At 71.8% G+C, this 447824-nt stretch carries 444 protein-coding genes, 4 pseudogenes, 1 riboswitch and 1 other annotated feature (2 of these 450 running past the window's edge); of the genes and pseudogenes, 254 read left to right on the forward strand and 194 right to left on the reverse strand.

Annotated features, from left to right (window positions below):
* The 3 genes in view from wecB to SGUI_RS09660 are tightly spaced (each overlapping or abutting the next) and all read right to left on the reverse strand, a layout consistent with a single transcriptional unit that may run on beyond the window.
* Nucleotides 1-168 carry the beginning of a non-hydrolyzing UDP-N-acetylglucosamine 2-epimerase gene (gene wecB / locus SGUI_RS09650; protein ID WP_066639336.1) on the reverse strand. The gene continues 939 nt to the left of window position 1, outside the view, so only the first 168 of its 1107 coding nucleotides appear in the window; the start codon lies at nt 166-168; its stop codon lies off the left edge, out of view.
* On the reverse strand, nt 165-782 hold the full coding sequence (locus SGUI_RS09655) for a hypothetical protein (protein WP_066639338.1): 618 nt from the start codon (nt 780-782) through the stop codon (nt 165-167). Before SGUI_RS09655 ends, wecB begins: the two co-directional genes overlap by 4 nt.
* Nucleotides 779-1843, reverse strand: a complete 1065-nt coding sequence (locus SGUI_RS09660; RefSeq protein WP_066639340.1) for a glycosyltransferase — start codon at nt 1841-1843, stop codon at nt 779-781. Before SGUI_RS09660 ends, SGUI_RS09655 begins: the two co-directional genes overlap by 4 nt.
* A 78-nt stretch (nt 1844-1921) precedes the next feature.
* On the opposite strand from SGUI_RS09660, the gene SGUI_RS09665 reads away from it, so the two are divergent.
* From SGUI_RS09665 to SGUI_RS09680, 4 genes are read left to right on the forward strand one after another with little or no spacing between them, the layout of a single operon-like run.
* Nucleotides 1922-3187 carry a nucleotide sugar dehydrogenase gene (locus tag SGUI_RS09665; RefSeq protein ID WP_066639342.1) on the forward strand — a complete coding sequence of 422 codons (1266 nt, stop codon included), beginning with the start codon at nt 1922-1924 and terminating at the stop codon, nt 3185-3187.
* Nucleotides 3184-4098: an ABC transporter permease gene (locus tag SGUI_RS09670; RefSeq protein WP_066639345.1), complete on the forward strand. Its 915-nt coding sequence runs from the start codon at nt 3184-3186 to the stop codon at nt 4096-4098. The genes SGUI_RS09665 and SGUI_RS09670 overlap by 4 nt, the downstream gene beginning before the upstream one ends.
* Nucleotides 4085-5020 carry an ABC transporter ATP-binding protein gene (locus tag SGUI_RS09675; RefSeq protein WP_066639348.1) on the forward strand — a complete coding sequence of 312 codons (936 nt, stop codon included), beginning with the start codon at nt 4085-4087 and terminating at the stop codon, nt 5018-5020. The genes SGUI_RS09670 and SGUI_RS09675 overlap by 14 nt, the downstream gene beginning before the upstream one ends.
* Nucleotides 5017-6156 carry a glycosyltransferase gene (locus SGUI_RS09680; protein WP_066639350.1) on the forward strand — a complete coding sequence of 380 codons (1140 nt, stop codon included), beginning with the start codon at nt 5017-5019 and terminating at the stop codon, nt 6154-6156. The genes SGUI_RS09675 and SGUI_RS09680 overlap by 4 nt, the downstream gene beginning before the upstream one ends.
* Here SGUI_RS09680 and SGUI_RS09685 read toward each other — a convergent pair.
* Entirely contained in the window at nt 6106-9204 is a 3099-nt protein-coding gene (locus tag SGUI_RS09685) for a glycosyltransferase family 4 protein (RefSeq protein WP_066639352.1), read from the reverse strand. The genes SGUI_RS09680 and SGUI_RS09685 overlap by 51 nt on opposite strands.
* Nucleotides 9194-11188: a glycosyltransferase family 2 protein gene (locus SGUI_RS09690; protein WP_066639354.1), complete on the reverse strand. Its 1995-nt coding sequence runs from the start codon at nt 11186-11188 to the stop codon at nt 9194-9196. The genes SGUI_RS09685 and SGUI_RS09690 overlap by 11 nt, the downstream gene beginning before the upstream one ends.
* A 131-nt stretch (nt 11189-11319) precedes the next feature.
* On the opposite strand from SGUI_RS09690, the gene SGUI_RS09695 reads away from it, so the two are divergent.
* Genes SGUI_RS09695 through SGUI_RS09705 form a run of 3 tightly spaced genes read left to right on the forward strand, consistent with a single transcriptional unit; the run spans nt 11320 to nt 15823 of the window.
* Entirely contained in the window at nt 11320-11712 is a 393-nt protein-coding gene (locus SGUI_RS09695) for a hypothetical protein (RefSeq protein ID WP_066639355.1), read from the forward strand.
* Complete coding sequence (locus SGUI_RS09700) at nt 11709-14675, forward strand: glycosyltransferase (RefSeq protein WP_066639363.1); 2967 nt, start codon at nt 11709-11711, stop codon at nt 14673-14675. The genes SGUI_RS09695 and SGUI_RS09700 overlap by 4 nt, the downstream gene beginning before the upstream one ends.
* Nucleotides 14672-15823: an ATP-grasp fold amidoligase family protein gene (locus SGUI_RS09705; RefSeq protein ID WP_066639365.1), complete on the forward strand. Its 1152-nt coding sequence runs from the start codon at nt 14672-14674 to the stop codon at nt 15821-15823. The genes SGUI_RS09700 and SGUI_RS09705 overlap by 4 nt, the downstream gene beginning before the upstream one ends.
* Nucleotides 15824-15830: 7 nt before the next feature.
* Here SGUI_RS09705 and SGUI_RS17825 read toward each other — a convergent pair whose 3' ends face one another.
* Genes SGUI_RS17825 through SGUI_RS09720 form a run of 3 tightly spaced genes read right to left on the reverse strand, consistent with a single transcriptional unit; the run spans nt 15831 to nt 21278 of the window.
* Nucleotides 15831-18005 (reverse strand): acyltransferase family protein, encoded by a 2175-nt coding sequence (locus SGUI_RS17825; RefSeq protein WP_202816571.1) that lies wholly within the window; start codon nt 18003-18005, stop codon nt 15831-15833.
* Complete coding sequence (locus tag SGUI_RS17830; RefSeq protein ID WP_066639374.1) at nt 18002-20071, reverse strand: acyltransferase family protein; 2070 nt, start codon at nt 20069-20071, stop codon at nt 18002-18004. Before SGUI_RS17830 ends, SGUI_RS17825 begins: the two co-directional genes overlap by 4 nt.
* 40 nt (nt 20072-20111) lie before the next feature.
* The gene (locus SGUI_RS09720; RefSeq protein WP_066639377.1) at nt 20112-21278 is read right to left on the reverse strand and encodes a nucleotide sugar dehydrogenase; all 1167 of its coding nucleotides are present in this window, start codon (nt 21276-21278) and stop codon (nt 20112-20114) included.
* Nucleotides 21279-21576: 298 nt separating this feature from the next.
* Here SGUI_RS09720 and rpsF point away from each other — a divergent pair, with 298 nt between their 5' ends.
* The 4 genes from rpsF (at nt 21577) to rplI (ending at nt 23343) form a co-directional block, all read left to right on the forward strand.
* The gene (rpsF, locus tag SGUI_RS09725) at nt 21577-21864 is read left to right on the forward strand and encodes a 30S ribosomal protein S6 (RefSeq protein ID WP_066639380.1); all 288 of its coding nucleotides are present in this window, start codon (nt 21577-21579) and stop codon (nt 21862-21864) included.
* A 61-nt stretch (nt 21865-21925) separates the two neighbouring features.
* Nucleotides 21926-22543 (forward strand): single-stranded DNA-binding protein, encoded by a 618-nt coding sequence (locus SGUI_RS09730; protein WP_066639382.1) that lies wholly within the window; start codon nt 21926-21928, stop codon nt 22541-22543.
* Between the two features lie 87 nt (nt 22544-22630).
* Nucleotides 22631-22867, forward strand: a complete 237-nt coding sequence (gene rpsR, locus SGUI_RS09735; RefSeq protein ID WP_066639385.1) for a 30S ribosomal protein S18 — start codon at nt 22631-22633, stop codon at nt 22865-22867.
* 26 nt (nt 22868-22893) lie between these two features.
* A complete protein-coding gene (gene rplI, locus SGUI_RS09740; protein WP_066639388.1) occupies nt 22894-23343 on the forward strand; it encodes a 50S ribosomal protein L9 in 450 nt (149 codons plus the stop codon).
* Nucleotides 23344-23493: 150 nt separating this feature from the next.
* Here rplI and SGUI_RS09745 read toward each other — a convergent pair whose 3' ends face one another.
* From SGUI_RS09745 to SGUI_RS09760, 4 genes are read right to left on the reverse strand one after another with little or no spacing between them, the layout of a single operon-like run.
* Nucleotides 23494-24528 (reverse strand): glycine betaine ABC transporter substrate-binding protein, encoded by a 1035-nt coding sequence (locus SGUI_RS09745; RefSeq protein ID WP_066639398.1) that lies wholly within the window; start codon nt 24526-24528, stop codon nt 23494-23496.
* Nucleotides 24528-25304 carry an ABC transporter permease gene (locus tag SGUI_RS09750; protein WP_066639400.1) on the reverse strand — a complete coding sequence of 259 codons (777 nt, stop codon included), beginning with the start codon at nt 25302-25304 and terminating at the stop codon, nt 24528-24530. Before SGUI_RS09750 ends, SGUI_RS09745 begins: the two co-directional genes overlap by 1 nt.
* Before the next feature lie 5 nt (nt 25305-25309).
* On the reverse strand, nt 25310-26587 hold the full coding sequence (locus tag SGUI_RS09755) for an ABC transporter ATP-binding protein (RefSeq protein WP_066639402.1): 1278 nt from the start codon (nt 26585-26587) through the stop codon (nt 25310-25312).
* Nucleotides 26584-27228 (reverse strand): ABC transporter permease, encoded by a 645-nt coding sequence (locus tag SGUI_RS09760; protein WP_066639404.1) that lies wholly within the window; start codon nt 27226-27228, stop codon nt 26584-26586. The genes SGUI_RS09755 and SGUI_RS09760 overlap by 4 nt, the downstream gene beginning before the upstream one ends.
* Nucleotides 27229-27421: 193 nt before the next feature.
* Here SGUI_RS09760 and SGUI_RS09765 point away from each other — a divergent pair, with 193 nt between their 5' ends.
* From SGUI_RS09765 to mnhG, 6 genes are read left to right on the forward strand one after another with little or no spacing between them, the layout of a single operon-like run.
* On the forward strand, nt 27422-30328 hold the full coding sequence (locus SGUI_RS09765; RefSeq protein ID WP_066639406.1) for a Na+/H+ antiporter subunit A: 2907 nt from the start codon (nt 27422-27424) through the stop codon (nt 30326-30328).
* Nucleotides 30325-30747, forward strand: coding sequence for a Na(+)/H(+) antiporter subunit C (locus SGUI_RS09770; protein WP_066639407.1), 423 nt, complete (start codon nt 30325-30327; stop codon nt 30745-30747). Before SGUI_RS09765 ends, SGUI_RS09770 begins: the two co-directional genes overlap by 4 nt.
* A gap of 29 nt (nt 30748-30776) precedes the next feature.
* Entirely contained in the window at nt 30777-32297 is a 1521-nt protein-coding gene (locus SGUI_RS09775; protein WP_066643177.1) for a Na+/H+ antiporter subunit D, read from the forward strand.
* Nucleotides 32294-32899 carry a Na+/H+ antiporter subunit E gene (locus SGUI_RS09780; protein WP_083190606.1) on the forward strand — a complete coding sequence of 202 codons (606 nt, stop codon included), beginning with the start codon at nt 32294-32296 and terminating at the stop codon, nt 32897-32899. The genes SGUI_RS09775 and SGUI_RS09780 overlap by 4 nt, the downstream gene beginning before the upstream one ends.
* Nucleotides 32896-33219: a monovalent cation/H+ antiporter complex subunit F gene (locus tag SGUI_RS09785; RefSeq protein ID WP_066639409.1), complete on the forward strand. Its 324-nt coding sequence runs from the start codon at nt 32896-32898 to the stop codon at nt 33217-33219. The genes SGUI_RS09780 and SGUI_RS09785 overlap by 4 nt, the downstream gene beginning before the upstream one ends.
* Nucleotides 33216-33554 carry a monovalent cation/H(+) antiporter subunit G gene (gene mnhG / locus SGUI_RS09790; RefSeq protein ID WP_066639412.1) on the forward strand — a complete coding sequence of 113 codons (339 nt, stop codon included), beginning with the start codon at nt 33216-33218 and terminating at the stop codon, nt 33552-33554. The genes SGUI_RS09785 and mnhG overlap by 4 nt, the downstream gene beginning before the upstream one ends.
* Nucleotides 33555-33813: 259 nt before the next feature.
* Here the strand turns inward: mnhG and SGUI_RS09795 are convergent, their stop codons facing one another.
* Nucleotides 33814-34788, reverse strand: coding sequence for a hypothetical protein (locus tag SGUI_RS09795; protein ID WP_066639414.1), 975 nt, complete (start codon nt 34786-34788; stop codon nt 33814-33816).
* 192 nt (nt 34789-34980) lie between these two features.
* Nucleotides 34981-36327, reverse strand: a complete 1347-nt coding sequence (locus tag SGUI_RS09800; protein ID WP_083190607.1) for an MATE family efflux transporter — start codon at nt 36325-36327, stop codon at nt 34981-34983.
* 294 nt (nt 36328-36621) lie between these two features.
* Between SGUI_RS09800 and SGUI_RS09805 the strand changes: the two genes are divergently transcribed.
* Nucleotides 36622-39279: a replicative DNA helicase gene (locus SGUI_RS09805; protein WP_066639416.1), complete on the forward strand. Its 2658-nt coding sequence runs from the start codon at nt 36622-36624 to the stop codon at nt 39277-39279.
* Nucleotides 39280-39500: 221 nt separating this feature from the next.
* Nucleotides 39501-40364 (forward strand): class I SAM-dependent methyltransferase, encoded by an 864-nt coding sequence (locus tag SGUI_RS09810; protein ID WP_083190608.1) that lies wholly within the window; start codon nt 39501-39503, stop codon nt 40362-40364.
* A 68-nt stretch (nt 40365-40432) separates the two neighbouring features.
* On the opposite strand, the gene SGUI_RS17445 is transcribed toward SGUI_RS09810, so the two are convergent.
* Genes SGUI_RS17445 through SGUI_RS09825 form a run of 3 tightly spaced genes read right to left on the reverse strand, consistent with a single transcriptional unit; the run spans nt 40433 to nt 42620 of the window.
* The gene (locus tag SGUI_RS17445; RefSeq protein ID WP_157621797.1) at nt 40433-41131 is read right to left on the reverse strand and encodes a hypothetical protein; all 699 of its coding nucleotides are present in this window, start codon (nt 41129-41131) and stop codon (nt 40433-40435) included.
* Nucleotides 41132-41171: 40 nt separating this feature from the next.
* Nucleotides 41172-42017: an exonuclease domain-containing protein gene (locus tag SGUI_RS09820; protein ID WP_066639419.1), complete on the reverse strand. Its 846-nt coding sequence runs from the start codon at nt 42015-42017 to the stop codon at nt 41172-41174.
* 6 nt (nt 42018-42023) lie between these two features.
* On the reverse strand, nt 42024-42620 hold the full coding sequence (locus SGUI_RS09825; protein WP_066639439.1) for a hypothetical protein: 597 nt from the start codon (nt 42618-42620) through the stop codon (nt 42024-42026).
* Between the two features lie 846 nt (nt 42621-43466).
* On the opposite strand from SGUI_RS09825, the gene SGUI_RS09835 reads away from it, so the two are divergent.
* The 10 genes from SGUI_RS09835 to SGUI_RS09880 all read left to right on the forward strand — a co-directional run bounded on the left by SGUI_RS09835 (nt 43467) and on the right by SGUI_RS09880 (nt 55532).
* Nucleotides 43467-44216: a TnsA-like heteromeric transposase endonuclease subunit gene (locus SGUI_RS09835; protein WP_066639447.1), complete on the forward strand. Its 750-nt coding sequence runs from the start codon at nt 43467-43469 to the stop codon at nt 44214-44216.
* A complete protein-coding gene (locus tag SGUI_RS17690; RefSeq protein ID WP_066639449.1) occupies nt 44213-46414 on the forward strand; it encodes a hypothetical protein in 2202 nt (733 codons plus the stop codon). Before SGUI_RS09835 ends, SGUI_RS17690 begins: the two co-directional genes overlap by 4 nt.
* A 1-nt stretch (nt 46415) precedes the next feature.
* The gene (locus tag SGUI_RS17085) at nt 46416-47465 is read left to right on the forward strand and encodes a TniB family NTP-binding protein (protein WP_191090890.1); all 1050 of its coding nucleotides are present in this window, start codon (nt 46416-46418) and stop codon (nt 47463-47465) included.
* Nucleotides 47462-48874: a TniQ family protein gene (locus SGUI_RS09850; RefSeq protein WP_066639453.1), complete on the forward strand. Its 1413-nt coding sequence runs from the start codon at nt 47462-47464 to the stop codon at nt 48872-48874. The genes SGUI_RS17085 and SGUI_RS09850 overlap by 4 nt, the downstream gene beginning before the upstream one ends.
* A complete protein-coding gene (locus SGUI_RS09855; protein ID WP_066639456.1) occupies nt 48871-49251 on the forward strand; it encodes a hypothetical protein in 381 nt (126 codons plus the stop codon). Before SGUI_RS09850 ends, SGUI_RS09855 begins: the two co-directional genes overlap by 4 nt.
* Nucleotides 49248-49562 (forward strand): hypothetical protein, encoded by a 315-nt coding sequence (locus SGUI_RS09860; RefSeq protein ID WP_066639459.1) that lies wholly within the window; start codon nt 49248-49250, stop codon nt 49560-49562. Before SGUI_RS09855 ends, SGUI_RS09860 begins: the two co-directional genes overlap by 4 nt.
* Nucleotides 49559-51220, forward strand: a complete 1662-nt coding sequence (locus SGUI_RS09865) for a TniQ family protein (protein WP_066639462.1) — start codon at nt 49559-49561, stop codon at nt 51218-51220. Before SGUI_RS09860 ends, SGUI_RS09865 begins: the two co-directional genes overlap by 4 nt.
* A 260-nt stretch (nt 51221-51480) precedes the next feature.
* Nucleotides 51481-52464: an AAA family ATPase gene (locus tag SGUI_RS09870; protein WP_066643186.1), complete on the forward strand. Its 984-nt coding sequence runs from the start codon at nt 51481-51483 to the stop codon at nt 52462-52464.
* The gene (locus SGUI_RS09875; protein ID WP_083190611.1) at nt 52457-54961 is read left to right on the forward strand and encodes a S8 family peptidase; all 2505 of its coding nucleotides are present in this window, start codon (nt 52457-52459) and stop codon (nt 54959-54961) included. Before SGUI_RS09870 ends, SGUI_RS09875 begins: the two co-directional genes overlap by 8 nt.
* A gap of 154 nt (nt 54962-55115) precedes the next feature.
* On the forward strand, nt 55116-55532 hold the full coding sequence (locus SGUI_RS09880; protein WP_066639468.1) for a VOC family protein: 417 nt from the start codon (nt 55116-55118) through the stop codon (nt 55530-55532).
* A gap of 568 nt (nt 55533-56100) precedes the next feature.
* Here the strand turns inward: SGUI_RS09880 and SGUI_RS09885 are convergent.
* On the reverse strand, nt 56101-56502 hold the full coding sequence (locus SGUI_RS09885; RefSeq protein WP_066639471.1) for a heavy metal-responsive transcriptional regulator: 402 nt from the start codon (nt 56500-56502) through the stop codon (nt 56101-56103).
* A gap of 59 nt (nt 56503-56561) precedes the next feature.
* On the opposite strand from SGUI_RS09885, the gene SGUI_RS09890 reads away from it, so the two are divergent.
* Both SGUI_RS09890 and SGUI_RS09895 read left to right on the forward strand, forming a co-directional pair.
* The gene (locus tag SGUI_RS09890; protein ID WP_066639472.1) at nt 56562-56876 is read left to right on the forward strand and encodes an alkylmercury lyase; all 315 of its coding nucleotides are present in this window, start codon (nt 56562-56564) and stop codon (nt 56874-56876) included.
* Nucleotides 56873-58225 carry a dihydrolipoyl dehydrogenase family protein gene (locus SGUI_RS09895; protein ID WP_066639474.1) on the forward strand — a complete coding sequence of 451 codons (1353 nt, stop codon included), beginning with the start codon at nt 56873-56875 and terminating at the stop codon, nt 58223-58225. Before SGUI_RS09890 ends, SGUI_RS09895 begins: the two co-directional genes overlap by 4 nt.
* Nucleotides 58226-58789: 564 nt before the next feature.
* On the opposite strand, the pseudogene SGUI_RS09900 reads toward SGUI_RS09895, so the two are convergent.
* Nucleotides 58790-59407, reverse strand: a pseudogene (locus SGUI_RS09900) (ISL3 family transposase); the annotation flags it as partial.
* Nucleotides 59408-59531: 124 nt separating this feature from the next.
* Here SGUI_RS09900 and istA (SGUI_RS09905) point away from each other — a divergent pair.
* Together istA (SGUI_RS09905) and istB (SGUI_RS09910) are read left to right on the forward strand one after the other, a co-directional pair.
* A complete protein-coding gene (istA, locus tag SGUI_RS09905) occupies nt 59532-61085 on the forward strand; it encodes an IS21 family transposase (protein WP_066636904.1) in 1554 nt (517 codons plus the stop codon).
* Nucleotides 61082-61882, forward strand: a complete 801-nt coding sequence (istB, locus tag SGUI_RS09910; RefSeq protein ID WP_066636906.1) for an IS21-like element helper ATPase IstB — start codon at nt 61082-61084, stop codon at nt 61880-61882. Before istA (SGUI_RS09905) ends, istB (SGUI_RS09910) begins: the two co-directional genes overlap by 4 nt.
* A 70-nt stretch (nt 61883-61952) precedes the next feature.
* On the opposite strand, the gene SGUI_RS09915 is transcribed toward istB (SGUI_RS09910), so the two are convergent.
* The 3 genes from SGUI_RS09915 to SGUI_RS09925 form a co-directional block, all read right to left on the reverse strand.
* On the reverse strand, nt 61953-62669 hold the full coding sequence (locus SGUI_RS09915; RefSeq protein ID WP_237141321.1) for a helix-turn-helix domain-containing protein: 717 nt from the start codon (nt 62667-62669) through the stop codon (nt 61953-61955).
* Nucleotides 62670-62837: 168 nt separating this feature from the next.
* Nucleotides 62838-63785, reverse strand: a complete 948-nt coding sequence (locus SGUI_RS09920) for a cation diffusion facilitator family transporter (protein WP_066639476.1) — start codon at nt 63783-63785, stop codon at nt 62838-62840.
* Complete coding sequence (locus SGUI_RS09925) at nt 63769-64746, reverse strand: cation diffusion facilitator family transporter (protein ID WP_237141322.1); 978 nt, start codon at nt 64744-64746, stop codon at nt 63769-63771. The genes SGUI_RS09920 and SGUI_RS09925 overlap by 17 nt, the downstream gene beginning before the upstream one ends.
* 234 nt (nt 64747-64980) lie before the next feature.
* Here SGUI_RS09925 and SGUI_RS09930 point away from each other — a divergent pair, with 234 nt between their 5' ends.
* From SGUI_RS09930 to cydD, 7 genes and pseudogenes are all read left to right on the forward strand, one after another.
* Nucleotides 64981-65358 carry an ArsR/SmtB family transcription factor gene (locus SGUI_RS09930; RefSeq protein ID WP_237141323.1) on the forward strand — a complete coding sequence of 126 codons (378 nt, stop codon included), beginning with the start codon at nt 64981-64983 and terminating at the stop codon, nt 65356-65358.
* Nucleotides 65359-66050: 692 nt separating this feature from the next.
* Nucleotides 66051-66641 (forward strand): annotated as a pseudogene (locus SGUI_RS18050) (IS110 family transposase); the annotation flags it as partial.
* Between the two features lie 404 nt (nt 66642-67045).
* Nucleotides 67046-68260, forward strand: a complete 1215-nt coding sequence (gene istA / locus SGUI_RS09940) for an IS21 family transposase (RefSeq protein WP_066639483.1) — start codon at nt 67046-67048, stop codon at nt 68258-68260.
* Nucleotides 68257-69057, forward strand: coding sequence for an IS21-like element helper ATPase IstB (gene istB, locus SGUI_RS09945; RefSeq protein ID WP_066639485.1), 801 nt, complete (start codon nt 68257-68259; stop codon nt 69055-69057). Before istA (SGUI_RS09940) ends, istB (SGUI_RS09945) begins: the two co-directional genes overlap by 4 nt.
* Before the next feature lie 364 nt (nt 69058-69421).
* Entirely contained in the window at nt 69422-70864 is a 1443-nt protein-coding gene (locus tag SGUI_RS09950) for a cytochrome ubiquinol oxidase subunit I (RefSeq protein WP_066639488.1), read from the forward strand.
* Between the two features lie 32 nt (nt 70865-70896).
* Nucleotides 70897-71955, forward strand: a complete 1059-nt coding sequence (cydB, locus tag SGUI_RS09955) for a cytochrome d ubiquinol oxidase subunit II (protein WP_066639496.1) — start codon at nt 70897-70899, stop codon at nt 71953-71955.
* Entirely contained in the window at nt 71952-75371 is a 3420-nt protein-coding gene (gene cydD / locus SGUI_RS09960) for a thiol reductant ABC exporter subunit CydD (RefSeq protein WP_066639498.1), read from the forward strand. Before cydB ends, cydD begins: the two co-directional genes overlap by 4 nt.
* Before the next feature lie 563 nt (nt 75372-75934).
* Here cydD and SGUI_RS09965 read toward each other — a convergent pair.
* The 3 genes from SGUI_RS09965 to SGUI_RS09975 form a co-directional block, all read right to left on the reverse strand.
* A complete protein-coding gene (locus SGUI_RS09965) occupies nt 75935-78574 on the reverse strand; it encodes a multicopper oxidase domain-containing protein (protein ID WP_066639500.1) in 2640 nt (879 codons plus the stop codon).
* Entirely contained in the window at nt 78571-79749 is a 1179-nt protein-coding gene (locus SGUI_RS09970; protein WP_202816575.1) for a hypothetical protein, read from the reverse strand. Before SGUI_RS09970 ends, SGUI_RS09965 begins: the two co-directional genes overlap by 4 nt.
* A gap of 212 nt (nt 79750-79961) precedes the next feature.
* Nucleotides 79962-81812 (reverse strand): bifunctional copper resistance protein CopD/cytochrome c oxidase assembly protein, encoded by a 1851-nt coding sequence (locus SGUI_RS09975; protein WP_066639502.1) that lies wholly within the window; start codon nt 81810-81812, stop codon nt 79962-79964.
* Nucleotides 81813-82069: 257 nt separating this feature from the next.
* Between SGUI_RS09975 and SGUI_RS09980 the strand changes: the two genes are divergently transcribed.
* Complete coding sequence (locus SGUI_RS09980; RefSeq protein ID WP_083190616.1) at nt 82070-82690, forward strand: copper resistance CopC family protein; 621 nt, start codon at nt 82070-82072, stop codon at nt 82688-82690.
* A gap of 442 nt (nt 82691-83132) precedes the next feature.
* Entirely contained in the window at nt 83133-83261 is a 129-nt protein-coding gene (locus tag SGUI_RS18230) for a hypothetical protein (protein WP_257784395.1), read from the forward strand.
* Between the two features lie 286 nt (nt 83262-83547).
* Here SGUI_RS18230 and ccsB read toward each other — a convergent pair whose 3' ends face one another.
* From ccsB to SGUI_RS10020, 8 genes are all read right to left on the reverse strand, one after another.
* On the reverse strand, nt 83548-84570 hold the full coding sequence (gene ccsB / locus SGUI_RS09985; RefSeq protein WP_066639506.1) for a c-type cytochrome biogenesis protein CcsB: 1023 nt from the start codon (nt 84568-84570) through the stop codon (nt 83548-83550).
* A complete protein-coding gene (gene resB, locus SGUI_RS09990; protein WP_066639512.1) occupies nt 84563-86236 on the reverse strand; it encodes a cytochrome c biogenesis protein ResB in 1674 nt (557 codons plus the stop codon). The genes ccsB and resB overlap by 8 nt, the downstream gene beginning before the upstream one ends.
* Nucleotides 86236-86985, reverse strand: a complete 750-nt coding sequence (locus SGUI_RS09995; protein ID WP_066639514.1) for a cytochrome c biogenesis CcdA family protein — start codon at nt 86983-86985, stop codon at nt 86236-86238. Before SGUI_RS09995 ends, resB begins: the two co-directional genes overlap by 1 nt.
* The gene (locus SGUI_RS10000; RefSeq protein WP_237141324.1) at nt 86982-87605 is read right to left on the reverse strand and encodes a TlpA family protein disulfide reductase; all 624 of its coding nucleotides are present in this window, start codon (nt 87603-87605) and stop codon (nt 86982-86984) included. The genes SGUI_RS09995 and SGUI_RS10000 overlap by 4 nt, the downstream gene beginning before the upstream one ends.
* 366 nt (nt 87606-87971) lie before the next feature.
* The gene (gene lnt / locus SGUI_RS10005; protein ID WP_237141325.1) at nt 87972-89459 is read right to left on the reverse strand and encodes an apolipoprotein N-acyltransferase; all 1488 of its coding nucleotides are present in this window, start codon (nt 89457-89459) and stop codon (nt 87972-87974) included.
* Nucleotides 89460-89593: 134 nt separating this feature from the next.
* Nucleotides 89594-90154, reverse strand: a complete 561-nt coding sequence (locus tag SGUI_RS10010; protein ID WP_202816576.1) for a hypothetical protein — start codon at nt 90152-90154, stop codon at nt 89594-89596.
* 32 nt (nt 90155-90186) lie between these two features.
* Nucleotides 90187-90726: a vitamin K epoxide reductase family protein gene (locus SGUI_RS10015; RefSeq protein WP_335675095.1), complete on the reverse strand. Its 540-nt coding sequence runs from the start codon at nt 90724-90726 to the stop codon at nt 90187-90189.
* A 37-nt stretch (nt 90727-90763) separates the two neighbouring features.
* A complete protein-coding gene (locus SGUI_RS10020) occupies nt 90764-91426 on the reverse strand; it encodes a DsbA family protein (RefSeq protein ID WP_066639526.1) in 663 nt (220 codons plus the stop codon).
* Between the two features lie 75 nt (nt 91427-91501).
* Here SGUI_RS10020 and SGUI_RS10025 point away from each other — a divergent pair, with 75 nt between their 5' ends.
* From SGUI_RS10025 to SGUI_RS17695, 5 genes are all read left to right on the forward strand, one after another.
* The gene (locus tag SGUI_RS10025) at nt 91502-91921 is read left to right on the forward strand and encodes an ArsR/SmtB family transcription factor (RefSeq protein WP_066639529.1); all 420 of its coding nucleotides are present in this window, start codon (nt 91502-91504) and stop codon (nt 91919-91921) included.
* Nucleotides 91918-92814: a cation diffusion facilitator family transporter gene (locus tag SGUI_RS10030; protein ID WP_066639532.1), complete on the forward strand. Its 897-nt coding sequence runs from the start codon at nt 91918-91920 to the stop codon at nt 92812-92814. The genes SGUI_RS10025 and SGUI_RS10030 overlap by 4 nt, the downstream gene beginning before the upstream one ends.
* Nucleotides 92815-92898: 84 nt before the next feature.
* A complete protein-coding gene (gene cmtR, locus SGUI_RS10035) occupies nt 92899-93261 on the forward strand; it encodes a Cd(II)/Pb(II)-sensing metalloregulatory transcriptional regulator CmtR (protein WP_066639534.1) in 363 nt (120 codons plus the stop codon).
* On the forward strand, nt 93261-95237 hold the full coding sequence (locus SGUI_RS10040; RefSeq protein ID WP_083190618.1) for a heavy metal translocating P-type ATPase: 1977 nt from the start codon (nt 93261-93263) through the stop codon (nt 95235-95237). Before cmtR (SGUI_RS10035) ends, SGUI_RS10040 begins: the two co-directional genes overlap by 1 nt.
* Nucleotides 95238-95567: 330 nt before the next feature.
* Nucleotides 95568-95981 carry a hypothetical protein gene (locus SGUI_RS17695; protein ID WP_191090892.1) on the forward strand — a complete coding sequence of 138 codons (414 nt, stop codon included), beginning with the start codon at nt 95568-95570 and terminating at the stop codon, nt 95979-95981.
* A 445-nt stretch (nt 95982-96426) separates the two neighbouring features.
* On the opposite strand, the gene merA is transcribed toward SGUI_RS17695, so the two are convergent.
* Nucleotides 96427-97794 (reverse strand): mercury(II) reductase, encoded by a 1368-nt coding sequence (merA, locus tag SGUI_RS10050; protein WP_066639538.1) that lies wholly within the window; start codon nt 97792-97794, stop codon nt 96427-96429.
* An 85-nt stretch (nt 97795-97879) separates the two neighbouring features.
* On the opposite strand from merA, the gene SGUI_RS10055 reads away from it, so the two are divergent.
* Nucleotides 97880-98305 carry a heavy metal-responsive transcriptional regulator gene (locus SGUI_RS10055; RefSeq protein WP_066639540.1) on the forward strand — a complete coding sequence of 142 codons (426 nt, stop codon included), beginning with the start codon at nt 97880-97882 and terminating at the stop codon, nt 98303-98305.
* A gap of 262 nt (nt 98306-98567) precedes the next feature.
* Here SGUI_RS10055 and SGUI_RS10060 read toward each other — a convergent pair whose 3' ends face one another.
* Together SGUI_RS10060 and cmtR (SGUI_RS10065) are read right to left on the reverse strand one after the other, a co-directional pair.
* Nucleotides 98568-99167 (reverse strand): cadmium resistance transporter, encoded by a 600-nt coding sequence (locus SGUI_RS10060; RefSeq protein ID WP_066639545.1) that lies wholly within the window; start codon nt 99165-99167, stop codon nt 98568-98570.
* On the reverse strand, nt 99164-99523 hold the full coding sequence (cmtR, locus tag SGUI_RS10065) for a Cd(II)/Pb(II)-sensing metalloregulatory transcriptional regulator CmtR (protein ID WP_066639548.1): 360 nt from the start codon (nt 99521-99523) through the stop codon (nt 99164-99166). The genes SGUI_RS10060 and cmtR (SGUI_RS10065) overlap by 4 nt, the downstream gene beginning before the upstream one ends.
* Before the next feature lie 321 nt (nt 99524-99844).
* Here cmtR (SGUI_RS10065) and SGUI_RS10070 point away from each other — a divergent pair, with 321 nt between their 5' ends.
* Complete coding sequence (locus tag SGUI_RS10070; protein WP_157621799.1) at nt 99845-100786, forward strand: hypothetical protein; 942 nt, start codon at nt 99845-99847, stop codon at nt 100784-100786.
* 280 nt (nt 100787-101066) lie between these two features.
* Here SGUI_RS10070 and SGUI_RS10075 read toward each other — a convergent pair whose 3' ends face one another.
* From SGUI_RS10075 to SGUI_RS10085, 3 genes are all read right to left on the reverse strand, one after another.
* On the reverse strand, nt 101067-101969 hold the full coding sequence (locus SGUI_RS10075) for a phosphotransferase (protein WP_083190619.1): 903 nt from the start codon (nt 101967-101969) through the stop codon (nt 101067-101069).
* 142 nt (nt 101970-102111) lie between these two features.
* Nucleotides 102112-102507, reverse strand: coding sequence for a type II toxin-antitoxin system VapC family toxin (locus SGUI_RS10080; RefSeq protein ID WP_066639559.1), 396 nt, complete (start codon nt 102505-102507; stop codon nt 102112-102114).
* Complete coding sequence (locus SGUI_RS10085; protein ID WP_066639561.1) at nt 102495-102752, reverse strand: type II toxin-antitoxin system Phd/YefM family antitoxin; 258 nt, start codon at nt 102750-102752, stop codon at nt 102495-102497. The genes SGUI_RS10080 and SGUI_RS10085 overlap by 13 nt, the downstream gene beginning before the upstream one ends.
* A 347-nt stretch (nt 102753-103099) precedes the next feature.
* Between SGUI_RS10085 and SGUI_RS10090 the strand changes: the two genes are divergently transcribed.
* Nucleotides 103100-103660: a dihydrofolate reductase family protein gene (locus SGUI_RS10090; protein ID WP_066639564.1), complete on the forward strand. Its 561-nt coding sequence runs from the start codon at nt 103100-103102 to the stop codon at nt 103658-103660.
* 25 nt (nt 103661-103685) lie between these two features.
* On the opposite strand, the gene SGUI_RS10095 is transcribed toward SGUI_RS10090, so the two are convergent.
* Complete coding sequence (locus SGUI_RS10095; protein WP_066639566.1) at nt 103686-104450, reverse strand: metallophosphoesterase family protein; 765 nt, start codon at nt 104448-104450, stop codon at nt 103686-103688.
* 82 nt (nt 104451-104532) lie between these two features.
* On the opposite strand from SGUI_RS10095, the gene SGUI_RS10100 reads away from it, so the two are divergent.
* On the forward strand, nt 104533-104808 hold the full coding sequence (locus SGUI_RS10100) for an ArsR/SmtB family transcription factor (RefSeq protein WP_066639568.1): 276 nt from the start codon (nt 104533-104535) through the stop codon (nt 104806-104808).
* 8 nt (nt 104809-104816) lie between these two features.
* Nucleotides 104817-105230 (forward strand): VOC family protein, encoded by a 414-nt coding sequence (locus SGUI_RS10105; RefSeq protein ID WP_066639571.1) that lies wholly within the window; start codon nt 104817-104819, stop codon nt 105228-105230.
* A 5-nt stretch (nt 105231-105235) separates the two neighbouring features.
* Here SGUI_RS10105 and SGUI_RS10110 read toward each other — a convergent pair whose 3' ends face one another.
* Nucleotides 105236-106549, reverse strand: a complete 1314-nt coding sequence (locus SGUI_RS10110; RefSeq protein ID WP_066639575.1) for an aspartate aminotransferase family protein — start codon at nt 106547-106549, stop codon at nt 105236-105238.
* A 111-nt stretch (nt 106550-106660) separates the two neighbouring features.
* On the opposite strand from SGUI_RS10110, the gene SGUI_RS10115 reads away from it, so the two are divergent.
* From SGUI_RS10115 to SGUI_RS10125, 3 genes are read left to right on the forward strand one after another with little or no spacing between them, the layout of a single operon-like run.
* A complete protein-coding gene (locus SGUI_RS10115) occupies nt 106661-106888 on the forward strand; it encodes a FitA-like ribbon-helix-helix domain-containing protein (RefSeq protein WP_066639579.1) in 228 nt (75 codons plus the stop codon).
* Nucleotides 106885-107280, forward strand: a complete 396-nt coding sequence (locus SGUI_RS10120) for a type II toxin-antitoxin system VapC family toxin (RefSeq protein ID WP_083190621.1) — start codon at nt 106885-106887, stop codon at nt 107278-107280. The genes SGUI_RS10115 and SGUI_RS10120 overlap by 4 nt, the downstream gene beginning before the upstream one ends.
* A complete protein-coding gene (locus SGUI_RS10125; protein ID WP_066639582.1) occupies nt 107277-108149 on the forward strand; it encodes an aminoglycoside phosphotransferase/kinase family protein in 873 nt (290 codons plus the stop codon). The genes SGUI_RS10120 and SGUI_RS10125 overlap by 4 nt, the downstream gene beginning before the upstream one ends.
* A 69-nt stretch (nt 108150-108218) precedes the next feature.
* Here SGUI_RS10125 and SGUI_RS10130 read toward each other — a convergent pair whose 3' ends face one another.
* From SGUI_RS10130 to SGUI_RS17105, 4 genes are all read right to left on the reverse strand, one after another.
* Entirely contained in the window at nt 108219-108809 is a 591-nt protein-coding gene (locus SGUI_RS10130; protein ID WP_066639585.1) for a GNAT family protein, read from the reverse strand.
* A 10-nt stretch (nt 108810-108819) separates the two neighbouring features.
* On the reverse strand, nt 108820-109542 hold the full coding sequence (locus tag SGUI_RS10135; RefSeq protein WP_066639588.1) for a VOC family protein: 723 nt from the start codon (nt 109540-109542) through the stop codon (nt 108820-108822).
* A gap of 106 nt (nt 109543-109648) precedes the next feature.
* Nucleotides 109649-110038 carry a type II toxin-antitoxin system VapC family toxin gene (locus SGUI_RS10140; protein WP_066639590.1) on the reverse strand — a complete coding sequence of 130 codons (390 nt, stop codon included), beginning with the start codon at nt 110036-110038 and terminating at the stop codon, nt 109649-109651.
* An 11-nt stretch (nt 110039-110049) separates the two neighbouring features.
* Nucleotides 110050-110292: a hypothetical protein gene (locus SGUI_RS17105; protein ID WP_083190622.1), complete on the reverse strand. Its 243-nt coding sequence runs from the start codon at nt 110290-110292 to the stop codon at nt 110050-110052.
* A 69-nt stretch (nt 110293-110361) separates the two neighbouring features.
* Here SGUI_RS17105 and SGUI_RS17460 point away from each other — a divergent pair, with 69 nt between their 5' ends.
* A complete protein-coding gene (locus SGUI_RS17460; RefSeq protein WP_157621800.1) occupies nt 110362-111483 on the forward strand; it encodes a hypothetical protein in 1122 nt (373 codons plus the stop codon).
* A gap of 63 nt (nt 111484-111546) precedes the next feature.
* On the opposite strand, the gene SGUI_RS10150 is transcribed toward SGUI_RS17460, so the two are convergent.
* Complete coding sequence (locus SGUI_RS10150) at nt 111547-112104, reverse strand: helix-turn-helix domain-containing protein (RefSeq protein WP_066639594.1); 558 nt, start codon at nt 112102-112104, stop codon at nt 111547-111549.
* Between the two features lie 76 nt (nt 112105-112180).
* Here SGUI_RS10150 and SGUI_RS10155 point away from each other — a divergent pair, with 76 nt between their 5' ends.
* Nucleotides 112181-113800 (forward strand): bifunctional NAD(P)/FAD-dependent oxidoreductase/class I SAM-dependent methyltransferase, encoded by a 1620-nt coding sequence (locus SGUI_RS10155; RefSeq protein WP_066639597.1) that lies wholly within the window; start codon nt 112181-112183, stop codon nt 113798-113800.
* 89 nt (nt 113801-113889) lie between these two features.
* Here the strand turns inward: SGUI_RS10155 and mraY are convergent, their stop codons facing one another.
* Entirely contained in the window at nt 113890-115002 is a 1113-nt protein-coding gene (gene mraY / locus SGUI_RS10160) for a phospho-N-acetylmuramoyl-pentapeptide-transferase (RefSeq protein ID WP_066639599.1), read from the reverse strand.
* A gap of 115 nt (nt 115003-115117) precedes the next feature.
* Between mraY and SGUI_RS10165 the strand changes: the two genes are divergently transcribed.
* Complete coding sequence (locus SGUI_RS10165) at nt 115118-115882, forward strand: alpha/beta hydrolase family protein (protein WP_066639601.1); 765 nt, start codon at nt 115118-115120, stop codon at nt 115880-115882.
* A 42-nt stretch (nt 115883-115924) separates the two neighbouring features.
* Nucleotides 115925-116374 (forward strand): hypothetical protein, encoded by a 450-nt coding sequence (locus tag SGUI_RS10170; RefSeq protein ID WP_066639603.1) that lies wholly within the window; start codon nt 115925-115927, stop codon nt 116372-116374.
* Here the strand turns inward: SGUI_RS10170 and SGUI_RS10175 are convergent.
* On the reverse strand, nt 116361-117509 hold the full coding sequence (locus SGUI_RS10175; RefSeq protein WP_066639605.1) for an RNA polymerase sigma factor: 1149 nt from the start codon (nt 117507-117509) through the stop codon (nt 116361-116363). The genes SGUI_RS10170 and SGUI_RS10175 overlap by 14 nt on opposite strands.
* A 1-nt stretch (nt 117510) precedes the next feature.
* On the reverse strand, nt 117511-117930 hold the full coding sequence (locus SGUI_RS10180; RefSeq protein ID WP_066639607.1) for a YciI family protein: 420 nt from the start codon (nt 117928-117930) through the stop codon (nt 117511-117513).
* 148 nt (nt 117931-118078) lie between these two features.
* Here SGUI_RS10180 and SGUI_RS17700 point away from each other — a divergent pair, with 148 nt between their 5' ends.
* Together SGUI_RS17700 and SGUI_RS10190 are read left to right on the forward strand one after the other, a co-directional pair.
* Complete coding sequence (locus SGUI_RS17700; protein ID WP_066643200.1) at nt 118079-118333, forward strand: type II toxin-antitoxin system VapB family antitoxin; 255 nt, start codon at nt 118079-118081, stop codon at nt 118331-118333.
* Nucleotides 118330-118722 (forward strand): type II toxin-antitoxin system VapC family toxin, encoded by a 393-nt coding sequence (locus tag SGUI_RS10190; RefSeq protein WP_066639610.1) that lies wholly within the window; start codon nt 118330-118332, stop codon nt 118720-118722. The genes SGUI_RS17700 and SGUI_RS10190 overlap by 4 nt, the downstream gene beginning before the upstream one ends.
* Nucleotides 118723-118744: 22 nt before the next feature.
* Here SGUI_RS10190 and SGUI_RS10195 read toward each other — a convergent pair whose 3' ends face one another.
* Complete coding sequence (locus tag SGUI_RS10195) at nt 118745-119299, reverse strand: dihydrofolate reductase family protein (protein ID WP_066639613.1); 555 nt, start codon at nt 119297-119299, stop codon at nt 118745-118747.
* 56 nt (nt 119300-119355) lie between these two features.
* On the opposite strand from SGUI_RS10195, the gene SGUI_RS10200 reads away from it, so the two are divergent.
* On the forward strand, nt 119356-120534 hold the full coding sequence (locus SGUI_RS10200) for an MFS transporter (RefSeq protein ID WP_066639616.1): 1179 nt from the start codon (nt 119356-119358) through the stop codon (nt 120532-120534).
* A gap of 13 nt (nt 120535-120547) precedes the next feature.
* Here the strand turns inward: SGUI_RS10200 and SGUI_RS10205 are convergent, their stop codons facing one another.
* Together SGUI_RS10205 and SGUI_RS10210 are read right to left on the reverse strand one after the other, a co-directional pair.
* Nucleotides 120548-120949, reverse strand: coding sequence for a PIN domain-containing protein (locus SGUI_RS10205; protein WP_191090893.1), 402 nt, complete (start codon nt 120947-120949; stop codon nt 120548-120550).
* 1 nt (nt 120950) lies between these two features.
* Nucleotides 120951-121211 (reverse strand): type II toxin-antitoxin system Phd/YefM family antitoxin, encoded by a 261-nt coding sequence (locus tag SGUI_RS10210; protein WP_066639622.1) that lies wholly within the window; start codon nt 121209-121211, stop codon nt 120951-120953.
* Nucleotides 121212-121311: 100 nt separating this feature from the next.
* Here SGUI_RS10210 and SGUI_RS10215 point away from each other — a divergent pair, with 100 nt between their 5' ends.
* The 4 genes from SGUI_RS10215 (at nt 121312) to SGUI_RS10230 (ending at nt 124978) form a co-directional block, all read left to right on the forward strand.
* Entirely contained in the window at nt 121312-122307 is a 996-nt protein-coding gene (locus tag SGUI_RS10215; protein WP_066643205.1) for a GTP pyrophosphokinase, read from the forward strand.
* 25 nt (nt 122308-122332) lie between these two features.
* On the forward strand, nt 122333-123370 hold the full coding sequence (locus SGUI_RS10220) for a zinc-dependent alcohol dehydrogenase family protein (protein ID WP_066639624.1): 1038 nt from the start codon (nt 122333-122335) through the stop codon (nt 123368-123370).
* Between the two features lie 51 nt (nt 123371-123421).
* Nucleotides 123422-123820, forward strand: coding sequence for a VOC family protein (locus tag SGUI_RS10225; protein WP_066639633.1), 399 nt, complete (start codon nt 123422-123424; stop codon nt 123818-123820).
* A 135-nt stretch (nt 123821-123955) separates the two neighbouring features.
* On the forward strand, nt 123956-124978 hold the full coding sequence (locus SGUI_RS10230; RefSeq protein WP_083190625.1) for a serine hydrolase domain-containing protein: 1023 nt from the start codon (nt 123956-123958) through the stop codon (nt 124976-124978).
* Here SGUI_RS10230 and SGUI_RS10235 read toward each other — a convergent pair.
* From SGUI_RS10235 to SGUI_RS10255, 5 genes are all read right to left on the reverse strand, one after another.
* Nucleotides 124975-125493, reverse strand: a complete 519-nt coding sequence (locus SGUI_RS10235; RefSeq protein WP_066639635.1) for a hypothetical protein — start codon at nt 125491-125493, stop codon at nt 124975-124977. The two genes, SGUI_RS10230 and SGUI_RS10235, sit on opposite strands and share 4 nt — an antisense overlap.
* 105 nt (nt 125494-125598) lie before the next feature.
* Complete coding sequence (locus SGUI_RS10240; RefSeq protein WP_066639636.1) at nt 125599-126459, reverse strand: SDR family oxidoreductase; 861 nt, start codon at nt 126457-126459, stop codon at nt 125599-125601.
* Between the two features lie 33 nt (nt 126460-126492).
* A complete protein-coding gene (locus SGUI_RS10245; RefSeq protein WP_083190626.1) occupies nt 126493-128694 on the reverse strand; it encodes a catalase in 2202 nt (733 codons plus the stop codon).
* 123 nt (nt 128695-128817) lie between these two features.
* Entirely contained in the window at nt 128818-129306 is a 489-nt protein-coding gene (locus SGUI_RS10250; RefSeq protein WP_066639638.1) for a glutathione peroxidase, read from the reverse strand.
* A complete protein-coding gene (locus tag SGUI_RS10255; protein WP_066639640.1) occupies nt 129303-129512 on the reverse strand; it encodes an antitoxin in 210 nt (69 codons plus the stop codon). The genes SGUI_RS10250 and SGUI_RS10255 overlap by 4 nt, the downstream gene beginning before the upstream one ends.
* A gap of 135 nt (nt 129513-129647) precedes the next feature.
* On the opposite strand from SGUI_RS10255, the gene SGUI_RS10260 reads away from it, so the two are divergent.
* Nucleotides 129648-130610 carry a TIGR03557 family F420-dependent LLM class oxidoreductase gene (locus tag SGUI_RS10260; protein ID WP_066639642.1) on the forward strand — a complete coding sequence of 321 codons (963 nt, stop codon included), beginning with the start codon at nt 129648-129650 and terminating at the stop codon, nt 130608-130610.
* A gap of 280 nt (nt 130611-130890) precedes the next feature.
* On the opposite strand, the gene SGUI_RS10265 is transcribed toward SGUI_RS10260, so the two are convergent.
* Genes SGUI_RS10265 through SGUI_RS10275 form a run of 3 tightly spaced genes read right to left on the reverse strand, consistent with a single transcriptional unit; the run spans nt 130891 to nt 135386 of the window.
* Nucleotides 130891-131982, reverse strand: coding sequence for an FAD-binding oxidoreductase (locus tag SGUI_RS10265; protein ID WP_066639644.1), 1092 nt, complete (start codon nt 131980-131982; stop codon nt 130891-130893).
* Nucleotides 131979-133271 (reverse strand): aromatic ring-hydroxylating oxygenase subunit alpha, encoded by a 1293-nt coding sequence (locus SGUI_RS10270; protein WP_066639650.1) that lies wholly within the window; start codon nt 133269-133271, stop codon nt 131979-131981. The genes SGUI_RS10265 and SGUI_RS10270 overlap by 4 nt, the downstream gene beginning before the upstream one ends.
* Nucleotides 133272-133295: 24 nt before the next feature.
* Nucleotides 133296-135386, reverse strand: a complete 2091-nt coding sequence (locus SGUI_RS10275) for an oxidoreductase (protein WP_066639652.1) — start codon at nt 135384-135386, stop codon at nt 133296-133298.
* A 72-nt stretch (nt 135387-135458) separates the two neighbouring features.
* Between SGUI_RS10275 and SGUI_RS10280 the strand changes: the two genes are divergently transcribed.
* Nucleotides 135459-136358 carry a LysR family transcriptional regulator gene (locus tag SGUI_RS10280; protein WP_066639660.1) on the forward strand — a complete coding sequence of 300 codons (900 nt, stop codon included), beginning with the start codon at nt 135459-135461 and terminating at the stop codon, nt 136356-136358.
* Nucleotides 136359-136527: 169 nt separating this feature from the next.
* Here the strand turns inward: SGUI_RS10280 and SGUI_RS10285 are convergent, their stop codons facing one another.
* The 3 genes from SGUI_RS10285 to SGUI_RS10295 all read right to left on the reverse strand — a co-directional run bounded on the left by SGUI_RS10285 (nt 136528) and on the right by SGUI_RS10295 (nt 138235).
* Nucleotides 136528-136764 (reverse strand): antitoxin, encoded by a 237-nt coding sequence (locus tag SGUI_RS10285; protein ID WP_066639661.1) that lies wholly within the window; start codon nt 136762-136764, stop codon nt 136528-136530.
* 75 nt (nt 136765-136839) lie between these two features.
* Complete coding sequence (locus tag SGUI_RS10290) at nt 136840-137328, reverse strand: glutathione peroxidase (protein WP_066643214.1); 489 nt, start codon at nt 137326-137328, stop codon at nt 136840-136842.
* Between the two features lie 13 nt (nt 137329-137341).
* Nucleotides 137342-138235 (reverse strand): LysR family transcriptional regulator, encoded by an 894-nt coding sequence (locus tag SGUI_RS10295; protein ID WP_066639662.1) that lies wholly within the window; start codon nt 138233-138235, stop codon nt 137342-137344.
* A gap of 68 nt (nt 138236-138303) precedes the next feature.
* Here SGUI_RS10295 and SGUI_RS18055 point away from each other — a divergent pair, with 68 nt between their 5' ends.
* Nucleotides 138304-139746, forward strand: coding sequence for an EamA family transporter (locus SGUI_RS18055; protein WP_191090894.1), 1443 nt, complete (start codon nt 138304-138306; stop codon nt 139744-139746).
* Between the two features lie 81 nt (nt 139747-139827).
* Here the strand turns inward: SGUI_RS18055 and SGUI_RS10305 are convergent, their stop codons facing one another.
* Nucleotides 139828-140706, reverse strand: a complete 879-nt coding sequence (locus SGUI_RS10305; protein ID WP_066639663.1) for an alpha/beta fold hydrolase — start codon at nt 140704-140706, stop codon at nt 139828-139830.
* A gap of 109 nt (nt 140707-140815) precedes the next feature.
* Here SGUI_RS10305 and SGUI_RS10310 point away from each other — a divergent pair, with 109 nt between their 5' ends.
* Both SGUI_RS10310 and SGUI_RS10315 read left to right on the forward strand, forming a co-directional pair.
* Complete coding sequence (locus tag SGUI_RS10310; RefSeq protein WP_066639665.1) at nt 140816-141277, forward strand: SRPBCC family protein; 462 nt, start codon at nt 140816-140818, stop codon at nt 141275-141277.
* Nucleotides 141278-141409: 132 nt separating this feature from the next.
* On the forward strand, nt 141410-142915 hold the full coding sequence (locus tag SGUI_RS10315) for a SulP family inorganic anion transporter (protein ID WP_066639668.1): 1506 nt from the start codon (nt 141410-141412) through the stop codon (nt 142913-142915).
* A gap of 3 nt (nt 142916-142918) precedes the next feature.
* Here the strand turns inward: SGUI_RS10315 and SGUI_RS10320 are convergent, their stop codons facing one another.
* Nucleotides 142919-144061 (reverse strand): serpin family protein, encoded by a 1143-nt coding sequence (locus SGUI_RS10320; RefSeq protein WP_066639671.1) that lies wholly within the window; start codon nt 144059-144061, stop codon nt 142919-142921.
* A gap of 55 nt (nt 144062-144116) precedes the next feature.
* On the opposite strand from SGUI_RS10320, the gene glsA reads away from it, so the two are divergent.
* Complete coding sequence (glsA, locus tag SGUI_RS10325) at nt 144117-145910, forward strand: glutaminase A (RefSeq protein ID WP_066639674.1); 1794 nt, start codon at nt 144117-144119, stop codon at nt 145908-145910.
* Between the two features lie 219 nt (nt 145911-146129).
* Nucleotides 146130-147236 (forward strand): serine hydrolase domain-containing protein, encoded by a 1107-nt coding sequence (locus SGUI_RS10330; RefSeq protein ID WP_066639677.1) that lies wholly within the window; start codon nt 146130-146132, stop codon nt 147234-147236.
* A gap of 7 nt (nt 147237-147243) precedes the next feature.
* Here SGUI_RS10330 and SGUI_RS10335 read toward each other — a convergent pair whose 3' ends face one another.
* On the reverse strand, nt 147244-147666 hold the full coding sequence (locus SGUI_RS10335; protein ID WP_066639679.1) for a PPOX class F420-dependent oxidoreductase: 423 nt from the start codon (nt 147664-147666) through the stop codon (nt 147244-147246).
* 212 nt (nt 147667-147878) lie between these two features.
* Here SGUI_RS10335 and SGUI_RS10340 point away from each other — a divergent pair, with 212 nt between their 5' ends.
* The 7 genes from SGUI_RS10340 to SGUI_RS10370 all read left to right on the forward strand — a co-directional run bounded on the left by SGUI_RS10340 (nt 147879) and on the right by SGUI_RS10370 (nt 154855).
* Nucleotides 147879-148811, forward strand: coding sequence for a PDDEXK family nuclease (locus SGUI_RS10340; protein WP_157621802.1), 933 nt, complete (start codon nt 147879-147881; stop codon nt 148809-148811).
* A 240-nt stretch (nt 148812-149051) separates the two neighbouring features.
* Nucleotides 149052-149723, forward strand: a complete 672-nt coding sequence (gene trhA, locus SGUI_RS10345; RefSeq protein WP_066639688.1) for a PAQR family membrane homeostasis protein TrhA — start codon at nt 149052-149054, stop codon at nt 149721-149723.
* On the forward strand, nt 149720-150364 hold the full coding sequence (locus SGUI_RS10350) for a dienelactone hydrolase family protein (protein ID WP_191090895.1): 645 nt from the start codon (nt 149720-149722) through the stop codon (nt 150362-150364). Before trhA ends, SGUI_RS10350 begins: the two co-directional genes overlap by 4 nt.
* Nucleotides 150365-150368: 4 nt before the next feature.
* Nucleotides 150369-150950, forward strand: coding sequence for a 2Fe-2S iron-sulfur cluster-binding protein (locus SGUI_RS10355; protein WP_066643217.1), 582 nt, complete (start codon nt 150369-150371; stop codon nt 150948-150950).
* Nucleotides 150947-151945: an FAD binding domain-containing protein gene (locus SGUI_RS10360; protein WP_066639696.1), complete on the forward strand. Its 999-nt coding sequence runs from the start codon at nt 150947-150949 to the stop codon at nt 151943-151945. The genes SGUI_RS10355 and SGUI_RS10360 overlap by 4 nt, the downstream gene beginning before the upstream one ends.
* Nucleotides 151942-154080, forward strand: coding sequence for a xanthine dehydrogenase family protein molybdopterin-binding subunit (locus SGUI_RS10365; RefSeq protein WP_066639699.1), 2139 nt, complete (start codon nt 151942-151944; stop codon nt 154078-154080). Before SGUI_RS10360 ends, SGUI_RS10365 begins: the two co-directional genes overlap by 4 nt.
* Before the next feature lie 262 nt (nt 154081-154342).
* Nucleotides 154343-154855: a YqeB family protein gene (locus SGUI_RS10370; protein WP_066639700.1), complete on the forward strand. Its 513-nt coding sequence runs from the start codon at nt 154343-154345 to the stop codon at nt 154853-154855.
* A gap of 27 nt (nt 154856-154882) precedes the next feature.
* Here SGUI_RS10370 and SGUI_RS10375 read toward each other — a convergent pair whose 3' ends face one another.
* On the reverse strand, nt 154883-155239 hold the full coding sequence (locus SGUI_RS10375) for a putative quinol monooxygenase (RefSeq protein WP_066639701.1): 357 nt from the start codon (nt 155237-155239) through the stop codon (nt 154883-154885).
* A gap of 46 nt (nt 155240-155285) precedes the next feature.
* The gene (locus SGUI_RS10380; RefSeq protein ID WP_066639702.1) at nt 155286-155756 is read right to left on the reverse strand and encodes a MarR family winged helix-turn-helix transcriptional regulator; all 471 of its coding nucleotides are present in this window, start codon (nt 155754-155756) and stop codon (nt 155286-155288) included.
* 166 nt (nt 155757-155922) lie between these two features.
* Between SGUI_RS10380 and SGUI_RS10385 the strand changes: the two genes are divergently transcribed.
* A complete protein-coding gene (locus SGUI_RS10385; RefSeq protein ID WP_066639709.1) occupies nt 155923-156405 on the forward strand; it encodes a lamin tail domain-containing protein in 483 nt (160 codons plus the stop codon).
* Nucleotides 156406-156647: 242 nt separating this feature from the next.
* On the opposite strand, the gene SGUI_RS10390 is transcribed toward SGUI_RS10385, so the two are convergent.
* Genes SGUI_RS10390 through SGUI_RS10400 form a run of 3 tightly spaced genes read right to left on the reverse strand, consistent with a single transcriptional unit; the run spans nt 156648 to nt 158459 of the window.
* Nucleotides 156648-156950, reverse strand: coding sequence for a YrhK family protein (locus tag SGUI_RS10390; protein WP_066639711.1), 303 nt, complete (start codon nt 156948-156950; stop codon nt 156648-156650).
* A 10-nt stretch (nt 156951-156960) separates the two neighbouring features.
* A complete protein-coding gene (locus SGUI_RS17115; RefSeq protein ID WP_237141326.1) occupies nt 156961-157806 on the reverse strand; it encodes a hypothetical protein in 846 nt (281 codons plus the stop codon).
* Nucleotides 157803-158459, reverse strand: a complete 657-nt coding sequence (locus SGUI_RS10400; protein WP_066643223.1) for a DUF2461 domain-containing protein — start codon at nt 158457-158459, stop codon at nt 157803-157805. Before SGUI_RS10400 ends, SGUI_RS17115 begins: the two co-directional genes overlap by 4 nt.
* Before the next feature lie 166 nt (nt 158460-158625).
* Here SGUI_RS10400 and SGUI_RS10405 point away from each other — a divergent pair, with 166 nt between their 5' ends.
* Complete coding sequence (locus SGUI_RS10405) at nt 158626-159360, forward strand: class I SAM-dependent DNA methyltransferase (RefSeq protein WP_066639713.1); 735 nt, start codon at nt 158626-158628, stop codon at nt 159358-159360.
* Between the two features lie 25 nt (nt 159361-159385).
* Complete coding sequence (locus SGUI_RS10410; RefSeq protein ID WP_066639715.1) at nt 159386-160039, forward strand: nucleoside/nucleotide kinase family protein; 654 nt, start codon at nt 159386-159388, stop codon at nt 160037-160039.
* A 21-nt stretch (nt 160040-160060) separates the two neighbouring features.
* On the opposite strand, the gene SGUI_RS10415 is transcribed toward SGUI_RS10410, so the two are convergent.
* Nucleotides 160061-160327, reverse strand: coding sequence for a YdeI/OmpD-associated family protein (locus tag SGUI_RS10415; RefSeq protein WP_066639717.1), 267 nt, complete (start codon nt 160325-160327; stop codon nt 160061-160063).
* Between the two features lie 138 nt (nt 160328-160465).
* On the opposite strand from SGUI_RS10415, the gene SGUI_RS10420 reads away from it, so the two are divergent.
* Nucleotides 160466-161131: a pyridoxamine 5'-phosphate oxidase family protein gene (locus tag SGUI_RS10420; RefSeq protein ID WP_066639721.1), complete on the forward strand. Its 666-nt coding sequence runs from the start codon at nt 160466-160468 to the stop codon at nt 161129-161131.
* Here the strand turns inward: SGUI_RS10420 and SGUI_RS10425 are convergent.
* Nucleotides 161112-161690: a TetR/AcrR family transcriptional regulator gene (locus SGUI_RS10425; RefSeq protein WP_066639723.1), complete on the reverse strand. Its 579-nt coding sequence runs from the start codon at nt 161688-161690 to the stop codon at nt 161112-161114. The two genes, SGUI_RS10420 and SGUI_RS10425, sit on opposite strands and share 20 nt — an antisense overlap.
* Nucleotides 161691-161780: 90 nt before the next feature.
* Here SGUI_RS10425 and SGUI_RS10430 point away from each other — a divergent pair, with 90 nt between their 5' ends.
* Nucleotides 161781-162257, forward strand: a complete 477-nt coding sequence (locus SGUI_RS10430) for a hypothetical protein (RefSeq protein ID WP_066639726.1) — start codon at nt 161781-161783, stop codon at nt 162255-162257.
* A gap of 80 nt (nt 162258-162337) precedes the next feature.
* Here the strand turns inward: SGUI_RS10430 and SGUI_RS18235 are convergent, their stop codons facing one another.
* Nucleotides 162338-162460, reverse strand: coding sequence for a hypothetical protein (locus tag SGUI_RS18235; RefSeq protein WP_257784396.1), 123 nt, complete (start codon nt 162458-162460; stop codon nt 162338-162340).
* A 209-nt stretch (nt 162461-162669) separates the two neighbouring features.
* Between SGUI_RS18235 and SGUI_RS10435 the strand changes: the two genes are divergently transcribed.
* The 4 genes from SGUI_RS10435 (at nt 162670) to SGUI_RS10450 (ending at nt 166629) form a co-directional block, all read left to right on the forward strand.
* Nucleotides 162670-163230, forward strand: coding sequence for an AMIN-like domain-containing (lipo)protein (locus tag SGUI_RS10435; protein WP_066639729.1), 561 nt, complete (start codon nt 162670-162672; stop codon nt 163228-163230).
* A gap of 113 nt (nt 163231-163343) precedes the next feature.
* Entirely contained in the window at nt 163344-164303 is a 960-nt protein-coding gene (locus SGUI_RS10440; protein ID WP_066639735.1) for a formylglycine-generating enzyme family protein, read from the forward strand.
* 12 nt (nt 164304-164315) lie between these two features.
* Nucleotides 164316-165560 (forward strand): alpha-amylase family protein, encoded by a 1245-nt coding sequence (locus SGUI_RS10445; RefSeq protein ID WP_066639738.1) that lies wholly within the window; start codon nt 164316-164318, stop codon nt 165558-165560.
* Nucleotides 165561-165594: 34 nt separating this feature from the next.
* On the forward strand, nt 165595-166629 hold the full coding sequence (locus tag SGUI_RS10450) for a lactonase family protein (protein WP_066639741.1): 1035 nt from the start codon (nt 165595-165597) through the stop codon (nt 166627-166629).
* Here SGUI_RS10450 and SGUI_RS10455 read toward each other — a convergent pair.
* Together SGUI_RS10455 and SGUI_RS10460 are read right to left on the reverse strand one after the other, a co-directional pair.
* The gene (locus SGUI_RS10455) at nt 166619-167605 is read right to left on the reverse strand and encodes an NAD-dependent epimerase/dehydratase family protein (RefSeq protein ID WP_066639745.1); all 987 of its coding nucleotides are present in this window, start codon (nt 167603-167605) and stop codon (nt 166619-166621) included. The two genes, SGUI_RS10450 and SGUI_RS10455, sit on opposite strands and share 11 nt — an antisense overlap.
* 37 nt (nt 167606-167642) lie before the next feature.
* Nucleotides 167643-168050, reverse strand: a complete 408-nt coding sequence (locus SGUI_RS10460; RefSeq protein WP_066639748.1) for a VOC family protein — start codon at nt 168048-168050, stop codon at nt 167643-167645.
* Between the two features lie 82 nt (nt 168051-168132).
* Here SGUI_RS10460 and SGUI_RS10465 point away from each other — a divergent pair, with 82 nt between their 5' ends.
* Both SGUI_RS10465 and SGUI_RS10470 read left to right on the forward strand, forming a co-directional pair.
* Nucleotides 168133-168636 (forward strand): MarR family transcriptional regulator, encoded by a 504-nt coding sequence (locus SGUI_RS10465; protein WP_066639752.1) that lies wholly within the window; start codon nt 168133-168135, stop codon nt 168634-168636.
* Nucleotides 168633-169985, forward strand: a complete 1353-nt coding sequence (locus SGUI_RS10470; protein ID WP_066639753.1) for an MFS transporter — start codon at nt 168633-168635, stop codon at nt 169983-169985. Before SGUI_RS10465 ends, SGUI_RS10470 begins: the two co-directional genes overlap by 4 nt.
* Nucleotides 169986-170081: 96 nt before the next feature.
* Here the strand turns inward: SGUI_RS10470 and SGUI_RS10475 are convergent, their stop codons facing one another.
* Nucleotides 170082-171098 (reverse strand): LLM class flavin-dependent oxidoreductase, encoded by a 1017-nt coding sequence (locus tag SGUI_RS10475; protein WP_066639755.1) that lies wholly within the window; start codon nt 171096-171098, stop codon nt 170082-170084.
* 59 nt (nt 171099-171157) lie between these two features.
* On the opposite strand from SGUI_RS10475, the gene SGUI_RS10480 reads away from it, so the two are divergent.
* The gene (locus SGUI_RS10480; RefSeq protein ID WP_066639757.1) at nt 171158-172525 is read left to right on the forward strand and encodes a GntP family permease; all 1368 of its coding nucleotides are present in this window, start codon (nt 171158-171160) and stop codon (nt 172523-172525) included.
* A gap of 77 nt (nt 172526-172602) precedes the next feature.
* Complete coding sequence (locus SGUI_RS10485; protein ID WP_066639759.1) at nt 172603-173265, forward strand: hypothetical protein; 663 nt, start codon at nt 172603-172605, stop codon at nt 173263-173265.
* A gap of 21 nt (nt 173266-173286) precedes the next feature.
* Here the strand turns inward: SGUI_RS10485 and SGUI_RS10490 are convergent, their stop codons facing one another.
* Nucleotides 173287-173880 (reverse strand): rhomboid family intramembrane serine protease, encoded by a 594-nt coding sequence (locus SGUI_RS10490; protein WP_066639761.1) that lies wholly within the window; start codon nt 173878-173880, stop codon nt 173287-173289.
* A 321-nt stretch (nt 173881-174201) separates the two neighbouring features.
* The gene (locus tag SGUI_RS10495; RefSeq protein WP_066639764.1) at nt 174202-175344 is read right to left on the reverse strand and encodes a citrate/2-methylcitrate synthase; all 1143 of its coding nucleotides are present in this window, start codon (nt 175342-175344) and stop codon (nt 174202-174204) included.
* 52 nt (nt 175345-175396) lie between these two features.
* On the opposite strand from SGUI_RS10495, the gene SGUI_RS10500 reads away from it, so the two are divergent.
* Nucleotides 175397-176572 carry a citrate synthase gene (locus SGUI_RS10500; RefSeq protein ID WP_066639767.1) on the forward strand — a complete coding sequence of 392 codons (1176 nt, stop codon included), beginning with the start codon at nt 175397-175399 and terminating at the stop codon, nt 176570-176572.
* Between the two features lie 84 nt (nt 176573-176656).
* Here SGUI_RS10500 and SGUI_RS10505 read toward each other — a convergent pair whose 3' ends face one another.
* From SGUI_RS10505 to SGUI_RS10515, 3 genes are read right to left on the reverse strand one after another with little or no spacing between them, the layout of a single operon-like run.
* Nucleotides 176657-177037 carry a type II toxin-antitoxin system VapC family toxin gene (locus SGUI_RS10505; RefSeq protein ID WP_066639769.1) on the reverse strand — a complete coding sequence of 127 codons (381 nt, stop codon included), beginning with the start codon at nt 177035-177037 and terminating at the stop codon, nt 176657-176659.
* Complete coding sequence (locus SGUI_RS10510; RefSeq protein WP_157621805.1) at nt 177034-177300, reverse strand: FitA-like ribbon-helix-helix domain-containing protein; 267 nt, start codon at nt 177298-177300, stop codon at nt 177034-177036. The genes SGUI_RS10505 and SGUI_RS10510 overlap by 4 nt, the downstream gene beginning before the upstream one ends.
* A gap of 41 nt (nt 177301-177341) precedes the next feature.
* Entirely contained in the window at nt 177342-178517 is a 1176-nt protein-coding gene (locus SGUI_RS10515; RefSeq protein ID WP_066639771.1) for a DUF2786 domain-containing protein, read from the reverse strand.
* A 285-nt stretch (nt 178518-178802) separates the two neighbouring features.
* On the opposite strand from SGUI_RS10515, the gene SGUI_RS10520 reads away from it, so the two are divergent.
* The 3 genes from SGUI_RS10520 (at nt 178803) to SGUI_RS10530 (ending at nt 180297) form a co-directional block, all read left to right on the forward strand.
* Nucleotides 178803-179288 (forward strand): DUF2087 domain-containing protein, encoded by a 486-nt coding sequence (locus tag SGUI_RS10520; protein ID WP_066639774.1) that lies wholly within the window; start codon nt 178803-178805, stop codon nt 179286-179288.
* A gap of 90 nt (nt 179289-179378) precedes the next feature.
* The gene (locus tag SGUI_RS10525; protein ID WP_066639777.1) at nt 179379-179567 is read left to right on the forward strand and encodes a PspC domain-containing protein; all 189 of its coding nucleotides are present in this window, start codon (nt 179379-179381) and stop codon (nt 179565-179567) included.
* 97 nt (nt 179568-179664) lie between these two features.
* Nucleotides 179665-180297 (forward strand): sulfotransferase family 2 domain-containing protein, encoded by a 633-nt coding sequence (locus SGUI_RS10530; protein ID WP_066639780.1) that lies wholly within the window; start codon nt 179665-179667, stop codon nt 180295-180297.
* A 10-nt stretch (nt 180298-180307) separates the two neighbouring features.
* Here the strand turns inward: SGUI_RS10530 and SGUI_RS10535 are convergent, their stop codons facing one another.
* Nucleotides 180308-181009, reverse strand: a complete 702-nt coding sequence (locus tag SGUI_RS10535; protein ID WP_066643229.1) for a M50 family metallopeptidase — start codon at nt 181007-181009, stop codon at nt 180308-180310.
* Nucleotides 181010-181104: 95 nt separating this feature from the next.
* Here SGUI_RS10535 and fdhA point away from each other — a divergent pair, with 95 nt between their 5' ends.
* The 3 genes from fdhA to SGUI_RS10550 all read left to right on the forward strand — a co-directional run bounded on the left by fdhA (nt 181105) and on the right by SGUI_RS10550 (nt 183289).
* Nucleotides 181105-182319 (forward strand): formaldehyde dehydrogenase, glutathione-independent, encoded by a 1215-nt coding sequence (fdhA, locus tag SGUI_RS10540; RefSeq protein WP_066639782.1) that lies wholly within the window; start codon nt 181105-181107, stop codon nt 182317-182319.
* Between the two features lie 69 nt (nt 182320-182388).
* Nucleotides 182389-182958: a mycothiol transferase gene (locus tag SGUI_RS10545; RefSeq protein WP_066639785.1), complete on the forward strand. Its 570-nt coding sequence runs from the start codon at nt 182389-182391 to the stop codon at nt 182956-182958.
* A gap of 1 nt (nt 182959) precedes the next feature.
* Nucleotides 182960-183289: a TfoX/Sxy family protein gene (locus SGUI_RS10550; RefSeq protein ID WP_066639788.1), complete on the forward strand. Its 330-nt coding sequence runs from the start codon at nt 182960-182962 to the stop codon at nt 183287-183289.
* A gap of 17 nt (nt 183290-183306) precedes the next feature.
* Here SGUI_RS10550 and SGUI_RS10555 read toward each other — a convergent pair whose 3' ends face one another.
* On the reverse strand, nt 183307-183864 hold the full coding sequence (locus SGUI_RS10555) for an LURP-one-related/scramblase family protein (protein WP_066639791.1): 558 nt from the start codon (nt 183862-183864) through the stop codon (nt 183307-183309).
* Nucleotides 183865-183971: 107 nt separating this feature from the next.
* Between SGUI_RS10555 and SGUI_RS10560 the strand changes: the two genes are divergently transcribed.
* From SGUI_RS10560 to SGUI_RS10585, 7 genes are all read left to right on the forward strand, one after another.
* The gene (locus SGUI_RS10560; protein ID WP_237141327.1) at nt 183972-185066 is read left to right on the forward strand and encodes a DNA glycosylase AlkZ-like family protein; all 1095 of its coding nucleotides are present in this window, start codon (nt 183972-183974) and stop codon (nt 185064-185066) included.
* Between the two features lie 45 nt (nt 185067-185111).
* A complete protein-coding gene (locus SGUI_RS17465) occupies nt 185112-185267 on the forward strand; it encodes a hypothetical protein (protein ID WP_157621806.1) in 156 nt (51 codons plus the stop codon).
* Nucleotides 185268-185289: 22 nt separating this feature from the next.
* Nucleotides 185290-185498: riboswitch (cobalamin riboswitch) on the forward strand.
* A gap of 41 nt (nt 185499-185539) precedes the next feature.
* The gene (locus SGUI_RS10565; RefSeq protein WP_066639794.1) at nt 185540-186625 is read left to right on the forward strand and encodes a homocysteine S-methyltransferase family protein; all 1086 of its coding nucleotides are present in this window, start codon (nt 185540-185542) and stop codon (nt 186623-186625) included.
* Nucleotides 186622-187134, forward strand: coding sequence for an acyl-CoA thioesterase (locus tag SGUI_RS10570; RefSeq protein ID WP_066639800.1), 513 nt, complete (start codon nt 186622-186624; stop codon nt 187132-187134). Before SGUI_RS10565 ends, SGUI_RS10570 begins: the two co-directional genes overlap by 4 nt.
* A gap of 91 nt (nt 187135-187225) precedes the next feature.
* Nucleotides 187226-187630 (forward strand): ArsR/SmtB family transcription factor, encoded by a 405-nt coding sequence (locus SGUI_RS10575; RefSeq protein WP_066639802.1) that lies wholly within the window; start codon nt 187226-187228, stop codon nt 187628-187630.
* Entirely contained in the window at nt 187627-188694 is a 1068-nt protein-coding gene (locus SGUI_RS17710) for an SRPBCC domain-containing protein (RefSeq protein WP_083190629.1), read from the forward strand. The genes SGUI_RS10575 and SGUI_RS17710 overlap by 4 nt, the downstream gene beginning before the upstream one ends.
* 10 nt (nt 188695-188704) lie before the next feature.
* The gene (locus SGUI_RS10585) at nt 188705-189526 is read left to right on the forward strand and encodes a thioesterase family protein (RefSeq protein WP_066643234.1); all 822 of its coding nucleotides are present in this window, start codon (nt 188705-188707) and stop codon (nt 189524-189526) included.
* A 7-nt stretch (nt 189527-189533) separates the two neighbouring features.
* Here the strand turns inward: SGUI_RS10585 and SGUI_RS10590 are convergent, their stop codons facing one another.
* Nucleotides 189534-190196, reverse strand: coding sequence for a GOLPH3/VPS74 family protein (locus SGUI_RS10590; RefSeq protein ID WP_066639804.1), 663 nt, complete (start codon nt 190194-190196; stop codon nt 189534-189536).
* Nucleotides 190197-190308: 112 nt separating this feature from the next.
* Between SGUI_RS10590 and SGUI_RS10595 the strand changes: the two genes are divergently transcribed.
* The 10 genes from SGUI_RS10595 (at nt 190309) to SGUI_RS10635 (ending at nt 199705) form a co-directional block, all read left to right on the forward strand.
* On the forward strand, nt 190309-190650 hold the full coding sequence (locus SGUI_RS10595) for a hypothetical protein (protein ID WP_066639806.1): 342 nt from the start codon (nt 190309-190311) through the stop codon (nt 190648-190650).
* 10 nt (nt 190651-190660) lie between these two features.
* Entirely contained in the window at nt 190661-191194 is a 534-nt protein-coding gene (locus SGUI_RS10600) for a hypothetical protein (RefSeq protein ID WP_066639815.1), read from the forward strand.
* 74 nt (nt 191195-191268) lie between these two features.
* Nucleotides 191269-192504, forward strand: a complete 1236-nt coding sequence (gene cobA / locus SGUI_RS10605; protein WP_066639818.1) for a uroporphyrinogen-III C-methyltransferase — start codon at nt 191269-191271, stop codon at nt 192502-192504.
* Nucleotides 192501-193193, forward strand: a complete 693-nt coding sequence (locus tag SGUI_RS10610) for a sirohydrochlorin chelatase (RefSeq protein WP_066643236.1) — start codon at nt 192501-192503, stop codon at nt 193191-193193. Before cobA ends, SGUI_RS10610 begins: the two co-directional genes overlap by 4 nt.
* A 100-nt stretch (nt 193194-193293) precedes the next feature.
* Entirely contained in the window at nt 193294-193767 is a 474-nt protein-coding gene (locus tag SGUI_RS10615; RefSeq protein WP_066639820.1) for an SRPBCC family protein, read from the forward strand.
* A 115-nt stretch (nt 193768-193882) separates the two neighbouring features.
* Nucleotides 193883-195238 carry an L-lactate MFS transporter gene (locus SGUI_RS10620; RefSeq protein WP_066639823.1) on the forward strand — a complete coding sequence of 452 codons (1356 nt, stop codon included), beginning with the start codon at nt 193883-193885 and terminating at the stop codon, nt 195236-195238.
* Nucleotides 195235-195387, forward strand: a complete 153-nt coding sequence (locus SGUI_RS17475; protein WP_157621807.1) for an MFS transporter small subunit — start codon at nt 195235-195237, stop codon at nt 195385-195387. The genes SGUI_RS10620 and SGUI_RS17475 overlap by 4 nt, the downstream gene beginning before the upstream one ends.
* Nucleotides 195388-195409: 22 nt before the next feature.
* Nucleotides 195410-197698: an FdhF/YdeP family oxidoreductase gene (locus tag SGUI_RS10625; RefSeq protein ID WP_066639826.1), complete on the forward strand. Its 2289-nt coding sequence runs from the start codon at nt 195410-195412 to the stop codon at nt 197696-197698.
* A gap of 47 nt (nt 197699-197745) precedes the next feature.
* Entirely contained in the window at nt 197746-198432 is a 687-nt protein-coding gene (locus SGUI_RS10630) for an SDR family oxidoreductase (RefSeq protein WP_066639828.1), read from the forward strand.
* A gap of 79 nt (nt 198433-198511) precedes the next feature.
* Nucleotides 198512-199705, forward strand: a complete 1194-nt coding sequence (locus SGUI_RS10635) for a Fic family protein (RefSeq protein WP_066639830.1) — start codon at nt 198512-198514, stop codon at nt 199703-199705.
* Nucleotides 199706-199718: 13 nt separating this feature from the next.
* Here SGUI_RS10635 and rimK read toward each other — a convergent pair whose 3' ends face one another.
* On the reverse strand, nt 199719-200942 hold the full coding sequence (gene rimK / locus SGUI_RS10640; RefSeq protein WP_066639832.1) for a 30S ribosomal protein S6--L-glutamate ligase: 1224 nt from the start codon (nt 200940-200942) through the stop codon (nt 199719-199721).
* A 25-nt stretch (nt 200943-200967) separates the two neighbouring features.
* Here rimK and SGUI_RS10645 point away from each other — a divergent pair, with 25 nt between their 5' ends.
* Complete coding sequence (locus SGUI_RS10645; protein WP_066639834.1) at nt 200968-201456, forward strand: ATP-dependent zinc protease family protein; 489 nt, start codon at nt 200968-200970, stop codon at nt 201454-201456.
* Nucleotides 201453-202514 (forward strand): succinylglutamate desuccinylase/aspartoacylase family protein, encoded by a 1062-nt coding sequence (locus SGUI_RS10650; RefSeq protein WP_066639838.1) that lies wholly within the window; start codon nt 201453-201455, stop codon nt 202512-202514. Before SGUI_RS10645 ends, SGUI_RS10650 begins: the two co-directional genes overlap by 4 nt.
* Before the next feature lie 9 nt (nt 202515-202523).
* Here the strand turns inward: SGUI_RS10650 and SGUI_RS10655 are convergent, their stop codons facing one another.
* A complete protein-coding gene (locus SGUI_RS10655; RefSeq protein WP_237141328.1) occupies nt 202524-203156 on the reverse strand; it encodes a DinB family protein in 633 nt (210 codons plus the stop codon).
* A gap of 559 nt (nt 203157-203715) precedes the next feature.
* Between SGUI_RS10655 and SGUI_RS10660 the strand changes: the two genes are divergently transcribed.
* The 3 genes from SGUI_RS10660 (at nt 203716) to SGUI_RS10670 (ending at nt 205976) form a co-directional block, all read left to right on the forward strand.
* Nucleotides 203716-204129 carry a VOC family protein gene (locus SGUI_RS10660; RefSeq protein WP_066639843.1) on the forward strand — a complete coding sequence of 138 codons (414 nt, stop codon included), beginning with the start codon at nt 203716-203718 and terminating at the stop codon, nt 204127-204129.
* Nucleotides 204130-204154: 25 nt separating this feature from the next.
* On the forward strand, nt 204155-204586 hold the full coding sequence (arr, locus tag SGUI_RS10665; RefSeq protein WP_066639846.1) for an NAD(+)--rifampin ADP-ribosyltransferase: 432 nt from the start codon (nt 204155-204157) through the stop codon (nt 204584-204586).
* 97 nt (nt 204587-204683) lie between these two features.
* A complete protein-coding gene (locus tag SGUI_RS10670; protein ID WP_157621808.1) occupies nt 204684-205976 on the forward strand; it encodes a DUF418 domain-containing protein in 1293 nt (430 codons plus the stop codon).
* Nucleotides 205977-205988: 12 nt separating this feature from the next.
* Here SGUI_RS10670 and SGUI_RS10675 read toward each other — a convergent pair whose 3' ends face one another.
* Entirely contained in the window at nt 205989-206399 is a 411-nt protein-coding gene (locus SGUI_RS10675; RefSeq protein ID WP_066639849.1) for a VOC family protein, read from the reverse strand.
* Between SGUI_RS10675 and SGUI_RS10680 the strand changes: the two genes are divergently transcribed.
* Nucleotides 206398-206781: a hypothetical protein gene (locus SGUI_RS10680; protein ID WP_066639851.1), complete on the forward strand. Its 384-nt coding sequence runs from the start codon at nt 206398-206400 to the stop codon at nt 206779-206781. The two genes, SGUI_RS10675 and SGUI_RS10680, sit on opposite strands and share 2 nt — an antisense overlap.
* Nucleotides 206782-206959: 178 nt before the next feature.
* On the opposite strand, the gene SGUI_RS10685 is transcribed toward SGUI_RS10680, so the two are convergent.
* Together SGUI_RS10685 and SGUI_RS10695 are read right to left on the reverse strand one after the other, a co-directional pair.
* Nucleotides 206960-207280 carry a hypothetical protein gene (locus SGUI_RS10685; RefSeq protein WP_066639853.1) on the reverse strand — a complete coding sequence of 107 codons (321 nt, stop codon included), beginning with the start codon at nt 207278-207280 and terminating at the stop codon, nt 206960-206962.
* A 653-nt stretch (nt 207281-207933) separates the two neighbouring features.
* A complete protein-coding gene (locus SGUI_RS10695; RefSeq protein ID WP_157621809.1) occupies nt 207934-208737 on the reverse strand; it encodes a hypothetical protein in 804 nt (267 codons plus the stop codon).
* Nucleotides 208738-208848: 111 nt separating this feature from the next.
* Between SGUI_RS10695 and SGUI_RS10700 the strand changes: the two genes are divergently transcribed.
* Both SGUI_RS10700 and SGUI_RS10705 read left to right on the forward strand, forming a co-directional pair.
* Entirely contained in the window at nt 208849-209052 is a 204-nt protein-coding gene (locus SGUI_RS10700) for a toxin-antitoxin system HicB family antitoxin (protein WP_066639857.1), read from the forward strand.
* A 3-nt stretch (nt 209053-209055) separates the two neighbouring features.
* Nucleotides 209056-209415: a type II toxin-antitoxin system death-on-curing family toxin gene (locus SGUI_RS10705; protein ID WP_066639860.1), complete on the forward strand. Its 360-nt coding sequence runs from the start codon at nt 209056-209058 to the stop codon at nt 209413-209415.
* 131 nt (nt 209416-209546) lie between these two features.
* Here the strand turns inward: SGUI_RS10705 and SGUI_RS10710 are convergent, their stop codons facing one another.
* The gene (locus SGUI_RS10710; RefSeq protein WP_157621810.1) at nt 209547-210215 is read right to left on the reverse strand and encodes a hypothetical protein; all 669 of its coding nucleotides are present in this window, start codon (nt 210213-210215) and stop codon (nt 209547-209549) included.
* A gap of 163 nt (nt 210216-210378) precedes the next feature.
* Nucleotides 210379-211782, reverse strand: coding sequence for an IS1380 family transposase (locus SGUI_RS10715; protein WP_066635635.1), 1404 nt, complete (start codon nt 211780-211782; stop codon nt 210379-210381).
* A 572-nt stretch (nt 211783-212354) separates the two neighbouring features.
* Between SGUI_RS10715 and SGUI_RS10720 the strand changes: the two genes are divergently transcribed.
* The gene (locus tag SGUI_RS10720) at nt 212355-212660 is read left to right on the forward strand and encodes a hypothetical protein (protein WP_066639863.1); all 306 of its coding nucleotides are present in this window, start codon (nt 212355-212357) and stop codon (nt 212658-212660) included.
* 37 nt (nt 212661-212697) lie between these two features.
* On the opposite strand, the gene SGUI_RS10725 is transcribed toward SGUI_RS10720, so the two are convergent.
* Complete coding sequence (locus SGUI_RS10725; RefSeq protein WP_157621811.1) at nt 212698-213375, reverse strand: F510_1955 family glycosylhydrolase; 678 nt, start codon at nt 213373-213375, stop codon at nt 212698-212700.
* A gap of 388 nt (nt 213376-213763) precedes the next feature.
* Between SGUI_RS10725 and SGUI_RS10730 the strand changes: the two genes are divergently transcribed.
* The 9 genes from SGUI_RS10730 (at nt 213764) to SGUI_RS10770 (ending at nt 222657) form a co-directional block, all read left to right on the forward strand.
* The gene (locus SGUI_RS10730) at nt 213764-214111 is read left to right on the forward strand and encodes a heavy-metal-associated domain-containing protein (protein WP_066639865.1); all 348 of its coding nucleotides are present in this window, start codon (nt 213764-213766) and stop codon (nt 214109-214111) included.
* A 270-nt stretch (nt 214112-214381) separates the two neighbouring features.
* On the forward strand, nt 214382-214726 hold the full coding sequence (locus tag SGUI_RS10735; protein ID WP_066639867.1) for an NADH-quinone oxidoreductase subunit A: 345 nt from the start codon (nt 214382-214384) through the stop codon (nt 214724-214726).
* Nucleotides 214717-215979, forward strand: a complete 1263-nt coding sequence (locus SGUI_RS18060) for an ICP22 family protein (protein WP_066639869.1) — start codon at nt 214717-214719, stop codon at nt 215977-215979. Before SGUI_RS10735 ends, SGUI_RS18060 begins: the two co-directional genes overlap by 10 nt.
* Nucleotides 215972-216949, forward strand: a complete 978-nt coding sequence (locus SGUI_RS10745; RefSeq protein ID WP_237141329.1) for an NADH-quinone oxidoreductase subunit H — start codon at nt 215972-215974, stop codon at nt 216947-216949. Before SGUI_RS18060 ends, SGUI_RS10745 begins: the two co-directional genes overlap by 8 nt.
* Nucleotides 216937-217515, forward strand: a complete 579-nt coding sequence (locus tag SGUI_RS10750) for an NADH-quinone oxidoreductase subunit J (protein ID WP_191090896.1) — start codon at nt 216937-216939, stop codon at nt 217513-217515. Before SGUI_RS10745 ends, SGUI_RS10750 begins: the two co-directional genes overlap by 13 nt.
* Entirely contained in the window at nt 217512-217814 is a 303-nt protein-coding gene (locus SGUI_RS10755) for an NADH-quinone oxidoreductase subunit NuoK (RefSeq protein WP_066639871.1), read from the forward strand. The genes SGUI_RS10750 and SGUI_RS10755 overlap by 4 nt, the downstream gene beginning before the upstream one ends.
* The gene (locus SGUI_RS10760; protein WP_066639873.1) at nt 217811-219748 is read left to right on the forward strand and encodes a proton-conducting transporter transmembrane domain-containing protein; all 1938 of its coding nucleotides are present in this window, start codon (nt 217811-217813) and stop codon (nt 219746-219748) included. The genes SGUI_RS10755 and SGUI_RS10760 overlap by 4 nt, the downstream gene beginning before the upstream one ends.
* The gene (locus tag SGUI_RS10765; protein ID WP_237141330.1) at nt 219745-221241 is read left to right on the forward strand and encodes a complex I subunit 4 family protein; all 1497 of its coding nucleotides are present in this window, start codon (nt 219745-219747) and stop codon (nt 221239-221241) included. The genes SGUI_RS10760 and SGUI_RS10765 overlap by 4 nt, the downstream gene beginning before the upstream one ends.
* A 15-nt stretch (nt 221242-221256) precedes the next feature.
* A complete protein-coding gene (locus tag SGUI_RS10770) occupies nt 221257-222657 on the forward strand; it encodes an NADH-quinone oxidoreductase subunit N (RefSeq protein WP_202804776.1) in 1401 nt (466 codons plus the stop codon).
* A 282-nt stretch (nt 222658-222939) separates the two neighbouring features.
* Here SGUI_RS10770 and SGUI_RS18065 read toward each other — a convergent pair whose 3' ends face one another.
* Nucleotides 222940-223794 carry a C40 family peptidase gene (locus SGUI_RS18065; RefSeq protein ID WP_066639878.1) on the reverse strand — a complete coding sequence of 285 codons (855 nt, stop codon included), beginning with the start codon at nt 223792-223794 and terminating at the stop codon, nt 222940-222942.
* Between the two features lie 1093 nt (nt 223795-224887).
* On the opposite strand from SGUI_RS18065, the gene SGUI_RS10780 reads away from it, so the two are divergent.
* Nucleotides 224888-225448, forward strand: coding sequence for a DUF305 domain-containing protein (locus SGUI_RS10780; RefSeq protein ID WP_237141331.1), 561 nt, complete (start codon nt 224888-224890; stop codon nt 225446-225448).
* 78 nt (nt 225449-225526) lie between these two features.
* Here the strand turns inward: SGUI_RS10780 and SGUI_RS10785 are convergent, their stop codons facing one another.
* The 4 genes from SGUI_RS10785 to SGUI_RS10800 form a co-directional block, all read right to left on the reverse strand.
* Nucleotides 225527-227842, reverse strand: a complete 2316-nt coding sequence (locus SGUI_RS10785; RefSeq protein ID WP_066639886.1) for a heavy metal translocating P-type ATPase — start codon at nt 227840-227842, stop codon at nt 225527-225529.
* Entirely contained in the window at nt 227832-228827 is a 996-nt protein-coding gene (locus SGUI_RS10790) for a heavy metal-binding domain-containing protein (protein ID WP_066639889.1), read from the reverse strand. Before SGUI_RS10790 ends, SGUI_RS10785 begins: the two co-directional genes overlap by 11 nt.
* A 1-nt stretch (nt 228828) precedes the next feature.
* Nucleotides 228829-229041 carry a heavy-metal-associated domain-containing protein gene (locus SGUI_RS10795; protein WP_066639891.1) on the reverse strand — a complete coding sequence of 71 codons (213 nt, stop codon included), beginning with the start codon at nt 229039-229041 and terminating at the stop codon, nt 228829-228831.
* 103 nt (nt 229042-229144) lie between these two features.
* Entirely contained in the window at nt 229145-230452 is a 1308-nt protein-coding gene (locus tag SGUI_RS10800) for an MFS transporter (protein WP_237141332.1), read from the reverse strand.
* Nucleotides 230453-230646: 194 nt separating this feature from the next.
* Here SGUI_RS10800 and SGUI_RS10805 point away from each other — a divergent pair, with 194 nt between their 5' ends.
* Entirely contained in the window at nt 230647-231273 is a 627-nt protein-coding gene (locus SGUI_RS10805; RefSeq protein ID WP_237141333.1) for a TetR/AcrR family transcriptional regulator, read from the forward strand.
* Nucleotides 231274-231476: 203 nt separating this feature from the next.
* Here SGUI_RS10805 and istB (SGUI_RS10810) read toward each other — a convergent pair whose 3' ends face one another.
* From istB (SGUI_RS10810) to ald, 5 genes are all read right to left on the reverse strand, one after another.
* Nucleotides 231477-232280: an IS21-like element helper ATPase IstB gene (gene istB / locus SGUI_RS10810; RefSeq protein WP_066639908.1), complete on the reverse strand. Its 804-nt coding sequence runs from the start codon at nt 232278-232280 to the stop codon at nt 231477-231479.
* Nucleotides 232277-233491, reverse strand: coding sequence for an IS21 family transposase (istA, locus tag SGUI_RS10815; RefSeq protein WP_083190633.1), 1215 nt, complete (start codon nt 233489-233491; stop codon nt 232277-232279). The genes istB (SGUI_RS10810) and istA (SGUI_RS10815) overlap by 4 nt, the downstream gene beginning before the upstream one ends.
* 93 nt (nt 233492-233584) lie before the next feature.
* Complete coding sequence (locus SGUI_RS10820) at nt 233585-234988, reverse strand: IS1380 family transposase (RefSeq protein ID WP_066635635.1); 1404 nt, start codon at nt 234986-234988, stop codon at nt 233585-233587.
* Between the two features lie 454 nt (nt 234989-235442).
* Nucleotides 235443-236891, reverse strand: coding sequence for an ApeA N-terminal domain 1-containing protein (locus SGUI_RS10825; RefSeq protein WP_237141506.1), 1449 nt, complete (start codon nt 236889-236891; stop codon nt 235443-235445).
* Nucleotides 236892-237317: 426 nt separating this feature from the next.
* Nucleotides 237318-238433: an alanine dehydrogenase gene (gene ald / locus SGUI_RS10830; RefSeq protein ID WP_066639912.1), complete on the reverse strand. Its 1116-nt coding sequence runs from the start codon at nt 238431-238433 to the stop codon at nt 237318-237320.
* 127 nt (nt 238434-238560) lie between these two features.
* On the opposite strand from ald, the gene hchA reads away from it, so the two are divergent.
* From hchA to SGUI_RS10850, 4 genes are all read left to right on the forward strand, one after another.
* Complete coding sequence (gene hchA / locus SGUI_RS10835) at nt 238561-239418, forward strand: glyoxalase III HchA (protein WP_066639914.1); 858 nt, start codon at nt 238561-238563, stop codon at nt 239416-239418.
* Nucleotides 239419-239477: 59 nt separating this feature from the next.
* On the forward strand, nt 239478-240845 hold the full coding sequence (locus tag SGUI_RS10840; protein WP_083190858.1) for a cryptochrome/photolyase family protein: 1368 nt from the start codon (nt 239478-239480) through the stop codon (nt 240843-240845).
* A gap of 66 nt (nt 240846-240911) precedes the next feature.
* Nucleotides 240912-241634 (forward strand): maleylpyruvate isomerase family mycothiol-dependent enzyme, encoded by a 723-nt coding sequence (locus SGUI_RS10845; protein ID WP_083190634.1) that lies wholly within the window; start codon nt 240912-240914, stop codon nt 241632-241634.
* A 174-nt stretch (nt 241635-241808) separates the two neighbouring features.
* Complete coding sequence (locus SGUI_RS10850) at nt 241809-243227, forward strand: HNH endonuclease signature motif containing protein (RefSeq protein ID WP_191090897.1); 1419 nt, start codon at nt 241809-241811, stop codon at nt 243225-243227.
* Nucleotides 243228-243371: 144 nt separating this feature from the next.
* On the opposite strand, the gene SGUI_RS10855 is transcribed toward SGUI_RS10850, so the two are convergent.
* The 16 genes from SGUI_RS10855 to SGUI_RS10925 all read right to left on the reverse strand — a co-directional run bounded on the left by SGUI_RS10855 (nt 243372) and on the right by SGUI_RS10925 (nt 257683).
* Nucleotides 243372-244250 carry an aldo/keto reductase gene (locus SGUI_RS10855; protein WP_066639925.1) on the reverse strand — a complete coding sequence of 293 codons (879 nt, stop codon included), beginning with the start codon at nt 244248-244250 and terminating at the stop codon, nt 243372-243374.
* 41 nt (nt 244251-244291) lie between these two features.
* A complete protein-coding gene (locus SGUI_RS17485; protein ID WP_157621813.1) occupies nt 244292-244468 on the reverse strand; it encodes a hypothetical protein in 177 nt (58 codons plus the stop codon).
* Between the two features lie 11 nt (nt 244469-244479).
* Entirely contained in the window at nt 244480-244875 is a 396-nt protein-coding gene (locus SGUI_RS10860; protein WP_066639928.1) for a hypothetical protein, read from the reverse strand.
* 53 nt (nt 244876-244928) lie between these two features.
* The gene (locus SGUI_RS10865; protein WP_066639931.1) at nt 244929-245888 is read right to left on the reverse strand and encodes an aminoglycoside phosphotransferase family protein; all 960 of its coding nucleotides are present in this window, start codon (nt 245886-245888) and stop codon (nt 244929-244931) included.
* Between the two features lie 45 nt (nt 245889-245933).
* Nucleotides 245934-246863: a phosphodiesterase gene (locus tag SGUI_RS10870; RefSeq protein ID WP_335675142.1), complete on the reverse strand. Its 930-nt coding sequence runs from the start codon at nt 246861-246863 to the stop codon at nt 245934-245936.
* 160 nt (nt 246864-247023) lie between these two features.
* Complete coding sequence (gene cobS / locus SGUI_RS10875; protein WP_066639936.1) at nt 247024-247773, reverse strand: adenosylcobinamide-GDP ribazoletransferase; 750 nt, start codon at nt 247771-247773, stop codon at nt 247024-247026.
* Between the two features lie 6 nt (nt 247774-247779).
* On the reverse strand, nt 247780-248907 hold the full coding sequence (gene cobT, locus SGUI_RS10880; RefSeq protein WP_066639939.1) for a nicotinate-nucleotide--dimethylbenzimidazole phosphoribosyltransferase: 1128 nt from the start codon (nt 248905-248907) through the stop codon (nt 247780-247782).
* Between the two features lie 4 nt (nt 248908-248911).
* Complete coding sequence (gene cobU, locus SGUI_RS10885; protein ID WP_066639942.1) at nt 248912-249436, reverse strand: bifunctional adenosylcobinamide kinase/adenosylcobinamide-phosphate guanylyltransferase; 525 nt, start codon at nt 249434-249436, stop codon at nt 248912-248914.
* Between the two features lie 76 nt (nt 249437-249512).
* Entirely contained in the window at nt 249513-250667 is a 1155-nt protein-coding gene (locus SGUI_RS10890; protein ID WP_066639946.1) for a CobD/CbiB family cobalamin biosynthesis protein, read from the reverse strand.
* 98 nt (nt 250668-250765) lie between these two features.
* Nucleotides 250766-251449 (reverse strand): adenosylcobinamide amidohydrolase, encoded by a 684-nt coding sequence (locus SGUI_RS10895; protein ID WP_066639948.1) that lies wholly within the window; start codon nt 251447-251449, stop codon nt 250766-250768.
* Nucleotides 251443-252993, reverse strand: coding sequence for a cobyric acid synthase (locus SGUI_RS10900; protein ID WP_237141334.1), 1551 nt, complete (start codon nt 252991-252993; stop codon nt 251443-251445). Before SGUI_RS10900 ends, SGUI_RS10895 begins: the two co-directional genes overlap by 7 nt.
* A gap of 9 nt (nt 252994-253002) precedes the next feature.
* Nucleotides 253003-253596 carry a cob(I)yrinic acid a,c-diamide adenosyltransferase gene (gene cobO / locus SGUI_RS10905; RefSeq protein WP_083190635.1) on the reverse strand — a complete coding sequence of 198 codons (594 nt, stop codon included), beginning with the start codon at nt 253594-253596 and terminating at the stop codon, nt 253003-253005.
* On the reverse strand, nt 253593-254441 hold the full coding sequence (locus tag SGUI_RS10910; protein WP_237141335.1) for an ABC transporter ATP-binding protein: 849 nt from the start codon (nt 254439-254441) through the stop codon (nt 253593-253595). Before SGUI_RS10910 ends, cobO begins: the two co-directional genes overlap by 4 nt.
* The gene (locus SGUI_RS10915) at nt 254438-255517 is read right to left on the reverse strand and encodes a FecCD family ABC transporter permease (protein WP_066639953.1); all 1080 of its coding nucleotides are present in this window, start codon (nt 255515-255517) and stop codon (nt 254438-254440) included. The genes SGUI_RS10910 and SGUI_RS10915 overlap by 4 nt, the downstream gene beginning before the upstream one ends.
* 29 nt (nt 255518-255546) lie before the next feature.
* Nucleotides 255547-256554 (reverse strand): ABC transporter substrate-binding protein, encoded by a 1008-nt coding sequence (locus tag SGUI_RS10920; RefSeq protein WP_066639961.1) that lies wholly within the window; start codon nt 256552-256554, stop codon nt 255547-255549.
* Between the two features lie 220 nt (nt 256555-256774).
* Nucleotides 256775-257683, reverse strand: a complete 909-nt coding sequence (locus SGUI_RS10925; RefSeq protein ID WP_066639963.1) for an aminotransferase class I/II-fold pyridoxal phosphate-dependent enzyme — start codon at nt 257681-257683, stop codon at nt 256775-256777.
* 135 nt (nt 257684-257818) lie between these two features.
* Here SGUI_RS10925 and SGUI_RS10930 point away from each other — a divergent pair, with 135 nt between their 5' ends.
* From SGUI_RS10930 to SGUI_RS10940, 3 genes are all read left to right on the forward strand, one after another.
* On the forward strand, nt 257819-258838 hold the full coding sequence (locus SGUI_RS10930) for a zinc-binding dehydrogenase (RefSeq protein WP_202816578.1): 1020 nt from the start codon (nt 257819-257821) through the stop codon (nt 258836-258838).
* A gap of 124 nt (nt 258839-258962) precedes the next feature.
* Nucleotides 258963-259235, forward strand: a complete 273-nt coding sequence (locus SGUI_RS10935) for an HU family DNA-binding protein (protein ID WP_066639965.1) — start codon at nt 258963-258965, stop codon at nt 259233-259235.
* 134 nt (nt 259236-259369) lie between these two features.
* Complete coding sequence (locus SGUI_RS10940; RefSeq protein ID WP_066639967.1) at nt 259370-260194, forward strand: SGNH/GDSL hydrolase family protein; 825 nt, start codon at nt 259370-259372, stop codon at nt 260192-260194.
* 5 nt (nt 260195-260199) lie between these two features.
* Here the strand turns inward: SGUI_RS10940 and SGUI_RS10945 are convergent, their stop codons facing one another.
* The 3 genes from SGUI_RS10945 to SGUI_RS10955 all read right to left on the reverse strand — a co-directional run bounded on the left by SGUI_RS10945 (nt 260200) and on the right by SGUI_RS10955 (nt 262871).
* Nucleotides 260200-260658: a GNAT family N-acetyltransferase gene (locus tag SGUI_RS10945; RefSeq protein ID WP_191090898.1), complete on the reverse strand. Its 459-nt coding sequence runs from the start codon at nt 260656-260658 to the stop codon at nt 260200-260202.
* Between the two features lie 66 nt (nt 260659-260724).
* Complete coding sequence (locus SGUI_RS10950) at nt 260725-261948, reverse strand: AAA family ATPase (protein WP_066639977.1); 1224 nt, start codon at nt 261946-261948, stop codon at nt 260725-260727.
* 164 nt (nt 261949-262112) lie between these two features.
* Nucleotides 262113-262871 (reverse strand): HEAT repeat domain-containing protein, encoded by a 759-nt coding sequence (locus SGUI_RS10955; protein ID WP_066639980.1) that lies wholly within the window; start codon nt 262869-262871, stop codon nt 262113-262115.
* Nucleotides 262872-262997: 126 nt separating this feature from the next.
* Between SGUI_RS10955 and SGUI_RS10960 the strand changes: the two genes are divergently transcribed.
* Nucleotides 262998-263921, forward strand: a complete 924-nt coding sequence (locus tag SGUI_RS10960) for a cation diffusion facilitator family transporter (protein WP_066639982.1) — start codon at nt 262998-263000, stop codon at nt 263919-263921.
* 25 nt (nt 263922-263946) lie between these two features.
* Nucleotides 263947-264342, forward strand: a complete 396-nt coding sequence (locus tag SGUI_RS10965) for an ankyrin repeat domain-containing protein (RefSeq protein WP_066643269.1) — start codon at nt 263947-263949, stop codon at nt 264340-264342.
* 408 nt (nt 264343-264750) lie between these two features.
* Here the strand turns inward: SGUI_RS10965 and SGUI_RS10970 are convergent, their stop codons facing one another.
* Nucleotides 264751-265683 carry a LysR substrate-binding domain-containing protein gene (locus SGUI_RS10970; protein WP_066639984.1) on the reverse strand — a complete coding sequence of 311 codons (933 nt, stop codon included), beginning with the start codon at nt 265681-265683 and terminating at the stop codon, nt 264751-264753.
* A gap of 77 nt (nt 265684-265760) precedes the next feature.
* Here SGUI_RS10970 and SGUI_RS18240 point away from each other — a divergent pair, with 77 nt between their 5' ends.
* Nucleotides 265761-265883, forward strand: a complete 123-nt coding sequence (locus SGUI_RS18240) for a hypothetical protein (protein ID WP_257784397.1) — start codon at nt 265761-265763, stop codon at nt 265881-265883.
* A gap of 4 nt (nt 265884-265887) precedes the next feature.
* On the opposite strand, the gene SGUI_RS10975 is transcribed toward SGUI_RS18240, so the two are convergent.
* Both SGUI_RS10975 and fucP read right to left on the reverse strand, forming a co-directional pair.
* A complete protein-coding gene (locus tag SGUI_RS10975; RefSeq protein ID WP_066639987.1) occupies nt 265888-266880 on the reverse strand; it encodes a substrate-binding domain-containing protein in 993 nt (330 codons plus the stop codon).
* 13 nt (nt 266881-266893) lie between these two features.
* Entirely contained in the window at nt 266894-268210 is a 1317-nt protein-coding gene (gene fucP / locus SGUI_RS10980; RefSeq protein WP_066639990.1) for an L-fucose:H+ symporter permease, read from the reverse strand.
* A gap of 109 nt (nt 268211-268319) precedes the next feature.
* On the opposite strand from fucP, the gene SGUI_RS10985 reads away from it, so the two are divergent.
* Nucleotides 268320-269132 carry an SDR family NAD(P)-dependent oxidoreductase gene (locus SGUI_RS10985; protein ID WP_066639993.1) on the forward strand — a complete coding sequence of 271 codons (813 nt, stop codon included), beginning with the start codon at nt 268320-268322 and terminating at the stop codon, nt 269130-269132.
* Nucleotides 269133-269156: 24 nt separating this feature from the next.
* Here the strand turns inward: SGUI_RS10985 and SGUI_RS17490 are convergent, their stop codons facing one another.
* Nucleotides 269157-269849 (reverse strand): response regulator transcription factor, encoded by a 693-nt coding sequence (locus tag SGUI_RS17490; RefSeq protein ID WP_066639996.1) that lies wholly within the window; start codon nt 269847-269849, stop codon nt 269157-269159.
* Nucleotides 269850-269991: 142 nt separating this feature from the next.
* Between SGUI_RS17490 and SGUI_RS10995 the strand changes: the two genes are divergently transcribed.
* The 5 genes from SGUI_RS10995 to SGUI_RS11015 all read left to right on the forward strand — a co-directional run bounded on the left by SGUI_RS10995 (nt 269992) and on the right by SGUI_RS11015 (nt 274739).
* Nucleotides 269992-270576, forward strand: a complete 585-nt coding sequence (locus tag SGUI_RS10995) for a transglycosylase family protein (protein ID WP_066639999.1) — start codon at nt 269992-269994, stop codon at nt 270574-270576.
* 148 nt (nt 270577-270724) lie between these two features.
* Nucleotides 270725-271882, forward strand: coding sequence for an LLM class flavin-dependent oxidoreductase (locus tag SGUI_RS11000; RefSeq protein WP_066640003.1), 1158 nt, complete (start codon nt 270725-270727; stop codon nt 271880-271882).
* Nucleotides 271883-271915: 33 nt separating this feature from the next.
* Nucleotides 271916-272575 carry a CE1759 family FMN reductase gene (locus tag SGUI_RS11005; RefSeq protein ID WP_066640012.1) on the forward strand — a complete coding sequence of 220 codons (660 nt, stop codon included), beginning with the start codon at nt 271916-271918 and terminating at the stop codon, nt 272573-272575.
* Nucleotides 272576-272712: 137 nt separating this feature from the next.
* Nucleotides 272713-273426, forward strand: a complete 714-nt coding sequence (locus SGUI_RS11010; RefSeq protein WP_066640014.1) for a matrixin family metalloprotease — start codon at nt 272713-272715, stop codon at nt 273424-273426.
* Nucleotides 273427-273830: 404 nt separating this feature from the next.
* Nucleotides 273831-274739: a LysR substrate-binding domain-containing protein gene (locus SGUI_RS11015; RefSeq protein WP_066643271.1), complete on the forward strand. Its 909-nt coding sequence runs from the start codon at nt 273831-273833 to the stop codon at nt 274737-274739.
* A 30-nt stretch (nt 274740-274769) separates the two neighbouring features.
* On the opposite strand, the gene SGUI_RS11020 is transcribed toward SGUI_RS11015, so the two are convergent.
* Nucleotides 274770-275054, reverse strand: coding sequence for a DUF3072 domain-containing protein (locus SGUI_RS11020; protein WP_157621817.1), 285 nt, complete (start codon nt 275052-275054; stop codon nt 274770-274772).
* Nucleotides 275055-275160: 106 nt separating this feature from the next.
* Between SGUI_RS11020 and SGUI_RS11025 the strand changes: the two genes are divergently transcribed.
* Nucleotides 275161-276897: an AMP-binding protein gene (locus tag SGUI_RS11025; RefSeq protein WP_066640029.1), complete on the forward strand. Its 1737-nt coding sequence runs from the start codon at nt 275161-275163 to the stop codon at nt 276895-276897.
* Between the two features lie 95 nt (nt 276898-276992).
* On the opposite strand, the gene SGUI_RS11030 is transcribed toward SGUI_RS11025, so the two are convergent.
* Nucleotides 276993-279740, reverse strand: a complete 2748-nt coding sequence (locus SGUI_RS11030; RefSeq protein ID WP_066640031.1) for a DUF4153 domain-containing protein — start codon at nt 279738-279740, stop codon at nt 276993-276995.
* On the reverse strand, nt 279737-280429 hold the full coding sequence (locus tag SGUI_RS11035) for a response regulator transcription factor (RefSeq protein WP_066640033.1): 693 nt from the start codon (nt 280427-280429) through the stop codon (nt 279737-279739). Before SGUI_RS11035 ends, SGUI_RS11030 begins: the two co-directional genes overlap by 4 nt.
* A 90-nt stretch (nt 280430-280519) precedes the next feature.
* On the opposite strand from SGUI_RS11035, the gene SGUI_RS11040 reads away from it, so the two are divergent.
* From SGUI_RS11040 to SGUI_RS11050, 3 genes are all read left to right on the forward strand, one after another.
* Nucleotides 280520-281317 carry a PIG-L deacetylase family protein gene (locus SGUI_RS11040; protein ID WP_066640035.1) on the forward strand — a complete coding sequence of 266 codons (798 nt, stop codon included), beginning with the start codon at nt 280520-280522 and terminating at the stop codon, nt 281315-281317.
* A 37-nt stretch (nt 281318-281354) separates the two neighbouring features.
* Nucleotides 281355-282590 carry an acyl-CoA dehydrogenase family protein gene (locus tag SGUI_RS11045; RefSeq protein ID WP_237141336.1) on the forward strand — a complete coding sequence of 412 codons (1236 nt, stop codon included), beginning with the start codon at nt 281355-281357 and terminating at the stop codon, nt 282588-282590.
* 109 nt (nt 282591-282699) lie between these two features.
* On the forward strand, nt 282700-283281 hold the full coding sequence (locus SGUI_RS11050; RefSeq protein ID WP_066640038.1) for a hypothetical protein: 582 nt from the start codon (nt 282700-282702) through the stop codon (nt 283279-283281).
* 158 nt (nt 283282-283439) lie between these two features.
* Here SGUI_RS11050 and SGUI_RS11055 read toward each other — a convergent pair whose 3' ends face one another.
* The gene (locus SGUI_RS11055) at nt 283440-284474 is read right to left on the reverse strand and encodes a saccharopine dehydrogenase (RefSeq protein WP_066640040.1); all 1035 of its coding nucleotides are present in this window, start codon (nt 284472-284474) and stop codon (nt 283440-283442) included.
* 79 nt (nt 284475-284553) lie between these two features.
* Here SGUI_RS11055 and SGUI_RS11060 point away from each other — a divergent pair, with 79 nt between their 5' ends.
* Both SGUI_RS11060 and SGUI_RS11065 read left to right on the forward strand, forming a co-directional pair.
* Complete coding sequence (locus tag SGUI_RS11060) at nt 284554-286167, forward strand: SLC13 family permease (RefSeq protein ID WP_066640042.1); 1614 nt, start codon at nt 284554-284556, stop codon at nt 286165-286167.
* Between the two features lie 45 nt (nt 286168-286212).
* Complete coding sequence (locus SGUI_RS11065) at nt 286213-287466, forward strand: MFS transporter (RefSeq protein WP_191090899.1); 1254 nt, start codon at nt 286213-286215, stop codon at nt 287464-287466.
* A 4-nt stretch (nt 287467-287470) separates the two neighbouring features.
* Here SGUI_RS11065 and SGUI_RS11070 read toward each other — a convergent pair whose 3' ends face one another.
* Entirely contained in the window at nt 287471-288622 is a 1152-nt protein-coding gene (locus tag SGUI_RS11070; RefSeq protein ID WP_066640048.1) for a MalY/PatB family protein, read from the reverse strand.
* A gap of 118 nt (nt 288623-288740) precedes the next feature.
* Between SGUI_RS11070 and SGUI_RS18405 the strand changes: the two are divergent.
* Nucleotides 288741-289052: pseudogene (locus tag SGUI_RS18405) on the forward strand (glycoside hydrolase family 32 protein); the annotation flags it as partial.
* Nucleotides 289053-289141: 89 nt separating this feature from the next.
* A complete protein-coding gene (locus tag SGUI_RS18195) occupies nt 289142-289882 on the forward strand; it encodes a glycoside hydrolase family protein (RefSeq protein WP_066640050.1) in 741 nt (246 codons plus the stop codon).
* Here SGUI_RS18195 and SGUI_RS11080 read toward each other — a convergent pair.
* Together SGUI_RS11080 and SGUI_RS11085 are read right to left on the reverse strand one after the other, a co-directional pair.
* A complete protein-coding gene (locus SGUI_RS11080; protein ID WP_066640052.1) occupies nt 289857-290480 on the reverse strand; it encodes a hypothetical protein in 624 nt (207 codons plus the stop codon). The two genes, SGUI_RS18195 and SGUI_RS11080, sit on opposite strands and share 26 nt — an antisense overlap.
* Nucleotides 290481-290544: 64 nt before the next feature.
* Nucleotides 290545-291549, reverse strand: coding sequence for an aldo/keto reductase family protein (locus SGUI_RS11085; RefSeq protein WP_066643275.1), 1005 nt, complete (start codon nt 291547-291549; stop codon nt 290545-290547).
* A 225-nt stretch (nt 291550-291774) separates the two neighbouring features.
* Here SGUI_RS11085 and SGUI_RS11090 point away from each other — a divergent pair, with 225 nt between their 5' ends.
* Nucleotides 291775-292374: a DUF5701 family protein gene (locus SGUI_RS11090; protein ID WP_237141337.1), complete on the forward strand. Its 600-nt coding sequence runs from the start codon at nt 291775-291777 to the stop codon at nt 292372-292374.
* Nucleotide 292375: 1 nt separating this feature from the next.
* Here the strand turns inward: SGUI_RS11090 and SGUI_RS11095 are convergent, their stop codons facing one another.
* Nucleotides 292376-293374 (reverse strand): sigma-70 family RNA polymerase sigma factor, encoded by a 999-nt coding sequence (locus SGUI_RS11095; RefSeq protein ID WP_066640054.1) that lies wholly within the window; start codon nt 293372-293374, stop codon nt 292376-292378.
* Nucleotides 293371-293865, reverse strand: a complete 495-nt coding sequence (locus SGUI_RS11100) for a VOC family protein (protein WP_237141338.1) — start codon at nt 293863-293865, stop codon at nt 293371-293373. The genes SGUI_RS11095 and SGUI_RS11100 overlap by 4 nt, the downstream gene beginning before the upstream one ends.
* Nucleotides 293866-293886: 21 nt before the next feature.
* Here SGUI_RS11100 and SGUI_RS11105 point away from each other — a divergent pair, with 21 nt between their 5' ends.
* The gene (locus tag SGUI_RS11105; protein ID WP_083190641.1) at nt 293887-294327 is read left to right on the forward strand and encodes a MarR family winged helix-turn-helix transcriptional regulator; all 441 of its coding nucleotides are present in this window, start codon (nt 293887-293889) and stop codon (nt 294325-294327) included.
* Between the two features lie 50 nt (nt 294328-294377).
* Entirely contained in the window at nt 294378-296012 is a 1635-nt protein-coding gene (locus SGUI_RS11110; RefSeq protein ID WP_083190642.1) for an MDR family MFS transporter, read from the forward strand.
* 9 nt (nt 296013-296021) lie between these two features.
* Here the strand turns inward: SGUI_RS11110 and SGUI_RS11115 are convergent, their stop codons facing one another.
* The 5 genes from SGUI_RS11115 to SGUI_RS11135 all read right to left on the reverse strand — a co-directional run bounded on the left by SGUI_RS11115 (nt 296022) and on the right by SGUI_RS11135 (nt 299755).
* A complete protein-coding gene (locus SGUI_RS11115; protein ID WP_066640069.1) occupies nt 296022-297020 on the reverse strand; it encodes a phosphotransferase enzyme family protein in 999 nt (332 codons plus the stop codon).
* A gap of 13 nt (nt 297021-297033) precedes the next feature.
* A complete protein-coding gene (pucL, locus tag SGUI_RS11120) occupies nt 297034-297933 on the reverse strand; it encodes a factor-independent urate hydroxylase (protein WP_066640072.1) in 900 nt (299 codons plus the stop codon).
* 65 nt (nt 297934-297998) lie between these two features.
* Nucleotides 297999-298343 (reverse strand): hydroxyisourate hydrolase, encoded by a 345-nt coding sequence (gene uraH, locus SGUI_RS11125; RefSeq protein WP_066640078.1) that lies wholly within the window; start codon nt 298341-298343, stop codon nt 297999-298001.
* Complete coding sequence (gene uraD, locus SGUI_RS11130) at nt 298340-298873, reverse strand: 2-oxo-4-hydroxy-4-carboxy-5-ureidoimidazoline decarboxylase (RefSeq protein WP_083190643.1); 534 nt, start codon at nt 298871-298873, stop codon at nt 298340-298342. The genes uraH and uraD overlap by 4 nt, the downstream gene beginning before the upstream one ends.
* A 102-nt stretch (nt 298874-298975) precedes the next feature.
* Nucleotides 298976-299755: an IclR family transcriptional regulator gene (locus SGUI_RS11135; protein ID WP_066640083.1), complete on the reverse strand. Its 780-nt coding sequence runs from the start codon at nt 299753-299755 to the stop codon at nt 298976-298978.
* 142 nt (nt 299756-299897) lie between these two features.
* On the opposite strand from SGUI_RS11135, the gene SGUI_RS11140 reads away from it, so the two are divergent.
* From SGUI_RS11140 to allB, 6 genes are all read left to right on the forward strand, one after another.
* Nucleotides 299898-301286, forward strand: coding sequence for an NAD-dependent malic enzyme (locus SGUI_RS11140; protein ID WP_066640085.1), 1389 nt, complete (start codon nt 299898-299900; stop codon nt 301284-301286).
* Nucleotides 301283-302539 (forward strand): DUF6986 family protein, encoded by a 1257-nt coding sequence (locus tag SGUI_RS11145; RefSeq protein WP_066640096.1) that lies wholly within the window; start codon nt 301283-301285, stop codon nt 302537-302539. Before SGUI_RS11140 ends, SGUI_RS11145 begins: the two co-directional genes overlap by 4 nt.
* 115 nt (nt 302540-302654) lie before the next feature.
* The gene (locus tag SGUI_RS11150; RefSeq protein ID WP_202816642.1) at nt 302655-303473 is read left to right on the forward strand and encodes a hydroxypyruvate isomerase family protein; all 819 of its coding nucleotides are present in this window, start codon (nt 302655-302657) and stop codon (nt 303471-303473) included.
* Nucleotides 303474-303518: 45 nt separating this feature from the next.
* Nucleotides 303519-304418, forward strand: a complete 900-nt coding sequence (locus SGUI_RS11155; protein WP_066640103.1) for a 2-hydroxy-3-oxopropionate reductase — start codon at nt 303519-303521, stop codon at nt 304416-304418.
* 1 nt (nt 304419) lies between these two features.
* Nucleotides 304420-306183, forward strand: a complete 1764-nt coding sequence (gcl, locus tag SGUI_RS11160) for a glyoxylate carboligase (RefSeq protein WP_066640106.1) — start codon at nt 304420-304422, stop codon at nt 306181-306183.
* A 31-nt stretch (nt 306184-306214) separates the two neighbouring features.
* Entirely contained in the window at nt 306215-307582 is a 1368-nt protein-coding gene (gene allB / locus SGUI_RS11165) for an allantoinase AllB (protein WP_066640111.1), read from the forward strand.
* A 27-nt stretch (nt 307583-307609) separates the two neighbouring features.
* On the opposite strand, the gene SGUI_RS11170 is transcribed toward allB, so the two are convergent.
* The 3 genes from SGUI_RS11170 to SGUI_RS11180 form a co-directional block, all read right to left on the reverse strand.
* On the reverse strand, nt 307610-307882 hold the full coding sequence (locus SGUI_RS11170; protein ID WP_066640114.1) for a Txe/YoeB family addiction module toxin: 273 nt from the start codon (nt 307880-307882) through the stop codon (nt 307610-307612).
* Nucleotides 307879-308121: a type II toxin-antitoxin system Phd/YefM family antitoxin gene (locus tag SGUI_RS11175; RefSeq protein ID WP_066640116.1), complete on the reverse strand. Its 243-nt coding sequence runs from the start codon at nt 308119-308121 to the stop codon at nt 307879-307881. Before SGUI_RS11175 ends, SGUI_RS11170 begins: the two co-directional genes overlap by 4 nt.
* A gap of 62 nt (nt 308122-308183) precedes the next feature.
* On the reverse strand, nt 308184-308930 hold the full coding sequence (locus SGUI_RS11180) for a class I SAM-dependent methyltransferase (RefSeq protein ID WP_066640119.1): 747 nt from the start codon (nt 308928-308930) through the stop codon (nt 308184-308186).
* Between the two features lie 164 nt (nt 308931-309094).
* Here SGUI_RS11180 and SGUI_RS11185 point away from each other — a divergent pair, with 164 nt between their 5' ends.
* Nucleotides 309095-310324, forward strand: coding sequence for an MFS transporter (locus SGUI_RS11185; RefSeq protein WP_066640122.1), 1230 nt, complete (start codon nt 309095-309097; stop codon nt 310322-310324).
* Nucleotides 310325-310360: 36 nt separating this feature from the next.
* Here SGUI_RS11185 and SGUI_RS11190 read toward each other — a convergent pair whose 3' ends face one another.
* From SGUI_RS11190 to SGUI_RS11200, 3 genes are all read right to left on the reverse strand, one after another.
* Nucleotides 310361-310942 carry a dihydrofolate reductase family protein gene (locus tag SGUI_RS11190; RefSeq protein ID WP_066640125.1) on the reverse strand — a complete coding sequence of 194 codons (582 nt, stop codon included), beginning with the start codon at nt 310940-310942 and terminating at the stop codon, nt 310361-310363.
* A 93-nt stretch (nt 310943-311035) separates the two neighbouring features.
* Complete coding sequence (locus SGUI_RS11195; protein WP_237141339.1) at nt 311036-312253, reverse strand: nucleotide disphospho-sugar-binding domain-containing protein; 1218 nt, start codon at nt 312251-312253, stop codon at nt 311036-311038.
* 101 nt (nt 312254-312354) lie between these two features.
* Entirely contained in the window at nt 312355-312588 is a 234-nt protein-coding gene (locus tag SGUI_RS11200) for a hypothetical protein (RefSeq protein ID WP_191090901.1), read from the reverse strand.
* Nucleotides 312589-313121: 533 nt separating this feature from the next.
* Here SGUI_RS11200 and SGUI_RS11205 point away from each other — a divergent pair.
* The 3 genes from SGUI_RS11205 to SGUI_RS11215 all read left to right on the forward strand — a co-directional run bounded on the left by SGUI_RS11205 (nt 313122) and on the right by SGUI_RS11215 (nt 314307).
* On the forward strand, nt 313122-313460 hold the full coding sequence (locus SGUI_RS11205) for a hypothetical protein (protein WP_066640141.1): 339 nt from the start codon (nt 313122-313124) through the stop codon (nt 313458-313460).
* Between the two features lie 99 nt (nt 313461-313559).
* On the forward strand, nt 313560-313760 hold the full coding sequence (locus SGUI_RS11210) for a hypothetical protein (protein WP_066640151.1): 201 nt from the start codon (nt 313560-313562) through the stop codon (nt 313758-313760).
* A 358-nt stretch (nt 313761-314118) separates the two neighbouring features.
* Nucleotides 314119-314307: a hypothetical protein gene (locus SGUI_RS11215; RefSeq protein ID WP_157621819.1), complete on the forward strand. Its 189-nt coding sequence runs from the start codon at nt 314119-314121 to the stop codon at nt 314305-314307.
* A 216-nt stretch (nt 314308-314523) separates the two neighbouring features.
* Here SGUI_RS11215 and SGUI_RS11220 read toward each other — a convergent pair whose 3' ends face one another.
* Complete coding sequence (locus tag SGUI_RS11220) at nt 314524-314886, reverse strand: ArsR/SmtB family transcription factor (protein WP_066640155.1); 363 nt, start codon at nt 314884-314886, stop codon at nt 314524-314526.
* 87 nt (nt 314887-314973) lie between these two features.
* Between SGUI_RS11220 and SGUI_RS11225 the strand changes: the two genes are divergently transcribed.
* The 16 genes and pseudogenes from SGUI_RS11225 (at nt 314974) to SGUI_RS11305 (ending at nt 336373) form a co-directional block, all read left to right on the forward strand.
* Entirely contained in the window at nt 314974-315441 is a 468-nt protein-coding gene (locus SGUI_RS11225) for an ArsI/CadI family heavy metal resistance metalloenzyme (RefSeq protein ID WP_066640160.1), read from the forward strand.
* 83 nt (nt 315442-315524) lie between these two features.
* Nucleotides 315525-316529: an ACR3 family arsenite efflux transporter gene (gene arsB / locus SGUI_RS11230; protein WP_237141507.1), complete on the forward strand. Its 1005-nt coding sequence runs from the start codon at nt 315525-315527 to the stop codon at nt 316527-316529.
* A complete protein-coding gene (locus tag SGUI_RS11235) occupies nt 316526-317143 on the forward strand; it encodes an arsenate reductase ArsC (RefSeq protein WP_066640167.1) in 618 nt (205 codons plus the stop codon). The genes arsB and SGUI_RS11235 overlap by 4 nt, the downstream gene beginning before the upstream one ends.
* A 35-nt stretch (nt 317144-317178) precedes the next feature.
* Entirely contained in the window at nt 317179-317607 is a 429-nt protein-coding gene (locus SGUI_RS11240; protein WP_066640171.1) for an arsenate reductase ArsC, read from the forward strand.
* Nucleotides 317608-317961: 354 nt separating this feature from the next.
* Nucleotides 317962-319779 (forward strand): DNRLRE domain-containing protein, encoded by a 1818-nt coding sequence (locus SGUI_RS11245; RefSeq protein WP_157621820.1) that lies wholly within the window; start codon nt 317962-317964, stop codon nt 319777-319779.
* 21 nt (nt 319780-319800) lie between these two features.
* Nucleotides 319801-321098 (forward strand): annotated as a pseudogene (locus SGUI_RS11255) (IS3 family transposase).
* Nucleotides 320082-320210 (forward strand) — a sequence feature (AL1L pseudoknot). (Overlaps the previous pseudogene by 129 nt.)
* 20 nt (nt 321099-321118) lie before the next feature.
* On the forward strand, nt 321119-323749 hold the full coding sequence (locus SGUI_RS11260; RefSeq protein WP_066640180.1) for an RHS repeat domain-containing protein: 2631 nt from the start codon (nt 321119-321121) through the stop codon (nt 323747-323749).
* Nucleotides 323750-324650: 901 nt separating this feature from the next.
* Nucleotides 324651-326150, forward strand: coding sequence for a xanthine dehydrogenase small subunit (locus SGUI_RS11265; RefSeq protein WP_083190645.1), 1500 nt, complete (start codon nt 324651-324653; stop codon nt 326148-326150).
* Complete coding sequence (gene xdhB / locus SGUI_RS11270) at nt 326147-328579, forward strand: xanthine dehydrogenase molybdopterin binding subunit (protein WP_083190646.1); 2433 nt, start codon at nt 326147-326149, stop codon at nt 328577-328579. The genes SGUI_RS11265 and xdhB overlap by 4 nt, the downstream gene beginning before the upstream one ends.
* 1 nt (nt 328580) lies before the next feature.
* Nucleotides 328581-329408: a xanthine dehydrogenase accessory protein XdhC gene (xdhC, locus tag SGUI_RS11275; RefSeq protein ID WP_066640182.1), complete on the forward strand. Its 828-nt coding sequence runs from the start codon at nt 328581-328583 to the stop codon at nt 329406-329408.
* Nucleotides 329405-330763: a guanine deaminase gene (gene guaD / locus SGUI_RS11280; RefSeq protein WP_066640184.1), complete on the forward strand. Its 1359-nt coding sequence runs from the start codon at nt 329405-329407 to the stop codon at nt 330761-330763. The genes xdhC and guaD overlap by 4 nt, the downstream gene beginning before the upstream one ends.
* Complete coding sequence (locus SGUI_RS11285; RefSeq protein ID WP_083190647.1) at nt 330744-332294, forward strand: NCS2 family permease; 1551 nt, start codon at nt 330744-330746, stop codon at nt 332292-332294. Before guaD ends, SGUI_RS11285 begins: the two co-directional genes overlap by 20 nt.
* Before the next feature lie 53 nt (nt 332295-332347).
* Complete coding sequence (locus SGUI_RS11290; RefSeq protein ID WP_083190648.1) at nt 332348-333562, forward strand: histidine kinase; 1215 nt, start codon at nt 332348-332350, stop codon at nt 333560-333562.
* Nucleotides 333563-333719: 157 nt separating this feature from the next.
* Nucleotides 333720-334487 (forward strand): LytR/AlgR family response regulator transcription factor, encoded by a 768-nt coding sequence (locus tag SGUI_RS11295; RefSeq protein ID WP_066643296.1) that lies wholly within the window; start codon nt 333720-333722, stop codon nt 334485-334487.
* A complete protein-coding gene (locus SGUI_RS11300) occupies nt 334484-334858 on the forward strand; it encodes a hypothetical protein (protein ID WP_066640187.1) in 375 nt (124 codons plus the stop codon). Before SGUI_RS11295 ends, SGUI_RS11300 begins: the two co-directional genes overlap by 4 nt.
* Nucleotides 334859-334861: 3 nt before the next feature.
* A complete protein-coding gene (locus SGUI_RS11305; protein ID WP_066640190.1) occupies nt 334862-336373 on the forward strand; it encodes a sodium/solute symporter in 1512 nt (503 codons plus the stop codon).
* Between the two features lie 2 nt (nt 336374-336375).
* Here the strand turns inward: SGUI_RS11305 and SGUI_RS11310 are convergent, their stop codons facing one another.
* Nucleotides 336376-337188, reverse strand: a complete 813-nt coding sequence (locus tag SGUI_RS11310) for a SurA N-terminal domain-containing protein (RefSeq protein ID WP_066640193.1) — start codon at nt 337186-337188, stop codon at nt 336376-336378.
* Nucleotides 337189-337425: 237 nt separating this feature from the next.
* Here SGUI_RS11310 and acs point away from each other — a divergent pair, with 237 nt between their 5' ends.
* Entirely contained in the window at nt 337426-339396 is a 1971-nt protein-coding gene (acs, locus tag SGUI_RS11315; protein WP_066640196.1) for an acetate--CoA ligase, read from the forward strand.
* 51 nt (nt 339397-339447) lie between these two features.
* Here acs and SGUI_RS11320 read toward each other — a convergent pair whose 3' ends face one another.
* Nucleotides 339448-339924, reverse strand: coding sequence for an RrF2 family transcriptional regulator (locus SGUI_RS11320; RefSeq protein ID WP_066640199.1), 477 nt, complete (start codon nt 339922-339924; stop codon nt 339448-339450).
* A 141-nt stretch (nt 339925-340065) separates the two neighbouring features.
* Between SGUI_RS11320 and SGUI_RS11325 the strand changes: the two genes are divergently transcribed.
* The gene (locus tag SGUI_RS11325) at nt 340066-340980 is read left to right on the forward strand and encodes a sulfite exporter TauE/SafE family protein (RefSeq protein WP_066640202.1); all 915 of its coding nucleotides are present in this window, start codon (nt 340066-340068) and stop codon (nt 340978-340980) included.
* Here the strand turns inward: SGUI_RS11325 and SGUI_RS11330 are convergent.
* On the reverse strand, nt 340922-341353 hold the full coding sequence (locus SGUI_RS11330; RefSeq protein WP_066640204.1) for a pyridoxamine 5'-phosphate oxidase family protein: 432 nt from the start codon (nt 341351-341353) through the stop codon (nt 340922-340924). The two genes, SGUI_RS11325 and SGUI_RS11330, sit on opposite strands and share 59 nt — an antisense overlap.
* Before the next feature lie 104 nt (nt 341354-341457).
* Entirely contained in the window at nt 341458-342726 is a 1269-nt protein-coding gene (locus tag SGUI_RS11335; RefSeq protein ID WP_066640206.1) for an Nramp family divalent metal transporter, read from the reverse strand.
* Nucleotides 342727-342791: 65 nt separating this feature from the next.
* On the opposite strand from SGUI_RS11335, the gene SGUI_RS11340 reads away from it, so the two are divergent.
* Together SGUI_RS11340 and SGUI_RS11345 are read left to right on the forward strand one after the other, a co-directional pair.
* Complete coding sequence (locus SGUI_RS11340; RefSeq protein ID WP_066640210.1) at nt 342792-343616, forward strand: MOSC domain-containing protein; 825 nt, start codon at nt 342792-342794, stop codon at nt 343614-343616.
* A complete protein-coding gene (locus SGUI_RS11345; RefSeq protein WP_066640213.1) occupies nt 343613-344023 on the forward strand; it encodes a hypothetical protein in 411 nt (136 codons plus the stop codon). The genes SGUI_RS11340 and SGUI_RS11345 overlap by 4 nt, the downstream gene beginning before the upstream one ends.
* A gap of 19 nt (nt 344024-344042) precedes the next feature.
* Here the strand turns inward: SGUI_RS11345 and SGUI_RS11350 are convergent, their stop codons facing one another.
* Nucleotides 344043-344438, reverse strand: a complete 396-nt coding sequence (locus SGUI_RS11350) for a VOC family protein (RefSeq protein WP_066640216.1) — start codon at nt 344436-344438, stop codon at nt 344043-344045.
* Nucleotides 344439-344503: 65 nt separating this feature from the next.
* Nucleotides 344504-344839, reverse strand: coding sequence for a MarR family winged helix-turn-helix transcriptional regulator (locus SGUI_RS11355; protein ID WP_191090902.1), 336 nt, complete (start codon nt 344837-344839; stop codon nt 344504-344506).
* 128 nt (nt 344840-344967) lie between these two features.
* On the opposite strand from SGUI_RS11355, the gene SGUI_RS11360 reads away from it, so the two are divergent.
* The 3 genes from SGUI_RS11360 to SGUI_RS11370 all read left to right on the forward strand — a co-directional run bounded on the left by SGUI_RS11360 (nt 344968) and on the right by SGUI_RS11370 (nt 347618).
* Nucleotides 344968-345522, forward strand: a complete 555-nt coding sequence (locus SGUI_RS11360) for a DinB family protein (RefSeq protein WP_066640222.1) — start codon at nt 344968-344970, stop codon at nt 345520-345522.
* A 226-nt stretch (nt 345523-345748) separates the two neighbouring features.
* Nucleotides 345749-346999, forward strand: coding sequence for an alpha-hydroxy acid oxidase (locus SGUI_RS11365; protein ID WP_066640225.1), 1251 nt, complete (start codon nt 345749-345751; stop codon nt 346997-346999).
* 13 nt (nt 347000-347012) lie between these two features.
* Entirely contained in the window at nt 347013-347618 is a 606-nt protein-coding gene (locus tag SGUI_RS11370; protein WP_157621822.1) for a uracil-DNA glycosylase family protein, read from the forward strand.
* Nucleotides 347619-347649: 31 nt separating this feature from the next.
* On the opposite strand, the gene SGUI_RS11375 is transcribed toward SGUI_RS11370, so the two are convergent.
* The gene (locus tag SGUI_RS11375) at nt 347650-348825 is read right to left on the reverse strand and encodes a TDT family transporter (RefSeq protein ID WP_083190651.1); all 1176 of its coding nucleotides are present in this window, start codon (nt 348823-348825) and stop codon (nt 347650-347652) included.
* Between the two features lie 94 nt (nt 348826-348919).
* On the opposite strand from SGUI_RS11375, the gene SGUI_RS11380 reads away from it, so the two are divergent.
* The 6 genes from SGUI_RS11380 to SGUI_RS17135 all read left to right on the forward strand — a co-directional run bounded on the left by SGUI_RS11380 (nt 348920) and on the right by SGUI_RS17135 (nt 356476).
* Nucleotides 348920-349864, forward strand: a complete 945-nt coding sequence (locus tag SGUI_RS11380; protein WP_066640228.1) for a LysR family transcriptional regulator — start codon at nt 348920-348922, stop codon at nt 349862-349864.
* A gap of 26 nt (nt 349865-349890) precedes the next feature.
* On the forward strand, nt 349891-351021 hold the full coding sequence (locus SGUI_RS11385; protein WP_066640231.1) for a DUF4303 domain-containing protein: 1131 nt from the start codon (nt 349891-349893) through the stop codon (nt 351019-351021).
* A gap of 100 nt (nt 351022-351121) precedes the next feature.
* The gene (locus SGUI_RS11390) at nt 351122-351604 is read left to right on the forward strand and encodes an NADH-quinone oxidoreductase subunit NuoE family protein (protein ID WP_083190652.1); all 483 of its coding nucleotides are present in this window, start codon (nt 351122-351124) and stop codon (nt 351602-351604) included.
* Nucleotides 351601-353133, forward strand: coding sequence for a formate dehydrogenase beta subunit (locus SGUI_RS11395; protein ID WP_083190860.1), 1533 nt, complete (start codon nt 351601-351603; stop codon nt 353131-353133). Before SGUI_RS11390 ends, SGUI_RS11395 begins: the two co-directional genes overlap by 4 nt.
* A complete protein-coding gene (gene fdhF / locus SGUI_RS11400; RefSeq protein ID WP_157621823.1) occupies nt 353130-356126 on the forward strand; it encodes a formate dehydrogenase subunit alpha in 2997 nt (998 codons plus the stop codon). Before SGUI_RS11395 ends, fdhF begins: the two co-directional genes overlap by 4 nt.
* Nucleotides 356123-356476, forward strand: a complete 354-nt coding sequence (locus SGUI_RS17135; RefSeq protein WP_083190653.1) for a formate dehydrogenase subunit delta — start codon at nt 356123-356125, stop codon at nt 356474-356476. Before fdhF ends, SGUI_RS17135 begins: the two co-directional genes overlap by 4 nt.
* 22 nt (nt 356477-356498) lie before the next feature.
* Here SGUI_RS17135 and SGUI_RS11410 read toward each other — a convergent pair whose 3' ends face one another.
* Complete coding sequence (locus SGUI_RS11410) at nt 356499-357740, reverse strand: multidrug effflux MFS transporter (protein WP_066640235.1); 1242 nt, start codon at nt 357738-357740, stop codon at nt 356499-356501.
* 139 nt (nt 357741-357879) lie between these two features.
* On the opposite strand from SGUI_RS11410, the gene SGUI_RS11415 reads away from it, so the two are divergent.
* Nucleotides 357880-359619, forward strand: coding sequence for an alpha-amylase family glycosyl hydrolase (locus tag SGUI_RS11415; RefSeq protein ID WP_237141340.1), 1740 nt, complete (start codon nt 357880-357882; stop codon nt 359617-359619).
* On the opposite strand, the gene SGUI_RS11420 is transcribed toward SGUI_RS11415, so the two are convergent.
* Nucleotides 359604-360293 carry a response regulator transcription factor gene (locus SGUI_RS11420; RefSeq protein ID WP_066643312.1) on the reverse strand — a complete coding sequence of 230 codons (690 nt, stop codon included), beginning with the start codon at nt 360291-360293 and terminating at the stop codon, nt 359604-359606. The genes SGUI_RS11415 and SGUI_RS11420 overlap by 16 nt on opposite strands.
* Nucleotides 360294-360423: 130 nt before the next feature.
* Between SGUI_RS11420 and SGUI_RS11425 the strand changes: the two genes are divergently transcribed.
* From SGUI_RS11425 to SGUI_RS11460, 8 genes are all read left to right on the forward strand, one after another.
* Entirely contained in the window at nt 360424-361290 is an 867-nt protein-coding gene (locus SGUI_RS11425; protein ID WP_157621824.1) for a glycosyltransferase family 2 protein, read from the forward strand.
* 43 nt (nt 361291-361333) lie between these two features.
* The gene (locus tag SGUI_RS11430; protein ID WP_066640240.1) at nt 361334-362476 is read left to right on the forward strand and encodes a ThiF family adenylyltransferase; all 1143 of its coding nucleotides are present in this window, start codon (nt 361334-361336) and stop codon (nt 362474-362476) included.
* Between the two features lie 4 nt (nt 362477-362480).
* Nucleotides 362481-363254 (forward strand): molybdenum cofactor guanylyltransferase, encoded by a 774-nt coding sequence (mobA, locus tag SGUI_RS11435; RefSeq protein WP_066640248.1) that lies wholly within the window; start codon nt 362481-362483, stop codon nt 363252-363254.
* A 213-nt stretch (nt 363255-363467) separates the two neighbouring features.
* Complete coding sequence (locus SGUI_RS11440) at nt 363468-363995, forward strand: GNAT family N-acetyltransferase (protein WP_066640252.1); 528 nt, start codon at nt 363468-363470, stop codon at nt 363993-363995.
* A 42-nt stretch (nt 363996-364037) separates the two neighbouring features.
* Nucleotides 364038-364277: a MoaD/ThiS family protein gene (locus SGUI_RS11445; RefSeq protein WP_066640255.1), complete on the forward strand. Its 240-nt coding sequence runs from the start codon at nt 364038-364040 to the stop codon at nt 364275-364277.
* A gap of 178 nt (nt 364278-364455) precedes the next feature.
* Nucleotides 364456-365853: an ABC transporter substrate-binding protein gene (locus SGUI_RS11450; protein WP_237141509.1), complete on the forward strand. Its 1398-nt coding sequence runs from the start codon at nt 364456-364458 to the stop codon at nt 365851-365853.
* Nucleotides 365854-365865: 12 nt separating this feature from the next.
* Complete coding sequence (locus SGUI_RS11455) at nt 365866-367671, forward strand: purine-cytosine permease family protein (protein ID WP_066640262.1); 1806 nt, start codon at nt 365866-365868, stop codon at nt 367669-367671.
* Between the two features lie 145 nt (nt 367672-367816).
* Complete coding sequence (locus tag SGUI_RS11460; protein WP_066640264.1) at nt 367817-368689, forward strand: GNAT family N-acetyltransferase; 873 nt, start codon at nt 367817-367819, stop codon at nt 368687-368689.
* A 29-nt stretch (nt 368690-368718) separates the two neighbouring features.
* Here SGUI_RS11460 and moaA read toward each other — a convergent pair whose 3' ends face one another.
* From moaA to SGUI_RS11475, 3 genes are read right to left on the reverse strand one after another with little or no spacing between them, the layout of a single operon-like run.
* Nucleotides 368719-369750, reverse strand: coding sequence for a GTP 3',8-cyclase MoaA (moaA, locus tag SGUI_RS11465; RefSeq protein ID WP_066640268.1), 1032 nt, complete (start codon nt 369748-369750; stop codon nt 368719-368721).
* Nucleotides 369744-370277 carry a MogA/MoaB family molybdenum cofactor biosynthesis protein gene (locus SGUI_RS11470; protein WP_066640281.1) on the reverse strand — a complete coding sequence of 178 codons (534 nt, stop codon included), beginning with the start codon at nt 370275-370277 and terminating at the stop codon, nt 369744-369746. The genes moaA and SGUI_RS11470 overlap by 7 nt, the downstream gene beginning before the upstream one ends.
* 49 nt (nt 370278-370326) lie before the next feature.
* Complete coding sequence (locus tag SGUI_RS11475; protein ID WP_083190654.1) at nt 370327-370818, reverse strand: MarR family winged helix-turn-helix transcriptional regulator; 492 nt, start codon at nt 370816-370818, stop codon at nt 370327-370329.
* A gap of 71 nt (nt 370819-370889) precedes the next feature.
* Between SGUI_RS11475 and SGUI_RS11480 the strand changes: the two genes are divergently transcribed.
* Nucleotides 370890-373097 carry an MMPL family transporter gene (locus tag SGUI_RS11480; protein ID WP_066640284.1) on the forward strand — a complete coding sequence of 736 codons (2208 nt, stop codon included), beginning with the start codon at nt 370890-370892 and terminating at the stop codon, nt 373095-373097.
* A gap of 13 nt (nt 373098-373110) precedes the next feature.
* Here SGUI_RS11480 and SGUI_RS11485 read toward each other — a convergent pair whose 3' ends face one another.
* From SGUI_RS11485 to SGUI_RS11515, 7 genes are all read right to left on the reverse strand, one after another.
* Nucleotides 373111-374685, reverse strand: coding sequence for a fused MFS/spermidine synthase (locus SGUI_RS11485; protein WP_083190655.1), 1575 nt, complete (start codon nt 374683-374685; stop codon nt 373111-373113).
* A gap of 242 nt (nt 374686-374927) precedes the next feature.
* Complete coding sequence (locus SGUI_RS11490; protein ID WP_066640287.1) at nt 374928-375206, reverse strand: hypothetical protein; 279 nt, start codon at nt 375204-375206, stop codon at nt 374928-374930.
* Nucleotides 375207-375217: 11 nt separating this feature from the next.
* A complete protein-coding gene (locus tag SGUI_RS11495) occupies nt 375218-375673 on the reverse strand; it encodes a hypothetical protein (RefSeq protein WP_066640290.1) in 456 nt (151 codons plus the stop codon).
* A gap of 241 nt (nt 375674-375914) precedes the next feature.
* Entirely contained in the window at nt 375915-376760 is an 846-nt protein-coding gene (locus SGUI_RS11500) for an ABC transporter ATP-binding protein (RefSeq protein ID WP_066640293.1), read from the reverse strand.
* A complete protein-coding gene (locus tag SGUI_RS11505) occupies nt 376757-377842 on the reverse strand; it encodes a FecCD family ABC transporter permease (RefSeq protein ID WP_066640296.1) in 1086 nt (361 codons plus the stop codon). Before SGUI_RS11505 ends, SGUI_RS11500 begins: the two co-directional genes overlap by 4 nt.
* Nucleotides 377839-378888 (reverse strand): FecCD family ABC transporter permease, encoded by a 1050-nt coding sequence (locus SGUI_RS11510; RefSeq protein ID WP_066640299.1) that lies wholly within the window; start codon nt 378886-378888, stop codon nt 377839-377841. The genes SGUI_RS11505 and SGUI_RS11510 overlap by 4 nt, the downstream gene beginning before the upstream one ends.
* Complete coding sequence (locus tag SGUI_RS11515) at nt 378885-379961, reverse strand: iron-siderophore ABC transporter substrate-binding protein (protein ID WP_066640301.1); 1077 nt, start codon at nt 379959-379961, stop codon at nt 378885-378887. The genes SGUI_RS11510 and SGUI_RS11515 overlap by 4 nt, the downstream gene beginning before the upstream one ends.
* Before the next feature lie 122 nt (nt 379962-380083).
* On the opposite strand from SGUI_RS11515, the gene SGUI_RS11520 reads away from it, so the two are divergent.
* Nucleotides 380084-380914 (forward strand): siderophore-interacting protein, encoded by an 831-nt coding sequence (locus tag SGUI_RS11520; RefSeq protein ID WP_066640303.1) that lies wholly within the window; start codon nt 380084-380086, stop codon nt 380912-380914.
* On the opposite strand, the gene SGUI_RS11525 is transcribed toward SGUI_RS11520, so the two are convergent.
* Genes SGUI_RS11525 through SGUI_RS11535 form a run of 3 tightly spaced genes read right to left on the reverse strand, consistent with a single transcriptional unit; the run spans nt 380887 to nt 383914 of the window.
* Nucleotides 380887-381567, reverse strand: a complete 681-nt coding sequence (locus SGUI_RS11525; protein ID WP_066640305.1) for a hypothetical protein — start codon at nt 381565-381567, stop codon at nt 380887-380889. The two genes, SGUI_RS11520 and SGUI_RS11525, sit on opposite strands and share 28 nt — an antisense overlap.
* Nucleotides 381568-381573: 6 nt before the next feature.
* Nucleotides 381574-382851 carry a threonine ammonia-lyase IlvA gene (gene ilvA, locus SGUI_RS11530; protein WP_066640306.1) on the reverse strand — a complete coding sequence of 426 codons (1278 nt, stop codon included), beginning with the start codon at nt 382849-382851 and terminating at the stop codon, nt 381574-381576.
* Nucleotides 382852-382894: 43 nt separating this feature from the next.
* Nucleotides 382895-383914, reverse strand: a complete 1020-nt coding sequence (locus SGUI_RS11535) for a 6-phosphofructokinase (protein WP_066640311.1) — start codon at nt 383912-383914, stop codon at nt 382895-382897.
* Nucleotides 383915-384103: 189 nt separating this feature from the next.
* On the opposite strand from SGUI_RS11535, the gene SGUI_RS11540 reads away from it, so the two are divergent.
* Nucleotides 384104-384715, forward strand: a complete 612-nt coding sequence (locus SGUI_RS11540; RefSeq protein WP_066640314.1) for a biotin transporter BioY — start codon at nt 384104-384106, stop codon at nt 384713-384715.
* Between the two features lie 496 nt (nt 384716-385211).
* Here SGUI_RS11540 and SGUI_RS11545 read toward each other — a convergent pair whose 3' ends face one another.
* On the reverse strand, nt 385212-386147 hold the full coding sequence (locus SGUI_RS11545; RefSeq protein ID WP_066640318.1) for a hypothetical protein: 936 nt from the start codon (nt 386145-386147) through the stop codon (nt 385212-385214).
* A gap of 108 nt (nt 386148-386255) precedes the next feature.
* Nucleotides 386256-386678, reverse strand: a complete 423-nt coding sequence (locus SGUI_RS11550) for an SAM-dependent methyltransferase (RefSeq protein WP_066640321.1) — start codon at nt 386676-386678, stop codon at nt 386256-386258.
* Nucleotides 386679-386746: 68 nt separating this feature from the next.
* Here SGUI_RS11550 and SGUI_RS11555 point away from each other — a divergent pair, with 68 nt between their 5' ends.
* From SGUI_RS11555 to SGUI_RS17730, 9 genes are all read left to right on the forward strand, one after another.
* Nucleotides 386747-388660, forward strand: coding sequence for a cation:proton antiporter (locus SGUI_RS11555; protein WP_066640324.1), 1914 nt, complete (start codon nt 386747-386749; stop codon nt 388658-388660).
* Between the two features lie 162 nt (nt 388661-388822).
* Entirely contained in the window at nt 388823-389452 is a 630-nt protein-coding gene (locus SGUI_RS17720; protein WP_066640327.1) for a hypothetical protein, read from the forward strand.
* A 17-nt stretch (nt 389453-389469) separates the two neighbouring features.
* A complete protein-coding gene (locus SGUI_RS17725) occupies nt 389470-390051 on the forward strand; it encodes a class F sortase (RefSeq protein ID WP_066640330.1) in 582 nt (193 codons plus the stop codon).
* Between the two features lie 64 nt (nt 390052-390115).
* Nucleotides 390116-391363 (forward strand): MFS transporter, encoded by a 1248-nt coding sequence (locus tag SGUI_RS11570; RefSeq protein WP_083190657.1) that lies wholly within the window; start codon nt 390116-390118, stop codon nt 391361-391363.
* 60 nt (nt 391364-391423) lie between these two features.
* Entirely contained in the window at nt 391424-392788 is a 1365-nt protein-coding gene (locus SGUI_RS11575) for a glucose-6-phosphate dehydrogenase (protein WP_066640333.1), read from the forward strand.
* Between the two features lie 52 nt (nt 392789-392840).
* Nucleotides 392841-393356 carry a ferritin gene (locus SGUI_RS11580; protein ID WP_066640336.1) on the forward strand — a complete coding sequence of 172 codons (516 nt, stop codon included), beginning with the start codon at nt 392841-392843 and terminating at the stop codon, nt 393354-393356.
* Nucleotides 393357-393412: 56 nt separating this feature from the next.
* Nucleotides 393413-395005 (forward strand): phenylacetate--CoA ligase family protein, encoded by a 1593-nt coding sequence (locus tag SGUI_RS11585; protein WP_066640339.1) that lies wholly within the window; start codon nt 393413-393415, stop codon nt 395003-395005.
* Complete coding sequence (locus SGUI_RS11590) at nt 395005-395370, forward strand: monooxygenase family protein (protein WP_066640341.1); 366 nt, start codon at nt 395005-395007, stop codon at nt 395368-395370. The genes SGUI_RS11585 and SGUI_RS11590 overlap by 1 nt, the downstream gene beginning before the upstream one ends.
* Nucleotides 395357-398119, forward strand: coding sequence for a nitroreductase family protein (locus SGUI_RS17730; protein WP_066640342.1), 2763 nt, complete (start codon nt 395357-395359; stop codon nt 398117-398119). The genes SGUI_RS11590 and SGUI_RS17730 overlap by 14 nt, the downstream gene beginning before the upstream one ends.
* A gap of 228 nt (nt 398120-398347) precedes the next feature.
* Here SGUI_RS17730 and SGUI_RS11600 read toward each other — a convergent pair whose 3' ends face one another.
* The gene (locus SGUI_RS11600) at nt 398348-401638 is read right to left on the reverse strand and encodes an efflux RND transporter permease subunit (RefSeq protein ID WP_066640345.1); all 3291 of its coding nucleotides are present in this window, start codon (nt 401636-401638) and stop codon (nt 398348-398350) included.
* Between the two features lie 113 nt (nt 401639-401751).
* On the opposite strand from SGUI_RS11600, the gene SGUI_RS11605 reads away from it, so the two are divergent.
* Nucleotides 401752-402222 carry a MarR family winged helix-turn-helix transcriptional regulator gene (locus tag SGUI_RS11605; RefSeq protein WP_066640347.1) on the forward strand — a complete coding sequence of 157 codons (471 nt, stop codon included), beginning with the start codon at nt 401752-401754 and terminating at the stop codon, nt 402220-402222.
* A gap of 6 nt (nt 402223-402228) precedes the next feature.
* Nucleotides 402229-403494, forward strand: coding sequence for a cation:proton antiporter domain-containing protein (locus SGUI_RS11610; RefSeq protein WP_066640348.1), 1266 nt, complete (start codon nt 402229-402231; stop codon nt 403492-403494).
* Nucleotides 403495-403522: 28 nt separating this feature from the next.
* Here the strand turns inward: SGUI_RS11610 and SGUI_RS11615 are convergent, their stop codons facing one another.
* The 4 genes from SGUI_RS11615 to SGUI_RS11630 all read right to left on the reverse strand — a co-directional run bounded on the left by SGUI_RS11615 (nt 403523) and on the right by SGUI_RS11630 (nt 406796).
* Complete coding sequence (locus SGUI_RS11615) at nt 403523-403759, reverse strand: hypothetical protein (protein ID WP_066640350.1); 237 nt, start codon at nt 403757-403759, stop codon at nt 403523-403525.
* Between the two features lie 80 nt (nt 403760-403839).
* Complete coding sequence (locus SGUI_RS11620) at nt 403840-405906, reverse strand: M3 family metallopeptidase (RefSeq protein WP_066640352.1); 2067 nt, start codon at nt 405904-405906, stop codon at nt 403840-403842.
* Nucleotides 405907-406149: 243 nt separating this feature from the next.
* Nucleotides 406150-406563, reverse strand: coding sequence for a type II toxin-antitoxin system VapC family toxin (locus tag SGUI_RS11625; protein ID WP_066640359.1), 414 nt, complete (start codon nt 406561-406563; stop codon nt 406150-406152).
* Nucleotides 406560-406796: a type II toxin-antitoxin system Phd/YefM family antitoxin gene (locus tag SGUI_RS11630; protein WP_066640361.1), complete on the reverse strand. Its 237-nt coding sequence runs from the start codon at nt 406794-406796 to the stop codon at nt 406560-406562. Before SGUI_RS11630 ends, SGUI_RS11625 begins: the two co-directional genes overlap by 4 nt.
* Nucleotides 406797-406901: 105 nt before the next feature.
* On the opposite strand from SGUI_RS11630, the gene SGUI_RS11635 reads away from it, so the two are divergent.
* Nucleotides 406902-408413 (forward strand): S10 family peptidase, encoded by a 1512-nt coding sequence (locus tag SGUI_RS11635; RefSeq protein ID WP_066640362.1) that lies wholly within the window; start codon nt 406902-406904, stop codon nt 408411-408413.
* Between the two features lie 9 nt (nt 408414-408422).
* Nucleotides 408423-409046, forward strand: a complete 624-nt coding sequence (locus SGUI_RS11640) for a DUF4230 domain-containing protein (RefSeq protein ID WP_066640364.1) — start codon at nt 408423-408425, stop codon at nt 409044-409046.
* A 63-nt stretch (nt 409047-409109) separates the two neighbouring features.
* Here the strand turns inward: SGUI_RS11640 and SGUI_RS11645 are convergent, their stop codons facing one another.
* Nucleotides 409110-410132, reverse strand: coding sequence for an EamA family transporter (locus SGUI_RS11645; protein WP_066640366.1), 1023 nt, complete (start codon nt 410130-410132; stop codon nt 409110-409112).
* A 111-nt stretch (nt 410133-410243) separates the two neighbouring features.
* Here SGUI_RS11645 and SGUI_RS11650 point away from each other — a divergent pair, with 111 nt between their 5' ends.
* Together SGUI_RS11650 and SGUI_RS11655 are read left to right on the forward strand one after the other, a co-directional pair.
* Complete coding sequence (locus SGUI_RS11650) at nt 410244-410819, forward strand: CGNR zinc finger domain-containing protein (RefSeq protein WP_237141341.1); 576 nt, start codon at nt 410244-410246, stop codon at nt 410817-410819.
* A 35-nt stretch (nt 410820-410854) separates the two neighbouring features.
* A complete protein-coding gene (locus SGUI_RS11655; protein ID WP_066640370.1) occupies nt 410855-411952 on the forward strand; it encodes a trans-sulfuration enzyme family protein in 1098 nt (365 codons plus the stop codon).
* A gap of 174 nt (nt 411953-412126) precedes the next feature.
* Here the strand turns inward: SGUI_RS11655 and SGUI_RS11660 are convergent, their stop codons facing one another.
* Genes SGUI_RS11660 through SGUI_RS11670 form a run of 3 tightly spaced genes read right to left on the reverse strand, consistent with a single transcriptional unit; the run spans nt 412127 to nt 414405 of the window.
* Nucleotides 412127-413512 carry an MFS transporter gene (locus SGUI_RS11660; RefSeq protein ID WP_066640373.1) on the reverse strand — a complete coding sequence of 462 codons (1386 nt, stop codon included), beginning with the start codon at nt 413510-413512 and terminating at the stop codon, nt 412127-412129.
* A 3-nt stretch (nt 413513-413515) separates the two neighbouring features.
* On the reverse strand, nt 413516-414256 hold the full coding sequence (locus tag SGUI_RS11665; RefSeq protein WP_066640375.1) for a hypothetical protein: 741 nt from the start codon (nt 414254-414256) through the stop codon (nt 413516-413518).
* Nucleotides 414253-414405, reverse strand: a complete 153-nt coding sequence (locus tag SGUI_RS11670) for a ribbon-helix-helix domain-containing protein (RefSeq protein ID WP_066640379.1) — start codon at nt 414403-414405, stop codon at nt 414253-414255. The genes SGUI_RS11665 and SGUI_RS11670 overlap by 4 nt, the downstream gene beginning before the upstream one ends.
* A 110-nt stretch (nt 414406-414515) precedes the next feature.
* Between SGUI_RS11670 and SGUI_RS11675 the strand changes: the two genes are divergently transcribed.
* Both SGUI_RS11675 and SGUI_RS11680 read left to right on the forward strand, forming a co-directional pair.
* Nucleotides 414516-414830 carry a YciI family protein gene (locus SGUI_RS11675; RefSeq protein ID WP_066640383.1) on the forward strand — a complete coding sequence of 105 codons (315 nt, stop codon included), beginning with the start codon at nt 414516-414518 and terminating at the stop codon, nt 414828-414830.
* Nucleotides 414831-414840: 10 nt separating this feature from the next.
* Nucleotides 414841-415386, forward strand: a complete 546-nt coding sequence (locus SGUI_RS11680) for a hypothetical protein (protein ID WP_157621826.1) — start codon at nt 414841-414843, stop codon at nt 415384-415386.
* Nucleotides 415387-415405: 19 nt separating this feature from the next.
* Here SGUI_RS11680 and SGUI_RS11685 read toward each other — a convergent pair whose 3' ends face one another.
* Nucleotides 415406-416323, reverse strand: coding sequence for a carbamate kinase (locus SGUI_RS11685; protein ID WP_066640389.1), 918 nt, complete (start codon nt 416321-416323; stop codon nt 415406-415408).
* 132 nt (nt 416324-416455) lie between these two features.
* Between SGUI_RS11685 and SGUI_RS11690 the strand changes: the two genes are divergently transcribed.
* Nucleotides 416456-417133 (forward strand): biliverdin-producing heme oxygenase, encoded by a 678-nt coding sequence (locus SGUI_RS11690; RefSeq protein ID WP_066640391.1) that lies wholly within the window; start codon nt 416456-416458, stop codon nt 417131-417133.
* A gap of 2 nt (nt 417134-417135) precedes the next feature.
* The gene (locus SGUI_RS17145; protein ID WP_083190658.1) at nt 417136-417723 is read left to right on the forward strand and encodes a DedA family protein; all 588 of its coding nucleotides are present in this window, start codon (nt 417136-417138) and stop codon (nt 417721-417723) included.
* On the opposite strand, the gene SGUI_RS11695 is transcribed toward SGUI_RS17145, so the two are convergent.
* Complete coding sequence (locus SGUI_RS11695) at nt 417604-418494, reverse strand: DsbA family protein (RefSeq protein ID WP_066640393.1); 891 nt, start codon at nt 418492-418494, stop codon at nt 417604-417606. The genes SGUI_RS17145 and SGUI_RS11695 overlap by 120 nt on opposite strands.
* Before the next feature lie 113 nt (nt 418495-418607).
* Between SGUI_RS11695 and thpR the strand changes: the two genes are divergently transcribed.
* On the forward strand, nt 418608-419180 hold the full coding sequence (gene thpR / locus SGUI_RS11700; RefSeq protein WP_066640395.1) for an RNA 2',3'-cyclic phosphodiesterase: 573 nt from the start codon (nt 418608-418610) through the stop codon (nt 419178-419180).
* 117 nt (nt 419181-419297) lie between these two features.
* On the opposite strand, the gene SGUI_RS11705 is transcribed toward thpR, so the two are convergent.
* Nucleotides 419298-421019, reverse strand: coding sequence for a metallophosphoesterase (locus SGUI_RS11705; protein ID WP_066640398.1), 1722 nt, complete (start codon nt 421017-421019; stop codon nt 419298-419300).
* A 57-nt stretch (nt 421020-421076) separates the two neighbouring features.
* On the opposite strand from SGUI_RS11705, the gene SGUI_RS11710 reads away from it, so the two are divergent.
* Genes SGUI_RS11710 through SGUI_RS11720 form a run of 3 tightly spaced genes read left to right on the forward strand, consistent with a single transcriptional unit; the run spans nt 421077 to nt 424316 of the window.
* On the forward strand, nt 421077-422762 hold the full coding sequence (locus SGUI_RS11710) for an FAD-binding dehydrogenase (protein ID WP_066640401.1): 1686 nt from the start codon (nt 421077-421079) through the stop codon (nt 422760-422762).
* A gap of 4 nt (nt 422763-422766) precedes the next feature.
* Nucleotides 422767-423279, forward strand: coding sequence for an NUDIX domain-containing protein (locus SGUI_RS11715; protein ID WP_066640404.1), 513 nt, complete (start codon nt 422767-422769; stop codon nt 423277-423279).
* Between the two features lie 23 nt (nt 423280-423302).
* Nucleotides 423303-424316 carry a hypothetical protein gene (locus SGUI_RS11720; protein ID WP_066640407.1) on the forward strand — a complete coding sequence of 338 codons (1014 nt, stop codon included), beginning with the start codon at nt 423303-423305 and terminating at the stop codon, nt 424314-424316.
* Between the two features lie 1064 nt (nt 424317-425380).
* On the opposite strand, the gene SGUI_RS18250 is transcribed toward SGUI_RS11720, so the two are convergent.
* The 6 genes from SGUI_RS18250 to SGUI_RS11745 are packed head-to-tail and all read right to left on the reverse strand — an operon-like array spanning nt 425381 to nt 428164.
* Nucleotides 425381-425506, reverse strand: a complete 126-nt coding sequence (locus SGUI_RS18250; protein ID WP_257784399.1) for a hypothetical protein — start codon at nt 425504-425506, stop codon at nt 425381-425383.
* Nucleotides 425507-425529: 23 nt separating this feature from the next.
* Complete coding sequence (locus tag SGUI_RS11725; protein WP_066640417.1) at nt 425530-426006, reverse strand: class I SAM-dependent methyltransferase; 477 nt, start codon at nt 426004-426006, stop codon at nt 425530-425532.
* Complete coding sequence (locus tag SGUI_RS11730; RefSeq protein ID WP_066640420.1) at nt 426003-426992, reverse strand: NAD(P)H-quinone oxidoreductase; 990 nt, start codon at nt 426990-426992, stop codon at nt 426003-426005. Before SGUI_RS11730 ends, SGUI_RS11725 begins: the two co-directional genes overlap by 4 nt.
* 25 nt (nt 426993-427017) lie before the next feature.
* A complete protein-coding gene (locus tag SGUI_RS11735; RefSeq protein ID WP_083190659.1) occupies nt 427018-427416 on the reverse strand; it encodes a type II toxin-antitoxin system VapC family toxin in 399 nt (132 codons plus the stop codon).
* Nucleotides 427413-427667 carry a type II toxin-antitoxin system VapB family antitoxin gene (locus tag SGUI_RS11740; RefSeq protein ID WP_066640423.1) on the reverse strand — a complete coding sequence of 85 codons (255 nt, stop codon included), beginning with the start codon at nt 427665-427667 and terminating at the stop codon, nt 427413-427415. Before SGUI_RS11740 ends, SGUI_RS11735 begins: the two co-directional genes overlap by 4 nt.
* A 32-nt stretch (nt 427668-427699) precedes the next feature.
* Nucleotides 427700-428164, reverse strand: a complete 465-nt coding sequence (locus tag SGUI_RS11745; RefSeq protein ID WP_066640430.1) for a MarR family winged helix-turn-helix transcriptional regulator — start codon at nt 428162-428164, stop codon at nt 427700-427702.
* A gap of 104 nt (nt 428165-428268) precedes the next feature.
* Between SGUI_RS11745 and SGUI_RS11750 the strand changes: the two genes are divergently transcribed.
* The gene (locus SGUI_RS11750; protein ID WP_066640433.1) at nt 428269-428697 is read left to right on the forward strand and encodes a DUF6069 family protein; all 429 of its coding nucleotides are present in this window, start codon (nt 428269-428271) and stop codon (nt 428695-428697) included.
* Entirely contained in the window at nt 428694-429044 is a 351-nt protein-coding gene (locus SGUI_RS11755; protein WP_066640436.1) for a pyridoxamine 5'-phosphate oxidase family protein, read from the forward strand. Before SGUI_RS11750 ends, SGUI_RS11755 begins: the two co-directional genes overlap by 4 nt.
* Nucleotides 429045-429068: 24 nt before the next feature.
* Here the strand turns inward: SGUI_RS11755 and SGUI_RS11760 are convergent, their stop codons facing one another.
* Nucleotides 429069-430358: a NupC/NupG family nucleoside CNT transporter gene (locus tag SGUI_RS11760; RefSeq protein WP_066640437.1), complete on the reverse strand. Its 1290-nt coding sequence runs from the start codon at nt 430356-430358 to the stop codon at nt 429069-429071.
* 116 nt (nt 430359-430474) lie between these two features.
* On the opposite strand from SGUI_RS11760, the gene SGUI_RS11765 reads away from it, so the two are divergent.
* From SGUI_RS11765 to SGUI_RS11805, 9 genes are all read left to right on the forward strand, one after another.
* Nucleotides 430475-430897, forward strand: coding sequence for a hypothetical protein (locus SGUI_RS11765; RefSeq protein ID WP_066640439.1), 423 nt, complete (start codon nt 430475-430477; stop codon nt 430895-430897).
* 34 nt (nt 430898-430931) lie between these two features.
* Nucleotides 430932-431249, forward strand: coding sequence for a hypothetical protein (locus tag SGUI_RS11770; protein ID WP_066640460.1), 318 nt, complete (start codon nt 430932-430934; stop codon nt 431247-431249).
* Nucleotides 431249-433240 carry a DNA/RNA non-specific endonuclease gene (locus tag SGUI_RS11775; protein WP_066640462.1) on the forward strand — a complete coding sequence of 664 codons (1992 nt, stop codon included), beginning with the start codon at nt 431249-431251 and terminating at the stop codon, nt 433238-433240. Before SGUI_RS11770 ends, SGUI_RS11775 begins: the two co-directional genes overlap by 1 nt.
* A 131-nt stretch (nt 433241-433371) precedes the next feature.
* Nucleotides 433372-433740, forward strand: a complete 369-nt coding sequence (locus SGUI_RS11780; protein ID WP_157621827.1) for a hypothetical protein — start codon at nt 433372-433374, stop codon at nt 433738-433740.
* A complete protein-coding gene (locus SGUI_RS11785) occupies nt 433737-434264 on the forward strand; it encodes a hypothetical protein (RefSeq protein WP_066640466.1) in 528 nt (175 codons plus the stop codon). The genes SGUI_RS11780 and SGUI_RS11785 overlap by 4 nt, the downstream gene beginning before the upstream one ends.
* Nucleotides 434265-434306: 42 nt before the next feature.
* On the forward strand, nt 434307-434792 hold the full coding sequence (locus tag SGUI_RS11790; RefSeq protein ID WP_157621828.1) for a hypothetical protein: 486 nt from the start codon (nt 434307-434309) through the stop codon (nt 434790-434792).
* Nucleotides 434793-434818: 26 nt separating this feature from the next.
* Entirely contained in the window at nt 434819-435319 is a 501-nt protein-coding gene (locus tag SGUI_RS11795) for a hypothetical protein (protein ID WP_066640471.1), read from the forward strand.
* Nucleotides 435316-435876: a hypothetical protein gene (locus tag SGUI_RS11800; RefSeq protein WP_066640472.1), complete on the forward strand. Its 561-nt coding sequence runs from the start codon at nt 435316-435318 to the stop codon at nt 435874-435876. The genes SGUI_RS11795 and SGUI_RS11800 overlap by 4 nt, the downstream gene beginning before the upstream one ends.
* Complete coding sequence (locus SGUI_RS11805; protein WP_066640473.1) at nt 435869-436834, forward strand: hypothetical protein; 966 nt, start codon at nt 435869-435871, stop codon at nt 436832-436834. The genes SGUI_RS11800 and SGUI_RS11805 overlap by 8 nt, the downstream gene beginning before the upstream one ends.
* A 10-nt stretch (nt 436835-436844) precedes the next feature.
* Here SGUI_RS11805 and SGUI_RS11810 read toward each other — a convergent pair whose 3' ends face one another.
* Entirely contained in the window at nt 436845-437627 is a 783-nt protein-coding gene (locus SGUI_RS11810; protein WP_066640474.1) for an IclR family transcriptional regulator, read from the reverse strand.
* Between the two features lie 38 nt (nt 437628-437665).
* Nucleotides 437666-440215, reverse strand: a complete 2550-nt coding sequence (locus SGUI_RS11815; RefSeq protein WP_066640475.1) for a glycogen/starch/alpha-glucan phosphorylase — start codon at nt 440213-440215, stop codon at nt 437666-437668.
* Between the two features lie 106 nt (nt 440216-440321).
* On the opposite strand from SGUI_RS11815, the gene SGUI_RS11820 reads away from it, so the two are divergent.
* Entirely contained in the window at nt 440322-441341 is a 1020-nt protein-coding gene (locus SGUI_RS11820) for an NADP-dependent oxidoreductase (RefSeq protein ID WP_066640477.1), read from the forward strand.
* A 161-nt stretch (nt 441342-441502) separates the two neighbouring features.
* Entirely contained in the window at nt 441503-442675 is a 1173-nt protein-coding gene (locus tag SGUI_RS11825) for an RtcB family protein (RefSeq protein WP_066640479.1), read from the forward strand.
* Nucleotides 442676-442801: 126 nt separating this feature from the next.
* Here SGUI_RS11825 and SGUI_RS11830 read toward each other — a convergent pair whose 3' ends face one another.
* The gene (locus SGUI_RS11830) at nt 442802-443437 is read right to left on the reverse strand and encodes an ASCH domain-containing protein (RefSeq protein WP_066640483.1); all 636 of its coding nucleotides are present in this window, start codon (nt 443435-443437) and stop codon (nt 442802-442804) included.
* A gap of 25 nt (nt 443438-443462) precedes the next feature.
* Between SGUI_RS11830 and SGUI_RS11835 the strand changes: the two genes are divergently transcribed.
* A complete protein-coding gene (locus SGUI_RS11835; protein WP_066640485.1) occupies nt 443463-444188 on the forward strand; it encodes a glutamine amidotransferase in 726 nt (241 codons plus the stop codon).
* Nucleotides 444189-444225: 37 nt separating this feature from the next.
* Here SGUI_RS11835 and SGUI_RS11840 read toward each other — a convergent pair whose 3' ends face one another.
* On the reverse strand, nt 444226-445254 hold the full coding sequence (locus SGUI_RS11840) for a LacI family DNA-binding transcriptional regulator (RefSeq protein ID WP_066640490.1): 1029 nt from the start codon (nt 445252-445254) through the stop codon (nt 444226-444228).
* A gap of 135 nt (nt 445255-445389) precedes the next feature.
* On the opposite strand from SGUI_RS11840, the gene rhaI reads away from it, so the two are divergent.
* The gene (gene rhaI / locus SGUI_RS11845; protein ID WP_066640493.1) at nt 445390-446574 is read left to right on the forward strand and encodes an L-rhamnose isomerase; all 1185 of its coding nucleotides are present in this window, start codon (nt 445390-445392) and stop codon (nt 446572-446574) included.
* A 60-nt stretch (nt 446575-446634) separates the two neighbouring features.
* Nucleotides 446635-447824: the 5' portion of a bifunctional rhamnulose-1-phosphate aldolase/short-chain dehydrogenase gene (locus SGUI_RS11850; RefSeq protein WP_066640495.1), read on the forward strand. It continues 853 nt past the right edge of the window; the window shows 1190 of its 2043 coding nt (coding positions 1-1190); its start codon is at nt 446635-446637; the stop codon falls past the right edge of the window.

Below are 447824 nucleotides of genomic sequence, written 5' to 3' on the forward strand. Positions count from 1 at the left end.
GAGCTCGGTGAAGAAGACCGTGCTCATCCGGTCGTCGTAGTGCTGACCGGTGTGCACGAGCAGCTGGTCGACGTCGTGCTCACCCAGGGCCTGCAGGACCGGCGCCGCCTTGGGGAAGTTGGGCCGCGCGCCGGTGACGTGGACGACGAGCGGGCGCCGGGCGCTCACGCGCGACCCCCGGCCGGCCCGACGTCCAGGTCCTCCGGCAGCCGGGCGCCGATCGCCCGCACCAGCCGCTCGTCCAACGGGTCCAGGCCGTCGGCACCGGCGCGCGCCAGGTGCCAGAGCTGGTAGTGGTCCACGAGGCCGGCCACCCGTCGCGCGACGTGCTCCTCCCAGCCGCCCGGGTCGCCGTGGCCCCCCTGCTCGAAGGCCCTGCGGGGGACGAGCAGCTCGAGCACGACGTCGTGCCGCCGCCCGGCGGCGAAGACCGGCTGGTCCAGGACGAGCACCGGCCGGAAGGACCCCAGCTCGGCCTGCAGGTCGCCGACCCGGTCGACGAGCGCCTCGGCCTGCGCCTCGTCGAGGCCGGTGGCGAGCACCCCGACCACCGGGAGCCGGGAGACGTCGGCGCCGACGACGTGCCGGCCGCCGCGCAGCGGGACGTCGACGTGGCCGGCGCCGTGCCGGGGGGCGAAGACCCGCCAGGCCAGGTCGGTCAGCGTGGGGCTGCGGCGCACCCTCGGCAGCACCTCCTCCAGCGCGAGGCGGTAGCCGGGGAGGCGACGCGCGAGGCGTGCCGCCGACTGCTGCCGGCGCCGGCCGGCCGGACCGAGGCTCACGCCGCGTCCCCCACGGCGAGGATGGCCCGCGCCGCGTCCGGCGCCCCGTTGCCGGGGTCCGCGGCCTGGGCGGCCCGCGCCAGGTCGGCCCCACGGTCGAGCAGCTCCTCGACGAGCGGAGCGGCCCGGCCACCGGTGAGGGTGGGGGCGCTCAGGGCCCAGCCGCGGCGGGCGGCCTCCCGGGCGCGGCCCTCCTGGTCGTCGAGGGAGGTGTGCGTGTTGGGCACGAGCAGCGTGGGCACCCCGAGCCGCAACGACTCGTGCACCGAGTTGTAGCCCGCGGCAGCGACGACGAGGTCGAAGGCCCGGTAGTGCTCGGAGAGCGGGAAGTGCCGCACGAGGTGCACGTCCCCGGCATACGCGTTCTCGGCGATGGCCGGAGCGGTGACGCACACCCCGATCCCCCGGTCGGTCAGCGCGGCCGCGGCGGCACCGACCTCGTCCCCGGTGTCGTTGATGTTGCCCGCGCCGAGCGAGACCAGGGCGAGCCGGCCCTGAGCGGGCAGCCCCAGCGCGGCGCGCGCCGCGGCGCGGTCCTGGAGCTGGTCGGTGTCGACGAGGGTCACCGGCGGTACCCGGACCACGTCCGTGTCCGGCACGCCGGCGGTCGCGCCACGGTCGGCCGCCGCGCACAGGTCGCCGGGCTCGAGCACCGTGTCGAACCAGGAGGCCTTGTCCAGCTGGTCGGTGTTGCGCCCCGGCCTCCACATGCCGCGGCGGGACCAGACGGCCCGGGTGCGGGGATGGGCCGCCAGCGCGGCGTCGAGCCCGGAGTAGGGGTGCGTCCCGTCGAAGACCAGCACGTCCGGGTCGACCCGGTCCAGGACCTCCGTGAGCTGGTCGGCGAAGAGCCTGCGCCACGCAGCGGGACGCAGTCCCGAGGCCCCCTGCGAGGCGAGGTACTCCCACGGCAGCCCCTCGGCCCCGACGACCGGCACCGCCTGGGACAGCGAGACGACGTGGCGGTGCACGTCGGCCGGCATCCGGCGGGCGTAGGCGAGCAGCCGCGTCAGGTGCCCCATCCCCGCCCCGTTGCTGGACAGGAGGAGCACCGACGACATACCGGCGATCATGGCACAGCGCGATATGCTCGGGGCGCGCTCGCACCCCCACCCCCGTCTCGAAGGAGTCCCGTCACCGTGGCTGTCGACGCTGTCATCATCGGCCTGGGATACGTCGGTCTGCCGCTGGCCCAGGAAGCCACCCGGGCAGGGATGCGGGTCCTGGGCTTCGACATCCACCAGGGGGTCGTGGACGCGCTCAACGAGGGGCGCTCGCACGTCGACGACCTCGCCGACGAGGACATCGCGCAGATGCGCGAGGGCGGCTTCGAGGCCACCACCGACGAGTCCCGGATCGCGGAGGCGGCCACCGCCGTCATCTGCGTGCCGACCCCGCTCTCGGCGGACGGGGGTCCGGACCTGCGGGCCGTGGAGTCCGCCGTCGCCGCCGTGGCCCGCAACCTGCGCCCCGGCATGCTCGTGGTCCTGGAGTCCACGACCTATCCCGGGACCACCGACGAGGTGGTCCGCCCGGCGCTGGAGGCCGGGGGCCTGGTCGCCGGGGAGGACTTCCACCTCGCCTTCTCTCCCGAGCGCATCGACCCCGGCAACGAGCGCTTCGGCGCCAAGAACACCCCGAAGGTCGTCGGCGGCCATACGCCGGCCTGCAGCGACGCGGCGGCCGGGTTCTACGGCACCTTCGTCGACACCGTGGTGCGCACCAAGGGCACCCGCGAGGCGGAGACCGCCAAGCTGCTGGAGAACACCTACCGCCACATCAACATCGCGCTGGTCAACGAGATGACCCGGTTCTGCCACGAGCTCGGCATCGACCTCTGGGACGTCATCGGGGCGGCCAGCTCCAAGCCCTTCGGCTTCCAGGCCTTCTACCCCGGCCCGGGCGTCGGGGGCCACTGCATCCCGATCGACCCCAACTACCTCTCGCACAACGTGCGGGCGCGCCTGGGCTACCCGTTCCGCTTCGTCGAGCTGGCCCAGGAGATCAACGCCGGGATGCCGGCCTACGTCGTCGGTCGGGCCCAGGACATCCTCAACGCCGCGGGCAAGCCGCTCAACGGCTCGACCGTGCTGCTGCTCGGGGTCACCTACAAGCCCAACATCGCCGACCAGCGCGAGTCCCCGGCGGTGCCGCTGGCCCGGCTGCTCGCGGCCAAGGGTGCCAGCGTGGTCTTCCACGACCCGCACGTCCAGGAGTGGCACGCCGCCGGCGACTCGGTGGCCGGCCGGGTCGAGGACCCGGCGGCCGCCGCCGGCGAGGCGGACCTGACGATCCTCGTGCAGAACCACCGCGGCTACGACGTGGACGCCCTGGCCGAGGCCTCGCAGGCCTTCTTCGACACCCGCGGCGCCGCCGCCGGAGGGGAGAAGGTCGTCCGGCTGTGAACGCCGACCTCGGGCCCGAGCCGCACCACCAGCCGGCCGCCCTGGACCACGACGCCGCGGCCGACCTGGCGCGTCGCTACGGCATGCAGCAGGTCGCCACCCGGCCCTCGCTGCCCGAGTACGTGCGGGAGATCTGGCGCTACCGCCACCTCATGTGGTCGCTGGCCAAGGGCGAGGTGGTCAGCCAGCACCGGGACAACTACCTCGGCATCCTCTGGTCGGTCATCAACCCGATCATGCTCGGCGTCGCCTACTACCTCATCTTCGGCGTGCTGCTCGGCCTGAGCCGGGACGTCGACAACTTCGTGGCCTTCCTCACCATCGGGCTGTTCACCTTCACCTTCATCTCGGCCACGCTGACCTCCGGGTCGCGCGCGCTCCTGGGCAAGGTCGGGATGATGCGCTCGCTCGCCTTCCCGCGGATCCTGCTGCCGGTGGTCAGCGTCATCTCCGAGTTCGTCAGCAACATCCCGGCCTTCCTCGTGCTCGTGGCCATCGCGCTGCTCAGCGGGGAACCGATCACCTGGGAGTGGTTGCTCTTCCCGGTGGCGCTGCTCGTCGTCGTGGTCATGGGGCTGGGGTTGGCGATGCTCGTCTCCCGTCTGGTGCACGCGGTCCGGGACCTCACCAACCTCGTGCCGCTCGTGGTCCGGCTCATGCGCTACGTCTCCGGCGTCTTCTTCTCCATCGACGCGCGCTTCGGGGACCTCGACGGCGTCCCGGACTGGGTCGGCGCCGCGCTGGCCTACCAGCCGGTCGCGGTGAGCCTCACGATGGTGCGCGAGACCCTCATGGAGGGCTTCCCGCTGCAGTGGCAGACCTGGGCCTTCGCCGGGGGATGGGCACTGCTGCTCTTCGGCGCTGGCTTCATCGTCTTCTGGCGGGGGGAGGGCACCTATGGCCGCGCCTGAGCAGGAGCGGCCCCGGGGCGGGGCCGAGCAGGCGAAGGTCGAGGGCGAGAGGATCCCCTCGGTCGTCGTCTCCCACGTCGACATCAGGTACCGCGTCTACGGCAGCCCGAAGCGCACCGACCCGGCCGAGGAGGAGGTCGAGTCGACCTTCCGTCGCCTCGTCGGCCGCAGCACCCAGGGCCTGGGGGTCCAGGAGGTGCACGCGGTCAAGGACGTCTCCTTCGTCGCCTACCGCGGCGAGTCGATCGGCATCATCGGGCGCAACGGGTCGGGCAAGTCGACGCTCCTGCGCTCGGTCGCCGGGCTGGTGCCCCCCTCCAGCGGCACCATCTGGCTCGGCGGCAAGGCGGCGCTGCTGGGCGTCAACGCCGTGCTGCAGCGCAAGCTCAGCGGTCGCGACAACATCTGGATCGGGGCGCAGGCGCAGGGCCTCACGCCGGCCCAGGTGCGCCGCCGGATGGACGACATCATCGACTTCGCCGACATCGGCAACTTCATCGACCTGCCGATGAGCAGCTACTCCAGCGGTATGGCGGCCCGGCTGCGGTTCGCGATCTCCACCGCCGTCGTCCCCGACATCCTCATCGTCGACGAGGCCCTGGCCACCGGCGACGAGCACTGGCGGGCCCGCGCCACCGAGCGCATCGAGCGGATCCGGGAGCAGGCGGGCACCGTCTTCCTCGTCGCCCACAGCCGCCGGCGGATCAACGAGCTGTGCACCCGGGTCCTGTGGATGGACGACGGACGCCTCCTCGGGGACGGCCGGCCCTCGGTCATCAACGGGCTGTACGGCCGCAAGTACGGCAAGCACCGCCAGGTGTGGCGCGAGCGCTACGAGGAGATCAACCGGGTCATGCAGGACCAGGGGCCGGACGCCGCCCGCGACCTGCTGCGCAAGTGGGAGCCCGAGGGCAACTGGTGAGCCCCCGCCGGATCCTCGTCGTCACCGTGGTGCACCACCCGGAGGACGCCCGTATCCGGCACCGTCAGATCGCCAGCCTCCTGGCCGCCGGGTGGGAGGTCACCTTCGCCGCACCGTGGACCGGGCACGGGGTGGAGCCCCCCGGTGCCGGCGCCGTGCCCGGGCTCACCGCGATCGACCTCACCCGCTCCAGCGGGCGGCGCCGGTTCGCGGCGCAGCGGGACGTGCGGCGGGTGCTGCGCGAGCAGGGGCCACGGCACGACGTGGTCCTGCTGCACGACCCCGAGCTCGTGCCGAGCACCCTGGGGATCTCGCTGCCGCTCACCGTCTGGGACGTGCACGAGGACACCCGGGCCGTCGTGGACCTGCGCTCCTGGGTCCCGGAGCGCCTGCGCGGACCCCTGCGCTCGCTGGCCGGCACGATGGAGCGGGGTGCCGAGCGACGGATGGTGCTCATCCTCGCCGACGAGGACTACGCCCAGCGCTTCGCCCAGCAGCACCTCGTCGTGCCCAACACCACCCCGGTGCCGGTCGACCCCCCGCCGGCCGGGACCCCGGACGAGCAGGGCCGGCTCCGGGTGGTCTACCTCGGCAGCCTCACCCGGGAGCGCGGGGTGGCCGAGCTGGTGCGGGTGGGCGAGCAGCTGAGCACGGCGACGCAGGGCCGCGCGGTGCTGGAGGTCGTGGGCCCGGCGCACGGCTCGGCCACCACCGAGCAGCTGGAGGCGGCGCAGCGCGCGGGCCACCTCGAGTGGTCCGGCTTCCTCCCGGCGGACCAGGCGCTGGACCGGCTCGACGGGGCGCTCGCCGGGCTGTCGCTGCTGCACGACGTCGCGAACTTCCGCCCGAGCATGCCGACGAAGGTCGTGGAGTACCTCGCGCACGCGATCCCGGTCATCAGCACGCCGCTGCCCCGCGCGGTGGACCTCGTCGAGCGCAGCGGTGCCGGCACGATCGTCCCCTTCCAGGACGTCGAGCGCACCGTCGAGCAGCTGCTCGCCTGGGCGCAGGACCCGGCCGCCGCGGCGGATCTCGGTCGGAGCGGGCATACCCTCGCCCGGCGCGAGCTCGACTGGGGCGTCCACTCAGAGCAGTTCGTCACCGCCATGGAGCGGCTCGCCGACGCCCCCCGCTGAGGTGGCCCGGGTCGCGATCGCGTAGGCCTCGTCGTAGCGCGCGGCCAGCGCCGCCCAGGTGCGGTGCTCACGAACCCACGAGCGGCCCGCCGCCGCCAGCGCGGCGCGCCGGTCGGGGTCGCCCCGCAGGTCGGCCAGCACCCCGGCCAGCGCGGCCGCGTCGCCGGGCGGGAAGGTCAGCCCGCGCTCGGCGTCGCCGACGATCTCCCGCAGGGCGGGCAGCGCGGAGACCACGACCGGCAGCCCCATCGCCATCGCCTCGTAGGGCTTGAGCGGGGTGACGAGGCGGGCGGCGCGCTCGTCGATGCGCGGCACGACGAAGACGTCGAGCAGCGCGTAGTAGTCGCCGACCTCCTCGTGCGGCACCTGCCCGGTGAGCACGACGTGCTCCGCGACGCCCAGCTCCTGCGCCCGCCGCCGCAGGCCGTCCGCCCGGTGGCCCCCGCCGACCAGGAGGGCGGTCACGGGGTGACCCGCGCGGCGCAGCAGGGCGACGGCCTCGACGAGCACCTCCTGACCCTCCCGCGGGTGGTCCAGGTTGCTCACGTAGCCGACGACGAAGGTGTCCTCCAGGAGCAGGTGCCGGCGCAGGTCGGCACGCGGGGGGCGGGGCGCGATGGCCTCGTCGTCGACGCCGTTGGGGACCACCACGACCCCGGCCGGGTCGAGGGCCTGCGCGCCGGTCCCGGGCCGGGCGAGGATGTCCTGCCGCATCGACTCGCTGAGGGTGACGACCGCGTCGGCCAGGCCCAGGACCCTCGCCTCGAGGGCGCGGCGCAGCCGGTAGAGCTCGCTCTCGGTGGCCCGTCCCACGTCCGAGGTCCACACTCCCTCGAACAGCCCGCGCACCTCGTAGACGACGGGCAGCCCCGCGGCGCGGCCGACGGCGAGCGCGACGAGCGCGAGCTCGTAGCCCCGGTGGCCGGAGTGGGCGTGCAGCACCGACGGACGGTGCTCCACGACCTGCTCCAGGACCCGACGGGCGAAGGCGTCGAGGTAGGCGTCCGCGCCCTCGCGGGCGGGGACCTGATCGCGGGTCAGGCGCAGGTGGGGGACGCCGTGCACGGTCTCGACGGCCGGGGCGGGCTCGTCCGGGAAGTCGAGCGCGGTGACCGCCAGGACGTCCTCGCCCCGGCGGGCCCGCTCGCGCAGCAGGTAGGCCGAGCGCACGGCATACCCGCTCGTGCGCTGGGGCAGCGACACCTTGAGCAGGTGCAGCACCCGCCCCGGCTCCCCCTCCACCGGGGTGGGCGGCAGGTCGCCGGGCAGCCAGCCCGGGGAGAACTCGCGCAGCCTCGCCTTTTGCTCCGTCACCAGGGCGCGCACGTGCGGGCGGGGGTCGATCGCGGCCCACCGCCGCAGCACCTCCAGCCGCAGCGTGGGCTCGCCGGCCCGGGTCGTGGCCAGGGCGGCCTGCTGCAGCAGCGCCGCGTCGGGCGCCGTCGCGGTCGAGCCCAGCGCCTCCCGCACGAGGGCCATGGCCTCGTCGTGCCGGCCGGACCCGCTCAGCTCGCCGATGCGGCCGAGGTCGCCGAGGACGGCCGCCCGCAGCGCCTCCCGTGCCGGGGCCTGCGGTGCGTCCGTGCGCAGGCTCGCCAGCCCGGGCACGACCTCCACCCGGACGTCACAACCGGACCGGTCCACGCGTGCGCGGACGCGGTCGCTCGTGGCCTCGTCCTCGACGAGCAGCGCACCCCACCGTCGGGGGTCGACGAGGTCGAGCCAGGGAGCGGCGAGGTCGGCGGGCCGCACCAGCGCCACGAGGCGGCAGGAGCGGGGCAGGGCGAGCGAGGCCAGCAGCGTCCGCTGGTCCACGCCGTCGGCCAGCACGACGGCCGGGTGCTCCTGGCGCAGCGCGCGGCCGGCGCCGGGGTAGCCGGTCCAGGGCAGGCCGAGACCGGACCGCAGCCGGCCCTCGACCAGCGCGTCGGGGACGGTGGTGCCTCGCAGCGAGGAGGGCAGGTCCTGCTGGGCCGGCTGGACCACCGTGACGGCGGGGGAGAGACGCAGCACCGCCCGCAGGGCCGGGCCGGACCCCTCGGCGGGCAGGAGCAGCACCCGCACCGCCGCACCCGGGCTCTGACCGGAGTCCTCCTGCTCGCCCTCCTCCCTCCCGATCGGCGCGGACGTGGTGAGCGCGCGCCAGGTGCGGCTCGGTGACGGGTCCGGAGGGTCGTCGACGTGTCCACCGCTCGCGCCGCGCTCGGCGTGCCGCAGGCGCAGGGCCAGCGCGGCCCACCGCGCGGCGGCCTGCGCGTCGGCGTCCAGGACGGTGTCGGCCTCGGCGAGCAGGGCGTCCGCGGCGGCGAGCAGCCGCTCCCGGTCGACGTCGGGGCGTCCCGTCGGTCTGCCCCGCTGCAGGGCCCACCCCTGCAGCACCGGGTCGTCGGGACCGAGCACCGGCTCCAGCGCGGCGAGCAGCGCGTCGCGCTGGTCGGGGTCGCGGCTCAGCCACAGGGTGGCCCGCAACCGGTGACGTACCGGTGCCTGGGTCCGGGCCGGGCCCGCCAGCGCGGGGATCGCGAGCAGCAGGCGCCGGAGGTCGCCGGTCGGCAGCTCGGGCTGCGGCTGCGAGGGGGCCCCGATCCCCGCGTGGGGCAGGACGCGCAGCGCCAGCCGGGTGCAGAGCTCCAGGGCCTCACCGGTGCCCTCGAGGACCTGCACCTGCGGGGCGAGGTCGTGCGCGGCCCGGGCGACGGCGGGCGCCCCGGGACCGAGCACCACGAGGGCGTCGCTCTGTCGCAGGCGGTCGCGGAAGCCCGGGTCGAAGCGCGCCGCCAGGCCGGCCCCGTGCCGTACCGGGAGCACGCGCTCGGCACCGGTGAGCAGGGGACGGCGCCACCGGGAGCGGGTGTGCCCGGCGCGCAGCTGCTCGCCCCGCAGCGACCGGTCACCGTCCGGGCCGACCTGCTGCACCACGACGGTGGGCACCAGGCCGCCCAGGGTCCGCGCGACGTCCTGCACGACCCGGTCCGTCGCCCCGGTGACCACGAGGAGGACGGCGTCGGGGCCGGCCCCCTCGCCGTCGGGGGACGTCTCAGCCGACACCGGCGCCCTGCCCGGTCAGGGCCGGCACGACGTCGAGGCCGGGCAGGGCGCCGCGCACCAGCGTGCGCTCCGCCTCGTCCAGCCACGGCGCGGACGCCCAGCGGGGACGGACCGACCACCACGACGCCACGAGGTCCGAGGCGCCCAGGAGGTCCTCCGGCAGGCCGGAGGAACCCGGGGAGACGTCCTCCGGGGCCAGCCACACCTCGACCGTGCCGACGTCGACCCGGACCTCCTGGTCCCGCATGAGGGCGAGCACCGACGGGTCGAGGACGACCAGCCGGTCCACGGTGACCCGGTCCAGCCGGGACAGCAGCCAGGCCTGCCGGTCGAGCAGCGGGTCGTCGAAGCCGCGGTCCAGCTCGGGCCGGCGCATCTCGGTCGTGGCGCGCAGGTCCTGGTGCCACAGGCCGACCGGCTCGCCGGGGCTCACCCCGCGCAGCTCCTGCCGCAGCCAGGCGCCCCCGCGGCTGCCGTGCGGGCGGGAGAAGGAGCCGAGGTAGGCCGTGCCCAGCCGGGTGGGCACGTGCTCCGCGGTCGGGAGGTCGCGCACCCAGGCGGCGGGGACCGGGAAGGGCAGCGCCGCCAGCTCGGCGTCCTGCACCAGCACCGGCGCCTCCTCCTCCCGGCGGCGCCGGGCCAGGCGCCGGTGCCAGACCATGAAGCTGGAGCGGAAGGCCCGCCGCTCCGGCGCGGTCCAGGAGAAGGTGAAGTCACCACGGGAGAGCGACCCCGCCCGCAGGCGGGTCACCGCCAGCGGCTCGCCGACGTCCACGATCGCCCCGTGCAGGCGGGCGACGCGCTCGGCGAACTCGGAGTCCGCGCCCTTGCGGATCGGCGCGAAGCCACCGGTGCGCGGCAGGATGCTGCGGCGCAGCAGCAGCGAGGAGGCGTTCTCCCGGACCGCACGGTAGCCGAGCCACTGGTGGGTGAGGTCGTCCTTGGCCCGCACGGCCCGGCTGCGGGTCATCGGCGTCTGCGGTCCGGCCTCCTGCAGCGCCGCCACCTGGAGCTCGATCCGGGACGGGTGGGACCAGTCGTCGGCGTCCTGGAAGGTGATGAGGCTGCCGCGCGAGGCCTCGATCGCGGCCGCCCGGCCGAGATAGGACCCGCCGTTGCGGGCCATCGGGAGCACGCGCACCCGCTCGTCCAGCGCGGCGGCCCGGGCGAAGATCTCCTCGTAGCCCGGCCCGGAGCAGTCGTCGACGACGACGATCTCGAGGTCGGCATACGTCTGCTCGCTGATGGAGCGGACGGCTGTGACGAGACCCTCGTCCGGCCTCCAGCACGGCATGATGACGGTGACGAGCTCGCCGCCGGCGGTCCCGGGCCGTGCGCCGGGGGCGCCGAGCCGGTCGAACGGGCTGCGGGGGGCGGGTCCGTCGGCGGTCGCGTCGCGCAGGGCCGGGGCCGCCAGGCCGCGCTCGGTGAACCGCTGCGCGAGCAGGTCCTCCCAGCGCCCCGCGTCGGCGGTGCTCGTCGCCGGTCCGTGCGGGTTGGCCAGGTCCACCCGCAGGTAGTGCTCGGCGTCGGGGTGCAGCCCCTCCACGCCGGGGAGCAGCGCGGCGAGCTGCTCGTGCCGGCCGGCGAGGAAGAGGGTCTGCAGCCCGGTGAGGCGCAGCTGCGGACCGAGCCAGGTCAGCCCGTCCCCGGGCCACAGCGCCTCGAAGACCAGCGCAGAGGCCAGCAGCTCGCGCTCGGTGCGCAGCATCCCGGCCCAGGCGAAGGCGACCCCCGCCAGCGCGCGGCGTCGTGCGGGGTGCAGCGCGGCGTCCGGCGGGCCGCCGGTGGCGAGCACCTCCTCCAGCAGGGTCCCCGGCGAGTGGCGTCCCTGGGTCGCCAGGTCGGCCAGGGCGTCCAGCCCCGCGGCCGAGCGGGTGCGCAGCGTCTGGTGGAAGAGGGGGACGGGGTCGACGGCGCCCGCGCCGTGGCGCAGCTGCCAGGCGAGCCACGCCTGCGAGGGGTCGGTGCTCTGGCTGATCACGTGCGTCTGGAGCTCTTTCGAAGGCGGTGCGTCGTGCCGGACCTCGGCGCCCGGCCCCGGGGTACAGTGAACACCGTCTTCCTCGGTGCGGGAGCACCGACACCCCCAACCCACGCAGGAGGGTCGCCCGCGTGCCCGCTCGCCTCGTCCCCCTCGCCGGCACCGCAGCCGGCCTGGTCCTGGTCCTGGTCCTCGTGCTCGGGGTGGCGCTGGAGCTGCCGGTCCTCGCGGCGCTCGCCGGTGGACTCCTGGGCGTCGGCATCCTCGCGGTGCAGCTCGACTCCTGGCGCCGGGTGCGGTCGTTGCGCAACTACCTGCGCGACGAGATCCGCCGCGTGAGCGGCACCCCCGACCAGGGGTATGCCGCGGTCCCGGCAGCCCCCGCGCCCGCGGCCCAGTCCGACCTGCTCGGCGCGGTGCAGGTGCTGCAGGCGCAGTACACCGGCCGGCTGGACCGGATGCAGGTCACGCTGGACGAGGCGCTGGACCAGCTCGCCGGACGCCCCGACCACGACCCACGGTGAGCCCGCACCGGTCCACCACGCAGGGGGTGGCCGCCGACCACGCGCGCATCGCGCGGCGGCGCGCGCGGGCCCTGGCCGCCACCGCGCTGCGGACCCGGTCGGTCCACGCCCGCGAGGTGCTGGCCGAGGTGGCCTGGCCGGGGCACACCCCCGCCGACCTCGCCGCCTGGGCGGGCCGTCCGCCCGAGGCCGGCCCCCCGCCGGGCGCCGACCCCGCGGGGGTGGCCGACCACGCGCGGGTGCTCGCCGTCCAGACCGGGGACCCCGAGGACGTCGCCGTGGCCCGCGGCCTGCTGGAGCAGCTCCAGGCCTCCGGGCCGGCGACGTGGGGCGCGCTGCGCCGCGAGCACGTCGAGATGCTGGCCCAGCTGCGGGTGCTGGGCGGTGACCCGCAGGGCGCCGTCGCGCTGGTGGCCGACCGCCGGGTGCGCCCCGGCGTGGCGTCCTCGGTGCGGGCGGACGCGCTGCACCCGCGGCTCGACCCGACCGCCGCCGGTCGCGGCGCGGAGTGGGCGCGCGCCTTCGGCGCCGCCCTGGGCAGCGGGGCCCTGGCACCCTTCCGCCCGCCCGCCGACGGTTCCGCGCCGGACCTGGACCGGCTGGAGGTGCAGGAGAGCGCGCCGGCGCGCGGCACCGGGCTCGTCACGGTGCTCATGAGCAGCTACCGGCCCGGCCCGCCGCTGCTCACCGCGGTCCGCTCCGTGCTCGCCCAGACCTGGAGCGACCTCGAGCTGCTCGTCGTCGACGACGCCTCGGGGCCGGAGCACGCGGCGCTGCTCGCGCAGGTCGAGGCCCTCGACCCCCGCGTCCGGGTCATCCGCAAGGCGGTCAACGGCGGCACCTACCGCGCCCGCAACACCGCGCTGCGGCAGGCCCGGGGGGACTTCGCGATCGTCGTCGACTCCGACGACTGGTGGCACCCGCAGACCCTGGAGACCTGCCTGCGGCCGCTGCTGGCCGACCCCCGGCTGCTCGCCACCCGCGCGCAAGGCGTGCGGGTCAGCCCGGACCTCGTGCTCACCCGGCCGGGCTACCAGCCGCGCTTCGCCTCGGCCGCCACGGTCTGCTTCCGGCTGCGGCCGGTGCTCTCCCGGATCGGCTTCTTCGACCCGACCCGCAAGGGCGCCGACACCGAGTTCGCCCGCCGACTGGAGGCCGCCGGCGGCCCGCCCGTCAAGGACGTCGAGGAGACCACGACGATCCTGCGGGGCGGCGCCGCCACGCTGTCCGCGGAGGAGTTCGCCAACGGCTACCGCCACCCCGCCCGACAGCTCTACAAGGCGCTCTACACGCCCTGGCACGAGGCGGTCTCGGCCGGTGCGGAGCGGGCATACCTCGACCCCGAGGCGCCCCGCCGCGTCCCGGAGCCGCGTCGGTGGAGCCGTCCGACGCACCCGCTGCTGCAGCCCGGTCCCCGCCGCCTCGACCTCGTCGTCGCCGGGGACTGGCGCAAGTTCGGCGGTCCGCAGCGCTCGATGATGGAGGAGATCCGGGCCGCCCTCGACGGCGGGCTGCGGGTCGGGGTGATGCACCTGGAGGCGCTGCGCTTCATGTCGGCCCAGGACCAGCCGCTCGCCGCGCCCTTCGTCGAGCTGGTCCGGTCCGGCGCGGTGAGCTGGGTGCTGCCGGACGACGACGTCGACATCGACGTGCTGCTCGTGCGCTACCCGCCGATCCTGCAGTACCCGCCCCGCCTGGCCCGCGTCGCCCGGGTCCGCCAGGTCCTCGTCGTGGCCAACCAGGGGCCGGTCGAGCCGGACGGCAGCGACCAGCGCTACGTCGTCGCCGACGTCACCCAGCGGACCCGCGAGCTCTTCGGGGCGCCGGTGACGTGGGTGCCGCAGAGCCCGACCATCCGCCGGGTGCTGCGCGAGCAGGACCCCACGGTGCCGCTCACCGGGTGGGACAACCCCGGCCTCATCGACGCCGACGCCTGGGCCGTCCGCCCGCCGGACCGGGCCCCGGGCGCGGGGGGCACCGTCGTCGTCGGGCGTCACTCGCGGGACGACCGGATCAAGTTCCCGACCAGCTGGGCCACCCTGGAGCGGGGGTATGCCTTCGGCCCCGGCCACGAGGTGCGGATGCTCGGCGGCGAGCAGACCGTGGCGGCGCTGCGGGCGGGCGCCGGCGACGGGGGCGTCCCGCCGGAGCAGCCCCGGGAGTGGCGGGTGCTGCCGTCCACCACCGAGGACGTGCGGCCCTTCCTGGCGGACCTGGACTTCTACGTCTACCTGGACAACCCGGACGCGCACGAGGCCTTCGGGCGCACCCTGCTCGAGGCCGCGGCCAGCGGCGTGCTCACCATCGCCGATCCCAAGCACCGGCCCACCTTCGGCGACCTGCTGGACTACGCGGCACCGGGGGAGGCCCAGGCGCTGGTCGCGCGCTACGCCGCGGACCCGGCGGCCTACCGGGCGCGGGTGGAGCGGACGCTGGCGCTGGTGCGCGAGCGCTACGGCCGGGCGGGCTTCGCCGAGCGCATCCGCCCGCTGCTCCAGGAACCCGACCGGACGTCCGGTATGGCGGAGCCCTCGCCGCTGCGGATCCCGCTGCGCAGCGCCGGCGACGGCACCCGTGCCGACGCCCTGGTCGTCGAGCACGATGGCCTGCCCGCCGACGTGCTCGGCGGATGGCTGTCCGAGGCCGTGCCCGACCCGCCCGGACCCACCTGGTCGCCGGCCGAGCTGCTCCGCAGTGCACCGGCAGGCGTGCGGGACGTCCGCCTGGAGCAGGGCGGCCTCGTGCTCGAGGCACGACGCGCTCCCCCCACCGCGGACGCCGGGGCAGGCCCCGGTGCCGACGCGGTGGCCGCGCCGGTGTCAGGTGCCGCGCAGCGGGCATACCGGGCCTGGGGCGAGCCGCCGCCGGGCTGGTCCTGGGCCGCCCGACCACGCTGGTCGACCCCCCGCCAGGGCGACGAACCAGACCCCGCACCGAGACCCGTCCCGGAGGAGAGCCCATGAACCTGCGCCGTGAGGTCGTCAGGCGCGTCCCGCCCCTGGCCCGGCGCGACGCCGAGCTGCGCGCCCGCAACGCCCGCATCCGGGAGCTGGAGCGCGACCGGACCCGGCTGGAGCGCGACCGGGAGCGGCTGGAGCAGCAGCTCGTGGAGGAGCAGGCCCGGGCCGAGCAGCTCGTGGACCCGGAGGAGCTCCTGGCACGCTCCAGCTTCACCCACCACCTCATCACCCTGCGCCGGGTGACCGAGCAGCTGCGCGAGCTGGACCCGGGACGTCATCACCCGCTGCGCCACCTGCCCTTCAAGCTGCGCAACTACCGCCTCGCCGCCAGCCACGGCATCCCGGTCCCGCGCGTGCTCGGGGTCTGGCCGGACGCCGCGCAGATCGACCTGGACGCGCTGCCCGACGACGTCGTGCTCAAGTCCGACGGCGGTGCCGGCAGCCACGGGGTGCTGCCCCTGCGCCGGGTCGCCGACGGGAGCTACGAGACGATCGACGGGGTGCGGCAGCTGACCTCGGAGGAGGTCCGCGGTCACTTCGTCGACCGGGCCGCGCGCGGCCGGATCAGCGGCCCGTTCTTCGCCGAGGAGGTGCTGCGGCAGCCCGGCGGGGGGCCGATCCCCGACGACGTGAAGATCAACGTCAGCTACGGCGAGGTGCAGCACGTCATGCTGCGCCGGGTGGCCCGGCACGGCCACCTGCGGTCGATGGGCTTCCGCTACGTCGACGCCGAGGGGGCCGACCTCGGCGCGGTGATGATCGGGCGGGACTCCGACGAGAGCATCCCTCCCCCCGAGGACCTGGACGAGATGGTGCGCATCGCCGGCCACCTGTCCCGGGCCGTCGGGCTGCCCTTCGTGCGGGTCGACCTCTACGGCACCGAGCGCGGGGTGGTGCTCGGCGAGCTGACCCGCACGCCGGGGGGCCGGCAGCCCTTCCGCCCCCACCACGACGAGAAGATGGGCCTGGGGTGGGAGGCCGGCGCGAGCCGGCTGGAGCTGGACCTCATGGCCGGCCGACCCCCGGGGATCCTTCACGGCGAGCACCCGATGCCCGATCTCTACCCGGAGGGGCACGTCTCGCGCTCGGCGGAGCCGGGGCCGTGGGCCCCGCTGGTCGTGCCGTGCGAACGGTGGTGCGGCACCCCCTGAGCCGTCCTCAGACGTCGGGGTCCTGCGGGAGGTTCCAGACGACGTCCTGCGGCGGGGTGTCCGTCACGCCGAGCCTGCCCAGCTCGTGGTGCAGCACCGGGGTGAGCGAGCGGACGTAGGTCGCGGTGAGGTGACTGCCCTGCCGGTTGACCACGACCCCGCCGACGGTCGGCGCGCACCCGCCCAGCCCCTGCGGGTCGGGGCAGATCCACGGCAGCAGCTCGACGAGCGGGGCGTCCAGGCGCTCGGAGACCTCGGTGAGCAGCCGGGTGCCGGACGCCGGGTCGGCGGGGCTCCAGCACGGCGTCGCGTCCTCCCGGTGGCGGTCGAGGCACTCGAAGCTGCTCACCCCCTCGGCCTCCCCGCGCGGTCGTGGCAGCGGGGTGTCGGCCAGCAGCACCACCTCGGCGCCGCGCGCCGTCGCCGGCCCCAGCAGGTCCACCATCGAGTTGGCCAGCTCCGCGGGATAGCCCTGCCCCAGCGAGGTGAGCACGAGATCCGGGGCGTGCTCCTCCTCGCCGAGGTACTGCGAGAGCACGGTGTTGTAGTCGTGGCACTCCGCCGAGCGGCCCTGCGCGACGAAGCCGCACGCCGACTTCGTGTAGAAGCGGACCCGCCACCCCTCCCGCGCCCCGATGGCGTGGAGCGCCGAGCTCCACTGCTCCATCTTCGAGTCGCCGACGACGGCCACGTCGACCGTGCCGTCGGGGTCGCCGAAGGTGCAGGACCCCGCGTCGGGCAGGTCGGTGCCGCTCGTGCTGACCTGGCAGCCCGCCCGGTAGGCCAGCGAGATGTCCTCGTCGGCGACCGCCGGGTCCGGGACCAGATCCGTCACGCCGCCGGTCACGGCGGCAAGGGCTCTCTCCTCGACCGGGACGAGCTCGGGGGTGCCGCGGGTCTGCGGGTTGACCAGCGCCTGGGCGCCGACGCCGGTCCCCGGCGCGGCCGTCGGCGCCGGGGTCTGCGTCCGCTCTAGCGTGGGCGCGCTGAGGACGAGGGCGCCCGCCAGCCCCGCCGAGGTGGCCATGGCCGCCGCCGCCCCGAGCAGCGCCGCCCGCGGGGACCGGAGGAGGACGGGGTGGAAGCGCACCGGGTCCTCCACCAGGCGCAGCGTCAGCCAGGACAGCAGCACGGCGAGGGCCGCGACGGCGAGCCGGAGCGCGAGGCCGGCGTCCGGCACCCGCTCGGCCAGCAGCCGCAGCAGCGGCCAGTGCCAGAGGTAGAGCCCGTAGGACAGCGCACCGACGAAGCGCAGCGGCGCCACCCCGAGCACGCGGCCGATCCTCGTGCCCTCGGGAGGTATGCCCGCGGCGATGACGGCGGCGGTCGCCAGGGTCGGGAGCGCGGCGGCGCTGCCGGGCCACGGGGTCGAGGCGTCGACGGTCAGCACGGTGAGGCCGATGCCGAGCAGGCCGGCGGCCGCCAGGGCGGTGCGTGCCGCCGCGGGCACCCGCTGCAGCGGTGGGGTGAGGAGCACGAGCAGGGCGCCGACGCCGAGCTGCCACACCCGGGTCGTGGTGGCGAAGTAGGCCTCGCCGGGCGAGGAGGCGGTCCGCAGCACCGACCACGTGGCGCTGGTGAGGACGACCGCGGACAGGACGAGGGTGAGCAGGGGCACCAGCCGCAGCCGGTGTCGCCGCACGAGCCAGAGCACCCCGATGATGAGCAGCGGCCACAGGACGTAGAACTGCTCCTCCACCGACAGCGACCAGTAGTGCTGCACCAGGGAGGGGTCCTGGTCCTCGGCGAGGTAGTCGACCTCGCGCCACGCGAGCAGCCAGTTGACGACATACCCGGTCGCCGCGACCACCTCGGTGCCGAGGTCGGCGTGCCGCCCCCGGGGGAGCAGGAGCCACCCGGCCAGCGTGGTGACGACGAGCACGAGCGAGGCGGCCGGGAGCAGGCGTCGCGCCCGCCGCGCGTAGAACCGCGGCAGCGACACCCGGCCCTCGCGCTGCGCCTCGCGGACCAGCTGGCCGGTGATGAGGTAGCCCGAGATGACGAAGAAGACGTCCACGCCGGCGAACCCGCCACCGGCACCGGGGATCCCCACGTGGTAGGCGAGCACCATGAGCACCGCGACCGCGCGCAGGCCCTCGATGTCCCCGCGCAGCGCGGACCGGTCGTGGCCGTGCGCCGGGCTCCCCGCCACGGGTGGCGCCGGAGCGGTCCCCGCCGTCACCGGTCGCCCTCCGGACGCGCGGGCACGTCGCCGATCGCGATGTCCCGGACGGATGCCTCGGTGAACCCGAGCTCGCTCAGCCCGCGGTAGAGGAACGGGGTGAGCGAGCGGGCGTAGGTGTCGGTGAGATGGCTGCCCTGGCGGTAGACCAGCTGACCGCCGAGGGCGACGGGGCAGGTGTCCTCCTCCGGGCAGATCCACGGGTTGAGGTCGATGACCGGTGCGCCGGTCTCCTCGTGGACGAGCTCGAGGAAGGGGCGTCCGTCGACGCTCTGGGGCGGCTGCTCGCACGTCAGGAGGTCGCTCGGGTGCTCCGCTGCGCACTCGTAGGCCGCGTGGCCGGGGTGGGGGTTGTCGTCGACGACGACGACGTCGATCCCGGCGTCGGTCAGCGTGCGCGCCCCCTCGACCATGCCCTCCTGCTCCGGCTCCTCGAAGCCGCCCGAGCCGATGATCACCAGGTGCGGGGGGTCGTCGAGCAGCTGCTCGACGGTCGCGCGGCCGAAGGCGTTGCAGTCCTCGGCCGCCGCCCCGGAGACGGTGGGCGAGCAGGCGCTCTTGAGGTAGTAGTCGAGCCGCCACGACTCGCGGCGGGCGATCTCGTCGAGCGCGGAGGCATACTGCCCGAGCTTGGAGTCGCCCCACAGGGCCACCACCGTGTCCGCGTCGCGCTCGCCGTAGACGCATCCGGGGTCCGGCACGTCGACGCCGTCCCGGACCTGGCAGCCGTCCTCGTAGTAGGACGGCACGTCCTCGCGGGCGAGCGAGGGGTCGGGCTGCAACGGGCCCTCGGTGTCGTAGGCGGAGCGCGGGTCCTCGACCAGCTCCCACCGCCAGTCCCACGGGTCCGCGACCAGGGCCGCGGGGCCGGCCGTGGTGGTCTCGCCCAGGGTGGGCCGGGTGGCCCAGGCGAGGCCGGCGGCCCCGGCCACCACCGCCATGGCGGTCCCCGCCGCGAGCAGGGAGCGGCCGGGCCGGGCGGACAGGCCGGTGCTGAACCGGACGGGGTCCTCGACGAGCACCCGCAGGAGGGCGGCGATGGCGACCGTGCCGAGGCCGACGAGGGCCAGGCCCAGCGGGCCGAGCGCCCCCCGCTGCTCCTCGAGGAGCACGAGCAGCGGCCAGTGGACGAGGTAGATGCTGTAGGACAAGCCGCCGACGACCACCATCGGTGCCAGCCCCAGCGCCCGCGACACGACGGTGGGGTGGCCGGTCGAGCCGGCGGCGATGACCAGCACGCTGCCGAGGACGGGGAGCAGGGCGGCCGAGCCGGGCCACGGCGTCGAGGTGTCCACCGCGACGACGGTCACCACCACCAGCCCGATCCCCACCAGCGCCGTCACGTGGGCGGCGGCCGCCGGCCAGCCCCGCAGGGCCGGGACGGCGAAGGCGAGCAGCGCGCCGGCGCCGAGCTCCCAGAGCCGCGTCGGGGTGACGAAGTATGCCGTCGCCGGGCTCTGCGCCGTCGCCACCACGGACCACACGAAGGAGGCCGCGGTGAGCGTGGCCAGCAGGGCGAGCAGGGCGGTGCGCGGGGCATACCGCGACCGGGCCGCCAGGACCAGCCCCAGCAGGACGAGCAACGGCCACAGCAGGTAGAACTGCTCCTCCACCGCGAGCGACCAGTAGTGCTGCAGCGGGGAGACGCCGGAGCCCTCGGCGAGGTAGTCCACCGAGCGGGCGGCCAGCACCCAGTTGACGACGTAGAAGGTGGAGCCGAGCACGTCCGCGACGAGGTCCGGGCGCGTGGTGGGCGAGAGCACCAGCCAGGAGGCCGCGAAGGTCGCGGCGACGACCACGAGGGCGGCCGGGAGCAGCCGCCGGGCGCGGCGCGCGTAGAAGTCGCGCTGGGAGACCCGGCCGGTGCGCTCCACCTCGCGCAGCAGCAGGCCGGTGATGAGGAAGCCGGAGATGACGAAGAAGACGTCCACGCCCGCAAAGCCGCCGCTCACGCCGGGGACCCGCAGGTGGTAGAGCAGGACGGCGAGGACGGCGACCGCCCGGAGGCCCTCGATGTCACGCCGGCGGTCCCGAGCCGACGCGGACCGGGGAGGCGGTGTCGGCATACCGCTCATGGTGCCAAACCGGTCGCGGGGGACCGGCGGGTCAGTCGCGACCGTAGAGGTCGCGGGTGTAGAGCTTGTCCCCGAACTCGTCGCTGTGCTCGTCCAGCCGGTTGGCGATGATGATGTCGGCGGTGTCGGTGAAGGCCGGGAGGTCGCGCAGCACGCGGCAGCCCTGGAAGGTCTCGCCCTCGAAGCTGGGCTCGTAGATGACGATCTCGACGCCGCGGGCCTGCAGCCGCGACATGACGCCCTGGACGCTGGAGGCGCGGAAGTTGTCCGAGCCGGCCTTCATGATGAGCCGGTAGATGCCCACCCGGTGGGGGTGCCGGTCCAGGATGTCGGCGGCGATGAAGTCCATCCGGGTCGTGTTGGCGTCCACGACCGCGGTGATGAGGGTCTGCGGCACGGTGCCGTAGTTGGCCAGCAGCTGCCGGGTGTCCTTGGGCAGGCAGTAGCCGCCGTAGCCGAAGCTGGGGTTGTTGTAGTGCGACCCGATGCGCGGGTCGAGGCCGACTCCCTCGATGATCTGGCGGGTGTCGAGCTGGCGGGTGACGGCATACGTGTCGAGCTCGTTGAAGTAGGCGACCCGCATCGCGAGGTAGGTGTTGGCGAAGAGCTTGATCGCCTCGGCCTCGGTCGAGCCGGTGAGCAGCACCGGCACGTCGTCGTGCAGGGAGCCCTCGAGGAGCAGGTCGGCGAACTCCTGGCCGCGCGCGGTCGTGTCGCCGACGATGATCCGGGAGGGGTGCAGGTTGTCGTGCAGCGCGCGGCCCTCGCGCAGGAACTCCGGGCTGAAGAGGATGGTCGCCCCGGGGTGCTGCTCGCGCAGCCCCTCGGTGTAGCCGACCGGGATCGTGGACTTGATGACGATCGCGGCGTCGGGGTTGATCCGGCGCACGTCCGCGACGACCGCCTCGACGCTGCGCGTGTCGAAGAAGTTGGTGACGGTGTCGTAGTCCGTCGGCGTGGCCACGACCACCCACTGCGCGCCGGCGTAGGCCTCCTCGGGGTCGGTCGTCGCCCGCAGGTCGAGCTCGCGCGTGGCCAGGTAGTCGCTGATCTCGGGGTCGTGGATCGGGCTGCGGCGCGCGTTGATCTGCTCCACCTTGGCGGCGTCGATGTCCAGGGCGTAGACCTCGTGGTGCTGGGCCAGGACGACGGCCAGCGAGAGGCCCACGTAGCCGGTGCCGGCGATCGCGATCTTCATGCTTCTCCCTCTGCTCGGTTCGGGGACAGTATGTCGTGGCGCGCGTGAGAGACCGATGAGGACGGCGCGGAGGGTGCGGGTGCGGGAGGCGCCGCGGATTAGGTGCGGTGCGGCGGCGCCCGGTATCGTGGTCGGGTTCACCGCGGTCCGCGACGCTCGGGCGAGCCCAGCGGCTGTGGACAACTCCTGCGCGGCGCATCGTCCCGATGGCATGCTGGCAGGGCAGCGGTGAGACGTATGACCCTCCTGTCACGGAGAGACCGTGACCGCTACAGACCGAAGGAGGTGGGTCTTCAGCATGCGTCAGTACGAACTCATGATCATCCTCGACCCCGAGACCGACGAGCGCAATCTCCAGCCCACGCTGGAGAAGATGCTCGGCGTCGTCACCAAGGACGGTGGCTCGATCGAGGAGATCGACGTCATGGGCCGTCGCCGGCTGGCCTACGAGATCAAGAAGCAGGCCGAGGGCATCTACGCGGTGGTCAACCTCACCGCCGAGCCCGCCACCGCCCAGGAGCTGGACCGCCAGCTGGGCCTCAACGAGTCCGTCCTGCGGACCAAGCTGCTGCGCCGCGACGCCTGAGTCGCGACCGGCATACCCGCAAGCAACCACCTGACCGAAGGCAACGCGAGGAGCACCTGACATGGCCGGAGAGACTCCGATCACCGTCGTCGGCAACCTGACCGCCGACCCCGAGCTGCGCTTCACCCCCAGCGGTGCGGCCGTCGCCAACTTCACCGTGGCGTCCACCCCGCGGCAGTTCGACCGGCAGACCAACGACTGGAAGGACGGCGAGACGCTCTTCATGCGCTGCTCGGTGTGGCGCGAGGCCGCCGAGCACGTCTCGGAGTCGCTGCACCGCGGCGACCGCGTCCTCGCCACCGGCCGGCTGGTCTCCCGCTCCTGGCAGACGCCGGAGGGCGAGAACCGCACCGTCATGGAGATGCAGGTCGACGAGGTCGGCCCGTCCATGCGGTATGCCACCGCCCAGGTCACCAAGGCCCAGCGCGGCCAGGGTGGCTCCGGCGGCGGCTGGCAGGGCGGTGGCCAGCAGGGCGGCCAGGGCGGTCAGCAGGGTGGCCAGGGTGGCTACTCCGGCGGCAACGCCGGTGGCCAGCAGGGTGGCTCCGGCAACCAGCAGGCCCCGGCCAACGACCCGTGGGCGACCGGCGGTGCCAGCAGCACCGGCGGCGGCTCCGGCAACTCCGGTGGGGGCTCGGGCTGGGGCGGCGCGCCGTCCTACGACGAGCCGCCGTTCTGATCGGCTCACCCACCACCAGCACACAGAAGTTCACTTCCACCATCCCGAGCAGCTGCTCGGGCTCTCACGAAAGGGGAGAGCACCACGATGGCCAAGCCCGTCATGCGTAAGCCGAAGAAGAAGGCGAACCCGCTGAAGTCCGCCAAGATCGAGGCGATCGACTACAAGGACACCGCGCTGCTGCGCAAGTTCATCTCCGACCGCGGCAAGATCCGCGCCCGTCGGGTGACCGGCGTCTCCGTGCAGGAGCAGCGCCGGATCGCCGGTGCCGTCAAGAACGCCCGCGAGATGGCGCTGCTGCCCTACAGCAGCTCCGCCCGCTGAGCCGGCGAGAGACGAGGAGCGCATCCATGAAAATCATCCTGACCCAGCCCGTCACCGGCCTCGGTGAGGCCGGCGACGTCGTCGACGTCAAGGACGGCTACGCCCGCAACTACCTGCTGCCCCGCAAGGTGGCGACCGCCTGGACCAAGGGCGGCCAGAAGCAGGTCGACTCGATCAAGGCGGCCCGCGACAAGCGCGCCGTGCGCAGCGCCGAGGACGCCGCCGCCGCCAAGGCGCGGCTCGAGGGCGCCGAGATCACCGTCGCGGCCCGCGCCGGCTCCGGCGGCCGCCTCTTCGGCGCCGTCACCCCGGCCGAGATCGCCGAGGCGATCGCCGCCAGCGGTGGCCCGTCGGTCGACAAGCGCCGGATCGAGGTCCGTACCCCGATCCGCAACGTCGGTGACCACGCCGTCCACGTGCGCCTGCACGAGGACCTCGCCGCCGACGTCACCGTCAGCGTCGTCGCCTCCGCCTGAGCGACACCGCACCGACCGGCCCCGGTTCCTTCCAGGAGGAGCCGGGGCCGTCGGCATACCCCGGAGATCCCCGGAATTCGACTGCTGGAAACGTCGCCATGGCGAACATTCGAGAAGTCGAATTCGTGCAGAGGGGCCGGTCGCCGGGGGTCAGTCGCCGGGAGCGAGGGCCTGGGCCTCCTGAGGGTCGGTGATGAAGCCCTCGTCCACGAGCCAGTCGAAGGCGACCTGCCCGGGCTCCTGGCCGTCGACGTCGATCCGGGCGTTGAGCTCGAGCAGCACGTCGTCGGTCAGCGCCTCGCTGACCGGGGCGAAGAGCTGCTCGATCTGCGGGTACTGCTCGAGCACGTCCTCCTGGACCACCGGCGCGAGGTTGTATGCCGGGAAGAAGTCGCGGTCGTCCTCCAGCACGACGAGGTCGAGGGCCTGGATCCGGCCGTCGGTGGTGAAGACCTCGCCGAAGGTGCAGTCGCCCTGGGCGGTGGCGGCGTAGATGGCGCCGGTGTCGTAGAGCCGGACGTTGTCCTCCGGGACCCCGTCGCCGCGGGGGATGTCGTAGGTCTCCAGCATGGGGTCGAAGCCGTCGTTGCGGTTGTTGAACTCCGACTCCACGCAGAACGTGCGCTCCTCCTCGGGGATGTCCTGGATCTCGGAGAGTTTCGTGATCCCGAGTTCCTCGGCGCTCTCCTGCGTCATCGCGAAGCCGTAGGTGTTGTTCATCGGCGCGGGCGGCAGCCAGGTGAGGCCGAACTCGGCGTCGGCGTCCTTGACCGCCTGCCACTGCTCCTGCTCGTCGGGTATGGGGTCGGTCTCGCCGAGGTAGGCGATCCAGGCGGTCCCGGTGTACTCCCACACCATGTCCAGCTCGTCGCCGAGCAGCGCCTGCCGGGTGCTCGAGGAGCCGGGGATGTTGGTGTAGTCCTGGACCTGCGCCCCGGCCGACTTGAAGAGGATGACGGCCATCTTGCCGACGAGCAGCTGCTCGGAGAAGTTCTTGCTGCCGACGGCGATCTCGGCGTCGTCGAGCGGCTGCACGTCCGCCAGCGGCCCGGCCAGCTCGCCGCTGGGCACGAAGCCACCCCCGGTGCCCAGCCCGCACCCGGTCAGCCCGAGCGCCGCCAGCGCCGCGGCGGCCGCGCCGACGGTGCGCCCGCGCCTACCTCGTCCGCCCCGGTGCGCAGCCATCACGACATCCCCTTCGGTGTCGCGAGGAACTCCAGCACCCGCCCTGCCCAGTCCACGAGCAGCGCGAGCACGGCCATGAGCAGGCCCCCGCTGATGAGGATGGGGCTGCGGAAGAGCGTGATCCCGACGACGATGAGCGCCCCGAGACCACCGGCGCTGATGAAGGTGCCGAAGGCCGCGGTGCCGACCAGCAGGACCAGCGCGGTCCGGACGCCGGTCATGATGACCGGCATCGCCAGCGGCAGCTCCACCCGCCGCAGCACCGTCGCGTTGGACATCCCCATGCCGCGGGCCGCCTCGACCAGGGTCGGGTCGACCGACTGCAGCCCGACGATGGTGTTGCGCAGGACCGGCAGGAAGGAGTAGAGCGACAGCGCCAGGATCGCCGTCCAGAAGCCGAACGAGAGCCACATCGCGAAGAGCACGATGACACCGATGACCGGGGCGGCCTGCCCGGCGTTGGCGACGCCGATGACGGGGGTGGCGAAGCGCTTCATGCCGGGCCGGGTCAGCGCGATGCCGATGGGGATGGCGGTGACGACGACGACGAGCGCGCCCACGACTGTCAGCAGCAGGTGCTCCCCGGTGAGGGTGAGGATGTTGCCCCAGGCCAGCGCGCGCTGCTCGATGTCGTCGAGATCGGCGGTCGCGCGCCAGATCGCCCACGCGACGAGCACGACGGTGCACAGGATCGGTAGACCCAGGAGCAGCCCGAGATCCTCCCGGGACAGTCGGGCCCGTTTCGTGGAGGAGGCCGTGGCCGTGTCGGTCGACATGGGGCTCAGCCGTCCTCGCCGTCGGGGGCCCCGGACCCCGCGGAGGCCCCAGCGGTGGCCTCCTCGAGGTCGGCGTCGTCGGGCGCCTGGGCGATGGCGTCCCCGCTGCTGCCCTGGGCCTGCTGGTTCTTGCTCGTGATGAGCGAGGTGACGGCGGAGAAGGTCGCGACGCCCGCATACCGGTCCTGGGCGCCGGTGACGGGCACCCCGTCGTGGGTGGAGACGAGCATCGAGTCGAGGGCGTCGTTGAGGGTCGCCTGCTGACTGATCGTGAGCAGGTCCCGGTCCTCGTCCGGCTCGCGCACGGTCTCGCCCTGCAGCGCGCGGAGCCACAGCCAGTCGATGGGCCGCTCCTGCTCGTCCAGGACGACGACCGAGGTATGCCCGGCGCGGCTCGCCCGCTCCTTCGCGTCCGCGACCGACTCACCGACCTTCACGCTGGTCTGGGGGAAGAGCTCCACCTCGGCCACGCGGGACAGGCTGAGCGCCTTCAGCGCGGAGCCGGCCCCGACGAAGTCCTCGACGAAGGTGTTGGCGGGGGCGGCGAGGACGTTCTCGGGGGTGTCGTACTGCGCGATCTTGGCGCCCTCGGTGAGGATGAGGATCCGGTCGCCGAGCTTGACCGCCTCGTCGATGTCGTGGGTGACGCAGACGATCGTCTTGCGCAGCGCCTCCTGGATGGAGAGCAGCTCGTCCTGCAGCCGCTGCCGGGTGATCGGGTCCACCGCACCGAAGGGCTCGTCCATGAGGATGACCGGGGGGTCGGCCGCGAGCCCGCGGGCCACGCCCACGCGCTGCTGCTGGCCGCCGGAGAGCTCGCGGGGGAAGCGGTCGCGGTAGCGGTCCGGCTTCAGCCCGACGAGGTCGAGCAGCTCGTCGACGCGCTTGGCGGTCCGCTCCTTGTCCCAGCCGAGCAGCCCGGGCACGAGCGCGATGTTCTGCTTGACCGTCATGTGCGGGAAGAGCGAGCCGCCCTGGATGACGTAGCCGACGTGGCGCCGCAGCTCGTCGGCGTTCTTCTGCCGGATGTCCTCGCCGTCGATGGTGATGGTGCCCGACGTCGGCTCGTGCAGCCGGTTGATCATCTTGAGCGAGGTGGTCTTGCCGCAGCCGGAGGGGCCGACGAACATGACGATCTCGCCGGCGGGGATCGTCAGGGAGAGGTGGTCGACGGCGGGACCGGAGGTGCCGGCATACGTCTTGACGATGTCGTCGAAGACGATCTCGACCCCGCTGACGGCGTCGTCGCGCCCGGTGGACCTGGAGCTGGTGGACTGGGTCATGAGACGCGGATCCCCTTCGAGGTGGTCACCCACCCGAGCGCCAGCAGGAGCGCGTCGAGCAGGAGGGCGAGGACGATGATGGCGATGGTGGCGACGAGGGCGTAGTTGACGGCGTTGACGCCGCCGATCTGGGTGAGGCCGGTGAAGATGTAGCTGCCGAGCCCGGGGCCCAGGGCGTACGCCGCGATCGCGGCGACCCCCATGGACATCTGGGTGGAGACCCGGAGCCCGGCGAGGATGACCGGCCAGGCGAGCGGCAGCCGGACCCGGCGGAAGGTCGTCCAGGGGCTCATGCCCATGCCGCGCGCGGACTCCACGAGGTTGCGGTCGACCCCCTTGAGCCCGACCACCGCGTTGCGCAGGATCGGCAGGCTGGCGTAGAAGGTGACCACCACGACCGCGGGGATGGTGCCGATGCCGACGATGGGCAGCATGATGCCGAGGAGGGCGAGCGAGGGGATCGTCAGCCCCACGCTGCTGACGAAGTTGGCCACCGGCTCGAGCCGTCGGTAGCTGGTGACCAGCAGCGCGATCGCGATGGCGATGACCGTCGCCAGGGCGACGGACTGCACCACCAGGCTCACGTGCTGGTAGGACCGGTAGGCGATGTCCAGCCAGCGGTCGGTGACGAACTGCCACACAGCACACACCTCCCCGTCGGGATCTCGGCTCTGAGTCGGCGACCATGACGCCGCGTCAACCCCATATATGCGGGTCCGGGCCGACATTGCAAGCGGAAGCGGTAGGTCGCACGCCGTCCGGGCGAAGGTCCGGAGGGCCCCACTCCCTCGGATAGACTTGGGGGACACGTCATACAGGTTCCGGGAGGTCAGCATGGTCCTGACCTTCATCGGAATGCACCTGCTCGCCGCGGTCCTCGCCGGACCGCTGGTGCGGACGCTGGGGAGGTGGGGTTTCGCCGTCCTGGCGCTGGTCCCGGCGGCGACCGCGGCGTGGATGCTGACGGCGCTGTCCGGCCCCGTGCGGGTCGAGCGGACGGGGTGGGTCGCCGAGCTCGGCCTGGAGCTGTCCTTCCGGCTGGACCCGCTCGCGGTGGTCATGAGCCTCGTCGTCGCCGCCGTCGGGGCGCTGGTCCTGCTCTACTGCTGCGCCTACATCGACCCCCGCTCCACCGACGGGGACCCCCGGCTGCTGGGCGCGGCGCTCGTCGGCTTCGCCGGCGCGATGCTCGGCCTGGTCACGACGGACGACCTGCTCCTGCTCTACGTCTTCTGGGAGATCACGACGGTCCTGTCCTACCTGCTCGTCGGCTACCTGACGACGAGCGCGGTCAGCACCAGGGCGGCGCGCCAGGCGCTCATCGTCACGGCTGCCGGCGGCCTGACGATGCTCGTGGGGCTGGTCCTGCTGGGTGAGAGCGCCGGGACCTACCGCATCAGCGAGCTCCTCGCCGGGCCCCGGCCCGCCACCGCCGCCGTCGCCTGGGGCGTCGGGCTCCTCCTCGTGGGCGCGGTGACCAAGTCGGCGCTGGTGCCTTTCCACTTCTGGCTGCCGGGCGCCATGGCGGCGCCGACCCCGGTCAGCGCCTACCTCCACGCCGCGGCGATGGTCAAGGCGGGGGTCTACCTCGTCGCGCGCTTCGCGCCGGGGTATGCCGACCTGCCGGTCTGGCAGGTCACGGTGCTCCTCCTCGGGTCGGCGACGATGCTGCTGGGCGGGTTCCGGGCGACTCGGCAGACCGACCTCAAGCTGCTGCTGGCCTACGGGACGGTGAGCCAGCTGGGCATGCTCGTGCTGCTGGTGGGCTACGGCAACGAGGCGGCCGCGCTCGCCGGCCTCACGCTGGTCGTGTCGCACGCGCTCTTCAAGTCCTCGCTCTTCCTCGCCACCGGGGCGATCGACCACGCGACCGGCACCCGGGACATCCGGGTGCTGCACGGGGTCGCGCGTGCCGCGCCCTGGCTGACCGTGGCCGGGGTGCTGGCGGCCCTGTCGATGGCCGGGCTGCCCGCCCTCATCGGCTTCGTCGGCAAGGAGGCGGCCCTCGGTGCCCTGCTGGAGCCGCCGAACGGGTGGGTGTCGCTGCAGGGGGTCGCCGCCGTGTCCTTCGTCGCCGGGTCGGTCCTCACCGTGGCCTACTCCGCCCGCTTCGTCGTGGGGGCCTTCGGGCCCGGCACGGGCTCCGGCTCCGAGGACGCCGGGCACGGCTGGCACGCCCCCGGGCCGCTCCTCGTCGGGATCCCGCTCGTGCTGGCGCTCGGCGGCCTGGTGATGGGGGTGACCTCGCTCTCGCTCGAGGAGGTGCTGGCCGGGCATACCTCCACCGTGACGCTGCTCCCCGGGCCCGAGGTGCACCTCGGCCTGTGGCACGGACTCTCCCTGCCGCTGCTGGTCTCGGTCTGCGTGTGGGGCCTCGGCGCGCTCTGGTGGTGGCGGACCCGCGACCCGGCCGGCCCGGTCTCCCCGCTCGTCCGCGTGGACGCCGGCCGCGCCTACGACGCGCTGATGCGCGGCGTGGACCGGACCGCGCTGGAGAGCACCGGCTTCCTGTCGCGGGGCTCGCTGCCGGCGCTGCTGGGGACGATCCTCCTGGTCGTGCTCGTGCTGCCCGGGTTGCAGCTCGTGCTCGGCGGGACGACCTGGCCCTCGTCCGCGCAGCTGCGGGTGGCCGACGGCGCGGCCCAGGTGTCGGTCGCCCTCATCGTCGTCGCGGCCGCGATCCTCGCGACCCGGGCCCGGCGCCGGCTGCGGGCCGTCTTCCTCGTCGGGGTCACCGGCTACGGCTGCGCCATGCTCTTCCTGCTGCACGGGGCGCCGGACCTGGCCCTCACCCAGCTCCTCGTCGAGACGGTCTCGCTCGTGGTCCTCGTGCTCGTCCTGCGGCGGCTGTCCGGACGCTTCCCGGACGACCCGAGCGTGCTCACCCGGCGGCTGCGGGCCGCCCTGGGTGCCGGGGTCGGGCTGGTGGTCGGCCTGCTCGCCGTCGTCGCCACCTCCTCCCGCATCCACGAGCCGGCGGGAGCCGGCCTGCCCGAGCGCTCGGTCGACTACGGCGCCGGTAAGAACATCGTCAACGTCATCCTCGTGGACATCCGCGCGTGGGACACCATGGGCGAGCTCTCCGTGGTCCTGGCCTGCGCCACCGGCGTGGCGAGCCTGGTGTGGCTGCGCGAGGAGGCGCTCGAGGGCGTCCGCAAGGGCCTGCAGTCCGCCCGCGGGGCCCGGGCCGGGTGGCGCAGCCCGCCGACCCCGACGGACACGGGGTCGCTGCCCACCAGCCAGTGGATCGCCATGGGCGACCGGCTCGACCCGCAGCGGCGCTCGGTGATCCTGGAGATCGTCACCCGGCTGGTCTTCCACACCATCCTGCTCTGGTCGGTCTACCTGCTGCTGGCCGGGCACAACCAGCCCGGCGGGGGCTTCGCGGCCGGGATCGTGGCCGGGCTGGCGCTGTGCCTGCGGTTCCTGGCGGGCCGGGGCTACGAGCTGCGCGCCGCGCTGCCGGTGATGCCCGCGGCGGTGCTCGGCACCGGGTTGTTCATCGCCGCCGGGTCGGCCGTGATCCCGATGCTCCTGGGTTCGCCGGCGCTGCGCACCTGGGACGCCTACCTCACGATCCCGCTGGTCGGGGAGGTGCACCTGGTCACCTCGCTGCTCTTCGACCTCGGGGTCTACCTCGTGGTGATCGGGCTCATGCTCGACGTGCTGCGCAGCCTGGGCTCCGGGCTGGATGCGCAGATCGCGACCGAGCGCGAGACGGCGGGGAGGGGGACCCGATGAGCGTCAACCTCACCCTCGTCCTCGTGGCCAGCGTGCTCGTGGGCGCAGGGGCATACCTCTTCCTGTCACGCTCGCTCATCCGCGCGCTCATGGGCTTCCTGCTCATGGGCAACGGCGTCAACCTGTTCTTCGTCATCGGCTCGGGACCGCCCGGGTCGCCGCCGATCGTGGGCGCCGAGGACGGCGGGCCGATGGCCGACCCGATCCCGCAGGCCCTCGTGCTCACGGCGATCGTCATCACCCTGGCGATGACCGCCTTCGTGCTCGCGCTGGCGCACCGCAGCTGGCAGGTGGCCCGGGACGACCTCGTCCCCGACGACACCGAGTCGGCCCGCATCCACGCGCGCTCCGAGGCCGAGGACGGCGACGAAGAGGCATACGACGAGACCGACGACACGACCGGGGAGGAGGCGCGGTGAGCCCGGACTACACCCCGCTGGTGCCGCTCATGGTGGTGCTGCCGCTCATCGGCGCCGGCCTGACCCTGGCCGCGGCGCGCCGGACCGCGGTGCAGCGCGCCGTGAGCCTCACCGTCCTCGTCGGGATGACGGGGATGGCGGCGGTGCTGCTGTGGGCGGCCGACACCCAGGGCCCGCAGGTGGTCTTCGTCGGGGGCTGGACCGCGACCGAGGGCATCGTGCTCGTCGTGGACCGCCTGGCCGCCCTCATGATCATCGTGTCCAGCGTGGTCATGCTCGCGGTGCTGTCCTACTCGATCGGGCAGGGGGCGAGCAGCTTCGACGAGGAGAGCGACGGGCAGTCCCCGCTGCCGGTCTTCCACCCCGCCCTGCTCGTGCTCGCGGCGGGGGTCACGACGACCTTCATCTCCGGCGACCTGTTCCACCTCTACGTCGGCTTCGAGATGCTGCTGTCGGCGAGCTTCGTGCTCCTCACGCTCGGGGGCACGGTGGAGCGGGTCCGCGCCGGCACGACCTACGTCCTCGTGTCGCTGCTCAGCTCGCTGATCTTCCTGGCCGCGATCGGCCTGGTGTATGCCGCGACCGGCACGATCAACCTGGCGCTGCTCAGCGAGCGGTTGGGCGAGATCTCGCTCGGGACGGTGGCGCTGCTCAACCTCATGCTGCTCATCGGCTTCGCGGTCAAGGCCGCCGTCTTCCCGATGTCCGGGTGGCTGCCCGAGTCCTACCCGACCGCGCCCGCACCGGTGACCGCCGTCTTCGCCGGGCTGCTGACCAAGGTCGGCGTCTACGCGATGATCCGCACCCAGACGCTGCTCTTCCCGCAGGCACGCTTCGACGACCTGCTGCTCGTGGCCGCCCTGCTGACGATGATCGTGGGGATCCTGGGTGCCATCGCGCAGGACGACATCAAACGGATGCTCAGCTTCACCCTCGTCAGCCACATCGGCTTCCTCATCTTCGGCATCGCGCTCGGGAGCACGCACGGGCTGGCCTCGGCGATCTTCTACGTCATCCACCACATCACCGTGCAGACCACGCTCTTCCTCGTCCTGGGCCTGGTCGAGCGGGTCGGCGGGTCCTCGGACACGACCAAGCTCGGCGACCTGGCGCGGATCTCCCCGGTCGTGGGGGTGCTCTTCTTCATCCCCGCGATGAACCTCGCCGGCATCCCTCCCTTCAGCGGCTTCCTCGGCAAGGTGGGGCTGGTGCAGGCGGGGGTCGAGCAGGGGTCGTGGCTGGCGCTGGTGCTCGTCGCCGGGTCGGTGCTGACCTCGCTGCTCACGCTGTATGCCGTCGCGCGGGTCTGGGGGCGCGCCTTCTGGTCCGAGAACGTCGCCGGCGTCACCGGTCGCGGGCCGCTGCGGGGCGGGCACCACATGGCCCTGGGTGCCGGGGTGCTGGTGCCGACGGCCGCTCTGGTGGTGGTCGGGCTGGCGCTGACCGTGCTCGCCGGTCCGCTCTTCGACGTCGCGACGCGGGCGGCGGCCGACCTCACGCTGCGCGACCCCTACCTGGTGGCCGTGCTCGGGGACGGGGGCCGGCCGTGAGCGGGGAGGGAGCGGGTGCGCGCGCCCGGCAGGGTCGGGCCTGGAGCAGGCTGCCCCGGGTCTCGCCGGCGGCCGTGGCGTGGCTGACGGCGGTCTGGGTGCTGCTCTGGGGCAGCCTCAACGTCCTCAACGTGCTCGGCGGGGTGCTGGTGGCGCTCGTCGTGCTCATCCTCTTCCCGCTGCCCCGGGTGGACCTGCGGCTGCGGCTGCGCCCGGTGGCCTTCGTGGTGCTCGTCGTGCGCTTCCTCGTGGACCTCGTGCGGGCCTCGGTCGAGGTCGCCTGGCTGGCGGTGCGGCCCGGGCCGGTGACCCGGGGCGTGGTCATGGACCTGGGGCTCGCCGGCGACGACGCCTTCCTGCAGACGCTCACCGCCGAGATGGTCTCGCTCGTCCCCGGCTCGGTGGTCATCGACCTCGAGCCCAGCACCCGGCTGCTGACCCTGCACGCCCTCGGCGTCCGGAGCCGGGCCCAGGCGGAGCGGGTGCGGCACAAGGTGCGGGCGCAGGAGGCGCGGGTGCTGCGGGCGCTGCACCCCGACCCGGAGGCGCTGCTGGACCCGCGGCGGCGACGGCATACCTCGGACGCGGAGGAGACCCGATGAACCTGGACCTGCTCGAGGTGGTCCTGACGTGGCTCGTCGGGGGGCTGCTCGCGGCCTCCGCGGCCCTGACCCTGGTGCGCATCACCATCGGGCCGAGCGTGCTCGACCGGGTGATCGCCACCGATGTGCTCGTCTCGATCGTCGTCTGCGCGCTCGGGGCGTATGCCGCGCTGACCGACGCCTGGACGACCCTGCCGCTGCTCATCTCGCTGTCGCTGGTCGGCTTCCTCGGGTCGGTCGCCGTGGCGCGCTTCGTGGCCCGCGACCGGGATGCCCCGGCGCCGGACCCGGTGCCCGACCGGCTGGAGGAGGGCCCGTGACCTGGACCGACGTGCTCGACGTCCTCGGGCTGGTCTTCCTGCTGCTCGGCGCGCTGCTGTGCCTGGCCGCGGCGATCGGGCTGCTGCGCTTCCCCGACCTGCTGACCCGGATGCACGCCGGGACCAAGCCGCAGATCCTCGGGCTGCTCCTGGTGCTCGTGGGCGTCGGCCTGCGCAGCCGCTCCGGCCTCGACGTCGGGATGCTGCTGCTCATCGGCGTCTTCCAGCTGCTGACCATCCCGGCCGGCTCGCACATGGTGGGCCGGGCCGGCTTCCGCACCGGCCAGGTCGCCCCCACCGACATCCACCCCGGCCGCCGCGACGAGCCCGCCTGACTGGCGGGCCGGTGGGCATACCTGCGCGCCGGGAGCTTCCTTGCCCTCGCCCCGAATTCGACCTCTCGAAACGTCGCCATGGCGACGTTTCCAGAGGTCGAAATCCGGCTGGCTCGGATGCTGCCCGATTTCGACTGTGCTTTTCACTGCCATGGCGACGTTTCGAGAGGTCGAATTCCGGTGGAGGCTGCGGAGAGCAGAAGAGCAGAAGAGCAGAAGAACAGAAGAGCAGTAGACAAGGGGTCAGGCGTGAAGGGACTCAGGCAGCGGGGGGCCGGGGGGCTCGGCCGGCGCGGCGGGCGCCCTCGTCCAGAGCCTGGCGGATCTGCCGGAAGAACGGCTCCGGCTGGGTGCGCAGCCCCAGCACCGGGATCTGCAGGCTGATAAGGTCACGGTCCCGCAAGCCGAGGTCGTTGACCCGCAGCGCGTCGTCGATGACCGCCGTCCCCTGGTAGTGCTGCGTGCCGTGGATCTCGACGTGCACCCCGAACTCCCCCCAGAAGACGTCGAGGTAGACCTGCCCCTTCGGCCCGGTGCGCAGGACCTGGCGGGTCGGCTCGGGTATGCCGCGCTCGCGGCAGGCCGTCGCGAAGTCGAGCTCGTTGAGGGAGTGCGCGCCGTCGCAGACGTCGCGGATGACCTCGTCCAGGACTTGACGGCGGGCCGAGTAGCCGACCGACTCCCAGCGCTCGAGGAGCGCCTCGACGCCGACCAGCCGCTGCTGCACGGTCATCGCCACGAGGGTTGCGGCAGCACGGTCGCTGGTGGCCCACTGGGCTGCCCGGACGACCGCGACCTCGGGCCGGGTACGGCGCAGGCCCTGCCGAACGGAGGGCCCGATGTCCCGCAGCCGGTGGTGTCGGACACCCTCCAGGTCCCGCACGATCCCGCCGTTGCGCACGCTGACGTGGAGCTGCGGCTCGGTCCAGCCGGTGAGTCCTGCCGCCTCCAGCGACGTCGCCCCGTCCAGCACGGCGCTGGCACCCGACTCCCACAGGGCGCACCACCACGGGGCCTTCGGGCCCAGGTCGTCGACCTGCACGGTATGCACGCCGAGCTTGCGCCAGGCCCCGCGCTCGATCTCCACGAGGATCTGTCCGCGGCTCAGGCCGGACCGCCGCAGCATCCTCAACGTCACGACGCCGTCGTGGGGGACTGCCAGCGCCCGGGCGAGTCGGTGACGGCGGTGGTGCTCCAGCTGGGCGAGGGCGGCACGTTCGGTGCGGGTCGGCATACCGCCAGTCTTGCCGAGCCGGCCCGGCGGCCGCGGCGGTTGTCCACAGGCGCCTCCCCGCCCGAATTCGACCTCTCGAATGTTCGCTATGGCGAACAAAGCAGAGGTCGAAATCGTGCAGCAGGCCCCCACAGAGACACCCCGAGCACCCTCACGAACACACCCACCCACGGACGGGCCCGCGGACAGGGGTCAGCGCTCGGCGCCGACGACCATCCACGCGTCTCCCCGCGCGCGGAGCCACATCAAGACCGAGCGGACAGTCATGAAGCCGGTGAAGGCGATCCACAGCCAGACGAGACCGGCCGTGCCCTCGGCCCCGCTGAGCCGCACGGCGAGCACCATCGGCAGGTAGGCCACCGTCGCCGCGACCTGCGCCCACGCCAGCCAACGGGTGTCGCCGGCACCGATGAGCACCCCGTCGAGGATGAAGGCGATGCCCGCGATCGGCTGGCCCACGGCGACCACGAGCAGCGCCGCAGCCAGCGCGGAGCGGACGTCGGGGTCCTGGCTGAAGCCGAGCGGGATGACACGGTGCAGCGCCACGATGAGCACCGCGAGGATCACGCCGAACCACACCGACCAGCGCACCATGACCGCGGTCGCGGCCCGCGTTCCCTCGACGTCGCTTGCGCCCAGGGTCTTGCCGGTGAGCGCCTGCGCGGCGATGGCGAGGGCGTCCAGCGCGAAGGCGAGCGTGGACCACACCGTCAGCGCGACCTGGTGCGCCGCGAGCTGCTCGTCGCCGAGGCCCGCCGCCGACCAGGTGGTGAGCAGTAGGGCCGCCCGCAGGGCGATGGTCCGCACGAGCAGGGGTATGCCCCCGCGCGCCGCCCGCAGCACCCCCGCCCCGTGGAAGGTCAGGGACGACCCCAGCCGCCGCGCGCCCCGGACGACGACGAGGACGAGGCCCAGCGCCATACCGGTCTGGGCGATGACCGTGCCGATCGCGGCGCCGGCGATGCCCCACCCGACCCCGTGCACGAGCAGCAGGGACAGCGCGGCGTTGCCCGTGAACCCGACCACCGAGGCGACCAGGGGCGTGCGCGTGTCCTGCAGCCCGCGCAGCACGCCGGTGGCGGCGAGCACGACGAGCATCGACGGTATGCCCAGGGCCGACCACCGCAGATAGGTCACCGCCTCGGCGACCACCGCGTCGCTTGCCCCGAAGAGCTGCACGAGCGGCTGGGCGAGCACGGCGGTGACGATCGCCCCCACCGCGCCGAGCATCAGCGCGAGCCAGACCCCGTCGATGCCGGCGCTGACCGCGCCGCGCTCGTCCCCCGCGCCGAGCCGGCGCGCGACGACCGCGGTGGTGCCGTAGGCGAGGAAGATGAAGATGTTGACGGCGGTCAGCAGGACGGCGCTCGCGACTCCGAGTCCGGCCAGCGCGGAGGTGCCCAGATGACCCACGATCGCGGAGTCGGCGAGCAGGAAGAGCGGCTCGGCCACGAGCGCCAGGAAGGCGGGCACGGCGAGCCGCAGGATCTCCCGGGAGCGGCTCGCCCCGGCCGTCTCCCGCGTGTCTCGCTGCGCCACGCCGGAGAGTCTGCCACGCACCACCGACTGTCTTGTGTCCACAGTCCGCGATCACTGTTTGCGCAGGTCAGAGGCCTGGTGTGACGAAAGTTCCGGGAGTTTCCACAGTGTTGTCCACATGCGTTCCGGGGACGTTGCGTCGGTTGTCCCCACGGCCTCCACACCCTGTCCCCAGGTCGTCCACATGACGATGGTGCGCGCCGGTGTTCCGGGCCGTACGGTGAGCCGTTGCGGGTCTGTCAGCGGTGGGTGCTGGACTTCTCGCACGAGCCGACGACGGAGCCAGGAGGCGGTATGACGCTGAGCGAGATGGACGTCTACGGACCGCCGGACCAGGGGGCGCCGAGCGGTCCCGAGGACCGCCTGCCGCCGCAGGACGTGGCGGCCGAGCGCAGCGCGCTGGGCTCGATGATGCTGTCCAAGGACGCCATCGCCGAGTGCTCGGAGATGGTCAAGGCGCACGACTTCTACCGGCCGGCGCACGAGAGCATCTTCGAGGCCTGCGTCGACCTCTACTCCCGGGGCGAGCCGGTCGACGCGATCACCGTCGGCGACGAGCTGACCAAGCGTGGCGACCTGCAGCGTGTGGGGGGCACGGCATACCTGCACCAGCTCATCGCCGAGGTGCCGACCGCCGCCAACGCCGCGTTCTACGCCGAGATCGTCGCCGAGCGCGCGGTGCTGCGGCGGCTGGTGGACGCCGGCACCCGGATCGTGCAGATCGGCTACCAGGGCGGCGACGTCGAGGACATCGTCAACGCCGCCCAGGCCGAGGTGTATGCCGTCGCCGACAAGCGTGGGGGCGAGGACTACCAGGCGCTCGGCATGCTCATCGAGCCCACGATGGACGAGATCGAGCACGCCGCCGGGTCCTCGGGGGAGATGACGGGGGTGCCGACCGGCTTCACCGAGCTGGACGAGCTGACCAACGGTCTGCACCCGGGGCAGATGGTGATCGTGGCCGCGAGGCCTGCTGTGGGCAAGTCGACCCTGGCCCTCGACGTGGCCCGTTCGGCGGCGATCAAGCACCAGATGTCCACGGTCGTCTTCTCTCTCGAGATGAGCCGTACCGAGATCACCATGCGACTGCTCTCGGCCGAGTCGGAGATCCCGCTGCAGAACATGCGCAAGGGCAACATGCGCGACCGCGACTGGACCCGGCTGGCCGAGACCCAGGGCCGGATCACCGACGCCCCGCTCTTCATCGACGACAGCCCCAACATGTCGCTCATGGAGATCCGCGCCAAGTGCCGGCGGCTCAAGCAGCGCAACAACCTCAAGCTCGTGATCATCGACTACCTGCAGCTCATGAGCTCGGGCAAGCGGGTCGAGTCGCGCCAGCAGGAGGTCGCGGAGTTCTCCCGAGCCCTCAAGCTGCTCGCCAAGGAGCTCGAGGTGCCGGTCATCGCCCTGTCGCAGCTCAACCGTGGTCCCGAGCAGCGGACGGACAAGAAGCCGCAGATGAGCGACCTGCGTGAGTCGGGTTGCCTCACCGCCGACACGCGCGTGCTGCGCGCCGACACGGGGGCCGAGGTCACGCTCGGTGAGCTGCACGCGGACGGGGCCACCGACGTGCCGGTGTGGTCCCTCGACGAGTCCCTGCGGTATGTCCGGAGGCACCTCACCCACGTCTTCGCCACCGGGACGCGGCCGGTCTTCCGACTCACCCTCACCTCGGGCAAGACCCTGACAGCGACGGAGAACCATCCCTTCCTGGCCTACGACGGCTGGAAGGCCCTCGGCGACCTGCACGCCGGCGACCGCATCGCCGTGCCGCGCCACGTCCCTGCGCCGGAGCGGCATGAGCCCTGGGTCGACGACAACCACGTCGTGCTGCTCGCCCACATGCTGGGCGACGGATCGATGATCAAGCGGCAACCATTGCGGTATGCCTCCATCGACGAGGAGAACCTTCGCGCGGTCACCGTGGCGGCCCTCTCGTTCGGCGTGGTCGCCGTCCGCGACGACTATGCCGCCGCGAGGTGCACGACGTTGCGACTGCGGGCACCGTTCCGTCTGGCCCGGGGCCGGAGGAACCCCATCGCAGAGTGGCTGGACGAGCTGGGTGTCTTCGGGCTGCGCAGCCACGAGAAGTACGTGCCCGATGAGGTGTTCTCGCTCTCCAAGCGACAGATCTCCCTGTTCTTGCACCACCTCTGGTCGACGGACGGTTCCGTGACCGTCAACAAGCATCAGACAGGCGGGCGGATCTATTACGCCTCCACCTCTCGTCGCCTGATCGACGGCGTCAGCCGTCTCCTTCTGAGGTTCGGTATCTCTGGGCGGGTGGGGACCGTCCACAAGCAGGGCTATCGACCGGGCTACACCCTCGACATCTCCGGGTCAGACTCACAGCGACGCTTCCTCCAGGAGATCGGTGTCTTCGGTGGGCGCTCTGCCTCGGCAGCACAGCTCCTGGAGATCATCCGTGACCGACAGGCGAACACCAACGTCGACACCGTGCCCCGCGAGGTGTGGGGTGACGTGCGACGGGTCATGAGCGAGCAGGGCCTGACGACGCGCGAGTTCCAGGCCGCGATGGGGACGCGCTACTGCGGGTCCACGCTGTACAGGAGCGCGCCCTCGCGCGAGCGACTGGGCCGGATCGCGACCGTGCTGGGGAGTGCCGATCTGGAGCTCCATGCCGTGAACGACGTCTTCTGGGACGAGGTGCGGTCGGTGGAGCTCGTGGGCGTGGAGGAGGTCTACGACGCCACCGTGCTCGGTGGCCACAACTTCGTCGCTAATGGGATCGCGGTCCACAACTCGATCGAGCAGGATGCCGACGTCGTGATCCTGCTGCACCGCGAGTCGCTGTACGAGCGCGAGTCGCCTCGCGAGGGCGAGGCGGACGTCATCGTGGCCAAGCACAGGAACGGCCCGACCGACACGGTCGTCGTGGCTTTCCAGGGGCACTACAGCCGGTTCACCAACATGGCCAGCAACTTCTGACCAGCCGATCGAGTGTCGAGATGCAGCCAATCTTGCGCAGCGACCGTCCCTATGTAACATTCCCCACGGTTTGTCGAGATGCAGCCAATCTTGCACAGCGACCCTCCCTATGTAACATTCCCATTGCTTATCGATCTGACCCGAACTGATAACTTTCAGTTATAGGTGTTCGCCCTGCCAGCCGCGTCGCAGTAAGGCGCCGTGTCGAGAGGACCGGCCCGGTGAAGGCCGGACCCTTCTCACTCGAGCAGACGATGCCAACCCCCAACTGCTGGGTGGGGATGTGCAAGTGCCGGTGCGAGGCCCGGCTGGGCAAGAATGTGGGCGTGAGGGACCCCGGGCACTTCGAGTCGGTCGCTGCGTCGTACCGGGCGGCCCGGCCTACCTATCCCAGCGTGCTCTACGAGATTCTGGACGAGCAGGGCGCGATTGGACCAGGTCGTCGGGTCCTCGAGATCGGCGCCGGCACTGGTGAGGCCACCGGTGAGCTCGTCCGTCGCGGAAGCATGGTGGTCGCGGTCGAACCTGGGCTTGAGCTGGCCACCCGCCTGCGGCAGGCGTGCCCCGAAGTGAGCGTGCTGGTCTCCCGGGTCGAGGACGTGGACCTGGTCGGGCACCGGTTCGACTCGGTTGTGGCGGCTACGTCCATGCATTGGGTCGACCTGCCTACGGTGCTGCCCAGGCTCGGCCAGGCGTTGGAGCCAGGTGGGCTTCTTGCGGTGTGGCGGACGGTGTTCGGAGACCCGCGGATGTCGACGCCCTTTCGACGGGCCGTGGCTGAGATCGTCGCTCGTCGGGGCGAGACCATCCCACGGGCCGACCCGCTGGACCCGCGACCAACGGTGGCGGAACTAGAGGCGGGGAGGATGTTCCGACTGGTAGACACCTGGCAATGGCCGTGGCAGATCGACCTGGACGCGATCCAGATCCGTGCCCTTTTCACAACCTTCAGCGACTGGAAGGACCCGGCAGAACTCGACGCAGTCCAAGCCGCTGCCGTGGCTCAATCGGGGCCGGTGACCGAGCACTACGTCACGATCCTGCACCTGCTTCGCAGCACGACTGAAGAGACACTGCCTTCGTGAGCAACGGCGGCGTCCAGTGTGCCTTCGCAGCCGCCGCACCGAGATCGGGCTGCGGGGCGGCACCTGCACTACTTACGTGGCTGACAGGTGCACCCGAACTGGATATCGCCCAGGCGCTCCGCGCTGATCTTCCCGCAGCGACGGCACTCCGTTCGGTGCGGGTCGTCCGGCAACGAGGGTTTGGTGAGCGGCCCGAGGTAGATGTAGCCGTTCTCCTCGGCGACCTCCTGCGCTCTCTCGTACGGGACTACCTCGACATTCGCGTATGGGCCCTGCAGGGCTCTCGCTGACTGTGCCCACTCCCGCCAGTAACAGGCACGGCATGTCGCCTCGTTCCACTCGTTCTTGTCGATGACGTAGACGAACCTGTAATGGGCGACGTTGCCGCACCGCAGGCAGCGAGTCAGCAGCCAGTCATCGGGCCGAGTGAAGCTTTCCAACGCTTCCAAGCCCCCTTGCTTCAGGATCGACGCGACGTGCGTATCGCAGTACGTCGGCTTGCTGCGCGTCTTGAAGGCAGCGGTCTGTGAGCAGCCATCTACTGAGCAGGCCTGATCGGTGAGTACTCGCTCACGCCGAAGGGGCCGGGGTGGCTTGGGAGGCGTGGGTACTGGTCGATCAGCCAGGGGGACCGAGCGAAGGCTGCCCAGCCTGGGTGGGGTGTGGGCTGCTGGCTTCGACGCGGTGGCGGACAGTAGGGCGGCAAGATCGGCATCAGCATCCAGCGGTAGGCCGTCGAGGCATCGCACGAAGTCGTCCTCGGTCATGACTTCGATGACCTGGCCCTTGTCCTGCAGCTCGAAGGCCTTACGGGCCTTTGCCGGTGACGTTGCTGCCCGGCCGCAGAACGGCAGGGTTAATGTCCCCAACCACAAGGACGTTCGTCCGCTTGGTCGTGTTCTGATCCGGGGTAGCACCCACACGGGCGCACTCCTGCCGGGCGACGTCCCGCGTCATGGACATCAGGGTTCCAGTGAAAACAACGACCCGTCCGTACAGGTACCCGCTCGGGTCCGCGTCGGTGTTGACCTCGATGGGAGTGAAGTTCCGGCCGCCTGAGCCGATCGCGACGCTGCCGGTGTAGATGCCCCTGCTCATGCGCCCGATCGACATGCGTTGGCTCGCCGCAAGGTCCGCTAGGACGCCCACCCCGGACCGGCCAGCCAGCGCGTTCACAACGGCTACGACACCATGGGCGTCGGCGAGCGGATCGTGATGGTGTCCCATCTGTGCACCCAGCGACTCCACGACATATGGCAGCCGGTAGGACGGCAGGCTGAGGGCTCGTCGAGCCATCACCATCGTGCACAGGAACCGCATCTCGGGCCATTCGATGTTGTCCACCGCGCAGGCGTAGCGGATGACGCCGATGTCGAAGCCGGCGTTGTGGGCGACAACGACGTCGTCATCGATGTAGTCCAAGATCGCAGGTAGCACGTGACGCCACCGGGGTGCATCCTCGACCATCGCGGAGTCGATGCCGTGGAGCATCGTGTTGAAACCGTCGAAGTAGTCGACCGGTTCGGGCGGTCGGATTAGCCAGCGGCGTTCGTCGACAGGCTTGCCGTCACGTACACGCACGAGCCCGACCGCACACGGTGACCCCCTGTACGAGTTCGCGGTCTCGAAGTCGATGGCTGTGAAGTTGAGCATGAACCCTCATCCCATGCCCTGGACGTAGAGGCGACCGGAGAAGACCTCTGGGAAGTCCGGCACCGTGGCCGCGTTCATGGTCTCAGGCATGATCCACGGGGTCGTGCCGGTCGCTGGCTGCACGGTGCGACGGCGACGCTCTTCGTCGGTTGAAAGCCACGTGGTCCAGGACCGTCCGAAGTAGTTGGCCGTGGCGAGTGCCCTCAAACTGGGCGTATCTTCCGCTGGTACGAAGTCTTCAGGTGCAGGCCGTGGTGGGAACGTTGGCTCGACCAGGGTTCTGGAGCGTGTCGCACGTTTGTAGTCGGTAAGCGCGTCGAGAATCCGGGACTGCTGTGCTTCGACCTCATCGAGCAGCGCCGCGACGTCGGCCACATCCAGCGCTTCTCCTTCGATGGGTAAACCGTCGAGGCTCGTGCCTTCGGTCTTCAGCACCACACAACGGTGGACGAGGGAGAGCAACTTCGTCATGGCGTCCGGATCGTTGATCGCCTCAATTACCACGGCGTTCACGTTGGTGGCTCGATCGCCATCCCTGCTCGTGTTCCAGACTGCGATCTGCTCAGCATCTGGCTGGCGGTCAACAATGGCAATCCCCCGCATGGCTCTCCTTCGAGTCTCAACTGGGCTTGTCGCCGAGGTTAACAAGCGACTCCGACAGACCTGCTCGGGAGACCCCGAGCTTCGGCGGACCAGGCATGGTCAAGACTCCCGGGGGTTGACCGGATAGCGCTCCAGAGCCCACCGGCGCTGACTCGCTGCCCGCTCCAGAGCGACGCGATCCTTGCCCGACAAGTCGTCGCGGCGCAGCCAGACATCGAGTGTCTCGATCTCCCAGGAAAGACGGGCTCGCACTCTGTCGAACATCTGACGGCACCTGCGCGAACAGAACCTGGTCGGTCTTCCGGCGGCGTATCCGGATGGCCAGGCGCACATCTGGTCGCACACGGGATTGAGGCAGCGGTGCTCGGTCTCGGGCTGCACGGTCTGGTCCAGCGCACGGACCACGTCGGCCGGCGATGGCTCCGGGACGGACTGCAGGTAGGTCTGCAAGGTTCGCTTCAACGCGCCACCTCGGCGCTCAGGATGCTGGTCAGGCATCGTGGTTGGTAGGTGCACCATGGTACCTCCTTTAGTCGTTAATCACGACTATATCCGCGCTTCTGTCAGCATTTACGACTAGTCGCCCTGACCTGTGAAGATGCTAAGAAGTGGACGCGTCGCAGCAAGCAGACTCTCGGAGTCGAGGGGTTCACCGATTCGCGACAAGCCTTCGGCTGTGGCGCACGGACACGCATGCCTAGTCGGAAATGTTTGCAGAATGGGTGTCCCTGCGGTAACTTGCCCCTAGGTCCTCGCCTCGCTCCAGACGGAGTGAGGGCGCACCGGTTGCACCCGGTACGCCCTCAGCGACAGACCCGAGAGACGCTGCGAAAGCGAGGATCCGTCATGGGTCAGTCTAGAGATGTCGCACGTGCGCGGCCAGCCCGTGTGGTCTCCTGGACGTTCCGGTTCGACGCCGGCACGCAGGTGTGGGACTGGACGAAGGGCCCACCTGACGTGCGCGGGTTGCGCTCGATCCGCACCCCCCGGTCGACCGAGAAGAGCCGCCACATCCCTGTGCAGGCGCACTCCGTCACGCTGGAGGGTCCGATCCACCTGGAATCCGGGCTGGAGCACGACCTGGTGCGCGAACTCGACCGCGACCCCGACGTGGAGTGGATGGTGTCACAACCTGTGCGGCTCGGGCTGAGGACCGCAAGCGGCCGCTCCAGAACGCACACGCCCGACCTCCTGGCACTGGGACGGGATGGTGGCGTGACCGTCTGGGACGTCCGTCCCGTCGACAAGCAGGACGAGAAGTTCCTGGAGAACAGGGACCTCACCGCCGCAGCCTGCGGCGAGGTCGGGTGGCACTACCGGGTCTACGGAGGCGGGTCGTCGGTGCGTCGCGACAACCTCCGCTGGCTGACGGCATACCGGCGGCAGATGCCGTGGTACCCGAATGCCAAGGAAGAGCTCCTCGGGATCTGCCGGGAACCGCGGGCGACCGTCGGGGCGGTCCTCGACGCGGACCACGGCGCAGGGCACCTGGTCAGCGCGATGTGGCACTACGCCTGGACCGGCGCCGTGGTCATAGACCTAAACCAACCGATAGACCGGTCGACACCCGTCCGTGAGCTCCAGGAGTCGCTGTGAGCGGAGCGTCTGTGCCCATCACCGTCGGGGCCAGGATCCTGACAGCGGACGGCTACGCGGTGGTCACGGACCTCGAACGCCACGGGGTCCGTCTGTGCTTCTCCACCGGCGAAGACCGGTCCGTGACCTACTCACAGCTCCAGGCGCGGGCGGTAGGTCAGGACGGGGCACAGGCACTCCACTCCTCCCTCTTCCCGTGGTGGACCCAGCTCGAGGAAGCAGTGCGCCTGGAAGCCCTTTTCAAGCAGGAGTGCGTCCTGGAAGCACGGACCGGGTTCCGGTACGGACTGCGCGAGCTCGCCCAGCCCGGTGAGCCCTTCCACCCGTTCGGTGACGACTTCGGTCTGAGCCTGGCGGCGCGGTATCGCGCGATGAGCAAGGTCATCACCTTCGAGCGCTCCGTCGACCGAGCGGTGATGCGACGGGTCTACGACGGGGAGCTGGCAGGCCACCGGATCGCAGCGCGCACGATGCAACGCTGGGACAGCCTCTGGGTCAGCGGCGGCCTGCGGGGGCTCGTCGACGGCCGCGCCATCAAGGGTAGGCAGGCCTTCGACATCATCGACGCCGACTTCCGACGGATCGCCCTGGAGAAGTTCGCGGAGTACGACGGGTCGAAGAGTCGGCCCAACCTGCAGGAGATCGAGCGTCAGGTGCGGGTGGCCCTCAAGAACGAAGGCGTCACCGATCCGTACCTTCCGGACCGGATCACCCAGGAGTTCCTCAGTCATCACTGGCGGGCCACCGGATCCTCGGTGCGCGCCCAGCGCTCCAAGTCCTTGCGCCGGGTGGCCGGTCACCAGAGCTATCCGGCCCAGCACCCCTCCGAGCTCGCCACCGACCTGACCATGGCCAACAACTTCGTACTCGACCCCCTTCGAGAGCGGGCCATCAACGTCGAGGTCGGGGTCATCCACTCGATCGCCACCCGTGTCATCCACGGCATACGAGTGTTCCCGCGAGGAGCGCGCGGCATCGACGTCGGGCTCCTGGTCTACGACGCAATGCGGCAGTTCGCCATGGTCGTCGACGGCACCACCATCGACGACTTCCGCTGGTGCGGCATACCCGAATCACTCGACCTCGACGGCAACCCTGTCCACATCGGGAGACGACCCACCGTCAAGCGTGACCTGACGATCCAGGGTGTTCACTACCTGCCCGGTGTGGCCCCCACCTCGCTGCGCAGCGACCATGGCAGCATCTTCGTCGGCGAGCACTTCCGAGCGCTGCTCGACCAGTTCGGCATCGAACTCCGACTGTCGCGTGGCAAGAAGCCGACGGACAACCCGCACTCCGAGCGGAAGATGGAGGACCTGGAGCGTGCCTACCAGCAGGTGCCCGGGTACAAGGGTCGCTCCATCCATCAGCGTGGCCGATTCATCGGCATCGAGGCGGACGAGCCTCTACTGACCGCCGAAGAGCTCGAGCGGCACTTCCGGCGATGGGTCGCCGTGGACTACCACCGGATGCCCCACGACGGTCTCGCCCTCCCCGGAGCCCCCGGCATCCGCCTGACCCCCCTGGAGATGCACGACGCTCTTGCAGATGCCACGGGCCGCATCCTCGTCCCACAGCACCCCGATCTGCTGTACCAGTTCCTGCCGACGATCTGGCTGACACCCGGGCATGCTGGCGTCGAGCACAAGAACCTGACCTATGACGCACCCGTCCTCGGGGACTTCCGCTCGGTCAGGAAGGGGACGTTCCGCGAACGGGACTCCGCCATCCCCTTCCACACCGACCCGCGAGACCTGACGCGCCTCTGGTTCCGCCACCCGGAGACCGACCGGATCCACGAGATCCCGTGGAAGGCGCGGCACCTCATCCACGCACCCCTCGGCGATGTCGTCCGCGACCGCGCGCTGGCCCGGATCAAGGAACGGGGCGGCAACCGGTCCATCAACAAGACCCGCATCATGCGTCAGATCATCGACGAGATCGGCGAGCTCACCACTGCCCCCGCCACGGACGAATGGCGCAACAAGCTGGCGGCCGCCCAACTGCGCTGGGAACAGTCTCAGCGAGATCACGCAGACGTCGCCGAGGCTCATCGCGTCCTCGAGGCCGGCGGGTCGAACGTGCTGCGGCTTCCGGCGGCCCCCCGGGGCGACCCGGTCGACCCGGTCGATGCCACGGGGGCGGACCTGCTGGGGCCGGATGACGAGCCGTGGCCCGACTACAGGCAGATGGTCTGACGTGGATGCCCACGACTGGCACCGGCAGGCGATGGCCACGCCACCGGCGTGGCCCGATCCGGTCTCCTCCACCGACTACGACAAGATGTCCTGTCCGTCGCAGACTGACTACTTCCTTCGGCTGGCCACGGCCATGAACGCACAGGTCTTGTTCTCCGAGCCGATGACAGCGGCCCAGGGATGCCTCGACGAAGTCGTGGAGACGAACCGACTCAGGCCACCGGGAGCCATGCAGATGGTGGCGCTGACCGCCCCGTTCTCCGCCGGCAAGTCCACTCTGATCAAGCAGTGGGGTTTCCGCCTCCACCGTGAGGTGCTCGGCGAACAGGCCGCGCGGGACCGTCCCACCTGGTCGCCCGAAGGCGGGGTGACCGCCGACTGGTGCCCGGTCGTCTACGTCACCCTGATGGCCTCCAGCTCGATCAAGGAGGTCAACGCACTCATCTTGCTCTACCTCGGCTACCCGCCCGAAGGGCTGGTCCGGACCACCACCACCCGCGTCCTGCACGCTCTGCGGATGCACGGCGTCCGCGTCGTCATCCTCGACGACGCCAACATGCTGCGCTCCACGAATGCCCAGGGGCGCGCGGTGCTGGACTACATCAAGTTCCTCAACACCGAGCTCGGCGAACGGTGCAACGGCACCGTCGTCCTCGTCGGGGCTCATCTGGACAGCACCACCATCCTGGACGACCCTCAGATCCGGGCCCGCCTGACCACGATGAAGGTCGGCGCCTTCCAGATCACCACCGTCGACGAACGGGCCGCCTGGCAGAAGCTGCTCCAGACCGCCGAGGAGCGTCCCCTCGCGCACCTGCCCGACGCCACGCCCGGACTGTTCGTGAGTGGCCTGGCCCACCACATGTGGCAGCGCACCCAAGGCTTCGTCGGTGAGGTCGCCAAACTCGTCGCTGGCTCGGTCCTCGACGCCGTCCGCGACCGGCGCTCCATCATCACCCGGGACCACCTCGACGCCGTCACTCTCAGCGAACGGTCCATCGACGGTCAGATCGAGGGCGCTGCCATGGAGAACAGGAACAAGCAGAAGTGAGGGTCGCGCCGCTGCCGGTCCGCCCCACGCCACGTCCTGGGGAGCCTCTGTCCTCGTATGCGGCGCGGCTGGCTGACGCCAACGGTCTGGCCCGTGGCAGGGTCCTTCCGGCGTGGCGGCAGGACATCGACGTCCCGCCTACGGAGCTGTCCACCGTCGGCGCCCTGGCCGCGCTGGACCCTGCCGTGGCGACGCGGTTGACGATGGACCGGTACCCGCTGGCGATCCGTGGCCACGGACCTCAACGTCGTCACGGGTGGCGCCTGCACCACTCTGTGGCCTGGGTCTGCCCGTCCTGCACGGTGTCGACCGGCCACCGGGACCTGTTCTGGCAGACCGCGCTGGTGCCGGTCTGCCAGCGGTGCTCGTGCTACCTGATCCACGCTGGCTCCCCGCACGTCGCGGTGCCTGCGCACCCATGGGTCCTCGAGGTGGTCCAGGTCTTGGTCGAGTTAGCTGAGGCGTCGGTCGAGGAACCGGGTGCCAGGCGCGTGCTGTACCGGCGGCGACGCCGCTGCCAACAATTGGCCGCCACTATCGACGGCGGCTCCTTGGGCGTGGGGAGCGACCTGCCCCCGTTGGACCTGGTCGCGGCACGGACATGGGGGGCCTACCCCTGCCCGGACCCGACCACCGTCGCTGCCCTGCTGGTCATCACGGGCCCACGCCGTTCCCGACAGAGCAAGCCGGCTCACCTGCGCTGCCAGCAGTCGTCCACCTTCACGGGCGCTGACCGCGACCGGCTCGACTGGTTCCTCACCCGGCTGCGTCATCACGTGGATCACGACGACCTGCGCCCAGATCACGTCCCGAGCATGCTCCCGCCACCCCAAGGCGACGATGCGCGGAAACCCGGGGCATGGCTGTCGCTGACCCGTGCCGCCACCGCCATGCACATGCTCATCGCCGACGCATCCGGCCACAGCGAGACGCCGCAGGAGGCGATGACCGCGCTCGGGGTCCCAGGCATCCCGTCCAGCGCGCTCATCGACGGCATCGACACCGGCGAGGGCCTGCGCGAGCAGGACGGCGACCTGCTCACCACCGCGCTGCAGCAGCTGCTCGCCGACGGGCTCGTGGACTACCAGCGCCGCCGCGACATCCTGCGACCCGCCACCCGGCTACCCAGCACCACCAGCCAGCGACTGCCTGCCACGGTGACCTCGGCACCCACCTTCAGCAGACTGGCGCTGGCATGGATCTGGATCCGGTTCACCCATGGACCCATGCGCTCCTGCCCCGGGCCCGACATCCCTGATCGGGACGTGCACGCCTTCGACCGCCGCATCGACCCCGAGACGCGGCTGCTGCTGCACGAGACCGGACAGCAGCTCCTCGCCGATGCGGACCTGCTGACCATCCCCACCACCCAGGCCACCTGGGCGGGCATCACCCGGCGGTACGGATGAACACGCCAGAGCAGGACCACGAGAACCTGCGGGACCGGGCGGCGCGGATCCTGCAGGCGATGGACGCCACCCCCATCCCGGCCATGGACGTCAACTACTACGCCCACTACCTCGAGGAGCTACGGCTGCTCGTCGACGAGTTCCTGGCCGGGGCACCCGACCCATCGTTGACCGGGACCCGGGTGTGGCTGATGTGGGACTGCGCCGACCTCATCGGCTCTTACACCACCGAGTCCGCCGCACGCGCAGAGCACGCCGACCTACAGGACCAGCTGCGCACCGACTACGGGGAGGGTGCCCAACCCCTGGACAGCCTGACCATCACGACCGCGTACGTATCAACCAGTTGCCCGGGCCAGGCAAGGACCGACCAGTGAGAGGAATCAGCCGTGAGGTCCTCGCCCGCGACGCCGCCTGGAGTCTTGCGGACGGGAAGTGCAAAGGCATGGCGTCCCGTTGGGGGACCTGGGAGCGGATCTACCTGGACGCCGAGGCGGTCGGCGACCGCGCCCGGGCCCTGATCGCACCGGCCGAGGTCTGCGCCGGATGTCCGATCGTTGCCGAGTGCGCCGATCTGGCGGAGCTGTCCGGTTACACCGGTATCGCCGGCGGACGCGGTTACCGCAATGGCCGTGAGGATACCTACCGGATCCGGGACCCGATCAAGGCACGACGGAGGACGGCGTGACCGTTGCGGTCGCGCTGCCCGTCACCGTCGCACCCCGTGACGGGGAATCGATCGAGTCCTGGCTCGAGCACCTCGCAGACGCCAACGGCCTGACCACGGCCGCGCTCCTGACCCACCTCCGCCGGCGAGGTGTAGGCACCCGGTACCTGACCCTCGCGCCGGCGCCGGCCACGGTCCGCGTGCTCGCCGACCTTGCCCGCGTCACCGAACAGGACGTTCACGCCACCACCCTGGCCGCCTACGACGGGACCGCCCTCAACCTGGCCGGTCTCGACCCCGACGACCGGTACTCCTACCGTCAGGTCGCCGCCCGCGGCTGGACACCCGCCCACGGCACCCAGGCCTGCCCGACCTGCCTGGCCGAAACCGGGACCTGGCGCAGCGCGTGGCGACTCCTCATCGTCACCACCTGTCTTCGCCACCGCAGCCTGCTCGTCGCCGAGTGCCCCTCCTGCCGGCGGCCGTTCCGGGACCAACGCGGCTCGCACCTGCGCAGGGTGGGTGGGGCCACCGCTTGCGGAAACCCGCTCGGCGCCGGCCCTACCAGACAGTGCCAGCACGACCTCACCACCATCCCCACCGCAACGGTCGATGACGCCGTCCTGGCGCTTCAGACCCGCGTCGAGACCGCCCTCACCGACCACGCCGTGACGGTCCTCGGGGAGCCGATGGACGCGGCGGCGTACCTGGATGACCTGCGGCACCTCGCCACGCTCCTGCTGCACCTGGCAGGCCAACCCGACGCACACAGGATTGGCACCTGGCCCTCCGGCCTCACCAGGGAAGCAGCCCGACGCACCGGGGAGCGAGGACCACGGTGGGGCCTACGCCCACCGGACCCTCCGGGGTTGCGCGCAGCGGCGCTGGCTACCGCTGATGCGGTCCTTTCCGCACCCGACCTCGACACCGCCGCGTCCGCCTTGACGCCGTGGACCGAGCTCACCCCGACTACCGACGACGGCCCACTCGGCTGGTTGGCCGACCGCACTGTCATGACCCCGACGCTGACGCGGCTCGTGCTGTCCGCTCGGTCGCGTCACCGACGCCTGTCCCACCAGCTCGACACCCACCCACCGACCGGAGCGGCGATGAAGATCAATCACAAGGCTGTCCCGCAGGTCATCCCCCACCAGCAGTACCTCGACCACCTCACCGGTGCGTCTGACAGCGGCGCAGAGACGGTCCGGCTCTTCGCCTCCCTATCTCTGGCCAGGATGCACCCGGACATCAAGACCTGGGCGGCCGCCGCGCAAGCCCTCGGCATGCCCGGACCCGTGGGCACCCGCTGCGCACGCGCCTGTTCAGGCACGATGCTGATCGCGGCCGAGGAGTGGCAGGCCCGGATCCGGGCGGCCATCCAGGACGTGCCCCGCTACGACTACCGCGCCGCCGAAGCCAAGACCGAGCACCGCCGACACATGAGCCGCTGGTTCGAGGAATGGGCCCGCAAGTACCGACCCGGCACCCACCACACCAGTCTGAGTTACGGGCTGACGTGGCAGTGGATCCACGTCGCCCACGCCCACCTCGACCTCTCACCCGCCTGGGACGGCACCACACCCACCGCCAAGGACCGCGCCCTCTACCGCCAGTTCGAGACCTCCCTCGACGGCCAGCAGCAGAGCGGGCTCGCTTCCGCCCTGCACAAGCGCGCGTGAACCGTGTCCGTGGCATCAGTTGCCCTAGCTTCAAGCTCGAGTAGGCAGTAACGGGATCGGACCCGACACATGCGTCGACAGCGAGGGTCGACAAGAAGTGTGAGGAGGGCCGACCGGGGCGCCGCCCAGCGGACTGACAGGTGTCGGCCCCTGATGAGATGGTGGCGCCATCGACGGAACGACCCGCCGGAGCGCGCGCTGCGGATGACAGGATGGGTTGTCTGCGAAGATCGGTGGAGCGGCGAGAAGGGATGGACTATATGGCGCGCGGCGACCTGCTCCTGGCGCTGGTCCAGTCTGGTGCTGGCGGTGACGAGCTCGCCTTCCGGCGTGCCGCTGAGGCTCTCATCGCCGAAGAGAACGCAAAGAAGCACGGTATCCTCGCCTCCCAGCTCGCGGACGCTCTGACCCGGCGGAGGAACCCCGGATCCTCGGTCTCGCCACTCTCACGGTCCCAAGAATCAGCCGGCCTGTTCTACGAGTCCGAGCCAACTAGTCGGATGACCGACCTCGTGCTGCCCTCTGCCGTTCGCCAAGCAACGACCGACCTTATCGAGGAGCACCACCGCCGAGACCTTCTGCGCAGCCACGGTGTCGAACCACGCCACCGCATCCTACTGGAAGGCCCGCCCGGCAGCGGCAAGACCACCCTCGCTGAGGCCGTTGCCACTGAGATCGCAGTCCCGCTGCTAACCGTGCGCTACGAGGCACTGATCGGCTCCTACCTCGGTGAGACTGCCAGCCGTCTGGACGTACTGTTTTCCGCCGTCCGGATCCGGCCCTGCGTGCTCTTCTTCGACGAGTTCGACGCCGTCGCCAAGGAGCGCGGTGACACCCACGAGACCGGTGAGATCAAGCGCGTCGTCAGTTCTCTGCTGGTGCAGATCGACCGGCTCCCCAGCCACGTCATCGTCATCGCTGCCACGAACCACGCCGAGCTCCTCGACCGCGCGGTCTGGCGACGGATGCAGATCCGGCTCTCCCTTCCGAAGGCCACACGCGAAGGCAAGATCGAACTGCTCCGGTCCTGGTCGGCCCGCACCGGGGTAGAGTTCGGCAAGTCCGCACGCAGCATCGCCGACCGTCTGCGCGATGTCAGTTACGCAGAGCTCGAAGACTTCGCAGAGGACGTCCAACGCCGCCAGATCCTTGACGGATTCGACGCTGACCCAGGTGCAGTGACTGAGCGCCTCTTGAAGATCTGGGCAAACCGAGCCAAGCCGGCGCTCGATCTCGATGGCTGACGAAGCCGCCATTGAGCGACCCCTGCTTTGGGGACCCGTCGGACCGCCGATCACTTTTTCTCCGAGTAACCGCGGTGGTTCGAAGGTAGACCTGCCCTCGACGGCGAGACAGGGACAGCGGCTGGCCAGTCGCTTTACCGACCTCGACGACGCCTTCGACGAGCAAGCCACCCTGACCGCCTCCTTGGGTGCCAGCGACCCACAGCTCGTGGTCGTCTTTGAGGCCATTGATGAACGAGAGGACCTCAGCGGCGTCGCTGCTCGGGCGGGTCTGGAGATCCTCGCCGAGGTCGACCGTGAGTTCGAGCCCGACCCCGACTTTCCGCGCAAGTCCGTCAACCAGGACCTCCCGGTCACCGGATGCCTCCACGCCGTCTGCATCAGTGGGCAGGCAAAGGCCAACATCATCACCCAGTGGCGCAAGTGGCAGACCACCGGCAAGGTCGACATTGGATACGCGCCCCTCAAGCGTCTCTTCGCGCATCTCAAAGATGCTCGAGCCTGGGGACCCCAGGACCGGGTACGAACAGCCGACGTTGCCGCTGCCCTTGAGGGCATGCTCCCCGGCGATCACACCGTCGAGATCGAACTGTGGTATCGGCAGTCCGAAGCGGCTCGTCGACGAGCCGAGGCCGAGGTCGCTACCCTCATCGAGCAAGGCGGGGGCCAAGTCATCTCCACCGCCCAGGTCGCAGAAGTCGGCTACCACGGCATGAAGTGCACTGTCCCCCTCGAGTTACTCCAGGGCCTGGCCGCCGGCGACTACGACGCCGTAGCCGCAGTGAAGTCGGCGCACGTGATGTACCTGCGCGTCACAGCCCAGTCGTACCTCATCTCCCAGGAGTCACCATCTGCCTCGGTTGGTGCAGCCCCGCTCCCGGCCTCTGACCCGGTCCTATGTGTTCTCGACGGCGTTCCGATTGTGAACCACCCACTCCTCGCGGGCCGCATCATCGTCGACGACCCTGACGACCTCGGTTCCGACACGATCGTCGAGAGCGAGCTCCGGCGCCACGGCACTGCCATGGCCTCTGTCTGCGTGTGGGGCGATCGCAACCTCAACGAAGCACCGGCCCCACGCCCGGTCCTCGTCCGCCCGATTCTCACCCCTGCCCGCGACACCTCCGATGGCTGGGAAGAACTTCCCGACACTGTCTTGGCGCCCGACCTGATGCGGCGGGTCTTCCGCGAGCTCTTTGCAGGGGATGGACAGATCCCACCCACTGCTCCTTCAGTAGTGGTCCTTAACCTCTCCGTCGGGGATCCCGCTGTGCCGTTCGACGGGGTGATCTCCTCATGGGCACGAACCCTGGACTGGCTCAGTGCCGCCTACGGTGTCATCGTGGTCGTCTCCGCTGGCAACCACACCGTGCTGCCCGTGCCCGGGGGAACCGACGCCCTGCTTGCACTCACCGGCTCCGACAGAGCCGAGGCCGTTAACGCCGGCGTTGCCGAGATGAACCCACGACGTAGTCTCCTCGCGCCAGCCGACTCCATCAATGCACTCTGCGTCGGGGCGCTGAACACCGATGGAGCCGGCGACGTGCACATCGCGGGGTACGAGTTCGACCCGGCCGACGGGGAACTCATCGTCAACCCGACCAGCGCACTCGGAGGGGGACACCGCCGATCGGTCAAGCCCGATGTCGTCGCTCCGGGAGGGCGATCCCTGTTCAGGAAGCCCGTCGCGGGCGACGCAACTCAGGCTGAACCCGCCCGAAAGACGGCGCTCGGGCCCGGTATCAAGGTCGCCGCCGTCAAGGGCGGCGAGGCGTTTACCGTCGGCACAAGTCCCGCCGCCGCCCTGGTCTCTCGCGACGCTGCACGTGCCGTCGACACAGTCATCAATCTTGCCGGTCGGTCGCTAACTCGCTCCGAACTCGCGGTGGCCACGAAGGCACTCGTGGCGCACACGGCGCGCGTGCCCGAAAACCTCCTCGTTCATGAGGAACTCCGCCACTCGGCGCACGGGTACGGCTCGCCGGCTCGCCATCTCGCCGACGGCTGCGACTCCAACGAAGCCGCCATTCTCTACATCGGAGACATCGGTGAGAACGAGTCCCGCAAGCTCGCCTTCCCCCTTCCCAACGGCCTCCAGGAACGAGGGATCAAGAGAGTCTCGGCTACCCTTGCGTGGCTCTCTCCCGTCAACTGGCGACACCGCCAATACCGGCGCGCGGCGCTGGAGTTCTCCCAACCGGCCGGATTCACCAAACTCGGGACCGCGCTCGGTGCGGTCGGTGACCGTCCCAAACGAGGAACGCTCCAGCACGTCGAGTGGGAAGTCACCAAGGCCGTCGGGGTCGGTCAGGGCAGCGACCTCGAACTGACCGTGAACTGTAAGGGCCAAGCTGGCGGACTCCAGGGCGAGCGTGTGCCTTTCGCAGTCGTCCTCTCGCTGTGGGTTGCTCCCGAGCTCAACGTCGATGTCTACACCCAGGTGCAGCAGCAGCTCGCCGCGCGCCTCGCCGTTCAAGCAGCCCCGGGAGTCTCCTAACGCATCATCTGCAAAGCGCTGCTCGAGGTCCGGCTCCATCGGCTCGCGTCCTCCTCGCCCGCTCCCGATCTCGCGCTCATGCCGATGAGCGGATCCCCCTTCTTGCCCTTGACGAGACGCGTCGGGTTGAATGGAGGTGGCGAGAGGAACACCTATGTCTGCTGATTTCCCTGTGCTGCTGCACACCGCCATCGACACCCGTGACTGCCGAGCCCTCGGCGAGTTCTACCGCCAGTTGCTTGGTCTGCACTACCGCGAGGGAGACGAACCTTCCACCGATGGCAGCCCGGATGACGCCGATTGGCTCGTCTTGCTCGATGACCAGGGCAATCGAGTCGTCACGATCCAGGAGAAGAAGGACACCACGGCACCGACCTGGCCCTCAGAGGACGTGCCGATGCAAATGCACATGGACTTCGCGGTGCCCACCGTCGAAGCTCTGCATCGTCACCGTGAGCATGCCGAGGAACTGGGCGGCCGGGTGCTGTATGACCGGACGAAAGACGACGACGAACCACTCTTTGTCATGGCCGACCCAGCTGGACACCCGTTCTGTCTTCTCGTCCAGTAGCGAATCACTCGGCCGTCGCCCGCCCCGTCGCGGAGCAACTCACCGCGCACGCTTGGCGGAACGCGGGCATCTGCCGCGAGGCGCGCTACTGTGCACAGCACGTGCCGGAAGACCCTGATCGTGCAAAGTTCGCCGGGCCGGCTGTGCTGTGTTCGCTGCATCTCCACACCTGGCTGCGGCAGCAGATGTCGAGATGCACCCAATCTTGTAAGAACGGCACTCGATTCCAAGATGTCGAGATGCAGCGAAGATTGCACAACCGGCACTTGTATGCAGCAATAGTCTGAAGTGATCACAGGCATAACCCCACGTTGGGACGCACAGGCCGCCTCCACTCTCGTCAGGAGATCTCGCCGGGCAGACCGCGCGCGGTCCGATCCGAGGGACGCAGACGACCGGATCCGCCGATGAGCGCGCACTGTGATCAGGGATATGCGGGTGATACGCACACAACGAATTTGTGGGCTTTAGGGGCCGCCGAAAGCGTCGCGCTGCCGATGGTCGATCGGCCTCCGCTCGTCCCACGGTTGCGGTGGCAGCAGCACAACGGTGTGCCGCCTGGCGGTGGCTACCTCGACGGAGAGAGGATCTGGCAGATGTCTTGGTCCGCGCAGTCAACGGGGTCCAGCAGCCGGCTGCGATTGAGGAGGGCCTCGAGCTCTTCTTGCAGCACCGTGAGGTCGCGGATTCGTGTGCGGACGTCAGCGAGTCTGGTGTCCAAGAGCGTGGTGACGTGCTGACACGGGACGTTCCCCGCGTCGCGCAGGTCCAGGATGCTGCGGATCTGGGACAGCGTGAGCCCAGCGGCTTGCGCCGAGGCGATGAAACGCAGTCGTGCTAGCGCCGATTCCTCGTAGACGCGGTAGCCGTTCTCGCCTCGTTCGGTCTCGGGTAGCAAACCCCTGCTCTCGTAGAACCGGATGGTCTGGCTGGTCACTCCGGCCGCGTAGGCAAGCTCTCCGATCCGCACTCGTCCCTCATCTCTCGCGCTTGACCTTGCACCATGGTACAAGGTCTACGGTCGCCGACATGGACGTCTGCCTGCTCTACTTCGAGGACTGCCCGAACTGGAAGGTTACTGACCGGAGGTTGGTCGCGATCGCGGCCGAGCACCCAGAAGTGGTGGTCCGGCGTAAGCGCGTAGAGACCATGGAACAGGCCGAGCGGGTGGGCTTTCGTGGTTCACCGACCGTCCTGGTCGACGGGGCCGACCTGTTCGCCTCACCAGATTCAGCAGCGGGGTTCTCGTGCCGGGTCTATCGCACGGCCGACGGTCTGGAAGGGGCACCGACCCTGGAACAGCTACGGGTTGCGCTGGGTCTGACGCAGGAGGTCACGCGATGACCTACGACTACGACCTGATCGTCATCGGTGCCGGCATGGCGGGCGTCACGGCGGCGAACAAGTGCGCGTCCGCGGGCTGGGAGGTCGCGATCGTCGACGCGCTGCCCTACGGCGGCACGTGTGCCCTGCGCGGGTGCGACCCCAAGAAGATCCTGCGCCGCGGCGCCGAGATCATTGACAGCGCCCGTCTGATGCGCGGCAAGGGGATCGAAGACGACGGCCTGTCGATCAACTGGGCCGACCTCATGGTGCACAAGCACGGCTTCACCGAGCCCGTCCCCGCAAAGATGGAGGAAGGACTGTGCAGCAACGGTGTCTCCACCCTGCACGGGACGGCGCGGTTCACCGGCACCAACACCGTCGAGATCGACGACGCCCCCTACAGCGCGCGACACTTCCTGATCGCCACCGGTGCACGCCCCCGCCCGCTGGACTTCCCCGGGCACGAGCACCTGGTGGACAGCACCGGTTTCCTGAACCTGCCTGAGCTGCCGCGTCGGATCCTCTTCGTCGGCGGTGGCTTCATCTCCTTCGAGTTCGCGCACATCGCCGCCCGGGCCGGCAGCACCCCGGTCATCCTGGACCGCAAACCACGACCGCTGAAGGCCTTCGACCCCGGCCTCGTCGACCTCCTCATCGACCGAGGCGCCCAGGCAGGCATCGAGACCTGGCGCTCGGCGACTGTCACCGCGGTGGAAAAGACCAGCACCGGCTATCAGGTGAGCATCGATGAATCGGGGCGGTCAAGGAGGGCCGAGTTCGACCTCGTCGTGCACGGTGCAGGCCGGACCCCCGAGCTCGCCAGCCTGGAACTGGACGCCGCCGACGTCGAGTGGGACGACGACGGGGTGCGCGTTGCAGCCCACTTGCAGAGCACCAGCAACCCAGCCGTCTACGCGGCCGGCGACGCGGCCGGCACCCCCGGTATGCCGCTGACCCCGGTCGCCGTGTTCGAGGGCAAGGTCGCCGCCTCGAACATGCTCAAGAGCACCACGACCACCCCCGACTACAACGGCGTACCCACCACCGTCTTCACGATCCCCGAGCTCACCCGGGTCGGCATGCTCGAGGAAGAAGCCCATGAACAGGACATCGACATCGACGTCCGATACAGCGACACCAGCAGCTGGTACTCCAACTACCGGATCGGGGAAAGCACCGCCGCGACCAAGATCCTCATCGACCGCTCCAGCGACCACATTGTGGGAGCGCACCTGCTCGGACCGGAGTACGCCGAACTCGTCAACATCCTCGGCCTGGCCATGAAGCTGGGACTCACCACCCACCAGCTCAAGTCGATGACCGCCGCCTACCCCACCGTCGGATCAGACCTGGGATCCATGCTCTGAGCCAGGTCCGAGCATTGATGCCGCAACACCGTGAACCCACGGAACCGAAGTGAGCCGACTGGCCCAACCGCACTGCGCGACTGACCGGATCTGCCGCGGGGCGCGCGCGTACGTTGCATGGCCCGGGGCAGCAGGGCGGATCGTGCAAGGATGGCCAGAGACGCTGTGCAGTCTTCCCTGCATCTCGACACAAGAATCACCCGACGTTATGCACCTCGTGCGTGTCGTCCCACCCCTCTTATGGGTTGAGTTCGGTCGCCCGCCGACCCGTTTGCGAGTACGCCCTCGGACTGTGCCCGGGTGGACGAGGTTCCCCCGACTCGTTCCGTCGGCGGCACGGCACGCCTGCGGTCGGTGGCCCGAGCGGGCAAGGGTCGTGACAGCGCGCTCATGCCGAAGAGCGGTCGTTCTGCTCGTGGGTGGTTGGGCGGCAGGGATGAGCGTCAGACAGCAGCTTCTGGGTCGAATCGCGAAGAATGCAGGCTCGTTGTTCAGCTGCAGGTGAACGCTGACCGGCTAGCCCGCGTGAAACCGGCTCTTCAACTTTGAGCGTGGTTCGGGTGTTCACGCCGCGATGGGTCGGGGCGCGTAGCCAATGATGCGGCATCGGTAGTTGTCGTGGTTGCGGTAGCCGCGGCCGACTCTCTTGATCGTCTTGGCGGTCAGGTTCGCCGCCTCGGTTCTCGCGTTCGTGATCCTGGTCCGGCAGAAGGTGAGGAGCTCGCGACGCCAGGCCTTCAGGGTGCGGAACAGTGCGACCGGCTCGGGCAGGTGGGTGGCTCGGACGGCGCTCTCGAGGCGGGCCCAGTGCCGCTGGAACGAGGGAGTGTCCCGGGCGGTGAGGAGCTGGCGGACGTGCTCCTTGATGCCCCAGGCGACGGCAAGCTCGAGGTCCTCGGCCAGGATCTGCTGCAGCTTGGCCCGTTGGCGCACGGTGAGCCGGTCGCCGGCGCACGTGAGCAGCTTGCGGTACTTCCACGGGGTATCGCACGCCCTGCCACGGCGCTCGTGCAGCTCCCACACCCGCCGCCGCCTCACTTTGGTGACCATCTCGTTGGCCAGGCGCACCACGTGCCAGTGGTCGACGCTGACCCTCGCCCTGGGCAGCGCCTTGCGGGCGGCGGCACGGAACTCACTGGACATGTCCAGTGCGACGATCTTCACCCGCTGGCGCCACCACCTGAGTGTGCCAGTCTGAAGTGGCCCCACTTGGAGGTGTAGTGCTGGTCTGAAGTGGCCCCACCCTCGACCCCGAACTTCCCTCTACTGTCCGGATCGTCTGCCAAGGCGATCACGGAGGTGGAGGGTGAAGGAGAGATCGAGAGTGGAGCAGTTCGAACGTATCCGACGCGACCGGCGCGATGAAGGCCTGTCGATCAGAGAGCTCGCCAGGAAGCACCGTGTGCACCGGCGCACGGTCCGTGCGGCGTTGGCCGACGCGGTCCCACCGCCACGGAAGGTGCCCGAGCGTGAGGCACCTGTCACGGGTGCGCACGTGGAACTCGTGCGGTCCTGGTTGACGCAGGACCTGGACGCGCCCCGCAAGCAGCGGCACACCGCCCGCCGGGTCTGGCAGCGGCTGATCGAGGAGGAAGGAGCGGTCGTGGCCGAGTCCACGGTGCGCAACCTCGTGGCCGGCCTACGCGCCGAGGTCGCCGGGTCACAGACCCAGGTGATGATCGTCCAGGAGCACCCGCCGGGTGAGGAGGCCGAGGTCGACTTCGGTGAGTTCCGCGCCAGCATCGGCGGCGTCGTGCTGCGGCTGTGGATGTTCTGCATGCGCCTGTCGCACTCGGGCCGGGCGTTCCACTACGCCTACGCCAACCAGTCCCAGGAGTCTTTCCTGGACGGGCACGTGCGCGCGTTCGCCGCGTTCGGCGGGACACCGACCGGGATGATCCGCTACGACAACCTCAAGCCCGCGGTCATCCGGTGCGCGTTGGGCAGGGAACGGTTCGAACACCCACGCTTCGTTGCCCTGCGGTCGCACTACGGCTTCGACTCTTTCTACTGCCAGCCCGGGATCGAGGGCGCGCACGAGAAAGGCGGGGTCGAAGGAGAGATCGGCCGGTTCCGTCGCCGGCACCTGACCCCGGTCCCGCACGTGGGCTCCCTGGCCGCGCTGAACGAGGCGATGGCCGCCGCCGACGCCCGCGACGACGCCCGCCGCATCGGCGCCCGCCGGGTCACCGTCGGAGCCATGTTCGCGGACGAGGCCCCGCTGCTGCTGGCGTTGCCACCAGTCCCCTTCGACGCTTCGGCGGCACTGTCGGTGCGGGTGGACGCCAAGGCGCGAGTGTGCGTGCGCCAGTCGTACTACTCGGTCCCGGCCCGCTACGCCGGGACCCGCCTGGACGTCGCGCTCGGCGCCACGACCGTGCGGGTGCTGGACCGCGGCACGGTGATCGCCGAGCACGTCCGCTCCCTGCACAAGGGCTCCCAGGACCTGGTGCTGGACCACTACCTGGAGGTCCTGACCCGCAAACCCGGCGCCCTGGCCGGCTCGAGCGCGTTGGCGACCGCCCGGGCGAACCGGACGTTCACCCCGGTCCACGAGGCGTACTGGAGGGCCGCCCGTGCCCGCCTGGGCGACAGCGGCGGCACCAGGGCGTTGATCGAGGCGCTGCTGCTGCACCGCACCCTGCCCACCCACGCGGTGCTGACCGGGATCACCGAGGCCACGACAGCCGGGGTCTTCGACGCCGACGTCATCGCCATGACCGCCCGCCGGCTCCTGCACGCGACGCCCAGCCCGCCACCGGTGCCCGTGCCCGAGGGTGCACCACCAGCGGCCCTGGTCCACCGCCCGGCGCCCTGCCTGGGTTCCTACGACCAGCTGCTCACCGGGGCCGGAGCATGAGCGCGGCCACGCCAGCGGTCACCGCGCTCGGTGCCGACGCCGCCCAGGCCGCGGTCACCGCCGCCGCCAAGGCCCTGGGGCTGCCGACCGTGCGGGAGGAAGCCGCCCGGTACGCGGCCGCGGCGGCCAAGGCCCGCCTGACCCACCTGGCATTCCTGGCCGAGGTGCTCTCCGCCGAGTGCGACGACCGTGAGCACCGGCGCCGACAACGTCGGATCAACGAGGCCAAGTTCCCCCGCCACAAGCGCCTGTCCGACTTCGACACCGCCCGCCTGCCCGACCTGCCCGCCGCGACCCTGGCCCACCTGGGCACCGGCGCGTGGATCGAGGCCGGGCAACCGCTGGTGCTGCTCGGCGACTCCGGAACCGGCAAGACGCACCTACTCATCGCCCTGGGCATGGCCGCGGCCGAGCAGGGTCACCGGGTCCGCTACATCACCACCGCGGCCCTGGTCAACGAGCTGACCGAGGCCGCCGACGACAAGCAGCTCACCCGCGTGGTCAACCGGTACGCCCGACTGGACCTGCTGTGCCTGGACGAGATCGGCTACGTCCACCTCGACCCCCGCGGGGCCGAGCTGCTCTTCCAGATCATCACCGCCCGCGAGGAACGAGCCTCCATCGCCTGCGCGTCCAACGCCCCGTTCAGCGAGTGGGGCACCACCTTCACCGACCCCCGACTGGCCGCCGCCGTCGTCGACCGGCTCACCTTCAACGCCCACATCATCAACACCGGCACCCAGTCCTACCGACTCGCTACCACCCGCACCCGCCAGGAGGTGACCCCACCACGCTGACCCCCTCCGGGGAGACCGAGCACCATCGACACGCCCTCAGCCCCCCCCCCCCCCCGAGGGTGGGGCCAAATCAGAACAGCACAGTGGGGCCAAATGGACTTGTCATTCTCAACCACCGGGGCCGGGCGCCCAGCCACGCCTTGACGGTCGCGCCGCGGCGGCCGTCGACGACGTCCAGGATGGCGCCGTCGTCCAGGTCGGTGAACACGATCGACCAGGGCTCGACCCGCTTCACGGACTGGGTGTCGGGGTCGCGCAGGTAGCGCACGGTGCGGAACCGGTGCTCATCGATCCCCAGGCGCGCCACGTGCCGGCGGTCCACGCCGGTGTCCAGGTCCACGGTGGTGGTCAGCATGCGCATCACCGTCGGCCACGACAGGGCCGCTTCGTCCGCGACGCGGGACACCGCGCGGGGCTCGGCCCGGCAGGCGGAGATCACCTGCTCGGCCAGCCGGGTCGTGACCCGTGCCCGGGCCGGTAGTTGCTCGGTCTCCTCGGTGAACGAGCGCCGCGGGCACAGCGCCTCACCGCAGGCGTACCGCCGCTTGCGCACGACCACATCCAGCGGCTGCCCGCCGCAGGTCACGTCTTTCACGTGTTGGGTCGGCCGGGCCTGGACCCGCGAGGACAGCACCCCGCAGGACGGGCACGCGCCCTCGCCGGCGACCGTCTCGATCAGCACCCGCCTCGGTTGGTCGCCGACAGCAGCGCCGGCGCTCACGACTCGGTAGCCGGACAGGTTGAACAGTATCGACGCCGCATCGACGTCGAACGTACGCTGGTGCACGCTCGCGGTCCTCGCTCTTGGATGCCTAGACAACACCCATGCTGGCGCAGGGCCGCGAGCCCTACTTCAGGGCCCCACCACGCTCAAAGTCGAAGAGCCGTGAAACCATGTCACGGTGGGAGGTGAGGCAGTCGCTGCCCCCGCTGATCCGGCTCCGGCCGCGCGACGTCAGATGCCGATGTCCTCGTAGGACCGTGGGTCCTCGACCGGCTCGAGGTGCAGGTGCACACGCAGGTCCGGGTACTCCACCAGAAGCGCGTCGGTCAGGTCCTCGGCCACGTCGTGCCCGCGCTTGACCGTCCAGATGCCCGGGACCAGCAGGTGCATCTCCATGAACCTGCGGTGTCCCGACTCCCGGGTTCGGATGGCGTGGTAGTGCACGTCCTCGCCCTCGAACCGGGCGATGAACGTCTCGATGACACCGACGATCCGTGCGTTGTCCTCGGCCGGGAGCGAGCCGTCCATCAGGCCGGCCGTGGAGGCCCGGAGGAGCCCCCACCCGGTGACGAGGATGTTCACCCCGACAGCGAAGGCGATGATCGGGTCCAGCCGCTCCCACCCCGTGAGCCACACCAGGATGACGCCCACGACGACGCCGACGGAAGTCCACACGTCGGTGAGCAGGTGCTTGCCGTCGGCGACGAGGGTAATGGACCGGTGCTTCTTCCCTGCGCGCAGCAGCACCCAGGCAACCGTGCCGTTGAGGACGGAGGCGAGGATCGCGATGGCTAGGCCGATCCCGACGTTCTCCAACGGTGACGGGTCCAGGAATCGGCGAACCGAGGCCATCAGGATGACCGCGGCGGCGATGAAGATCATCACGCCCTCGACCGCCGCGGAGAAGTACTCCGCCTTGCTGTGGCCGAAGTTGTGCTTGCGGTCCGGCGGCTTGATGGCCACGCGCAGCGCGACCAGCGCGACCACCGCGGCCACCAGGTTGACGCTGCTCTCCGCGGCGTCGGAGAGCAGACCCACGGAATCGGTCAGCCACCAGGCGGTGCCCTTGAGCAGGATCGTCGCGATCGCCGTGGCGATGGACAGCCAGGCGTACCGCGTCAGGTCCTCGGGCGCGGGGTGGCGGGTGCTGAGGGTGGGCTTCTCAGTGGGGCCAGGCATGCGGAGCCACCGGGGTTTGGGCGGGCTGCGTGGCTTCACGGATCGGTGCAGGTTCACCGGCCCCTGGCACCACGTATACGCCGACCCGTTCAAGGTGGGGCACCATCCGCATCAGGTGCTCACGTACTCGGGCGGAGAGCTCGTGCGCCCGCGGCAGCGTCAGGCCCGAGTCGGCGGTGATGTCGACCTCGGCGTGCATCCGGTGGCCTGACCAGCGGGCACGGGCTTCGCCGACGCCGGTGACACCGGGCACTTCAGCAGCAGCAGCCTCCACGCGCTCGAGGGTGCCGTCGTCAACGCCGTCCATCAGCCTCCTGATGACGGTCCGCACGGAGGCGATGAGCACGGCAATGATGACCGCGCCGATAACCAGGCCGATCAGCGGGTCGAGCTGCGGCACCCCCAGCCAGACTCCGATGACGCCAATCGCTACGGCCAGCGATGTCAGTGCGTCGGTGCGCGCGTGCTGACCTTCGGCCACCAGGGCAGCCGATCCGATCCGCCGCCCGGCACGGATCCGGTAGATCGCCACCGCCTCGTTGCCGGCTGCCCCTATCAGTGCGGCGGCCATGACCCAGCCCAGGTTGGTCAACTCGCGCGGCTGCAGCAGTGCCCGCACCGACTCCCAGATGATCAGTGCCGCAGACAGTGCGATGACCAGGCCGATCAGCAGCCCCACGAGGTCCTCGGCGCGGCGGTAGCCGTAGGAGTAGCGCCGGGTCGGCTGCCGGCGCCCGATGCGGAAGGCGATGATCAACGGGATGGTGGTGGCCAGGTGCCCCAGGTTGTGCACGGTGTCCGCCAGCAGGGCGATCGAACCGCTCAGCGCCACGATGACGATCTGCAGCAGGGCGGTGGCGCCCATCCCAGCCAGGCTGATCCACGCTGCGCGGATGCCGATGCTGCTGGACTCCTCAGCCGTCTGGATCGAGTCGGTGTGATCGTGGCTGTGCGGCGTCACCGCATGCTTAAACCGGCCCCACATCCCGCCTCCGTGTCCATGAGGCTCGTGGGCGTCAGCGCCCCCGTGGCCGCTGTGGTGATGGTGGGGAGCGTGGGACCGGTCGGCCGCCGACTCGGCGGAGCGGCGGTTCCTCTGATGGTCGGCAGTCACCGAGACAGCATACCTGCATAACTACGCAGGTATGAATCTTTCCTTCATTCTCACCCCCTGCCTGGTCGCTACCCTCGAGACGTGCACGAACAACCCATGAACCAGGCACCTGATGACGAGCACGCCCGGATCGCCGCAGAGACGTTCCGCTTGCTCTCGGACCCGACAAGGGTCAAGATCCTGTGGGCATTGGCGCAGGCTGAAGTGAGCGTGAACGTCCTGGCCGACCTGGTCGACGCCTCACCTACCACGGTCAGCCAGCACCTGTCCAAGCTCCGCCTGGCTGGCCTGGTGAGCAGCCGGCGCACCGGCACGTACGTGCACTACACCGGGACCGACCCCCATGTGCACAGTCTGCTCGCCGAGGCCCTCTCGCACGCAGAGCATGTCACCGGCACCGCCAGCGGCGACGACCCTCACAGCTACCCTCGCCCCGAACCCGGTGCGCGGCGAGCCTGACGGGCACCTGACGCTGATGAGCGCGCGCTGGGCGATGCGCGTTCAGAGATCCCGTTGCTTCGGGTCGGTTACGAGCCAAGGTGGTCGACATGCATGACCTGGACGTTCTTCATCGCCTGTGGCTCGTCACTGACTGGCGATCAGACACCCGCTTCGGCAGCGGGAGCGTGCGGCCCCGAGCTCTTGGTTGCTACTAGCTCCGTCGAGACAGCTGCGGTCTGCCCCCGGGTCCACCCGGTTTGCCGACGCCAGGGTGCGGGTGGTTCGTAGTCTTCGTCCCAGGGCATGGGCATGTAGGAGCGGCAGTCCGGCTGGCGCGGCCCGGGCCAGGGATCACCAAACGAACGTCGGCATGCGCAGACGTTCTCCACGTTCGGGTTGCGCGGGATGCGGAAGCACGGCGACTTCAGCTCAGTGACCGGGGCCGCGGGGCGGCCATCGTGGGACCGGAAGATCCCGGGCTGGTCACCGTGGGCGGGTGGGTGGACAGTAGGGGTGTGGACCGCGGTCGACCTCGGACACTTCTTCGTGCCGGTGAGCCAGTTAACTCAGTGTGAGGTGCGGGGCCTGCCACGGGAACCGTGGATTGTTGCTACGAGCACGAGAGTCAGATTCCAGAACTCGATCAGCCCCGCTCGCGGTCCGCACCCGACACCCGACACCCGACACCGACACCCGAAGGAGCGGAAGAAGTGCTGCACCCGCGTTGCGCGGGGCTCGACCTGTCGAAGCGAGACGCGAAGGCGTGCGTGCGGATCGTGCCGGAGGGCAAGGTCCGTGCTATCGAGGAGATCACCACCTGGTCCTCGATGAGCGGGGACATCCTCGCCCTGCGCGAGCACCTGGTCGCCGCGGGCGTGACGTGCGTGGTGATGGAAGCCACGGGTGACTACTGGAAACCGTTCTAGTACCTGCTCGAGGACGGCCCGTTCGAGGTCATGCTGGTCAACGCCCGCGATGCGAAGAACCTGCCCGGCCGCAAGACGGATGTCTCCGACGCCGCCTGGCTGGCCCAGCTCGCCGCGCACGGGCTGCTGCGCGCCAGCTTCGTCCCGCCCGAACCGATCCGGGCGCTGCGTGACCTGACTCGCACCCGCACCGCGATCACCCGGGCGCGGACCCGCGAGGCCCAACGGCTGGAGAAGGTCCTCGAGGACGCCGGGATCAAGCTGTCGGTCGTGGCCACCGACATCATGGGCGTCTCCGGGCGGGCGATGCTGGAGGCGCTGATCGCTGGCGAGCACGACCCGGCCGTCCTCGCCGATCTGGCCCACCCAACATTGTAAGACCGCCGCCTCGTGATTCTAAGAATCAGTCCAGGTTATGCATCTCAGCATGTGGTGGGGACACCCTCGTTATGCCCACGGCTGATCCGCGTCGGTGACGGTTCGGCCAAGCTGTGTCTGGTGTCGATACACACGATCTTGTGAAGGTGGGAGCCCTTGCTCTTGGCGGGCCACTGTTGACGATCTCGGTTGTTGACGGCCGCGTCGGGTGACGACGAGTGCGTCATGATCGGTGACGATGTGGGTAGGTGAATGGAAGGCACCGGCCCGGCGGGGCCTTGGTTGTCAGGGTGACGTGGTGGTGGTCATTCTGTCGTGACTTCTGTCAGCGGCGCTTGAAGACTGGACGGTAACGGCGCTCGAAAAGTGGACACCCCAAGCACGATTGGAGAGTGATCACTATGGAAGACTGGGCGCTGATCCGCAGGCTGGCCCGTGAGGGTGTGCCGAACGCTGCGATCGCCAGGAAGCTAGGAATCTCAAGGACCACTGTCGGTAAGGCCATCGCCTCGGAGGGACCGCCGAAGTACGAACGCAAGAGCGGCCTGACGTCGTTCACGCCGTTCGAGGCACGGGTGCGGGCGTTGCTCGCGGACACCCCGGACATGCCCGCGACCGTGCTCGCCGAGCGGGTCGGGTGGACCGGCTCGATCCGCTGGTTCCGCGACAACGTGAACCGGGTGAGGGCCGACCACCGTCCGATCGATCCGGCGGACCGGTTGACCTGGGCGGCCGGGGACGTGGCGCAGTGCGACCTGTGGTTCCCGCCGCGCAAGATCCTGCTCGAGGACGGCTCGCGGGCGCTGCTGCCGGTGCTGGTGATGACGCTGGCGTACAGCCGGTTCATGCTCGCCCGGATGATCCCGACCCGCAAGACAACCGACCTGCTGCTGGGCATGTGGGCCCTGCTCTCGCAGGTGGGCTGCGTGCCGCGCCGGCTGATCTGGGACAACGAGGCCGGGATCGGGCGCGGGAAGCTGACCGAGCCGGCCGCGGTGTTCGCCGGCACCCTGGCCACCAAGATCGTGCTGCTGCCACCGCGGGACCCCGAGTCCAAAGGCGTGGTCGAGCGGCGCAACGGCTTTTTCGAGACCTCGTTCATGCCCGGCCGCCACTTCGAGTCACCGGCCGACTTCAACGCCCAGCTCACCCACTGGCTGACCGGGGCGAACGGCCGGGTGGTGCGCACGACCAAGGCGCGTCCGGTCGACCTGCTCACCGTCGACAAGGACAAGATGGCGCCGTTGCCGCCGGCGGTGCTGCACCTGGGCTGGCGCAACCACGTCCGCCTCGGCCGGGACTACTACGTGCGCGTCGACACCAGCGACTACTCGGTGCACCCGGCCGCGATCGGTGCCCGTGTCGACGTGGCCGCCGACCTCGACACCGTGCGGGTCCGGCACGGCGGGCGGCTCGTCGCCGAGCACCCACGCCGGTGGGCCCGGTCCATGACCGTCACCGACCCCGCCCACGTGGCCGCCGCGGCCGAGCTGCGCCGCGACTACCAGCACCGCGACAAGGCCGTGGCCCCCGAGGCGCCCGAGGACCTAGTGCGGGACCTGGCCGACTATGACCGCGCCTTCGGCCTCGACGCCGGCGCAGGAGGCTCGCTGTGAGCACCAAGACGACGCCCGCGGAGCAGACGCTCAAGCAGATCACCCACCTCGCGGCCGCGCTCAAAGCACCGCGCATCACCCAGTCCGCGGCACGGCTGGCCGAGCACGCCCGCGACGCCGGGTGGACCCACGAGGACTACCTCGCCGCCGTCCTCGAACGTGAGGTCGCCGCCCGCAACGCCTCCGGCGCCCAGCTGCGCATCCGCGCCGCGGGGCTGCCGGCGGGCAAGACCCTGGAGGACTTCGACTTCGACCACCAACCCGCCGCCCGCACCCCCGTCCAAGCCCTCGCGTCCGGAGCCTGGCTGGCCGAGCACCGCAACGTCGTCCTGCTCGGCCCGCCGGGCACGGGAAAAACACATCTGGCTGCGGCGTTGGCGATCACCGCCGCCCGCCAGGGCCACCGGGTGCTGTTCGCCACCGCGAGTGAGTGGGTCACCCGACTGTCCGAGGCCCACCAGCGTGGACGCCTCGGCACAGAGCTGATCCGGCTGCGCCGCTACCCCCTGATCGTGGTCGACGAGGTTGGCTACCTCCCGTTCGAGCAGGACGCCGCGAACCTGTTCTTCCAGCTCGTCTCCTCCCGCTACGAGCACGCCTCCCTCATCCTCACCTCGAACCTGCCGTTCAGCTCCTGGGCCGGCGTCTTCGGCGACCAGGTGGTCGCCGCCGCGATGATCGACCGCATCGTCCACCACGCCGACGTCATCGCGCTCAAGGGCGCGTCCTACCGCCTCCGCGACCGAGGCATCGAGACCCTGCCCAGCATCAAGGCCGAGCAGGGCTCGCTAGACTGACCAAACCGTCCAGTTTTCGACCGCCGAAACTGTCCAGTTTTCGAGCGCCGACGACAACTTCGGTGATGGCGGCGCGGGCGGAGGACTCATCCACGATGGCCTTGCCTGCGGCGAAGGCGACGACGAGGGCTTGGACGGCGAGTTGTTGACCGCGCGTGGGGTCGTGGCCGCGTGCTCGGGCGCGGGTCGTAGAGGTTCGCGGCCCAGGCGTTGGCGAAGCGGCTATCGCCGGCGAAGTCGGTGACGGCGCCGCGAAGCTGCTTGTCGCAGGACCCGGCTTCTCCCCTTATTACTACCCAGCGTAGTGTAAACACCGGTGTAGTAGTTGCTGCACCGCCAAGAACTCAGGTGGGAGCGCGCCTCAATGGAAGCACTCGAACTGGCTCGGTGGCAGTTCGGCATCACGACCGTCTACCACTACTTCTTCGTGCCGATCACGATCGGTCTGTCGCTGCTGGTCGCCATCCTGCAGACCGCGTGGATGCGCACACGCAACCCGGAGTGGCTGCGGCTGGCGAAGTTCTTCGGCAAGCTCTTCACGATCAACTTCGCGCTCGGCCTGGTCACCGGCATCGTGCAGGAGTTCCAGTTCGGCATGAACTGGTCGGACTACTCCCGCTTCGTCGGTGACATCTTCGGCGCGCCACTGGCCATCGAGGCGCTGCTCGCGTTCTTCCTGGAGTCGACCTTCCTGGGCCTGTGGATCTTCGGCTGGGGCCGCATCCCCGAGAAGCTGCACGCCGCCTGCATGTGGGTGATCCACATCGGCACTGTGCTCTCTGCCTACTTCATCCTCGCGGCCAACTCCTTCATGCAGCACCCGGTCGGCTACTTCAACAACCCCGAGACCGGTCGCGCCGAGCTGATCGACTTCTGGGCGGTGCTGACCAACCCGGTGCAGCTGGTCACCTTCCCGCACGTGCTCACCGCGGCATGGATGACCGGCGGTGGTTTCATGCTGGCTATCGCACTCTGGCACGTCTGGCGCAGCAGGACCCCGAAATCCGAGCAGCCGATGTATCGCAAGGCCGCAGCCATCGGCGCCATTGCCGTCCTGCTCGGCGGTCTGGGTACGATCGTCACCGGTGACATCCAGGGCAAAATAATGACCGAGGTCCAGCCGATGAAGATGGCGGCCGCCGAGGGGCTCTACGACTCGGTGCCCGAGGGCGAGGGAGCGCCCTTCTCGATCATCACCGTCGGCACGCTCGACGGCACCGAAGAGGTCTGGGCCGTCACGGTGCCCAAGCTCCTCTCCTACCTGTCCACCGGCACCTTCGACGGCGCCGTCGAGGGGATCAACGACCTCAACGCCGAGTACCAGCTCACCTACAGCGGTGAAGAGCTCACCGCGATGGACGACTACCGCCCGATCATCCCGGTCACCTACTGGACGTTCCGGCTGATGATGGGCTTCGGCTTCGCCGCCATGGTCATCGCCGCCCTAGCCCTGCTCTGGTTGTGGAAGGGCAAGGAGATGAACCACCGGTTCTGGTACTGGTCCGCCATCGGGGTGATGTTCCTGCCGCTGATCGCCAACTCGTGGGGCTGGATCTTCACCGAGATGGGCCGTCAGCCCTGGCTGGTCTTCGGGCTGATGACCACCCAGACCGGCGTCTCACCAGGCACGACCACCGCCGAGGTCTTCACCACGATGGCGCTGTTCACCCTGCTCTACGGGGTGCTCGCCGTGATCGAGGTCGGCTTGATCATCAAGTACACCCGCGAGGGTGCCCCCGAGTATGACGGCGAGTCCCTCGATCCGGACGACCGGGCCGAGGACCAACCCTTCGTCTTCACCTACTGAGCCCCCGGCATACCCGAGAAGGAAGCAGTGCAATGGAACTGAGCACCATCTGGTTCATCCTCATCGCGGTGCTGTGGATCGGCTACTTCGTGCTGGAGGGCTTCGACTTCGGCGTCGGCGCGCTCTTCCCGGTGCTCGGCCGCGGCGACGAGAAGCTGGACGGCGAGACCCGCAAGCGGGTCATGCTCTCCACCATCGGCCCGTTCTGGGACGGCAACGAGGTGTGGCTGATCACCGCCGGCGGCGCCATGTTCGCGGCGTTCCCGCACTGGTACGCCACCCTCTTCTCCGGCTTCTACATGCCGCTCTTCGTCATCCTGGTTGCCCTGATCGTGCGAGCGTTGGGTTTCGACTACCGCGGCAAGGTCGACAGCGACGTGTGGCGCCGGCGCTGGAACTGGTGCATCTTCCTGGGATCTGTGGTCCCGTCAGTCCTCTGGGGCGTGGCGTTCACCAACATCGTCATGGGCGTGCCGATCGACGCGGACATGGAGTACACCGGGGGCTTCTTCAACCTGCTCAACCCGCTCGCGCTGCTCGGAGGCATCGTGTTCCTCGGCGTGTTCGTCACGCACGGCGCGATGTTCCTGGCGCTGAAGACCGACGGACCGATCCGGCACGAGGCGCGGGCGCTGGCCGTCCGGGTGGGCGGGGTCAGCGCGGTGCTCGCCGTGGTCTGGCTGGCCGCCATCCACCTCGACACCGGCACGGCGCTGTCGTGGTCGGCTGCCGGACTGGCCGCGGTGGCGTTGCTCGGATCCCTGGCGATGGCCCGCAAGGGATCGGAGGGCTGGGCCTTCACCGGCACCTTCGTGGCCATCGCGCTGACCGTGGCCTCGCTGTTCCTGGCGCTCTTCCCCGACGTTATGCCGAGCAGCACCGACCCCGCCTTCAACCTGACGGTGACCAACGCCGCCTCGACCGACTACACGCTGACGATCATGACCTGGGTCGCGGTGCTCTTCGTGCCCATCGTCCTGCTCTACACCTCCTTCACCTACTGGACCTTCCGCAAGCGGGTCAGCGGGCACCACATCCCGCAGGCCGACACCGCGGAGGACCTCTCGGTAGGTAGTCCGGGGCAGTCATGAAACCGTTCGACCCGGAGCTGCTGCGCCGGGTCCCCGATGCCCGGACACCGGTGGCGGTCCTGTCCGTCACCGGGGTGCTCAGCGGCGCCGTCGCCGTCGCACTGGCGGTCTGCCTCGCCTGGCTCGCCAGCACGGTGGTGACCGGCGGTGCCCTGACCGCACCGCTGGCCTGGACCGTCGCGCTGCTCGTCACCCGCGGACTGATCGCCGGGAGCCAGGAGTCGTTGGCCGGCTGGGCCGGCCAACGTGTGGCCTCCGGCATCCGCTCCCAACTGCTGCGGCGGTGGTCCCGGCTGCCCGAGGAGGCACGCCCGCAGCCGGACGAGGCGGTCACCCGGGCCACCGACGGCGTCGCCGCCATCGAGCCGTATGTCGCGCGCTACCTCCCCGCGCTCGTCGCCGCTGCCGTGGTGCCGGCGCTGAGCCTGGTGACGCTGCTGGTCGTGGACTTCTGGAGCGCGCTCATCGTGCTGCTCACCCTGCCGCTGCTGCCGCTCTTCGCGGCGCTGATCGGCAAACACACCGAGGCCGAGACGCGGCGACGCTGGTCGGCGATGACCGACCTGGCCGGGCACTTCCTCGACGTCGTGCGTGGCCTGCCGACCCTGGTCGCCTACGGCCGGGCCGAGCGCCAGGTGGACGTCGTGGCCGAGGTCGGTCGCCGGCACCGGGTGGCGACGGTGCGGACGCTGCGGACCGCCTTCCTGAGCACCGTGGCGCTGGAGCTGCTCGCGACGATCTCGGTCGCGCTGGTCGCGGTCGCCGTCGGCCTGCGGCTGGCCTACGGCGTGATGGACCTGCAGGCGGCGATGACCGCGATCCTGCTGGCCCCGGAGGCCTACTGGCCGGTGCGCCGGGTCGGCTCGGAGTTCCACAACGCCGCCGACGGCGCCGAGGCGCTCGAGCAGCTGCGCGACGACCTGGCCGACGACGGCGCCCCCACCACCCCACGGCCGGGCGCGCCGGATGGCGAGGTCCGGGTCGTCGACGTCCGCTACCACCACCCCGGCCGCCCCGACATCCTTCACGACCTGACCCTCACCACGTCCGTCGCCCCCGGCCTGACCGCCCTGACCGGCCCGTCCGGAGCCGGCAAGACCACCATGCTCGAGCTCCTCGGCGGACTACGGCTGCCCACGAGCGGGCGGATCGAGGCACCCCACGCCCACCTCGCGACCCAGGTCCCGCTCCTGCTGCCCGGGACCGTCCGCGAGAACCTCGCCCTCGCCAGCCCCGCGGCCACCGACGGCGAGATGCGACTGGCGCTCGACCGCGTCGGACTCTGGCAGGCACTGATCCTGCGGGAAGGGCTGGACACGGTGCTGGGGGACGACGGCTTCGGGCTGTCCGCCGGGCAGCGCGGTCGTCTCGGCCTGGCCCGCGCGGTGCTGTCCGAGGCACCGCTCGTGCTGCTCGACGAACCCACCGCCCACATCGCCCCCGACACGATCGCCGCGCTGCGCACGGTCGTTCTCGAGCTGGCCCGCCACCGCCGCGTCCTGGTGGCCACGCACGACCAGGTGCTGGCCGCCCTCGCCGACGAGCAGTGGCAGCTGACCTCCCCTCCCCCACAGACCGGTGACGGCGACGCTCCCGATGCCGGCGCCACCACCACGGCACCCCCCGTGGAGCGAGCCCGCGTCGGGGAGGGTGCCCCCGGGGCGCAGGACGGGGCACCTCAGCAGCGGCGTCGCCGCTCGCCCAGGGGTCGCCTGGCGCTGGCCGCCGCGCTCGGTGGTCTGGCCACGGCATCGGGGATCGCGCTGACCGCGACCTCGGGATGGCTCATCGTCGAGGCGTCCTACCAACCGGTCGTCCTCACCCTGCTGGTCGCGATCGTAGGTGTGCGGGCGTTCGGCCTGGCACGACCCGTGCTGCGGTATGCCGAGCGCGTCACCTCCCACGACGTCGCACTCGAGGGTCTGGCCGCGTCACGGACCGACACCTACCGCCGGCTCATCCCGCTGACCCCGGCACGGCTGGGTCGGCGTAGCCGCGGTGACGTGCTGACCGCGGTGGTGCGCGACCTGGACGACATCAGCGACGAGCAGGTCCGCGCGATCGTGCCGGCGTGGGACGCCGCTATCGCCAGCCTGGTCGCGGCATTGGTCGTCGGAGCGTTCCTCCCTCGGGCGGGGCTGGTCGTCGTCGCCGCCGCGGTGCTCGCGTTCCTGCTGGCGCTCCTGGACCAGCGGCTCGAGCAGTCGGCCCACGACCACGTGGTCAGCGCGCGGGGCACGGTGCACCGGGTGACCTCGCTGGTCACCGCACAGCTGACCCAGGTGCAGGCGGTCGCCGGACTCGGCCGTGCCGACCGACTCGTCGACCGGGTCGACGCGAGCCAGGCCAGGGCGGACCGCGCGGCCCGCCGGCTGAGCCGCGCGCGGGGCCTCACGATCGGGGCGACCTGGCTGGTCGTCGCTGCCGCTGTCGGCAGCGTGGCCTGGCTGGCCGGCGCCGCGTACACCGCCGGCACGGTGAGCGGACCCGTCGCGGCACTGGTGACGCTGACGCCGATGGCCCTGGCCGAGGCCTGGACCGGGCTGCCCGACGCCTTCGGTGCCCGCGCCCGTGCGCATGCGGCGCGGCACCGCCTCTCGGCCATGTTCGAGCAGTCCCCGGCCGTGGCGCAGGAGGCGGAGCGGCACGGCATACCTGCCACCGAGCCCGACCCGGCACAGCAGCACGTGCCCACCCTCCGCACCGACGACGTCGAGGCCACCTGGGACCCGGCAGCCACCCTGCCGGACCTGGCCGCGACCAGTCTGCTCGTCGCCCCGGGCGAGCGGGTCGTCCTCACCGGACCGAACGGCATCGGCAAGTCGACCCTGCTCGCGGTGCTGGCCCGGCACCTGGACCCCTCCACGGGGACCTATCACCACGACGCCCACGAGATCCGGGACCTGCCGTTGGCGCAGGTGCGCGGCCGGATGGCGATCGCCGACGACGAGCCGCACGCCTTCCGGAACACCGTGCGGGCCAACCTGCTGCTGACCCGACCGGAGGCGACCGACGCCCAGCTCCTCTCCGCGCTGGACACGGCCGACCTTGGTGACTGGCTTGGCCGACTGACCCAGGGGCTGGACACCCGGCTCACCGGGCTGAGCGGTGGCGAGCGCACCCGGCTGAACCTGGCCCGCGCCGTCCTGTCGGGCAGGCCGGTGCTGCTGCTGGACGAGCCCACCGCGCACCTGGACGAGGTGACCGCGCGCCGGGTGCTGGAACGGCTCGGCGGCACGCGCCAGAGCGTGGTCATGGTCTCGCACGACCTCATCCCGGACGGCTGGGCCGAGGTGTCGTTGCGCACCGAGGGCTCGGTGCCAGTCCGCGGTGACCGGTCCTACTCGGCGAGCACCCAGGAGAGGTCCGTGCGAAGCGTGGCCGGATCCGCGTCGGGGATGGGCTCGGTGACGTAGACCTCCCACATCGCCAGCGCGCACCAGGAGTCGCCGAGGTTGTCGTAGCCACCCACGTGGCGCCGTGCGCGACCTCGCCACCGGGCAGTCTTCGCAGGCGCCCGCAACCCCCACCAAGACGGATGGCGGTCACTCCATACGGTCTAGAACGACTCCAAGGACTGGCTAGATGTGCCGAGGAGTACAGCACGGTCTGCGCCCGGCCGGTGCGATCGACGAAGAGGCGGGACAAGACCATTCGCTCCCTCGACCTCAAGGACCCCCGCTGGTCCGAGCGGCGGTCATGGCCGCCGAGCAGGACGGCAGGTCTGCGGAGCCGATCACCGCCGCGAGCAGGCGTCGATCACGAACGCGACGTAGACCGTGCCCAGCCAGGTCGGGACGTAAGTGTTATGTCCAGCAGCCAGCAGCGCATAACACGCATTCGACTCAGCCCGTGGTCATGTGCACCTCGGTGTGTTGAGCTGCTGGCGGAGTCTGACGCGGCAGTGCTGAGGGGTGGTCAGGCGGTAGCCCAGCCAGGAACGGACGCTGCGGTCCTTCGGGCGGGATTGGTTGGGCTGCTACTTGGTTGCTGCGAAGATCCCGCTGGCACCGATCTCCGCGTCGCCGGCGATGTGGTTGAGCATCGTGTAGTGCCCAGCCTCCGGGAAGGTCGTCTCGACGAAGCCGCCCTGGGCTGGTAGCAGCCCGAGCGTCTGGGAGCCCGCGGAGTGGTAGTCCGGTGGGTCGAGCGGTCCGCGGCCGTCCTTGAGCAGGTAGGTGCCCTCCTTGTAGACGGTGTCGAACTGGGTCCCGACGATGTGGAAGGACAGCGGCCGGTTCGGGCCGATGTCGAGGACCCAGACGCGCACCCGCTCACCGACCTTCGCGGTCAGCGGCTGGTCGACGTACTGGTTCACCAGTCCGTTGAACATCACGGCGTCCGCTTGGCCCACGGCCGCTTTTGCCGCGTTGACCGGGCCGCCCTGCTCGCTGAGGTAGAGCTCGGACTGGGTGATGACGTAGGACCGGTCGACCTTGGCCAGGTCCGGTGGCTCGATGATGACGGCGCCGGCCATCCCGGCCGCGATGTGAGCCGTCATCGGCATCGTCTTGCAGTGGTACATCCAGATGCCGGACCGGTTGGCGGTGAAGGTGTACTCCAGACTCTCCCCGGGCGCGATGTCGCGCATCGGGACGTCCGGTGAGATCTCGCTCGCGTGGAAGTCGACGGAGTGGGCCATGCTGCCGTTGTTGACGAGGGTGACCACGAAGGTGTCGCCGACACGGCCGCGCAGGACGGGCGCGACGGATCCGCCGTTGTAGGTCCACCGCGTCTGGAGGACCCCCTGCGCGACCTCTGTCTTGACGTCCTCGACGGTGAGGGTGACGTGGCGTACCCGCTCTTGCGTCAGGGGCGGCAGGACCGGGTCGATGCCCTTGAAGTCGGCCCCCCACTTCTTCATGAAGTCGATCTGCGGTGAGGCGCCGGCCGGTCCGCTCGTGTCTTCCGCGCCCGACACGGCAGCGCCGGTCGTCCTGACGGCGAAGACCATTCCCATCTGGCGGTGGCCGACGACAGAGCACCACCCGTCGATGTCGCCGTCGACGACACCGACCTCGACCGTCGCGCTCTGGCCGGGCGAGAGGCGTCCGCTCGATGCGCCGTTGGCCAGGACGATGTCGTGAACGTTCGTGGAGTCGGTGTTCTTCAGCTCGATGACGAGCTTGTCTCCGGGTGGTACGGACACCTCGGCGGGGTGGAAGCGCATGTCCTTGGCGGTGACCTCCACCGTGGTGGTCCGGCCGGTCGGGGTGACCGCCGAGGCGGACTGGCGTTCGCGCCTGCCCGACGTCATGTTCAGGCCGGCGGCGGTGGGGTCGAGGCCGACGCCGATGGTCGCGCCGACGGCGATGACCGCCGCCCCGGTGATGAGCTCGGCGCGCGACCAGGACGTGGCCAGCGGCGCGACCCGCTGCGGGGGGGCGCCGTCGGGGGCGGGAGGCCGCTCCGCGGCAGCCCGCCTGCCCTTGACCGCGGCGTAGACCCCGCGCCCCAGGATGGGGATCGACAGCGCGAGCGCGAGCAGGGTGAGCACCGACAGGACGACCCTGACCAGGCTCGGCACCGGTAGCAGGGCCAGGGCCAGGGCGCCGTTGGCGACGACGACCCGGGCCGTCGCCCAGCGCTCCATCTCCCGTATCCCGAGCCGGAGCACGTGGGGGCCCCCACCGATGGCGACCGGCAGCAGGTAGGACAGTGCGCCGAGGACGACCTGCAGGGCGAAACCGACGACGAAGATCGTGGTGAGGATGCCGTAGTTGTCGGACAGGTCGGCCCAGGAGCCGCGCTCCAGCAGCGACCAGGCCATCAGCCCGAGGCCGATGGGCAGCCAGAGCAGCCCGGCGCCCGCGGACAGGGCCGGGAAGCTGGCCGGCGGGCGGTTCCGGGCGGCCGTGACGATCGGCCGGTAGACCCAGAGGGTCCCGACGAGGTAGGCGACGACCCCCGCCGCCGCGACGAGCGCGAGGTCGACTAGCGGCCCGGCGACGACCAGTACGAGGCCGAGGACGAGGATCGGCAGTGCCTGTTTCGAGGCGGACTCGGCGTTCGGCGCCATCCGGGTGCGCAGCATGGTCGGCCACAACGTGACCAGGGTGCCGAGCACGGTCAGCCCGACCCACCCGAGTAGGTTGACCATGCTGTGCGCGACGAGGAGGCGCCCGTGCCACGGGTCGGCGAGGCCGCGGGCGAGCAGCACGCCGAACGTCGCGCCGACCGGCAGCAGCAGCGCCGCGATGATGTAGTAGCGCACGGTGATCCGGAACCGGCCGGGCAGCGCGGCGCGCAGCCGGCGCCCGAGCGCGATCGCGTGCCACACGATGGCGACCGAGATGAGCGTGGCCCCGGCCAGGGTCAGCGCCCAGATGTTCGTCGGGACGCCGATGAACACGAGGATGATCCCGACCTGGAAGATGCTGAGGCGGGCCGTCTGCCAGCGACGGTCTTCGAACCCCGCCTTCGTCTTGAGCAGCGCGTCGGTGAAGTGGACGCTCCACACCATCGCCGAGTGGGTCACGACGCCGAGGACGACGAGGTGGACCATGAGCCACCGTGACGACGCGAAGAACGGGTGGACCAGCGCGACGAGGAAGGCGATGAACAGCCAGATCGCGACGGGACGGTCACGCATGAACCACGTGCCGCGGGAGGTGCTCATGAACGACTCCGGGTGGGTGCAGTCTTGCTCGAGGTGGATGCTGTGCCGCTGGGCTTGATCCCGCCGGGCGGTGCCTGGCCGCGGGGTTTGTGCGCGACCGGCCCGGCGACGCTGGACGCGATGGCGATGACGAGGAACAGCAGCAGGGCGACGATGTTGATGACCGATCCGACCTGCCAGAGCGGGTAGAGCTCACCGAGGTCGCCTGCGAGGATCCGCAGGGCCAGGCCGACGTGCATGAGCACCAAGGGGATCCACATGATGGGCCGGTAGGGCAGGGGCCGGCGCAGGACCGCTGGCAGGATGACGGGCGCGTGGGCCATGACCATCGAGATCGCGAAGCCGAGCATCGTGGCGTGGACGACGAGGTCGTAGAGGTCACCCTCGAGCTGGGCGCCACCGACGACCCACGTCACCGCGGCGAGGAGGAGCCAGACGTAGCCGCCGAGCAGGGAGGCTGCGCTGAACCGGGGCAGGCCGGTCGCCCGGATCGTCTTACGGGCGACGTCGTGCCGGACGAGCCAGACCACGAGGGAGACGATGACAAGACCGGTCAGGCGCGCGCCGAAGTCCGGCCAGAGCAGCGTCATGACCAGGGTGATGGTCAGGGCTGCGGAGTGCAGGACCAGGGTCCGGCCACCGGTCGGTGGCATGTGCAGTCTGGCCAGCTCGACCCGCTCGGCGCAGATCGTGAGGACCACGAAGCCGACGAGCCACGGCAGCAGCCACGGGATCTCGACCTGGAGCCAGAGGAACGACCCGATGGCGAGGCAGACGGCGCCGAGCAGTTCGACGATGACGACGTCGTCGTGGTTGCGCCGGAACAGGGCGGCGTAGACGAGGGCGAAGGCGATCGCCCCGTCGAGGAGCAGGAGCTTGCCGACCGAGACCGGCAGGGGGGTGAGCAGCGCGATGCCGCCGAGGCCGAGCAGCAGGGGGGCGGCGAAGCCGAGCCGGTCGCGGAGCGCGACGGCCCGCTCCATCGCGATCAGGGTCCCGAGGAAGCCGCCGACCATGAGCATGCCGTGCAGGTCGCCCATTCGGGCCGCCTCGACCGGGGCGCCGACACCGACGAGCATGAGCGCGGCGTTGACCCCGGCGAGCATGGCGACGCCGGCCGGGACCAGGAACACTGCACGACGCGACAGCGGCTGGCCGGACTGCTTATTTTCCACAACTCTGATTGTAGGTAATCTGCAAACCCTCTTAGGCGAGCCTGCGCCTGGTCCAGGAGGCCTGCACCACGGGCGGTGCACCCGACGTGCGCCACTCATCACGGGTGCCCCCGGGCGCCAGCCCGACGCCGCCCACCCAAGAGGCACGCCGCCCGGCTGTCGCTCGTCTGGATCACCAGCCCGGACGCGTGCTGGCGTCCTTGTTGATCGGCTCACCCTGGTGCGTGAGAACGTCGCAGGCCCGGCGCGCGGTTGCGGTCGAGAAGAACAATGACCATGAGCACGATGGTCAGCGATGTGCCCAGGCCCCAGGCCAAGACGCCGCCGAGCTGCTGGTCGGCGAGCAGGTCCGGCACCCACGGCACGGCGATCGTCTTGTAGAATTCCGGCCCGAGCAGGAACGCGCCCTGCATGAGCGCCAGGGCGAAGAAGGCATGCCCGGCGAGCGTGACACCCAGGACGATCACCCGGATCGGCGTCGACCACCTGGGCGGGCCGGGGTCGGTGCCCACGAGCGACCAGACGAAGACGTAACCGGTGAGCGTGAAGTGCACGACCATGAACACGTGCCCGATGTGCGTCGTCAGCGACCAGTGCAGCAACGGGGTCCGGTAGAAGGCGAGAAGGCTGGCGAACAGTAGAGTCCCGGCGGTCACCGGGTTGAGGATGAACGAGGCCCACCGCGGGTGCACCACCGCAGACACGACCTCGCGCGGGCCGAGGGTGTTGTCACCCCGCGCCGGCAGGGCACGGAGCGTGAGGGTGAACGCGTTGGCCGGCACGAGCAGGATCGGCACAGCCATCATCAGGCCCGTGAACGTGGCCGTGTGCACTGAGAACATGACGCGGCCGTAGGCGCCTGGGCCGCCGCTGGTGAGCCACATGAAAAGAACCCAGCCCAGCACCCACAGCACCAGCTTGTGCAGCGGCCAGTGGTCACTGCGGCGCCGGAGCCGGACGACGCCTGCGACGTAGAGCCCGATGGCGACCAGGGCCACCAGGGTGAAGAGCCAGTCGGTGCGCCAGGTCAGGAACAGCCGCGCCCAGGTGAACGGTTCCGGCAGCGGCCAGCCGGTGAGGTCGAGCGTGAGCGTGAGGTCGACCGGCTCGGGCACGGGCGTGGGTGTGCCGCCCAGCACGACGCCGAGGGAGACCGCGGCGGCCATGAGCACGATCTCAACCAGCGCGACCTGGCCGAACCGGCGTGGCGAGTCGACGCCGCGCGCGACCACGGCGCGACGCTGCGCCCAGCCGGCGACGCCGAGGATCGCCAGGAGCGCCACCTTGAGCAGCAGCACGACCCCGTAGGGGGTGGCCAGGTTGGCGAAAGAACCCACCGTCACGGTGGCGAACAGAACGCCTGAGAGCCCCACCGCCACGTAGCACCAGGTCGCCACGGTAGAAAAGCGCCGCACCGCGTCGGGCAACGCCTTACCAAGCACGGGCAGGAGGGCGGCGATCGCCATCAGGCCGCCGACCCAGACGGTCAGCCCTACCAGGTGCAGGTTGAGGGCGACCACTGCCGTTCTGTGGCCGAGAGCGCTGGCGGAATGACCGGCGAAAGCCAGCGGCACCAGCGCGACCAACGCCAGAAGAAGGGTCCACGCAAGCGCAGCACGGGTGCGCGCGTAGGCGGTCATCGCCACCACCGGCACCACAAGGAGCGCCACGCCGAGGTAGAGCCGGAGCAGCTCCATGGACCAGACGTTGGTGAGGAGCACGGTGAGGTAGTCCGGGGACGAGAGCGGTATGCCGGCCAGCTCACCCAGGGTGAGGTAGAGCACCACGATCGCGCTGACCAGCCAGATGAGCGAGGACAGGAAGGCCAGCTGGGCGGCCGTCTCCCGGCGCCGCGTCGACCGTCCCTCGCGGACCAGGAAGGCCGCGACCAGCAGCAGCCCGATCGTGAACGACGCAGCAAGGTCGTGCACGACCCCGACCAGCGGCAACCCCCAGCGCACGAGCGGGCCCGCATCACCCAGCGCCAGCGGCGCGGCCGCGCCGGACAGGGCGGCCACGGGCACCGCGATCACCAGCGCGACGAGCGTCGCCGTGACCGGCACACCCAAGGCGCGAACGGTGCCCGGCACCCGCCTCTCGGCAAGGTTGCCAGGGCCAGGGCTGAGGGACGCAGCGCGTGGCTGGGGCGACATACCCGCCATGCTAGGGAACGACCGCGAACGGCTAACCACCCCCTACGCAAGCCTGCCCCGCCGGCAGCAGGATCGCCATGCCAGGGTTCGGTGGGCGCCCATCCACGGCCGGGGCCCCACGACTTCCCGCAAGGGGCAGCAAGAACGCGGCTGGGTAGCATGCCCTCATGGTGAGAGCGTTCCTTGCTGTTCTGTGTTCTGTGGCGTTCACGGTGCTGCTGGTTCCAGCGGCGATGGCTCACGACCAGCTGGTCGGCAACAACCCGTCCGATGATGAGCGGGTCTCGACGCCCCCGACGGAGGTGGTGCTGGACTTCTCCGGGCAGCTCTCCGAACTCGGGGCACAGGTCCAGGTGACTGGTCCAGACGGTGACGCCGCCGACGGGGCGCCGATAGTTTCCGGCGAGCGGCTCAGCCAGCCGCTGGAAGACGCATTGCCAGCGGGGGACTACACGGTCGTGTGGCGGGTGACCTCCTCGGACGGCCACCCCATCTCGGGGGAGTTCAACTTCACTCTGACACCGGCAGCATCCACGACGCCTGCCGAGGCGCCACCGACGACGGAACCTACTGGTGAGGCCGCGACACCAGCTGGCACGGCTAACGAGACGGCGACCAGTGAGATGCCCAAGACGTCCCGAACCCCAGCAGAGGTCCCTTCCCAGGAGAACGCCTCCCCCGATGCGCCAGATCAGGGGTCAGCGCTGTCTGTCTGGGTCTGGCTCCTGGGCGGCGCCGGCGTGCTTGCCGTCCTGGGGACAGTCCTGATGAGGCGCCGCCCAGGCTAGACGCCGCCCAGGCAACTATGCCGCGCAGCAAGGATGCAGGTCATCCGTGCCGTTCAGACAATGTCAAGATCCGCAGGCGCCCGCCCCGACGATCTGCCCCCTCGAGGCACGCCCGGTACCGGCCGACGATGGCCCGGGGCCACTCCCATACCGCAAGGTCGCGTTGAGGTGCCTACATCCGGTCACCCAGGTTAGGTGCATCGGGCTAGCCGGAGAAGGGCCGAGCACGTGGACCATCCGGTACAGGCCATTCGCGACCACCGGGGCGGGTCTGCTGAGCACCGCGCACGGCCGAAATCCGGAGGTCCCTGGAGGTTCTGCCCGGCAACGACTGTCACCCGAGGCCACTTATCTAAGCCTGGCCCAGCGCAGCTAGATTTGCCGCAGGCCGACGTCTGGAGGTCGAAGTCCTGGAGCTGGTTGCACGATAGGAGCGGTACACGTGAAGCGTAAGGAGCATAATCCAGATCGACGACGACGCTGGGGTATTAGGTTGACCATGCTTGGTTTCGGCCTGGTGACGGTGGCCTATATCGCCACGATGATCACGATGTACCTCATCGGTCGATGAACCGCCGCAGCTGTCCTGCCGCGGTTCCGGGCTCGGTCGGGACGCACGGGGCCGCCATCGGACTTCACACTGGAACTCGATAGGTCAGCATGGGCTGACTGTTGCCCCGTGTGGATGCACCAACCCGTGGTGGGTGCGGAGGTTGCGGACCGGGCTGATGGGCGCGGATCCGGCTGTTCGTGCTGGATCGGGCTTGCCCGCGCCGCCGGCGAACACGTGGCTGGGGCGCGTCTGGTGTCACGGGGTGCGGTCGGACGGGCCTCTGCCACCGTGTCGCCGGTGGCGATCACGCGGCAACCCCCGAGTAAGAGTGCAGGCCGGTGATGAGCAGGTTCACCACGGTGTAGTTGAGGATGATGCACAGCATCCCGACCAGCGCCACCCAGGTCGCCCGCCGCTTGGTCCAGCTACTGGTGGCTCGGGCATGCAGGTAGGCCGCGTAGACCGCCCAGATGACGAAGGTCCACACCTCCTTGGGGTCCCACCCCCAGTAGCGGCCCCAGGCCACCTCGGCCCAGATGGCACCGGTGATGAGCACCACGGTCCACAGCGGGAAAGCGAAGATGTGGATCCCGTAGGTCATCGTCTCCAGCTTGGAAGCCTGCGGCAGACCGGCGAGCCAGCCTCGGACCCGGCCCTTGCGCTCGGCGGAGTCGCGCAGCAGGAAGGCGATGCCCAGGGCGGCGCCGATGATGAACAGTGCGACCGACAGGGTGGCGAGCGTGACGTGGATCGACAGCCACATCGTGTTGTCCAGGGCCGGCATGAGCTGGGAGGCCTCGGTGTACCAGATCTTTCCCGCGGTGAGGATCGCCATGACCGGGAGCACGACGAAGGGTCCCAGCCAGAGCCGGTCGCGCTTGGTGCTCCACAGCGCGAAGACGACCAGCGCGAAGGAGGCGCTGACGATGGCGAACTCGTACATGTTGCCCAACGGCCAGCGCTGCACCGACAGGCCCCTCAGCACGGTGCCTCCGACGACCCCGAAGGTTGCTATCCAGGTCAGCTGCATACCGATGATCCCCCAGCGGCGGGTGACCCCGCTTGGGTGGCTGACGCTGGGTGGTTCGACCGCCGCGGCGGACGGTGACTCGTCAAGGGGCTCGGGCGTCCCGACGCGTCCCTCGTGCCCGGGAACGGCTAGGACACTGATGCGCGTCTGCTCGTGGGCCCTGACGTCGGCACGACGCTCCTTGGCTGCGCCCGTCAGGGCCAGGTGCGCGGAGAAGGAGATGAGGGCCAGCGCGAGCACGGCCAGCGAGGCCCAGACGGCGATGTCGCTGGCCAGTGACAGCTGCGGGTCAGTCATTCCTTGTCCTCGTCTCGCTCCAGGGCTGCCGGGTGGTCGTCGGGGTGCTGACGATCCGCGAGAGGACGTCGTCGACGACGGTCTGCAGCCCGGGGTCGCTGCCCTTGGGCAGTCCCGCGACCCTGACGTCAGTATGCCGTGCAGCACCCGTTTCGTCGAAGCCCGGGGCGACCCGGACGTAGATCCTGCGTCGTTTGACACCCAGCATGAGCCCGAGCCCGAGCACGGCGACGCCGGCGAGGGCTAGCGCGGGCATCCGGCCCGGGTCATGACGCACCAGCAGACCGGCCCACCGGATCACGTTCTCGAACTCCACCCGGGTGCCGTCGGGCAGCTCGTAGTACTCACCCGGACGCAGCAACATCGCGACCGGGTCGCCGTCCGCGTCTGTCACCTGGGTCATCTGGTCGGTGTCGAGGGCGAAGACGGACTGCGGGCGGCCGTCGGGGAACATCTCACCCTCGAAGGGGGTCAGCGCCAGGGTCGGGTCGACCAGGCCGGGGAAGGAGGAGAGCATCCCCAGCTCGGGGTCGATCTGCAGGGTCGGCAGGAAACCACCGACGAGGCCGAGCCCAGGATCCTGGCCGGTGACCTTGATCACGCCCTCGCTGGCGTAGTTGTTGTCCTGCGGCAGGAAGGTGACCGCGTCGGAGAACAGCAGCTTCCCGTCGGGGGACCGCACGGTCACGACCGGGGCGTAACCGTTGCCGAGCAGGAAGATCGAGTCGCCCCCGACCGACACGGGGTAGTTGACCGCGAGCTGCTGCTGCTCGGCCTCCCGGCCCGGGATCTCGACGGTGGCCAGCCCCTCGAAGCGGCGGGGCTGCCCGAACTGCGCACCCTCTGCCTGGGTCTCGAAGTCGACCTCGAGTTGGTTCAGCTCGACGGTGAAGGTCGGGATGGCGCTGGCGTCGGTGAGCGGACCGAAATTCAGGGTGTCGAAGGTCCCCGGGCCGGCGGTCCAGGACTCGCCCTCCTTGATAATGATCTCGCCGCGCCAGCCGAAGAGGTTGCCGGCGGCGAAGGCGACGATCACGCCGAGGAGGGCGGTGTGGAAGAGGAGGTTGCCGGTCTCCTTCAGGTAGCCCTTCTCCCCGCTCACCGCGAGCTCGCCCTCCTCGGCGGTCCGGAGCCGGTAGCCCTTGGCTTTGAGCGCCTGCCGGGCCGCGGCCAGCACCACGCCAGGTTCGGCGTCGACCTCGCCGTGCGCCGTGGCCGGAAAACGGGTCAGACGCCGCGGGGTCCGTGGCGGCTGGGCGCGGAGGCTGGTCAGGTGCTGTCTCGTCCGGGGCGCGATGCACCCGATGAGGCTGATCATCAGGAGCAGATAGATCGAGGCGAACCATGGGGAGGAGAAGACGTCGAAGAGGAAGAACCGGTCCAGCCACGGCGCGATCCCCGGGTTCTCCTCGAAGAAACCGCGGACCTGGACCGGATCGACCGAGCGTTGCGGGAAGATCGAGCCGGGAATGGATGCGGCGGCCAGCAGCAGCAGCAGGTAGATCGCGGTGCGCATGCTGGTCAGCTGTCGCCACGCCCACCTGGCCCACCCTCCCAGGCCCAGGCGGGGGCCGCCGAGCTCGGTGCGGTTCTTGGGGTAGTCCGGCGCGATCCGCTCTGGCGAAGGACCGCCCGCGGCAACCTCGTGGTGCTGGTCGGTGCTCATCAGATCGCCGTCGTGAAGTTGCTGGTGAGGCGTGTCTGAACCCAGGCCATCGCCTCGGCCCACACCCCGAGCAGCATCAGCAGTCCGAGGAGGACGAGCAGTCCGCCACCGGCGCGCTGCACGAGCAGGTAGTGGTCGCGCAACCAGCGGGAGGCGCGGCTGACCGAGCCGAGGCCGGCGGCGATGAGCGTGAAGGGCACGCCCAGACCCAGGCTGTATGCGGTGCCGAGCACCAGGGCACGGCCCACCTGGTCGTCGCCGGGCAGGATCGAGGTGCCGAGGGTCTGGATCGCGGCCAGGGCCGGGCCGGTGCACGCGCTGAAGCCCAGGCCAAAGGCGATCCCCAGCAGCGGTGCCCCGGCGACCCCGGCGGCCGGACGCCACGTCACCCGCACTGCGGCCGTCGGCTGCAGTACCATCACCAGCCCGAGGACGAGGACGACGACACCGCCGATGCGCAGCAGCAGCCCCTGATGTTGCGCCAGGGCCAGCCCGAGGGAGGAGATGACCACACTCATCGCCAGGAACACCACGGTGAAGCCCGCCACGAACAGCAGGGACCCCACGAGCACGCGCCACCGCTCCGAACGTGACCGGGCATCGGCTGGCTGGGCCGTCATACCCCCGACGTAGCCCAGGAAGCCGGGCACGAGCGGCAGCACGCAGGGGCTTGCGAAGGACACCAGACCGGCCAGCGCCGCGATCGCGGCAGCCAGCAGCAACGGCCCGGACAGGACGACCTCGCTCACCGGGCCTCCTCGTCGGCAGCGGGCTCGGCCAGAACGTCCTCGACGAGCCCGCGCAGCGTCGAGGCGTCGACCTGGCCGCTGACCCGGGCAGCCAGGCGTCCCTGGCCGTCCAGGACCATCGTCGTCGGGGTCGCGACGGCCAGCCCCTGCAGCTGCGCGCGGGTGCGGCCGCCGTCGTCCTGCAGGGAGGGGTAGGAGACGTCGTACTTCTCCTGGAACGCCAGGGCGTTGGGCACCGAGTCACGGCTGTTGACCCCGATGAACTGCACCGGCTCACCGGCGTCACGAAAACCGGTGGCGACCTCCTCCAGGTCTGGCGCCTCGGCGATGCACGGTCCGCACCACGAACCCCAGACGTTGACGACGACGACCTCCCCGAGGTGGTCCTGGGAGGACCATGCCTTCTCCTCCAGGGTGGTGCCCTCGAGGGTGATGACCGTCTCGCGCTCCTCGGCGGTGAGCACCTGGATGGTGCCGTCGCCGGCGACGTAACCCTTCTGGTCCCCCTGTCGCATCTGATCATTGATCGACGAGCGGTCGCCACCGCAGCCGGCGAGAGCCAAGGAGACCGCCGCGAGCAGGGCGACCGCACCGGCGCAGCGCTTCGAGGACAGCTTCACGGGCCCACCACGCACTCGCCACCATCGGTCGGCGCGCACAGGATCGTGCCAGGGCAGGCGGAGAACATACCGACAGGCTAGCCAGGGCTCCCGCGACCCCCCGGTGCGGGCCCGATCACCGCCAGGTCCACATCGAACAGGCCGGTCGTCTGCGGCCTCCGGGAACGCCTCGCTCGGACAGGTGAGGTCCCCGGTGACTGCGATCAGCGGATGGTGCCCGACCTGCCCTGTCCCCTTCGGGCACTTCGGTCGGTGTGGAGCGCGATGTCCCGTCCACCCGCGAAGAACGGCACTACCGTCCGGTGCCCGGGCCGAGAGGCGATGCTGAGACGCTCACCCGTCAGATGCCCCACGCTTCAGGCGGGGTCATGGTCTGGAGCTGGGCATGCGGCGGGCCACCGAGCGTGCGGTCCGCAGCGCACCGACGAGCACGATAAGTGCTGCGGCAGGGACGAGCCAGGGGCCGGTGCGGAGGGCGAGCGTCTGGTCGGTGCGCAGGGGGAGCACTCCTTCCAGGGTCGCCTCGGTGTAGAGTCGGGTGCGGTCGTGGACGGTGCCGTCCGGGGTGATCAGGCCGGAGACGCCGACGTTGCTGATGTGCACCACTGAGCGGCCGTACTCGAGGGCGCGTACGCGAGAGACGGCGATGTGCTGGGCCGCCTGGTCGCCCTCGCCGAACCAGGCGTTGCTGGTCGGCACGACGAGCAGCTCGGCACCGCCGGAGACCAGGTCGCGCATGGCGGGGTCGAAGAGTACCTCGAAGCAGATCGCCAGCCCGAGCACCACGTCTCCGCTTTCGGGCAGGGGCAGGCTCATGACGCCTGGTTCCCGGCCTGGGGCGAGGTCGGTGATCCGGTCCACCCAGGGGCTGAGGTGGCGCATCAGCGGCCGCATCGGCATGACCTCGCCGAACGGTGCCAGGTAGATCTTGGCGTAGACATCCGCCAGGCCCTGCCCGGGCAGGTAGCCGAAGACCATGTTGGAGGGCGCCGGTTCGCCGCCCTTCCGGGAGATGCCGCCGAGCACGACCGGTGCCCCGATCGCGTCGACGGCCTGCATGATCCGGGCCGTGGTGTCCTGCCCGCTCCGTGGGTCGAGCGGGTCGAGGTCCGTGGCGCCCTCGGGCCACAGCACCAGCTCCGGGGCCGTGGCCTGTCCGCGGGTGACGCGCTCGGCCAGGTCCTGGGTGCGGTCGGTGTAGCGCGCCAGGATCGTGCCGGGTTCGGCGCTGAGGGTGCGGCTGAAGCCCTCGGGCAGGTCAGCCTGGACCGCGGCCACGGAGATGGGCTCACCTTGCGTCGGACGGGGCACCAGCGTCGGAGCGAGCACCAGCACGGCAGCCACGAGGAGAACGCCGCAGGCTCGGCGGCGGTCCGTGCGGCCCGGCTGCAGCAGCCGTTGCGCGGTCACGGCGAGCAGTCCGCCGCACAGGGCGACGAGGAAACCCAGCCCGGCGACGGCGACGATGCTGACCGCCCCGAGCAGGGGTGAGTCGGCCTGGCTGAACCCCAGCCGGGCCCACGGGAACCCGCCGAAGGGCGTGACCGAGCGGGCCCATTCCACCAGCACCCAGGCCGCGGCGCCTGTGACCGGGCGGACGGCACCGTGCCGTTGCAGCAGGGCGAGCACGCTCCCCAGGGCGGCCGGGTAGCAGGCGGAGGCGATGCTCATCGCCAGCCATGGCGCGGTCCCGGCGTAGGTCCCGGCCCAGGTGAACATGGGAGTGAACCATGCGAGCCCGAGCAGCAGCCCGGCAAGTCCGCCGGCCCACCACCGGGCGCCCGCGGTGGCCAGGGCCAGGGCGGCGCAGCCGACGATCGCCAGCCACCACACGTCGTACCCCGGAAAGGCCAACCACAGCGCCAGCCCGCCCAGAAGGCTGAGGAGCAGACGGCTGGCCAGTACCGGGACAGGCCTGGCCGCGTGGCAGGTCACCGGCCGGGTTGGGCGACGGGCACCGTGACGGCGCACCCGGTGAGCCACGCGATTCATTGGTGGCGCGTGAGCGACAGGAACAGACCTACCGGGACGCTGGCGGCGAGCAGTGCAGCCAGGATCCGGTAGGCCGCGAGCCACCCAACTCGTGCTGTAGCCGTCTGTCTGACTGCGGACAGGAACATCACCAACGCGAGGAACAGCCCAAGGCCGCCAACAACGACGAGCGCCGGGGTACCGCTAAGGGTCCCGGTGATCACGGCGACATTGCCCGCGTTCCACGTCAGGAGCTCCCAGGTCGTCGTCGGCTGCGTCGGTGGCCGTCTGGGCAACAACGCCTGCCCTGCGCCGAGGCCGACCTGGGACACGCCCGCGACAAGAACGAGGTAGGCGGCCATCCACGAGCCGTGCTCGAAGCCGGTCGGACCGGTGATGGCGGCGACGAGCCCACCGGTGACGATGCAGGCGAGGCCGATCAGCACGAACGGGCGCATCGCGCTCCACCCACTCACGATCGCGTCGTCATCGACACCGGGGCTCGCCCGCATGCCTTGGTCTGATCCGCCCGTGCTTGGCAGTCCGTTGCGGTGCTGGCTCTCGCCAGGGTTCTCCATGTTCTTCCTCCTTGCACGGGTGCACGGCGGGCTCACCCGGTGAGGAGGCTGGCCCAGTAGTCGGCGAAGCGGATGGCGATGAGGACGGCGATGGCCAGGAGCCATGCCAGGTTGAGGGTGGGTGCGTACCGGGTCAGGGTCCGTGCCCGCGGGTCACGCCGGACCAGGTGGGTCGTGGTCGTGACGAAGGCGGTGATGGTGACGATCCAGACGACCATGCAGTAGGGGCACAGGGCGCCGATGACGTACAGGGACTGGTAGATGAGCCAGTGGACGAACAGCACACCGGCCGTGGTCCCGCCCTGGACCCCGACCCAGAACCAGGCACGTAGCCGGGCCCCGGCCAGGAGGGCAGCGCCGACGGTGGCCAGGGCGGCGAAACCGGCGACGCCCAGGACCGGGTTGGGAAAGCCCAGAACCTCTGCCTGCGGGGTGGCCATGACCGAGCCGCAGCTCAGGACGGGGTTGATGCTGCAGGACGGGACGTAGGAAGGGTCCTGCAGGAGCAGGATTTTCTCGATCAGCAGCACGAACGCCGCGGCCAGACCGACCAGCCCGGTGACCAGCAGCACCCACCCCGTCACCCTCCCGGTGCGGGCGGCGCGGGTATCAGTCGGCAATGGCGGCCTCGATCGCGTCGCGGAAGTCAGCCTCGCTCTGCGGCTGCAGCAGCTGGCCATCCAGGAAGAAGGTGGGGGTGCCCTGCACGCCCAGGTCGATACCGTCCTGGTAGTCCCGCGCGATCCGCTCGGCGGTGGCCTCGTCGGCGACCGCGGCGTCGTAGGCGTCCATGTCCAGGCCCAACTCCTCGGCGAAGCCGCGGAACACGTCCGCCTTGGACTCCTGCTGCTCGCCCCACTCGGCCTGGGTGGCGTACATGCGCTTGTACATCGCCTCGAACTGCCCCTGCTGCGCCGCGGCCTCGACCGCCACGGCCGCATTGACCGCGTTGGCGTGACTGGGGATCGGGAAGTAGCGCGCGACCACCGTGAGCTGCCCGTCGTAGTCCTGACGCAGCTGCTCGACCAGCGGGTACGCCGCACGGCAGGCCTCGCACTCGAAGTCCAGGAACTCCACCAGGACCGGCGCGTCCGGGCCCTCCGCCTGGGACAGCACGTGGCTGTCCGGGCGCACCAGCTGGGCCGTGGACGTCCCGGCCGCAGCGTCCGAACTCGCCTGCGGGGAGTCGCCCCGGGCGAGCCAGAGGATGAACGCGACTCCCACGACGAACACGCCCAGCATGATGATCGAGATGGACAGCTGACGGTTCACATGGCCTCCACGGGCTGGGTTTGACAGGACGACGTGCTCTGCGATGATACTTGATCATCTGCTCAGAGATTGGGGATGTTCGTGACCGAGGTTGTCGGGCTGGACGGTTGCACCGTGGCCTGTGTCCACCCTGAGAAGGTGGCGATGGTCTGGGCCAACTCTCCCGACCCGGAGCAGCTGGGCCAGGTGGCGGCGATGTTCAAGCTGCTCGGGGACCCGACCAGGGCCCGGCTGCTGTACGCGGTGCTGGAGGCGGGTGAACTGTGCGTGTGCGACCTGTCCGCGGCCACCGGCATCGCCGAGGCCACGGTCTCCCAGGCGCTGCGGCTGCTGCGCGCCTCCGGCGTGGTGACCGGGCGCCGGCAGGGGCGCAATGTGTTCTACCGGCTCTCCGACGCCCACGTCCGGATGCTGCTGGACCTGTCCCGTGAGCACGTCGACCACGACCCTCCCGCCGTCACCTCGGCGGCGCAGCACGGGAAGGTGCTGTCGTGAGTGCCGGGCACGGGCACGGCTCGGCCGGCACCCGGCACCGGTGGCGCCTGGTCGTCGCGTTCGCACTGACCGCCGGGTTCTTCAGCGTCGAGCTCGTCGCCGGGCTGCTGTCACAGTCGCTGGCGCTGCTCGCAGACGCGGGCCACATGGCCGCCGACGTGGTCACCCTGGGCATGGCCCTGCTGGCCACCTCGATCGCCACCCGACCGGACCGCACCGGTAGGCGCACGTTCGGCTCCTACCGGGCTGAGATCTTCGCCTCCGGCTTCGCCGTGCTGATGATGGCCGGGGTGTCGGTCTACATCGCCATCGAGGCCTTCGGGCGGCTGGGCCAGCCGGCCGAGCCGGCCTCCGGGGTGATGCTCGTCGTCGGTGTCGTCGGCCTGGCCGTCAACATCGTCGCCCTGCTGCTGCTGCGCGGCGGGGCGGGGGAGAGCCTGAACGTCAAGGGTGCCTACCTGGAGGTGATGGCGGATGCGCTCGGCTCGGTCGGTGTCATCGCCGCCGGACTGCTCATCACCTTCACCGGCGCGGCGGTGTGGGACACCGTGATCGCCCTGGCCATCGCCGTCTTCGTGCTCGTCCGTGCCGTCATGCTCGGCCGCGAGGTGCTGGCGGTGCTCGGCCAGCACGCACCCAAGGACGTCGAGCCCGCCGACATCGTCCGTGCCCTGGAAGAGCTGCCCGGGGTGGACGACGTGCACGACCTGCACGTGTGGACCCTCACCTCCGGGATGGACGTCGCCACCGCCCACCTGACCACCGCCGAGCAGGCCGACAGCCAGGTGGTCCTGGACGCCGCCACCGAGGTCCTGCGCACCCGCTTCGGCATCGCCCACGCCACCCTGCAGGTCGAGTCCGCCGACCACACCTGCGAAGGGGCCACCTGGTAGCTGGTCAGGGGACGGCAGCGGCCGGGCTGGCGAGAGCAGGCATGGGCACGTCTATAGTTCAGCGTCCCATGTATAGTTCAGCAAGTGCTGACTATTGCTTCTCGTCTCGATGTGATGAACCGTCTGGGCCGGGCGATGGCGGACCCGACCCGGTCGCGGATCCTGATGACCCTGCTGGAGCGGCCCGCCTACCCCGCTGAGCTGGCCCGAGACCTGGACCTGACGCGGTCGAATGTGTCGAACCATCTGGCGTGTCTGCGCGACTGCGGGATCGTGGTCGGCGAGCCGGAGGGCCGGCAGACTCGCTATGAGATCACCGACGCCCACCTGGCGCGGGCGCTCAACGCCCTGGTGGAGACCACCCTGGCGGTCGATGAGGATGCTCCGTGCCTGGATCCGGCCTGTCCGGTGCAGGGCTGCTGTGAGTCTGCAGGGGAGATGCGCTGATGGCTGACGCATGCTGCGCCCCCGCCCCGGCTCCCGGCTCGGCTGGGGAACCGGCACCGCATACGCCCTGGTGGAAGGACGGCAGCGTCCAGATCCCGATCTCCTCGGGGCTGGCGCTCCTGACAGGACTGTTCACCGGGTGGTCGGGACTGGAGACGGTCGCACTGGTGATGTTCTGGGCCGCGCTGCTGCTGGGGGCCTCTCAGTTCGCGCCCGAGGCGCTGCGCGCGCTGGTGACCCGGCGTCGGCTGGGCATCGGCCTGCTGATGACCATCAGCGCCACCGGTGCGGTTCTCCTGGGGTACATCGGGGAGGCCGCCGCCCTGGCGTTCCTCTACTCGATCGCCGAGGCACTGGAGCACCGGGCGATGGACAAGGCCCGCTCCGGGCTGCGGGCACTGCTGGACCTGATTCCTGCCACGGCCACGGTCGTGGAGTCAAGCGGCGAGGTCCGTGACGTTGCGGCCGAGTCTCTGGTCGTGGGTCAGGTGTTACGGCTCAAGGCCGGGGAACGGCTGGCCACCGACGGCGTGGTCCGCTCCGGGCACAGCAGCTTGGATACCTCAGCCATCACCGGGGAGTCCATCCCGGTGGAGGTGGCACCCGGTGACGAGGTGCTCGCCGGGTCCATCAACACCTCCGGGGTCCTGGAGGTCGAGGCCACTGCGGCAGGGACAGACAACTCGCTGACCACGGTGGTCGAGCTGGTCGAGCAGGCCCAGGCCGACAAGGGCGAACGTGCCCGCATGGCCGACCGGATCGCCCGGCCGCTCGTCCCGGGCGTATTGGTCCTGGCCGTGCTGGTCGCCGCGATCGGCTCGATGTTCGGCGATCCGATGGAGTGGATCACCCGCGGCCTCGTCGTCCTCGTGGCAGCATCGCCCTGCGCCCTGGGAATCTCGGTGCCGGTCACGGTGATCTCCGCGATCGGCGGCGGCAGCAGGTTCGGGCTGGTCGTGAAGTCCGGTGCCGCCTTCGAGCGGCTGGGTGACATCAAGCACCTGGCGCTGGACAAGACCGGCACCCTGACCCGCAACGAGCCGACTGTCGCCGCGGTGCTGACCACCGCAGGCCACAGCGAGGACGACGTGCTCAACTGGGCAGCAGCACTGGAAGCCCACAGCACCCACCCCCTTGCAACGGCCATCACCCGCGCGGCCGCGTACGTCCCGGGTGCCGAGGCGGTCACCGAGCACCCCGGGCAGGGCATCACCGGCACCGTCGACGGGCTGGCGGTCGCCGTGGGAAGTCCCCGCTGGCTGACTCCCGGCGCGCTCGGTGACCGAGTCGCCGAGCTGGAGGAACGCGGCAGCACGGTGGTGATCATCCACCGCAACGAGCAGCCCGCAGGCGCTGTCGGTGTCCGGGACGAGCTGCGTCCCGAGGCGGCAGAAGTGATCCAGATCCTTCATCGGCAGGGCATCGCCACGACCATGCTTACCGGCGACAACGCCCGTACCGCACGAGCCATCGCCACCGAAGCCGGCATCACCGACGTCCGCGCCGAGCTGCGGCCGGCGGACAAGGCCCGCGAGATCGCCGCCCTGGCCAAGGACACCCCTACGGCCATGATCGGCGATGGGATCAACGACGCTCCGGCGCTGACGTCAGCGGATGTCGGCATCGCGATGGGCGCGACCGGCTCCGATGCCGCGGTCGAGTCCGCCGACGTAGCCTTCACCGGCGAAGACCTCCGCCTGATCGCCCACGGACTGCACCACGCGCGCCGGGGGCGACGGATCATGAACCAGAACATCGCACTGTCACTAGCGATCATCGTGGTACTACTGCCGCTATCCATCACCGGCACGCTCGGACTGGCCGCCGTCGTCCTCATCCACGAGCTCGCCGAAGTCGTCGTCATCGGCAACGGCCTCCGGGCCGCCCACACCCGCCACTCCCCGACCACCACGACGAGCCACCAACAGACAGCCACAACCCACCACCACGAGAACAAGCTGCACCACGCCCACTGACTCCGAACAACTGGGCTCGCGGGCTGGACAAGAACATGAAGGCCAATCCGGCCTATTTCACAACCCGGGGTGGCTCCTCCGACCTGAACGTGGGCCGGGTGACCGCGTTGTTCCGCGCTGCGTGCAACGTGCTGCTCGAAGGTGCCTCGGATACCTAGCTAGGACGGGTTGATCCACCGGCTCGACAAGATCGACACCAAGGAGGGGCTGGACTCCCTCTGATACCTCGCCGAGCAGCACGTCCCCTGCGCCGTCCTGCTGTACGAGCGCTACCTTGGACGGCCGTTCGCCAGCCACCGCGACGGTGTCTCCGAGCTCGTCGGTGACGTGATGGAGAATGCCATCGAGGACCTGCTGGCAAAGGCCCGCATCCCCATTCCGCAAGACCAAGCGGGCCGATCGGGTGCCGGGGCTTCGATCAGGCCACCTGACTTCTTCAGCCCCGATGAACTCGACCCCACAGTCATCATCGAAGCCAAGATCACCGGCGACGACGGCACGGCCCGCGACAAGGTCGCCCGCATCCTGCGCCTGGCGGCCATGCGCGACGAACGCGAGAGGGCCGGTCGCCCGGCGTTCGAGGTGGTGGCCTGCATCGACGGCCGAGGCTTCGGTGTGCGCCGCGAGGACATGAGCCACATGATCGTCGCGACCCGCGGCAAGGTCTTCACGGCGAACTCCCTGAAGGACCTGATCGCCGACACCCGGCTGTCCGAGCTCCTGCCGACGCCGCCAGACCACTGACGGGAGAGCCGCTGACACCGAAGGTGGAGATGTTGGTCGCACGCTAAATGCCGCGAGTCGGGCGCTACTTTGCACAGCCCGTGCCGGCAGTGCCAGGTCATGCAAGGTTGACCGGGTCGGACGTGCAACCTTCGCTGCATCTCGACACGGTTGTCGAGATGCAGCCAATCTTGCGCAGCGACCGTCCCTATGTAACATTCCCCACGGTTATCCGTAAGAGCGATCTTCTGTTGAGATGCAGCCAAGTTCGCACAAACGACCGCCGTATGCGGCAATAGGCGGGCGTGATGGACACCATCACTTTACGTTATGGAGGAGTTGGCTGTACGGGCTCAGGGTTACATCGTCCGCGCTCCGGCTCCGGCCGAAGCACGTCGATCCGCGTAGTCCAGCCAGCCGTCGGAATGTGGCGGAACTACTGCACCGACCGTCTCACCGGCTCTCCTCAGGCGCAGCAGCTGGTGGGCATGGTCGAGCGGAATAGACCGGCTGCTATGCGCAGGGCTTCGCTCATCGTGAGGTAGGGCGCCCACGTGTCGGTCAGGTCGTCGACGGTGAGGCCGAACTTGATGGCGTACGTCGCGGCAAGCATGAGCTCCCCGGCACCGTCGAGCGCAGCATGCACCCCCAGGATCTTGCGGGTCTGGGTGTCGATGACGAGCTTGAGGACCCCGCGGGTGTCCTGGTTGACCAGGGCGCGCGGAATGTCCTGCGCGCTCAGGACCCGGCTCTCAGCGTGGTGGCCGAGTTCCAGGGCTCGGGCTTCGGTCAGTCCGGCGCTGGCGAGTTGAGGAGTGGTGAACGTGACTCCGGGCAGGCCGCGGTAGTCCACGGTAGACAGCTCGCCGAGCGCACCGGACGCGGCGACCCGGCCCGTTTGCGCGGCAACGTAGATGTACTGCGGGGCACCGCAGACGTCCCCGGCGGCGAACACCCGCTGGTTGGTCGTGCGCTGGTTCTCATCCACGACGATGAAGCCGCGGGCGTCCGTGCCGATCCCGGCGGCCTCCAGTCCCAGACCGGTGGTGTTGGCGTAGCGGCCGGTGGCGACCAGCAGGCGCTGGCCCTGGACCTGAGCACCGCTGACCGTGGTGACCTTGACCCCTTCGGCGGTGGGTTCCACTTCCCGCCCGTGCTCCTCGACCACCGTGATCCCGTCCTGCGCGAAGACGCTTCGCAGCACGTCAGCGACCTCGGGTTCGGCGTAGGGGGCGATCCGGCCCACGAGGGTGACGTCAACGCCCAGCTGGGCCCATAGCTGAGCCTGCTCCAGACCGACATAGCCCCCACCCAGCACGACCATCGAGACGGGCAGGTCCTGCTGTTCCATCGCGGTGCTCGACGTCAGGTACTCGATCTCGCTCATGCCGGTCAGGTCCGGAATGAGCGGGGCTGCTCCGGTGGCGATCACGTACGACGCCGCGCGCAACATCTGGTCCTCGACCTGCAGCGTGTGCTCGTCCAGAAACCGCGCATGCCCGTAGGTGATGGCAAACTCGTGCGCCTCGGCGACATCGACGTACTTCGCCTGGCGCAGGTGCTCGACCAACCCCTGCTTCTGGTTCATCAGCTCCCCCACCTCGGGGGCATCAGCACTGGTGGGCACACCCTGAAACGGGCTGGTCAGCGCCCGGTGGCGCCGGCCAGCTGCAGCGAGCAAGCTCTTGCTCGGGATGCATCCCACGTTCAGACAGGTACCGCCGAGCGGACCATGCTCGACCAGCAGCACGCTCTTTCCGCGGGAGCGCGCCTCGATCCCGGCGGCCATGGCCGCACCCCCGGTGCCGATGACGATCAAGTCGTACTGGACCATGACTGCTCTCTTCCGGTCGGGACGCAGGGTCGCTTAGACCGTAAGGCTTCCAGTGCACTGGAAGGTCAAGAGCTACGGTGCAGGTATGCGCATCGGAGAGTTGGCCGCGGCAACCGGCGTGAGCACAAAGACCATCCGGTTCTACGAAACGGCCGGCGTGCTACCGGCGCCCGCACGGACCACATCGGGCTACCGGCAGTACGACGCCAGCGCGGCGGACCGGCTCGCATTCATCAGAGCCGCACAGGCAGCGGGACTGACCCTCGCCCAAATCCGAGATGTCATCTCAGCCCGCGACATCAGCGAAGCACCCTGCCACCACGTCGCCACCCTGCTGGCCGACCACGCCGCCGCACTCCAAGCACGGCTCTCTCAACTCAGCGAACTGCTCGAGCATGTGCGCTGGCTCAGCCATCGGGCGACCACGCTGGATCCCGGCCAGTGCCTCCCCCAGCATGTCTGCCACGCCATCCCGACCAGCCAACTGACGGACCGCTCCTCCAGCCGCTGAACACCACATCCGGTATGCCGATCCCGCGACTACTCCACCGCACCCTCCTGCTGCGCGTGACACTGCACACCTTCGGCATCCCTCGGGTACGCCGGCAGCCCCGCGACCCGCTCTGACACACCCTCCGATTCTTCGGTGGCCAGCTGGAGGTTTGGCAGTCTGCCGCTACTGCGCTCCGTCGGCTCTTCCAGGGAACCTCAGGAGTGCTCGGCAAGCGGAGGCCGGGTAACTGGTGCACGGTCGTAAGTCCCGACGGCTCTGGTCAGAGGCCAAAGGCTCCGCCACTGACCAAGATGGCGATGCCCAGTCCGATGAGGACGATGGGGAACAGGATGTGCTCCCACCGCTCAAGGACTTCGGCGATCGGGGGGCGGGTGGCCACGAACTTGGCCAGCATGACAAGGACCGCGACCAGCCCGAGGAAGACGATGCAGTAAGCCACCACGGCCGCCGGTCCCACGCTGAGGAAGACCGGGACGTAGACGCCGATGTTGTCCCCACCGTTGGCGAAGGTGACCCCCGCGACCGTCCAGACGGCGACGTTCTTGCCGGTGACCTTGGCATCGTCACCATCGTCGTCGTTCCCGCGCCAGGCCTCCCATGCGGCCCACAGACCCAAGACCAACGGGATGAGTCCGAAGTACGGGATGACTGCCGAGGGCAGGAACGCGTCCGCGCCCAGGGTGACGAGCACTGCCGCGCCAAGGATGCCCGCGAACCCCAGGTACTGGCCCAGCACGATCCGGGCCGTGGTTCCGGACTGTCCTGCGCCGCGCGCGAAGAACAGCGAGAGCACGATGATGTCGTCGATGTTGGTCGCGATGAACAGGCCGATCGCCTGCAGGACCGAGGACAGGATCATGCGCCAGCCTCGGCGGCGCAACATCTGGCGATCGAGCAAGCCGGATCGAGACACGGGGCGTTCTCGTCCACTGCGAGGGCAACCTCGACCAGCGCGGTCAGCGCCCGCGCCAGGTGCGGATCCGCGATCTCATAGCGTGTGCGGCGGCCTTCGAGCTCGGCGACCACGATGCCGCAGTCTCGCAGGCAGGTCAGATGGTTGGACACGTTCGAGCGCGTCAGGCCAAGGTCGCGCGCCAACTCCGCCGGGTAGGCAGGCCGCTCAAGCAGCACCAGGAGAAGCCGTGACCGGGTGGGATCCGCCAGCGCCCGGCCCAGCCGGTTCATCACATCCAGACGAGAAGCAATGGTCAGCACGCGCTGAACTATACAGCACTGACTGTACCAATAACGGTGACTGCAGCGCCTCCGATGCGTCGCTCCGCTCCGTTGTCAGGGGCCCCAGCCTGGCGCCTCCGCCAATGCGGACCACGTGGGAGGTGAACCACGCGCCCCCCTGGCGTGTGGCCCTACTTTGCGCGGATCGTCGGTTTGAGCGACAGTCGCGCAAGATCGACCCCTCACGATCGTGCAATCTTCACTGCATCTCGACACCAGTTGAGAGCGGAGAACGGCGCGTTGCGGCACGTCGACTGCTGTTGACGCAGCCCGATTCGTCTTGCGAAGGAAGGCACAACCATGACTGCGACCAACGAGCATCCCGCAGCAAAGGCCCCAGGCATCTTTGAGGTCACGAAGAGGTTGAAATCCTGGGCGCGAGACGTCAGTGGCGACGCGACGGCGTTCGCAGCTTCGAGGGCCATCACCCATCACAACTGGCATGCTGCCGAGTCGATGCCCGCGCCCCGCCACTACGAGTCACCGGCGGCGCTCGACGCCCTGGAAGCCGTCAGAACAGGCGTGCTACCTCATGAAGCCTTCAACAACGAAGCGATCGGCGACCTGCCCCGCACAACGACCGGCATGCAGGCTGCCGTCACGCTGAGGCTGTTGCACGACGCGGGTGCGCCGCTCGAGCTCATGAGCGTCCTGACGGCTGCTTACGGCGTGGACATCCATGACGTGCAGGAAGTTGTGGAGCGGAACCGGCTCGAGGGGACTGGTTCGGCCGGACTCCAACGGGGCGGTCGGCCCTATGTAGAGCCCTCCCGGGGGGTCGAGGACGGAGTCGTCAGCGGTGAGCCAGTCTTGGTCCCTTGGAACGCCGATGCGATCGACCGCGGCACGAAGGCGCACAAGGATCTTGAGGTCGAAGTGGCTGCACATGTCCGCGAAAGCGGACTCCTGCCGCTTTCACCCTGCGGCGGTGACGAGCCGTTCGACGTGGCCTGGGTGGCGGACAGCGTCCTCTATGTCTGCGAGGTCAAGAGCCTCACGGATGCAAATCAGGAGTCGCAGTTGCGACTGGGTCTCGGTCAACTGCTCGCGTATCTGTTCAGGACCAAAGCTGAGCACTGGCCGGACATCGACCGCATGCGGGGAGTGTTGGCGGTGGAGGGTCCGCCGAAACGACTCGACTGGGTGGACATCCGCGCGGAGCATGGCGTCACTCTCACCTGGCCCGGGCGCTTCCCCGAAGTGTGCGGCGAAGCGGCAGCGCAGCGGAACCCGAGCGACTGACCTCCCCACCCTGCTATGGCACACCTTCAAGGTCCGCTGAACGGTGTCACAGCGCAGCGGTGGCGCGAGTAGTGGCCGTGGTCGGCTGGGAAAACGCGGCCGTGCTCGCAGCGACACAGATCCTCTTGCAACTCGAGTGGCCCATCCGTCTCGGACGCCACGACATGATTCCAGGAGTGCTCGAGCGTGGCTATCGCGTCACTGACGAGCTGGCCGCACTGCGCTAAGCGTCTGGTCCTGCAGCCGAGTCATCGGCCCGCGCCTCACGTCGGCATCACCGTCACGGCCGGACGTTGAAGAGGTCGCGGGACAGCTTCTCGCTCAAGGGAGAGGTGCGGCGGAGGGCGTCGAGTTCCCAGCGTCCGGGTTGACGTCCACGACGCAGGTGAAACAGGCACAGGCTGAGCATCAGCGCCCACCAGTCGATGAGGACCATCCGCCATTCCTGATCATTGAGCTTGGCTACCTTGTCGTAGGCCAGCAGCACGTCATCGTGACGGCACCGCCACACCAGCATCGCCTCCGTGATTCGACGGTCGACTGTGGCCAGCTCGAGGTCCAGCACGCCGGTGAGACGTCCACCGGACCACAGGAGGTTGTGCCCTGCCAGGTCACCGTGAACCAGAGTCCGCGGGGACGCGTCCCAGTCCACGTCCTGTGCCCCAGCCCGGACCTGGTCCAGTCGTCTCAGCAGCCACCCTCGATCCTGCTCGTCGGCGCACTCGGCGAAGGACTGGGCGGCGTCGTCGTCGACAAGCACATTCAGATGGTCGAGACGATGAGGCTGCGGACCGAGTTCCTCGGCCAGGTCGACGAGGTTTCCCCACCGGGCGAACAGGTGCGCATGCTGGGTCGGGCTCATCTGGGCCGACGTGCCCGGGAGCCACTCTTCGAGCGTCCACCACGCGCCGCCAGATCGGAGAGGCTCCTCGATCGGAGCGGCCACCGGCCACCCAGCCCGATGCAACCGTGCCCGTGTCTGGGCCTGCCAGTCGATCGCCTCGCGCTGCATCGTCGGACCCAGTTCGAGAACATCGAGGTACCGCCGGAGCACCAGAGCGTCGTTCTTCCCTGAGACAAGCCAGTTCGTGCTGGACCGACCACCCAGTTCGCGCTCGAGTGAGACCTGGAACTCACGGGTCACGTCCATCACGGCAGGCACATCGGATGCTGGCGGGATCATCGCAGACACTTTCGCACGAGTTGGGTCCACCAGGGTGGTGTACGGCGGGTCCCGTGAGCGTGGACTGCATGGCTCTCACCGAGGCAGCGCATCGCTGTGCTGCACGACTCTCCTGGCCCTGCTGTGCGCGCGACTGCGGCTACTACCCAGCGGGTATGCCGACGCCGGGCAGGTCGCTGAAGCGCGCCTTGACGTCGAGGGAAACAATCTGGCGTCCGGTCTGCCGTGCATGCGCAGCGATGATGAGGTCGTGGGCGCCACGGGGCTTTCCTGAGCGACGAACGTGGTCGAGCAGCGCGGCGTGCTCGGCTGCGGTCGACCTCGTGTAAGGCAGCACCTCGATCGTCTCCTCGACGTCCTGGATGAACTGCTCCCGCGCCTGCCGACGGGCAGTGTCCGCCGCCAGGGCGCCATGACGCAGCTCAGCGAGCGTGACCGCAGCGATGGCGATGTCGTCGGACTCGGAGATCCCAGTGGCGCGCTCGCCTTGGCGATCGAGCTGGATCAGGGCATTGGTGTCGAGGATCAGGCGGGCCATGGGTCTGCTGAGTCCACGGTGAGAAGGGAGTTGGCGCTTGTGGCCTCGGCGGCGAAATCGTCGTCGAGCGACAGACGTCCGGCGCGGCGGGCGAGGAAGCCGGCGACGGTGCGGGTCGTCGCCGGCACGATACGAGCGACGACCCGGCCATCTCGCTCGACGGTGTACTCCTCGCCGTCATGCTCGACGCGGTCGAGCAGCGCGGAGAATCCCCGGGACGCGTCTCGTGCGGTGATGGTGGTCATGACACTCATACTACATCTGTGTCAGACAAGTCAGACCAAGAGTTCGCCACGTGCGGCCGGTTGAAAGCGCCGCATGGAGCCGACTGCCGCGGGCTCCTACGGCTCAACTGAGACGACCCCGACGCCACCGCAAATCACATGGCGTGCCTGAGTTCGACTGTTGGAGCGACGGACCGTCACTAACTGAAGGCGCCGGGGCGCCGCTACGCTCGGCCATGGCGAGGCTCACGATCACTGTTGACGCGGCGACCCTGAAGCGTGCGCGAGGGCGCGCCAAGTTACCCGGACGTGCTGTGTAATCTTCGCTGCTCTCGACACCAGCCCGATCGAGCGATGGAGGAACTGAGATGAGACCCCTCCGCTACGCCATCAACACCACCCTCGACGGCTGCTGCCACCACGAGGCGGGGCTGCCTCCCGACGCGGAGTCGATGCGTTTCTGGACCGAGGAGATGGGCCGTGCCGATGCGCTGATCTTCGGCCGCGTCACCTACCAGATGATGGAGTCCGCCTGGCGGCGCCCGCGCTCGGGCACGTGGCCCGCCTGGATGGCCGACTGGCAGAAACCCTTCGCCGAGATGATCGACCCGGCGACGAAGCACGTCGTGTCGAGCACGTTGAGCCGGGTCGACTGGAACGGGCGGCTGATCCGGGGCGACCTCGAGCGCGCCGTGGAGCAGCTCAAGCAGGAGTCCGGCAGGGGGCTGTTCGTGGGTGGGGTGACTCTCCCCCTGGCACTGGCCGACCTGGGGCTCATCGACGAGTACGTCTTCGTCGTGCACCCGGTCGTCGCCGGTCACGGGCCGACGCTCCTCGCCGGCCTGCACGAGCACAGACGGCTGAACCTGGTCGACCGTCAGGAGTTCCGGTCGGGGATCACCGCTCTGCGCTACCGCCCCCGCTCGTAGTCGCCGGGCCGCGTGTCCGGGCGGCTCAGCAGTCAGCCGCGATCAGACCCTCCGCCCGGGCCCGTCCCCGGTAGATCGCCCGCCGGAGCTCGATCGCATACTCCTCCTGCTCCGGGGCGCCCAGCCGCCGGGCCGCCGCGACCTCCCCCTCGATGTCGTAGGCCACCCGCACGAACTGCAGCCCGAAGGGCTCGTCCGGCCCGCCGTCCACCGCCCCCTCGACGATGACATAGGACGCGGACGGCTCGTCGAGTGAGTTGCCGACGCTGCCGACGTTGAAGAGCGTCAGTCCACGCCGCACCTTGAGGTATGCCGCGTGGATGTCGCCGTAGCCGACCACCGTCGGCGTCGGACCCTCGCCCGTCGCCTCAGTCGCCGCGAACATCCCGTCGAACTCCTCGTCGCTGTGCTGCTGGAACACCCTGGTCAGGATGCTCCCGGCCGAGGCGTGCAGCAGGCGCAGCCGACGACCACTGACGGTGAGGTCGTGGCAGAACGGCAGCCGCGTGAGCCACTCGCGCTGACCGGGCCGCATCTGGTCGCGCCACCACCGCCCGGCCGACTCGAGCTCCACGTCAGGGCGCCCCAGGAAGTGGTCCCAGTTCCCGAGAACGGTGACCTCGCACCTCTCCTGGGTGAGCTCGATGCACTCGGCCCCCCGCGGCCCCTTGCCCACGAGGTCCCCGAGGTTGAGCACCCGGGTGATCCCCCGCCGCTCGATGTCATCGAGGACCGCCCGGTATGCCGTGAGGTTGCCGTGGACGTCGGAGACGAGGGTGAGGCGGTCCACGAACGTCAGTATGCCGGTGGCCGTGGTCGCCGGCGGCGGACGACCGTTGACATGCAAGCGTGGACTTGCCTATTCTTCCGCTGTGGGAGACATCTACGCGGCACTGGCGGATCCCACGCGACGACTCGTCCTGGACGAGCTGCAGCGACGGGACGGGCAGACCCTCTTCGAGCTCTGCGCCCGGCTCGTCACCGTGCACAGAGTGAGCATGACGAGGCAGGCCATCTCGCAGCACATCTCGGTGCTGGAGTCGGCAGGCCTGGTCGAGACAGCACGAGCCGGCCGCAGCAAGGTGCACCACTTCACCCCCTCGCCGTTGCGCGAGATCCACGACCGCTGGCCGGTCGACCCCACCTGAGGAGCCTCATGAACCCCGTGATCACGCACACGTCCGTCTACGTCGACGATCAGGCGCAGGCGCTGACCTTCTACACCACCGTCCTCGGATTCGTGACGAAGACCGACATCCCTCTCGGCGACGACCGATGGCTGACCGTCGTGGGCAGCGAGGACCCCGACGGGGTCGAGCTGCTGCTGGAGCCCTCAGGTCACCCTGCCTTCCGGTCGTTCAAGGACGCCCTCGTCGCCGACGGCATCCCGCTGACGATGTTCGGTGTCGAGGACGTCGATGCCGCCTACGCGGAGCTGACGGACAAGGGCGTGCGCTTCACGCAGCCACCCACGGACATGGGCGCGGTGCGTACCGCGGTGCTCGACGACACCTGCGGCAACCTCATCCAGCTCACCCAGATGCTCGAGGCTGGAAGCGGCGAGATCTGAGCCGGTCAGAGCACTGCTGCCAGCGAGGCCTCCAGGAGGTCCAGCCCTTCGACCAGCTGGTGGTCGGTGATGGTGAGCGGCGGGGCGATGCGGAAGACGCCGCCCATGCCGGGGAGCTGGACGATGTTCATGTGCAGCCCGCGCCTCAGGCACTCGGTGGTGACGGCGGCGCCCAGCTCGTCGGCAGGGGTGCGGCTCGCCTTGTCGGTGACGAGCTCCAGGCCCTGGAGCAAGCCGCGACCGCGCACGTCGCCGACCTGCTCGAAGCGATCACGCAGGTCCAGCAGCCGCTCCCGCAGCACCTGCCCGCGGGCAGCGGCCTGCTCGACGAGCCCGTCGCGCTCGATGACCGTGAGCACGGTGGAGGCGACGCTCGCGGCGAGCGGGTCGGAGGCGTGGGTCGTGAAGAAGAGGAAGCCGCGCTCGTGGCAGCGCTCCTCGATGGCCGGTGACGTGACGACCGCGGCCACCGGCATACCCGCGCCGAGGGTCTTGGAGAGGGTGAGGATGTCGGGCGCCACGCCGTCCCGCTCGAAGGCATACATCTGCCCGGTGCGTCCCAGGCCGGTCTGGGCCTCGTCGTAGATCAGCAGCATGCCGCGCTCGTCGCACAGCTCCCGCAGCCGCGCCAGGTAGCCGGGCGGCAGCTCGATGATCCCGCCCGAGGACAGGATCGGCTCGACGAGGCACGCGGCGAGGCTGCCGGAGGAGGCGCGGTCGATCTGCGCGAAGCCGTAGTCCAGCTCGGTGCGCCAGTCGTAGGAACCGTCGTCGTGACGGAAGGGCGAGCGGTAGGCGTCCGGGCTGGGCAGGGTCAGGCTGCCGGGCATGGCCGGCCCGTAGCCGCGACGCCCCGCCGAGTAGGTGAGCGAGGCCGCCCCGGTGGTCATCCCGTGCCAGGAACGGTCGAAGGCCACCACCTCGAAGCAGCCGGTGGCGAGCTTGGCCATCTTGACCGCGGCCTCGTTGGACTCCGCCCCCGTGGTCAGCAGCAGGATGCGCGAGAGCGGCTCCGGCAGGGTGCCCGCGAGGCGCTCGGCGAACTCCAGCACGGGTCGGCTGAGCATCCCGCTGTAGAGGTGGTCGAGCGTCGCCACCGACGAGCTCACCGCCCGCACGATGTCGGGATGCCCGTGGCCGAGCACGGCGCTCATCTGCCCCGAGGTGAAGTCGAGGATCCGGTTGCCGTCCTCGTCCCAGAGGTATGCCCCCTCGGCCCGCTCGATGATGCGCGGCGAGAAGGCCGAGCCGTAGCGGACGAGGTGCCGCTCGGTCCGGGCGGGGAGGACGTCAGCGGGAGCATCGATCGTGTTGGTCATGGACACAGCGTCCACCATGGCGCACGCCTCGCGGAAGGGTTTGTCGTCCGCCCTCGAGCACAGGGCGGGCGCCGACCGGCGAGGCTGCTTGCACAGCGCTAGCATGGGGCCATGACGACTCTCTATGTGCGCGACGTGCCTGAGGACGTCGCTGACACGCTGAAGCGGCGTGCGGCGGAGGAGGGGAAGTCCCTGTCCGCCTACGTCGTCGGTGAGCTCGGGCGCATCGCCGCGCGGCCAACCAATGGCGAGATCGTCGAGCGCCTTCGGCGGGTCGATCGCCGCGATGGTCCCACCGGGGCTGAGATCACCGATGCTTTGCAGCAGGCTCGACGGTGATCGTGGTCGACGCCTCGGCGATGGTCGAGGCGCTCGTCGGTCGTGACGTGGACGAGTCGCTTCTCGATGCACTGGCCGGCGAGATCGCAGCGCCACACGTGCTGGACCTGCAGGTCCTGTCCGCCCTGCGAGGGCTGACGCTGAGCAACAAGCTGCCACCCTCCGCCGGTGACTCTGCGCTCGTCGACTATGTAAGTCTGGTCGTCGACCGGTACGAGACGGTGCCCCTCGCCGAGCGGATCTGGGAGTTGCGGCACCAGTACACGAGCTACGACGCGGCATACCTCGCGCTGGCGGAAGCGCTCGACGCGCCGCTCCACACCTGCGACGTCAGGCTCGACGCCGGAGGGCACCGAGCGACCATCCACGTCCATTCAGGAGTTTCCCGATGACCACGATGTCCCCGCGTGCCGAGCGCGCACTGGCGCTCACGACCACGCTCGCGACCCGGCACGGACTGCCGACCGACGACCTCCGCGTGCTGCACGACTCGTTCAGCGTGATCGTCCACCTCGCGCCCGCCCCCGTCGTGCTGCGGGTGCCGACGCTGACCGTGGTACCGCTCGCCGACGACGTCGCGCAGCGTCAGCGCGAGCTCGACGTCTCGGCCTGGCTCGTCGAGCAGGACTTCCCCGTCGTCGCGCCCAGCGACCTGCTGCCCCCGACGGTGCATGTCGTCGAGGGCGTCGCCATCACCGCCTGGCGCTGGGTGGAGCACCGCGACGAGGGCTTCGAGGCGGAGGTCTTCCTGCGGCGTATGCCTCTGGTCGCCCGGCTGCACCGGGCGCTCGAGGACTACCCCGGCGACCTCGCGGAGTGGGTGCCGCTCGAGGGCTGCGAGTCGATGCTCGACGACGTGGCCGCTTCCGAGGCCCTGCCCGGCGAGGACGTCGCCCGCGCCCGGCGGGAGCTGGCGGTCGTGCGCGAGCGCTGCTCGGCGGTCGACGGCCTGGTCCCGACCCACGGCGACGCGCCCTACTACAACGCCCTGGTCACCCCGCACGGCACGCTCGTCGGTGACCTCGAGCACGTCGGGCTGGCACCGCTGGAGTGGGACCTCGTGGGTTGCTCGGAGGAGATGCTGGAGGCATACACCGCGGCCGGGGGAGCGACCCCCGACCCCGAGCGCCTCAGCCTCATGGCCGTCGCCCGCAACGTCCAGCTCGTCGCCGCGCACGCCTTCGTCGCCTCCGTGCCCGAGCTCGGTCCCGGGATGGCGCCGCTGATGCAGGCCTGGCGCGAGACCCCCGAGATCACCTGAGCGCCCATCACCCGAATTCGAGGGGCTCTACCCCGCCGCAGGGTCGGAGCCGTCAGCGGTATGCCGGGGTCAGGCGGGCTCGACCGTCGTCACCATGACGCAGTTCTTCAGCCCCTTGGGCCGGTCGTAGGTGAACCCGAGCCGCTCGTAGAGCCGCCGCGTGCCGTTGTAGAGGAACGAGGACGACATCTTCTTCGTCTGGTTCGTCAGGTCGTGCGGGTAGCTCTCCACCACCCCGCCGCCGGCCCGCGCGACCATCTCCAGCGCGCCGGTGATCGCCAGCTCGGTCACGCCCCGCCGCCGGTATCGCCGGTCGACGAAGACGCAGGTGATCCGGAAGTCCGGGTCCCCGCTCTTCTCCGCGTCGTACTGCTTGCGGTGGTGGATGTTGGGCAGCTCCTCCGGCGGGCCGTACTCCGCCCAGGCGATCGCCTCGTCACCGTCCATGACCAGCGCCGCGTGTGCCCTGCCCTGCTCGACGTAGGCCTTCTTCATCGCCCGGCTGCCCTCGTAGCCCGGCCCGCGCTCGGCGCACGAGGGATGGAAATGGGTGCACCAGCACCCGCCGAAGATCCCGTTGTGGCGCTCGACCAGGCCCGCGAAGGCGTCCCAGGTCTGCGGGCTCAGCGGCTCGATCCGGTATGCCGTGTCCGTCGCCATCCCGCGCCCCTCAGCGCTCGTCCGGCGACGGATCTGCGATCGCGGAGGTGTCGACGCAGACCACGCCGGTGTTGCCCTCCTGGTCGGCGACCACGGTCATACCGGGTGCCTCGCTGTCGTCGACGACGGTGCCGCCCGCTGCCACCGCGGCGTCGATCCGCCTCCGGGCCTCCTCGAGACTGACGTAGACCTCGACGTGGAACCGCTGGCGCGAGCCCTCGTCGGGAGCGCCGCCGAACCAGAGGTTGGGCACCCGCCCGGTGCCGTCCCGGACCTCGTCGCTCGGGGTGCCGCGACCCTGCGCCTCGGCCTCACCGGCCAGCAGCGCGGCCCAGACCGGGGCGACCGTGCCCGAGGCCGCGGTGTCGAGGCCGAGCTCGATGACGCTGGCGCCCGCGGGATCGGCACTCAGCCCGTGGTCCTCGGCGACCTCAGTGATCCGCCGGGCGAGGTCCACGTCCTGCTGTGTCGGCCACTCGACGACGTGCTCGGTGCCGTCCCCCTCGCGGTAGATCGCGTCGGCGGTGACCAGCTTGAGGTCGACATGGCGCTCACCCAGAGACACCACCTGCGGATGGTGCCCGAGGGCGTCGCCGGCCTCCCCCACCGCGGTGACGAAGCGCGCCCCCGCGGTGAAGTCGTCGACGAGGTAACGCGCGTGGAGTCCCTGCGCCAGCTTCACCCAGCCGATGAGCCCGGCGTACGCGATCTGGTCCCCCATGAGCATGTCCATGGTGGTGACCGTACTCGGACCGAGGCCACGAAGGTGGAGTGTCTGCGCGATTCGCGGACACGTCGCGTCCTCGACAGCACGCGCAGGGGTGCGCGATCAGAGGCGTCTATGTGCCGACGGGCCAGTGCACGACGGAGACATCGGCCATCGGGAAGTCCTTCGGGTTGCCCGTCACCAGTGGCGTGCCGGCCAGGGAGGCTATGGCCGCAATGAGGCAGTCGGCCTGGGCCAGCGTCCGGCCGCGAGCGGCGTTGTCGCGGCGCCAGCGACCGGCTAGCCAGGCGGCCTCACCCGTGACCGGCAGGATCACGAGCCCCTCGACAAGGGTCTGCGCTGCCTCTTCCTCGGCTGGACGCAGTCCGCGGACGACCTCCTCCACATTGATCGCGGTCGTGGCCGGGGTATCACCACGAGCCTGCATGTCGAGGACGCGTTGCGCCGCAGGTCGACCCCGAAGGTGGTCGATGAGCACGGTCGTGTCGAGAAGCTGCAGCATTGGCACCCCCCTCAACCGGTGCGACGTTCGTCCGCCCGACGCGTCTGTCGGACCCAGGCGGCGGCGTCGTCGTCCCAGGCATGAGCGACGGCCTGGTCCAAGCTGCCCGCAGACTGGCGCAGTGCCTCGGCCCGGCGTGCGTCATCGAGCGCCTGGACGACGGCACGCCGCACGAAGGCGCTTCGCTCACGCGGTCCGGCGAGGCGGTCGACCTCGCGCACCACGTCGTCGTCGAGCTCTATGTGCATACGCATGTGTAAATCTTAGCCCCATAGGCAGGGGAAAAGTGGGTAGGTGTCAGACCCTTGCTGTATTGGTGGCACATGAAGATCACCGCACGCTTCGGGGAGGGGAGTGGTCGTGTCCTGCGTGCGGACGACGACCACGACTGGTGCATCTCTCACCCGGCAGAGGGTCCAAGGCCCAGGTTGTTCTGTCCTGATATCGAATGCGGACAACGGCTCATCGCCGTAGAGCGGGCTCGTGACGATGGAGTGGTGACGCGCTTCTTCCGGTACGCCAGGAAGGCGATTCCCTGCGGCCATCTAGACTCGGACACGCCCGTGGAGGTGTCGGCGCACAGCGGGACAACGGGACCGGAGACGGACGAGCATGCGTGGCTCAAGAAAATCGTCCACACATGGGCCATCGAGGCGGGATACGCATGCGCCGAGGTGGAAACAGTCCTGAGCGGCGGCATCAAGGCTGATGTCTTCGTACCCGGCGCGTGCAGGGGTCGCGTCGAGATCCAGCGTGTTGCCACCGATATCGAGGCGCGCTCCGCGCCTTATGACGACGTTCTATGGCTCTTGCGACAAGCTGACAGTGACGCTAATGCGAGATACATGTTCGACATGCCGTGCGTGCAAGTCCGCATCTTGGTGCAGACGCCGCGAGGATTTCGCCCGGGTGCTCCGTGGTCCGACTCGGAGGAGCACCAGTACAAGATCATGGCCTCCTCGACCGTCCTCGGTCTGAACCCACGACGCGACGAACCCGGGGAGTCGTTCTTCGAGTCGCGGCCCATGCCTCTGCCACTCTTTCTCCGCCAGGTCTGGGGAGGAGTGCGCCGGTGGCATCCCCGTTCTGAACCGCACTACTACGGCGGGTGGATCCTTGACGAGGACTATCGCGCGTGGCAACGCTCGCGGTCGAGCGTGACTCCAGCTCCCCCAAGAGTGACCTCACCTCGTGCGCAGACGCAGTGCACCTCCACGGAGGCGGAAGGCTCCACCAAGGACGAAAGGACGTCATCAGAGAAGTCCGAGGATCCTCATCCAACACCTCCTCAGGTGCCTGCCGCGCCCTGCGTCGTCGACAGCCCTGGGGGGCAGGTGCCTGCCAGCGAAGTAGTCGGGCAGAAGGATCGGGGCGCACAGAAGTCAGAGCGTGGAGGAAGAACGATCTGGGAGCGGTTCATCGGCTGGTTCACAGGTGGCGTGTGATTGGCACCGACAAGGACTGAAGCACAAGTACCAGCCGTACCCACGGAGCTGATGGCACCCCCGTCACTGGTGGACGTGCGCGCGCTGCCCCTCACGGTCGAAGATCATGATGAGCTCGGCCGGCCCGCCGACGGCCTCGACGGCGTGCGGCGTCATGGTGGAGAACTCCGCCGCCTCACCCGTGTCCACCTCGATCTCGCGGTCCCCGAGACGCAGTCGCACGCGCCCCTCGATCACGACGAACCAGTCGTGCCCCGGGTGCACGCGCTGGTCCGGCCGGCTCCGGCTCGGCTCGACCCGCATCTTCATCGCGATGGTGCGTCCGTCGGGCCGGCTCAGCGGCCACGTCGTCTGCCCGCCCGAGCTGTGCGGCGCCGGCCGTATCACCACGTCCTCGTCACCCGGCGTCTCGAAGAGCGCGTCGAGGCTGACGCCGAGCGCCTGTGCGAGGGGCACGAGCACGTCCAGACCGAGCGTGCGCCGCCCGGTCTCGACCCGGCTGATCGTCGAGGGGCTGAGGTGGGTGCGCGCCGCGAGCTCCTCCAGCGAGTAGCCCAGGGTGGTCCGCAGGCTGCGCAGCCGGGCGCGGGCCAGCGCCTCGACGTCCGTGCTGGGGCTCATGCCATCAGCCTGCCGTGATCTTGCAAATTCTGCAAACTGTTGAGCGTATGCCGCATGCCGGGTCTATCGTGGAGGCATGGCTCACGAGCACTCCCACGATCACGACCACTCCTCGCGACCTCCTGTCGAGCGCCACTGCGACGTGGCCGTGATCGGCGGCTCGGCGGCCGGGCTGGCGGCGGCCCTGCAGCTCGCCCGGCAGCGCCGCACCGTGGTGGTCGTCGACGACGGCACGCCCCGCAACGCACCGGCCGCGCACATGCACGGCTACCTCGGCCGCGAGGCGGCACCGCCCTCCGAGCTCGTCGCCGTGGGTCGCGAGGAGGTGCGCCGCTACGGCGGTGAGGTGCTCACCGGCCGGGTGCTCGCCGTCCGGCCCGCCGCCGACGGACGCTTCCGCGTCGAGCTGAGCGGCGGGCATACCCTCCTCGCGCGCCGCGTCCTCGCCGCCACCGGGATCGTCGACGAGCTTCCCGACATCGAGGGGCTCGCGTCGCGCTGGGGGCAGGACGTCATCCACTGCCCCTTCTGCCACGGCTACGAGGTGCGCGACCAGCGCCTCGTCCAGGTCGTCACCCACCCGATGGGCCTCCACCCGACCCCGCTGCTGCGCCACCTCACCGACCGCCTCACCGTCGTGCTGCACGGCCTCGGCGACCTCGACGAGACCGCCGCGACGGCCCTGGACGCGATCGAGACGGCTGGCGTTACGGTCGAGCGCACCGACGTCACCCGCCTCACGACTCACCCGGACGGCTCCGTCGCGGGCGTCGAGCTGGCCGACGGTCGCACGCTCGAGGCCGACGCCGTGATGGTCGGCACCCGCTTCCGCGCCCGGCTCGACGCGCTGGCCCCGCTCGGGCTGGAGCCCAGCGCGCACCCCAGCGGCCTGGGTGAGGTGCTGGGGGTGGACCCGATGACCGGGCAGACCGCCGTCGCCGGGGTGTATGCCGCGGGCAACCTCACCGACCCCTCGCTGCAGGTGCTGCCCTCGGCGGCGCACGGCAGCCGGGTCGGCGCGATGATCGCCTTCAGCCTCGCCGACGAGGACCTGCGGGCCCGCGCCCGCACCTCGGGCGAGGAGGGCGACTGGGACGCCCGCTACGGCGGCGAGCGCATGTGGAGCGGCAACCCCAACGGCACCCTCGTCGCCGAGGTGGAGGGTATGCCCCCCGCCCGCGCCCTCGACGTCGGCGCCGGGGAGGGTGGGGACGCTCTCTGGCTGGCCGGGCGCGGGTGGGAGGTCACCGCCACCGACATCTCCGGTGCCGCGCTGCGGCAGGTCGGTGACGCGGCGCAGAGCCGCGGCCTGGACGTGACGCTGCTGCACACGGACGCCAACGCCCCGGCTGCCTACGGCGGCAGCACCTTCGACCTGGTGTCGCTGCAGTACGGCTCCTTCCTGCGCACCCCGGAGCAGCGCGGGCTGCGCAACCTGCTGGGCGCGGTCGCCCCCGGCGGCACGCTGCTCGTCGTCAGCCACGACCAGGCGCCGATGCGCGAGCCCGTCGACCCGGCAGAGCAGACCCGGATGTGGGACCCGGAGGCATACCTCGGGGTGGAGGAGATCGCCGCGGCGCTGGCGCAGGAGCCGGGCTGGACGGTGCAGGTCCACGAGACCCGGCCCCGCCCGGCAGGTGCCGCCTCGACCCACCACGTCGACGACGTCGTGCTCCGGGCGGTCCGCACCGGCTGACGGGGCGTCTGGAAGCCGGTTCGTCATCTGGGAGCCTGCACGAACAGGCTCCGGAATGACATACCGGCGCGCAGTTGACGAAGCGGCGCTCAGAGGTTGGCGAGCCACTCCGCGTAGAACAGGCCCAGACCCGCGGCGACGCAGATCCCGGCGATGATCCAGAAGCGCGCGACGATCGTCACCTCGGCCCAGCCGAGCAGCTCGAAGTGGTGGTGCAGCGGCGCCATGCGGAAGACCCGCCGGCCGGTGAGCTTGAAGCTGATGACCTGGATGATCACCGAGAAGGTGATGATCACGAAGAGCCCGCCCAGCACGACGAGGAGCAGCTGGGTGTGCGTGAGGATCGCCATCCCCGCCAGCGCCGCCCCGAGCGAGAGCGAGCCGGTGTCGCCCATGATGATCTGGGCCGGCGACGCGTTCCACCACAGGAACCCGAAGCAGGCGCCGGCGATCGCGGCGGAGACGACGGCGAGGTCGAGCGGGTCGCTGATCCGGTAGCACCCCACCCCGGGCTCGACGGCGCAGCTCTGGCTCGCCTGCCACATCGCGATGACCGTGTATGCCCCGAACACCATGGTCGACGCCCCGGTCGCCAGCCCGTCGAGACCGTCGGTGATGTTGACCCCGTTCGACGCGCCGGTGATGAGCAGGTTGGACCAGAGCAGGAAGAGCAGGACCCCTAGGACCGGTCCGGCGAAGGCCAGGTCGAGCGGGGTGTCGCGGACGAAGGAGATGGCGGTCGAGGCGGGGGAGCGGCCGTCGTCGTCCTTCACGAGCAGCGCCGCGAGGGCGAAGACGACGGTCACCGCGGCCTGGCCCACGAGCTTCTGCCCGGAGGTGAGGCCGAGGCTGCGCTCCTTGCTGATCTTGGTGTAGTCGTCGAAGAAGCCGATGAGCCCCAGGCCGGTGAGCAGGAAGAGCACGAGCAGCGCGCTGAGCGAGATCGGTCTGGCCTCCACGTCGAGCGAGCCGGTGGCCCCGAGCAGGAGCAGCAGGAGGTGGGAGCCGAAGTAGCCGGCCAGCGCCGCCCCGATGATCACCGCCCCGCCCATGGTGGGCTTGCCCCGCTTGACGTGGTGGTGGGTGAGGTCGTCGCGGATGAACTGCCCGTAGCGGCGGCGGACGAGGAAACGGATGAAGGCCGGCGTGCACAGCAGCGCGAGCGTCATGGAGATGCCGGCGGCCAGCATCACGTCGATCATCCGGTCCTCCTGGGTGCTGGCGGGTGGCGGGTGGCGGCGCTGACGCTACCCGACCCCCGGCGCCTGGCCGCCGGACGAACCCGGCGCGCGCGGCCGATCTGCCAGGATGTGGGGCGTGGCCGAGCGCGTGTGGTTCCCCAGCACGAGCGGCCCGCGGCTGGCCGGCCTCGTCGACCACCCTGAGGGACAGGTGCGCGGCTGGGGTGTCTTCTCCCACGGCTTCACGCTCGGCAAGGACAGCCCCGCCGCGAGCCGCATCTGCAAGCAGCTGGCCCGCGAGGGGATCGGGATGCTGCGCTTCGACAACCTGGGCCTGGGCGGCTCGGAGGGCGACTGGGGCGACGGTTCGTTCTCGCACAAGGTCGCCGACACCGCGCAGGCCGTGCGCTTCATGAATGACACCGGCCACGACGTGCGGCTGCTCGTGGGCCACTCCTTCGGTGGCGCTGCCGTGCTGGCGGCCGCGCACGAGGTCGACTCGGTGCTGGCCGTGGCCAGCGTCGGAGCCCCGTACGAGCCCAGCCACGTCGAGCACAACTACGACGCCCTCATGGAGCGGATCATGGGCGAGGGCGAGGCGCCCTTCCTCGTGGGCGGCAAGGCGCTGACGCTGCGGCGCCACTTCATCGAGGACGTGCGGGCGGCCGACCTGCACGACCAGATCCGCACGCTGCGCCGGGCGCTGCTCGTCATGCACTCCCCGACCGACAACACCGTGGGCATCCGCAACGCCAGCGAGATCTTCCGCGCCGCCCGGCACCCGCGCAGCTTCGTGTCGCTGGAGGGCGCGGACCACCTGCTCACCGGGCGCGACCAGGCCGGCCGCGCGGCCAGGATCATCAGCGCCTGGGTCGACCCCTACCTCGCGGGGGCGACATGAGTCCTTGCCTCGTTGTCGGTGGCCGGACCTAGGGTTTCTCGCATGATCGCGTGGGACGACATCACCGCAGCCATCGGCCTGGCCCTCTCGGGTGAGGGGGAGCGTGGCGCCCAGCGGCTGCGTGGCCTGTGGGAGCAGACCCGCGACCCCGACCACGCCCAGCGCTGCGTCCTGGCCCACTACCTCGCCGACCTCGAGGCCGAGCTGGACGACGAGGTGGCCTGGGACGAGCGAGCCTTGGCTGAGTACCCGCACGTCCGCGACGAGGACTTGGCTCCCGTCGGCATCGCGAGTGCCGCCGGCCTGGCCCCGAGCCTGCACCTCAACCTCGGCGACGGCTACCTGCGCCAAGGGCAGACGCGTGAGGCGCAGGCCCAGCTCGACGCCGGTCTCGCGTCGGCCGACGCGCTCCCCGACGACGGATACGGCGCGATGATCCGCCAGGGCCTGCTGCGTCTGGCCGACCGCGTCGCCGAGGTCACCGGGACCTGAACCGGGCCGCCTGCCGGGTCAGGTGGTCGCGCTCGGCGGTGCTGCTCGCGCGGGCGGCGGCGCGGGCATACAGCTCCGCGGCCTGGGTGGTCTCGCCGGAGCGTTCGAGGAGGAAGGCGTGCGCCGCCTCACGCCGGGGTATGCCCTCGGGCACCTCCTCCAGCGCGCGCAGCCCGGCCTGCGGGCCGTCCGCCTCGCCCACCGCGACCGCCCGGTTGAGGGCGACCACGGGGCTACCGGTGAGCGCGAGCAGCTCGTCGTACCAGCCCACGACCTGCGGCCAGTCCGTCTCCTGCGCGCTCGGGGCGTCCGCGTGCAGCGCGGCGATCGCCGCCTGCGCCTGGAACTCGCCGAGCCGGTCGGCGGCCAGCGCCGCGTGGAGCAGGTCGACCGCCTCAGCCGCGAGCGCCGTGTCCCAGCGGGAGCGGTCCTGGTCGGCGAGCGTGACGAGGGAGCCGTCGGCGGCGAAGCGGCTGGCGCGCCGCGCGTGGTGGAGCAGCATGAGCGCCAGCAGCCCCGTGGCCTCCGGGTCGTCGGTCTGCCCGACGAGCTCCCGGGCGAGCCGGATCGCCTCGGCGGCGAGGTCGACCTCGCCGCCGTAGCCCTCGTTGAAGACGAGGTAGAGCACCCGCAGCACCCGGCCGAGGTCGCGCTCGCCCTCCGCGTCGAGCCCCTGCTCGGCGATGGTGCGTTTGGCCCGGCTGATCCGCTGGGCCATCGTCGACTCGGGCACGAGGTATGCCTCCGCGACCTGGCGCGTGGTCAGCCCGCCGACCGCACGCAGCGTCAGCGCCACGGCCGAGGAGGGGCTGAGCGCGGGGTGGCAGCACAGGAAGAGCAGGTGGAGGGTGTCGTCGGCCTGCTCGGTCGGCCCGGGCGGCGGCTCCTCCAGGTCGGCCCGCTCGCGCCGGTGCCGGGCCGACTCCGAGCGCACGTGGTCCAGCCACCGGCGCCAGGCGACGGTGACCAGCCACGCCTGCGGGTCCGACGGCATACCCTCCGGCCAGCGGGTGACCGCCTCGATGAGGGCCTCCTGCACGGCGTCCTCGGCCGACGCGAAGTCTGCTCCGCGCCGGACGAGGACGCCCAGCACCCGGGGGCCGAGCTGCCGCAGCAGGTCCTCGACGGTGGTCATGTCAGGCGTCGGCCGTGGGCTCCCGGGTGAGGAAGGGCCGCACCTCGAGCCACTCGCAGATCGGCTCGCCGCCCTGACCCGGGGCCGCGGACAGCTCGGCCGCCGCCTCGTGGGCGCGCTCCTCGCTGTCGACGTCGATGATCATCCAGCCCGCGATGAGGTCCTTGGTCTCGGCGAAGGGACCGTCGGTGACTGGCGGCTTGCCCTCGCCGCCGTAACGGACGAAGGTGCCCTCGGGGGAGAGCGCCTGGCCGTCGACGAACTCGCCGCGCTCGCGCAGCCCGTCCGCGAAGTCGTCCATGAACGTCAGGTGGGCGTCGATCTCCTCCTGCGTCCACTGCTCCATCGGCACGTCGGTGCCGGGCAGCGGGGCCGGCCCGGAGCTGCGACGGTAGTGCTTGAGCAACAGGTACTTCGCCATGATGTCCTCCTGGTGTCCGTGGCGACCATGGTGGCAGCCATCTGCCCAGGGGACGGAGACGTCGCGCGGTTCTCGACATCCACGGAGACCTGGGCACAGATGTCTACTTTTGCCACCCAAGGTAGATGTCGTAGGTAGAATGGTAGACATGAGCCTGAACATCAAGAATCCGCGTGTACACGACCTCGCGCGGCAGGCGGCGGCCCGCACCGGACGTTCCCAGACCAGCGTCATCGAGCTCGCCCTCCGACAACTCCTCGACGGGCTGCCGACGGAGGACGTCGCGAGCGGTAGGACCCGCGTCGACGCGATCCTGGCCGATCTGGACCTCCACCTGGGTCGGCACGACCTGACGTTGCTCGACCACGACGACCTCTACGACGACGCCGGTTTGCCGACGTGATCGTCGACACCTCCGCGATCGTGGCGATCCTGCGGGACGAGCCCGAGCGGCCCGCGATCCTCGCCGCGCTCGCCGGGGCGCCGGCAGCACGTATGTCCACCGGGACGCGGTTGGAGCTGGCCATCGTCATCCGGCGGCTTGAGGACCCGGTCGTGGAGCGGCGCGTCGAGGATCTCCTGGAGGCGCTGCGCATCACGGTCGAGCCGTTCACCGTCGCCCAAGGCGCCGTCGCGCAGCGGGCCTTCGCAGACTTCGGCCGGGGGAGCGGACACCCGGCTCGACTCAACTTCGGTGACTGCTTCGCGTATGCCCTCGCCCGCGAGAGCGGCGAGCCGCTGCTCTTCAAGGGTGACGACTTCACGCATACCGACCTCACGCCGGCTCTGTGACGTCGCCGGCGGGGGACTGCCCTCAGAGCTCGTAGGCCAGGTGCACGACGCCGTTGCCGAAGCGGTGCACGTCGACGAGGCGCAGGTCGAGCCGCAGGTCCGCGGGCAGCCAGGGGGTGCCTGCGCCCAGGACGACCGGGCTCGCGTAGTACTCCACCGCGTCGACGATCCCGGCCCGCAGCGCGTGCGCGGCGAGCTCCGGCCCGCCGATCGAGACGTCCCCCTCCGCCGCGTCGACATAGGCGCGCAGCCGCCCGGGGTCCACGTCGCGCTCCAGCGTGGTGTGCGCGGTGTCCACCCCGGTGAGCGTCCGGGAGAAGACCACCTTGGGGCGGCCGCGCCACTGCTCGCCGTACTGCCGCTCCTCCGGCTCCGCGTCCGGCCCGGTGCCGTAGGTCTCCCAGACCTTCATCACCTCGTAGAGGCGGCGGCCGTAGAGCTCCGCGCTGACCAGCTTGTCCCGTTCGTTGAGGTAGGCGTGGACCTCGGCGTCCGGCGCGCTCCAGTCGAACTCGCCCTCCGCGTCGGCGACGTAGCCGTCCAGCGACCCGATCCCGGCATACACGAGGCGTCCCATGGCGCCCATCCTCGCCCCGGGAGGACCTGGGTGCCAGCGAGCCCTAGGGTCGGCGCATGACGACCTCCCCCCGGCGTGCCGTCGCCACGATCGTGCTGGCGATGCTGCTCGGGAGCTCGGTGTGGTTCAGCGCCAACAGCGCCGCCGACGGTCTGCGCGTCGAGTGGGGCCTGGACGCCGGCGGGGTCGGGCGGCTCACGCTGGCGGTCCAGCTGGGCTTCGCGGTGGGCACGATCGCCATGGCCATGACCAGTCTGGCCGACCGCTTCCGGTCCAGCCGCGTCTTCGCCGTCTCCGCGGTGGTCGCCGCCCTGACCAACGCCGGCTTCGCGCTGCTCGCCTCCGGCCTCGCGGAGGGCATGGTGTGGCGCTTCCTCACCGGCGTCACGCTGGCCGGGGTCTACCCGCTCGGGATGAAGATGGTCGTCTCCTGGGCACCGGAGCGGGCCGGCTCCACGCTCGGCTGGCTCGTCGGGATGCTCACCCTCGGCACCGCGCTCCCGCACGGCATCCGCGCCGTCGGCGTCGGTCTCGACTGGTCCCAGGTCATGCTCACCTCCTCCGTCCTCGCCCTGGTCGCGGCGGCGGTCGTGCTCCGGCTCGGTGACGGGCCGCACCTGCCCACCGCCTCGCCGGACGGGCTGCGCTGGGGTGCGGTGCTGCGCGCGTTCACCGTCCCCGACTACCGCTTCGCCGCGCTCGGCTACTTCGGCCACATGTGGGAGCTGTATGCCCTCTGGACCGTCGTCCCGCTGCTGGTCGCGGACGCGCTGTCCCCGGCCTCGGCCGAGGTGTCGGCGTGGTCCTTCGCCGTCATCGGCGTCGGCGCGGTCGGCTGCGTCGTCGGCGGGTGGCTGTCGGCCAGCTGGGGCAGCGGGCGGGTGGCCGCGGTGGCGCTCGCGACCTCGGGGGTGATGTGCGCGGCCTACCCGCTGCTCGCCGGCGGCCCCTCCTGGCTGGTCCTGCTCGCGCTGCTCCTGTGGGGCGTCGCGGTCATCACCGACTCGCCGCAGTTCTCCGCGCTCAGCTCGCGCGCCTGCCCGCCGCACCTCGTGGGCAGCGCCCTCGCGATCCAGAACAGCGCCGGCTTCGCGATCAGCGCGGTCTCGATCGTGCTCGCCTCCGCCGCGTATGCCGGCCTCGGCCCGGCGATCGCGTGGCTGCTGCTCCCCGGCCCGGTGCTGGGCCTGCTCGCGATGGCCCGGGAGCGCCGCCGCGCCGCGCTCGAGGCGTGACGGCCCGAGGGCCTCACACCTTGATGACGTCAACGGCTCCGAGCTCGGCCAGGACGGCGAAGTCGTCGTCCTGGGTGACCAGGGCAAGGCCGTGGCTCACGGCGACCGAGGCGATCCACAGATCGTTGACGTTCATCCGCTGACCGGCGTCGCGCAGTCGCACCCGCAGCTCGGCCCAGACCTGTGCGGCCCTCGTGTCGATCGGCAGGACCTCCGCGTCGAGCGCGACGTGCAGCGTGTCCAGCCGGCGGGAGCGCGACACGCTGTCACCAGCGGCGAGCACGCCGGCCTGCAGCTCCGCCACGGTGACCACGCACACCGCGGCCTCCTCAGGGAGCAGGTCGCGGTCCACTGGTCGGCCCAGCTCGCCGGAGATCCAGACGCTGGTGTCGACCAGAGCACGCCTTGAAGCCACGTCAGTCGAGCCCGCGGAGGTCGTCGGTGCTGCCCTCGGTGATCCAGGCCAGGTCCTCCGCCAGGCTCGGGTCCGGCTGCTGGCGGTCGAGGAGGGCGACCAGGTCCTCGCGGGGTATGCCCGGACGGCGCTGCGCCTGGACCCGCCGCAGCTCGGCGACCGGCCGTCCGTGAACGGTGACGGTGTAGACCTCGCCCCGACCCACCTCGGCCAGGACGCTCGAGGTGTGGTTGCGCAGGTCCCGCGAGGCGATCGTCGGCATGTGCGCAAATGTAGCACTTTGTGCACAGATGACCGGCCCTGCCGGTACCCCCCGCCGCCAGATGGCGCGCCCGGACGCCGCGGTGCGGCAGGCTGGGCCCATGGCGAGCAACCAGTCGACGCGGATCCGCCGGGCGGTGGCGCGGTATGCCGCGGGCCACGAGGCCCTGAGGGCCGCCACCGACGCCTACGTCGGCGTCGTCACCCGGATGTTGGACGACGCGGGCATCAACTACCTCGCGGTGAGCGGGCGGACCAAGAGCGTGGAGTCCTTCGCCGGCAAGGCGGCCCGGCGCAGCCGTGGGGGCCGGCTCGTCCATCCCAAGCCGCTCACCGACATCACCGACCAGATCGGCGTCCGGGTCGTCACCTACGTGCAGGCCGATGTGGACGCCGTCGCCCAGCTCCTCGCGGCGCAGCTCGACGTGCGCGACGACCGCGACATGGGCCAGGAGACCGCGGCGGAGGGACGCTTCGGCTACTCCAGCCGCCACCTGCTCGTGGCCCTGGACGAGGAACGGGCGCGGGAGGCGGGCATACCCCCGGAGCAACCCGCGTCGGTCCAGATCCGCACCGTGCTGCAGCACGCGTGGGCCGAGTTCGAGCACGACATCCGCTACAAGGGGTCGGTGCCGGAGGAGCACGCGCACGACTTCGACCGCCGCTTCACCCTCGCCGCCGGGCTGCTGGAGCTGGCCGACCAGCAGTTCACCGCGATCCGGGACCGGCACCGCGAGGAGCTGACGTCGCCGGCCGACGCCCTCGACGACGACCCGCGGATCAGCCCCACCGACCTCGCGGCCTTCCTCGCGGGCCAGTTCGTCGACGCCGGGTGGTCGCGCACCGATCACTACGCCTGGATCAGCGGCCTGCTGCTCGAGCTCGGGATCAGCTCGTTGTCCGAGCTGCGCGAGGTGCTGCGCGACGTCGACGTCGAGGACATCGAGGCACGGATGGGCTACCGCTACCCGCCCGGTGCCGTCCGCCGGCTCGACGACTCCCTGCTCCAGGTCTTCGGGGACAGGTATGTCGCTCTGCACGGCAACGCGCACCGCCAGGACCTGCTCACCACCCGGCTGGCGCGGCTGCACGCCTAGCCCGACGGGGTGGCAGACTCGCCGGATGCGCGCCCTGGTCCTGTCCGCCGCCCGATCCACGCCTCGGGTGCAGCAGATCGCCGAGCCGGTCGCCCCGCCGGACGGCGTGGTCGTGCAGGTCCACGCGACCGGGCTGTGCCGCAGCGACTGGCACGCCTGGGCGGGACACGAGGACATCGCCTTCCCGCACGTCCCCGGTCACGAGCTCGCCGGGGTCGTCACCGAGGTCGGCGATCAGGTGCGGCGGTGGCGCCCGGGTGACCGCGTGACGGTGCCGTTCGTGTGCGGGTGCGGCCGGTGCGGGTGGTGCCGCTCGGGTCAGGCACAGGTGTGCCCGGACCAGCAGCAGCCCGGTTTCACCCACCACGGGTCGTTCGCCGAGCTGGTGGCCCTGCACGCGGCCGACACCAACCTCGTCGCCGTGCCCCCCACCATCGAGCTCACGACGGCGGCGAGCCTGGGGTGCCGGTTCGCCACGGCAAACCGAGCCGTCGTCGCCCGGGCGCAGGTGGCGCCGCAGGAGTGGGTGAGCGTCCTCGGCGCCGGCGGGGTCGGCCTGAGCGTCGCGATGATCGCCCGGGCGGTGGGCGCACGCGTGGTCGCGGTCGACCGCAACCCGCAGGCCCTGGCGGTCGCCGCCGGGCTGGGGGTCGAGCACACCGTCCTCGCCGACGGCCGCGACGTCCCGCAGGCCATCCACGACCTCACCGGTGGGGGCAGCCACGTCTCCGTGGACGCCGTCGGCAGCGAGCAGACGTGCAGCGACGCGCTGCTGGGCCTGCGTCGTCGCGGGCGGCACGTCCAGGTCGGGCTCCTGCCCGGGGCGGTCGGCCACCCCCGGGTGCCCCTGGAGCGGGTCATCGGGTGGGAGCTGGACCTGCTGGGGAGCCACGGCATGCCGGCCGTCGACTACCCGGAGATGCTGGCCCTCATCGAGCAGGGCTCGCTGGCGCCCGAGCGGCTCGTCGAGCGTGTCGTCGGGCTGGAGGAGGCGGCCGAGCTGCTGCCGGTCCTCGACCGCGCGGTCGTCGCCGGCATGACCCTCCTCGACCCGAGCCGCTGACGTGGCCCTCGCGGACGCGAGGCGTCCGCGAGGGGTCCTACGCTCGGGGCCATGGCCACTCCCTGGACGCTCGGCTGCGACGCGCAGGACCCCCAGCGGCAGGCGACCTTCTGGGCCGCGGCGCTGGGCTACGTCCGGGAGCCGGGGTTCGAGGAGCCGGACGCCGCCTCGATCGTCGACCCGGACGGCGTCGGCCCCGCGATCGGCTGGCTGCGGGTGCCCGAGGCCAAGAGCGCGAAGAACCGGATCCACCTCGACATCCGCGTCGCGGGCGAGCCGCCGTGGGACTGGCCGGTGCGGGCCGGGCTCATCCGGGCGAAGGTCGAGCAGCTGCGGGGGCTCGGCGCCAGCACCGTGCGCGAGGAGGCCTACACCGACGAGGAGGGCCGGAGCATCCTCGGTCACGTCGTCATGCAGGACCCGGAGGGCAACGAGTTCTGCGTCGCCTGACCGGCGCGCCCTCGCTCCCGGCGTCGGCGAGGCGGGCCTGGGCGCGCCACAAACCCGTCGACATCGGCCAGGGACCCGGCCATCCTGGAGGCGCCGCGCGCACCCGCGCGCAGGCGCACCAGGAGGAGAGCTGCGATGACCACCATGCCCCGTCTCGACGACACGGCGCTGTCAGCAGCCGCCGCGGAGGACGGTTTCAGCGGTCTCGTCAGCCTCGACGTCCCCGGGCACGAGCCGGTGACCCGCGCCTTCGGGTATGCCGAGCGCGCCTTCCAGGTGCCCCACTCCCGGTCCACCCGCTACGCCCTCGCCAGCGGCGGCAAGACCTTCACCGCTCTCGCGGTGCTGCGGCTGGTCGAGCAGGGGCGGTTGCGCCTGGACGAGCCGGTGCGCGGCGTGCTGGGCGAGGACCTGCCGCTCGTGGACGACGCGGTGACGCCCCTGCACCTGCTGAGCCACACCTCCGGCATCGGTGACTACCTGGACGAGTCGGCCGGGTGGGAGATCGACGACTACGTGCTGCCCGTGCCCGTCCACACCCTCGTCGACGCCGAGGCCTTCCTGCCCGTGCTGGACGGCTACCCCCAGGCCTTCGCCCCCGGGGAGCGCTTCGCCTACTGCAACGGTGGCTACGTCGTGCTGGCGCTGGTCGTGGAGCGGCGCAGCGGCCAGGGCTACCAGCGGTTCGTCGAGGAGGAGGTCTGCGGGCGGGCCGGATTGACCAGCACCGGGTTCCTGCGCAGCGACGAGCTGCCCGCGGACGCGGCACGGGGCTACCTCGACGCCACCGGACTGCGCACCAACGTCCTGCACCTGCCCGTCCTCGGCAACGGTGACGGTGGCATCGTCAGCACGGCGCCGGACCTGCACCGCTTCTGGGGCGCCTTGCTGCAGGGGCGCATCGTGGGTCCGGCGCTGCTCGAGCTGCTCACCACGCCGCGGCACGACGTCCCCGACGAGGGGCTGCGGCACGCCGCCGGTCTCTGGCTGCACGCCACCGCACCCCTGCTGGTGATGGAGGGCTGCGACGCCGGGGTGTCCTTCCGCTCCACGCACGACCCCGCGACGGGCGCGACCCTGAGCGTGCTCGGCAACACCTCCACCGGGGCCTGGCCCGTCATCGGTGAGCTGGTCGACCTGCTGGTCGCGGCTGGTTAGCCGCCCTGCGGCGGGTCGCTGAGCCGGGCGACCAGGACGTCCAGGCCGCGGCGTGCGGCCTGGTCGGCGAGGCGCACGCGCTCGAGCATCTGCTGAGCCGCCCCGAGGTCTCGCGTCGCACGCCGCTCCGCCTCCCGGCAGGCCTCCACGCCCTCCTCGCGCTCCCTCCGGTCCGCGACCCGGTCGTCGCCGTAGCGCTGCACCTCGGCCGCGGCCAGGTCGACCGCGCGGTCGACCAGGAACCGGTAGGACGTCCGCAGCTTCTTCTCCGTGGTCTTGCGGGCCAGCCCGTCCACCTCCTCCTCCACGCCCTGGCGCATGAAGGGCAGCGGGTCGGAGGTGTAGGCCGCCTGGGCGACCGCCTGCTCGGCGGCGGCGCGCCGCTCCTGGGCGTCGGTCAGCGCCCGCTCGGCCTCGCGCACGGCGGCGGTCGCCGCCTCGAGATGAGGCCCGAGGCGCGAGTCCAACGCATACGTCAGCTGCTCGCGCTCACCTGGGTCGAGCCCGTCCGCCATGGCTGCGCCTCCTCCGTGTCCGATGGCCCTAGCCTCTCATCCGGGCGGGTCCGGCAGGAGAGGCGTGGCGTGGGCACGACCCGGCGGTGGTCGGTGTGGGCGACCTCAGAAGACCGGCTTGCCCCCGGTCACCCCGAGCACCGTGCCGGAGACGTAGCTCGCCTCGTCGGAGGCCAGGAAGACGTAGGCCGCGGCCACCTCGACGGGGTGCCCGGCCCGACCCAGCGGGGTGTCCGAGCCGAAGCCCTCGACCTTGTCGGCGGCCATGGTCGCCGGGATGAGCGGGGTCCAGATCGGGCCGGGGGCGACGGCGTTGACCCGGATGCCCCGCGGTCCCAGCTCGGCCGCCATGTTGACGACGAGGTTGTTGAGCGCGGCCTTGGTGGCGGCGTAGTCGAGCAGGTGGTCGGACGGGGAGTAGGCCTGGACCGAGGTCGTGACGATGACCGACCCGCCCGGGCTCAGCTCCTCGGCCAGCTCGCGCACCAGCCAGAACGGCGAGAAGACGTTGGTCGCGAAGGTCCGCTCGATCTGCTCGGGCGGGAAGTCCTCGAGCAGGTCGTGGGTCATCTGGTATGCCGCATTCGCCACCAGAACGTCGAGCCCGCCGAGGGCCTTCACGGCGTCCCGGGCCAGCTGCTCGTTGGCGTCCCGCCGGGTCAGGTCGACGGCGAAGAGATGACAGGTGCCGCCGGCCGCCTCGACCAGCTCGCGCGTGCGCTCGGCGTCCTCCTGCTCCTGCGGCAGGTGGGCCACCGCGACGGCCGCGCCCTCCTGGGCGAAGGTCAGCGCGACCGCGCGACCGATGCCGGAGTCACCGCCGGTGACGAGCGCCCGCCGACCGGTCAGGCGGTCCCGGCCGGTCCACGACTGCTCGCCGTGGTCGGGTTGCGGGTCGAGGTCGGCGACCCGGCCCGGCCAGTCCTGGTGCTGACCGGGGAGTGCGGACAGGTCTGCTCTGGTCATGGTTCTCCTGGGGGTGGACGAAGCGGGGTCGGGTCAGACGTCGCGGGCCCAGTGGCGCAGCGCGCCGCAGGCCGCGAGGAACTCCTGGGGGTCGACACTGCCCAGGTCGTGGCAGGCCTCGTCGAGGCTGCCGTCGATGCCGCCGGCCTCGAGCAGCGCCCGGGCGCCGGGCAGGTGGCCGATGACCTTGTAGTGGCTGAAGGCGTCCGAGACGAAGTCCCGCGTGGCCGGGTGGCCGGCGAGCTCCTCGGCGCCGGTGCCGTCGCCCAGCAGGGCCACCGCGTCGAAGAGCACCGAGGGGGCGCCGTCGATCTTGTGGTCCACGGGACGTCGGGTGCCGTCCGCGAGGGTGACCCCGCCCACCTTGAGGCCGATGGTCTCGACCAGGGCCCCGCCCTGCTCGAAGGTGTCCCGGAGCGTGTCCAGCACCGTGGCCTCGACCCCGTCGGTCACGAGGATCCCGAGCTTGCGCCCGGCGAAGCTCTCCGGTGCCCGCGTCGTCATGCTCAGGGCCGGGGACTCGGGCAGGTCGTGCCTCGGGGCCTGGTGCGCCTCGGTCGCGTCCGGCAGCTCCATGCCGAGACCGTCGGCCACACCGGCGGCGAGCTCCTCGTCCACGTTGCGCAGGTTGGCCACGACACGGGTGCGGATCTGCGGGATCTCGCACTTGGAGAGCTCGAAGACGAAGGCCATCCGGATGTGCTGCTGCTCGGTCGCGCTCTGGCTGCGCCAGAACTGCCCGGCCTGGGAGTAGTGGTCGGCGAAGGACTCCGGTCGGGTGCGTCGGGTGTCGCCGCTCTCGTGCCGGGCCACGCTGCGGTAGCCCCGCTCGGCGTCCGCGCGCGGACCGGCCGCCGCCCCGGTGAAGGAGTTCGGCTCGTAGGTGGCGCGGCCGGACTGCGCGCCGGTCTGCATGTGCCCGTCCCGCTGGAAGTGGGCCACGGGGCACCGGGGGGCGTTGATGGGCAGCTGGGTGAAGTTGGGGCTGCCGAGCCGCTTGAGCTGGGTGTCGAGGTAGGAGAAGTTGCGGCCCTGCAGCAGCGGGTCGTTGGTGAAGTCGATCCCCCGGACGATGTTCTGGGTGCAGAAGGCCACCTGCTCGGTCTCGCTGAAGACGTTGTCCACCGTCCGCTCCAGCCGCAGGGTGCCGATGACCCGCAGGGGCACCTGCTCCTCGGGGATGACCTTGGTCGCGTCGAGGACGTCGAACTCGAACCGGTCGGCGAACTCGTCGTCGAAGGTCTGCACGGCGAGGTCCCACTCCGGCAGGTCACCGTTCTGGATGGCCTGCCACAGGTCCTTGCGGTGGAAGTCGGGGTCCGCGCCGTTGATCTTCACCGCCTCGTTCCACACGACCGACTGCAGGCCCTGGCGAGGGACCCAGTGGAACTTCACGTAGGTGCTGGCCCCGTCAGCGTCGACGAACCGGAAGGTGTGCACGCCGAACCCCTGCATGAAGCGGAACGAGCGGGGGATGGCGCGGTCCGACATCTGCCACAGCAGCATGTGCGTGGACTCCGGCATGAGCCCGGCGAAGTCCCAGAAGGTGTCGTGCGCGGATTGCGCCTGCGGCCAGCCCCGGTCCTGCTCCTCCTTCACCGCGTGCACGAGGTCGGGGAACTTCACCGCGTCCTGCACGAAGAAGACGGGGATGTTGTTGCCAACGAGGTCCCAATTGCCCTCGTCGGTGTAGAACTTCACCGCGAAACCGCGCACGTCGCGGGCGAGGTCGAAGGAGCCCAGGTTCCCGGCGACCGTGGAGAACCGGACGAAGACCGGCGTCTGCTTGCCCGCCTCGGCGAACAGCGAGGCGCAGGTGAGGTCGGAGAGGTCCTCGGCCGCGGTGAAGGTGCCGTGGGCGCCGTACCCGCGGGCGTGGACCACCCGCTCCGGGATGCGCTCGTGGTCGAAGTGGAAGATCTTCTCGCGCAGCGCGAAGTCCTCGAGCAGGGTGGGGCCGCGCTCGCCCGCGGTCAGGGAGTTCTGGTCGTCCGCGAGCGGCAGGCCCTGGGCAGTGGTGAGGACCTGCTGGTCCGGACCCGGCTGCTGGTGCAGCTCACCGCCCTTCCCCGGCTGCGTCCGCGGCGTGTAGACCGGGTTGTCGGCGGCCTGACCCGCGGTGCTGGGGGTCGGCGGGCTGGGCACCTCCGGGGCCGGAGGGTAGGAAGGCGCGGCCGGCTGGTGCCGGTGCGCCGCGGGGGTCGGGGTGGTGGCGTCGCCGTCGTGGTGGCCCATGTCGATCTCCTCGGTCGTCGGGGCGTGCCCCGGCGAGGTCGTCAGCCGGCGGCACGAACACCGTCGACGCTAGCCGCCGTGGCGCCGTCCCGCGCGCTCATCCGCCAGGGGGCCCGAGGGCGGTCACGGCACGAGGGGCAGCATCCTCGCCAGGTCCGCACGGATCGTCGCCGGACGGGTGGTGGGGGCGTAGCGCTGCAGCACCCGGCCGTCCGGACCCACGAGGAACTTGGTGAAGTTCCAGGTGATGCGCCGTCCCAGCAGCCCCTTCTTCTGCTGTTTGAGCCACCGGTAGAGGGGGTGCGCACCGGAGCCGTTGACCTCCACCTTGGCGAACATCGGGAAGCTCACGCCGTAGTTGCGGTGGCAGAAGTCCCCGATCTCCTCGGCGTCGCCGGGCTCCTGGCCGCCGAACTGGTTGCACGGGAAACCGAGCACGACCAGACCGTCGTCGGCCAGCTCGGCATACAGCTCCTCCAGGCCCGCGAGCTGCGGGGTGAGGCCGCACCGGCTGGCGGTGTTGACCACGAGCACCGCCCGCCCGGCGTAGGCGCCGAGGTCCTGCTGCTCGCCCGCGAGGGTCTCGGCGGTGAAGTCGTGCAGGCTCCTCACGCGCGCTGCTCGTCGTCGCCGAGAGCCGCCTTCCCGGCCTTGTCGGAGGCGGAGCGGATTTGGCTGGAGTACTTCCCCTTGGTCTGCCGGTCGGCGAAACCGGCAGCCTTGTCCAGGTAGGACCTGGTCTTCTCGGGGTTCTTGCGGGCGAAGCGGCGGGCCGCGTCGGCGGCGGCGCCGAGGGCGGCAATCTTGCGGAACGGCATTCGGGATCCTCTGCTCGACGGTGTCACGAACCTGTCACCTGCTCAACGCGCCAGCCAACCACACGTTCCCGCCCCCGTGCGCGGACCGGGGCGGCACGCCGCGCGCCGCGTGCGGGCGCCTCCTACCGTGAGGACATGCAGATCGGATTCAAGCTCTTCGCCGAGAACTACTCCCCCACCGAGCTCGTCCGCCAGGCCGTGGAGGCCGAGCGTGCCGGCTTCGACTTCGTCGAGATCAGCGACCACTTCCACCCCTGGCTGCCCGAGCACGAGCACTCGCCGTTCGCCTGGTCGGTGCTCGCAGCCATCGCCGCCTCGACCGAGCGCATCGGCCTGGCGACCGGGGTCACCTGCCCGACGATCCGCTACCACCCGGCGATCATCGCCCAGGCCGCGGCGACCACCCAGATCCTCTCCGGCGGTCGCTTCACGCTGGGCGTGGGCTCCGGCGAGCGGCTCAACGAGCACGTCGTCGGCCAGGGCTGGCCGGAGGTCCGGGACCGCCACCAGCTGCTCCGGGAGGCGCTGGAGATCATCCGGCTGCTGTGGCAGGGCGGCTACCACTCCTACCGCGGCGAGTTCCTCACCATCGAGGACGCCCGCGTCTTTGACCTCCCGGACACCCTCCCGGACATCGTCGTGGCCATCGGCGGCCCGCAGGCGGCGCGGCTCGCCGCGGACCTCGGTGACGGCATCTTCACCACCGACCCGGACGCCTCGCTCATCGAGGCCTTCGAGCAGGCCGGTGGCTCCGGGCCGCGCTACACCGAGGTGCCGCTGGCCTGGGCCACGGACGAGCAGGCGGCTGCCGAGTCCGCGCACCGCATGTTCCGCTTCGGCCTGGGCAGCTGGCGGGTCAACAGCGAGTTGCCCAACCCGGCCCACTTCGACGCCGCGACCCAGTTCATCACCCCGGACTCGATGCGCGAGGTCTTCGCCTGCGGCCCCGACGTGGAGCGTCACCTGGAGGTGGCCCGGCAGTTCTCCGACGCGGGCTTCGACCGGCTCGCCCTCATCAGCGCCGGCCCGGACGTCGACGGCTTCATGCGCTTCTTCACCGACGAGCTGCGCCCCCGGCTGTCCGAGCTGTCGACGTAGGACGACGCCTCTGGGTGGGGCGGTGGGGGTGCGACCTCACCGACCTGCAGCCCGCCACCCGCGCGGGTCGCCCCCGCCACGTGCGTGGCTCGGGCACCACGCGTAGCACTCTGCGGGGACATGTGCGTCCGCCCGGGACATAACGCGACCGGACGGACATGTCCCAGCAGCCTGTGGCCCGTGAGCTTCGTGAGGCTGCAGCCGAGCGGACCGCTCGTCTGGCGACGACATGCCTCCGCGATGCGCTGCCGGAGCCGGGTCATGGTCATGCCAGCCGGGATCAGGCCTCGACGACGCAGTCCTCGAGCGGGGTGGAGCAGCACAGCAGGACCTTGTCGGCGGCGATCTCGCGGGGCCGGATCCCGCCGCCGTGCCGCATGTCCACGCTGCCGGCCAGCAGCTGGCTCTTGCAGGTCCCGCAGACCCCCTCGGCGCAGGAGGACGGCAGGCTGAGGCCGGCCCGCGCGGCGGCGGCGAGGATCGTCTGACCGGGGGCGCAGGTCACCTCCCTGCCGCTGCGGGTGAGGGTGACGGTGTGCGTCCGCGCCTCGGCCGCGGGGGTGCCTCCCCGGCCGTCCCCGCCCTCGCCGGTCAGCACCGCGCCGGCCGGGTCGAGCACGAAGGACTCCTGGTGGCACCGCGCCGGGTCGCAGCCGAGCTCGGCCAGCAGGCCGCGCACGGCGTCCATGTAGGGCCGTGGTCCGCAGGTGAACACCTCCCGGCCGGCCGCGTCGGGCGCCAGCTCGGCGAGCATCCCGGCGGTGAGCCGCCCGCGGGCACCACGCCATACCTCGTCCTCGCTGTCGCCCTCGCAGACCACCGCCACCCGCAGCCACGGCAGGGCCGCCGCGAGGTCCTCGAGCTCGCGGCGGAAGACGATGTCGGCCGGGGTCCGGGCGCTGTGGACGAAGACGACGTCGTGCGGGCCCGGCGTGCCGACCAGGGTCCGCAGCATCGACATGAGCGGGGTGACGCCGCTGCCGGCGGAGAGCAGCAGGTGCGCCGCCGCCGGGTGCTCGTGGGTGCTGAAGACGCCCATCGGCCCGCTCACCCGCAGCCGGTCCCCGACCCCGAGCCGGTCGTGCAGCCACGTCGACACCGGACCCTGCCGCTTCACCGTGAGCGTGAGGGTGCCGGCCTGCAGCGGGGAGGAGGCGATGGTGTAGCACCGGCTGGTCTCCCGGCCGTCCACGTCCGCCGTCACCGTGACGTACTGCCCCGGCCGGAACGACAGCGCCGCGCCGCCCGGCAGCGCGAGGGTGATGCTGCGCACGTCGTGGGTGACCTGCTCGACGTGGACGCACACCAGCGGCTCGTCCACGTGGTCGAGGTATGTCGTGGCGCCCGTCCCGCGGACCAGCACCTCGGTCATCGGGCCAGCTCCGCGCGCAGCCGCGCGACGTACCACGCGACGAAGGACTCCACCTGGCGCTCGCTGGGCGAGTAAGGGCCGGGGATGTAGGCCGGGTCGGCCACGCCCTGCTGCGCCCGGGCGCAGAACTCGCCGTCCTCCTCGTTGGTGTGGTCCCACACCTGGGTGAGCCGCTCCAGGTCGTAGTCCTCTCCCTCGACCGCGTCCTCGTGGACCAGCCAGGTGGTGCGCACCAGGGTCCGGTCCGGCCCGAGGGGCAGCACCGCGAAGGTCACGACGTGGTCGGACAGGAAGTGGAACCACCCGTTGGGTTGGGTGTGCACCGAGGCGCGGCCCAGCCGGGGGGTGTCGAAGTCGGCCAGCAGGCGGCGCGAGGCGACCGTCCCGTCGAGCGTGTAGGACTCGCCGGCGCCGTCCAGCGCCTCGCGCTGCACGCGGAAGGCAGTGACCCGGTCCTCCTCCAGCGCCTCCACCTCGGCGAAGGCCATCCCCCGCGCCAGGCAGGCCGCCTCGAGCTCGGCCTCGGCGGCGAGGTAGCGCTCGTGCGCCGGCATGAGCCGGGCCGGGATCCTGTCCCGGTCGTAGCCGTAGGTCGGGAAGAAGGTGCAGGTCAGCTCGGGGTGGCCGCCCTCGCAGTGGTAGCACTCCCGGTTGTTCTCCATCACCAGCTTCCAGTTGGCGTGCTCGACGAGGTCGTGCTGGGCGGCGACCTTGGTGCGCAGCGGCTGGTGGGGGTCGAGGTAGGGCGCGACGGTGGCCGTCATCTCCTCGACGTCGGCCGGCGGCTCGTCGGCGAGGCAGACGAAGACCAGCCCGGACACGGTCCGCACGTGCACCCTCCGGAGCCCGAAGCAGGACCGGTCGAAGGTCGGCGCCTGGTCGCCGGCGTGCAGCAGGGTGCCGTCGGTGGCGTAGGTCCAGCGGTGGTAGCCGCAGACGATGTTGCCCACGGACCCGGAGCGCTCGGTGAGCACCCGGGAGCCGCGGTGCCGGCAGACGTTGCGCAGCGCCGACACCTGCTCGTCGTCGTCTCGCACGACGATGACGGAGTAGGGCCCGATGTCGACGGTGACGAAGTCGCCGGGCTCGCGGATCTCGGCCTCGGTCGCCACGAAGATCCAGCTCCGTGCCCACACGGCGGCGAGGTCGAGGTCGAAGACCTCGGGGCTGGTGTAGAAGGGCGCGTCCAGGCTGAAGCCCGGCGCCCGGTCGGCCACGAGCCGGGCGAGGTCGGTGGTCCCGGGGGCGGTGGGGGTGCTCGTCGCGGTGGCGGTGGTGAGGGTGGTCATCGGGTCCTCCTTCGGGTATGCCGGTCAGATGGCCAGGCAGAGGCGCAGGGCGTCGTAGGTGGCGGCGTGGATGTTGCGGCTGGCGACGGCGTCGCCGATCCGGAAGAGCTGGAAGCCGGTGCCCGGCGAGAGCGCGGCGCCCGCCCCGCCGGGAGCGGCCAGGGCTGCCGGGCCGCTCCCGGCGCCCACGAGCTGGGGCTGCACCGCGAGCAGTGCCTCGTGGTCGACGGCGCCGCCGTTGACCGAGAGCGGGGCCATCTCGTGGTAGAGGTCGTCGTTGGGCAGCGTGCCGTGCTCCACGACGACCTGGTCCACCCGCCGCTCGACCTCCGCGCCGGAGTAGTCGTGCCGCAGCCGCGCGACCAGCCCGCCCTCGGGGTGCCGGGCGACCCCGACGAGGCGGGTGGCGAGGGTGACCCCGACGTGGTGCTCGTCGAAGGCCCGCAGGTAGGCCGGTGAGTTCATCCCGCCGACGAGCGGGGCCAGCATCCGCTCGGGGGTGACGAACTGCACCTGCGCCCCGCGGCTGGCGAGCAGCTCGGCGGCGTCCACCCCGGGCTCGGCGCCGTTGTCGTCGTAGACGAGCACGGTGCCGCCGGAGCGCACCTCCCCGGACATGACGTCCCAGGTGTCGCGCACCAGCCCCTGGCCCTGCGCGAGGAAGGTGCGGTTCGGCATACCCCCGGTCGCGACAATGACGACGTCGGGCTCCTCGGCCAGCACGGTCTGCGCCTCGGCGAAGACCCCGAGGCGCAGGTCGACCCCGGTGTGCTTGAGCTCGCTGACCCGCCAGTCGACCACCCCGATGAGGTCGCGGCGGCGGCTCGGGCGGGAGGCGAGCCGGACCTGCCCGCCGGGCAGGTCGTCGGCCTCGAGGATGACGACGTCGTGACCGCGCTCGCCGAGCACCCGGCCCGCCTCCAGCCCGGCCGGGCCGGCGCCGACGACGACGACCCGGCGGCGCACCGGCGCCGGCGGGACGACGTGGCTGAGGGTGAGCTCGCGGCCGGTCGCCGGGTTGTGGATGCACTTGGCGTCGCCGGACTCGTAGATCGCGTCGAGGCAGTAGTTGGCGCCCACGCAGGGCCGGACCCGGTCCTCCTCGCCCGCGGTGATCTTGGCGACGAGGTAGGGGTCGGCCATCTGCGGACGGGTCATGCCGACGAGGTCGAGCAGGCCGTCGCGGATGGCGTGCCGCGCGGTCGCCGCGTCGGTGATCCGGGAGGCGTGCATGACCGGGATGTCGATCTCGCGGCGGATCTGCCCGGCGAACTCGAGGAAGGGCGCCGAGGGGGTGCCCATCGACGGGATCACCTTGGACAGTGTCGCGTCGCTGTCGATGGTGCCCTTGATGACGCTGAGCAGGTCGACGCCGTCCTCGGTGAAGGCGCGCAGTGCGGTGAGCGCCTCCTCCTGCTGCAGCCCGTCCGGCCGGTCCTCGTCCATGGACATCCGGATCGCCAGGACCGGCTGGGGGCCGAGGGCCTCGCGCACCGCGCGGATCACCCGGCGGGGGAAGGCCATCCGGTGCTCCAGCGAGCCGCCCCACGCGTCGTCCCGGTGGTTGGTGGCGGGGGAGAGGAAGGCGTCGAGCAGGTGCCCGTAGCTCTGCAGCTCGATGCCGTCCAGGCCACCCTCGACGCAGCGCTGCGCGGCGCTGACGTAGTCGTCGACGATGCGGTCCAGGTCCCACTCCTCGGCGACCTTGGGGAAGGCCCGGTGCGCGGGCTCGCGCAGCGGGGAGGGGTAGACCGTCGGCAGCCAGTCCGCGGTGTAGTTGCTGGTCCGCCGCCCGAGGTGGGTGACCTGGCACATCACCGCCGCCCCCTCCTCGTGCACGGCGTCGGTGAGCCGGCGCATCCACGGCACGATCTCGTCGCGGTGCAGCTCGAGGTTGCCGAAGGCCGGCGGGCTGTCGCGGGCGATCACGGCCGAGCCGCCGATCATCGTGAGCCCGACGCCGCCGCGGGCCTTCTCCAGGTGGTAGGCGAGGTAGCGCTCGCGCGGCAGCCCGCCCTCGGCGTAGGCCGGCTCGTGGCTGGTGCTGACCACCCGGTTGCGCAGCCGCATACCCTTGACCGTGAAGGGGTCCAGGAGTGGGTCGAGGGTGCGCATACGGCGAGTCTGCGGTCAGCGGCGCCTGCGCACCAGCGCCGAAAAGTGCACGTTCTCGTGCACACTGGCTGCATGATCGACCGGCGCCTGCAGGTGCTGCGGATGGTGGCCCAGCGCGGCAAGGTGACGGCTGCCGCGGAGGCGCTCAGCTACACCCCCTCGGCGGTCTCCCAGCAGCTGCGCGCGCTCGGGCGCGAGCTCGGGGTGGAGCTGCTGGTGCAGGACGGTCGCGGGGTCCGGCTCAGTCCCGCGGCCCAGGTGCTCCTGGACCGCACCGACGACCTGGTATGCCGGTGGGAGGAGATCCGCGCCGAGGTCGCCCGGGTGGCGCGGACCGGGGGCGGGGTGCTGCGGCTGGCCGGCTTCTCGACGGCCGCGTCAGCCCTGCTCCCGGGGGTGGCGGCACGCGTCCGCGCCGAGGTCGGGAGCGAGGTGCAGATCGTCGAGGCCGACCCGGAGGAGTGCTTCGAGCTGCTGCTCACCGGCCGCGCCGACGTGGCGGTCGTCGTGGCCCTGTCCGGCCTGCCGGCCAGCACCGACCCGCGCTTCGAGCAGCGCGCCCTGCTCGAGGACCCCATCGACCTGCTCGTGCACGACGGCCACCCGCTCGCGGGGAGGGAGTGGGTGTCCCTGCGTGACCTGGCCGGCGAGCGCTGGATCATGGACCGGCCGGGGCGGCCCTACCACGAGCTGCTCCAGACGGCCTGCACCGGCGCCGGCTTCACCCCCTCGGTCGCGCACTACGCCGCGGAGTGGGACACCGGGGCGGCGCTGGTCGGCGCGGACCTCGGCATCGCCCTCATCCCGCGCCTGGCGCAGATCCCGGCGGCCTACCCCGTGGTGCGGGTGCCGCTGCACGGTGACCCGGCGCCGGCCCGGCACCTGCGCACCGGCATCCGCCGCGGCAGCGGCGAGCACCCGGGCGTCGCCACGGCGCTCGCGGCGCTGCAGGAGGCGGCGGCCGGCCGCTGAGCCGCTGGGACGGCTTTGGGTCAGGGCGCCCGGCCCCACGGTCGCGACCCACTCCTACGCAGAAGCTGTTCCTCTGCCCTGATGCATCACCGCAGAGGAACACTTTCTGCGTAGGAGTCCGGTGGCTGGCAGCTTCTGCGGAGGAGTCCGGTGGCTGGCGCGGTCCGCGTCAGGACGAGGACGGCGGGGGCGTGCTGCTCGTGGTACCTCCCTGGTCGCCGCCGAGCGCGGCCTGGCTGGCCTTGTCGCTCGCCGAGCGGATCTGGGAGGAGTACTTGCCCTTGGTCTGCTTGTCGGCGAAGTCCGCGGCCTTGTCCAGGTAGGACTGCGTCTTCTGCGGGTTCTTGCGGGCGAAGCGACGGGCTGCGCCCAGGGCGGCACCGATCGCGGCGATCCTGCGGGCCATGGTGGTCCTCTCGTCGGGGAAGTGTCCTGGTGAGGCTCAACGCCCCGGGGCGCGAGAAGTTTCCCGACGCCGTGCTCAGGACCCGGTCGGCAGGACCTTCTCGATGTCCGCGCGGATCGCCAAGGGGTCGGTGGTGGGGGCATACCGTCCGACGACCGAGCCGTCCGGGGCGATGAGGAACTTGGTGAAGTTCCACTTGATCCGGCCGCCGAGCAGGCCCTTCTTCTGCGAGCGCAGCCAGGCGAAGAGCGGGTGCGCGTCGTCGCCGTTGACGTCGACCTTGGCGAACATCGGGAAGCTCACGCCGTAGTTGCGCTGGCAGAACTCCCCGATCTCCTGCGCGTCGCCGGGCTCCTGGTTGCCGAACTGGTTGTACGGGAAACCGAGCACGACCAGGCCCCGGTCCGCGAGCTCGCTGTGGAGGTGCTCCAGGCCCTCGAGCTGCGGCGTGAAGCCGCACCTGCTGGCCGTGTTGACGACCAGGACCGCCCGGCCGGCGTAGTCGCCGAGGTCCTGCTGGTCACCGGTGAGCGTCTCGGCCTCGAAGTCGTGCAGCGTCGTCATGGTGCCCATCCCATCACGGGGTCGGGCCGGCGGCCGGTCGGCCCGCCCGGGCGTAGGCCTCCCGGACGACCGCGCAGAGCTCGTCGAGGTAGGCCGGCGGGTCCTGGCGCCACCAGATGAGGTGGACCGCCACGGTGGGCGCGTCCCGGAGGCGACGGAAGACGACGCCGGTGCGGGAGTACTGCGCCGCGGTCGCCTGCGAGGTGAGACCGATCGCCCGGCCCGCCGCGATGACGGTGAGCCACTCGTCGGTGCCGCGGACCTCGCGGAATGCCCCCGGGGCCTGCTGCGGGGTCCACAGGTCGGGCGTGGTCGTGCCGGTGGCGACGTCGAGGGCGACGGTCTGCCCGGCGAAGTCGGCCATCCGCAGGAGGCGCCGGCGGGCCAGCGGGTGCGCGGAGGGCAGCGCGGCCATCCGGTCCTCGTGGCCGAGGAGAGCGCTCGCCAGCTGGGAGACGCCGGGGTCGCGCCGGACGACGGCCACCTCGGCGATGCCCTCGGTCAGCCCGGCGAAGCGGGTGGCGCTGTTGACGAAGGTGAGCTCGGAGCCGGGGTGGCGGCGCGCCCACTCGCGCTGCACCGTCGCGGTGTGCCCGCCGAGGGCGGCCCAGGCATACCCCACCCGCACCTCGCGTCCCTCGTCCTGCGCGGCGCGGAGCACCGCCTCCGCCTCGTCCTGCAGCCGGCGCGCGTGGGCGACGACCCGGCGGCCGGCGACGGTGAGGGTCACGATCCGGCCGCCGCGCTGCAGCAGCCGCACCCCGAGGGCACGCTCGAGCGCTCCGACATGCCGCGAGACCGAGGCCTGGGTGGTCCGCAGCGCGATCGCGGCGTCGGTGAACGTTCCCTCGTCGACGACGGCGAGGAAGGAGCGCAGGTCCCGCAGCGAGAGGTCGGCCGGAGGCATACGAGAAGTGTATGCAGATCCGCTCGCGTGCATTTCCCGTATAGAACTGGTCCTCGCAGACTGCTGGTATGTCGGTCACGCAGCCCCCCGCCCTCGCCACGGCGCCCCGGTCCCGCACCAGCCCGCGGGACGTGCTGCTCATGCTCACCGCGGCGGCGAGCACGCAGACGGGGGCCGCGTGGGGCAGCCACGCCTTCCCCGCGATCGGCCCGGCCGGCGTGGTCGCGGTGCGCCAGCTCGTGGCCTCCGCCGTGCTGCTGCCGCTCACCCGGCCGGCGGTCCACCGGCTGACGCGCGCGCAGTGGCTCCGGGTGCTGTGGCTCGCGGCGATGTTCGCCGGGATGAACCTCGGGCTCTACGCCGCGGTCGAGCGGATCGGCCTCGGCCTGGCGGTGACCCTGGAGTTCCTCGGCCCGCTGGCGGTCGCCCTGCTCGGCTCGCGCTCGGTACGCGACCTCGCGCTAGCTGTGGTCGCCGGGATCGGCGTGTACGTGCTCGTGCTGCCCGGGCCGAGCAGCGACTACCTCGGCGTCGCCTTCGGCCTCGTCGCGGCCGCCTGCTGGGGCGGCTACATCCTGGCCAACCGCGCGGTGGGCCAGGCGCTGCCGGGGGTGCAGGGGACGGCGCTCGCGACCGCGGTCTCGGCGACGGCATACCTCCCGGTGCTCGTGTGGCTCAGCGTCACCGGCCGGTTCACGACCGAGGCCTTCGGGTATGCCGTCGTCGCCGGCGTCCTGTCCACCGTCGTGCCCTACACCCTCGACCTGCTCGTGCTGCGCCGCGTGCCGGCCAGCGTCTTCGGCATCGCGATGAGCGCCCATCCGGTGCTCGCCGCGCTCGTCGGGATGGTCCTGCTCGGGCAGCTCCTCGCGCTGCACGAGTGGGTCGGCATGGCGGTGATCGTCCTCGCCAACGCCGTGACCATGTCCGGCCTGGGGCGGGGACCGCGGCGCCGCAGCCCGCGCGAGCGCACCGCCCGACCGGGCACCCCTTCCGTCCGTCGGGCATGCTGGGGTGCAGCCCCAGCCCCAGCCCGAGGAGGCGGATCGATGCGACCCCTGACCGATGAGGTCACCCTGCACATGGCGGCCCCGCCCGAGGAGGTGTGGGCGCTGGTCAGCGATGTCACGCGGATCGGGGAGTTCAGCCCCGAGACGGTGGCCGGGCGCTGGACCGGCGGCTCCACCGGGCCGGAGGAGGGCGCGACCTTCGCCGGCAAGGTGGTGCGCAACGGGCGGGGGCCGACCTACTGGACCGCGTGCAAGGTGACCCGCCTGGAGCCGGAGCGGTTCTTCGAGTTCTCCGTGGGCACGAAGAAGGTCGCCATCAACAACTGGGGCTACCGGCTGGAGCCCTCGGGCGAGGGCACCGACGTGACCGAGTACTACCGGCTCGAGCCGGTGCTGCCGCTGCGGATCTACTGGGCTCTGCTCGGGCGGCTGCGGGGCCGCACCAACGCGCAGGGGATGCGCACGACGCTGGAGCGGATCAAGGCCGTCGTCGAGGCCTGACCCGGATCGTGGTGCGAGAACGGTGCGTCACATCCGTCGCCCGAGCAACGGGTGTGACGCACCGTTCCTGCACCAGGGTGCTCAGGCGAGCAGCTCGCGCAGGGCGACCGCGAACTCCTCCGGCTTGCCCGCGGGCTGGCCGTAGACCTCGCCCATGAAGCCGCCGTGGTCGCCGGGCACGACCACGGCCTCCTGGCCCAGCGCCCGCGCCACCGACCGCGCACCACGGGCGGCGAAGGTCTCCCCTGAGTCCTCGCCCACGACCAGCACGAGCCGGTCGCCGAGCTCACGGAGCCGCTCCAGGTCGGGCTCAAGGGCGTTGCAGGCCGGCAGGTTGCGGAAGAGCGGGTCGTCGCGCGATCCGTCGTCCTCGGTCGGCATCTCGAAGGCCGCAGGGTCGGCGGCGGGCTGCTCGAGGTAGGCGGCGTCGATCTCCCCGGGCGTCATGACCAGGGTGATGAACCCGGCCATCGCCGCCGCGTGGCCCTCGCGCTCGTAGGTCGCGCGCAGGTCCTCGCACGCGGCGAGCAGGGTGTCGCGGTCCGGCAGGAAGGTCGCGAGCGGCGGCTCGTGCACGACGACGCGCCGCACGTCCTGCGGGTATGCCGCCGCGTGCGCGAGCGCGTTGACCGCGCCGCCGCTGGAGGCGAAGACGTCGACCGGTCCCGCCCCGAGCGCCTCGATCACGCGGTGCAGGTCCTCGGCGTGCTGCTGCGGCGTCATCGGCTCGGTGCTCGTGGGGTTGCGGCCCGCGCCGCGAGGGTCCAGGGTCACGGCCGGCCGGTCGTCCAGCTCCCCGGCCAGCGCCAGGAACCCGACGGCGTCCATGGGCGATCCGACCGCCACGAGGACCGGCCGCTCGGGTGTGGCCTGCGCGAGGTCGCCGTGCACGTCGTAGGTGATGAGGTCGGCGCCCTCGCCGACGGTGCGGGTCTCGCTGCTGCGCTGCGCTGCGGTCATGGGTCCATCCTGTCCTGTCGGCGGACGACGTGCGCGTCCTGTGCAGGGTGGGACACCTGGGCCGGGCCGGACTCATCGCCCGGCGCCGACCGCGTGGTTGACTGCACCCATGAGCAGCGAGAGGTCGCAGGACGAACCACGCGTCGTCACCGCCAGCCGCGAGATCGAGGCGCCGGCGGAGGTGATCTTCGAGCTCATCGCCGACCCGCGCCGGCAGCCCGGGTGGGACGGCAACGACAACCTCGCCGAGGTCGTCCACGGCGAACGGATCCACGCCGTGGGAGACGTCTTCTCCATGAGGCTCACCAACGGCAAGGTGCGCGACAACCACGTGGTGACCTTCGAGGAGGGACGCCGGGTCGCCTGGCGCCCTGCCAGCGAGGGGCAGGACCCGGCCGGGCACGAGTGGGGCTGGGAGGTCGAGCCGCTGGAGGAGGGCCGCAGCCGCGTCACGCACGTCTACGACTGGTCCGAGCTGACCGACGAGTCCCGCCTGGCGAGAGCGCGCGGCACCACCGCCGAGCACCTCCGTGCCTCGCTGGACCGGCTCTCGGAGGTCGCCCGGGGCTGACGTGCGTGGGCCCGGGCGGCCCGCACCATCGGTAGACTGGGCGGGCCGCCGGCGGTGGGCCTCGCGCCCGGACCGGACCAGCGGCACACCTCCCTGACACCACCGACGATCCTGCGAGGACTCGCCCTGTCCATGCTGCCTGCCCCCACGCCCCCGACCACCGCCGAGGACCCGCACTCGGTGCGCGCCGCCCTGCGCTCGCCCGCCCGGCTGCGCACCGAGGTCCTCGCCGGCCTCGTCGTGGCTCTGGCGCTCATCCCCGAGGCCATCTCGTTCTCCGTCATCGCCGGCGTCGACCCGCGGGTCGGGCTCTTCGCGTCCTTCACGATGGCGGTGACGATCGCGATCGTGGGGGGTCGCCGGGCGATGATCTCCGCGGCGACGGGAGCGGTCGCCCTGGTCATCGCGCCGGTGGTGCGCGAGCACGGCATCGACCACCTCATCGCCACCGTGCTGCTCGCCGGGGTGCTGCAGATCGTGCTCTCGCTGGCCGGGGTCGCCCGCCTCATGCGCTTCATCCCGCGGATGGTCATGGTCGGCTTCGTCAACGCGCTGGCCATCCTCATCTTCACCGCGCAGATCCCGCACCTCGTCGGCGTGCCGTGGCTGGTCTACCCGATGGTGGCCGCGGGAATCCTCGTCATGGTGGCGCTGCCCCGGGTCACGACCGCGGTGCCCGCGCCGCTCGTCGCGATCGTCGCGCTCACCACGCTCGCGCTCACCGCGCGTATGGGGCTGCCGGACGTCGGCGACGAGGGCCGGCTGCCGGACAGCCTGCCCTCGCTCGTCCTGCCCGACGTGCCGCTCACCTGGGAGACGCTGCAGATCATCGCCCCGTATGCCCTCGCCATGGCGCTCGTGGGCCTCATGGAGTCGCTCATGACCGCCAAGCTGGTCGACGACATCACCGACACCGGCTCGGACAAGACCCGCGAGGGCTGGGGCCAGGGCGTCGCCAACGTGGTCACCGGCTTCTTCGGCGGGATGGGCGGCTGCGCGATGATCGGCCAGACGATGGTCAACGTCAAGGCCTCGGGCGCCCGCACCCGGATCTCGACCTTCCTGGCCGGTGTCTTCCTGCTCGTCCTCGTCGTCGTGCTGGGCGACCTCGTCGCGGCCATCCCGATGGCGGCGCTCGTCGCGGTGATGGTCATGGTGTCGGTGGCGACCTTCGACTGGCACAGCATCGCGCCCTCGACCCTGCGCCGGATGCCCAGGAGCGAGAACCTCGTCATGCTCGCGACCGTGGCCACGACGATCGCCACCCACAACCTGGCGATCGGGGTCGTCGTCGGCGTGCTCACCGCCATGGTCGTCTTCGCCCGCCGGGTGGCCCACTTCACCCAGGTCGTCACGGTGCCCGACGAGGACCCGCAGGTCCGCACCTACAAGGTCGTCGGCGAGCTCTTCTTCGCCTCGAGCAACGACCTGGTGCACCAGTTCGACTACGCCGGCGACCCGCCGACCGTCGTCATCGACATGACCGACTCGCACATCTGGGACGCCTCGACGGTCGCCACGCTGGACGCGATCGAGCGGAAGTACGCCGCCCACGGCACCACCGTCGACATCCGCGGGCTCAACGACTCCAGCCTGGTGCGGCACCGCCGGCTCGCGGGGCACCTCGGGAGCATGTGAGGCTCAGCGCGTCCCCACCGGGTCGACCCAGGCGGTGAAGACCGGGAGCCCGTGCCACGGGCTTCCGTCCGCCAGCGCCACCGCGACGACGGCGTGCGGGCGGTCCATCCGGACGTGGATGCGGCGCACCAGCACCTCCTGCTCCGGCGGCATCCCGGCGGCGCGCACCGCCATACCGGTCACCGCGGCCGCCTCGAAACCGGTCGCGGTGTAGGCCGCGACCGCGCTCTGGCGCACCTCGTAGTCGGCCGGTCGCCCGGCCGGGAGCACGAAGGCCTCCAGCGCGGCGCAGGCGGCCGCAAAGCCGGGTGCGCCGGTGAGGTCGTGGTCGCTCACGAGGCGCCACGATGGCACCCAGCCGGTCCACTCCTCGACGACCTCGCGGAAGGACGGGCGCACCTCCCGGTGCTCGGTGAGCGTCCAGGCGTGGCCGTCGGAGGTGACCTCGGTCCCGTCGAGCGGGCCGGTCGCCCGCGCCGCGATCTCGTGCGCCGCCGCCAGCACCTGCTCCCGCGGCACCTGCGGGTCAGCGATGACGCTGAGCACGGCCAGCCCGGACGTGGACCGGGGTGTGATGACCGCGACCGGTCCCGCCGCCTGCGTCTCGATGACGGTATGCCGGGCCGTGCCGCCCTCCGTCCCCAGCCCGCCGTCCTCGAGCTCGGTGAGCGGGCTGAGCCAGGAGATCCGGGTGGCCAGGGCGGAGGCCAGCACCAGCCGGGTCAGCTCGGTGATCTCCACCGGGAAGCGCTCGATGAGCCCGTCGGTCCGCTCGCTCGCCCACCGGTCGGCGCCCTCCTGGTCCGGCAACGGGCCGTCCTCGACCCGCTCCGGCACGGACCATTCGGCGAGGTCGCCGGTGAGGCTCTGCTCGTCGGCCCACCGCGCCACGGCCGCGGAGACGGCCGGGTGCGGATCGTCCAGGAGCCGGGTCAGTGCCTCCACCGCCTCGTCGGCGGGCAGACCGAGCGCCTGCTCCAGCTCCGCCAGGTCCGCGTCGGTGGCCCGCCCGCCGCCGGCCGCGAGAGCCAGGAGCAGCCACGCCCCCAGCCCCGAGCACACGCCCGGGCCGGTCAGCACCTGCGTGTCCAGGGCGACGGCATACCGTCGCACCGCGTCCACCAGCTGGCCCGGGTCAGCGCTCATGCGCCCGATCCTGCCACCCGTAGGCTCGCGGTGACGGACGTCAGGAGGAGGCGGTATGCGCAACCCGGTGCAGGAGTACCTCGAGCAGATCGTGGCCCAGGGCGGCGACGCGGGCGGGGAGGTCGCGCCCTACATCCCCGAGCTCGCCGCCGCCGACCCGGACCGGTTCGCGCTGTGCCTGGCGACGGTCGACGGGCAGGTCTACGAGGTCGGCGAGAGCGAGCACCGCTACAGCATCCAGTCGATGTCCAAGCCGTTCACGTATGCCCTCGGCCTGCACGACCAGGGGATCGAGGCGGTGGCGCGCAAGGTCGACGTGGAGCCCTCTGGCGAGGCCTTCAACGAGATCAGCGTCTCCCCGGACACCGGCCGCCCGAAGAACCCGATGATCAACGCCGGGGCGATCACCGCGTCCTCCCTCGTCGCGGGCGACTCCGGCGACGAGCGCTTCGCGCGGGCGCTGGAGTGGTACTCGCGCTTCGCCGGGCGGGAGCTGGAGCTGGACCCCTCGATCTACACCTCCGAGCTGGAGACCGCCCACCGCAACCGGGCGATCGCCCACATGCTGCGCGAGTTCGGGATCCTCGACGGCGACCCGGAAGAGGTGCTGGACCAGTACATCCGGCAGTGCTCGGTCGCCGTGGACACCCGCGACCTCGCCCTCATGGCGGCGACGCTGGCCAACGGCGGGGTGCAGCCGCGCACCGGCGAGCAGGTCCTGGAACCTGCGCTGGTGGAGCACGTCCTGTCGGTCATGACGACGTGCGGGATGTATGACGCCGCCGGGGACTGGGTGACCGCGGTCGGCATACCGGCCAAGAGCGGGGTGAGCGGCGGCATCATCGGCGTCCTGCCCGGGCAGGTGGGGATCGCCGTGTTCTCCCCGCGGCTGGACCCGCACGGCAACAGCGCCCGGGGCGTGGCTCTGCTGGAGCGGATGTCGACCGACATGGAGCTGCACCTCATGCACGTCAGCCGGGGGTCGCGCAGCGCGCTGCGCAGCAGCTACTCGCTGGAGACGGCGCGCTCGACCACGCGCTGGCAGGGCGCGGACCAGGAGGTGCTGGAGCGGGTGTCGGACCGGGCGCGGGTCTACGAGATGCAGGGCGACATCCTCTTCGCGGGCGCCGAGTCGGTCGCAAGGCAGGTGGTGCAGGACGCGCCCGAGCTGGCGATCTTCGACCTCACCCACGTCAACGAGATCGCCCAGGTGAGCCGGCTGACGCTGCTGTCGCTGCGCGACCGGCTGCGCGAGCAGGGCGCGGAGGCGATCGCGGTCGACCCGGACGGCGTCTTCCCGGACCCCCGGGCCGGGACCGACGAGGCCTCGCCGATCTTCACCGACCTCACCTCGGCGATCGAGTGGTGCGAGCGGATGCTCATCCGCACCCACTGCGGGCCGCGCCCCGAGCCGGACCCGGTCGAGGACCACCCGCTCGTGCGCGACCTCGAGGGGGCCTCGCTGGAGGCCGTGCGCTCGGCGATGACCCGGCGGAGCGTGCCGGCGGGAGAGGTCGTGCTGGAGGCCGGCGGCGACTTCGCCGGCATCCACCTCATCGTCAGCGGCCGGGCGGTGGCGCAGGACGACGCCCCGGGCGGCGGGACGATGACGCTGGTGACCATGGGTCCGGGCACCTCCTTCGGCGAGCTGGCCCTCGGCACCGACGGCGTGCAGGAGACGAGGGTCGTGGCCGTGGACGACCTCGAGCTGCTCGTGCTCTCCGCCGCCGACCTGCAGCGGATCACCGAGGAGGACCCCGCGGTGGCGCTGCCGATCTGGCGGGCCATCGCCGAGGACGGCTACCGCGTCGCCGACCGCGCCCTGCGCCGCAGCGCCGTCCGCGCCTGAGCGCCGGCCCCTCCCGTTGTCCCCAGGGTGTGCACATCCTGTGGAGAACTACATGCGTGTAACTCGGGCCCTGCGTGCCGGTCGGCGGGCACACCTTCGGCGGGGGCGGGCATACCCTCCGGTATGCCTCGATGTGCACGCCGGGCGGTACGCACCCACCGATGAGTCGGGGCCCGGCCGGTGGTCGGACCGAGGACGACGCCACGAGAGGGGACGCCGATGAGTGACCTGACCGACCTGCTGGAGCGACACTGGAACGCGGGCACCGCGCCCGGGCTCGTCGCGGCCCTGGGGGATGCCGACGGGGCGCTCGAGGTCGCCGCCGTGGGCGAGCTGGCGCAGGACGCCGTCGTGCGGATCGCGTCGATGACCAAGCCGGTCCTCGCGGTCGCGACGCTCCGCCTCGTGGACGCGGGCGCGCTCGCCCTGGACGACCCGGTTGACCGCTGGCTGCCCGAGCTCGCCGACCGGCAGGTGCTGCGCACGCCCGACGCGGCGCTCGACGACACCGTGCCCGCGACCGGGCCGATCACGCTGCGGCACCTGCTGACCTGCACCTCGGGCTACGGGATGATCCTCGCCGAGTCGCCGCTGCAGGAGGCGATGGAGGGCGCCGGGGCCGCGGCGGGCCCGGAGCCGCTCGCCCCGTCCTCGCAGGAGTGGCTGGACGCGCTCGCCGCCCTGCCGCTCGTGGGCCAGCCCGGCGAGGTCTGGCGATATCACCACTCCTTCGGCCTGCTCGGCATCATGCTGGAGCGCGCGGTCGGCCGGCCGCTCGGCGAGCACCTCGCAGAGGACCTGCTCGGGCCGCTGGGCATGCACGAGACGGGGTATGCCGTCCCGCCCGCCGACGCGCACCGGCTCCCTGCGGCATACCGCCGGCAGGAGGGCGGTGACCTGGTCGAGATCGAGCCGGCGGGTGCGGGGCACTACGTCGCCGACGAGGTCCGGGACCGGGCGCACGACGAGCTGGTCTCGACGGTGCGCGACTACGCCGCCTTCGCCCGGATGCTCGCCGCCGGTGGTGTGCACGAGGGGGATCAGGTCGTGGCGCCCGAGCTGCTCGCGCAGATGCGGGTCGACCAGGTGCCCGAGCGGGCCAAGGACCCGGGCAGCTTCTTCCCCGGCTTCTGGGAGGGCGCGGGATGGGGCTTCGGTGTGGCCGTCGAGAGCGGCGGCGAGCACGCCGGGCGCTTCGGCTGGTCCGGCGGCCTCGGCACGGACTTCTGGGCCGACCCCGCCACCGGACGGTATGCCGTGATCCTCACCCAGGCGGAGATGGACGAGCAGGTGATGCGGCTCTTCGCCGCCGGCCGGCAGCTCTGAGCGGGGCTCAGCCCTGGGCCACCCCGTAGACGTGGTCGACCGAGAGCCGGACGACCAGCCTCCGGTCGGCGACCATGGCCCGCCGGTAGTCGTCCCAGTCGGGGTGCTCGCCGTTCGCGTCACGGTAGAGCTGGACGAGGGACTCGACCGTCGGGTCGTCGGGCGCCGCTGCGACGGGCGACAGCTCGACGGTGCCCTGGGCGACGGCATACGACCAGCCGGAGGAGCTCGTCACGAACAGGCTCGAGCGCGGGTCCCGGCGCAGGTTGGCGACCTTGGCCCGCCCGTCGGTCGTGGAGACGCGCACCAGGGTCGCCTCGGGGTCGATGGCGTAGGTCACCATCGACAGCTGCGGCTGCCCGTCGCGCTTGATGCTCGTGAGGGCGCCGGTGCCGCCGGAGGTGAGGATCTCGCGCAGTGCTGGGTCCATGCCCCCACTATGCCGCGCCTCGGTCCGGCCCAGGGGCCACAGAGCTCCCGTCCCCACCACGATGCCAGGAAATCGTGAGACGCCGATGCGGTGACGTGCGCGCCTACCGATTTCCTGGCGCCGTGAGACGCGTGTGACTCACGGTGAGCGCGGCACTCATGCCCTGTGGACAGCGCCAGCGGCCTGCGCCCGCTCCTGGGCATGCTGAGCAGATGCGCGAAGAGGTGGGGACGTTGCTCGGTGCTCTCGGGCAGGTCTGCGCCACGCGGGACCTGCGAGCCCTGGGCCTGGGGAGCACGGAGGCCGAGGGGCTGGTCCGCAGCGGGGACCTGGTTCGTGTGCGCCGGGGCGCGTTCGTCAGCGGTCCGGTATGGCGTGCCGCACCTCCCTGGGAGCGCCACGACCTGCGGGCCCGCGCGGTGTTGCGCGGGCTCGCCCCGGGGGCGAGGGTCGCGCTCAGCGACCACAGCTCGCTCGCGGTCCAGGGCGTCGACCTTCACGGCGTGGATGAGCGGGTCCACCTGTGCCGCACCGACGACGGCAGGTCGCGGCAGGACGCCGGTGTCAGGGTCCACGGCCGGGTGCCGGACGCCTTCGTCGTCGACCTCCACGTCGGGCCGGTGGTGACCATCGCCCTGGCGGTGCTGCAGGTGGCAGCCCGCTCCGGCGTCGAGGCCGGCCTGGTCAGCGCTGACGCCGCGCTGCGCGAGCGCCGGACGACCCGCGCCGAGCTCGAGGCCGCCCTGGCGTGCATGACCGGTTGGCGCGCCCACGCGGCGGCGGCACGGGTGGTGGAGCTCGCCTCCCCCCTGAGCGAGTCGGCCGGGGAGTCCCGGACCCGCTGGGTGCTGCTCACCCTGGGCCTGGGCATACCGGAGCAGCAGGCGGAGATCGCCGACGAGCACGGCTTGCTGGTCGCGCGGGTCGACTTCCTCTTCAGGGCGGAGAAGGTGGTCGTCGAGTTCGACGGGATGCTGAAGTACGACGACCCCTCCGTCCTGCGGAGCGAGAAGCTGCGCGAGGACCGCCTCCGCGAGCTCGGCTATGAGGTCGTCCGCCTGACCTGGGCCGACCTCGCGAACCCGGCGCTGGTCGACCGCCGGCTGCGCGCCGCCTTCGCCCGGGCCCGGGCGCGTCGGTCCTGACCCCGGAGGCTGCGCCCGGCGCGCGCCTGACCGCGGCCCCACTGGTCACATAGTTCGCATGGGTCACGAGCTGTCACGAAATCGTGGGACGCCTCTGCAGCAACGGGCGCGGACCGGGATTTCCTGGCGGTCCGTGACGGGTGTGAACCGAGTGTCTCCGGACCCCCAACCTGGGAGGCGCCCCACAGGTTCCCGGCTACCATTGGAAGGGCACCCGAAACCCCTCTGCGAGAGCGAGCGATGGAGACCGTCCAGCGCAGCCGCGACGGCAGCGTCCACGTGACCGACGAGCGGATCAACACGATCTCCCACCTCGTCGCGTCGTGCTTCGCCGTGCTCGGGTCCGCCCTGCTCATCTCCCAGGCCGCGGTGGGCGGCGATCCCTGGCGCGTCGTCGGCCTCTCGGTGTATGCGGCCTCCCTCGTCACCCTCTTCGTCGCCAGCACCGCGCACCACGGCCTCGACCAGGGCCCGAAGGTCAACGAGGTGCTCCGGACGCTGGACTACACCTCGGTCTTCTTCCTCATCGCCGGCACCGTCACGCCGCTCGTGCTCGTGCTCGACCGCACCGCCTTCGGCTGGGCCGTGCTCGGCACCGTCTGGGGCATCGCGGCGCTCGGCATCGCGGCCCGCTCGGTGTGGCGCGAGCTGCCCAAGTGGGTCACCAACACCCTCTACATCGTGCTCGGTTGGATGCCCGTGGTGCTCGTCCTCGGCGGCATGGACCTGCCGGTCGGCGCGCTCGCGCTCATGGCGGCCGGGGGCGTGGTCTACAGCGTGGGCTTCGTCATCTTCATCGTGGAGCGCCCCAACCCCGTGCCCGGCGTCTTCGGCTTCCACGAGATCTGGCACCTGCTCGTCGCGATCGCGGCCACCTTCCACTTCCTCCTCATGTACCTCTACCTCCTGTGAGGCCCCGCCTCCGCACGGTGCGCCGGCACACGGACGAGCGCGCGCACGTCCTCGTCCTGCACGGCGGCCAGCAGCACAGCACCGAGCCCACGAGCTGGCGCCAGCTCTCGGTCCTGCGCAGCCGTCTCTTCGCCGCGGCGGTCGCGCGGGCCGGGAGGCAGGACCGGATCGGCGTCTCCTTCCTCCGGTATGCACAACGCGGCTGGAACGACGGCGCGCCGCTGCGGGACGCCACCTGGGCGCTGGCCCGGGTGCGCGAGGAGCACCCGGGCATACCGGTGGGGCTGCTCGGCTACTCCATGGGCGGCCGGACCGCCCTGCACCTGGCCGGCGAGGTCGACGCCCTCGTCACCGCGGCCGCCTGGGTGGAGCAGGCAGACCTCCCGGCAGTCCACCCGCCCACGAGCGGCCGTGCCCTGCTGCTGCACGGCACGGAGGACCAGATGACCTCCCCCGAGGGGACGCTGCGCGCGGCCGAGCGGCTGCGCGAGCAGGGGGCCGAGGTGGACGTCCGGACGGACCTCGCGGACACCCACGGCATGATGCGCCACCGCGCCGACTGGCACCGTCTCGCCGGTGCTCACCTGGTCCAGACGCTCCGGACGTCGACATGCGACGCCGGAGGTCGCGGGGCAGACTGAGGTGATGGACCACGACACCGGGGGGGCGAGCACGCTCTCCACCAAGATCGTCGTCAACGGCACACCCCAGGAGCTCACGCACGACGTCCGCATGACCTTGCTGGACGCGCTGCGCGACCATCTCGGCGTGACCTCGGCCAAGAAGGGATGCGACCACGGCCAGTGCGGGGCCTGCACCGTCCTCGTCGACGGGCGCCGCGTCGTCTCGTGCCTCTCCCTCACCGCCTCCCTGGACGGCTCCGAGGTGGTCACCGCCGAGGGTCTCGGCACCCCGGACGACCTCAGCGACCTGCAGCAGGCCTTCGTCGACCGCGACGGGCTGCAGTGCGGCTACTGCACGCCCGGGCAGGTCTGCTCGGCGCAGGCGATGCTCGCCGAGGTCGCCTCGGGTATGCCGAGCCACGTCACCGACCCCTCGGCGCTCGCCGACCCGGACGTCGCGGTCGAGCTCAGCGACGCGGAGATCCGGGAGCGGATGAGCGGCAACCTGTGCCGGTGCGGCGCCTACGTCAACATCGTCGCCGCGATCCGCGACACGGCGGCGCAGCGGGCGGCCGCTGCCGGCTCTGCGGAGGAGCGCCCGTGAAGCCCTTCACCTACGAGCGCGCGACGAGCGTCGCCGACGCGCTGCGCCGGACCGCCGGGGCGACGCAGGACGGCGCGAGCGCGGCATACCTCGCCGGCGGCACCAACCTCGTCGACCACCTGCGCCTGGGGATCCGCGAGGCCGACCGGCTCATCGACGTGAGCCACCTCGACCTCACCGAGGTCACCGAGCTGGACGACGGCACCGTGCGGATCGGCGCGCTGGCCCGCAACGCCGACGTCGCCGCGCACCCGCTGGTGCGCCGCCGCTTCCCCGTCGTGAGCGCGGCCATGCTCGCCGGCGCCTCCGGCCAGCTGCGCAACATGGCGACCATGGGCGGCAACCTGCTCCAGCGCACGCGGTGCGTCTACTTCCAGGACCTCAGCACCCCCTGCAACAAGCGCGAGCCGGGCTCGGGCTGCTCGGCGATCGAGGGCTTCGGGACCTACAACGCGCTCATCGGCGCCTCCGACGCCTGCGTCGCCGTCCACCCCTCCGACCTGTGCGTGGCGCTGGCGGCCCTGGACGTCACCGTCGTCGTCGAGGGGCCGCTCGGCGAGCGCCGCATCGACTTCGGCGACCTCCACCGCCTCCCCGGCGACCGGCCCGACCAGGACACCACCCTGGAGCGCAGCGAGCTCATCACGGCGCTGGAGATCGCGGGCCCGGGCTTCGCCGACCGCTCCCGCTACCGCAAGCTGCGCGAGCGCGCCTCCTACGCCTTCGCCACCGTGTCCGTCGCCGCCGCCCTCGACGTGCGGGACGGCCAGATCGACGACGTGCGCATCGGCCTCGGCGGCGTGGCGCACAAGCCCTACCGGGCGCGGCGCGCGGAGGACGCCCTGCGCGGCGGCCCGGCCACCCACGAGGCCTACGCCGCGGCGATCGCCACCGAGCTGGAGCAGGCCAGGCCCGGTCCGGACAACGCCTACAAGATCCTCCAGCTGCAGCGGGCCGTGCCCGCGGTGCTGGACGCGCTGACGGAGGCGGCATGAGCGACGCGGCGACCGAGCAGGGTCGGGACCGGGCGCGGGTCGACGGCCCGCTCAAGGTCGCGGGCCTGGCGCCCTACGCCTACGAGCACGAGGTCGGCGAGGCCCTCTTCCTGGCGCCGGTCCTGTCGACCGTCGCCACCGGCGAGATCACCGGCATCGACACCGACGCCGCGCGGGCGGTGCCGGGGGTGCACCTCGTGCTCACCCACGACAACGCCCCGCGCCTTGCGCTCCCGACGCTGCCCACGCTCGCCGTCCTGCGCAAGCCCCGGGTGCGCTACCGCGGCGAGATCGTCGCCGCCGTGGTCGCCGACACCCTCGAGGCCGCCCGCCACGCCGCCTCGCTCGTGCAGGTGGGGTATGCCCCGGGCGAGGCCGACGTCCGGGTCGACCAGCACGGGCGCGACGTCCGGTCCGTGCGCCGGGTCATGGGCGTCTACCCCGGCCAGCACGCCGTCGGTGACGTGGACGCCGCCCTGGCGGGGGCGGCATACCGGGTCGAGGGCGACTACGCGACGCCCGTGAACCACCACAACCCCATCGAGCCGCACAGCGCCGTCGCTCTCTGGCACGAGGGGGTCGGGCGCCTGGCCGGTCCGCGCACGACCCGGCTGACCCTCTGGGACAGCAACCAGGGCGTGGTCGCGCCGCAGGGCGTGCTCGCCGGGGCGTTCGGGCTGCTGCCGACCCAGGTCGAGGTGATCTCGCCCTACGTCGGGGGCTCGTTCGGCACGAAGGGTATGCCGCACCCGCACCTCGTCGTGACGGTCATGGCGGCGCGGATGCTGCCCGGCCGTGCGGTCAAGGTCGCGCTCACCCGGCCGCAGATGTTCTCCGGCACCGGCTACCGCCCCGAGACGCGCCAGCGGGTGACGCTCGCCGCGGACGAGCAAGGGCGGCTGCAGGCGGTCGACCACGAGGTCTTCGCGCCCGTCTCCCGGGTCATCCCGTGGCTCGACCCGACCGCCGGCCCCAGCCTGTCGATGTATGCCTCAACCACCCGGCGCGTGGGCTACCGGGCCCAGCACCTCGACATCGCGCCGGGCACCTTCATGCGCGCGCCGGGGGAGTACACCGGGATGTTCGCGCTGGAGAGCGCCATGGACGAGCTCGCGCGCGACAGCGGGATCGACCCGATCGAGCTGCGGCTGCGCAACGAGCCGGAGACCGACCCCGAGTCGGGCAAGCCGTGGAGCAGCCGGCACGTCACCACCTGCCTCACCGAGGGGGCGCGGGTCTTCGGCTTCGAGCAGCAGCAGGAGCCGGGCGGGCGGCGCGAGGGCGAGTGGCTGCTCGGGATGGGCGTCGCGTGCGCGAGCTTCCCGCAGATGGGGATGGGCCCGAGCCTGGCGCGGATCACCTTCACCGGCGGCCGCTACGTCGTGAGCATGCAGGCCAGCGACATCGGCACCGGCGCGTGGACCGTGCTGGCGCAGATCGCCGCGCAGGCGCTCGACGTGCCGCAGGACCAGGTCGAGGCGCAGATCGGCCGCTCCGACGCGCCCTACGCGATCATCGCCGGCGGCAGCACCGGGACCTTCGGCTGGGGCTCCGCCGTGGTCGAGGCGGCGGTGGCGTTCCGGGAGGAGCACGGGAGCGACCCGGCCGAGGGCGCGACGGCCCGGGCCCGGGGCCGTATGCCGAAGGGCGTGCGCGGGGTGACCCGGATGGCCTTCGGTGCGCACTTCGCGGAGGTCGCCGTGAGCGAGGTCTCGGGCGAGGTCCGGGTGCGGCGGCTCTACGGCCACTTCGACGGCGGCCGGATCATGAACCCGCGCACCGCGCGCAGCCAGCTCGTCGGAGGCATGACGATGGGACTCTCGGGCGCGCTCTTCGAGGAGTCCTACCGCGACCCGCGCTTCGGCCACGTCGTCAACGCCGACCTCGCGGGATACCACGTCGCGGCGCACGCCGACGTCGTCGACGTCGAGGTCGGCTGGATCGGCGAGCCCGACCCGTGGATGGGGGCGACCGGCGCCAAGGGCATCGGCGAGGTCGGGATCGTCGGCGTGCCCGCCGCCATCGGCAACGCGATCTTCGACGCGACCGGGCTGCGCCTGCGCGAGCTGCCGTTCACCCCGGGGCGCGTCCTGGAGGCCTGGGACGGAGCTTCCGTCGCCGGGGCCCGCGCCTAGCGGCTCGGGCGCGCCACCCCGGCCCCACGCATACCTGTGCACGCCACGCTGGCCCCACGCATACCTGTGCACGCCACGCCGGCCCCACGCATACCTGTGCACCGTTGCTGGAGCAGAGCCGAGGATATTTCCTCAGCTCTGCTTCCATCAGCGTGTTCAGGTTCTCCCACGACCGCGGCGGTGACCGAACGAGGGATCACGGACCGACGGCAGCGCCCTGGGTGCTGGTACCTTCACCGTGCCGGATGAGGGGAGATGACCGATGGGTGATGACGCGGGGACGGTGGTCGGCGGGTTCGACCGTGGGGGTCGGGTGTTCGTGGTCGGTGGCTTCGCGGTGGCCGGGATCGTCGCCGGCTTCGTGCTGCCGCTGCTGGCTCGGTGGGCAGCAGGGTTGCCGTGGGTGCCCTTCCAGGGTCCGCTGGAGCTGATCTCCTCCTTCGACGCGACCTGGCTGGTGTGGGGTCGCCCGCTCATCGGCGCCCTGCTCGGCCTCGCCTTCGGGCTGTATGTCGTCGCGGGCACCCCCGTGCTCGAGATCAGGGACGACGCCCTGGAGGTGCGCAGGAACGGCCAGGTCCAGCGCGTCATCCCCCGGGAGACGGTGGGCGGCGTGCACCTCCGGGGCAGCAAGACGGTCGTCGAGGCCAAGGAGGGCCGCGTGCTCTTCGAGGACGACGTCGAGGGCGGCAAGGACGCCATCCGCCAGGCGTTCGTCGACCACGGGTACCCCTGGGAGGGAGGCCCCGCGACGCGGTCCGACGGGAGCTCCTGACGCCCGACCCGGGCGTCGGCCGACTCCTCACCAGGCTGAGTCCGCGGGTTCGTAGACGGTCACACCGCCCGCCTCGAGCGCCGCGCGCAGCTCGGGGCTGGGCGTCCCGCATACCTCGCCAGTCATCGTGCACACCTGCGACAGCTCCTCCATGAGGGCGCCGATGTTGTCCATGTGCTCCAGGCCGGCCGCCGAGTCCCGGTAGCGCTCGTGGACCAGCCAGTGCGTGCCGTCCGCGTCCAGGTAGAAGGCATACTCCAGCGTCCCGGGCTCCTCCGCCCGCACGATCTCGACGCAGCGTGCGGCGAGGCGTCGGAACTCCTCGAGCCTGCCCTCGTGGATGGTGATGCGGGCGGTCCCACGGATCTGCTGCGACGTCGACATGTCTGGACGATAGTGAGCGGGGGGCGCGAGCGCCCGCGATGAGACGTCAGGCTCCGCCGCGCTCGATCTCCTCCAGCGCGAGCAGCATCTGCCGCAGCACCCGCAGGGTCGCGTCGAGCTCGGGCCCGGTGAGATCTCCGCCCACCGCGCGCAGCAACCCCTGCTCGCGCTCGTGGACCGCCTCGATCGCCTGCGCCCCGGCCGGGGTGAGCTGGACCAGCCGCGAGCGCCGGTGCGCGGGGTTGTCGACCAGGCGCACGAAGCCGGCGTCCTGCGCGTCGTTGACCATCCGCTGGACGAACTGCCTGCTCAGCGCCTGCTCCCGCGCCATCGCCGGCACCGGCAGGTCCCCCTCCTGCCGCAGCTGGTCGAGGACCGCGCGCACCCCCACGGACATGCCCATGACCTCCTGGTCGCGCTCCACGATCCGGGCCACGCGGCGGTATACCGGGCCGAGCACGCCGTAGACCTCGGCCAGGCGGGGGGCCAGGTCGGCGGGGGTGAGGGGTTCGTCCACGGGACCGAGTATGACACCTGGGTTGTCAATGCCTCACCGCAGCGGAGCCCCGTCCTCCGAGACCTGCCCACCTCACCCCCGAGGGTGGGGCGGGGAGGTCTACCCCTTGGTAACTTTCTCCTGCCCGGGACCCCGGTGTCACCCACCGCTCGTCCTGGAGGCCCCCATGTTCTCGACCCCTGCCCGACTTCTCTCCGCCCTCGGTGCCACCACGGTGCTCACCGCTGCGCTCGCGCTCGGCGCCGGTCCCGTGCCGAGCGTCGAGGCCGCCTCCGCGCTCCGGTTCACGACCTTCGTCGCGGACCCGGCGGGCAAGGACGACCGCACCAACGCCCACATCAACCGGGAGAAGATCTCGGTGAAGAACACCGGGCGCAGCACGGTTACCCTCTCCGGCTACACCATCCGGGACAAGCAGAACCACTCGTTCACCTTCCCGAAGAACACCACGGTCAAGCCCGGCAAGACCGTCACCGTGCACACCGGCAAGGGCACGAACGGCTCGGGCAGGTTCTACTGGGGCCAGGGCAACTACGTGTGGAACAACACCCCCGGCGACACCGCCACGTTGCGCAGCAGCGGGGGCTCGGTCCAGGACACCTGCACCTTCACCGCGTCGAAGCACCCCTCGGGCACCACGACCTGCTGACTCGCGGCGCCACCCGGTCGGTGGCGGACCTCGCCCGGGGGCCCTAGCGTGGGCATACCCGAGGAGAGGACCGATGGTGGGACCGACGCGAGTCTGGCCCCGGCTGAAGGTGGCCGACTGGACCGACACGCGCGGCACGCTGCACCTACTCCGCCGCCGCGGACCTCGGTCGTTGGGATCGGGCCAGCCTCGAGGACGACCCGGGACGGTGGCCTCAGCACCGGCCGGGCCGGTGACCCGCCTCAGAAGTCGAAGGCGGTCTCCGTGCCCGACCCGGCCGGGCGGTAGCGCTGCAGGTGCACCCGGCGCACCAGCCGGATCACCGGGCGGATGAGCATCTCGACCGAGCCGATGACGAAGAGCCAGGTGCCGATCGTCACCGTCGCGTCGCTGAAGAAGAGGAAGCTGCCGACGAGGAACCACAGCGCGATGAGCACGTCGTTGACGATGCTGAGGATCTCGTAGCGCTGCCGGATCACCAGCTCCTCGTGGCCCAGGTGGAGCACCACGTCGCCGGACCCCGATGTGTTCGTGTCGCTTGCCATCCGCCCGACACTACGCAGCCCCGGGCGGGTCGGGCACGGTGCTGGCGGGCCGGTCGTGCGGGGCGTCAGCCGGCGAACCCGCGACCCAGCTCGCCCAGCGCATCCCGCAGCCGCGCCACGGCGACCGGACCGACGCCGTGCAGCGCGGCCAGGTCGTCCTCGGTCCACCCGGTGAGCTGCTCCAGCGACTCGATGCCCTCGGCGCGCAGCGCCCGGGTCGCCGGGGCTCCGATGGTCCGGGGCAGCGGCGTGCCGAGCGGACGCGGCGGCCGCGCGCGCCCCGGCCCGCCGTGGTCCAGGACCGCCTCGCCGCGCGGGGAGAGGCGGTAGCCGATCGCGAGGGACTCGGTGACCCCTTCCCCTTGAGCTTGCGGACGTCCGCCTTCCACGGCAGCGTCTCCCGCCCGAGCTCCTCGGCGAGCTCGGGCGCCCGGACGCCGGGGTTCTCGTCGATGGCGCGCAGGGTCTCGCGCGTCCACGGGCCGTGGCCGGACGCGGCGTCCAGCCGGTCCATCCAGGCGCGCAACCGCCCGATCTCCTCGGTGTCGGGGATCTGCTCCCGGAGCTGGGTGCGCGGGTCGGGACCGGCATACCTCAACCCCACCCGGTATGCCGGGCGCTCGGCCCTCGCCGCGAGCCCGGCCCTGAGCGCGGCGAGGCTGGCGGCGCCAGCCCGGCGGGCGTCCTCCGCCTGCAGCGACGAGGCGGCGACCTGCTCCACCGAGGTGACCTCGATCAGACCCACCGCGGTGCGCAGCCGGGTGCCGACCTTGACACGGGGCCGGTCCCAGCGGCGGAAGGCCAGGTCGATCTGTCCCTCCCTGATCGCCGCCAGCTCGGCGGGGCGGATCATCATCGGCCGGCGCCTGCCCGGGGGCCCGTGTCCGTGGCCGCGAGCCACTCGACGAGCGGTCGCACCTGCTCCCACCGGTCCCGCACCTCCGCGAGCAGACGGGGCGTGGTGACGACGTCGCCGTCCTGCTCCCAGCGCATACAGGTCAGGGTCTTGTGCCGCAGCAGCTCGATCCGCTCGTGCTCGCGGTCCCAGCCGCGCGGTGCGGTCTTGACCCGGTCGCCGCCGATCTCCCAGCCGCCCTCGCGCAGGGTCGCCACCAGCGACTCCAGCTGCTGGCCGGTGCCCGGTGAGTCCACGGCGGCGCGGTATGCCCGCAGCCGCGCGGGGTCCATGTGGTAGCAGCCACCCCCGAGCAGGAGCCCGTCGGCGGAGACCTGGACATACCAGCCCGTCGCCTCGGCCACCGAGACGTAGGCACCCTGGTGCGTCTTGTAGGGGCTCTTGTCCTTCGAGAAGCGCACGTCACGGTGTGGGCGGAAGAGCTTGGCCTCGCCGAAGTCGTCGGCCAGCTCGTCGGTGAGGGCGCGCAGCGGCCCGGCGACGTCGCGCTCGTGCTCCTCCTTGTGCGCGGCCCAGAACTCCTTGGTGTTGTCCTGCTCCAGCCGCTCGTAGAAGTCGGTCGCGGCGTGGGGTATGCCTGTGAAGGGGGACATGGTCATCAGTGTGCCGCTCGCGGACGTCGGCGGCCCTCCGGATCCTCCACCTCCCCGCGCTTCGTTGCTCTCCCCCACCCTGCAGGGCGGGGGCGGGCGAGAAAGCGTGGGGCGGGCGTGGAAAAGCGGTGGCGTCGGCATACGTAGGGGCGGGAGCCTGTCGGCCATGACGACCAGCGACCTGTGGGACGAGAAGACGGCGGCGGCGTATGACGAGGCGTCCGCGGCGATGTTCGCCCCCGACGTGCTCGACCCGGCGGTGGACCTGCTGACCGAGCTCGCCGGGGACGGGCGCGCGCTGGAGCTGGCCATCGGGACCGGGCGCGTGGGCATACCCCTGGCGCAGCGCGGGATCGAGGTGGTCGGGATCGAGCTCTCGCCGCCGATGGTGGACCAGCTGCACCGCAAGGCCGCGGACCTGCCGGTGACCGTGGGCGACATGGCGACGACGCAGGTCGAGGGCACCTTCGCGCTCGTCTACCTCGTCTTCAACACCATCGGCAACCTCACGACGCAGGAGGAGCAGGTCGCGTGCTTCGCCAACGCCGCGCGCCACCTGGAGCCCGGCGGTCGCTTCGTGGTCGAGGTGGGGGTGCCGGCGCTGCGGCGGCTGCCGCCGGGTCAGGCGGCGGTGCCCTTCGACGTCGGCGAGGAGCATGTCGGGCTCGACACCTACGACCCGGTGACCCAGCAGGCGATGTCGTACCACTACTCGAGGGAGGCGGACGGGTCCTGGAGCTACTCCCCGCACCACTTCCGTTACGTCTGGCCCAGCGAGCTGGACCTCATGGCGCGGCTCGCGGGCCTGCGGCTGGAGCGCCGGACCTCGGACTGGCGCGGCGCGCCGTTCACCGCGGAGAGCGAGAGCCACGTCTCGGTGTGGCGGCGCGAGGGTCAGTGACCGAGGGGTGAGGCACCATGAAGGTATGCCGCTCGCTCCCGACGTCCTCGACCTCGCCGAGTCGCTCGTCCCGTCCGGAGGGCGTGGCCTGCTCGGGATCGCGGGGCTGCCCGGTTCGGGCAAGTCGACCTTCGCCGAGGACCTCATCGCGGCCCTGGCGGAGCGGCACGGGGACGGGCGCGTGGGTCACGTGCCGATGGACGGCTTCCACCTCGCCGACGTCCAGCTCGAGCGCCTCGGGCTCCGGGAGCGCAAGGGTGCCCCGGAGACCTTCGACGTCCACGGCTATGCCGCGACGCTCCGGCGGCTCGGGGAGGACACCGACCAGCCCGTCTACGTCCCGGGTTTCGAGCGCACCCTGGAAGAGCCCGTCGCCGCCAGCCTGGTGGTGCCGCCGACGGCCCGGCTGGTCGTCAGCGAGGGCAACTACCTCCTCGACCCCGACCCGGCCTGGCGCGCGGCGCGCGCCCGGCTCGACGCGGTCTGGTGGGTCGAGGTGGACGAGGAGCTGCGGCATACCCGGCTGGTGGAGCGGCACGTGCGGTTCGGCAAGAGCCCGCGGGAGGCGCGTGACTGGGTCGAGCAGGTCGACGAGGCCAACGCCCGCCTGATCCGCGAGCGCTCCGACCCGCCCGACCAGGTCGTCAGCGCCGCCGACGACGGCTGGGTTCTCGCTTGACCTGGCTCGGTAGCCGGCCGGTCAGGAGCCGGTCTTCTCCCGGTGGCTGCAGCCGGGCCAGCAGCACGGGCGGCGCATACCGTCCTGCAGCTCCTCCCGGGTCCGACGGATGCGGTGGGCGCGGGTCGGCTCCTTCTTGGCGTCCTCGACCCAGCAGATGAACTCGTTGCGGGCCAGCGGCGTGATGTCGAGCCAGGCCTCCAGCGCGTCGTCGTGCGCGGTCAGCTCGGCGCGCAGGTCGTCGGGCAGCTCGTGCACCGCGCCCCCCGGGACCGTCGTCGTCGCCATGGCGAGACGCTAGCAGTGCCGACGACCCGCCCGCCCCGAGCGGCTCCGGCGTTCACGTGAACGCCGGAGCCGACGCCGACCGGCGCGTCGTCGGGACGTGACCTGACGGAGGCATACCCCACCGGGCATCCTGGCACCATGACCGACCTGTCGACCCCGACCCGCAAGCCCGAGCGCTACACCGACGAGCGCGCCCGTCTCGACGAGCTGCTGGACGGCGTCCCGGTGGGTGTGCTGTCCACGGTGCACGAGGGGCTGCCCTGGTCGGTGCCGATGCTCGTCGCGCGGGACGGAGACCGGGTGCTGCTGCACGGCTCCACCGGGGCCGGTGCGCTGCGGCACCTGCGCGTGGGCGCGCCGATCACCCTGACCGTGATGGCGCTGGACGGCCTCGTCGTGGCCGAGAGCGCGTTCGACTCCTCGGCGAACTACCGCAGCGCGGTGCTGCGCGGCACCGCGGTCGAGCTCGCCGGCGACGAGGCCGCGGCCGCACTGGAGCGGCTCACCGACCGGCTCCTGCCAGGTCGCACGGACGAGATCCGCGGCAGCACCCGGCGCGAGCTCGCCGCCACGACGTGCCTGGTGCTCCCCATCGAGGAGGGGTCGTGGCTGTTCAAGGAGCGGACCGGGGGGACCGACCCGTCGACCGACCCGGAGGTCTGGTCCGGCGTGGTGCCGCTGCGCCTCGTCGCGGGTATGCCCGAGCCCACCGCCGGCGTCACCGCACCGACCCCCGGCTCGGTCCAGGCGGTGGGGGAGGCATACCCGGGCTTCCCGGAGGAGGTCAGCGCACCACCGCGTTGACCGCCTGCTCGAGCGTGGGCTGCACGTCCTCGCCGGCGAAGATCGTGCCGGGGGTGATGAGCTGGACGCACATCCCGTCGAGCACGGTCAGCAGGAGCAGCATCGCCGCACCGCGGTCGACGAGCAGGGCACCCTCGGACTCCAGCTGCACCAGCCAGCTCTCGATCCGGTCGCGCGACACGGCCGACATCCGCTCCAGGGTGTGCGTCCCGTGCTCGGTGGCGGACGGGCCGACCGCGGCGGCGTAGGCGGAGAACCACATCGAGGTGAACTCCGTGCGCATGAAGTCGCCGGGGAAGTACTGCATGAGGCACTCGGTGAGGCGGCGTCGCGGTGCCACGCGGCGGTCCGCGATGCGCAGGTCGGGGAGCATCCGCTCCAGCGCCGGCTCGATGAGCACGTCGAAGAGGTCGGCCTGGGTGGGGAAGTAGTGCCGCAGGGTGCTGGCCCCGATCCCGGCCTCCCGCGCGACGCTGCGCACGCTGATCGACTCGATGCCGGAGCGCTCGACGAGGCGACGGGCGGCGTCGACGATCTCCTGACGACGTTCCTGGCTCACGTGATCTCCTTGTCTAGCACAGCGTACCGGTACAGTGTGCTAATCTATCTCTAGTACACCGTGCTAACCAACGACGAGAGGGGCAGGACCATGGTCGAGGGACTCCAGGAGTGGACCGCCGGGCTGCCGGCCGTGCTGCAGTGGCTGGGGGTGATGGCGGCGGGCGCGATCCCCTTCGTGGAGAGCTACCTTGGGTCGGCCATCGGCGTCGTCGCCGGGCTCAACCCGGTCGTCGCCGTCCTGGCCGCCGTGGTCGGCAACGTCATCACCATGACCCTCGTCGTGCTCTCGGCGGACCGGCTGCGGCGGCGACGCGGCACCGAGGCGCCCGAGGAGATGTCGCCGCGCAAGCAGCGCCTGCGGGGGATCTTCGACCGCTTCGGCGTGCCGGGCGTGAGCCTGCTCGGCCAGACGGTGCTGCCCAGCCAGATCACCTCCGGCGCACTGGTGGCCTTCGGTGCCAACACCCGCGGGGTCATCGTCTGGCAGATCGTCTCGATCATCCTCTGGGGCGTGCTCTTCGGCGCGCTCGCGGTCCTGGGCGTCGACCTGTTCGCCAGCGCCTGACCGGGGCGGACCCGCATACACGACAGAGCACCCCGTGCGTCCGGTGACGCGCGGGGTGCTCCGTCGTGTATGCCCGGGGCTCAGGACTGCAGGAAGCTCAGCAGCGCCTGGTTGAACTCCTCGGGGTGGGAGACGTTGAAGCCGTGCGGCGCGGCCGGCCGCGAGGTGTATGCCGACAGCGACCAGGTGCAGTGCCGCCTCATGGAGGCGCTCGGGATGACCGAGGCGGAGGTGCACGACCTGCAGCTCATGCTCCGGCGCGTCGTGAGCGCGCTGGACCAGCCCTCGGGGCAGGGGGACGCCGCACCACCCGGCTGAGCACCGGCATACCTCCTCGGCGGTGTATCTGCGGGGCAACCTTCCGCCTCTGCCGTGCGACATGAGAGCACCACCGCACGACGAGGAGGTCGTCATGAGAACCACACCACGTGCCCTGCTCGCCAGCACGATGCTGGCCGGTCTGGCACTCACGCCCATCGCGGTCACGGCACCCGCCGCACAGGCCGCGCCCTACTGCGGCATCACCTGGGGTTCGCTGCCCAAGGTCACCGGGACCGACCTGGAGCAGGCGCCGCTGACCGACGTCCGCGCGGGACGGCACACCTGCTTCGACCGGGTCGTCCTGGACGTCTCGGGCGACGCGGGGGAGTACTCCGTGCGCTACGTCAGCACCTACAGCGCGCCGGGGAGCGGGGAGAGCCTGTCCCTGCGCGGCGGCGCGAAGATCGAGGTCATCGCCGGCAACCCCACCTACGACGACGACGGCGACCCGGTCTACGACCCGGCCCGCCCCGCTGAGCTGGTGAACACCTCGGGCTACCGGACGCTGCGCCAGGTCCGCCTGGGCGGCAGCTACGAGGGGCAGACCTCGGTCGGCCTCGGGGTGCGCGCCCGGCTCCCGATGCGGGCCTTCGTCCTCGACGGTCCCGGCTCCGGGCAGCGCCTGGTGATCGACGTCGCCCACCGCTGGTGACGGCACGACTGTGCGCCGGTTCGTCATGTGAAGGCCTGTTCCTCCAGGCTCACACATGACGAACCGGCGCACAGTGCGGAGAGCGACGACCGGCCATGGGCGAGGATGGGGCCATGGACGCCGCCGCCGCTGACCCGGGCCGGCCGTGCTGCGCGCCGAGCTCGGCCCGCCCCGCCCTCGACCGCGAGCGGTCTGCCCCGACGGGCCCGCCGCCCGCGGACGGCCTCCTGGACCTGGTGCGCCTGGACGGGGGGACCTTCCGGATGGGGTCCGACGGGCCGGACGTCAACCCGGGGGACGGGGAGGGCCCGGTCCGCGAGGTGCGGGTCGGCCCGTTCTCCATCGGCGCCACGGCCGTGACCAACGCGCAGTTCGCCACCTTCGTCGAGGCCACCGGGTACCGCACCGGCGCCGAGCGCTTCGGCTGGTCCTTCGTCTTCGCGGGCTTCCTGCCCGGCCGGCTGCGCGGCGGCGAGCGGGTCCCCGGGGCCCCGTGGTGGTGCCGGGTGGACGGGGCCCTCTGGTCCGCGCCCGAGGGTCCGGGCAGCGACGTCTCCGACCGGCCCGACCACCCGGTCGTCCACGTGGACCACGACGACGCCCGGGCCTTCTGCGCCTGGGCCGGGGGTCGGCTCCCGACCGAGGCGGAGTGGGAGTTCGCGGCCCGCGGCGGGCTCGAGGGCGCGCGCTACGCCTGGGGTGACGAGCTGCTCGTCGACGGCGAGCACCGCTGCAACATCTGGCAGGGCACCTTCCCGGTGCGCAACACCCGGGAGGACGGCTGGGCGGGCACCTCGCCGGTGCGCACCTTCCCGCCCAACGGGTATGCCCTCTTCGACGTCGCCGGCAACACGTGGGAGTGGTGCTCGGACTGGTGGGGCACCGGGCATACCGGCGCCGCGACCGCGGACCCGCAGGGGCCGGCGGGCGGATCCGCGCGCGTGATGCGGGGCGGTTCCTACCTGTGCCACGACTCCTACTGCAACCGCTACCGGGTGGCCGCGCGGACGAGCAACGACCCCGACTCGGCCAGCGGCAACCTCGGCTTCCGGTGCGTCGTCCCGGCGGGCTGAGAAGATGGGTCCATGGTCACCCCCTCCCCCGGCGCCGCCCGTCTGCTCGACCACGCCATCTGGTGGCACGTCTACCCGCTGCGGGCCCTGGGGGCTCCCGACGTCCTGGAGGGCGACCCGGGCGACGCCCCGGTGGAGCACCGGCTGCCCGACCTGGTCGGGTGGCTCGACCACGTCGTCGAGCTCGGGTGCTCCGGGCTGCTGCTGGGTCCGGTCTTCGCCTCGCGCAGCCACGGCTACGACACCCTGGACCACTCGAGCATCGACCCGCGGCTCGGTGACGAGGGCGACCTCGACCGGGTGCTCGAGGAGTGCCGTGGCCGGGGGCTCGCGGTGCTGCTGGACGGGGTCTTCAACCACGTCGCCGCGGACCACCCCCTGACCCGGGACGAGGCACGCGCCGGCATGCTCAAGCGCGGCGAGGACGGCCGGCCCGCCGCCTGGGAGGGCCACGAGGGGCTGGTCGAGCTGGACCACTCCAGCCCCGAGGTGGAGCAGCTCGTGGTCGACGTGATGCTGCACTGGCTGCGTCGCGGCATCTCCGGCTGGCGCCTCGACGTGGCGTATGCCGTGCCGACCGACTTCTGGGCGCGCGGCACCTCCAGGGTCCGCGAGGAGTTCCCCGACGCGCTCTTCGTGGGCGAGGTCATCCACGGCGACTACGCGGAGTTCGTGCAGGCCAGCGAGGTCGACACGGTCACGCAGTACCAGCTGTGGAAGGCCGTCTGGAGCTCGATCAAGGACACCAACTGCTGGGAGCTCGCGCACGCCCTCGAGCGTCACGACGCGTTGCTCGAGACCTTCGTGCCGCAGACCTTCGTGAGCAACCACGACGTGACCCGGATTGCGACGCAGGTGGGGGAGCCGGGCGCCGTCCTCGCGCTCGCCGTGCTCATGACCGTCGGGGGGATGCCCTCGGTCTACTACGGCGACGAGCGGGCATACCAGGGGCTGAAGGAGGAGCGCCTCGGCGGCGACGACGCGATCCGCCCCGCGCTCCCGTCCGGACCCGATGCGCTCGCCGAGGACGGCGCGTGGATGCAGTCGCTGCACCGCTCGCTCATCGCGCTGCGCCGGCAGCACCCCTGGCTCGCCCGGGCGCGCACGAGCGTCGACGAGCGCAGCAACGAGGCGATCACCTACACCTCCTCCGGCCAGGACAGGTGGGTGCGGGTGGAGCTCGTGCTCGCCCCGGAGGCCTCGGTGACGGTCACCGGCGCCGACGGCGAGCTCTTCCGCTGGGTGGCGGGCGACTGACCGACCGGCGCGGGCGACGGCATACCGTGGAGGCATGACCGAACTCGTCCTCGTGGCCAACGCCGCCGACAGCACGATCAGCACCTTCCGCGTCGACGCGGAGCGACCCTCGCTCGAGCGGATCGCCGTGAGCGAGGTGGGGCAGGGGTGCGGCACCTTCGCCGTCGACGTCGAGCGCGACCTCGTGTATGCCGCCGCGAAGGGCGACCCGCCCGGGATCGACGTCTTCGCTCTCGACCGGGAGAGCGGGCGGCTGGAGCACCTGTCGCGCACCGACGTCGAGGGCTCGATGAGCTATCTCGCGCTGGCGCACGGCGGGACCCTGCTCGTCGGCGCGTCCTACGGCGGCGGCAGCGCCGAGGTCTTCGGCGTCGACGGCGACGGCCACGTCGAGGAGCCCACCGCCTCGGTGAGCTGGCCCAACGCCCACTGCGTCGCGGTCGCGGGCGGCGGGCGCCAGCTCTACGTCGTCTCCCTCGGCGGCGACGTCGTGGCGCAGTACGCCCTCTCGCCGGCGGGCGGGCTGGCCCCGCTCGCGCCGCCGACCGCGGCCGCGCCCGACGGGTCCGGCCCGCGCCACCTCGTCCTCGACGAGGAGGAGGCGCACGCCTACGTCATGACCGAGTTCTCCGGCGAGGTGCTCGTCTACGACCGCGACGCCAGTGGTGATCTCGTGCTGCGGGGTCAGGTGCCGGCCTACGCCCAGGACCGGGGCCTGCGCCACAGCGAGCTCGGGGCTGACCCGGTGGAGGGGCACCTCGTCTGGGGGGCGGACCTGCACCTGGCGCGGGACGGACGGTTCCTGCTGGCCAGCGAGCGCTCGGAGTCGACCCTGGCGAGCTTGCCGGTCGAGGAGGACGGCTCGCTCGGCGAGCCGGTGTCGCTCATCGACACGGTCGCGCAGCCTCGCGGCTTCACCGTGCTGTCGGGCGGGACGTTCGCGGTGGTCACCGGGGAGAAGGACACCGACGTGGCCCTCGTCGCGGTCGCCGAGGACGGGACGCTGAGCGAGGTGGCCCGCTACGAGACCGGCGCCGGGGCCAACTGGGCCCGAGCGGTCACCGTCTGAGCGCGGCGCGGACCTCCTGCTCCTCCTCGTCCGTGAGGCCGGCGGCACGCGGGCTCTCGCGGGTCTCCTCCCAGGCCAGCGTGTCGGCGAGGGTTTCCGCCAGCGGCCGCAGCCGCAGCCCGGTGGCCAGCGCCCGCGAGATGTCCAGCGCGGCGAACTCCCGCAGGTCCGGGTCATCGATCCACAACGGCAGCGACCGCGGGCCCATCCACGGGGCGACGCCGAGCTCGGCCAGGGTGGCCAGCGACACGGGGCGCATCGGCACGTCCGCGCCGGCCGCCTGGGCGGCGGCCGCCAGGACGTCCGCGAGCGCGACCACCTCGCCGGTCACGTTGTATGCCCCGTCCAGCCGCTGCTCGGCCGCGTCCACCAGCCAGCCGGCCAGGTCGCGCACGTCGACGACGGCGACCGGAAAGTCCGGGTCGTCCGGCACGATCACGTCCGGACCGCTGGGGTGCGCGAACCGCCACGGCCAGTAGCCGAGTCGCCCCGAGACGTCGCCCGGGCCCCCGATGAGCCCGGCCCGGGCGAGCGTGGCGGTCCCGCCGGTGGCCGCCGTCCCCTCCCGCACGGCCTGCTCGCAGGCCACCTTCGCCGGCCCGTAGTCCTCCATCGACCCCATGACGTCACCGGCGAGCGGCTCGAGCAGCGGGTCGGTCTCGACCGGACGGAGGCCCGGCGCGGGGGCATACACGTTGGCGGTGGAGACGAAGACCCAGTGCGGGGTGGTGAGCTCAGCCACCGCGCGACGCACCTGCCCCGGCTGCCGGGCGACGTCGACGACCGCGTCCCACTCCTCGTCGCGCACCTCTGCGAACGCGTCCGGCTCGTCGCGGTTGGCGGTTACGAAGGTGACGCCCTCCGGGGCCGGGGCGCTGCCCCGGGCCAGGCAGGTGACCTCGTGACCGCGGGCCACGGCCTCGGTGGCGACGGCCCTGCCCAGGAAGGCGGTGCCGCCGAGCAGCAGGAGTCTCATGCCTCAGGTCTACCAGCCACGGACTCCCCGCCCGGGTCTAGCCCTCGCGTGCGATGACCGAGTGCACGTTGCCGGCCGGGTCGGTGAACCACGCGATGAGCGGTCCGCCACCGGTCATGACCCCGAGCTCGTCCTGCGGCATACCGTCGTAGCGCAGGAAGCTCAGCCCCCGTCCGGTCAGCTCGCGCACCGTGGCGTGCACGTCGTCGCTGGGGAAGTTGAGCACGGTGTAGCTCGCGGGGACGTGCGCCGGGCCCTTGGGGTAGACCAGGACCGAGCGTGGGCCGAGCCGCAGCTGGAGCATGCCCATCGGCTCCTCGCTGCGGTCGACCGGTATGCCGAGGGTGTCGCGGTAGAAGACCTCGGCGGCGTCGAGGTCGTCGACGGAGAAGCCGTTGAAGGCGTCCTCCAGGCCGAACAGCGTGGGGTCCAGGTGTGTGCTCATGTCCGAGTGTGACCCGACGACGACCGGATCCTCATCGCGGAAGGCCCCGAACGATTTCCAACAGGGCTGTTACATTAGCGCTGTGACATCGCCGGACCCCACGCGCAGCAGCCACTTCAAGCAGCTCTTCGACGTCCTCGCCGACATGGACGCCGCGATCACCGAGGTCTACCGCGCGCGCGGCGAGGGCGAGGTCAGGGCGCGCTTCATCCTGCCGCTGGTGCGGCTCGCGCACCTGGGTCCGATGACGATCACCGAGCTCGCCCGCGAGCTCGAGCGCACCCACTCGGCGCTGTCGCAGACCGTCGCCCAGATGCGCCAGGCGGGTCTGGTCGGCAGCGAGCCGGGGGAGGACGGCCGCACCCGGGTCATCACCCTCACCGAGCACGGCCGGGCGCTCGTGCCGCTGGCCGAGGCCGAGTGGCGCGCGACCGAGGCGGCGATCGCCGAGCTGGACGCCGAGATCCCGTATGCCGCGACCCAGGTCGCCGCTGACCTGGCGTCCGCCCTGGGTCGCCGGTCGTTCGCCGAGCGGCTGGCCGACCGGCTCGACGACGCGGAGCCCGGTTCGGCGGGTGCCGGGTGAGCCCCCGTGGTGCGCTGATCGACCTGACCCCGCTGCGGCACAGCCGTCCCTACCGTCGGCTCTGGGTCGGCGGGGCCCTGTCCGGGATGGGGTACCAGGTCGCGGCTGTGGCCGTGCTCTTCCAGGTCTGGGAGATGACGCGCAACCCCTTCGCGGTGGCGGCGATCGGCGTCGCGCAGGCGGTGCCGATGATCGTCTTCGGCCTGGTCGGCGGTCCGGTCGCCGACGTGCTGGACCGGCGCCGGGTGGCGCTCGCGGCGACGGCCGGTCAGTCGTTGGCGGCGACCGCGCTGGCGGCGCAGCTCGTCGTCGGGTCCTACCCGCTGCCGCTCCTGCTCGCCGTCCTCAGCCTGCAGACGGCCTGCAGCGCGCTGGGTGCCCCGGCCCGGCGCACCTTCATCGTGCGGCTGCTGCCGCGCGTCCTCGTCCCCGCCGGCATCGCGCTGCACATGATCAGCTTCCAGGTCGCCATGATGGTCGGCCCGGCGCTGGGCGGGCTCGTCCTCGGCGTCGCCTCCCCGGCGGTGTGCTACCTCGTCAACGCCGTGGCCTTGGCCCTCAGCGCGTGGACCGTCTGGGCGCTGCCCGCGATGCCGCCGGAGCGTTCCGCCCCCGCCGGACCTGCCCCGTCCGGGCCTGCCCCGTCCGTCCGCCCCGAGCCCGCCGCCTCCGCGGCGGTCGCGACGGCATACCCCAGGGCGCGCGGCGCCCGGCTGCGCCGCCGGATGGGCACGGCGCTGACCCTGCTCGCGGAGGGCGTGGCGCAGGTGCGCCGCGACCCGGTGCTGCGGGGGTCCTTCCTGCTCGACCTGGCCGCCACGCTGCTCGCCTTCCCCGTGGCGCTCTTCCCCATGGTCAACGAGACGCTCTTCGACGGCGACCCGCGCACGCTCGGGCTCTTCCTCACCTGCGTCGCCATCGGGGGCGTCACCGCGGGCCTGGGCTCCGGCCTGGTCACGCGGCGCCGGCGCCTCGGGGTGGTCCAGCTGCTCGCGGTCGGGGTCTGGGGTGTGGCCCTGCTCGGGTTCGGGCTCGCCTCGCTGACGGGGCTGGCGTGGGCGGCGCTGGCCGCGCTCGTCGTCGCCGGCGCCGCCGACACGGTGTCGGTGACCTCGCGCGCCGCCATGGTGCAGCTGGCCACGCCGGACAGCCACCTGGGGCGGGTGTCGGCGGTCGAGCACGTCATCGGGGTCGCCGGCCCCGACGTGGGCAACGCCCGTGCCGGCCTCGTGGCCGGCCTCACCACCCCGGCCTGGTCGGCGCTGCTCGGCTCGCTGGCCTGCCTCGGCGCCGCCGCCTGGGTCGCCCTCACGCACCGGCAGGTCGCCGAGTTCCGCGTCGCCGACTGACCCCCCTGGAGCCACTGGGGTCCGTCCCGAATTCGACTACTCGAAACGTCGCCATGGCGAGCAAAGGCAAGGTCGAATTCGGGGGACGGGGCCGGCTCAGCGCCAGCCGAGCTCGGCGGCCACCTCCAGCACGCCCTCGATGACGTGCGCGCAGTAGTCGACGCCGAGCTGGTTCGGGACGGTCAGCAGCAGCGTGTCCGCCGCGGCGACCGCCTCGTCGGCGGCCAGCTGGCGGGCCAGCTCGTCCGGCTCGGCGGCATACGTCTTGCCGAAGGTGGCGCGCACCCCGTCGATGATCCCGACCTGGTCCGCGCTGCGCCGCTCGAGCCCGAAGTAGGCGTGGTCCTGGGCGGTCCGCAGCGGGAAGACGCTGCGGCTCACCGAGGTCCGCGGCTCGCGGGTATGCCCCGCCGCCGCCCAGGCGTCGCGGAAGACCTGGATCTGCTCGGCCTGCAGCTGGTGGAAGGGGACGCCGGTGTCCTCGGTGAGCAGGGTCGAGCTCATGAGGTTCATGCCCTGCCCGGCCGCCCACTCGGCGGTGGCGCGGGTGCCGGCGCCCCACCAGATCCGGTCCCGCAGGCCCTCGGAGTGCGGCTCCAGCCGCAGCAGCCCGGGCGGGTTGGGGAACATCGGGCGGGGGCTGGGCTCGGCGAAGCCCTCGCCCGAGAGCGCGTCCAGGAAGCGGGAGGTATGCCGTCGCGCCATGTCCGCGTCGGACTCGCCCTCGGCCGGGTCTTGGCCGAAGTGGCGGTAGCCCTCGACCACCTGCTCGGGGCTGCCCCGGCTGATGCCGAGCTGGAGCCGGCCGCCCGAGATGAGGTCGGCGGCCCCGGCGTCCTCGACCATGTAGAGCGGGTTCTCGTAGCGCATGTCGATGACGCCCGTGCCGATCTCGATCCGGTCCGTCCGTGCGCCGACAGCGGCGAGCAGCGGGAAGGGCGAGGCGAGCTGCCGGGCGAAGTGGTGGACCCGGAAGTAGGCGCCGTCGGCGCCGAGCTCCTCGGCCGCCACGGCGAGGTCGATGGACTGCAGCAGGACGTCCGAGGCGGACTGCGTCGCCGACTGCGGGTGCGGCGTCCAGTGGCCGAAGGAGAGAAAGCCGATGCGCTTCATACCGTCATCAACGCGCGAGGCTGCACGGCATTCCGCCCGCCGTACGACACAGTGTCGTCATGGTCGACGTCATCATCCTCGTCGTCGTGGTCGCGCTGCTCGTGCTCGCCTCCTCGACCTTCCGCATCCACCCCTTCATCGCCCTGCTCGGCGCCGCGCTGGTCGGCGGCATCGCCTTCGGGCTGCCGCTGGTCGACGGCGAGGAGACCGACGGTGTCGTCACCGTCATCGCCGGCGGCTTCGGCAACCTGCTCGGGGGGATCGGCCTGGTCATCGTGCTCGGCACGATCATCGGCGTGCTGCTCGAGCGGGCCGGCGCCGCGGTCACCATGGCCAATGTCATCATCCGGCTGCTCGGCGACCGCTTCCCGACCCTGACCATCTCGATCATCGGCTACTTCGTGTCGATCCCGGTCTTCTGCGACTCCGGCTACGTCATCCTCAACTCGCTCAAGGAGTCGCTGGCCAAGAGGACCATGACCTCCCCGATCGCCATGTCGGTCGCGCTCGCCACCGGCCTCTACGCCACGCACACCTTCGTCCCGCCGACCCCCGGTCCGATCGCCGCCGCGGGCAACCTCGGCCTCGCGGACCAGCTCGGCCTCGTCATCCTCGTGGGTATGCCGGTGGCCGCGGTCACCGCGCTCGCCGGCCTGCTCTGGGCCAACCGGTTCCGCTCCGAGGAGCCGGCCGGGATAGAGGCGGAAGAGGCGAAGGAGGCCTTCGAGGAGGTCAAGGAGCAGGCCGGTCCGCTGCCAGGGGCCGTCGCGTCCTTCGCGCCGATCCTCGTGCCGATCGTGCTCATCATGCTCGGGTCGGTGGCGCAGCTGCCGGCCGCGCCCTTCGGCGAGGGCGTCGCGCTCACCGCCTTCGCCTTCCTCGGCCAGCCGATCGTCGCGCTGCTGGTGGGCCTGCTCATCGCGCTGCCGCTGCTGCGCGGGCAGGGTGGCGTGACCGCCTTCACCGACCAGGTTGCCGACGCCATCACCGCGGCGGCGCCGATCCTGCTCATCACCGGCGCGGGCGGGGCCTTCGGTGCGGTCATCCAGGCGACCGACCTCGGCGACTACCTCGGCACGACGCTGTCCGGGCTGGGCATCGGGATCTTCATGCCCTTCCTCGTCTCGGCGGCGCTGAAGTCGGCGCAGGGCTCGAGCACCGTCGCGCTCGTGACGACCTCCGCCCTCGTCGCGCCGCTGCTCGGCAGCCTGGGGCTCGACAGCGACCTCGGCCGGGTCCTCGTGGTCATGGCCATCGGCGCGGGGGCCATGACGGTCTCGCACGCCAACGACAGCTTCTTCTGGGTGGTCACGCAGTTCAGCCGGATGAGCGTCGCCCAGGCCTACCGCGCCCAGACCGCCGCCACCCTGGTCCAGGGCGTGACGGGCATCGTGCTCGTCTGGCTGCTGTCGCTCGTCCTCGTCTGACAACGCGTGACGACGAATGGTGTCGCGACGACTCTCGTGGTCCGACGGGGCCTGTCGGCTCTCACTAAGGTGATCGCGTGATCGGGGTACTGGGCGCCGTGCTGCCCCTGGCGTTGCTCGGGGCGGTGTCGCCGCTGATCTTCCTCACGGTGGGGACGCTGCTCAGCAGCCGCGGCCCCGCCGCCGCCCTCCGGTATGCCCTCGGCAACGCCGTCGTGCTCGTCCTGGCCGTGGCGCTCGGCGCCGGGCTGCTGGGCCGGGGGCTCACCGCCCTGCTCGAGCGCGAGCTCGCCTCGCGGCTGGTCGACGGCGTCCTCGGGCTCGTGCTGCTTGCGTATGCGGTGGTCCAGGCACGCGGGGTCGAGCGTCACGCCCGCACGGCCCAGCCCGCTGCCGGCGCGGCCGGCGCCCGGCGCGGGGACCCGTTCGTGCTCGGTCTCACGGCGATGGCGACCAACCTCACCACGCTGCCGCTCATGCTCTCCGCAGGTCAGCGCCTCGGGACCGCGCGCCTGCCGCTCGTGGAGTCCCTCCCCGTCCTGCTGCTCATCGTGCTCGTCGGCCTGGCCCCGGCCTGGCTGCCGTTCCTCCTGCGCCGGGTGGCTCCGCGCCGGCCGCGCAAGGCGCCAGAGCGGCATACCTCGCACCGGTTCGGCTCGGTGGGCGCCTGGCTGCCGGTGCTCGCCTGCGTGCTGGGAGCGGCGCTGCTCCTCGGTCGCGCGCTGGACCTCACGTCCTGACGAGTATCCCGGTCCGCGACGTCAGCGCCGGGCGGGCAGACGGTCCCGGCGACCCAGCCAGACCGCGAGTGCCACGCCGGCGGCTGCCCCGAAGAGGTGGCCCTGCCAGGACACGCCCTCGCGCAGCGGCAGCACGCCCCAGAGCATCGACCCGTAGACGACGATGACGAGCACCCCGAGCAGCGCCTGCCAGATCCGCCGGGCGACGAAGCCGTAGACCGCGAGGAACGCGGCATACCCGTAGACCACGCCGCTCGCGCCGATGTGCACCGTCCCCGGGCCGCCGAAGAGCCACACGCCCAGCCCCCCGATGAGGACGACCCCGCCGGTGACCAGCCAGAGGTGGCGTGTGGTCAGGGCGAGCAGCGAGCCGAGGACGAGCAGCGCCACGGTGTTGGCCATGAGGTGGCCGAAGCCCAGGTGGAGGAACGGACTCAGCACGATCCCCTGCAGGTGGTCCAGCTGCCGCGGGCGGATCCCGAACTGGTCGAAGGACAGCGGCAGGATCAGGTCGACGAACTCGGCCACCCACATCACGGCGACCAGCACCAGGACAGGTATGACGCGGTGCGCCCAGGCGGGGACGTCGACCCGGCGGGTGGCTGGCTGGCTCATGACCCCAGTCTCCCACCCTTGCCTGCAAGACGGGCCCGGTCGGCCGCGGGACAGGGGCGCCCTTCGCCGCGCCACCGGGAGCCACGCCGTCCGGAGCCACGCCACCCGGAGCCACGCCGTCCGGACCGCGCCCACCCGGGGAGGATCGGTCCACCTGCACCGATCCTCCCCAGGATCTGGCCCGATCGCGGGGAGGGTCGGTCCAGCTGCACCGATCCTCCCCAGGGGAGGGGCCGGAGGGGGCCGGAGGGGCCGGTTGGGGGCGGAGTGGCGGTGGGGGGCGATCCGCGATCCGAGACCCGGCCCGGCCCGGCCCGGTCCTCAGGGCAGCGGTGCCGGGGCCGGCGGCCCGACGTACTCCGCCGAGGGCCGGATGATCCGGGGGTCCTGCGCCTGCTCGAGGATGTGGGCGCCCCAGCCGACGACCCGGGCCACGGCGAAGGTCGGGGTGAACATCTCGCGCGGGATGCCGCACTGCTCCATGACGACGCCGGCGTAGTACTCGACGTTGGTGTGCAGCTCGCGGCCCGGCTTGAGCTCGGCGAGCGCGTCGACGACCTCCCGCTCGACCGCCACGGCCAGCTCGGCCAGCGGACCGCCGAGCCGTTCGGCGTGCTCGCGCAGGAGGACCGCCCGGGGGTCGGTGGTGCGGTAGACCGCGTGCCCGAAGCCCATGATCCGCTCGCCCCCGCCGACCCGCTCGCGCACCCACTCCCGGGCGCGGTCCGGCGTCCCGATCTCGTCGAGCGCGTCCAGGGCGCGGTCCGGCGCGCCGCCGTGCAGCGGACCGGAGAAGGTGCCGAGCGCCCCGCAGACCGCGGAGGCGACGTCGGCGCCGGCGGAGGTGACGACCCGCGCGGTGAAGGTCGAGGCGCTGAAGCCGTGGTCGACCGTGCTGATGAGGTATGCCGTGACCGCCTCCGCGTGCTCGGGCGCCGGCTTCTCCCCGGTGAGCATCCACAGCCAGCTGCCCGCCGCGCCGAGCTCGGGTCGGGGCTCCAGCGGAGGCAGTCCGGCGCGCAGCCGGAAGAGGGCGGCCTGCAGCACGGGGACCGCCCCGACGAGCCGCACCACCCCGGCCCGCACCTGCTCGGGCGTGGCGCCGTAGGTCGGCGGGAAGTCCTCGACCGAGCCGAGCAGCGAGATCGCGGTGCGCAGCCGGGCGAGCGAGCCGCGGTCCGGGCCGGAGCGGGCGATGGCCAGCAGCTGCTCGAGCAGCTCGTGGGGCAGGGTCGAGGCGGCGGCCAGCTCCGCGGCGAAGGCGCGCGACTCCCGCTCGTCCGGCAGGTGTCCCTCGACCATGAGGTGGGCCACGTCCTCGAAGGAGCGGTGCCGGGCGAGGTCGACGGCGGAGTACTCGCGGAAGTGGTAGAAGCCGTCCTGGCCCTTGACGTCGCCGGTGCTGGTCTCGGCGACGATCAGGCCCTTGAGGCCGGGTGGCGCGTGCTGCGGGTCGGTGGTCATGGCCTGAGCGTGACGCTAACGTTGATCTCATGTCAACGTTGATTCGGTCAATATGAGCGGCGGTGCGGAGCTGCTGACCACGGCGCAGACGGCGGACTACCTCGGGGTCAAGGTGCAGACGCTGTATGCCTACGTCAGCCGCGGCGTCCTCGCGCCGGTGCGTCGGGAGGCGGGCACGGGCAGCCTCTTCGCCGTGGAGGACGTGCGGGCGCTCGCCGGTCGGCCGGGTCGGTCGGGGCACCGCGGCGGCCGGGACCGGACCCGCGCCACGAGCGACGACGTGCGCACCCGGATCACCGAGGTCGGCCCCGGCTCGCTGGCCTACCGCGGGCACGACGTGCGCGGGCTCGCGGGCACGTGGACCTTCGAGCAGGTCCGTGACCTGCTCACCGAACATACGGTCGTGAACGGAAGGGGACCTGGCTCCGAGCAGGCCGTCGCCGCCGTGACGGCCGCGCTGCCCGCGGGCACTCCCGTGCTCGACCGCTTCAAGCACGCCGTGCTCGTGGCCGGCGGGTCCGACGTGGGCCGTTACGACCGCACGCCGGAGAGCTTCGCGGCAGCGGGGGAGCGGGCTGCCGCCGCGATGGTCGGCTCGCTCACCGGGAGCGCGGCGGACGGCCCGCTCGCGGTCGAGCTGGGGGCATACCTCGACCTGCCGACCGACCTGCTGGACACCGCGCTCGTGCTGCTCGCGGACCACGACCTGGCGGTGTCGACGACCGCGGTGCGCGTGGCGGTGTCCGCGGGGAGCGACGCGTACTCCGCGCTGCTCGCCGGTCTGGCCGCGGCGGACAGCCCGCTGCACGTCCGGGCTGTCCTCCGCGCCGTCGACTGGCTGCGGGCCGCGATCCTGGACCCGCGCCTCGCGCTGGACGCGGCGCTCACCGACGGCCCGCCGCCCGGCTTCGGCCACGTGGTCTACACCGAGCAGGACCCGCGCGCCCAGGTTCTGCTCGAGCGGCTGCTCCCCGCCGCCGACCCGGCGGTGTGCGACGCCGTGGCCCTGCTGGAGGCCGAGCTGCTCGAGCGTCGCGGCTGGGTCCTCACCGTCGACGCGGCCCTCGCCCTGCTCACCCTTCAGCACGACCTGCCGCGCGACGCGGGGGCAGTGATCTTCGCCTGCGCCCGGACCGCGGGGTGGACGGCTCACGCGATCGAGGAGCTCGCCGAGCCCGGTATGCGCTTCCGGCTGCGCGGGATCTACACCGGCCCCCGCCGGCCCTGAGCGACCCGGCTGAATTGTCTCCTTCCTCATGACCCGGACCCGAGGTCTCCCGGGGCACGTGTCGGGACCCGCGTGAGGCGCGGCTCAGGCCAGGACGCAGTCCACGACGTGCTGTGCCGCCCGCGCCAGGGGCCTGTCACGTGTCCACAGCTGAGCGTCGAGCCCCTCTGCCAGCGCGACGTAGCTCGCGTCGTACGCCGAGAAGTTGTGCGCGAGGTCGAGCATGCGGCTGCGCAGCTCTGGCGTGCTGGGCACGATCTCGATCCCGAGATCCATGTAGTCCTCGAGCACGGCCCTGGCCACGGCCGGTCCCACGTCTCCCCCGAGGAGGAGGCCTCTGACCACGGACACGATCTCGGTCTCCAGGAGTGCCGGCGCCAACCACTCCGCGTCCGCGGGCACGTGCGTCAGCGAGGTGGGCCGCACGAGGAGGTCGGCCACGAGCGAGCAGTCGACGACGATCACGGTTCGGTGGGTCGGTCCACACGCTCCAGCCGCTCGGCCCGCGCGGTCTCCAAGACCTCCGCCGACGACGGCGCCGTCGAAGTGACCAGGTCGCCCCGGTCCAGAATCCGGGACACGATCTCTTCCCGCAAGGGAACGCGGGAGTCACGTTCCATGAGCTCGCGCAGGTAGGTGTTGAGGGACTGGCCTCGCCGGGCAGCCTTCAGCTTGAGTCGGTCCCGGACAGCTCTGTCCACATCTCGGACCTGCACGAGAACGCCCATACATGCATTGTGCATGGCAGTGCCGCGATGCGCCACGGTCCTCATGCCAACCGCCCTCGATCACCCAGGTGCGCGCGCTCGGCAGCCGCCCGGCCGGAGCGGTAGCCCTCGCCGTCCCAGGTCGCCCTGGACCGGACCGTGCCGAGGTGCGGGAAGCGCTCCGTGACCGCGGCGTCGACCTTACGCTCCCGTCGGGCGAGCACCAGCGCCACGCCTGGCCGCGCACCGGTGTCACCATCGCGGGACGTGCCGGTGACGTGCGACTCGAGGCTCCCGGCCGCCTCGCCCTTCTCCTCCTCGGCGGCCTGCTCGAGGCGCTCCCCGACCCGGTAGGCGAAACCGGTGAGGAACGAGCTGCGGAAGGACCGGGTGCGCGAGCCGCCGTGCGCGCTTCGCCGGGGTCCTTCGGCCTGCATCGCCGAGGTGGCCTGCACCAGCAGCGAGGCATAGAGCAGCTCGACGGCCCGCAGGTCGACCGGGAACCCCACGACCGTGGCGCGACCGATGCCTTGGTTCCACACCGCGCGGCACCGGTTGGCCTCGGCGATCGAGGCCAGCAGCACGAACTTCGGCCGGTCGTAGGGTCGGTCGACCCCCAGGCGCGTCGCCGTCGGTCCCCCGCGCCCTTGTGCCCGCTCCTCCACCCGCTCCGCCGCGTCCATCATGGCGCGGTCGATGCTGTGTCGGGCCATGAGCTTCTGCGCGGCCGCCGTGAAGGTGTCGGCCTCCTCCTCGAAGTCCGTGGACTCGGCCTTGGCCAGCAGCAGCCGGACCTTGGTCAGAAGCTTCTGGTCCACGTCGGAGGCGGAGGTCGCCTGCTCCCTCGCCTCACCGGGCGGTGCCGCGATCTGCTCCAGCGCCGGCAGCAGGCGCAGGAGCTGGAGCAGCACCGTCGCCGTCCTGTCGACGACGACCCACCCTCCCGGATCGTCCCGCGCCCGGGCGCTCAGGTGGTCCGTGCCCCGGTCCCACCACACGCCTGCGCCGATCTCCGCCAGCTGGTCGAACCACCTCTCCTCGACCGTGACCCGGGCGTGCGCCGCCAGGTCGGCGGCCATCGCGTCGTCCAGCACGGCCACGAAGAGGCCGTGCCGCTGCCGGCTCGCCCAGCCGTGCAGGTCGGCCGGCTCCCATCCCCGCCGCCACAGCTCGCCCAGCATCTCGGCCAGCTGCGCGCAGCGCGCCCTGGCCCCCTCGGTGTCCCAATCCCCCTCCATGGATCCCCTCCCAGGTGACTCGTTCTCGTGGAGGACCTCACCCTCGCACCCGCGACCGACACACCCTCCGACTTGTCCACAGGCTCGGCGGATCTGCGTCGTCGCCGCACCCGCGCGGGTATGCTCGGGCCCACGGCGGCGCTGCACGCCGAGCCCGACCCGCCCCCAGCCGGCGGGTCGCCGGGGCGAAGGGGAGCGGATCCTCGCGGCGGTCCGACGGCATACCTGCGTGGCACCTGCACCAGGATCGACCGCGGCTGGGGCGACGATCCGGGAGCGAGTGACATGACGACCGATGCCGACCTCAAGGCCCGGGTGCGCGAGCGGATGGCCCGCACCGGCGAGAACTACACGACCGCCCGCACGGCCCTGCTGTCATCGCCACCGCCCCGTGCGCTCGTCGTCGACACCGACCTCGCCGCCGACCGGGCGGTGCGCTCGTTCTTCGACGGCGACCGGCTGCGCTCGATCCCGACCCGGCGCCGCCCGCGCGCCGCCGTCCTCATGGAGCTGCTCACCCGCTTCGAGCGCGGTCGCGTGTATGCCGAGCGCGAGGTCAACGAGATCCTCGCCACCGCGCACGAGGACGTCGCGTCCCTGCGCCGCGAGCTCGTCGACTACCGCTGGTTCACGCGGGCAGACGGCGTCTACCGGGTGGCCGACGAGGTGCCGCACCGGCACCCCAACGAGGCCCAGGAGGTGCCGACCGACGAGGTGGCCCGGCTCGCCCGGGTGCCGCGGGCCGCCGCTGCCGCCCCCGGCCAGGAGTGACTGAGGGTCCTGACCCGGGGGACAACCCCACCCCGAAGCCGGTGGAGCACCCGATGGTGGCGGGCGGCCCGCGCGTCTAGTTTGGTGTCCATGGCTTCTGCACCCGCCCTCGTCCGCCCCCGTCAGGACCGCGTCATCGCCGGCGTCTGCGCCGGTCTCGGCCGCCGCTTCGGCATGAGCCCGATGCTGGTCCGGCTCCTCTTCGTGCTCTCCTGCCTGCTCCCCGGCCCGCAGGTCCTGGCCTACCTCGTGCTGTGGGTCATCATGCCCTCCGACTGACGGACGGCCTCCCGGTGCGCGGCGAGGTGTGGGAGCCCGGCCGGTCGGTCGTCGTAGCCTGAGCCTGCTGCTCGCACCCGACCGCTAGGAGGCCCGCGTGCCCGTCTACCGCAAGGACGGCCGGTCCGTGCTGTTCATCCACGTCCCCAAGACGGGTGGCACCTCGGTCGAGCACCTCTTCCGGGCCAACGGCTGGCAGCAGTCCTTCTTCGACGCGAAGTACGGCCCCGGCACCCGCAACGCGCTCATGTGGTGCGGCCCGCAGCACCTGCACGGCGAGCCGCTGCAGCAGCTCTTCCGGGTCGACCGCTTCGACCTCGTCTTCACCGTCGTCCGCGACCCGGTGGCGCGCTTCCGCTCGGAGTACGTCTGGCGCCACCGCAAGAAGGACGAGGTCGACATGGGCGGCCGCGCGGTCCAGTCGTGGTTCGCCCGCACCCTGCTGCGGTACCGGCGCAACCACTACCTCTTCGACAACCACGTGCGGCCGCAGCACGAGTTCCTCGTCCCCGGCACCACGGTCCTGCGCCTCGAGGACGGTCTGGGCGCGGCGATGAAGAAGCTGAGCCGCGAGCACGACCTCGGCCTGGAGGGCACCCCCGAGCAGTTCAAGGACAGCAGCTCGGGCCCGCGCCGCTCCTCCGACGTCGAGATCACCCGCGTCACCCGACGCATGATCCGCCGTTTCTACCGCCAGGACTTCCGCGAGTTCGGCTACCGCAAGCCCTGACCGCGGGCCCTCAGGGCAGCGGCACGAGCTCGCGCGCGCCGAGCACGAGCGCGGCGACGCACACCAGCCAGAAGAGCCCGAACCACACCGCACCCGGCACCCCGGTCAGCCGGGCGAGCTGGTCGACGTCGCTCCCGCGCGCGCCCCGGCGCCGCTGCCGCTGCACCTCGACCACGGCCCGCGGCGCGGCGAGCAGCACCGACCACACGACGAGGTATGCCGCCGCGGACAGCACCGTGCCGGTCGCCGACCACGACAGCAGCGCGACGCTGGCGCCGGTCGCGGCGACCACCCACAGCCCGTAGAGGTTGCGGATGAGCACGAGCATGAGGGCGCAGGTGAGGACGAGCGCCCAGAGCAGGCCGGCGGCATACCCCTGCCCGAGCAGCAGCGCCCCACCGAGGCCGACGAGCGCCGGCGCCGGGTAGCCGGCGAGCACCGTCGCCACCATCCCCGGGCCGCGGGGCCGCCCGCGCGAGACGGTGACCCCGGAGGTGTCCGAGTGCAGCTGGATGCCGGTCAGCCGCCGGCCCACGAGCGCGCCGACCAGCGCGTGCCCCGCCTCGTGGATGAGGGTGACCAGGTGTCTCACCAGGCGATAACCCGCCGGGCTCCACGTGACCAGGAGCGCGAGCACGCCCAGGAGCAGGCTGACCTGCCACGACAGCGGCGGCTGCGTGGTGGTCGCGCGGTCCCACAGGTCGACGAGCACCCGCCGAGCGTGCCAGAGGAGGCTGAGCGGTTGCGGGGAGACCACGCGCCGGTCCACGCTGGAGGGCCCACCCCCCGACACAGGAGTCGAGAGCCATGGCAGAAGGAAATCGCGTCGTCGTCTACACCGGGCCGGGGGAGGTGGCCGTGGAGACGATCGACTACCCCAAGCTGGAGATCCCCGCCGAGGTCGCCGACCACTTCGGCATCGCCAAGGCCGCCCCGCACGCGGCGATCCTCAAGCTGGTCACCACCAATATCTGCGGCTCGGACCAGCACATGGTGCGCGGCCGCACCACCGCCCCGGTCGGCCAGAGCCTGGGCCACGAGATCACCGGCGAGGTGGTCGCGAAGGGTGACGACGTCCTCTTCGTCGACGAGGGCGACATCTGCTCGGTGCCGTTCAACATCGCCTGCGGCCGCTGCCGGATGTGCAACGAGGGGCATACCGGTGTCTGCCTCAACGTCAACCCCGCCCGCGCCGGCGCCGCCTACGGCTACGTCGACATGGGCGGCTGGATCGGCGGCCAGGCGGAGTACGTCATGATCCCCTACGCCGACTTCAACCTGCTGAAGTTCCCGGACCGGGACCAGGCGCTGGAGAAGATCCTCGACCTCACGATGCTCTCCGACATCTTCCCGACCGGCTACCACGGCGCCTACACCGCCGGGGTGACCACCGGGTCGACGGTGTATGTCGCGGGCGCCGGCCCGGTCGGCCTCGCGGCGGCGCACGCCGCCCAGCTGCTCGGCGCTGCCGTCGTCATGGTCGGCGACCTGAACGCCGACCGGCTCAAGCAGGCGGAGAGCTTCGGCTGCGTCGGGATCGACCTGTCCAGCGGCGGTGAGCTCGTGGACAAGATCGAGCAGGTCGTCGGCGAGCGCGAGGTCGACGCGGCCGTCGACGCCGTCGGCTTCGAGGCCAGGGGCCACGGCGAGGGCGCGGACGAGGCGCCGGCCACGGTGCTCAACGACGCGATGACGGTGACCCGGGCGGCCGGCGGGATCGGCATACCGGGCCTCTACGTCACCGGCGACCCGGGCGCCGTCGACGACGCCGCCAAGGAGGGCACGCTCGGTGTCCGCCTCGGTCTGGGCTGGGCCAAGTCGCAGCACTTCACCACGGGCCAGTGCCCGGTCAAGCGCTACAACCGCAAGCTCATGAACATGATCCTGCACGACAAGGCCCAGATCGCGAAGGCCGTCAACGCCCAGACGATCAGCCTGGACGACGCGCCGCGCGGCTACGCCGAGTTCGACCAGGGTGCGGCGACGAAGTACGTCATCGACCCGCACGGCATGGTCGCCTGACCCTGCCCTGACACCGCGGGGTGCCCGCGGCGGACATCGCCTGTCCGCCGCGGGCACTACTGTCCTGCTATGAGCGACGAACCTCCCTGGGAGCCCCCGGTCGCGGGCGACGAGATCGGCCACCTGCTCGGCGCGCTGGACCGGCAGCGCATGACGTTCTGGTGGAAGGCCGAGGGGCTCGACGCCGCGGGGCTGAGCGCCCGGGTGGGGGCCTCGTCCCTCACCCTCGGTGGGCTGCTCAAGCACCTCACCGGCGTGGAGGTGACGGCCGGGACGTGGCGGATGGACGGCTCCTCGCCCGGCAGCCCGTGGACCGACGTCGACTGGGAGGCCCAGCCCGACTGGGACTTCACGAGCGCGGCGGACGACAGCCCCGAGCAGCTCTATTCGGGGTATGTCGAGGCGGTGGCCGCGACGCGGGCCCGGCAGCGGGCATACATCGAGGAGCACGGCCTGGACCACATCATCGAGTGGGGCAAGCAATGGGGCGTCGACATGAGCCTGCGCCGGATGCTCTTCGACATCCTCGAGGAGTATGCCCGGCACACCGGCCACGCGGACCTGCTGCGCGAGGCGGTCGACGGCCGGGTGGGTGAGGACCCGCCGCCGGACTGGGCGCCGCCCGCGGAGTGGACCTGAGGTGGCCTACGACGAGGCGCTGGCGCAGCGCATCCGCGACCTGCTCGCGGGGGAGCCGGGGGTCACCGAGAAGGCGATGTTCGGCGGCCTGGCGTTCCTCGTCGACGGGCGCATGGCGGTCGCGGCCACGGGGGACCAGGGGGTGATGATCCACGTCGAGGAGGCGATGGCGCGCGAGCTGTGCGCCCGCGAGGGCATCGCGCCCATGGAGATGCGCGGCCGTCCGATGCGGGAGTGGGTGCGCAGCGAGGACGTCGGGGCGGACGGCCACCTGCTGGAGGAGATGGTGTGGATGGGGGTCGGGTGGGCGCGGGCGCAGCCACCGCGGTGAAGGTGCTCGCGCGCGGCCTACCCGGCGGAGGAGCGGTCCTCCTTGGCCCGGACCAGGTCAAGGGCGATGACCGTGCCCAGCACGACGAGGCGCTCCCTGGCCGCCAGCTCGGGGGTGAGGTGCACGACATACCTGCTGCGGCCGAGCAGCGCCCGGGTGACGCCGGACCAGCTGCGGGCGACCGTCGCCATCTGGCCGCGCGGGCCGGACATGGTGAAGTCGAAGCCCCAGACGCTGCCGGTCAGGTCGAGCGGCTGCCCGTCGAAGTCCACCGTGAACCGCGTCTTGAACAGCGAGAACCGCTTGACCAGCTGCGCCAGCGGCCCACCGGTGCCGTCGGTCATCACCATGCGCTCGCGCCCGAGGGTCATGGTGTCCTGCAGCCGCAGCAGCGGGGTCTCGTCACGGTCGATCACGGTCAGCTCGCGGCTGCCCATGAGCATCCGCCCGAGCGCGCTCCCGCCGGTGCGGATCCGTCCGATCTCCTGACCGTCCGCGGCGTGGATGACGAAGTCGTTGCCGAGGAAACCGGTGACCTGGTCCATCACCCAGACGTCGTGCTCGAGAAGGTGCATGCCCCGATCCTGGCACGTCTCCTGGGGGCCTCGCCCGCGGTCGCCCGGGCACCGCGGGGGGCGTGGTGACCGTGGTCCACCACCTCTCGAAGCGCGATGCCCGGCGGGTGGCCGTCCGCGCACAGCTGCTGACGGCGCAGCGGCCCGGCGACGTCGTGGAGACCGTGCGCGAGCTCACCCTGCTGCAGATCGACCCGGTCAAGGCGGTCGCTCCGGCCCAGCACCTCGTTCTGTGGAGCCGACTCGGCAGCGCGTACGACCCGGGCGAGCTGGACCGGCTCCTGGCCGAGCGCACCCTCGTGGAGATCCTCGGCTTCGTCCGGCCGGGCGAGGACGTCGCGCTCTACCGCGCCGAGATGGAGCGGTGGCCGACCCCGTCGCGCCGGGACGGCTCGCTGCGCCCCTGGCAGGAGTCGAACGCCCGGTGGGTCGAGGCCAACGACCGGGCCCGGCGCGAGATCCTGGCCCACCTGGAGGCCGAGGGGCCAACCCCCACTGGCGCGCTCCCGGACGCGACCGAGGTGCCGTGGCGCTCCAGCGGGTGGACCGACGACAAGAACGTCCAGCGGCTGCTCGACCTCATGGTCGCCCGCGGGGAGGTCGCCGTCTCCGGTCGCGAGGGAGGGCAGCGTCTCTGGGACCTGGCGCAGCGGGTCTACCCCGACGTGCCCACGTTGCCGCTGGAGCAGGCGCGGGCCGAGCAGGACGCCCGCCGGCTCGCGGCCCTGGGACTGCTGCGCTCCCGGGGTCCGGAGTGCCCGGTCGAGCCGGGCGACGCGCGCGTGGCCGGGGAGGAGGCGACCGTCGACGGGGTCACCGGGACCTGGCGGGTGCACCCGGCATACCTCGACCCGGACGACCGCTTCACCGGGCGGGCGGCGCTGCTGTGCCCGATCGACCGGCTGGTCTTCGACCGCGACCGGATGGCCGACCTCTTCGCCTTCGACTACGTGCTGGAGATGTACAAGCCCAAGGCCAAGCGCAGGTTCGGCTACTACGCGCTGCCCGTGCTCGACGGCGACGAGCTGGTCGGCAAGCTCGACGCCACGGCGGAGCACAAGCGTGGGGTGCTCCGGGTCGACGCCCTGCACGAGGACGGCGACTGGAGCGCGGCGCGACGCGACCGGGTGGTCGCCGAGATCCACGACCTGGCCACCTGGCTGGGCCTCGACCCCGACCTGCCCGCCCACCTCGGCGGGTGACCGGTTCCAGGACTGACGCTCGTCGACTCGACCTAGGATGAGGTCATGAGCTCAGACATCGCTCGGGACGAGAGTGCGGGCACCGAACCCGCCGCGCATCAGCATGTCCAGGTGGTCTACGGCACCTTGGAGCTCGAGTACTCCGACGAGGAGTTCTCCGAGGCTGACGGCCACGTCGCCGAGCTCCTCGGCGCTCGGTGAGCCGAGCGGCGCAGGCGCTGGAGTAGCATCGTCGCGTCGCGGTTCGACCCCCTCCGGAGGGTCGTCGCAAGAGGGAACCAGGTGCGAGTCCTGGACTGCCCCGCAGCGGTATGTGGGAACGAGCGCGTCACGAAAGCACTGGGCGGATGTGCCTGGGAAGCGAACGCCAGTAGGTGCCTTGCACGAGGCGAGCCCACGAGTCCGAAGACCTGCCGTGACCGCAGGGCCCGTCCGGGCCTGGTGCCCGACGAGCTCGCGAGGGATGAGCACGGATGACCGACACGCATACCCCCACCGACCCCACCACCACCCCTGCACCCGGCCTGGTCGAGCGCCTCGACCAGGGGCCGGTGATCTGCGCCGAGGGCTTCCTCTTCGAGCTCGAGCGGCGCGGCTACCTCACCGCCGGGGAGTTCGTCCCCGAGGTCGCCCTGGAGTTCCCCGACGCGCTGCGGGCGCTGCACCGTGACTTCCAACGCGCCGGCAGCGACATCGTGGAGGCGTTCACCTACAACGGCCACCGCGAGAAGATGCGGGTCATCGGCAAGGAGGAGCTGCTCGAGCCGCTCAACCGGGCCGCCCTGCAGATCGCCCGGTCCGTGGCCGACGAGAAGCCCGGCAACCTCGTGGCCGGCAACATCTCCAACAGCAACCTGTGGGACCCGAGCGACCCCGACGCCCAGCGCGAGGTGCGCTCGATGTTCGAGGAGATGGTCGGGTGGGCGGTCGAGGAGGGCGCCGACCTCATCATCGGCGAGACCTTCTACTACGCCGGTGAGGCGCAGGCCGCGCTGGAGATCGCCAAGGCCAGCGGGCTCCCCGTGGTCCTCACCGTCGCGCCCATGGCCGGCGAGCAGATGCGCGACGACGTGGGGATCGTCGAGCTCTGCCAGCGGCTGGAGCAGGGCGGCGCCGACGTCGTGGGCATGAACTGCTTCCGCGGCCCGGCCACGATGCTGCCGTGGCTGCGGCAGATCCGGGAGGCCGTGAGCTGCCACGTCGCCGCGCTGCCGGTCCCCTACCGCACCACGGACGCCGAGCCCACCTTCTTCAACCTCACCGACAACAACGGCGTGATGGTGCCCTCGCCGCACGGCCGCACCTTCCCGACCGCCCTGGACCCGCTGTCCTGCAACCGCTACGAGGTCGGGGCATTCGCCACCGAGGCCTTCGCGCTCGGCATCAACTACCTCGGGGTCTGCTGCGGTGCGTCCCCGATGCTCGTGCGCCAGGTCGCCGAGGCGGTCGGTCTGACCACAGAGGCCAGCCGGTTCTCGGAGAACATGCAGAACCACTTCATGTATGGCGACAACGTCCGGCTTCCCGAGCACATCAAGGCGCTCGGCGGGTCCGCGTGACGCCTGCCGGCAAGGCGCCGGAGGAGTCGCGGCTCACCCTGTCGCAGATCATGGGTGCCACCGACACCAACCTCCTCGGGACGGTGCACGGCGGTGTCCTCATGCGGCTGGCCGACTCGCTCGCCGGCGTCGTCACCGCACGTCACAGCGGTGGCCCGACCGTCACCGTGGCCATCGACGAGATGGTCTTCGTCACCCCGGTCCAGGTCGGCGACGTGCTGCACCTGCACTCCCAGGTCAACTGGGCGGGGACGAGCTCGATGGAGGCCGGGGTGCGGCTCATGGCCGACCGGTGGGACCGCACCGACCCGCCGATCCACGTGGCGAGCGCCTACCTCGTCTTCGTCGCGGTCGACGAGGAGGGCGGCTCGCGCCAGGTGCCTCCGCTGCTGCCGCAGACCGAGGAGGAGCGGCGACGCTTCCGGGAGGCGGAGATCCGGCGCTCGCACCGCCTCGCGCGCCGGGACGCCATCGTGAATTCGCGAGCGAACGACCCCGAGTCGGCGTAGGGGTAGCGGGGACGAGCCGACTGCCAGCGCCCGGAGAGTGCCAACAGGGCATCCTCTTGACCGATCGGTAACCATGTGGTTACCTGTCCGCATGGACGTCTTCGCCGCTCTGGCCGACCCGGTGCGCAGGGACCTGCTGGCGCACCTCGCGGAGGAGGGGACCAGCCGGGTGGTCGACCTGACGCGCGACCGCGGCATCTCCCGGCCCGCGGTCAGCCGGCACCTGCGGGTGCTCAGTGCGGCCGGGCTGGTCTCGGCGACCGAGCGGGGGCGGGAGCGCCACTACGCCCTCGACACGACCCCGCTGACCCAGGTCGACGAGCTGCTCGGCCGGCTCCGCCACGGTGGCGGGTATGCCGCCGCGCAGCCGCCCGTGAGCGCCACCGCCCTCGACGCCCTCGACCTCGAGGTGCGCCGCACCGTCCGCGACCGCTCCCACCACGCGGGGGAGCGGCATACCGACGACACCACCACGGACACCGAGGAGAGCGCGTGATCACCGGAGCACCCGAGACCGTCGACGGCCAGCTGCACCTGGTCCTCACCCGCACCTTCACCGCGCCGATCCAGGACGTGTGGGACGCGATCACGCAGAGCGAGCGGCTGGGCCGCTGGTTCGGCACCTGGACCGGCGACCCGGCGAGCGGGCGGGTGGAGGTCACCTGGGCCTACGAGGACGGGGCGCCCAGCGAGCCCTACGTCATCGAGGTGTGCGAGGAGCCGACCCGGCTGCGGGTGCACAACGAGGGCGACGACGCCGAGCAGCTCTGGACGCTGGACCTGCGACTGGCCGAGGAGGACGGGGTGACGACGCTGCGGTTCGCGCAGGTCCTCACCGACACCTCCTCCGTCCACCACGTCGGTCCCGGGTGGGAGTACTACCTGGACCGGATGGCCGACACCGTGCGGACCGGCGAGGTGGCCACGACCACCTGGGACGGCTACCTCGCGATGGGGTCGGAGTACGCCGCGGCCTTCGACCTGCCCGAGGCGCAGGTCGGCGAGGCGCTGCTCATGTCGGCGCTCGGGCAGCTCAAGGACCTGGTCAGGGCCGGCGCCGACGGCGACGCCGCCACCATGACCACCCCCTGCGAGGGCTGGGACGTGCGACGGCTGAGCGAGCACCTCGTCACGACGACCGAGGCCTTCACCCGCGGGGTGCGCGGCGAGGCGGTCGACTGGACCGCGTCGCCGCAGCCGGTGGAGGGCGAGGTGGCGCAGGCCTTCGCGCAGGCCGCCGACGAACTCTTCCACGCGAGGTCGACCGCGGGGGAGAGCGTGGATCCCCCGGACTGGCAGCTCGCGGAGTACGCCGTCCACACCTGGGACCTCGCGACCGCGCTCGGGCGCCCGACGGCGGACCTGGACCAGCGGGTCGCCGAGCGCGGCGCGGCCTTCATGCGGGTCAACCTCAGCGACGAGAACCGTGGCGAGGCCTTCGGGCCCGCTCGCCCCGAGCCGCAGGCCGGCGACGCGTATGCCGACCTCGCCGCCTTCGCGGGCCGCGACGTCGGACTGAGGTCACCCGGGAGGCGGCCGGCGGGCGCGACGCCGCCCTAGGGTGAGCGTCATGAGCGACCAGCCCGGCAGCCAGGCCGAGTACGACCGCCACATCGCCGTCCGCGCCACCGGCGACGGGGGGTATGCCGCCGACCTCACCGACGGGTGGGCCGTCGGCGGCGGCCTCAACGGCGGCTACCTGCTCGCCGTCATCGGCAACGCCCTGCGGGCGGCCAACCCGGACAGGCCCGACCCGATCGCGATGTCGGCGTACTACCTCTCGGCCTCGGTCGCCGGCCCGGCGACCGTGCAGACCCGCACCGTGCGCGAGGGCCGGAGCACCACCACCGTCGCGGCCGACCTGGTCCAGGGCGAGGAGGTGCGGATCACCGCGCTGGCGACCTACGGCGACCTCTCCCGGCTCACCGACGAGGTCGCCACGACCGCGGACGAGCTCGTCCTGCCCCCGCCCGAGGAGTGCGTGCCGAACACGATGGCGCCCGAGGAGCTGCGCCGGTTCGCGCCGCTCATGGCCCGGTTCGAGATGCTCTTCGACCCGGCATACGCCGGCTGGGCGGTGGGGGAGCCGAGCGGCCGGGGCGCGCTGCAGGCGTGGTTCCGCCTGAAAGATGGGCGCGAGCCCGACCCGGTCTCGCTGCTCACCGTCGTCGACGCGCTGCCCCCGGTGACCTTCGACCTCGGCCGGACGGGGTGGGCGCCGACCATGGAGCTCACCGTGCACGTGCGCGCCGTGCCGGCGCCCGGCTGGCTGCGGGTACGGCACGCGACGCGCAACATCGCGGGCGGGATGTTCGAGGAGGACTGCGAGGTCTGGGACTCCGCAGGTCGACTCGTCGCGCAGTCCCGCCAGCTCGCCCGGGTCCCGCGCTAGGGAGGGCTCAGCCGATGGAGTCGCGGGCCGCGGCGTTGGCGCGCCGGACGACCTCGTCGATGGTCGAGACCAGCGCGGACTCGCCCTCGCCGATGGTGTCCCGGATCGCGTAGGCCTGGCGGGCCACCTCGGGGCGCCGCTCCGAGGGGAGGCCGCCGCGCAGGTTCGGGCCGATGTCCACGACGCTGAAGAGCATCACCGAACGGGAATCGGGCTCGGTCTCGCCCTTGAAGGCGGCCCGAACCGTCGACCTGAGCGCGTCCCGCCCCGCGGCGGGCGTCGGGCGGTGCCGCTGGACCTTGAACAGCCCGAACTTGCGGTCCGACCCCTCGGTGACGGCGCCCTCGGCGACCAGGCGGTCGAGGACCTGGTCGGACGTCGGCAGCATGGTGATGACCTTGGTGACCCGGATCGGCCCGTCAGCGGCACCGACCGTGCGCAGGGCCTCGTCCAGCAGGTCGTCGCCCACGGGCGTCGGGTCGTGGACGGCGACCTCCAGCTGCTGCTGGCTGCCCGTGACCGTGAGTCGGCCGAGACGGGTCAGCTCGACCAGGAGCGCCGCCGCCACCACGAGGTTGGCGTGGCTCCACAGCGTGCCCTTGGTCGGGCTGAGCATGACGACGACGGCGTCCAGCGCCAGCGGCCGGTCGACGACGAGACGATCGGTCATGAGAAGTCTCCTCCCTCGTGGGGCCGCCCTCCCTGCGGGCCGCAGATCCGACCTGCCGGCCGTCCCCCGGTCTGCACGATATCGTGACCGCCAGATCCGAGGGAGGGGAAGAGTGACGACGCCGCAGAAGAGGTCGAGGCTCGCCGAGTGGGGCTCGCGCAAGTCGACACCGCTGGGGATCGCCGTCTTCGTCCTGGTCGGCCTGCTCCTGCTCGGTGCCGCCGGCGCGGTGGTGGTCTGGCTCGGTCGAGGGATCCAGGACGATCACGCCGCCCTCGAGCGGACGCTCAACGGGCGCTACGAGGAGTCGGTGACGATCCGCGTGACCGTCAACCGGAACCACACGCGCGAGGACGTCATCCTCGACGGGGTGGAGCGGTCGGACTGCGACGCCACCGACGAGGGATACCTGGAGTGCTCGCGCGACCCGCAACCCACGCTGGTGGACGAGTAGGAGGCGGCGCGTGCTGAGCGAGTTCCGCGACGTGATCTTCACCACCGCGTGGTTCGGCCTCATGACCATGGTCTGGTGCGGCTGGGCGCAGGAGTCGCCCGCGCGCGGCTGGCGGGTGCCGCTCATCGTGGGCTCGGTGGCCGGGGTGCTGCTTGCCGCCGGCTTCGGCGTCTGGACCGGCCTGAGCTGGGGTATGCCGACCGCCCTGGAGGGCCGCTACGCCACCTTCGGGGTCGTCGTCGCCGCGGAGGTGCTGGCCGCGGGCGTCGGTGCGCTCGTCCTCGTGCGCCGTGGACAGAGCCGCTGGATCGCCTGGTGGGTCGCGATGGTCGTGGCCGTCCACTTCCTGTCGCTGTCGGGCATCTTCGGCGGGTGGGTCCTCACCGCCCTGGCGATCGTGCAGGTGGTGGGCCTGGCCGCGCTCGTCGCCCCGCTGCGCCGCACCGAGGCCCCGACCAGCCGCTGGGTCGGCCCGCTCATGGGCGTCACCATCTTCGCCGCGGCGCTCGTCCTGGGCGTGGGTGCCCTCGTCGGCGCGGCCTGACGCCACCGCGCAGACCCGGCCGCACGCATACCCAAGACTTGGTGACCGTTTCGGTAACGGTGCATGATGGTCCCATGTCACCCGGTCCCTTCCTGCTCGGCCTGTCGCTGGGCGGGCGCCGGGTCGTCGCGGTCGGCGGGGGAGCCGTGACCGTGCGACGCGTGCGCGACCTCCTCGCCGAGGGCGCCGTGGTCGAGGTCCTCGCACCGCAGGTCGCGCCCGAGCTCGCGGCGTGGGCGGAGCGCGGGGAGATCACCTGGACCCCACGCCGGTATGCCGGTGCCCCCGACCTCGCCGGCGCCTTCCTCGTGCACACCGCGACCGGCGACCCTGACACCGACTGCCGCGTCGCCGCGGACGCGGAGGCGGCGCAGACGTTCTGCGTCAACGCCGGTGACGCGGCGGCCGGCAGCGCCCAGGTCCCGGCCCGGGCCGTCGTGCCGACCCCCACCGGGGAGGTGCGGGTCGCGGTCCACGCCGGGGGCGACCCGGCCCGTGCCGCCGCCGTGCGCAGCGGGCTCGAGGAACACCTGACCAGCGGCGTCGTCAACCTGCGGGGCCGCCGCCCGCACGGCGGCTGGGTCGCGCTCGTCGGCGCCGGCCCCGGGGACGAGCAGCTGCTCACCCGCCGCGCCGCCACGCTGCTGGCCGCGGCCGACGTCGTCGTCACCGACCGGCTCGTGCCCCGCGCCCTCCTCGCCCGCCTCCCGGAGAGCACGCGCGTCGTCGACGTGGGCAAGTCGCCGCACCACCACCCCGTCCCGCAGCACGAGATCAACCGGATCCTCGTCGAGGAGGCGCTCCGGGGCCGGGGCGTCGTGCGCCTCAAGGGCGGGGACCCCTACGTGCTGGGCCGTGGCGGCGAGGAGCGGGCCGCCTGCGAGGCCATGGGTCTCGCCGTCGAGGTGGTGCCGGGGATCACCAGCGCGGTCTCGGTGCCGGCCGCGGCGGGCATCCCCGTCACCCACCGCGGCCTGGCCCGCGGCTTCACCGTCGTGACCGGCCACGAGGAGCTGCCCGGCCTCCCGACCGGCGGCGACCACACCCTCGTCGTGCTCATGGGTGTCGCCGGGCTGCGCGAGACCGCCGCCCGGCTCGTCGAGGCGGGCCGGCCCGCGAGCTGCCCCGTCGGCATCGTCGAGAACGGCTGGACGCCGCAGCAGCGGGTCACCCTCGGCACGCTCGCCGACATCGCGGACCGCGCCGAACGCGTCGGCGTCGCCTCGCCCGCCGTCGTGGTGGTCGGCGACGTCGTCACCCTCGCGCACGGGTGGCCGGCCCGGGCGGAGGGCGCCGGGGCGGTCGCGTGACCCGGCCGCTCGTCGTCGCCGCGCACGGCACCGCGAGCGCCGAGGGACAGGCCGTCGTGCGGGCCTGCGCCGCCCGCGCGGGCGAGGTGCTGGGTATGCCCGCCCCGCCCGTCGTCGGCTTCGTCGACGTGTGCGGGCCGACGCTGGCGGAGGTGCTCGTCGGGCTGGAGGACCCGGTCGTCGTGCCCTTCTTCCTCTCCTCGGGGTACCACGTCAACCACGACGTGCCCGCGGCGCTCGCCGACGTGCCCGGCGCGACGGCGACCCCGGCGCTCGGGACCGCCGACGAGGTCGTGCAGGCCCTGGCCGAGCGGGTGCGCGAGACGTTGCCCGCGGGGGAGCCACCCGACGCCGTCCTCGTCCTCGGCGCCGGGAGCAGCGACGACGACGCGCGGGCCGAGGTCGCGACGGTCGCCGAGCGGGTCGCGGAGCACCTCGGCTGCGCCGCCGGCACCGCCTTCCTCAGCGGTCCCGGCCCCCGCCCCGAGGAGGAGCTGGCCCGGCTGCGGGAGGACGGGCATACCCGGGTCGCGGTCGCCGCGCACCTGCTCTCGCCCGGCCACTTCCTCGACAAGGCGCACGCCGCCGCCGAGGCCGCCGGCGTCGCCCGGACCCGGCCGCTGGCCACCCACGACCTGCTCGCACGCCTCGTCGCCCGGCGCTACCGCGAGGCCGTCGCCGCGTCCTGAGACCACTCCTGCGCAGAAGCTGTTCCTCTGCCGTGATGCGTCACGACATCGGTGCACCTTCTGCGTAGACGTTCCTCGCCGCGTGTCCGAGGATGCCGGTATGCCCACCTCGCCACGGTCCTCGTCCGGTGCCCGTGAGTTCCACTTCCACGAGGACTGGACGCTGCCGGTCGAGCCCGCGACGGTGCTGGACCGCCTCGTCGACCTCGGGGCATACCCGAGCTGGTGGCGGCAGGTGCGCGCGGTCGAGCAGCTGGCCGAGGATCGCGCGCGGGTGCAGATCCGCAGCCGCCTCCCGGCCCCGCTGGAGCTGGTCCTCGTCCGCGAGCACGAGGACCGGTCTGCCGGACGGCTGCGGGTCGGCATCGAGGGCGACCTGCAGGGGTATGTCGAGGTGCAGGTCACGCAGGCCCCCGGCGGCTGCCGGATGGTCTGGGACCAGCGCGTGCTACTCACCAAGCCGGGCCTGCGCCACCTCGCCGCGCTCCCGCCCGCCCGCTGGGTGCTGCGCGCCAACCACGCCGCGATGATGCGCTCGGCCCGCGCCGGCCTGGACCGGCCCGCCGCCGCCTGACGCCGTCACGGCGCGCGTCGCAGACCGGCTGTGCGCCACCTGGACGTGCCGACACGCCGGTCGCGTGCGAGGGTGGAGTGTCCCGTACGTCACATCTGCAACGCCCAGGAACCTCATGCTCGCCATGCTCGACCGGGAGCGCACCGTCGCGGGTCCCGGTTTCAACCGCTGGTTCGTCCCCCCTGCAGCGCTCGCCGTGCACCTGTCCATCGGCCAGGTATATGCCTTCAGCGTCTTCAACATCCCGCTCGAGGAGCGCTTCAACGCCTCCGCGACCGCGGTCTCCATCATCTTCTCGATCTCGATCGTCATGCTCGGCCTCTCCGCCGCCATCCTCGGCACCTGGGTGGAGAAGAACGGCCCGCGCAAGACGATGGCCGTCTCCGCGGCGCTGTGGACCGCGGGCTTCCTCGTCTCGGCGCTCGGCATCGCCACCGGACAGCTGTGGATCGTCTATCTCGGCTACGGCGTCCTCGGCGGCATCGGCCTGGGCCTGGCCTACATCTCACCCGTCTCGACCCTCATCAAGTGGTTCCCGGACCGTCCCGGTCTCGCGACCGGGCTGGCGATCATGGGCTTCGGCGGCGGCGCGCTCATCGCCTCGCCGCTGAGCAACCGGCTCCTCGGCCTCTACGGGGGCGGCGACCCGGTGGCCGGTCTCGTCCCGACGTTCCTCACCCTCGCCGTGGTGTATGCCGTGCTCATGGGTCTGGGCGCCTACGTCATCCGGGTGCCCGCGGACGACTGGAAGCCGGAGGGCTGGACCCCGCCGCAGAAGTCCGAGCAGACCTCGATGCGCACGACCGCCAACGTCACCGCCCGCAACGCGCTGCGCACCCCGCAGTTCTGGCTGCTGTGGACGGTGCTCTTCTGCAACGTCACGGCCGGCATCGGCATCCTGGCCCAGGCCTCCCCGATCGTGCAGAACTTCTTCTCCGGGGTCGACGCCGTCGCGGCCGCCGGCTTCGTCAGCCTGCTCAGCCTGGCCAACATGGCCGGGCGGATCGTGTGGTCCTCGACCTCCGACGTCATCGGGCGCAAGCCGACCTACATGCTCTACCTCGGCGTGGGCGCGGTGCTCTACCTCGGCGTCGCCACCCTCGGCCGCTCCTCGCTGCTTCTCTTCGTGCTCATGAGCGTGGTGATCCTCAGCTTCTACGGCGGCGGCTTCGCGACGATCCCGGCATACCTCAAGGACCTCTTCGGCGGGATGCAGGTCGGGGCCATCCACGGCCGCCTGCTCACCGCCTGGTCCGCCGCCGGCATCGCCGGGCCGCTCATCGTCTCCGGGATCCAGGACCTGCAGACCGCGCGCGGCGAGACCGGCGCCGATCTCTACCTGCTGTCCCTCTACATCATGGTCGGCGTGCTCGCCGTCGGCTTCGTCGCCAACCTGCTCGTGAAGCCGGTCGACGAACGCCACCACGAGTCCGACCCCGACCAGCTCGAGACCGAAGGAGCCTCCTCGTGAGCGATTCCCCGACCAGCACCGCCGAGCGTCCCGAGGGCGCCGACGCGGCAGAGCGCACCGCGGCCATCGTGCTGTGGGTGGTCGTCAGCGCCGGCCTGCTCTACGGCGTGGGCGAGACCATCGCCCGCGTGACCCAGCTCTTCGGCTGACCGAACGCGAGAAGGAGCGCACGTGGCGACCGACGCACCCCGCAAGGACTTCACCGACGACGACCTGGAGATCCACGAGCGCAAGGACTGGGCCGCCGGCATTCCCGGGGTCTACCACGCGCTGAAGATCTCCTACGAGCAGATGGGCGCGGTGCGCACGCTGCGCACCCTGACCCGGCTCAACCAGAAGCACGGCTTCGACTGCTCCGGCTGCGCCTGGCCCGACCCGGACCACCGCTCGCCCGCCGAGTTCTGCGAGAACGGCGCCAAGGCGGTGGCCGAGGAGGCCACGCTGCGGACGATCGGACCCGACTTCTTCGAGGAGCACGACCTCGACGACCTGGCCACCCGCAGCGACTGGTGGCTGGGCCAGCAGGGTCGGCTGGTGCACCCGGTCGTCAAGCGGGCGGACAGCAACAGGTATGAGCCGATCAGCTGGGACGACGCGTTCCGGATGATCGCCGAGCAGCTTACCTCGCTCGCCGACCCGGACGAGGCCATCTTCTACACCTCCGGGCGCACGTCCAACGAGGCGGCCTTCGTCTACCAGCTCATGGTCCGGGCCTACGGCACCAACAACCTGCCGGACTGCTCGAACATGTGCCACGAGGCCTCCGGCGCGGCGCTCGGCGACACCATCGGGCTGGGCAAGGGCACCGTCCTGCTCGAGGACCTGCACAAGGCCGAGCTCATCATTATCGCGGGCCAGAACCCGGGCACCAACCACCCGCGCATGCTCAGCGCGCTGGAGAAGGCCAAGGACAACGGCGCGGCGATCGTCGCCGTCAACCCGCTGCCCGAGGCCGGGCTCCAGCGGTTCAAGAACCCGCAGAACCCGATCAAGGCCGTCGGGTCGGGCACCGACCTCGCCGACGACTTCCTGCAGATCAGGCTCGGCGGCGACATGGCGCTCTTCCAGGCCCTCGGCGCGCTGCTGCTGGAGCGGGAGGACGCCGACCCCGGCTCGGTGCTGGACCACGAGTTCCTCGCCGAGTACACCGAGGGGCTCGAGGCATACCGCGAGCACCTCGCCGACCTCGACTGGGACGAGGTGCTCACCGCGACCGGCCTGGAGCGGCAGCAGATCGAGGACCTCGCCGACCGCCTCGCGCGCAGTCGGCGGACGGTCGTCTGCTGGGCGATGGGCCTGACGCAGCACGAGCACTCGGTGGCCATGCTCACCGAGGTGGTCAACGTCATCCTGCTGCAGGGCAACATCGGTCGGGACGGTGCAGGGCTGTGCCCGGTCCGCGGCCACAGCAACGTGCAGGGCGACCGGACGATGGGCATCTGGGAGCAGATGCCCGACGACTTCCACGACCGGCTCGATGCGGAGTTCTCCTTCGAGAGCCCGCGGGAGCACGGCTACGACACCGCGGCTGCGGTCGAGGCCATGCGTGAGGGCCGGGTCAGCTTCTTCATGGGGATGGGCGGCAACTTCGCCAAGGCCGCGCCGGACACCGACGTCACCGAGGCGGCGCTGCGCCGTTGCGACCTGACGGTGCAGGTCTCCACCAAGCTCAACCGCTCTCACGTCGTCACCGGGGAGACGGCCCTCATCCTCCCCGTGCTCGCTCGGTCCGAGCGGGATGAGCAGGCCAGCGGCCCGCAGCGGGTGACCGTCGAGGACTCGATGTCGGCGGTGCACGCGAGCCACGGGCCGCTGCCGCCGGCCTCGCCGTACCTGCTGAGCGAGGTGGCCGTCATCTGCCGTCTCGCACGCTCCATCGAGCGGGTCGCCGCGGTGACCGACTGGCAGGCCTTCGAGGACGACTACCGCACCATCCGCGACGCGGTCTCCCGCGTGATCCCCGGCTTCGAGGACTACGAGGACAAGATCAACGACCCGGGAGGCTTCGTGCTGCCGCACGTGGCCCGGACGCGGGAGTGGGGGGACACCCAGCTCGGCAAGGCGCAGCTCAGCTGCAACGAGCTGGTCTACCCCAAGGTCCCGGAGGGTCGGCTGCTGCTGCAGACGCTGCGCAGCCACGACCAGTTCAACACGACGATCTACGGGCTGGACGACCGCTACCGCGGCATCGAGAACGGTCGTCGCGTCGTCTTCGTCAACCCCGCCGACCTCGATGAGCGGGGCCTGCGGGACGGGCAGCACGTCGACCTCGTGAGCCACTGGGAGGACGGCGAGCGGGTCGCCGAGGAGTTCCGGATCGTGTCCTACGACACCGCCCCGGGCTGCGCCGCCGCCTACTACCCCGAGACCAATGTGCTCGTGCCGCTCGGGCAGCGCTCGAAGCGGAGCGGGACGCCGGCCAGCAAGTCGGTCGTCGTGGAGCTGCGCGCCCGGGCCTGAGGCATACCCGGGGAACATCGGGGCGGGGTGCCGCTGTTGGACCAGGTATGCGTATAGCCATCATCGGAGGACACGGCAAGGTCGCGATGCTGCTCAGCCCGCTGCTGGGCGAGCACGAGGTGAGTGCGGTGATCCGCAACCCGCAGCACGCGTCCGAGGTCGAGCAGACCGGGGCGACGCCCGTCGTCGCCGACGTGCAGGACATGAGCACCGAGGACCTCGCCGAGCTGCTCGGCGGGCACGACGTCGTCGTGTGGTCGGCCGGTGCCGGCGGCGGTGACCCGGAGCGCACCTACGCCGTCGACCGCGACGCCGCCACCCGCACCATGGACGCCGCCGAGCAGGCCGGGGTCGGGCGCTACCTCATGGTCAGCTACCTCGGCGCCCGCCGCGAGCACGGGGTGCCCGAGGACAACGCCTTCTTCGCGTATGCCGAGGCCAAGTCCGCCGCCGACCAGCACCTTCGCGACTCCGGCCTGGGCTGGACGATCGTCGCGCCGGGCCAGCTGAGCCTGGACGAGCCCACCGGCTCGATCGAGGTGCGCGGCTCCGGGCCCGGGTCCGACCCGGCCGCCTCGGAGGGCGAGGAGCTCGCTCCCATCGCCCGCGCCGACGTCGCGGCCGTCATCGCCGCGGTCATCGGCCGCAGCGACCTGGACGGCACGATGATCGAGTTCATCGGCGGCGACACCCCGATCGACCGGGCCCTGGACGAGGTCGCCAAGGGCGCCTGAGCTCAGGCACGGCGTCGTGCGGGTCGATGTGGACAAATCACACGAGTAAAAGTTTCCACATCTGCCCTAAAGTGACAGTGTGGACGTCGAAAGTTTCAAGAACAGCCCCACCGGGCACCTTGTGCCCATCGAGGGCTGGGTCGACGGTGAGGCGTGGAGGCACGTCGCTTTCGTCACGGATCCACTGGGTGATGACAGCCCTGGCCTGAGTGGCGCCACCTATCGATCCGTGGCGGACGCCCGCGCAGCTCTCGCCTCGCTCGATGCCACAGCGCAGCGACTCCCCAACCCGAGGCTTTTCCGCGCCCCGACGCTGAGGATCGAGGCGCAGTCGACGGCAGCTCTGGAGGGGACCTACGAGCCGGTGGAGCGGGTGCTCACCACGAGCAGCCCCGATCTCCAGGACGCCTCGATGCGAGAGGTCCTCAACTATCTCGACGTCGCCGAACGGGCCTTTTCCCTGCTTGAGGGCGGTCGTTCCCTCACGGCATCACACCTCGAAGATCTGCAGGGCGTCCTCATGCTGGGCACCCGCCACGCGGCGGACGACTCGGGTCGGATCCGCACCGTGCAGGTCGTCGTGGGGCGGCGCGCGAGTGCCGATCCCCAAGCCCTACCCGTCGCGGCGGCGCGGTTCGTGCCGCCCCCGCCTGGTGCAGATCTGCGGATCCGCGTCGACGAGCTCCTCACCTGGATGCAGGCAGCTCACGCAGACATCGACCCGGTGGTGGCCGCCGCCATGAGTCACTACACCTTCGAGGCGTTGCATCCGTTCCACGACGGCAACGGCCGGCTCGGGCGACTGCTCATCGTGCTGTCCCTGGCCTGGACCGGCACCCTCAGGGAGCCTACGCTCTCGGTGTCACCGTGGTTCGAGGCTCGGCGTCAGGAGTACTACGACAGGCTGCTGGCCGTCTCCACCGAGGGGGACTGGTCGGGGTGGGTCCGATTCTTCGCGGACGGACTTGCCGCGACAGCCGCTCAGACCGAGAGTCGGATGATGGCTCTTGTCGTCGTGCGTGACCATCTTCGCGACCTGATCCGTGACTCGCCGCTGAGGTCGGCCAGGGCCTACGATGTCGTCGACGTGGCGCTGGCCGCGACGACCGTCAGCGTCGCCGATGTCTCCCGTGAGCTCGGGATCACCAGGTCCGCCGCGAAGAAGCTCATCGACAATCTCGTCGGGATCGATGTCCTGGCTCCAGTGCATGGCCGCAATTACAACCGGCACTACTACGCCCCGATGGTGCTGGACGTGCTGCGCCGCGGGTAGCCGGACAGGACCCTCAGCTGCCGGGCGAGGGCACCGGGACGCCGGGCACGTCCGCGTGGATCGGCTGCTTGGGCAGCTTGCGGACGCGCCGGGGGCGGCGGGAGCGGGCGGGGATGAGCGAGCGCATGTTCTCGTGCTTGCCGAAGCAGAGCAGCCGGTCGCCGTCCTCGAGGACCTTCTGGCCGGAGGGGTTGGGCACGACGCGGGTGCCGCGGTGCAGGGTGAGCACCTGGATGTCCTTCTCCCACAGGCCGGAGTCCTGCAGCGCCTGCCCGACCATGTCCGAGCCGGACATGACCGCGATCTCGGCGACGCCATACCCGGTCGAGACCGCGAGCCGCTGTCGCACGTCGATGTCGGGGAAGCCGGACTGGTCGGCGATGTAGTCGACGATCGCGCCGGCGACGTCCAGCTTGGTCGCGGCCTCGATGCCCTCCAGGCCCGGCGAGGAGTTGACCTCCATCACCAGCGGACCGTCGTTGCCCTCGAGCATGTCGACGCCGGCGACCCGCAGGCCCATGATCTGCGCCGCGCGCACCGCGATCTCCTGGTATGCCGGGTCCAGGTCGACCGGCTCGACCCGTCCGCCACGGTGCACGTTGGAGCGGAACTCGTCGCCCTGCGCCACCCGGCGCATCGCCGCGACGACGCGGTCGCCGACGACGAGGGCGCGCACGTCCTTGCCCTTGGACTCCTTGACGAAGCGCTGGATGAGCACCTGCTGGTTGGTGCCGTGCAGGGTCTCGATGATCGCCTCGGCGACCTTCATCGTCGGCGCGAGGATGACGCCGATGCCCTGGGTGCCCTCGAGCAGCTTGACCACGACCGGGGCGCCGCCGACCATCTCGATGGCGTGCGGGATCTCGGCGCGGTTGCGCACGAAGGCGGTCGCAGGCATACCGATGCCGTGGCGGGACAGGATCTGGCTCGCGCGCAGCTTGTCGCGGCTGTTCATGATCCCGTTGGACGTGTTGGGGGTGTAGACGTCCATCTGCTCGAACTGCCGCACGACCGCGGTGCCGAAGTAGGTCACCGACGCGCCGACCCGGGGCAGGACCGCGTCGTAGCTGGACAGCGGCTTGCCGCGGAAGTGCAGGTCGGGCTCGTCGCCGGCCAGGTCGATGCCGAAGCGGAGGGTGTCCAGGACCTTGACCTGGTGCCCGCGGTCGAGCGCCGCGGTGCGCAGCCGTTGGGTCGAGTAGGCGCGCAGGGACCGGGAGAGGATGGCGAGTTTCATGGGGACGTCCTGAGAGGATGCGCGGGTGACAGGGTCCAACCATTCCATCACGGAGCAGACGGTCGTCGGGTGGCGCGAGTGGGTGCAGATCCCGCAGGTCGACGTGCCGTGGATCAAGGCCAAGATCGACACCGGCGCCAAGACCTCGGCGATCCACGCCTTCGACCTGCGCTCCTTCGACCGTGACGGGCGCGACTGGGTCAGCTTCGCCGTGCACCCGTGGCAGGCGACCGCGCAGGACGAGGTCGCCGTCGAGCTGCCGGTGCACGACTCGCGCTCGGTCCGGTCCTCCTCGGGGCACGAGGAGCAGAGGTATGTCGTGCGCCTGCCGGTGGTCCTCGGCGGGCGCGAGGTGCCGGTCGAGTTGACCCTGACCGACCGCGACGAGATGGGCTTCCGGATGCTCATCGGCCGTGAGGCGCTGGTGCAGGGCTACGTCGTCGACCCGTCGCTGAGCTATGCCGGGGGCCGGCCCGAGCGGGCGGTGCGCCGCCGGAACTGGGGGAAGCGATGAGGGGGCCGGTGAGCACGCAGACCAAGGAACGCTCGCGGGCGCGCAAGCTGCGGCCCTCCTTCCCCATCGGCATGGTCAAGGTCCGTTCCGGTAGCCGCCGCGAGGTGTCGCTGCCGATCTCCCGGCTGGTCACCGGTGCCGAGGTGAGCCTGCCGGTGCACGTGCTGCACGGGCGCGAGGACGGGCCGACGGTGTGGCTGTCCGCGGCGATCCATGGCGACGAGGTCGTGGGCATCGAGGTCGTGCGCCGGGTCATGGCGGTGCTCGACCCCAAGACGATCCGCGGCACCGTGCTCGCGGTGCCGATCGTCAACGTGCTCGGCGTGATGTCCGGCGACCGCTACCTGCCGGACCGCCGCGACCTCAACCGCAGCTTCCCCGGGTCGGCGCGCGGATCGCTCGCGGGGCGCATCGCCCACCTGATGATGAAGGAGATCATCGGCCCGTCGGATGTCGGGATCGATCTGCATACCGGAGCGGACCGGCGCACCAACCTCCCGCAGATCCGCTGCGACCTGGAGGACCCGCAGACCCGGGCGCTGGCCGAGGCGTTCGGCGCGCCGGTGATGTATCACGCCAAGCTCCGCGACGGCTCGCTGCGCTATGCCGCGCGGGAGCGGGGAGCGCGGGTGCTGCTCTACGAGGGCGGCGAGGCCTGGCGCTTCGACGAGTGGGCCATCGAGGCCGGCGTGGTCGGGGTGCTGCGGGTGCTGGCGCACCTCGGGATGATCGACACCGACGAGGTCGACGTCGAGCCGGTCGGGACGCCGAGCGAGGTGTGCTGGCGCAGCGGCTGGGTGCGGGCGCGCCGGACCGGCATCATCCATCTCGTCGTCGGCATCGGCGAGCACGTCGCGGAGGGACAGAAGCTCGGCGAGCTCTTCAACTCCTTCGGCAAGCGGCTGGCGATCGTCAAGGCGGACCGGGCCGGTGTCGTCATCGGCAGGGCCGAGGCGCCGCTGGTCAACCGGGGTGACGCGCTCGTGCACATCGGCGAGATCGAGTCGACCGACCGGTCCGGACTGGACGAGGACGCGCGGGACACCGACACCCACTGAGGGGGCCGGCTACTCTGCGGAGCCGGATGCGGATAGCACATCGAGGTCGCGCACGGCGTAGCGGTGGTGCTCCCACTCCTCCTCCAGAATGGTGCGCAGGCAGGAGAGGACCGTCTCCGCGTGTTCGGGAGCATGCGGATTAGGCCGCGGCTCGCCCAGCACCTCCGGGGTGAGGGTGGCGATGAAGTCGCGGACCATCGCCTGCCGCTCGGCGCGGGCCGCGAGGACTGTCTCGAATGTCGGCGCCTCGGCCGAGAAGTCGCCATCGCTGTAGGCGTCACTGTCGGAGTCGTCGGCCAGTCCCGCCGGGTGGAAGGGCGCCTCTCGCTGGAGGATCGCCTTGCCGAGCCAGGTGTCGGTCGCCATCACGAGATGGCGCTGTGTCTGCGAGAACGACCACTCGCCGTCGACCGAGGCGTCCAGCGTGCCCTCCGGCATGGCGCGGACGCGATCCAGGGTTGCGGCCCAGGTGCGCTCGAGCGCCGCCCAGGCCTCGCGCAGGCCGTCGGTGTCCTCGGCGGTGCGTAGCTGACGCCCCGGGAAACGCCGACTCAGCTCGGCCTCGACCAGCGGCACGACGTCGACGCCGTTGACGAGCAGCACGCCGTCGCCCTCCAGCAGCCAAGGCGAGTCGAGCTCCATACCTGCGACATCGCTGCCGCGGACGACGACATCGCCGAGGTCGCACCCCACGAAGCGCGACCCACGCAGGCTCCTGCCGCGGAAGGTCCGGTCCCGGAGCACCTCGGGCTCGTGGTCCGTCATCAAGGCATCATGGCAGGGAATCGGCGGCGCGTCACGGGTCGATCCGCCCGGGCGGACGTCCCTGTCGCCCTGATGGGGTGCCCTGACGACCTAGCGCGCCAACCCGAGGAACGTCATGCGGCTCGTGCGATCTCGACGAACGTCTCGGGGCGGACGCGACCGACGCGCTCATCGGCGGGGAGACTGACGCGCAAGAGCGGGGTGTCGATGAAGGTCGTCGTCAGAGGTGCCACGGGCACGGACGCGGTGGCTGCGAAGAGGTCGTCCTGCAGGATGAGGGCGAGCCTGGTCTCGAGGCGTAGACGCCCCCGACGAAAGTCGAGGACGCGCGGGACATCGACACCCCCTGAAGCGAGGGGGTCGCGACTGTCGGGATGCGGGAGTAGGTTCGCCTCAGCCTGACGGACGGGCCGTCAGCGACCACGGAGGTCCCGGCATGTCCACGCTCAACCCCTACGTCTCCTTCGACGGCACCGCCAAGGCGGCGATGGAGCACTACCAGCAGGTCTTCGGCGGCGAGCTGACGATGAACACCTTCGGTGAGTACGGCATGCAGGGCGAGGGCAGCGACGGCGTCATGCACGCCCAGCTGACCACGCCGGCCGGCTTCACCCTCATGGCCTCGGACACCCCGCCCGGCATGGCAGCCGCCGCGTCCCAGGGCAACATCTCGATCAGCCTCAGCGGGGACGACGGCGCCGAGCTGCGCGGCTACTGGGACGGCCTCGCCGACGGCGGACACGTCGACATGCCGCTCGAGCAGCAGATGTGGGGCGATACCTACGGGATGGTCACCGACCGGTTCGGGGTGAGCTGGATGGTCAACATCGCCGGCCAGCAGGCGTCGTGATGGTGGGCCCCTGAGGGAGGGTCGCGTGGACTCGGCCAGGGAGCCCGTGCCCTTCGAGGTCTTCGAGGAGGGCGTCTACCTGCACGGCACGAAGGCGGACCTCGAGGTCGGGGAGGTCCTCACGCCCGGGCGCGAGTCGAACTTCGAGGCCGGCCGCGTCATGAACTTCGTCTACTTCACCGAGACCCTGGACGCAGCGACCTGGGGTGCCGAGCTGGCCGCCGGCCCGGGCCGCGGTCGCATCTACCTGGTCGAGCCGAGCGGCGTCTTCGAGGACGACCCCAACGTCACCGACAGGAGGTTCCCGGGCAACCCGACTCGTTCCTTCCGGTCCCGCGAACCGGTGCGCGTCGGGGAGCTGCTCGGCTGGGTGGACCACCCTCCCGAGAAGCTGCAGGCGATGCGGGACGGGCTCGCGTCGATGCAGCGCGACGGCACGGCGCAGATCGACGACTGAGGGGAGACCGCACCGGATCGTCACGTCCGCGCCCAGTCTGGACAACCGTGACAGACGTCAGTCCCGGGACCGTGCCGCCACTGCCAAGATGTGGTGCATGACGGAAACGACGGATCCGGTGGGGGTGGTGGACACCGCCCGGGAGGTTCCGCGGCGGGCGCTGGCCCCGGACCTGGCGCGCGGCTTCATGCTGCTGCTCATCGTGCTGGCCAACATCCCGTGGTTCCTCTACGGCGTCCCGCACGGCCTGTCGGTCGGCCACCCGACCGGCGCGACGGGGGCGGACCGGGTGGTCCAGACCCTCATGATCGTGCTCGTCGACGCACGCGCGCTGCCGATGTTCGCGCTGCTCTTCGGCTACGGCATGGTGCAGTTCGCCCGTGCGCAGGGGGCCCGGGGCACGCCTGTCGCCGCCTTCCGGGCCATGCTGCGACGCCGCCACGTCGCGCTGCTCGTCATCGGGGTGGTGCACGCGGCGCTGCTCTGGTACGGCGACGTGCTCGGGCCCTATGGGCTCCTCGGTCTGGTGCTGGTGCCGCTGCTCTTCTGGCGCAGCACGCGCGCCATCAGGATCGTCCGCGGCGTGCTGGTCGGCCTGCTCGCGGTCTTCGCCGCGCTCTGGGTGGCCTCCGGCGTGGCGCTGCTGTCGGTGCCGCAGGAATCGTGGGACACGGCGATGTGGATGTCGGCGACGACGGACGCGAACGGCATCTCGTCCTACGCCGCGTCCATCCTGCCGCGCCTGGGCGAGTACGCCTTCATCCTCGGGTTCAGCGTCTTCTCGCTCAGCGTGCCGGCCGCGATCCTCACCGGGTGGCTGTGGGCGCGGGAGGGCGTGCTCGACCGGCCCGCCGAGCACCTGCCCCGGTTGCGCCGCACCGCGGTGGTCGGTCTGCCCGTCGCCTGGCTCGGCGGTGTGCCGCTCATGCTTGTGCACACCGGGGCTTGGCTGACGCCGGAGCTCAGCTTCATGTTCATCGGCGTGCAGATGCTGACCGGGCTTGCCGGGGGCCTCGGGTATGCCGCGGTCTTCGGCCTGATTGCGGCCCGCCTGCAGTCCCGGGTCGGGGCGGCAGAGCGGGATGCCGCCGGCGCCAAGCCGGGGCCGGTGGCCGGAGCTCTGGCGTCGGTCGGTCGGCGCTCGCTGTCGGCATACCTGTGGCAGTCGGTGGCGATGGCGCCGCTGATGGCGGCCTGGGGGTTCGGCCTCGGCGGTCGCATCGGGTCGGCAGGTGCGGCGGCGGTCGCGGTCCTCATCTGGCTGGCGTCGGTGGGGTGGTGCGCCTGGCTGGACCGCGCCGGTCGGCCAGGTCCGGCGGAGGTGGTGCTGCGCCGGGTGACCTACCTCGAGCGAGGTCGCTCCGTCGCCACGGTCGGCGAGGTGCGCTGACCGACCCGTCTGTCAGGCGACGAAGATGCAGAACGGGTGACCGGCCGGGTCGGCGTAGACGTACAACGGTTCGTCCGGGTCGTCGGTGCGGTCGAGGAGGAGCTCGGCGCCCAGGTCGAGAGCCCGTCGGTGCTGCGTCTCGAGCGCGTCACGGTCCGGCACCGTGAGGTCCAGGTGCATCTGCATCGGCACGTCGGGCCGCGGCCACGTCGTCCGCTCGAGGCGGTCGACCTCCTGGAAGGCCAGGGTGCGGTCGCCCTGGGCGTCGGTGAGGACCAGCCAGTCGGCGTCGTCATTCCCCTCCGCCGGGGGCTCGTCGCCGGGCCGGTACTGCAGACCGAGCAGCTGGCGGTAGAACTCGGCGAGCCGTCGCACCTCAGGGGTGTCGAGGACGGTATGCAGCAGCCGCGGGTAGTCGTCCATGCCGTGGACCGTAGCGGTCCTGGACGGGGGCGGCACGTCCACCGACGTGGCAGTCGTGACCCCGCTGAAGCCGTGGGAGGGGTTGTCGTTGGGCTACCACGCCTATCGTCTGGACATCGGCCCGGTCCTGGTCTACAGCGAATGGCCTGGGCAGATGGACCCTGGTCCTGGGGTGGTGACCGGGGTGCTGTGGATCGACACCTACGTCGCCCCGCCTGACTGGCCCGAGATCAAGGGTTTGGTGGTCCGGATGTGGACCGAGCACCGCCGGTACGTCCAGGACCCCGCCGGGGACGGAACCTGGGTCTTCGAGTCCCCGAGCGCACGGTACGAGGAGGTCGAGCGCTGCGGCGTGGGACGGCAGGTGGTCTCCGACGGCTGAGCACCCCAGGACAGAGGAGTTCACCGGCGTCCTCCTCGAGATCGACGTCGACCTCGCTGGTGGGTCCTCCCTCGCCTGATCGTGCGCGCTGGCGATGCCGCAGACGAGCGGTCAAGAGGCATACGCGCGAGAGGTGTTGACTGCCTGAGAGGACTGAGCGGCACACGGCGATGCTGGCTCAGTCGCAGGCCCGCTTCGCTTCGCTCGCCCCCGGACGGAGGACGAACTCCTCTCGGTGTCCGACCTCGTCGGTGAAGACGAGGGTGGTCTCGTCGACCCGAGTGATGGTGCCCATCTGCTCCGGGTTGTCCCAATCGTCGGGCGGGTTCCCGGAGCCGTCATCGAGAGGGCCCTGAGCGCGTTCGTACCACTGTCCTTCGACGTGGAGCTCGTCGATCCCGCAGTGGGTGTCGAGCACGTAGTCCTGCCCCTCCGACTCGGAGCAAGCAGCAGCAAAGACGAGAACAACGATCGAGAGCGCACGTCGGTAGCAGCGCATCGTCGGCCTCCCTGGTCGTCCCTGTCCTACGCCGTGTTCGCAGCAGACTCACGTTGTCCTGGATGCACATCCTGGCCACGGCGTTCCCCACCCGCAACTGGGCCGTCAGCATCCGGCGGGACCCTCACCGGAGCGGTACGGTGATCGACATGACGGAGCAGGGCCCAGGGACCGGGGACGAGGGTGCCACCATCCTGAGTTTCCCGACGGAGCAGGAGGCCCCCCGCAGCCGGGAGGTCGACCTCGAGGGCGAACCGGTCACGGTCATCTATCTCCCGTGGCGGCACGAGGTCGACGGTGCCGACCGTCCAGCCGGCCTCTACTACCGCGCCAACGACACCTCCGGGTTCTACCCCGACCCAGCGGTGCGCGGCCTGGACGCGGTGCTCGAGGAGGCCCGCCCTTGGCTGCATTGTCTCCAGCCCCTTCAAGCCGCGAGTCGAGCCGGACGTCGAGCACTTCGAGGTCGACGACAGGGTCTCGCACCAGGCCTTGGGCCTCGGACGTGTCGTGGGCACGGAGAGCTCGGCGGTCACGGTGGACTTCGGCACCCGCACGATGCGCATCCCGAGTCCGTTCCACAAGCTCGAGAAGCTCTGAGGAACGGACTGCTGCTCGTCGCTGCCTGACCTCCGGGCGAGGCAGGGCGGGCGTCACGCACCGTTGGTCGCGGCCGGAAGCGCGGTGAGCAGAGCGGAGTACAAGTGCGCGCCGACGCGCTCGTACTCTCGCTGCGCCCCGGGATCCGCAGGTCCGCCGTCGTTCCACGACCCCATCCCGCCGAACACCCAACCCTGCACGACCGCGGCTGCCAGCTGGCGACGCTCGAGGTCGGCATCGGGCGGAAGCAGGTCCTGGTGGTAGGGGGCAGCCGGGGCCGGGTCGGTGAGGAGGCTCTCGGCCTTCGTGAACCACGACGCCCACCTGTGGAGTTCGTCGAACTGCTGGGCTAAGCCCCCGATGTCGTGCAGCGCGACCTGTAGCGCCGTCCTGGCCTCTGTCACGCCGACCTGTGGTGCTCTGAGGCCCTCCGCCGACGAGCCGTGTGCAGACACTGACCAGATCCGGGAGTCCGGGGCGGTGCGGTCGCCGACCTGCCAGCCGAACGCCCATACCGTCGGCGCTGACGTGCCCGTGGCGAGCAGGGCCCAGGTGCCAGAGTTGGAGAATCCCGAGGCGACATGCGAAGGCAGTAGCCCTGTGGTGGGCAGGTCGGTGACCAACGAGAGATCCGTGACTCCCCGGGAGTGCAGGCCGGTGAGCCATTCCTCTGGACCCGTCGCCGCCGACGTGCGCCTCAGGAAGCCGCGCGGGGGCAGTGTGGCGGTGAACGACCCCACGTACTGGAAGGCTGAGTTGCCGCCCGACAAGTCGGGTATGGGTGCACTCGCCCCTGCCCGGAGCCAGCGCCCTCCGATCGCTGCCAGCGCCGCTACGAGGGCCAGTTGTCCGTTCACGGAAGGAGTGTAGGAAGCGGCCGGTTCCGTCTGCTTCACGACGCGACGGGTGGCAGCCCACCGCACGCACGGCGGTATGGACGCTAGATACCAAAGTGGTACCATGATCGCATGGCGATGACTCTGCGGCTGTCTCCAGAGGATGAGCGAGCGTTGGCGGCTCTGGCCGAGGCTGAGGGTGTAAGCAAGCAGGAGGCGACCGTTCGGGCGATCCGGGAGGCGGCTGCACGGCGCGGGCATGAGGAGCAGGTACGCGAGCTGTCCGCACGGGGCCGAGAGCGGTACGCCGACCTGCTCGAGCGTCTCGGGCGCTGACCCTTGGAGTACCTGACGACCGAGGATCTGCTCACCCTGGCAACCGACCTGGGCGTAGGTCCGATCCAGGACCTTGGCCTGCTGGACTCAGCGGCCCACCGCCCCAGCTCCAGTGTCTTCGGACGTGACTCCTACCCAGACATCGACGCCAAGGCGGGCGCGCTGCTGGAGTCCATCGTCGTCAACCACCCGCTCGCCGATGGCAACAAGCGCCTGGGATGGCTCGCAGTAGCCGTGTGCTACGGACTCAACGACATCGATCTGCATGCACCCGACGACGACGCGTACGACCTGGTCATCGCCGTCGCCAGCGGCGCCGCCGACCACCGAGTAGCAGCCCGCGAATTGGCCCGATGGCACTAGTTTCAGCTGCCGGCCCGCGGCATTTCCGGACGTATTCACCCAGCCGTGGCCGAGTGCAGTGGACTACGGCGCCACACCGTCGGCTGCGGCATTCGCCACAGCCCGACTTACGTATGAGGATCGGCCAGGGGCTACCAGGTCGAGTAGGACCCTGAGTTGACCGTGAAGCCGTGACCGCTGCCGGCTGCCTGACAGGTCAATCCGTCCGGCTGGACACTGCAGTCCAGGTCACCGGCGCGCATGATGCGGCCGTAGTCCAGGACAGCCACTCGGGCACCGCTCTGCAGCGTAACGACGTTGTTCGGGTCTATCCAGGGGTCGTCCTGCCAATAGTGCGGGTTCCCCCCACCTCGAGTGATGCCATCAATGTGGTTGCAGAAGAAGCCCCCATGGCCGCTGTCGGCGAAGAAGTTGAAGAACCAGCCGATTCCCTCTGCATCGCAGACACCGATCAGTGGTTCGCCCGGCGGCACGCTGGTCTGCGCCACTTCGCAGCTGATGGAGGCTGCCATGTCGCTGGTCGGTGCACTGATAATGCAGTAGGCCGCCCGGGCAGGCGTCGTGAAGGTGGTGAAATCCGATACCACGATCACATCGCCGGGCGCGGCGGTCTCAGTCTGCGTACTACTTGGCTCCACTTCCGAGGTTTCCTCCGCCGCGTCGGTGGTCTCCATGGCGGTCGTCTCCACGGTCGAGGTTTCCTCGGCGCCGGTCTCCATCGTGGTGGTTTCCTGGGCAGCCCCCGTTGCTCCGGTCTCCGTGACCGACTCGGTGGGGGCGTGAGCGTCCGAAGGGTCCATGCGCGTATCCACTAAGCCTCGATCCACCGACAGACGTCGTTGAGTGGGGCGTTGCCGACCGCGTAGGCGATTCTGGGGAGCGGGCGTAGGAGATCTCCCGACCTCGCTGTCGGGGTGTTCCACGTGCAGGTTTCCTGGGGTTGCGCCGTCGCCGGCTGAGCGGTCAGGTCGTGGCCGGTAGGGGTGGTCCGCAGACGGTGGTGAACAGTCGCTTCCAGGCCTGCTGCCAGGGCCAGTTCGTAGGCAGGTGCAGACGGAGTCGCCGGGCCGAGGACGCTGCCCGGGCGGGCACGGTGACCATGGTCCGGCGGATGGTGGCGGTGGTCGCTCGAGCCAGCTGGTGGCCGGTCAGCGTGGCGGCGGCACGGGTGAGGTTGAACGCGAGAACCGCGAGCACGAGCCACGCGGCGTTCGCGGCGAACTTGCCGGAAGGCAGGTGCGCCAGGGCAGAGCTCTTCAGGTCAGCGTTGACGTTCTCGATGACCGCGTGGGCGCGGTGGACCTTGTCAACGGCGACGGTGTCCAGGAGGTCGGCGTCGGTGGTGGTGAAGAACGCGTGGAAGCGCCAGGTGTCGAACAACTGGTCCTGGCCCTCACCCTTCTTGGGGTTCAGGTCAGGGATGCGGCGCACGACCAGGCGGCCGGGCACGTGATGGGAGCGGGCCTGAGCGGTGAACGCGGTGAAGGGGACCTCGGCGACCTCGGCACGGGAGATCCACGCCCCGGTGCTCTCGTCCCGGATGGCGTCGGTGTACTCGATCGGGGTCCACGCCTGCTCGTCGATGGTGGCGATCGCGGCCCGGATGCTGCTGGTCAGCCGCACGGTGACGGAGACCTCCGCGCCGGCCCGGACGGCGGCACCGATGGTGGGGTACCCGTAGAACGCCGAGTCTGCACGCACCAGAACGGGCCGGCTTGCCTGGTTGCTGCGCATCCTGGCCACGGTCGCCAGGGCGTCGGCGACCAGCCGGTCGGCTCCCCGCGGGGAGCCGACCGAGCCCTTGCGCAGCCGCTGGGCCACGACCACCGGGGCAGCCTGGTCGGTGGACACGGTGGCCAGCAGCGCGTTCAACCCGCGCACCCGGGTGTAGCCGAACCCGGCGCCCTGCTTGGCGTACCCGTGGACCTCGATGATCGTGTCATCCACGTCCACCACCGCGTACTCGTCCAGGCCCTTGACCACCGGGGTGAGGCGGGCCAGGTTGGTCAACACCCGGGAGGCGACGGCATCCAGCTGGCGGACGTGGCCGAAGGTGAACGCCCGCAGGAACGAGCCCAGCGTCGAGGGTGCGTAGCAGGCGGAGAAGAGCTTCTTCATCGCGCCGTGGCGCAGCAGCGCCATGTCATCGATGCTGTCCGCCCCAGCGACCATCCCGCCCACCAGCGCACACACCTTCGCCCCCGCGTTGGCGCCCTTGTCCGTGGGCACGCTGAGCCGCTGCTGCGAGAGCTCACCGAGCCCGGCCCGCTCGGCCAGTGCGATCACCGGCACCAGGCCCGCCGCCGACACCAAGTTCGGGTCGTCGAACAGCGCGGAGTCGGCCGTGAACCTGTGAGAGAGTCTCATCCCAGAGATGCCCTTCCGGGGTGGCAGTTTGGAACCGTCGCAAGTCCCAATCTCCCAGCACGGCAGGGCATCTCCTCGTTACGGCACGCTCACAACCCCCAGGTCATCGGTGGATCGAGGCTAAGCGATGCTGGAAAACTGTGCGGCGTCCCCACTGCAAGCCCGAGGACTGAGCCCCTGCCCTCGCCCCGTCGCGCGTGCAGCATACGTGCATCAGCGACTTGAAGGGCCGGGAGCACCCCCGGTCAAGGCGGAGTCGAGAAACCGCAGGTCACAGGCGCACCGCAGGGGCCGCGCTACTGTTTTTCGAACAGCAGACTGAAGCGCAGACCAAGGAGCCCAAATCGCCTGCGACACAAGCGATTTCAGAGCTGGCGAAGGGACTCGAACCTTCAACCACCTATTTACAAGACTCCCAGCCATAGCGCGCTGACCAGCGCATATCCCCCAAATAGAGGCGTTTCGACGGTGTCGTGCATCATACGTGCATCAGGAGAGGACCGTCTTGGCTCCTCGTGGCCGCTGTGCCACCCAGCCTCCCCCCTCGAGCAGGCGGTCGGTACTTCAACGCCATGCCGCTGGCAGCGCCTATCCATAGTGGTAGCGGCCACCTACGGCTCGCCCTCCGGGGTGATGACTTCCTGCTCTACCTGTGGATCACCAACCTCGCGCTGCTGCTCGGTGCAGAGGTCGACGCCGAGCTTGAGCGGTCCCGCCAGCTCATCGCCGGCATTGAGGCCGAGGAGGATATCCAGCTGCCCCCGCGCGACGACGCCAAGATCCGCACGAACGAGGAGAAGGAGCTGGAGGACCGGGACCAGGACCGCGCCCTGCGCCGCAGCGGCGGGGACACCACCGACCCCGACCAGGAACACTGACGTCCGGAGGTAGGCTCAACGGGACGCGCTACCCCAATTACGGCACTTGCACGAATGTGGATCCGAAGTCGAGGCTCTTCAGCACACCGTTCTGGGTCGCGACAAGGATCTCCGTCTTGCCGCTGGGGAGGAGGTGCGCACCGAGGGCCTGCACTTCCACCGAGAGCGGCGAACCAGCCTCCCAAGACTGCCCCGCGTCATGGCTGCGGAGCACCCTGTTCGCCGCCGTCGTCGCGACGATGGTCTCCTCGTCCACCCAGTCGACGAGCACGACGCTCTCCGGAGGATCCAGCGGGGCCCAGGTCGCGAGGTCATCGGTGGATTGCAGCAGACCTTGCTCGGTGGTGGCGAGCACGGCACCGGTGGCTCTGTTCACGGCAAGATCCACGGGTGGCGCCGGGATCGACGCTTCGTCCCAACGGGTGCCGTCTGCGCTGGCGCGTAGCGTTCCGTCGAAGCCCAGAACGCCCGCAGGTCCTACCGCCAGCACGTGGAAGTCGCTCTCGCCCCCTCGCGACAACGTCTGCCATGTCTGGCCCCGGTCTGTCGAGGCGATGAGACCGACGGGCTGGGGCAGGTCGGTGCCGAATCCTGGGTGACCGGAGGCGAACCACGTGCCGTCCGGAGCGATGGCGAAACCCATGAGGTCGACGACGTCCCCCCGTCCGTACCAGCCGCCGTCGCGGCGCTCGAACGCGCCCTCGTGGGTGGCCATGACGACACTCTGCGTGATGGGGTCGCGCGCGACTCCGTGGATGTGGGTGATGGGTTGTTCCAGGACCCCGGCTTTCTGGCCCGCCGTTCCGCCAGAGGCACCTGACTGCTCAGAGGCAGGCGTGATGTCAGAGGAGCAGGCCGACAGCACCAACGATGCAGCTGAAGCGATCGTGGCCGACTTCGCGGTCCCGAGGTGCTTCTTTGTCGTTCTCGAGAGTGTTCTGATGGCGGTCTCCACGTGAGACTTAAGAGCGGGCGTCCGCGGACCACGTGTGCAGCCAGTTCTGTCTGAACCCATACCCCGTTAGGGTATCATCGGCGCCACACGACCTTGCAGCACGCCACGAGCAGAACCATCACCCCTCACCCCGACGGAGGATGACCTCATGTGTACATCTCGGACACAGTCGACACAGGTCGGCGAGCGGCCCACCACCGCTGAAGCGACGTCGTGCGACTGCTGCGCCACCGAGGCAGGGAGCGCGACCGGGTCGGCCGAGAGATCACTAGCGCTGGTGCAGACCACCAACCTCGTGACCGGACTGACCTGTCATCACTGCGCTACCTCGGTCACCGAGGAGTTGGAGGCACTGGATGAGGTCTCAGCAGTCCGGGTGGACGTTGTCCCGGGAGGCGAGTCTTCGGTCCGGGTCGCGAGCACAGAGGCACGCACCGAGCGCGTCCGTACCGCCCTGTCCGATGCCGGCGACTACGCCGTCAGTGGCAGGCGCTGAGCCGTTCTCCCAAGGAGGCCGAGACCTTGCCCGGGTCTGCGGTCAGAGGCTGGTCTCGGCCTCATCCGCCGGGGCAGAAGGCATGAGGCGCGCCCGGCGCTATGACCGTCGCCGTCCGACCGAAGGGCGCACGCCCCCTCTTCGGTCTGCGACAGCCGCACGTGACCCACTCAGGTCTGCTGGTGTCCATCTGTCGGGCAGTGTCGATGCGGCAGGGCCGCGGCAGACAGACGACACAAGAACACCTTCGAACGGCTTCTAGGGAAGTTCATGTATCTGGGTCTCATAGGCGTGGCCATCAGTTGCCTGGTGGCGTTGGCGGGGATGTTCGCGCTGCACCGGGCCACCGCGGTGGCCGCCGACCCGCTGCACACGCTGCCGTTCGAGTCCGGCTGGGTCCCCCAGCAGCACGCCTTGTCCCGCTACCACGTGCGGTGGTACCTCGCGTCGCTCGTCTTCCTCGCCTTCGACGTCGAGATGCTGTTCATGTACCCCTGGGCCGTCGTCGTGGCCCAGGTCGGGTGGTCCGCCGTCCTCGAGATGTTCCTTTTCCTCGGGGCCCTGCTCGTCGCGGTCGTCTGGGCCTGGCGCGAGGGGGCGTTCCGGTGGGTCTGAGGGAGGTCCTGGCCCGGTCAGCGGCCCGGCACGCGCACGTCCTCGTCGTCGAGGTGCCCGGGTGGGACGGGCTCCGCATGGCGACCGAGCGGGCTGTGCTCGAGCGGGGGTGGCGGCTCGCGTGCTCGCCAGCGGACGCGGACGTGCTCGTGGTGTGCGGGACCCCGGGGCCCCGGCTGGCCGAGGCGGTGGACCTCGTGTGGGAGCAGCTGCCGGGCCCCCGGGTACGGATCGTCGTGCTTAACCGCTCCGAGCTGACAGACGCCCTCCGCGGCGCGCACGCGGGGCTACTCGACGACGACCACCACCGGCGCGACGCCCGCGACCGCCCCGGGGCACCGGACCTGCTGGCCGGCCGGGAGGCGGAGGACGAGCCCAGCGGGCACGAGGGCCACTCCGACCACGCCGACCACGGCGCGAAGGAGGGTTCGGACGAACCCAGCGGGCACGAGGGCCACTCCGACCACGCCGACTACGGCGCGAACGAGGGTTCGGACGAACCCAGCGGGCACGAGGACCACGGAAATCACGCGGACCACGGCGGCCACGACATGGAGATGTCCCCCGACGGCATCCCCCTGGCGGAGGGCGGCGAGGACCGGGACGGGCTGGAGATGGACGTCCTGGCGGTCCGGCTCGGCCCGGTGCTGCCGCACTGGCCGGCAGGTCTGGTGCTGCACTGCTCCCTCCAGGGTGACGTCCTCACCGGCGCCCGCGCGGAGCTCCTCGGTGCGGAATGCGAGGGCGGGGACGCGGCCGACCCGCGGACCCGGGCGCTGGACCGGGTGGTGTCCGTGCTGGCGCTCGTGGGCTGGGACGACGCCGCCGAGCGCGCACGGCGGATCCGCGACGTACCGCCGACCGGCGACGCCCGCCCCGCCGTCGACCGCACGACCGCCGCCGCCGACCACCCGACTGCCTCTCCCGGGCTGGCGCGGCTGCGGCGACGGGTGCGCCGCTCCCGGATGCTGCGCTGGTCGTTGCGAGGGCTGGGCCCGCTGACTGCCGACGACGTCCGCCGTCTCGAACTCCCGGAAGGTGCCGTGGGCGACGCCTACGACCGGCTGCTGCACCTGCTGGACGACGTCGACGAGCCGGCGCCGCCCGGAGGTCGCCGGGCTGTGCCGGTCGACGCCGTGGCGGACCCGGTCGTCGGTCTCGACCTCGCGGCCGCGCGGCTGGTGCTGGCCGGTCTCGACCTCGGCACGCTGAGCGCCGCACCGGCACCGCGTCCGGAGGCGACCCGTGGGTGAGCCGCTGCTGACCTCGCTCCCCGCGGCGGCGGGCCCGGCGGTCGTCACCGTGGCGCCCGCCTGGGCGGTCGCCGTCGTCGCCGTGCTCGGAGCCCTGGCCCTGGCCGCAGCCGCTCTCGACGGGGTGCTGTCCGCGCGCTCCGCGTCGGCGGGTGGTGCCGTGGGCGCAGCTGGCCGACCCCTCGGTGAGGCGTCCCGGCTGCTGCGGCAGCGTCGACGCACCACGGTGCAGGCCGACACCCTGCTCTGGCGCACCGGCGGGGCGGGGCTGCTCGTCGCGGCGGCCCTCATGCTCGCCGTGGTGCCGCTGGGGCGGTGGACGGTCGCCGACCTGGCGGTGGGCGTCGTGTGGTTCAACGCCATGGACGTCATGGTCTGGGCCCTGGTGTGGCTGGTCGGCTGGGGCGCCAACTCGGCGCACGCGCTGGTCGGCGGCTACCGGTTCCTGGCCCACGGCCTGGGCTACGAGCTGCCGCTGATGTTCGCCCTCGTCGCCCCGGCGATCGCCGCGGGCAGCCTGAACGTAGGCGCCGTCGCCGCCGCCCAGGACGGGCTGTGGTTCGCGGCCTGGATGCCGGTCGCGTTCCTCGTCTACCTGCTGGGCGTGGCGGGCTTCTCGGTGTGGGGCCCGTTCGCCCCGGCGCTGGGCACGGACGTCGCCGGTGGTGTGCGAGCCGAGCTGTCAGGGGTGGACCGCCTGGTGCTCGAGACTGGGCGGTACGCCCTGCTCGCGGCCGGGGCGGCCTTCGCCGTGCCGATGTTCCTCGGCGGCGGGGCGGGGCCGCTGCTCCCCGACTGGGCCTGGACGCTGGTCAAGACGCTGGCCGTGCTGGCGCTGCTGGTCTGGGCGCGTCGGCGGCTCCCCGCCCTGCGTCCCGACCTGTTCATGGAGATCGGCTGGCTCGTGCTGCTGCCCGCGGCGCTGGTGCAGGACCTGCTCGTCGCCGTCGTCACGGTATGGAGGTCCTGACCGTGCTCGTCGACATCGCCTTCGTGGCGCTCGGGGTCGTGGCGGTCCTCAGCGGCGGCGCCGTCTTCGTCGTGGACTCGATGGCCCGCGCCACCTACGCCCTCGCCGTGTCCTTCGTCGCGGTCGGGGTGCAGGTGCTCTTCCTGCAGCAGAGCTACGTCGGCGTGGTCGTCATCCTCATGATGGTCATGGAGATGGCGGTGATGGCCGTCTACATGGTGATGTTCATGGGGATGAACCCGGCCCTCATGCCGATGAGCATGGTCCACAGCAACCGGACCGCCGTCGCGACCGCGGTCCTCACCTTCCTCCTCCTGGCGGCCGGCATCCTCGTGGTGGACTGGCCCGCCCGCCGGGGCAGCCCCCCACGGGACGTCACCGAGGCGCTCGGCGAGGCCCTCATGGGCCCGCAGATGCTCGTCATGGCCGTCATCAGCCCGGTCATGGTGGCCACCATCGTGGCCGGGGTGGTGCTGGCCGCGCCGCGCACGCGCTACGACCGGTTCGGCGACGACCTGCGGCAGCGGCCCCCGGACGACCCGCAGCCCGGAGGAGTGGGCCGATGACCCTCGAGGCGGCGCTGCTCCTCAGCGCGGCGATCTTCTCCGTCGGGCTCTACGGCGCGATCTCGCAGCAGGTCGTGGTCATGGTCATGATGGGCCTGGAGCTGATGATCAACGGCGTCATCCTGGCGGCGGCCGCGTGCTGGTGGTTCCTGGCCCCCGACCCCACCGGGCAGGTCCTGCTCATGGTCGTCATCGCCGCCATGACCCTCGAGATGGCCATGGGGTTCGCCGTCGCCGTGCTGCTGCACCGGGCCCGTCAGACGGACATGACCGACATGGCGACGGACCTGTCCCGATGAGCGACGGCAGCGCCCAGACCGCCCTGTGGCTCCTCGTCCTGGTCCCCGCGCTCGTCGGGGCGTTCCTGGTGGTCGCGCGCCCGGAGCGGGTCGCCGTGCCCGTCTCCCTGCTCACCGCGGCGCTGACCGCCGCCCTGGCTCTCCTCGTGGCGATCAGCGGGCCGCAGGTGTCGGTGCCGTTCATGGCCGGCACCGACCTGGCCCTCGGCGTCGACGCCTTGTCGGCGCTGGTCGTCCCGACCGTCGCGGTCGTCACCCTGCTCGTGCTGGTCTTCTCGGCCGGCGAGATCGGGCGGTCGCGGGGGCGCTTCCACGGGCTCATGCTGCTCTTCGCCTCGGGCGCCCTGCTGACCGCCACCGCGCAGACCCTGCCGGGGCTCCTCCTGGCCTGGGAGGTCATGGGCGCCACGTCGTTCGCGCTCATCGGCTTCTGGTGGCACGAGCAGCACCGGGTGTCCGCCGGCACGACGGCGTTCCTCGTGACCCGGGCCGCGGACGTCGGCCTCTACCTGGCCGCCGGGGCGGCCCTCGCCGGGGGCGGTGGGCTGGTGCTCGCCGATCTGCCCGCCGCGAGCGAGGGGTGGCGGCACGTGCTGGCGGCCGGGGTGCTCGTGGCTGCTCTGGGCAAGGCCGCGCAGCTGCCGTTCTCGTTCTGGCTGTCCCGGGCGATGGAGGGCCCCAGCCCGGTCAGCGCGTTGCTGCACTCGGCCGCCATGGTGGCCATGGGTGGCTACCTGCTGCTGCGCACCGAGCCGCTGCTCGCCGCCACGGGGTGGGCCGGGCCGGCCGCCGCCTGGGTCGGAGCCACGACCGCGCTGCTGCTGGGTGCCGTGGCGCTGGCCCAGCAGGACCTCAAGCAGGTCCTGGCGGCCTCCACCGCGGCCCAGCTGGGCTTCGTCGTCATGGGGGCGGGGCTGGGCGCCGTCGGCGGTGGGGCGGCGCACCTCGTGGCGCACGCCTCGACCAAGGCGCTGCTCTTCCTCGCCGCCGGGGCCTGGCTGAGCGCCCTGGGCACCAAGCAGCTGGCCGGGCTGCGCGGTGCCGCCCGGCGCTGGTCGCTGGTGGGCGTGGCGAGCACCGTGGGCGCCCTCTCGCTCGCTGGCGTGGCTCCCCTGGCCCTGTGGGCGACCAAGGACGCGGTGCTGGCCGTGGCGCTGGCCCGGTCGCCGTGGCTGTATGCCGTGGGGCTGGCTGCGGCAGCCCTGTCCGCCGCCTACTCGGGCCGGATCCTGCTCACCGTCTGGGCACGGGTGCCCGCGGCGGACCGTGCACGGGTGGCGCAGCATCTGGACGAGGAGCAGGAGGGCACCCGGCACGTCGGCCGGCTGGAGACCCTGCCGCTGCTGGCGCTGGCCCTGGGGGCGCTGACCCTGGGCCTGCTCGCGCTGCCCCCGATGGGTGACGTCCTGGCCCGGGCCCTCGGGGAGCAGCCCGTGCACCCCGGTCTGGCGGAGATGGGGGCCTCGGCGGCCCTCGCCCTCGCGGTGCTCGCGCTCGTCCGGTGGCGTCCCGCTCCCCGCCCCGGGTGGGCACGGCACTGGCTCGGTCTGGAGACGGCCGTCCGGGCCGTGGTCGTCGGCCCCACGCTGGCGCTGGCCCGGGCCCTGGCGTCCTTCGACGACCGGGTGCTGGACCGTGCCGTGGGGGCGGCCGCGGCCGGCGCCGTCGGCGTGGCACGCAGGGCGGCGACGTTCGACGACCGGGTGCTCGACGGCGCCGTCGGGTCCGGCTCCCGTGCGACCACGCGGCTCGCCCGGGTCGCCGCCCGGGCCGACGAGCGAGGGGTCGACGGCGCGGTCGAGGGTTTCGCCGCCCGCGTCCGCCGGCTCGCCCAGGTGGCGCGGGGCCCGCAGAGCGGGCAGCTGCACCACTACTACGTCCAGGCCGTCGCGGTCCTCGCGGTCGGCGTCCTGCTCCTGCTCTCGGTGAGGTGACTGTGCTCAGTCTGATCGTCTTCCTGCCCCTGCTCGCCGCGGTGGCCCTGGTCGCCGTCCCTCGGCTCGGTGACGGCGCGGCGCGGTGGGTCTGGGTCGCCGTCGCGGCCGTCGACCTGCTCCTCGTCGCCGCGGTGTGGCTGGTCTACGAGCCACCGGGGCCGGGCCGGCTGGCCTTCGAGGAGCGGGTGCCGTGGATCCCGGGGGTCGACAGCAGCTACCACGTGGGGGTCGACGGGCTGTCGCTGCCGCTCATGGCGATGACGACGGTGGTGTTCCTGGCCTGTGCGGTCTTCGCCCTCCGTGACGAGGACCGGCCCCGGACCCGGGCAGCGCTCTTCCTCTTCCTGCAGAGCGTCAGCCTGGGCCTGTTCGCCGCCGCCGACCTCATCCTGTTCTTCCTTTTCTTCGACCTGTCCATCGTCGGGATGTACTTCGTCATCGCCGGGTGGGGCCATGGTGACCGCGGCCGCTCGGCGATGAAGTTCTTCCTCTACACCTTCCTGGGCTCGCTGGCCCTGCTCGCCGGCTTCATCGGGCTCTACGTCGCGGCCGAGCCGCACACCTTCGACATGGTCGAGCTGGCCCGGCAGACCCCGCTCGACGGGTCGCCCACGGCCGGGGGCCTGGTGCTCGCGGCCATCCTGCTGGGGCTGGCCGTCAAGACGCCGACGGTGCCGTTCCACACCTGGCTGCCCCCCGCGCACACCGACGCCCCCGCGGTCGGGTCGGCCGTCCTGGCCGGGGTGCTGCTCAAGATGGGCACCTACGGCTTCGTCCGGATCGCGATGCCGATGCTCCCCGAGGCCTGGCGCGCCTGGGCCTGGGTGGTCGTCGTGGTCGGCGTCGTCTCGGTCGTCTACGGCGCCCTCGTCGCGCTCGCCCAGACCGACCTCAAGCGGATGATCGCCTACACCTCGGTCAACCACATGGGGTACGTCGTCCTGGCCGTCGGTGCCGCCGGGATCGTCGCCGAGGGCAGCGAGCAGGCGCGGTCGGTGGCGGTCACCGGCGCCGTGACCCAGATGGTGAGCCACGGCATCGTCACCGCCGCCCTGTTCCTCATGGCGGGGGTGGTCTGGGACCGCGCCGGCACCTACAACCTGGGCTCCTTCGGCGGGCTGGCCGGCACCGCACCGCGCCTGGCCACGCTCTTCGCCGTCGGTGCGTTCGCCTCGCTCGGGCTGCCCGGCCTGTCCGGCTTCATCGCCGAGTTCCAGATCTTCGCCGGCAGCATCGCAGTCGCGCCGGTGACGGCGGTCGCGCTGGTCGGCATCCTCATCACCGCGGCGCTGTTCCTGCGGGCGCTGCAACGTCTCTTCACCGGACCGACCCGTGGCGCCTCGCGGGGCTTCGGCGACCTGCGTCCCGCCGAGCTCTGGGCGGTCGCGCCGCTGCTCGCCCTCTCGCTGCTCATCGGGGTGCTGCCCCGCCCGCTGCTCGGGGTGGTCGAGCCCGCCGCGGAGGTCGTCGTGCAGCTCGTCGGGAGGTAGGCGGCGGTGGACTCCATGGCGATGCGACCGGCCCTGCTCCTGCCGGAGATCGTGCTCTTCCTCGGCGCCCTCGCCGCCCTGCTGGGCGGGTCGTTCCTGCCCCGCACGCGGCAGTGGGTCACCCGGGTCGTCGCCGCAGCCGCCCTGGTGCTCGCCGCTGCGATGGCCGCCGTCGCCCTGGCCGGCCCGACGGCGGTGGCCATGGAGGGCAGCTTCACCGTGGACCCGACCACCGGGGTGGCCCGCCTCGTCGCCACCCTGGGCGCCCTGGTGGTGCTGGCGCTGGCGGCGGACGAGATCGATGGCAGCCCGCGGGAGAGCGAGACCTACGCGCTGCTGCTCCTGTCCACGACCGGCACGCTGGTCCTCGCCGGTGCCGACGACCTGCTCGTCGTCGCCGTCGGGTTCCTGCTGACCAGCGTCCCCCTCTACGGGCTCATCGGGATCACCGGGACCGCCGTGGCGGCCGAGGCGGCGATGAAGACCTACCTGCTCGGTGCCCTCTTCGGCATCCTGCTGCTGGCCGGGGTCACGCTGCTCTACGGCGTGTCCGGCACGACGTCGTACGCCGGGCTGGCCGACCCGCTCGCCGCCGCGCCTCGGGCGGTGGTCGCCGCCGGTGTTGTGGGGATCCTGGGCGGGTTGCTGTTCAAGGCCGGTGGCGTCCCCGCGCACTTCTGGGTCCCCGACGCCGCGCAGGGTGCCGGCGGTGCCGTCGCGGCCTTCCTGACCACCGTGCCGAAGATCGGGGCGGTGCTCGCCGCATACCGGCTCGTCGCCGCCCTGCCCGACACCCTGGCGTGGCCGCTGCTCGTGGCTGTGCTGGCCGTCGCCAGCATGACGGTGGGCAACCTCGCCGCCTACACCCAGACCGACCCGCGGCGCCTGCTCGGCTGGTCCACCGTCAGCCAGGTGGGCTACCTGCTCGTGCCCGTCACGGTGGCGGGCCGCAGCGACCTGGCGCTGCCGTCCCTGCTGCTCTACCTCGCCGGCTACACGGTCACCAACCTGGCGGCCTTCGCCGTCACCACCGCGTTCCCGCGGCGCCGCGAGCTGTCCGCCTACCGCGGGGTGGGCAGGCGCTACCCGTGGCTCGCCGCGGCGCTGGTCGTGGCGCTGCTCGGGCTGGTCGGGACCCCGCCCACCGCGGTCTTCGTCGGCAAGCTCACCACCACGGCCGCCGCCTGGGACGCCGGCGACGCGTGGCTCGCCGTGCTCGTGCTGCTCAACACCCTGGCCAGCCTCTTCTACTACCTGCGGTGGATCGCCCCGCTCTACGCCCGCCCGACGGCCGAGCACCCGGAGGACGGCGATCCGCCCGCCCCCTGGTCACGGTGGACCGCCGTCGCGACCGCCAACCTGAGCGTCCTGGTCGGTGTCGCGGCCGGGGTCCTGTGGGCCGTTGCCACCGCCTGATGTGCGGCCACACCGCGCCCAGCCTGTGCATCGCGGTCCGGACCTTCCCGCGCCTGCAGATCTGGCATAGATCGGGTCCATCACTCCCCTGGCTCGACCTCGTGGCCGGGGCCGCGTCTGAGCCAGGACCGTCCTTGTCACGAGGGGACCGGTCCCACGGTAGTCAGCCCGGGCCGTGCGCGCGCGTCGGCCTGCCCGGGTATGACGACGCCCCGGTCCGCACACGGGGTGCGGCCGGGGCTGTCGTCGGGGCGGGAGCGTGCTCGCCGCGGCGGGCTGGGGTCAGCCGACCCGGCCGTAGCCGGAGACGCCGCTGAAGACGGGCCGGTAGCCGGAGTAGTTCCCCGGGGTCGGCGAGTCGTACATCATGCCGTCGCCGGCGTAGATGCCGATGTGGTAGGCCGGGTAGCCGTAGAACACCAGGTCGCCGGGCTGCGGGTTGCTCACCGGCGTGGCGAAGGCCTGCTGCTGGGCCGCGGTGCGCGGCAGGCTGATGCCCACCTGGGCGAAGACGTAGCTCGTGAATCCGGAGCAGTCGAACCCGGCCGGCGTGCTGCCGCCCCACTGGTAGGGGATGCCGGTCAGACCGGCGGCCACGCCCAGCACACCACCGGTGGGGGCCGGGGCGGCGGGCTCCGGCTCAGGCTCGGCCTCGACGGCCGGCTCGGCCTCGACGACGGGCTCGGGCTGGGCCTGACGCTCGTTGTCGCGGCTGGCGGTGGTCTCCTCACGGGCGGCGACCTGCTCGCTCGCCTGCTCGGTGGCCGGAGCGGCCTGCTCGGTGGCCGGGGCGGCCTGCTCGGTCTGCTCGACCGGCGCCGGCTCCTCCTCCACGACCGGGGTGTAGGCGGAGAAACCGCCGATCCCGAACGAGGCCAGGTCGACGTCCTCGGGCGCGGCCACGGCCTCGGCCGGGCGGTCCACGGTCACGGTGCGGTCGGCGCTCACGTCGACCCCCAGCCGCTGCAGGCCCTCACCACGGTCCTGGGACAGGTCCGGGGCGGCGTTGGCGCTCAGGGTCGCGCCGGCCAGCAGCCCGGTCGAGGTGGCCGCGACGGCCGCCGTGCGGGTGAGAGCGGTGCTGGTCGTGCTGAGGCGACCGGGCCGGCGGTGGCGGCCGGTGATGCGCTGCGTCATGTAGATCCTCCAGTGCCTGCGGGGTGAGCTGTCGGGCTTCGGGCTGGAGTGCCCCTGGACCGGGTTGGCCGGTCCGTCGCCCCGAAGAGCCGCAGGGGCGGCTCCAGAGGTGGTTCCCCCGCTCCTGTCAAAGCGGTGTCGTACGTGCCACGGCCCCGATCGACGCGCGGACAGGACTAGGCAGTCGCGCTCGGGGGTCCCCCAGGGAGGAGGACTCTGCGAGGTTACACAGGGGGGCCGCCAAATGTCACGATCAGGTAACGACCGCGTCAAGACCCTGCCAGCGACGAACGTCGCTGCCGCGTTCTGACCTGGGCATTTGCTGTACCTAGGGCTCGTTCGCTCAGTGAACCAGTGAGAGACCTCACACCGACAACTACCTCGAGGGGCCGAATCAAACATTCGATCGCCCTGCCCCGCACCGGGCAGTCAGACCTCGCTTGCTCCGGCGACCGGATCCGGTAACCACCCCACCAAACCCGCCCACGGCATCTCGTACTCTGGCAGGGTGCAGCCTCGCCCCGCCTCCGCCCCGGCGCCACGGCAGTCTGCACCGACCCGTTCCTGGTCACGAACACTCTTCATGCGCGTGCTGGCCCTTGTGGGGCTCCTGGTGACCCTTTCCTTCATGCGCGGTGTCGACGTCAGCGACCGATCGCCGACCCTGGCACCTGGCGCAGACGGACCACTCAGCGCGACCAGCCACACGCTCGCCCTCGGCGACCACGGTCAGGTCGACAGCCATGGCGGGCCATCACGAGCCCACCATCAGCAGGGCCACGGCACGGAGCACACGCACTGGGCGACGACCTGCCTCGCGGTCCTCTGCGCGGCGGCCGTGGTGGTCGCCCCTTTCCTGGCACGCCGGGGACATCCGCGCTGGACGCGGGGGCGCCCACCGCAGGCGCGCACGCCGGAGGTGCCACCCCTTCTTCCGCCCCACGGGGCGGTATCGATCCATCAGCTCTGCGTCATGAGGGTCTAGGAGGCCACGCGCCGGGACTCTCCCCGGCACCGTCCTACCTCGTGAACCACCTTCGACGAAAGCAGAGCAGCAGTGAACCGCACCACCCGAATGTTGAGCATGCCCGCCATGGCCCTCGCGGCCCTCTTCACCATCTCCGCGTGCACCACGGAGACCGCGCAGGACCCGTCCTCATCGGCCGCGTCCGAGGAGCACAACGACGCCGACGTCCAGTTCGCTACCGAGATGATCCCCCACCACCAACAGGCGGTCGAGATGTCCGACATGGCCCTGGAGCAAGGCGGCACCGAGGTCAGGGAGCTCGCCGAGCGGATCCAGGCGGCCCAGGCACCCGAGATCGAGACCATGACCGAGTGGCTGCAGGCCTGGGGCGAGGACGTGCCCGAGACGGACGGCCACGGCAGCATGGAAGGCATGGACCACTCGCAGATGGAGGGCATGATGTCGCCCGAGGACATGGAGGACCTGGGCGGCGCGCAGGGCTCCCAGTTCGACACCATGTGGCTGGAGATGATGATCGAGCACCACGACGGGGCCATCACCATGGCTCAGACCCAGGTCGCTGACGGTCTCGACCCCGAGGCCGTCGCACTGGCCGAGGACATCGCCGAGAGCCAGGAAGCAGAGATCGAGGAGATGGAGGCCCTCCTCCAGGGGTCGAACGGCTGAGCCAGGCCCGTGCTGCTGCTGCCCGCTCTCGCGGGCAGCAGCAGGGCGGCAGGGCACGGACCACGTCACGGAGCGCGGTCAGGCGGTTGCGCGGGCGGAGGTGTCGCTGGTGGGAGCGGTGTGGTCGTCGGCCTTGGCCTGGAAGGCTCGTAGCCTCAGGCTGTTGGAGACCACGAACACCGACGAGAGCGCCATCGCGGCGCCGGCGAGCATCGGGTTCAAGAGCCCGAACGCGGCCAGCGGGATCGCGGCGGTGTTGTAGGCGAAGGCCCAGAACAGGTTGGTCTTGATCGTGCGCAGGGTGCGCCGCGCGAGCCGGATCGCGTCGGCGGCGGCGCGCAGGTCGCCGCGTACCAGGGTGATGTCGGCGGCCTCGATCGCGACGTCTGTGCCCGTGCCCATGGCCAGGCCGAGGTCGGCCTGGGCCAGGGCGGGCGCGTCGTTGACGCCGTCCCCGACCATCGCGACGACTTTGCCCTCGTCCTGGAGGCGGGCGACGACGTCGACCTTGTCCTTGGGCAGCACCTCGGCGATCACCTCGGTGATGCCGACCTCGGCGGCGACCTGCTCGGCCACGGCCTGGTTGTCCCCGGTCAGCAGGACCGGCGTCAGGCCCAGGTCGGTGAACTGGCGGATGGCGTCGGCAGATGTGGGCTTGATCTGGTCGGAGACCACCAGCACGCCACGTGCGGCGCCGTCCCAGCCGACCACGATGGCGGTCTTGCCCTCGGCCTCGGCGGCCTGCTTCGCGGACCTCAGGTGCTCGTCGAGGTGCTGGGACCAGTCGGCCAGCAGCGACTCCCGGCCGGCGAGCACGGCGTGGCCGTCGACGACGCCCTGCACCCCCTTGCCCTCGATGTTCTCGAACGACTCCGGTGCGGGCAGGTCCCCGACCTCGGCGGTGGCGCCGGCGGCGATGGCCTGGGCGATGGGATGCTCGGAGTAGTCCTCCAGCCCACCGGCCAGGCGCAGCAACTCGGCCCGGTCCACGCCGCCGGCGGGGATGACATCGGTCAGGGTCATCTTGCCGGTGGTCACGGTCCCGGTCTTGTCCAGCACGATCGTGTCCACCCTGCGGGTGGACTCCAGCACCTCCGGGCCCTTGATGAGAACCCCCATCTGGGCGCCGCGACCGGTGCCGACCAGCAGCGCGGTCGGTGTCGCCAGCCCCAGGGCGCAGGGGCAGGCGATGATCAGCACCGCCACCGCGGCGGTGAACCCCGCGGACACCGGGAACCCCGCCCCGACCCAGGCACCGAGGGCGGCGACGGCGATCGCGATCGCGATCGGCACGAACACCCCGGAGACCCGGTCCGCCAGGCGTTGGATCTCGGCCTTGCCCGACTGGGCGTCCTCGACGAGCTTGGCCATCTGCGCCAGCTGGGTGTCCGAACCCACCCGGGTCGCCGTGACGACGAGGCGTCCGCCGGCGTTCACGGTCGCGCCGGTGACGTGGTCGCCCTCACCGACCTCGACGGGCACGGACTCGCCGGTGAGCATGGACGCGTCGATCGCGCTCGAGCCGGAGGAGATGGTGCCGTCGGTGGCGATCTTCTCACCCGGTCGGACGACGAACTGGTCCCCGACGCTCAGCTCCTCGATGGAGATCCGCTCCTCCTTCCCGCCGCGGAGGACGGACACTTCTTTCACGCCGAGCTCGAGCAGCGCACGCAGGGCTGCTCCGGCGCGGCGCTTGGAGCGCTTCTCGAAGTAGCGGCCGAGCAGGATGAAGGTGATCACCCCGGCAGCGACCTCCAGGTAGATGTGCCCGAGGCCGTCGGAGCGGGAGATGGTGAGCTCGAACGGGTGGACCACGCCGCGGTCACCCGCGGTGCCGAAGAACAGCGCGATGATCGACCAGATCATCGCCGCGCCGGTACCCACGGAGATGAGGGTGTCCATCGTGGCGGTACCGTGGCGCAGGTTCGTCCAGGCTGCCCGGTGGAACGGCCACCCCGCCCAGACCACCACAGGTGCCGCCAGGGCCAGGGAGGCGAAGCCCCAGTAGTCGAACTGCAACGCCGGGATCATCGCCATCGCGATCACCGGCACCGCGAGCACGGTCGAGCCGATGAGCCGCTGACGGGTGGTGCGCAGTTCGGCGTCCTCACGGGACTCGCCCTCATCCCCGTCGCCAAGCGCGGGGGTGCCCTGGGGGGTGGGGAGCTCGGCCGTGTATCCGGTCTTCTCCACCTCGGCGATCAGCAGCTGCGGGTCGTAGCCCTCCGGGGCGGTGACGCTCGCCTTCTCGGTCGCGTAGTTCACGCTCGCGGTGATGCCGTCGAGCTTGTTCAGCTTCCTCTCGACCCGGTTCGCGCACGACGCGCAGGTCATGCCGCCGATCTGCAGTTCGACGCCGGCCAGGTTGGTGCCGGTGGACTGGTCAGTGCTCATGGTCCTCTCCGTCCTCGTGCTCGTCCTCGTCCGGCCCGTCGTCGGTGCTCATCGAGCCGCCTTCACCGGTGCCGGCGGTGTCGAGCACCAGCGGCGCGGTGTGCACCTGCCCGTCGACCTGGAAGTCCAGGAACAGCAGGTAGCGCCCCGGTGTGGGGGCGATGGCCTCGAACACGATGTCCGGTTCCGACGTCTGCCCGGCGGTAGGTGCGTCGCCGTGGGGGTGGACGTGCAGGTAGGCCAGGTCCCCGTCGCGTAGCGCGACCAGGTGCCCGAACGCGCCCAGGTACGGCTCCAGTACGGTGACCGGCTCCCCGTCGCGGGTGATGGTCATGGTCAGTGCCGAGGACTCGCCCGCGGCGAGGTCACCGGCCACCGCGACGTCGAAGCCGTCCACGGTGGTCTCCGCGGTCGGCTCGGCCGCCACGGCCGCGTAGTCGCCGGGCACCTGCACCGTGGTCGAGAGCGTGACGCCCTCCCCGGTCTGGCCGGGCACGAAGTCCGCGAACACCCGGTAGCTGCCGGCCGCGTCCCACTGCCACGGGATCGACCACGTGCCATCGGCGTCCATCTCGGGGTGCACGTGGCGGAACTGCTGCCCGTCGGCGCGCACGACGATCAGGTGCAGCTCCTTCTCGTGCTCGGTCTCGAAGTCGGTCACCGCCTGGCCGTCGGGCCCGGTGATCGTCAGCGACAACTCACCGTCGGTGCCGATCTGGGGCGGGGCGCCCAGGTCGGTGAGCTGGTATCCGTCCTGTGCCACGCCCAGCCCCAGCGACGATGCGCCCGCGTCGTGGCCGGCGTGTCCGCCCTGCCCGTTCATGTCCTCTCCTTCCCCGTCGTTGTGGGCGGCGTGCTCGCCGCTGTCTTCTGCCCAGGCCTGCACGACGCTCTCGGGGACGACCGCGCCCGCCGTGGCGAACGCCACGACAAACACGGTCGCGAGCCCGGCGCCGTACAGGCCGAGTCGCGCAGGCGCGTTCATCTCAGCCCCTGATCGCGGCGTAGCCGGCCTCGTCGACGGCCGCGATCACCGCTGCGTCGTCGACCGGCTGCTCACTGGTCACGGTCAGCTGTCCGCTCTGGGCACTGACCTCGATGCCGGTGACGCCCGGGACCTGCGAGACCTCGGCTCGCACTGATTCCTCGCAGTGTCCGCAGGTCATCCCGGTCACCTGGTACTCGGTCGTGGTTCCCATGATCTTCGAACTCCTTCGGTGCTGTTGACTTGAGCAAGACTATACCCCAGGGGGGTATAAGAATGAGCCAGTAGGCCGCTGCCTCGGTGACCCTTGGCGTGGCTCAGGTGGTTCTTTGGGGCTTGGGGATCGCGATGCCGGAGACGACCGCAGCAATGATGGCGGCTGCGGCGGCGAACCCGAACGCCTGCTGGAAGCCGGACTCGCCGCCTCCTGCCGCGAGACTGATTGCGGCGAGGCTGGACACGGTGGCGACGCCGAGCGAGGCACCGAACTCGTGGAAGGTGCTCAGCAGGCCCGAGGCGATGCCGGCGTCCTCCGGGCCGATCTGCCCCAACGCGGTGGCGGAGGCGACGACGAAGAGTGCGCCAATGCCGAAGGCGGCGAAGCTGACGCCGGCCGTGGTCGCGGCCGTGGTGGGCCACATGGCCGGGACCGCGAGGCCGACCGCAGCGACGGCCATCCCGAAGATGCCGAGAGCGCGTGCGCCGAGTCGGCCAACGAGGCGGCCACCGAGATTGGCTCCGGTCATGGTGGCTGCGGCGATCGGTAGGAAGAGTAGGCCCGTGGCCAGGGGTCCATGGCCCGCGTACTGCTGGAAGTAGAAGGTGCCGAGGAAGAACACTGCGACCATCAGGGCGGTGGCGATCATGATGACGAACACGCCGGCTCCTACAGGCCGTCGAACCAGCAGGCCGAGGTCCATCAGCGGCGAGGCGGCAGTCTTCTGGCGCCACCCGAACAGCAGATAGAGCGCGATCGCGGAACCAGCTGCGATGAGCGTGTTTCCACTGGCCCACCCGCCCTCCCCGGCGATCGTCAGAGCGTAGATCGCCGACCCGGTCGCTGCCGTGACCAGCAGCGCTCCGAGGATGTCGAGCGCGGCTCGACGCCCCAGTGCCGGGGGCAGGGGTGGCAGGACTCGCAGCAGTCCGAACAGCACGACCAGGCCGACCGGGATGTTGATGAAGAACACCCACGGCCACCCCGGCCCTGCGGTGATCAGGCCACCCAGCAGCACACCGACCGCGGCGCCCCCGCCACCGAGCGCGGACCAGATGCCCAGCGCGCGGTTGCGCTCGTCGCCGGCAAACAGGCGCACCACGACCGACAGGGCGGCCGGAGAGAGCATCGCCGCTCCCAGGCCCTGGACGACACGGCCCGTCAGCAGGATCGTCCCGCTCTCCGCGAGACCGGCCAACAGCGAGCCCGCGGTGAAGGCGAACAACCCCGCGCAGACGATCGGCCTGGACCCGAACAGGTCCGCGCTACGCCCACCCAGGAGCATCAGCCCACCGAAGGTGAGGGTGTAGGCCGCAACCACCCAGGTCACCGCCTCACGCGACAGGTCCAGGTCGGCGGCCATCTGCGGCAGGGCGACCGCCACCACGGTCACGTCCAGGATCAGCATGAACTGTGCGGCTCCCAGGAGCGCCAGAGCCAGCCATCGGCGTGGGTGGGCATTCGCGATCTCCGGAGGTGGGGATGAAGTAGCGGCAGTCATCGTGCTCCTAACTCAAGCAGTTGTGTACGAGATGAAGAGGCTACACTATCTCGAACAGTCCAATACGACTTGTGAGGTGATCAGTGGCTCCCGGTAAGGACGTGTCCGCCAAGCGGGCCCGGAAGGTGCAGGCGTCGACGAGTCGTGCGGCGAACCGGCGCGCGGACGCTCAGCGCAACCGCGCCAAGATGCTGGCTGCGACCGCCACGGCCATCCGTCAGGACCCGGACGCCTCGGTCGCCGACATCGCCGCTGAGGCCGGCGTCGGGCGCATGACGTTGTACGGCCACTTTCAGAACCGTGCTGAGTTGATCGACGCAGCCCTTGCTGAGAGCTTGAAACATGGCGAGGAGGTGCTTAGCGGCGTTTCCCTCGACGGTGAGCCATCCGAGGCGTTCCGCCGGCTCGTCGCCGCGAGCTGCATGCTGGTCGACCATTCCCGAGCCCTTCTCACGGCAGCGCAGAAGGAGCTTCCCGCCGCGCGCATCCGCGAGTTGCACGAGAAGGCAGAGGCTCGGATGCGGGGCCTGTTGCTCCGTGGCCAGAGCGAGGGCGCCTTCCGAAGCGACCTCCCCGTGACTTGGCTCCTGGCCACGACTCACGTCGTCATGAACGGCGCAGCAGAAGAGGTCCGCGCCGGACGTCTCGACCCCGACGATGCACCGCGGTTCATCGAGGCGATCTTGCTCCCCGCCTTCACCGCCAGAGGCGCAACGCATGGTGCCTGAGCCTCACCCAGTGGCGCCTAAGCCTCGATCCACCGACAGACGTCGTTGAGTGGGGCGTTGCCGACCGCGTAGGCGATTCTGGGGAGCGGGCGTAGGAGATCTCCCGACCTCGCTGTCGGGGTGTTCCACGTGCAGGTTTCCTGGGGTTGCTGTCGACGGCGCTCGAAAACTGGACGGTTTCGGCGGTCGAAGAGTGGACGGTCTCAGTCTAGGGATTCTTGTTCGGCCTTGATGCTGGGCAGGGTCTCGACGCCGCGGTCGCGTAGCCGGTAGGAGGCGCCTTTGAGGGCGATGACGTCGGCGTGGTGGACGATGCGGTCGATCATCGCGGCCGCGACGACCTGGTCACCGAAGACGCCTGCCCAGGAGCTGAACGGCAGGTTCGACGTCAGGATCAGCGAGGCGTGCTCGTAGCGGGATGAGACGAGCTGGAAGAAGAGGTTGGCCGCGTCCTGTTCGAAGGGCAGGTAGCCGACCTCGTCGACGATGATCAGCCCGTAGCGGCGTAGCCGGGTCAGCTCGGCGGCGAGGCGGCCGCGGTCGTGGGCCTCGGTCAGGCGGGTGACCCAGTCGGTGGCGGTCGCGAACAGGACCCGGTGCCCTTGCCGGGCGGCGGCGACGCCCAGGGCGGTGGCCAGGTGGGTCTTACCGGTGCCCGGTGGGCCGAGGAGGACGACGTTGCGGTGCCCGGCCAGGTAGGCCCCGGACGCCAGCGCCTGGACGGGGGTGCGGGCGCCGGGTTGGTGGTCGAAGTCGAAGTCGTCCAGGGTCTTGAGCGCGCCGAACCCGGCCGCGCGGATCCGTAGTCGGGCTCCGGAGGCGTTGCGGGCGGCGACCTCGCGTTCCAGGACTGCGGCCAGGTAGTCCTCGTGGGTCCACCCGGTGTCGCGGGCGTGGTCGGCCAGGCGGGCGGCGGCCTCGGTGATCCGGGGCGCTTTCAGCGCGGCGGCCAGGTGGGTGATCTGCTTGAGCGACTCGGTCCCGGCGGAGTTCGGCTTGCGGCTCATCGCGACTCCAGCTCGCCGGCGTCGATCCCGAACGCCTTGTCGTAGTCGGCCAGGTCCCGGACCAGCTCGTCGGCCTCGGGACGAGTCCTGGGGTGCTGGTAGGCGTGCCGCAACGCCGCGGCGGCGGTGACGTGGGCGGGGTCGGTGACGGTCATGCTCCGGGCCCAGCGGCGCGGGTGCTCGGCCACCAGCTGTCCACCGTGCCGGACGCGGACGACGTCGAGGTCGGCGGCCACGTCGACCCGGGCGCCGATCGCGCGCGGGTGCACGGAGTAGTCGTTGGTGTCGACGCGCACGTAGTAGTCCCGGCCCAGGCGCACGTGGTTGCGCCAGCCCAGGTGCAGCAACGCCGGCGGCAACGGCAGCATCGCCTCGGTGTCCGCCGCGAGCAGGTCCACCGGGCGGGCCTTGGTCGTGCGCACCACCCGGGCGTTCGCGCCTGTCAGCCATTCGGTGAACTGGGCGTTGAAGTCGGCCGGGGAGGCGAAGTGGCGCCCGGGCATGAAAGAGGTCTCGAAGAAGCGGTTGCGGCGTTCCACGATGCCCTTAGACTCCGGATCCCGCGGCGGCAGCAGCACCACCCTCGTGGCCAGCGTCCCAGCGAACACCGCGACCGGTTCGGTCAGCTTGCCCCGCCCGATGCCGGGCTCGTTGTCCCAGATCAGCCGGCGCGGCACCCGACCCAGCTCACTGAGCAGGTCCCACGTGCCGAGCAACAGGTCCGGTGTCTTGCGGGTCGGCAGCATCCGGCCCACCGTGAACCTCGAGTACCCGCACGTCATGACCAGCACCGGCAACAGGGCCCGTGAGCCGTCCTCGAGCAGGATCTTGCGTGGAGGGAACCACAGGTCGCACTGCGCCACGTCCCCGGCCGTCCAGGTGAGCCGGTCGGCCGGGTCGATCGGGCGGTGGTCGGCCCGGAGCCGCTTGACGTTGTCGCGGAACCAGCGGATCGAGCCGGTCCACCCCACCCGCTCGGCCAGCACCGTCGCCGGCATGTCCGGCGTCTGCTCCAAGAGCAACCGCACCCTCGCCTCGTACGGCGTGAACGACGTCGGACCCGCTCTTCGCTCGTACCTCGGTGGCCCCTGCGAGGCGATGGCGTTGATGACCGTCGTCCTCGAGATGCCCAACCTCCTGGCGATCCTGGCCTTCGGCACACCGTCGGCGGCCAGCCTCCTGATCAGCGCCCAGTCCTCCATGGTGATCACACTCCAATCGTTGGCGGAGTGTCCACTTTTCGAGCGCCGCTACTGTCTACTTTTCAAGCGCCGCCGACAGTTGCGCCGTCGCCGGCTGAGCGGTCAGGTCGTGGCCGGTAGGGGTGGTCCGCAGACGGTGGTGAACAGTCGCTTCCAGGCCTGCTGCCAGGGCCAGTTCGTAGGCAGGTGCAGACGGAGTCGCCGGGCCGAGGACGCTGCCCGGGCGGGCACGGTGACCATGGTCCGGCGGATGGTGGCGGTGGTCGCTCGAGCCAGCTGGTGGCCGGTCAGCGTGGCGGCGGCACGGGTGAGGTTGAACGCGAGAACCGCGAGCACGAGCCACGCGGCGTTCGCGGCGAACTTGCCGGAAGGCAGGTGCGCCAGGGCAGAGCTCTTCAGGTCAGCGTTGACGTTCTCGATGACCGCGTGGGCGCGGTGGACCTTGTCAACGGCGACGGTGTCCAGGAGGTCGGCGTCGGTGGTGGTGAAGAACGCGTGGAAGCGCCAGGTGTCGAACAACTGGTCCTGGCCCTCACCCTTCTTGGGGTTCAGGTCAGGGATGCGGCGCACGACCAGGCGGCCGGGCACGTGATGGGAGCGGGCCTGAGCGGTGAACGCGGTGAAGGGGACCTCGGCGACCTCGGCACGGGAGATCCACGCCCCGGTGCTCTCGTCCCGGATGGCGTCGGTGTACTCGATCGGGGTCCACGCCTGCTCGTCGATGGTGGCGATCGCGGCCCGGATGCTGCTGGTCAGCCGCACGGTGACGGAGACCTCCGCGCCGGCCCGGACGGCGGCACCGATGGTGGGGTACCCGTAGAACGCCGAGTCTGCACGCACCAGAACGGGCCGGCTTGCCTGGTTGCTGCGCATCCTGGCCACGGTCGCCAGGGCGTCGGCGACCAGCCGGTCGGCTCCCCGCGGGGAGCCGACCGAGCCCTTGCGCAGCCGCTGGGCCACGACCACCGGGGCAGCCTGGTCGGTGGACACGGTGGCCAGCAGCGCGTTCAACCCGCGCACCCGGGTGTAGCCGAACCCGGCGCCCTGCTTGGCGTACCCGTGGACCTCGATGATCGTGTCATCCACGTCCACCACCGCGTACTCGTCCAGGCCCTTGACCACCGGGGTGAGGCGGGCCAGGTTGGTCAACACCCGGGAGGCGACGGCATCCAGCTGGCGGACGTGGCCGAAGGTGAACGCCCGCAGGAACGAGCCCAGCGTCGAGGGTGCGTAGCAGGCGGAGAAGAGCTTCTTCATCGCGCCGTGGCGCAGCAGCGCCATGTCATCGATGCTGTCCGCCCCAGCGACCATCCCGCCCACCAGCGCACACACCTTCGCCCCCGCGTTGGCGCCCTTGTCCGTGGGCACGCTGAGCCGCTGCTGCGAGAGCTCACCGAGCCCGGCCCGCTCGGCCAGTGCGATCACCGGCACCAGGCCCGCCGCCGACACCAAGTTCGGGTCGTCGAACAGCGCGGAGTCGGCCGTGAACCTGTGAGAGAGTCTCATCCCAGAGATGCCCTTCCGGGGTGGCAGTTTGGAACCGTCGCAAGTCCCAATCTCCCAGCACGGCAGGGCATCTCCTCGTTACGGCACGCTCACAACCCCCAGGTCATCGGTGGATCGAGGCTAAGGCGTCCTTACTGGCCCCGGCCCCATCACCGCTCGGCGCGCACGCGGCTAGGATCACGACCGCCAGCATCGTCGCGCTCACCACAGATGCCCGCACCTCGCCACCCTGTGACCGGCCCATGCGCCTCAGCCTATTCGACCGTGAACCGTCTCTGCTCGCTCAGGCGCACTCGTTGACCCTCGGTGATCGTCCTTCCGTGATGTCAACTCACGCGAGCGGCCGAGCGACAGATAGGCCGACGCGCACGAAGCGAGCGACCACGCTGGTGGCGGCAGAAGAGTGCGCTGAACGGCCGGTCGACCATCTCCCTCCCAGGAAGCCTGCGGCGGGCTACGCAGTTCCCGCGCTCGAGGAACTGTCGCTGGCCGCCGCCTTCCAGCCCCTCCAGCGGTCCGCATGAAACGCTACGAACTCAAGGTTGTCGAAGAGAACCGAGTTCGGGTGCCCAGCGTTGCTTCGTCCTGACTGCCACAGCAGCTCACCGGGCTTGGGCGAACGCTCGTTGTTGTAGCCCGCTTCCTGCAGCAATGCCAGGGACAACAACTGGTGGGCCGCCTGCTGGGCCAATATGACAAACAGGTCGTCATCACCTAGGCCGCCTTTCATCGCGAACCCATGAGCGAGGCTGTTTCGCAAGCTGGCACTGAGCTCTGCCCAGGCTGACACTGGATGTCCCAAGAGCCACTGTGCGGACTGTTCACCGAGCACCTCAGCCAGTCGTTCCAGCTTTTTCTGTAGTGGGAAGCGCCGCATGCGCAGGGTTAGTTTGACCGCGTCCCGCAAGTCCCTGTTGACCCCGACATCCTTTAGGGTCTTGAGCAAGCCCTCCTCTTGATCGCTCAACGGCGCGTCGTCCCACTTGTGCGCAGCCAGAGCTTCTAGTCCATTGCACGTGTCGATGAACTTGCTCTGGACGAACTGCCGGTCGTTCCGTGGAACGGCTGCCGCGACGGCCACAGGTAGGTCTTGGCACAAGCCCAGCCAGCGCGGGATAAACGACTCGAAGTCGATCTCGGCGGTGTCGAGGAATGGATCCCTGAGGCCTGACCGGCTCCACCGTCGCCCAACCGGTCGGCTCGCGTCGACGACGGTGAGCACTTGCTCACCCGTCGTGACTAGCCGCATGTTATAGGCCTGCATCGGTGCGCCGGTCACAATGGCGTGCAGGTCCGCCAAAGCGGCACTGACCCGCGTAAGGACCTCCAGTCTGACCCCTGCGGCTGAAGTCACCGCGTAGGTGGCGCCGTATGTCTTTAAGTCACTGTCGCGACCGAACTTATGCGAACTGCTGGGACCCAAGGTGAGCCGGAGGTCGTCGTCCAACTTTGACTCGAGCCGTCGTGGCTCCTCTCCGTCTGCAGGTCGATCCCACCGCCCCTCCCCTGCGTGGACTTCTGCTTGCATGTGAACGTTGAGGCCAGTCGGTCCGAGCCAATGCAACAGACCGGGAATCTCGAATACGGCCTCACCGTAAGGCTGTTGGTCGTCGACGTGGCCTCCCTGCAGCAACTGCCACGCGCTCCAGATGGTCTCCTTAACGGCCACTGAGTGAAGGCCAGATGGACCGCTGGACAAACTTGCCCCGGTCAGCGTAAAAGGTCCCGAAGGCGTCTCCCCGAACAACGTCTGATACTGCACGAGTCCGGGCGTTGAAGGCGCGTCGTCGAACTGGCCATGCAACGTCAGGCGCCAAGGGCTCGCTCGGCGCCCTGAACGCTGCTCCAAATACCCTGGCAATCGCTCGTCTGGTCGGTCAGCTCGCCACCAGAGGCCAATCACTGGGTCGAACGCTCCCAATCCTTCCCCCTTGGTCGCAGGTAATCAACGGCGGCGAGCTCGGTCTTGAGCACTACCCTAGTGTCGAATCTGGCTCTGGCTGCATTCCGCTCCTAAGCGAGCGGTCGACTCGAACCCCAACTCGGCGGATCGGGTATGGCCACCCTCCCGGTGAGGTACGTCTCGGCGGGCAACACACTAGCCCAGTCCGCATCCGACTCTCGGCATGACAGCGATGTACCGGCCCTCGGTGCGGCCGATCACCCATACAGCCCTGACTAGGGCAAGCCGATCGGCAAATCCGGTCTGTCACGAGCGTCGGACTAGCCTGCAAAAGGAGGACCCTGCCCAGGCAGGCGTGGTGTGACTGCCACCGGGAGAGCCGCCGGGGTGCGGCCAGTCGGCAGTGTCTGGCACAGACGCCCAGCCTCAGGCGAGCACTTCCTCGACGGCGACCGACTCCATACCGAACGCCTCGCCCACAGCGCCGTAGGTGAGCTTCCCCGCGTGGGTGTTGAGCCCCTTCGCCAGGGAGGCGTTGTCGCGCAGCGCCTGCTCCCAACCCTTATCGGCGAGCTGCACGGCATACGGAAGCGTGGCGTTGGTCAGAGCCCACGTCGACGTGTGCGGCACCGCGCCGGGCATGTTGGCGACGCAGTAGTAGAGCGAGTTGTGCATCGGGAAGGTCGGGTCGGCGTGCGTGGTCGGCCGGGAGCCCTCGAAGCAGCCGCCCTGGTCGATGGCGACGTCCACGAGCACCGAGCCCGGTTTCATCGTGGCGACCATGTCGTCGGTGACGAGCTTGGGTGCCTTGGCGCCGGGGATGAGCACGGTGCCGATGACCATGTCGGCCTCCGGCACGAGCTCGCTGATCGTCAAGTTGTTGGACGCGAGCTGCTTAACCTGGTTGTCGAAGCGCCAGAAGAGCGTGCGCAGCTTGTCGAGGTCGGTGTCGAGGATGGTCACGTCGGCGCCCATGCCGAGCGCGATGTTGGCGGCGTTCTGCCCTGCGACGCCGCCGCCGAGCACGAGCACCTTGGCGTTGGCCACGCCGCCGATACCGCCCATGAGCACGCCCCGTCCGCCGGAGGCCTTCATCATCGTGTGCGCCCCGACCTGCGGTGCGAGGCACCCGGCGACCTCCGACATCGGATAGAGCAGCGGCAGCATCCCGCTCGGCAGCTGCACGGTCTCGTAGGCAATCGCCGTCGTGCCCGCCTCGACCAGGCGCCGGGTGAGCGGCTCGTCGGCGGCCAGATGCAGGTAGGTGAAGAGTGTCAGGTCGTCGCGCAGGTAGGAGTACTCCTGCTCGATCGGCTCCTTGACCTTGAGCACCATCTCGCCCGCGGCCCACGTGTCATCCGGGCCGTGGACGATCGTGGCGCCCTGCGCGACATACTCCTCGTCGCTGATCGAGGAGCCGAGCCCGGCGCCCTGCTGCACGAAGACCTCGTGCCCGCGCCGCACCAGCTCGTGCACGCCGACCGGGGTGATGGCCACCCGGAACTCGTTGTTCTTGACCTCTGTGGGCACCGCGATCTTCATGGGCCCCACTATGCCGTGCCTCGCGTGCGAGCGACAGGTCTCGCTCGCGCACCACTCCCTCGTGGTGCACACTGGCAAGCCCTGTCCACCGGGCAGGGGAGTCAGGCATACGAGACAGGGAGCACCGATGTCGCAGACCGAAGACCGTCAGCCCACCGCAGACCCGGCCGAGGACAACGCCTTCTTCCCCTCGCCCTACTCGCTGAGCCAGTACACCGCCGACACGACCAACTTCGACGGTCTGGGGACCGAGCAGACCTACACAGGCGACCGGTGGAAGGTGCTCGTCATCGCCACCGACGAGCGCTACATGCTCATGCGCAACGGCACCTTCTTCTCCACCGGCAACCACCCCGTCGAGACCCTGCTGCCGATGCACCACATCATGCAGGCCGGGTATGCCGTAGACATCGCCACCATTTCCGGTGGACCGGGCAAGGTCGAGTGGTGGGCCTTCCCCCGCGAGGACGAGGCCGTCACCGGCACCTGGGACGCGACGCGCGCGGCGTTCAAGGCTCCGCACCGGCTGGCCGACGTCATCGACGCCGGGCTGGACGACTACGCCGCGGTCTTCATCCCCGGCGGGCACGGCGCGATGAACGGGCTCCCCTCCAGCCCGGACGTGCAGCGCGCCCTCGACTGGTTCCTGGACCACGACCGCCTCATCATCTCGATCTGCCACGGGCCTGCAGCCTTCGTCGCCGCCGGGATAGGGCGCGACACCAACCCGCTCTCCGGCTACTCCGTGGTCGCCTTCCCCGACGCCCTGGACTTCGGTGCCAACCTCGACATCGGCTACCTGCCCGGCGAGATGCCGTGGAAGCTGGGCGAGACCCTCACCGAGCAGGGCCTGACCGTGCAGAACGACGACATGTCGGGCGCCACGACGCGCGACCGCAACGTCCTCACCGGCGACAGCCCGCTGGCCGCCAACCAGCTCGGCAAAGACGCGGTCGAGGCGCTGCTGGAGTCCTTCGGCGACTAGTGCTGGCCACCCGCCCCCGGCCGACCTAGGGTCGGGTCCATGACCTGTGAGGTATGTCGTTGACCGCCCTGCTCTGGCTCCGTCGCGACCTACGCCGTGGTGACCATCCGGCGTTGCTCGCCGCCCGCGACGCGGGCGGGGACGAGGGCATCGCCGTGCTCTTTGTCGTCGACCCCGGTCTCTGGGAGCGCGGCGGTCCGGTCCGGCGAGCCTGGCTGACGGCGAGCCTGGAGGCCGCGAAGGAAGACTTCGACGGGCGGCTGGTCATCCGCCACGGTGACCCGGCGAAGGTCGTGCCTCAGGTCGCCGCCGAGATCGAGGCGGGCTCGGTGCACGTCACCCGCGAGGTCACGCCCGCCGGTCAGCGTCGCGACAAGAAGGTCCAGGAGGCGCTCGAGGACAAGGAGATCGACTGGGTCGAGACGGGTACCCCGTATGCCGTCGGCCCGGGGCTCGTCCGCAACGGCTCGGGCGACCCCTACAAGGTCTACACCCCCTTCCACCGCGCCTGGCACGACCACGGCTGGCCCGAGCCCGCGGCATACCCGCGCTCCCTCGACCTGGTCGAGGTGGACAGCCACCAGAAGGCGCTCGACATGCTCGACAAGGCGTTCCGCGAGGACGACCTGCCGACGATGCCCGAGGCGGGGGAGAAGGCCGCGCTGCAGCGGTGGCGCGACTTCCGCGACGAGGCGCTCGACGACTACGACGGCGACCGCGACAAGCCCGCCATCGACGGCACCAGCCGGCTCTCGGCCTACCTCAAGATCGGCGCGATCCACCCGCGGACGATCCTGGCCGACCTCGCCGACAAGCGCTCGCAGGGAGCGCAGACCTTCGAGCAGGAGATCGCCTGGCGGGAGTTCTACGCCGACGTGCTCTTCCAGAACCCGCGCAGCGCGTGGGAGGACCTGCGCGACGCGCTGCCCGGGATGGACTACGACGAGCCGGACGACGCAATCGAGGCATGGAAGGACGGGCGCACCGGCTTCCCCGTCGTCGACGCGGGCATGCGGCAGCTGCGCGAGGTCGGCTGGATGCACAACCGGGTGCGGATGATCACCGCCAGCTTCCTCACCAAGGACCTGCACGTGTGGTGGCCGACCGGCGCCCGCTGGTTCCTCGACCGGCTCGTCGACGGCGACATCGCCAGCAACAATCACGGCTGGCAGTGGGTCGCCGGGACCGGCACCGACGCCTCGCCCTACTTCCGCGTCTTCAACCCCATCACGCAGGGCGAGAAGTTCGACCCGACCGGCGACTACGTCCGCCGCTGGGTGCCCGAGCTGCGCCACCTCTCCGGCAAGTCCGCGCACCAGCCGTGGAACCACGACGACGGGTATGCCGAGGGCTACCCCGAGCGCATCGTCGACCACGCCGAGGAGCGCAAGGAGGCGTTGTCGAGGTACGAGTCCGCGCGCCGCTGAGCGGGGACACTGTGCATGCCCTGTGACGGCCGGATGCGCAGGCGTGCTCACGAGTAGGCTTCGGGCATGGAGGGGGAGATGAACAAGCCCCTCCCTGACTATCTCGGTCACGTCGAGGCCGATGTCTCTCGGATCGTCCAGCTCCTCGGTGCGGCCGACCCCCAGGACCTCGCCCGGCCGGTCGCCGCCTGCCCCGAGTGGGACGTCGCGGTAGTCGTCGGGCACCTGGGCGGGGTCCACCGCATGGTGATCCATGCCGTCCGGCACCGAGAGCCGTCGGGGGGATCGCGGGCGCACCTGCCTGGTGCCGAGGTCGACCTCGCGCCGTGGTTGGCCGCAGGTACTGCCGAGATGGTGGATCTCCTGCGACTCCCGCCGGAGAGACCCGCGTGGTCGTTCGATCCTCAGGGTCGGTCCGTGGCGTTCTGGCGGCGCCGGCAGGCGATGGAGAGTCTGGTGCATCGCATCGACGTGGAGCAGGCGTTGGGCAAGCCGTCCCCCGTGGACGCCACGCTGGCTAGCGACGGGGTCAGCGAGGTCCTCGACACGTTGGTCAGACTTCGGCAGGCGGAGGGGTCCGTGATCTTGCCGGACCACGCCATCGCTCTCGTCGCGTCGGACGTGGGTCTCACCTGGGCACTCGGTGTAGGTGAGCCGGTAGGGGCGCTCCGCGGCACGGCGGCAGACCTGCTGTCGACCCTGTGGCGGCGGAACACCGGTCAGACGGTGGACATCACGGGGGATGTCGCCGCGGTGCGCGAGATGCTCGCGCTCCCACTGGTGCCCTGACGACCCACGAGTCGTTCAGTTAGGACATCGTTGCAGGTCAGCGGGTATGTCGGTGGCTGGTGGTGGAGTGTGTCCATGGAGATGGCGAGTGGTGGCGAGCGTGGCGGGGTAGACCCGTGGGTGGTCGCTGCTGACGTCGCTGCGGAGCCGTGGCCGTGGCAGCAGAAGACGGCGGTGGCGCAGCTGCGTGCGGTTGCTGATGGCGGCGGGGCTGCTGCGGCCGAGGCGGCGCCGGTCGTGGTGCCCTTCGATGCGGACGACGTGTGGGCCGGGTTCGATGACACCGAGGCGATGGATGCCGCGGCCTACCGGGAGTTGATGGACGATGTCGCTGCCGCCCTGGCCGGTAGTGGCCAGGACCTTCCCGCGCAGGAGTTGCAGGAAGGGCTGACGGGAGCCAGGCGCGGGCTGGCGCGGTCGTCGCTGACCGCCGACGAGGTGGTCACCGTCCTGGATGAGGGACTGGTGGGCGCGGTCGAGGCGGTCGGAGAGCTGACGACGCAGCTGGGCGCAGTGGGCTTCATCCTCGCGCGGGAGGCGGCGTCGCGAGGGCTGCACACGGTGTTGTCGCTGTCCCTCGTGGACTGGTTGCGGGTGCGGTGCCCATGGATGTCGGTCCAGGACATCACGCAGATGACCGCGATCGTCACGGCCGCTTCGGACCCGGCGATGGCCGCGATCGGTGATGCGGTGGCGGCCGGCAGGGTGCCGATCCACCGCGCGGCGCTGGTGGCGCGGACGATGAGCCGGCTGCGGTCGTCGTTGGAGGTGGATCAGGTCGAGGACTACACCGGCATCGCGATCCGGGCGGCGGCTCGCAGGGACCTGTCGGACCGGGATCTGTCGAAGGTGTGCCAGCGGCTGATCGAGGACTTGCTGGAGGAGAAGGCGCCGGGTGAGCGGGAAAGGGCCGCGCATGAGCTGAGGTCGGTGACGAGCCGGAAGATCGGGCGGGGGGTGACGCGGTTCACGATCGATGCGCCGGCTGGCGAGGCAGCGACGATCTCGGGGGTCCTCACGTCGTCGCTGGCAGCGCCGACGCCGGTGAAGGACGAGCACGGTCAGATCACCGAGGCCGACCTGCGCTCGCCCGGTCAGCGCCGCTTCGACGCGTTGGCGACGGTGATCAACCGCGGCGTCTCGAACCCTGGGGCCGGGCCCTCCCAGGCCCGGTCCACGGTGATGCTGCTCATCCCGTTCGATCCGGCCGAGGGCGGGCCAGGTGGTGGTCCGGCATTCACGACCAACGGTGACTTCGTCCCGCCACGTGCAGCGGCGCAGCACGCCTGCGTGGGGGATGTGACGCCGGTGTGGGTCTCGCCCGAAGGGGAGCCGTTGATGCTGGGGGAGACCTCACGGTTCGCGACACCAGCGCAGTGGAAGGCGCTGGCCGTGCGTGATGGCGGTTGCACCTTCCCGGGGTGCAGTGCGCCCCCGCAGTGGTGCGACTCCCACCACGTGGAGCACTGGGCCCGCGGTGGTGACACGGACCTGACGAATCTGGCGCTGCTCTGCGGGCGACATCACACGCACGTCCACCAGCACGATCTGAGCGCCACGATCCGTGGCGGCACTGTGACCTGGCACCTGTGACAACCACGCCCCGCAGCCGGCCCCCGACGGGCCGGCCCACAGCCCTGCCTCGAGCATGCTCACCGGCGACCTGACCTGCCAGGTTCACCGAGCGATCTGCTCAGGACGACGCGAGCGGCGAGCCCTTCGACGACCCTGCCGGCCTCAGGCCTCCAGGCGGGCCAGCTCCTCCTCGGTGAGCTCCAGGTCGGCTGCCGCCGCGGAGTCGGTGACCGACTGGGGCCGCTTGGCGCCGGGGATCGGGATGACGACCGGCGACTGGGCGAGCTCCCAGGCCAGGGCCACCTGCTGCGGGCTGACGCCGCGCTCCTTCGCGACCTCGGCGAAGGCAGGGTGATGCTCGTCGAGCTGCTTGGCGTCGTTGAGGCCACCGAGCGGGGACCAGGGCAGGAACGCCAGACCCAGCTCCGTGCATACCTCGATCTCGGGGTGGCTGCTGCGGAACTTCGGGCTGAACTGGTTCTGCACGCTCACCAGCGCGTCGCCGAGGACCTCGTGCGCCGCGCGGATCTGGGCCGGGTCGGCGTTGGACAGACCGATCATCGCGACCTTGCCGGAGTCGGCGATGTGCTTGAGCGTGGCGAACGTCTCCTCGTCCGAGGTGTCCGGGTCGGGGCGGTGGTGCTGCCAGAGGGCGATCTGCTCGACCCCGAGCCGCTCGAGGCTGGCGTCGACCGCCGAGGTGAGGTGGCTGCGGGTGCTGTCGGTGTCCCAGTCGCCGCCGTCGGTGCGCACGTGTCCGCCCTTGGTCGCGAGCAGGACCTGGTCGCGCACGCCGAGCTCGTCGAGCAGGGAGGCGATGAGGCGCTCGTTCTCGCCCTGCGCGCCGGCGCCCTTGTCACCCGGGCCATAGGCGTCCGCCGTGTCGAAGAGCGTCACGCCCGCGTCCAGCGCGGCGCGGACGGTGTCGAGGAGCTGCTCGCGGGGCTGCTCCCCGCTCTGGTCGAAGGTCATGAGCCCCAGGCCGATCGCACCGACCTGGTGCTCGCCGACGGAGGGGTTGCCGATAGTCCGTGTCTGCATCCCTCGAGCGTATGCCGGGGGTCGCGGCGGCGCTCAGCCAGTCACCGGGTCCGCGGCTCCAACCTCCGGTGCCAGGCGGTGTGGTCGTCCACGTTGGCGCGCGGGACGAGCGCGAAGCACTCCTCGCAGACCCGCGGGCCGTCGACGATCGCTTGCTCGCCCGGGTCGCGCGCTTGCAGGCCGAGGTACTCCTTGGTGCGCTCCCATGCCTGGCCCATGACTGGGGAGCCTAGTGCCGGTGCCCCGGGTCCGCCGTGAGCAGCGAGCCGTTGCGGCGGGAGTCCGAGCACGTGACAGCCGCCACCGCCAGCATCCCTCCAGCGGCGAGGTAGCCCACTGCCACCGAAAGCAGGCTCGACACCCCGAGGACGGCATAGCCCGCCACCGCGAGCCACAGGAGAGCGCGACGCGACACTGCAGAGTCGACCCACCCGGCCGCCAGCGCCGCCGCGGCCGGCAGCACCATGGGGACTGTCCACCCTGCGGCCGCCGTCGCGGTGCCGCTGTCCTGGCCCAGCAGCCACACCTGCAGCGCCGCAGTGCCAAGGCCGCAGGCCACCGCGACGACGACGAGCCGCCACCAGGTCCACAGCTCGCGCCCTGCATCCTCGTGTTGCTGGACCATCTGCTCCTCCCTGGAGTGCTTCCTGTCGAGCGTATACGGGTGCGCGGCGGCGCTCAGTCGGTGAACGCCTTCGCCAGGGCGATCATCCGCGCCCGGAAGTCGTCGGAGGCGGGCGCGTGCGGCGCCGCCCACACGGCGTTGAGCACGAGCCGGACGAAGGTCCAGGCCCGCACCCGGTCCTCGTCCAGCCCGGCGGCCTCAGCGACGACGTCGGCGCGCAGCCGGGCGTGGGTGCGCAGATTGCTCGCCCGGGCCGCCTCCTCGGCGCGGTTCCAGACGACGGGGGCGACGGCATACGCCCACTCGGCAGCCACCGGCTTGGGGTCGATCGCGAGCCAGTCACCGCGGTTGGTCGCGTCGGGGAGCGGGGCGAGCACGTTGAGGTCGTGCAGGTCCTCGTGCACCAGCGAGGCGGAGGTGCCGGTCAGCAGGTCGGGGAGGGTCGAGGCGGCCTGCTCGATGAGCCGGCGCGGCACGAGCGGGGTGCCTCGGCTGAGCTGCTCGGCCCAGCGCTGCGCCTTCGTCGCGACGGTGTCGATGCGGGGGAGTGCTGGCCGGTCGAGGTCGCGCATGAGCAGGCCGACGACCTCGCACGCCTCGAGCAGCGGCCGGTCCCGCAGGCAGCGGTCCGCGTCGAGACGCTCCAGCAGCAGCGCGGAGGCGACCGGGTCGGCGGAGAGCAGCCGCACCGCGCCGCGGCCGTCCCAGGCCCGCAGCGCCAGGTGCTCGTGCCGGGCCTCGGCGTGCGGCATGGTCACCTTGAGCGCCGCCGCCTCCCCGGTATGCCGTCGCACCGGCACCACGAGCGCGCACTCGCCGTGCCGGCTGGGGCCGTCGACGCGCAGCCGCCAGTCCTGCAGCAGCCGGTCGAGGAGGGCGGGGAGGCCGTCCAGCCAGGTCGCTCCGTCGACGGCGCGGGGCTGCCCGGCCCGGTCCGGCAGCGCCCCGAGCAGCTCGTCCGCGGGCCGGTCGCGGACCAGCTCGGCGAAGGAGTCGGGGATCAGGTCGGGCACCGGGCCACCTTAGGTGCCGCGGCGGCGGGGCCCGTCAGCGTCGTCTCACCCGGATCCGAGTGCTGAGTCCTTGCGGGAGACCAGCTCGCGGCGCTGCTCCGGGCTCATCTGCGCGAGCTGGGCGGCCACCTCGGCGGGGTGACCCGCGACCTCGGGAGCCGGCGCGACCGGGACGATCGAGTGGACGACGCGGTCGGCATACACGTGGACGACGTTGACCGACTGGTGCGCGTCGACCGCCGAGGTGAAGCGCGCGTCCGGCGCCGGGTCCTCGAGGTAGCAGGTCGCCGCAGCCACGCTCACCGGGATCCCGGCGAAGGTCGAGTGCGAGGAGAAGTGGAAGTGCCCGCCGAGGATGCTGATGACGTCCGTGCCGGCGAGCACGCCCGCGAGCCGGTCCTGGTCGAGCAGCTCGATGATCGCGGCGGCCGGGACCAGCGGGACGGGGATCGGTGGGTGGTGCAGCGCGAGGATCGTGCCGTGCTCGGCGGGGGTCGAGAGGACCTCGGCGAGCCACCTGAGCTGCTCGTCGCGCAGCTCGCCGTGGTGGTAGCCGGGAACCGTGGTGTCGAGCGAGATGATCCGGAGGCCGCCGACGTCGTAGACCGCGTCCTGCGGCTCGTCCACGCCGACCTCGCGGCCGAAGAGCTCGGCGGCGTAGGCGGGGCGCTCGTCGTGGTTGCCCATGACCCAGACCACCTGCGCGCCCAGGTCGGCGGCGAGGGGGTCGACGAGCTCGCGCAGCTGCCGGTATGCCGCCGGCTCGCCGAGGTCGGCGAGGTCACCGGTGATAACGATCGCCTCGGGCGCCGGGTCGAGCCGGGTCAGCCGCTCCAGGGCGGTACGGAGCCGGGCCGTCGTGTCGATCGCGCCGAGCTGCAGCGCCCCGTCGGCGAGCAGGTGGGTGTCGCTGACGTGGGCGATCGTGCGCAGCGGGGCGGGGTGCTGGCCGAACTGCGGGGCGGGCTGGCTCACGGCCGCCAATCTACCGACCGGACGTCCGGTCTGGCGGCCTCCCGACCCACCGAGCGTCCGCTCTGGCGGTCGCCCTACTCCCCGAGCGCCCGGTCTGGTGGCAGAAAGATCACCATTCTGGACGCTCGGTGGGGATGAGGTGGGTCAGGGAGGAGGCGGGTCAGGGGAGGAGCGCGAGGGCGGCGAGCAGCCCGGCCAGCTGGGTGAGCACCGCCGTGGCGCCGAGCACGTCCCCGGTCACGCCCTCGAGCGTCCGCTCCGCCGCCACCTCGACGAGCGGCGGCACGACGAAGGCGGCGAGCAGGACGCCTACCCCCACCCAGACCCCGACCGGCCAGAGCACGAGCGTCGACAGCGCGGCCAGGCCACCTGCCACGACGACCGAGCCGGGCCGCAGCCCCTGGACGAGCGGCCCCGCCGTCCCCTCGGGCCGCGCCGACGGCAACCGCAGCGCCACGGTGAGCATGCCCGAGCGCGACAGCGCGCCGACCGAGGCGAGCACCGCGACGACGCCCCACCACTCGAGCGCCACCAACAGCGTCTGGACCGCCGCGATCTGCAGCACCAGCGCGAGCACCACGGCGGCCGTGCCGTAGACCCCGACGGCGTGGTCCTTCATGATCCGCAGCCGGCTCTCGCGGTCGTGCCCGCCGCAGCCGTCGGCGCAGTCCGCCAGGCCGTCCAGGTGCAGGGCGCCGGTGAGCACGACCTCGGCCAGCACGGCGAGGGTCGCGGCCACGAGCGGCGGCACCAGCAGGCCGGCACCCCAGGCGACCGCACCCACGACCGCCCCGACACCGGCCCCCACGACCGGGAACGCCCAGGCCGCCCGGGCCAGGTCGAAGCCCTCGCGCTGCGGCAGCGGCACCCGGGTCAGGAAGCTCGTCGCGTCCCGCAGCGCGCCGATCATCGGCGCTCAGCCACCGTCGGCCGACGCACCGCCGCCGTCCGCGCCCGCAGACCCGCTGCTCAGGTCGGCCAGGTCGCCCATGTCCTGCAGCAGCGCCAGGCTGGAGCGGATCAGCGGGATCGCCAGGGCCGCCCCGCTGGCCTCGCCGAGCCGCATCTGCAGGTCGAGCAGCGGGGTGAGCCCCATCTCCTCGAGTTGCATGGAGTGGCCCGGCTCGGTCGAGCGGTGCGCGGCGATCATCGCGTCGGCGGCCGCCGGGCACAGCCGCCAGGCGACCAGCGCGCCCGCGGTGCTGATGAACCCGTCCAGGAGCGCGGGCACCCGGTGCGCGGCGCACGCCAGCGCCACCCCCGCCAGCGCGGCGATCTCCAGCCCGCCCATCGCCGCGAGCACGTCCCACGGGTCCTCGACGTCCTCATGGCGAGCGAGCACGGCGTCGACCGTCTCCACCTTGTGCGCGAGCGCCTCCCCCTCGAGGCCGGTCCCGGCGCCCACGACGCGCGCCGGGTCGCGGTCGAGGATCGCGGAGGTGAGGATGCTGGCGGTCGTCGTGCTGCCGATGCCCATCTCGCCCAGGGCGATGAGGTCGGCGCCGTCCTCGATGAGATCCTCGGCCAGCCGGATCCCCACCGCCACCGCCTGCTCGGCCTCGGCGCGGGTCATGGCCCAGCCCTCGGCGCTGTTGTCGGTCCCGGCGCGCACCCGCCGGTCCAGCACCGGCGCATACGCGTGCGTGGGGTGCAGCTGCGGCGGGTCGACCACCCCGAGGTCGGCGACGACGAGCTGCGCGTCGGCCTGGTGCGCGAGGATCGCCACGGCGGCGCGTCCGCCGGCGAAGGCGGCGAGCATCTGCCCGGTGACCTCCTGCGGGTATGCGCTCACCCCGGCCCGCGCGATCCCGTGGTCGGCGGCGCACACGAGCACGACGGGGGAGTCGACCCGGGGCGTGGTGGTGCCCCGGATGCTCGCCACCCGGGCGGCCAGCCCCTCGAGCCGGCCCAGGCTGTGCAGCGGCTTCATCTTGCCGTCGAGGGCGCGGGCGACGGCCGCGGAGCTCTCGTGGTCGGGGCCCCCGATCGCGGCGATCGTGCGCTCGATCAGGGCGCGGTCGGCGCTCTGCTCGGTGTCGGCCATGCGGTCAGTCCTCCTGCGGGTCGAGGGTCAGGGTGCGTCCGGCGACGACGAGCTGAGCCAGACCGGCCTCCCGGGCCAGGACGGCGTTGACCCGACCCAGACGGTCACGGTATCCCCTCGACACCGGGTGCATGGGGACGATCCCCAGCCCGACCTCGTTGGTCACGACGATCACGCTGCCCCGGTATGCCGTGGCCCACGCAGCCAGCGCCCGTGCCCGGTCGAGCGTGGTCTCCTCGTCGTCGCCGTGTTCCATGAGGTTGGAGACCCACAGGCTGAGGCAGTCGACGACGACGCAGGCGCCGGGGTCGAGGGCCGCGCAGGCGTCGACGAGGTCCAGCGGCGCCTCGACGGTCGTCCAGGAGGCGGGGCGCTCGGCCTGGTGGCGGGAGATCCGGTCGGCCATCTCCTCGTCCCGCGCCTGCCCGGTGGCCACGAGGACCACCGGGTCTCCGCTGCGCTGCGCGCGGCGGACGGCGAGGGCGGACTTGCCGCTGCGGGCGCCCCCGGTGAGCAGGGTCAGGCTCATGCGGGTGCTCCTGGGCAGTTCGATGCGGTGTCGCTGCGGGCTGCCCCAGCGTCCCACGGGGCCCGGCGCAGCGTCATCATGCTGCCCTGGCGTCCGAGCGGAGCCGGCGCAGCGTCGCGAGGGCCGCGACAGCGAGGCACGCGGCCACGACGGCGAGCTCCACCCGGTCGACGAGCCGGCGCGCCCGGGCGATGTCGGTCGGACCCGGCCGAGGGCCGGAGCCGAGCCGCGGCCGCTCCTCGCGGCGACCGGCATACTCCAGCGGGCCTCCGAGCTCGACGCCCAGCGCCCCCGCGACGGCGCTCTCTGCGACTCCGGCGTTGGGGGAGGGGTGGGCCGGCGCATCCCGCCGCACGGTCGCCAGGACACCGAGCCCCGTGACGTCGCGTGGCCGCGCTGCCTCCTCGCCTGTCCCTCCCTCGGACCTGAACACGGTCCCTGGTCCCTCCCCGGACCTGAACACCCTTCCTGGACCGGAGCGGAGGAAATATCCGCCGCTCTGCTCCAGCAAGCGTGCACAGGCGGTGTCCAGGGCGACGAGGCCGGCGAAGAGCCGCGCCGGCACCCAGGCCAGGATGTCGTCGGCGCGCGCGGCGACAGTGCCGAAACGCGCATACCGGGGGCTGCGGTGCCCGACCATCGCGTCCATGGTGTTGACCGCGCGGTGGACGAGCACCCCGGGCGCCCCCGCGACGAGGCCCCAGAAGGCCGGGGCGATGACGGCGTCCACGGTGTTCTCCGCGAGCGACTCGACCACGGCCGCCGCGACGCCGGACTCGTCGAGGCCGCTCGGGTCGCGTCCGACGAGCCAGGGCAGGCGCTCGCGGGCGCCGTCGAGGTCACCGGCGAGCAGGAGTGCCTCGATGTCGCGGGAGGTATGCCGCAGCATCCGTCCGGCGCTCGCCACCCCCACCGCAGCGGCCAGACCCGCCGGCCCGAGCCGGGCGAGGGATGCGCCGGCGAGGGCGCCCAGGCCGGCGCCGACGACGGCATACCCGGCCCCGGCGCTGCGGCGGTCGGCGTAGGTGAGGCCTTCGACACGGCCCATGGCCGTGCCGAACCACGCCACCGGGTGCCAGGCGTCCGGCGGCTCGCCCAGCGCGCGGTCGAGCAGCAGCCCCGCCGCGACGCCGAGCGCTCGGTAGGCGAGGACGGGACGCTTCGTGGCCCGCCGACGGCGAGCCTGTGGCGTCGGCCGGCGCTCCTGTCGGGAGCGGATCCCCCGGGCCACCGCGACTCCTACGCAGGAAGTGTTCCTCTGCGCTGATGCATCACCGCAGAGGAACAGCTTCTGCGTAGGAGTGAGCCGGCCGGGACGCGGAAGGGCCTTCACCAGACGACCCCCGCCCCGTCGCCGTCGTCGGGCCGCCAGGGGTGGGCCACCAGCCCGTCGCGGACCGCGGCGTGGACGGCCTTCGCGACCCGGCCTCCCCAGGTCGACCGGACCCCGGCGAAGGGCTCGCCGTCGTCGCCCGCGGGCGGCTCCGGGCTGAGCACGACGGCCGCGTCGCTGGCGGTGCCGGTGCCGGGCACACCCGCCTCGACCAGGGCCTGCGCCTTGGCCTCGGTCAGCGTGCCGACGGCCTGCACGAGTGCCGAGGCCGACAGCGGCACCGGCACGACCACGACGGTGTTGATGGTGCCGGGGGTGTATGCCCCGCGACCGGACACCCCGTCGTGACACGTTCCGCCGGGCGGCACCGGCCAGGTCGGCTTGGTGACGCCGACGGTGGCCCAGGCCCGTACCCCTCCCGCCGTGATCGCCACCACCTGCGCGACGTCGGCCGCGGTGAGCAGGGTCGCCCCCGGCCCGGTGAGCCCGAGACCCGCGGCGCGCTCGGCGGCATACCGCTCGAGGTCGGTGCGGGTGAAGTCGTCGCCGACGTCGAGGTTCGTCACCCAGCCCGGCCGGACCAGCCCGCCCCCGACCGACGCGGAGCTCAGCCCCCACCACCCCTCGGGCACGCTCCAGACCAGCGCCTTGGCGGCGTCCTCCCGCCGGAAGGTCACCATCCCGGCGCCTCCTCCGGTGCGGCAGCGGTATGCGCCAGGTCCAGCACGGCGTCCACGTCGAGGTGCGCCTCGACCCAGTCGGCCAGGTGGTCGAGATGATCCTCCAGGGCGCGGGCATACGGCACGGGCGAGGGTCGAAACGAGCGCCGACGCACGGCGGCCACCGCCCCGAGGAAGGCGTGCCGCAGGTCGTCCTCGTCGAGGACCCCGTGCACCGTCGTGCCGCGCACCCGGCGGTCAGCGCTGAGGCACCCCTCGTCCCCGGTCCCATGGAGGCTCAGCCAAGGCGCAGCATCCTCGAGCGCGGACACGCGGCCAAGGTGGATCTGGTAGCCGCTTACTGCCGACGACCCGCCCGCCACCCGCCCGGTGACCCGGCGCACCACCTTGGGCCGCGCGAAGCGGGTCGACACCGGGAGCAGGCCCAGTCCGCGCACCCCAGGGGCCGCCAGACTGGACGTCCGGTCGGGGTCGGGGGTGTGCTCGACGCCGTCGTCCTCGATCTCCACCCCGAGCATCTGGTAGCCGCCGCAGATCCCCAGGACGTGTGGACCGGCGGGATCCTCCGCCGCCCGCACGACCGCGTCGGCCAGCCCCCGCCCGCGCAGCCAGCGCAGGTCGGCCACGGTGGCCCGCGTGCCGGGCAGCACCACGAGATCGAGGTCGTGCAGCTCGCCCGGCCGCGTCACCCACCGCAGCTCGACCGAGGGCTCGAGGACCAGCGGGTCCAGGTCCGAGGGGTTGGCCAGGTGCGGCAGCGCCACCACCCCGATCCGCACCGGGCGATCCGGCTTCTCGCCCGCGCCCATCCCGAGCCCGGGCCGCCCCGGGGCCCGCAGGTCCAGCGAGTCCTCGACGCCGAGCATGAGGTGGTCGCCCAGGTGCGGCAGCACCCCCAGCACCGGTATGCCCGTGCGCGCCTCGAGGTCGCGCACCGCCGGCCCCAGCAGCGAGACGTCGCCGCGCATCCCGTTGAGCACGACGCCGCGCAGGCACGCCTGCAGCGGCTCGGGCAGCAGCGCCCAGGTGCCGTAGGCCGCGGCAAAGGCGCCGCCCCGGTCGATGTCGACGACCAGCACGGCGGGCATACCGGCGGCCGCGGCCAGTGGGAGGTTGACGACGTCGCGGTCCAGCAGGTTGGGCTCGGCGGCCCCGCCCGCGCCCTCGGCGACGACCACCTCGTGCTCGCCGCGCAGCGAGGTCAGGGCGTCGAGCACCACCGGCCGCAACGCCCGCGCCCGGTCGCCGTAGCCCACCGCGTCGTCGACCCCGACCTCCTCGCCGAGGACGACGACGTGCGAGCGACCGCCCGAGGGCTTGAGCAGCACCGGCCCCAACCGCCGGTCGGTCTCCACCCGCGCCGCCAGCGCCTGCATCGCCTGGGCCCGGCCGATCTCCCCGCCGTCCGGCGTGACCGCGGCGTGGTTGGACATGTTCTGCGCCTTGAACGGCGCGACGTCGACCCCGCGCCGCGCGAGCGCCCGGCAGAGGCCGGCGGTGATGGTCGACTTCCCGGCGCCGCTGCCGGCGCCGGCCACGAGCACCGCGCCCACCTAGTAGTCGATCCCGCGGCGCGCCCGGATCCCCTGCTGGAAGGCGTGCTTGACCGCGACCATCTCGGTCACGGTGTCCGCGACGTCGATCACCGGCTGCGGCATCTCTCGCCCGGTGAGGAAGACGCTGACGTGCTCGGGCCGCTCGCGCAGCGCCGCGACGACGGCGTCGACCTCGATCCAGCCCCAGTTCATCGGGTAGGAGATCTCGTCGAGCAGCACCATCCGGTGCTCCCCGGCCGCGAGGAGCCCGGCGCTGAACTCCCACGCCGCGACCGCCTTGGCGCGGCTCTCGTCCAGGTCGGTGCTGTCCCAGGAGAAGCCGTCGCCGGCGCTGAACCACTCGACCCCGAGCTGCCGGAGCATCGCCTCCTCGCCGGTCCGCCACTTCCCCGACTTGAGGAACTGCACGCACGCGGTCGGCCAGTCCCGCCCCCGACTGCGCAGCAGCGTGCCGAAGGCCGCGGTCGACTTGCCCTTGCCGTGCCCGGTGCTCACGAGCACGAGCGAGGGCGCCGAGCGCAGCTCGCGCCGGTCGTAGGGCCGCTCCCGGCGCGGCTCGTCGTGGTCCCGGTCCTGGCCGGCGTCGCTCACGAGACCTCGTCCCGCGCCCGGGGGCGCAGCTCGGTGGGCACCGCAGGGGTATGCCGTTCCCGCGGCTGCGGGAGCACGACCAGCTGGCCGTCGACGTGGTGGACCCGGACCGGGTGGGCGTAGACGCGGCTCAGCAGCCCGGGCTCGAGGACCTCCTGCGGCGGTCCCAGCGCCACGGGGGCGCCGCGCTCGAGGAGCAGGAGACGGTCGGCATACCGGGCTGCCATCCCGAGGTCGTGCATCGCGGCGACCACGGTGAGGCCGTCGCTGCGCCGCAGCTCGTCGACGAGCTCGAGGACGTCGACCTGGTGGCCGACGTCGAGCGCGCTGGTCGGCTCGTCGAGCAGCAGGACCGGGCTCTGCTGCACCAGCGCCCGAGCGATGACGACCCGCTGCGCCTCGCCGCCGGACAGGCTCGTGACCGGGCGTGCGGCGAAGGAGGTCAGGCCGAGCCGGCGGAGCACGTCGGTGGCGATCCGGCGGTCGCGCCGCGACTCCAGCGACAGCCAGCCGAGGTGGGCGGTGCGGCCGAGCAGGACGTACTCGACGACGCTCATCCCCGGCGGGAGCTCCGGTGACTGCGGCATGAGCGCCAGGTCGGTGGGCCCGGGCTCGCGCCCGTCACCGAGCTCGACGGTGCCGGTGCGCGCGACCAGCCGCACCAGCGCCCGCAGGAAGGTCGACTTGCCTGACCCGTTGGGGCCGATGAGGCCGAGCCACTCGCCGCTGCGCAGCTCGAGGTCCACCCCGGCGACCACCTCGGTCCCGTCGAAGGCGACCCGGACGTCGCGGGCGCGCAGCGCGTGCGTCTGGCCCAGCGGGTGCACGCTCCCTTGCCCGCTCACATGCCCGCCTTCCGCCGCCACAGGACGACGCAGAAGAAGGGCGCGCCGACGAAGGCGGTGATGACCCCGACCGGCAGCTCGGCCGGCGCGACGAGGGTGCGGGCGCCGATGTCGACCGTCGCGAGGAAGGCCCCGCCGAGGACTGCCGAGAGCGGCACGATGAGCCGGTAGGAGTGCCCGACGAGCAGCCGGACGAGGTGCGGGGTCACCAGCCCGACGAAGGCGATGAGCCCGCTGACCGACACGGCGGCCGCGGTGATGAGCGTCGCCGCGCCGACGACGACCAGGCGCGAGCGCGCCGGTGACAGGCCGAGCGACCTCGCCTCGTCGTCGCCGAGGCGCAGCACGTCGAGGTGCCGGGCGTGCAGCCACAGCACCGCGCCGGCGAGCAGCACGTAGGGCAGCAGCAGCGTCACCGGGCCCCAGCCGCTCGTCGCGAGCCGGCCGAAGAGCCAGGAGAGCACCTCCCGGGAGCGGGTCTCGTCGAGCCGGGTGAGGGCATACGTCTGCGTCGCGGAGAAGAGCGCCGCCATGGCGACACCGGCGAGCAGCAGCGTCGCCGGGTCGCGGAACGACCCACGCGCGACGAGCACCGAGCCGGTCACCGCGAGGACGGCCCCGACGAAGGCCGCCATCGGCAGCGCGGCGATCGGTCCCCACGAGAGGTCCAGCCCGAAGCCGAGCGCGAGCACAGCGCCGAGACCCGCGCCCGCCGAGACCCCGAGGAGGTAGGGGTCGGCCAGCGGGTTGCGGAAGACGCCCTGGTATCCCGCCCCGGCCATGGCCAGGCTGGCGCCGACGAGCGCGGCGAGGATCGTCCGGGGCAGGCGGATCTGCCAGAGCACCGCCTCCTGCGTCGACGTGAGCGTCTGGGCGACGTCGACGCCGGGCAGGCCACCGACGAGCGCCCGCAGCACGCCCTCGACCGGCAGCCCCGCGGCCCCCTGCGTCACCGAGGCGAGGATCGCGAGGAGCAGCAGCGCGGAGCACCCGACCAGCGCGGGCACCGACAGCCGGAAGGCGCGGTCGGCGACCTCGTCCAGCGCGTCGGTGGGTGCGTGGGTGCGGGTGCTCATCGGGTATGCCCGTGGTCGGGTGTCGGCGCTCAGCCGCCCGCGGGGACCGAGACCTGGCTCATGGCGTCGGCGAGGGTGGTCACGAGCTCCGGCAGGCGCGGGCCCCAGCGCGAGGAGATGTCGGCGTTCACCGTGACGATGTTGCCGTTCTGCACCGCCGAGATCTCGGACCAGCCGGGGCGCTCCGCGACGTCCTCGGCGGTGTAGGACACCTGGTCGGTGATGACGATGAGCTGCGGGTCGGCCTCGATGATGGCCTCCTCCGTCAGCTGCGGGTAGCCGGTGCCGTCGGCGTCGGCCTCGTCGGCGATGTTGACCGCGCCGAACTGGCTGTAGACGTCGCCGATGAAGCTGTTGCTGCTCGCGGAGAAGTAGGTGTCGTCCAGCTCGTGGTAGACCCGCAGGCCCTCCGCCCCGTCGAAGCTCGCGAAGGCGTCGTCCACCTGCTGGCGCAGGTCGGCGATGGTGTCCGCCGTCTCGTCGACGTGCCCGGTGGCCAGCCCGAGGGCGGCCATGCCGTCCCAGCCGGCCTCGATCGTCGTCGGCGCGGCGTTGTCCACGACCGGGATGTCGAGCTCGGTCAGCGAGGCGGTGAGGTCGTTCATGTCGCCGGAGATGACGACGAGGTCCGGCTCGTAGCCGGCGATGGCCTCGACGTTGGGCTCGAACCCGGACAGGTCGGTGGTCGGCGCCTCCTCCGGGTAGGTGGAGAAGGAGTCGACCGCGACGACCTGGTCGCCCGCGCCGATGGCGAAGAGGATCTCGGTGGCCGAGGGCGACAGCGACACGATGCGCTGCGGCTGCTCCTCGATGGTCACCTCGCCGGCGGCGGTGTCGACGGTGACCGGGAAGTCCCCGGAGCCGGCCATCTCGCCCTCGGAGGTCATGGCGGCGTCGTCGCTCGCCTCGTCCGAGGCGCTCTCCTGCTCGGAGGCGGTGTCGGCGGAGTCGGAGTCGGTGCTGCCGCCGCCGCAGGCGGCGAGGGTGAGGCCGAGCGCCAGGGCGCCGACGAGCGGGAGGGGCTGGCGGAGGTGCATACGGTGTCTCCTGTCGGTCGAGGAGGGAGTGCTCGAGCGACCGGAGGTGACTCCGCCGTCCGAACCGGCCCTGGGTCCTCGAGGGCGTGTGGCTTCGGATCGTCGGGCAGTTCGACCGGACTCGGCCCTCCGAGAAGGACTCCACCGTTGCGGGACAGTGCCGGGTTCGCACCGGACTTCGTCTGCACGACCCGGTCAGTCTAGCGCCGGCGCGAGGAGGTCACCGGCCGGCCGAGGGCCGCCGCAGCGCCGACGCCAGCCGCTCCAGACCGCGGGCGTCGGGGACGGCCACCCGGGCGACGCCGGGCATACCGAAGCTGGCGCAGTCGCGCACGAGGACGCCGTGCGGCGCCAGCGCCTCCCGCAGCCCGGCCCGGTGCACGAGCACCCAGGGCGCGTCGGTGTCCTTGGTCTCGAGCCCGTGGCCCCGCAGCAGCGCGACCAGCTCCGAGCGCAGCCCGCGTATGCCGCGCGCCCAGCCCGGCAGGTCGGCCGCGGCGAGCAGGTCGGGCAGCACCGCCAGGGCGAGGGTGCTCACCGGCCAGTGCGGCTGCCGGTCGCGCAGCCGCCCGATCAGGTCGGGGTCGGCCACGACGTAGCCCAGCCGCAGGCCGGGGCAGGAGAAGGTCTTGGTCAGCGAGCCGACCACCACGTCCGGCCGTCCCGCGGTCCAGCGGCCGGTGGCCAGGGCGTAGAACGCCTCGTCCCAGACGTCCGCGCGCTCCCCGGGGGCGGCGAGCCGTCCGGTGGGGCTGTGCGGGTCCGAGCGCCAGCGCGGGCCGTCGGGGGAGCGGGGGTGCAGCCCGAAGTCCGGCTCGCTGCGTATGCCCCCGCCGAGCTCGGCGGCGACCAGCGCGATGGCCTCGCTGCCGCCGTTGGTCAGCAGCACGCGCTCCGGCTCCACCCCGAGCGCCTGGGCCAGCTGGTGCGTCGCGTCCCGGTCGTCGGGGTAGCGCCGCAGCGCCTCCAGGTGCCCGGCGACGAGCTGCTCGACAGGCGGGGCCAGCGGGTTCATGGTCTGGCTGAGGTCGAGCAGGTCCTGCGGGTCCAGGCCGAGCGCGCGCGCCACGGCCGGCCCGTCCCCGCCGTGCGCGCCCGCCGGGGGGACCGCCGGCTCCGCACTGCTCACGGGGCCCAGCGTATTCCCGGCCAGGGGGTCACCAGCAGGCTCTCCCAGGGCGGTGGGCACGGGCATACCGTGGATCGGGACGCGCCGGACGACCCGGCGCGGACCCCCTGAACCCCCCACCACGAAGGAGTCACCATGCGTGGCGTCGTCATGACCAAGCCCGGCGAAGTCATCGTCACCGACCGCGACGAGCCGCAGATCGAGGAGCCGACCGACGCGGTCATCCGGCTCGCCGCCACCTGCGTCTGCGGGTCGGACCTGTGGTCCTACCGCGGTGTGCAGGACGCGGACCACCAGGTCATGGGGCACGAGTACGTCGGCGTCGTCGAGGAGGTGGGCGACGAGGTGAGCACCGTGAAGGTCGGCGACTTCGTCGTCGGGTCCTTCATGATCTCCGACAACACCTGCGAGATCTGCCAGGCCGGCTTCCAGTCCAAGTGCGTCCACGTCGAGTCCGCCGCCTCCATCGGCACCCAGGCGGAGCGGGCGCGGATCCCGATGGCGGACGGCACCCTGGTCGCGACCCCCGGGCAGCCGACCCAGGAGCAGATCCCGGCGCTGCTGGCCGCCTCGGACGTCCTGGGTACCGGCTGGTTCGGTGCCGACGCCGCCCAGGCCGGGCCCGGGAAGACGATCGCGGTCGTCGGTGACGGGGCGGTCGGGCTCATGGCGATCCTGGCGGCCAAGCAGCTCGGCGCGGAGCGGATCATCGCGATGTCCCGGCACCCGGAGCGGCAGGAGCTCGCGCGCTACTACGGGGCGACCGACATCGTCGAGGAGCGTGGTGACGAGGGCGTGGAGAAGATCAAGGAGCTGACCGGCGGGCTCGGCGCGCACGGCGTCGTCGAGGCGGTCGGCACGCAGGAGTCCTTCATGCAGGCCGTCGGGGCGACCCGCGGCGGCGGATACCTCGGCTACGTCGGCGTGAGCCACGAGGTGCAGATCCCCGGCATCGAGCTCTTCTTCGCCGGGATCCACGCCCTCGGTGGTCCGGCGCCGGTGCGGCGCTACCTGCCCGAGCTCATCCGGCTCATCTGGGACGGCGAGATCGACCCGGGCAAGGTCTTCGACCTCACCTTGCCGCTGGAGGAGGCCGCCGAGGCCTACGCGGCGATGGACGAGCGGCGCGCGACCAAGGTCATGCTGACGTTCTGAGGAGCCCGCGACACACCGTCGAGGGCCGGAATTCCGCGACGCGCCGGGCTTCGGAGTTGGCAAATCGCGTCAGACTCTGCCTACGGTGTGGCCGACTCATCGGCTCTACGGAAAGGCTGTCAGCATGAGCAAGAAGGTTATCGTCGAGGCCGTCGCCAAGGAGGCGGGCATGACCCAGGCTGCTGCCGACAAGGTCGTCAGCTCCGTCCTCGAGGCCATCTCGGCCGAGCTCGCCAAGGGCGAGAAGGTCTCCTTCCCCGGTTTCGGCACCTTCGAGGTCCGCGAGCGTTCCGCCCGCACCGGCCGCAACCCGCAGACCGGCGCCGAGATCCAGATCGCCGCGAGCAAGGCCCCGGCCTTCAAGGCCGGCTCCAAGCTCAAGGAGCGCGTCTCCTGAGCTGAGGCTCTCCGCACCATCACGACGCCCGGTCGGCCCGTCAGGGTCGGCCGGGCGTCGTGCGTCCGGTGACGTGGGGTGGGGATCGGCGTTCCGGTTCTGGTTGACGCGGCGTCACTTCTTATCCTGCGGGTATGCCTACCCGCCCGGATGCCCCGCAGCCGCGCGTCTGGGAGAGGTTCGTCGCCCTGGGGGACTCCTTCACCGAGGGTCTGGTCGACACCGATCCCGACCGTCCCGAGGACTTCGTCGGCTGGGCCGACCGCGTCGCGGCCGCCCTGGCCGCGCGCAACGCGCAGGTCGGAGCACCTTTCGGCTACGCCAACCTCGCGATCCGCGGCCGTCTCATCGACGCGGTCATCGGCGAGCAGCTCGAGCCGGCGCTCGCGCTGCGACCCGACCTCGTCAGCCTCTCCGCGGGGGGCAACGACGTGCTGCGCCCCCGCGTCTCGATGCCGGCCGTCATGGCCCGGCTGGAGGAGGCGGCCGGGCGGCTGCGCGAGAGCGGCGCGGACGTGCTGCTCGTCACCGCACCGGACGTGTCCTGGGCGCCCCTGGTCAACCGGGTCCACCCGCGGATGGTGGAGTACACCGCCAACCTCTGGGGCGTCGGCCAGCGCACCGGCTCCTTCGTCGTGGACATCTACACGCTGCGGGCCCTGCAGGACGCGCGGATGTGGGGATCGGACCGCATCCACTTCAGCAGCGAGGGGCATACCCGGATCGCGTCCCAGGTGCTGTGGACCCTCGGGCTCGAGCAGGACGTCGACTGGACCACGCCGCTGGAGGCGGCGCCGCCGCTGGGACGGATCGAGTCGCTGCAGGCAGACCGCGAGTGGGTCGCGGCCCACCTGCGGCCGTGGATCCGTCGGCGCCTGCGCGGCGAGAGCTCGGGCGACGACCGGGTGCCGAAGCGCCCCAGGATCACCCCCGTGGACGACCCGCCGACGACCCCCTGAGTCCGTCAGACGGTCAGATCGCGTGTGAGGACGACCTCCTCGGTGACGTAGCCGAGCCCGGCGTAGAAGCGACGAGCGGGCGCGTTGCCCGCGCCGGTCTCCAACGTCAGGCGGGTATGCCCCGCCTCACGAGCCCACTCCTCGGCGCGGCGCATGAGCAGCTCACCGATACCCCGGCCGGTGTGCGAGGCAGCCACGGCCAGCTCCCCGACGTACGCGTCCACCGCCCCGGTCCAGTGGGTCCGTGTCCCCACGTGCACGAAGCCGACGACGTGGTCGTTCTCTCGGGCGACCCAGATGTCGTCGCCGTCGGGAGCGTCCACGGCCTCACGCACCCAGCCGGTCGTGACAGCGACCACGGCGTCGAGGTCCCGCCAGGGTGCGGCGCCGGTCGACAGCCGGTTCGCCAGCGTGAGCACGGCTTCACGATCCTGGGGTGCGTAGCGAGCGATCCGAACCTCCATGCGCCTACCGTGCCAGCCAGACCCCTCCATAAAAAAGGGCTCTTGACCTGTATTGACGTGTCTCCATCATCTCCGTCCCCACTCCCAGCTCGGCGTGGTGAGCAGCCCCTGGCCGGCAGCGAGCGTCTCGCCGAGGTCCTTGGTGAGCTCGTGCAGGCGCAGTGGCAACAGTTCGCCGGGCTCCGGCTCGAGGTCGCGGGGGTCCTCGTCCAGGTCGCGCTGCTCGCGCACCGCGTCGGCCAGGGCGTCGACGAGGGGCTGCGCGTGGGTCACCACGACGACCTGGGTGCGCCGCGACGCGGTCGCGATCGCGCGGGCGAGGGGTGGCACGAGGCTGGGATGCAGGCTGGTCTCGGGCTCGTTGAGCGCCAGCAGCCGGGGAGGCACCGGGGTGAGCAGAGCGGCCAGCCAGAGCAGGTAGCGCAGCGTGCCGTCGGAGAGCTCGGCCGAGCGCAGCGGTCGCAGCATCCCCGGCTGGTGCAGGGCGATGTCGAAGAGCCCGTCCGTGGCGACGACGTCGAGCGTGGCGCCGTCGAAGGCGTCCGCAACCGCCGCGGCGAGCGGGGAGCCGTCGTCCTCCCGGATCGTCTGCAGCGCGGCAGCGACGTCGGCGCCGTCCTCGGCCAGCGCCCAGGTGCGGGTGCCGACCTGCGGCCTGCGGGCCGGGGCCTGCGCGTCGACCCGGAAGCCGTCGTAGAACCGCCAGGTCCGCAGCGCCTCGCGCACCGCCCACGGCTCGGGCATACCGAGCGGGTCGACGAGCTCGGTGAGCATGCTCGACCAGGGAGGCAGGCGGGCCGGCGCCTGCTCCCACCCGCCGTTCTCGCGCACCTCGACCCGGCTGTGCTTGCGCCGCGCCACCAGGGTGGACGGGCGCATCACCGGCCCGTGCCAGACCGCCTCCCGCTTGATCTCGGGGTCGCGGTTGAAGCGCGTCCCCTCCGCCTGCACCGGGATGCCGAGGTCGGTGAGGTAGGACAGCTCGCCCTCGACCCCGCCGACCCCGAGCCGGATCGCGATCGGGCCCGAGCGCATCGTGCCCTGCACCTCGTGCCCGCGCCGGGCCTGCGCCAACGACTCCGGACCGGCCCACAGCGCCGACTCCAGGCCGCCCTCCTGCGCCAGGGCGCGCACGACCTCGCCGCGGCCGCAGGCGCCGAGCAGGCGGAGCGCGCGGTAGACGCTGCTCTTGCCCGAGCCGTTGGCGCCGGTGATGACGGTCAGGTTGCCCAGGGGCAGGACCACGTCGCGCAGGGAGCGGTAGCCGCTGACGGCGACGGTCGCGTACATGTCGCCGACCCTAGGCAGCACCACCGACAGCCCACCGGGCGTCGCACCGGGTTGCTCCCACTCACAGACCGCGCGCGGCGACGCGGACACACGGGGTGTCCGGTCGGGTGGTTGCCGGTATGCCAGTCCGCGCCACGGTCGTGCGCGGACCGGCATACCTCGGGTCAGCCCCGCCGCTCCGCCCGGTCGGCGAGCAGCCACTGCGCGGTGAGCGAGCGGAACCGGTCCTCGCCGTCCCGCAGGCGCTCCAGCGCGGGCTCGACCTCGGGCGCGTCGAGCGCTGCGAGGGCCTCGAGCGCCACCATGGCGATCTCCCGGTCGTCGCCCTCGGCGACGGCCACGAGCGCCGCGGCGGCGGGCCGGGCGGCCGGGTCGCCGACGAGCACGAGCGCGCGAGCGGCGTGCAGACGGACCTCCGGGTCGGTGGTCGACAGCGCGTCGGTCAACCCTGCGACTCCAGGCGCGCCGAGCTGCTCGAGCGCCCGCGAGAGCTCGCGCTGCTGCTCCTCGTCACCATGGCCGAGGTGGGGCAGCAGCGCCGGGGCGGCCTCCGGGGTGCCGGTGCGGCCGAGCGCCCACCACGCCTTCATCGCGACGGCGGGGTCGTCGTCGGTCGCGAACGGCAGGATCTGCGGCACCGCGTCGGGCGACTGGATCTTGCTCAGCGCGTGCAGCACCTGGACGCGGGCCCCGGGCGCGTCGTCGAGCGCCGCGAGGAGGTGGGGCAGCGCGGCCTGCGGGTGACGGCATACCGCCCAGGTCAGCGTCTCGCGCACGAAGAAGTCGGGCTCGGCGACCAGCAGCGCGACGAGCTCGGCGCTCTGCGCGTCGTCGCCGAGGGTCCCCAGGTGCACCGCGGCACGCTGGCGGATGGTGGGGTCGAGGTCGTACGCGGCCCGGCGGGCCTGCTCCAGGGTGGTCACCGGTCTCTCCTTCATGTGTCGGACGCGGAACGCGCCGGTGCCCATGCTCATTCCTCACGCGGCGGGAGGGTCAAGCGGACAGGCATACCCCTCTAGGGTATGCCTGTGCTGTGTCATACTCGCAGCATGAGCGCCGAGCACAGCCACGACCACGCGGCCGGGGCCAGCAGCAGGCGTCTCCTCCTGGCCTTCCTCATCACGGCGACGATCCTCGTTGCCGAGGTCGTCGGAGCGTTCCTCACCGGCAGCCTCGCGCTGCTCGTCGACGCCGGGCACATGCTCACCGACGCGGGCGGCCTGCTCATCGCGCTGCTTGCCGCTCGCCTCATGGCGCGGCCGCCGTCGCAGCGCCGCACGTGGGGCTTCGCCCGGGCAGAGGTGCTGGGTGCGGGGGCGCAGGCGACGGTCCTCCTGGCGGTCGGGATCTACGCCGTCGTGGAGGGTGTCCAGCGGTTGCTGAGCAGCGAGCCGACCGAGGTGACCGGCGGACTGCTGCTGGTCTTCGGTGTCGTCGGGCTGCTCGGCAACATCGCCTCCCTGCTCATCCTGGCCGGCGGGCGGGACAGCAATCTCAACCTGCGCGCGGCCTTCCTCGAGGTGGCCGCTGACGCGCTGGGGTCGGTCGCGGTCATCGTCTCGGCCGTGCTCATCCAGACCCTGGGTTGGACCAGGGCGGACGCCGTCGCAGGTCTGGTGATCGCCGTGCTCATCATCCCGCGAGCGGTCTCCATCCTGCGCGAGGCAGGCAGCGTGCTGCTGGAGTCCGTGCCCCCGGGGCTGGACCTCGCCGAGGTGCGCGAGCACATCCTCGGGGTCGACCACGTGCTCGACGTGCACGACCTGCACGCCTCCCGCATCGGCACCGGCACCCCGGTCCTCACGGCCCACGTGGTGGTGGAGTCCGGCTGCTTCGAGGACGGCCACGCCCCGCAGATGCTGGATGCGCTGCAGACCTGCGTCGCGGGCCACTTCGACGTCAGCGTGGAGCACTCGACCTTCCAGCTCGAGCCGCCCCGGCATACCGAGCACGAGCACGAGCACCACCCGTGATCCGGTGGCCGTAGGCTCGCAGACCATGACCGACTCGACCGACGGACAGCCCGGACCCGCTCCCGACGCGGTGGAGCTCGCGCACGCGCTCTTCGACCTGGCCCGCGCGGGGGAGGCCGAGCGCCTCGCCGCGTACGTCGACGCCGGAGCCCCCGTCGACCTCACCGACCCCGCGGGCAACACGCTGCTCATGCTCGCCGCCTACCACGGTCACCCCTCGACGGTGTCGGCGCTCGCGGACCGCGGCGCCGACGTCGACCGGCTCAACGACCGGGGCCAGTCCCCGCTGGCCGGGGCGATCTTCAAGGGCGAGGACGCCGTGGTCGCGACCCTGCTCGAGCACGGCGCCGACCCCGACGCCGGCCAGCCGACCCCCCGCGACACCGCCACGATGTTCGGCCGCGACGACCTCCTCCCCTGACCGACGCCCCCTAACCGACCGGCCGCACGGTTTGGTCGCACTGGCCGCACGGTTTGCGCATACCGGCCGCGTGGTTTGCTGCGACTGGCCGCACGGCTAGCGCAGACCGGCCGCACGCGGGCGCACTGGCGCCAGCTGCCGGAATTCGACAATGGGTTTCGTCGCCATGGCGAAAGAAGGAGTAGTCGAATTCCAGGGATGGCCGGCGTTCACGGCGCGCTCGCGGTCGTCGGTATGCCCGTGCCGTCGCTCCGGATTTCGACCTCTCGTTGCGTCGCCATGGCAACGAAACCAGTAGTCGAAATCCGGGGCGCAGCGACAAACTGTGCGGTCGGTCGGCGCAAACTGTGCGGTCGGTCGACGCAAAGTGTGCGGTCGGTCGAGAGGGCTGAGGGGGAGCGGGGCTGTTCAGGTCTCGGTCGGGGGGACGGGGTGGGGGAGGAGGCCGGCCTCGGCGCGGTCAAGGACGTGGCGGCGGAAGAGCTCGGCCGCGGGGAGCAGGCGGCGCCCCGGCGCCCAGGAGAGCCCGACGTCGCGGGTGGCCGTGCGATCGCTCAGCGCGAGGACGTGCAGGCCGGCGACCGGCGCGGCCACCGAGCCTCCCCACCGCGTCGGTGCGACCGCGACGCCGAGCCCGGCGGCGGCATACCCCCGCAGCGTGGGCAGGTCGGCGGCGACGAAGGCGATCTCGGGGACGAAGCCGGCCTCCCGGCACAGCTGGTCGGTGTGCTTGCGCAGCACCGACGTCGGCACCATCGCGACGAACGGGTCCTGCGCCACCTCGGCCAGCTCCGCCTCCGTCCTGCCGACGAGCCGGTGGTCCGGACCGACGAGCAGCCGCAGCGGCTCCGCGACGAGGGCCCGCCACCGCGGCTGGTCCTCGCCCGGGTGCGGGCGCAGGGTGGACAGCTCGAGGTCGACCTCGCTCTGCTGACCGACCGCGGTGACCGTCTCGTCCTCCTTGGACCGCAGGTCGAGCCGCACGTGCGGGTGCGCGGCGCGGAAGCTCGTGACGAGGTCGGGCACCAGCCAGGTCCCCAGCGAGGGCTGGAAGGCGACCGTCACGGTGCCCGTCTCCGGGTCCAGCAGCTGCTGCACGGCCGCGAGCCCGTCGTCGAGCTGGTGCAGCACCGCGTCGACGTGCCGCTTGAAGACGGTGCCCGCATGGGTCATCCGCAGCACCCGTCCCTCGCGCCGCAGCAGGGGTGCGCCGACCTCCTTCTCCAGCCGGGCCAGGGCGCGCGAGACCGCGGGCTGGGAGACCATCTCGATCTCGCTGACCTCGGTCACGGTGACCCCGTCGGCGACCAGCTGGAACCAGCGCAGGGCGGCCACATCCACACCTATGACGTTAGCGCATGAATGAGTTTCGCTGCCGACATTGGACGTATGGGTGCCCCATGCCGGACCGTAGAGTCATGGCCAAGATCTTTCTCTCGCTCATGATGGGTGGCCCCCGCCACGACATCCGTTCTCTCCCCGCGGCCCGCAGCGCCGCCGTGGTCGCCTGGCCGACCGCGACCCAGCGCATCACCCGCTGAGCTCCTAGGAGCCCCAGCAGGTCCGCACGCCGAACTCCACCCGGCGTGACTCGACACCGTCGACCGGGCTGTCGCTGATCAGCTCGGTCCCGGTGTCGTGGTAGCCGCTCGGCGCCTCACCGTCGCGCACCGCGGCGACGACAGCCCGGACGCCCTCGCGCGCCATGTTCTGCGGGTACTGCGACGCGGTCGCGTCGATGAGACCCGGCCGCACGCCCTCGCGCATCGTCCGGCAGCCGCCGTCGACCGACACCATGACGATCTCGTCCATGTCGGCGTCGGCATCCTCCAGCGCCGCCAGGGCCCCGAGCGCCGCCGGCTCGTTGACCGTGTAGACGACGTTGACGTCGGGGTGGTCGGCCAGCACCTGGGTCATGACGACCGCCGCATTGTCGCGGTCGCCCTCGGTGTCGACCGACGCGACGATCGCCTCGTCCCCCTCCTCGATGCCGAAGCCGGCGAGGAAGCCCGCGTGCCGCTGCTCCCCGGTGGTCACCCCCGGCGTCAGGTCGAGGGTGGCGATCTGCGGCTCGAGCCCGAGTTCCTCCGCCTTCGCGGCGGCATACTGCCCGATGAGCTGACCCGCGCGCTCGTTGTCCGTGGCGAAGGTCGCGTCGACCGCGTCCTGCGGGTCGGTGGGCGTGTCCACGGCGATGACGAGCACCCCCGCCTCCCGCGCCCTGGTGATGGCCGGGTCCAGCGCCTCGGCGTCCGTCGGCGCGAGGAGTATGCCGTCGGCCCCCTGCTCGACCATGTCGTCCAGCGCGGCCTCCTGCGAGGCGGCGTCGGTGTCGCTCTCGCCGGTGGCCGTGAGCAGCTCGGCGTCGAGGTCGTCGGCCGTCTCCTGGGCCACCTCGCGCATCTCGACCCAGTAGGGGTTCTCCTCCTGCTTGGTGATGAGCCCGACCGTGACCGGCTCCTGCTCCTCGCCGGCGCAGCCGGCCAGCCCGACCCCCGCGAGCAGCGCTGCCGCTGTCGTCCACGTCCGGATCCGCATGGTTCTCACCTCCTCACGCCTCCGCCGGTTGCTGACCGGCGGACGATCGGGTGTTGCGCAGGTCGAAGACGGCATACCCCGCGACGAGCAGCAGGCAGATGCCCGGCACGACGTAGCCCGCCGCCGAGCCGTAGCCGTCCATGACGGCCGCGTGCACCATCGGGACGAGCGCTCCGCCGAGGATCGCCATGACCAGCCCGGCCGAGCCGAACTTCGCGTCCGGGCCGAGGCCCTGCAGCGCGAGCCCGTAGATCGTCGGGAACATGAGCGACAGCCCCGCCGAGATCGCCACCACCGCGACGAGCCCCACGATGTTGAGCACGAACATCGAGGCCAGGCAGCACGCCGCGCCGAAGAGGGCCATGACGAGCAGCAGCTTGGCCGGGCGGAAGATGCCCAGCAGCCAGGTCATGACGAAGCGCGAGACGAGGAAGATGAGCAGGCTCGCCTGGAGCCACCACCCCGCGGCCTCCTGGCTGAGGCCGACGACGTCCTGGGCGTAGAGGATCGTGAAGGTCCAGGTGCAGGTCTGGGCGGCGACGTTGAAGAACTGCGCGACCACGCCGTACCGGTAGTGCCGGTTGGCCCACAGGCGGGCGAAGGTGCCGCCACCGCCCGAGGTGAGATCGACCGCCTCGGGCTCGGTGGGCAGGTGCATCTTGCGGAAGGCGATGAGCAGCCAGATGATCACCAGCACGCTGGCGATGAAGACGTAGGGACGCAGCACCTGGAAGAGGTCGGACTCCTGCGCGGCGAGGAGCTCGGCCTCGCTCATGATCGTCTTGCTCTCCTCCGGCGTGAGGTTGGGCAGGATGAGCACCGCGCCCATGAGCACGCCGAGGTTGGCCCCGACCGGGTTGAAGGACTGCGCGAGGTTGAGCCGCTGCGTCGCGCTCTCCTCGTCGCCCATGGCGATGACGAAGGGGTTGGCCGACGTCTCGAGGATCGACAACCCCGCCGCCAGGACGAAGAGAGCGAGCAGGAACATGTTGTATGCCAGGAGCTGGCTGGCCGGGATGAAGAGGAAGCCGCCCACGGCCGCCAGCCCGAGTCCGACCAGCACCCCCGCCTTGAAGCCGAAACGGGAGTTGATGAAGGCGGCCGGGATCGCCAGCAGGAAGTAGGCGCCGTAGTAGGCGAACTGCACCAGCGAGGACTGGAAGTTCGACATGTCGAAGATGCCGCGGAAGACCCCGACGAGGATGTCGGTGAGGTTGGCGGCCATCCCCCAGGCCGCGAAGCACAGCAGCAGCAGGATGAAGGGGACCCGCAGGTGCGTGGCGACGAGCGGCGCCTCGCGCTGCTCCGCCTCGGCCGGAACCGTCGCCATACCGTCCCCTCCTGACCCAACGTCAACTCTGTCGTCGGTGCGAGCCTAACCCAGGGATCCGGCAGGCACTACCCTGACCTGCACCAGCCGCCGACGAGACGGGGCGCCCGTGCAGATCTCCCACCAGACCTTCGTCGTGACCGGCGCCGGCAACGGCATCGGGCGCGAGATCGCCCTCGAGCTGCTGCGCCGGGACGCCCGGGTCGCGGGGGTCGACCTGCGGGAGGAGGCCCTCGCCGAGACCGCCCGGCTCGCGGCGGCGGGGGAGCGGCTGTCGGTGCACACGCTCGACATCACCGATCGCGAGGCGGTGGCGGCGCTGCCCGAGGCCGTGGTCGCCCACCACGGCCACCTGGACGGCCTGCTCAACGTCGCCGGCGTGATCCAGGAGTTCGTCCCCTTCGCCGAGCTCTCGCCCGAGGCCATGCACCGGGTCGTGGACGTCAACCTCTGGGGCACGGTCCACACCACGCAGGTCTGCCTGCCGCACCTGGTCGAGCGGCCCGAGGCCTGCGTCGTCAACGTCTCCAGCATGGGCGGCCTGGTCCCGGTGCCCGGGCAGACGCTCTACGGCGCGAGCAAGGCCGCGGTCCGGCTGCTGACCGAGGGCCTGTATGCCGAGCTGCGCGGCACAGCGGTCGCGGTGAGCGTGGTCTTCCCCGGCGCGATCGGCACCGAGATCACGACGAACTCCGGCGTGACCGTCCCCGGTGGTGATGCCGAGGCGCGCCGGGAGCAGGGCGGTCACCGGACGCTGTCGCCCGCGAAGGCCGCGAGCATCATCGTCGACAAGGCGGTGGGCCAGGGTGGCTTCCACGTGAGCGTAGGCTCCGACGTCGCCCTGCTGGGTCGCCTGTCACGGCTCTCGCCGCAACGGGCGACCGACCTCGTCGCGAGGCGTATGGCCGACCTGCTCGGCTGAGCCGCTCTGTCGTGCCGACCCGGCTCAGGCGGCCGGGTCGAGGCGGTAGCCGCGCCCCCGCACGGTCTGCAGCGACCGGCGGCCGAAGGGGGTGTCGATGCGTCGACGCAGGGCCGCGACCGACTGCTCGACGACGTTGGAGGTCGGGTCGTGGGCCGGGTCCCACACCGCCTCGACGAGCACCGCGCGGGTGAGCACCTGGCCGGGGTGCCAGGCGAAGGTCTCCAGCAGGGTGAACAGGTGCGGCGACAGCTCGATGGGGGCCTCGCCCCGACTCACCCGCTGTGCGCCGAGGTCCAGCGTCAGGTCCCCGACGACGAGCCGAGGCGTCGGCACGACCGGCTCGCGCCGGGCCAGGGCCCGCAGCCGGGCGACGATCTCCGGGAGCCGGACCGGTCGGCAGACCACGTCGTCGGCACCGCTGTCGAGGGCCGCGACGACATCGTCGGTGGCAGCGCGCCCGGCCACCACGAGCAGCGGGGTGGCGATCCCGGCCGCGCGCAGGCGCAGCGACAGGTCGCGCTCGACCCGGCCCGTGGTCGGCGCGCAGGCCACGGCCACCGCGATGCCCCCTGGGCTCTGCGGGGGCGACTGGCCGCAGACCCATACCGCCTCGGCGATGCCGCCGAGCACGTCGACCACGCACCCCTCGGCATGCAGAGCACGAGCTAACCGCTGTGACCCCTCGTCGCCCAGATCGATCAGCAGGATCCTCATGTCTCCCACCGTCACGGCGCTCGCTGTGCCCGTCCTGTGCTGCGCGCCGGTCCGAGATGTGGATCCGGCACACGGACGGCACATCAACGGCACACCTGTGCGGGTGAGCCTGACAGCGCAACCCCGATCGAAGGAGTGACAGATGAAGCTCATCACCCGCACCCTGGGCACCGCTGGTGCCACCGTGGCGCTCGCGGGCGCCGGCGTCGTGATCGCCGGCTCCGCCTCGGCCGCCGACACCGGGATCCCGGTGCTCGAGGCCATCAAGCAGTGCGAGAGCGGCGGCAGCTACACCGCGCAGAACCCGACGTCCACGGCGTCCGGCGCCTACCAGTTCCTCGACAGCACCTGGCAGGGCATGGACGCCGCCGCCGGCTATGCCCGCGCCGTCGACGCGCCGGAGTCGGTCCAGGACGCCGCGGCGATCGAGCTCTACACCGAGCAGGGCACCACCCCGTGGCTGGCCTCCGCCTCCTGCTGGCAGGGCATGGGCTTCGAGTCGACCAGCGGCTCGGGCGAGATGGCGACCGCGACGGACACGACGTCGGCCGACACGGGCACGGCGGCCACCGTGGGCGACACGAGCACGACGACCGCCGCGGGCGACGCGGGCGGCGCGCCGGCTCAGCAGGCAGGCCCGGCATCTCGGAACGGCGGGGCCGAGGGCGCGGCCGGGGCCTACGGCGCGGGCCGCGGTGGCGGAGCGGCGGGCGACTGCTCCCGCTGACGCCACCGCATACCCGGCCGGGCCACCGACTCCCCTGCGGTGGCCCGGCCGGTGCGCGTGGAATATCTCGGGCCGTCCTGCCTTGATATAGTTGATTCGTCAATCAGACGTCGATCAGCCGCTCCACATCCCAGGAAGGGTGAGTCAGATGCAGTTCGGGATCTTCAGCGTCGGTGACGTCACGCAGGACCCGACGACCGGCCGCACGCCGAGCGAGGGTGAGCGCATCTCCGCGATGAGCGCGTATGCCCTCAAGGCCGAGGAGGTCGGGCTCGACGTCTTCGCGACCGGCGAGCACCACAACCCGCCCTTCATGACCTCCGCCCCGACGACGCACCTCGCGTGGATCGCGGCGCAGACGCAGCGGCTGCAGCTGTCCACCTCGACCACCCTCATCACGACCACCGACCCGGTCCGGATCGCGGAGGACTACGCCTTCCTGCAGCACCTGTCCGGCGGTCGCGTCGACCTCATGATGGGGCGCGGCAACACCGGGCCGGTCTACCCGTGGTTCGGCAAGGACATCCGCCAGGGTCTGCCCCTGGCGATCGAGAACTACCACCTGCTGCGCCGACTGTGGCGCGAGGAGGTCGTGGACTGGCAGGGCAAGTTCCGCACGCCGCTGCAGGGCTTCACCTCGACGCCGCGCCCGCTCGACGGCGCCCCGCCCTTCGTCTGGCACGGCTCGATCCGGTCCACCGAGATCGCCGAGCAGGCCGCCTACTACGGCGACGGCTTCTTCCACAACAACATCTTCTGGAACATCGAGCACACCGCGCAGATGGTGGACCTCTACCGTCGCCGGTTCGAGCACTACGGCCACGGCTCGAAGGACCAGGCGATCGTCGGTCTCGGCGGCCAGGTCTTCATGGCCGGCACCGAGGCGGAGGCGAAGAAGGCCTTCCGGCCCTACTTCGACGTCGCCCCGGTCTACGGCCACGGTCCGAGCCTGGAGGGGTTCACCCGGATGACCCCGCTCACCGTGGGGACGCCGGAGATGGTCATCGAGCGCACGCTCGGCTTCGCCGACGCGGTGGGCGACTACCAGCGCCAGATGTTCCTCATGGACCACGCGGGTCTGCCGAAGGACGTCGTCCTGGAGCAGATCGAGATCCTCGGTCGCGAGGTCGTGCCGGTGCTGCGCCGCGAGTTCGAGGCGCGCCGCCCCGCGCACGTGCCGAGCGACCCGCCCACGCACGCCTCGCTCGTCGCCGACGGGCCGGGCGCACCGCACCACCTCGTGGCGCCGGCCGCCAAGGTCGACCTGCGGGCCGACCGCACCGAGAGCGAGCACGCGACCGCCTGACGCGGCGCGCGGCATACCGAAGGGAGCACGTCCATGACCAGGCGCATCGTCGTCCTCACCGCAGGGCTGTCCCAGCCCAGCTCGACCCGGCTGCTCGCCGACCGCCTCGCGGACGCCGTCACCACGCAGGTGTCGGCGCGCGGGGAGGCCGCGAGCGTGGAGGTCATCGAGCTGCGCGAGCTGGCGCACGACCTCGCGACCACCATGACGACGGGAGGTATGCCCACGCCCGCCGTCGAGGAGGCGCGCGCCACCGTGGCCGGGGCCGACGCGCTCATCGCGGTGACCCCCGTCTTCGCGGCGAGCTACTCCGGGCTGTTCAAGATGTTCGTCGACGTGCTGGACCCCGAGGCGATCGCGGGGATGCCGGTGCTCGTCGCGGCGACCGCCGGAACGGCGCGGCACCAGCTGGTGCTGGAGCACGCGCTGCGGCCGCTGTTCAGCTATCTGCGCGCCGCCGTCGTGCCGACCGGCGTCTTCGCGGCGACCGACGACTTCGGCGGTCCGGGCTCGCAGGACCTCGGGCGCCGGATCAGCCGGGCCGCCGGTGAGCTGGCCGCGGCGGTCGTCTCGGCGGGGGTGGCCGGCTTCGGCCCCGAGGCGTCGGGCCGCGAGACCGGCCGTGGCGGCGGGCGTGGGTCGGAGGCGGAGGTCACCGACTTCGAGGACCTCCTCGCCGGCCTCGGCCAGTAGATCCCCAAGCGCCGTCTCGTGGGCATCCCCCGAATTCGACCTCTCGAAACGTCGCCATGGCGACGATTCGAGAGGTCGAATTCGTGCAGGGGGTCCCGTCTCACGCTTCCCTCAGGTCCGACGGGCAGACTGGTCGGGTGAGAAGCGAGCGACGAGGCGGCGGATGCACCAGCGTCCTGAGCCTGCTGCTCATCATGGGGCTGGTCATCAGCCTGGTCGTCTACGTCTCGCCCGCCCTCGACTTCGGCAACGTCCGCCGGACGGTCTCCTCCCACAGCTCGGCCGGCGTGCCCGGATCCGGCGGCGACGGGTATACCTTCATGCAGGTCACCGAGGACGGCCAGCCGGTGACCTGGGAGTGCGAGGCGCTCATCGAGGTCCAGGTCAACCCGCAGGGTGCGCCCGAGGGGTATGCCGACCTCATCGCCGACGCGGTGGCCCAGGTCGACGAGGTCTCCGGCTTCGGCTTCGAGCTGATCGGGGAGACCGACGACCGCGAGTTCACCGGTCGGGGCCGCGGGCCCGTGCTCATCGGTTGGGCGGATGAGACGGAGGTCCCCGAGCTGGCCGGTCCGACGGCGGGCCTGGGCGGCGCGTCCTATGTCATCGGCCCCGGCGGGGGCGCGAGGTCGGTCGGCGGCATGGTCGTCCTCGACACCGAGCAGCGCGGCGGCTGGCTGGGCGGGCTCGACGACGAGACGGTACTCGTGCACGAGCTCATCCACGTCCTCGGGCTGGGCCACTCCGCAGACCCCTCCCAGCTCATGGCGGCGGAGAACTCAGGCCAGGACGAGCTCGGCGAGGGCGACCTGGCCGGGCTGGCCGCGCTGGACGAGGCCGCCTGCGGCTGAGGGAGTCCGGCCTCGGTGGCGAGGTGGTCGGCGGCCGACCTGCCGCCCCTCAGCCGGATTTCGACTGCTGGAAACGTCGCCATGGCGACGTTTCGAGTAGTCGAATTCGGGCAGAAGGTGGGGTTGTGCCTCCGGCATACCCCCCCACATGCGCGAAGCCGCCCCCGGACCAGGTCCGGGGGCGGCTTCGTCTTGGGTATGTCGGGTCAGCCGCGCAGGTGCTCGATCGGGCGCCAGGAGCGACCGATCTCGAGGATCACGTGGGTGCTGCTGCGGAGAGCCTTGGACAGAGCGGTCATGATGGCCACCTTTCTTCGTGTCGGGGTCTGACAGGTACTACTCTGACACCCTTTTTCCGTTAGCACAACCGAACATTACTTAGACGTATGTGTAAGATGCGCTACATGTTTTCACCCGAGCAGCTGGTGAGTCTCAAGGCCGTCGTCGAGGAGGGCACGGTGCTCGCCGCGGCCGACCGGCTGGGGCTCACGGCGTCGGCCGTGAGCCAGCAGCTGAGCCGTCTGCAGAAGGAGGCCGGGCAGCCCGTGCTGGTGCGCCGCGGGCGCAACGTCGTGCCCACCGACGCCGCCGAGGTGCTCGTCCAGCTGGCCTCCCAGCTCGAGCAGCTGGACGAGGCCACCCGGGCCGAGCTGGAGAACCTCACGAGCGACGTCGCCGGCCCGCTCGTGCTCTCCTCCTTCCCGACCGGGATCGTCGGGCTGCTGGCCCCCTCGCTGCCGAGCCTCCACGAGCAGCACCCCCTGCTGCGCCTCACCCTGCGCGAGCTCACCCCGGAGGGCTCGCTCGGGGCCCTGCGCCGGGGCGAGGTGGACCTGGCCGTGGTGCACGACTGGACGGACTACCACAAGGCCCTGCCGGAGGGCCTGACCGCGCACGTGCTCGGGCACGACGTCGTGGACCTCATCGCCCCCCACGACCACGACCTGAGGATCGGCCGCAACGGGGTGGTCGACCTGGCCGACTGCGGCGGCCGGGACTGGGTCGACGACTCACCGGGCGTCTTCAGCGACTGGCTGCTCACCGCCCTGCACGAGCGCAGCCTCGACTACCGGATCGCGGCGACGGCCGACACCCACCCCAGCAAGATCGCGCTCGTGGCCGCGGGGCTCGGGATCGGCCTCATGCCCCGGCTGGGCCGACCCGACCTGCCGGACACCGTCGTCAGCTTCCCGGTCAAGGACCCGCCCACCCGGCGCATCATGCTCGTGCACCGCGACTCCAGCGTGCGCCGACCCGCCGTGCGGTCGGTGATGCGCGAGGTCAGGCGCGTCTGGAGCGAGGAGCAGGCCTGACCGCAGGCCCGCCCACCCCGCACCGACCCCTCAGGACTCGCGGGGCTGCATCCCGGTCTGCTCCTGGAGCCGGTCGATGTGCTCGGAGGCCTGTGCCTTGGTGAGCCCGTCGGCGGGGATCTGCTCGCCGGCGGCGCTGGCGAGGCGGTCGAGGTAGGACTTCTGCGCCTCGGTGGCGGGGTCGTCGCCGGTCGTCCACTCTTGGGGGTCGCGCTCGATCTGCTCGTCCGGCGACTGCGGGCTGGAGGATCCCAGCACCTCGGCGTCGCCCTCGGGCTCGGTGGGCTGGGGCTGGTCGTCCATGGGGTTCGTCATGGCCCGACTGTAGGTCGAGGGTCCGACACACGTCGCGACGAAGACCCCCCACGCGGATCCGGGGCCCTGCTGACAGGCATACCTCCCGGGGTGTAGGCATGGAGCCATGACGCCGACGTCCGCCGACCTCCCGACCACCGCGGCCTACCGCGCCGCCCGCGACCAGCTCGTCGCCCTGCACGGCGACCCGGAGCGCGCCCGGGAGGAGTTCCGCTACCCCGACGTCGGCGGGCGCTTCAACTGGGCGGTCGACTGGTTCGACGCGATCGCGCGCGGCAACGACCGCCCCGCGCTGGTCGTCGTCGAGGAGGACGGCTCCGACGTCACGCTGACCTTCGACGAGGTCGCCACCCGCTCGGACCAGGTCGCCGCGCGGCTCGCGCACCTGGGCATCGGCCGGGGCGACAGCGTCATGGTCATGCTCGGCAACCAGGTCGAGCTCTGGGACACGATGCTCGGCGTCATGAAGCTGGGCGCGGTCATCATGCCCACGACGACCGCGGCCGGCCCCTCCGACCTGCGCGACCGGCTCGAGCGGGGAGGCGCCCGCGCTGTCATCGTCAACGCCGCGGAAGTCGACAAGTTCGACGAGGTCCCGGGCGACTACCTCCGGGTGAGCGTCGGGGAGGCGGCGGGCTGGGAGGACCTGCGCGCGGCATACCGCGAGCACGTCGAGCCGGTCGAGCACCCGGGGACCGCGCCGCAGGACCGGCTGCTGCTCTACTTCACCTCCGGCACGACCAACAAGCCCAAGCTCGTCGAGCACACCCAGGTGAGCTACCCCGTCGGGCACCTGTCGACGACCTACTGGCTGGGGCTGCGGCCCGGCGACGTGCACCTCAACATCTCCTCGCCCGGCTGGGCCAAGCACGCCTGGAGCTGCTTCTTCGCCCCGTGGATCGCCGAGGCGACGATCCTGGTCTACAACTACGCGCGCTTCGACCCGGCCGCGCTGCTCAGGGTCATCCGCAGCCACGAGGTCACCACCTTCTGCGCCCCGCCGACGGTGTGGCGGATGCTCATCAACGCCGACCTGTCCGGCGGTCCGGGACTGCTGCGCGAGGTCATCGGGGCCGGTGAGCCGCTCAACCCCGAGGTCATCTCCCAGGTGCAGCGGCAGTGGGGGCTCACCCTGCGCGACGGCTACGGGCAGACCGAGACGACCGCGCAGATCGGGAACTGCCCCGGCGGGCGCTTCAAGCCCGGCTCGATGGGTATGCCGCTGCCCGGCGTCCCCTCCGTGCTCGTCGAGGTGGAGAGCGGACAGGTCGTGGACGGGCCGGGCGAGGGCGAGATCTGCCTCGATCTCTCCGCCTTCCCGGTCGCGCTCATGACCGGCTACCAGGGCGACGAGGCGCGCAACGACGAGGCGATGGCCGGCGGTTTCTACCACACCGGCGACGTCGCCGAGCGGGACGCGAGCGGCCTCATCACCTACGTCGGGCGCACCGACGACGTCTTCAAGGCCAGCGACTACAAGATCTCCCCGTTCGAGCTGGAGTCGGTGCTCATCGAGCACCCCGCGGTCGCCGAGGCGGCGGTGGTGCCGGCCCCGGACGAGCTGCGCCTGGCGGTGCCGAAGGCATACATCGCGCTCGTCGACGGGCACGAGCCCACCGCGGAGACCGCGCGCTCGATCCTCGCCCACGCCCGCGAGCACCTGCAGCCCTGGCAGCGGGTGAGGCGGGTCGAGTTCTACGAGCTGCCCAAGACGATCAGCGGCAAGATCCGCCGGGTCGAGCTGCGGGCGCGCGAGGAGGAGCTGGTCGGGGGCTCCGAGGTTGCGGTCGAGCCGGCCCGGCGCGAGTGGCGCGACAGCGACTTCACCGAGCTCAGGGGCTGAGCCGCCTCGCCGACCACTCGTAGCATCGTGGTTCCTCTGCCGTGATGTTCCGCCGCAGCAAGAGGCAACAAGGTCAAGAAGTCGCGTGGAGCAGCTCAGGGACCGACCTCGACCGGGCAGCTACCGACCGCGAAGGTCGGGTAGGAGTAGCCGTCAACCGGGGTCAGGCTCCTCGGCCCTGCCGCGTCCGCGCGGGAGCGCCCGAGGTTCCATCCCAGGGCGTCCTCGGTGAGCTCGTCGTCGGGGATCCAGCCGATCGCGCAGTCGGCGAGCGTCACGCCGTTGTCCGCGCCGACTGCGGTCTCGCCCGCCAGTCCCGCGCGGATCGTCGGCACGGCGTCAGCCCCGAGGGTCTGCAGATAGATGAGGTCGAGGCGACCTGTCTCGGCATACCGGTCGATATTGCGCTGCGCGACCCACCCCTCGGGATTGGCCAGTCCGATGACCAGCAGGAACGTCGCGCCCGAGGCGAGGGCGGCACGCGGCACCCAGCCACCGCGCAGCCGCCAGCCCGCCACCATGACCAGCACCACGAGCAATCCAAGCCAGAGCTCGAAGGCGTCGACCATGACGCGGAGCACGGTGAAGCCGTAGGCCTCCTGGTAGACGTGCATCCGGTAGAGCGCTGAGCCGACCACCACGAGGGTCAGCCCGCAGAGCATGCCGAGCACGCTGCGCAGCAGCACCCGGTCTCGCGGGGTCTTCCGCGAAGCCCGGCGGCCGACGATGACGACCGTCACCAGCGTCAGCGCGGTGGCGAGCGTGAGCTGGCCGAAGCCTTGGTGGACGGACTCGGCATACGTCATCCCGGTGGCGCGCTGCACGAAGTCATGCCCGCCGAACATCGCGGCGCCCTGGGCGAGGAGGAAGACGACGAAGGTCGCAACGACCACGCCCACGGGCACGACCCACTCCCAGGCACGAGCGGGCCGGGGCGGCTCGGGGAGTGCCACGAGGTCGGTTCGTGGCGGGTTGAGGGAGAGGTAGCACGCCGCCAGCACGATCCCGCCGACGACGAACCACGTGAAGCTGCGCAGGACGAGCGACTCGGCGATGTCGACCTCCGGCAGCAGGTCGCTCACCCAGGCCCCGACCACCGCGTCGCCGGAAGCGAAGAGCCCGCCGAAGACCACGAGCGCGACCAGCGAGATCGCTGCCGTGCGCACGACCGGCCAGAGCAGGGTATGCCGGGACGTCGCCGTGATCGTGCGGCCCAGGAGCGGCAGCCCGCGCAGGCCGCTGAGCACCCACGCCGCGGCACCGGCGACCATCGCGGGCACCCCGCGGGCGCCGGTCAGCGCGGTCGTGACGAGTAGGGCCGCGGTGAGCAGCGCCAGGACCGAGAGCCACTCGGCGGCGCGGATCACGAGCAGGCTGGCGAGGCCGACGCAGAGGGCGGCCGAGGCGAGGGTCCACGGGTCGCGCCGACGCCTCGAGAGCCGCAGCACGAGGGCGCCTGCGGCGAGCAGGACGAGGGCATACGCGATGCCGATGCCCCGGTGGGGTAGGAGGACGGCGGCGAGCGCCCCCGTCCCGACCGAGGCCCACAGCGCGAGCGGTGCGGTGTGCAGCCGTGAGGTCGGCTCGGGCCAGAGTCGACCGAAGAGGGTGTCGAAGACCGACGGCGTGGGCACCGGGATGGGGGTCGCGGCGGGTGCGTCAGCAGTGCCGGTGTCGTCTGCGGTGCGCTGCGCGGGCAACGGCGGGCTGTCATGGGTGGTCATCGGGCTCTCCTCGCGGTCATCGGTCGTGCGACCTGTGGTTCTGGGCACAACTTCCTGGGCAGCCGGCGCCGCTTCCCTCTGTCCATGTCGGTATTCCGGGGGCGCGAGCGGCAGTTCGACCCGCACGACGGCTCCCGTCGTCGTGGAGCCCGGCCCTTCTTCGAGCGCCCGGACCGTTCCGCCGTGAAGCTCGCACACCCAGCGGACGATGGACAGGCCGAGGCCGGTGCCACCGCCGGCGTCGTCGCCCACGCCGAAGCGGGCGAACATCTCCTCGCTGCGGCCGGGTGGGAAGCCCGGCCCCTCGTCGCCGACCGCGAGCGACCAGCCGCTCCCGTCGGCCCGGGCCACGACGCGCACCGTCCCGCTCTCGGGGCTGTGCCGCACCGCGTTGTCGAGCAGGTTGGTGACCGCCTGGGTCAGGCGGGCGCGGTCGACCCGTGCCTGCAGGTCCTCGGGGGCGTCGACCTCGACGGACACCGCGTGGCCGCGGGCGGCGACCACGGCCCGGGCCTCCTCGGCGCAGCGCGCCAGCAGGTCGGCGACCTGCACCGGCTCGAAGTCCAGCGTCGCGACGCCGGCCTCCACTCGGCTGAGGTCGAGGAGGTCCTGCACCAGGGCACTCAGCCGCTCCGACTGCTCCAGCGCGGTCTGCAGCGACCGGTCGTCCGGGGTGACGACGCCGTCGACGAGGTTCTCCAGCAGCGCCCGCTGCGCCGCCAAGGGGGTCCGCAGCTCGTGAGAGACCGTGGCGAGCAGCTCACGCCGCTGCCGGTCGGCGCCCTCCAGCTCGGCCGACATCGTGTTGAAGGCGGTGCCCAGCTGCCCAACCTCGTCGCTGGCGCTCGCGGCGATCCGGGTCGAGTAGTCCCCACCGGCCATCCGCCCCGCTGCCACGGTCATCTGCCGTAGCGGTGCGGTCATGCCCCGGGCCAGCCACTGCGTGACGAAGAGCGCGGCAGCGACGGAGACCGGGATAGACAGCCAGGCCGAGACCCCCGCCCGGTCACCCACCTCGGAGACGACGACGGCGGCCAGGATGCTCAGCGTGACGAGCACGCCGATCTTGACCGTGATCGAGCCGACGCCGTCGAGCGGTCGCTCGGGTGCCCGGCTCACTGGCCGCTCTCCAGGGCATACCCGACGCCGTGCACGGTGCGGACCCGGGCGCTGCCGATCTTGGCGCGCAGGGCCTTGACGTGGCTGTCGAGGGTGCGGGTGCCGTGGGCGTCCGACCAGCCCCACACCTGCGTCATGAGTGCCTCCCGGTGGCGGACGCTGCCCGGCCGCTCCGCGAGCGCGCCGAGCAGGTCGAATTCCAGCGGCGTGAGGTGGACCTCCTTGCCGGCCACCCGCACCCGGCGCGCGGAGGCGTCGATCTCCAGGTCGCCGACGGTCTGCACCGGGACTCGGGTGTCAGCGAGCTCGGCGGCCCGCTCGACCCGCCGCAACAGGGCCTGCACCCGGGCGACGACCTCACGCATCCGGAATGGCTTGTTGACGTAGTCGTCGGCCCCGGCGGCGAGGCCGACGAGGATGTCCGTCTCGTCGGTCTTCGCGGTGAGCATGAGGACCGGGACCGGACGCTCGATCTGGAGCCGACGGCATACCTCGAGGCCGTCCAGGCCAGGGAGCATGAGGTCCAGCACGACCACGTCCGGGGTATGCCGGGCCGCCTCGGTCAAGGCGGTCGGCCCGTCGACGGCCCGCGCGACCGCAAAACCCTCGGCGGTGAAGCGGTCGGCCAGCGCCTGGTTGATCGTGAGGTCGTCCTCGACCACCAGCACGGTGCGCGTCGTCTCGGTCATGGGTTCGAGCGTAGGTCTGCGCTGGTGGAGAGGGTGCCGGGCGGATGTGGAGGTTGTGTGAATGTCGGTGCGCGGCCCTAGGTTGTTCGGGTGAGCACGATCGTCTTCCTCCACGCCCACCCCGACGACGAGGCCAGCCAGACCTCCGCCACGATGCGCCTGGCCGCCGACGCCGGGCACCGCGTGGTCTGCGTCTACGCCACGAACGGCGACCACGGCACCACTCCCGAGGACCTGGCAGAGGGGGAGAGCGTCGTCGACCGCCGCCGGACCGAGGCGCTCGCCTCGGCGGTGGCGCTCGGCACCGCCCGGGTCGCCTGGCTGGGGTATGCCGACTCCGGCATGACCGGCTGGGAGCAGAACAGCCACGAGCAGTCCTTCCACGCCGCCAGCACGGACGAGGCGGGCGGGCGGCTCGCGCAGATCCTCGACGAGGAGGACGCCGACGTCCTGGTCGGCTACGACTGGCACGGCGGCTACGGCCACCCCGACCACGTCAAGGTCCACCACGTCGCGCACCGCGCCGCGGAGCTGGCCGCCCGGCGCCCCCGCGTGCTCGAGGCGACGATGAACCGCGACCACATGCGGCGCATGTTCGAGGCGGCCAAGGAGGCCGGCATGGCGGAGGAGGACGCCGACTGGGACCCGGACGCCCCGGCCGACGACGGCAACCCCTTCGGCACGCCGGAGGGGGAGATCCACTGGCACGTCGACGCCCGTCCCGTGCTCGCGGCCAAGCGCGCGGCGCTCTCGGCGCACGGCAGCCAGGAGGACGTCGGCTGGATGCTGGGTATGCCCGAGGAGCAGTTCGCGGCGGCCTTCGGCGACGAGTGGTTCATCGAGCCGGGACGGGTGCCCGGGATGACGGACGCGCACCCGCTGGGCTGAGCACGCGACCGGGGGAGCGGACGCATACCCTCGAGGGATGAGCGACGCGCCGCAGCCGATGCCCGAGCCCGACCGCGCGATGCCCGACGGCTCCGACCTCGGGGCCTCCCTGGGCACGGACTTCCTGCACCTCGAGGACCTGCTCACCGACGCCGAGCGCGAGCTGCGCGACGGGGTGCGCGCGTGGTGCGACGCCGAGGTCGTCGCGGCGGCGCAGGAGTGGTGGGAGGCCGCCCGCTTCCCGGCCGAGATGCTGCCCGGGTACGCCGCCACCCGGGTCGCCGGGGCCGCGATCCAGGGCTACGGCTGCGCGGGGGTCTCCGCGGTGGCCGAGGGGATGATGTGCGCCGAGCTGGCGCGCGGCGACGGCTCGATCGCGACCTTCAACGCGGTGCACTCGGGCCTGGCGATGACCTCGGTGCACCTGCTGGGCGACGACGAGCAGCGCGAGCGCTGGCTCCCGTCGATGGCGCGGGTCGAGACGATCGGCGCGGTGGCGCTGACCGAGCCCACGCACGGGTCCGACGTCGTGAGCCTGGAGACCACGGCCCGGCGGGACGGCGAGGAGTGGGTCCTCGACGGCGCGAAGCGCTGGATCGGCAACGGGTCGGTCGCCGACCTCGTGGTCGTCTGGGCGCGCGACGACGACGGCGACGTCGGCGGCTTCGTCGTGGAGTCGCCGCAGGGCACGGACGGGTGGGACGCGCAGGTCATCGAGGGCAAGATCAGCAACCGGGGCGTCTGGCAGGCCCACATCCGCCTCGACGGCGTGCGGGTGCCGGCCGGCAACAGGCTGGCGGGGGCGCGGACCTTCGCCGACACCAACAAGGTGCTCGCCAAGTCGCGGCAGACCGTGGCCTGGGAGGCCCTCGGCCACGCGGTCGCGGCCTACGAGGGTGCCCTGACGTATGCCCTGCGGCGCCAGCAGTTCGGCCGCCCGCTGGCCAAGAACCAGCTCATCCAGGACGACCTGGCCCGCATGGTCACGCTCATCACCTCGATGCAGCTCATGTGCGTCCGCATGAGCCAGCTCGAGGACGAGGGCCGCTGCACCATCGAGCACGCGGCGATGACCAAGCTGCACACGACGACGGCGGCCCGCGAGGTCGTGGCGATCGCCCGGGACATGCTCGGCGGCAACGGGATCCTGCTCGACCACCACGTCGCCCGCCACTTCGCCGACCTCGAGGCGGTCTACACCTACGAGGGCAGCCGCACCGTCCAGTCGCTGCTCGTCGGCCGCGCGGTCACCGGCACCAGCGCCTTCCGCTGACGCCCCTGCCCACCGGGCGCCCGGTCTGGTGACGCCCCTGACCACCGGGCGCCCGGTCTGGTGACGGCTGTCATACCCGGGCGCGCCGTGCGCTGGCTAGGCTGACGGTATGCCCGACCGCGCCGCCCCCGACCCCGCCCAGGGCCCCTCGGACGTGCCGCCCGACTGGCGGCCGGACATACCCCTGCCGGGGCAGCAGCCCGCTCCCCGCGAGGAGGTGCCCGCGCAGTGGCGCGGCAACGGCAACCACGTCACCCCCGCGCCCGACCCGAACGCGCCGGTGCCGATGCGTGCGCCGACCCAGACCCTGGGCACGCTCATGGGCGACGTGGTGCGCACCGGGGCGTGGGACGCCGCGGAGCGCACGACGACGATGCTGCTCTTCGGCGACGTCAAGCTCGACCTGCGCGAGGTCATCCGGCCCGGCGAGACCCTGGAGCTCTCCTCCTTCACCGGCATGGGCGACATCCGCATCGCCGTCCCGGCCGGCACCAGGGTGGAGCTCTCGGGCTTCAACCTGCTCGGCAACCTGCGCCACGACGTCGATCCGCAGACGCAGGGTATGCCGGAGAACGGCGCCTGCGTGCGGATCAACGCCACGAGCCTGATGGGCGACGTCCTGGTGCGCACGATGCCGCCGGACGACGGCACGAAGCCCCCGCGCGGCTGGCGCTGGACCCGCAAGCGCTGACGTCCCCCACCGCGGTGGCTTCCAGTTGCCGGGGCAGCACCTTCCCACCGCGGTGGCCTTGTGCGGCCGGGGCAGCACCTTCCCACCGCGGTGGCCTTGTGCAGCCGGGGCAGCACTTTACTACCGCGGTGGCTTGATGCGGCCGGGTGTCGAGCCTGTCAGCCCAGGGGCACGTGCCGGCGGAACCACTCCAGGCTCGCCGCCCAGGGGCCCCGGCGCTCGGCGAGGTCCTCCAGCAGCGGCGTCAGCTCGGCCGAGAAGCTCATCGAGGACTCAAGCGGCAGCAGCGAGGGCAGGTTGTCGATCGCGATGACCTCCAGCGGCGCGTCGGCGGTGCCGACCTGCCGCACCGGCTCGGGCCACGTGGTGATCGCCGTGTTGACCGGGAGCAGGTTGTTGTCGGAGGTGACGTCGCAGGTCACGTCCCCGATGGTGCGCAGCCGGCGCGGCGCCGTGACGTCGTCCGGCCCGACGAAAGGCTGCTGCGGGGTGCTGCTGACGACGCAGTTCACGAGGATGTCGTGGTCCAGCAGCGCCGCCTTGTCCAGCTCCACGGTGTCGCCGCGGTCCCAGCGGGTGACCGCGCAGCCGGCCAGCTCCAGCGCCTCGACGGCACCGCGCCCCGAGCGGCCGCGCGAGCCGATGACGAGCGCGCGCTCCGGCTCGTGCCCGTCCGCGCTCTCGCGCAGCTGACCGTCCAGCTCCTCGCGCCCCATCGGGGCGACTGCGCCGTCGAGCAGGCCACGGTGCCGCAGCACCGCGAGCGCGGCACCGACATACCCCGCCCAGAAACCGAAGGCGACGACCCGCCTGCCGTCGAGCGTGAGGTACTCCACGTCCAGCAGCTCGCCGCCGCCGCGCCGGAAGCGCTCGAGGGTCACGTCCGCGCCCTCCTGCCCCTTGTAGGCGTGCGCGAAGAAGACGTGGGTATGCGTGAGGTCGGCCGGGTCCTGCGGCAGCTCCTTGATGCCGACGACGACGGCACCCTCCGGGGCGTCGACCCAGGAGCCGTAGGGCGCGACCGAGCACCCGGCGGCGACGTAGTCCTCGAGGTCGATGACGCGGCTGGGCGACTCCTCGACGGTCACGACGTAGCCGTCGGCGACGAGGCGCTGCGCGTCGGCGGGGACGATGGCCACGCGCTGCTCGCCGGGGCGGGCCTCGGCGCGGATCCACAGGTGCGGTCGGGTCATAGGACCAGCGTATGCGCCCGCACCGGTTGCCCTTGGGTTAGGTTGAGCACTCACACACCGACGTGGACGGGCAGGAGAGATGAGCGGCGACATCGTGCGCGAGCAAGGCGAGTTCGACTACGAGCCCACCGACCGGGAGCCGCCGCGCCCAGCGGGCCGGACCTGGGCCTTCCGGCTCGGCGGTCTCGCCCTCGCCGCCCTCGTCTATCTCCTCCTCGGGGGTGCCGACATGTCGGGCGACGCACGTTTCGTCGCCGCCATCGCCGTGCTCATGGCCGTGTGGTGGATGACCGAGGCCATCCCGCTCGCCGCCACCTCGCTGCTGCCGATCGTGCTCATCCCCCCGCTCACCGGCCTCGGTGTCGCGGATGCCACGGCGCCCTACGCCAACTCCATCGTCTTCCTCTTCCTCGGTGGCTTCCTCATCGCCATCGCCATGCAGAAGTGGAACCTCCACCGCCGGATCGCCCTGCTCACGCTGCGCCGCGTCGGCACGCACCCGCGCCGGATCATCCTCGGCATGATGATCTCGACGGCCTTCCTCTCCATGTGGGTCTCCAACACGGCGACCACGCTCATGATGCTGCCCATCGCGATCTCCGTGCTGGCGCTCGTCGTGGAGAGCAGCCACCAGACCTCCGAGGCGGCCGCCGCCCAGGGCGACGTCGCCGACGAGGTCTCGGCCGGTCGCGCGGTGAGCGACGTGGTCGACGACCCGGACGTCCGCCTCTTCGGCGTCGCGCTGGTGCTGTCCATCGCCTGGTCGGCCTCCATCGGTGGCCTGGGCACGCTGCTCGGCAGCCCGCCCAACGCCATCGTGGCGGGCTACCTCGCCGACGAGATCGGCGAGGACGTCGGCTTCCTCGCCTGGATGCTGCTCGGCGTCCCGATCGTCGTGGTCTTCATCGGCGTCGCCTGGCTGCTCATCACCCGGCTCATGTTCCGCTTCAAGCTGGAGGAGATCCCTGGCGGCCGCAAGCTCATCGACACCGAGATCTCCAAGCTCGGCCCCATGAGCCAGGGGGAGAAGGTCGTGCTGGCCGTCTTCTGCGGCGCCGCCTTCCTGTGGATCGTGCCCGGGCTGCTCTCCAACATCCCCGCGCTCGGGGAGGCCCTGCCCTGGCTCGGTGAGCTCGACGACACGGCGATCGCCATCGGGGCGGGCATCGTGCTCTTCCTCATCCCGGGTGACCGCGAGGGCCGGATGACGATGGAGTGGGACGACGCCGAGGAGGGGCTGCCCTGGGGCGTGCTCCTGCTCTTCGGCGGTGGTCTCAGCCTGGCCGCCGCCGTGGCCGGCACCGGCCTGGACCAGTGGTTCGGCCAGCAGGTCACCGGCCTCGGCGCCCTCCCGATCGTGCTGCTCCTCGCCGCGGTCGTCACCATCGTGCTCTTCCTCACCGAGGTCACGAGCAACACCGCGACCGCGGCCACCTTCATCCCGGTGCTCGGCGGTGTGGCCGTCGGCATCGGCGTCGACCCGATGACGCTGCTCATCCCGGCGGCGCTCGCGGCGACCTGCGCCTTCATGCTGCCGGTCGGCACCCCGCCCAACGCCATCGTCTTCGGCACGGGGGCGGTGAAGATCCAGGAGATGGCCCGTGGTGGAATCGTCCTGAACGTCGTCGGGGTGGTGCTCATCACCCTCTTCACCGTGCTCATCGGCCCCTTCGCCCTGGGGCTCGTGATCTAGCGGCCGGCGGCGGGCCGGCACCACAGGAGGAGGATGGGGCACCTGATGTCTCCTGCTCCCCGCCCCGGCCGGTCCGCCCTGGTGATGGCGGTCGCCTCCGCAGTCACCACCCTCGGCGCGATCCCGCCCTTCCTGCTGGGCGCGCAGGCGGTGGAGATCCGCGAGGACCTGGACTTCGGGCTCGGGGCCTTCGGGGTCGCGGTCAGCCTCTTCTTCGCCACCGCGGCGCTCGCCACCCTCTCCACCTCGTCGGTCGTGGACCGGCTCAGCCGCGGTCTGCTGCTGCTCCTCGCCGGGGCGCTCGTGACCGGCGGCGGCCTCGCCATGACCCTGCTCGCCTCCGGCCGCTGGTCGCTCATGGCGGTCATGGTCGTCCTCGGCCTGGGCAACGCCGCCTGCCAGGCGACCGCCAACTCGTTGATGGCCCGCACCCTGCCTCCGGACCGCCGTGGCCTCGGCTTCGGCGTCAAGCAGTCCGCGGTGCCGCTGGCGATCATGCTGGGCGGTCTCGCCGTGCCCACCACCGGGGCGATCTGGGGCTGGCGCTCGACCTTCGTCATCACGACCTGCCTCGGGGTCCTCGTCATGCTGGGAGCGACCGGACTGCTGCTGCGGGGGAGGCGACGCGGCCGACGGCCGGCCTCCACCACCGCCGCCGACCTCCTGGAGTCACCCCCCACGCTGCCGCTGCTGCTGGCAGCCATCGCGATCACCCTGGCCAGCGCCGCCGCCAACTACGTCGGGTCCTTCGCGGCGTCCTGGGGCTTCGAGGTCGGCCTCAGCCCGTCCCAGACCGGCATCCTCATGGCCCTCGGCTCCGGCGGGTCGATCGCGCTCCGGGTCTTCTCCGGGTGGCGTGCGGACCACCGGCACGGAGCGAACCTCCCGGTCGTCGCCGCCATGATGTGGGTCGGGACCCTCGGGTGCCTCGGGCTCATGGTCCCCTCGCCGTGGGCGTTCTGGGTCTTCGGGCTGCTCGCCTTCAGCATCGGGTGGTCCTGGCCCGGCCTCCTCCTGTATGCCGTCGCCCGGCTCGGGCGGGACAACCCGGCGCAGGCCTCGGCCGCGATCCAGGCGGGGGCCTTCGCCGGCGGTGCGCTGGGCCCGGCCCTGCTCGGTGGGCTCTCCGGGGCGGCCGGCTTCCCGCTGACCTGGGCCGTGGCCGCGGGGTGCTTCGCGATCGCCGGCGCGCTCATCCTGCTCTCGCGCCGGCTCTTCACCGCCGACCTGCTGGCCCGCCCTCCCCGCGAGCCCTTCACCTACGGCCGCTCCAAGGTCACGCCGCCGCGAGAGGTGTGACCGGTCAGGCCAGCGCCGCGGCCATCCGCCGCACCGCCTCGGTCATGAGCTCCTCGCTGGTGCCGATGTTGAGCCGGGCGAAGCCCGCGCCGGTCGCCCCGAAGGCCGGCCCCGGCGAGAGCAGCACCCGGCCCCGCTGCAGGAAGGCCTGCGACGGGTCGTCGCCGAGCCCGAGCTCGCGGCAGTCCAACCACGCGAGGTAGGACGCGTGCCCGGGCTGGAAGCGCACTCCTGGCAGGTGCTCCTCGAGGAGGGCGGGCAGGGCCTGGGTGCGCGCCTCGAGCTCGGCCACCGTGGTGGCGAGCCAGTCGCGCCCCTCGGCGTAGGCGGCGACGGCGGCATACTGCCCCAGGATGCTCGGGGACCAGTCCGTCTCCGCCTGCAGCGCCGGCCAGCGCCCCTCGACCGCGGTGACGCCCAGGGCGAGCTTGAGGCCGGCGGTGTTCCACGCCTTGGACGGGGAGTGCAGCGCGATGCCGACCTCGCGGGCGGTCTCGCTCACGGTGAGGAAGGGCACGAACGGCCGCGGGCTGCCGGGGTGCACCAGCGGGGCGTGGATCTCGTCGGAGATGACCACGGCGTCGTGCTCGGCCGCCAGCTCGGCCAGCGCGGCGAGCTCCTCGCGGGAGTAGACGTAGCCGAGCGGGTTGTGCGGCGTGCACAGCAGCACCACCTTGGCGCCGCTGGTGAGCGCGCCGCGCATCCCGTCGAGGTCCAGCCGCCCCCCGCCGGCGATGTCGAGCATCGGCACCTCGAGCGGCTCCAGGCCGAGGTCGCGCAGCCAGGGGTAGAACGACAGGTAGACCGGCGGGTTGATGACCACCCGGTCGCCGCGGGAGGTCAGGCCGCGCAGCGTCTCCTTGGCCCCCTGCCCCACGTCGGCGAAGAGGCGGGTGCGCCCCGGCGTGCCCTGGGTCTCCCAGCCCCAGACGTCCCGCGCGAAGCCGGCGAAGGCGTCGAGGACCGGGGTGGGCTCACCGGCATACCCGAAGTCGGAGCGGTCGATCGCGGTGTGCAGCGCCTGCGCGATCGGCGGCGCGGTGCGCACGTCCATCTCCGCGGTCCAGGCGGGCAGCACGTCGTCGGGCACCCGGCTCCACTTGGCGCTGCGGTGGGTGCGCATGTCCTCGAGGGTGAGGTCGAAGGGAGAGCTCATGCGCCCAGCCTGCCCTACGCCCAGAATGTCCCGTATGCCCCCTGCGACACCCGCGTCCCGTCCCGCGACGAGCTACCACCTGCGTCCGCGCAGCGGGTGGCTCAACGACCCCAACGGCATGGTCTTCGAGGACGGCCGGTGGCACGTCTTCTTCCAGCACAACCCGGACGCGCCGCGGCACGACGCGATCGCCTGGGGCCACGCGAGCAGCACCGACCTGGTCACCTGGCACCCGCACCCGGTCGCCTTCTCACCCACTCCGGGCGGCCCGGACAGCTTCGGCTGCTGGTCCGGGGTCTTCGTGCCCGGTCTGGACCGGCCGGCCGTGGTCTACTCCGGGATCACCGGGGCCGACCACGGGAGCACGGTATGCCTGCGCTGGGGCTCGGGCGCCGACCTGGACGACTGGTCGGCGCCGGTCGTCGTCGCGACCACCCCGGAGGTCGACGACGTCGCGGTCATGCGCGACCCCTTCGTCCTCACCCACCAGGGCGCCGGTTCGCGATCGTCGGGGCCGGGTTGGACGACGGCACCCCCGCGATCCTGCTCTTCTCCTGCGACGACATCGAGGACTGGGAGTACCTCGGCGTCTGGCTCACCGGTGCGGACCTGCCGCCCGGCGCAGGACCCGCCGACGTCTGGGAGTGCCCGCAGCTCGCGGTGGCCGGCGACCGGGCGGCGCTCGTGCTGTCGCTGCACGACGGCGGGGTGCTGGGGGACGTGGTCGCGTGCACCGGTCGGCTCGTGGACGACGGCGGTCTCCCGCGCCTGGAGCCGGAGCAGGTGACCGTGCTCGATGCGGGCGAGGCGCTCTACGCCCCGCAGCTCGCGGAGGACGGTCGGCCGGGCTGGTGGCTCATGGGGTGGGTGCGCGAGCTCGACCAGGACGCCGCGGTCAAAGACCACGCGGGCTGCATGACCCTGCCGCGCCGGCTCCTGCTCGACGGCGCGGACGCGCGGCTGACCCTCGACCCTGCCGTGGCCGACGGGCTCGAGCTCGGTCCGCCCGCACCGGGGGAGGGAAGGCTGCACGGCGCGGCGTCGGTGCTGGTCGGCCCGGGCGGCGCCGAGCTCGGCCACGCCGAGCTGGGCCGTCATCCTCTGTCAGCGGGCACGCGCGTCTTCGTGGACGGGGACGTGCTCGAGGTCTATCCGCCGGACAGTGCCCCGTCGACCTTCCGGCACGAGCTGCCGTGGAGCGTCCACGGCGACGTGCTGTCGAGCCCGGTTCGGCTCAGGCCGCGAACTTCCACATGTTGAGCACCCGCTGCAGCTCCTCGACGTGCCAGCGGTCGACGTAGGCGACGGTGACGTGCTGCCCGTGGACCACGTGGGCGCTGGCCCAGCCGGGGAGGCAGACGGCGTCGAAGAGCCAGGGCAGGACCTCCGGGTCAGCCAGGTCGTGGTCGAGCCGCGGGTGCAGCTCGCGGGTCACGCGGCCCAGCTGGAAGCGCACGACCCAGCGGTTGCGGTCGGGGTCCTGGCGGACCCGCACCTCGCCGAGCTCAGAGGTGGAACGGGCCGCGGCGGCCAGGCTGCGCACCAGGTCGGCCCAGGAGTCCGGGCCGACGACGTGCTCGAGGTCGACGACGGTCACCTGGGAGTGGTGGGTCAGGCCGCCGTCGTCGTCCCGGGCCAGGCAGTGCATGGCCGCGACGTAGGGGTGCTGCTTCAGCGCCTTCGCCGCCTGGGGGTCGTCGGCGATGTCCGCCGCGGTCACCCCGTCCTGCGCGTGGAGACCGAGCTTGTCCAGGGTGGCGAGCTGGTCCTTGATCGAGGGGCGGGGGACCGGCGTGACCAGCGCCGCGGTGTCAGGGTTGCCGTCGCTGTGTCGGGCGAAGACCTCCGTGAGGTTCATGAGGCCGAGTGTGCCACCAGCACCAGGGCTTCACAACGGGACACGACCGCCACCGTCGCTGCGCTCACGCGACCCGCTCCTTCGGTGCGTTCTCGGCCGTCTTGCCGGCGTCCTTCTCGGCGACGCCGCCGACCGTCTCCTCGATCTTGGCCATGAGGTCGTCGTCGAGCTTGACCCCGGCCGCCTTGACGTTGTCCTCGACCTGCGAGGGCTTGGACGCACCCACCAGGGCCGCGGCGACGTTGGGGTTCTGCAGCACCCAGGCGACCGCGAGCTGCGGCATGGTGAGCCCGGCCTCGTCGGCCAGCGGCTTGAGCTTCTGCACCGCGGTGAGGACCTCCTCGCGCATGAAGCCCTGCATGCCCTTGCCCATCGACTCGTCCGCCGCGCGGCCCTCGGTCGGCGCCTCACCGGGGGCGTACTTGCCGGACAGCACGCCCTGGGCCATCGGGCTCCAGACGATCTGGGAGATCCCGAGCTCCTCGCAGGTCGGCACGACCTCGGGCTCGATGACCCGCCACAGCATGGAGTACTGCGGCTGGGAGGAGATGAGCTGGATGCCCAGGTCCTTCGCCAGGGCGTGCCCGGCGCGGATCTGGTCGGCGGTCCACTCGCTGACGCCGATGTAGTGCGCCTTGCCCTGCCGGACGACGTCGGCGAAGGCCTGCATCGTCTCCTCCAGCGGCGTCTCGGTGTCGTAGCGGTGCGCCTGGTAGAGGTCGACGTAGTCGGTCTGCAGCCGCGACAGGCTCCCGTCGATCGACTCCAGGATGTGCTTGCGGGACAGCCCGGTGTCGTTCTTGCCGCCGGGGCCGGTCGGCCAGTAGACCTTGGTGAAGATCTCCAGGCTCTCCCGGCGCTCGCCCTTGAGCGCCTCGCCGAGGACGCTCTCGGCCTTGGTGTTGGCGTAGACGTCGGCCGTGTCGAAGGTGCTGATCCCGGCGTCGAGGGCGGCGCGCACGCACTGGTGCGCCACGTCGTTCTCGACCTGGCTGCCGTGCGTCAGCCAGTTGCCGTAGGTGATCTCGCTGATCTTGAGGCCGCTGTTGCCGAGGTATCGAAAGTCCATGTCCTCACCGTATGCCTCCCCCCTGACGACCTCGCGCCGGGTCGTCACGGGGCGGTCACCCACCGGGCCGCGGCGCGCTGTGCCGGGGGCCGGCCCGACTCATACGCAGATCGAGTACCGATGTCGTGATGCATCACCGAAGAGGAACACCTTCTGCGTAGGAGTGCGGCTCGGGAATCGGCGGCGGCGCCGCGGCGTTGCGTTGGACCCACCACGAGGAGGACCGTGACCGCTCCCGCGCTGCCCGACCTGCCCGCCCAGCACCGACACCTCACCGACCTGGGCCTGGCCCTGCCCGACCTGCCCGCAGGGCTCTCCGGCGACCTGCTCGTCGTCCATCCCCGCCTGCTGCCGGTGCAGGAGCTCGTGCCGCACCTGCGCCGCGGGGAGCAGCCCGGCTTCGTCGTCACCGACCTCACCGACCTCGCCGAGTTCGGTCCGTCCCCGGGGGTCGAGGTGCCCGAAGCCGACCTCTACGCGGTGCGGGTGCCCGAGCGCGGGGACGAGTACGCGCACCTCAGCCCGGACGAGGTCGACCCGCAGATCAGGGCCCGCGGCCGCGACCTCATGACCGTCGCGGAGGGCGTGTGCTGGGCGCTCCAGGCACCGTCGGTCATCGAGCGCAACCACTGCTTCATGACGACCGGGTCACGCCGGCCGAAGGCGTCGGGGAAGGGTCTGGACGCCCGGGTCCCGGCGCTGTGGATCAGCAACGGCACCGGTCGCGACGGCTGGGCGCGCAAGGACGCACCCAAGCTCGGCTGGTGCTGGGCCGGCAACCGGCATACCTGGCTCGGCATCGCCTCGGTGGGCGGCCGCTCCTGACTCACCCGGCGGGCAGATCCTCGGGCAGCCCGGCGTGCTCGAAGGCGGACCCGTCGAAGAAGCCGACGACGCCGTGGATCTCGCCGTCGCGGAGGTCGACGACGCACAGCTGGAAGCGCCGGTATGCCCCGTCCGGGCCGCGGAGGTACATCCCCACGGCCGGCTGCCCGTTGGCGACGACGGGGACCATCCGCAGGTCGCCGGCGACCTTGGCCGGGCACTGGTGCTCGACCAGCGCCGCGATGTCCGCGGGACCGAGGTAGTAGCGGTCGAAGGGCGGCATCTGCCAGGTGGCCTGGTCGGTCATGACGGCGACGACGGCCGGGATGTCGTGCCGCTCGAAGGCCTCGCAGAAGGCGGCGAAGACCGCGCGGTCGGCCGGGGTGAGCTCGTCCACCCGCCGGCCGGCCCGGGACAGGCCCTCGCCGATCGTGGCGCGCGAGCGCTGCAGCGCCGAGTTGACCGAGGCCACCGTCGTCTCCAGCACGGACGCGGTCTCGGCCGCGGAGAGCTGGAGCACCTCGCGCAGCACGAGCACCGCGCGCTGCAGCGGGGGCAGGTCCTGCAGCGCCGCGACGAAGGCGAGCTGGGTGGCCTCGGCGGCCTCCGTCGCCTCGGCCGGGTCGACCGGCACGGCGTCCCGTCCCCACACGAGCTGGTCGGGCAGCGGCTCCAGCCAGTCGCGCGAGCGGTCCTCGACCACCGGCTCGCGCGGGTCGCCCGGAGGCCCGCCGAGACCGCTGGGCAGCGGCCGCCGGCCCTGCTGCTTGAGCGCGGTGAGGCAGGCGTTGGTGGCGATGGTGTACATCCACGTCCGCACCGAGGAGCGCCCCTCGAAGCGGTGGTAGGCCTTCCACGCGCGCAGGTAGGTCTCCTGCACCAGGTCCTCGGCCTCGCTGGCCGAACCCAGCATGCGGTAGCAGTGCGCGATCAGCTCCCCCCGCAGCGGCGCGGTGCTCTCCTCGAAGTCGGCCCGGGGGGCCTCCACCTGCGTGCTCATACGCTCTCCCTCGTCGCGGCGTCCCGGTCCATCCACATCACTTCCCAGACGTGGCCGTCCAGGTCCGCATAGGTCCTGCCGTACATCATGCCGTGATCCACCCTCCGCAGGTCGGTCCCGCCGGCGGCCACCGCCCGGTCCACGACGCCGTCCACCTGCTCCCGGCTGCTCGCCGACAGGCAGAGCAGCGCCTCGACCGTGCCGGGTTCGGCCACCGGCGAGTCGTGGAAGGTCGCGAAGAAGTCCCGGTCGAGCAGCATCGCGTGGACCGTCGGGCCGAGCTCGAGGCACAGCGCGGAGTCGTCGCAGAAGTCGGTGTTGAAGGTGTAGCCCACGTCGGTGAAGAAGGTGCGGGACCGCTCGAGGTCCTGCACGGGGAGGTTGACGAAGATCACCTGGTGCATGCCGCTCTCCTCGGTCTGCCGGTGCCCCTGGTCGCGCCGGTCGGCGGGGGCGTGCTGGGTATGACCACGACGCGGGCACGGACTCATCGGTGATATGATGTATGCATCATGCAACTATCTGAGGAACTCGCCCGGACTTTCACCGCGATGGGCCGCATGCTGCGTGAGCACGAGGGGCTGCTGTCCCCCAGCGCAGTCGAGGTGCTCGTCCGCCTCGCGGGGCGCCAGTGCACCCGCTCGCGCGACCTCGCGCGCGCCGAGGGGCTGGACCCCTCGACGATGAGCCGCCGGCTGGCCTCGCTCGAGGAGCGCGGCCTCATCCAGCGGCACCCCGACCCGGACGACCGACGCGCGCAGGTGCTCGGCCTCACCGCGCAGGGCCGCGAGACGCTCTCGGCCGAGCGCGCCCGCAGGGTCACCCTCATCACGGACACCCTGTCCGACTGGCCCGAGCACGAGCGCGACCAGCTCGCCGCCCTGCTCGGCCGCCTCGCCGACTCGATCGACGCCGCCCGCGACGGGCATACCGAGACCAGGTCCGCCTCATGAGCGTGACCCGCAGCACACCTGACACCACCACGACCGCCCCGAGGAGCTCGATGGCCACCGCCACATCCGCCGCGACCGGCAGCAACAGGACCGACCTGCCCACCCAGGGCACGGAGTCGGCGCCCGCGCAGCAGGCCGACAGCGGCACCGCACCCTTCCGCCTGGACCGGGAGCACAAGATCGTCTTCGCCAGCCTCATGCTGGGGATGTTCGTCGCGTCGATCAGCCAGACCATCGTCGGCCCGGCGCTGCCGCAGATCGTCGCCGACCTCGGCGGCATGGCGCACTACTCCTGGGTGGCGACGGCGGCCATGCTCGTCTCCGCCGTCGTCGTGCCCGTCGTCGGCAAGCTGTCCGACCTCTACGGGCGCAAGACCTTCTACCTCGCCGGCCTCGTGATCTTCATGGTCGGCTCGGTCGTCTCCGGGCTGGCGGGCAGCTTCTGGATGCTCGTCGCCGGCCGCGCCATCCAGGGCGCCGGCATGGGCACGCTCATGCCGCTGTCGCAGACGATCATCGGCGACATCATCCCGGCCCGGCAGCGCGGGAAGTACCAGGGCCTCATGGGCGCCGTCTTCGGCGTGACCTCCGTGGCCGGCCCGCTCGCCGGCGGCGTCATCACCGACCACCTCGGCTGGCGCTGGCTGTTCTTCACCATCCTGCCGGTCGGCCTGCTGGCGCTCGCCTTCGTCGCCCGCTACATGCACCTGCCGCACCAGCGCCGCGAGGCCAAGATCGACGTCGCCGGCATCATCACGCTCTCGGTCGCCATGGTCTCGATCCTGCTCGCCACGAGCTGGGGCGGCACGACCTACCCCTGGGTCTCGGCGCAGGTGCTCGGCCTGTATGCCGTCGGTCTTGTCGGCGCGCTCGCCTTCGTCGCCGTCGAGCTGCGGGCCAGCGAGCCGCTGCTGCCGCTGCGCCTCTTCCGCAACAGCGTCTTCAGCTGGTCCAACGTCGCCGGTCTCGGCGTGGCGATGGTGATGTTCGGCTCGATCATCTACATCCCGGTCTTCGCCCAGGGCGTGCTCGGCGTCGACGCGACCCAGTCCGGCCTCATCCTTATGCCGATGATGCTCGGCCTCATCGTCATGGGCATCCTCACCGGCCTGCTCGTGACGAGGACCGGCCACTACAAGCCGTTCATGCTCACCGGCATCGCGATCATGGCGCTCGGGGTCTTCCTGCTGACCCGCCTGTCGGAGACCTCCAGCGCCTGGGCGCTCTTCGGGTCGATGGCGGTCGTCGGTGTCGGCCTCGGCATGGCGATGCAGCAGTACACCCTCGTCGTCCAGAACGTCGTCGCCCGGCGCGACCTCGGTGTCGCCACCGCCACCACGCAGTTCAGCCGCAACATCGGCTCGACGGTGGGGATCGCGGTCTACGGCTCGATCATGACCGGCGGCCTCGGCGCCGCGGTCGCAGCGCACCTGCCGGCCTCGATGCGGGATCAGGCGGCCCAGCAGGCCAGCGGCATGGACGTCGGCTCGGTGCTCGACCCCTCCTCGCTCGGCAACGTGCCGCCGGTGGTCGAGGAGGCACTGCGGGCCGGTCTCGCCGACCAGCTGCACAACGCCTTCATGATCGGGCTGCCGATCCTCGTGCTCGTCTTCATCGCCACGGCGATGATCAAGCACGTGCCGCTGCGCGAGACCCTCGAGGACGCCCCGCGCGACCACGGCTGAGCCTGCCGCTCAGCCCGGCTGGGCACGGGTGAACCTGCCCGTGTCCAGCCAGTGCGCCAGCCGGTCACCGGTGACCTGCAGGTATGCCGCGGCGTCCGCCCGGAAGGCGGCCGTCGTGCTCGCGAGCAGGGCGTTGGCCAGGAGCAGCTGCCTCGAGGCGATGAGCGCCTCGACGTCCGCCGGCTCGACGTCCGGGAGCGGGCGGCGGCGGGCATACCCCTCGAGCATCGCGCGCTCCGGGGCGTCGTCGCCGTCGCGCAGGTAGAACGACGAGATCGCCAGGTCCAGCACCGGCGGCCCCACCCCGCTGTCGTCGAAGTCGAAGACCGCGAGCCGTCCCTCGTGCCACTTGAGGTTGCCGCCGTGCAGGTCGGCGTGCAGCGGCAGGACGTCCGCCCCGGCCGCGACCCGCTCGAACGTCTCCGTGCACCGGGCGGTCGCCGCCCGGACGACGGCGGCGAGCCGGGCGTCGTCGGCGCAGGCGCCGGTGAGCACGTCGGAGTCGCCGAAGAGCGGCTCGGCGAGGGCGGGGAGGCGGCCGGCGACCGCCGCGCCCCAGAGCTCGGCCTGGTCGTGGAGCTGCGCGGTCAGCTCGCCGAGCGCCCGGCACTGCTCCAGCGTCCCGACGACGCCGAGGTCCTCGCCGGGCAGCCAGCCGCTCGCGGTGACGAGGACCTCACGGCCCACCGACTCCGAGGGCACCCGGGCGAGATACCCGCCCCGCAGCGTGGGGACCGGGTCGGGGACGAGCACCTCGGTCTGCGTCGCGAGGGCGTGCTGCCACTCCTGCTGCGCCTCGACCGCCTCCGGGGAGCTCGCCGAGTTGGTGTTGACCCGCAGCGCGACCGTGCGCTGCGCCGTCTCCAGCCGGAACGTCGTGTTGTAGCCGTGCAGGACCAGCTCCACACCGGTCGGCTCCAGCCCGAACTGCGGCGCGGCAGCCAGCGCCACCGTCCGCAGCAGCTCGACCTGGCTCAGCTCGTCGAGGTCCCGGTATGCCGTCCCCACCGGGCCGGGCGTCCTACCAGGCCTGGCCGGGGTCGTAGGCGGCCGTGGTGTCGACGTCCTCGGACCGCTTGACCGTGGCCTCGATGAGGCCGTAGGGGCGGTCGTCGGCGTGGTGGACCTCGCGGTTGTTCTCGATGCCGTAGGGAGAGAGGTCGATGACGAAGTGGTGCACGTTCGGGCAGGAGAAGCGCACGTCGAGCACCGAGGGCGCCGCGTCGAGCACGGCCTGGCCCATCTCCCAGACGGTCTGCTGCAGCGCGTAGCTGTAGGACGAGGCGAAGGCGCCGGTCATGGCGTCCAGGACCGCGGCGAAGGAGGCGTCCCAGTCGACGTCGGTGCCCTCGTGCGCCCACTGCGCGCGGACGGCGGTCGCCATGATCCGGTCGTCGGTGGGCTTGAGCGAGGTGAAGCGGTCCTGGAAGAAGCCGTGGAACTCGCTGTCCGTCGTCTTGAGCACGGTGAGGTTCTTGACCCCGGAGACGACGCTCACGCCCTCGGCGGAGCGGCGCACCGACACGGTGCGGACGTAGTCACCCGCCTTGACGAAGGCGTGCGGGTGGTCGTGCGAGCGGCGCCAGCCGAAGGCCTCGACGGTGATCCGCGCGGAGTGGACGTGCTCGACGGTGTCGACGAAGTGGTTGGCGAGCGCGAGGGCCAGCCCCTCCGGCGTCCGGGCCTCCTCACCGTGCTCCTTGGTGAAGCCGTAGACCGTGTTCTTCGTGGCGTCGGTGGTGAGCACCTTGGCGTTGTCGCCGGTGAGGTGGGTGTCGGCGAAGTCGCCGCTCAGCGCCACCGAGACGTTGTAGTCGACGATGTCGTGCGGCGCCTCGGGGTCGTCGCGGTAGACGCGGACGACGTGCGTCTCCGCCTTGCCGTACTGGCTGTGGCCGAGCACGTAGCCGTTCGAGCTCATGATGGGTGTCCTCTCGTGCGGTCCGGTCGACGATGACCGGGGGTTGAGGTGGGGGTGGTGGTGGGTCAGCTTCCCCGGTAGGTGGAGAAGGCATACGGGCTGAGCAGGAGGGGCACGTGGTAGTGCCGCTCCTCGTCGACGACGAAGGTGATGGCGACCTCGGGGTAGAAGCCCGTGGTGCCGGTGCGGGCGTGGTAGTCACCGGTGGCGAAGGTGATGCGGTAGGTGCCGGGGGCTAGGCCCGCGGGGGCCAGGTCGCCGCTCGCGACCCGTCCGTCGGCGTCGGTGCGGCCGGCGCCGACCTCCTGGCCGGAAGGGGTGCCCGGTCCGGCGGTGGTCAGCGTCACGGCGACGTCGGCCGCGGGCTGCCCCGTGCCGGCGTCCAGGACGTGGGTGGACACGGTGCTCATGGGTGGATCAGCTCCTGGAGTCGGCGGCGGGTGATCTGGCGCAGCTGCTCGACGACCTCGGCCGTCTCGGTCTCGTCGTCGTTGGTGAGGCGGCGCTCGAGCTCGGTGAGGATCTCCTCGGGGCCGCGGCCGGCGGCCCGGATGAGGAAGACGCGGTCGAACCGCTGCTCGTAGGCCTGGTTGCCGGCGCGCAGGCGATCCTGCACGTCCTGCGCCGAGCCGGCGACGGCCGACTGCTCGCTCTGGCTGAAGCGGGCGTCCCGGCCGGAGCCGGACGCGCGCTCGCCGATGCGGGGGTGCCCGGCCAGGGCGTCGGCGACGTCCTCGGCGGTCAATGACCCGAAGGCGTCGTCCGAGGCCTCGAGCAGCTCCTCCACCCCGGCGTAGGGGCGGCCCTGCACGACGGCGTCCGCCCAGCGCGGGCTGGAGCAGCAGGACAGGAGCGTCTCGCGGGCCGCGTGCGGCCCGAGCGCCTGCCAGGCGGTCAGGTCCAGCGCGTCGTCGGTCTCGTCGCTCGGCTGCTGCGCCATCGCTCACTCTCCGTATCGTGGAAGAACTACTCCGTATGCCAAAAGTAGAGCCTCATCGGTGAGGCGTCAAGGGGTCGCCGGCGAGGTCCTCACGACGGCGGCTCAGCCGGCGGAGAAGTCCGCGGCCAGCTGGTCGGCCGCCTCGTGCAGCCGGGGGAGGGCGCGGCCGATGACGGCGTCGGTCATGCGGGTCGCCGGTCCGGACATCGACAGGGCCAGGTTGAGGCGGGCCTCGGGCAGCGGCACGGCGACGCAGCGCACGCCCAGCTCCATCTCCTCGTTGTCCAGGGCGTGGCCCTGCTTCCGCGCCTCGCGCACCTTGTCCAGGAAGGCCTCGGGCGTGGTGATGGTGTGCGGGGTGCGGGCGGGCATACCGGTCCGGCGCAGCAGCGCCAGCACCTGGTCGTCGGGCAGCCGGCCGAGCAGGGCCTTGCCGACGCCGGTGGCGTGCGGCTTGATGCGGCGGCCGATCTCGGTGAACATCCGCACCGCGTGGGGGGAGGGCGACTGGCCGATGTAGACGACGTCGTCCCCGTCGAGCACGGCGAGGTTGACGGTCTCGCCGAACTCGCCGACCAGCTCGTGCAGGACCGGCGCGCTCCAGCTGCCGAAGGAGGAGCGCGCGGCCTGGCCCAGCACGATGAGCTCGGTGCCGAGGGCATACCGGCGGTTGGGGAGCTGGCGCAGGAAGCCGCGGTCGAGCAGGGTGCGCACGAGCCGGTGCACGGTGGGCATCGGCTGCCCGGTCGCGGCGGTGATGTCGCTCAGGGACAGCTCGCCGGTGGGGGAGGTGGTGAGGATCTCGAGCACGTCGATGGCCTTGCCGACCGACTGCACGCCCGTGGCGCGCTTGGGGGCGGGGGACTCGCTGTCTGGGCTCACGGGGAAGAGTCTATCCGGCACGTTCTCGCGATGCGGAAACACCACTCCGCACATACTTTCGCAGAATGAGATCTGGACTCCGCATCGTAGAAGTGCAAGAGTATGCCTCGCACCCCTGCCCCGACGTCACCCAGGAGCGCCCATGGCGGCACCCAGCCCCGGATACTCGATCACCCTGCGGGTGGACGGCCCGCCCGACTTCGGCGCGACGACCCGGCTGGCCCACGTGGTCGCCGAGGCAGGTGCCGCCGTCCAGGCGCTCGACGTCGCGGAGTCCAGCGGCGACCACGTCACGGTGGACGTCACCGTCCACGGCACGAGCGAGGAGCACGGCGAGCAGATCCGGGCGGCGGTGGACGCCGCGGAGGGCTTCACCGTCCGGCACGTCTCCGACCGGACCTTCCTGCTGCACCTCGGCGGCAAGCTCGAGGTCGTGCCCAAGGTGCCCCTGACCCACCGTGACGACCTCAGCCGGGCCTACACCCCCGGCGTCGCCCGGATCAGCCGGGCCATCGCCGCGGACAAGAGCGACGCCCGGCGCCTCACCATCAAGCGCAACACCGTCGCGGTCGTCACCGACGGCTCGGCCGTCCTGGGCCTGGGCAACATCGGCCCGGAGGCCGCGCTGCCGGTGATGGAGGGCAAGGCCGCGCTCTTCAAGCAGTTCGCCGGCGTGGACGCCTGGCCGGTCTGCCTCGCGACCCAGGACACCGAGGAGATCATCTCGGTGGTCAAGGCGATCGCGCCGGTGTATGCCGGGGTCAACCTCGAGGACATCGCCGCGCCGCAGTGCTTCGAGATCGAGCGCCGGCTGCGGGACGAGCTCGACATCCCGGTCTTCCACGACGACCAGCACGGCACGGCGATCGTCGTCTACGCCGCCCTCATCAACGCGCTGCGCATCGTCGACAAGGAGATGGCCGACCTGCGGGTCGTCGTCTCCGGGGTCGGGGCCGCCGGCAGCGCCATCATCCGGCTGCTGCTGCGCGCCGGGGTGACCGACATCGTCGGCGTGGGGCGGACCGGCGCCGTGCACCGGGGTGCGGAGCTGCCCGACCCCATGCGGGTCTGGCTCGCCGAGCACACCAACCCGCGGCAGGTCACCGGCTCGCTGCAGGACGTGCTCGAGGGTGCCGACGTCTTCATCGGGGTCTCCGCCCCGGGCATCCTCACCGGGGACGACATCGCCACCATGGCCGACCGGGCCATCGTCTTCGCGCTGGCCAACCCCGACCCGGAGGTGGACCCGGTCGAGGCCCTGGCGCACGCCGCCATCGTCGCCACCGGACGCAGCGACTACCCCAACCAGATCAACAACGTGCTGGCCTTCCCCGGCTTCTTCCGCGGGCTCCTGGACGCCCAGACGACCTCGATCTCGGACGCCATGCTCAGCGCGGCGGCCGAGGCGATCGCCGGCTGCGTCGCCGACGGCGAGCTCAACTCCAGCTTCATCATCCCCAGCGTCTTCCACCCCGACGTCGCGCCCGCCGTCGCCCAGGCGGTGGCGCGGGTGGCCGAGGAGGAGCGGTGAGCACCGGCCTGGAGCAGCTCGTCGCCGCGGTGCAGGCGGAGGCGGACGAGCGGCTCGCGGCGGCCGACGCCGATCTGGCCCGGCTCTACCCGGGCGACCCGGCCACGCGGCAGCCGGTGCACACCGTCTACGTGCCGGCCGACGCCTTCGAGCAGCAGACGCCGTGGCGCTGGGGCGCCGCGGCGCTGGAGCTCATGGACGACCACCTCCCTGACGCCGCCGCGGTCACCCGGGTCACCGGGATGGACGCGGGGCTCGCCGACGAGGTCCTCCCGCGGGTGCGGCGCAAGCTCGCCGAGCAGCCGGTCGAGGACCTGCGCGTGGACTTCGAGGACGGCTACGGGCGACGCCCCGACGACGTCGAGGACGCCCACCTCGGCTCCGCGGTCGAGGCGCTGCGCACGTATGCCGGGCTGGACGGAGCGCCCAGCTGGTACGGCATACGCATCAAGTGCCTGGAGCGGGACTACCGGCACCGGGGCCTGCGGACCCTCGTCGACGCCGTCGCCGGCCTGGCCAGCGGGGCCGAGGTGCCGCCCGGCCTCGTGCTCACCCTGCCCAAGGTCACCTCGACCGACCAGGTCGAGGCCATGGTCGCCGCCTGCGCGCGGATCGAGGAGGCGCTCGGGCTGGCGGATCGCGCGCTCGGGTTCGAGATCCAGGTCGAGACGCCGCAGGCGATCCTCGGGGCGGACGGGCGGGCCACCGTCGCGCCGCTCGTGCACGCCTCCGCGGGAAGGTGCACCGGCCTGCACTACGGCACCTTCGACTACTCGGCCGGGCTGGGCATCGCGGCCGCGCACCAGACGCTGGAGCATCCTGCCGCCGACCACGCCAAGGCCACGATGCAGCTCGCCGCCGCCCAGACCGGGGTGCGCTGCTCGGACGGGTCGACCAATGTCATCGCCTTCGGGACCGCCGATGACGCGGCCTCGACCTGGGCGCTGCACCACCGGCTCGTCACCCGCGCGCTGGAGCGCGGCTACTACCAGGGCTGGGACATGCACCCCGGGCACCTGCCGACCCGCTACCTCGCGACGTATGCCTTCTTCCGGGCCGCCCTGCCCGCGTCGGCCAGGCGGCTGCGCGCCTACGTCGACCAGGCCGGCGGCGACGTCATGGACGAGCCGGCCACCGCGCGCATGCTCGCCTCGGCGGTGCTGCGCGGGCTGCACTGCGGGGCGCTCGACGAGGACGAGGTGCGCTCCGCCTCGGGGCTGGACCGGGACGGGCTGGTCGCGCTGCTGCGCTGACGGGCCGGCCTCACGACAAGGGGTTGACGCCTCGTCGGGTCGCGGCTTAACTTATCGCATAACGGAATAATACTTCCAACATACGGAATCGCAAGGAGGCGAGATGGCTCACGACCTGCCCTACCTGGTCAACTGCTCGATCCTGTTCACCGAGGTGCCGCTGCTGGAGCGTCCGGCGGCCGCACGCGCTGCGGGCTTCGACGCCGTCGAGTTCTGGTGGCCCTTCGCCACCGCGGTGCCCACGGACCGGGAGGCCGAGGACTTCGTCTCGGCCGTCCGGGACGCGGGCGTGCAGCTGGCCGGCCTCAACTTCTTCGCCGGCGACATGCCGGGCGGGGACCGCGGCCTGGTGTGCTGGACCGAGCGGCGCCAGGAGTTCCTCGACACCATCGACGCGACCGTCGGGATCGGCGAGCAGCTCGGCTGCCGTGCGTTCAACGCGCTCTACGGCAACCGCCCCGAGGGTGCCGACGTCGAGCACTCCGAGGAGGTCGCCACCGAGAACCTCGCGGCCGCCGGCAGGGCAGCCGCCCGGGTCGGCGGCACGGTGCTCGTCGAGCCGGTCAGCGGCGCACCGGCATACCCCCTGAAGACCGCCGCCGACGCGGTCGCCGTCATCGACCGTGTCGCCGAGCAGACCGGCGTCACCAACCTCGGTCTCCTGCTCGACCTCTACCACCTCGCCGCCAACGGGGACGACCCCGCGGCGGCGGTCGAGGCCTACACCGGCCGCACCGCGCACGTGCAGATCGCCGACCACCCCGGGCGCGGCGAGCCGGGCACCGGCGACCTGCAGCTGGACACCTGGCTGGAGCGGATCCAGGAGCTCGGCTACCGCGGCCACGTGGGGCTCGAGTACAAGACCGCCGCCTCGGACACGGTCACCGGCCTCGACGGCTGGCTGCCGCGCGAGCGGCGCGGCGTCACCGCCTGACCTCACCCCTGACACCCCCCTCGACATCGACACCAAGGAGACACGATGAGCACCATCGCCTTCATCGGCCTGGGCATCATGGGCAGCCCGATGGCCGTCCACCTCGCCACCGCCGGCCACCAGGTGGTCGGCTTCAACCGCTCGCCCGACGCCTACGGCCCGCTCGAGGAGGCGGGCGGCCGCGCCGCCGGGAGCCTGGCCGAGGCCGTGGCCGAGGCCGACGTCATCTGCGTCATGGTCCCGGACAGCCCGGACGTGGAGCAGGTCCTCACCGCCGAGGACGGCGTGCTGGCGCACGCCCGCCCCGGTGCCCTCGTCATCGACTTCTCCTCGATCCGCCCCGACGTCGCGCGCTCGCTCGCCGAGCGGGCCACGGAGGCCGGGCTGCGGATGATCGACGCCCCGGTCTCCGGTGGTCAGAAGGGCGCAGTCGACGCCGTGCTCTCGATCATGGTCGGCGGCGAGGAGGCTGACGTCGAGGAGGCCCGTCCCCTGCTGGAGACGGTGGGACGCACGGTCGTGCACGTCGGTCCGGCCGGCTCGGGCCAGACGGTCAAGGCGGCCAACCAGCTCATCGTCGCCGGCAACATCCAGCTCGTGGCCGAGGCGCTGGTCTTCCTCGAGGCCTACGGCGTGGACACCGCCGCCGCCATGGACGTCCTCGGCGGCGGCCTGGCCGGGTCCAAGGTGCTGGAGCAGAAGCGGGGCAACATGCTGGACCGCTCCTTCGAGCCCGGCTTCCGCATCGACCTGCACCACAAGGACCTGGGCATCGTCACCTCCGCCGCCCGCGAGGCCGGGGTCGTCATCCCGCTCGGTGCGGTCGTGGCCCAGCTCATGGCCTCCGCCCGCGCCCAGGGCGACGGCGGCCTGGACCACTCCGCGCTCCTGCGCGGCGTCGAGCGCCTCTCCGGCCGCGGCGACACCTCCCCGGAAGGAGACTGACATGGCACGTATGCGCGCGGCCGACGCCGCAGTCCTCATCCTGGAGAAGGAGGGGGCGACCCAGACCTTCGGCGTCCCCGGCGCCGCGATCAACCCGTTCTACTCGGCGATGCGCGCCCACGGCGGGATCCGCCACGTCCTCGCCCGCCACGTCGAGGGCGCCTCGCACATGGCGGAGGGGTATACCCGTGCCGCCGCCGGCAACATCGGCGTCTGCATCGGGACCTCGGGCCCGGCTGGCACTGACATGATCACCGGGCTCTACAGCGCGAGTGCCGACTCGATCCCCATCCTCGCGATCACCGGCCAGGCCCCGGTCGCCCGCCTGCACAAGGAGGACTTCCAGGCGGTCGACATCGCGGCCATCGCCAAGCCGGTGACGAAGATGGCGGTCACCGTCCTCGAGCCGGCGCAGGTCCCCGGCACCTTCGCCCAGGCCTTCCACCTCATGCGCAGCGGCCGGCCCGGCCCGGTGCTCATCGACCTGCCGATCGACGTGCAGCTCGCCGAGATCGAGTTCGACATCGAGACCTACGAGCCGCTGCCGGTGCACCGGCCGGTCGCCACGCCGGCGCAGGCCGCGAAGATCATGGAGATGGTCGCGGGGGCGCAGCGCCCGCTCATCGTCGCCGGGGGCGGGATCGTCAACGCCGACGCCGCCGACCGGCTCGTGGAGCTCGCCGAGCTGACCGGCATACCCGTCATCCCGACCCTCATGGGCTGGGGGACGATCCCGGACGACCACCCGCTCATGGCGGGGATGGTCGGTCTGCAGACCTCGCACCGCTACGGCAACGCGACCTTCCTCGAGTCCGACCTGGTCCTCGGCATCGGCAACCGGTGGGCCAACCGCCACACCGGTGGCCTCGACACCTACCGCGGCGCGCGCACCTTCATCCACGTCGACATCGAGCCGACCCAGATCGGGCGGGTCTTCCCGCCCGACTACTCCGTCGTCTCCGACGCGGGCGCGGCGCTCGACCAGCTGCTGGCCGTCGCACGGGACTCCGAGCTCCCGGACCGCACCGCCTGGGCGCAGGAGTGCCGGGAGCGCAAGCGGACGATGCAGCGCAAGACCCACTTCGAGGACGTGCCGCTCAAGCCGCAGCGGGTCTACGAGGAGATGAACCGCGCCTTCGGGCCGGACGCGCGCTACGTGAGCACGATCGGGCTCTCGCAGATCGCGGGCGGGCAGTTCCTGCACGTCTACCGGCCGCGGCACTGGATCAACTGCGGGCAGGCCGGGCCGCTGGGCTGGACCATCCCCGCCACCCTGGGCGTGCGGGTCGCGGACCCGGACAGCCCGCTGGTGGCGCTCTCCGGCGACTACGACTTCCAGTTCATGATCGAGGAGCTGGCGGTCGCGGCGCAGTTCAACCTGCCTTACGTCCACGTGGTGGTGAACAACTCCTACCTCGGCCTCATCCGGCAGGCGCAGCGCGGCTTCGACATGGACTACTGCGTCCAGCTCGCCTTCGACAACGTCAACTCCCCCGAGCTCGAGGGCTACGGCGTGGACCACCTCAAGGTCGCCGAGGGGCTGGGCTGCAAGGCGCTGCGCGTCACCCGGCCAGAGGAGATCGCGCCCACGCTGCAGCGGGCGCACGCCCTCGCGATGGAGGAGCGGCTCCCGGTGGTCGTGGAGATCATCCTGGAGCGGGTGACCAACATCGCGATGGGCACCGAGCTCGACAACGTGGTGGAGTTCGAGGCGCTGGCCGCGGCCGGGATCGACGCCCCCACCGCGGTCGCGCTGCTGGACTGAGAGGCTGAGCCGGACGAGGAGAGGACACGAGTTGAGCGAGCAGACGCAGGAGCACTTCGACCTGGTGGTGCGCGCCGAGCGTGCCGTGGTCACCGGCGGGGCCGAGCCCGAGCCGGCGGCCGTCGGCATACGGGACGGCCGGGTGGCCGCGCTCCTCACCGGGTCGGCGGTCGCCGAGGCCGACGAGTGGACCGGTCGCGAGGAGGTCCGGCTCGGCCCGGACGAGGTGCTCGTGCCCGGCTTCGTCGACAACCACGTCCACGTCAACGAGCCGGGGCGCACCGAGTGGGAGGGCTTCGCGACGGCTACCCGCGCGGCCGCGCTCGGCGGGGTCACGACGATCATCGACATGCCGCTCAACAGCATCCCGCCGACGGTGGACGTCGACGCGCTCCGGGTGAAGCAGGAGGCGGCCGACGGGCAGTGCTTCGTCGACGTCGGCTTCTGGGGCGGCGCGGTGCCCGGTCACGTCGGTGACCTGGCGGCGCTGCACGAGGCCGGGGTCTTCGGGTTCAAGTGCTTCCTCATCGACTCCGGGGTGCCCGAGTTCCCCCCGCTGGAGCCGGAGGAGTTCGCCGAGCAGCTCGCCGAGGTGGCCCGGCTCGGGGCGCTGATGATCGTCCACGCCGAGGACCCCGGCGACATTGCCGCGGCGCCCGACTGCCACGGCGGGAGGTATGCCGACTTCCTGGCCAGCAGGCCCCGGCGCAGCGAGGAGCGCGCGATCGGCCAGCTGCTCGACGGGGTGCGCGCCACCGGCGCTCGGGCCCACCTGCTCCACCTCGCCGACGGCGACGCGGTGCCCGCGCTGCAGGAGGCCCGCGCCGAGGGGCTGCCGCTCACCGTCGAGACCTGCCCGCACTACCTCACCTTCACCGCCGAGCAGATCGCCGACGGGCACACCGAGTTCAAGTGCTGTCCGCCGATCCGCGAGGCGGACAGCCGGGACGCGCTGTGGGCGGCGCTCGCCGACGGCACCATCGACATCGTGGCCAGCGACCACAGCCCGAGCGAGCCCAGCCTCAAGCAGCTGGAGTCCGGCGACTTCGGCACCGCCTGGGGCGGGATCAGCGGGCTGCAGGTCGCGGTCCCGGCCGTGTGGACCGGGGCCGCCGGCCGCGGGCATACCCTCGGCGACCTGGTGCGCTGGATGTCGACCCGGCCCGCCGAGCTGGCCGGCCTGGGCAGCAAGGGTGAGATCGCGGTCGGCAAGGACGCCGACCTGGTCGCCTTCGCGCCCGACGAGACCTGGGTGGTCGAGCCCGAGCAGCTGCGGCACAAGCACCGGCTCACGCCGTATGCCGGGCTCGAGCTGCGCGGCGCGGTCCGCTCCACGTGGCTGCGCGGCGTGCCGGTCGGGGAGCGTCCGGCCGGTCGTTTCCTGCGTCGCACGACCTGACGAGGCTGCACGGCGCGACCCCGATCCCTACTCGTCGTGCGTCCACATCCTCAGGACGTGGACGACGCGCTCGTCCGGGAGCACCTCGTAGACCAGGCGGTGCTGGATGTTGATGCGTCGGGAGTAGCAGCCAGCGAGGTCGCCGATGAGCTTCTCGTACCGAGGGGGCGTCGAGAAGGGGTCTTCGGCCACCACCGCGAGGAGTTCCTGAGCCTTCTTCTTCAGCCCGGACGACGCGAGCTTTCTGGCATCTTTCTGAGCCTGGCGCGAGTAGATCAGAGTCCAGGGGTCACCGCTCACCAGTCCAGCTCGGTCGACCCGGCCTCGATGCCCTCGGCGCGCGCTGTGCGGATCGAGTCAGACATCCCGGGCGCTGACTCGAGGAACAAGGTCTCCTGGATCGCACGCCAGTCGTCCTCGCCGATCAGCACCGCGTTGCCTCGCTGACCGGTGATGGTCAGCGGTTCGGACTCCTGGTTGACCTGGTCGATCAGCCGGTACAGGTTGGCTCGGGCCGACGTTGCGGTCACTGCGGTCATTGATCTCCACCTCCAACACAAGCGTACGCTAAGACGTACGGTTCGACAAGGAGCGACAATCCTCAGCGCTGCCTCAGGACGAGCTGCACGTCGGTCTCGGTGTCGGAGGCGGGCTGACCGTCCGGGCCGGTGACCTCGTCGATCGTGAGGCCGGCCGCGGCGACGAGCCCGGTGAGGACGTCGCGCGGGTACCAGTGGAGCGTCCAGTCGCGGTCGAGGCGCTGGGTCCGCCCGTCCTGCTCGCGTTCGTAGCGGAGAGTCGTGACCTGGGTACGGGTGTGCTCGTCCCGCCTCGCTCCGAGGACCGCCACGCGGATGACCGACCCGTCCGGGGCGACGGACCGCCGCACGCTGCCGATCGTCTCGGGCGGGGTGGGCGCCGGCTCCGAGACGGGGACGAGGGCGCGTCCGTCGGGGTGCAGGTGCCGGGAGATCGCGTCCAGCGCGCGCCCGGCGGTGGCGTCGTCCGGCAGCAGGGTGAGGGTCGGGCCGGCGAGGAAGATGCTGCGGTAGCGACGCGGCAGGGTGAGGTCCTCCATCCGCTGGTGATGCAGCATCACCTCCAACCCACGTTCCTGCGCCTCTCGCGCGCACCGCTCGAGCATGTCCGCGGAGGAGTCGACACCGTCGACCTCCAGGCCGAATGCCCGCAGGTCGAGCAGCGGCTCTCCGTCACCGCACCCCAGCTCGAGCGCCGGCTCGCCCCACCGCTCGATGAAGGAGCGGTAGGGGGCGGCGTCGAAGGAGTGCGCCTTCAGCGGGTGGTAGAGCTCGGCGACCAGACCGGTGTAGAAGTCGGCGGCATCCATGAGCAGGCACCCTCGCCGCAGACGCAGGGCACGTCAACCGACTTTGCCGGCGGCGAAGCAGTACGTCATCGCACCGAGGGGCACGCCCGCCTGGGTGGCGACCCTGCGGTGGGAGGCGCCTACTGTTGCCGTGTCCACACCCCTGGGAAGGCAGACCACCCGCCGTGTACTCGCTCCTGCTGGCGATCATCTACATCGCGTTCATCAGCCTCGGGCTGCCGGACGCGCTGGTCGGCGCCGGCTGGCCGGTGATGCACCAGGACCTGGGCGTCCCGGTGGCCTTCGCGGGTGTGGTGACGATGATCATCGCCGGCGGCACGATCATCTCCAGCCTCGGGTCGGAGCGGATCACCCGCCGGTATGGCGTGGGTCCGGTCACCGCCGTCAGCGTGGGGATGACGGCCACCGCCCTGGTGGGCTTCTCCTTCTCCGGCTCGTTCTGGATGCTGTGCCTGTGGGCCGTGCCCTACGGGCTGGGCGCCGGTGCCGTGGACGCGGCACTGAACAACTACGTGGCCCTGCACTACGCCGCCCGGCACATGAACTGGCTGCACAGCTTCTGGGGCGTCGGCGCCTCGATCAGCCCCTTCATCATGGGCTACTTCCTGGGCGTCGGTCGGGGCTGGGAGACCGCCTACCTCGTCGTCGGCGGGATCCAGGTCGCGTTCACGTTCGTGCTCATCGCGAGCCTGTCCCTGTGGGGCAGGGCCACCCCGAAGCCGGAGGTGCCGGAGGGCGGGTCCGAGGACGAGGACGGGTCACGGGGCCAGGACGATGCTCCCGTGCTGCTGGCGCACGCGCTGAGGATCCCGGGCGTCGTCCCGATCCTGGTCGCCTTCTTCGCCTACTGCGCGCTGGAGAGCACCGCGATCCTCTGGGCCTCGACCTACCTGGTCGAGGATCGGGGAGTCGCGGCTGCCACGGCGGCCACCTTCGCCTCGCTGTTCCTGCTCGGCATCACCGCCGGCCGCTTCCTGGCCGGCTTCTTCGCCGACCGCATCGGTGACAAGCAGCTGCTGCGAGGCGGGTTCGCCGTGGTCGGGCTCGGCGCCCTCCTGCTCGCCCTGCCCGTCGGGACGAACCTCCTGGCGCTCGTCGGCCTCGTCGTGGCAGGGCTCGGATGCGCGCCCATCTACCCGGCGATCATCCACTCCACGCCGGCCAACTTCGGCCACCGCAACTCCCAGGCGATCATCGGCATCCAGATGGCCGCCGCCTACACCGGCTCCACCCTGGCCCCACCTCTGTTCGGTCTGCTCTCGACGTGGGTCGGCACCTGGACCCTCCCGCTGTTCCTCCTCGCGCTGGTGGCCCTCGGCCTGCTCATGTCCGAGCGCCTCAACCGGCTCATGGCCCACGGAGCGGGAGCGGACCGGTTGGCCGCCCGCCCGTAGCCCGCGGGGAGCATCCGCCGGAGCGCCGGGTCCCGACTAGCGCCGGACCCGGTACTTCAGATGGGTGACGCCGACGCCCTCGAGCGTGCGCACCGGCTCCAGCTCGATCGGCAGGTCGCCGATGTCCTCCCACAGCCAGCGTCCTTGCGTCAGCAGGACAGGGACGACGTGCAGCTGCAGCTCGTCGAGGATGCCGGCGCGCAGGCCCTGCTGGATCGACGTGCCGCCGTGCAGCATGACGTCCTTCTCGCCTGCCGCTGCGCGTGCTCGTTCGATGGCGGCGTCGAACCCGTCGGTCACGAAGGTGAAGGTCGAGCCCTCGCGGACGTCATCCTCCCTGGGTCGGTGGGTGAGCACGAAGATCGGGTTCTCGAACGGGGGATGCGGTCCCCATGCGGCCTCCGCGGTCTCGTAGCTGTCGCGACCCATGACGAGGGCGCCGGCGCGCTCGAGCTCCGGACGGAGCACGTCTTCAGCGCTGAGCTGGTCCCGGTCGGCGACGTCGTGGGCGAACCACCCGTGGAGCACCTCCCCGCCCTGGCCCAGGGTCTGCTGCGGCCCGGCTCCCGGGCCGGCGAAGTAGCCGTCGACCGAGACGCTGAGGTTTGCGGCGATCATCGTGCTGCCTCCAGAGGTTGCATCGAGAAGGTCTCTTTCGTGGAGGTAGACCCGTCCGGGTCCACCGACTCATCTCGCGACCCGCGGGCCACCTCAGGTCGGGTCCGGTCCACAGATCAGCGCGACGACCTCGTCCGTGCTCGGTCCGGCGGCGATCTGGTCGGCGAGCTCCCGGGCCCTGCTGCGGTATGCCGTGCCCGCCAGGACGCGATCGACCGCGCGGCGCGCGGCGCGCGGGGTGAGCGAGGGTCGGGAGATGCCGACGCCCACCCCGGACCAGGTGACCCGGGCCGCGACGTCGCGCTTGTCCTCCGAGGCGCCCACGCAGACGAGGGGCACGGCATACCTCAGGGCGTGGTTGACCCCGCCGTAGCCGCCGTTGGTGACCATGACGTCGCAGCGCGGCAGCAGCTCGTCGTAGGGGAGGAAGTCGGCGACGCGGACGTTGTCGGGCAGCGGGTCCACGCTCAGCGTGCCACCGCAGGTGGTGGCGACGACCAGGACGTCCGCGTCGGCGAGGCCGGCGATGGTGGGTTCGAGGAGCTGACCGAGGTCGGCGTTGGCGATGGTCCCCTGGGTGACGTGGACGACGGGCCGGTCGCCGTCGAGGTCCTCCCACCACGGGGGTAGCGGGTGGTCGGTGGTGGCGCTGGTCGTCGTGGGACCGACGAAGTGGATCGGGGCGGGGACGTCGGCCGTGGTCCGCGGATACTCGAAGCCGGGGGCGGTCATCTGCAGGATGCCCTCGCTCCGGGTCGGCCAGTCGAAGGGGAGGAGATCGGTGCCGACGCCCGTGAGCGCGCGCACCTGCTCGTGCGCCAGGCGCGTGATCGGCCGCAGGAAGCGGCGTGCCACGCGCCGGATCGCCGCGTTGCGTGCGGAGGCCAGCGGGTTGGTTGGCGGGGGAAGCGCAGGTAGCGGGGCCATGAGCGGCAGGAAGCCCAGGGCCAGCACCCGTGGTCGCTCGGTGCGCGGTCGCAGGACCAGAGGCATACCGGCGAGGAAGAGGGGGTCGCAGAGCACGACGTCGACCGGGCTGCGGTCGAGCTCCTCGTCCACGACCCGCAGCTGGTGCGGCATGGCCTCGACGAACCGGGTGAGGTCGAAGCGCGCGAGCCGCAGGCCGGACAGGCCCGCGCGGCCGGGGATGGAGCCGTCGAGGTCGGTGTCGTCGAAATCGACCTCGGGTGGCAGGGGCGTCGTGCGCGCACCGAGCGAGTCGAAGGTATGCCGGTACCGCTGCCCCGTGATGACGGTGACCTCGTGGCCACGCTCCACCAGGGCGCGGACGATCGGTGCCGTCGGGCCCACGTGGCCACGAGCGGGCTGGACACAGACAAGAATGCGAGGCATGACGGCCTTTCGTCACCCTCGATGCTGCCACGCCCGGCGCGGTGACCGTCGTGCCTGGTTCACAGCAGGTGGACGAGAGAGATCACGCGGAGGAAGCTCACGCTGACGAGCGCGGCCAACGTGGCGGGGACGGACAGGCGCCACATCGCGCTGGCATCACCGGCGGCCGTCCCGCCACGTGCTGAGGCGATGACGTCGAGAAGGAGGTAGAGCACGAAGACGAAGGAACTGGCGCCGAGCACCAGTAGTGCAAGGACGCGGTGGTCGTGAAGGGTGAGCACCAGCAGCAGCACGAGAGCGGTCTCGACCAAGAACCCTCCGGCGACGAACAGCCAGGCGGCGGACCGCGACGGATTGTGGCGCACGAAGGCCGGGGCGTACTCGTCGTCGTCGGGGGAGACCCATTGCTGGCCGTGGCGCAGAGCGACGAACGAGGGCGGCCGAGCCGGATCCTCATGTCTGATGCGGGGACGCCCAAGCAGTAGCCGAGCAGGTAGTGCCCACCCTCGTGCACCACCACGACTGCCCACAAGATGCCCAGGACAGCAGGCACCAGAGCGAGGATCGGGACGACGTCGGCCACGCCTTCAACCCTAGGGCTCGCGCGTCGGCCCACGTCATCGAGCTGAACCTAAGGTGTGCGTCATGCGCGGAGGAGACCCGAAGGAGCCGATCGACGAGTTCCCGCCCGTGGCGGACAACTTCGACATCGTGCAGTGGCTGCGGCCCAAGGGCGGCCCCCGGTCAGCGGTGGAGGAGTACCACGCTCTGCGAGCATCCCCGTGCAGCCCGTGCGGACGGGCCAACGGTTATCACTGCCGGCGAGATGAGGCACGTCGCCCGCAACACCAGGGTCGGGTGGGAGGAGTTCGACTGGTGGAGTCGTGGCGTCCTCACGCGACGGCTGAGCTATGGGCTGGACGAGTCCGACACCGGCATCCAGGTAGGCGACCCACCTGAGTTCGAGGCGCCCTTCTGGACCTGGGTGGCCAACGCCGAACCCATCCCTGACGAGGACGGCATACTGCCCGACCGTGATGGTCTGTGGGTGGAGGTCTCCGACGTGCTCATGGCGATGGTGGTCAACTCGCTGCTGAACCTGGACCCGCACGACATGACCACCTGGAACTGGAAGGTCGACACCTATCAGGTGCCTCCGCTCTAGGGCTGGCGAGCTCGACACCCAGATGACGCGAGGAAGTTCGGGGCCGCCACGGGATGAGCCGGGTACGCTGAACAGCGGTGTCAGCGAGGAGTTGATGCGATGCGGAGATACCGGCATTATGTCATTCCGCATCTGCTCGCGCTCTTTCTTGGCATCGCTATGGTCCTTTCGAGTTCTCCGGGCGAAAGCCTGTTCACCTATGGGTGGGTTCTCGTCGCTGTGAGCGCGCTCTTGAGTCTGGGTTACCTGACCTTCTTCCGGCGCAGCCCAGTCAAAGCCTCCCAAGATGAGAACGACTGATGTTCGTCTCAGGTATGGGTCGCTCGTCAGGTGGGCATCAGTGCCGCGACTGCGGAGGGGAGAATCTGCGGCTAGTGGAAGGGGACGAGACTGAGTTCGATCACGTTGGTGGAGCGGCAGAGCTGCAGATCCGGCGAAGCTACCGCTGCGCAGACTGCGGGAACGTCGCGATGATGGTGCCTCCTGGACGGGATGAGGATCGTCCGAGCCACTGGTAGTGGACCTCCGTCGGGGCGTGGTGACGCTCCGACGGTCCGTCTCAGGCTCGGATGAGCCGCAGCTCTCGGAGACTCTGTGGATACCGGGGGAAGCACGTGGTTCTCGTGACCCTGCTGCGGGGCTGCATAGGATGTTCGGTATGGATCCATCGACGATGATGATCGTCGCCTTCGTGCTAGAGGCGGTGGCGTTGGGCACGATCATCTTTGCATTCAGGAAGAAACGCAAGGACGGGGAAGCGCGGGTAATGGCTGCGCCAATGTTCGGCGCTGCGGTCCTTTTCTTTGCAGCGGCTGTTTTGATTTTTGTGGCGGCTTTTCGGTATTAGCACCGCCGGTGCAACTGGAGATGGGCGCTCCAGCCGTCGGCCGCAGCGGTGGCACCCTCGGTGTAAGGAAACTGCCGCCTCTGCCAGGCCACCAGACAAGTTGGCTCAAAAACGACCCTTTTCGAGTCGCTGACCGCCGCTTGGCACGAAGCTAAACACGGCTCCGCAGCGAGCAACTCGCCTCTGCTGCGTGAGTCGTGAAGGACCGAAGGTTGATCAGACCTCCAGGGCGCGCCGGGCCAGCGAGAGCCGGTCCGGCTCCAGGGTGAACCACGCCCACTGACCACGACGCTCACGGGTGAGCAGCCCGGCCCCGACCAGGATCTTGAGGTGGTGGCTCACGGTGGGCTGGGCGATGCCAAGAGGCGCGGGCAAGTCGCAGGCGCACACTTCCATCCCGGGTGAGCAGCGCACGATCCCGAGGATCTGCAGGCGGACGGGGTCGGCGACAGCCTTGAGAAGACGGGCGACGAGGTCGGCGTCCTCACGGGTGATGGGCGAGCTGCCCTCGGTGGCGCAGCAGTGCTCGACGGCCTGGGCGAGCTGTGCGCGGCCGTCGGGCGCTGGGGCAATGGTCATACCGCCATATTGACACACGTCAATCTAGAGTGCCAGGATCATCACATCGATCAGTGTCGATATGCTTCGTCCGGAAGGAAGCTCTTCATGAGCCGCGTGCAGCTCGCCCTCGACGTCGTCGACCTCGACGCGTCCGTCGACTTCTACTCCACCCTCTTCGGGGTCGGCCCGCACAAACGCCGCCCGGGCTACGCCAACTTCGCCATCACCGAGCCCCCGCTGAAGCTGGTGCTCATCCAGACCGACAGCGCCGCCCGCGGCACCGGAGCCAAGGGCGCCCTGAACCACCTCGGGGTCGAGGTCGACAGCGTGGAGGAGGTGGCGGGGGCCCGCACCCGGCTGAGTGACAGCGGTCTGGCCACCTTCGACGAGAACGACACCACCTGCTGCTACGCCCTGCAGGACAAGGTGTGGGTGCACGACCCGGCGGGTGCACCGTGGGAGGTCTACGTCGTCAAGGACGAGAACCCCGCGGACGCGCAGCCGGCCACCGCCTCCCGGCCGGTCCTCGAATCTTCGCCGGGGTGCTGCCCGGCCTCGGGCGTCGAGGCGTGACGAGCGTCCAAACCGCACCGGAGCAGGTGACCGGCAGGCTGTCCACCCTCGACAGGTACCTGCCCGTCTGGATCGGTGTCGCCATGGTCCTGGGTCTGGCCCTCGGCCGCACGGTCCCGGGCCTGGGCGCGGCGCTCGACGCGGTGCAGCTGCACGGCATCTCGCTCCCCATCGCCATCGGCCTGCTCGTCATGATGTACCCGCCGCTGGCCAAGGTCCGCTATGACCGCCTGGGGGCCGTGACCTCGGACCGGCGTCTCATGGCCGGGTCGCTGGTCCTCAACTGGGTGCTCGGCCCCGCCCTGATGTTCGCCCTCGCGTGGCTGATGCTGCCCGACCTGCCGGAGTACCGCACCGGCCTCATCATCGTCGGGCTCGCTCGCTGCATCGCGATGGTCATCATCTGGAACGACCTGGCCTGCGGTGACCGGGAGGCCGCGGCCCTGCTGGTCGCCCTCAACTCGCTGTTCCAGATCGTCGCCTTCGCCGGCCTCGGGTGGTTCTACCTGACCGTCCTGCCCGGGTGGCTCGGGCTCGAGCAGAGCGCCCTGGAGGTCTCCTTCCTCCAGATCGCCGTCTCCGTGCTGGTGTTCCTCGGCGTCCCCCTGCTCGCCGGCTACCTCTCCCGCGCCATCGGCGAGCGGACCAGGGGCCGAGCCTGGTACGAGGGCGTGTTCCTGCCACGCATCTCCCCGTTCGCCCTGCTCGGGCTGCTCTTCACGATCGTCCTGCTCTTCGCGCTGCAGGGAGAGCGCATCACCAGCCAGCCCCTCGACGTCGCCCGGATCGCCATCCCGCTCCTGGCCTACTTCACCATCATGTGGGGCGGTGGCTACGTCCTTGGGAACGCCCTGGGGCTCGGCTACGAGCGGACCACGACCCTGGCCTTCACCGCCGCCGGAAACAACTTCGAGCTCGCCATCGCCGTCGCCGTCGCCACCTTCGGGGTCACCTCCGGCCAGGCCTTGGCCGGCGTCGTCGGCCCCCTCATCGAGGTACCCGTCCTCGTCGCCCTCGTCTACGTGTCGCTGGCCCTGCGACGCCGAGCCGGCACTCCTCACCCACGATCCGCCCAGGAAAGACCATGACCTCATCCCGGCCCGATGCCTACACCGCCATCGTCGAGGACCTGACGTACTCCTACGAGGGAACCTTCTCCCGGGAGTCGGTCCAGCTCGCGGTGGACCAGGCCCGGCAGCAGCTGGAGAACGTCTCGACGATCCCCACGTTCCTTCCCGTGCTCGTGGCTAAGGACGCACGGGAACGGCTGAGCGCGGCGGCCCAGGCGGAGGGGCGCCTCACCAAGAAAGTCCCCGAGCTGCTCTTCGTGTGTGTGCACAACGCCGGACGCTCCCAGATGGCCGCAGCGCTGGCCGAGCACCTGTCCAACGGGCGGGTGCACGTGCGATCGGCCGGTTCGCAGCCCTCCCAGCAGCTCAACCCGCTGGTCGTCCAGGCCCTGGCGGAACGAGGGATCGCCCTGACCGAGGCATACCCCAAGCCTCTGACCGACTCGGTGACGCGCGCCGCCGACGTCATCGTCACCATGGGCTGCGGTGACGCCTGCCCGGTCTACCCGGGCCGCCGCTACGAGGACTGGACCGTCGCCGACCCCGACGGCGCCAACCTGGCCGCGGTGCGCGACATCCGCGACGACATCCAGGCCCGCGTCACCGCGCTCCTGCGCGAAGTCCTCGACTGACCCACTCGACATCGACCCCGCTCCAGGAGCACCCGATGACCAGCAGCCCCCGCCCCTCAGTCCTATTCGTCTGCGTGCACAACGCCGGCCGCTCCCAGATGGCCCAGGCCTGGCTGACCCACCTCGCCGGCGACGCCGTCGAGGTCCGGTCCGCCGGGTCCGCGCCGGCTGACGAGATCAACCCCGCCGCGGTCGAGGCCATGCGCGAGGTCGGCATCGACATCAGCCAGGCCCGACCCACCGTCCTCACCACCGACTCCGTCCACCGCTCCGACGTCGTCATCACCATGGGGTGCGGCGACGCCTGCCCCATCTACCCCGGCAAGCGTTACGAGGACTGGTCGCTGGATGACCCCGCAGGCCGAGGAATCGATGCCGTGCGCCCCATCCGGGACGCCATCCGTCAGCGCGTCGTCGACCTGCTGGCCTCCCTGGGCGCCACCGCCTCGACCCAGCACGGATAGAACAACCCCGGCTCACGACCTGCACCCCCGCGCCACGCGGCGGTGCGAAAGCCCGCCGCGGCGGTGGCCGGCACTCCACCGATACAACGTCCTGTTTCAGGAGTTGCCGCGGCCCGGGGGCCTGGCTCGGTGACGACCCCTTTCGAGTCGCACGCTACCGCTCCACCTGCGGTTCTTTGCCTGATTGTTACTTCTTGGTCCTTGCTTGGGGATGTGGTTGTGATGTTGGGTACTCGCAAGTGTCACGCAACGGTGCGTGGCTAGACGATGGGGTAGTGATTGTTGATGGGTGTTCGTAGCGTGCTGGCTGGGGTGTTGTCGGTGGTGCTGGTGGGGGGTGGTTCTGCTCTTCCGGTGCTAGCGGCCGAGGGTGACCCGGCTGAGCCGTGGGAGGGGCCGTACGCCTCGGAGGAGGCGCCGGTGGGGGAGGTGCGTGAGCCGCGGGACGCGGTGGATATCGATCTGGAGCGGCCGGTGCTCGAGCCGGGTGATGAGGTCATTGCGCAGCGCACGGAGACGTCGAAGACGTTCGTGGGGGAGGAGCCGGGGCTGTTCGAGACCCGGGTGTTCACCGAACCGGTGCACGTGGCCACCGACGAGGGGTGGGTGGATGTGGACACCGAGCTGGTCGGGGAGGGTGGCCGGTGGGTGCCGCAGACCTCCCCGGTGGGGGTGTCGTTGGCCGGTGATGCTGAGGATGAGTCGCTGGCGCAGGTGGACCTGGAGGACGGGGTGTCGGTCGGGTGGGGCTGGTCGGGCGCGGCGGACGCCGCCCGTGCGTCGGCGCCGGAGAAGTCGTTGATGGCCGCTGCCAGTGAGGGTGCTGGCGAGGGGGTCGTGGATGGGGACACGGTCACCTACGAGGACGTGACCGACGGGGTGTCGATGCAGCTGAGCCCGACGGCGACGGGGGTGAAGGAGGACCTGGTCCTGGACGATGCGCAGGTGCCGGGCGTGTTCTTCTTCGACCTGGACGTGGACGGTGCTTCGGTGGTGGAGGCCGGTGGGGGTGTGCATTTCCTGGATGAGGCCGGTGAGGTCGTGGGGGTGATCCCGGCCGGGTTCATGGAGGACGCCGAGGGTCAGGTCTCCGATGATGTGACGATCGAGGTCGTCGGGTCGCAGGACGCCCCGCGGTTGAAGGTGTCGATCGACACCGACTGGCTGCAGGAGGATGGCCGGGTGTTCCCGGTGCGGGTGGACCCGACGGTGACGTTCACCTCGGGGGTGGTGGACACCCATGTGGAGTCCGACCGCCCGACCACGAACTTCTCGGGGTACTCGTTCATGCGCGTCGGCAAGCAGCCGAACGGGAAGATCGGCCGCGGTTTCGTGCGGTTCGACCTGTCGTCGTTGTCGGGCAAGACGATCGACTACGCCCAGCTGCGGCTGAACAACCGGACCTCGATCGACTGCACCCCTCGTAAGGTCACGGCGCACCGGGTCACCCAGTCGTGGTCCACGGTGGGGATGACCTACCCCGGTCCGGGCTTCGCCGACATCCCGGCTGGCGACGTCACCATCGGCGCCGGTGCGTCCGGTTGTGACATGGAGCAGGCCCGCATATGGGTCTCGGGCGTGGTGCGGGACTGGGCCTCGGGCGAGGTCGACAACCACGGTTTCATGCTGAAGGGCAACGAGCAGGACACGTCCTCCCTGAAGTACCTGGACACCAGTGAGTTCTCGGACCCGGCCCGGCGTCCGCAGCTGGTGGTGTCCTGGCGGGAGTCGATGCTGGGCTCGCTGGGTTACTACACGATGAGCACCCAGCAGCTGACCGACCGGACCCAGATGTCGGTCAACCTCTCCAACGGCAACCTGTTCGTGCAGGGCGCGGATGTGTCCCTGGCCGGCGTCGCCGGCATGGGCCTGTCGGTGAACCGGTTCTACAACTCCCGCGAGGACGCGGTGAACCCGGCCCGGGCCGGGCAGACCGGGACGGGGTGGACCCTGGACGTCGGCTCCGACATCCGCCTGTCGGTGAACGGGTACGACGAGGAAGCCTTCTTCGAGGGCCCCTCGGGGTATCGCATCACCTTCCCCTACAACCGGGCCGACCAGGAGTACGGCAAGCCGGTCGGGTTGAACGCCGAGCTGACCAGGTCCGGTAACGACTACACGGTGCACCTGGTCGACTCCGTGAACCGCCCCGGGTTTGGTGGAGGGTCTTGATCTCTACGGGAGAGTGGAGTCATGCCTGCACCGAGGAAGTACAGCGACGAGCTGCGTGAGCGTGCGATCCGCACGGTGAACGAGACGATCAGGGAGAATCCGGGGATGCCGGTCAAACGCGCCTGCAGCCAGGTGGGTGAGCAGCTGGGCATCCCGGGGCCGACCCTGCGGAACTGGTTCCGTGGGCCCGGTCCCGCCGCCGGGTCGACCGCAACGGCGACTGACCCCCACGAGCGGTTGGTGCAGCTGGAGAAGGAGAACCGCGAGCTGCGCCGGGCGAATGCGATCCTGCGGTCGGCATCGGCTTTTTTCGCGGCGGAGCTCGACCGCCCCTCAAGTCGCTGATCGCCTACGTCGACGAGCACAAGGACCAGTTCGGGGTCGAGCCGATCTGCACCGTCCTCACCGAGGCCGGTGCCAAGATCGCCCCGAGCACCTACTACGCGGCCAAGAAGCGCCCACCGTCGAACCGGGCGCTGACCGACGCCGCGATCGATGAGCGCATCCAGGCCACCTACGAGGCCAACTACCAGGTCTACGGGGTGATGAAGATGTGGAAGGTGCTCAACCGCCAGGAGGTCCTCGACGAGCACGGCCGGCCCACCGGGCGCCGCTACCCGCCGGTGGCGCGGTGCACCGTGGCCAGGCGGATGAAGGCCCTGGGCCTGGTTGGCGCGGTCGCCGGTGACCACAAGCGGCCGCGGACGACGATCCCGGGCAAGGACGTCCACCCGGCCGACCAGCTGAACCGGAACTTCACCGCCCCGGCACCGGACAACCGCTGGGTGGCCGACATCACCTACGTGCCGACCTGGGCCGGGTTCGTCTACGTCGCCTTCGTCATGGACCTGTTCTCCCGGCGCATCGTCGGCTGGCGGGTCACCAGCTCGTTGCACACCGACCTGGCCCTGGACGCCCTCGAGCACGCCGTCTGGCAGCGCCAGCGCCAGGGACGAGACCTGACCGGCCTGGTCCACCACGCCGACCGCGGAGTCCAATATCGAGCCATCCGCTACACCGAACGCCTGGAGGAGCTCGGGATCGTGGCCTCGGTCGGGTCCAAGGGCGACTCCTACGACAACGCCGCCGCCGAGGCGCTGAACCGCGTCTTCAAGACCGAGCTCATCCGCCGCCAAGGCCCGTGGAAGACGCTCGAGCACGTCGAGCTCGAAGTCCTGCGGTGGGTCGACTGGTACAACACGACCCGCCCGCACTCCTGGTGCGACTACCTCGCACCCGCAGCGTACGAGAACGGCTACTACGCTGCCCGCAACCCTTCGACGGCGACCGCCGCCGAAGCACACACGACTCTCCACTGAACCCGGGGCGGTTCACCGGGATGAAGTATCACTTCAACAACGGCGCAGCCCTGGACCAGATCGAGGACCAGCGCGGTAACACGATCACGATGAACTACTCCGGTGGTGAGCTGGCCTCGATCACCGACACCCTCGGTGGGACGACCACGTTCGCGCACAACTCCGATGGGTTCGTGACCTCGATCACCGACCCGGACGGGCGGTCGGTGACCTACGGGTACACCGGGCGGGACCTGACCTCGGTGACCGACCAGACCGGTGCCACCACCGGCTACGGCTACGACGCGGAGCACAACCTGACCTCGATCACCGACCCCCGAGGCGGCATCACCCGGTACGGCTACAACGCCGACGACGAGCTCACCTCCGTGGAGTGGGCCGACTCCACCACCGCCTCCCCGAAGGTCACCACCTACGACCGCTCGATCAACGACCGGGTGGAGGTGACCCAACCGAACGGCAACGACGAGTGGCTCTACTACTTCGATACGCAGGGGCGTCTTGAGAAGACAAGCACCCCCCGTTCCGGTCCGGACACGGAGTACGCCTACGACGTCAACAACTCGGTCACGACCTATACCAACAACACCGGTGGGCTGGGCACCCTGTCCTACGACGGGTACAACGTCGAGTCGATCCAGTCCGACAACGGCGCCAAGTCCGAGTTCAAGTATGAAAGCCCGAACACCGGGGACCGGCCGAGCAAGTACACCAACGCCCAGGGCGTAGCACTGGACTACCAGTGGAACAACTCCCAGGAGATGACGCGCGTGGAGCAGAACCAGGTGGTGATGGCGCAGATGAGCTACCGGTCGGCCTCACAGTCCTGCTCCGGGTCGCTGGCGCAGGCCACCGACGGACGCGGCCAGGTCACCACCTACACCTATGACTCGCGGTGCCGGATGACGAAGGTGGACCGGCCAGCACCGATGGGCGACACCACCATGACGTATGACTCCTTCGACCGGGTCCGCACCGTCACCGACGGGCGCGGCGCGAAGCAGACCATCAGCTACGACGCGAACGACCGGGTTACCTCCGTGGTCTACACCCGCAGCGGGGTCACCGGAACCGACAAGGTCGAGTACACCTACGACGGCAACGGCAACCGCACCACCCGCATCGACACCGTCCCCGGCGCCGGCGCGAAGACCTCCACCTGGGCGTTGGACGCCCGAAACCGGGTCACCAACGAGGTGCTGCCCGAGGGCAACAACACCTACACCTACGACAAGGCGGGCAACCTGGCCTCGTTGACGAACGGGTGGGGCACCACCAGCTACACCTATGACGACGAGAACGACGTCGCCTCGATCACCCCGCCGGTCGGGGACCCGATCACCTTCGACTACTACGAGCACACCTACGCCGCGGTCAAGTTCCCGAACCTGGTGACCGATGCCCAGCACTACGACACCGACGGCCGGATCCAGAAGATCGACCACTACTACGACGACCCGAACCTGGCCGATGACTATCGCAAGTACACGCAGTGGGACTACGACTACAACGGCACCGACTCGATCTACTCCATCACCGACGACACCTACGACTACTCGTTGGACTACACCTACGACGCCAACGGGCGGATCGCGTCCTCCTACGGAACCTCCGAGGGCGACATCTTCGAGGAGAACTCCTACAGCTACGACGCGAACTCCAACCGCACCGCCTGGACCATCGGCTCGCGCGGGTCGACCTGGGACTACACGGCGTCCTACAACAACGCCGACCAGCTGACCTCGGTCTCCAAGGACGGCGGGCCAGCGACCACGTACAGCTACGACCAGGCGGGGAACCAGACCGCGAACAGCGAGGGCGCCGCGGCGACCTACGACACCCGGGGCCGGGCCACCCAGCTCGAGCACGAGGCCTCCAACCGGGGCAGTGAGACCGCGACCTACAACGGCACCTCCCAGGTCGAACGCACCAAGATCGGTGGCTGGACGTTCAAGAACTCCCTGCTCGGGATCACCTCCTCCACCCAGTCCGCCGAAGGGACCAGGCACTACGTGCACGCCCCCGACGGGCGGGTGCTGGCCGAGTACCGCGCGAAGAACAACACCTGGCGGTACTACCTGAGCAACCACCAGGGCTCCATCACCGGCGGCACCGACGATGCCGGGGACCGGACCGAGTCCTACGGGTACGGCCCTTACGGTGAGTACGCCTATGGCTCCGGCGGCGGCACCGATCTCATCCACTGGCGCTACACCGGCGAATGGCTCGACGGCACCTCCGTCACCGGAAACGGCTACTACAAGATCGGCCTGCGCTACTACGACAACACCCTCGGCCGATGGGCCCAGACCGACCCCGCCGAACGCGCCATCAACCCCATGCAACCCGCCGAAGCCCAGCCCTACAACTACTCCGGCTGCAACCCCACCAACCAAACCGACCCCACCGGCGCCGCGCCGTCCGGGACCTGCATCGCCGGTGCCATCGGGCTGGGTTTGGGGATAGCCGGGCTGATGGCTAGCGGTGTTGGAGCGGCGATCGCAGCGACGAACGCGGCAGCGGCGGCAGCGGCGGGCACGGCGGTCACGACGGCAGGGGGGACAGCGGCGGCTGCAGAGGTAGTGGGCGTATTGGCCTCTGCGGGTTCCCTCGGCATTGGGGGTTACCTCTCTGCAGTGGATTGTCGATGAGGTCCAAGGCTAAGAGGACCCACCCGGGTCCTACGACGGCGTTCCTTCACTTGGTGATAGGCGTTGTGCCCATGCCGATAGCCGGTGTCTTGGTGGGTATGGACATATCCCAGAATGGGTCCTACGACCTGCCGGTCCCGAGTTGGGTGATACTCATCGCCGCGTTGATCTGGGGTGGCGCATGGGGTACTACTTATGTGCGCTACCGCATTTGGCAGCAGGAAGAGCAGAACCTTCGGGTACGCGAACTAAACCAGGAAGGGCGCCACGGGACTGGACGCGACTGAAGCTCGCGTCTGGCCGGCCGGGCCAAGGCACAGGAAACCGAGCCAGCGATCACCGCGAGGTGTCACCCATCCGTCTTAAACTCACCTTTCTCAGGGCAGGTCAACGCCGCGATATGGATGGCCGGCTAGTGACCGGCTCGGTAACGACCGTTTTCGAGTCAGGTAACGCCGGATCTGACCGGGCGTCTCGTCTGTGAGCCGGTTCGTCAACGGACAGCCTGTTCGAGGAGGCTGTCGATTGACGAAGGGGCTCTCAGTTGACGAGTCGGCTCAGAGTGTCCGCACTGCCGGCGTCGTGGACCGCCGCGCGCGGCTCAGCCGCGTGCTCCCGTGGCGCGCCGACAGCATGTGCTCGAAAGCCCGGCTCGAAAGGGTCAGCGGCTCGGTAGCCGTGAGCGGGGCGACTTTCGAGCAGCCCAACCGACCGCGTTACTCCACATGACGGAAAAGAATTTTCACAGACCTCTTCCCCTCGGGCCGTGACAGGAGTATGTTGATCCGCCAAGCGGCACCGACCTGTTGGCATGGATAACCAGGACGGCGCCAGACGGATGATCCGGCAACCATGCGACGCGGCAGAGCGGCCGCGTCGTGAGCGTTGTGAGGAGACGCCGATGACAGCAACAGCCCCCCAGGCCGGCCCAGCGGTTGACGCGGCGGCAGGTGTCGAGATCACCGCCAACGGCCACAGCTTCGCCGGCGAACGCCCCGAGCCGCACATCTCCGTGCTGGACTGGCTGCGCAGCCGTGGGCTGACCGGGGCCAAGGAGGGCTGCGCCGAGGGAGAGTGTGGTGCCTGCTCGGTCCTCGTCCGCCGCCCCGACGGCGAGGGCAGCCGGTGGACCGCCATCAACTCCTGCCTCGTGCCCGCCGCCGCGCTGGACGGCCAGGAGGTCATCACCTCCGAGGGCCTCGGCTCGCCGGAGGCCCTGCACCCGGTCCAGCAGGAGATGGCCGAGCGCGGCGGCTCGCAGTGCGGCTACTGCACCCCCGGCTTCGTCTGCTCGATGGCCGCGGAGTTCTACCGTCCTGGGCGCACGCCGGCAGAGGCGGACCCGGCGTCCGCCTCCGCATCCGACGACCACGAGTGCGGCCCCAACGGCTTCGACCTGCACGCCCTCTCCGGCAACCTGTGCCGCTGCACCGGCTACCGGCCGATCCAGGACGCGGCATACGCCCTGGGTATGCCCGAGCAGGTCGACGAGATCGCGTCCCGGCAGCAGCAACCGGCCCCGGCGGCCAGGGTCACCAGCCTCGACGGCGAGCACGGATCCTTCCGGCGCCCGGCCGACCTGGCGGAGACGCTCGAGCTGCTGGCCGAGCACCCGGACGCGGTGCTGGTCGCCGGCAGCACCGACTGGGGCGTCGAGCTCACCCTGCGCCACCGGCGCGCACCGCTGAGCGTGGCGATCGACCACCTGCCCGAGCTGCGCACCCTCACGGTGGAGCAGGACCGCATCGAGATCGGCGCCGCCCTCAGCCTCTCCGAGATCGAGCGCAGGCTGGAGGGGGCGGTGCCGATGCTGGACCAGCTCTTCCCGCAGTTCGCCTCCCGGCTCATCCGCAACGGCGCGACCCTCGGCGGCAACCTCGGCACCGGCTCGCCGATCGGCGACAGCCCGCCGGCCCTGCTGGCGCTCGACGCCCGACTGGTCCTCACCTCGGCCCGCGGGAGCCGCGAGGTCGCCCTGAGCGACTACTTCACCGACTACCGGCGCAGCGTCAAGGCTCCCGACGAGCTCATCGAGCGCATCGTCGTGCCGCAGCCGCAGCCGACCCATGTCGCCTTCCACAAGATCGCCAAACGCCGCTTCGACGACATCTCCGGCGTGGCGATCGCCTTCGGCCTGGACCTGGCCCAGGATCAGACCGTGCGCACGATCCGCATCGGCCTGGGCGGGGTCGCCGCCACCCCGCTGCGCGCCCGGGCCACCGAGGAGCTGCTCACCGGCCGCCGGTGGGACGACGAGGCCGTCAATCTCGCCGCCGCCACCCTGGGCGACGAGGGCACCCCCATGGACGACCACCGCGCCAGCGCCGCCTACCGCGCCGCGATGCTGCGCCAGTCCCTGCTGAAGTTCTACGTCCAGACCACTGCGGAGGTGGCCCGATGAGCAGCATCCACAACCCCCTGGCCGATCGCCCGGACCAACCCGTCGTCGGCCGCTCGGTGCCCCACGAGAGCGCGGCCCTGCACGTCACCGGCCAGGCGCTCTACACCGACGACCTGCTCGGCCGCGTCCCCGGTGCGCTGCACGCCTGGCCGGTGCAGGCCCCGCACGCGCGGGCGACGATCACCCGCCTCGACCCGGCACCGGCATACCAGGTCGACGGGGTCGTCCGGGTGCTCACCGCCGCCGACGTCCCGGGCATCAACGACGCCGGGATCAAGGACGACGAGCCCCTCTTCCCCTCCGAGGTGCAGTTCTACGGCCACGCCGTCGCCTGGGTGCTCGGCGAGACCCTCGACCAGGCCCGCCGCGGCGCCGAGGCGGTCGAGGTCGACTACTCACCCCTGCCCTCGCTGCTCACCCTCACCGAGGCGATCGAGGCCGGCAGCTTCCAGGGCAGCGCCCCGACCGTCTCCCGCGGCGACGTGGAGGAGGGTATGGCGGCGGCCACCCACGTCTACTCCGGCGAGTTCGAGCTCGGCGGGCAGGAGCACTTCTACCTCGAGACGCACTGCTCGCTGGCCACCGTCGACGAGGGCGGCCAGGTCTTCGTCCAGTCCAGCACCCAGCACCCGTCGGAGACGCAGGAGATCGTCTCGCACGTGCTGGGTCTGCACTCGCACGAGGTGACCGTGCAGTGCCTGCGGATGGGTGGGGCCTTCGGCGGCAAGGAGATGCAGCCGCACGGCCTCGCCGCGGTGGCCGCGCTCGGGGCCACCCTCACCGGCCGCCCGGTGCGGCTGCGGCTCACCCGCACGCAGGACCTGACGATGACCGGCAAGCGGCACCCCTTCCACGCCACGTGGGAGATCGGCTTCGACGACGAGCTGCGGATCCGCGCGCTGCGGGCCACGCTCACCAGCGACGGCGGCTGGAGCCTGGACCTGTCCGAGCCGGTGCTGGCGCGGGCGCTGTGCCACATCGACAACGCCTACTGGATCCCCGACATCGAGGTCCACGGCCGCATCGCCCGGACCAACAAGACCAGCCAGACCGCCTTCCGCGGCTTCGGCGGGCCGCAGGGCATGCTCGTCCTCGAGGACATCCTCGGTCGGGTGGCGCCCCTGCTGGGCGTGTCGGCCCAGGAGCTGCGCCGCCGCAACTTCTACACCGAGGGCCAGGCCACCCCCTACGGTCAACCGGTCCGGCACGCGGAGCGCATCGGCCGCATCTGGGAGCGCCTCGCCGAGAGCTCCGACCTCGCGCGGCGCGCAGGACAGGTGGCGGCCTTCAACGAGGCGCACCCGCACACCAAGCGGGGCATCGCCATCACCCCGGTGAAGTTCGGGATCTCCTTCAACTTCACCGCCTTCAACCAGGCCGGGGCGCTCGTGCACGTCTACCGGGACGGCTCGGTGCTCATCAACCACGGCGGCACCGAGATGGGCCAGGGGCTGCACACGAAGATGCTCCAGGTCGCGGCGACCGCGCTCGGCATACCGCTGACCTCGGTGCGGCTCGCGCCCACCCGGACCGACAAGGTGCCCAACACCTCGGCGACCGCCGCCAGCTCGGGCGCCGACCTCAACGGCGGCGCGGTCCAGGACGCCTGCCGGCAGATCCGCGAGCGGCTCGCCGAGGTGGCCTCCCAGAGGCTCGGCGTGCACCCGCGGGACGTGCGCTTCGCCGACGGCCTCGTCACCGGGCTGGGCTCGAAGGTCGGCTCCGTGGACTTCGCCGCGGTCGTCCACGACGCCTACTTCCAGCGGGTCCAGCTCTGGGCCGCCGGTTACTACCGGACCGAGGGGCTGCACTGGGACAAGGACTCGATGACCGGGTCACCGTTCAAGTACTTCGCCTACGGCGCCTCCGTGAGCGAGGTGGAGGTGGACGGCTTCACCGGCGCCTACCGGCTGCTGCGCAGCGACCTGCTGCACGACGTGGGCGACTCGCTCAGCCCCCTGGTCGACCTCGGGCAGGTGGAGGGCGGCTTCGTCCAGGGCCTGGGCTGGCTCACCCTCGAGGAGCTGCGCTGGGACACCTCGGACGGCGAGCACCGCGGCCGGCTGGCGACCCAGGCGGCGAGCACCTACAAGCTGCCCAGCTTCTCGGAGATGCCGCAGACCTTCGTCGTCGACTTCTACGAGGACGCCACCGAGGACGGCGTCGTCTACGGCTCCAAGGCGGTCGGCGAGCCGCCGCTCATGCTGGCCTTCAGCGTCCGCGAGGCGCTGCGGCAGGCGTGCGCGGCCTTCGGCCCGGAGGGCACCTCGGTCGACCTCGGCTGCCCCTCGACGCCCGAGGCGGTCTACTGGGCGCTCGACGCGGCCCGCAGCGGCACGGCGCCGGCGCCCGCGTCAGCCACCTACGACACCCGGGCGGACAGCGACCAGCGCCCCGCCGACCGCGACGCCGTCCTGGTGGGGGACTGACATGGACTGGCTCGACGCCCTGGGACAGCTGCGCCGGGAGGGCCTCCCGACCGTCCTCCTCACCGTGCTGGAGGTGCGGGGCCACGCGCCCCGCGACCCCGGCGCCAAGATGGTCGTCAGCACCACCGGGCTCTGGGGCTCGGTCGGCGGCGGCAACCTTGAGATCACCGCGGTCGAGCGCGCCCGCGAGCTGCTGCGGGGCGACCTGCGCGGCGGCCCGGAGGTGCTGGAGTTCGGCCTGTCCGAGCACGCCCCGGCCGCGCACGGCCGGCAGTGCTGCGGGGGCGTCGTCCGGATCCTCGTCGAGCCGATGCCGGTCCGGCCCACGGTGGCGATCTTCGGTCTGGGCCACGTGGGCCTCGAGCTCGCCCGGATCCTCTCCCGGCACGACCTCGAGCTCGTGCTCGTCGACAGCCGGTCCGACCACGTCGTCGCGGCCGCGGCCCTCCCGCCCGGCCCCGCCGGGGTGGACCTGCGGCACGAACCCGCACCCGAGGCGGTGCTGGCCGGGCTGCCGCCGCGCGCGACCGTCCTCGTCCTCACCCACGACCACGCGGAGGACCTCGCCGTCTGCGACATGGCGCTGCGCACCCCCGCGCTCGGGGAGATCGGGCTCATCGGGTCGGGGGCCAAGTGGTCGCGGTTCCGGACCCGGCTGCTGGGCGAGGGGCATACCCCCGAGCAGGTGGACGCGATCCGCTGCCCGATCGGGGTCCCCGACATCGCCGGCAAGGAGCCCGCGGTGATCGCCGTGTCCGTCGCGGCCGACCTGCTCCGGCTGCTGCAGCCCGCAGACGTGCCCGCCCCGACGGCGGGAGAGGTGCGATGAGCGCGGTCACCTACCTCGCCCGCGCCCTCGACACCCCCACCAACCCCTTCGAGGACGGTCCCGGCGCGCTGCGAGCCGAGGAGGTCGCCCTCGAGGTGCGGGACGGGACGATCGTCGGGCGCCGCGCGCTCGTCCCGGGCGAGAAGGCGGTGGCCACCGGTGAGGTCGTCGACCTGCGCCACGGCGTCCTGCTCCCGGGCATGGTCGACACCCACGTCCACTTCCCGCAGGTGCGGGCGATCGGCGGGCTGGGTATGCCGCTGCTGGACTGGCTCGAGCGCTGCGCGCTCCCGGAGGAGGCCCGGCTGGCCGACCCCGGCTACGCCGAGGAGGTCGCCGACGAGTTCCTCGACGGGCTCGCCCGGGCCGGCACGACCACCGCGCTCGTCTTCGGCTCCCACTTCGCGAGCGCGGTCGACGCGCTCTTCGAGCGGGCGGAGCGCAGCGGCTTGCGGATCACCGCCGGCCAGGTGCTCTCGGACCGGATGCTGCGCCCCGAGCTGCACACCGACCCCGCGACCGCCGCCGCCGAGGGCGCCGCCCTCATCGAGCGCTGGCACGGCGCGGCCGGCGGGCGGCTGCGGTATGCCGTCACCCCCCGCTTCTCGCTGTCCACCAGCGAGGCGATCCTGCGCGTGTGCGAGGAGCTGCTGCACAGCCGGGACGACCTGTGGTTCACCAGCCACATCAACGAGAACCTGCGGGAGATCAGCACGGTCGCCGAGCTCTTCCCGACCTGCCAGCACTACCTCGACACCTATGCCCGGCACGGGCTGGTCGGGCCGCGCTCGGTCCTCGCGCACAACGTCATCCCGGGCGAGGACGAGCTGCGCCTCCTGGCCGCCAGCGGCGCCGCGGTGTCGCACTGCCCGACGAGCAACGCCGCCCTCGGCAGCGGCATGTTCCCGCTGCGGCGCCACCTCGACGCCGGGGTGCAGGTCGCCCTGGGCACCGACGTCGGCGCCGGCGCCGGCTTCAGCATGCTCAAGGAGGGGCTGCAGGCCTACTACCTCCAGCAGCTCCTCGGGGCCGAGGGCGTGCCCCTCACGCCCGCGCACCTGCTCTACCTCGCCACCGGCGCCGGCGCCCGCGCTCTCGGCCTCGGGGAGCAGGTCGGCGACCTGGGCGTCGGCAAGCAGTTCGACGCCCTCTGGCTCGTGCCACCCACCGGCAGCACCCTCGACACCGCGCTGCGGCACGCCCCCGGAGACTCTGACAGGCTGGCCCGGATCTTCGTCCTGGGCACCCCGGCAGACGTCGCCGCCACCTGGGTGGGGGGCCGGCTCGTGGCCGGTCACGCACCTGCCAGCACCACGCATACCCCAAGGAGCACGCATGTCCACGCACGAACCTGACCGTCCCCCCACCGGCGGCAAGTCGCTCGCCGACCCCGACAGCGCCACCCCGGAGCAGCTCGACACCGGCACGCACGACACCGCCCGCGCCGAGGTCGCCGCCCAGCAGGCCGACCACCGGGCCGGCCTGGTCCACGGCAGCGACGGGCGAGCAGGCGGGACCCCCGCCGAGCCCAAGAACGCGCTCGACCGCTTCTTCGGGATCAGCTCCGCGGGCTCCAGCGTGCCGGTCGAGCTGCGGGCGGGCCTGACGACCTTCCTGACGATGAGCTACATCATCTTCGTCAACCCCAACGTGCTCGGCAACGCCATCGACGTCGGCCCGACCACCTTCGTCCAGCTGCTCTCGGTGACCTGCATCGCGGCGATGTTCGGCTCGCTCGTCATGGGCCTCATCGCGCGCTACCCCTTCGCGCAGGCGCCGGGCATGGGGCTCAACGCCTTCTTCGCCTTCACCGTCGTGCTGGGTATGGGGGTGGAGTGGCAGACCGCGCTCGGCGCCGTCTTCATCTCCGGCATCCTCTTCGTCGTGCTCAGCGTGCTCGGCGTGCGCCGGGCGATCGTCCAGGGCATCCCCATGGGGCTCAAGCTGGCCATCACCGCGGGCATCGGCTCCTTCCTCGCGCTACTCGGGCTGCGCACCGCCGGCATCGTCGTCGCCGACGAGGCCACGCTCGTCGGGCTCGGCGACCTCGGCGCCCCCAGCGCCTGGCTGGCCGTCATCGGCCTCATCTTCACCGCGGTGCTGCTCCAGCTGCGCGTCAAGGGCGCCATCCTGTGGGGCATCCTCGTGACCTCGCTGCTGGCCATCGTCACCCGGGCGGAGGTCTACACCGGGGCCGACGGCGCCCCCGCGGCCTTCGGCGGCTTCACCGACGGCATCGTCGGCGCGCCGGTGTGGCCCACCGACCTCGTCGGGCAGATGGACATCGTGGGCGCGCTCGGTCTGGGCCTGCTCAGCGTCGTCTTCACCTTCTTCTTCGTCGACTTCTTCGACGCGACCGGCACCCTGACCGGCCTGGCCCAGCGCTCGGGCTACCTCGACGAGAAGGGCGACATGCCGCGCGCCAAGACCGTCTTCTCCATGGACGGGCTGGCCGCCATGTTCGGCGCCTTCATGGGCACCTCGACGACGACGGCGTATGTCGAGAGCGCCTCCGGCATCGAGGAGGGCGGCCGCACGGGCCTCACCGCCACGACCACCGGCCTGCTCTTCGGCCTGTCCCTCTTCCTGTGGCCGCTGGCCGGGGCCATCCCGGGCGCGGCCACCGCCCCGGCGCTGGTGCTCGTCGGTGCGCTGATGATGGACGGCATCCGGCACATCGAGTGGGACGAGGTCGCCGAGGGCGTCCCCGCCTTCCTCACCATCATCGTCATGCCGCTGACCTTCTCCATCGCCAACGGCGTCTCGATGGGCATCATCAGCTACTGCGCGATCAAGGCCCTGACCGGCAAGGCCAAGCAGGTCCACTGGGTGCTCTACATCGTCGCGGTGCTGCTGCTCGCCCGCTACGTCTGGCTCGGCGAGTAGCGCCTGCTGCTGGACCGGACCCTGCCGCCGACCCCTGGCGGTAGGGTCCGCCCATGCCCGGCGACCTGCACCTGCCCACCGCGGTGCTGGTCCTCGCGGTGGTCGCGGCCGGGCACCTGCTCCTCTGGTGGTGGCGGCGTCGCACGGCCCGCGGCTTCCTCTCCGAGACCGACCAGCAGACCTACGAGACGCTGCGCTCCGGCGCCCAGGCCGGGCGGAGCCTGCGCTCGGGTCTCACCGAGAGCCACGCCGAGCCCGCCGCCCGGCACCTGCGCATGATGCTCGGCGCGACCGCGCTGGCGGTCTGCGACAGCCAGCAGGCGCTCGCCTGGTCCGGCCTCGGCGACCACCACCGGGCGCAGGCCGCCGACCACGCCGCCCGGGTCCTCACCAGCGGTGACGTCGTCGTCCTCACCCGCGCCGACCTGCCCTGCACGGCTCCCGAGTGCCCGGTCCGCGCCGGGGTCGTGGCCCCGCTCGTCGTGGACGACCGCGTCATCGGCGCGCTCGCGGCATACTCCCCGCGTCCCTCGGCGGGCCTGGCCCGGGCGACCGAGCAGCTGGCCACCTGGGTGAGCGGGCAGCTCGAGCTGGGGGAGCTCGACCGGGAGCGGACGCGGGCGATGGAGGCCGAGCTGCGCAGCCTGCGCGCCCAGATCAGCCCGCACTTCATCTACAACTCGCTCGGCGCCATCGCCTCCTTCGTCCGGACCGACCCGGACCGGGCGCGCGAGCTGCTGCTGGAGTTCGCCGACTTCACCCGGTATGCCCTGCGCCGCGGCGGCGTCTACACGACCCTCGCCGACGAGCTGCGCAACGTCGAGCGCTACCTCGTGCTGGAGCAGGCCCGCTTCGGCGAGCGGCTCACCGTCAACCTGCTCATCGCGCCCGAGGTGCTGCCGGTGGCCGTGCCCTACCTCGCGGTGCAGCCGCTGGTGGAGAACGCCGTGCGCCACGGGCTGGCCGGCAAGGAGGGCGTCGGGACGGTGACGATCACCGGCACCGACCTCGGCGACCTGGCCGAGATCGCCGTCGAGGACGACGGCGTCGGGTCCGACCCCGAGCTGGTCCGGCGCGCCCTGGACGGGGAGTCCGAGGGCGCCGACGGCAGCGGCGGCGAGGGGATGGGCCTGGGCAACGTCGACGCCCGGCTGCGCCAGGTCTACGGCGACGACCACGGCCTCGTCGTCGAGACCGCGCCTGGCCTGGGCACCAAGGTGACGTTCCGGGTCCCGAAGTACGCCCCCGGCGTCCACCCGGACGCGTAGAGGCTCGACCCCGCCCGGGGAGGATCGGTGCAGGCGCAGGCATACTCCCCGGGCTGGGCCACTTCTCCGGGGAGGATCGGTGCAGGCGGACCGATCCTCCCCAGGGGGAGCGCCTGTCCGGGGAGGACCGTCCCGGCCGCGCCCTACGATGTCCGCCATGCGTGCCCTCGTCGTCGACGACGAACCGCCGGCCCTGTCCGAGCTGAGCTACCTGCTGGAGCGGGACGGCCGGTTCGAGCGCGTGCGGCCGGTCGCCTCCGGCGCCGACGCGCTGCGGGTGCTGGACGACGGAGAGGTCGACGTCGTCTTCTCCGACATCTCGATGCCCGGCCTGGACGGCATGGAGCTGGCCCGGGTGGTCGCCCGCTCCGAGCGCCCGCCGCTCGTCGTCTTCGTCACCGCGCACGAGGAGCACGCCGTGGACGCCTTCGCGGTGCAGGCGGTCGACTACGTCATGAAGCCGGTCTCACCCGCCCGCCTCGCGCAGGCGGTGGACCGGGTGGTCGGCGCGCTCGCGCAGCGCACGGCCACCGACCCGGCGCAGGACCCCGAGCGCTCCACCGGCACGACCGGTGAGCCGGCGGACGAGCGCATCGCCGTCGAGCTGGGCGGGGTGACCCGCTTCGTGCGGCGCTCGACGGTCCGCTACGTGCAGGCCCAGGGCGACTACGTGCGGCTCTTCACCGGGTCCGCCTCGCACCTGCTGCGGGTGCCGCTGACCACGCTGGAGACCCGCTGGGCCGAGGCCGGCTTCGTCCGCATCCACCGCTCGACCCTGGTCAACCTCGCCCACGTCGGGCAGGTCCGCCAGGGCCAGGGCCGGCTCGCGCTGCGGCTGCTGCCCGACGGGCCGGAGCTTCCGGTCGCCCGGCGCCACGCCCGCGCCGTGCGCGAGCGGGTCCTCGCGGCCGCGGCCGACGCATGAGCGGCGAGCACGGCGCCCGGGTCCGCGTCACCTCCTCCCGCCGCGGCGCCACCACCGCCCGCCGACGGCCGCTCGCCGCCTCGCTCGTCGAGCAGACCGGGGCGGGCGAGCTCTACCTCCGCGGCCTGCTGCGCGCCCAGCTCCGGCTCGCGCTGCTCGTGCTGGCCGGGCTCGCGGTGGTGCTCGGCGGCATACCCGTGCTGTATGCCGTGCTGCCCGCCGCGCGTTCGGTCCAGGTCGCCGGCGTCCCGGTCGTCTGGCCGGTGCTGGCGGTGCTCGTCTACCCGGTCCTCGTCGCGGTCGCGGCGTGGTACACCCGGGCGGCGACGCGCGTCGAGCGGCGCCTCTCCGCGGCCGCGAAGGAGCGCTGAGCGGTGGCCGCCAGCCTCGCCGGCGGTGCCGTGCTGCTCGTCTGCCTCGTCACGGTCGCGCTGAGCGCCTTCGCGCTGCGGCTCTCCCGCCGGACCAGCGACTTCTACGTCGCCGGCCGCGCGGTCTCGCCGCAGCGCAACGCCGCCGCGATCGGCGGGGAGTACCTCTCCGCCGCCAGCTTCCTCGGCGTCGCCGGCCTGATCTACGACCAGGGCGTGGACGCGCTGTGGTACCCGATCGGCTACACCGTGGGCTACCTCGTGCTGCTCGTGCTCGTCGCGGCCCCGCTGCGCCGCTCGGGGGCATACACGCTGCCCGACTTCGCCGAGGCCCGGCTGGAGTCGCGCCTGGTGCGCCACCTGTGCTCGGTGCTCGTCGTCTTCATCGGCTGGCTCTACCTCGTGCCGCAGCTGCAGGGCGCCGGCTTCACGCTGCGGCTGGTGTCGGGCGCGCCGCTGTGGCTGGGCCCGGTCGTCGTCGTGGTCGTCGTGGTGCTCTCCGTCGCGGCCGGGGGTATGCGCTCGATCACCCTGGTACAGGCGGTGCAGTACTGGATCAAGCTCACCGCGCTCGCGGTCCCCGCGGGCATCCTGCTCGCCGTCTGGTGGGGCAGCCAGGGGCCGGGGCTGGACGTCGCGCAGAGCTGGGTGCTGCCGGGCGGGGGACCGGCGGGCGGCGGGCACGGGCTCTACCGCACGCTGTCGCTGGTGCTCGCGCTCTCGCTCGGGACGATGGGGTTGCCGCACGTCGTCGTGCGCTACTACACGAACCCGGACGGCACGGCGGCGCGGCGCACCACCGTGCGGGTGCTCGTGCTGCTGGGCCTCTTCTACGTCGTCACGGTCGTGTATGCCCTGCTCGGCCGCGCCTATCTCCCCAGCCTGGCGGCGGGTGAGCGGGCCGACACGGTCGTGCTGCGGCTGCCGGCCGAGGTGCTGCCGGGCGTGGGTGCCGAGCTGCTGCTCGCGGCGCTGGCCGGCGGTGCCTTCGCGGCCTTCCTGTCCACCTCCTCCGGGCTGGCGCTCGCCGTGACCGGCGTGCTCAACCAGGACGTGGTGCGGCCGGTGCTGGCCCGGACGGTGCCCGGCGACTCCTCGGAGGTCGCCGGCTTCCGGATCGCCGCGGTCGTGGCCGTGCTCGTGCCCGTGGCGGGCGTGGGCTTCTTCCCCGAGGTGCCGCTCGCGGCCTTCGTGACGCTGGCCTTCGTCATCGCCGCCTCGACGTTCTTCCCGCTGCTGGCGCTCGGGGTCTGGTGGCCGAGGCTCTCGGTGCAGGGGGCCGCCGCCGGGCTGGTGACCGGCACGGTGCTGGCGACCGCTGCGGTCGCCAGCACCGTGCTCGCCGACGGGTCGGACGGCTGGGCGGCCGCCCTGCTGGCGCAGCCCGCGGCCTGGATCGTCCCGCTCGTCTGCGCCGTCATGGTCGGGGTCTCATTGCGGACCCCGACCGGGATCCCCCGGGGAGCCGCCCGCACGCTGGTGCGGCTGCATACCCCGGAGGACCTCACGGCCTGACCTCACAGGTGGCTGGTGATCTCCGCGTCCTCGCGCAGGTCCGCGACGAGCTCGTCCGTCGCCGCGGCCTGCTGCTCTGACGTCAGCTGCTGGGCGAGCTGGTCCCTGACCTCGTCGAACTCCGGGATCTCCGGCTGCGGCTGGGCGGTGCCGCTCGCGCCCGACTCGCCCTGGTCGGCCGCCTCCTCCTGCTGGCCGACGAGCTCGTCGTAGTAGTCGCGCAGCTCCTCCTCGGAGGGCTCCTCGACCTCGGCCTCCTGCTCCACGTAGGCCTGGATCGCGAGCTGGTTGCGGGCCTCGCGGCGGGCGGTCTCCTCGTCCATGCCCTGCTCCTCGAGGACCCCGAGGAACTCGTCGACCGACTCCAGCCCGTTGCCGGTCGCCAGCTCCTCGAGCAGCCCGTCCACCTCCTCGTCGGTGGGCTCGAGGCCGGCCTCCTCGGCCGCCTGCCGGAGCAGCACGCTGTCCACGACGGTGTCGAGGGTGTCGGCCTGGAGCTGCTCGGTGTCCATCTCCTCACCGCTCATCTGCGCCTGGCCGGCGGCACTGGCGAACTGGCTCTCGTAGTAGGCGGCGAAGTCGTCCTTCGGGACGTCCTCGCCGTTGACCGTGGCGACCGGGTCGGGGATACCGCTCAGGTCCGGTTCGGGCATGGCCTCGGGCATCTCCTGGGGGGCGCTGCTGCTGGCGGCGTCCTCCGGGGGCACGGCACTGCTGCTGCTCGCGGCGTCGCCGTCGCCGCTGCCACTGCACGCGGTGAGCCCCACGAGGCTGAGGGTCAGGCCTGCCGCAGCAAGCCACTTCTGCACGGACATCGTCCTTCTCCCTGGTCGGGTGCGGGTGTGCAAGCCGCGGAAACTAGCACGCCCGGATGGGTCGTCCACCCGGCATTCTCCCAGGGTGCGGCCAGGTCCGCCGCGCGAAGCAGCGGGCCGCCGGGCGCGTGCGGGGCGCCGCTCGGCGCAGGATCGGGGCCCCGGGCCCGACCGGGCCTGCGCCCCGGGGGTGGGGCGAGGCATACTCGGGAGCGACCCCGAGCGCGAGGAGCAACGATGTCCGACGAGGGACTGTCCAACATGCTGCACGAGGAGCGCACCTTCGCCCCGAGCGAGGAGTTCGCCGCGCAGGCCAACGGCACGGCCGAGCTGTTCGACCGCGCCCAGGAGGACCGTGAGGGCTTCTGGGCCGAGCAGGCGCGGAAGTACGTGCAGTGGGAGACCGATTTCGACCAGGTCCTGGACTGGTCCGACGCGCCCTTCGCGAAGTGGTTCGTCGACGGCCGGCTCAACGCCTGCGTCAACGCGGTCGACCGGCACGTCGAGGCCGGGAACGGCGACCGCGTGGCGATCCACTGGGTGGGCGAGCCCGAGGACGACACCCGCGACATCACGTATGCCGAGCTGCACGAGCAGGTGCAGCGCGCCGCCAACGCGCTGGCCGACCTCGGCGTGGGCGAGGGCGACACCGTCATGATCTACCTGCCGATGGTGCCCGAGTCCGCCATCGCGATGCTCGCCTGCGCTCGTCTCGGTGCGCCCCACTCGGTCGTCTTCGGCGGCTTCTCCTCCGACGCGCTGCGCAGCCGCATCGAGGACGCGGACAGCAAGGTCGTCATCACCGCCGACGGCGGCTACCGGCGCGGCAAGCCGTCCGGGCTGAAGTCGGTCGTGGACGGCGCGCTGGAGGGCGAGACGCCGGTCGAGAACGTCCTCGTGGTGCAGCGCACCGGGCAGGACGTCGAGTGGACCGAGGGCCGTGACCGGTGGTGGCACGAGGCGCTCGAGGCGGCCGACGCCACGCACGAGGCGCAGGCCTTCGACAGCGAGCACCCGTTGTTCATCCTTTACACCTCCGGCACGACCGGGAAGCCCAAGGGCATCGTCCACACGACCGGTGGCTACCTGCTGCAGACGGCATACACCTCGCACGTCGTGCACGACATCCACCCGGACACCGACGTCTACTGGTGCACCGCCGACGTCGGCTGGGTGACCGGGCACTCCTACATCGTCTACGGGCCGATGACGCTCGGGGCGACCCAGGTGATGTACGAGGGCACGCCGGACACCCCGCACCAGGGCCGGTTCTGGGAGATCGTCCAGGACAAGAAGGTGACGGTCCTCTACACCGCGCCCACCGCGATCCGGACCTTCATGAAGTGGGGCAAGGAGATCCCGGAGAAGTTCGACCTGTCCAGCCTCAAGCTGCTCGGGTCGGTCGGTGAGCCGATCAACCCCGAGGCGTGGATGTGGTACCGCGAGGTCATCGGCGGCGGCCGCTGCCCGATCGTCGACACCTGGTGGCAGACGGAGACCGGCGGGATCATGATCTCGCCGATCCCGGGCGTCACGGAGACACGGCCCGGCTCGGCGCAGCACCCCATCCCCGGCATCAACGCCGTCGTCGTCGACGACTCGGGGAAGCCGGTGGAGAAGGGCTCCGGCGGCTACCTCGTCGTCACCGACCCCTGGCCCTCCATGCTGCGCGGGATCTGGGGCGACCCGGAGCGCTACAAGGAGACCTACTGGAGCCGGTTCGAGGACATGTACTTCGCCGGTGACGGCGCCAAGCTGGACGAGGACGGCAACATCTGGGTCCTCGGCCGGGTGGACGACGTCATGAACGTCTCCGGGCACCGGATGTCCACCGCCGAGATCGAGTCGGCGCTGGTCAGCCACCCGAAGGTCGCGGAGGCCGCGGTCGTGGGCGCGGCGGACGAGACGACCGGTCAGGCGATCTGCGCCTTCGTCATCCTGCGTGGTGACGCCACCGAGGAAGCCGATGAGGACGGCGAGGGCGAAGGTCTCGTCGCCGAGCTGCGCCAGCACGTCGCCAAGGAGATCGGGGCGATCGCCAAGCCGCGCCAGATCATGGTCGTGCCCGAGCTGCCCAAGACCCGCTCCGGCAAGATCATGCGGCGGCTGCTCAAGGACGTCGCGGAGAACCGCGAGGTCGGCGATGTCACCACGCTGGCCGACTCCTCCGTCATGGACCTCATCACGAAGGGCATGAAGGAGGACTGACCCTCTCGGCCGACCCGCGCGGGTGCGCGCGGGCCGGCGGAGGGTATGCCCTCAGCGGCTCTCCCAGGCGTCCGGCTGACGCAGCAGCTCGGCGACCTCGGCCGACCAGGCGCCGTGGCGCAGCTGGTCGAGGGTGGTGCCGTCGAGCACGGTGCGCAGCGCCGCGCGGGTGGCGACCCAGAGGGCCGGCAGGTGCTCCGCCTCGCCGTCGTAGGCGGTGTCGTGCGGCCGCAGTCCCCGCACCTCGGCGAGCGGGCCGTCGACCGCGCGGATGACGTCGCCGACGGCGATCTCGTCGGCGGGCCGGGCCAGGAGGTAGCCACCGCGTGCCCCGCGCCGGGAGGCGACGAGCTCCGCCCGTCGCAGGTCGGCCACGATCGCCTCGAGGAACTTCACCGGCAGGTCCTGGGCCTGGGCGAGGCGGTCGACCGAGACGGGCCTGGCCTTCTGCGCCGGCGTGTCGTCCTGCGCCGCCGCCAGGGCGAGCATGGCCCGGACGGCGTAGTCCGAGCGCGCCGAGATGTCCACGTCCCCAGTCTCTCGCACCCCCCGGTCGGGGTCGGGGAGCAGGCCGCTTGACATTTATCCTAGTCAACCGACAGGATTTGCAGGAATAACCCGGGCGACGTCGCCCGAGCCCGTGATGTACGACCCTCCAGGACGGCTCTCATGCGTCAACTCATCCTGCTCGCCCTCGTCGGCCTCGCCGCCCAGCTCGTCGACGGCGGGCTCGGCATGGCCTACGGCGTGACCACCACCACCCTGCTGCTCATGCTCGGCACCAACCCCGCGGCCGCGTCGGCCACCGTCCACCTCGCCGAGATCGGCACCACCCTGGCCTCGGGCACCGCGCACTGGAAGTTCGGCAACGTCGACCCGAAGGTCGTGCTGCGGGTGGGTGTGCCCGGCGCGGTAGGGGCCTTCCTCGGCGCCACCGTGCTGAGCTCGATCGACGCCGAGGTGGCCCGGCCCATCACCGCGACGATCCTGCTCGTGCTCGGCGTCTACCTGCTCGCCCGCTTCACCCGCAGCGGTATGCGGACCGATCGGCTCGGGCAGCCGCTGCGCCGCCGCTTCCTCACCCCGCTCGGGCTCTTCGCCGGGTTCCTCGACGCGACCGGCGGCGGGGGCTGGGGTCCGGTCGGCACGCCCGCGCTGCTCGCCAGCGGCCGCATGGAGCCGCGCAAGGTCGTCGGCTCCATCAGCGCCTCGGAGTTCCTCGTCGCGCTGGCCGCGAGCCTGGGCTTCCTCGTCGGGCTGGGCCACCAGGGCATCAACCTCGCGTGGGTGCTGGCCCTACTGGCCGGCGGGCTCGTCGCGGCCCCGATCGCGGCCGGTCTCGTGCGGGTCATCCCGCCGCGGCTGCTCGGCGTCGGCGTCGGCGGGCTGATCGTGCTCACCAACGCGAGGACGCTGCTGCGCAGCGAGATGGTCGACGTCGGCGACGTGACCCGCTCGCTCGTGTATGCCGTGATCGTCGCGGTCTGGCTCGGTGCGCTCAGCTACGTGATCGCCGTGACCCGGGTCAACCGTGCCGCCGCAGGTGGCGCCACGGACGACTCAGCCCGAACCGCCGCCCGCTGACCTCGGTCACGGTGATCGCGACGACGTTGACCTTCTCGTCGCCGATCCAGGGCCGTAGCCGCAGGTTCGCGACCTCGCGGGCCTCCGGGCCCTCGAGGAGCTCGGCGGTGCCGCGCGCCACGACGCTCCAGGCGGTCTCGGCGTCGTCGTCGACCTGGTCGATCTCGAAGGCGACGTCGGAGTCCATGACCACGCCGAGCAGCTTGGAGCCCTCGGCCGTGCGGAAGATGAGGCGGCCGTGGTCGACGGCGTAGTTCACCGGCGTGATGTGCACCTCGTCGGTCAGGTGGTAGGCCAGCCGGCCGAGCTCCTGGTCGGCGAGGAGGCTCCAGCACTCCTGCTCGGAGAGGTGGGTGGTGGGCGAGTCGCTCATCAGCTGCTCCTTCGGACGAGGTGGTGCTCCTAGCATACTACGAGTAGTAGTAATAGTGGGAGCGACAGCACCCCCCGGTCCGGAGCTGTAGCGGTGAAGTCCGCTCAGCCGCCGAACGCCCGCTCGAAGGTGCTCTGCAGCTGGGTCAGGGCGAGCCAGGCGAAGAGCAGGGCGCAGATGCCCATGAGGACGTTGACGACCATGCCGTTGCGCCACTCCTGCGGCGTGCGGTCGGTGTTGAGGATCCACAGCAGCGTCACCGCGAGGAACGGCATGAAGAACGCCCCGAGCACGCCGTAGGCCAGGATCAGCCAGACCGGCTGACCCACGAAGAGCATGATCATCGGCGGGAAGGTCAGCCACAGGATGTAGGCCTTGTACCAGGTGCCGCCGAGGCGCACGCTCGGGTCGTCCTTGGGCAGCTTGCGGGCGTGGCCGATGAAGTCGGCGAACATCATCGAGACGCCGTTCCACACGCCCACGAGCGAGGACATGGCCGCCGACCAGAAGCCGATGAGGAAGACCGTGCCGGCCCACGAGCCATACCGCTCGCCGAGGACGCGGGAGAGGTCGAGCAGGCCCTCGTCACCGGTCTCGACCGCGATCCCGGCGGAGTAGAGCAGCTCGGCGCCGACGATGAGGGTGGAGATGACGAAGATGCCGGTGACGGTGTAGGCGACGGTGTTGTCCAGCCGCATGACGCGCATGTGACCCGGGGTGGTCCAGCCCTTCTCCCGGATCCAGTAGCCGTAGGCCGCGAGCGTGATGGTTCCGCCGACTCCGCCGGCGACGGACAGGACGTTGATGAGGCCGCCCTCGGGGATGCGCGGGACCAGGCCGGTGATGAGCTCGGGGATGTTGGGCAGGGTCAGCACCGCGGCGATGAACATCGTCACGAACATCACGCCGACGAGCGCGGCGCAGACCTTCTCGAAGAAGGCATACTTCCCGAACCACACCAGCGCCGCGCCGACGAGACCGGACAGGATGCCCCACCAGGTCACCGAGAGCGCCGGGAAGAGGCTCGCCAGCGGCAGCCCGGTGCCGGCCATCGCGGCGGCGCCGTAGACGAAGCCCCAGATGACGATGTAGGGCGCGAAGTACCACGTCGTCCAGCGGCCAAGAGTGGCCCAGCCCTCGTAGATCGTGTTGCCGGTGGCGAGGGAGTAGCGGCCGGCGCCCTCGACGAGCACGACCTTCATGAGGCAGCCGACGACGACCGCCCAGAGGAGGGCATACCCGAACCTCTGACCGGCGATGACCGTGGCGACGAGGTCGGCGGCACCGACACCCGTTGCAGCGACGATGAGGCCGGGGCCGACGAGCCTCCAGCCGGGGCGTGACGCGGGGGCGGTCTGCGACTGCGTTGTCATGGCGTCATGTCTACACCAGGGGTGCGGCGCGACCCGCCCGAGCCGGGTGCATGGCATCGTGAGGTATGCGCGTGACCGAGCTGTGGAGATATCCCGTCAAGTCCTTCGGCGGGGAGGCGGTGGAGAGCTCTCCGGTCGAGCCGTGGGGTCTGGAGGGGGACCGGCGCTGGGGCGTCGTCGGTCCGGACGGCTTCCCGGTGACCGCGCGGGAGTGCCACGAGCTGCTGGGGCTCACCGCGTCGCAGGTGGACGAGGAGACGATCCGGCTGACGGCGCGCGACGGCGACTCGATCCTCGTCGAGACGCCGCTCGGGGTGCCGGTGGTGCCGGTCGGGCACTCGCGGCAGGGCTTCGCGCCGCCGGCCGACCAGGACGTGAGCGAGTGGGTCTCGCAGCACGCGGGACGGGACCTGCGGCTGGTGTGGCAGGAGGACCCGAGCGTGCGGCGGATCTCCGGCGCGCACGGCGGCGAGGAGGGGGAGTCGCTCTCGCTCGCGGACACCGGGCCGCTGCTGCTCACGAGCGAGGCGTCGTTGACCCGGCTGTCCGACTGGATCCTCGAGGGCGGCGGCGAGCCGGTGCCGATGTCGCGCTTCCGGCCCAACGTCGTGGTCGACGGCGACGAGCCGTTCGCCGAGGACGGGTGGGGGTTCGTGACGATCGGGGAGGTGCGGTACCGGCGCACCGAGCTGTGCGACCGGTGCGTCATGACGCAGATCGACACCGGGACGCTGCAGACCGGCAAGGAACCCATCCGCACGCTCGCGCAGCACCGCCGGTGGGACGGCACGACGTGGTTCGGCATCCGGCTCGTGCCGGTGGGGCTTGAAGGCGGTCCGGCGCAGGTCGCGGTGGGGGACGAGGTCGTCGCGGACGAGGAGACGTCGTGAGGTCCGGGGTCCTCTGGGCGACGGGGGTCTATGCCTCCTTGGTCGTCTTCGGCGTGGTGTTGGTCGTCGTGGACGACTGGGAAGCGTCCGGAGCCCTGGCGTCCGGGCTGGTCGGTGGCGGTTGTGCGGCGCTCGTGGTCACCGCGCTCGCGCCTCGGCGAACGCTCGGCTGGGCGCCCGCGCTCTTCGCCTTCGCGAGCGTCGCTCTCGCGTTGCAGGGCATCGGGGTGCGCCTGGCCGAGCTGGAGCAGCCGGGGTCGACCCTCGGTGGGTCAGGTCTGGACCTGATCACCTTGCTGCTCCTGTTCGCCTGGCCCGTCGGCTTGGTCTTCATGATCATCCTGCTCCTGCAGAGGCCGGCAGAGGTGTCTGGGTCTGACGAGCCACGGGGTGATCGGCCGGCATGACGCGGCGGTGACCAACGTCTCAGGCGCCGATGTCCTCCCAGATGGTCAGGCAGAACACCTGACCCACGGGGTCGCGGAAGACGAGGCAGTGCTCGGCGTTCGGCTGCTCGCTCTCGCGTCGGGCGCCGCAGGCGAGTGCGTGCCGCTCGCCCTCCTTCAGGTCGTGGACGTAGAAGTCCAGGTGCAGCAGCACGGGTCGCTCCCCGTCCGGCCAGGTGGGCGGCTGGTAGTCGCTCACGGTCTGGACGTCGATCCGGCCGCCTGGGCCGTCGACGACCGCCCAGGCGGGGATCGAGAAGGTCACCTCACCGCCGGTGAGCTCGGCGTAGAACCGGGCGAGGGCGGGCGCGTCAGGGCAGTGGAGCGTGGGGGAGGACAGCCTGGGGAGAGGTGTCTGGGCACGGGTGTCGCTCATACCCGTATGACGACGGCTGGGTCCTTGACTCATCGCTGGCGGGTGAGAACGCGGGGTGTGACCGGTCAGTCCTGGGCGAGGTGGGCGTCGTTGAGCTTGTTGAGCAGGCGCTCTAGCTCGGCCCGCTCGGGATCGTCCAGGGCGCCGAAGTAGTCGCTGCGCGACCCGCGCAGCTCGGCCTGCAGGTCGTCCCAGGCGCGCTGTCCGTCCGGGGTCAGGGTGAGCACGACGCGTCGTCGGTCGGTGGTGTCGGCGGCGCTGCTCAGCCAGCCGCGCTCGCGCAGCTTGCGCACGGTGGCTCCGGCGTTGCGGGCATCGATCGCGAGCTGGCGCGCCAGCTCGACCTGGCTCGCCGACCCGTCGACCAGGACCGCCAGTGCCGCGAACTCGGCGTTCGTCATACCGCGCGACCGCAGGAAGCCTCCCCACGCTGCGTCGGTGCGACGGCCGACGGTGGCGAGGAGGAAGCCGGCGCGACGGCGGAAGCTCAACCCTGGTGACATAGACATAATTTATGTAAAATAAGCGCATGGCTGCAACCCCGGGGATCCAGGACCTGACCGCCACCCTCGACCGGCACCGTGGCTTCCTGCTGCAGACGGCGGAGGGGCTCAGCGAGGAGCAGGCGCGGACGGCGAGCACGGTCAGCGCCCTCAGCATCGCCTCGATCCTCAAGCACGTGGCCGACACCGAGGAGCAGTGGATGCAGTTCGCGCTGCGCGGTGCCGACGCCTTCGACCAGGTCTACAACCAGGACGTCGACTGGGATGCCGTCGACGCCGCGGCGAGCGAGGGCGACGGGGACTGGGGCGAGTGGGAGGACGACCGCTTCGTCCTCGGCGACGACGAGACCCTGCCGGTCCTGCGTCAACGGGTCCTCGACGTCGGGGCGGAGACGACGCGCATCCTCGGTGAGGCCGACCTGGACCTGACGCACCCGCTGCCCGAGGCGCCATGGTTCGAGGAGGGCGCGGTGTGGTCGGTGCGCCGGGTGGCGATGCACATGATCGCCGAGATCTCGCAGCACGCCGGCCACGCCGACATCATCCGCGAGGCGGTGGACGGTCAGCGCACGATGGGTTGAGCGTCCGGGTGGTTCGGCAGGGCTGGGCCCCTGACCTCGAGCCGGTTCGTCAACTGAACGCCGGTATGTCAGTCGCGAGCCTCCTCGAGGAGGCTCTGATCTGACATATCGGCTCGGAGACGGGCGACGACCCCGTGCGATGGCCGGGCGGGAGGGCAGCCACTAAGGTCGAGGCCCAGGAGGCCGCGACGACGACCGGCCACCAGAGACCTGCGAAGGAGATGCCATGGTGCAGCGTCAGGTGCCCAAGCCCAGCGAGATCTTCGAGCTGGTGAAGTTCCGCAAGCCCAGCCTCGACCTCACCGGGTCCCGCCTGGAGCAGGCCCAGACCGTCGAGGATCTGCGCCGGATCGCCAAGCGCCGCACCCCGTCCGCCGCCTTCGACTACACCGACGGGGCCGCCGACGGCGAGGTGTCGCTGGCCCGGGCGCGCCAGGCCTTCCAGAACGTCGAGTTCCACCCGGGCGTCCTCACCGACGTGACGAACGTCGACACCACCGTCGAGATCTTCGGCGGCCCCAGCGCCCAGCCGTTCGGCATCGCGCCGACAGGGTTCACCCGGCTGATGCAGACCGAGGGGGAGTCGGCGGGCGCCGGCGCGGCCGGGGTGGCGGGCATACCCTTCACGCTGTCGACCCTCGGCACCACCTCGATCGAGGACGTCCGCGCGGCCAACCCGGACGGCCGCAACTGGTTCCAGCTGTATGTCATGCGCGACCGGTCGATCTCCTACGGCCTGGTCGAGCGGGCGGCGGAGGCCGGCTTCGACACCCTCATGTTCACCGTGGACACCCCGGTCGCGGGTGCCCGGCTGCGGGACAAGCGCAACGGCTTCTCCATCCCGCCGCAGCTGACCGCGCGCACCGTGCTCGACGCCATCCCCCGGCCCTGGTGGTGGTGGGACTTCCTCACGACGCCCAAGCTGGAGTTCGCCTCCCTCTCCACGACCGGCGGGACGGTGGGGGAGCTGCTGAACAGCGCGATGGACCCCAGCATCGACTTCGACGACCTGCGCGAGATCCGGGAGATGTGGCCCGGCAAGCTCGCGGTCAAGGGGGTGCAGACCGTCGCCGACGCGGTGAAGCTGGCGGAGTTCGGGGTCGACGGGATCATCCTGTCCAACCACGGCGGTCGGCAGCTCGACCGCGCACCCGTGCCTTTCCACCTCCTGCCGGACGTGGCGCGGGAGGTCGGTGGCGACGTCGAGATCGTCGTCGACACCGGCATCATGAACGGCGCGGACGTCGTGGCCTCGCTGGCCCTGGGCGCCGACTTCACGATGGTCGGCCGGGCCTACCTCTACGGGCTCATGGCCGGCGGTCGCCGCGGCGTGGACCGCATGATCGACATGCTCAGCGAGCAGGTCGCGCGGACGATGAGGCTGCTGCAGGTCGGCTCGGTCGCCGAGCTGAACCCGGACCACGTGACCCAGCTGCGCGAGCTGCTGCCGGTCGAGCGCCGGCGACCGCAGTCCTAGCCCCGGCTCACCCGTGACCCCGGCAGACTCCGCCACGGGTGTCGCAGCGTTGGGCGTCGAGGACAAGCGCTCCCGGGTGGACGAGCCCCACGTCGGTGCGCTCAACGACCTCGCGCGCTCGCTGCGGGTGAGGGACGGCGGGGTAGAGCGCTTCGTCCCGTGGTTCGACCCGGACAGCGGGGGCGTGGCCGCGCAGGACCTCGTGCTCATGGAGACCCCCGGTCCGCGCACGGTCGCGGTCGGCGACCTGGGGTTCAGCTCGGAGGACAACGCCGACCCCACCGCGGCGGCCCTGCGCGAGGCGAGAGCGGGCGCGGGTCTCGCGCGGACGGCATACCTGCGGTGCAACGTCGTGCCGTGGCCCCTGGTCGACATCGCCGGTCACCGTCGCCCGCCGCTGGTCGCGGATCTGGACGACGCGCGCCCCGCGCTCCAAGAGCTCCTGAGCCTGCTGCCGGACCTCGAGCTGGTGGTGGCGGTCGGCGCCCCGCGCTCACGGGGATCATGCGGCTGCTCACCTCAGGATCGACGGGTATGCCCGGCCTCCCCCGGGTCCTCGGGGTGCCGCACCCGTCCCCGCGCAACGCGGGGCGGCGCGAGGAGGCGCGGGCGCGGTTGACCGCGGCCCTGGCGCTCGGCGCGCACCTCTCTCAGGCAGGCGCCTGGAGGAGCTGACCGCGGTAGGCCCCACGGGCCGTGCGCACGGCCACGACGGCCCAGGCCGCCAGCAGGCCGACGTAGAAGACGACCGCGGCCCCGGCGAACAGGTGCGCCCCCGTCGCCTCCGCGAGGCCGGAGGTGCCGGTGACGACCGTGCCGACGGGGAAGGTGAATGACCACCACGTCAGAGCGAAGGGCATACCGGAGCGGACGGTGCGGACGGTGATGGCGACGGCCAGGACGGCCCAGAGCATCGCGAAGCCCCACATGGGCGCGCCGTAGATCAGCCCGGCGGCCTCGAAGGCACTGCCGTAGGGGCCGGGCAGCACGTCGGCCGCTGTGGCGCCGAGGGTGTGGCCTGCGGTGATGGACTGACCCAGGGGGCCGAGCACGATCCAGAGGGTTGGGATCGTCGCCGAGGCACCGGCGCCGTGCCGCGCCAGCCGTCCCCAGATGAGCGTGATGACGACGAGGCTGGCGACCAGCGTCAGGCCGAACATGGCGGTGCACAGCAGCTGCATCGTCAGCTGCCACTGGCCCGCGGGCAGGTGGGGGATGAGGAGCGGGCCGGTGGCGGCGCTGACCATCGGGGGGACGATCGGCATGAGCCAGCCGCCGAAGGCCGAGTCGGGCTCGACCTCGTGGCTCATGAACGTCCGGTAGGGCACGGCGACCGCGGTCCACAGGCCGAGGGCCGTGCCGACGGTCCACAGCGTGGCGTTCATCGCGACGGCGGCCGTCGTGCCGATGAGCGGCTGGCCGACGAGCATCGCCCCTGCGCCGACGGTCATGAAGGCCATGGCGGGGGCGCCGTAGAAGTGCGACATCACGGGGTCCCCGAGGTGGGACCGCGCCGTCCGCGGGTGCAGCCGCCAGTGCATCGCCGTGGCGAGCAGCACGACGACCAGCAGCACGACGTCGAGCACCCAGACCGCGCGGGCGAAGGCACCGAGCCCGGGGACCGTCACGGGCAGGGTGGCCGCGGCGTTGGCGACGATGCCCGTGCCCATGACGGAGGCGAACCAGTTCGGCCCGATGAAGCCGAGCGCCGGCTGCCCCTCGAGCGCCGAGAGGAAGCTCGTCCGCCTGCGCCCGCCGTGCGCGGACGGCGCAGTGGCGGTGGAGATCGAGCGGTCCTCACGGTGCAGTGCCACAGATCCGGTCATGGCTCCAGCATCCGGCGGGACGCTGCGGCCCGGTAGACGTCTCTGTCCTGTGCAGGGACAAGCCTGGCCTGTGGGTGAGGCGTAGGGTGACCGCATGGACTCCCCTCACGTCCCCGACCTCGCCGGGCTGCGGCTGGTCGTCGCGATCGGTCGCACCGGGAGCATCGGTGCGGCCTCGCGGGCGACCGGGGTGTCCCAGCAGGCGGCCTCGGAGCGGCTGCGCGGCATCGAGGCGCAGACCGGGCTCACCCTCGTGCAGCGTGGCCCGCGGGGCTCGGACCTCACGCCGTCGGGGGTGGTCTTCACCGAGTGGGCAGCGCGCCTCATCGAGCTCACCGACGAGGTTGAGGCCGCCATCCGCGGCCTGCGGGAGGAACGCTCTCTCGGCCTGAGCGTCTGGGCGAGCATGACGATCGCCGACGCCCTCATGCCCGGGTGGCTCGTCCGGCTGCGTCGGCGGCAGGAGCATGAAGGGGCGCAGGTCACCGCGGTCAGCCTCACCGCGTCCAACAGCAGCCAGGTCCTCGAGGCCGTCCGCGACGGCACGGCCCACCTCGGGTTCGTCGAGGGCGTCGGCGCGCCAGGCAACGTCCGCTCCACCGTGGTCGCCCACGACGAGCTGCTGCTGGTCGTGGCTCCGGACGACCCCCTGGCCCGTCGCCGGCGGCCGCTCGAGGCGGCCGAGGTCGCCGAGCTCCCGCTGACCGGCCGCGAGGTGGGCTCGGGGACGCGCGACGTGGTCGAGCAGGCACTCGCCCGGGAGGGCCTGCAGCTGCACGAGTCGGTCATCGAGCTGACCACGACGACCGCGGTGAGGGAGTCCGTGCTGGCGGGAGGGGCGCCCGCCCTCCTCAGCAGGCGGGTCGTGGAGCGCGACCTGGAGGCCGGGCGCCTCGTCGCCGTCGGGACGACCCTCGACCTGGGCCGCGAGTTCCGCGCCATCTGGGTGGGCAGCCCCACCCCGCCCGCGGGGCCCGCGCGGGACCTCATCGCCATCGCCCGGGGGCGGCATCGCGCAGCCACGGCTCCCCGGCGGTGAGGCTCGCCCCCTGCCAGGATGCTGGTATGCCCTCGCTGGAGACCGAGCGTGTCGTGATCGTCCTGCGGGAGCGCCCGTCGGCGGCGGTGGCCATGGCCCTGCACCGCCTGCTCGGACTGGGGGTGTCCGAGGCCGTGCGCCGCGCCGGGGCGGGTGAGCCCTTGCTCGACCGCGGCCTGCAGCTCGACGACCGTGTGCCCTTCGAGCGGCTCGTCGAGGAGGTGCTGCGCACGATCGCGCCCTGCGCGCACGACCTGCACGTCGTGCCGCCGGACGAGCCTCCCGGCGACGCCAACCGGGTCGACGCGGAGACCCTGCGCAGGACCCTCCGACCGCAGCCGCCGGAGCGCCCGACCCTGCCGCCTCGACCAGATGCCCACCTCGCGGAACTCATCGCCCGGGGCACCCGCGCGGCCCTGGCCGAGCTGCCGGAGGCGGTGGCGCGCGACCTGTGCCTGGTCGCCCTCGTCACCACCGGCGAGGCGCTGCGGCCCTACCTCGGCGTCACGATCCACGGCCCCGGCCGGTGGGACCTCGCCGACGGCGAGCAGGCGATCGTGGGGGACGAGCACCTCGCGGCGGTGGGGCATACCTGGGACGCGCGCGGCGACCTCCGCGACCTCGACGACGCGGAGGCCGAGGCCGAGCTCGCCGTGCGCCTGGCCACGCTCGAGGAGGCCCTGCGCCTCCTCGACATCGACGGGGTCTTCGGCGTCGGCGACGCGCGCCGGCGCATGCTCCTCCTCGTCACGACGATGCCGCCGGACGGGGCCGCGGCCGGCCACGCGCGCCGCCTCAACCCCGAGGGTCCGCTGCTCCGGGAGTGGCTCGAGGAGGCCTCGGAGGCGCCCCTGCTCGATCCCGAAGGCATCGCGCTGCCGGACGGGACGACCATCTACGCCCCGGAGGAGGTCGACGAGCGCAACGAGACCTACGAGGTCGCCGGGTATGCCCCCGGCTGGGTGCTCATCGGCGACGACAGCGGCGGCGGGGGCTACCTCGTCCGGCGGCCGGGCCCGACCTTCGACCCGGCGACCGCCCGGGCCGGGGCCGAGGTCTACCGCATGGACCTCGGCGCGCTGACCGAGGACGTCGCCGGGCAGGGCGAGTTCGTCACCGACGACCTCGTCGGGTGGCTCGCGGAACGCCAGGGGTGAGGGCGCGGGCATACCCGTCGGCCCGTGGCGAGGCGCGTCCCCTGTCGCGCGGGCGCCACGCGCCGTAGGCTAGGGCGCACCCAACGACGGGAGGCGCGAGGTGGCACGTGCTGGTCGGCAGCAGACCGAGGAGCTGACGCCGAGGTCCGCGCGGGCGGAGATCACCCGGGAGATCGCGGGTCGGCACGCGGGGGAGCGCGGCCCGCTCCTGCCGATCCTGCACGCGGTGCAGCGCGAGCACGGCTACGTCGCCGACGAGGACGTCGCCGAGGTCGCGGACGTGCTCAACCTCTCGGTGGCCGAGGTCCACGGCACGGTCAGCTTCTACCACGACTTCCGGCGCACGCCGGCTCCCGAGCACACCGTCGAGGTCTGCCGCGCCGAGGCCTGCCAGGCGGTCGGCGCCGCCGAGCTGTATGCCGCGGCGCAGGACCGGTTCGCCGGTCGGCACGACGTCGAGGTGCGGGAGATCTTCTGCTTCGGCAACTGCGCCCTCGGCCCCAGCGCGAGCGTCGACGGGCGCCTCCGTGGCCGGGTCACCGCCGAGGACCTGGCCGCGGCGGAGAGGGGGTGGACCCCGTGACGACCGTCTGGGTGCCCCAGGACGCCTCGGCCCGCGCCGTCGGCGCCGACGAGGTCGCCGCGGCCCTCGCACAGGTCGAGGGGGTCACCGTCCGGCGCAACGGCACCCGCGGCATGCTCTGGCGCGAGCCGCTCGTCGAGGTCGAGACCGACCGCGGGCGGGTGGGCTACGCCGAGGTCACGGCGGACGGCATACCGGACCTCGTCCGGGCGGGGATGCTCACGGGAGCCGATCACGAGACCTGCATCGGGGTCGTCGACGACGACCGGTGGCTCGCCGCGCAGGACCGGGTGAGCCTGGCGCGCATCGGGCTGGCCGAGCCGACCGACATCACCGCCTACGAGGCCCAGGGCGGCTGGGCCGGGCTGCGCCGCGCCCTGGAGCTCGACCCGGCCGACGTGGTCGAGGAGGTCCTCACCTCCGGGCTGCGTGGTCGTGGAGGCGCCGGCTTCCCCACGGGCATCAAGTGGCGCACCGTCCTCGAGGCAGAGGCCGACCAGAAGTTCGTCGCCTGCAACCTCGACGAGGGTGACTCCGGCACCTTCGCCGACCGGATCCTCGCCGAGGCCGACCCCTTCACGCTCGTCGAGGGGATGACCATCGCGGCGGTCACCGTCGGCGCGACCGAGGGTTTCGTCTACTGCCGCAGCGAGTATCCCGACGCGATCGCCCGGCTCCGCGACGCCATCGCCGTCGCCGGCGAGCACGGCTACCTGGGCGAGGACGTCGCCGGCAGCGGCCGGGCCTTCCGCCTCCAGGTGCGCGTCGGCGCCGGTGCCTACATCTGCGGCGAGGAGACCTCCATGCTGGAGTCCCTCGAGGGGCGCCGCGGCGAGGTGCGGGCCAAGCCGCCGATCCCCGCCCTGCACGGCCTGTGGGGGAGCCCGACGGTCGTCAACAACCTGCTCTCCTTCGCCGCGATCCCCATGATCCTCGCCGACGGCGGCCAGGCGTATGCCGACCGCGGCGTCGGGCGCTCGCGCGGCACCCAGATCTTCCAGCTCGCCGGCAACATCGCCCGCGGCGGCGTCTACGAGGCGCCGCTCGGCATCACCCTGCGCGAGCTCGTCCAGGACATCGGCGGCGGCACCCGCACCGGCCGCCCGGTCCGCGCGGTGCAGGTCGGCGGACCGCTGGGGGCCTACCTCCCGGCCGAGCGGCTCGACGTGCCCATGGGCTACGAGGAGCTCGCGGATGCCGGTGGCATGCTCGGCCACGGCGGCATCGTCGTCTTCGACGACACCGTCGACATGTCGCGGATGGCGCGCTTCGCCATGGAGTTCTGCTCGGTCGAGTCATGCGGCAAGTGCACCCCGTGCCGGATCGGGTCCACCCGCGGCGTCGAGACCATCGACCGGCTGCGCGGCGCCACCGACCCGGGGGAGCGCACCCAGCTCCGGCTGCTGCTGGACGACCTCTGCGAGACGATGACCACCGGCTCGCTCTGCGCCATGGGCGGGCTCACCCCGGTGCCGGTGCGCAGCGCGCTCACCCATTTCCCGGAGGACTTCGAACGGAGTCGATCATGACGCTCACCCCCGAGACGTCCGCGCCAGAGGCGCTCACCCCCGAGCAGGTCGCCAGCAGGCTCGGGTCTGTCAGTCGCGACGGGCAGGGTATGCCGTACCCGCCCGACCCGCGCGGGACGGCATACCAGCCCGAGGCGGACTTCGGCACCCCGGACATGAGCAGGGAGGTGAGCGCCGACCAGACCGTCACCCTGACCATCGACGGCCGCGAGGTCACCGTGCCCCAGGGCACCTCGGTGATGCGCGCCGCCCGCGAGGCCGGCGTCGAGATCCCCAGCCTGTGCGCCACCGACTCGCTCAAGGCCTTCGGCTCGTGCCGCCTGTGCCTCGTCGACATCGAGGACGGCAAGGGCAGGCCCGCGTCCTGCACGACTCCCTGCGCCGACGGCGCCGTCGTCCGCACCGACACCGACGAGGTGCGCAGGCTGCGGCGCGGGGTCATGGAGCTCTACCTCTCCGACCACCCCGCCGACTGCCCCGGCTGTGCCCGCGGCTCGTGCGAGATCGCGGCTCTGGCGCGCCAGACCGGCGTCGCCGAGGTGCGCTACGGCCTGGCCGACCCGCTGGACCGGGGCGAGCGCGACACGTCCAACCCCTACTTCGACTACGAGCCGGACGCCTGCATCGCGTGCTCGCGCTGCGTCCGCGCGTGCTCGGACATCCAGGGCACCTTCGCGCTCACCGTCGAGGGCCGCGGCCCGGGCTCGCGGATCGCGCCCGGGCCGACCGACTTCTTCGGCTCGGAGTGCGTCTCCTGCGGCGCCTGCGTCCAGGCGTGCCCGACCGACGCCCTCACCGAGAAGTCGGTCATCTCCCTCGGTATGCCCAAGCGCGTCGTCGAGACGACCTGCGCCTACTGCGGGGTCGGCTGCTCCTTCCGCGCCGAGGTCACCGACTCGCGCGACCAGGAGACGGGAGAGACCCGCACCGAGGTCGTCCGGATGATGCCGCTCAAGGCGGGCAAGGCCAACGAGGGCCACTCCTGCGTCAAGGGCCGCTTCGCCTACGGCTACACCGACCACGCCGACCGCCAGATGTCGCCGATGGTCCGCGACACCATCGAGGACGAGTGGCGCGTGGTGAGCTGGGAGGAGGCGATCCAGCGCGTCGCGGACGGCTTCCGCGCCATCCAGGACCGGCACGGCGTCGGCTCCATCGGTGGCATCTCCTCCTCGCGCTGCACCAACGAGGAGGTCTACGTCGTCCAGAAGATGGTGCGCGCCGCCTTCGGCAACAACAACGTCGACACCTGCGCCCGGGTCTGCCACAGCCCGACCGGCTACGGCCTCAACCAGACCTTCGGCACCTCGGCCGGCACCCAGGACTTCGCCTCCGTGGAGGACACCGACGTCGTCCTGCTCATCGGGGCCAACCCCACCGACGCGCACCCCGTCTTCGCCTCCCGGATGAAGCAGCGGCTGCGCGAGGGCGCGCAGATCATCGTCGCCGACCCGCGCCAGATCGACCTCGTGCGCACCCCGCACGTCGAGGCCTCCGCGCACCTGCCGCTGCGCCCCGGCTCCAACGTGGCCTTCGTCAACGCGATGGCGCACACCATCGTCACCGAGGGCCTGCATGACAAGGGCTTCCTCGAGGAGCGCTGCGAGGACGTGGAGGCATACCTCGACTTCATCCGCCTGCCCGAGAACTCCCCCGAGGCGACCGCGGAGGCGACCGGGCTGGAGCCCGAGCAGGTCCGCGCCGCCGCCCGGCTCTATGCCGACGCGCGCAACGGCTCGATCTACTACGGCCTCGGGGTCACCGAGCACAGCCAGGGCTCGACGATGGTCATGGGCATGGCCAACCTCGCCATGGTCACCGGCAACATCGGCCGCCCCGGCGTCGGCGTCAACCCGCTGCGCGGCCAGAACAACGTGCAGGGCTCCTGCGACATGGGCTCGTTCCCGCACGAGCTGCCCGGCTACCGCCACATCTCGCTGCCCGACGTCCGCTCGATCTTCGAGGACCTGTGGGGCGTCACCCTCGACCCCGAGCCGGGGCTGCGGATCCCCAACATGTTCGACGCCGCGATCGGCGGCAGCTTCAAGGGGCTCTTCGTCCACGGCGAGGACATCGCCCAGTCCGACCCTAACCTGCAGCACGTCCGGGCCGCGCTGACCTCGATGGAGATGGTGGTCGTCCAGGACCTCTTCCTCAACGAGACCGCGCGCTACGCCCACGTCTTCCTGCCCGGGTCCAGCTTCCTGGAGAAGGACGGCACGTTCACCAACGCCGAGCGTCGCCTCGGGCGGGTGCGTCCGGTCATGCCGAGCCGGGTCGGCAAGGACGAGTGGAAGGTCGTGTGCGAGATCGCGACGGCCATGGGCTACCCGATGGGGTATGCCTCCGCCTCCGAGATCATGGACGAGATCGCGGCGACGACGCCCACCTTCGCCGGGGTGAGCTTCGCCCGCCTCGACGCCGAGGGGTCCATGCAGTGGCCGGTCAACGACAAGGCCCCGCAGGGGACGCCCACGATGCACGTCGACGCCTTCGTCCGGGGCAAGGGCAAGCTCATCCCCACGGTCTTCGTGCCGACGACCGAGACCACCAACCGGCGCTTCCCGCTCATCCTCACGACCGGGCGAATCCTGTCGCAGTACAACGTCGGGGCGCAGACCCGCCGCACCGCCAACTCCTCCTGGCACCCGGAGGACGTGCTCGAGGTGCATCCGGCCGACGCCGAGATGCGGGGGATCAGGACCGGTGACCGGGTCGAGCTGGCCAGCCGGGTCGGCGCCACGACCCTCACCGCGCTGGTCTCGGAGCGGATGCAGCCGGGGGTGGTCTACACGACCTTCCACCACCCGGTCACGGGCGCCAACGTCGTCACGACGGAGAACTCCGACTGGGCGACCAACTGCCCGGAGTACAAGGTGACCGCCGTCCAGGTCGGCGTCGCCAACGCCCGGCGGGAGCAGGAGGAGGCCGAGGTCAGCGACGGGCACGAGCCGGTCGACCCGGCCGTCGACGTCGTCGGTGCACGGCGATGAGCAGGTCCGCCGACGGGCCGGACCTCAACGCCCCCACCGACGCCGACCCGAGCCCCGACCAGGGGCCGCCCACCGGTGAGGAGGTCGACGCGCAGGCCCGCCAGCGACTACCCGCCGAGGTCCGGATGGGCGAGGACATCGCGCGGGCGATGGCCCACCACCCGCCGGAGCGCGGTGCCGAGGAGATCGCCACCCACATCCGCAAGTTCTGGAACCCCCGCATGCGCGCCTCGATCATCGGCCGGATGGAGCGCGGCGAGCCGATGGACGAGCTGCTGCGCTCCGGCGTCGAGCTCTACCGGCAGGGCGAGATCGACCGCCAGGAGGTGGCCGAGCCCTCCGGCGGCTGACGCCTGCGGCGACCGGGGGCCGTCAGCCGGCGGGCACCTCCCCTGCCGTGGCGCGCCGGTGCCAGGCCCACAGGCCGGCCCCGAGGACGGCGAAGCCCGCGCTGGTCGCGGCGGTGCTCAGCAGGGTGCCGGTGACCAACGGCGCGATGCCGCCGGCGAGCAGGGCGTTGAAGACCAGCGTCGCGAAGGAGGCCATCGAGGCCGCCGCGCCCCGCGCCTCCGGGAAGAGGTCGAGCATCGCCAGCTGCTGCAGCGGGAAGGCCACGCCGATCGCCACCCCCATGAACCCCGGGCCGACGACGGCCCACGGCAGGCTCGGCGCCAGCCAGCACAGCACGACGTTGACCAGCACCCCGCCGAGCAGCACCGCCATCGTGCCGTCGACCATCCGCCGGGGGTCGACCCGCCCCGCCAGCCGGTTGGTGAGCATCGACCCGGCCACCATGCCGCCGATCATCGGCACGAAGAGCATCCAGAAGTCCTGCTCACCCTTGCCCAGGAGGTCGACGACCACGATCGGGGCGCCGACGACATACAGGAAGTAGGCGGCGAAGACGAAGGCGGAGGAGAGCGCCAGCCGCTGGAAGGCGCGCGACCGGGCCACGCCCCACAGCGACCCCACCACCGAGCCGACCCGCAGCGGCGTCCGCGCCTCGGGCGGGTGCGTCTCCGGCAGCACCACCGCGGTGAGCACGGCGGCCGCGACGCCGTAGACCGCGACGAACCAGAAGATCCAGTGCCACGGCCCGAGGCGCAGGATCTCCCCGCCGATGACCGGCGCGAGCGCCGGGGCGATGGCAAAGATCATCATCACCCGGGCCATGAGCTTCTGCGCCTCGGCGCCGGAGAAGAGGTCGCGGATGACCGCCCGGCTGACGATCGTCGCCGCCCCGGCGAAGAGGCCCTGCACCACCCGCGCGGCGAGCAGCACGCCGAAGGACGGCGCGAGCGCGCAGACGACCGAGGCGAGGGCATACCCGATGAGCCCGCCGATCATCACCGGCTTGCGGCCCAGCGCGTCCGAGATCGGGCCGTGGAAGACGCTCATGACGGCGAAGCTGAGCAGGTAGATGCTCGTGATCTGCTGCAGCGCCGTCGCGTCGACCTCGTAGTCGCGCCCGATCGCCTCGAAGCCCGGGAAGACCGTGTCGATGGTGAACGGGCCGATCATCGCCAGCGCGGCGAGGGTCGTGGTGACCAGCAGCGTCGCCCGCTTCGGGTATGCCGGTGCGCCGGTCTGCGGCTGCGGCGGGCTGGCGGTCACCTCATCACGGTAGCCGCGCGGGCGGGAGGCGGCATCAGCGGGCGGGCCGGGGGTCCGGCGGCTAGCATCGGTCCGCGAGGGCGCGGCCGCGGACGGCTCCGGCGCCCTCTCCTCATGACCCCAGCAGCAAGGAGAGCCCGTGAGCGTCGCCGGTATGGGAGCCATCCCGATGGAGGGCGGCTACGCCTTCCGCGTGTGGGCGCCGAACGCGTCCGCGGTGAGCGTCGTCGGCGACTTCAACGGGTGGGACGCGCAGGCCCACGGCATGGAGTCCGAGGGCAACGGGCACTGGTATGCCGAGGTGTCGGGCGCGCAGATGTGGCAGCAGTACCAGTACCTGCTGACCCACGACGGGCAGAGCTTCCACCGCATCGACCCCCGCGCGCTCGCGGTGACCAACTCGGTCGGCAACGGCCTGCTCTACGACCACGGGGCCTTCGACTGGGAGGGCGACGACTTCACCCCGCCGCGGCAGCACGAGACCGTGATCTACGAGACCCACATCGGCTCCTTCGTCGCCACCGAGGACGGCCGCCCCGCGAACCTCGGCGACCTCATGGGCAAGCTGGACTACCTCGTCGGGCTCGGCGTCAACGCCATCGAGCTCATGCCGCTCATGGAGTTCGCCGGCGACTACTCCTGGGGCTACAACCCGGCCCACGTCTTCGCCGTCGAGTCCAGCTACGGCGGCCCGGACGCGCTCAAGACCTTCGTCCGGGAGGCGCACAAGCGCGGCCTCGCGGTCTACGTCGACGTGGTCTACAACCACTTCGGCCCCTCGGACCTGCCGACGTGGCAGTTCGACGGCTGGTCCGAGAACGGCAAGGGCGGCATCTACTTCTACAACGACCACCGCTCGGCCACGCCGTGGGGCGACACCCGCCCCGACTACGGGCGGCAGGAGGTCCGCGACTTCATCCTCGACAACGCCCGGATGTGGCTGCGGGAGTACCACGCCGACGGGCTCCGCCTCGACATGACGCCCTACATGCGGCGCGTGGACGGCACCCACGGCGACGAGATCCCTGAGGGCTGGGAGATGATGCGGCGGATCGGGGAGATGGTCCGCACCGAGTTCCCGCGCCACCTCGTCATCGCCGAGGACCTGCACGGGGTCGCGGCCGTCACCTCGACCGAGCCAGGTGGTGCCGCCATGCACGCCCAGTGGGACAGCAAGTTCGTGCACCCGGTGCGCGAGGCGCTCATCGCCCAGGACGACGCGCACCGGTCGATCGCCGCCGTCTCGGACGCGGTGACGCATACCTATCAGCACCCCTTCGACCGGGTGATCTACACCGAGTCCCACGACGAGGTCTCCAACGGCAAGGCGCGGATCACCTCGGAGGTCCAGGGCGACAACCCGAGCGGCTGGAACGCGCAGAAGCGCGCCACCCTCGGGGCCGCGCTCGTGCTCACCGCGCCGGGCGTGCCGATGCTCTTCCAGGGCCAGGAGTTCCTCGAGGACGAGTGGTTCCGCGACGACGTCCCGCTGGACTGGGAGCGCGCCTGGGCCTTCCGCGACATCACCCAGATGTTCCGCGACCTCGTCCGGATGCGGCTGAACGTGGATGGCGGAACGGCGGGGCTCTCCGGCCCGCACACCAACGTCGTCGCCTGCGACGAGGACGCCAACGTGCTGGCCTACGTCCGCTCGACCGGCGACGGGCAGCACGCGCTCGTGGCGATCAACCTCTCGGCGAGCGCGGTGCAGCGGCCGGTGGACCTGCCGGGCAGGCGCTGGACGGTGCGCTTCAACAGCGACGCGCGGGCATACAGCCAGCTCTTCGGCGACCACCCCACCCCGGACATCGACGCCCGTGACGGCCACGGGACCCTCGACCTCGGGCCCTACTCGGTCGTGGTCTACGCCCCGGCCTGACTCTCGTCCGTCGTCGGGTCGGCCACCCGGCGCAGGTGGTCGGGGGTCAGGCCGTGCTCCAGGCCCCAGCGCACCGCCTGCGAGCGGCGGGTCACCCCCATCTTGCGGTAGGCCGTGCGGATGTAGGTCTTGACCGAGTTGATGGACAGGTAGCTGCGCACCGCGATGTCGTTGTTGGTCAGGCCCTGCGTGATGAGGATGATGATCTCCGCCTCGCGCGCGGAGAGGCCCTCGGCGCGCCCAGGCCAGTCACCGGGCGAGTGCGGCTCCGGCGCGGGCTGGCGACTGGTGGCCGGCTCCACGACCACCTCGCCCGAGGCGACCCGCTCCAGGGCGGTGACCAGCTCGGCACCGCTGACGGTCTTGCCGATGTAGCCACGGCAGCCCTTGGCGAGGGCGACCTCGACGAGGGCGGGGTCCAGGTGCCAGGTGTAGACGACGACCGCCCCGGGGTCCGGGCTCTCCAGCACGCCGTCGAAGTCGTCGCCGTCGACCTGGGGCTCGGAGAAGGTGTCGTAGAGCGTCACGTCGACCGACTGCTCCACCGTCACCCCGGCCCCGATCTCGACGACCGACACCCGGTCCTCGAAGGGTTTCAGCATGGCGTGGAGGCCCCGGACGACCACCTCGAAGTCGTTCATCAGGGCCACCCGCAACGGGGAAGCGGCGACCATGCGCAGCACTGTACGCTCCCCGTCCGCAGGGAGCAGCGCGAGCCGTCACGCACCTGCTCGCGCGTTGGTCGCGCGACTCTCACCCTTTCGGATGTGGCAGCGCGACCCGGCCGCTGCCTATGCTACGGCCGTGCCAGGGACCGTTGCTGTGCTGACCATGTCGCGTGGACACCACGACCATCTGCTGGCCCAGGTCGACGGTCTCTCGGTCGGCACCACACCACCGGACGTCCACGTCGTCATCTCCATGGGCGACCGCGACCTCACCCGTGGCCGACTCCCGCTGGGCACCGACCGGTGGCGCACCATCGTCAAGCCGGTGCAGACCGACCGGCGTGCCTTGCCCTACGCCGCGGCCCGCAACCTGGCCGCCGAGCTCGCCGTCGACGCCGGCGCCGACGTCCTCGTCTTCCTCCACTCGGCCGTCATCCCCGGTCCCCGCACCCTCGAGCGGTATGCCCGCGCCGTCGCCGAGCGTGACGACCCCGACCTGCCCGAGGGTCCCGTGGTGTGGTGCTCGCCCGTGCTGCGCCTGCCCCCTGTCGACAACCCGGCGGTCGGCTACCCGCTGCGCAAGCTGGACGAGCTGAGCCGGCGGGCCCCCGGTGCCCCGGTGCTGGCCCCGGGCGAGGTCCGGGTCGAGGAGCGGCTGCACCTGTTCTCCCCCGCCAGCTTCGCGGTGAGCGCGCAGGACTACGCCGCGGTCGGGGGGTTCTGCTCCGACTACGCGGGGCCGGGCCTCGAGGCCGCCGACTTCGCGCGGTGCCTGCGGCGCGCCGGCGGCTCCATGGCCTGGGTCGGGGGAGCCGAGGCATACCGTCAGCCGACCGAGCCGCCCACCCCCGAGGAGGAGGCGCGGTATGCCCGGCGCCACGTGGAGTCGTGGCGTGAGCGCTGGGGCGCCGAGCCGGACCACCCGTGGCTGACCCGCCTCGTCGGCGAGGGCGCCATCCGGCGCGACGCGAACGGCCGGATCGCCGATCCGCCCCGCCGCTGAGGCCAGGTCCGGGCGGCAGAGCGGCACGGGGCACACTGGAGGTATGACCGCCGTCCCCCCGCTCGTCGAGCCCGGGCCCGCGCTGACGCCCGAGCAGGTGTCGCGTTACTCCCGGCACCTGCTCGTGCCCGGGATGGGCATGACGGCGCAGCGCCGGCTGCTGGCCTCGCGGGTGGCGGTCGTCGGGGCGGGTGGCCTGGGGAGCCCGGTCCTGTCCTACCTCGCCGCGGCCGGCGTCGGGCACCTCACGATCATCGACGACGACGACGTCGACGTCACCAACCTCCAGCGGCAGGTCATCCACCGCTCCGACGCGGTCGGCACCGCCAAGGGCGCGTCCGCCGCCGGCTTCGTGCGGGGGCTGAACCCGGACGTCTCGGTCGAGGTCCGGCATACCCGCATCACCGCGGACAACGCGCTGGAGCTGCTGCGCGGCCACGACGTGGTGCTCGACGGGGCCGACAACTTCCCGACGCGGTATGCCGTCTCCGACGCCTCCGTCGCCCTCGGGATCCCGCTGGTGTGGGCCGCGGTGCTCCGCTTCGACGCCCAGGTGTCGACCTTCGTGCCGGGGATCGAGGACGCGGTCTCGCTGCGCGACCTCTTCCCGGTGCCGCCGCGGCCCGAGGACGTGCCGAGCTGCTCCGAGGCGGGGGTGCTGGGTGCGCTCGTGGGGCAGGTGGGCTCGATCATGGCGGCGGAGGCGGTCAAGCTGGTCTGTGGCTTCGGCGAGCCGCTCGTCGGGCGGGTGCTGCTCATCGACGCCGTCTCCCAGCGCACCCGCGAGGTGCCGCTGCGCCCGGTCGGCGCGGTGGTGCGGCCGGTGGAGCGCGAGCACGTCCGCGAGATCGTGCCGCTGCCCGAGGTCTCGCCGCAGGAGGTCCGGGACCTCCTCCCGGGCGTCGCGTCCGGTGGCCCGACCCTCCTCGACGTGCGCGAGCCGGCCGAGCACGAGCTCGGCACCGTGCCCGGTGCGCTCCTCGTGCCGGTGGGGGAGGTGCTCAGCTGGGAGGAGGTCGACCACCACCTGCCGGACGGGCCGGTGGTCGTCTACTGCAAGGCCGGCCCACGGGCGCAGCGTGCGGCGGCGCACCTCGTGCGCCTGGGGCGGGAGGACGTCAGCGTCATGACCGGCGGGATCCTGGGCTGGATCGAGCAGGTCGATCCGAGCCTGCCCAGCTACTGAGCCCATGCCCGTCCCGCCACCCCCCGTCGACCTCGTCGTCCTGGCCGGCGGTCGCGGCAGCCGGCTGGGCGGTCGCGACAAGGCCGCGATCGTCGTGGGTGGCCGGACCCTGCTGGCGCGGATCCTCGCGACCGACCTCGGCGGCCGCGTCGTCGTGGTGGGGGAGACGCCGGTGCCGGAGGGTGTCCGGCGGACGGTGGAGGACCCGCCGGGCGGTGGGCCGGTCGCCGGCATCGGCGCGGGCCTCGACGCCCTGGCCCGTATGCCTCCGGTCCCGGCCCCGGCCGCCCCGCCCCCGACCGCCCCGCCCCCCTCACCGACCGGCCCGCCCCCCTCACCGACCGAACACCCCGGACGTCCGGGGTGTCCGGTCGGGGATGAGGGGGCCCGGCGGGGTGAGGCGACCGGACATGAGGGGGCCCGGCGGGGTGACGCAACCGGACATAGCTTGCGTCCGGACTGGGTCGCGGTCTGTGCCGTCGACCAGCCGGGCGCGGCAGAGGTACTCGCTGCGTTGCGTCAGGCCGTGGGCGAGCTGGGGGACGACGTCGACGCGGTATGCCCGCGCTTCGACGGGCGGTCGCAATGGCTGCTGGCCGTCTACCGCCGGTCGGCGCTGAAGGCCGCGCGGGCGGCGCTCGACGGGGACGCGGGCGCCTCGGTGCGCGCGCTGGTCTCCCCGCTGCGCTGGCGGGAGGTCGAGCTCGACGCGGCCCAGCTCGGTGACATCGACACCCCCGACGACCTGGAGCGTTGGTCCTCAGCCCTTGGTGGATGAGGCGGGCGGCCACGGGGTGCCCGTGAGTGCCGCCCAGCCCGCGGCATACGTGCTGGACGAGACGTCACGCAGCCGGTGACGCTCGCACTGACCGCCGGTTCGTCACATCTGAGCCTGTTCGAGGGGGCTCTCAGATGACGAACCGGCCCAGAGAGGACGAACCGGCTCTCAGTAGCGCCGGGCCAGGCTGATCCCTCTGGCAGGGTGGGCGGTATGGACGTGGTGCTGCGACCCGCGACGCCGCAGGACGCCGAGGCGGTCGCGACCGTGCGCATCGCCGGGTGGTGGGGCGCCTACCCAGGCCTCCTGCCGTCGTCGCTGCTCCATGCGCTCGACGTCGCCAGCGAGGCGGAGAACAGGCGCCGGCGGTGGCCCGAGCTGCATGACGACCCACGGGTCGTCGACCTGGTCGCCGAGGTGGACGGGCTGGTCGCGGGGTGGGCGGTCGCCGGGCCGGCGCACGACCCCGAGCGCCCGGACGACGGCGAGCTCTACGGCCTGTACGTCATCCCCCGCTTCTGGTCCACCGGACTGGGGCACCGGCTGCTGGTCGCCGTCGAGGAGCACCTGCGCGCCCAGGGGTGTGCCGTCGCCCACCTCTGGGTGCTCGCCGGCAACGAGCGGGCCGCCGCCTTCTACGAACGGCACGGCTGGCTCGAGGACGGCGGCACGCAGCTGGACCGCCGGGGCGGGCACGAGCTGCTCGAGCGCCGCCGGGTGCGTGACCTGCGGCAGGGGTGATCGCGGGCGGCGGCATACCGGGTGATCTGCGAGACTGGCGTCATGGCGACGGTGAGGTACTTCGCCGGGGCCGCCGAGGCCGCCGGCACCGAGAGCGAGCGGGTCGACGCCGAGGACCTGGGGGCGCTGCTGGCGGACCTGCGCGAGCGGCACGGCGCCGAGCTCACCCGGGTGCTGGCCCTGAGCTCGGTCCTGCACGAGGGGCAGTACGTCTCCGACCCGCAGCTGCGGCTCGAGCACGACGCCGTGCTCGACGTGCTGCCGCCCTTCGCCGGCGGCTGACAGAACCGCAGGTCGGCCGGGGCGGGCACCACTCCGGCGACCCCGGATGCACGCACCCCGACGCCTCGACGCGGGCGTCCTCCCCTTGACGAATCACCACACAGGGGTTTGACTGACAGTCTCAGATGTGCACTGAAGGGGCGCTCATCTGTGCGGCAAGGACTGCTGGGTGAGCGCCATGACGAAGGAGTCACAGATGCGACGAGTCCGGGACGTCCGGTCCGCCTCAGCGCAGGGGAGCCGCTCGAAGGTGGTCGCGCTCACGGGTGCGGGAGCCCTGCTGCTCGCCGGGTGCGGCGGCGGTGACGAGCAGACCGCCGGTGACACGCTGACCATCGCCGTGGTCGACAACGGCGACCTCGACACGCTCCAGGAGATGAGCGAGGCCTTCCTCGCCGAGCACCCGGACGTGGAGATCGAGTGGGTCCGGGAGGGGGAGAACGAGCTCCGGGAGACGGTGACGACCGACGTGGGCACGGGTGCCGGACGCTTCGACGTCGCGACGGTCGGGACCTACGAGGCGCAGGTCTGGGCCGACCAGGAGCTGCTGACCCCGCTCACCGACATGCCCGAGGGCTTCGACGCCAGCGCGTTCATCCCGGAGGTGGCGGACGCGCTGAGCCACGAGGGCACGCTGCAGGCGGCTCCCTTCTACGGCGAGTCGACGTTCACGATGTACCGCACCGACCTGCTCGACGAGGTCGGCGTCGAGATGTCGGACCGGCCGACGTGGGACGACGTCGTGGCGGCGGCGACCGCGATCGACGAGCAGACCGACACCGCCGGCGTCTGCGTCCGCGGCAAGCCCGGCTGGGGCGAGAACACCGCCGTCGTCACCGCCATGGCGCACTCCTACGGCGCCCGGTGGTACGACCCGGACTGGAGCCCCGAGCTGGACAGCGACGCCTGGCGCCAGGCGAGCGAGACCTACCTCGCGCTCGCCGGGATGGCGCCGGAGGGAGTCGCCGACGCCGGGTACACCGAGAACCTCGCGCTCTTCCAGGACGGGGAGTGCGGCATCTGGGTCGACGCCACCACCGCGGCCCACTTCGTCACGGACCCCGACACCTCGTCGGTCGCGAAGGACGTCGGCTTCGCCTTCGCGCCGGGCACCGACGCCGGCCGCGCGAGCAACTGGCTGTGGGCCTGGGCGCTGGCGATCCCCGCCAGCTCGGAGCAGCCCGAGCTCGCCAAGGAGTTCATCACCTGGGCGACGTCGGAGGGGTATGCCGAGCTCGTCGCGCAGGAGCAGGGCTGGGCGGCGGTGCCCGCGGGCAACCGCACCGACCTCTACGAGAACCCCGACTACACCGAGGCCGCGCCCTTCGCCGACCTCGCACTGGAGTCGATCCAGACCTCCCAGATCGCGGAGCCGACGACTCAGCCGGTCCCCTACATCGGGATGCAGTACGTCGACGTGCCGGCCTTCCAGAGCCTCGGCAACGCCGTCGGGGAGCAGTACTCCACCGCGATCGAGGGCGAGCTGAGCCTCGACGAGGTGCTGGAGCGATCCCAGTGGGTCGCGGACGAGACGATCGAGCAGACCCGTCTGCTCGCCGAGCAGGACCAGGACTGAGGGGACGCCACCATGGCACGCACCGTCGAGCAGATCGACCAGCAGATCGCCAGCACCGACCCCGAGCTCCTGCCGGTCGGCGAGCACGAGAAGCACGGGGCCAAGCACTTCGCCGGCCTCTACGCCGCGGAGAACGTCGCGGGCACCGAGTTCGTCTTCGGCGCGACCTTCGTCATCCTCGGGGCCGGGATCTGGGACGTCCTCATCGGGCTCCTCATCGGCAACGCCCTCGCCGTGCTCACCTTCTGGCTCATCACCACGCCGGTCGCGCGGGAGGTGGGGCTGAGCGTCTACACCTACCTGCTCCGGTTCGGCGGCAGCTCCATCTCCAAGATCTACAACCTCGCCAACGCGATCGTCTTCTCGGTGATCTCGGCCGCGATGCTCACCGTCTCGGCGACCGCCGTCCAACGGGTGATCGGCATCCCGACCCAGGAACAGGCATACCCGACGCACCTGGGGTTCGTCATCCTCGTCGTGGCCTTCAGCATCGTCGCCGTGCTGGTCGCCGTCTTCGGCTTCAACGCGCTGGCCGAGTTCGCGACGATCTGCGGCCCGTGGCTCGCGGTGATGTTCACCGTCGGTGGCCTGGTGCTGCTGCCGGCGGTCGCGGAGTCGGTCACCGGCGTCACCCAGATCGGCAGCTTCCGGGAGTTCGTCGACATCGCCGGCGCCACCGTCTTCACCGGGGTCACGCCCGGCGGCGAGGAGGGCATCGGCATGATCGAGGTGGCCGGCCTGGCCTGGGCCGCCAACAGTTTCGCGCACGCCGGCATGATCGACATGGCGCTGCTGCGGTATGCCAAGAAGGGCTGGCACGGTCTCATGACCTCGACCGGTATGCTCTTCGGCCACTACGTCGCGTGGTTCTCCGCCGGTCTCATGGGTGCCGCCACCGCCGCGCTCACGCTGACGAGCATCACCGTCCTGTCGCCCGGGGACGTCTCCTGGGTCGCGCTGGGCTGGGCCGGCTACGTCACCGTCGTCGTCGCCGGGTGGACGACCGCCAACGCCAACCTCTACCGCGCGGGCCTGGCGACGCAGGGCGTCTTCCCCTCGCTGTCGCGTGGCCGGGCCACCCTCATCGTCGGCGTCATCGTCGTGGTCGTGGCGTGCTTCCCGTTCGTCTACCGCAACTACGCTCCGCTCGTGACCTGGGCGGGCGTGCTCCTGGCCCCGGTGGGCGGGATCGTGTATGCCGAGCACAAGCTCTTCCCGCGGTTCGGCCTGACGGAGTACTGGGCCCGCTACAAGGGCGTCACCAACATGCCCGCGATCCTCGCCTGGGGCATCGCGTTCGGCGTCGGCGTCTTCATCAACCTCACCCAGATCATCTCGCCGTACTTCGCCTTCGTGCCTGCGTGGATCATCGCCAGCCTGCTCTACGTCTTCTTCGCGAAGCGGGCCGGAGCGGCCGAGGACTACACCGAGGACGTCGAGGACCACGAGCTCTTCCTCGAACGCGTGCAGGCATACAAGCGGGAGCAGGCGGAGTCCCTCCCGGGGCACGTCAAGGACACGACGACGGTGACCCGGGTGCTGCGCGGGATCTGGATGCTGGCGCTGCTGGTGATCCTCGTGTATGCCTTCATCGTCTTCCTCGACAGCCCGGACATCTACACCTATCTCACGCAGCGCAACACCTTCTACACGATCGCCATCACGGGCACGATCGTCTACTTCGTCTGCGCCTACTGGGAGCTGCAGCGGGGGAAGGTGGTGGACCGCAAGGCCTACGAGGCGGCCAAGGCCGATGCCGGCAGCCCGGACGAGGGCGGCGAGGGCGGCGAGAAGGAGAAGGTCGGCGCCCCGGCCTGAGGTTCTCCCAAGGCCCCCACATCCCCGAGTGCGGTCACCTTCCTGCAACCTCCATCGCCCTACAGGGTGATGGAGGTTGCAGGAAGGTGACCGCAGTCGGGACAAAGGCGTTGCGGCTGGGCGCCCCGCGGGGTCTCATGGGCCGATGAGCATCAGGCTGACCACCCCGGGCGTGGACGACCTCGGGCAGGTCCTCGGCGCGCTGCGCAGTTGGCAGCTGCCCGGCGCCCCCGTCCAGCTCCACCCCGGCGACGTGGGCTGGTTCTGGCGGCACGGCCCGGAGGCGACGGCGGCGGCGCTGCGGGTCTGGACCGCGCCCGAGGGCATACGCGCCGTGGGTCTGCTCGACGGACCGGACCTGCTGCGGGTCGGCCTGCGCCCCGATGCGCAGGACGACCGGGAGCTCGCCGAGCGCGTCGTCGCCGACGTGTCCGAGCCTGCCCGCGGGGTGCTGCCCGAGGGCGAGGTCGCCGTCGAGACCCCGAGCGGCGCGCTCGTGCACGACCTGCTCGGCGAGCGCGGGTGGGGCGAGGACGAGCCCTGGGCCGTGCTGCGGCGCGACCTCGCGCGTCCGGTGGCCGATCCCGGTATGCCGGTCGAGACCGTCGACGCCGGCACGGCCGAGCAGTGGGCGCAGGTCCACCGGCTGGCCTTCGGCGGCACCGTGTCGCTGGAGGACACCCTGACGAGGTGGCACCGCTGCGCGCAGGGCGAGGCGTGGGCGGACGCCCGCTGCCTCCTGCTGCGCGACGGCGACGGGGCGCCGGTCGCCGGCATCATCGTCTGGACCGCAGGGCCGGGCCGGGTCGGGGTGGTCGAGCCGATGGGGGTGCACCCGGAGCACCGCGGCCGGGGCCACGGCCGCGCCGTCACCCTGGCCGGGGAGGCCGCGCTGCGCGACCTCGGCGCCGCCGCAGCGGTCGTCGCCACGCCGCTGAGCAACACCGGTGGCGTCGCGACGTACACCTCCGCCGGCTTCGAGCGGCTGCCCGACCGGCGCGACCGCCGCCGGGGCTGAGCGAGCGCCAGACCGGACGTCCGGTGGGGTCAGCCGCCGATGGCGCTCATGGGCCGGGGCGGCTGCAGGAAGGTCGGCTGGTTGATGCCGTGCCCGGGCAGCTTGGCCGTGATCGAGGCACGCAGCAGCGCGGCCAGCTCGTCGTCGTCGGCCCCGTCACGCAGCGGCGTGCGCAGGTCGGTCTCGCCCGCGGCGAAGAGGCAGTTGCGGATCATCCCGTCGGCGGTGAGGCGCACCCGGTCGCAGCTGCCGCAGAAGGGCATCGTCACCGAGGCGATGGCACCGACCGTGCCGAGCGGCGCGGTGTCGGGGTCGGCGCCCATCGGCCGCACGTCGAAGAGCTCGGCCGGGGCGCTGCCACGCGCCTCGTCCGGCTGCGCGGTGAGGTCGTAGCCGGTGCGCAGCTTGTCGAGGATCTCCTCGCCGGTGATCATCTGCGAGCGGTCCCAGCCGTGCTGGGCGTCCAGCGGCATCTGCTCGATGAAGCGCAGCTCGTAGCCGTGCTCGAGGGCGAAGTCGAGCAGCCCGACCACGTCGGCGTCGGCGTCGTTGATGCCGCGCATGAGCACGGTGTTGATCTTGACCGGCACCAGGCCCGCGTCGGCGGCGGCGCGGATGCCGGCGAGGGTGTCGGCAAGCCGGTCCCGCTTGGCCAGCGCGATGAAGACGTCGCGGCGCAGCGTGTCCAGGCTGACGTTGACCCGGGTCAGGCCGGCCTCGCGCAGGGCGGAGGCGTTCTTGGCCAGGCCGACGGCATTCGTCGTCATGCTGATCTCGGGCGCCGGGTCCAGCGACGCGAGCCCGGCGACGACGTCGACGAGGTCGCGGCGCAGCAGTGGCTCGCCACCGGTGAGCCTGACCTCCTCGATCCCCATCGAGACGGCGACGTCGGCGAGGCGCACGATCTCCTCGGTGCTGAGCATGGTGGCCCGGGGGAGCCAGGGCACGCCGTCCTCGGGCATGCAGTAGGTGCAGCGCAGGGAGCACCGGTCGGTCACCGAGATCCGCAGGTCACGGTGCACCCGGCCGTAACCGTCCACGAGCGGCTCGCGCGTCACCACGTGTGGTCACCCCCGCTCACCTGCGAGAGCACGTGGCCCAGCAACGGGCTGATGATGTCCATCCCCTCGGTCACGGCGGCGGGTCTCCCGGGCAGGTTGACGACGAGCGTGCCCCCGACGCCCCGGTCCTCCGGCCAGTCGACGACGCCGACCACGCCACGCGAGACGGCGGCGTACGGCGTCTGCTTCGAGCCTTCGCGCCGCATCAGCTCGGCCAGGCCCGGGTTCTCCCGGGTGATGACCTCGCGGGTGCCCTCCGGGGTGAGGTCGCGCGGGCCCATCCCGGTGCCGCCGGTGGTGACGACCAGCCGGGCCCCCTGCGCGACCGCGTCGCGCAGCGCGCCGGCCACGCTGTCCACCCCGTCCGGCACGACGACGGGCTCGGTCACGGCATACCCGATCTTGCGCAGCGCCTGCACGAGCAGGCGGCCGGACTCGTCCTCGCGTCGCCCGTCCGAACGGCGGTCGGACACGGTGATCGCCACCGCGCCCTCGCGGCGCGGCTCGGTCTGCGGGTCCTCGCTCATCGGTCCAGTCTAAGAGCCGTGGGCGATGACGGCTCGCGCGGTCGACGCGTCACAGCAGGCGGCCGACCGCCCGGTCCGCGGCGAGGAGGAAGCGGAGCACGACCTCGCGCTCCTCCTCGGTGAGCTCGGCGTCCACCTGCTGCAACTCGGAGAACATCGGGACGAGGTGCCCCATGAGCTCCTCCCGCCCGCTGTCGGTCGCGACGACGGCGGTGCGGCGCCGGTCGGTCGGGTGCGGCTGGCGCTGCGCGTGGCCCCGCGCGACGAGCCGGTCGACGATGCCGCTCGCGGCGGCCGAGGTGACCCCGAGCCGCTGGGCCAGCTCGGTCGGCCCGACCGGCTCGTCCATGACGTGCTCCAGCACCGCCAGCTCGGTATGCGTGAGGCCGGCGCGGCGGGCGAGCGCGGGGTTCGCGCGGCGCCCGGAGTCCAGCAGCCGGCGCAGCGCGTCGAGGACCGCGCCTGGCTCCCACCCGTCGACCCACCGGGTCTGCGGCTCTCGGCTGTCCTGCGCCGCCGCATCCGTGCTACGTTCTGTCACGAAATATCTCACTTAGTTAGGTATCTACCTGACGACTGTGGCCCAGACTAGCCCCGGAGGTCAACCCCCAGATGTCTCGACTGCTCTCCACGTTGACCGGTCCGCGGTCCTGGATCGTCGCCCTGGTCGGGCTGCTGCTCGGGGCCGCGATCATCGGCGGGGTGGGCCAGGCCGAGCGCACGGCGTCCGCGCTGGACACCCTGCCCGCCGGCTTCGACAGCACCGAGGGGCAGGCGCTGCTCGACGAGCTGCCGGACGAGGGGACCCAGGCGGCCATCATCCTCTTCACCGCGGACGACGGGATCGAGGAGTCGCTGCCCGACCTGGCCACGCTGGTGGAGGACGTCGCGCCCGAGGGTGCGCAGGCGCCCCAGACCGGCGGTCAGCCGGGCGGCTCCGGCGGCGGGGGCGAGGGCCAGCCGAGTGACTCCGGTGGTGAGGGCGGCGGCCAGCCGGCCGACGCCGGTGGTGAGGGCCAGGGCGGACCACCGCCGGGCCTCTCCGGGGAGTTCGCCGTCATCCCCTCCGAGGACGGCACGGCCGCCATCAGCATCATGGACATCGAGACGCCCACCGCCACGCAGACCCAGCAGGTCGTCTCCACCCTGCGGACCGACCTCGCCGAGGGCGCCCCCGACGGGGTGACCGCCCAGGTCACCGGCCCGGCGGGGATCGAGGCCGACCTGGCCTCCGTCTTCGACGGCGCCAACATCACCCTGCTCGCCGCGACCGCCAGCGTGGTCGCGCTGCTGCTCATCGTCACCTACCGCAGCCCGGTGCTGTGGATCATCCCCCTGGCGGTCGTCGGCGTCGCCGACCAGACCGCGGCCAGCGCGGCCACGCACGTCCTGGCGGCGGTCGGCATACCGTGGGACGAGTCGACGATCGGGATCCTGTCGGTGCTCGTCTTCGGCGCGGGCACCAACTACGCGCTGCTGCTCATCAGCCGCTACCGCGACGAGCTGCGCACCCACTCCTCGCGGCACGAGGCGATGGCGCTGGCCCTGCGGCGCGCCGCGGAGGCGGTCATCGCCAGCGCCAGCACCGTCGTCGTCGGCGTGCTGTGCCTGCTGCTCTCCGTCTTCCCCTCGACCCGCGGCCTCGGGCTCGCGTGCGCCGTCGGGGTGCTCGTCGCCATGGGCTTCGTCCTGCTCCTGCTGCCGGGGGCGCTCGTCCTCTTCGGGCGGTGGATCTTCTGGCCGCAGGTGCCGCGCGAGGGCCAGGCGGTGCTCGCCGACTCGCGCTCGCTGTGGCGCCGCATCGGTGACGCGGTGGCGGCCGCGCCCGCGGCATACATCGCCGGGACGCTCGTGCTGCTGGCCGCGATGGCCTTCGGGCTCACCCAGCTGCGCAGCGGGCTGGCGCCGGAGGACCAGTTCCTCGAGACGCCGGAGGCGATCACCGCCGCGGAGCGCCTCGCCGAGTCCTTCCCGGCGGGCACCTCCGACCCGCTCGTCGTCGTCACCCGCGGCGACCAGGCGCAGGTCGACGACCTCGCGGCGGCGGTCGAGGACGTCGACGGGGTGACCCAGGTGACCCCGGTCGAGCCCACCGACGGCATCGGCCAGGTGCAGGTCGTGCTCGGGTCCGAGCCCGGCAGCGACGAGGCCGAGGCGGCGGTCGGCGACATCCGCGGCGCGGTCGAGGGGTATGCCGACACCCACGTCACCGGCGGCGACGCCACCTCGCTGGACGAGGCCGACGGCAACGTGCGTGACCGCTTCGTCGTCCTGCCGCTGGTCCTGGCGCTGGTGCTGGTGACCCTCATGGGGCTGCTGCGCTCGCTGCTCGCCCCGGTCATCCTCGTGACCTCGGTCGTCGCGACCTTCTGCGCGGCGCTCGGCGTCTCGTGGTGGGTGTTCACCGGGATCCTCGGCTTCAGCGCGATCGACTCGAGCATGCCGCTGCTGGCCTTCCTCTTCCTCGTCGCGCTGGGGGTCGACTACAACATCTTCCTCATCACCCGGACGTTGGAGGAGGCCGGCGAGCACGGCACCCGCGACGGCATCCTGCGGGCGCTCGGCGCGACCGGCGGTGTCATCACGAGCGCCGGCATCCTGCTCGCCGCGGTCTTCGCGGTGCTGGGCGTGCTGCCGCTCGTGGTGCTGGCCCAGATCGGCGTCGTCATCTGCATCGGTGTGCTGCTCGACACCCTGGTGGTGCGCACGGTGCTGGTGCCGGCGATCGTGCGGGTGCTGGGCGAGCGCTTCTGGTGGCCGCGGAAGGTCGACCACGCGGGCCGGCACCGGCCGGAGGAGATCGAGCCGGCGCAGGCCTGAGCCGCTCCCGTGGTCAGGAGCGGCCGGTGAAGAGCTGGTCGACCGGCGCGTGGTCGTCGGTGAGCACCTCGGCCCCCTCCGCCAGCTCGTCGACCCGCTCCGGGGTGAGCGCGCGCATACCCCCACCGTGCTCGGCGGTCGCCGCCTCCACCGCCGCCGGGTCGAGCGGGGCGTGCGAGGCGAGGACGACGAAGTTGCCGCCGGGCTCGGGCCGGTCGTCGTGGGTGAGGACGGCGACGTGCTCGAAGAGCGTGCGCAGCGTCGCGACCTCGGCGGCCAGGAAGTCCAGGCCCTCGTAGTCGATGATGTTGAGCGCGACGAGCCCGTCCGGCCGAAGCACGCGGTCGACGTCGGCGAAGGTCTCGGCGGTCGCGAGGTGCCAGGGCGCGGCGACCCCGCCGAAGGCGTCACCGACGTAGACGTCGTAGCTGTCCGTCTCCAGCGCGGCGACCGCCACCCGGCCGTCCTGCACGTCGACGGTGAGCCGCTCGGACTCCGGCAGCGGCAGCTCCTCGCGGACGAGGTCGACCACGCCGGGGTCGATCTCGACCACGGAGTTGGTGCCCGCCTCGCGGTGCGCGACCTCGTAGCGCGGCAGCGTCATCGCGCCGCCGCCCACGTGGAGCACGTCGAGGCGCTCGTCCGCCGGCGCGTGGGTGTCGAGCGCGCCCGCGAGGGTGCGGACATACGCGAACTCGAGGTATGCCGGGTCGTCCAGGTCGACGTAGCTGTGCCGCAGCGTGTCGAGCACCAAGGTGTGGCCGCCCTCGCGGTCGGGGTCGGCGACGACGGAGGCGCAGTGGTAGCGCGTCTCGACCTCGCACGGGTCGGGCGCGAGGAGGCCCAGCCCGACGGAGGCGACCGCGAGGGTGAGCGCGCCGGCGGTGCCGATCGCGGGCTCGACACCGGCGCGGCGGGTGGTGAGGACGAGGGCGAAGCCGCCGGCCATGAGCAGCACCCCGGTGACCAGCAGGATGACGCTGCTGCGCAGCAGGGCGACGAGGACGAAGCCGGTGAGGAAGGTGGCCGCGATCGCGCCGAGGGTTCCGATCGCGGAGAGCCGGCCGACGACCGAGCCGGTCTCGGTGAGCGCGCTGAGCTGGAGCTTGACCACCATCGGTGGGATGGCCGAGAGCACGGCGGCGGGCGCGAAGACGGTGACCGCGGCGAGGAGCAGCGCCATGGCCGCGGACTGCTCGGGCGGGGTGAAGGCGGTGACCCAGCGGATCGCCGGGCTGACCGTGAGCACGAGCGCGCCGCCGAGGACGAGCAGCGGGCCGATGAGGCCGCGCGGCGAGGTGCGGTCGGCGGTGGCCCCGCCGGCCCAGGCGCCGAAGGCGATCGCCGCCAGGGCGAGGCCGATCACCGCGGTGTTGGTCTCCATGGTGATGCCGACGTAGGGCGCGATGAGGCGCAGCGCCGTGATCTCGAGCACGAGCACCGCGGCCGAGGAGAAGAAGGTGACGACCGCGGCGACCCAGGGGGTCAGGCCGAGCGGGGCTTGCTCCGCGGCGGCGGCGGCGTGGTCGTCGGCATGCGGGTCGTCGGCGGCGTCGGGCGGGTCGGCGCTGTCGGGGCGGGGACTCACCCGTGCGAGCCTACGGGGCGGTCTGAGGTGCCGCCGCCCCGCCGGTCGCCGGCGGCTCAGTCGCGCACGTGCGTGCCTGAGCCGCTCTCGTCGGGTGTGTCGCCGGGACGGTTCGACTCGAGTGCGGCGCGGTGCCAGGTATGCAGCTGGTCGACCTCGCGCTCGCCGGGCATGAGGCCCGTGGCGAGCGTCCGCCGGTCCTCGCCGCGGAAGACGATCCGGTCCGGTCTGCGCGGGGCCGGTCAGACCTCCGTCACCCGGGTCCAGGGGATGAGGCGCGGGCCCTGGAGGAGGCCGCGGTGCAGGCCCTGCGCGTCAGCGGTGACGTCGTCGTCGCCGCGCAGGAGCGTGGCCAGCATGACGAGGACCAGCACGAGGAGGGCTCCGGAGACGACCCGCCACCACGTCGGAAGACCGGTCCAGCCCATGACGGCGGGGAACCAGACCAGGATCAGCAGGCTGAAGCCCACCACCTGGACCCAGTGCTGGGTGCGGGGCGCACGGATCCGGACCGGGGGCATACCGGATTCTGTCACTGCGCTTCTGAGCCGGTCTCGTCCGGCGCGTCGCCGGGACGGGCCGGCTCGAGAGCGGCGCGGTGCCAAGTACGCAGCTGGTCGACCTCGCGCTCATCGGGCATCGGGCCCGAGACGACCGTGCGCCCGTCCTCACCGCGGAAGACGATCCGGTCCGGTCTGCCGGGGGCCGGCCGGACCTCGGTGATCTCGGTCCACGGGATGAGGCGTCGGCCCCGGAGGATGGTGCGGTGCAGGCCGTTCGGGTCAGCGGTGATGACGAGTGCTCCCGACAGGAGCCAGACGAGGATCGACGCCGAGCCCACGGCGGCCACGACGTCGAAGACCGCCCACGGCCCACCCTCCGGCCAGCTGTCGGGGATGCGCGCCACCGGGGCCGCAAGGATGATGACCCACAGAGCGACCTGCCCCCAGAGCTGGAGTCGGGACGGCAGGATCCGGACCGAGGGCATACCGGAGTCTGTCATCGCCGGGAGGGGTGCGCCACACCTCGCGCGGGTGCGTCGACCGACCGCGCATCCCGCATCTCCCCCGAATTCGACCTCTCGTTTCGCTGCCATGGCGAACAAAGGAGAGGTCGAATTCCGGCCGGCTGGCGCTCGGCTCGCAAACCGTGCGGCCGGTCGGCGCAGACCGTGCGGCCGGTCGGCGCAGACCGTGCGGTCGGTCGGCGCAAACCGTGCGGCCGGTCGGTCAGGAGGGGGCGGCGAGCTGTGCGGCGGGGGCGGTGGGGCTGGCCGAGGTGGCGTGGTGGCGGCCGATGGGCAGGACCATGGGCTTGCCGGAGACCGGGTCGGGGACGACCTGGCTGCGCATTCCGAAGACCTGCTCGACGGCGTCGGCGGTGAGGACCTCCTCGGGCGGGCCGCTGGCCAGCAGCCGGCCCTCGCACATGGCGATGAGGCGGTCGGCGTAGCGCGCGGCGAGGTTGAGGTCGTGCAGCACCATGACCACCGTGGTCCCACGCTGCCGGTTGAGGTCGGTGAGCAGGTCGAGCACCTCGACCTGGTGGCTGATGTCGAGGAAGGTCGTCGGCTCGTCGAGCAGGAGCACATCGGTGCGCTGCGCCAGCGCCATGGCGATCCACACCCGCTGCCGCTGGCCGCCCGACAGCTCGTCCACCGCCCGGTCGACGAGCCCGGCCGTGCCGGTGAGCTCCAGCGCCTCCGCCACCGCCAGGTCGTCCTGCGGCGACCAGCGGGCCAGCATCTTCTGGTGCGGGCTGCGGCCGCGCGCGACCAGGTCGCCCACGACGATGCCCTCCGGCGCGATCGGCGACTGAGGCAGCAGGCCCAGCGTCCGCGCGACCTCCTTGGTCGGCTGGGTGTGCAGGGCCTTGCCGTCGAGGAGCACCTGGCCCTCGCTGGGTCGCAGCAGCCGGGCGAGGGCGCGGAGCACGGTCGACTTGCCGCAGGCGTTGGCGCCGACGATGACGGTGATCCGCCCCGGCTCGATGCTCAGGTCGAGCGACTCGACGACGGTGCGGTCGCCGTAGCCGAGGCGGACGTGCTCGGCGACGAGGGTGTGCGAGGCGGTCACAGGGAACCTCCGGCCCGGTTGGTGCGGATGAGCAGGTAGACGAGGAAGGGCGCGCCGAGTGCCCCGGTGATGACACCGACGGGGTAGCGGGTGCCGAAGGCATACTGCCCGGCGAAGTCGGCGCCGAGGACGAGCACCGCGCCGACGAGGGCGGCCGGGACCATGAGCGAGCCGCCCGAGCCGACGATGCGGGCTGCGATCGGGCCGGCGAGGAAGGCGACGAAGGCGATCGGTCCGGCGGCGGCGGTCGCGAAGGCGATGAGCGCGACCGCGGTGATGATGGCGATGACCCGGGTCCGCTCAACCCGGGTGCCGAGCGCGGAGGCGGCGTCGTCGCCGTGCTGCATGAGCACGAGCCCGCGGGACTGGCTGAGCAGCAGCGGCGCGAGCACCGCGAAGGCGATGACCAGCGGCAGCACTGTGGACCAGGTCGCGCCGTTGACGCTGCCGGTGAGCCAGCGCATCGCGACCTGCAGGTCCCACGACGCGGCGCGGATGATGACGTAGGCGACGACGGAGTCGAGCATCGCGGAGATGCCGATGCCGATGAGGATCAGCCTGGTGCCGGCGACCCCGTCCTTGTAGGCCAGGAGGTAGATGAGCAGGGCCGTCGCCAGCGCCGCGAGGATCGCGACGAGCGAGACGTAGGCCGCGTCGAGCCGCAGCACGACGAGCGCGAAGACGGCGGCCGCGCTCGCACCCGCACTGATCCCGATGATGTCCGGGCTGGCCAGGGCGTTGTGGAGCATGGTCTGGAAGGTGACCCCGGCCATGCCGAAGGCGGCTCCCGCGACGAGCGCGAGGGTGGCGCGAGGTATGCGCAGGGTCCCGACGACGAAGTTGGCGCCGGGCACGTCCTGGCCGAGCATGACGCGGACGACGTCGCCGAGCCCGTAGACCGTGTCGCCGATGGTGAGGCTGACGAAGAAGAGGACGACGGCGAGGATGCCGAGGATCACGCTCGCGGTGCCGCGACCGCGCGCCCGGCGTCGACGCCCCTCGCGCACCCGGTCCAGGGTGCTGGCCGGGGGCTCGGTGCGGGCCTCGACCTCGCCGGCGTCGGTGCTGGTGGTGGCGCTCACAGGGCCCGTCCTCTCATGCGGCGGACGACGGCGATGAAGACCGGCGCGCCGACCAGCGCGGTGATGATGCCCACGTCGACCTCGGCGGGCCGGGCCACCACCCGGCCGACGACGTCGGCCACGGTGAGCAGGGTGGCGCCCACGACCATCGAGAACGGCAGGAGCCACCGGTGGTCCAGGCCCACGAGCAGCCGGCAGGCGTGCGGCACGACGAGACCGACGAAGCCGATCGGCCCCGCGATCGCGGTCGCGGCGCCGCAGAGCATGACCGCGCCCACCGCGGAGAGGATGCGGGTGAGGATGACCCGCTCGCCGAGGCCCGCGGCGAGCTCGTCGCCCAGGGCCAGGGCGTTGAGGCCGCGCGCCACCGCCAGGCAGACCAGCGCCCCCACGACGAGGAAGGGCACGGCGGTCATGATCCGCGGGTAGGTCGCGCCGCCCACGCCGCCGATCTGCCAGAACCGGAAGGAGTCCATGACGTCGATCCGGGGCAGCAGGACGGCGCTGATGAGCGAGCCGAAGGCCGCGGAGGTCGCCGCACCGGCCAGCGCGAGCTTGAGCGGGGTGGCGCCGCCGCGCCCGAGCGAGCCGACGGCATACACGAAGGTCGCGGAGACGGCGGCGCCGACCATCGCGACCCAGATGTAGGCGGTGGAGGAGGACATGCCGAAGAAGGCGATGCCGACGACCACGAAGAGCGAGGCGCCGGAGGTGACGCCGAGGATGCCCGGGTCGGCCAGCGGGTTGCGCGTGACACCCTGCATGACCGCGCCCGCCAGCCCCAGCGAGGCGCCGACGAGCATGGCCAGGATCGTGCGGGGTATGCGCTTGGCCACCGCCGCCTGGCTGATGTTGTCCTGGCCGCCGCCGAGGGCGGCGACGAGGTCCTCCCAGGCGATGTCACGGGCCCCGAAGGTCACCGAGAGCAGGCCGCAGAAGGCCAGGACGAGGACCGCGAGGACCAGCCAGAGCGCCCGGGACGTCGCCGACGGGCGCCGCGCGGGCGACTCCGGCGGCGACGTCTCGGGTGCGGTGGTGGTCGTCACCGGCTGCTGGTCAGCGCCTCGTTGAGGAGCCCGAGGTAGTCCGACAGGCCCCACTCGATCGCTAGCGGGCTCGGGTTCGCCGCGGCGGCCAGGGGCGTGTTGTCCTCGAGGATCGCGACGGCGCCGCTCTCGATGGCGGGGATCTGCCCCATGAGCGGGTCGTTCTGGACGAGGTCGAGGATCTCGCCGTCCGGGTCGCCGTAGGTGATGAAGACGTCGACGTCCTCGAGCAGGTCGCTGTTCTCGGCGCTCACCGTCTCGTAGAACGCCTCGGACTCGGCCGAGCGCTCCTCGACGATCTGCGGGGTGCTCATGCCGATGTCGCTGAGGAAGCCGGCCCGCGGGTCGTGCGTGGTGTAGAAGCCGATCTGGCTGATGTCGTTGGGGTCGACGTAGCTGAACAGCGGGGCCGCGCCCTCGAGGTCGGGGTACTCGGCGAGGGTGTCCTGGATCTGCTGGTCCAGGTCGTCGATGAGCGCCTGGCCCTCCTCCGGCATGCCGATGGCCGTGGCGTTCATCTCGATCATGTCGTTCATCGAGGTGCCCCAGGCGATCTCGGGGTAGGCGACGACGGGGGCGATCTCGCTCAGCGTGTCGTAGTCCTCCTGGGTCAGGCCGGAGTAGGCGGCGAGGATGACGTCCGGCTCGGTGCCCGCGACGGCCTCGAAGTCGATGCCGTCGGCCTCGTCGAACAGCACCGGGGTCTCGGCGTCCAGCTCGGTGAGGGCGTCCTCGACCCAGGGCAGCACGCCGTCGCCGTCGTCATCGCCCCAGGCGGCCTCGCTCATGCCGACGGGCACGACGCCGAGGGCCAGCGGCACCTCGTGGTTGGCCCACGCGACCGTGGCGACCCGCTCCGGCTTCTCCTCGATCGTGGTCTCGCCGAAGGCGTGCTCGATGGTGACCGGGAACGAGCCCGACCCCGCCTCGGCGGAGTCGCCGGAGTCGGCGCCCTCGGAGGCGCCGGCGGAGTCGCTGGAGTCCCCGGCGGTGGTGCCGCTGTCGCCGCAGGCGCTCAGGGCCAGGGCGGCGGTGAGGGCCGTGGCGGTCCCCAGGACGCGAAGCGTGTGCATGTTGCTCCTTAGTGAAGTTAGGTAAGGCGAACTTAATGTATATCCTGGCGGTGGATGTGACCGAATGCCCCGCGCTCGACATCCTCCCGTGCAGCAGACCACCCCGAGGAGCACCGTTCGACATGGCCAAGAGCAACGTCCAGGCGACGAGGCGCAAGCCCACCGACGCCCGCGCCCTGCGGCTGCAGGTGCGTGGCGCCCAGCGCCCCACCCCGACCTTCGCCCGCATCACACTGGGCGGCCCCGACCTGGCCGAGTTCGGCCCGATGGGTGACGACCAGTGGTTCCGGCTCTTCCTGCCGACCGGCGGCCTCGAGTCGCTCCGGCACGTGCCGGACAAGCTGACGACCGCCTCGTATGCCCGCTACATGCTCGTCCCCGCGTCCCAGCGCCCGGTCATCCGCAACTACACGGTCCGGGCCTACCGCGCCGAGGGTGTGGACGGCCCCGAGATCGACGTCGACTTCGTCGTCCACGGCACCGAGGAGGCCGGTGACGCCGGTCCCGCCTCGCTCTGGGCGCAGTCGTGCTCGGTCGGGGACGAGGTCGCCATCATCGACGAGGGCGCGATCTTCAACGCCCCGGCCGCCAGCACCCTGCTCCTCGCCGCCGACGAGTCGGCCCTGCCGGCCGTCGCCGGGATCCTGCGGGACGCCCCGCGCGACGCCGTGGGCACCGCCGTGATCGAGGTGCCGGAGGACGCCGACCGGCAGGTCCTCGACGAGCCGGAGGGCGTCGAGGTGCGCTGGGTGGTGCGTGGGGCCGTGGCCCACCCCGGTGAGGCCGCGCTGGCGGAGATGTCGCGCGTCCCCGTGCCCGCCGGCGAGGTGTATGCCTGGGTCGCCGGCGAGTCCGACCTCGCGACCGGCCTGCGCCGGCACTGGGTGAAGCAGGGCATACCCAAGACCCGGATCAGCTTCTGCGGCTACTGGAAGGCCGGCGACAGCCACTGAGCGGGGCGCTCACCCCGGCAGTGCCTCCCGCCCACCCAGGACGCGCCCGAGCAGCCTGCTCCCGGGGCCATCTCGAGGAGCATCTCCGCCGAGTCGGCCCAGAACTCGGCGTCCCCGTCGAGGGCCTCCGCCCGTGCCACGAACTCCTCCAGCACGGCCTCCACCCGCTGGTCCGCGTCCTCGTCGGGCGCCAGCACGGCCCCCAGACGAGCGAAGCACGCCTCCAGCCACGCCGCGTGGCAGCGGGCATACGCCCGCAGCGAGCTGTTGACCCGCTGCCGGACCGCGACGCCCCCCTGGAGGTCGAGCAGGACCACGTGGCCCGCCCGGAGGAGCTGCCGCTCCTGCGCGTCGGTGACCCCCGAGCCCTCGAGGACCTCGACGAGCACCCCGGTGTCGGCGACGCCGAAGACCGATCCTCGCCACCCCGGAGCGCCCAGGACGAGTGCGTCGTCGGGCAGCAGGACGAGCGCGGGGGACAGGCCGGCCACGTAGGGGAGACCGGCGAGGGGCCACTCCCGGTGCAGCGCGGCCACGTCCTCGACCCTCGTCGTGCGCGGGAGCGTGGTGAGGGCATACCCGGCCTCCTCGAAGCACCCCACGCAGAGGGTGCCGAAAGGGTGGTGCAGGCCCGCGGCGGGGTGGTCGTGCATCTTCGCTCAGATGACGAAGCGGAAGAGCGGGCTGTCCGGGTGGATCGGCTCGATCTCCAGGGAGCTGGCGTCCATGCGCTCGAGCAGCGGCTGCAGGTCCTCGCGCGCCCCGAGCTCGATGCCGACGAGGGCGGGGCCGGTCTCGCGGTTGTTGCGCTTGACGTACTCGAACAGCGCGATGTCGTCCTCCGGCCCGAGCACCTCGTTGAGGAACTGGCGCAGCATGCCCGGCTCCTGCGGGAAGTCGACGAGGAAGTAGTGCTTGAGCCCCTCGTGGATGAGGGAGCGCTCCATGACCTCGGGGTAGCGCAGCAGGTCGTTGTTGCCGCCCGAGACGACCACGACGACGTCGAGCCCGGTCAGGTCGCCGACCGCGTCCAGCGCGGCCGCAGCCAGGGCCCCGGCGGGCTCGGCGATGATGCCGTCGCTCTGGTAGAGCCGGATCATCTCGGTGCAGATGCGGCCCTCGGGCACCGCGACCAGCTCGGGGGTATGCCGTCGCACCACGTCGAAGGTGTGCGCGCCGACCTTCTGCACCGCGGCACCGTCGACGAAGCGGTCGATCTCCTCCAGCGCCACCGGCTCCCCGGCGTGGGTGGCGGCCATCATGCTGGCCGCCCCGGCGGGCTCGGCGGCCACCACGCGCACGTGCGGCGCGTGCTCGCCGAACCAGGTGAGGCAGCCGGCGAGCAGCCCGCCGCCGCCGCAGGGCACGACGACGACGTCCGGCGGGCCCGGCAGGTCCTCGCTGATCTCCCGGGCGATGGTGCCCTGCCCGGCGATCGTGTGCGGGTGGTCGAAGGCCGGGACGAGGGTCGCCCCGGTGCGGCCGGCGTCGGCCAGGGCTGCCGCGGCCGCCTCGTCGTAGGTGCGGCCGACGACGACGACCTCCACCCAGTCGCCGCCGATGGTGGCGACCCGGTCCCGCTTCTGGCGCGGGGTGCTGGCCGGGAGGTAGATGCGCGCGTTGACGCCGAGGGTCGCGCAGGCATACGCGACGCCCTGGGCGTGGTTGCCCGCGCTGGCGCAGACCACCCCGGCCCAGATCTGCTCGCTGTCGAGCTGGGCGATGAGGTTGGCGGCGCCGCGGCCCTTGTAGGAGCGGACCGGCTGCTGGTCCTCCCGCTTGAGCCAGACGCGTGCACCGGTCTCCTCGGAGAGCCGGATGCTGCGCTCCAGCGGCGTCCGGTGGACGCGGCCGGCGATCCGCTGCGCCGCGGCCTCGATGTCCGCCGCGGTGGGCAGCGTGGTCGAGTCGGTCGACGCGCGGGTGGGCGAGGGCATACCCCTGATCCTACGGCGACGCGGGACGGGTCTTGACCCTGCGTCAGCCGAACATGATCGCGGCCTCGTCCCACTGGTCGCGGGGGACCGTCTTGATCTCGTTGGTCGCGTCGCGCAGGTTGACGTTGACGATGTCCATGCCTTGCAGGGCGACCATCGTGCCCCACTTCTTGGCGCTCACCGAGTCGATGGCGGCGGTGCCGAAGCGGGTGGCGAGGACGCGGTCGTAGGAGCTCGGCACCCCGCCGCGCTGCAGGTGGCCGAGGGTGGTGTTGCGCGTCTCGATGCCCGTGCGCTCCTCGACCATGCGGGTCACGGCCTCGCCGATCCCGCCGAGCAGCGGCCGCCCGAAGCCGTCGACCCGGTCGCTGGACACCTGCTCCGTCCCGGCGAAGGTGAAGCCCTCGGCCACGACGATCGTCGGTGCGCGGCCGCGGTCCATGGCGTTCTGCACCCACTCGCACAGCTGCTCGGGGGCCACCGGCACCTCGGGGATGAGGATGGCGTGGGCGCCGCTGGCGATGCCCGCGTGCAGCGCGATCCACCCGACGTGCCGCCCCATGACCTCGACGATCATGCACCGGGAGTGCGCCTCGCCGGTGGTCCGGAGCCGGTCGATCGACTCGGTGGCGATGGAGACGGCCGTGTCGAAGCCGAAGGTGCGGTCGGTCGCGGACAGGTCGTTGTCGATCGTCTTCGGCACCCCGACGACGTTGATGCCCTCGTCGTGGAACATCCGGGCCACGGTCAGCGTCCCCTCGCCGCCGATGGCGACGAGCGCGTCGATCTCGTGCTTGTCCATGACCTCCTTGACCCGCTCCACCCCGCCGGTGCGGATGGGGCTGATCCGGGAGGTCCCGAGGATGGTGCCGCCGACCTTGGACAGCCCGCGCACCTTCTTGCGCGGCAGCGAGACGATGTCGTCCTCGACCAGCCCGCGGAAGCCGTCCTTGATCCCGACGAACTCGTGCTCGTAGATCCGGTCGCCCTTGAGCACGACACCGCGGATGACGGCGTTGAGTCCGGGGCAGTCTCCGCCTGAGGTCAGCAGGCCGATCTTCATCATGTGTCCTTCACGGAGGCGGGCGGTACGAGCGCGCGCCGGCCACCCCAGGGACGTGACCGGCGCCGATGCGCTCCCAGGGTATGACGTGACGTCACCTGCGTTCCACTTCCGCCCGGCCCCGGCGCGGTCGCCGGCCGGCGCAGACCGACCGACCGGTCGGGCCGCCGCTGTGGCATCGTGTGCGCCATGTCGACCGCCGCCGCGTCCTCCGCGCAGACCTCCTCGCTCGTCCTCGCTGACCGGTTGGTGCCTCGCCGGGGCGTGCTCACCGACGTCGGGCTCATCGCCGGCGGCGTGGTCGTCGTCTCGCTGCTCGCCCTCGTCGAGTTCCGCATCGGCCCGGTGCCCATCACGGGCCAGACACTGGGCGTCATGCTCGTCGGCTCCGCCCTGGGGATGCGACGGGGCGCCGCCGCGCTCACCACCTACATGGTCGCCGGCCTGATGGGTGCGCCGATCTTCGCCGGCGGGGCCGGTGGCCCGGCCTACCTGCTCGCGCCGTCCTTCGGCTTCATCGTCGGCTTCGTCGCCGCCGCGGCGATCGCCGGCTGGGCCGCGGAGCGGGCGTGGGACCGGCACGTGCTCCTCGCCATGGTCGGCTTCCTGCTGGCCACGGCCGCGCCCTTCCTCGTGGGCGTGCCCTACATGGCCGGCGTCCTGCACCTGAGCGACCCGGCCGCCATCGCGGCGATCGGCGTCACGCCGTTCATCGTCCCGGGCGTCATCAAGGCCGGCGTCGCGGCCGCGATCTTCCCCGCGGTGTGGGCGCTCGTGCGCCGCCTCGACTCCGACCGCTGAGCCGGCCTGCGGCAGACCTGCACCGCACGTCCGCAGTGGCGGGCCGCGCGGCGCCCTCGCCCCGCGACTGCTCCGGACCCCCGCGCTTCCTCGTCGAGCCCCACCGCTAAGAGGTGGGGGTGACGGAGGAACCGTGGGGCAGGGAGGGACGAGTAGGGCGATGGAAGAACCGTGGGGCAGGCAGCCACTGTGGGGTCTCCAGAGGCCCGGTATGCCGGGTCAGCTCGACCCCGACCGCCGAGCTGGCCACCGGCATACCCGCACCGCACGTCCGCGGTGGTGGGACGCGGCGCCTTCCCCCGCGACTGCTCCGGACCCCCGCGCTTCCTCGTCGAGCCCCACCGCTACCAGGTGGGGGTGACGGAGGAAGCGTGGGGCAGGGAGGGACAAGTAGGGCGACGGAGGAGGCGTGGGGCAGGGAGGGACGAGTAGGGCGACGGAGGAACCGTGGGGCAGGGAACCACCGGTGGGGCGTCCAGAGGCCCGGTATGCCGGGTCAGCCGTCCTCGGCCTCCTCGAGCCGGGTCCGGGCCCCGTCGCGCCGGGCCCGCGCGTCGGTGAGCTCCGCGTCGGCCCGCTCCCGCGCCTCCTGAGCCGTCGTGGCGGACCGCTGGGCGGACTCGGCGTGCTTCTCGGCCTGCGCGAGCAGCCGGCGGGCCTGGTCCACCCCTGACTCGGCGACCCGCACCTTCTCCGCCGCCGCGTCCGCGGCCTCCGAGGCGGCCCGGCGGCGGTCCCGCGCGGCCGTCACCTCGCTCTCCGCGGCCTCCAGGGCGGCGCGCAGGCGCTCGATGTCTCCCGTCTCGTCCCCGTCGCCCGCCCGGTTCCCGTCGGCCGTCCCGGGCGGCTCGGTCTCCGGCCCAGCGCCGGCCTCGGCCCCACCGCCGCCCTCGATCCGGGTGAGGACCACGCCGGTGCTCGTGCGCGCGACCGCGTCGGCGATGTCGACCTCGCCGAAACCGCTGTAGGACAGGGCCCGGGTGAGGGTGCCGCCGAGGACGACCTCGGTGGCGGCCGGGTCGGCGAGCGCCGCGACCGCGGTGTCCCGTACCTCAGCCTCCACGGTGGCCGTCAGGGGTGCGTCGGAGTGCTCCCTGGCGGCCACGATCCACGACCGCAACAGGTCGTCCCGGTCCCCGCGCAGGCCGGACAGCCCGGCCGCGTCCATGGCCGACTGGGCATGGCGGAGCCGCGCACCCACGTCCCGCAGCCGCCCCACCACCGGGTCCTCCGCCCGGACGAGCGAGTTGACCGCCGCCGCCGAGACGCTGGGCTTGCGCAGCGCCCCGACCTCCTTCGCGATGTCCTTGCGACCCTCGGACCGCAGCCGGGCGACCCACTCCTTGCGGGTGGCGACGAAGTCGGCCGGGGCGACGGCATACACGGCCGAGACGGCGGCGTGCAGCGCCTCCTCGTCAGACTCCTCCGCCATGCCCCGCAGGCTATCCGTCCGACGTCACCGAGAGCCGGTTCGTCCACTGAACGCCTCGATGTCATCTGAGAGCCTCCTCGAACAGGCTGTTGAGTGACGAACCGGCGCTCAGACGCACCCGCGCAGGTCCACCTCGCGCAGCGGGTTCCCGCCATCGACGAAAAACCGGCCGCCCGGCGCCAGGGCCGCCGCGACCCGGCGCCGCGCGACGGCACCCGGGTGGCGGCCGTCGAAGACGCCGACGCGACAGGCGAGGGCGAGGTCGAAGGGCTCCTGCCCGTCCAGCTCGAAGTCCTCGACGTCCACGCAGCGCACCGAGAGGCGCCCCGCGGCGATCTCCGGGGCGCAGGCCCGCTCGACCAGGCGGACTCCCCGCTCCGACCGGTCGACGACATGCACGTGCCCGTCACCGATCCGTCGGACGATCTCGCGCGCCGCCGCCCCCGGGGCCCCGCCGACCTCGAGCACGCGCATACCCGGACGGAGCGGGAGCGCGTCGACGACCGCCGCGAGCCGCGCCGAGAGGGCCATGCGGCCAGGGTATGCCCGACGCGCCGCGCGGACGGGGCCGCGGGACGGTGGCTGGCAGACTGGCGCGGGTGACCCCGGCTCCCTACCTCGCCCTGGTGCTCGGGGTCGCGATCCTGTGCCAGCTCGTGGCCTACCGCCTGCGGGTGCCCTCCATCCTGTTGCTGCTCGTCGCCGGCTTCGGCCTGGGGCAGTGGGTGTCGCCGGAGAGCGTGCTCGGCCGGGACGTGCTCTTCGCCGGCGTCAACCTGTGCGTCGGCATCATCCTCTTCGAGGGCTCGCTGTCGCTGCGCTTCCGCGAGCTGCGCGGGCTGAGCAGCGCCGTCGTCCGGCTGTGCTCGGTCACCGTCCTGCTGGCCTGGGGGCTGACCACCGCCGCCGGGATCGCCGCGGGCGTCGAGTGGCAGCTCTCGCTGCTCGTCGGGGCGGTGCTGGTGGTGACCGGACCGACGGTCATCGCGCCGATCATCCGGCAGCTGCGCCCCACCAGGCGGGTCTCCTCGATGCTGCGCTGGGAGGGCATCGTCGTCGACCCCATCGGCGCGATCCTCGCGGTCCTCGTCTTCCAGGCCCTCATCGTCGGCGGCCCGGACGGGGCGCTGACGACCGCGGCTCTGACCCTGGGCCGCACCGTCCTCATCTCCACCGTGCTGGCGCTCGCCTTCGGCGTACTGCTGGAGGTGGCGATGCGCCGCCACCTCATCCCCGACTTCCTCGAGGGCGTGGCCTTCCTGGCCGTGGCGGTCGGTTCGCTGGTCATCTCCAACGAGCTCCAGGCCGAGAGCGGCCTGCTCACGGTGACGATGCTCGGCATCTACCTCGCGAACCGGCCGGGCCTGCGCCTGGAGCACGTGCGGGAGTTCAAGGAGCACCTGCAGGTGCTCATCGTCGGGGCGCTCTTCGTCCTGCTGGCCGGTCGTGTCGGCCCGGGCGAGGTGGTCGCCATCGCCCCGACGGCCGCGGTCTTCGTGCTGCTGCTCGTGCTGGTCGTGCGCCCGGCCTCGGTGGCGCTGGGGCTGCTGGGCACCGAGGCGACCCGGCAGGAGCGGACGCTGCTGGCCTTCATGGCGCCGCGGGGAATCGTCGCGGCCGCGGTGACGAGCATCTTCGCGCTGGAGATCGAGCACGCGGCGCAGGAGGCACGCGAGGCCGCGGCTCTCGGCGGGGCCACGGCGCAGGAGACCCTGGCGCTGGAGGCTTCGGCGCAGCGGCTGGAGCAGCTGGTCCTCGAGTCCGCAGGGCTGGTCCCGCTCGTCTTCGTCACCATCGTGGCGACCGTCGCCCTCTACGGCCTCGGCGTCGGCCGGCTGGCCGAACGCCTCGGGCTCGCGACCACCTCGCCCTACGGCGTGCTCTTCGCCGGGGCGCCGGTCTGGGCCCGGCAGGCGGCGGCGGTGCTCGGCGAGCTCAAGGTCCCGACGCTGCTCGTCTCGTTGGCGCCGAGCGAGGTCTCGCAGGGGCGCATGGCCGGGCTCAAGGTCGAGCGCACGCACATCCTGTCGGAGTATGCCGTCGAGGACATGGAGCTCGCGGGCATCGGCTCGCTCGTCGCCGCCACGCACGACGACGACACCAACTCCACGGCCGCCCGCGAGTTCGGGCACGCGCTCGGGCAGTCCAACACCTACCAGCTGCGTCGGCAGGGAGAGCCGCTGCCGAAGCGCTCCCAGCCCGGGGAGCGGGACCGCGCCGAGGGCCGGATGACCGAGTCGACGGCCAAGCAGCAGACGGCGAGCAAGCTCACCGCGCGCGTCGCCTTCTCGCCGCCGATGTCCGCGCCGGAGCTCGACGCCCTGTCCCGGGAGGGGATGACGGTGCGCCGCACCAGGCTCACCGACCAGCACACCCTGGACGACTTCCGCGCCCGCGAGCCCGACGCGGTGCTGATGTTCCTCGTGACCGACGGCGTCGCCACCGTGGTGACGCCGCGCACGCACCTGCCCCAGGAGGGAGCCACCCTCGTCGCGCTGGTCCGCGGCACCTGAGGGATCCGCGACACGCCGTCCCATCGGCCCGGACGCGGCGCCGGGACGCCGATATGGTGCAGGTGGGCCGGATGTGACGAATGTGATCGATGTGACTGCAGCACGTCCGGCCGCACTCGACGACCGCGACCACCGCCTCGGTCGCCTGGGAAAGGACCGACGATGAGCACCACGACCCTGCGGACGCTGACCATCGCCGCCGGTGCGGGCCTCGCGCTCGCGCTCGCCAACCCCGCGGCGGCCGTCGACGAGGACAACCTCGACGGCTACGACAACGTCAGCTGCGACGTCATGGCGATGCCCGGCACCGCCACGGCCACCTACCTCGACGAGGGCGTCCACGGCCCCTACCTCGACGGCGACAACGAGTGGGTCGCCCTCACCCTGACCTCCGACGACGGCGAGGTCGAGGTCGACAACCCCGTCTACGGCGAGACCTACACCAGCGAGGGCGGCGCGATCATCCGCGAAATCACCCTCTGCCAGGGCACGGCGGCCGCCGCCGAGGACGAGGAGGCCCCGGCCCCCGAGGAGGACCAGGCCGCGCAGGACGACCAGGCCGACGCGCAGGACGACGCGAACGACGACGCGGACGGCGGCTCCACCGAGGACGACGGCTCGGCCCAGGACGACGGGTCCGACGAGGAGACCGCCGGACCGGCGGTCGAGACCGCGGGCCCGGTGAGCGAGGCCGGGGTGTCGCCGCTGCTCGTCGGCGGTGCCGTGCTGGCCGTCGCCGGAGCCGGCGCGGCCGCGGTGGGCGTGCGCCGCCGGGGCAGCCAGCAGGGCTGAGCCCCGCAGGTCCTCCCGTGAACACCCGTCTGCTGCTGCCCACCGGGCTGCTCGTCGGGACGCTCGGGCTGAGCGCGCTCGCCGTCCAGGCGGTCGGCGCGATCCAGGGCACGGACGGCCGCCCGGTCGACGCCGAGGGGGAGGGCGCGCCCACCTGGGTCACCGTCCCCGGAGCCGGGCTGGAGCAGGAGCCGATCGCGCCGGAGGGCCTCACCCCGCAGGGCACGATCAACCCGGACCAGGGCGAGGCGATCTGGTACGCCGGGTCCGACCGCGTCGTGCCGGGGCAGGTGGGCACCGCGGTGATCGCGGCGCACGTCACCTACTACGACGAGCCCGACGTGTTCTACGACCTCGCCGAGGTCAGCGACGGCGAGGTCATCACCGTGGGCTACGGGCACGGGGGGACGCGGGACTTCGTCGTCACCTCGACCCAGCAGATCTCCAAGGAGGGCCTGCAGCGCAGCGACGCGGTGTGGGGGGACCAGGAGGACGTCGCCCGGATCGCGCTCATCACCTGTGACCCGTCCCTGGGGCAGCGCAGCGACGGCCGGCAGAAGGCGAACTTCGTCGCGATCGCCGAGGCCGTCGACGGCTGATCGCCCGCGGGCGTAGGCTGGAGACCTCCCCCCACCGTCGTGCTCCTCCGATCCGAGGCTCTCCTTGTCGACCCCGCGCACCGCTCCCGCCCCCGGCGCCCAGACCGCTCCCGACCTCGAGGTCGCCTCCCGTCTCCCCCTGGCCTTCGCCGCCCTCGTCCTGGGCGGCGTCGGCATCGGCGTCGCCGAGTTCGTCACCATGGGGGTCCTGCCGCAGATCGCGACCGGGCTGGACGTGAGCATCCCCACGGCCGGGTATGCCATCTCCGCCTACGCGCTCGGCGTGGTCGTGGGTGCGCCGATCGCGGCGGTGGGTGCCGCCCGGGCACCGCGCCGGGCGCTGCTCGTCGGCTTCATGCTCCTCTTCGCCCTCGCCAACGCGGCCGCCGCCTTGGCCCCCTCGCTGGGGATGCTCGTGGCCGCGCGCTTCGTGGCCGGGCTGCCGCACGCGGGCTTCTTCGGGCTCGCCGCCCTCGTCGCGATCTCGCTGTCCGCGCCCGGCCGCGGAGGCCGCGCCGTGGGCACGGTCATGCTGGGCATCCCCATCGCGCTGCTCATCGGGGTGCCGCTGGGCACCTGGGCCGGCCAGGTCTTCGGCTGGCGGGTGAGCTACTGGGCGGTCGCGGTCATCGGGCTGCTCGCGGCCCTGCTGGTACGGGTCTGGGTGCCGCGGACGCCGCGCGACCGGACCCAGTCGCGGCGGGCCGAGCTGCGTGCGTTCACCAGCACGCAGTTCTGGCTGACCCTGGCGATCGGCGCCATCGGCTTCGGCGGGATGTTCGCCACCTACTCCTACATCGCCCCGACCGTCACCGAGGTCACCGGCCTGGGCGAGGGGTGGGTCCCGGTCTTCCTGCTCGTCTACGGCGTCGTGTCCATCGTCGGCACCTGGCTCGGTGGACGCCTGGGCGACTGGTCGGTCCTGCGCACCCTGGTGCTCACCGGCGTGGGATCGGCCCTCTCGCTGCTCGTCTTCTTCTGGAGCTCGGCCGCCACCGTCCCCGCGCTGCTCACCGTCGGCGCCATCGGTCTGACCAGCTCGGCCTGGGTGGTCGGGCTGCAGCTGCGGCTCATGCACGTCGCCGGCCCGGCCCGCACGCTCGGCGCCGCCATGAACCACGCCTCGCTCAACGTCGCCAACGCCCTGGGCGCCTGGGTCGGTGGCCTCGTCATCGCCGCGGGCTACGGCTACCGGGCCCCCGCGCTCGTCGGCGCGGCCCTGTCGGTCGGCGGTCTGCTCGTCCTCGGGACCTCGCTGCTCGTGCACCGCCGGGACGTCGGCCCGCAGGGGCGGCTGACGCAGCACGGGTGAGGGCGGACCTGCCAGACTGGCGCCGACCCGACATACCCCGTGGGAAGAGGGACCGCGCGCATGCCTGACCAGACGACCACCCTGCTCATCCTCGGCGCCTCCGGCGACCTCACGAGGAGGCTGCTGCTCCCCGGGCTCGGCACGCTGCTGCGGGAGGAGCCCGAGCGCTCGGTGCGGGTCATGGGGGCCGACCGGGTCGAGCTGAGCCAGGAGGACTGGCAGGCCAAGGTGCGGGACAGCCTCGCCGAGGCCGAGGTGCCGCAGGAGGTCGCCGACGGGATCGTTCAGGTCTCGACCTACCACCGCACCGACCTGCTCGACCGGGACCAGCTGAAGGCCCTGCTGGGCGAGACCGGCGACCCGCTCGCGGTGTACTTCGCGCTGCCGCCCGCGGTCACCGTCAAGGTCTGCGGGCTGCTCGAGGAGCTGCGCGTGCCGCACGGGACCCGGCTCGCGCTGGAGAAGCCGTTCGGGGACAGCCTGGAGTCGGCCCGGGAGCTCAACCAGCAGCTGCTGCGGGTGGTGCCCGAGGACAGCATCTTCCGGATCGACCACTTCCTCGGGCTCAGCACCATCCTCAACCTCATCGGGCTCCGCTTCGCCAACCGGCTGCTGCAGCCGATCTGGAGCGCCGAGCACATCGAGAAGGTCGAGATCTCCTACGGCGAGACCCTCGCGCTGGAGGGGCGTGCGGGCTACTACGACCACGCCGGCGCGCTCATGGACATGATCCAGAGCCACCTGCTGCAGATCCTGGCCTTCTTCGCGATGGAGGCGCCCGCGTCGATGCGGCCACCGGAGATCCGTGGGCTCAAGGCGCAGGCGCTGCGCGCCGTCCAGCCGTGGGGTCACGACCCTGCCGGGGCCTCGCGCCGCGCCCGCTACACCGCCGGCCAGGTGGGGGACAGGACCGTTCCCGACTACGTCACCGAGGAGGGCGTCGACCCCGACCGGGGGACCGAGACGCTCGCCCAGCTCACGGTGCAGCTGGACAACGCGCGATGGGCCGGGGTGCCCTTCGTGCTGCGCTCGGGCAAGGCCCTCGGCGCGGCCTCCAAGCGGGTCGTCGTCACCTTCAAGGAGCCCGCGCACACCCCGACCGGGCTCAGCCCGGCGCCCGGCCCGGACCGGCTCGTCCTCGAGCTCAAGCCGGGCAGCGTCGCGCTCGAGCTGTCGATGAACGCCGAGGGCGACCCCTTCGACCTGGAGCAGAAGGAGCTCACCGCCGAGCTCGGCAAGTCCCGGATGCTGCCCTACGGCGAGATCCTCGGCGCGATCCTCGACGGCAATCCGCTGCTGACGATCCGCGGGGACGAGGCGGAGGAGCTGTGGCGCATCGTGGAGCCGGTCTACGACGCCTGGGAGGCCGGCGACGTGCCGCTGGAGGAGTATGCCGCCGGCTCGGACGGTCCCGACGGCTGGTGAGGATCGGCATACCTCGCCTGACCCCGGCCGACGTGCTCGCTACGTTGGCGCCATGAAGATCCACGACACCCTCATGCCCGCGTTCGACGCCCAGATCACGCTCGAGATGGCGGCGTCGACGGTCTACCGCCAGCTGGCGATCGAGATGGACGTCCAGGACCTTCCCGGCATGGCCGCGTGGCTGCGCCGCCAGGCCGACGAGGAGCTGGTTCACGCCAACAAGTTCATCGACCACGTCGTCGACCGCGGCGGTCACCCGCGGGTCGGCACGGTCGAGGCGCCCGCCGTCGACACCGCGACCCCGCTCGCGGTCTTCGAGGCCGCGCTCGCGCACGAGGAGAAGGTCTCGCAGTCGATCCGCGACCTCTACCTCGCCTGCGAGAAGGAGGGCGACCTTGACTCCCGCCCGCTGCTCAACTGGTTCCTCGACGAGCAGGTCGAGGAGGAGGCCACCGTCGGCGAGATCGTCGCGCAGGTCCGCATGGTCGGCCAGGACGGTGCCGGGCTGCTCCGCCTGGACCGTGAGCTGGGCGGTCGTCCCGGCGGCTCCACCGAGCCGGCGGGGTGAGCGAGGGCGCTCCCGGCCCGCGGCCCGCCGGCCGGGGAGCGCGTTAGAGTCCGCTCATGCACTGGCGGGACGTGGGGGACAGGATCTGGATGAGCCGGCCGCTGACCGCGGCCCGGCGCGGCACGCTGCGGGCGGGCACCCGTGCCCTGTCCACGACCTACAGCCTCTACAAGGTCCACCCGGCCACCTGGCGCTTCACCGCGACCCACTACCAGCCGTGGATGGGCGACTTCGCGCGGTGGCACGCCTGGATGACCTGCCAGCTCGGGTCGCTGCACGTGCCGGCATACCGGCAGCACCTGGCCGAGCACGACTGGCGCTTCCGCTGGTGGGACCTGGAGAACTACCCGCCGACCGACAAGAAGGGCTACGTCCAGCGGTATGACGAGGCCGCCCGCACGCGCAGCGGTCGCCTCGAGCTGCGGGGCACGCTGGTCGACGAGAGCTCGGGCAGCTCCGGCACGCCCTTCAACTGGGTCCGCGGCCGCGACGAGCTCGCCGACATCCACCGCAACGTCGCCGGCTTCACCGCCCTCATGATGCGGGACGAGGAGCGGCTCTTCGTCATCAACGCCTACTCGATGGGTGCCTGGGCGACCGGCACCAACACCGGCATCGCCATGGCCAAGATCGCCATGGTGAAGAACACCGGGCCCGACCTGGACAAGATCGTCGACACGCTGCGCCACTTCGGCCCCGGCTTCACCTACCTGGTGTCGGCATACCCGCCCTTCCTCAAGGACCTGCGCGACCGGCTGGACGCCGAGGGCTGGGACTGGCCGGCCTGGCGGATGCACGGGCTGGTCGGCGGGGAGGGCATGACCGAGGCGCTGCGCGACTACTGCGAGGAGCGCTTCCTCACCGTGCGCTCCGGCTACGGCGCGTCCGACCTCACCATCGGGATCGGCGGCGAGACCGACCTCACCGTGTGGCTGCGGCGCGCGCTGCTGCAGGACCACGACCTGCGCGAGGCGGTGCTCGGGCCGGGGGAGTCGCGCACGCCGATGATCTTCCAGTACAACCCGCTCGAGACCTACCTCGAGACGACCGAGGACGGGCAGCTGCTCTGCACGCTCACCTCGACCGCGGTGCTCTCGCCCAAGCTGCGCTACAACATCGGCGACGAGGCCCGGCTCATGGACTGGCACGACCTGGCCGCGGTGCTGCGCAGCCAGCCGGAGTGGCAGGCGCCCGCGCGGGAGGCCTTCGCCAAGCAGGGGATGAAGCTGCCGCTGCTGCTGCTCTTCGGCCGCGCCGACGCCACGATCTCCTTCATGGGCGCCAACATCTACCCGCAGGACGTGGAGAACGGCCTCTACACCGACCCGCGGCGGGCCGCGCAGATCGGCTCCTTCACGCTGACGCTGGAGGACGTCGAGGGGGACGCCACCCGGCAGCAGCCGACCATCCACCTCGAGCTGCGCGAGGGCGTGGCGCTGGACGACGAGGCCCGGGAGGAGCTGGCGACCGACGTCCGCGAGGGCGTGGTCGACTACCTCGCCCGGACCAGCCGCGACTTCGCCCAGTCGCTGGAGGAGAGCGACCGCAGCGACGACATCAGGGTGCAGGTGCACGACGCCGGGACCGGTCCCTTCGCCGACCTCCCGGACAAGCTCAAGCGGGTCTACCTCTCGGGCCCGGCCTCCTGATGGAGCGGGCCGGGGCGGTCTTCGTCGGCGCCACGAGGTATGCCTCCCCGCTCGCCTGGGCGCGGCTCGCCCCGCGCTGGCGGGCGATGGTGGGCCAGATGCGGCGGATGCCCGGCTACGTCCACCACCAGGTCTACTTCGACCCGCCGTTCACGCTCGGGACGATCGGGTACTTCGCGACCCGCGAGGACCTGCTCCGCTTCGCCCGCAGCGGGGTGCACCGCGAGCTCATGCAGTGGGTGACCGACGGCACGGAGAACGCGACGGGTGGCTACATCCGGGTCTACGAGCTGCCCGATGCGGTGGCGGAAGCGACCGGGGACCTGGTGTCGCGGACCGGGACGGGCGCCGATGCGCACGCGTGACTTCTCCCAGGCCCCGCCGGTGGCTCAGGCCTCGGCGATGCTGACGGTCGCCCCCGCCTCGGGCCGGGCCTCGCCGCGCTGGCTCGCCCGTGCGGCGAGGGCGGTGCGTCGGGCCGAGGGACTGGTGCGCCGTGAGTGGCTGCTGGACGGAGCCCGCCCGGCCGGGGTGGTGGCGTGGTTCGCGACGCCGGAGCAGGCGCGGGCGGCCAGGCATACCCTGCAGCGGGCGGTGGGGGAGTGCGACGTGCAGGAGCACCACGCGCACCCCGACGGCTACAGCAACGGCGTGTGGCGCGCCGAGGACCACCTGATGCGCCACATCGAGCGCTTCACGCCGGTGGGGGCCGAGGAGGTCGGGCCGACCGTGGTGCGCGCCCGTGACGGTCGGCGATCCCGGCCCACCACCAACTCCCTGGCCCCGCGCTTCCTCGCCGGCCCCCACCTCGCAGCGGCGGGGGAGTCGCCGAAGCGCGGGGAGGTCGAGGAGATGCGGGTCGAGCCGGTGCGCACCAGCGCCGACCTGCGAGGTTTCCTGAAGGTGCACCCCTGGGGCACCCGCCGGGAGACGCACGGGGTGCCGCTGTGGCACAGCACGATCCGCTCGTGGTTCACCGGGCGCGGACCGCACCGGCAGCACGGTCCCGTCGAGCTCTTCGTCGTCCGCGACCCGTGGGGCGCGGTGGCGGGTCGCACGACGCTGCACACCGACGCCCGGATGGACGAGAAGCTCGGCGAGCCCACGCTGCTCATGGGGGCCACCGAGTTCGCCGGGGAGGCGGCGCTCGCCGCGCTGGTCCGGTATGCCGAGGAGCAGGCCCGGCAGCGCGGACGCACCCGGCTGCTCGGCCCGGTGTCGCTGCTCCCCAACCAGGTGGGCGGCGTGGTGACCTCCGGGTGGGACGAGCCGGGCTTCCTCGACGGTCCGTGGAGCCCGCGGCACTACTCCCGGGACTGGGAGGCGCTGGGGTTCGAGCGGGTCTGGGAGGGCTCCACGTGGCTGTGCCCGGACCTCGGCTCGCTGGACCCGGCCGAGGTCTTCCCGGTCGGGCCATTGCCCGAGGGGGTCGTGCTGCGGCACGCCGACCGGAAGCGGCTGGACGAGCAACTGCCTCTCCTGCGGCAGATGCTCAACGCCTCCTTCGCCGAGCTGGGCTACTACACGCACATCGAGGCCGACGAGCTGGCCGCCGCGACCGACGGGCTGGCCCACCTGCTCGACGAGCGGCTGCTGCTCTGGCTCGAGCAGGACGGGGAGCCGGTCGCCTTCGTGCTCGTCGTGCCCGACCTCACCGCCTTCGTCCGCTCGACCGGTGGCCGGCTCGGACCGGTCGACATGCTTCGGCTGCTCGCGACGCGGGGTCTTTACCGCCGGGACGCGGTGCTCATCATCAAGGGCACGGTCCCCGGTGCACGCGGCCGAGGGCTCATGCGGCATCTGTCGCGCGAGCTGCTGGAGGGGCTGCAGACCGGGGGGTATGCCTCGCTCCGGGTGACCTTCGTCGAGCACGACAACGCCGGGTCGCAGGCGCAGTTCGTCGCCATGGGCGGGGCCCCGCTGCACGGGACCTGTTTCTACACGCGGGCCGTCGGTGCCGCCGAGGGCGGGGGCGAGGGCGAGGGCAAGGACGAGGGCGTGGACGCCGGTGCGGGAGGGGCTGTGCGGGAGGCGGAGCCGCCGGGAACGCCCGCCGTCCGGGAGCGGGCACTGCCCGGGTCACCGGCCGCGCGGCTGCTCGCGCGGTCCGCCGACTGGGGGCGGGCGCCGAGCGCGCACAACACCCAGCCCTGGGACGTCCGGGCCACCGGGGACGACACGCTCTTGCTGGGCTGGCACGCCGAGCGCGAGCTGCCCGTGGCCGATGCCACGCGCCGCGACCTGCTGCTTTCCCTGGGGGCGTGCGCCGCGTCGCTGCAGGTCGTCGCTGCCGACCTCGGGCTGCGGGCCGAGGTGGACTGGGCTGTGGACCTCGACGCCCGGCAGGCGGCGGTCCTCCGACTGACCCAGGACAGCGCCTCGGGCCAGACCGACGCGTCGACCGATGAGCCGCGCGGTCGGCCGCAGCCAGGGTCCCGCCTGCCGTGGACGGTGGCCGAGCTGCGGGCCCGCACGACCGTGCGGGCGCCCTACCCCGAGGCCCCCGGCGCGGCGGAGGTGGCCGAGATCGCCCGCCTCGCCGGTCTGGGCGAGGGCACCGGGCTGCTCGTGCTGCCGGAGGACCTGGTGGACCGGCTGCTGCCGGGGGCGACCGCGCAGACCCTCACGGGGGCCCCGGCCACCGAGCTGGCCGGCTGGCTCCGGCTGAGCGAGCGCCACCCGCGGCACGACCTCGACGGGCTCAGCGCGCAGGCGCTCGGCCTGGGACGGGCCGAGGCGGCCGGCCTCGGGCTGCTCACCGGCTCGCGGGGTATGCGCTCGGCCCTCGCCAGGACCCGGCTCGACCGCCTCGTGGCCCGGGCCAGCGAGGCCCGGCCCCGCGGTGCGGTGCTCGTGCTCTGGGCTGCGCCCGGCCTGTCGCCGGAGGAGCTCGGGCCCCTCGGGGGATCGCTGCTGGGCGCCTGGCTGGGCGGTGAGCGTCGGGGCTGGTCGGCGCACCCGCTCAGCGAGCTGCTGGACGAGCCGTCCTCGGCAGCGGCCGTCGACGCCCACGTCAGCGGCGTGCTCGGCAGCCCGGCCCAGGCCTACGCCGTCTGGCGCTGCGGGCGCCCCGCCGAGCCCTGGGCATACCGCAGCCCCCGCCTCACCGACTGACCGCGGCCCACCGACCAACCCTGGCCGCGCCCGGGGAGGATCGGTCCACCCGCACCTGTCCTCACCGCGTTGACGGGCTTGACCGGGGAGGATCGGTGCACCTGCACCGATCCTCGCCAGGGAGATGGGCTTGACCGGGGGCCGCGCCCTGCCCGGGGAAACGGGCTTGACCGGGGAGGATCGGTGCACCTGCACCGATCCTGCCCGGCCAGGGGTATGCCCGTCCGCTCAGGCCGGCTGCTCGGCCTGCTCCGCCTCCTGGGCCTCGCCGCCGTCCCGGCTGCCGACCCGGCTGAGACGCTCCGTGCCCCGGCCCACGAGCTCGTAGAGCACCGGCACGAGGATGAGCGTCAGCGCGGTGGAGCTGATGAGACCGCCGATGACGACGATCGCGAGCGGCTGGGAGATGAAGGCCCCGCCGCCGGTGATCGCGAAGGCCATCGGCGTCAGCGCGAGGATCGTCGCCAGCGCCGTCATGACGATCGGCCGGAACCGGTGGCGGGCGCCCTCGACGACCGCGGCCGTGCGGTCCAGCCCGCGGGCGCGGTACTGGTTGACGAGGTCGATGAGCACGATGGCATTGGTCACGACGATGCCGATGAGCATGAGCAGCCCCACCATCGAGGCGACGTCGAGCGGGGTGTCGGTGAGCAGCAGCAGCCCGATCGACCCGGTCGCCGCGAAGGGCACCGAGACGAGCAGGATGAGCGGCTGCACCAGCGAGTTGAAGGTCGCGACCATGACGAGGTAGACGATCGCGATGGCCGCCACCAGCGCCAGGCCGAGCGCGGCGAAGGCGTCCTCCTGGTCCGCGCTCACGCCGCCCAGCGAGACCTGGACGCCCTCGGGCGTCTCCAGGTCGTCGATCCGCTGCTGCAGGTCGGCGGTCAGGGCGCCGAGGTCGTCGGCCTCGGACCGGCCGGTGACGGTGGCGGCGCGCAGCCCGTCGACGCGGGTGATGCTCACGGCCTCCTCGATCCGCTCCAGGTCGGCGACGTCGCCGAGGGTCACGGCCTCGCCGGCGGTGTCGGTGCCGACCTCCAGCGCGCGCAAGGCGTCGAGGTCGTCGGCCTGCCCGTCGCGGACGACGACGTCGACCTGGCTGACGTCGATCTCCACCTGGCCGACGGTCGCGCCGTCGGTGGCCGCCTGGACGACCTGCCCGAGCTGGGCCTCGGCCACCCCGGCCTCGGCCGCCGCGGGCCGGTCCACCTGCACGCGCAGCGCCGGCACGGTCTCGGTGAGGTCGTTGCTCACGTCCAGCGCCCCGGCGTCGGACATCAGCTCGGTCACCTCGTCCGCGACGGTGCGGAGCTCGTCGAGGTCCTGGCCCTGCACCCGGACCTCCAGCCCGGCGGCGGACGGGCCACCCTGCTGACCGGCCTGGGCGGTGAACGTCGCCCCCTCCGGCAGCTCGACCGCGGTCGTCATCTCGTCGCCGAAGGTCTCGCCGTCCGCGCCGTCCTCGAGGGTCACGGCGAAGGTCGCCGTGCCGGACCCGCTGCCCAGGAAGACCGCCTCGATGCCGCCGGTGCTGCCCGCCGTCACCTGGTAGGACGTGACCTCGTCCCGCTCGGAGAGCCACTGCTCGACCTCGGCCGCCTGCTCGTCGGTGTCGTCGAGGGTGGTCCCGGTGGGCATGGTGAGGGTCGCCTGGAGGGTGTTCTCACCCGTGCTCCCGATGAAGTCGGTCTTGAGCAGGGTCACGGCATACCCCGTGCCGCCGAGCAGCGCGACGGCCAGCAGCACGGTGAGCCACGGCCGGCCGAGCGCGGTCCGCAGCACCGGGAGGTATGCCCGCTGCAGCCGGTCGGGGGAGTCGTCCTCCGCCGTCTGCGGCGCCTCCGGCTCGTGCTTGCCCCCGCCGGTGCGGCGGCCGAGGAACCAGAAGCCGAGGACCGGGATGATCGTCAGCGCGACGAGCAGGGAGGCCAGCATCGCCAGGGTGACGGTGACCGCGAACGGCCGGAACAGCTCACCGACCTGGCCGCCGACGAAGCCCAGCGGCAGGAAGACGGCCACCGTCGCGACGGTCGCCGAGGTGATCGCGCCGGCGACCTCGCGGGTCGCCTCGACGACGGCCTTGCGCCGCTCGTCCCCTCGCCCGACGTGCCGCTTGATGTTCTCGATGACGACGATCGAGTCGTCGACGACGCGGCCGACGGAGATGGTGAGCGCGCCGAGGGTGAGGATGTTGAGGCTGTAGCCCGCCGCCTGCAGCCCCAGCAGCGCGATGAGCAGCGAGAGCGGGATCGACACCGCGGTGACGAGGGTGAGCCGCACCGACAGCAGGAAGACGAGCACGACGAGGATCGCGAAGCCGAGGCCGAGCAGACCCTCGGTCGCGAGGTCGGTGATGGACTCCTCGATGAAGGGGGCGCCGTCGTAGATCGTCACCAGCTCGCCGCCGCCGAGCGCGGTGCTGATGTCGTCCTGCATCGCCTCCAGCTCGTGCGAGATCTCGACCGCGTTGCCGTCCGGGGTCTTGGTGATCGCCAGGCCGACGCTGGGCTCGCCGTTGGTCCGGGTGTATGCCGTCGCGTCCCGCTCCTCGAGCGTCACCGTGGCGACGTCGCTCAGCCGGGGGATCTCGACCTCGCCGGTCTGCTCCACGGCGGCCGCGGCCTGCTCGGCCGCCGCGGCGGTGGCGGCGGCCTGGGCGGCGAGCTCGGGGTCCTGCGGGGAGGCTGCTGCGGCGTCGGCGGCCTCGTCCGCCGCCTGCTGCGCCTCGTCGGCCTGGGTGCGGGCCTGGGCCGCGGCCTGCTGGGACGCGACCGCCTGCTGCCCGAGCATCGGGAGCGCGGCGATCTGCTCGGCCGAGGTGAGCCGGGAGCCGACCTGGACCGGCAGCTCGGTCTCGCCGTCGAGCACCGAGCCACCCGGCAGCACGACGCCGTTGGCCTGCAGGACCTGGCTGACGGTGGAGAGCGTCACGCCCTGCTCCTCGGCGGCCTCCTCGTCCATGTCGACCGTCACCACCCGGTCGGCGACCCCGGAGAGGGTCACCGAGCGCACGCCGTCGATGTCCTCGATGTCGGGGATGACCACCCGCTCCAGCCGGTCGACGAGGTCGCGCGCGTCCTCCCCGCCGCTGGCGGCGAGCTGGATGATGGGGAAGTCGTCGATGTTGCCGGCGAAGATCTGCGGCGTCGCCGACTCCGGCAGGTCCGGGAGGCTGAGGACGGCCCGCTGCAGGTCGGTCTGCGCCGTGCCGATCTCGGTGCCGTAGTCCAGCTCGACGAGCACGGTGGAGAAGCCGTCGGTGCTCGTCGAGGTCACCTCGACGACGTTGTTCAGCCCCTGCGCGGCGGTCTCCACCTGCTCGGTGACCTGCTCCTCGACGACCGAGGTGCTCGACCCGGGCGTCGACGTCGCGACGACGAGCACGGGGAACTGCAACGAGGGGAAGAGCTCGCGCGGCAGGTTGCCCGCGGACCACAGCCCGGCCAGGATGCTGAAGACGGTGGCCAGGGCCACGAGCGCCCGGTTTCGGACGCTGAACAGGGTGAGGCGCGACATAGGATGTCTAGCGTAGGGCGAACCGTTACCCTGGGCCGAATCGAAGCCCACCGGCCGGGCCACCGGGCTGGTGCCGCGGGTGAGGAGTGGACGAGCAAGGAGCACCGGAGGGCATGACAGCGACGCACGAGACGGTGGATCGGGCCGCGCTGCTCGACCGCCTGGCGAGCGCCGAGCGGGAGCTGCACGCGCTGGCGATCCGTGCCGTGGAGCCGTGGACGATGCCCGCCGACCTCACGCTGCGCCAGCTGCAGGTGCTCACCCTGGTCCGGCACACCCCGGGGATCACCGGCCAGGACCTCGCCCACCTGCTCGGCGTCTCGACGCCCACGACGAGCGGCATCGTCGAGCGGGTGGCGGCCAAGCGGTGGGTGAGGCGCGAGCACGACCCGTCCGACCGGCGCCGGCTGCTGCTGCACCTCACGGCAGCCGGGGAGCAGCTGCTGGAGGACCTCGAGGAGCCGACCCGGCTGGGCCGGCAGCTCGTCCTGGACCGGCTCGGCGACGCCGAGGTGGCGGACCTGGTGCGGCTGGTCGAGCGGATGCGTGACGTCGCGCTCGACGTCGGGGCCGAGCGGGGCTGACGAGCCGTGAACAGCGGTGCGCTGCTCGCGATCACGCTGCTCCCGCTGGCCTGGGCGCTCGTCGCCCGCCGGCTGCGCTCGAGCCCGCTCACAGGCCCGCTCGTCATGGCGGCGGCCGGGGTGGCGCTGGGGCCGCAGGGTCTGGACGTGCTCGCCCTCGACGTCGGGGCGGCGGAGGTGGCGGGGCCGCTGACCGTGGCCCTCGTCGTCGTCCTCTTCTCCGACGCCGCCCGGCTGGACCTCTCGACCCTGCGCCGGAGCGGGCGGCTGGCCGCCCGCCTCCTCGTCGTGGGCCTCCCGCTCGGGATCGTGGCCGGGGCCCTGGCGGCCCTCGGCGTCATGCCGTCGCTGACCCTGGCGGCCGCGGTCGTCCTCGCCGTGGCCGTCGTCCCCACGGACGCCGCCCTCGGGCTGGCCGTCGTCGAGGACGAGCGCGTCCCGCCCGCGGTCCGGCAGGGGCTCAACGTCGAGAGCGGGCTCAACGACGGGATCGCTGTCCCGCTCTTCGTCCTCGCGGTCGCCGGCGCGGCGGGCGAGCTGTCGACGGTGCCGGAGGCGGTCACGACCTTCCTCACCGTCATCGGGGTGGCCGTGGTGACCGGTGGGGTGGTCGGGGCGGTCGGCGTCCGCCTCCTCGAGCTCAGCGACCGTGCCGGGTGGTCCAGCGCGAGCTGGCGCTCGGTGGCGACGGTGCTGCTCGCGCCGGCCGCGTATGCCCTGGCGGACGTCCTCGGTGGCAGTGGCTTCGTCGCGGCCTTCGTCGCGGGGATGGCGCTCGCCGCGACCGCCCGGGGGCCGGTGGAGGAGCTGACCCGCGGCAGCGAGGCGGTCGGTCACCTCCTGACGCTGCTGGCCTTCCTCCTCTTCGGGGCGGCGGTCCTCAGCCCGGCGCTGGAGCGCATCACCTGGCCGATGCTCGCCTTCGCCGTCCTCGCGCTGACGTTGACCCGGCTCGTGCCCGTCGCGATCGCGCTGCTCGGTGCGCGCTACTCGCTGCCGACCGTGCTCTTCGTCGGGTGGTTCGGCCCGCGGGGGCTCGCCTCGGTCATCTTCGCGGCCGAGCTCGTTGACCGGGCGGAGTTCGCGCAGGCCGAGGTCGTCGCGACGGCGATCATCACCACGGTGGCGCTGAGCGTCGTGGCCCACGGGGTCACCGCGGCGCCGTGGGCGCGGCGCTACGCCGCGGTCGCCCGCCGGCATCCCGGAGACGCCCCCGAGCACGAGGACGTCATGGTGGTGCGGTCAGGCCGGACGCTCCCGCACTCGCCCTGACGCGGGCGGGCGACGGGAGCGGTGCGGCTCAGACGCCCCGGGGCCGCTCCGGCGGCACGGGGAAGCTGGAGCGCACGTGCCCCTCGGCCTCGTCCTGGGCCGTGCCGATCGAGCCGGGTCCGCTGGTGATCTTGATGATGTGCACCGCGGCCACGACGAGCAGGAGTGCCAGCAGGCCCGCGGCGACGAGGGACTGGGTGAACGCCCACCACAGCACCAGCACGATGCCGATCGTGGCGTAGGGGATCAGGGGGAAGGACTTCATCGGCCACCTCCTCGGTGAGCCGTCAAGCATACCGGCGGGCGGCACCCGGCGCAGGTCGGCGCGGGAGCGGCTCCCGTCGACTACGCGTCGTCGCCGAGCCCGAGACGGGCCAGCAGGGGGTTCACGTCGGGGTCGGCGCCGCGGAACTCACGGTAGGTGGTGAGCGCCTCGCGCGACCCGCCCGGGCCGAGCAGCTCGCGGCGGAAGACCTCGCCGGCGGCCCGGGTCATCCCCCCGGGGTTGTCCTCGTCACCCTGCTCGCGGAACCACGCGACGGTGTCGGCGTCCATGACCTCCGACCACAGGTAGGAGTAGTAGCCGGCGGAGTAGGCGCCGCCGAAGATGTGGTGGAAGTAGGCGCTGCGGTAGCGCGGCGGGACGAGCGGGAAGGCGACACCCGCCCGCTCCAGGGCCGCGGCCTCGAAGTCCTCGACGCCGGAGCCGTCCTCGGGCAGCTCGGCCAGCGGCGTCTGGTGCCAGGCCTGGTCCAGGATCATCGCCTTGAGCAGCTCCAGCGTGTGGTAACCGGTCTCGGTCCGGCTGGCGACGAGCTGCTCCACCCACTCGGCCGGGACCGGCTCACCGGTCTCGTGGTGACGGGCATACCGCTGCAGCAGCGCCGGCTCCCAGGCCCAGATCTCGTTGACCTGGCTGGGGAACTCGACGAAGTCGCGCGGCACGGACGTGCCCGAGCGCGAGGGGTAGCGCACGTCGGAGAGCAGGCCGTGCAGGTCGTGCCCGAACTCGTGGAAGAGGGTGATGACGTTGGTCCACGTCATGAGGCTGGGCGAGCCGGCGGAGGGCGGCGGCACGTTGCAGGTGTTGGTGACGACCGGCAGGTCGCCGAGCAGGTGGGACTGGTCGACGATGCTCGTCATCCACGCCCCGCCCTTCTTCGTCGGCCGCGTGTAGGGGTCGATGATGACCACGCCGAGCGCGGAGCCGTCCTCCTCGCGCACCTCGAAGACGCGGGCGTCCTCGGTGTAGCCGACGAGGTCCTCGCGCTCGTGGAAGGTGATGCCGTAGAGCGCGGTGGCGGCGGCGAAGACGCCGTCGGTGAGGACCTGCTCGAACTCGAGGTATGGCGTGAGCTGGGCCGTGTCGAAGGCCTCGCCGGAGTCGCGGGCGGCGAGGTACTGCCAGTCCCAGCCCTCCAGCGTCGCGTCGGGCTCAAGGCCCCGCAGCTGCTCCGCCAGGGCGTCGGCCTCCCGCTGCGCCAGCTCGACGACGCCGGGGGAGAGGCGCGCGAGCAGGTCGTTGACCGCCGCCGTGGTGCGGGCGCAGCCGACCTGGTGGACGTAGGACGCGTGGTGCTCGTAGCCGAGGAGGGCGGCCCGCTCGGCGCGGAGCCGGGCGATGCGCACGAGGATGTCGCGGGTGTCGTGCTCACCCTCGTGCAGGCCCCGCTCGACGGAGGTGCGGAAGACCCGCTCGCGCAGGCCGCGGTCGTCCAGGGAGTCGAGGATGGGCTGGCCGGTGGTGTTGGTCAGGGTGATGAGCCAGCCGTCGAGGCCCTTGGCCTGGGCCGCCTCGCGCAGCCCCGACCGGGCGTCCTGGTCCAGCCCGGCGAGCTCGGCCTCATCGGTGACGTGCACCGCGGCGGCAGCGCGGCCGGTGACGAGCAGCCGGTCGAACTCCGTGGACAGCGTCGCCAGCTCGGCGTTGAGCTCGCGCAGCCGGGCCTGGCCCGGCGCGTCGAGGGTGATCCCGCCACGCTCGTAGTCACGCAGCCGCTCGTCGAGGACGAACCCGTCCTGCTCGTCGAGGTCGACCTCCCCGGCGTCGGCGCGCTCGCGCAGGGTCCGGAGCCGGGCATACAGGTCCGGGTCGAGCATGATCGTGTCACCGTGGTCGGACAGGCGCGGGGCGAACTCGGCCATGATCGCGTCGCGCTCGTCGTTGGTGTCGGCGGACTTGGCGACCCAGAACGCGGACAGCGTGCGGTCCAGAGTGGCGCCGCTGGTCTCCCAGGCGTGCAGGACGTTCTCCACCGTCGCGGGGTCGGTGTCCTCGGCCAGCGCCCGCAGTGCGGCCAGCTGCTCGGTCATACCGGTCTCGATCGCCTCCCGCACGTGCGCGTCGGTGAGGGTGGCGTAGTCCGGCAGGGAGTAGGGCAGCGTGGACGGGGCGAGGAGCGGGTTGGTCATACCTCTCATCTCAGCACAGCGGGCGCCGCCGTGGCACGGCGGTCGCCGCAGAGATCCGCTCGCACTCCTACGCACACGTTGTTCCTCTGCGGTGATGCATCACGACAGAGGAACAACTTCTGGGTATGAGTCGGGCTGGGTCGTTCTCGGACCCGGTTCTCGGAGGTGTCCGCCGCGCTGACCAGCGGCCGGCGGCGAGGCGTCCGAGGTGCTTCGTGCGCGTGGAAGTCCTCCAGTGAGGGTTCAGGGTAGGCAGGTGACGCCCTGTGCCCTCGCAGCCTCCCGAAGCTTGATCTCGAGCGTGGCGAGAGGGAGTCCGCTGGTCATCGCGGTGAGCAGGTAGCAGGCGTCGTAGGCGCTCAGCCCCGACGTGCGGGCCTGGGCGAGAAGCTCGGACATGCCGTGGTCGTGCTCGCTGACCTCGATCGGGAGCTGGCCGAGCAGCGCCATCAGATGCCTGGCATGCGCGGCGCTGATCCGCCCCCGTCGCTCGGCCCCGGCCAGGACGTTCGCGATCTCCAGGTCCCACAGCGGGGGGACGACCGCCCCATCGGCGCGCACCACCTCGAGCACGACATCGCTGCTCGGCGTCCACTCGTCCTCGAAACACCACGACAGGGCTGCGGAGGCGTCGAGGACGACGCCGGCACCACTCACCGGCGGCCCTCGTCGATGGCCTCGCGGAGGGGGATGCCGAGCGTCCGGCCGGCGCGAGCCGTGGCAAAGGCCGCCATGAGATCCGTGGTGGAGGAGGCGGAGCCACGGACCCCCACGAGTCGCGCGACGGGGCGGCCGTGCCGGGTGATGGTCACCGAGCCGCCGTGCTCGACCTCGTCGAGCAGCCGGGGGAGGTGGGTCTTGGCGTCGTAGGCGCCCACGGTGCTGCTCATGAGATCAGACTAGTCTACGACCAGTCCTAGGCCAAGGGTGCGAGTTCGCCCTGTCCCACCTGGCTCACCCGAACAGTCACCGAGGTGCGGCATACAGTGGCGGCCATGAGCGACGAGGCCACGACGGACAGCGCAGGGACCGAGGACCGGACGGGTGGGAGCCAGACCCGCACTGAGCCGCGCGACCAGCTCGTCGAGACGACGCACAGCATCGAGACCGCGGACGGCGAGCTGACGTATACCGCGCGGACCGGCCGCATCGTCATCCGCGAGGAGGAGGTCAAGGACGACGTCTTCCAGGGCTGGACGCCGCGCGGGGAGCTGGCGGTCACGGCATACACCGTCACCGACGAGGACGGCGAGCCCGACCGGAGCCGCCCGATCACCTTCGTCTTCAACGGCGGGCCGGGGTCGAGCTCGGTCTGGCTGCACCTGGGAGTGCTCGGGCCGCGGATCGCGGTCGCGGGCGAGCCGAACGACCCGACGCCGCCGCCGTATGCCCTCGCGGACAACCCGGAGACGCTGCTGCGCGCCTCCGACCTGGTCTTCATCGACCCGATGTCCACCGGGTGGTCGCGGGCGGTCGAGGGCGGCAAGGCCAAGGAGTTCCACGGGTGGAAGAAGGACGTCGAGCAGGTCACCGAGCTCATCCGGCTGTGGTGCACCCGCGAGGACCGGTGGATGAGCCCGAAGTTCCTGGCCGGGGAGTCCTACGGCACCACCCGCGCCGTCTCGGTGGCCGAGCGCCTCTTCTCGAGCTTCGGGATGCAGCTCAACGGGCTGGTGCTCATCTCCAGCGTGCTGGACTTCGGCACCCAGGACTTCCGATTCCTGCGCTTCGACGAGGCCTGCCTGTCCTACGTCCCGACCTACGCGGCGATCGCGCACTACCACGGCCGGCACGAGGGGCGGGACCTCGCCGAGGTGCTCGGTGAGGCCGAGGAGTTCGCGGCGGGGGCATACCGCTGGGCGCTGGCGCGGGGCAACCGGCTCACCGACGACGAGCGCGCCGACGTCGCCGCGCAGCTGGCCCGGCTGACCGGGCTGTCGCAGGACTACGTCGAGCGCTGCGACCTGCGGCCCGAGCACTGGCGCTTCTGCACCGAGCTGCTGCGCGACCGCGGCGAGACGGTCGGCCGGATCGACGGCCGGATCAAGGGCGTCCTGCACTCCGGGATCGCCGAGGGCATGGACGCCGACCCCAGCATCGACGCGATCATGGGCCCCTACGCCGCCGCGATCCACCACTACCTGCGGGCCGAGCTGAGGTCGGAGCTGGACCTGCCCTACGCCGTCTTCTCCGACGCCATCGAGCACTGGTCCTACAAGGAGTTCGAGGCCAGGCCGATCAACGTCGTCGACAAGCTGGAGCGGGTCATGCGCGCCAACCCGCACCTGCGGGTCCGCTTCGAGTACGGCTACTACGACCTCGCGACGCCGTATGCCGCCGCCGAGGACACGGTCGCGCACCTGCGCCTGCCGGACGCGGCGCTGGACCGGATCGAGCACGCGTGGTTCGAGACCGGGCACATGCCCTACGTCGGCGAGAGCTCGCGGGTCGAGGAGGCCGAGGGCATCACCGACTTCGTCCGGCGCGCGGCGACCGCCGGCAGCTAGGTTGGGGCCATGAAGGGTCGTCTGCTCGGTGTCGTGGCGATGATCCCCGTGGTGCTGCTGGCCCTGGTCGGCGGCCTTGCCCTGCTCACCGACTGGCGCCCCTCGCTCAACCCCTTCGTCGAGGAGGAGATCGACCGGACCGGGCCCTCGGTGCTGCAGTCGCTCACCGAGATCAGCGACTTCCACGCGGCCAGCGCCTACTACGAGACCGTCGTCGACCTGGAGCGGGACACCCGCTTCGTGCCCGGCTGGATCAGCGGAGAGCGGGTGCTCTACGTCGGCAAGGGCACGGTCGACGCGGTGGTCGACTTCAGCACGCTCGACGAGCGCCGGGTGCAGGTCGACGAGGAGAGCGGCGCGGTCCGGGTGCGGCTCCCGGAGCCGAGCGTCGGCGACCCCGTGCTGGACCTCGAGGAGAGCTACGTCGTCAGCGTCGACCGGGGGATCACCAACCGCTTCCGGGGCTCGGACCTGGAGCAGGAGGCGCAGCGGGTCGCGGTGGCGCAGATGAGCGAGGCCGCCGAGGGGACGGGGCCGCTGGTCGAGCTCGCCGAGAGCAACACGATCGCCATGCTCGAGGGGCTGCTGGAGGCCCTGGGGCACGAGGACGTGTCGGTCACCTTCGCCGGCTGACAAGCCGATGGTCCCGTGGAAGTCGGCAAGGGTGCCGACTCCCACGGGACCGTGATCGAGGCGTCAGGCCTCGGGCAGCGGCTCCACCTCGTAGGTCGCGGCCGGCGGCTCGTCGTCGCGCTCGTCGGCCTTGACCGCGGCCACGCCGGCGACGATGAGGGCGCCGCCGAGCAGCTGCACGGGCGCCGGCATCTCCCCGAGCAGCAGCCAGGCGAAGAGCACGGCGAACATCACCTCGGCCAGCCCCACGAAGGAGGCGACCTTGGCGCCGAGCATGCGTGCGGCGATGATCCCCGTGAGGTATGCCCCGGCCGCGGCGACCAGGCCGAGCCAGGCCACCGGCAGCCACCACGGCGCGGTGGCGCCGGCGAGGGTCACGCTCTGCGTGCTGACGCTCATGGGCAGGACGCCGATGAGGCCGGCCAGCCCGAGGACGGCCGCGCCGATCGCCATACCGAGCGCGGCGAAGGCGGTCGGCGGCAGGCCGCTGGAGTCGTCGGAGCCGACGATGAAGAAGCCGGCGAGGCCGACAGCGGCGACCAGGCCCCACACGACCCCGACGGTGCTCAGCTGCACGTCGCCGAGGACGTCGAGCACGAGCAGCAGGCCGATGACCGCGAGGCTGACGCCGCCGACGGTGAGGGCGCGGGGCCGCTGGCCGTGGCGGGCCCAGAGCCAGCCGACGACGAGGATCGGGCCGAGGTACTCCAGCATGAGGGCCACGCCGACGGAGAGCCGCTCGACGGCCAGGAAGTAGAACAGCTGGGCGGTGGCGACGGCCAGCAGGCCGAAGAGCCCGGTGTGGATCCAGGTGACCGGGCGTCGCAGCAGGTGCCACCGGCCGCGCATCGCGATCGCGGCAGGCCCGGCGAGGATGAGCGCGCCGAGCCCGACGCGGACGGCGACGGCGGCGCCCGAGGACCAGCCGGTGAGCAGCAGGCTCTTGCCGACGGTGCCGGAGGTGCCGAACATCGCGGCCGAGACGATGGCGACGGCCAGCCCCGCGAGCACGGTGCGCAGGCCGGGTCGCGCGACGGCACGGGGTCGGGTGGTGCGCGGGTCGAGGGTCGTACGGGTGGTGGTCATGGGGCTGGCCCCCTCTCTCGGATTGATGTCATGGGTGTGAATCAGTGACACTCATGACGATAGTGACCGCGGTCATCAGGAGTCAAGTTGCTTTTCACCCATGACACAGAGGTGGCGCTCCAGGGTGCCGCCGGGCTGGTCAACACCCGGACGGGAGCCGGCAGCGGCAGCGACCACCTGCCCTCCGAGCAGGCCGTGCGCGCCCGGGCGGACGGGCTCGACACCCTCACCGGCGCCGCCGAGCTGCAGGACTTCGCCTCGACGTGGGGCTGGTCGGGGCGGCCGCCCACGGACCGGGCCGGGGTCGAGCGGGTCCGCGCCCTCCGTCCGCGGCTGGCCCAGCTCTGGGACCTCGACGAGCCGGGGGTGGTCGACCTCGTCAACACGATGCTCGCCCAGGAGCGGGCGGTCCCGCAGCTGGTCGACCACGACGGGTGGGGCTGGCACCTGCACGGCGTCCCCGACGACGCCCCCTTCGCCACCCGCATGGCGGTCGAGGCGGCGATGGCCATGATCGACGTCGTGCGCGCCGACGAGCTGCAGCGGCTGCGCCGGTGCGGCGCCGACGACTGCGACGGGGTCCTGGTCGACCTCTCCCGCAACCGGTCCAAGCGCTTCTGCAGCACCACCTGCGGCAACCGGGTCGCCGCCGCGGCCTATCGTGAGCGACAGAGCGGCGAGGACTGACGCCGACCGCGCAGACGGCATACCGGAGGACGACCATGACCCCCCACGACGGCGAGGCGCTCGCCCCCGGCACCCGCGCCGTGTCCCTCGGGCGGCCGGCCCGAGAGCCCGGCGCCCCGGTCAACGTGCCGGTGACCTTCACCTCGACGTATGCCGCAGACGGCGCGGTGGACTACGCCCGTGACGGCAACCCGACCTGGGAGGCCCTGGAGGAAGTGCTCGGGTCGCTGGAGGGGGGCGACGCGTTGGTCTTCGCCTCCGGGATGGGTGCCATCGCGGCGACCATGTCGCTGGTCCCGGTCGGTGGCGTGGTCGTCGCGCCGACGCACGTCTACAACGGCACCACCGGCCAGCTGGCCGACCGCGAGGTCGCCGGCGCGCTCACCCAGCGGCGGGTCGCCCCCGAGGACGTCGCGGCGATCGTCGACGCCTGCGAGGGGGCGGACGTGCTGCACCTGGAGTCGCCGTCCAACCCGATGATGGAGGTCACCGATGTGGCGGGGGTCGTGCGCGGGCTGGTCGAGCGGTACGGCGAGGACCGGCCCGTCGTGGTGTGCGACAACACCTTCGCGACGCCGCTGGCGCAGCAGCCGCTGACCTGGGGTGCCGACGTGGTGGTGCACTCGGCGACGAAGTATCTCGCCGGGCACTCGGACGCGCTCTTCGGCGCGCTGGTCGTCTCGGGGGAGCGGCCCGACCTGCTGGAGCGGCTGCACACGCACCGCACGCTCTACGGCGCGATCCCGGGCCCGATGGAGACCTTCCTCGTGCTGCGCGGGGTGCGGACGCTGCACCTGCGGCTGGAGCGCGCCGAGGCCAACGCGCGCGAGCTCGTCGCACGGCTCGAGGAGCACCCGGTCGTGCAGCGGGTGCGCTACCCCGGCTTCGGCGGCATGGTGTCGATCGAGGTCGCCGGGGGCGTCGAGCGGGCCGAGGCGATCTGTGCCGCGACCAGGCTGTGGGTGCACTCGACCAGCCTCGGCGGGGTGGAGAGCCAGATCGAGCGTCGCCGCCGCCACGCGCTGGAGGTCGAGACGGTCCCCGAGACGCTGCTCCGCCTCTCGGTCGGCGTCGAGGACGTCGAGGACCTCTGGGCGGACCTCGCCCGGGCCCTCGACGCTTCTCCGCGCTGACCGGCGCGGCCTCTCCTCCCACCGGGCGTCGTGAATGGTTGCCTCCTGACCCACCGGGCGTCGTGAATGGTTGCCTCCTGACCCACTGGGCGTCGTGAATGGTTGCCTCCCGACCCACCGGGCGCCGCGAATGGTTGCCTCCTGCCCCACCGGGCGTCGCGAATGGTTGGTCTGTCAGGACGTGACCGCCGGGGTATGCGCTGGGTCCGGACGCGCGGCGGCCCGGAGCCGGTGCAGCATGAGCGCCACCACCACCGTGAGCGCGAGGTAGAGCCACGGTGCGCGGTCGGCCACGCCCGCGCCGAGCCCGAAGCCGGTGCCGAGGAAGGCATACCCCGCCGTCGTGGCGACCGCCATGCCCACCGACTCCACGAGCACGGCGGCGCCTGCCATTCGGTCGGCCGTGATGCCGTCGTCGGGGTCCGGCTGCGTCAGGCAGCGGCCGAGGAGGTCGGGGTAGAGCGCGCCCATGCCGAGCCCGGCCAGCGTGGCTCCCAGCAGCAGACCGGCGAAGGCGCAGGGCGGAGCCGGCGCGAGGGTGGTCGTGGCGAGCAGCACGAGGACGCCGGCGGCCAGCAGACCGCCGGCCCGCCGTGAGCGCCGCGCGAAGGGGTGGTCCTCCAGCGCCGGGTGCGCGCCGGTCCACAGGCCGGTGAGCGCCCAGGCGACACCCGGCGCCGCGATGACGACGGCGAAGGACGCGGTGCCCAGCCCGAGGCCGTCGTAGGCCACGACCGAGAGCACCATGGTGGCGCCGAAGTATGCCGCCGCCGTCACCCCGAGCGCGGTGAGCACGGCGCGCCGACCGCCCCGTGCGCGCAGCGTCCCCGGCGGGAGGAGACGCGCGGTGGCCCAGAGCATGGCGCCGGCTCCCGCCGCCACCGCGACCAGGGACGCCCCACCGGCGGGCAGCGCGAGGACGGCGGCACCGGCGGCGAGCACGACCGCCCACCGCCACGGGACGGTCTGGCCGGTCGGCTCCTGCTCCGCCTCGGGAGGGAACTGCCGGGCGACGGCCCAGCGGGCGAGCACCAGCAGCGGCAGGTAGGCGACCATCGCCCAGCGCCAGCCGAGCAGGGAGGCCGTGGTCGCGGCATACACCGGGCCGAGCGTGGAGGACAGCAACCAGACGCCGGACATGCCGGCGAGCACGAGCTGGCGGTGCCGGGCGGGCAGGCCACGACTGATCGCACCGAGGCTGATCGTCGCGAGCGCGCCGGCGGCCAGTGCCCGGACCGCGGTGCCGGCGATGAAGACCGGCATGCTTGGCGCGAGCGCACAGGTCGCCGAGCCGAGCACCGTGACCAGCGTGAAGGCGAGCATGAGCGTGCGCACCGGCACTCGCGAGAGCAGCCAGGCACCGGCGGGCAGCATGAGGAAGAGCGGCGCCTGCGCGGCGGCGTCGAGCGGGCCGTAGAGGTGCGCCCCGTCCAGGTCGCTCGCGACGAGCGGGAGCACGGTCTGGGAGAGGTAGCGCTGCATCCCCGCGAGGAACTCCACCGTGAGGAGCGCGAGGGCGAGCAGCGCGGCCCGGCGTCCTGCGGGTCGTGCCCCGGACACGGCTCAGGCCTCGGCGCGGGTGTAGCCGTAGAGGTCGGTCTGGCGCTCGTTGACCCAGATCGTCGAGCCGCCGTCCGGGTCGGTGATCTGCACGGTGCGCGAGTAGGTCTCGTCGATGAGGACCGCCTCGATCCCCGCGCCCGTCAGCAGCGCGAGGGCGTCCTCGACGTCACCGTCCCACTCGAGGGCGAGCTCGGTCCCCGGGGCGTCCGCGCGGTGGGCCGCGACCAGGCCGCCGCCGGAGCAGGTCAGGTCGGTCCAGGTGCCGTCGTCACCGACGAGCCGCGGTCGGGAACCGAGTCCCTCCAGGGTGCGGCGGATCATCGCCGGGTCGGGGCCGTACCAGATCGGCAGCACGGAGAGTCGTGGGTCGGGGGCGCGGTCCGTGTTCTGGCGCGACGTCTCGACCGGGGTCGGGGAGTCGAGCGTGAGCCGGGTCCCGTCCGGGGCGCTGACGATGCCGGCCTCGCCGTGGTCGGGGTGTCCGAGGGTGATCGGTATGCCTCGGGCAGCCACCTGCTGTACCGCCTCGGGGATCGGCGTGCTCGTCTCGAAGGCCAGCGCGGTGCCCGAGGGCTGGTCCTCGTTCGCCTGGTGCAGCGCGAGGCGTCCCGAGCCCAGGGCATACACCAGCCAGCCGGGGCGCTCGAGCAGCAGCCGGCCGCCCAGCGTCTCGACGAGGTGGCGCCAGGCGGGTAGGTCCGCGGTGAACCGGATCGGCCGGGCGGTGAGCTGCTCGGTCATGACCGTCCTCCCTCGGTGGTGTCGAGGTAGTGGCGCAGGGCTTTCTCAACCAGCGCCGACAGGCTGGTGCCCTCGTCGATGCCCCGGTGCTTGATCTCGGTGATGAGGTCGCGGGGGAGGTAGACGTTGAACTGCGTCTTGTCCGGCATACCTAGGATGCTAGCAATCTAGGTCGAAGGGCGCCACGGTCGGTCGGCGGGGGAGGTCGCCAACCATTCGCGGCGCTCGGTGGGGGTGGGGCGTCCCTAGGATGTGGCGCATGAGCCTCTTCGTCGTGCACTACACCTACTCCGACGACACCGCGGCGCGCGACGAGCACCGCTCGGCGCACCGCGACTTCCTCGGTGCGCTGGCGGCCGAGGGCACGGTGCTGCTGAGCGGTCCCTACGCGACGATCGAGGAGGCGCCCGACGCGGCGCTGCTCGTCCTGCGTGGCGACAGCGCCGCCGACCTCGCCGAGCTGCTCCGGGAGGACCCGTTCCAGCAGCAGGGGCTGGTCGAGCAGGTGGCGATCCGTGAGTGGACCCCGGTGCTGGGGGCGTGGTTCGACGGGGCGCTCGCCGACGAGGTGTAGTTTCGACGGCATGGTCGAGGGTGGGGAGACTGCGGCGGCGGTACGTGCGCCAGGGGCGATGATCGGGTCGGTCATCGGTCTGGTGGGCGGCACGGTCTTCGTGCTCGTCAACCGGGGAGAGCTGCCGCAGGCCTGGTCGACGGCAGCGCTGATCGCCTGGGTCGTGCTGCTCCTCGTGGCGGCGTGGGCCGTCCTCGTGCGGCGCGGCGGTGCCCGGCAGACGTCCGCACCGCACCCTCGCGCCGGCCTGATCTATGGCCTCTCCGTCCTCGGGATGCTCGTGTTCTTCATCGGTGGGAGCGCCCTGCTGCGTGCCGGAGGCGTCCCCGAACTCGGGCCGGCGCTCATCGCCCTCGGCGTGGGGTTGCACTTCATCCCGTTCGCGCGGGCCTTCGGCGTGCCCTTCTTCTTCGGCCTCGGGGGAGCCGTGTCGGTCGTGGGCGGGCTCGGCCTCGTGCTCGGCCTGGTATGGACGCCGGTGGCCGCCCCCGCGGCGGCCGTCCTGGCCGGCCTGCTCATGGTCGCGCTCATCGGCACCGCCGCGACCCGACGCTGAGCTCCAACAGATCCCCCGCTCACCCCTGCGCCGTGACGAACGTCCCGGCGGAGCCGTCGACGAGCGAGGCGACCTCCTCCAGGCTGCCGATCGCGGCTGCCGCGCTGGCGCCGCCCACCTCGACGAAGCGGCATACCGCCTCGACCTTGGGACCCATCGACCCGGCCGGGAGGTCGAGCGCCCGCAGCTCCTGCGGCGTCGTGCGCCGGATCTCGCGCGCGGCGTGCGTGCCGAAGCCGTGCATGACCGCCGGCACGTCGGTGAGCACGAGCAGCCGGTCCGCGCCGAGCCGGTGCGCCAGCAGCGCGGCGGACAGGTCCTTGTCGATGACCGCCTCGACCCCGCGCAGGTCGCCGGTGCCCGTCCGCACGACGGGCACGCCGCCACCGCCGGCGCAGACGACGATGACCGACTCGTCGAGCAGGTGGTCGATGAGCCTGGTCTCGATGATCTCGCGCGGCCGGGGCGAGGGGACGACGCGCCTCCAGTGCTCACCGTCGGCCTTGACCTGCCACCCGTGCCGGTCGGCCAGCTCGCGCGCGGTCTGCTCGTCGTAGACCTCCCCGACGAACTTGGTCGGGTCGGAGAAGGCCGGGTCGTCGGCGTCGACGAGGGTCTGGTTGAGGACGGCCGCGAACTGCCGGTAGGGCCGCTCGTTGCCGATCGCCTGCAGGATCCAGTAGCCGATGAGCCCCTGCGTCATCGCCCCCAGCGCGTCGAACGGGTACGGCTGGCTCAGCCGCGCGTCGTCCGCGCTCTCCATCGCGAGGATCCCGACCTGCGGGCCGTTGCCGTGGGTGATGACGACCTGGTGGTCGTCGGTGAGCGGCGCCAGCGCGCGCATCGCCCGCCGGATGTTGGCGACCTGGGCCGCGGCGTCCGGCACCTGCCCACGCTCCAGCAGCGCGTTCCCACCGAGGGCGACGACGATCCTCATGCGCCGACGGTATGCGCTCGCCCGCCGTCCGGACGGGACGCGCGGCCTGTGCCCGGGCCGCGACTTCCGCCGGGTCGCCCGTCCGGCTAAGGTTAGGGTGACCTTAGTGAGTTCGAGCGAAGGTGAGGGCCCGTGACCGCACCCCTGTCGCAGGCGCTGCGCGAGGCCACCGCGTCGGCGCACACCTCTGCCGAGCGCTCGGCCTTCGTCACCGAGCTCGTGGAGGGTCGCGCGTGCGCCGCCGCCTTCACCGCGCTCGCCACCCAGCACCTGCTCGTCTACCGGGCGCTGGAGGACGTGTTGCGCACGCACTACGCCGACCACCCGCTCCTGGCCCCGCTGGACGACCGGCGCCTGGACCGCGTGCCCTCCCTGGTCCACGACCTCGAGGTCCTCGTCGGGCCGGATCACGAGGTGCGCCTCGCCGACGGCCGGCTGCCGATCTGCGTCGCGACCTCGGCCTACGCGACCACGCTGCGCGAGCGGCATACCCCGGAGATGGTCCTGGCCAACCACTACGTCCGCTACCTCGGCGACCTGTCCGGCGGGCAGGTCGTGGCGCGGCTGGTGCACCGGCACTACGGGGTGCCGCTCGAGGGGCTGACGTTCTACACCTTCGCCGGCATCGAGAGGCCGAAGGTCTACAAGGACCGCTACCGCGACCGGCTCGACCGGCTCCGCCTGACCGACGCGCAGCGGGAGGCCGTGCTGGCCGCCGCGGTGGAGAGCTTCCGGCTCAACGAGGCGGTCTTCGCCGACCTCTCGGCGGCCCGGACGCCGCTGCACTGCGCCGCGGGGGTCGGCGGCTGAGGATGCCCGATCTCGACGCCTACCCCTTCGTCGGTGCGCTCGCCTTCCTCTTCCTCGTGGCGCTGCTGCGCGGGCAGGTGACGTATGCCGTGGCGCGCCTCGTCACCGAGCAGGCGCTGCGGCACACCCGTCCGACGAGCGGGTGGACCGCCGCGGTGCACCGGTGGCTCGACGGCGAGGCGGTCGGGCGGGGGCGCGCTGTCGTGCAGCGCTGGGGCATGGTCGCGGTGGCGCTGTGCTACCTGACCGTGGGGCTGCAGACGCTGGTCCTCGCGGGCGCGGGCGCGATCCGGATGCCGTGGGGGCGGTTCACCCTCGCCCAGGTGCCGGGCGCGCTGGCGTGGGCGACGATCTACGCGACCGTCGGCTTCGCGGTGTGGGCCGCCGTCGTGGGTGCCGTGGTGAGCGGGCACCCGCTGCTGGTGGCGCTGGTGGCGGTCCTGCTGCTCGGCGCGGCGGTGGCCGGGCACCTACTGCTGCGCCGCCGCTGCCTCGCTCTCGACGATGCCGAGGACGTGGTCGGCCGGGTAGAGGCCCTGCAGCACCTGGGTGTTGACGAGGAAGGTCGGGGTCGACGAGACACCGAGTGAGCGGGCCTCCTCGGTGTCGGCGCGGACGGCGGCGATGAGCTCCTCGGACTCCAGGTCGGACTCGAACTGCGCCAGGTCCGGGACGCCGACCTCCTCCGCGATGGCGATGAGCTCCTCGCGGCCGTAGTCGCCGTGCCCGTCGGTGGAGAGGGCGAAGACCGCGTCCTGGAAGTCCGTGAGGTGGCCCTGCTCGGCGGCGGCGCGGCCGGCGACGGCGGCCAGCTCCGAGGCCTCGTCGAAGAGCACGAGGTCACGGAACTCGATGCGCAGCGTCCCGTCCTCGACCAGCGGGACCAGCTCGGGGCGGACCTCGAGCTGGAAGCGCGCGCAGTAGGGGCAGCGGTAGTCGGCGTACTCGATCATCACCACCGGCGCGTCGACCTCGCCGACGGCCATCGTGTCGTCGGGGTCGCGGCGCTGCAGGTCGAGCAGGAGCTGGGCGACCTCGGGGGAGGGGGTCTGCTCGGTCGCGCCGGGGTCGGAGCCCGGGGCCGGGCTGTCGCCGGCGGAGCTCTCCTCGCCGGAGCCCTGCCCGGTCGTGCTCTGCCCGCCCGCCGAGGTGCCGTCCTCGGCTGCCGGGGTCCCCTGCTCGTCGCCGGTCGCGGGCGCCGTGACGGTGACGGCGGCCCCATCAGCGTCGGGGGAGCCGGCGCGGTCGCCGAGCGCCAGCCAGGCGATGAAGGCCACCACCAGCGCGATGACCACGGCCGCCACGGCCCACGCGATCGCGACGACGGTGCGGTCACTGGTCCGGGCTGCGGGCTCGCTCACCCGGCCAGCGTGTCACACGGGTCCGGCCCCAGCGCCGACCGGACACCCCGTACGTCAGCCCGTGACCCGACCGGACAGGCCGTGTGTCCACGCCGGGCTGACACCATGGGCGGGTGCGTGCCTTCATCGCCCTGATCCCACCCGCCCCCGTCGGTGCCGAGATCGACGACTTCCTCGAGCCGCGTCAGGACGCGCTCGCGCCCCGCGGCGACTGGCGCTGGACCCGACCGGAGCACCGGCACGTCACGCTCGCCTTCCTGCCCGAGCTGGAGGAGTGGCGGGAGGAGGCGCTCATCGAGGAGGGTATGCAGTGGGCCGCCCGCGCGCAGCCGGTGCGCCTGACGCTGCGGGGTGCCGGGGCCTTCCCCGACCCGGGTGCCGCGAAGGTGCTCTGGGCCGCGGTCGAGCAGGCGGACCCCGGGTCCCTGCAGAGCTGGGCGCAGAGCCTGCGGGCGCTGTCCAGCCGGGCCGGCGCGCGGGTCGACGGCACCCGCTTCAGCCCGCACCTCACGCTCGCGCGCTCGGTCGGCCGACCCCGCGCCGCCGGCCACCTGGTGCAGGCGCTGGACACCCTGCATACCTCGTCGTGGACCGCGACCGAGGTCTGCCTGGTCCGCTCCGAGCTCGGCCAGGGCCCCGGCGGGACCCCGAGGTATGCCGTCCGCCACACCTGGTCCCTGCGCTGAGCCCAAACGCAAACCGTGCGGCCGGTGTGCACGAACTGCGCGGTCGGTCGACACAAACCGTGCGGCCGGTGTGCACGAACTGCGCGGTCGGTCGACGCAAACCGCGCGGCCGGTCGGTCAGGGCGCGCCCGTAACGCTCGCGTCGTCCTCGATGTCGGGCAGCTCCAGGGGCGGGAGGGTGGTGACCACGGCGTCGTCCGGCGGCGTGACCTCGACCGTGGTCGGGTCGGCCTCGGAGTCGCTGATGATCTGCTCCACCGGCTGGACGGAGACGCCCTGGTCCGGTGAGCAGGTGCGGTCGGCCGACGGCTGCGGCTGGATCGTCCGGCCGTTGATGAGGCTGACGTCGTCGAACTGCGGGCGACCGGACACCAGGTTGCGGTAGCTGTAGCGCGTCAGGCTGCTGATCGCGCAGTCCTCGCCGAAGGTGAGGATGTCGAAGCTGTAGGGGTTGCCCAGGAGCTCGCCGGCCGTCTCCGGGTCCTCCTCGGCCGCCTCCTGCGCCTCCTCCGTCAACGGCGGCAGCCGGAACTGGTTGACCAGCCCGCCACCGGTGAACGACCCGACCTGCAGGTGCTGCCCGGTCAGGTCGGGCACGTGCATGTGACCGTTGATCGTGACCGCCTCGGCGCTCACCCGGTCGGCGGCGTAGGGCTGGTGGGTCAGCACGATGTCGCTGGGCGCCAACCCCTCGGTCTCCTCCTGGAAGCGGTCCGCCAGCGCGCTCTGGTCGGCGCCGAAGTCGTCGCTGCGCTGGTTGAAGTAGCGGCTGTCGTTGAAGCCGGTGACGGTCACGCCGTTGACGCTCGCCTGCTGCAGGTCGCCCTCCGTCGGCTCGAGCAGGATGACGTTGGGCACCTGGGCCATCCGGTCGAGCACGCCCTCGTCGTGGGCGTAGGCGCCGTCGTGGTTGCCCCGCACGTAGAGGTAGGGCACGCCGAGGCTCTCGATCCCCTCGTAGATCCCCGTGAGGTCGCCCTCGTCCTCCTGCCCGAAGTTGACCAGGTCCCCGGCGTCGATGACGGCGTCGATGTCCTGGGTCTGCACGATCTCGCGCATCAGCGGGTACTGGTTCATCCCGTGGATGTCGCTCACGAGCAGGAAGCGCGCCGCGGCCGGCGCCTCGACTGCGTCCGGGCTGAACTCCTCCCGCATCGCGGAGGAGAGCGCGAGCAGGTTGGTGACGTAGACCGCGCCCTGGTCGGCCTTGCGGTCGAGCCCGGCGAGGATGTCGGTGTTCTGCTCGACGAGCGAGAGCAGGCTGGTGGTGCGGAACTCGGCGACCCGGTCGGTCCGATAGGTCAGGTATGCCGCCGCCCCCGGCACGAGCATCGCCAGCGCCGTCGCGACGACCGAGGCGACCACCCCGTGCAGATAGCGCTCGCGCGCCGGGTGGGCGGAGGCATACGCGAGCATGACGAGGACGGTCGTGACGAGCGCCCCGGCCGCGAACTTCCAGGCGAGCTGGGCGACGCCGGCGTCGATCGCCTCGCGCAGCTCCTCCTGCGTCGGCTCCAGGTCGGCCGCGCGCAGCTGGCCCTGGCGGAGCAGGTCGGTGACCTCCTCGCGCACCTGCACCTGCGCCTCGAGGCCCGGCGCGGGCAGCACGGCGCGCGCGAAGGAGACCTCCATGTCGCCGACGACGGTCGGCAGCCGCACGGTCGAGTCGAGCCAGGGCTCCACCGAGATGTCGGCGGCGAAGTAGCGGGTCTGCGTGTGCACCGGCGACAGCTGGGTCGCGACCACGCCCCCGGCGAAGGCCAGCAGGAGGAGCAGGACCACGACGCCGACCCGTCGCAGCCCCGTGACCACTGTCGCGATGCGCTCACGGTTGCCCATCGGCGACGAGCCTAACGAGCGCCTCCCACGGAGCTGCGCGGGGTAACGTCGGCGGCCATGGCAGAGCACGCGGACGTGGTCGTGGTCGGTGCGGGGCTGGCAGGGCTGGTCGCCACCGCCGAGCTGGTCGCCCGCGGGCGCCGGGTGGTCCTGGTCGACCAGGAGTCCACCGAGCACCTCGGCGGGCAGGCGTGGTGGAGCTTCGGGGGGCTCTTCCTCGTGGACAGCCCGGAGCAGCGCCGGATGCGCATCCACGACTCGGTCGAGCTCGCGTGGCAGGACTGGTGCGGCAGCGCGGGGTGGGACCGGCTCGGCGACGTCGTCGAGCCCGGCGAGGACGACTGGGGGCGGCGCTGGGCCCGGGCCTACGTCGAGTGGGCGGCGGGGGAGAAACGCGCCTGGCTCCGGGAGCGGGGCGTGCGCCTCTTCCCGGTGGTCGGCTGGGCCGAGCGGGGCGACGGCACGGCCACCGGCCACGGCAACTCGGTGCCACGCTTCCACCTCACCTGGGGCACCGGGCCGGGGCTGGTCGAGCCCTTCGAGCGGGTCGTGCGGGACGGGGTCGCGGCCGGGCTGGTCCGGCTGCGCGGACGCCACCGGGTGACCGGGCTGGTCACCACCGACGGGGCGGTGACCGGGGTGTGCTGCGACGTGCTCGCCGAAGACCCGGTGGAGCGGGGTATGCCCACCTCCCGCGAGGTCGTCGGCGAGGCGGAGATCGAGGCTGGCGCGGTCGTAGTCACCTCGGGCGGGATCGGGGCGAACCATGACCTGGTCCGCCGTTTCTGGCCGGAGCGGCTCGGGCCGACGCCGCGGGAGGTGGTGACCGGCGTCCCGGCCTACGTCGACGGCTCCATGCTCGACCCGCTCGCGGCGGCTGGTGCGCGTCTGGTCAACCGGGACCGGATGTGGCACTACGTCGAAGGCATACCCAACCACTCGCCGGTGTGGCCCGGCCACGGCATCCGGATCCTGCCGGGCCCGAGCAGCCTGTGGCTGGACGCGACCGGCCGGCGGCTCCCGGCGCCCTACCTGCCCGGCTTCGACACCCTCGGCACCCTCGCGCACCTGCGCAGGACCGCCCCGGAGCACGACCACAGCTGGTTCGTGGCGAGCCGGACCGTGCTCGGCAAGGAGTATGCGCTCTCCGGCTCGGAGCAGAACCCCGACCTCACCGGACGCTCGGTGCGGCAGGTGCTGGGCAGGGTGACGACCGACGTGCCGGCCCCGGTGCAGGCCTTCGTCGACCACGGCGCGGACGTCGTCGAGGCGACGACCGTGGAGGAGCTCGTCGCGCGGATGAACGCGCTGACCGGCGAGGACCTGCTCGACCCGGCGGACGTCCGGGCGCTGGTCGAGGCGCGCGACCGCGAGCTCGCCAACGGCTACGGCAAGGACGTGCAGGTGGCGCTGGTGCGTGCGGCACGGGCCTCGCTGGGCGACAAGCTCATCCGCACCGCCGCGCCGCACCGCTTCCTGGACCCGAGGCACGGGCCGCTGGTCGCCGTGCGGCTGCGCGTCCTGACCCGCAAGACCCTCGGCGGGGCGCAGACCGACCTCGACTCCCGCGCGCTCGACGACCGCGGCGACCCGGTCCCCGGCCTGTATGCCGCGGGCGAGGTCGCCGGCTTCGGCGGCGGCGGGGTGCACGGCTACCGGTCGCTGGAGGGCACCTTCCTGGGCGGGTGCCTCTTCACCGGGCGCGCGGCCGGTCGAGCGGCCGCGGCGGCTGTGGTTGGCTGACCGCATGGACCTGCGCACCCTGCGCCGCAAGGCGAGCACCGCCGCGCTCCTGGGCTTCCGGGTGACGCCGGGGCCGGTGAAGCGGGCCGTGGTGCGCACAATCGCCCCGAGCTACACGGTCGGCGCGGTGTGCGTCCTCGAGCACAACGGCGAGTTCCTCGTGCTGTGGCAGCCGCACCGGCGCGGCTGGAGCCTGCCGGGCGGGCTGCTCGGCCGGGCCGAGGATCCGGCAGACGCGGTGCGACGGGAGGTCGCCGAGGAGGTCGGGCTCGACGTCGACCCCGGTGACCCGGTCACGGTACGGGTCGACCCGGTCGAACAGGGGGTGGACGTCGTCTTCCGGGTGCGTCTGGACCAGCGGCCCGGCCTGGCGCTCGCGACCGAGGCGCGCAAGGCCCGGTGGACCAGCCGGGCCGAGCTCGGCCCCGCCGACCGGGACACGCGAGGCATCCTGGACGTGCTGGCCCGGGCTGCGGACGCGCCACGCCCAGGGCGCCTGCTCGACCTGCCGGGCTAGGGCACGGGTGTCACAGTGGGGGTATGCGGCGACGTCGGATGATCCTCGCGCTGGCCGGCGTGCTGACGCTAGGGGCCTGCGCCGGCGGGGGCGACGGAGGCGCCCGGGAGGACGCGGCCGGCACGCAGGCAGGCGCTACCTCGGCGGCCCCCGAGCCCGACGACGGGGAGGCGCCCGACGGGGGAGAGGGCGGCGACGGCAAGGAGGGGCAGCAGGAGGTGGCGCCGACGACCGAGGAGCCGGCCGAGCTCCCGCGCGGTGGACGGGAGATCTTCCCCGACTTCCGCCTCGTAGGGTATGTCGGGGACCCCGACTCCCCGGCGATGGGCCGGCTCGGCATCGGGGACCCCGACGAGCGGGCCGCGGAGATCGAGACCGAGCTCGCCGGTTTCGCCGGCGACCGGGAGATGCTCCCGGTGCTGGAGCTCGTCGTCTCGATCGCGCACCCGGTGCCGGGGGAGGACGGCAGCTTCCGCACCCAGGTCACCGACCAGATGATCGAGGACCACCTCGACCTCGCCCGCAGGCACGACGCGATGCTGCTGCTCAACATCCAGACCGGCGCGGTCCCCTTCCCGGACGAGGTGCGCGACTTCGAGGAGTGGCTGCTCGAGCCGGACGTGGGGGTGGCCCTGGACTCGGAGTGGGCGGTGTCGCCCGGCCAGGTCCCCGGCGAGGTCTACGGCAGCACGACCGGGGCCGAGCTGGACGAGGTCGCGGCATACCTCTCCGGGCTGGTGGAGGAGCACGACCTGCCGGAGAAGGCGATGGTCTACCACCAGGTCCACGCAAGCGTGGTGCAGGACGAGGCGGCGCTGACCGCGCACGACGGTGTCGTGGCGATCAAGTCGGTGGACGGCATCGGGCACCCGCAGGACAAGGTCTCCACCTACGACCTGGTCAACGAGTCCACGCCGGAGCACGTGCACGGCGGCTTCAAGCTCTTCCCCGAGGAGGACGTCGAGTTCGGCCCGCTCACGACGCCCGAGGAGGTGGCCGAGCTCGACCCCGAGGTGGAGTACCTCATGGTCGAGTGAGTCGCCCGTCGTGGGACAAGCACGTCATCGAGAACGTCGTCTCAGCATGGCGACGCTCAGGATGATGCCGGGAGTCGCGAGCAACGTCACGAAAAGAGTCCGCATCACGATCCTTACGGGTCCTGGCGCCAGGTGGTCTGTCCAGTAGTACCCAGCAGCACCAGCAGCGAACGCTACTGTCGCCAGCACTCCAACGGTCCAGTTGGACATCTCCAGTTCCTCCGTCGACAGTTGTCACTCTTATTCCCTGCAGTGACTGTACCAAGTTTGATTCGGGTACAGTCGCAGATACGGCCTATTGGTAGGGCATCGACCATTGTCACTCAGCCAAACTGAAGCAGCAATGGTAGCGGCCCATGCGACAGCGCAGACAATGGGCCCGAGGCCGCATAGCGCCAAGGAAATGACGCTGAAAGAACCACTAATTATGAGGCCTTGCTCAAATCGGTTGAACTGCACGTAGAATCCAATGTAGTCCCATCCAGCCGATACGCTAGGGCCGAATTCGGAGCCGCCTTGGCCGGGCCCTTCACTGACTAAGTTCTCTGCCGGCGCTGCGAGCTGGGGCTCAAGTTGACGCAGTACAGATGGATCAACAGGGCCAAACTTGGGAGATCCTGATTCTGACTGGGTGATACCGAGATCTGCAAGCGAGATGTCGGGAAAGTTCTTCGTTGAGTTGGCTGATTCCCAGTCCTTTTTCAAGGTCTCGAATGAACTCTCTACCTCCCTGTGCGAGGGGGCGGCAGGTAACGCCGAGCCCATGCTCGGGTCAGTTCGATCATGTCTGCCTTCTTGAGAAGGCGAAGCCGTGGCATTGTGTTCGTGGCCCTTGGGCACTGCCGAAGCGCCAGGCGGCGTTGCGAGAGACGCTGCTGCGGCGAATCCGATCGCAGTCACGAGTTTGCGATTGACCATCATTCCCCTTCCCTCGGGTGAGCTTCGTTACTCAACCATTCTCCCTACCTATCAGTAAGGGGGGGATGTCAAGGAGCAATGATGGATCTGGATGTCTACCCGTCTCCGGGTGGCGTGCTCGAGGAGGACGTGGAGTTTGGGCCCGCTCAGATCATGACGCGCGACGAAGACCGAGTTCGATAGCCGGTCACGGCGGCGATCGAGGCGCGCGGCCGCGTCGCGTCGTCCCTGCGCTGCTCCATCCGCGTCACCCGCCAACCTGCGTCGCTCATCTCGACAGCCGTCGTGACGGGCATCAGGTGTAGGCGGTCGTCACCGTGTGGTCGAAGGCCATGCGGTGATCGCCGTCGAAGAAACCGAGCAAGAGCCCGCCGCCGGGGTGCAGCGCCCTCCGCACCTGAGCCAGGGCGGGTCCGATGGCGCCCGGGGTGAGGTGGATGAGGGAGTACCACGCCAGGAGGCCGCCGTACCCGGCATCGGGGGCGAGGTCGTCGGTGCCACCCACCTCGAAGGAGATCCCCCTGTGACGCGCCCGCGCCAGCTCGACGAGCTCCGGCACCGGGTCGATGCCCCGCACCTCGTGACCCTGGGCCGAGAGGTGGGCGGTCCAGTGGCCGGGGCCGCAGCCGAGGTCCAGGATCGGGCCGCTGATAGACCGTGCCCAGGCGGTGATCCAGCGGCTGTCCCCGCTGAGGTCGAGACCGTCGATGAAGTCGGCGTACACCACCGCCCGAGCGCCATAGGCCTCGGGTGTGCCCGATGCCACCTTCACGGGGCGACGGTGAGCAGGATCTTGCCGATGTGCTCGCTAGCCTCCATCTCGCGGTGCGCGGCGGCGGCGTCCTCCAGCGGGTGGCGGGACTGGATCAGGGGCCGCACCCGCCCGGCTTCGATCCAGGGCCAGACGTGCTCGCGGACCTGCCGCACGATCTCGGCCTTGTCGTGAAGCGACCGGGACCGCAGCGAGGTGGCCATGACCTTCGCCCGCTTCACCAGCAGGGACCCGAGGTCGAGCTCGCCCGTGCGGCCGCCGAGGAGCCCGATGACGACGAGCCTGCCGTCGTGCGCGAGCGCTCGGACGTTGTGGGTGAGGTACTTCGCGCCCACCACGTCGAGGATGACGTCGGCGCCGCCGCCCCGGGTCGCGTCCCGCACCTCCTCCACGAAGTCCTGCTCGCGGTAGTTGATGAGCACCTCCGCCCCGAGCTCGCGGCAGGCGGCCAGCTTGTCCGCCGAGCCGGCGGTGACCGCCACCCGGGCACCGAGCGCCCGGGCGACCTGGATCGCCATGGTGCCGATGCCGCTGGAGCCGCCGTGGAGCAGGACGGTCTCGCCCTCGCCCAGCCCGGCCTCCATGACCAGGTTGCTCCAGACGGTGCACGCCACCTCGGGCAGCGCCGCGGCGTCCGCCACGGGTATGCCGTCGGGCACGGGCAGCAGCTGGCCGACCGGGACGGCGACGGTCTCGGCATACCCTCCGCCGGCGAGGAGCGCGCACACCTCGTCGCCGACGGACCACCCCGAGTCCTCGGTCCCCTCGCCGAGCGCAGTGATCCGGCCGCTGACCTCGAGCCCGGGGAGCTCGGAGGCACCGGGCGGCGGCGGATAGGCCCCCTTGCGCTGCTGCACGTCGGCGCGGTTCACTCCCGCGGCGACCACCTGGACCAGCACCTCCCGCTCGCCGGCGGTCGGGGCAGGCACGTCGGCGGGGACGAGGGCGTCGGCCTCACCGGGCTCGGGGATCGTGATGGCTCGCATGCTGCTCACCCTAGGAGGCTTCAGCTCACAGCGCTGACCTGACGTCCGTCTGAGGGAAGTCACCGCCCTTGAACAGCAGCGGGGCATCGAGACTCTGCGCGGCGGCGTAGGCGAAGCAGTCACCCAGGTTGAGGGACGCTGGGTGGCGCCCCTTGCCGAAGCGGCGCCAGGCGTCGACGGCGATCGACGCCTGTGCAGCGTCGAGCGGTGCGATGTCGACCCCTAGCCGGTCCAGCAGCAGTCTCAGATCCTGGGTCGCCTCCCGGCCCTGCCGGGCCTCCACGATGATGCCGACCTCGACGGATGTCGCGGCACTCATCAGTAGGTCCCCGGCGGCCCGCTGCATGACTCGGAGGAGGGTCTCGGCGTCAGGCTCGCCGAAGATGACGGCGGCGACCGCCGACGTGTCCAGAACGATCGTCACCGGGGGAGCCCCGCCTCGTCGTAGCCGACGATGTCCTCCGGCGTCCGCGCGTCGATCACGGGACGCCGACGTCCTCGTTCGATGATCCCCTCGAGCTCGTCCGTGCCCTTCTCGGCCCGGGCAAGAGCGGTGACCCGGGCGAGGCGTTCCTCGATCGCGCGCCTCGCGGCCACGGTGATGGACTCGCCCGTGGCGGCGGCGAGCTCTCGAGCCAATCGGTCCGTCTCGGCATCCTTGATGTTCAGCGCCATGGGTCAACCATACGAGGCAGAAAAGAAGATGGCTAGGAAGAACTGCCGGTTCCATGATGGTCCGGCGAGCGGCCCGTTTCGAGCATCCGGTCCAGCAGGCCGCCGAGCTGTGCTCGCTCGGAGGCGGTGAGCCGGGCGCTGACCGTGGAGCCGGCGGCCACCCGCCGGGCCAGCCGGCCGCGCAGGCGGCGGCCCTCGTCGGTGAGCTGCAGCAGCTTGACCCGTCGGTCCTCGCCGGCGACCCGCTCCACCACGCCGCGCCGCTCCAGTCGGTCGGCCAGGCCGGTGACGTTGGAGGCGTCGCAGGCGAGGTGGCCGGCCAGGTCGCGCATCGCGCTCGGGTGCTCGAGCCACAGCAGGGTCCGGGCCTGCAGGGGGGTGAGGTCGAGCTCCGCGGCGACCGCGGCGAAGTCGGACCGCGCCAGCTCGACGACGCGGAACAGCTTGCCCGTCAGGGCGTGGGCCTGCTCGAGGCTGGGGTTGGGGTCGGGCGCCATGCCGGCAGTCTAGCCGATCATTGACCTAGCAAATGGTTGACATGCTCAACAAACAGGAGGAGAGTAGCGATGCTAGATGACATCAACCATTGAGGAGTTCCATCATGTCGCACACACTGAGCCCCGCCTCCGCACCCGCCCAGGCCCCGACGCGGCTGCGGTCCAGGGTCGCCACCGTCGCGGGCGTCTCCCTCGTGCTCAACCTGCTCGTCTGGGGTCTGGCCCGCCTCGTCGGCGCCGACTTCGACGTCACCCGCCCGGGCGCTGGCCCGATGACCGTCGGGCCCGTCATGGTCGCGGTCATGACCGTGATCCCGGTGGCGCTCGGCGGCGCGCTGACCTGGTTCCTCGGTCGCACCCGGCCGCGGGCGGTCACGGCTCTCGCCTGGGTCGGGCTGGCGATCGGCCTGCTGACGGTCCCCATGCCCTTCACCGTGGAGGCCTCGGCCACCACGCAGACGGCCCTCGCCGCGATGCACGTCGTCACCGGCGTCGTCTGGTGGATCCTGCTCCGCCGGGCGGTCGTGCGATGACGACGATCACCGCCGCGGAGCGACGCTTCCTGCGCTCGGGCGTGCGGTCGCTCGCTCGGATCGCCACGGTCGACGAGGACGGGCTGCCGCACGTCGTCCCGGGAGGGTGGTCCTGGGACGACGGCGCGGGCGAGCTCGTGCTCGGCGGACGCGACGTGCCGACGACCGCGCGCGCCGGCCACGTCCGGCGAAGCGGTGTGGCCGCGGTCTCGATCGACGGGGTGCACGACGGCCCCGGGTGGTCGCCCTGGGCGCTGCTGCTGCGTGGCCCCGCCGTCGTCGCCGACGGCGCGATCCGGGTCCGCCCGGACTGGAGTCGGTCGTGGGGCCTGGACCAGCCCGGGTGACCCCGGGCCGGTCGATCCGGATGGCTACCCGATGAGGATGCCCGCGATCGCGGCGCTCATGAGGTTGGCCAGGGTCGCGGCGAGCACGGCGCGGATCCCGAGCTCGGCGATCTCGCGCCGCCGGTCCTTGACCAGCGAGCCGAGTCCGCCGAGCAGGATGCCGAGCGAGCCGAGATTGGCGAAGCCGGTCAGCGCGAAGGTCACGATCGCGGCGGTCTTGGGGCTGAACTGGTCGATGGTCGGCGCGAAGTTGGAGAAGGCCACGAACTCGTTGACGATGACCTTCTGCCCGACGAAGCTGCCGGCGCTCGCCGCCTCGCCCCAGGGCACGCCGATCACCGTCATGAGCGGCGCGAAGGCATACCCGAGCAGCTGCTCGAAGGTGAGGTCCGGCTGGCCGAACCAGCCGCCGACCGTGCCGATGAGCAGGTTGACCAGCGCGATCAGCGAGATGAAGGCGAGCAGCATCGCGCCGATGTTGAGCGCGAGCTTCAGTCCGTCCGCGGCGCCCGAGGCGGCGGCGTCGATGACGTTGCGGTACTCCATCCCCTCCAGGTCGTCCTCGTCGTTGGGTATGCCGTCGCCGTCCTTGTCGCCCTCGGGGTCCGCCGGCTCGTCGCTCACCAGCCGGTCCTGCCGCTCTGCCGCCTCCGGGTCCTCCTCCGGCAGCACGAGCTTCGCCATCAGGAGCGCCCCTGGCGCCGCCATGAAGGACGCCGCGATGAGGTACTCCAGCGGGGCGCCGAGCAGGGAGTAGCCCACCAGGACCGAGCCCGCGACCGTGGAGAGCCCGCCGACCATGACGGCGAACAGGCCCGATCGGGTGAGCCCCTTGAGGTAGGGGCGGATGACCAGCGGTGCCTCGGTCTGGCCGACGAAGATGTTGGCCGCGGCGTTGACCGACTCGGCCTTGCGGGTCCCGAGCGCCGCGCCGAGGGCCGCGCCGAGCTTCTCCACGACGAACTGCAGGATCTTGAAGTGGTAGAGCACGGCCGTCAGCGAGGCGAAGAAGATGATGACCGGCAGCACCTGGAAGGCGAAGACGACCCCGGCGTCCTCACCCTGCGGCAGCACCGGCCCGAAGACGAACTGGATGCCGGCGTTGGAGGAGTTGATGACGGCCTGCACGCCCTGCGAGACCTGCTCCAGCGCCCGCTGCCCCCAGGACCAGTAGAGGACGAGGATCCCGAAGAGCACCTGGATGCCCAGGGCCGCGAGCACGGTGCGCCAGCGCACGGCGCGGCGGTTGGTCGAGAGCAGCAGCGCGAGCGCGATGAGCGCCGCCATGCCGCCGATTCCCCAGAGCACGTCCATCGTGACCTCCTGGTATGCCTCGTCGCGGGTAGCGCCGACCGTACCGCGTGGTGCGGGGTCGGGGTCAGAGGTGGTTAGTCTGTGGCCACGACCAGTCGACAGCGAGGGGAGCGGTCGTGGAGCCGAGTGAGCAGCAGCAGGCGGTGCGCGCGGTCGCGCAGCGCTTCGTCGAGATCGCGCCGGCCGGGTGGGCCCGGCTCGTGGGCAACTGGGAGGCGACCCGGGTCGACGGCCAGGTCAACCTCAACTACCTGACCCTGGCGGTGGTCGACCTGCAGGACCGCTGGGGGATCGGGCAGCTCGACTTCGACGAGCCGCTCTACGACCTGGTCGTCGAGCTGCACGAGGGCATGGGCTCCTCCGGTGACCGGTGGAGCGTGCTCGACCTCGAGGTGGACGCCGACGGGGCTTTCCGCACCGAGTTCGGCTACGGCCAGCCCAAGCGCAGCCTCGGCATCGAGGACGAGGAGTCGATGGGGCGGTTCCAGAACTACCTGGCGACGTGGGTCGCCGAGCACGGCGAGCGCCCGCAGCGCTGAGCGCGCGGGCATACCAGGACGAAGGGGGAGCGCGATGGCGGGCGACGACGAGGTCACGATGGTGCCCAACCCGTACCGGACGGCGCTGGAGCAGGCGCGGAACCGGTCGGTCGACCCGGCGGGTGACATCAAGGAGGCCCTTGACAAGGCCGACCGGGCCATGTCGTCGGGGTGCTGGGTGAGCACGACGGCCGACGACTTCGGTGCGGCGCTGGCGGAGCACAAGCGGACCCTGGGGCGGGTGCGTGACGACGCCATCCAGGACTTCGACGACGCGATCGCGGGCCAGCCCGAGCGGGTGGAGTCGACCGCCTGGCAGACCCGGTGGCAGAAGATGGCGGGGATGCGCTGATGGCGACCTGCTCGATCCACATCCCCGGCTTCACCGACCTCGTCGCGGGCGTGGAGAAGGTGCGCTCCGACCTGCCGCTCGACCGCAGCACGGTGTCCGGCAACCTCAGCGGGGTGATGCTCGGGACCGGATCGCTCTCCCGGGTCGACGACGTGCTCAGCTGGGCCGACGATGAGGTGCGCGGCCTGCACCGGCGACTGGCGATGGCGCAGCAGATCGAGGCCTCGACCCCGGGCGTGCAGATGTATGCCCAGTTCGACGAGGACGACGTCTCCACCAAGAGCCAGGCCCAGGTCGAGGCCGACGCGAAGAAGGTCGCGGACTACCTGGAGAAGGGCGGGGAGATCCCGCAGGAGATCCTCGACCTGCTCGCGGAGGGCCAGAACGACCCCTACTTCGCGCAGGCCCTGGCCGAGCGGGTCGACCTGGAGGACCTGTCCAACACCATCGCCGGCGCGGGGATGCCGCCGCAGCCCAGCGGCTACGACCCGGACTACCAGGAGACGCTAGAGGCCTGGCGGCAGGACTACGACGCCTTGCTCGACGGCCTCGGGCAGACCATGGGTCTGGCCTCGCGCGGCACCGGCGACGTGGCCCCGCCGGAGGGGTGGAGCCAGCAGTGGATCGACGCGATCACCACGACCGACCCACCGGGGCAGGCCTCCCGGCTGGCGGCGGTGGTGTCCCGCGGCCAGTGGTCGACGGACTTCACCGTGGAGCTCACGCAGGCGCTCTACGACTACGAGACGGGGGACGAGGGTCACAAGGGGATGTGGAACGTCAGCGCCCATCCCCTGGGCACCTATGTCGGTGCCACGCTGCCGGACGGCACGCAGGCCTACGACCCCATGGCACTGGTGCTGGAGGCTGTCGCGAAGGATCCCGAGGCGGGGATGCGGATCTTCGAGGATGCAGACCGCACCACGGTCGAGGTGGACGGTGAGTCGCACGAGGTGTCCTCCTTCGTCGACTATCTGCTGACCAAGCGCAAGTGGCCCGTCGACGAGGGCGCTGCCGCAGGCGAGATGCTCACCAGCGCGATCACTCCCTACGAGGGAGGTAGCACCTACTCGCTGACAGTGGGCGAGGACGTGAGGCTCGTCTCGAAGGCCTTCGAGGAGGAGGTGCTGGCCCGTAGCGAGGACAAACCATGGTGGTCCGACGTCGGGCACCTGTTCCTCGACGTTCTCGGCCTGGTCCCGGTCATCGGTGAGCCGATCGACGGGGTCAACGCCGCCTGGTACTACGCCGAGGGCGATGTCGTCAACGGCAGCCTCACGGTCGTCGCGATGGTGCCGTTGGCGGGATGGGGCGGGACCGGAGCCAAGTGGGGAACAAAGGTGTTCAAAGGCAGCGACGCGGCCAAGTTCATCGATGAGGTCGGGGGCAAGGTCCTCGACGATGCCATCGACGCAGCACCAGTGCCGACCGTGGCGAAGGCCGACGGACTGCCGGGCAAGGTGGACGTCCCCTCGATGAAGTTCACCGACGAGGCAAGTTTCAACGCGGCGGCCAACAAGGCCCATCCGAACGCCAGCTACGAGTACAACGGGGTGACGTGGAAGACGGACGAGTTCGGGCGCACGAAGGCCGTCGAGGGCACGATTACCGAAGGCTCGGCGACCCGAAGCAAGCTGCAGACGGACATCGGCAACACGCCCGGAGTAGCGGCAGACACCGACGTGGGCTTCCATCTCCTCGGACACTGGTTCGGCGGACCGACGAACCGCCTCAACGTCGTCCCAGGAAACGGCAAGCCACTCGCGGACGGCACGAAGAACCTCAACAACAGCGGTTACGCCAAGATGGAACGGTCCCTGCGTGACGCCATACGTGATCCCGATGTGGCGAGCGTCTCCGTCAAGCTGGAACCGAAGTACATGTCGACTAATGTCTCGGTGCGTCCTGATGCCTTCAATGTGGTCACGACCATCACCCGCAAGGACGGGACGATCGAGACCAAGCCATACTTCTTCGAGAACCAGAGGTAGCCCTGATGAGACCCGAGGCAGAATCGCAGCTGCGCAACATGGTTGCGGACTACATCGCCGTTGCGCCTGAAGGCTGGGTGCGCATCGTCACTTGGTGGGCCAAGCTGGGCGACAGTGCTGATGAGGCGTCTATGAGCGCGGTCCAGTCGCCCGCGGAGGTCGTCGTCAGGGGAGCCGATGGAGTGCTACGGCAGGAGTCGCTGGCCCCAGATTTCCCCTGGATGCACGTCAAGGCGATGGACGAGGCGCTCAAGGGGGACCCGGAAGAAGGATGGCTGGTCATGCGGGTCGAGATCGACGCCGACTGCGACGAGCCGCGCGTGGAGTTCGACCACGACACCCTGGTCCGGGCGGAAACCTCGCTCCAGGACCCGTGGGCGGACGAGGTACACCACTACCTGGAGCGGCACCAGGAGGAGCTGGAGCGGATGAGCGGACCGGCCACGACAAGCACGCCGGAGGACCAGTCGCGCCGTCGGTGGAATTGGTTCAGGTCGTGATGAACAAGGCGGGGGGAGTCGCAGTGCTGGAAGGCGAACTCGAAGCGACCGTCGGCGACATCGTCGACGCTTTCGCTGAGTCCTTTCCGAACTGGATCAGGGTCGTGATCTGGATCGGTCGTCTGAAGTACAAAGGCCAGCCCACCGACACCAACACCCGGCTCAACCGGGTGTTGTCGTACACCGATGGTGAGGTGGTCGCCGCCTACCACACCAAGATGCGCACCGTGTCTGCGCTGTATCGGCGCATCGATGCGCTGACGGAGGACGTGGACTGGACCCAGTGCCGGATCGTGGCTGACCGCGACGGCAAGCACCAGATCGACCTTGTGACCGACGAGCCGCGGCGAGACCTTGAGGGCGCTGGTTCCGACCCCTACTGGGATCAGGTCCACGACTATCTAGAACTGAACCGTGCTGAGGTTGGCGCGCTCGTGGAACGGCTGCGGAGCAGCGGCGACCTGCCCGGCGAGAAGAAGAAGTCGGGCCGAGGGGTGCTCAGCTACTTCCGCCCGGGAACGTGATTAGGACCACGAGAGCGCGTTCAGATGAGTGACCCAGTGTCGGTGGACCGGCAGGTCGAGACGATGGTCTCCGTCCTCACCTCCGACCATCCGCAATGGATACGCGCCGTGGCGTGGGTCGGCCGACTTCAAGAGGACGATGGCTCACCCGCCGAGAGCGATATCTACCTCAACAGAGTGATCTGTTGGAAGGACGGGGGTGTTGTCGCCGAGTACTACACCGGGTTCGACGATTACGAGGCCTATCGTGCGATCGCTGAGGCGTCGAAAGACGTCGAATGGACGCAATTCAGGCTGGTGGCTGACCGGGATGGGGAACGACAGGTGCGGTTCGTGACTGATGAACCACGAAGGCTGGCGGAAGGTGCGGCCACCGATAACTACTGGCGCCAAGTGCACGACTATGCCCAACTGAACGGCGACGACCTGGAAACGCTGGTCAGACGGCTGCGGAGCACTGGCGACCTTCCCGGTGGGAAGAACAAGTCCCGGCGAGGCGTCCTCGGCTACTTCCGACCAGGCGCCTGACGTCGGACACAGGGGAGAGGGTGCGCATGAGCGACTCGGAGTTGCTGGACCTGCAGGTCGAGGCGATCGTCTCGGTCCTCACCTCCGACCACCCGCAATGGATCCGCGCCGTGGCGTGGGTCGGCCGACTTCAGAATGATGACGGCTCGCCTGCGGAGGGCGACATCTACCTCAATCGGGTGCTGTGCTGGAAAGACGGCGTGGTCGTCCCTGAGTACTTCACCGGGTTCGGCGACTACGACGCCTACCGCGCGATTTCGCAGATGACGTCTGACGTCGATTGGACCCAGTTCAGGCTGGTCGCAGACCGAGATGGCGGCAGACAGGTCGAGTTCGTGACGGACGAGCCTCGGCGTCAGGTCGAAGGCTCGGCAACCGACCCGTACTGGCACCAGGTCGACGATTACCTCGAGCTGAACCGCGAGGAGGTCGATGCGCTCGTGGAACGCCTCCGAGCGAGCGGGGACCTGCCCGGGCAGAAGAAGCGGCGACGGGGAATCCTTGGGCTGCTTTCAGGTGGAGCATGAGTGCCGACGCCGGCGATCTCCAGGGGACTCTTGCCCCGCACCTCGATGAGATCGTCGCGACACTGGTCCGGGGCCAACCGGCGTGGATCAGGGTGATGTTCTGGGTAGCACGTCTGGCCGAGCCGGACGGGTCCCCGGCACCTGCTTATCTCAGGCTCAACCGGGTGGTGTCCTGGGTGGACGGCGCGGCCGTCGCGACCTATGGCAAGGCATTCGGGCTCTCGGACGAACTGCGAGCCGTGGACGACAAGACAGCCACTGTCCCGTGGACGCAGTTGAGACTGGTGGCAGATCGTGATGGACAGCGAGAGCTGCGGCTGGTCGATGACGAGCCTCGCCGACAGTTCGACGACTCGGCGAGCGACCCGTACTGGCGACAGGTTCACGACTACCTGGACCTGAATCGTGACCAGGTCGATGCACTCGTGGAGCGGCTGCGGGCAAGCGGGGATCTTCCCGTTGAGGAGAAGAGGAGCGGACGCGGTCTGCTCAGCCTCTTCAGACACCGCCGCGGCCAGCCGTCAGTTTCGACCCGAGAGGACTCCCGCGATGGATGAGCAAGCGCGGCTACACCTTCAGCGCTTCGCCGACGCCTACCGCGAGGCCGCGCCCGAGGGCTGGGTGCGAATCGTCACCTGGTGGGCCAAGATGGGCGAGTCGCCAGAGGAGGCCTCCCTCGACGCGACCATGGCGCCAGCTGTCGTGGTGCTTCGGGATCGCCGCGGATTCCTGGTGCAGGAGCCGATCGAGCCGATGAGCGAGCCGCTGCAGGACCTGCTCCAGCTCGAGGCTCTGGATCAGGACGACACCGGTTGGCTCGTCATGCGGGTAGAGATCGACGCCGACGCTCCCGAACCACGCGTGGAGTTCGACCACGAGACCCTCGTCCGGGCGGAGGCCTCGCTCCAGGACCCCTGGGCGGACGAGGTACATCACTACCTGGAGCGGCACCGTGAGGAGCTCCAGGGGCTGCCGGTGGAACCGACGACGGAGGAGACCGGGCCCGCCCTGGTCGACGTTCCCGGCGTGCACGAGATCGCGGACCGGATCGTGGACGGCCTGACCGGTGACCACTCGTCGTGGATCCGCGTCGTGATGTGGATCGGGCGACTCCAGCAGGAGGACGGGTCGACGGCACCGAACAACGTGCGGCTCAACCGGGTGATCACCTGGGACGGAGCGCAGCTCGCGGCACAGTACGGCCGCACCTCGACGGCTCATGACGCTATCGAGGCGCTGTACGAGGCCGCCGGTGGCGTGGACTGGACCCAGCTGAGACTGATCGCCGACCGGGACGGCCCGCGCTCGATCCTCGCCGTGATGGACGAGCCGCGACGACCTGAGGAAGGGGCGGCGACCGATCCCTACTGGCGGCAGGTCCACGACTACCTCGAGCTCAACCAGGACGAGGTGGAGGCGCTGGTCGAGCGGCTTCAGGACCACGGCAACCTGCCTGGTGACCGAGGCGGGCAGAAGCGTGCCGGGTTACTCAGCTGGCTGCGGCGCCGGGGCTGATACCTGCCGGTCAGCCCACCGGGGAGCGTCCCTGGTCGCGGTGACCGAGCCGCGCCGACAGCTCGGCCGCCGTCTGCCGGACCAGCCGGACGACCGCCTCGATCCGCAGGTCACGGTCCGCCGGGTAGGTGACGGCGACCCCCGCGACCGGGTGGCCCGAGTGGTCCAGCACGGCTGAGGCGACCGACGCCAGACCGGGCGTGACGAGGCCGTCCTCGACGGCATACCCACGGCCCCGGGTGTCGGTGAGCACCCGCCGCAGCTCGACGAGGGAGCGCGGCCCCTGCTCGTGCCGCTGCACGAAGGCCTCGCGCGAGGGGAAGAGCGCGCGCACCTGCGCCGCCGGGAGCGCCGCCAGGATCGCCAGCCCGCTCGCGGTGAGGGTCGCGGGCAGGCGCACCCCGGCGTCGGTGACCAGCGAGGGTCGCCCGGCGACCCGCTCCTCGATGACGTAGAGCACGTCCGGCCCGTGCAGCACCGCCAGGTGAGCGTTGTGCCCGCACGCGTCGGCGAGCCGGGTCAGCCGCGGGCGGGCCAGCCGTTGCAGCGGCGCCTGCCGGGTGTAGGCCGAGCCCAGCTCGTAGGCGGCGACACCCAGGCCGTAGCGCCGCTCCTCGGGCAGGTGCACGGCATACTGCTGCTCGACGAGGACCGTGAGCAGGTGGTAGGTCGTGGACCGCGGCAGCCCCAGCTCGCGGGCGATCGTCGCCGCCGCGACCGGTGTCGCGTGCCGAGCGAGCAGCGTGAGGATGGCCAGCGCGTGACCCGCGGCGGGTGCATTGCTGGTCCCCATCCTCCCGAGGGTAGGCGCTCACCCGCCTCCGCGGGCGCTCACGCGTCCCCGGGCAGCCAGATCCGGTCGAGGTAGTCGCGCATCGAGCGGTCGGAGGAGAAGAACCCACAGCGGGCGACGTTGAGGATCGTCGAGCGGCTCCATGCCTCGGGGTCGGCGTAGGCCCGCTCCACGCGGTCCTGGGCTTCGAGGTAGGACCCAAATCCTGCCAGCGCCATGAACGGGTCGTGGTTGAGCAGGTTGTCCAGCACCGCCGAGACGGCGCCCCGGTCGCCACCGGTGAAGTGGCCGCTGCCGATGAGGTCGATCGTGGCCTTGAGCACCGGGTCCGCCTCGTAGAACGAGCTGGGGACGTAACCCCGCTGGCGCAATTCCTCGACCTCCGGCTCGGTCATGCCGAAGAGGAAAAAGTTGTCCTCGCCGACGAGGTCGAGGATCTCGACGTTGGCGCCGTCGAGGGTGCCGATCGTCAGGGCGCCGTTGAGCGCGAACTTCATGTTGCCGGTGCCCGAGGCCTCCTTGCCGGCCAGCGAGATCTGCTCGGACAGATCGGCGGCCGGGATGACCTTCTCGGCGAGGGTGACGTTGTAGTTGGCCGGGAAGAGCACCTGCAGCCGGCCGTCCATCACCGGGTCGGTGTTCACCGTCTCCGCGACCGAGTTGATGAGGAAGATGATCTCCTTGGCCATGTGGTAGCCCGGCGCCGCCTTGGCGCCGAAGAGCACCGTGCGCGGGGTCACCTGGTCGATCGGGGTGCGGCCCGAGAGGACTCCCTCGTAGACCGAGACGACGTGCAGCAGCTTCAGGGTCTGCCGCTTGTACTCGTGCAGCCGCTTGACCATGACGTCGAGCAGGTGGTCCTGGGACAGCTCGATGCCGTCACGGACGCGCAGCAGCTTGCTGAGCCGCTCCTTGTTGGCGTGCTTGACGTCCCGGAACCGCTGCCGGAAGTCGGCGTCGTCGGCATACGGCTCGAGCTGGCGCAGCTGCTCCAGGTCGGTGACCCAACCGGTCCCGATGGTCTCGTTGATGAGGTCCGACAACCGCCGGTTGGCCAGGTAGAGGAAGCGGCGCGGGGTGATGCCGTTGGTGACGTTGGTGAACTTCTCCGGCCACATCGCGTGGAAGTCGGGCAGCACGTCGTCGCGCAGCAGCTGGCTGTGCAGCTCGGCGACGCCGTTGACCTTGGCGCCCGCGACGGTGGCGAGGTAGGCCATCCGCACCGCGCGCTGCGGCTGCTCGGCGATGATCGACATCCGCCGCACCCGGCCCTCGTCGCCCGGGAAGGCGTCGCGCACCTCGAGCAGGAACTCTTCGTTGATGCGGTAGATGATCTCCAGGTGGCGCGGCAGCAGCCGCCCCAGCAGGTCGACGGGCCACACCTCGAGCGCTTCGGGGAGCAGCGTGTGGCAGGTGTAGGCGAAGCACTGCTGGGTGATGTCCCACGCCTCGTCCCAGTCGAAGCCCTTCTCGTCGACGAGGATGCGCATGAGTTCGGGCACCGCGATGACCGGGTGGGTGTCGTTGAGCTGGAAGATGATCCGCTGCGGCAGCTCGCGCAGGTCCACGTCGCGCGGCAGGGTGTTCTCGATGAAGTCGCGCAGGCTGCAGGCGACGAAGAAGTACTGCTGCTGCAGCCGCAGCTCCTTGCCCTGCGGCGTCGAGTCGTCGGGGTAGAGCACCTTGGAGATGTTCTCCGCGAAGATCTCCGCGCGGGAGGCCTGGGCGTAGTCGCCGGCGTTGAAGGTCTGCAGGTCGAAGGCCTGGTTGGCCTCGGCGCTCCACAGCCGCAAGGTGTTGACGACGCCGTTGCGGAAGCCGGGGACCATGTAGTGGTAGGGGACGCCGCGGACCTGCCAGGCGGGGACCCAGCGGGTGTGCTCGGTGCCGTCCTCGTCGACCGAGGTCTCGGTATGCCCGCCGAAGCCGACCTGGACGGCGCGCTCGGGGTGCGGGAACTCCCACGGGCTGCCCAGGCGCAGCCAGCTGTCCGGCTCCTCGACCTGGCGGCCCTCGACGAAGGTCTGCCGAAAGATGCCGTACTCGTAGCGGATGCCGTAGCCGATGCACGGCTGGTCCATCGTCGCGAGCGAGTCGACGAAGCAGGCGGCGAGCCGCCCGAGGCCGCCGTTGCCCAGGCCGGGCTCGACCTCCTGGCCGCGCAGCGCCGCCATGTCGATGCCGCACTGCTCCATCGCCTGCTCGGCGATGCCCTGCAGGTCCGAGGCGAGCAGGTTGTTGCCGAGCTGGCGGCCCAGGAGGTACTCCGCCGAGAGGTAGCCCACGATCCGGGTCGGGTTCTTGCGGCGCCGGTGCCCGGTCTCCAGCCAGGACGCCATGAGGTAGGAGCGCACGGTCCGGGCGAGCGCGAGGTACTGGTCGTTGATCGTCGACTGCGACAGCTTGACGCCCTGCCCGAAGTTGAGCTGGTCCAGGAACTCACGGACGAAGCCGTCGACGGTGCGCGGCGGCGAGGTCACCGGGCCGGTCGCCAGCTCGTGCGACGCCTCGAAGCTGGGGCCGCGCCGGTTGGCGTCGGCGGACGGGCTCTCGTCGGTGATGACGGGGTGCGGGTGCGTGGAGGTCACGAGTCGTAACCCTAGGGCCTCGCTGGTTCCCGGGCATACCTGGCGCGGGGCGTGTGTTGGCAACCAGGCCCGCCCTGAGAGCACCCGAGACCGGAGGAGACCGAGAGTGACCCCAGCCGACCAGTCCGCCCCCGCTCGTGAGGTCCGCCTCGTCGCCCGCCCGCACGGGTGGCCCGAGCCGTCCGACTTCGAGCTCGCGACGAGCGAGCTGCCCGAGCTCGCCGACGGGCAGGTGCGGGTGCGCAACGAGCTGATCTCCGTCGATCCCTACATGCGCGGTCGGATGAACGACACCCGGTCCTACGTCGCGCCCTTCGAGCTGGGCCGGGCGATGGAAGGCGGCGCCGTCGGGGTCGTCGAGGAGTCCCGCGCCGAGGGGTATGCCGTGGGCGACCACGTCCTGCACCAGCTCGGCTGGCGCGAGGAGGCCGTCGTGGACGCGGAGTCCGCGCGCGTCGTCGACACCGACGCGGCGCCCGCCCCCGCCTACCTCGGGGTGCTCGGCATGACCGGGCTCACCGCCTACGCCGGGCTGGTCCGCGTCGCGCAGCTGCGCGAGGGCGACGTCGTCTTCGTCTCCGGGGCCGCCGGAGCGGTCGGCAGCGTGGCCGGCCAGGTGGCCAAGGCGCTCGGCGCGTCCCGCGTGATCGGCAGCGCCGGCTCCCAGGAGAAGGTCGACCACCTCGTGGACGAGCTCGGCTTCGACGCCGCCTTCAACTACAAGGACGGCGACGTCGCCGCCCAGCTCGCCGAGCACGCGCCCGACGGGATCGACGTCTACTTCGACAACGTCGGCGGCGACCACCTGGAGGCCGCGATCGGGGCCCTCCGGCAGGGTGGCCGGATCGCGATCTGCGGCGCCATCTCGAGCTACAACGACACCGAGCCCGCGCCGGGACCGCGCAACCTGGCCCGGCTCATCCAGGTGCGTGGCACGATGACCGGCTTCCTCGTCCCCGACCACCAGGACCTGGCGGAGGAGTTCGCCGAGCGGGCCGCCGGATGGCTGTCCTCCGGGCAGCTGAGCTCCCGCGAGACCGTCGTCGACGGCATCGAGCACGCGGTCGACGCCTTCCTCGGGCTCCTGCGCGGCGACAACACCGGCAAGATGCTCGTGCGCGTCTGAGGTCTGAGCCGCTCAGCGGTATGCCCGGGCGGCCCGCCGCGGCGAGAACCAGGAGGGGGTGTGGGCAGGCATACCGAAAATCGCAGGTGCAACGCCTTTTCCGACGCCTAGGGTCGGTCCTCGGTCCGCACGAGGCGGGCCACGCGAGGAGGAAAGGACCGATGGAGCAGCTGACGCCGACGCTCATGAACTGGGCGTCGATCCTGGAGCAGAGCACGCGCGAGCAGGCGGAGCTGACGGCGAGGATGCCGTTCATCCACCCGCACGTCGCGCTGATGCCCGACGCCCACCTGGGCCTGGGCGCCACCGTGGGGTCGGTCATCCCGACCCTCGGGGCGATCATCCCGGCCGCCGTGGGCGTCGACATCGGGTGCGGCATGATCGCCGTGCGCACACCGTTCACGACCCACGACCTGCCGGCCGACCGCGCCCCCGTGCGCGAGGCGATCGAGCGGGCGATCCCGCTGCACGCCGGCGCCGCCAACCGCACGGTGAGCCGCGAGCACACCGAGCAGCGACTGGTGACGTTGCGGGCGCTCGCCGAGGAGGCGGGCTTCGACCCCGCCGAGCACGCCCGGCGCTGGGAGCTGCAGCTGGGCACCCTCGGCTCCGGCAACCACTTCATCGAGGTGACGGCGGACGAGCAGGACGGTGTCTGGTTGTTCCTCCACTCCGGGTCGCGGGGTGTCGGCAACAAGATCGCCCAGCAGCACATCCGGGTCGCCGCGCAGCAGTGCGAGGGCGTCGACCTGCCGCACCGGGACCTCGCCTACCTCACCGAGGGCACGCCGGCGTTCGACCGCTACATCGCGCAGATGCGGTGGGCGCAGACGTATGCCCTGCTCAACCGCGAGGAGATGATGGACCGGGTCGTGCGCCAGGTCGCGGAGTGGCTGGCGGTGGACGTCGCCGCGGTGGAGCGGGTGGAGGAGATCAACTGCCACCACAACTACACCGAGCAGGAGGTCCACTTCGGCGAGACCGTGTGGCTGTCCCGCAAGGGTGCCATCAACGCCGAGGCCGGTCGGCCGGGGCTCATCCCCGGGTCCATGGGGACGGCGTCCTACGTCGTCGTCGGCAAGGGCTGCCGGGAGGCGCTCAACTCGGCGCCGCACGGTGCCGGGCGGACCTTCTCGCGGCGGCGGGCCAGGCGTGAGTTCACCGTCGAGGACCTGCGGGCAGCGATGAGCGGGATCGAGTACCGCGACACCGACGCCTTCATCGACGAGATCCCGGCCGCCTACAAGGACATCGACCAGGTGATGGCGGACGCCACCGACCTGGTGGAGGTCCGGCACACCCTCCGGCAGCTGGTGAACGTCAAGGGCGACTGAGCGCGCCCCGAGCCGGCGCCGGTGACGTGCGGTGCCGAGTGGCCCACTTCGGAGCGGTTCCTCTCCGGAACCGCCGACCGGAGTGGGCCACTCGGCACGTGACGTGGGGAGTCGGCGCGTGGGGAGTCAGCGGTATGCGCGGGCGGCCCGCCGCGCGGACGCCGGCACGAGCACCTCGAAGCGCTCAAGGACGACGAGGGTGTCGTCCCCGACCGGCTCGTCGTCCGGCGCCGTGGCGGCGAAGGCCGTGCGGTGGATGGCGCGCCAGTCGGCGAGCGTGCCGTTGCCCTCGCCCTCGAGCCGGGCGTGCTCGGCAGTGACGTCGGCGAAGCGGCAGACCTCCACGTCCGTGATCCTGATGAGCGCCCGCGGGTGGCCCGAGCCGTCGAGCAGGATGGACAGCAGCCCCGGCTCGGGCAGCGCCAGGTCGAGGTCGACGCCGGTGCGGGTGAGGGTGTCGCCCTCGGCCGGCGCCTCGTCCAGGGCCTGCCGCGCCCGCGCGTCGGCCTCGTAGTCCCGGTAGGCGCTGGCCGTCGCGGTCTTCCGCCCGGCGAGCACCAGCCCGAGCAACCGGTCCGCGGTCTGCGGGTCGTCCTCCCCGCCGAAGCTCCACGCCGGCGGCGGGAGGGTGTCGCTCACCTGGGCACCGGCATACACCTCGATGCGGTTGAGCTTGCCGCGGATCCGCGCGTCCTCCCAGAACGCGGCGATCGCACGGTCGTGCCGGCTGCGCTCCGGTCCGCCCGGTGTCTGCTCGCTCATGCACCCCACCCTAGGCTCACCCGGTGTGAGGCCCTTCCTGCTGCTCGGCACGCGCGCCGAGGACGACGCCGCCGCCGACGAGTATGCCGGCTTCCTGCGCTACGGCGGCCTCACGGAGAGCCAGCTGCACCGCGTCCGGGTCGAGGCGGCGCCGCTCGCGCCGGTCGACCTCGAGGCCTACAGCGGGGTCATCGTGGGCGGCAGCCCGTTCAACGCCTCGGACGAGCGCAAGGGCGAGGTGCAGCTGCGGGCCGAGCGGGACCTCACCGAGCTGGTGCGCCGGGTCGTCGAGGCGGACGTGCCCTTCCTCGGTGCCTGCTACGGCATCGGGCTCCTGGGCATGGTCTGCGGCGGCACGGTCGACCGGCGGTATGCCGAGGCGCCGGCCGCGACACCCATCCGGCTCACCGAGGCGGGGCGGGCCGACCCGCTGCTGGCGGGCATACCCGACCCGTTCCACGCCATCGTCGGGCACAAGGAGGCGTGCGCGACGCTACCCGCCGGTGCCGTCCTGCTGGCGTCGTCAGCGGGGTGCCCGACGCAGATGTTCCGGATCGGTCGGCACGTCTACGCCACGCAGTTCCACCCCGAGCTCGACGCCGACTCGCTGGAGCACCGGCTGCGGATCTACGCGGGGCACGGCTACTGCGAGCCGGAGGAGGTCGGCCCCATCGTCGCGCAGGCCCGGTCGGTGGAGCTGGGGCACGTGCGGACCGTGCTGCGCAACTTCGTCGCCCTCGCGCGGGACTGACGCTCCTTCGCGTGGCAGGGGTGGCCGGGTGCGCAGGTCAGCCGCGCTCGCTCGACCGGCGCACGACCAGCTCGGGGGTGAAGCTCACGTGCCGGTGCTCGTGCGGCTGCCCCGTGCTGGCTGACTCCGCCTCCTCCAGCAGCGCGGCCGCGGCGGCCTGCCCCATCTCCTGGCAGGGCTGACGCACGGAGGTGAGGGGCACCGCGGCGGCCCCGGCGAACTCGATGTCGTCGTAACCCACCAGCGCGACCTCGTCGGGCACGGCCACGCCGTGCTGGGTGAACGTCTGCAGGACGCCCAGCGCCAGCAGGTCGTTGGCGCAGAAGACCGCGGTCGGGCGCTCCGCCGGCCCGAGCTCGAGGAAGCGGCGGGCCGCGTCGCGTCCGTCCTCGAACTGCATACCCTCCGTGTCGAGGACGAGCAGGTCCTCGCCGATCCCGCCCTCGACGACCGCGGCCCGGGCGCCAGCGAGCCGGTCCACCGACTGCGTCACGTCGCTGCTCTGCCCGACGAAGGCGAGCCGGGTATGACCGGTCGCGAGCAGGTGCTCGGCCGCCAGGCGCCCACCGAGCAGGTCGTCGACGCCGACGCTGCACCAGTCCTGGTCCTGGCCCCGCGGAGTGCGGTCGACGAAGACGACCGGGACCCCGCGCTCCACCAGCGTGCGCAGCCGCGGGTTGTCCGCGTCGACCGGGGTGATGCAGACCCCACGCACCCGCTGGGACAGGAGCGCCTCGAGGTAGTCGTCCTCACGGCTCGCCTGCTGGCCGCTGTCGCAGAGGAAGACCGTCAGGCCGGCGTCCCGCGCGGCGTGGTCGATCCCGCGGGCGACATCGGTGAAGAACGGGTTGGCCGCGTCGAGCACGAGGTAGGCCATGGTGCGGCTGTCCCCGGCGCGGAGCTGACGGGCGGTGTCGTTGCGCACGAAGCCCAGCTCGGCGATCGCCTGCGCGACGCGCTCCCGGGTGGCGGGCCGGACGCTGTCGGGGCGGTTGAGGACGTTCGAGACCGTCCCCAGGGACACTCCGGCGCGGCGGGCGACGTCCTTGACGCTCGGGCGGGCCATGCGGGCTCCGTTCGGTGGGGTGGGAGCAGAGTAGCGGTGAAAGCATTCAGAGCAGAAGGTCCACACCTTGACGAGCGCGAGGTCTGGATCTAGGGTACCCATGAAACGATTCATGGATGACTAGAGGAGTTCCCCATGACCGATCCCAGCGCTGCGACCGGCTTCAGCTCCATCACCGACACCCTCGACCGGCTCGCCATCGAGGTGCCGTCCTGGGCCTACGGCAACTCCGGCACCCGCTTCCGCGTCTTCGGCACGCCGGGCACGCCCCGGACCGTCGAGGAGAAGATCGCCGACGCGGCCCAGGTGCACGCACATACCGGTCTGGCGCCGAGCGTCGCGCTGCACATCCCCTGGGACAAGACCGACGACTACACCGCGCTGCGGGAGTATGCCGAGGGGCTCGGAGTCCGCCTCGGGACGGTGAACTCCAACACCTTCCAGGACGAGGCCTACAAGTTCGGCTCCCTCACCAGCGCGGACGATGCGGTGCGGCAGCAGGCGGTCGACCACCACCTCGAGTGCCTGGAGATCATGGGGCGGACCGGCTCCCGCGACCTCAAGATCTGGCTCGCCGACGGCGCCAACTACCCGGGTCAGAACGACCTGAGACAGCGCCAGGACACCCTCGCCGAGTCGTTGCGCACGATCTACGACCAGCTCGACGACGGCCAGCGGCTGGTGCTGGAGTACAAGTTCTTCGAGCCCGCGTTCTACTCCACCGACGTCCCGGACTGGGGCACGTCCTACGCCCACGTCTCCGCGCTGGGGGAGAAGGCGATGGTCTGCCTGGACACCGGGCACCACGCGCCGGGAACCAACATCGAGTTCATCGTCGCCCAGCTGCTGCGGCTCGGGAAGCTCGGCTCCTTCGACTTCAACTCCCGGTTCTACGCCGACGACGACCTCATCGTCGGGGCGGCCGACCCCTACCAGCTGTTCCGGATCGTGGTCGAGGTCATCCGGGGCGGCGGGCTGGACGCCGACTCCGAGGTCGCGCTCATGCTCGACCAGTGCCACAACATCGAGGAGAAGGTGCCCGGGCAGATCCGGTCGGTCCTCAACGTGCAGGAGATGACCGCCAAGGCGCTGCTGCTCGACCGCGAGGCGCTGGCGCAGGCGCAGGCGGACAACGACGTGCTCGCCGCCAACCAGGTCTTCATGGATGCCTTCTTCACCGACGTCCGCTCCGACCTCGCGGCCTACCGCGAGGAGCGCGGCCTGCCGGGCGACCCGATGGCCGCCTTCCGGGAGAGCGGCTACCTCGACCGGATCGCCGCCGACCGCGTCGGCGGGACCCAGTCCGGCTGGGGCGCCTAGCCCGCCCGCGCGACCGCGCCACCTGCATACCCTCCACGACACGCGAAGGAACACCCGGTCATGACCGACGAGAACCCTGCCGTCTCCGATCTCATCACCCGCTCCAACCGGCTCGGCGCCGACCCGAAGAATACCAACTACGCCGGCGGCAACACCTCCGCCAAGGGCACCGGGACCGACCCCGTGACGGGCCGCCCGGTCGAGCTGCTCTGGGTCAAGGGCTCCGGCGGCGACCTCGGCACCCTGAAGCCGGGCGGTCTGGCCGCGCTGCGCCTGGACCGGATGCGCGCGCTGGTCGACGTCTACCCCGGCGTCGAGCGCGAGGACGAGATGGTCGCCGCCTTCGACTACTGCCTGCACGGCAAGGGCGGGGCGGCGCCGTCGATCGACACCGCCATGCACGGGCTGGTCGAGGCCGCGCACGTCGACCACCTGCACCCCGACTCCGGCATCGCGATCGCCACCGCCGCCGACGGCGACGAGCTGACCCGGACCATCTTCGGCGACAAGGTCGCCTGGGTGCCGTGGCGCCGGCCCGGCTTCCAGCTCGGCCTCGACATCGCTGCCATCAAGGAGGAGCACCCCGAGGCGATCGGCTGCGTCCTCGGCGGCCACGGCATCACCGCCTGGGGGGAGACCAGCGAGGAGTGCGAGGCCAACTCGCTGTGGATCATCGACACGGCCGCGGCATACATCGAGGAGCACAGCACCGACGAGCCCTTCGGCGCCGCGCTCGAGGGATATGCCGCCCTCCCGGAGCCCGAGCGGCACGCCAGGGCGGCGGCGCTCGCCGGCACGATCCGCGGCATCGCGAGCACCGACCGGCCGATGGTGGGCCACTACACCGACAGCGACGTCGTCCTCGACTTCCTCGCCCACGAGGCCCACCCGCGGCTGGCCGAGCTGGGCACCTCGTGCCCGGACCACTTCCTGCGCACCAAGGTCAAGCCGCTGGTCCTCGACCTGCCGGCGACCGCGGGCGTGGAGGAGATGAAGGAACGGCTGCTCGAGCTGCACCAGCCCTATCGCGAGGACTACCAGGGCTACTACGAGCGCAACGCGACCGATGACAGCCCGGCCATCCGGGGAGCCGACCCGCTCATCGTGCTCGTGCCCGGCGTCGGGATGTTCTCCTTCGGCAAGGACAAGCAGACCGCGCGCGTGGCCGGCGAGTTCTACGTCAACGCGATCAACGTCATGCGCGGGGCGGAGGGCCTGTCGACGTATGCCCCCATCGACGAGGCGGAGAA

It is taken from the genome of Serinicoccus hydrothermalis (genome assembly GCF_001685415.1).
Lineage (GTDB): Bacteria > Actinomycetota > Actinomycetes > Actinomycetales > Dermatophilaceae > Ornithinicoccus > Ornithinicoccus hydrothermalis.

Bases quoted from the DNA above. Each gene is read 5' to 3' on its own strand.
- SGUI_RS09660 (WP_066639340.1), bottom strand. From the start codon at position 1,843: ATGTCGTCGGTGCTCCTCCTGTCCAGCAACGGGGCGGGGATGGGGCAC.
- SGUI_RS09675 (WP_066639348.1), top strand. From the start codon at position 4,085: ATGGCCGCGCCTGAGCAGGAGCGGCCCCGGGGCGGGGCCGAGCAGGCG.
- SGUI_RS09705 (WP_066639365.1), top strand. From the start codon at position 14,672: ATGAACCTGCGCCGTGAGGTCGTCAGGCGCGTCCCGCCCCTGGCCCGG.
- SGUI_RS17830 (WP_066639374.1), bottom strand. From the start codon at position 20,071: ATGCCGACACCGCCTCCCCGGTCCGCGTCGGCTCGGGACCGCCGGCGT.
- SGUI_RS09720 (WP_066639377.1), bottom strand. From the start codon at position 21,278: ATGAAGATCGCGATCGCCGGCACCGGCTACGTGGGCCTCTCGCTGGCC.
- rpsF (WP_066639380.1), top strand. From the start codon at position 21,577: ATGCGTCAGTACGAACTCATGATCATCCTCGACCCCGAGACCGACGAG.
- SGUI_RS09730 (WP_066639382.1), top strand. From the start codon at position 21,926: ATGGCCGGAGAGACTCCGATCACCGTCGTCGGCAACCTGACCGCCGAC.
- rpsR (WP_066639385.1), top strand. From the start codon at position 22,631: ATGGCCAAGCCCGTCATGCGTAAGCCGAAGAAGAAGGCGAACCCGCTG.
- rplI (WP_066639388.1), top strand. From the start codon at position 22,894: ATGAAAATCATCCTGACCCAGCCCGTCACCGGCCTCGGTGAGGCCGGC.
- SGUI_RS09745 (WP_066639398.1), bottom strand. From the start codon at position 24,528: ATGGCTGCGCACCGGGGCGGACGAGGTAGGCGCGGGCGCACCGTCGGC.
- SGUI_RS09750 (WP_066639400.1), bottom strand. From the start codon at position 25,304: ATGTCGACCGACACGGCCACGGCCTCCTCCACGAAACGGGCCCGACTG.
- SGUI_RS09755 (WP_066639402.1), bottom strand. From the start codon at position 26,587: ATGACCCAGTCCACCAGCTCCAGGTCCACCGGGCGCGACGACGCCGTC.
- SGUI_RS09765 (WP_066639406.1), top strand. From the start codon at position 27,422: ATGGTCCTGACCTTCATCGGAATGCACCTGCTCGCCGCGGTCCTCGCC.
- SGUI_RS09770 (WP_066639407.1), top strand. From the start codon at position 30,325: ATGAGCGTCAACCTCACCCTCGTCCTCGTGGCCAGCGTGCTCGTGGGC.
- SGUI_RS09775 (WP_066643177.1), top strand. From the start codon at position 30,777: ATGGTGGTGCTGCCGCTCATCGGCGCCGGCCTGACCCTGGCCGCGGCG.
- SGUI_RS09785 (WP_066639409.1), top strand. From the start codon at position 32,896: ATGAACCTGGACCTGCTCGAGGTGGTCCTGACGTGGCTCGTCGGGGGG.
- SGUI_RS09795 (WP_066639414.1), bottom strand. From the start codon at position 34,788: ATGCCGACCCGCACCGAACGTGCCGCCCTCGCCCAGCTGGAGCACCAC.
- SGUI_RS09805 (WP_066639416.1), top strand. From the start codon at position 36,622: ATGACGCTGAGCGAGATGGACGTCTACGGACCGCCGGACCAGGGGGCG.
- SGUI_RS17445 (WP_157621797.1), bottom strand. From the start codon at position 41,131: ATGACCGAGGACGACTTCGTGCGATGCCTCGACGGCCTACCGCTGGAT.
- SGUI_RS09820 (WP_066639419.1), bottom strand. From the start codon at position 42,017: ATGCTCAACTTCACAGCCATCGACTTCGAGACCGCGAACTCGTACAGG.
- SGUI_RS09825 (WP_066639439.1), bottom strand. From the start codon at position 42,620: ATGCGGGGGATTGCCATTGTTGACCGCCAGCCAGATGCTGAGCAGATC.
- SGUI_RS09835 (WP_066639447.1), top strand. From the start codon at position 43,467: ATGGGTCAGTCTAGAGATGTCGCACGTGCGCGGCCAGCCCGTGTGGTC.
- SGUI_RS09855 (WP_066639456.1), top strand. From the start codon at position 48,871: ATGAACACGCCAGAGCAGGACCACGAGAACCTGCGGGACCGGGCGGCG.
- SGUI_RS09870 (WP_066643186.1), top strand. From the start codon at position 51,481: ATGGCGCGCGGCGACCTGCTCCTGGCGCTGGTCCAGTCTGGTGCTGGC.
- SGUI_RS09875 (WP_083190611.1), top strand. From the start codon at position 52,457: ATGGCTGACGAAGCCGCCATTGAGCGACCCCTGCTTTGGGGACCCGTC.
- SGUI_RS09880 (WP_066639468.1), top strand. From the start codon at position 55,116: ATGTCTGCTGATTTCCCTGTGCTGCTGCACACCGCCATCGACACCCGT.
- SGUI_RS09890 (WP_066639472.1), top strand. From the start codon at position 56,562: ATGGACGTCTGCCTGCTCTACTTCGAGGACTGCCCGAACTGGAAGGTT.
- SGUI_RS09895 (WP_066639474.1), top strand. From the start codon at position 56,873: ATGACCTACGACTACGACCTGATCGTCATCGGTGCCGGCATGGCGGGC.
- istB (WP_066636906.1), top strand. From the start codon at position 61,082: ATGAGCGCGGCCACGCCAGCGGTCACCGCGCTCGGTGCCGACGCCGCC.
- SGUI_RS09920 (WP_066639476.1), bottom strand. From the start codon at position 63,785: ATGCCTGGCCCCACTGAGAAGCCCACCCTCAGCACCCGCCACCCCGCG.
- istA (WP_066639483.1), top strand. From the start codon at position 67,046: ATGGAAGACTGGGCGCTGATCCGCAGGCTGGCCCGTGAGGGTGTGCCG.
- SGUI_RS09950 (WP_066639488.1), top strand. From the start codon at position 69,422: ATGGAAGCACTCGAACTGGCTCGGTGGCAGTTCGGCATCACGACCGTC.
- cydB (WP_066639496.1), top strand. From the start codon at position 70,897: ATGGAACTGAGCACCATCTGGTTCATCCTCATCGCGGTGCTGTGGATC.
- cydD (WP_066639498.1), top strand. From the start codon at position 71,952: ATGAAACCGTTCGACCCGGAGCTGCTGCGCCGGGTCCCCGATGCCCGG.
- SGUI_RS09965 (WP_066639500.1), bottom strand. From the start codon at position 78,574: ATGAGCACCTCCCGCGGCACGTGGTTCATGCGTGACCGTCCCGTCGCG.
- SGUI_RS09980 (WP_083190616.1), top strand. From the start codon at position 82,070: ATGGTGAGAGCGTTCCTTGCTGTTCTGTGTTCTGTGGCGTTCACGGTG.
- ccsB (WP_066639506.1), bottom strand. From the start codon at position 84,570: ATGACTGACCCGCAGCTGTCACTGGCCAGCGACATCGCCGTCTGGGCC.
- resB (WP_066639512.1), bottom strand. From the start codon at position 86,236: ATGAGCACCGACCAGCACCACGAGGTTGCCGCGGGCGGTCCTTCGCCA.
- SGUI_RS10010 (WP_202816576.1), bottom strand. From the start codon at position 90,154: ATGGAGAACCCTGGCGAGAGCCAGCACCGCAACGGACTGCCAAGCACG.
- SGUI_RS10025 (WP_066639529.1), top strand. From the start codon at position 91,502: ATGTTCGTGACCGAGGTTGTCGGGCTGGACGGTTGCACCGTGGCCTGT.
- SGUI_RS10040 (WP_083190618.1), top strand. From the start codon at position 93,261: ATGGCTGACGCATGCTGCGCCCCCGCCCCGGCTCCCGGCTCGGCTGGG.
- SGUI_RS17695 (WP_191090892.1), top strand. From the start codon at position 95,568: ATGGAGAATGCCATCGAGGACCTGCTGGCAAAGGCCCGCATCCCCATT.
- merA (WP_066639538.1), bottom strand. From the start codon at position 97,794: ATGGTCCAGTACGACTTGATCGTCATCGGCACCGGGGGTGCGGCCATG.
- SGUI_RS10055 (WP_066639540.1), top strand. From the start codon at position 97,880: ATGCGCATCGGAGAGTTGGCCGCGGCAACCGGCGTGAGCACAAAGACC.
- SGUI_RS10060 (WP_066639545.1), bottom strand. From the start codon at position 99,167: ATGATCCTGTCCTCGGTCCTGCAGGCGATCGGCCTGTTCATCGCGACC.
- SGUI_RS10070 (WP_157621799.1), top strand. From the start codon at position 99,845: ATGACTGCGACCAACGAGCATCCCGCAGCAAAGGCCCCAGGCATCTTT.
- SGUI_RS10075 (WP_083190619.1), bottom strand. From the start codon at position 101,969: ATGATCCCGCCAGCATCCGATGTGCCTGCCGTGATGGACGTGACCCGT.
- SGUI_RS10080 (WP_066639559.1), bottom strand. From the start codon at position 102,507: ATGGCCCGCCTGATCCTCGACACCAATGCCCTGATCCAGCTCGATCGC.
- SGUI_RS10085 (WP_066639561.1), bottom strand. From the start codon at position 102,752: ATGACCACCATCACCGCACGAGACGCGTCCCGGGGATTCTCCGCGCTG.
- SGUI_RS10090 (WP_066639564.1), top strand. From the start codon at position 103,100: ATGAGACCCCTCCGCTACGCCATCAACACCACCCTCGACGGCTGCTGC.
- SGUI_RS10105 (WP_066639571.1), top strand. From the start codon at position 104,817: ATGAACCCCGTGATCACGCACACGTCCGTCTACGTCGACGATCAGGCG.
- SGUI_RS10110 (WP_066639575.1), bottom strand. From the start codon at position 106,549: ATGACCAACACGATCGATGCTCCCGCTGACGTCCTCCCCGCCCGGACC.
- SGUI_RS10115 (WP_066639579.1), top strand. From the start codon at position 106,661: ATGACGACTCTCTATGTGCGCGACGTGCCTGAGGACGTCGCTGACACG.
- SGUI_RS10125 (WP_066639582.1), top strand. From the start codon at position 107,277: ATGACCACGATGTCCCCGCGTGCCGAGCGCGCACTGGCGCTCACGACC.
- SGUI_RS10130 (WP_066639585.1), bottom strand. From the start codon at position 108,809: ATGGCGACGGACACGGCATACCGGATCGAGCCGCTGAGCCCGCAGACC.
- SGUI_RS10135 (WP_066639588.1), bottom strand. From the start codon at position 109,542: ATGGACATGCTCATGGGGGACCAGATCGCGTACGCCGGGCTCATCGGC.
- SGUI_RS10140 (WP_066639590.1), bottom strand. From the start codon at position 110,038: ATGCTGCAGCTTCTCGACACGACCGTGCTCATCGACCACCTTCGGGGT.
- SGUI_RS17105 (WP_083190622.1), bottom strand. From the start codon at position 110,292: ATGCGTATGCACATAGAGCTCGACGACGACGTGGTGCGCGAGGTCGAC.
- SGUI_RS17460 (WP_157621800.1), top strand. From the start codon at position 110,362: ATGAAGATCACCGCACGCTTCGGGGAGGGGAGTGGTCGTGTCCTGCGT.
- SGUI_RS10150 (WP_066639594.1), bottom strand. From the start codon at position 112,104: ATGAGCCCCAGCACGGACGTCGAGGCGCTGGCCCGCGCCCGGCTGCGC.
- SGUI_RS10155 (WP_066639597.1), top strand. From the start codon at position 112,181: ATGGCTCACGAGCACTCCCACGATCACGACCACTCCTCGCGACCTCCT.
- mraY (WP_066639599.1), bottom strand. From the start codon at position 115,002: ATGATCGACGTGATGCTGGCCGCCGGCATCTCCATGACGCTCGCGCTG.
- SGUI_RS10170 (WP_066639603.1), top strand. From the start codon at position 115,925: ATGATCGCGTGGGACGACATCACCGCAGCCATCGGCCTGGCCCTCTCG.
- SGUI_RS10175 (WP_066639605.1), bottom strand. From the start codon at position 117,509: ATGACCACCGTCGAGGACCTGCTGCGGCAGCTCGGCCCCCGGGTGCTG.
- SGUI_RS10180 (WP_066639607.1), bottom strand. From the start codon at position 117,930: ATGGCGAAGTACCTGTTGCTCAAGCACTACCGTCGCAGCTCCGGGCCG.
- SGUI_RS17700 (WP_066643200.1), top strand. From the start codon at position 118,079: ATGAGCCTGAACATCAAGAATCCGCGTGTACACGACCTCGCGCGGCAG.
- SGUI_RS10195 (WP_066639613.1), bottom strand. From the start codon at position 119,299: ATGGGACGCCTCGTGTATGCCGGGATCGGGTCGCTGGACGGCTACGTC.
- SGUI_RS10200 (WP_066639616.1), top strand. From the start codon at position 119,356: ATGACGACCTCCCCCCGGCGTGCCGTCGCCACGATCGTGCTGGCGATG.
- SGUI_RS10210 (WP_066639622.1), bottom strand. From the start codon at position 121,211: ATGCCGACGATCGCCTCGCGGGACCTGCGCAACCACACCTCGAGCGTC.
- SGUI_RS10215 (WP_066643205.1), top strand. From the start codon at position 121,312: ATGGCGAGCAACCAGTCGACGCGGATCCGCCGGGCGGTGGCGCGGTAT.
- SGUI_RS10220 (WP_066639624.1), top strand. From the start codon at position 122,333: ATGCGCGCCCTGGTCCTGTCCGCCGCCCGATCCACGCCTCGGGTGCAG.
- SGUI_RS10225 (WP_066639633.1), top strand. From the start codon at position 123,422: ATGGCCACTCCCTGGACGCTCGGCTGCGACGCGCAGGACCCCCAGCGG.
- SGUI_RS10230 (WP_083190625.1), top strand. From the start codon at position 123,956: ATGACCACCATGCCCCGTCTCGACGACACGGCGCTGTCAGCAGCCGCC.
- SGUI_RS10235 (WP_066639635.1), bottom strand. From the start codon at position 125,493: ATGGCGGACGGGCTCGACCCAGGTGAGCGCGAGCAGCTGACGTATGCG.
- SGUI_RS10240 (WP_066639636.1), bottom strand. From the start codon at position 126,459: ATGACCAGAGCAGACCTGTCCGCACTCCCCGGTCAGCACCAGGACTGG.
- SGUI_RS10245 (WP_083190626.1), bottom strand. From the start codon at position 128,694: ATGGGCCACCACGACGGCGACGCCACCACCCCGACCCCCGCGGCGCAC.
- SGUI_RS10255 (WP_066639640.1), bottom strand. From the start codon at position 129,512: ATGCCGTTCCGCAAGATTGCCGCCCTCGGCGCCGCCGCCGACGCGGCC.
- SGUI_RS10260 (WP_066639642.1), top strand. From the start codon at position 129,648: ATGCAGATCGGATTCAAGCTCTTCGCCGAGAACTACTCCCCCACCGAG.
- SGUI_RS10265 (WP_066639644.1), bottom strand. From the start codon at position 131,982: ATGACCGAGGTGCTGGTCCGCGGGACGGGCGCCACGACATACCTCGAC.
- SGUI_RS10270 (WP_066639650.1), bottom strand. From the start codon at position 133,271: ATGACCACCCTCACCACCGCCACCGCGACGAGCACCCCCACCGCCCCC.
- SGUI_RS10275 (WP_066639652.1), bottom strand. From the start codon at position 135,386: ATGCGCACCCTCGACCCACTCCTGGACCCCTTCACGGTCAAGGGTATG.
- SGUI_RS10280 (WP_066639660.1), top strand. From the start codon at position 135,459: ATGATCGACCGGCGCCTGCAGGTGCTGCGGATGGTGGCCCAGCGCGGC.
- SGUI_RS10285 (WP_066639661.1), bottom strand. From the start codon at position 136,764: ATGGCCCGCAGGATCGCCGCGATCGGTGCCGCCCTGGGCGCAGCCCGT.
- SGUI_RS10290 (WP_066643214.1), bottom strand. From the start codon at position 137,328: ATGACGACGCTGCACGACTTCGAGGCCGAGACGCTCACCGGTGACCAG.
- SGUI_RS10295 (WP_066639662.1), bottom strand. From the start codon at position 138,235: ATGCCTCCGGCCGACCTCTCGCTGCGGGACCTGCGCTCCTTCCTCGCC.
- SGUI_RS18055 (WP_191090894.1), top strand. From the start codon at position 138,304: ATGTCGGTCACGCAGCCCCCCGCCCTCGCCACGGCGCCCCGGTCCCGC.
- SGUI_RS10305 (WP_066639663.1), bottom strand. From the start codon at position 140,706: ATGACCGCAGCGCAGCGCAGCAGCGAGACCCGCACCGTCGGCGAGGGC.
- SGUI_RS10310 (WP_066639665.1), top strand. From the start codon at position 140,816: ATGAGCAGCGAGAGGTCGCAGGACGAACCACGCGTCGTCACCGCCAGC.
- SGUI_RS10315 (WP_066639668.1), top strand. From the start codon at position 141,410: ATGCTGCCTGCCCCCACGCCCCCGACCACCGCCGAGGACCCGCACTCG.
- SGUI_RS10320 (WP_066639671.1), bottom strand. From the start codon at position 144,061: ATGAGCGCTGACCCGGGCCAGCTGGTGGACGCGGTGCGACGGTATGCC.
- glsA (WP_066639674.1), top strand. From the start codon at position 144,117: ATGCGCAACCCGGTGCAGGAGTACCTCGAGCAGATCGTGGCCCAGGGC.
- SGUI_RS10330 (WP_066639677.1), top strand. From the start codon at position 146,130: ATGAGTGACCTGACCGACCTGCTGGAGCGACACTGGAACGCGGGCACC.
- SGUI_RS10335 (WP_066639679.1), bottom strand. From the start codon at position 147,666: ATGGACCCAGCACTGCGCGAGATCCTCACCTCCGGCGGCACCGGCGCC.
- SGUI_RS10340 (WP_157621802.1), top strand. From the start codon at position 147,879: ATGCGCGAAGAGGTGGGGACGTTGCTCGGTGCTCTCGGGCAGGTCTGC.
- trhA (WP_066639688.1), top strand. From the start codon at position 149,052: ATGGAGACCGTCCAGCGCAGCCGCGACGGCAGCGTCCACGTGACCGAC.
- SGUI_RS10355 (WP_066643217.1), top strand. From the start codon at position 150,369: ATGGACCACGACACCGGGGGGGCGAGCACGCTCTCCACCAAGATCGTC.
- SGUI_RS10365 (WP_066639699.1), top strand. From the start codon at position 151,942: ATGAGCGACGCGGCGACCGAGCAGGGTCGGGACCGGGCGCGGGTCGAC.
- SGUI_RS10370 (WP_066639700.1), top strand. From the start codon at position 154,343: ATGGGTGATGACGCGGGGACGGTGGTCGGCGGGTTCGACCGTGGGGGT.
- SGUI_RS10375 (WP_066639701.1), bottom strand. From the start codon at position 155,239: ATGTCGACGTCGCAGCAGATCCGTGGGACCGCCCGCATCACCATCCAC.
- SGUI_RS10385 (WP_066639709.1), top strand. From the start codon at position 155,923: ATGTTCTCGACCCCTGCCCGACTTCTCTCCGCCCTCGGTGCCACCACG.
- SGUI_RS10390 (WP_066639711.1), bottom strand. From the start codon at position 156,950: ATGGCAAGCGACACGAACACATCGGGGTCCGGCGACGTGGTGCTCCAC.
- SGUI_RS17115 (WP_237141326.1), bottom strand. From the start codon at position 157,806: ATGATGATCCGCCCCGCCGAGCTGGCGGCGATCAGGGAGGGACAGATC.
- SGUI_RS10400 (WP_066643223.1), bottom strand. From the start codon at position 158,459: ATGTCCCCCTTCACAGGCATACCCCACGCCGCGACCGACTTCTACGAG.
- SGUI_RS10405 (WP_066639713.1), top strand. From the start codon at position 158,626: ATGACGACCAGCGACCTGTGGGACGAGAAGACGGCGGCGGCGTATGAC.
- SGUI_RS10410 (WP_066639715.1), top strand. From the start codon at position 159,386: ATGCCGCTCGCTCCCGACGTCCTCGACCTCGCCGAGTCGCTCGTCCCG.
- SGUI_RS10415 (WP_066639717.1), bottom strand. From the start codon at position 160,327: ATGGCGACGACGACGGTCCCGGGGGGCGCGGTGCACGAGCTGCCCGAC.
- SGUI_RS10420 (WP_066639721.1), top strand. From the start codon at position 160,466: ATGACCGACCTGTCGACCCCGACCCGCAAGCCCGAGCGCTACACCGAC.
- SGUI_RS10430 (WP_066639726.1), top strand. From the start codon at position 161,781: ATGGTCGAGGGACTCCAGGAGTGGACCGCCGGGCTGCCGGCCGTGCTG.
- SGUI_RS18235 (WP_257784396.1), bottom strand. From the start codon at position 162,460: ATGAGGCGGCACTGCACCTGGTCGCTGTCGGCATACACCTCGCGGCCG.
- SGUI_RS10435 (WP_066639729.1), top strand. From the start codon at position 162,670: ATGAGAACCACACCACGTGCCCTGCTCGCCAGCACGATGCTGGCCGGT.
- SGUI_RS10440 (WP_066639735.1), top strand. From the start codon at position 163,344: ATGGACGCCGCCGCCGCTGACCCGGGCCGGCCGTGCTGCGCGCCGAGC.
- SGUI_RS10445 (WP_066639738.1), top strand. From the start codon at position 164,316: ATGGTCACCCCCTCCCCCGGCGCCGCCCGTCTGCTCGACCACGCCATC.
- SGUI_RS10450 (WP_066639741.1), top strand. From the start codon at position 165,595: ATGACCGAACTCGTCCTCGTGGCCAACGCCGCCGACAGCACGATCAGC.
- SGUI_RS10455 (WP_066639745.1), bottom strand. From the start codon at position 167,605: ATGAGACTCCTGCTGCTCGGCGGCACCGCCTTCCTGGGCAGGGCCGTC.
- SGUI_RS10460 (WP_066639748.1), bottom strand. From the start codon at position 168,050: ATGAGCACACACCTGGACCCCACGCTGTTCGGCCTGGAGGACGCCTTC.
- SGUI_RS10475 (WP_066639755.1), bottom strand. From the start codon at position 171,098: ATGAAGCGCATCGGCTTTCTCTCCTTCGGCCACTGGACGCCGCACCCG.
- SGUI_RS10480 (WP_066639757.1), top strand. From the start codon at position 171,158: ATGGTCGACGTCATCATCCTCGTCGTCGTGGTCGCGCTGCTCGTGCTC.
- SGUI_RS10490 (WP_066639761.1), bottom strand. From the start codon at position 173,880: ATGAGCCAGCCAGCCACCCGCCGGGTCGACGTCCCCGCCTGGGCGCAC.
- SGUI_RS10495 (WP_066639764.1), bottom strand. From the start codon at position 175,344: ATGACCACCGACCCGCAGCACGCGCCACCCGGCCTCAAGGGCCTGATC.
- SGUI_RS10500 (WP_066639767.1), top strand. From the start codon at position 175,397: ATGAGCGGCGGTGCGGAGCTGCTGACCACGGCGCAGACGGCGGACTAC.
- SGUI_RS10510 (WP_157621805.1), bottom strand. From the start codon at position 177,300: ATGGGCGTTCTCGTGCAGGTCCGAGATGTGGACAGAGCTGTCCGGGAC.
- SGUI_RS10515 (WP_066639771.1), bottom strand. From the start codon at position 178,517: ATGGAGGGGGATTGGGACACCGAGGGGGCCAGGGCGCGCTGCGCGCAG.
- SGUI_RS10520 (WP_066639774.1), top strand. From the start codon at position 178,803: ATGACGACCGATGCCGACCTCAAGGCCCGGGTGCGCGAGCGGATGGCC.
- SGUI_RS10525 (WP_066639777.1), top strand. From the start codon at position 179,379: ATGGCTTCTGCACCCGCCCTCGTCCGCCCCCGTCAGGACCGCGTCATC.
- fdhA (WP_066639782.1), top strand. From the start codon at position 181,105: ATGGCAGAAGGAAATCGCGTCGTCGTCTACACCGGGCCGGGGGAGGTG.
- SGUI_RS10545 (WP_066639785.1), top strand. From the start codon at position 182,389: ATGAGCGACGAACCTCCCTGGGAGCCCCCGGTCGCGGGCGACGAGATC.
- SGUI_RS10555 (WP_066639791.1), bottom strand. From the start codon at position 183,864: ATGCACCTTCTCGAGCACGACGTCTGGGTGATGGACCAGGTCACCGGT.
- SGUI_RS17465 (WP_157621806.1), top strand. From the start codon at position 185,112: ATGAGCTCAGACATCGCTCGGGACGAGAGTGCGGGCACCGAACCCGCC.
- SGUI_RS10565 (WP_066639794.1), top strand. From the start codon at position 185,540: ATGACCGACACGCATACCCCCACCGACCCCACCACCACCCCTGCACCC.
- SGUI_RS10575 (WP_066639802.1), top strand. From the start codon at position 187,226: ATGGACGTCTTCGCCGCTCTGGCCGACCCGGTGCGCAGGGACCTGCTG.
- SGUI_RS10585 (WP_066643234.1), top strand. From the start codon at position 188,705: ATGAGCGACCAGCCCGGCAGCCAGGCCGAGTACGACCGCCACATCGCC.
- SGUI_RS10590 (WP_066639804.1), bottom strand. From the start codon at position 190,196: ATGACCGATCGTCTCGTCGTCGACCGGCCGCTGGCGCTGGACGCCGTC.
- cobA (WP_066639818.1), top strand. From the start codon at position 191,269: ATGTCACCCGGTCCCTTCCTGCTCGGCCTGTCGCTGGGCGGGCGCCGG.
- SGUI_RS10615 (WP_066639820.1), top strand. From the start codon at position 193,294: ATGCCCACCTCGCCACGGTCCTCGTCCGGTGCCCGTGAGTTCCACTTC.
- SGUI_RS10620 (WP_066639823.1), top strand. From the start codon at position 193,883: ATGCTCGCCATGCTCGACCGGGAGCGCACCGTCGCGGGTCCCGGTTTC.
- SGUI_RS10630 (WP_066639828.1), top strand. From the start codon at position 197,746: ATGCGTATAGCCATCATCGGAGGACACGGCAAGGTCGCGATGCTGCTC.
- rimK (WP_066639832.1), bottom strand. From the start codon at position 200,942: ATGAAACTCGCCATCCTCTCCCGGTCCCTGCGCGCCTACTCGACCCAA.
- SGUI_RS10650 (WP_066639838.1), top strand. From the start codon at position 201,453: ATGAGGGGGCCGGTGAGCACGCAGACCAAGGAACGCTCGCGGGCGCGC.
- SGUI_RS10655 (WP_237141328.1), bottom strand. From the start codon at position 203,156: ATGGAGCTCGACTCGCCTTGGCTGCTGGAGGGCGACGGCGTGCTGCTC.
- SGUI_RS10660 (WP_066639843.1), top strand. From the start codon at position 203,716: ATGTCCACGCTCAACCCCTACGTCTCCTTCGACGGCACCGCCAAGGCG.
- SGUI_RS10670 (WP_157621808.1), top strand. From the start codon at position 204,684: ATGACGGAAACGACGGATCCGGTGGGGGTGGTGGACACCGCCCGGGAG.
- SGUI_RS10680 (WP_066639851.1), top strand. From the start codon at position 206,398: ATGCCGTGGACCGTAGCGGTCCTGGACGGGGGCGGCACGTCCACCGAC.
- SGUI_RS10675 (WP_066639849.1), bottom strand. From the start codon at position 206,399: ATGGACGACTACCCGCGGCTGCTGCATACCGTCCTCGACACCCCTGAG.
- SGUI_RS10685 (WP_066639853.1), bottom strand. From the start codon at position 207,280: ATGCGCTGCTACCGACGTGCGCTCTCGATCGTTGTTCTCGTCTTTGCT.
- SGUI_RS10700 (WP_066639857.1), top strand. From the start codon at position 208,849: ATGGCGATGACTCTGCGGCTGTCTCCAGAGGATGAGCGAGCGTTGGCG.
- SGUI_RS10710 (WP_157621810.1), bottom strand. From the start codon at position 210,215: ATGGACCCTTCGGACGCTCACGCCCCCACCGAGTCGGTCACGGAGACC.
- SGUI_RS10715 (WP_066635635.1), bottom strand. From the start codon at position 211,782: ATGAGACTCTCTCACAGGTTCACGGCCGACTCCGCGCTGTTCGACGAC.
- SGUI_RS10720 (WP_066639863.1), top strand. From the start codon at position 212,355: ATGCCGCTGGCAGCGCCTATCCATAGTGGTAGCGGCCACCTACGGCTC.
- SGUI_RS10725 (WP_157621811.1), bottom strand. From the start codon at position 213,375: ATGGCCACCCACGAGGGCGCGTTCGAGCGCCGCGACGGCGGCTGGTAC.
- SGUI_RS10730 (WP_066639865.1), top strand. From the start codon at position 213,764: ATGTGTACATCTCGGACACAGTCGACACAGGTCGGCGAGCGGCCCACC.
- SGUI_RS10735 (WP_066639867.1), top strand. From the start codon at position 214,382: ATGTATCTGGGTCTCATAGGCGTGGCCATCAGTTGCCTGGTGGCGTTG.
- SGUI_RS10750 (WP_191090896.1), top strand. From the start codon at position 216,937: ATGGAGGTCCTGACCGTGCTCGTCGACATCGCCTTCGTGGCGCTCGGG.
- SGUI_RS10755 (WP_066639871.1), top strand. From the start codon at position 217,512: ATGACCCTCGAGGCGGCGCTGCTCCTCAGCGCGGCGATCTTCTCCGTC.
- SGUI_RS10760 (WP_066639873.1), top strand. From the start codon at position 217,811: ATGAGCGACGGCAGCGCCCAGACCGCCCTGTGGCTCCTCGTCCTGGTC.
- SGUI_RS10770 (WP_202804776.1), top strand. From the start codon at position 221,257: ATGGCGATGCGACCGGCCCTGCTCCTGCCGGAGATCGTGCTCTTCCTC.
- SGUI_RS18065 (WP_066639878.1), bottom strand. From the start codon at position 223,794: ATGACGCAGCGCATCACCGGCCGCCACCGCCGGCCCGGTCGCCTCAGC.
- SGUI_RS10780 (WP_237141331.1), top strand. From the start codon at position 224,888: ATGGCCCTCGCGGCCCTCTTCACCATCTCCGCGTGCACCACGGAGACC.
- SGUI_RS10785 (WP_066639886.1), bottom strand. From the start codon at position 227,842: ATGAGCACTGACCAGTCCACCGGCACCAACCTGGCCGGCGTCGAACTG.
- SGUI_RS10790 (WP_066639889.1), bottom strand. From the start codon at position 228,827: ATGAACGCGCCTGCGCGACTCGGCCTGTACGGCGCCGGGCTCGCGACC.
- SGUI_RS10795 (WP_066639891.1), bottom strand. From the start codon at position 229,041: ATGGGAACCACGACCGAGTACCAGGTGACCGGGATGACCTGCGGACAC.
- SGUI_RS10800 (WP_237141332.1), bottom strand. From the start codon at position 230,452: ATGCTGATCCTGGACGTGACCGTGGTGGCGGTCGCCCTGCCGCAGATG.
- istB (WP_066639908.1), bottom strand. From the start codon at position 232,280: ATGAGCCGCAAGCCGAACTCCGCCGGGACCGAGTCGCTCAAGCAGATC.
- SGUI_RS10820 (WP_066635635.1), bottom strand. From the start codon at position 234,988: ATGAGACTCTCTCACAGGTTCACGGCCGACTCCGCGCTGTTCGACGAC.
- ald (WP_066639912.1), bottom strand. From the start codon at position 238,433: ATGAAGATCGCGGTGCCCACAGAGGTCAAGAACAACGAGTTCCGGGTG.
- hchA (WP_066639914.1), top strand. From the start codon at position 238,561: ATGTCGCAGACCGAAGACCGTCAGCCCACCGCAGACCCGGCCGAGGAC.
- SGUI_RS10845 (WP_083190634.1), top strand. From the start codon at position 240,912: ATGGAGGGGGAGATGAACAAGCCCCTCCCTGACTATCTCGGTCACGTC.
- SGUI_RS10855 (WP_066639925.1), bottom strand. From the start codon at position 244,250: ATGCAGACACGGACTATCGGCAACCCCTCCGTCGGCGAGCACCAGGTC.
- SGUI_RS17485 (WP_157621813.1), bottom strand. From the start codon at position 244,468: ATGGGCCAGGCATGGGAGCGCACCAAGGAGTACCTCGGCCTGCAAGCG.
- SGUI_RS10860 (WP_066639928.1), bottom strand. From the start codon at position 244,875: ATGGTCCAGCAACACGAGGATGCAGGGCGCGAGCTGTGGACCTGGTGG.
- cobS (WP_066639936.1), bottom strand. From the start codon at position 247,773: ATGATCGGCGCGCTGCGGGACGCGACGAGCTTCCTGACCCGGGTGCCG.
- cobT (WP_066639939.1), bottom strand. From the start codon at position 248,907: ATGGCCGACACCGAGCAGAGCGCCGACCGCGCCCTGATCGAGCGCACG.
- cobU (WP_066639942.1), bottom strand. From the start codon at position 249,436: ATGAGCCTGACCCTGCTCACCGGGGGCGCCCGCAGCGGCAAGTCCGCC.
- SGUI_RS10895 (WP_066639948.1), bottom strand. From the start codon at position 251,449: ATGGTGACCTTCCGGCGGGAGGACGCCGCCAAGGCGCTGGTCTGGAGC.
- SGUI_RS10915 (WP_066639953.1), bottom strand. From the start codon at position 255,517: ATGAGCACCCGCACCCACGCACCCACCGACGCGCTGGACGAGGTCGCC.
- SGUI_RS10920 (WP_066639961.1), bottom strand. From the start codon at position 256,554: ATGCACCTCCGCCAGCCCCTCCCGCTCGTCGGCGCCCTGGCGCTCGGC.
- SGUI_RS10930 (WP_202816578.1), top strand. From the start codon at position 257,819: ATGCGTGGCGTCGTCATGACCAAGCCCGGCGAAGTCATCGTCACCGAC.
- SGUI_RS10935 (WP_066639965.1), top strand. From the start codon at position 258,963: ATGAGCAAGAAGGTTATCGTCGAGGCCGTCGCCAAGGAGGCGGGCATG.
- SGUI_RS10940 (WP_066639967.1), top strand. From the start codon at position 259,370: ATGCCTACCCGCCCGGATGCCCCGCAGCCGCGCGTCTGGGAGAGGTTC.
- SGUI_RS10945 (WP_191090898.1), bottom strand. From the start codon at position 260,658: ATGGAGGTTCGGATCGCTCGCTACGCACCCCAGGATCGTGAAGCCGTG.
- SGUI_RS10950 (WP_066639977.1), bottom strand. From the start codon at position 261,948: ATGTACGCGACCGTCGCCGTCAGCGGCTACCGCTCCCTGCGCGACGTG.
- SGUI_RS10960 (WP_066639982.1), top strand. From the start codon at position 262,998: ATGAGCGCCGAGCACAGCCACGACCACGCGGCCGGGGCCAGCAGCAGG.
- SGUI_RS10965 (WP_066643269.1), top strand. From the start codon at position 263,947: ATGACCGACTCGACCGACGGACAGCCCGGACCCGCTCCCGACGCGGTG.
- SGUI_RS18240 (WP_257784397.1), top strand. From the start codon at position 265,761: ATGGCCAAGATCTTTCTCTCGCTCATGATGGGTGGCCCCCGCCACGAC.
- SGUI_RS10975 (WP_066639987.1), bottom strand. From the start codon at position 266,880: ATGCGGATCCGGACGTGGACGACAGCGGCAGCGCTGCTCGCGGGGGTC.
- fucP (WP_066639990.1), bottom strand. From the start codon at position 268,210: ATGGCGACGGTTCCGGCCGAGGCGGAGCAGCGCGAGGCGCCGCTCGTC.
- SGUI_RS17490 (WP_066639996.1), bottom strand. From the start codon at position 269,849: ATGAGGATCCTGCTGATCGATCTGGGCGACGAGGGGTCACAGCGGTTA.
- SGUI_RS10995 (WP_066639999.1), top strand. From the start codon at position 269,992: ATGAAGCTCATCACCCGCACCCTGGGCACCGCTGGTGCCACCGTGGCG.
- SGUI_RS11000 (WP_066640003.1), top strand. From the start codon at position 270,725: ATGCAGTTCGGGATCTTCAGCGTCGGTGACGTCACGCAGGACCCGACG.
- SGUI_RS11005 (WP_066640012.1), top strand. From the start codon at position 271,916: ATGACCAGGCGCATCGTCGTCCTCACCGCAGGGCTGTCCCAGCCCAGC.
- SGUI_RS11015 (WP_066643271.1), top strand. From the start codon at position 273,831: ATGTTTTCACCCGAGCAGCTGGTGAGTCTCAAGGCCGTCGTCGAGGAG.
- SGUI_RS11020 (WP_157621817.1), bottom strand. From the start codon at position 275,054: ATGACGAACCCCATGGACGACCAGCCCCAGCCCACCGAGCCCGAGGGC.
- SGUI_RS11025 (WP_066640029.1), top strand. From the start codon at position 275,161: ATGACGCCGACGTCCGCCGACCTCCCGACCACCGCGGCCTACCGCGCC.
- SGUI_RS11035 (WP_066640033.1), bottom strand. From the start codon at position 280,429: ATGACCGAGACGACGCGCACCGTGCTGGTGGTCGAGGACGACCTCACG.
- SGUI_RS11045 (WP_237141336.1), top strand. From the start codon at position 281,355: ATGAGCGACGCGCCGCAGCCGATGCCCGAGCCCGACCGCGCGATGCCC.
- SGUI_RS11050 (WP_066640038.1), top strand. From the start codon at position 282,700: ATGCCCGACCGCGCCGCCCCCGACCCCGCCCAGGGCCCCTCGGACGTG.
- SGUI_RS11055 (WP_066640040.1), bottom strand. From the start codon at position 284,474: ATGACCCGACCGCACCTGTGGATCCGCGCCGAGGCCCGCCCCGGCGAG.
- SGUI_RS11060 (WP_066640042.1), top strand. From the start codon at position 284,554: ATGAGCGGCGACATCGTGCGCGAGCAAGGCGAGTTCGACTACGAGCCC.
- SGUI_RS11065 (WP_191090899.1), top strand. From the start codon at position 286,213: ATGTCTCCTGCTCCCCGCCCCGGCCGGTCCGCCCTGGTGATGGCGGTC.
- SGUI_RS11070 (WP_066640048.1), bottom strand. From the start codon at position 288,622: ATGAGCTCTCCCTTCGACCTCACCCTCGAGGACATGCGCACCCACCGC.
- SGUI_RS11080 (WP_066640052.1), bottom strand. From the start codon at position 290,480: ATGAACCTCACGGAGGTCTTCGCCCGACACAGCGACGGCAACCCTGAC.
- SGUI_RS11085 (WP_066643275.1), bottom strand. From the start codon at position 291,549: ATGGACTTTCGATACCTCGGCAACAGCGGCCTCAAGATCAGCGAGATC.
- SGUI_RS11095 (WP_066640054.1), bottom strand. From the start codon at position 293,374: ATGAGCACGCAGGTGGAGGCCCCCCGGGCCGACTTCGAGGAGAGCACC.
- SGUI_RS11100 (WP_237141338.1), bottom strand. From the start codon at position 293,865: ATGAGTCCGTGCCCGCGTCGTGGTCATACCCAGCACGCCCCCGCCGAC.
- SGUI_RS11105 (WP_083190641.1), top strand. From the start codon at position 293,887: ATGCAACTATCTGAGGAACTCGCCCGGACTTTCACCGCGATGGGCCGC.
- SGUI_RS11110 (WP_083190642.1), top strand. From the start codon at position 294,378: ATGGCCACCGCCACATCCGCCGCGACCGGCAGCAACAGGACCGACCTG.
- pucL (WP_066640072.1), bottom strand. From the start codon at position 297,933: ATGAGCTCGAACGGCTACGTGCTCGGCCACAGCCAGTACGGCAAGGCG.
- uraH (WP_066640078.1), bottom strand. From the start codon at position 298,343: ATGAGCACCGTGTCCACCCACGTCCTGGACGCCGGCACGGGGCAGCCC.
- uraD (WP_083190643.1), bottom strand. From the start codon at position 298,873: ATGGCGCAGCAGCCGAGCGACGAGACCGACGACGCGCTGGACCTGACC.
- SGUI_RS11140 (WP_066640085.1), top strand. From the start codon at position 299,898: ATGGCGGCACCCAGCCCCGGATACTCGATCACCCTGCGGGTGGACGGC.
- SGUI_RS11155 (WP_066640103.1), top strand. From the start codon at position 303,519: ATGAGCACCATCGCCTTCATCGGCCTGGGCATCATGGGCAGCCCGATG.
- gcl (WP_066640106.1), top strand. From the start codon at position 304,420: ATGGCACGTATGCGCGCGGCCGACGCCGCAGTCCTCATCCTGGAGAAG.
- SGUI_RS11175 (WP_066640116.1), bottom strand. From the start codon at position 308,121: ATGACCGCAGTGACCGCAACGTCGGCCCGAGCCAACCTGTACCGGCTG.
- SGUI_RS11180 (WP_066640119.1), bottom strand. From the start codon at position 308,930: ATGGATGCCGCCGACTTCTACACCGGTCTGGTCGCCGAGCTCTACCAC.
- SGUI_RS11190 (WP_066640125.1), bottom strand. From the start codon at position 310,942: ATGATCGCCGCAAACCTCAGCGTCTCGGTCGACGGCTACTTCGCCGGC.
- SGUI_RS11205 (WP_066640141.1), top strand. From the start codon at position 313,122: ATGAGGCACGTCGCCCGCAACACCAGGGTCGGGTGGGAGGAGTTCGAC.
- SGUI_RS11210 (WP_066640151.1), top strand. From the start codon at position 313,560: ATGCGGAGATACCGGCATTATGTCATTCCGCATCTGCTCGCGCTCTTT.
- SGUI_RS11215 (WP_157621819.1), top strand. From the start codon at position 314,119: ATGGATCCATCGACGATGATGATCGTCGCCTTCGTGCTAGAGGCGGTG.
- SGUI_RS11220 (WP_066640155.1), bottom strand. From the start codon at position 314,886: ATGACCATTGCCCCAGCGCCCGACGGCCGCGCACAGCTCGCCCAGGCC.
- SGUI_RS11225 (WP_066640160.1), top strand. From the start codon at position 314,974: ATGAGCCGCGTGCAGCTCGCCCTCGACGTCGTCGACCTCGACGCGTCC.
- arsB (WP_237141507.1), top strand. From the start codon at position 315,525: ATGGTCCTGGGTCTGGCCCTCGGCCGCACGGTCCCGGGCCTGGGCGCG.
- SGUI_RS11235 (WP_066640167.1), top strand. From the start codon at position 316,526: ATGACCTCATCCCGGCCCGATGCCTACACCGCCATCGTCGAGGACCTG.
- SGUI_RS11240 (WP_066640171.1), top strand. From the start codon at position 317,179: ATGACCAGCAGCCCCCGCCCCTCAGTCCTATTCGTCTGCGTGCACAAC.
- SGUI_RS11260 (WP_066640180.1), top strand. From the start codon at position 321,119: ATGAAGTATCACTTCAACAACGGCGCAGCCCTGGACCAGATCGAGGAC.
- SGUI_RS11265 (WP_083190645.1), top strand. From the start codon at position 324,651: ATGACAGCAACAGCCCCCCAGGCCGGCCCAGCGGTTGACGCGGCGGCA.
- xdhB (WP_083190646.1), top strand. From the start codon at position 326,147: ATGAGCAGCATCCACAACCCCCTGGCCGATCGCCCGGACCAACCCGTC.
- xdhC (WP_066640182.1), top strand. From the start codon at position 328,581: ATGGACTGGCTCGACGCCCTGGGACAGCTGCGCCGGGAGGGCCTCCCG.
- guaD (WP_066640184.1), top strand. From the start codon at position 329,405: ATGAGCGCGGTCACCTACCTCGCCCGCGCCCTCGACACCCCCACCAAC.
- SGUI_RS11285 (WP_083190647.1), top strand. From the start codon at position 330,744: ATGTCCACGCACGAACCTGACCGTCCCCCCACCGGCGGCAAGTCGCTC.
- SGUI_RS11290 (WP_083190648.1), top strand. From the start codon at position 332,348: ATGCCCGGCGACCTGCACCTGCCCACCGCGGTGCTGGTCCTCGCGGTG.
- SGUI_RS11295 (WP_066643296.1), top strand. From the start codon at position 333,720: ATGCGTGCCCTCGTCGTCGACGACGAACCGCCGGCCCTGTCCGAGCTG.
- SGUI_RS11300 (WP_066640187.1), top strand. From the start codon at position 334,484: ATGAGCGGCGAGCACGGCGCCCGGGTCCGCGTCACCTCCTCCCGCCGC.
- SGUI_RS11310 (WP_066640193.1), bottom strand. From the start codon at position 337,188: ATGTCCGTGCAGAAGTGGCTTGCTGCGGCAGGCCTGACCCTCAGCCTC.
- acs (WP_066640196.1), top strand. From the start codon at position 337,426: ATGTCCGACGAGGGACTGTCCAACATGCTGCACGAGGAGCGCACCTTC.
- SGUI_RS11325 (WP_066640202.1), top strand. From the start codon at position 340,066: ATGCGTCAACTCATCCTGCTCGCCCTCGTCGGCCTCGCCGCCCAGCTC.
- SGUI_RS11330 (WP_066640204.1), bottom strand. From the start codon at position 341,353: ATGAGCGACTCGCCCACCACCCACCTCTCCGAGCAGGAGTGCTGGAGC.
- SGUI_RS11335 (WP_066640206.1), bottom strand. From the start codon at position 342,726: ATGACAACGCAGTCGCAGACCGCCCCCGCGTCACGCCCCGGCTGGAGG.
- SGUI_RS11340 (WP_066640210.1), top strand. From the start codon at position 342,792: ATGCGCGTGACCGAGCTGTGGAGATATCCCGTCAAGTCCTTCGGCGGG.
- SGUI_RS11350 (WP_066640216.1), bottom strand. From the start codon at position 344,438: ATGAGCGACACCCGTGCCCAGACACCTCTCCCCAGGCTGTCCTCCCCC.
- SGUI_RS11355 (WP_191090902.1), bottom strand. From the start codon at position 344,839: ATGACGAACGCCGAGTTCGCGGCACTGGCGGTCCTGGTCGACGGGTCG.
- SGUI_RS11360 (WP_066640222.1), top strand. From the start codon at position 344,968: ATGGCTGCAACCCCGGGGATCCAGGACCTGACCGCCACCCTCGACCGG.
- SGUI_RS11365 (WP_066640225.1), top strand. From the start codon at position 345,749: ATGGTGCAGCGTCAGGTGCCCAAGCCCAGCGAGATCTTCGAGCTGGTG.
- SGUI_RS11375 (WP_083190651.1), bottom strand. From the start codon at position 348,825: ATGACCGGATCTGTGGCACTGCACCGTGAGGACCGCTCGATCTCCACC.
- SGUI_RS11380 (WP_066640228.1), top strand. From the start codon at position 348,920: ATGGACTCCCCTCACGTCCCCGACCTCGCCGGGCTGCGGCTGGTCGTC.
- SGUI_RS11385 (WP_066640231.1), top strand. From the start codon at position 349,891: ATGCCCTCGCTGGAGACCGAGCGTGTCGTGATCGTCCTGCGGGAGCGC.
- fdhF (WP_157621823.1), top strand. From the start codon at position 353,130: ATGACGCTCACCCCCGAGACGTCCGCGCCAGAGGCGCTCACCCCCGAG.
- SGUI_RS17135 (WP_083190653.1), top strand. From the start codon at position 356,123: ATGAGCAGGTCCGCCGACGGGCCGGACCTCAACGCCCCCACCGACGCC.
- SGUI_RS11420 (WP_066643312.1), bottom strand. From the start codon at position 360,293: ATGGTCGCCGCTTCCCCGTTGCGGGTGGCCCTGATGAACGACTTCGAG.
- SGUI_RS11430 (WP_066640240.1), top strand. From the start codon at position 361,334: ATGACCGCCGTCCCCCCGCTCGTCGAGCCCGGGCCCGCGCTGACGCCC.
- mobA (WP_066640248.1), top strand. From the start codon at position 362,481: ATGCCCGTCCCGCCACCCCCCGTCGACCTCGTCGTCCTGGCCGGCGGT.
- SGUI_RS11440 (WP_066640252.1), top strand. From the start codon at position 363,468: ATGGACGTGGTGCTGCGACCCGCGACGCCGCAGGACGCCGAGGCGGTC.
- SGUI_RS11445 (WP_066640255.1), top strand. From the start codon at position 364,038: ATGGCGACGGTGAGGTACTTCGCCGGGGCCGCCGAGGCCGCCGGCACC.
- SGUI_RS11450 (WP_237141509.1), top strand. From the start codon at position 364,456: ATGACGAAGGAGTCACAGATGCGACGAGTCCGGGACGTCCGGTCCGCC.
- SGUI_RS11455 (WP_066640262.1), top strand. From the start codon at position 365,866: ATGGCACGCACCGTCGAGCAGATCGACCAGCAGATCGCCAGCACCGAC.
- SGUI_RS11460 (WP_066640264.1), top strand. From the start codon at position 367,817: ATGAGCATCAGGCTGACCACCCCGGGCGTGGACGACCTCGGGCAGGTC.
- SGUI_RS11470 (WP_066640281.1), bottom strand. From the start codon at position 370,277: ATGAGCGAGGACCCGCAGACCGAGCCGCGCCGCGAGGGCGCGGTGGCG.
- SGUI_RS11480 (WP_066640284.1), top strand. From the start codon at position 370,890: ATGTCTCGACTGCTCTCCACGTTGACCGGTCCGCGGTCCTGGATCGTC.
- SGUI_RS11490 (WP_066640287.1), bottom strand. From the start codon at position 375,206: ATGCCCCCGGTCCGGATCCGTGCGCCCCGCACCCAGCACTGGGTCCAG.
- SGUI_RS11495 (WP_066640290.1), bottom strand. From the start codon at position 375,673: ATGCCCTCGGTCCGGATCCTGCCGTCCCGACTCCAGCTCTGGGGGCAG.
- SGUI_RS11515 (WP_066640301.1), bottom strand. From the start codon at position 379,961: ATGCACACGCTTCGCGTCCTGGGGACCGCCACGGCCCTCACCGCCGCC.
- SGUI_RS11520 (WP_066640303.1), top strand. From the start codon at position 380,084: ATGGCCAAGAGCAACGTCCAGGCGACGAGGCGCAAGCCCACCGACGCC.
- SGUI_RS11525 (WP_066640305.1), bottom strand. From the start codon at position 381,567: ATGCACGACCACCCCGCCGCGGGCCTGCACCACCCTTTCGGCACCCTC.
- ilvA (WP_066640306.1), bottom strand. From the start codon at position 382,851: ATGCCCTCGCCCACCCGCGCGTCGACCGACTCGACCACGCTGCCCACC.
- SGUI_RS11535 (WP_066640311.1), bottom strand. From the start codon at position 383,914: ATGAAGATCGGCCTGCTGACCTCAGGCGGAGACTGCCCCGGACTCAAC.
- SGUI_RS11540 (WP_066640314.1), top strand. From the start codon at position 384,104: ATGTCGACCGCCGCCGCGTCCTCCGCGCAGACCTCCTCGCTCGTCCTC.
- SGUI_RS11545 (WP_066640318.1), bottom strand. From the start codon at position 386,147: ATGGCGGAGGAGTCTGACGAGGAGGCGCTGCACGCCGCCGTCTCGGCC.
- SGUI_RS11550 (WP_066640321.1), bottom strand. From the start codon at position 386,678: ATGGCCCTCTCGGCGCGGCTCGCGGCGGTCGTCGACGCGCTCCCGCTC.
- SGUI_RS17720 (WP_066640327.1), top strand. From the start codon at position 388,823: ATGAGCACCACGACCCTGCGGACGCTGACCATCGCCGCCGGTGCGGGC.
- SGUI_RS11575 (WP_066640333.1), top strand. From the start codon at position 391,424: ATGCCTGACCAGACGACCACCCTGCTCATCCTCGGCGCCTCCGGCGAC.
- SGUI_RS11580 (WP_066640336.1), top strand. From the start codon at position 392,841: ATGAAGATCCACGACACCCTCATGCCCGCGTTCGACGCCCAGATCACG.
- SGUI_RS11585 (WP_066640339.1), top strand. From the start codon at position 393,413: ATGCACTGGCGGGACGTGGGGGACAGGATCTGGATGAGCCGGCCGCTG.
- SGUI_RS11590 (WP_066640341.1), top strand. From the start codon at position 395,005: ATGGAGCGGGCCGGGGCGGTCTTCGTCGGCGCCACGAGGTATGCCTCC.
- SGUI_RS17730 (WP_066640342.1), top strand. From the start codon at position 395,357: ATGCGCACGCGTGACTTCTCCCAGGCCCCGCCGGTGGCTCAGGCCTCG.
- SGUI_RS11600 (WP_066640345.1), bottom strand. From the start codon at position 401,638: ATGTCGCGCCTCACCCTGTTCAGCGTCCGAAACCGGGCGCTCGTGGCC.
- SGUI_RS11605 (WP_066640347.1), top strand. From the start codon at position 401,752: ATGACAGCGACGCACGAGACGGTGGATCGGGCCGCGCTGCTCGACCGC.
- SGUI_RS11615 (WP_066640350.1), bottom strand. From the start codon at position 403,759: ATGAAGTCCTTCCCCCTGATCCCCTACGCCACGATCGGCATCGTGCTG.
- SGUI_RS11620 (WP_066640352.1), bottom strand. From the start codon at position 405,906: ATGACCAACCCGCTCCTCGCCCCGTCCACGCTGCCCTACTCCCTGCCG.
- SGUI_RS11630 (WP_066640361.1), bottom strand. From the start codon at position 406,796: ATGAGCAGCACCGTGGGCGCCTACGACGCCAAGACCCACCTCCCCCGG.
- SGUI_RS11635 (WP_066640362.1), top strand. From the start codon at position 406,902: ATGAGCGACGAGGCCACGACGGACAGCGCAGGGACCGAGGACCGGACG.
- SGUI_RS11640 (WP_066640364.1), top strand. From the start codon at position 408,423: ATGAAGGGTCGTCTGCTCGGTGTCGTGGCGATGATCCCCGTGGTGCTG.
- SGUI_RS11645 (WP_066640366.1), bottom strand. From the start codon at position 410,132: ATGACCACCACCCGTACGACCCTCGACCCGCGCACCACCCGACCCCGT.
- SGUI_RS11655 (WP_066640370.1), top strand. From the start codon at position 410,855: ATGACCCCCCACGACGGCGAGGCGCTCGCCCCCGGCACCCGCGCCGTG.
- SGUI_RS11665 (WP_066640375.1), bottom strand. From the start codon at position 414,256: ATGACCGAGCAGCTCACCGCCCGGCCGATCCGGTTCACCGCGGACCTA.
- SGUI_RS11670 (WP_066640379.1), bottom strand. From the start codon at position 414,405: ATGCCGGACAAGACGCAGTTCAACGTCTACCTCCCCCGCGACCTCATC.
- SGUI_RS11675 (WP_066640383.1), top strand. From the start codon at position 414,516: ATGAGCCTCTTCGTCGTGCACTACACCTACTCCGACGACACCGCGGCG.
- SGUI_RS11680 (WP_157621826.1), top strand. From the start codon at position 414,841: ATGGTCGAGGGTGGGGAGACTGCGGCGGCGGTACGTGCGCCAGGGGCG.
- SGUI_RS11685 (WP_066640389.1), bottom strand. From the start codon at position 416,323: ATGAGGATCGTCGTCGCCCTCGGTGGGAACGCGCTGCTGGAGCGTGGG.
- SGUI_RS17145 (WP_083190658.1), top strand. From the start codon at position 417,136: ATGCCCGATCTCGACGCCTACCCCTTCGTCGGTGCGCTCGCCTTCCTC.
- SGUI_RS11705 (WP_066640398.1), bottom strand. From the start codon at position 421,019: ATGGGCAACCGTGAGCGCATCGCGACAGTGGTCACGGGGCTGCGACGG.
- SGUI_RS11710 (WP_066640401.1), top strand. From the start codon at position 421,077: ATGGCAGAGCACGCGGACGTGGTCGTGGTCGGTGCGGGGCTGGCAGGG.
- SGUI_RS11715 (WP_066640404.1), top strand. From the start codon at position 422,767: ATGGACCTGCGCACCCTGCGCCGCAAGGCGAGCACCGCCGCGCTCCTG.
- SGUI_RS11720 (WP_066640407.1), top strand. From the start codon at position 423,303: ATGCGGCGACGTCGGATGATCCTCGCGCTGGCCGGCGTGCTGACGCTA.
- SGUI_RS18250 (WP_257784399.1), bottom strand. From the start codon at position 425,506: ATGAGCGACGCAGGTTGGCGGGTGACGCGGATGGAGCAGCGCAGGGAC.
- SGUI_RS11730 (WP_066640420.1), bottom strand. From the start codon at position 426,992: ATGCGAGCCATCACGATCCCCGAGCCCGGTGAGGCCGACGCCCTCGTC.
- SGUI_RS11740 (WP_066640423.1), bottom strand. From the start codon at position 427,667: ATGGCGCTGAACATCAAGGATGCCGAGACGGACCGATTGGCTCGAGAG.
- SGUI_RS11745 (WP_066640430.1), bottom strand. From the start codon at position 428,164: ATGGCGCCCGACCCCAACCCCAGCCTCGAGCAGGCCCACGCCCTGACG.
- SGUI_RS11750 (WP_066640433.1), top strand. From the start codon at position 428,269: ATGTCGCACACACTGAGCCCCGCCTCCGCACCCGCCCAGGCCCCGACG.
- SGUI_RS11755 (WP_066640436.1), top strand. From the start codon at position 428,694: ATGACGACGATCACCGCCGCGGAGCGACGCTTCCTGCGCTCGGGCGTG.
- SGUI_RS11760 (WP_066640437.1), bottom strand. From the start codon at position 430,358: ATGGACGTGCTCTGGGGAATCGGCGGCATGGCGGCGCTCATCGCGCTC.
- SGUI_RS11770 (WP_066640460.1), top strand. From the start codon at position 430,932: ATGGCGGGCGACGACGAGGTCACGATGGTGCCCAACCCGTACCGGACG.
- SGUI_RS11775 (WP_066640462.1), top strand. From the start codon at position 431,249: ATGGCGACCTGCTCGATCCACATCCCCGGCTTCACCGACCTCGTCGCG.
- SGUI_RS11780 (WP_157621827.1), top strand. From the start codon at position 433,372: ATGAGCGCGGTCCAGTCGCCCGCGGAGGTCGTCGTCAGGGGAGCCGAT.
- SGUI_RS11795 (WP_066640471.1), top strand. From the start codon at position 434,819: ATGAGCGACTCGGAGTTGCTGGACCTGCAGGTCGAGGCGATCGTCTCG.
- SGUI_RS11800 (WP_066640472.1), top strand. From the start codon at position 435,316: ATGAGTGCCGACGCCGGCGATCTCCAGGGGACTCTTGCCCCGCACCTC.
- SGUI_RS11805 (WP_066640473.1), top strand. From the start codon at position 435,869: ATGGATGAGCAAGCGCGGCTACACCTTCAGCGCTTCGCCGACGCCTAC.
- SGUI_RS11810 (WP_066640474.1), bottom strand. From the start codon at position 437,627: ATGGGGACCAGCAATGCACCCGCCGCGGGTCACGCGCTGGCCATCCTC.
- SGUI_RS11825 (WP_066640479.1), top strand. From the start codon at position 441,503: ATGGAGCAGCTGACGCCGACGCTCATGAACTGGGCGTCGATCCTGGAG.
- SGUI_RS11830 (WP_066640483.1), bottom strand. From the start codon at position 443,437: ATGAGCGAGCAGACACCGGGCGGACCGGAGCGCAGCCGGCACGACCGT.
- SGUI_RS11840 (WP_066640490.1), bottom strand. From the start codon at position 445,254: ATGGCCCGCCCGAGCGTCAAGGACGTCGCCCGCCGCGCCGGAGTGTCC.
- rhaI (WP_066640493.1), top strand. From the start codon at position 445,390: ATGACCGATCCCAGCGCTGCGACCGGCTTCAGCTCCATCACCGACACC.